The 451,598-nt window shown below is 67.1% G+C and carries 413 protein-coding genes, 1 tRNA gene, 1 other RNA gene and 6 pseudogenes (1 of these 421 only partly in view); 241 read left to right on the forward strand and 180 right to left on the reverse strand.

Annotation, left to right across the window (positions count from 1 at the left end; all coding sequences use genetic code 11):
• The first annotated feature begins 567 nt into the window (after window positions 1-567).
• Genes HSX14_RS06030 through HSX14_RS06080 form a run of 11 tightly spaced genes read left to right on the forward strand, consistent with a single transcriptional unit; the run spans window position 568 to window position 13,913 of the window.
• Complete coding sequence (locus HSX14_RS06030) at window positions 568-1,893, forward strand: 3-dehydroquinate synthase II domain-containing protein (RefSeq protein ID WP_173173352.1); 1,326 nt, start codon at window positions 568-570, stop codon at window positions 1,891-1,893.
• 9 nt (window positions 1,894-1,902) lie between these two features.
• Complete coding sequence (locus HSX14_RS06035; protein WP_173173350.1) at window positions 1,903-2,700, forward strand: class I fructose-bisphosphate aldolase; 798 nt, start codon at window positions 1,903-1,905, stop codon at window positions 2,698-2,700.
• A gap of 55 nt (window positions 2,701-2,755) precedes the next feature.
• On the forward strand, window positions 2,756-5,197 hold the full coding sequence (locus HSX14_RS06040; RefSeq protein ID WP_173173348.1) for an AMP-binding protein: 2,442 nt from the start codon (window positions 2,756-2,758) through the stop codon (window positions 5,195-5,197).
• Window positions 5,198-5,231: 34 nt separating this feature from the next.
• Window positions 5,232-5,945 carry a methyltransferase gene (locus HSX14_RS06045; protein ID WP_173173346.1) on the forward strand — a complete coding sequence of 238 codons (714 nt, stop codon included), beginning with the start codon at window positions 5,232-5,234 and terminating at the stop codon, window positions 5,943-5,945.
• A 22-nt stretch (window positions 5,946-5,967) separates the two neighbouring features.
• Window positions 5,968-7,698, forward strand: a complete 1,731-nt coding sequence (locus tag HSX14_RS06050) for an FAD-dependent monooxygenase (protein ID WP_173173344.1) — start codon at window positions 5,968-5,970, stop codon at window positions 7,696-7,698.
• 36 nt (window positions 7,699-7,734) lie between these two features.
• Window positions 7,735-8,460: a cupin domain-containing protein gene (locus tag HSX14_RS06055; protein WP_111259770.1), complete on the forward strand. Its 726-nt coding sequence runs from the start codon at window positions 7,735-7,737 to the stop codon at window positions 8,458-8,460.
• A gap of 34 nt (window positions 8,461-8,494) precedes the next feature.
• Window positions 8,495-9,259, forward strand: a complete 765-nt coding sequence (locus HSX14_RS06060; RefSeq protein WP_173173342.1) for an SDR family oxidoreductase — start codon at window positions 8,495-8,497, stop codon at window positions 9,257-9,259.
• Window positions 9,260-9,314: 55 nt separating this feature from the next.
• Window positions 9,315-11,033, forward strand: a complete 1,719-nt coding sequence (locus HSX14_RS06065; protein ID WP_173173340.1) for a GMC family oxidoreductase — start codon at window positions 9,315-9,317, stop codon at window positions 11,031-11,033.
• Between the two features lie 57 nt (window positions 11,034-11,090).
• Window positions 11,091-11,861 carry an aldolase gene (locus HSX14_RS06070; protein WP_173173338.1) on the forward strand — a complete coding sequence of 257 codons (771 nt, stop codon included), beginning with the start codon at window positions 11,091-11,093 and terminating at the stop codon, window positions 11,859-11,861.
• 29 nt (window positions 11,862-11,890) lie between these two features.
• The gene (locus tag HSX14_RS06075) at window positions 11,891-12,637 is read left to right on the forward strand and encodes an SDR family NAD(P)-dependent oxidoreductase (RefSeq protein ID WP_173173336.1); all 747 of its coding nucleotides are present in this window, start codon (window positions 11,891-11,893) and stop codon (window positions 12,635-12,637) included.
• A 25-nt stretch (window positions 12,638-12,662) separates the two neighbouring features.
• Window positions 12,663-13,913 (forward strand): acyltransferase family protein, encoded by a 1,251-nt coding sequence (locus tag HSX14_RS06080; RefSeq protein ID WP_173173334.1) that lies wholly within the window; start codon window positions 12,663-12,665, stop codon window positions 13,911-13,913.
• 243 nt (window positions 13,914-14,156) lie between these two features.
• Here HSX14_RS06080 and HSX14_RS06085 read toward each other — a convergent pair whose 3' ends face one another.
• The 10 genes from HSX14_RS06085 to HSX14_RS06130 form a co-directional block, all read right to left on the reverse strand.
• Window positions 14,157-14,447: an Ada metal-binding domain-containing protein gene (locus HSX14_RS06085; RefSeq protein WP_173173332.1), complete on the reverse strand. Its 291-nt coding sequence runs from the start codon at window positions 14,445-14,447 to the stop codon at window positions 14,157-14,159.
• 3 nt (window positions 14,448-14,450) lie between these two features.
• Window positions 14,451-15,080, reverse strand: a complete 630-nt coding sequence (locus tag HSX14_RS06090; RefSeq protein ID WP_173173330.1) for a 2OG-Fe(II) oxygenase — start codon at window positions 15,078-15,080, stop codon at window positions 14,451-14,453.
• Complete coding sequence (gene ada / locus HSX14_RS06095; protein WP_111259778.1) at window positions 15,077-16,204, reverse strand: bifunctional DNA-binding transcriptional regulator/O6-methylguanine-DNA methyltransferase Ada; 1,128 nt, start codon at window positions 16,202-16,204, stop codon at window positions 15,077-15,079. Before ada ends, HSX14_RS06090 begins: the two co-directional genes overlap by 4 nt.
• Window positions 16,205-16,378: 174 nt before the next feature.
• Window positions 16,379-16,924, reverse strand: coding sequence for a methylated-DNA--[protein]-cysteine S-methyltransferase (locus HSX14_RS06100; protein ID WP_173173328.1), 546 nt, complete (start codon window positions 16,922-16,924; stop codon window positions 16,379-16,381).
• A gap of 10 nt (window positions 16,925-16,934) precedes the next feature.
• Window positions 16,935-17,171, reverse strand: coding sequence for a hypothetical protein (locus HSX14_RS06105; protein WP_173173326.1), 237 nt, complete (start codon window positions 17,169-17,171; stop codon window positions 16,935-16,937).
• Between the two features lie 53 nt (window positions 17,172-17,224).
• Window positions 17,225-17,968, reverse strand: coding sequence for a 2OG-Fe(II) oxygenase (locus HSX14_RS06110; protein ID WP_173173324.1), 744 nt, complete (start codon window positions 17,966-17,968; stop codon window positions 17,225-17,227).
• The gene (locus HSX14_RS06115) at window positions 17,965-18,975 is read right to left on the reverse strand and encodes a LysR family transcriptional regulator (protein ID WP_173173322.1); all 1,011 of its coding nucleotides are present in this window, start codon (window positions 18,973-18,975) and stop codon (window positions 17,965-17,967) included. The genes HSX14_RS06110 and HSX14_RS06115 overlap by 4 nt, the downstream gene beginning before the upstream one ends.
• Window positions 18,976-19,284: 309 nt before the next feature.
• The gene (locus HSX14_RS06120; RefSeq protein WP_173173321.1) at window positions 19,285-20,586 is read right to left on the reverse strand and encodes an NAD(P)/FAD-dependent oxidoreductase; all 1,302 of its coding nucleotides are present in this window, start codon (window positions 20,584-20,586) and stop codon (window positions 19,285-19,287) included.
• Between the two features lie 63 nt (window positions 20,587-20,649).
• On the reverse strand, window positions 20,650-20,823 hold the full coding sequence (locus HSX14_RS06125; protein ID WP_173173318.1) for a DUF3094 domain-containing protein: 174 nt from the start codon (window positions 20,821-20,823) through the stop codon (window positions 20,650-20,652).
• Window positions 20,824-20,909: 86 nt separating this feature from the next.
• Window positions 20,910-21,536 carry a DUF1780 domain-containing protein gene (locus HSX14_RS06130; RefSeq protein ID WP_173173316.1) on the reverse strand — a complete coding sequence of 209 codons (627 nt, stop codon included), beginning with the start codon at window positions 21,534-21,536 and terminating at the stop codon, window positions 20,910-20,912.
• 112 nt (window positions 21,537-21,648) lie between these two features.
• Between HSX14_RS06130 and HSX14_RS06135 the strand changes: the two genes are divergently transcribed.
• The 4 genes from HSX14_RS06135 (at window position 21,649) to HSX14_RS06150 (ending at window position 23,544) form a co-directional block, all read left to right on the forward strand.
• A complete protein-coding gene (locus HSX14_RS06135) occupies window positions 21,649-22,074 on the forward strand; it encodes a GNAT family N-acetyltransferase (protein WP_173173313.1) in 426 nt (141 codons plus the stop codon).
• Complete coding sequence (locus HSX14_RS06140) at window positions 22,071-22,538, forward strand: FAD/FMN-containing dehydrogenase (protein ID WP_111263619.1); 468 nt, start codon at window positions 22,071-22,073, stop codon at window positions 22,536-22,538. Before HSX14_RS06135 ends, HSX14_RS06140 begins: the two co-directional genes overlap by 4 nt.
• A complete protein-coding gene (locus HSX14_RS06145) occupies window positions 22,535-23,221 on the forward strand; it encodes an energy-coupling factor ABC transporter permease (RefSeq protein ID WP_173173311.1) in 687 nt (228 codons plus the stop codon). The genes HSX14_RS06140 and HSX14_RS06145 overlap by 4 nt, the downstream gene beginning before the upstream one ends.
• Window positions 23,222-23,328: 107 nt before the next feature.
• Complete coding sequence (locus tag HSX14_RS06150) at window positions 23,329-23,544, forward strand: hypothetical protein (RefSeq protein ID WP_173173309.1); 216 nt, start codon at window positions 23,329-23,331, stop codon at window positions 23,542-23,544.
• A 3-nt stretch (window positions 23,545-23,547) separates the two neighbouring features.
• On the opposite strand, the gene yacG is transcribed toward HSX14_RS06150, so the two are convergent.
• The 6 genes from yacG to HSX14_RS06180 all read right to left on the reverse strand — a co-directional run bounded on the left by yacG (window position 23,548) and on the right by HSX14_RS06180 (window position 28,662).
• Window positions 23,548-23,748: a DNA gyrase inhibitor YacG gene (gene yacG / locus HSX14_RS06155; RefSeq protein ID WP_111263622.1), complete on the reverse strand. Its 201-nt coding sequence runs from the start codon at window positions 23,746-23,748 to the stop codon at window positions 23,548-23,550.
• Entirely contained in the window at window positions 23,745-24,356 is a 612-nt protein-coding gene (coaE, locus tag HSX14_RS06160; protein ID WP_173173307.1) for a dephospho-CoA kinase, read from the reverse strand. Before coaE ends, yacG begins: the two co-directional genes overlap by 4 nt.
• Entirely contained in the window at window positions 24,356-25,225 is an 870-nt protein-coding gene (locus tag HSX14_RS06165; protein WP_173173305.1) for a prepilin peptidase, read from the reverse strand. Before HSX14_RS06165 ends, coaE begins: the two co-directional genes overlap by 1 nt.
• Window positions 25,226-26,446 carry a type II secretion system F family protein gene (locus HSX14_RS06170; RefSeq protein WP_173173303.1) on the reverse strand — a complete coding sequence of 407 codons (1,221 nt, stop codon included), beginning with the start codon at window positions 26,444-26,446 and terminating at the stop codon, window positions 25,226-25,228.
• A 3-nt stretch (window positions 26,447-26,449) separates the two neighbouring features.
• The gene (gene pilB, locus HSX14_RS06175) at window positions 26,450-28,153 is read right to left on the reverse strand and encodes a type IV-A pilus assembly ATPase PilB (protein WP_173173301.1); all 1,704 of its coding nucleotides are present in this window, start codon (window positions 28,151-28,153) and stop codon (window positions 26,450-26,452) included.
• A 95-nt stretch (window positions 28,154-28,248) separates the two neighbouring features.
• Complete coding sequence (locus HSX14_RS06180; RefSeq protein WP_173173299.1) at window positions 28,249-28,662, reverse strand: pilin; 414 nt, start codon at window positions 28,660-28,662, stop codon at window positions 28,249-28,251.
• A gap of 150 nt (window positions 28,663-28,812) precedes the next feature.
• On the opposite strand from HSX14_RS06180, the gene HSX14_RS06185 reads away from it, so the two are divergent.
• Both HSX14_RS06185 and HSX14_RS06190 read left to right on the forward strand, forming a co-directional pair.
• A complete protein-coding gene (locus tag HSX14_RS06185; RefSeq protein WP_173173297.1) occupies window positions 28,813-30,525 on the forward strand; it encodes a PglL family O-oligosaccharyltransferase in 1,713 nt (570 codons plus the stop codon).
• A 39-nt stretch (window positions 30,526-30,564) separates the two neighbouring features.
• Window positions 30,565-30,640: transfer RNA gene (locus HSX14_RS06190), tRNA-Thr, on the forward strand.
• Between the two features lie 61 nt (window positions 30,641-30,701).
• Here HSX14_RS06190 and nadC read toward each other — a convergent pair.
• Window positions 30,702-31,550: a carboxylating nicotinate-nucleotide diphosphorylase gene (gene nadC, locus HSX14_RS06195; RefSeq protein ID WP_173173295.1), complete on the reverse strand. Its 849-nt coding sequence runs from the start codon at window positions 31,548-31,550 to the stop codon at window positions 30,702-30,704.
• A 321-nt stretch (window positions 31,551-31,871) separates the two neighbouring features.
• Here nadC and HSX14_RS06200 point away from each other — a divergent pair, with 321 nt between their 5' ends.
• From HSX14_RS06200 to HSX14_RS31535, 4 genes are all read left to right on the forward strand, one after another.
• A complete protein-coding gene (locus tag HSX14_RS06200; RefSeq protein WP_173173293.1) occupies window positions 31,872-34,211 on the forward strand; it encodes a DUF1631 domain-containing protein in 2,340 nt (779 codons plus the stop codon).
• 105 nt (window positions 34,212-34,316) lie between these two features.
• Window positions 34,317-34,880 (forward strand): 1,6-anhydro-N-acetylmuramyl-L-alanine amidase AmpD, encoded by a 564-nt coding sequence (ampD, locus tag HSX14_RS06205; RefSeq protein WP_173173291.1) that lies wholly within the window; start codon window positions 34,317-34,319, stop codon window positions 34,878-34,880.
• Window positions 34,877-35,713, forward strand: a complete 837-nt coding sequence (gene ampE / locus HSX14_RS06210; protein WP_111263632.1) for a regulatory signaling modulator protein AmpE — start codon at window positions 34,877-34,879, stop codon at window positions 35,711-35,713. The genes ampD and ampE overlap by 4 nt, the downstream gene beginning before the upstream one ends.
• Before the next feature lie 1,609 nt (window positions 35,714-37,322).
• Window positions 37,323-38,027, forward strand: a complete 705-nt coding sequence (locus HSX14_RS31535) for a methyl-accepting chemotaxis protein (RefSeq protein WP_420803756.1) — start codon at window positions 37,323-37,325, stop codon at window positions 38,025-38,027.
• Window positions 38,028-38,189: 162 nt separating this feature from the next.
• On the opposite strand, the gene HSX14_RS06220 is transcribed toward HSX14_RS31535, so the two are convergent.
• Entirely contained in the window at window positions 38,190-38,978 is a 789-nt protein-coding gene (locus HSX14_RS06220; RefSeq protein ID WP_173173287.1) for a TatD family hydrolase, read from the reverse strand.
• A gap of 84 nt (window positions 38,979-39,062) precedes the next feature.
• The gene (locus HSX14_RS06225) at window positions 39,063-40,646 is read right to left on the reverse strand and encodes a peptide chain release factor 3 (protein ID WP_173173284.1); all 1,584 of its coding nucleotides are present in this window, start codon (window positions 40,644-40,646) and stop codon (window positions 39,063-39,065) included.
• Window positions 40,647-41,209: 563 nt separating this feature from the next.
• On the opposite strand from HSX14_RS06225, the gene HSX14_RS06230 reads away from it, so the two are divergent.
• The 5 genes from HSX14_RS06230 (at window position 41,210) to HSX14_RS06250 (ending at window position 47,705) form a co-directional block, all read left to right on the forward strand.
• A complete protein-coding gene (locus HSX14_RS06230) occupies window positions 41,210-42,373 on the forward strand; it encodes a type III PLP-dependent enzyme (protein ID WP_173173282.1) in 1,164 nt (387 codons plus the stop codon).
• A gap of 222 nt (window positions 42,374-42,595) precedes the next feature.
• Window positions 42,596-45,199 carry a sulfite reductase flavoprotein subunit alpha gene (locus tag HSX14_RS06235; protein WP_173173280.1) on the forward strand — a complete coding sequence of 868 codons (2,604 nt, stop codon included), beginning with the start codon at window positions 42,596-42,598 and terminating at the stop codon, window positions 45,197-45,199.
• Window positions 45,200-45,361: 162 nt separating this feature from the next.
• Entirely contained in the window at window positions 45,362-46,108 is a 747-nt protein-coding gene (locus HSX14_RS06240; RefSeq protein WP_173173278.1) for a 5-oxoprolinase subunit PxpA, read from the forward strand.
• A complete protein-coding gene (gene pxpB, locus HSX14_RS06245; protein WP_173173276.1) occupies window positions 46,105-46,782 on the forward strand; it encodes a 5-oxoprolinase subunit PxpB in 678 nt (225 codons plus the stop codon). The genes HSX14_RS06240 and pxpB overlap by 4 nt, the downstream gene beginning before the upstream one ends.
• Window positions 46,779-47,705, forward strand: a complete 927-nt coding sequence (locus HSX14_RS06250; RefSeq protein ID WP_173173275.1) for a 5-oxoprolinase subunit C family protein — start codon at window positions 46,779-46,781, stop codon at window positions 47,703-47,705. The genes pxpB and HSX14_RS06250 overlap by 4 nt, the downstream gene beginning before the upstream one ends.
• A 103-nt stretch (window positions 47,706-47,808) precedes the next feature.
• On the opposite strand, the gene HSX14_RS06255 is transcribed toward HSX14_RS06250, so the two are convergent.
• Window positions 47,809-48,291 (reverse strand): Lrp/AsnC family transcriptional regulator, encoded by a 483-nt coding sequence (locus tag HSX14_RS06255; RefSeq protein ID WP_173173274.1) that lies wholly within the window; start codon window positions 48,289-48,291, stop codon window positions 47,809-47,811.
• A gap of 131 nt (window positions 48,292-48,422) precedes the next feature.
• Between HSX14_RS06255 and HSX14_RS06260 the strand changes: the two genes are divergently transcribed.
• Window positions 48,423-49,058, forward strand: a complete 636-nt coding sequence (locus tag HSX14_RS06260) for a LysE family translocator (protein ID WP_173173272.1) — start codon at window positions 48,423-48,425, stop codon at window positions 49,056-49,058.
• A 99-nt stretch (window positions 49,059-49,157) separates the two neighbouring features.
• Here the strand turns inward: HSX14_RS06260 and HSX14_RS06265 are convergent, their stop codons facing one another.
• The 8 genes from HSX14_RS06265 to HSX14_RS06300 form a co-directional block, all read right to left on the reverse strand.
• The gene (locus HSX14_RS06265; RefSeq protein WP_173173270.1) at window positions 49,158-50,129 is read right to left on the reverse strand and encodes a peptide ABC transporter ATP-binding protein; all 972 of its coding nucleotides are present in this window, start codon (window positions 50,127-50,129) and stop codon (window positions 49,158-49,160) included.
• A complete protein-coding gene (locus HSX14_RS06270) occupies window positions 50,129-51,100 on the reverse strand; it encodes an ABC transporter ATP-binding protein (RefSeq protein WP_173173268.1) in 972 nt (323 codons plus the stop codon). The genes HSX14_RS06265 and HSX14_RS06270 overlap by 1 nt, the downstream gene beginning before the upstream one ends.
• Before the next feature lie 10 nt (window positions 51,101-51,110).
• Window positions 51,111-52,013: an ABC transporter permease subunit gene (locus HSX14_RS06275; protein ID WP_043244191.1), complete on the reverse strand. Its 903-nt coding sequence runs from the start codon at window positions 52,011-52,013 to the stop codon at window positions 51,111-51,113.
• Between the two features lie 9 nt (window positions 52,014-52,022).
• Window positions 52,023-53,033, reverse strand: coding sequence for an ABC transporter permease subunit (locus tag HSX14_RS06280; protein ID WP_173173266.1), 1,011 nt, complete (start codon window positions 53,031-53,033; stop codon window positions 52,023-52,025).
• A gap of 114 nt (window positions 53,034-53,147) precedes the next feature.
• Window positions 53,148-54,722 carry an ABC transporter substrate-binding protein gene (locus tag HSX14_RS06285; protein WP_228723606.1) on the reverse strand — a complete coding sequence of 525 codons (1,575 nt, stop codon included), beginning with the start codon at window positions 54,720-54,722 and terminating at the stop codon, window positions 53,148-53,150.
• A 51-nt stretch (window positions 54,723-54,773) separates the two neighbouring features.
• Entirely contained in the window at window positions 54,774-56,219 is a 1,446-nt protein-coding gene (locus tag HSX14_RS06290) for an OprD family outer membrane porin (RefSeq protein ID WP_228723546.1), read from the reverse strand.
• Between the two features lie 243 nt (window positions 56,220-56,462).
• Window positions 56,463-58,064: an ABC transporter substrate-binding protein gene (locus tag HSX14_RS06295; protein ID WP_173173263.1), complete on the reverse strand. Its 1,602-nt coding sequence runs from the start codon at window positions 58,062-58,064 to the stop codon at window positions 56,463-56,465.
• A 277-nt stretch (window positions 58,065-58,341) separates the two neighbouring features.
• Window positions 58,342-58,905 carry a helix-turn-helix domain-containing protein gene (locus HSX14_RS06300; protein WP_173173261.1) on the reverse strand — a complete coding sequence of 188 codons (564 nt, stop codon included), beginning with the start codon at window positions 58,903-58,905 and terminating at the stop codon, window positions 58,342-58,344.
• A 166-nt stretch (window positions 58,906-59,071) separates the two neighbouring features.
• Here HSX14_RS06300 and HSX14_RS06305 point away from each other — a divergent pair, with 166 nt between their 5' ends.
• Window positions 59,072-60,286, forward strand: coding sequence for a M24 family metallopeptidase (locus tag HSX14_RS06305; RefSeq protein ID WP_173173259.1), 1,215 nt, complete (start codon window positions 59,072-59,074; stop codon window positions 60,284-60,286).
• Between the two features lie 56 nt (window positions 60,287-60,342).
• On the opposite strand, the gene HSX14_RS06310 is transcribed toward HSX14_RS06305, so the two are convergent.
• The 3 genes from HSX14_RS06310 to HSX14_RS06320 form a co-directional block, all read right to left on the reverse strand.
• Window positions 60,343-61,944 (reverse strand): ABC transporter substrate-binding protein, encoded by a 1,602-nt coding sequence (locus tag HSX14_RS06310; RefSeq protein ID WP_173173257.1) that lies wholly within the window; start codon window positions 61,942-61,944, stop codon window positions 60,343-60,345.
• A 53-nt stretch (window positions 61,945-61,997) separates the two neighbouring features.
• Window positions 61,998-63,599, reverse strand: coding sequence for an ABC transporter substrate-binding protein (locus tag HSX14_RS06315; RefSeq protein ID WP_173173255.1), 1,602 nt, complete (start codon window positions 63,597-63,599; stop codon window positions 61,998-62,000).
• Window positions 63,600-63,814: 215 nt separating this feature from the next.
• Window positions 63,815-64,528 carry an SIMPL domain-containing protein gene (locus HSX14_RS06320; RefSeq protein ID WP_173173252.1) on the reverse strand — a complete coding sequence of 238 codons (714 nt, stop codon included), beginning with the start codon at window positions 64,526-64,528 and terminating at the stop codon, window positions 63,815-63,817.
• A gap of 237 nt (window positions 64,529-64,765) precedes the next feature.
• Here HSX14_RS06320 and HSX14_RS06325 point away from each other — a divergent pair, with 237 nt between their 5' ends.
• The 9 genes from HSX14_RS06325 (at window position 64,766) to HSX14_RS06365 (ending at window position 78,201) form a co-directional block, all read left to right on the forward strand.
• The gene (locus HSX14_RS06325; protein WP_111263671.1) at window positions 64,766-66,022 is read left to right on the forward strand and encodes an ATP-binding protein; all 1,257 of its coding nucleotides are present in this window, start codon (window positions 64,766-64,768) and stop codon (window positions 66,020-66,022) included.
• A 23-nt stretch (window positions 66,023-66,045) separates the two neighbouring features.
• Complete coding sequence (locus tag HSX14_RS06330; RefSeq protein WP_111263670.1) at window positions 66,046-66,606, forward strand: response regulator transcription factor; 561 nt, start codon at window positions 66,046-66,048, stop codon at window positions 66,604-66,606.
• Window positions 66,607-66,958: 352 nt separating this feature from the next.
• A complete protein-coding gene (locus tag HSX14_RS06335; protein WP_173173250.1) occupies window positions 66,959-67,900 on the forward strand; it encodes an AEC family transporter in 942 nt (313 codons plus the stop codon).
• Window positions 67,901-68,017: 117 nt separating this feature from the next.
• Window positions 68,018-68,809, forward strand: coding sequence for a YfaP family protein (locus HSX14_RS06340; RefSeq protein WP_173173248.1), 792 nt, complete (start codon window positions 68,018-68,020; stop codon window positions 68,807-68,809).
• A 35-nt stretch (window positions 68,810-68,844) separates the two neighbouring features.
• Window positions 68,845-70,536, forward strand: a complete 1,692-nt coding sequence (locus tag HSX14_RS06345) for a DUF2138 domain-containing protein (RefSeq protein ID WP_173173246.1) — start codon at window positions 68,845-68,847, stop codon at window positions 70,534-70,536.
• A complete protein-coding gene (locus tag HSX14_RS06350) occupies window positions 70,506-71,183 on the forward strand; it encodes a DUF1175 domain-containing protein (protein ID WP_111263666.1) in 678 nt (225 codons plus the stop codon). Before HSX14_RS06345 ends, HSX14_RS06350 begins: the two co-directional genes overlap by 31 nt.
• Window positions 71,180-75,748, forward strand: coding sequence for an alpha-2-macroglobulin family protein (locus tag HSX14_RS06355; RefSeq protein WP_228723547.1), 4,569 nt, complete (start codon window positions 71,180-71,182; stop codon window positions 75,746-75,748). Before HSX14_RS06350 ends, HSX14_RS06355 begins: the two co-directional genes overlap by 4 nt.
• A gap of 28 nt (window positions 75,749-75,776) precedes the next feature.
• A complete protein-coding gene (locus HSX14_RS06360; RefSeq protein ID WP_173173593.1) occupies window positions 75,777-77,396 on the forward strand; it encodes a DUF2300 domain-containing protein in 1,620 nt (539 codons plus the stop codon).
• Window positions 77,397-77,400: 4 nt separating this feature from the next.
• Window positions 77,401-78,201, forward strand: coding sequence for a YfaP family protein (locus HSX14_RS06365; RefSeq protein WP_173173242.1), 801 nt, complete (start codon window positions 77,401-77,403; stop codon window positions 78,199-78,201).
• Window positions 78,202-78,510: 309 nt separating this feature from the next.
• Here HSX14_RS06365 and HSX14_RS06370 read toward each other — a convergent pair whose 3' ends face one another.
• From HSX14_RS06370 to gatC, 5 genes are all read right to left on the reverse strand, one after another.
• Entirely contained in the window at window positions 78,511-78,897 is a 387-nt protein-coding gene (locus tag HSX14_RS06370) for a carboxymuconolactone decarboxylase family protein (RefSeq protein WP_173173240.1), read from the reverse strand.
• A gap of 19 nt (window positions 78,898-78,916) precedes the next feature.
• Window positions 78,917-79,300 carry a septal ring lytic transglycosylase RlpA family protein gene (locus HSX14_RS06375; protein ID WP_173173238.1) on the reverse strand — a complete coding sequence of 128 codons (384 nt, stop codon included), beginning with the start codon at window positions 79,298-79,300 and terminating at the stop codon, window positions 78,917-78,919.
• A gap of 88 nt (window positions 79,301-79,388) precedes the next feature.
• Window positions 79,389-80,834 carry an Asp-tRNA(Asn)/Glu-tRNA(Gln) amidotransferase subunit GatB gene (gatB, locus tag HSX14_RS06380; protein WP_173173236.1) on the reverse strand — a complete coding sequence of 482 codons (1,446 nt, stop codon included), beginning with the start codon at window positions 80,832-80,834 and terminating at the stop codon, window positions 79,389-79,391.
• Between the two features lie 11 nt (window positions 80,835-80,845).
• Window positions 80,846-82,297, reverse strand: coding sequence for an Asp-tRNA(Asn)/Glu-tRNA(Gln) amidotransferase subunit GatA (gene gatA, locus HSX14_RS06385; protein WP_173173234.1), 1,452 nt, complete (start codon window positions 82,295-82,297; stop codon window positions 80,846-80,848).
• Between the two features lie 16 nt (window positions 82,298-82,313).
• Window positions 82,314-82,601 carry an Asp-tRNA(Asn)/Glu-tRNA(Gln) amidotransferase subunit GatC gene (gene gatC, locus HSX14_RS06390; RefSeq protein ID WP_021217764.1) on the reverse strand — a complete coding sequence of 96 codons (288 nt, stop codon included), beginning with the start codon at window positions 82,599-82,601 and terminating at the stop codon, window positions 82,314-82,316.
• Window positions 82,602-82,819: 218 nt separating this feature from the next.
• Here gatC and mreB point away from each other — a divergent pair, with 218 nt between their 5' ends.
• From mreB to tldD, 8 genes are read left to right on the forward strand one after another with little or no spacing between them, the layout of a single operon-like run.
• Window positions 82,820-83,857, forward strand: coding sequence for a rod shape-determining protein MreB (gene mreB / locus HSX14_RS06395; RefSeq protein ID WP_021217765.1), 1,038 nt, complete (start codon window positions 82,820-82,822; stop codon window positions 83,855-83,857).
• Between the two features lie 33 nt (window positions 83,858-83,890).
• Window positions 83,891-84,913, forward strand: a complete 1,023-nt coding sequence (gene mreC, locus HSX14_RS06400) for a rod shape-determining protein MreC (RefSeq protein WP_173173591.1) — start codon at window positions 83,891-83,893, stop codon at window positions 84,911-84,913.
• Entirely contained in the window at window positions 84,913-85,401 is a 489-nt protein-coding gene (gene mreD, locus HSX14_RS06405) for a rod shape-determining protein MreD (RefSeq protein ID WP_173173232.1), read from the forward strand. The genes mreC and mreD overlap by 1 nt, the downstream gene beginning before the upstream one ends.
• Before the next feature lie 49 nt (window positions 85,402-85,450).
• The gene (locus HSX14_RS06410) at window positions 85,451-86,044 is read left to right on the forward strand and encodes a Maf family protein (RefSeq protein WP_173173230.1); all 594 of its coding nucleotides are present in this window, start codon (window positions 85,451-85,453) and stop codon (window positions 86,042-86,044) included.
• Window positions 86,045-86,053: 9 nt separating this feature from the next.
• Complete coding sequence (rng, locus tag HSX14_RS06415; protein ID WP_111263655.1) at window positions 86,054-87,511, forward strand: ribonuclease G; 1,458 nt, start codon at window positions 86,054-86,056, stop codon at window positions 87,509-87,511.
• Between the two features lie 14 nt (window positions 87,512-87,525).
• Window positions 87,526-91,356, forward strand: coding sequence for a YhdP family protein (locus tag HSX14_RS06420; RefSeq protein ID WP_173173228.1), 3,831 nt, complete (start codon window positions 87,526-87,528; stop codon window positions 91,354-91,356).
• A 55-nt stretch (window positions 91,357-91,411) separates the two neighbouring features.
• Window positions 91,412-92,266 (forward strand): carbon-nitrogen hydrolase family protein, encoded by an 855-nt coding sequence (locus HSX14_RS06425; RefSeq protein WP_173173226.1) that lies wholly within the window; start codon window positions 91,412-91,414, stop codon window positions 92,264-92,266.
• Window positions 92,263-93,705 (forward strand): metalloprotease TldD, encoded by a 1,443-nt coding sequence (tldD, locus tag HSX14_RS06430; protein WP_111263652.1) that lies wholly within the window; start codon window positions 92,263-92,265, stop codon window positions 93,703-93,705. Before HSX14_RS06425 ends, tldD begins: the two co-directional genes overlap by 4 nt.
• A 58-nt stretch (window positions 93,706-93,763) precedes the next feature.
• On the opposite strand, the gene yjgA is transcribed toward tldD, so the two are convergent.
• Window positions 93,764-94,285 (reverse strand): ribosome biogenesis factor YjgA, encoded by a 522-nt coding sequence (gene yjgA / locus HSX14_RS06435; RefSeq protein WP_173173224.1) that lies wholly within the window; start codon window positions 94,283-94,285, stop codon window positions 93,764-93,766.
• 144 nt (window positions 94,286-94,429) lie between these two features.
• On the opposite strand from yjgA, the gene pmbA reads away from it, so the two are divergent.
• The 6 genes from pmbA to HSX14_RS06465 all read left to right on the forward strand — a co-directional run bounded on the left by pmbA (window position 94,430) and on the right by HSX14_RS06465 (window position 99,911).
• Window positions 94,430-95,776 carry a metalloprotease PmbA gene (pmbA, locus tag HSX14_RS06440; RefSeq protein WP_173173222.1) on the forward strand — a complete coding sequence of 449 codons (1,347 nt, stop codon included), beginning with the start codon at window positions 94,430-94,432 and terminating at the stop codon, window positions 95,774-95,776.
• A gap of 290 nt (window positions 95,777-96,066) precedes the next feature.
• On the forward strand, window positions 96,067-96,459 hold the full coding sequence (locus tag HSX14_RS06445; RefSeq protein WP_173173220.1) for a FagA protein: 393 nt from the start codon (window positions 96,067-96,069) through the stop codon (window positions 96,457-96,459).
• Window positions 96,456-97,832 (forward strand): class II fumarate hydratase FumC, encoded by a 1,377-nt coding sequence (gene fumC / locus HSX14_RS06450; RefSeq protein WP_173173218.1) that lies wholly within the window; start codon window positions 96,456-96,458, stop codon window positions 97,830-97,832. The genes HSX14_RS06445 and fumC overlap by 4 nt, the downstream gene beginning before the upstream one ends.
• Before the next feature lie 53 nt (window positions 97,833-97,885).
• On the forward strand, window positions 97,886-98,332 hold the full coding sequence (locus HSX14_RS06455; RefSeq protein ID WP_173173216.1) for a tetratricopeptide repeat protein: 447 nt from the start codon (window positions 97,886-97,888) through the stop codon (window positions 98,330-98,332).
• Window positions 98,333-98,346: 14 nt separating this feature from the next.
• Complete coding sequence (locus HSX14_RS06460) at window positions 98,347-98,958, forward strand: superoxide dismutase (protein WP_173173214.1); 612 nt, start codon at window positions 98,347-98,349, stop codon at window positions 98,956-98,958.
• A 65-nt stretch (window positions 98,959-99,023) separates the two neighbouring features.
• Window positions 99,024-99,911, forward strand: coding sequence for a ZIP family metal transporter (locus tag HSX14_RS06465; RefSeq protein WP_173173589.1), 888 nt, complete (start codon window positions 99,024-99,026; stop codon window positions 99,909-99,911).
• A 95-nt stretch (window positions 99,912-100,006) separates the two neighbouring features.
• Here the strand turns inward: HSX14_RS06465 and HSX14_RS06470 are convergent, their stop codons facing one another.
• The 10 genes from HSX14_RS06470 to HSX14_RS06515 form a co-directional block, all read right to left on the reverse strand.
• Window positions 100,007-100,279, reverse strand: a complete 273-nt coding sequence (locus tag HSX14_RS06470) for an HPr family phosphocarrier protein (protein WP_173173212.1) — start codon at window positions 100,277-100,279, stop codon at window positions 100,007-100,009.
• A 15-nt stretch (window positions 100,280-100,294) separates the two neighbouring features.
• Window positions 100,295-101,152 (reverse strand): RNase adapter RapZ, encoded by an 858-nt coding sequence (gene rapZ, locus HSX14_RS06475; protein ID WP_173173210.1) that lies wholly within the window; start codon window positions 101,150-101,152, stop codon window positions 100,295-100,297.
• Between the two features lie 9 nt (window positions 101,153-101,161).
• The gene (gene ptsN / locus HSX14_RS06480; RefSeq protein ID WP_111262502.1) at window positions 101,162-101,626 is read right to left on the reverse strand and encodes a PTS IIA-like nitrogen regulatory protein PtsN; all 465 of its coding nucleotides are present in this window, start codon (window positions 101,624-101,626) and stop codon (window positions 101,162-101,164) included.
• A 13-nt stretch (window positions 101,627-101,639) separates the two neighbouring features.
• Entirely contained in the window at window positions 101,640-101,948 is a 309-nt protein-coding gene (gene hpf / locus HSX14_RS06485; protein WP_021217832.1) for a ribosome hibernation-promoting factor, HPF/YfiA family, read from the reverse strand.
• Window positions 101,949-102,030: 82 nt separating this feature from the next.
• Window positions 102,031-103,530, reverse strand: coding sequence for an RNA polymerase factor sigma-54 (locus tag HSX14_RS06490; protein WP_173173208.1), 1,500 nt, complete (start codon window positions 103,528-103,530; stop codon window positions 102,031-102,033).
• Window positions 103,531-103,672: 142 nt separating this feature from the next.
• The gene (lptB, locus tag HSX14_RS06495) at window positions 103,673-104,398 is read right to left on the reverse strand and encodes an LPS export ABC transporter ATP-binding protein (RefSeq protein ID WP_173173206.1); all 726 of its coding nucleotides are present in this window, start codon (window positions 104,396-104,398) and stop codon (window positions 103,673-103,675) included.
• On the reverse strand, window positions 104,398-104,943 hold the full coding sequence (gene lptA, locus HSX14_RS06500) for a lipopolysaccharide transport periplasmic protein LptA (RefSeq protein ID WP_111262500.1): 546 nt from the start codon (window positions 104,941-104,943) through the stop codon (window positions 104,398-104,400). The genes lptB and lptA overlap by 1 nt, the downstream gene beginning before the upstream one ends.
• Entirely contained in the window at window positions 104,930-105,502 is a 573-nt protein-coding gene (gene lptC, locus HSX14_RS06505; protein ID WP_173173204.1) for an LPS export ABC transporter periplasmic protein LptC, read from the reverse strand. Before lptC ends, lptA begins: the two co-directional genes overlap by 14 nt.
• 9 nt (window positions 105,503-105,511) lie before the next feature.
• Complete coding sequence (locus HSX14_RS06510) at window positions 105,512-106,036, reverse strand: KdsC family phosphatase (RefSeq protein ID WP_173173202.1); 525 nt, start codon at window positions 106,034-106,036, stop codon at window positions 105,512-105,514.
• On the reverse strand, window positions 106,037-107,011 hold the full coding sequence (locus HSX14_RS06515) for a KpsF/GutQ family sugar-phosphate isomerase (RefSeq protein WP_173173200.1): 975 nt from the start codon (window positions 107,009-107,011) through the stop codon (window positions 106,037-106,039).
• Window positions 107,012-107,256: 245 nt separating this feature from the next.
• Here HSX14_RS06515 and HSX14_RS06520 point away from each other — a divergent pair, with 245 nt between their 5' ends.
• The 10 genes from HSX14_RS06520 (at window position 107,257) to hisC (ending at window position 115,137) form a co-directional block, all read left to right on the forward strand.
• Window positions 107,257-108,066 carry an ATP-binding cassette domain-containing protein gene (locus HSX14_RS06520; protein WP_111262496.1) on the forward strand — a complete coding sequence of 270 codons (810 nt, stop codon included), beginning with the start codon at window positions 107,257-107,259 and terminating at the stop codon, window positions 108,064-108,066.
• A complete protein-coding gene (gene mlaE, locus HSX14_RS06525) occupies window positions 108,066-108,863 on the forward strand; it encodes a lipid asymmetry maintenance ABC transporter permease subunit MlaE (protein WP_111262495.1) in 798 nt (265 codons plus the stop codon). Before HSX14_RS06520 ends, mlaE begins: the two co-directional genes overlap by 1 nt.
• Window positions 108,863-109,330, forward strand: coding sequence for an outer membrane lipid asymmetry maintenance protein MlaD (mlaD, locus tag HSX14_RS06530; protein ID WP_021217841.1), 468 nt, complete (start codon window positions 108,863-108,865; stop codon window positions 109,328-109,330). Before mlaE ends, mlaD begins: the two co-directional genes overlap by 1 nt.
• An 11-nt stretch (window positions 109,331-109,341) precedes the next feature.
• Window positions 109,342-109,989 (forward strand): MlaC/ttg2D family ABC transporter substrate-binding protein, encoded by a 648-nt coding sequence (locus HSX14_RS06535; RefSeq protein WP_173173198.1) that lies wholly within the window; start codon window positions 109,342-109,344, stop codon window positions 109,987-109,989.
• Window positions 109,982-110,290, forward strand: coding sequence for an STAS domain-containing protein (locus HSX14_RS06540; protein WP_173173196.1), 309 nt, complete (start codon window positions 109,982-109,984; stop codon window positions 110,288-110,290). Before HSX14_RS06535 ends, HSX14_RS06540 begins: the two co-directional genes overlap by 8 nt.
• Window positions 110,291-110,399: 109 nt before the next feature.
• Window positions 110,400-110,639 (forward strand): BolA family protein, encoded by a 240-nt coding sequence (locus HSX14_RS06545; protein WP_173173194.1) that lies wholly within the window; start codon window positions 110,400-110,402, stop codon window positions 110,637-110,639.
• 23 nt (window positions 110,640-110,662) lie between these two features.
• A complete protein-coding gene (murA, locus tag HSX14_RS06550; RefSeq protein ID WP_043241471.1) occupies window positions 110,663-111,928 on the forward strand; it encodes a UDP-N-acetylglucosamine 1-carboxyvinyltransferase in 1,266 nt (421 codons plus the stop codon).
• Window positions 111,929-112,013: 85 nt separating this feature from the next.
• Window positions 112,014-112,649, forward strand: coding sequence for an ATP phosphoribosyltransferase (gene hisG, locus HSX14_RS06555; protein ID WP_111262492.1), 636 nt, complete (start codon window positions 112,014-112,016; stop codon window positions 112,647-112,649).
• A 119-nt stretch (window positions 112,650-112,768) separates the two neighbouring features.
• Window positions 112,769-114,082: a histidinol dehydrogenase gene (hisD, locus tag HSX14_RS06560; RefSeq protein WP_173173192.1), complete on the forward strand. Its 1,314-nt coding sequence runs from the start codon at window positions 112,769-112,771 to the stop codon at window positions 114,080-114,082.
• A 2-nt stretch (window positions 114,083-114,084) separates the two neighbouring features.
• Complete coding sequence (gene hisC, locus HSX14_RS06565; protein ID WP_173173190.1) at window positions 114,085-115,137, forward strand: histidinol-phosphate transaminase; 1,053 nt, start codon at window positions 114,085-114,087, stop codon at window positions 115,135-115,137.
• A gap of 71 nt (window positions 115,138-115,208) precedes the next feature.
• Here hisC and HSX14_RS06570 read toward each other — a convergent pair whose 3' ends face one another.
• The 3 genes from HSX14_RS06570 to algW all read right to left on the reverse strand — a co-directional run bounded on the left by HSX14_RS06570 (window position 115,209) and on the right by algW (window position 119,326).
• Window positions 115,209-115,937, reverse strand: a complete 729-nt coding sequence (locus tag HSX14_RS06570; RefSeq protein ID WP_173173188.1) for a DUF4198 domain-containing protein — start codon at window positions 115,935-115,937, stop codon at window positions 115,209-115,211.
• A gap of 13 nt (window positions 115,938-115,950) precedes the next feature.
• Window positions 115,951-118,038, reverse strand: a complete 2,088-nt coding sequence (locus HSX14_RS06575) for a TonB-dependent siderophore receptor (protein WP_173173186.1) — start codon at window positions 118,036-118,038, stop codon at window positions 115,951-115,953.
• A gap of 130 nt (window positions 118,039-118,168) precedes the next feature.
• Complete coding sequence (gene algW, locus HSX14_RS06580; RefSeq protein ID WP_173173184.1) at window positions 118,169-119,326, reverse strand: Do family serine endopeptidase AlgW; 1,158 nt, start codon at window positions 119,324-119,326, stop codon at window positions 118,169-118,171.
• A gap of 112 nt (window positions 119,327-119,438) precedes the next feature.
• Between algW and HSX14_RS06585 the strand changes: the two genes are divergently transcribed.
• The 4 genes from HSX14_RS06585 (at window position 119,439) to cysN (ending at window position 123,616) form a co-directional block, all read left to right on the forward strand.
• The gene (locus HSX14_RS06585; protein WP_173173182.1) at window positions 119,439-120,197 is read left to right on the forward strand and encodes a Nif3-like dinuclear metal center hexameric protein; all 759 of its coding nucleotides are present in this window, start codon (window positions 119,439-119,441) and stop codon (window positions 120,195-120,197) included.
• A 151-nt stretch (window positions 120,198-120,348) separates the two neighbouring features.
• Window positions 120,349-121,266, forward strand: a complete 918-nt coding sequence (cysD, locus tag HSX14_RS06590; protein ID WP_021217853.1) for a sulfate adenylyltransferase subunit CysD — start codon at window positions 120,349-120,351, stop codon at window positions 121,264-121,266.
• A gap of 56 nt (window positions 121,267-121,322) precedes the next feature.
• Window positions 121,323-121,664, forward strand: coding sequence for a four helix bundle protein (locus HSX14_RS06595; RefSeq protein WP_173173180.1), 342 nt, complete (start codon window positions 121,323-121,325; stop codon window positions 121,662-121,664).
• A 53-nt stretch (window positions 121,665-121,717) separates the two neighbouring features.
• Complete coding sequence (gene cysN, locus HSX14_RS06600) at window positions 121,718-123,616, forward strand: sulfate adenylyltransferase subunit CysN (protein WP_173173178.1); 1,899 nt, start codon at window positions 121,718-121,720, stop codon at window positions 123,614-123,616.
• Between the two features lie 174 nt (window positions 123,617-123,790).
• On the opposite strand, the gene HSX14_RS06605 is transcribed toward cysN, so the two are convergent.
• The gene (locus HSX14_RS06605; RefSeq protein ID WP_111262483.1) at window positions 123,791-124,231 is read right to left on the reverse strand and encodes a Z-ring associated ZapG family protein; all 441 of its coding nucleotides are present in this window, start codon (window positions 124,229-124,231) and stop codon (window positions 123,791-123,793) included.
• Between the two features lie 125 nt (window positions 124,232-124,356).
• Here HSX14_RS06605 and HSX14_RS06610 point away from each other — a divergent pair, with 125 nt between their 5' ends.
• The 3 genes from HSX14_RS06610 (at window position 124,357) to zapE (ending at window position 127,553) form a co-directional block, all read left to right on the forward strand.
• Window positions 124,357-124,986, forward strand: coding sequence for an alpha/beta hydrolase (locus tag HSX14_RS06610; protein WP_173173176.1), 630 nt, complete (start codon window positions 124,357-124,359; stop codon window positions 124,984-124,986).
• A 30-nt stretch (window positions 124,987-125,016) separates the two neighbouring features.
• On the forward strand, window positions 125,017-126,363 hold the full coding sequence (locus HSX14_RS06615; RefSeq protein WP_173173174.1) for a tryptophan--tRNA ligase: 1,347 nt from the start codon (window positions 125,017-125,019) through the stop codon (window positions 126,361-126,363).
• A gap of 95 nt (window positions 126,364-126,458) precedes the next feature.
• Window positions 126,459-127,553, forward strand: coding sequence for a cell division protein ZapE (gene zapE, locus HSX14_RS06620; RefSeq protein ID WP_173173171.1), 1,095 nt, complete (start codon window positions 126,459-126,461; stop codon window positions 127,551-127,553).
• Between the two features lie 133 nt (window positions 127,554-127,686).
• On the opposite strand, the gene HSX14_RS06625 is transcribed toward zapE, so the two are convergent.
• Together HSX14_RS06625 and HSX14_RS06630 are read right to left on the reverse strand one after the other, a co-directional pair.
• Window positions 127,687-128,649: a hypothetical protein gene (locus HSX14_RS06625; RefSeq protein ID WP_173173169.1), complete on the reverse strand. Its 963-nt coding sequence runs from the start codon at window positions 128,647-128,649 to the stop codon at window positions 127,687-127,689.
• A gap of 133 nt (window positions 128,650-128,782) precedes the next feature.
• Window positions 128,783-129,682 (reverse strand): GlxA family transcriptional regulator, encoded by a 900-nt coding sequence (locus tag HSX14_RS06630; protein WP_173173587.1) that lies wholly within the window; start codon window positions 129,680-129,682, stop codon window positions 128,783-128,785.
• Window positions 129,683-129,928: 246 nt separating this feature from the next.
• On the opposite strand from HSX14_RS06630, the gene HSX14_RS06635 reads away from it, so the two are divergent.
• Both HSX14_RS06635 and nfi read left to right on the forward strand, forming a co-directional pair.
• Window positions 129,929-131,065 carry an acyl-CoA dehydrogenase family protein gene (locus HSX14_RS06635; RefSeq protein WP_173173167.1) on the forward strand — a complete coding sequence of 379 codons (1,137 nt, stop codon included), beginning with the start codon at window positions 129,929-129,931 and terminating at the stop codon, window positions 131,063-131,065.
• A gap of 85 nt (window positions 131,066-131,150) precedes the next feature.
• On the forward strand, window positions 131,151-131,858 hold the full coding sequence (gene nfi / locus HSX14_RS06640; RefSeq protein ID WP_173173165.1) for a deoxyribonuclease V: 708 nt from the start codon (window positions 131,151-131,153) through the stop codon (window positions 131,856-131,858).
• Window position 131,859: 1 nt separating this feature from the next.
• On the opposite strand, the gene HSX14_RS06645 is transcribed toward nfi, so the two are convergent.
• On the reverse strand, window positions 131,860-132,897 hold the full coding sequence (locus HSX14_RS06645) for an NADP(H)-dependent aldo-keto reductase (RefSeq protein ID WP_173173163.1): 1,038 nt from the start codon (window positions 132,895-132,897) through the stop codon (window positions 131,860-131,862).
• Between the two features lie 273 nt (window positions 132,898-133,170).
• Between HSX14_RS06645 and rplM the strand changes: the two genes are divergently transcribed.
• The 7 genes from rplM (at window position 133,171) to HSX14_RS06680 (ending at window position 137,986) form a co-directional block, all read left to right on the forward strand.
• Window positions 133,171-133,599, forward strand: a complete 429-nt coding sequence (gene rplM, locus HSX14_RS06650) for a 50S ribosomal protein L13 (protein ID WP_021217864.1) — start codon at window positions 133,171-133,173, stop codon at window positions 133,597-133,599.
• A 14-nt stretch (window positions 133,600-133,613) separates the two neighbouring features.
• A complete protein-coding gene (rpsI, locus tag HSX14_RS06655; protein ID WP_111262474.1) occupies window positions 133,614-134,006 on the forward strand; it encodes a 30S ribosomal protein S9 in 393 nt (130 codons plus the stop codon).
• A gap of 251 nt (window positions 134,007-134,257) precedes the next feature.
• A complete protein-coding gene (gene petA, locus HSX14_RS06660) occupies window positions 134,258-134,851 on the forward strand; it encodes a ubiquinol-cytochrome c reductase iron-sulfur subunit (protein WP_111262473.1) in 594 nt (197 codons plus the stop codon).
• A complete protein-coding gene (locus tag HSX14_RS06665; protein ID WP_173173161.1) occupies window positions 134,851-136,062 on the forward strand; it encodes a cytochrome b in 1,212 nt (403 codons plus the stop codon). Before petA ends, HSX14_RS06665 begins: the two co-directional genes overlap by 1 nt.
• Complete coding sequence (locus HSX14_RS06670) at window positions 136,062-136,844, forward strand: cytochrome c1 (RefSeq protein WP_111262471.1); 783 nt, start codon at window positions 136,062-136,064, stop codon at window positions 136,842-136,844. Before HSX14_RS06665 ends, HSX14_RS06670 begins: the two co-directional genes overlap by 1 nt.
• An 88-nt stretch (window positions 136,845-136,932) precedes the next feature.
• Entirely contained in the window at window positions 136,933-137,550 is a 618-nt protein-coding gene (locus tag HSX14_RS06675) for a glutathione S-transferase N-terminal domain-containing protein (protein ID WP_111262470.1), read from the forward strand.
• A 13-nt stretch (window positions 137,551-137,563) separates the two neighbouring features.
• The gene (locus HSX14_RS06680; protein WP_173173159.1) at window positions 137,564-137,986 is read left to right on the forward strand and encodes a ClpXP protease specificity-enhancing factor; all 423 of its coding nucleotides are present in this window, start codon (window positions 137,564-137,566) and stop codon (window positions 137,984-137,986) included.
• A 48-nt stretch (window positions 137,987-138,034) separates the two neighbouring features.
• Here HSX14_RS06680 and HSX14_RS06685 read toward each other — a convergent pair whose 3' ends face one another.
• From HSX14_RS06685 to HSX14_RS06700, 4 genes are read right to left on the reverse strand one after another with little or no spacing between them, the layout of a single operon-like run.
• Window positions 138,035-138,565 (reverse strand): BON domain-containing protein, encoded by a 531-nt coding sequence (locus HSX14_RS06685; RefSeq protein WP_111262468.1) that lies wholly within the window; start codon window positions 138,563-138,565, stop codon window positions 138,035-138,037.
• Window positions 138,562-139,155 carry a phosphoheptose isomerase gene (locus HSX14_RS06690; protein WP_173173157.1) on the reverse strand — a complete coding sequence of 198 codons (594 nt, stop codon included), beginning with the start codon at window positions 139,153-139,155 and terminating at the stop codon, window positions 138,562-138,564. Before HSX14_RS06690 ends, HSX14_RS06685 begins: the two co-directional genes overlap by 4 nt.
• Window positions 139,156-139,183: 28 nt before the next feature.
• Entirely contained in the window at window positions 139,184-139,552 is a 369-nt protein-coding gene (locus tag HSX14_RS06695; protein ID WP_173173154.1) for a YraN family protein, read from the reverse strand.
• On the reverse strand, window positions 139,549-141,360 hold the full coding sequence (locus tag HSX14_RS06700) for a penicillin-binding protein activator (RefSeq protein WP_173173152.1): 1,812 nt from the start codon (window positions 141,358-141,360) through the stop codon (window positions 139,549-139,551). The genes HSX14_RS06695 and HSX14_RS06700 overlap by 4 nt, the downstream gene beginning before the upstream one ends.
• Window positions 141,361-141,512: 152 nt before the next feature.
• Between HSX14_RS06700 and rsmI the strand changes: the two genes are divergently transcribed.
• The 18 genes from rsmI (at window position 141,513) to lpxC (ending at window position 160,803) form a co-directional block, all read left to right on the forward strand.
• Window positions 141,513-142,355, forward strand: coding sequence for a 16S rRNA (cytidine(1402)-2'-O)-methyltransferase (gene rsmI / locus HSX14_RS06705; RefSeq protein ID WP_173173585.1), 843 nt, complete (start codon window positions 141,513-141,515; stop codon window positions 142,353-142,355).
• Window positions 142,356-142,395: 40 nt separating this feature from the next.
• An RNA gene (gene rnpB / locus HSX14_RS06710) (RNase P RNA component class A) lies at window positions 142,396-142,753 on the forward strand.
• A 304-nt stretch (window positions 142,754-143,057) separates the two neighbouring features.
• A complete protein-coding gene (gene mraZ / locus HSX14_RS06715) occupies window positions 143,058-143,513 on the forward strand; it encodes a division/cell wall cluster transcriptional repressor MraZ (RefSeq protein WP_031287485.1) in 456 nt (151 codons plus the stop codon).
• A complete protein-coding gene (gene rsmH, locus HSX14_RS06720; RefSeq protein ID WP_111262462.1) occupies window positions 143,510-144,457 on the forward strand; it encodes a 16S rRNA (cytosine(1402)-N(4))-methyltransferase RsmH in 948 nt (315 codons plus the stop codon). Before mraZ ends, rsmH begins: the two co-directional genes overlap by 4 nt.
• Window positions 144,454-144,747: a cell division protein FtsL gene (gene ftsL / locus HSX14_RS06725; protein ID WP_111262461.1), complete on the forward strand. Its 294-nt coding sequence runs from the start codon at window positions 144,454-144,456 to the stop codon at window positions 144,745-144,747. The genes rsmH and ftsL overlap by 4 nt, the downstream gene beginning before the upstream one ends.
• Window positions 144,744-146,477: a peptidoglycan D,D-transpeptidase FtsI family protein gene (locus HSX14_RS06730; RefSeq protein WP_111262460.1), complete on the forward strand. Its 1,734-nt coding sequence runs from the start codon at window positions 144,744-144,746 to the stop codon at window positions 146,475-146,477. The genes ftsL and HSX14_RS06730 overlap by 4 nt, the downstream gene beginning before the upstream one ends.
• Window positions 146,477-147,940 (forward strand): UDP-N-acetylmuramoyl-L-alanyl-D-glutamate--2,6-diaminopimelate ligase, encoded by a 1,464-nt coding sequence (locus HSX14_RS06735; protein WP_173173150.1) that lies wholly within the window; start codon window positions 146,477-146,479, stop codon window positions 147,938-147,940. The genes HSX14_RS06730 and HSX14_RS06735 overlap by 1 nt, the downstream gene beginning before the upstream one ends.
• A complete protein-coding gene (locus HSX14_RS06740) occupies window positions 147,933-149,297 on the forward strand; it encodes a UDP-N-acetylmuramoyl-tripeptide--D-alanyl-D-alanine ligase (protein ID WP_173173148.1) in 1,365 nt (454 codons plus the stop codon). The genes HSX14_RS06735 and HSX14_RS06740 overlap by 8 nt, the downstream gene beginning before the upstream one ends.
• A 2-nt stretch (window positions 149,298-149,299) precedes the next feature.
• On the forward strand, window positions 149,300-150,382 hold the full coding sequence (gene mraY, locus HSX14_RS06745; RefSeq protein ID WP_111262457.1) for a phospho-N-acetylmuramoyl-pentapeptide-transferase: 1,083 nt from the start codon (window positions 149,300-149,302) through the stop codon (window positions 150,380-150,382).
• A 7-nt stretch (window positions 150,383-150,389) separates the two neighbouring features.
• Window positions 150,390-151,736, forward strand: coding sequence for a UDP-N-acetylmuramoyl-L-alanine--D-glutamate ligase (murD, locus tag HSX14_RS06750; RefSeq protein ID WP_173173146.1), 1,347 nt, complete (start codon window positions 150,390-150,392; stop codon window positions 151,734-151,736).
• Window positions 151,736-152,944, forward strand: coding sequence for a putative lipid II flippase FtsW (gene ftsW, locus HSX14_RS06755; RefSeq protein ID WP_111262455.1), 1,209 nt, complete (start codon window positions 151,736-151,738; stop codon window positions 152,942-152,944). The genes murD and ftsW overlap by 1 nt, the downstream gene beginning before the upstream one ends.
• Window positions 152,941-154,011: an undecaprenyldiphospho-muramoylpentapeptide beta-N-acetylglucosaminyltransferase gene (murG, locus tag HSX14_RS06760; RefSeq protein WP_173173144.1), complete on the forward strand. Its 1,071-nt coding sequence runs from the start codon at window positions 152,941-152,943 to the stop codon at window positions 154,009-154,011. Before ftsW ends, murG begins: the two co-directional genes overlap by 4 nt.
• Window positions 154,004-155,461: a UDP-N-acetylmuramate--L-alanine ligase gene (murC, locus tag HSX14_RS06765; protein WP_111262453.1), complete on the forward strand. Its 1,458-nt coding sequence runs from the start codon at window positions 154,004-154,006 to the stop codon at window positions 155,459-155,461. The genes murG and murC overlap by 8 nt, the downstream gene beginning before the upstream one ends.
• Entirely contained in the window at window positions 155,458-156,405 is a 948-nt protein-coding gene (locus HSX14_RS06770; protein ID WP_173173142.1) for a D-alanine--D-alanine ligase, read from the forward strand. The genes murC and HSX14_RS06770 overlap by 4 nt, the downstream gene beginning before the upstream one ends.
• A gap of 4 nt (window positions 156,406-156,409) precedes the next feature.
• A complete protein-coding gene (locus HSX14_RS06775) occupies window positions 156,410-157,273 on the forward strand; it encodes a cell division protein FtsQ/DivIB (protein WP_173173140.1) in 864 nt (287 codons plus the stop codon).
• 16 nt (window positions 157,274-157,289) lie between these two features.
• A complete protein-coding gene (gene ftsA, locus HSX14_RS06780; RefSeq protein ID WP_021218769.1) occupies window positions 157,290-158,540 on the forward strand; it encodes a cell division protein FtsA in 1,251 nt (416 codons plus the stop codon).
• Between the two features lie 48 nt (window positions 158,541-158,588).
• Window positions 158,589-159,779, forward strand: coding sequence for a cell division protein FtsZ (ftsZ, locus tag HSX14_RS06785; protein ID WP_173173138.1), 1,191 nt, complete (start codon window positions 158,589-158,591; stop codon window positions 159,777-159,779).
• A 112-nt stretch (window positions 159,780-159,891) separates the two neighbouring features.
• Complete coding sequence (lpxC, locus tag HSX14_RS06790) at window positions 159,892-160,803, forward strand: UDP-3-O-acyl-N-acetylglucosamine deacetylase (protein WP_111262449.1); 912 nt, start codon at window positions 159,892-159,894, stop codon at window positions 160,801-160,803.
• 102 nt (window positions 160,804-160,905) lie between these two features.
• Here the strand turns inward: lpxC and HSX14_RS06795 are convergent, their stop codons facing one another.
• Window positions 160,906-161,367 carry a DciA family protein gene (locus HSX14_RS06795; RefSeq protein ID WP_173173136.1) on the reverse strand — a complete coding sequence of 154 codons (462 nt, stop codon included), beginning with the start codon at window positions 161,365-161,367 and terminating at the stop codon, window positions 160,906-160,908.
• A gap of 79 nt (window positions 161,368-161,446) precedes the next feature.
• Between HSX14_RS06795 and HSX14_RS06800 the strand changes: the two genes are divergently transcribed.
• The 5 genes from HSX14_RS06800 (at window position 161,447) to HSX14_RS06820 (ending at window position 168,317) form a co-directional block, all read left to right on the forward strand.
• Window positions 161,447-162,373 carry a M23 family metallopeptidase gene (locus HSX14_RS06800; protein ID WP_173173134.1) on the forward strand — a complete coding sequence of 309 codons (927 nt, stop codon included), beginning with the start codon at window positions 161,447-161,449 and terminating at the stop codon, window positions 162,371-162,373.
• A 117-nt stretch (window positions 162,374-162,490) separates the two neighbouring features.
• Window positions 162,491-165,232, forward strand: coding sequence for a preprotein translocase subunit SecA (secA, locus tag HSX14_RS06805; protein ID WP_173173132.1), 2,742 nt, complete (start codon window positions 162,491-162,493; stop codon window positions 165,230-165,232).
• 123 nt (window positions 165,233-165,355) lie between these two features.
• Window positions 165,356-166,573 carry a bifunctional glutamate N-acetyltransferase/amino-acid acetyltransferase ArgJ gene (gene argJ / locus HSX14_RS06810; protein WP_173173130.1) on the forward strand — a complete coding sequence of 406 codons (1,218 nt, stop codon included), beginning with the start codon at window positions 165,356-165,358 and terminating at the stop codon, window positions 166,571-166,573.
• 158 nt (window positions 166,574-166,731) lie between these two features.
• Window positions 166,732-167,373, forward strand: a complete 642-nt coding sequence (locus HSX14_RS06815) for a glutathione S-transferase family protein (RefSeq protein ID WP_173173128.1) — start codon at window positions 166,732-166,734, stop codon at window positions 167,371-167,373.
• Window positions 167,370-168,317, forward strand: a complete 948-nt coding sequence (locus HSX14_RS06820) for a Nudix family hydrolase (RefSeq protein ID WP_173173126.1) — start codon at window positions 167,370-167,372, stop codon at window positions 168,315-168,317. Before HSX14_RS06815 ends, HSX14_RS06820 begins: the two co-directional genes overlap by 4 nt.
• A gap of 327 nt (window positions 168,318-168,644) precedes the next feature.
• Here HSX14_RS06820 and HSX14_RS06825 read toward each other — a convergent pair whose 3' ends face one another.
• From HSX14_RS06825 to HSX14_RS06840, 4 genes and pseudogenes are all read right to left on the reverse strand, one after another.
• Window positions 168,645-169,217 (reverse strand): cob(I)yrinic acid a,c-diamide adenosyltransferase, encoded by a 573-nt coding sequence (locus HSX14_RS06825; RefSeq protein ID WP_173179728.1) that lies wholly within the window; start codon window positions 169,215-169,217, stop codon window positions 168,645-168,647.
• Between the two features lies 1 nt (window position 169,218).
• Entirely contained in the window at window positions 169,219-171,231 is a 2,013-nt protein-coding gene (locus HSX14_RS06830) for a HAMP domain-containing sensor histidine kinase (protein WP_173179726.1), read from the reverse strand.
• A 45-nt stretch (window positions 171,232-171,276) separates the two neighbouring features.
• Complete coding sequence (locus tag HSX14_RS06835) at window positions 171,277-172,188, reverse strand: putative 2-dehydropantoate 2-reductase (protein ID WP_173179724.1); 912 nt, start codon at window positions 172,186-172,188, stop codon at window positions 171,277-171,279.
• A pseudogene (locus HSX14_RS06840) lies at window positions 172,185-173,153 on the reverse strand (GGDEF domain-containing response regulator); the annotation flags it as partial. The gene HSX14_RS06835 and the pseudogene HSX14_RS06840, both read right to left, overlap by 4 nt.
• A gap of 221 nt (window positions 173,154-173,374) precedes the next feature.
• Here HSX14_RS06840 and HSX14_RS06845 point away from each other — a divergent pair.
• Window positions 173,375-173,854, forward strand: coding sequence for a YajQ family cyclic di-GMP-binding protein (locus HSX14_RS06845; protein ID WP_173179720.1), 480 nt, complete (start codon window positions 173,375-173,377; stop codon window positions 173,852-173,854).
• A gap of 111 nt (window positions 173,855-173,965) precedes the next feature.
• Window positions 173,966-174,802 (forward strand): mechanosensitive ion channel family protein, encoded by an 837-nt coding sequence (locus HSX14_RS06850; protein ID WP_228723548.1) that lies wholly within the window; start codon window positions 173,966-173,968, stop codon window positions 174,800-174,802.
• A gap of 54 nt (window positions 174,803-174,856) precedes the next feature.
• Here the strand turns inward: HSX14_RS06850 and HSX14_RS06855 are convergent, their stop codons facing one another.
• Window positions 174,857-176,626, reverse strand: coding sequence for an AmpG family muropeptide MFS transporter (locus HSX14_RS06855; protein WP_173179716.1), 1,770 nt, complete (start codon window positions 176,624-176,626; stop codon window positions 174,857-174,859).
• 75 nt (window positions 176,627-176,701) lie between these two features.
• Window positions 176,702-177,082 (reverse strand): MGMT family protein, encoded by a 381-nt coding sequence (locus tag HSX14_RS06860; protein ID WP_173179714.1) that lies wholly within the window; start codon window positions 177,080-177,082, stop codon window positions 176,702-176,704.
• A gap of 194 nt (window positions 177,083-177,276) precedes the next feature.
• Here HSX14_RS06860 and HSX14_RS06865 point away from each other — a divergent pair, with 194 nt between their 5' ends.
• The gene (locus HSX14_RS06865) at window positions 177,277-178,281 is read left to right on the forward strand and encodes a DUF481 domain-containing protein (protein ID WP_173179712.1); all 1,005 of its coding nucleotides are present in this window, start codon (window positions 177,277-177,279) and stop codon (window positions 178,279-178,281) included.
• Window positions 178,282-178,384: 103 nt separating this feature from the next.
• Here HSX14_RS06865 and HSX14_RS06870 read toward each other — a convergent pair whose 3' ends face one another.
• Entirely contained in the window at window positions 178,385-179,143 is a 759-nt protein-coding gene (locus HSX14_RS06870; protein ID WP_111263043.1) for an SDR family oxidoreductase, read from the reverse strand.
• 109 nt (window positions 179,144-179,252) lie between these two features.
• On the opposite strand from HSX14_RS06870, the gene HSX14_RS06875 reads away from it, so the two are divergent.
• The 4 genes from HSX14_RS06875 (at window position 179,253) to groL (ending at window position 182,698) form a co-directional block, all read left to right on the forward strand.
• Window positions 179,253-179,981, forward strand: a complete 729-nt coding sequence (locus tag HSX14_RS06875; RefSeq protein ID WP_173179710.1) for a HugZ family pyridoxamine 5'-phosphate oxidase — start codon at window positions 179,253-179,255, stop codon at window positions 179,979-179,981.
• 65 nt (window positions 179,982-180,046) lie between these two features.
• Window positions 180,047-180,499: an FxsA family protein gene (locus tag HSX14_RS06880; RefSeq protein WP_173179708.1), complete on the forward strand. Its 453-nt coding sequence runs from the start codon at window positions 180,047-180,049 to the stop codon at window positions 180,497-180,499.
• A 224-nt stretch (window positions 180,500-180,723) separates the two neighbouring features.
• On the forward strand, window positions 180,724-181,017 hold the full coding sequence (locus HSX14_RS06885; protein ID WP_111263046.1) for a co-chaperone GroES: 294 nt from the start codon (window positions 180,724-180,726) through the stop codon (window positions 181,015-181,017).
• 40 nt (window positions 181,018-181,057) lie between these two features.
• Entirely contained in the window at window positions 181,058-182,698 is a 1,641-nt protein-coding gene (gene groL, locus HSX14_RS06890; RefSeq protein WP_173179706.1) for a chaperonin GroEL, read from the forward strand.
• A 104-nt stretch (window positions 182,699-182,802) separates the two neighbouring features.
• Here groL and HSX14_RS06895 read toward each other — a convergent pair whose 3' ends face one another.
• Window positions 182,803-183,531, reverse strand: coding sequence for a phosphatase PAP2 family protein (locus HSX14_RS06895; protein ID WP_173179704.1), 729 nt, complete (start codon window positions 183,529-183,531; stop codon window positions 182,803-182,805).
• Window positions 183,532-183,684: 153 nt separating this feature from the next.
• On the opposite strand from HSX14_RS06895, the gene HSX14_RS06900 reads away from it, so the two are divergent.
• From HSX14_RS06900 to HSX14_RS06915, 4 genes are all read left to right on the forward strand, one after another.
• Window positions 183,685-184,368: a response regulator transcription factor gene (locus HSX14_RS06900; protein WP_111263049.1), complete on the forward strand. Its 684-nt coding sequence runs from the start codon at window positions 183,685-183,687 to the stop codon at window positions 184,366-184,368.
• A complete protein-coding gene (locus tag HSX14_RS06905) occupies window positions 184,358-185,635 on the forward strand; it encodes a sensor histidine kinase (protein ID WP_173179702.1) in 1,278 nt (425 codons plus the stop codon). The genes HSX14_RS06900 and HSX14_RS06905 overlap by 11 nt, the downstream gene beginning before the upstream one ends.
• Window positions 185,636-186,195: 560 nt before the next feature.
• Window positions 186,196-186,420 carry a hypothetical protein gene (locus HSX14_RS06910; RefSeq protein ID WP_111263051.1) on the forward strand — a complete coding sequence of 75 codons (225 nt, stop codon included), beginning with the start codon at window positions 186,196-186,198 and terminating at the stop codon, window positions 186,418-186,420.
• 379 nt (window positions 186,421-186,799) lie between these two features.
• Window positions 186,800-187,504, forward strand: coding sequence for a lipopolysaccharide kinase InaA family protein (locus tag HSX14_RS06915; RefSeq protein WP_173179732.1), 705 nt, complete (start codon window positions 186,800-186,802; stop codon window positions 187,502-187,504).
• Between the two features lie 55 nt (window positions 187,505-187,559).
• Here the strand turns inward: HSX14_RS06915 and HSX14_RS06920 are convergent, their stop codons facing one another.
• The 8 genes and pseudogenes from HSX14_RS06920 to HSX14_RS06950 form a co-directional block, all read right to left on the reverse strand.
• Window positions 187,560-190,625 (reverse strand): multidrug efflux RND transporter permease subunit, encoded by a 3,066-nt coding sequence (locus HSX14_RS06920; RefSeq protein WP_173179701.1) that lies wholly within the window; start codon window positions 190,623-190,625, stop codon window positions 187,560-187,562.
• Window positions 190,626-190,648: 23 nt separating this feature from the next.
• Window positions 190,649-191,803, reverse strand: coding sequence for an efflux RND transporter periplasmic adaptor subunit (locus HSX14_RS06925; protein ID WP_173179699.1), 1,155 nt, complete (start codon window positions 191,801-191,803; stop codon window positions 190,649-190,651).
• Window positions 191,804-192,141: 338 nt separating this feature from the next.
• On the reverse strand, window positions 192,142-192,909 hold the full coding sequence (locus tag HSX14_RS31540; protein WP_416367165.1) for a methyl-accepting chemotaxis protein: 768 nt from the start codon (window positions 192,907-192,909) through the stop codon (window positions 192,142-192,144).
• A gap of 165 nt (window positions 192,910-193,074) precedes the next feature.
• Window positions 193,075-193,773: pseudogene (locus HSX14_RS31545) on the reverse strand (methyl-accepting chemotaxis protein); the annotation flags it as partial.
• Window positions 193,774-193,873: 100 nt separating this feature from the next.
• On the reverse strand, window positions 193,874-194,968 hold the full coding sequence (locus tag HSX14_RS06935) for a DUF1513 domain-containing protein (RefSeq protein ID WP_173179695.1): 1,095 nt from the start codon (window positions 194,966-194,968) through the stop codon (window positions 193,874-193,876).
• A 1-nt stretch (window position 194,969) separates the two neighbouring features.
• A complete protein-coding gene (locus HSX14_RS06940; RefSeq protein ID WP_173179693.1) occupies window positions 194,970-196,034 on the reverse strand; it encodes an imelysin family protein in 1,065 nt (354 codons plus the stop codon).
• 10 nt (window positions 196,035-196,044) lie between these two features.
• A complete protein-coding gene (locus HSX14_RS06945) occupies window positions 196,045-197,472 on the reverse strand; it encodes a di-heme oxidoreductase family protein (protein ID WP_173179692.1) in 1,428 nt (475 codons plus the stop codon).
• A gap of 225 nt (window positions 197,473-197,697) precedes the next feature.
• Window positions 197,698-199,035, reverse strand: a complete 1,338-nt coding sequence (locus HSX14_RS06950) for an imelysin family protein (RefSeq protein WP_111263058.1) — start codon at window positions 199,033-199,035, stop codon at window positions 197,698-197,700.
• 201 nt (window positions 199,036-199,236) lie between these two features.
• Between HSX14_RS06950 and HSX14_RS06955 the strand changes: the two genes are divergently transcribed.
• Together HSX14_RS06955 and HSX14_RS06960 are read left to right on the forward strand one after the other, a co-directional pair.
• A complete protein-coding gene (locus HSX14_RS06955) occupies window positions 199,237-199,809 on the forward strand; it encodes a LemA family protein (RefSeq protein WP_043241229.1) in 573 nt (190 codons plus the stop codon).
• Window positions 199,809-200,720 (forward strand): GIDE domain-containing protein, encoded by a 912-nt coding sequence (locus HSX14_RS06960; protein ID WP_173179690.1) that lies wholly within the window; start codon window positions 199,809-199,811, stop codon window positions 200,718-200,720. Before HSX14_RS06955 ends, HSX14_RS06960 begins: the two co-directional genes overlap by 1 nt.
• A gap of 142 nt (window positions 200,721-200,862) precedes the next feature.
• Here the strand turns inward: HSX14_RS06960 and HSX14_RS06965 are convergent, their stop codons facing one another.
• The 4 genes from HSX14_RS06965 to HSX14_RS06980 form a co-directional block, all read right to left on the reverse strand.
• Complete coding sequence (locus HSX14_RS06965; RefSeq protein ID WP_173179688.1) at window positions 200,863-202,929, reverse strand: putative bifunctional diguanylate cyclase/phosphodiesterase; 2,067 nt, start codon at window positions 202,927-202,929, stop codon at window positions 200,863-200,865.
• A 384-nt stretch (window positions 202,930-203,313) separates the two neighbouring features.
• Window positions 203,314-203,895 (reverse strand): superoxide dismutase [Fe], encoded by a 582-nt coding sequence (gene sodB, locus HSX14_RS06970; RefSeq protein ID WP_111263062.1) that lies wholly within the window; start codon window positions 203,893-203,895, stop codon window positions 203,314-203,316.
• Between the two features lie 205 nt (window positions 203,896-204,100).
• A complete protein-coding gene (locus tag HSX14_RS06975; protein WP_173179686.1) occupies window positions 204,101-204,703 on the reverse strand; it encodes a LysE/ArgO family amino acid transporter in 603 nt (200 codons plus the stop codon).
• Between the two features lie 3 nt (window positions 204,704-204,706).
• Complete coding sequence (locus HSX14_RS06980) at window positions 204,707-205,114, reverse strand: ACT domain-containing protein (protein WP_173179684.1); 408 nt, start codon at window positions 205,112-205,114, stop codon at window positions 204,707-204,709.
• Window positions 205,115-205,205: 91 nt separating this feature from the next.
• Here HSX14_RS06980 and HSX14_RS06985 point away from each other — a divergent pair, with 91 nt between their 5' ends.
• The gene (locus HSX14_RS06985; protein ID WP_173179730.1) at window positions 205,206-206,102 is read left to right on the forward strand and encodes a LysR family transcriptional regulator ArgP; all 897 of its coding nucleotides are present in this window, start codon (window positions 205,206-205,208) and stop codon (window positions 206,100-206,102) included.
• A gap of 1 nt (window position 206,103) precedes the next feature.
• Here the strand turns inward: HSX14_RS06985 and HSX14_RS06990 are convergent, their stop codons facing one another.
• Window positions 206,104-207,162 (reverse strand): saccharopine dehydrogenase family protein, encoded by a 1,059-nt coding sequence (locus tag HSX14_RS06990; RefSeq protein WP_173179682.1) that lies wholly within the window; start codon window positions 207,160-207,162, stop codon window positions 206,104-206,106.
• A 176-nt stretch (window positions 207,163-207,338) separates the two neighbouring features.
• Here HSX14_RS06990 and HSX14_RS06995 point away from each other — a divergent pair, with 176 nt between their 5' ends.
• The gene (locus HSX14_RS06995; protein ID WP_173179680.1) at window positions 207,339-208,328 is read left to right on the forward strand and encodes an NAD-dependent epimerase/dehydratase family protein; all 990 of its coding nucleotides are present in this window, start codon (window positions 207,339-207,341) and stop codon (window positions 208,326-208,328) included.
• 6 nt (window positions 208,329-208,334) lie between these two features.
• Here the strand turns inward: HSX14_RS06995 and HSX14_RS07000 are convergent, their stop codons facing one another.
• Window positions 208,335-208,595 carry a hypothetical protein gene (locus tag HSX14_RS07000; protein WP_111263068.1) on the reverse strand — a complete coding sequence of 87 codons (261 nt, stop codon included), beginning with the start codon at window positions 208,593-208,595 and terminating at the stop codon, window positions 208,335-208,337.
• Window positions 208,596-208,910: 315 nt separating this feature from the next.
• Between HSX14_RS07000 and HSX14_RS07005 the strand changes: the two genes are divergently transcribed.
• Window positions 208,911-209,750 (forward strand): ATPase, encoded by an 840-nt coding sequence (locus HSX14_RS07005; RefSeq protein ID WP_173179678.1) that lies wholly within the window; start codon window positions 208,911-208,913, stop codon window positions 209,748-209,750.
• Between the two features lie 882 nt (window positions 209,751-210,632).
• Here HSX14_RS07005 and HSX14_RS07010 read toward each other — a convergent pair.
• The 3 genes from HSX14_RS07010 to HSX14_RS07020 are packed head-to-tail and all read right to left on the reverse strand — an operon-like array spanning window position 210,633 to window position 213,214.
• Window positions 210,633-211,682, reverse strand: coding sequence for an alkene reductase (locus tag HSX14_RS07010; RefSeq protein WP_173178778.1), 1,050 nt, complete (start codon window positions 211,680-211,682; stop codon window positions 210,633-210,635).
• A gap of 15 nt (window positions 211,683-211,697) precedes the next feature.
• Complete coding sequence (locus HSX14_RS07015) at window positions 211,698-212,861, reverse strand: MFS transporter (RefSeq protein WP_173178777.1); 1,164 nt, start codon at window positions 212,859-212,861, stop codon at window positions 211,698-211,700.
• Between the two features lie 44 nt (window positions 212,862-212,905).
• A complete protein-coding gene (locus HSX14_RS07020) occupies window positions 212,906-213,214 on the reverse strand; it encodes an ArsR/SmtB family transcription factor (protein ID WP_111263072.1) in 309 nt (102 codons plus the stop codon).
• Window positions 213,215-213,351: 137 nt separating this feature from the next.
• On the opposite strand from HSX14_RS07020, the gene HSX14_RS07025 reads away from it, so the two are divergent.
• Together HSX14_RS07025 and HSX14_RS07030 are read left to right on the forward strand one after the other, a co-directional pair.
• Window positions 213,352-213,933 carry an acyl carrier protein phosphodiesterase gene (locus HSX14_RS07025; RefSeq protein ID WP_173178776.1) on the forward strand — a complete coding sequence of 194 codons (582 nt, stop codon included), beginning with the start codon at window positions 213,352-213,354 and terminating at the stop codon, window positions 213,931-213,933.
• 69 nt (window positions 213,934-214,002) lie between these two features.
• The gene (locus tag HSX14_RS07030) at window positions 214,003-214,863 is read left to right on the forward strand and encodes a universal stress protein (RefSeq protein WP_173178775.1); all 861 of its coding nucleotides are present in this window, start codon (window positions 214,003-214,005) and stop codon (window positions 214,861-214,863) included.
• A 3-nt stretch (window positions 214,864-214,866) separates the two neighbouring features.
• Here the strand turns inward: HSX14_RS07030 and HSX14_RS07035 are convergent, their stop codons facing one another.
• On the reverse strand, window positions 214,867-215,640 hold the full coding sequence (locus HSX14_RS07035) for a lysophospholipid acyltransferase family protein (protein WP_173178774.1): 774 nt from the start codon (window positions 215,638-215,640) through the stop codon (window positions 214,867-214,869).
• 14 nt (window positions 215,641-215,654) lie between these two features.
• Window positions 215,655-216,425 carry an L-ornithine N(alpha)-acyltransferase gene (olsB, locus tag HSX14_RS07040; RefSeq protein WP_173178773.1) on the reverse strand — a complete coding sequence of 257 codons (771 nt, stop codon included), beginning with the start codon at window positions 216,423-216,425 and terminating at the stop codon, window positions 215,655-215,657.
• Window positions 216,426-216,563: 138 nt separating this feature from the next.
• On the opposite strand from olsB, the gene HSX14_RS07045 reads away from it, so the two are divergent.
• From HSX14_RS07045 to HSX14_RS07060, 4 genes are all read left to right on the forward strand, one after another.
• Window positions 216,564-217,448, forward strand: coding sequence for an acyl-CoA dehydrogenase family protein (locus HSX14_RS07045; protein WP_173178772.1), 885 nt, complete (start codon window positions 216,564-216,566; stop codon window positions 217,446-217,448).
• Window positions 217,449-217,715: 267 nt separating this feature from the next.
• Window positions 217,716-218,501, forward strand: a complete 786-nt coding sequence (locus HSX14_RS07050) for an oxygen-binding di-iron domain-containing protein (protein WP_111263078.1) — start codon at window positions 217,716-217,718, stop codon at window positions 218,499-218,501.
• Between the two features lie 109 nt (window positions 218,502-218,610).
• Window positions 218,611-219,723: a serine hydrolase domain-containing protein gene (locus HSX14_RS07055; protein ID WP_173178771.1), complete on the forward strand. Its 1,113-nt coding sequence runs from the start codon at window positions 218,611-218,613 to the stop codon at window positions 219,721-219,723.
• Window positions 219,720-220,052, forward strand: coding sequence for an amidase (locus HSX14_RS07060; RefSeq protein ID WP_173178770.1), 333 nt, complete (start codon window positions 219,720-219,722; stop codon window positions 220,050-220,052). Before HSX14_RS07055 ends, HSX14_RS07060 begins: the two co-directional genes overlap by 4 nt.
• 152 nt (window positions 220,053-220,204) lie before the next feature.
• Here the strand turns inward: HSX14_RS07060 and HSX14_RS07065 are convergent, their stop codons facing one another.
• Entirely contained in the window at window positions 220,205-220,597 is a 393-nt protein-coding gene (locus HSX14_RS07065; RefSeq protein WP_173178769.1) for a GFA family protein, read from the reverse strand.
• Between the two features lie 181 nt (window positions 220,598-220,778).
• Between HSX14_RS07065 and HSX14_RS07070 the strand changes: the two genes are divergently transcribed.
• The 11 genes from HSX14_RS07070 to HSX14_RS07120 all read left to right on the forward strand — a co-directional run bounded on the left by HSX14_RS07070 (window position 220,779) and on the right by HSX14_RS07120 (window position 231,822).
• Window positions 220,779-221,987 carry a M20 aminoacylase family protein gene (locus tag HSX14_RS07070; RefSeq protein WP_173178768.1) on the forward strand — a complete coding sequence of 403 codons (1,209 nt, stop codon included), beginning with the start codon at window positions 220,779-220,781 and terminating at the stop codon, window positions 221,985-221,987.
• Between the two features lie 16 nt (window positions 221,988-222,003).
• The gene (locus HSX14_RS07075) at window positions 222,004-223,338 is read left to right on the forward strand and encodes a citrate-proton symporter (RefSeq protein WP_173178767.1); all 1,335 of its coding nucleotides are present in this window, start codon (window positions 222,004-222,006) and stop codon (window positions 223,336-223,338) included.
• Between the two features lie 194 nt (window positions 223,339-223,532).
• On the forward strand, window positions 223,533-224,303 hold the full coding sequence (locus tag HSX14_RS07080; RefSeq protein ID WP_173178766.1) for an IclR family transcriptional regulator: 771 nt from the start codon (window positions 223,533-223,535) through the stop codon (window positions 224,301-224,303).
• A gap of 134 nt (window positions 224,304-224,437) precedes the next feature.
• Window positions 224,438-225,745 (forward strand): OprD family outer membrane porin, encoded by a 1,308-nt coding sequence (locus HSX14_RS07085; protein WP_173178765.1) that lies wholly within the window; start codon window positions 224,438-224,440, stop codon window positions 225,743-225,745.
• 142 nt (window positions 225,746-225,887) lie between these two features.
• Complete coding sequence (locus HSX14_RS07090; RefSeq protein ID WP_173178764.1) at window positions 225,888-226,469, forward strand: YceI family protein; 582 nt, start codon at window positions 225,888-225,890, stop codon at window positions 226,467-226,469.
• Window positions 226,466-227,623, forward strand: a complete 1,158-nt coding sequence (locus HSX14_RS07095) for a phospholipase D-like domain-containing protein (protein ID WP_173178784.1) — start codon at window positions 226,466-226,468, stop codon at window positions 227,621-227,623. Before HSX14_RS07090 ends, HSX14_RS07095 begins: the two co-directional genes overlap by 4 nt.
• A 77-nt stretch (window positions 227,624-227,700) precedes the next feature.
• Window positions 227,701-228,264 carry a DUF2846 domain-containing protein gene (locus tag HSX14_RS07100; RefSeq protein ID WP_173178763.1) on the forward strand — a complete coding sequence of 188 codons (564 nt, stop codon included), beginning with the start codon at window positions 227,701-227,703 and terminating at the stop codon, window positions 228,262-228,264.
• Window positions 228,265-228,352: 88 nt separating this feature from the next.
• Entirely contained in the window at window positions 228,353-228,934 is a 582-nt protein-coding gene (locus HSX14_RS07105; protein ID WP_173178762.1) for a DJ-1/PfpI family protein, read from the forward strand.
• Between the two features lie 528 nt (window positions 228,935-229,462).
• A complete protein-coding gene (locus HSX14_RS07110; RefSeq protein ID WP_173178761.1) occupies window positions 229,463-229,765 on the forward strand; it encodes a ribbon-helix-helix domain-containing protein in 303 nt (100 codons plus the stop codon).
• Window positions 229,766-229,894: 129 nt separating this feature from the next.
• On the forward strand, window positions 229,895-230,395 hold the full coding sequence (locus HSX14_RS07115) for a hypothetical protein (protein WP_173178760.1): 501 nt from the start codon (window positions 229,895-229,897) through the stop codon (window positions 230,393-230,395).
• A gap of 170 nt (window positions 230,396-230,565) precedes the next feature.
• Complete coding sequence (locus tag HSX14_RS07120) at window positions 230,566-231,822, forward strand: Nramp family divalent metal transporter (RefSeq protein WP_230428049.1); 1,257 nt, start codon at window positions 230,566-230,568, stop codon at window positions 231,820-231,822.
• Between the two features lie 18 nt (window positions 231,823-231,840).
• Here HSX14_RS07120 and HSX14_RS07125 read toward each other — a convergent pair whose 3' ends face one another.
• The 4 genes from HSX14_RS07125 to HSX14_RS07140 form a co-directional block, all read right to left on the reverse strand.
• Window positions 231,841-232,383 carry a hypothetical protein gene (locus tag HSX14_RS07125; protein ID WP_173178758.1) on the reverse strand — a complete coding sequence of 181 codons (543 nt, stop codon included), beginning with the start codon at window positions 232,381-232,383 and terminating at the stop codon, window positions 231,841-231,843.
• A complete protein-coding gene (locus tag HSX14_RS07130; RefSeq protein WP_173178757.1) occupies window positions 232,361-235,165 on the reverse strand; it encodes a M66 family metalloprotease in 2,805 nt (934 codons plus the stop codon). The genes HSX14_RS07125 and HSX14_RS07130 overlap by 23 nt, the downstream gene beginning before the upstream one ends.
• 52 nt (window positions 235,166-235,217) lie before the next feature.
• Complete coding sequence (gene gspD / locus HSX14_RS07135; RefSeq protein ID WP_173178783.1) at window positions 235,218-237,425, reverse strand: type II secretion system secretin GspD; 2,208 nt, start codon at window positions 237,423-237,425, stop codon at window positions 235,218-235,220.
• A 445-nt stretch (window positions 237,426-237,870) separates the two neighbouring features.
• Complete coding sequence (locus HSX14_RS07140) at window positions 237,871-239,394, reverse strand: fumarate hydratase (protein WP_173178756.1); 1,524 nt, start codon at window positions 239,392-239,394, stop codon at window positions 237,871-237,873.
• A 224-nt stretch (window positions 239,395-239,618) separates the two neighbouring features.
• Between HSX14_RS07140 and HSX14_RS07145 the strand changes: the two genes are divergently transcribed.
• The 3 genes from HSX14_RS07145 to HSX14_RS07155 are packed head-to-tail and all read left to right on the forward strand — an operon-like array spanning window position 239,619 to window position 242,475.
• Window positions 239,619-240,746 (forward strand): GGDEF domain-containing protein, encoded by a 1,128-nt coding sequence (locus tag HSX14_RS07145; protein WP_173178755.1) that lies wholly within the window; start codon window positions 239,619-239,621, stop codon window positions 240,744-240,746.
• Window positions 240,739-241,677 (forward strand): iron-sulfur-binding ferredoxin reductase, encoded by a 939-nt coding sequence (locus HSX14_RS07150; RefSeq protein ID WP_173178754.1) that lies wholly within the window; start codon window positions 240,739-240,741, stop codon window positions 241,675-241,677. The genes HSX14_RS07145 and HSX14_RS07150 overlap by 8 nt, the downstream gene beginning before the upstream one ends.
• 24 nt (window positions 241,678-241,701) lie before the next feature.
• Window positions 241,702-242,475, forward strand: a complete 774-nt coding sequence (locus tag HSX14_RS07155; protein WP_173178753.1) for an enoyl-CoA hydratase — start codon at window positions 241,702-241,704, stop codon at window positions 242,473-242,475.
• Between the two features lie 252 nt (window positions 242,476-242,727).
• Here HSX14_RS07155 and pyk read toward each other — a convergent pair whose 3' ends face one another.
• Both pyk and HSX14_RS07165 read right to left on the reverse strand, forming a co-directional pair.
• Window positions 242,728-244,179: a pyruvate kinase gene (gene pyk / locus HSX14_RS07160; protein ID WP_173178752.1), complete on the reverse strand. Its 1,452-nt coding sequence runs from the start codon at window positions 244,177-244,179 to the stop codon at window positions 242,728-242,730.
• Between the two features lie 87 nt (window positions 244,180-244,266).
• Entirely contained in the window at window positions 244,267-245,070 is an 804-nt protein-coding gene (locus HSX14_RS07165; RefSeq protein WP_173178751.1) for an outer membrane assembly lipoprotein YfiO, read from the reverse strand.
• A gap of 161 nt (window positions 245,071-245,231) precedes the next feature.
• On the opposite strand from HSX14_RS07165, the gene HSX14_RS07170 reads away from it, so the two are divergent.
• The 3 genes from HSX14_RS07170 (at window position 245,232) to HSX14_RS07180 (ending at window position 246,534) form a co-directional block, all read left to right on the forward strand.
• Entirely contained in the window at window positions 245,232-245,606 is a 375-nt protein-coding gene (locus HSX14_RS07170) for a tetratricopeptide repeat protein (protein ID WP_173178750.1), read from the forward strand.
• Between the two features lie 84 nt (window positions 245,607-245,690).
• On the forward strand, window positions 245,691-246,113 hold the full coding sequence (locus HSX14_RS07175; RefSeq protein ID WP_173178749.1) for a DUF4124 domain-containing protein: 423 nt from the start codon (window positions 245,691-245,693) through the stop codon (window positions 246,111-246,113).
• A 61-nt stretch (window positions 246,114-246,174) separates the two neighbouring features.
• Complete coding sequence (locus HSX14_RS07180) at window positions 246,175-246,534, forward strand: PilZ domain-containing protein (RefSeq protein WP_173178748.1); 360 nt, start codon at window positions 246,175-246,177, stop codon at window positions 246,532-246,534.
• A 124-nt stretch (window positions 246,535-246,658) separates the two neighbouring features.
• Here the strand turns inward: HSX14_RS07180 and HSX14_RS07185 are convergent, their stop codons facing one another.
• The 7 genes from HSX14_RS07185 to HSX14_RS07215 form a co-directional block, all read right to left on the reverse strand.
• On the reverse strand, window positions 246,659-247,990 hold the full coding sequence (locus tag HSX14_RS07185; RefSeq protein ID WP_173178747.1) for a DUF58 domain-containing protein: 1,332 nt from the start codon (window positions 247,988-247,990) through the stop codon (window positions 246,659-246,661).
• Window positions 247,987-249,114, reverse strand: coding sequence for an AAA family ATPase (locus HSX14_RS07190; RefSeq protein ID WP_228723551.1), 1,128 nt, complete (start codon window positions 249,112-249,114; stop codon window positions 247,987-247,989). Before HSX14_RS07190 ends, HSX14_RS07185 begins: the two co-directional genes overlap by 4 nt.
• Entirely contained in the window at window positions 249,111-250,412 is a 1,302-nt protein-coding gene (locus HSX14_RS07195; protein WP_173178746.1) for a DUF4350 domain-containing protein, read from the reverse strand. The genes HSX14_RS07190 and HSX14_RS07195 overlap by 4 nt, the downstream gene beginning before the upstream one ends.
• Window positions 250,409-252,010: a DUF4129 domain-containing protein gene (locus HSX14_RS07200; RefSeq protein WP_173178745.1), complete on the reverse strand. Its 1,602-nt coding sequence runs from the start codon at window positions 252,008-252,010 to the stop codon at window positions 250,409-250,411. Before HSX14_RS07200 ends, HSX14_RS07195 begins: the two co-directional genes overlap by 4 nt.
• Window positions 251,997-252,974, reverse strand: a complete 978-nt coding sequence (locus tag HSX14_RS07205; RefSeq protein WP_173178744.1) for a stage II sporulation protein M — start codon at window positions 252,972-252,974, stop codon at window positions 251,997-251,999. The genes HSX14_RS07200 and HSX14_RS07205 overlap by 14 nt, the downstream gene beginning before the upstream one ends.
• A complete protein-coding gene (locus HSX14_RS07210; protein ID WP_173178743.1) occupies window positions 252,971-253,708 on the reverse strand; it encodes an RDD family protein in 738 nt (245 codons plus the stop codon). The genes HSX14_RS07205 and HSX14_RS07210 overlap by 4 nt, the downstream gene beginning before the upstream one ends.
• Before the next feature lie 90 nt (window positions 253,709-253,798).
• Complete coding sequence (locus HSX14_RS07215) at window positions 253,799-254,551, reverse strand: hypothetical protein (protein WP_173178742.1); 753 nt, start codon at window positions 254,549-254,551, stop codon at window positions 253,799-253,801.
• A gap of 181 nt (window positions 254,552-254,732) precedes the next feature.
• Between HSX14_RS07215 and sbcB the strand changes: the two genes are divergently transcribed.
• Complete coding sequence (gene sbcB / locus HSX14_RS07220) at window positions 254,733-256,163, forward strand: exodeoxyribonuclease I (protein WP_173178741.1); 1,431 nt, start codon at window positions 254,733-254,735, stop codon at window positions 256,161-256,163.
• 82 nt (window positions 256,164-256,245) lie between these two features.
• Here the strand turns inward: sbcB and mvaT are convergent, their stop codons facing one another.
• On the reverse strand, window positions 256,246-256,623 hold the full coding sequence (gene mvaT / locus HSX14_RS07225; protein ID WP_111263379.1) for a histone-like nucleoid-structuring protein MvaT: 378 nt from the start codon (window positions 256,621-256,623) through the stop codon (window positions 256,246-256,248).
• Between the two features lie 309 nt (window positions 256,624-256,932).
• Between mvaT and purU the strand changes: the two genes are divergently transcribed.
• On the forward strand, window positions 256,933-257,784 hold the full coding sequence (gene purU, locus HSX14_RS07230) for a formyltetrahydrofolate deformylase (protein WP_173178740.1): 852 nt from the start codon (window positions 256,933-256,935) through the stop codon (window positions 257,782-257,784).
• Window positions 257,785-257,821: 37 nt separating this feature from the next.
• Complete coding sequence (locus HSX14_RS07235) at window positions 257,822-258,010, forward strand: hypothetical protein (RefSeq protein WP_173178739.1); 189 nt, start codon at window positions 257,822-257,824, stop codon at window positions 258,008-258,010.
• Between the two features lie 94 nt (window positions 258,011-258,104).
• Here HSX14_RS07235 and HSX14_RS31550 read toward each other — a convergent pair whose 3' ends face one another.
• On the reverse strand, window positions 258,105-258,869 hold the full coding sequence (locus HSX14_RS31550) for a methyl-accepting chemotaxis protein (protein WP_371877133.1): 765 nt from the start codon (window positions 258,867-258,869) through the stop codon (window positions 258,105-258,107).
• A gap of 141 nt (window positions 258,870-259,010) precedes the next feature.
• Window positions 259,011-259,982, reverse strand: a pseudogene (locus HSX14_RS31555) (cache domain-containing protein); the annotation flags it as partial.
• Between the two features lie 118 nt (window positions 259,983-260,100).
• Here HSX14_RS31555 and HSX14_RS07245 point away from each other — a divergent pair.
• Entirely contained in the window at window positions 260,101-261,591 is a 1,491-nt protein-coding gene (locus tag HSX14_RS07245; RefSeq protein WP_173178737.1) for a helicase HerA-like domain-containing protein, read from the forward strand.
• Window positions 261,592-261,651: 60 nt separating this feature from the next.
• Here the strand turns inward: HSX14_RS07245 and HSX14_RS07250 are convergent, their stop codons facing one another.
• The 7 genes from HSX14_RS07250 to HSX14_RS07280 form a co-directional block, all read right to left on the reverse strand.
• Complete coding sequence (locus HSX14_RS07250; RefSeq protein ID WP_173178736.1) at window positions 261,652-263,124, reverse strand: inorganic phosphate transporter; 1,473 nt, start codon at window positions 263,122-263,124, stop codon at window positions 261,652-261,654.
• Between the two features lie 154 nt (window positions 263,125-263,278).
• Window positions 263,279-263,476 (reverse strand): hypothetical protein, encoded by a 198-nt coding sequence (locus tag HSX14_RS07255; protein ID WP_111263385.1) that lies wholly within the window; start codon window positions 263,474-263,476, stop codon window positions 263,279-263,281.
• A gap of 312 nt (window positions 263,477-263,788) precedes the next feature.
• The gene (mapR, locus tag HSX14_RS07260) at window positions 263,789-265,198 is read right to left on the reverse strand and encodes a GntR family transcriptional regulator MpaR (RefSeq protein ID WP_173178781.1); all 1,410 of its coding nucleotides are present in this window, start codon (window positions 265,196-265,198) and stop codon (window positions 263,789-263,791) included.
• A 77-nt stretch (window positions 265,199-265,275) separates the two neighbouring features.
• Window positions 265,276-266,694 carry a cytochrome c oxidase accessory protein CcoG gene (gene ccoG, locus HSX14_RS07265; RefSeq protein WP_173178735.1) on the reverse strand — a complete coding sequence of 473 codons (1,419 nt, stop codon included), beginning with the start codon at window positions 266,692-266,694 and terminating at the stop codon, window positions 265,276-265,278.
• A 355-nt stretch (window positions 266,695-267,049) separates the two neighbouring features.
• On the reverse strand, window positions 267,050-267,481 hold the full coding sequence (locus HSX14_RS07270; protein ID WP_173178734.1) for a hypothetical protein: 432 nt from the start codon (window positions 267,479-267,481) through the stop codon (window positions 267,050-267,052).
• 178 nt (window positions 267,482-267,659) lie between these two features.
• On the reverse strand, window positions 267,660-267,911 hold the full coding sequence (locus HSX14_RS07275) for a hypothetical protein (protein WP_173178733.1): 252 nt from the start codon (window positions 267,909-267,911) through the stop codon (window positions 267,660-267,662).
• The gene (locus tag HSX14_RS07280) at window positions 267,908-268,375 is read right to left on the reverse strand and encodes a BRO-N domain-containing protein (protein ID WP_173178732.1); all 468 of its coding nucleotides are present in this window, start codon (window positions 268,373-268,375) and stop codon (window positions 267,908-267,910) included. The genes HSX14_RS07275 and HSX14_RS07280 overlap by 4 nt, the downstream gene beginning before the upstream one ends.
• 717 nt (window positions 268,376-269,092) lie before the next feature.
• Here HSX14_RS07280 and HSX14_RS07285 point away from each other — a divergent pair.
• A complete protein-coding gene (locus tag HSX14_RS07285) occupies window positions 269,093-270,850 on the forward strand; it encodes a sensor domain-containing diguanylate cyclase (RefSeq protein ID WP_173178731.1) in 1,758 nt (585 codons plus the stop codon).
• A gap of 478 nt (window positions 270,851-271,328) precedes the next feature.
• Here HSX14_RS07285 and HSX14_RS31135 read toward each other — a convergent pair whose 3' ends face one another.
• The 5 genes from HSX14_RS31135 to HSX14_RS07305 all read right to left on the reverse strand — a co-directional run bounded on the left by HSX14_RS31135 (window position 271,329) and on the right by HSX14_RS07305 (window position 275,629).
• Window positions 271,329-271,817: an SUMF1/EgtB/PvdO family nonheme iron enzyme gene (locus HSX14_RS31135; RefSeq protein ID WP_230428043.1), complete on the reverse strand. Its 489-nt coding sequence runs from the start codon at window positions 271,815-271,817 to the stop codon at window positions 271,329-271,331.
• Window positions 271,818-271,836: 19 nt separating this feature from the next.
• The gene (locus tag HSX14_RS31140; RefSeq protein WP_228723553.1) at window positions 271,837-272,142 is read right to left on the reverse strand and encodes an SUMF1/EgtB/PvdO family nonheme iron enzyme; all 306 of its coding nucleotides are present in this window, start codon (window positions 272,140-272,142) and stop codon (window positions 271,837-271,839) included.
• Window positions 272,143-272,200: 58 nt separating this feature from the next.
• Window positions 272,201-273,352 (reverse strand): copper-containing nitrite reductase, encoded by a 1,152-nt coding sequence (gene nirK, locus HSX14_RS07295; protein WP_173178730.1) that lies wholly within the window; start codon window positions 273,350-273,352, stop codon window positions 272,201-272,203.
• Window positions 273,353-273,518: 166 nt separating this feature from the next.
• A complete protein-coding gene (locus tag HSX14_RS07300; RefSeq protein ID WP_173178729.1) occupies window positions 273,519-274,403 on the reverse strand; it encodes a TIGR02285 family protein in 885 nt (294 codons plus the stop codon).
• Between the two features lie 26 nt (window positions 274,404-274,429).
• On the reverse strand, window positions 274,430-275,629 hold the full coding sequence (locus HSX14_RS07305) for a CaiB/BaiF CoA transferase family protein (protein ID WP_173178728.1): 1,200 nt from the start codon (window positions 275,627-275,629) through the stop codon (window positions 274,430-274,432).
• 332 nt (window positions 275,630-275,961) lie between these two features.
• Between HSX14_RS07305 and bacA the strand changes: the two genes are divergently transcribed.
• The 10 genes from bacA (at window position 275,962) to HSX14_RS07355 (ending at window position 291,328) form a co-directional block, all read left to right on the forward strand.
• A complete protein-coding gene (gene bacA, locus HSX14_RS07310) occupies window positions 275,962-276,582 on the forward strand; it encodes a biofilm formation regulator BacA (RefSeq protein ID WP_173178727.1) in 621 nt (206 codons plus the stop codon).
• Window positions 276,583-276,596: 14 nt separating this feature from the next.
• On the forward strand, window positions 276,597-277,292 hold the full coding sequence (locus HSX14_RS07315; RefSeq protein ID WP_173178726.1) for a PspA/IM30 family protein: 696 nt from the start codon (window positions 276,597-276,599) through the stop codon (window positions 277,290-277,292).
• A 62-nt stretch (window positions 277,293-277,354) separates the two neighbouring features.
• A complete protein-coding gene (locus HSX14_RS07320; RefSeq protein WP_173178725.1) occupies window positions 277,355-277,984 on the forward strand; it encodes an OB-fold-containig protein in 630 nt (209 codons plus the stop codon).
• A 37-nt stretch (window positions 277,985-278,021) separates the two neighbouring features.
• On the forward strand, window positions 278,022-280,073 hold the full coding sequence (locus HSX14_RS07325; RefSeq protein ID WP_373874747.1) for a flotillin family protein: 2,052 nt from the start codon (window positions 278,022-278,024) through the stop codon (window positions 280,071-280,073).
• 102 nt (window positions 280,074-280,175) lie between these two features.
• Entirely contained in the window at window positions 280,176-280,415 is a 240-nt protein-coding gene (locus HSX14_RS07330; RefSeq protein ID WP_173178724.1) for a hypothetical protein, read from the forward strand.
• A gap of 83 nt (window positions 280,416-280,498) precedes the next feature.
• Complete coding sequence (locus HSX14_RS07335) at window positions 280,499-285,751, forward strand: DNA repair ATPase (protein ID WP_173178723.1); 5,253 nt, start codon at window positions 280,499-280,501, stop codon at window positions 285,749-285,751.
• Window positions 285,752-285,801: 50 nt separating this feature from the next.
• The gene (locus HSX14_RS07340; protein ID WP_173178779.1) at window positions 285,802-286,299 is read left to right on the forward strand and encodes a rhomboid family intramembrane serine protease; all 498 of its coding nucleotides are present in this window, start codon (window positions 285,802-285,804) and stop codon (window positions 286,297-286,299) included.
• A 15-nt stretch (window positions 286,300-286,314) separates the two neighbouring features.
• Window positions 286,315-287,004 (forward strand): phospholipase D-like domain-containing protein, encoded by a 690-nt coding sequence (locus tag HSX14_RS07345; protein WP_173178722.1) that lies wholly within the window; start codon window positions 286,315-286,317, stop codon window positions 287,002-287,004.
• A gap of 250 nt (window positions 287,005-287,254) precedes the next feature.
• A complete protein-coding gene (locus HSX14_RS07350) occupies window positions 287,255-289,972 on the forward strand; it encodes an AAA domain-containing protein (protein ID WP_173178721.1) in 2,718 nt (905 codons plus the stop codon).
• Between the two features lie 180 nt (window positions 289,973-290,152).
• Complete coding sequence (locus tag HSX14_RS07355; RefSeq protein ID WP_173178720.1) at window positions 290,153-291,328, forward strand: GGDEF domain-containing protein; 1,176 nt, start codon at window positions 290,153-290,155, stop codon at window positions 291,326-291,328.
• Window positions 291,329-291,420: 92 nt separating this feature from the next.
• Here HSX14_RS07355 and HSX14_RS07360 read toward each other — a convergent pair whose 3' ends face one another.
• Both HSX14_RS07360 and HSX14_RS07365 read right to left on the reverse strand, forming a co-directional pair.
• Entirely contained in the window at window positions 291,421-292,392 is a 972-nt protein-coding gene (locus tag HSX14_RS07360) for an IS110 family RNA-guided transposase (RefSeq protein ID WP_116858044.1), read from the reverse strand.
• A 429-nt stretch (window positions 292,393-292,821) separates the two neighbouring features.
• Complete coding sequence (locus HSX14_RS07365; RefSeq protein WP_173176281.1) at window positions 292,822-294,504, reverse strand: hypothetical protein; 1,683 nt, start codon at window positions 294,502-294,504, stop codon at window positions 292,822-292,824.
• Between the two features lie 190 nt (window positions 294,505-294,694).
• On the opposite strand from HSX14_RS07365, the gene HSX14_RS07370 reads away from it, so the two are divergent.
• Together HSX14_RS07370 and recJ are read left to right on the forward strand one after the other, a co-directional pair.
• Window positions 294,695-295,234: a YaeQ family protein gene (locus tag HSX14_RS07370; protein ID WP_173176284.1), complete on the forward strand. Its 540-nt coding sequence runs from the start codon at window positions 294,695-294,697 to the stop codon at window positions 295,232-295,234.
• Window positions 295,235-295,323: 89 nt separating this feature from the next.
• Window positions 295,324-297,039, forward strand: coding sequence for a single-stranded-DNA-specific exonuclease RecJ (recJ, locus tag HSX14_RS07375; RefSeq protein WP_173176286.1), 1,716 nt, complete (start codon window positions 295,324-295,326; stop codon window positions 297,037-297,039).
• A gap of 270 nt (window positions 297,040-297,309) precedes the next feature.
• Here recJ and HSX14_RS07380 read toward each other — a convergent pair whose 3' ends face one another.
• A complete protein-coding gene (locus HSX14_RS07380; RefSeq protein ID WP_173176288.1) occupies window positions 297,310-298,104 on the reverse strand; it encodes an SDR family NAD(P)-dependent oxidoreductase in 795 nt (264 codons plus the stop codon).
• A 327-nt stretch (window positions 298,105-298,431) separates the two neighbouring features.
• Here HSX14_RS07380 and HSX14_RS07385 point away from each other — a divergent pair, with 327 nt between their 5' ends.
• The 4 genes from HSX14_RS07385 to HSX14_RS07400 all read left to right on the forward strand — a co-directional run bounded on the left by HSX14_RS07385 (window position 298,432) and on the right by HSX14_RS07400 (window position 302,882).
• Complete coding sequence (locus tag HSX14_RS07385) at window positions 298,432-299,796, forward strand: CSLREA domain-containing protein (RefSeq protein WP_173176290.1); 1,365 nt, start codon at window positions 298,432-298,434, stop codon at window positions 299,794-299,796.
• 150 nt (window positions 299,797-299,946) lie between these two features.
• Window positions 299,947-301,572 carry a methyl-accepting chemotaxis protein gene (locus HSX14_RS07390; RefSeq protein WP_173176292.1) on the forward strand — a complete coding sequence of 542 codons (1,626 nt, stop codon included), beginning with the start codon at window positions 299,947-299,949 and terminating at the stop codon, window positions 301,570-301,572.
• A 372-nt stretch (window positions 301,573-301,944) separates the two neighbouring features.
• Window positions 301,945-302,316 (forward strand): 1-pyrroline-5-carboxylate dehydrogenase, encoded by a 372-nt coding sequence (locus HSX14_RS07395; protein ID WP_173176294.1) that lies wholly within the window; start codon window positions 301,945-301,947, stop codon window positions 302,314-302,316.
• On the forward strand, window positions 302,313-302,882 hold the full coding sequence (locus HSX14_RS07400; RefSeq protein ID WP_173176296.1) for a DUF4166 domain-containing protein: 570 nt from the start codon (window positions 302,313-302,315) through the stop codon (window positions 302,880-302,882). The genes HSX14_RS07395 and HSX14_RS07400 overlap by 4 nt, the downstream gene beginning before the upstream one ends.
• A 51-nt stretch (window positions 302,883-302,933) precedes the next feature.
• On the opposite strand, the gene HSX14_RS07405 is transcribed toward HSX14_RS07400, so the two are convergent.
• The 3 genes from HSX14_RS07405 to HSX14_RS07415 are packed head-to-tail and all read right to left on the reverse strand — an operon-like array spanning window position 302,934 to window position 305,052.
• The gene (locus HSX14_RS07405) at window positions 302,934-304,028 is read right to left on the reverse strand and encodes a hypothetical protein (protein WP_173176298.1); all 1,095 of its coding nucleotides are present in this window, start codon (window positions 304,026-304,028) and stop codon (window positions 302,934-302,936) included.
• Between the two features lie 51 nt (window positions 304,029-304,079).
• A complete protein-coding gene (locus tag HSX14_RS07410) occupies window positions 304,080-304,550 on the reverse strand; it encodes a YchJ family protein (RefSeq protein WP_173176300.1) in 471 nt (156 codons plus the stop codon).
• Between the two features lie 4 nt (window positions 304,551-304,554).
• Window positions 304,555-305,052: a DUF6231 family protein gene (locus HSX14_RS07415; RefSeq protein WP_173176302.1), complete on the reverse strand. Its 498-nt coding sequence runs from the start codon at window positions 305,050-305,052 to the stop codon at window positions 304,555-304,557.
• 134 nt (window positions 305,053-305,186) lie between these two features.
• On the opposite strand from HSX14_RS07415, the gene HSX14_RS07420 reads away from it, so the two are divergent.
• From HSX14_RS07420 to HSX14_RS07435, 4 genes are all read left to right on the forward strand, one after another.
• The gene (locus HSX14_RS07420; RefSeq protein ID WP_173176304.1) at window positions 305,187-305,885 is read left to right on the forward strand and encodes a PA1041 family peptidoglycan-binding anchor lipoprotein; all 699 of its coding nucleotides are present in this window, start codon (window positions 305,187-305,189) and stop codon (window positions 305,883-305,885) included.
• 99 nt (window positions 305,886-305,984) lie between these two features.
• Window positions 305,985-306,719, forward strand: coding sequence for a PA1041 family peptidoglycan-binding anchor lipoprotein (locus tag HSX14_RS07425; protein ID WP_173176306.1), 735 nt, complete (start codon window positions 305,985-305,987; stop codon window positions 306,717-306,719).
• A gap of 113 nt (window positions 306,720-306,832) precedes the next feature.
• Entirely contained in the window at window positions 306,833-307,108 is a 276-nt protein-coding gene (locus HSX14_RS07430) for a DUF1145 domain-containing protein (protein WP_111260571.1), read from the forward strand.
• Window positions 307,101-307,865 carry a collagen-like protein gene (locus tag HSX14_RS07435; protein ID WP_173176308.1) on the forward strand — a complete coding sequence of 255 codons (765 nt, stop codon included), beginning with the start codon at window positions 307,101-307,103 and terminating at the stop codon, window positions 307,863-307,865. The genes HSX14_RS07430 and HSX14_RS07435 overlap by 8 nt, the downstream gene beginning before the upstream one ends.
• Window positions 307,866-307,884: 19 nt before the next feature.
• Here HSX14_RS07435 and HSX14_RS07440 read toward each other — a convergent pair whose 3' ends face one another.
• On the reverse strand, window positions 307,885-308,349 hold the full coding sequence (locus HSX14_RS07440; protein ID WP_173176310.1) for a CopD family protein: 465 nt from the start codon (window positions 308,347-308,349) through the stop codon (window positions 307,885-307,887).
• Between the two features lie 93 nt (window positions 308,350-308,442).
• On the opposite strand from HSX14_RS07440, the gene dinG reads away from it, so the two are divergent.
• The 8 genes and pseudogenes from dinG (at window position 308,443) to HSX14_RS07480 (ending at window position 319,812) form a co-directional block, all read left to right on the forward strand.
• Window positions 308,443-310,587, forward strand: coding sequence for an ATP-dependent DNA helicase DinG (gene dinG, locus HSX14_RS07445; RefSeq protein ID WP_173176312.1), 2,145 nt, complete (start codon window positions 308,443-308,445; stop codon window positions 310,585-310,587).
• 137 nt (window positions 310,588-310,724) lie between these two features.
• Complete coding sequence (locus HSX14_RS07450) at window positions 310,725-313,163, forward strand: beta-agarase (RefSeq protein WP_173176314.1); 2,439 nt, start codon at window positions 310,725-310,727, stop codon at window positions 313,161-313,163.
• Between the two features lie 105 nt (window positions 313,164-313,268).
• Window positions 313,269-314,414: a serine hydrolase domain-containing protein gene (locus HSX14_RS07455; protein WP_197970212.1), complete on the forward strand. Its 1,146-nt coding sequence runs from the start codon at window positions 313,269-313,271 to the stop codon at window positions 314,412-314,414.
• 177 nt (window positions 314,415-314,591) lie between these two features.
• Window positions 314,592-315,257 (forward strand): annotated as a pseudogene (locus HSX14_RS07460) (OmpA family protein); the annotation flags it as partial.
• 48 nt (window positions 315,258-315,305) lie between these two features.
• A complete protein-coding gene (gene pdxH / locus HSX14_RS07465) occupies window positions 315,306-315,953 on the forward strand; it encodes a pyridoxamine 5'-phosphate oxidase (protein ID WP_173176318.1) in 648 nt (215 codons plus the stop codon).
• Window positions 315,954-316,012: 59 nt separating this feature from the next.
• A complete protein-coding gene (locus HSX14_RS07470; protein ID WP_173176320.1) occupies window positions 316,013-317,167 on the forward strand; it encodes a sugar diacid recognition domain-containing protein in 1,155 nt (384 codons plus the stop codon).
• Between the two features lie 86 nt (window positions 317,168-317,253).
• Complete coding sequence (locus HSX14_RS07475) at window positions 317,254-318,612, forward strand: GntP family permease (RefSeq protein ID WP_173176323.1); 1,359 nt, start codon at window positions 317,254-317,256, stop codon at window positions 318,610-318,612.
• Window positions 318,613-318,663: 51 nt separating this feature from the next.
• Window positions 318,664-319,812, forward strand: a complete 1,149-nt coding sequence (locus HSX14_RS07480) for a glycerate kinase (RefSeq protein WP_173176325.1) — start codon at window positions 318,664-318,666, stop codon at window positions 319,810-319,812.
• Here HSX14_RS07480 and HSX14_RS07485 read toward each other — a convergent pair.
• On the reverse strand, window positions 319,797-320,033 hold the full coding sequence (locus HSX14_RS07485) for a hypothetical protein (protein ID WP_173176327.1): 237 nt from the start codon (window positions 320,031-320,033) through the stop codon (window positions 319,797-319,799). The genes HSX14_RS07480 and HSX14_RS07485 overlap by 16 nt on opposite strands.
• Window positions 320,034-320,191: 158 nt before the next feature.
• Here HSX14_RS07485 and HSX14_RS07490 point away from each other — a divergent pair, with 158 nt between their 5' ends.
• The 10 genes from HSX14_RS07490 to HSX14_RS07535 all read left to right on the forward strand — a co-directional run bounded on the left by HSX14_RS07490 (window position 320,192) and on the right by HSX14_RS07535 (window position 329,218).
• The gene (locus HSX14_RS07490; RefSeq protein WP_031287607.1) at window positions 320,192-320,656 is read left to right on the forward strand and encodes an outer membrane lipoprotein; all 465 of its coding nucleotides are present in this window, start codon (window positions 320,192-320,194) and stop codon (window positions 320,654-320,656) included.
• Between the two features lie 235 nt (window positions 320,657-320,891).
• Window positions 320,892-323,687 (forward strand): monovalent cation/H+ antiporter subunit A, encoded by a 2,796-nt coding sequence (locus HSX14_RS07495; protein ID WP_173176329.1) that lies wholly within the window; start codon window positions 320,892-320,894, stop codon window positions 323,685-323,687.
• Window positions 323,687-324,019 (forward strand): Na+/H+ antiporter subunit C, encoded by a 333-nt coding sequence (locus HSX14_RS07500; protein WP_021219224.1) that lies wholly within the window; start codon window positions 323,687-323,689, stop codon window positions 324,017-324,019. Before HSX14_RS07495 ends, HSX14_RS07500 begins: the two co-directional genes overlap by 1 nt.
• On the forward strand, window positions 324,016-325,518 hold the full coding sequence (locus tag HSX14_RS07505) for a monovalent cation/H+ antiporter subunit D (RefSeq protein ID WP_173176331.1): 1,503 nt from the start codon (window positions 324,016-324,018) through the stop codon (window positions 325,516-325,518). Before HSX14_RS07500 ends, HSX14_RS07505 begins: the two co-directional genes overlap by 4 nt.
• Window positions 325,515-326,015, forward strand: a complete 501-nt coding sequence (locus HSX14_RS07510; protein ID WP_173176333.1) for a Na+/H+ antiporter subunit E — start codon at window positions 325,515-325,517, stop codon at window positions 326,013-326,015. The genes HSX14_RS07505 and HSX14_RS07510 overlap by 4 nt, the downstream gene beginning before the upstream one ends.
• Window positions 326,000-326,269 (forward strand): K+/H+ antiporter subunit F, encoded by a 270-nt coding sequence (locus HSX14_RS07515; RefSeq protein ID WP_173176335.1) that lies wholly within the window; start codon window positions 326,000-326,002, stop codon window positions 326,267-326,269. The genes HSX14_RS07510 and HSX14_RS07515 overlap by 16 nt, the downstream gene beginning before the upstream one ends.
• The gene (locus HSX14_RS07520; protein WP_173176337.1) at window positions 326,266-326,613 is read left to right on the forward strand and encodes a Na+/H+ antiporter subunit G; all 348 of its coding nucleotides are present in this window, start codon (window positions 326,266-326,268) and stop codon (window positions 326,611-326,613) included. Before HSX14_RS07515 ends, HSX14_RS07520 begins: the two co-directional genes overlap by 4 nt.
• Window positions 326,614-326,688: 75 nt before the next feature.
• Window positions 326,689-327,600 (forward strand): DMT family transporter, encoded by a 912-nt coding sequence (locus HSX14_RS07525; protein WP_173176339.1) that lies wholly within the window; start codon window positions 326,689-326,691, stop codon window positions 327,598-327,600.
• A 9-nt stretch (window positions 327,601-327,609) separates the two neighbouring features.
• Window positions 327,610-328,704 (forward strand): PLP-dependent cysteine synthase family protein, encoded by a 1,095-nt coding sequence (locus tag HSX14_RS07530; protein ID WP_173176341.1) that lies wholly within the window; start codon window positions 327,610-327,612, stop codon window positions 328,702-328,704.
• Between the two features lies 1 nt (window position 328,705).
• Window positions 328,706-329,218, forward strand: coding sequence for a GNAT family N-acetyltransferase (locus tag HSX14_RS07535; RefSeq protein WP_173176343.1), 513 nt, complete (start codon window positions 328,706-328,708; stop codon window positions 329,216-329,218).
• A gap of 3 nt (window positions 329,219-329,221) precedes the next feature.
• Here HSX14_RS07535 and gap read toward each other — a convergent pair whose 3' ends face one another.
• Together gap and HSX14_RS07545 are read right to left on the reverse strand one after the other, a co-directional pair.
• Window positions 329,222-330,220: a type I glyceraldehyde-3-phosphate dehydrogenase gene (gene gap, locus HSX14_RS07540; protein ID WP_173176353.1), complete on the reverse strand. Its 999-nt coding sequence runs from the start codon at window positions 330,218-330,220 to the stop codon at window positions 329,222-329,224.
• Window positions 330,221-330,349: 129 nt separating this feature from the next.
• Window positions 330,350-331,012 carry a COG3650 family protein gene (locus tag HSX14_RS07545; RefSeq protein WP_173176355.1) on the reverse strand — a complete coding sequence of 221 codons (663 nt, stop codon included), beginning with the start codon at window positions 331,010-331,012 and terminating at the stop codon, window positions 330,350-330,352.
• Between the two features lie 66 nt (window positions 331,013-331,078).
• Between HSX14_RS07545 and HSX14_RS07550 the strand changes: the two genes are divergently transcribed.
• Window positions 331,079-331,474 carry a DUF488 domain-containing protein gene (locus tag HSX14_RS07550; RefSeq protein ID WP_173176357.1) on the forward strand — a complete coding sequence of 132 codons (396 nt, stop codon included), beginning with the start codon at window positions 331,079-331,081 and terminating at the stop codon, window positions 331,472-331,474.
• A gap of 3 nt (window positions 331,475-331,477) precedes the next feature.
• Here the strand turns inward: HSX14_RS07550 and HSX14_RS07555 are convergent, their stop codons facing one another.
• Window positions 331,478-332,077 carry a short chain dehydrogenase gene (locus HSX14_RS07555; protein WP_173176359.1) on the reverse strand — a complete coding sequence of 200 codons (600 nt, stop codon included), beginning with the start codon at window positions 332,075-332,077 and terminating at the stop codon, window positions 331,478-331,480.
• 115 nt (window positions 332,078-332,192) lie between these two features.
• Between HSX14_RS07555 and HSX14_RS07560 the strand changes: the two genes are divergently transcribed.
• The gene (locus tag HSX14_RS07560) at window positions 332,193-333,101 is read left to right on the forward strand and encodes a LysR family transcriptional regulator (RefSeq protein WP_173176361.1); all 909 of its coding nucleotides are present in this window, start codon (window positions 332,193-332,195) and stop codon (window positions 333,099-333,101) included.
• Between the two features lie 237 nt (window positions 333,102-333,338).
• On the opposite strand, the gene HSX14_RS07565 is transcribed toward HSX14_RS07560, so the two are convergent.
• The 5 genes from HSX14_RS07565 to HSX14_RS07585 form a co-directional block, all read right to left on the reverse strand.
• Entirely contained in the window at window positions 333,339-334,040 is a 702-nt protein-coding gene (locus tag HSX14_RS07565) for an ABC transporter ATP-binding protein (protein WP_043242782.1), read from the reverse strand.
• Between the two features lie 3 nt (window positions 334,041-334,043).
• Window positions 334,044-334,811, reverse strand: a complete 768-nt coding sequence (gene livG, locus HSX14_RS07570) for a high-affinity branched-chain amino acid ABC transporter ATP-binding protein LivG (RefSeq protein WP_173176363.1) — start codon at window positions 334,809-334,811, stop codon at window positions 334,044-334,046.
• Window positions 334,811-336,070 (reverse strand): high-affinity branched-chain amino acid ABC transporter permease LivM, encoded by a 1,260-nt coding sequence (locus HSX14_RS07575; RefSeq protein WP_173176365.1) that lies wholly within the window; start codon window positions 336,068-336,070, stop codon window positions 334,811-334,813. The genes livG and HSX14_RS07575 overlap by 1 nt, the downstream gene beginning before the upstream one ends.
• Window positions 336,067-336,990: a high-affinity branched-chain amino acid ABC transporter permease LivH gene (gene livH / locus HSX14_RS07580; protein WP_111260597.1), complete on the reverse strand. Its 924-nt coding sequence runs from the start codon at window positions 336,988-336,990 to the stop codon at window positions 336,067-336,069. The genes HSX14_RS07575 and livH overlap by 4 nt, the downstream gene beginning before the upstream one ends.
• Window positions 336,991-337,105: 115 nt before the next feature.
• The gene (locus HSX14_RS07585; RefSeq protein WP_173176367.1) at window positions 337,106-338,227 is read right to left on the reverse strand and encodes a branched-chain amino acid ABC transporter substrate-binding protein; all 1,122 of its coding nucleotides are present in this window, start codon (window positions 338,225-338,227) and stop codon (window positions 337,106-337,108) included.
• A gap of 302 nt (window positions 338,228-338,529) precedes the next feature.
• Between HSX14_RS07585 and HSX14_RS07590 the strand changes: the two genes are divergently transcribed.
• From HSX14_RS07590 to HSX14_RS07610, 5 genes are all read left to right on the forward strand, one after another.
• A complete protein-coding gene (locus tag HSX14_RS07590; protein ID WP_111260598.1) occupies window positions 338,530-338,847 on the forward strand; it encodes a DUF2288 domain-containing protein in 318 nt (105 codons plus the stop codon).
• 5 nt (window positions 338,848-338,852) lie between these two features.
• Window positions 338,853-339,293: a DUF5064 family protein gene (locus HSX14_RS07595; RefSeq protein WP_228723554.1), complete on the forward strand. Its 441-nt coding sequence runs from the start codon at window positions 338,853-338,855 to the stop codon at window positions 339,291-339,293.
• 134 nt (window positions 339,294-339,427) lie between these two features.
• The gene (locus tag HSX14_RS07600; protein WP_173176369.1) at window positions 339,428-340,312 is read left to right on the forward strand and encodes an NAD(P)-dependent oxidoreductase; all 885 of its coding nucleotides are present in this window, start codon (window positions 339,428-339,430) and stop codon (window positions 340,310-340,312) included.
• A complete protein-coding gene (locus HSX14_RS07605) occupies window positions 340,309-341,088 on the forward strand; it encodes a hydroxypyruvate isomerase family protein (protein ID WP_173176372.1) in 780 nt (259 codons plus the stop codon). Before HSX14_RS07600 ends, HSX14_RS07605 begins: the two co-directional genes overlap by 4 nt.
• 208 nt (window positions 341,089-341,296) lie before the next feature.
• A complete protein-coding gene (locus HSX14_RS07610) occupies window positions 341,297-342,637 on the forward strand; it encodes a spinster family MFS transporter (protein WP_173176548.1) in 1,341 nt (446 codons plus the stop codon).
• 141 nt (window positions 342,638-342,778) lie between these two features.
• Here the strand turns inward: HSX14_RS07610 and rapA are convergent, their stop codons facing one another.
• Window positions 342,779-345,628 (reverse strand): RNA polymerase-associated protein RapA, encoded by a 2,850-nt coding sequence (gene rapA, locus HSX14_RS07615; RefSeq protein ID WP_173176374.1) that lies wholly within the window; start codon window positions 345,626-345,628, stop codon window positions 342,779-342,781.
• 156 nt (window positions 345,629-345,784) lie between these two features.
• Here rapA and HSX14_RS07620 point away from each other — a divergent pair, with 156 nt between their 5' ends.
• From HSX14_RS07620 to ccoM, 4 genes are all read left to right on the forward strand, one after another.
• Complete coding sequence (locus HSX14_RS07620) at window positions 345,785-346,081, forward strand: aspartate-semialdehyde dehydrogenase (protein WP_173176376.1); 297 nt, start codon at window positions 345,785-345,787, stop codon at window positions 346,079-346,081.
• 41 nt (window positions 346,082-346,122) lie between these two features.
• Window positions 346,123-346,719, forward strand: a complete 597-nt coding sequence (locus HSX14_RS07625; RefSeq protein WP_173176378.1) for an alpha-ketoglutarate-dependent dioxygenase AlkB family protein — start codon at window positions 346,123-346,125, stop codon at window positions 346,717-346,719.
• Window positions 346,716-346,871: a hypothetical protein gene (locus HSX14_RS07630; RefSeq protein WP_021219249.1), complete on the forward strand. Its 156-nt coding sequence runs from the start codon at window positions 346,716-346,718 to the stop codon at window positions 346,869-346,871. Before HSX14_RS07625 ends, HSX14_RS07630 begins: the two co-directional genes overlap by 4 nt.
• 160 nt (window positions 346,872-347,031) lie before the next feature.
• A complete protein-coding gene (gene ccoM / locus HSX14_RS31465; RefSeq protein WP_276574430.1) occupies window positions 347,032-347,148 on the forward strand; it encodes a cytochrome c oxidase subunit CcoM in 117 nt (38 codons plus the stop codon).
• A gap of 180 nt (window positions 347,149-347,328) precedes the next feature.
• Here the strand turns inward: ccoM and HSX14_RS07635 are convergent, their stop codons facing one another.
• The 4 genes from HSX14_RS07635 to HSX14_RS07650 are packed head-to-tail and all read right to left on the reverse strand — an operon-like array spanning window position 347,329 to window position 350,945.
• Window positions 347,329-348,414, reverse strand: a complete 1,086-nt coding sequence (locus HSX14_RS07635; protein WP_173176380.1) for an ABC transporter permease — start codon at window positions 348,412-348,414, stop codon at window positions 347,329-347,331.
• Complete coding sequence (locus HSX14_RS07640; RefSeq protein ID WP_173176383.1) at window positions 348,411-349,358, reverse strand: ABC transporter ATP-binding protein; 948 nt, start codon at window positions 349,356-349,358, stop codon at window positions 348,411-348,413. Before HSX14_RS07640 ends, HSX14_RS07635 begins: the two co-directional genes overlap by 4 nt.
• The gene (locus HSX14_RS07645; protein ID WP_173176385.1) at window positions 349,351-350,313 is read right to left on the reverse strand and encodes an HlyD family secretion protein; all 963 of its coding nucleotides are present in this window, start codon (window positions 350,311-350,313) and stop codon (window positions 349,351-349,353) included. The genes HSX14_RS07640 and HSX14_RS07645 overlap by 8 nt, the downstream gene beginning before the upstream one ends.
• Window positions 350,310-350,945, reverse strand: a complete 636-nt coding sequence (locus HSX14_RS07650) for a TetR/AcrR family transcriptional regulator (protein WP_173176387.1) — start codon at window positions 350,943-350,945, stop codon at window positions 350,310-350,312. The genes HSX14_RS07645 and HSX14_RS07650 overlap by 4 nt, the downstream gene beginning before the upstream one ends.
• Window positions 350,946-351,123: 178 nt before the next feature.
• Here HSX14_RS07650 and HSX14_RS07655 point away from each other — a divergent pair, with 178 nt between their 5' ends.
• Genes HSX14_RS07655 through HSX14_RS07665 form a run of 3 tightly spaced genes read left to right on the forward strand, consistent with a single transcriptional unit; the run spans window position 351,124 to window position 354,189 of the window.
• Window positions 351,124-353,112: an FUSC family protein gene (locus tag HSX14_RS07655; protein WP_173176389.1), complete on the forward strand. Its 1,989-nt coding sequence runs from the start codon at window positions 351,124-351,126 to the stop codon at window positions 353,110-353,112.
• Window positions 353,099-353,305 carry a DUF1656 domain-containing protein gene (locus HSX14_RS07660; RefSeq protein ID WP_173176391.1) on the forward strand — a complete coding sequence of 69 codons (207 nt, stop codon included), beginning with the start codon at window positions 353,099-353,101 and terminating at the stop codon, window positions 353,303-353,305. The genes HSX14_RS07655 and HSX14_RS07660 overlap by 14 nt, the downstream gene beginning before the upstream one ends.
• Window positions 353,306-353,316: 11 nt before the next feature.
• Window positions 353,317-354,189 (forward strand): efflux RND transporter periplasmic adaptor subunit, encoded by an 873-nt coding sequence (locus HSX14_RS07665; RefSeq protein WP_173176393.1) that lies wholly within the window; start codon window positions 353,317-353,319, stop codon window positions 354,187-354,189.
• Between the two features lie 66 nt (window positions 354,190-354,255).
• On the opposite strand, the gene HSX14_RS07670 is transcribed toward HSX14_RS07665, so the two are convergent.
• Together HSX14_RS07670 and HSX14_RS07675 are read right to left on the reverse strand one after the other, a co-directional pair.
• Window positions 354,256-354,726 (reverse strand): MaoC family dehydratase, encoded by a 471-nt coding sequence (locus HSX14_RS07670; protein ID WP_021219258.1) that lies wholly within the window; start codon window positions 354,724-354,726, stop codon window positions 354,256-354,258.
• Window positions 354,723-355,679 (reverse strand): alpha/beta hydrolase, encoded by a 957-nt coding sequence (locus HSX14_RS07675; RefSeq protein WP_173176395.1) that lies wholly within the window; start codon window positions 355,677-355,679, stop codon window positions 354,723-354,725. Before HSX14_RS07675 ends, HSX14_RS07670 begins: the two co-directional genes overlap by 4 nt.
• A 274-nt stretch (window positions 355,680-355,953) precedes the next feature.
• On the opposite strand from HSX14_RS07675, the gene fadD2 reads away from it, so the two are divergent.
• The 9 genes from fadD2 to HSX14_RS07720 all read left to right on the forward strand — a co-directional run bounded on the left by fadD2 (window position 355,954) and on the right by HSX14_RS07720 (window position 368,182).
• A complete protein-coding gene (gene fadD2, locus HSX14_RS07680) occupies window positions 355,954-357,642 on the forward strand; it encodes a long-chain-fatty-acid--CoA ligase FadD2 (RefSeq protein WP_173176397.1) in 1,689 nt (562 codons plus the stop codon).
• A gap of 285 nt (window positions 357,643-357,927) precedes the next feature.
• Window positions 357,928-359,613 carry a long-chain-fatty-acid--CoA ligase FadD1 gene (gene fadD1, locus HSX14_RS07685; protein ID WP_173176399.1) on the forward strand — a complete coding sequence of 562 codons (1,686 nt, stop codon included), beginning with the start codon at window positions 357,928-357,930 and terminating at the stop codon, window positions 359,611-359,613.
• A gap of 300 nt (window positions 359,614-359,913) precedes the next feature.
• Entirely contained in the window at window positions 359,914-360,741 is an 828-nt protein-coding gene (locus HSX14_RS07690; protein WP_173176401.1) for an SGNH/GDSL hydrolase family protein, read from the forward strand.
• Window positions 360,742-360,849: 108 nt separating this feature from the next.
• Entirely contained in the window at window positions 360,850-364,749 is a 3,900-nt protein-coding gene (gene hrpA / locus HSX14_RS07695; protein WP_173176403.1) for an ATP-dependent RNA helicase HrpA, read from the forward strand.
• Between the two features lie 15 nt (window positions 364,750-364,764).
• Window positions 364,765-365,289 (forward strand): DUF3087 domain-containing protein, encoded by a 525-nt coding sequence (locus tag HSX14_RS07700; RefSeq protein ID WP_173176550.1) that lies wholly within the window; start codon window positions 364,765-364,767, stop codon window positions 365,287-365,289.
• Between the two features lie 122 nt (window positions 365,290-365,411).
• The gene (pnuC, locus tag HSX14_RS07705) at window positions 365,412-366,002 is read left to right on the forward strand and encodes a nicotinamide riboside transporter PnuC (RefSeq protein ID WP_173176405.1); all 591 of its coding nucleotides are present in this window, start codon (window positions 365,412-365,414) and stop codon (window positions 366,000-366,002) included.
• Between the two features lies 1 nt (window position 366,003).
• A complete protein-coding gene (locus HSX14_RS07710) occupies window positions 366,004-367,044 on the forward strand; it encodes an AAA family ATPase (RefSeq protein ID WP_173176407.1) in 1,041 nt (346 codons plus the stop codon).
• A 135-nt stretch (window positions 367,045-367,179) separates the two neighbouring features.
• Entirely contained in the window at window positions 367,180-367,479 is a 300-nt protein-coding gene (locus HSX14_RS07715; RefSeq protein ID WP_173176409.1) for a HigA family addiction module antitoxin, read from the forward strand.
• Between the two features lie 184 nt (window positions 367,480-367,663).
• Complete coding sequence (locus HSX14_RS07720; protein WP_173176411.1) at window positions 367,664-368,182, forward strand: putative adhesin; 519 nt, start codon at window positions 367,664-367,666, stop codon at window positions 368,180-368,182.
• Window positions 368,183-368,246: 64 nt separating this feature from the next.
• Here the strand turns inward: HSX14_RS07720 and HSX14_RS07725 are convergent, their stop codons facing one another.
• The gene (locus HSX14_RS07725) at window positions 368,247-369,419 is read right to left on the reverse strand and encodes an MFS transporter (RefSeq protein ID WP_173176413.1); all 1,173 of its coding nucleotides are present in this window, start codon (window positions 369,417-369,419) and stop codon (window positions 368,247-368,249) included.
• A gap of 100 nt (window positions 369,420-369,519) precedes the next feature.
• On the opposite strand from HSX14_RS07725, the gene HSX14_RS07730 reads away from it, so the two are divergent.
• Window positions 369,520-370,422 carry a LysR family transcriptional regulator gene (locus tag HSX14_RS07730; RefSeq protein ID WP_173176415.1) on the forward strand — a complete coding sequence of 301 codons (903 nt, stop codon included), beginning with the start codon at window positions 369,520-369,522 and terminating at the stop codon, window positions 370,420-370,422.
• Here the strand turns inward: HSX14_RS07730 and HSX14_RS07735 are convergent.
• Window positions 370,419-371,282 (reverse strand): class I SAM-dependent methyltransferase, encoded by an 864-nt coding sequence (locus tag HSX14_RS07735; protein WP_228723555.1) that lies wholly within the window; start codon window positions 371,280-371,282, stop codon window positions 370,419-370,421. The two genes, HSX14_RS07730 and HSX14_RS07735, sit on opposite strands and share 4 nt — an antisense overlap.
• Before the next feature lie 160 nt (window positions 371,283-371,442).
• On the opposite strand from HSX14_RS07735, the gene HSX14_RS07740 reads away from it, so the two are divergent.
• The 7 genes from HSX14_RS07740 to HSX14_RS07770 all read left to right on the forward strand — a co-directional run bounded on the left by HSX14_RS07740 (window position 371,443) and on the right by HSX14_RS07770 (window position 377,980).
• Window positions 371,443-371,943: a hypothetical protein gene (locus HSX14_RS07740; protein ID WP_173176417.1), complete on the forward strand. Its 501-nt coding sequence runs from the start codon at window positions 371,443-371,445 to the stop codon at window positions 371,941-371,943.
• Between the two features lie 113 nt (window positions 371,944-372,056).
• Window positions 372,057-372,488, forward strand: a complete 432-nt coding sequence (locus HSX14_RS07745; RefSeq protein WP_173176419.1) for an HIT family protein — start codon at window positions 372,057-372,059, stop codon at window positions 372,486-372,488.
• 521 nt (window positions 372,489-373,009) lie between these two features.
• Complete coding sequence (locus HSX14_RS07750) at window positions 373,010-374,131, forward strand: beta-ketoacyl-ACP synthase III (protein WP_173176421.1); 1,122 nt, start codon at window positions 373,010-373,012, stop codon at window positions 374,129-374,131.
• A complete protein-coding gene (locus tag HSX14_RS07755) occupies window positions 374,131-374,742 on the forward strand; it encodes an RNA polymerase sigma factor (RefSeq protein WP_173176423.1) in 612 nt (203 codons plus the stop codon). The genes HSX14_RS07750 and HSX14_RS07755 overlap by 1 nt, the downstream gene beginning before the upstream one ends.
• Complete coding sequence (locus tag HSX14_RS07760) at window positions 374,736-374,969, forward strand: anti-sigma factor family protein (protein WP_173176425.1); 234 nt, start codon at window positions 374,736-374,738, stop codon at window positions 374,967-374,969. The genes HSX14_RS07755 and HSX14_RS07760 overlap by 7 nt, the downstream gene beginning before the upstream one ends.
• Before the next feature lie 270 nt (window positions 374,970-375,239).
• Complete coding sequence (locus HSX14_RS07765) at window positions 375,240-376,589, forward strand: OprO/OprP family phosphate-selective porin (RefSeq protein ID WP_173176427.1); 1,350 nt, start codon at window positions 375,240-375,242, stop codon at window positions 376,587-376,589.
• 257 nt (window positions 376,590-376,846) lie between these two features.
• Complete coding sequence (locus HSX14_RS07770) at window positions 376,847-377,980, forward strand: GNAT family N-acetyltransferase (protein WP_173176429.1); 1,134 nt, start codon at window positions 376,847-376,849, stop codon at window positions 377,978-377,980.
• A gap of 21 nt (window positions 377,981-378,001) precedes the next feature.
• Here HSX14_RS07770 and HSX14_RS07775 read toward each other — a convergent pair whose 3' ends face one another.
• The 5 genes from HSX14_RS07775 to HSX14_RS07795 form a co-directional block, all read right to left on the reverse strand.
• The gene (locus HSX14_RS07775) at window positions 378,002-378,265 is read right to left on the reverse strand and encodes a DUF2790 domain-containing protein (protein ID WP_173176431.1); all 264 of its coding nucleotides are present in this window, start codon (window positions 378,263-378,265) and stop codon (window positions 378,002-378,004) included.
• A gap of 360 nt (window positions 378,266-378,625) precedes the next feature.
• Entirely contained in the window at window positions 378,626-380,455 is a 1,830-nt protein-coding gene (locus HSX14_RS07780; protein WP_173176434.1) for an ABC transporter ATP-binding protein, read from the reverse strand.
• 54 nt (window positions 380,456-380,509) lie between these two features.
• Window positions 380,510-381,064, reverse strand: coding sequence for a peptidylprolyl isomerase (locus HSX14_RS07785; protein ID WP_173176436.1), 555 nt, complete (start codon window positions 381,062-381,064; stop codon window positions 380,510-380,512).
• A 2-nt stretch (window positions 381,065-381,066) separates the two neighbouring features.
• Window positions 381,067-381,867, reverse strand: a complete 801-nt coding sequence (locus tag HSX14_RS07790; protein ID WP_173176438.1) for an alpha/beta fold hydrolase — start codon at window positions 381,865-381,867, stop codon at window positions 381,067-381,069.
• Between the two features lie 13 nt (window positions 381,868-381,880).
• Complete coding sequence (locus HSX14_RS07795) at window positions 381,881-382,807, reverse strand: PA3225 family LysR-type transcriptional regulator (RefSeq protein ID WP_111260637.1); 927 nt, start codon at window positions 382,805-382,807, stop codon at window positions 381,881-381,883.
• A 104-nt stretch (window positions 382,808-382,911) separates the two neighbouring features.
• On the opposite strand from HSX14_RS07795, the gene HSX14_RS07800 reads away from it, so the two are divergent.
• The 3 genes from HSX14_RS07800 to rarD all read left to right on the forward strand — a co-directional run bounded on the left by HSX14_RS07800 (window position 382,912) and on the right by rarD (window position 385,295).
• On the forward strand, window positions 382,912-383,226 hold the full coding sequence (locus HSX14_RS07800) for a 3-phosphoglycerate kinase (RefSeq protein WP_111260638.1): 315 nt from the start codon (window positions 382,912-382,914) through the stop codon (window positions 383,224-383,226).
• Between the two features lie 172 nt (window positions 383,227-383,398).
• Window positions 383,399-383,998 carry an FMN-dependent NADH-azoreductase gene (locus tag HSX14_RS07805; protein ID WP_173176440.1) on the forward strand — a complete coding sequence of 200 codons (600 nt, stop codon included), beginning with the start codon at window positions 383,399-383,401 and terminating at the stop codon, window positions 383,996-383,998.
• 382 nt (window positions 383,999-384,380) lie between these two features.
• The gene (rarD, locus tag HSX14_RS07810; RefSeq protein WP_173176442.1) at window positions 384,381-385,295 is read left to right on the forward strand and encodes an EamA family transporter RarD; all 915 of its coding nucleotides are present in this window, start codon (window positions 384,381-384,383) and stop codon (window positions 385,293-385,295) included.
• Here the strand turns inward: rarD and HSX14_RS07815 are convergent.
• Complete coding sequence (locus HSX14_RS07815; RefSeq protein WP_173176444.1) at window positions 385,288-385,704, reverse strand: NUDIX hydrolase; 417 nt, start codon at window positions 385,702-385,704, stop codon at window positions 385,288-385,290. The genes rarD and HSX14_RS07815 overlap by 8 nt on opposite strands.
• Entirely contained in the window at window positions 385,701-386,246 is a 546-nt protein-coding gene (locus HSX14_RS07820; protein ID WP_173176446.1) for a dihydrofolate reductase family protein, read from the reverse strand. Before HSX14_RS07820 ends, HSX14_RS07815 begins: the two co-directional genes overlap by 4 nt.
• Window positions 386,247-386,446: 200 nt before the next feature.
• Here HSX14_RS07820 and HSX14_RS07825 point away from each other — a divergent pair, with 200 nt between their 5' ends.
• The 4 genes and pseudogenes from HSX14_RS07825 to HSX14_RS07840 all read left to right on the forward strand — a co-directional run bounded on the left by HSX14_RS07825 (window position 386,447) and on the right by HSX14_RS07840 (window position 390,274).
• A complete protein-coding gene (locus HSX14_RS07825; protein ID WP_173176448.1) occupies window positions 386,447-387,781 on the forward strand; it encodes a DEAD/DEAH box helicase in 1,335 nt (444 codons plus the stop codon).
• A 212-nt stretch (window positions 387,782-387,993) separates the two neighbouring features.
• Window positions 387,994-388,236: pseudogene (locus HSX14_RS07830) on the forward strand (DUF1294 domain-containing protein); the annotation flags it as partial.
• A 171-nt stretch (window positions 388,237-388,407) separates the two neighbouring features.
• Window positions 388,408-389,463, forward strand: a complete 1,056-nt coding sequence (locus HSX14_RS07835) for an HAD family hydrolase (RefSeq protein WP_173176451.1) — start codon at window positions 388,408-388,410, stop codon at window positions 389,461-389,463.
• 82 nt (window positions 389,464-389,545) lie between these two features.
• Entirely contained in the window at window positions 389,546-390,274 is a 729-nt protein-coding gene (locus tag HSX14_RS07840) for a substrate-binding periplasmic protein (protein ID WP_228723556.1), read from the forward strand.
• A gap of 9 nt (window positions 390,275-390,283) precedes the next feature.
• Here HSX14_RS07840 and HSX14_RS07845 read toward each other — a convergent pair whose 3' ends face one another.
• Both HSX14_RS07845 and HSX14_RS07850 read right to left on the reverse strand, forming a co-directional pair.
• On the reverse strand, window positions 390,284-390,577 hold the full coding sequence (locus HSX14_RS07845) for a hypothetical protein (RefSeq protein ID WP_173176453.1): 294 nt from the start codon (window positions 390,575-390,577) through the stop codon (window positions 390,284-390,286).
• Between the two features lie 66 nt (window positions 390,578-390,643).
• Window positions 390,644-392,413 (reverse strand): S8/S53 family peptidase, encoded by a 1,770-nt coding sequence (locus HSX14_RS07850; protein WP_173176455.1) that lies wholly within the window; start codon window positions 392,411-392,413, stop codon window positions 390,644-390,646.
• 151 nt (window positions 392,414-392,564) lie between these two features.
• Between HSX14_RS07850 and HSX14_RS07855 the strand changes: the two genes are divergently transcribed.
• Window positions 392,565-392,963 carry a transcriptional regulator gene (locus HSX14_RS07855; RefSeq protein ID WP_173176457.1) on the forward strand — a complete coding sequence of 133 codons (399 nt, stop codon included), beginning with the start codon at window positions 392,565-392,567 and terminating at the stop codon, window positions 392,961-392,963.
• A gap of 208 nt (window positions 392,964-393,171) precedes the next feature.
• Here HSX14_RS07855 and HSX14_RS07860 read toward each other — a convergent pair whose 3' ends face one another.
• Entirely contained in the window at window positions 393,172-393,480 is a 309-nt protein-coding gene (locus HSX14_RS07860; protein WP_173176459.1) for a hypothetical protein, read from the reverse strand.
• 205 nt (window positions 393,481-393,685) lie between these two features.
• Between HSX14_RS07860 and HSX14_RS07865 the strand changes: the two genes are divergently transcribed.
• Window positions 393,686-394,975 carry a phospholipase gene (locus HSX14_RS07865; protein WP_373874653.1) on the forward strand — a complete coding sequence of 430 codons (1,290 nt, stop codon included), beginning with the start codon at window positions 393,686-393,688 and terminating at the stop codon, window positions 394,973-394,975.
• 104 nt (window positions 394,976-395,079) lie between these two features.
• On the opposite strand, the gene HSX14_RS07870 is transcribed toward HSX14_RS07865, so the two are convergent.
• Window positions 395,080-395,796, reverse strand: coding sequence for an rRNA pseudouridine synthase (locus HSX14_RS07870; protein WP_173176463.1), 717 nt, complete (start codon window positions 395,794-395,796; stop codon window positions 395,080-395,082).
• Between the two features lie 110 nt (window positions 395,797-395,906).
• Window positions 395,907-398,246, reverse strand: a complete 2,340-nt coding sequence (locus tag HSX14_RS07875; protein ID WP_173176465.1) for an LTA synthase family protein — start codon at window positions 398,244-398,246, stop codon at window positions 395,907-395,909.
• A gap of 256 nt (window positions 398,247-398,502) precedes the next feature.
• Here HSX14_RS07875 and HSX14_RS07880 point away from each other — a divergent pair, with 256 nt between their 5' ends.
• Together HSX14_RS07880 and HSX14_RS07885 are read left to right on the forward strand one after the other, a co-directional pair.
• On the forward strand, window positions 398,503-399,342 hold the full coding sequence (locus HSX14_RS07880) for a CvfB family protein (RefSeq protein WP_173176467.1): 840 nt from the start codon (window positions 398,503-398,505) through the stop codon (window positions 399,340-399,342).
• A gap of 190 nt (window positions 399,343-399,532) precedes the next feature.
• Window positions 399,533-399,802: a DUF3509 domain-containing protein gene (locus HSX14_RS07885; protein ID WP_111260655.1), complete on the forward strand. Its 270-nt coding sequence runs from the start codon at window positions 399,533-399,535 to the stop codon at window positions 399,800-399,802.
• A 166-nt stretch (window positions 399,803-399,968) separates the two neighbouring features.
• Here HSX14_RS07885 and HSX14_RS07890 read toward each other — a convergent pair whose 3' ends face one another.
• The 3 genes from HSX14_RS07890 to HSX14_RS07900 form a co-directional block, all read right to left on the reverse strand.
• Complete coding sequence (locus HSX14_RS07890; protein WP_173176469.1) at window positions 399,969-400,292, reverse strand: hypothetical protein; 324 nt, start codon at window positions 400,290-400,292, stop codon at window positions 399,969-399,971.
• 275 nt (window positions 400,293-400,567) lie between these two features.
• On the reverse strand, window positions 400,568-401,026 hold the full coding sequence (locus tag HSX14_RS07895) for a DUF4124 domain-containing protein (protein ID WP_173176471.1): 459 nt from the start codon (window positions 401,024-401,026) through the stop codon (window positions 400,568-400,570).
• A gap of 77 nt (window positions 401,027-401,103) precedes the next feature.
• Window positions 401,104-402,039, reverse strand: a complete 936-nt coding sequence (locus tag HSX14_RS07900) for a DMT family transporter (RefSeq protein WP_173176473.1) — start codon at window positions 402,037-402,039, stop codon at window positions 401,104-401,106.
• 122 nt (window positions 402,040-402,161) lie between these two features.
• On the opposite strand from HSX14_RS07900, the gene HSX14_RS07905 reads away from it, so the two are divergent.
• On the forward strand, window positions 402,162-403,076 hold the full coding sequence (locus HSX14_RS07905; protein ID WP_173176474.1) for a LysR substrate-binding domain-containing protein: 915 nt from the start codon (window positions 402,162-402,164) through the stop codon (window positions 403,074-403,076).
• A gap of 11 nt (window positions 403,077-403,087) precedes the next feature.
• Here HSX14_RS07905 and HSX14_RS07910 read toward each other — a convergent pair whose 3' ends face one another.
• The 3 genes from HSX14_RS07910 to HSX14_RS07920 form a co-directional block, all read right to left on the reverse strand.
• Window positions 403,088-403,642: a magnesium transporter gene (locus HSX14_RS07910; protein ID WP_173176476.1), complete on the reverse strand. Its 555-nt coding sequence runs from the start codon at window positions 403,640-403,642 to the stop codon at window positions 403,088-403,090.
• Window positions 403,643-403,868: 226 nt separating this feature from the next.
• Entirely contained in the window at window positions 403,869-404,045 is a 177-nt protein-coding gene (locus tag HSX14_RS07915; protein WP_173176478.1) for a hypothetical protein, read from the reverse strand.
• Window positions 404,046-404,144: 99 nt separating this feature from the next.
• Window positions 404,145-404,354: a cold-shock protein gene (locus tag HSX14_RS07920; protein WP_021216916.1), complete on the reverse strand. Its 210-nt coding sequence runs from the start codon at window positions 404,352-404,354 to the stop codon at window positions 404,145-404,147.
• Window positions 404,355-404,651: 297 nt separating this feature from the next.
• Here HSX14_RS07920 and def point away from each other — a divergent pair, with 297 nt between their 5' ends.
• Together def and HSX14_RS07930 are read left to right on the forward strand one after the other, a co-directional pair.
• Window positions 404,652-405,191, forward strand: coding sequence for a peptide deformylase (gene def, locus HSX14_RS07925; RefSeq protein WP_173176480.1), 540 nt, complete (start codon window positions 404,652-404,654; stop codon window positions 405,189-405,191).
• A gap of 100 nt (window positions 405,192-405,291) precedes the next feature.
• Window positions 405,292-406,842 (forward strand): ComEC/Rec2 family competence protein, encoded by a 1,551-nt coding sequence (locus HSX14_RS07930; protein ID WP_173176482.1) that lies wholly within the window; start codon window positions 405,292-405,294, stop codon window positions 406,840-406,842.
• 97 nt (window positions 406,843-406,939) lie between these two features.
• On the opposite strand, the gene HSX14_RS07935 is transcribed toward HSX14_RS07930, so the two are convergent.
• From HSX14_RS07935 to HSX14_RS31390, 3 genes are all read right to left on the reverse strand, one after another.
• Entirely contained in the window at window positions 406,940-407,278 is a 339-nt protein-coding gene (locus HSX14_RS07935) for a DUF2025 family protein (RefSeq protein ID WP_111264850.1), read from the reverse strand.
• 148 nt (window positions 407,279-407,426) lie between these two features.
• Window positions 407,427-407,963 (reverse strand): hypothetical protein, encoded by a 537-nt coding sequence (locus HSX14_RS07940; RefSeq protein ID WP_228723557.1) that lies wholly within the window; start codon window positions 407,961-407,963, stop codon window positions 407,427-407,429.
• A 170-nt stretch (window positions 407,964-408,133) separates the two neighbouring features.
• Complete coding sequence (locus tag HSX14_RS31390) at window positions 408,134-408,265, reverse strand: hypothetical protein (protein WP_256604897.1); 132 nt, start codon at window positions 408,263-408,265, stop codon at window positions 408,134-408,136.
• Between the two features lie 290 nt (window positions 408,266-408,555).
• Here HSX14_RS31390 and HSX14_RS07945 point away from each other — a divergent pair, with 290 nt between their 5' ends.
• The 3 genes from HSX14_RS07945 (at window position 408,556) to HSX14_RS07955 (ending at window position 411,836) form a co-directional block, all read left to right on the forward strand.
• Window positions 408,556-409,353 carry a PP2C family protein-serine/threonine phosphatase gene (locus HSX14_RS07945; protein WP_173176484.1) on the forward strand — a complete coding sequence of 266 codons (798 nt, stop codon included), beginning with the start codon at window positions 408,556-408,558 and terminating at the stop codon, window positions 409,351-409,353.
• A gap of 22 nt (window positions 409,354-409,375) precedes the next feature.
• Complete coding sequence (locus HSX14_RS07950) at window positions 409,376-410,920, forward strand: serine/threonine-protein kinase (protein ID WP_173176486.1); 1,545 nt, start codon at window positions 409,376-409,378, stop codon at window positions 410,918-410,920.
• Window positions 410,921-410,981: 61 nt separating this feature from the next.
• A complete protein-coding gene (locus tag HSX14_RS07955) occupies window positions 410,982-411,836 on the forward strand; it encodes an FHA domain-containing protein (RefSeq protein WP_173176488.1) in 855 nt (284 codons plus the stop codon).
• A gap of 35 nt (window positions 411,837-411,871) precedes the next feature.
• On the opposite strand, the gene HSX14_RS07960 is transcribed toward HSX14_RS07955, so the two are convergent.
• From HSX14_RS07960 to HSX14_RS07975, 4 genes are all read right to left on the reverse strand, one after another.
• Window positions 411,872-412,291, reverse strand: a complete 420-nt coding sequence (locus tag HSX14_RS07960) for a DUF4019 domain-containing protein (RefSeq protein WP_173176490.1) — start codon at window positions 412,289-412,291, stop codon at window positions 411,872-411,874.
• Complete coding sequence (locus HSX14_RS07965) at window positions 412,288-412,584, reverse strand: hypothetical protein (protein WP_173176492.1); 297 nt, start codon at window positions 412,582-412,584, stop codon at window positions 412,288-412,290. The genes HSX14_RS07960 and HSX14_RS07965 overlap by 4 nt, the downstream gene beginning before the upstream one ends.
• Before the next feature lie 28 nt (window positions 412,585-412,612).
• Entirely contained in the window at window positions 412,613-412,861 is a 249-nt protein-coding gene (locus HSX14_RS07970) for a hypothetical protein (RefSeq protein WP_173176494.1), read from the reverse strand.
• 122 nt (window positions 412,862-412,983) lie between these two features.
• Window positions 412,984-413,589 (reverse strand): glutathione S-transferase, encoded by a 606-nt coding sequence (locus tag HSX14_RS07975; protein WP_173176496.1) that lies wholly within the window; start codon window positions 413,587-413,589, stop codon window positions 412,984-412,986.
• Window positions 413,590-413,716: 127 nt separating this feature from the next.
• Between HSX14_RS07975 and HSX14_RS07980 the strand changes: the two genes are divergently transcribed.
• On the forward strand, window positions 413,717-414,616 hold the full coding sequence (locus HSX14_RS07980) for a LysR substrate-binding domain-containing protein (protein WP_173176498.1): 900 nt from the start codon (window positions 413,717-413,719) through the stop codon (window positions 414,614-414,616).
• A gap of 62 nt (window positions 414,617-414,678) precedes the next feature.
• On the opposite strand, the gene HSX14_RS07985 is transcribed toward HSX14_RS07980, so the two are convergent.
• Together HSX14_RS07985 and HSX14_RS07990 are read right to left on the reverse strand one after the other, a co-directional pair.
• Window positions 414,679-415,071, reverse strand: coding sequence for a hypothetical protein (locus HSX14_RS07985; protein WP_173176500.1), 393 nt, complete (start codon window positions 415,069-415,071; stop codon window positions 414,679-414,681).
• Window positions 415,072-415,416: 345 nt separating this feature from the next.
• Window positions 415,417-416,682 (reverse strand): OprD family porin, encoded by a 1,266-nt coding sequence (locus HSX14_RS07990; RefSeq protein ID WP_173176502.1) that lies wholly within the window; start codon window positions 416,680-416,682, stop codon window positions 415,417-415,419.
• Between the two features lie 214 nt (window positions 416,683-416,896).
• Between HSX14_RS07990 and HSX14_RS07995 the strand changes: the two genes are divergently transcribed.
• Window positions 416,897-418,228, forward strand: a complete 1,332-nt coding sequence (locus HSX14_RS07995; RefSeq protein WP_173176504.1) for a CSLREA domain-containing protein — start codon at window positions 416,897-416,899, stop codon at window positions 418,226-418,228.
• Here HSX14_RS07995 and HSX14_RS08000 read toward each other — a convergent pair.
• Complete coding sequence (locus HSX14_RS08000; RefSeq protein ID WP_173176506.1) at window positions 418,207-418,698, reverse strand: Lrp/AsnC family transcriptional regulator; 492 nt, start codon at window positions 418,696-418,698, stop codon at window positions 418,207-418,209. The two genes, HSX14_RS07995 and HSX14_RS08000, sit on opposite strands and share 22 nt — an antisense overlap.
• A 137-nt stretch (window positions 418,699-418,835) precedes the next feature.
• On the opposite strand from HSX14_RS08000, the pseudogene HSX14_RS08005 reads away from it, so the two are divergent.
• Together HSX14_RS08005 and HSX14_RS08010 are read left to right on the forward strand one after the other, a co-directional pair.
• Window positions 418,836-420,086, forward strand: a pseudogene (locus HSX14_RS08005) (allantoate amidohydrolase); the annotation flags it as partial.
• Between the two features lie 30 nt (window positions 420,087-420,116).
• Window positions 420,117-421,376: a diaminopropionate ammonia-lyase gene (locus HSX14_RS08010; RefSeq protein ID WP_173176560.1), complete on the forward strand. Its 1,260-nt coding sequence runs from the start codon at window positions 420,117-420,119 to the stop codon at window positions 421,374-421,376.
• A 33-nt stretch (window positions 421,377-421,409) separates the two neighbouring features.
• On the opposite strand, the gene HSX14_RS08015 is transcribed toward HSX14_RS08010, so the two are convergent.
• Genes HSX14_RS08015 through HSX14_RS08025 form a run of 3 tightly spaced genes read right to left on the reverse strand, consistent with a single transcriptional unit; the run spans window position 421,410 to window position 422,234 of the window.
• Window positions 421,410-421,685 carry a Rho-binding antiterminator gene (locus tag HSX14_RS08015; RefSeq protein ID WP_173176508.1) on the reverse strand — a complete coding sequence of 92 codons (276 nt, stop codon included), beginning with the start codon at window positions 421,683-421,685 and terminating at the stop codon, window positions 421,410-421,412.
• Window positions 421,682-421,948, reverse strand: a complete 267-nt coding sequence (locus HSX14_RS08020) for a DUF2024 family protein (RefSeq protein WP_173176510.1) — start codon at window positions 421,946-421,948, stop codon at window positions 421,682-421,684. The genes HSX14_RS08015 and HSX14_RS08020 overlap by 4 nt, the downstream gene beginning before the upstream one ends.
• Before the next feature lie 55 nt (window positions 421,949-422,003).
• Window positions 422,004-422,234: a thioredoxin domain-containing protein gene (locus tag HSX14_RS08025; RefSeq protein WP_173176512.1), complete on the reverse strand. Its 231-nt coding sequence runs from the start codon at window positions 422,232-422,234 to the stop codon at window positions 422,004-422,006.
• A 123-nt stretch (window positions 422,235-422,357) separates the two neighbouring features.
• Here HSX14_RS08025 and HSX14_RS08030 point away from each other — a divergent pair, with 123 nt between their 5' ends.
• Both HSX14_RS08030 and HSX14_RS08035 read left to right on the forward strand, forming a co-directional pair.
• Window positions 422,358-422,906 (forward strand): MarR family winged helix-turn-helix transcriptional regulator, encoded by a 549-nt coding sequence (locus HSX14_RS08030; RefSeq protein ID WP_173176514.1) that lies wholly within the window; start codon window positions 422,358-422,360, stop codon window positions 422,904-422,906.
• Between the two features lie 214 nt (window positions 422,907-423,120).
• Window positions 423,121-424,470 carry a CSLREA domain-containing protein gene (locus HSX14_RS08035; protein ID WP_173176516.1) on the forward strand — a complete coding sequence of 450 codons (1,350 nt, stop codon included), beginning with the start codon at window positions 423,121-423,123 and terminating at the stop codon, window positions 424,468-424,470.
• A gap of 218 nt (window positions 424,471-424,688) precedes the next feature.
• Here the strand turns inward: HSX14_RS08035 and HSX14_RS08040 are convergent, their stop codons facing one another.
• The 5 genes from HSX14_RS08040 to HSX14_RS08060 form a co-directional block, all read right to left on the reverse strand.
• The gene (locus tag HSX14_RS08040) at window positions 424,689-425,534 is read right to left on the reverse strand and encodes an aminoglycoside phosphotransferase family protein (protein ID WP_173176518.1); all 846 of its coding nucleotides are present in this window, start codon (window positions 425,532-425,534) and stop codon (window positions 424,689-424,691) included.
• Between the two features lie 21 nt (window positions 425,535-425,555).
• Window positions 425,556-425,894 carry an FKBP-type peptidyl-prolyl cis-trans isomerase gene (locus HSX14_RS08045; RefSeq protein WP_173176520.1) on the reverse strand — a complete coding sequence of 113 codons (339 nt, stop codon included), beginning with the start codon at window positions 425,892-425,894 and terminating at the stop codon, window positions 425,556-425,558.
• A gap of 123 nt (window positions 425,895-426,017) precedes the next feature.
• Window positions 426,018-427,145, reverse strand: coding sequence for a PilT/PilU family type 4a pilus ATPase (locus tag HSX14_RS08050; RefSeq protein ID WP_173176522.1), 1,128 nt, complete (start codon window positions 427,143-427,145; stop codon window positions 426,018-426,020).
• A gap of 124 nt (window positions 427,146-427,269) precedes the next feature.
• Entirely contained in the window at window positions 427,270-428,016 is a 747-nt protein-coding gene (locus HSX14_RS08055) for an SDR family NAD(P)-dependent oxidoreductase (protein WP_173176524.1), read from the reverse strand.
• A gap of 222 nt (window positions 428,017-428,238) precedes the next feature.
• Window positions 428,239-428,520, reverse strand: a complete 282-nt coding sequence (locus tag HSX14_RS08060; RefSeq protein WP_111264017.1) for a peptidylprolyl isomerase — start codon at window positions 428,518-428,520, stop codon at window positions 428,239-428,241.
• Window positions 428,521-429,075: 555 nt separating this feature from the next.
• On the opposite strand from HSX14_RS08060, the gene HSX14_RS08065 reads away from it, so the two are divergent.
• Window positions 429,076-429,525, forward strand: a complete 450-nt coding sequence (locus HSX14_RS08065) for a BRO-N domain-containing protein (protein WP_173176526.1) — start codon at window positions 429,076-429,078, stop codon at window positions 429,523-429,525.
• Window positions 429,526-429,756: 231 nt separating this feature from the next.
• Window positions 429,757-430,344, forward strand: coding sequence for an eCIS core domain-containing protein (locus HSX14_RS08070; RefSeq protein ID WP_173176528.1), 588 nt, complete (start codon window positions 429,757-429,759; stop codon window positions 430,342-430,344).
• Window positions 430,345-430,350: 6 nt separating this feature from the next.
• Here the strand turns inward: HSX14_RS08070 and HSX14_RS08075 are convergent, their stop codons facing one another.
• Genes HSX14_RS08075 through HSX14_RS08085 form a run of 3 tightly spaced genes read right to left on the reverse strand, consistent with a single transcriptional unit; the run spans window position 430,351 to window position 435,254 of the window.
• Window positions 430,351-431,706 carry an HlyD family type I secretion periplasmic adaptor subunit gene (locus HSX14_RS08075; RefSeq protein ID WP_173176530.1) on the reverse strand — a complete coding sequence of 452 codons (1,356 nt, stop codon included), beginning with the start codon at window positions 431,704-431,706 and terminating at the stop codon, window positions 430,351-430,353.
• Window positions 431,707-431,715: 9 nt separating this feature from the next.
• Window positions 431,716-433,875 carry a type I secretion system permease/ATPase gene (locus HSX14_RS08080; RefSeq protein ID WP_173176532.1) on the reverse strand — a complete coding sequence of 720 codons (2,160 nt, stop codon included), beginning with the start codon at window positions 433,873-433,875 and terminating at the stop codon, window positions 431,716-431,718.
• 23 nt (window positions 433,876-433,898) lie between these two features.
• Window positions 433,899-435,254 carry a TolC family outer membrane protein gene (locus tag HSX14_RS08085; protein WP_173176534.1) on the reverse strand — a complete coding sequence of 452 codons (1,356 nt, stop codon included), beginning with the start codon at window positions 435,252-435,254 and terminating at the stop codon, window positions 433,899-433,901.
• Window positions 435,255-435,720: 466 nt separating this feature from the next.
• Here HSX14_RS08085 and HSX14_RS08090 point away from each other — a divergent pair, with 466 nt between their 5' ends.
• The 3 genes from HSX14_RS08090 to HSX14_RS08100 all read left to right on the forward strand — a co-directional run bounded on the left by HSX14_RS08090 (window position 435,721) and on the right by HSX14_RS08100 (window position 450,640).
• Window positions 435,721-449,607, forward strand: a complete 13,887-nt coding sequence (locus tag HSX14_RS08090; RefSeq protein ID WP_175384244.1) for a retention module-containing protein — start codon at window positions 435,721-435,723, stop codon at window positions 449,605-449,607.
• Window positions 449,608-449,684: 77 nt separating this feature from the next.
• Entirely contained in the window at window positions 449,685-450,023 is a 339-nt protein-coding gene (locus HSX14_RS08095; protein WP_173177022.1) for a tryptophan synthase subunit beta, read from the forward strand.
• A gap of 275 nt (window positions 450,024-450,298) precedes the next feature.
• Complete coding sequence (locus HSX14_RS08100) at window positions 450,299-450,640, forward strand: hydrolase (RefSeq protein WP_228723558.1); 342 nt, start codon at window positions 450,299-450,301, stop codon at window positions 450,638-450,640.
• A gap of 186 nt (window positions 450,641-450,826) precedes the next feature.
• Here the strand turns inward: HSX14_RS08100 and lapD are convergent, their stop codons facing one another.
• Window positions 450,827-451,598: the 3' end of a cyclic di-GMP receptor LapD gene (gene lapD, locus HSX14_RS08105; RefSeq protein WP_173177024.1), read on the reverse strand. Its footprint extends 1,184 nt past the window's final position; 772 of the gene's 1,956 nt are visible here — the last part of the coding sequence; its start codon lies off the right edge, out of view; it ends in the stop codon at window positions 450,827-450,829.

Genomic DNA, 451,598 nt, shown 5'->3' on the forward strand with positions numbered 1-451,598 from the left:
AGCCAGCAGGCCACCCGCTTCCACGAGAAGCCCACCCATCGCGGTGGGCTTTTTCGTTTCCGCTCCCCCATTTCTACCTGTGCGCACTGGCTCCAGACCTCATGGGTCCCGAGGTCGCGCGCATCGCTCGCGCCTGCGGCGTGATGTCGCAGTTCCGTGCATTCTTTTTGGGTCTGGCGTCCGACTCCACGGGACTGGCTGCCCGCCCGTCCCGCAGCCCGTTTCCCGGTTTTCCGCCCGTCCAGGCCGGGTCTGCGGACGGACCTCCTGCGTCTGCCTGCGCCCCATCCCCCTCCGCGAATACCCCATCGCCCACATGGTCTTTCCTCGCCACTGCCCCTGGGAAAGACTCCGCTCCACGCAAAAGCAGGCGGTTACGAACCGTTCGTCCCCGCCGGCTTTCCGCACGGTTACCCAGACGCACTACCGCGCCGGGTGCACGAGAAAGGCTCCAGCGGGAGAGGACCTCCCGCCCCTGGTTGTGCGATGCAGGTGCCTTGCGTCGCGGGTTTCTGGATGCCTCTACATGACCAACCTGAATGGAATGGCTCGCAGCCTGGAGGGAACATGAGCAATGCAAGTGCAGGGGTGAAAGGCAAGGAGGTCCCGGTGATCCGCGAGGACGCCGCCGACCAGGCCTTCGAGACCCCCGAAACGGTATCCAAGCGAACGTCGGTGCGTCTCGCCAACATCAGAAGCAACGGCGAGAACAAGCGCACCGCCAACGACAGCCAGCTGGTCTGGTTCGACAGCGCCCAACTGGCCAAGCGCCGCCCCGACGACGGCATCTTCGTCCGTGTCATCAACTCCCTCTACACCGGCATCGTCCTCTATATGGACAACCTCGCCGAACTGCTCCCCGCCGTCCCCTCGCGCATGCATGCAGTGCTGCGCCTGCGCAACGCGGCCGAGATCAAGGCCTTCCGCGAAAGCCCGCAGTTCGAGGAGTTCAAGAAAGGCGCCGCCGCCCGCAACCGCTCCGTCGCCTACAACGATGCCGAGGTCCTGGCCGACCTGGGCCGCGACGGCCTGCTCACCTGCTTCACCAGCTACGTCGACGACCGCGACAGCCTGCTGGCCTCCATCGACCAGGGGTTGCGCTTCAACTATCTGTGGATCCTCTTCCGCGACCCGACCAACATCCCCCTGGAGTTGGTCATCGCCTCACTGCAATCGACCTCCACCGTGCTGATGAAGGAGATCAAGGCACCGACCGACGTCGACGACGCCATCGTCTCCTACGGGGTGATGGAATACGGCGCCGAAGGGGTGATCTTCTCCCCGCGCGATCACGGCGTGATGAGCGAGTTCCTCGCCCGCATGTCCCACGCGCAGAGCTACGCCAACCTCGACATCCAGGTCGGCACCGTGATCGAAAGCCGCCCGGTGGGCATGGGCTACCGCGCCTGCATCGACGCCTCCACCCTGTTCGAGCCCGACGAGGGCATGCTGGTCGGCAGCACCTCCCAGGGCGGCGTGCTGTGCTGCCCCGAGGTCTACTTCCTGCCCTACATGGAGCTGCGCCCGTTCCGCGTCAACGCCGGCGCCGTGCACTCCTACGTGTTCAACACCGAAAACCGCACCGACTACATGAGCGAGCTGAAGGCCGGCTCGCCGATCATGATCGTCAACTCCAAGGGCCACGTGCGCCGCGCCGCTGTGGGCCGGATGAAGATCGAGCAGCGCCCGCTGCGCCTGATCGAGGTCGAGTTCCCCGGCAAGGAGCGGGTCAACGTCCTCATGCAGGACGACTGGCACGTGCGCATCTTCTCCGACTCCGCCAAGCCGCTGAACATCTCCGAGCTCAAGCCCGGCGACAAGGTCCTCGGCTACGTCACCGAGCCCGGCCGCCACGTCGGCATCAAGATCAACGAATCGATCATCGAGAAATAGGGGCGCGCCATGAGCTACGTCAGCAGAGTACTGAGGGAGCGGCGCCTGCTGTTCCCGTCCTCGCGGCGCGGATTGATCGTGCCCATCGACCACGGCCTGACCCTCGGGCCCATCGCCGGCATGACCCAGACCGCCGATTTCGAGAAATGGATCGCCAGCGACCACATCAGCGCGGTCATCGGCCACAAGGGTCTGATCGAGCGGCTGATCCTGCGCGACATGCTGCACCCCTCCACCGGGGTGATCCTGCACCTCAACGGCATGGCCAGCATCGCCCCCGAGCCCGACACCAAGATCATGGTGTCGAGCATCGACACGGCGCTGGAGCTCGGCGCCGACGCGGTGTCGATCCAGATCAACTTCACCGAGGACAACTTCCAGCACAACGTCGCCCTGCTCGGCGCCATGACCGACGCCGCCCATGGTGCCGGCTTCCCCATCCTCACCATGCTCTACGACAAGGCGCGGGGCCTTTCCGCTGCGGATCGGCAGAAGCGCCTCAGCCACCTGGTGCGGGTGGTGGCCGAGCTCGGATCGGACGCGGTGAAACTGGCCATGCTCGAATCCGCCAGCGACTGCACCGAGCTGGTGGAGACCCACTGCCGCGACATCCGCATCTTCTTCGCCGGTGGCGAGCGCACCGAAGACGAACGCCTGCTGGGGCTGACCCGCTCCATCCTCGCCAGCGGCGCCGCCGGCCTGTGCGTCGGGCGCAACGTCTTCCAGCACCCGCGCCCCCTCGAACTGCTGAGGCGCCTGGCGGACTGCATCAAGGGCGAGACGGAATACCTCAGTCGCGCCGTGTGAACGGAACTCAACTCCACGCGACCGCCACAAGCGGTCAACCCAGGGTGACAGGTCAATGGATTACCTCGACGACAACGCGGCGCCCACCGGTGCCCGCAACGAATACGTGCTCTCGCCGCTGTGGAAGGACCTCTTCCCCGAAGGGCTGCTGAGCCGGCTCAACGCCAACCCCTTCCTCGTGGCCTGCCGCAACGGCGCGGTCAGCCTCGACCAGTTGCGCCACTTCCTCATCCAGCACCACTACTACTCGCAGTACTTCACCCGCTACCTCTGCGCGCTGATGGGCAGCATCGCCGACCAGGGCGAGTTCAAGTCGCTGTCCTGCAACCTCACCGAGGAGCTGTCCGGCGGCGACAGCGTCGACATCTCCCACGCCGAGCTGTACCGCCGCTCCATGGACCTGATGTCGGCCCCGCCGCGCAGCCGCCCCCTGCTGCCCGGCACCCGCCAGCTCATCGACGGCATGTTCCGCCACTGCCGCAGCAGCGACCCGATCGACGGCCTGGCTGCCCTGTGCCTCGGTGCCGAAGCCATAGTCCCGCTGATCTACGGCCCGGTGCTCGACGCACTGCGCAGCCACAACGCCCCGCGTGAGGCCGAGCACTTCTTCGTGCTGCACATCGAGGAGGACGAGGACCACGCCATCGTCATGCGCGAGATCATCGACCGCATGCTCGTCGAGCGCCCCTACCTGCGCGCCCGTGTCGTCGCCATCGGCGAGGAGATGGTGCACCTGCGCATGGCCATGCTCACCGAACTGGCCCAGGGCCCCAGCGCCCAGCCCCTCGGCGCCGCCAGCACCCTGATGAGCGCCGAGGCCCTGCAGACGCTGCGCGCCGATGCCTCCCTCGGCAGCGGCAACTTCCTCGACCGCTGCCTGGCACTGAGCACCACGCCCGACGAGCCCTTCCTGTTCCTCGACAAGCCGCTGACCCTGCTGCGCGGCACACCGATCAGCGCCCTCGCGCTCAACGACCTGCAGCACCACCGCATGGCCCTGGCCGCCTGGTACCTGGAGCAGGGCGTGAAGCCCGGCGACGTCGTCGCGGTCACGGTCGAGGATGGCCTCTCCCCGCTGCTGCACTACCTGGCGCTGACCAGCCTGGGCGCGGCGATCTCGCTGATGAACCCGGCGATGCCGGCGGAGTTCGGCATCGCCTACATGGACGAGAACGGCTCCGAGCGCCTCGTGACCGACACCGCCACCCTGGTCGCCAGCGACTTCGCCCGCCAGTGGCGCGACGCCGGCCGCCCGGTGCTGGACGTCACCCGCGCGGCCCTCGATGCGGCGCCGCGCATGCCCGCCTGGTGGCCGCTGGAGCCGGAGGATTCCACCCTGGTGATGCTCAGCCACACCTCCGGCACCACCGGCCTGCCCAAGGCGGTGCGCTTCGAACACCGGCAGTTCTTCATGGGCAAGCGCGCCCGCATCGGACGCTTCGCCGAGGGCCCGGACGAGCGCTTCCTCAGCGCCCTGCCGCAATCCCACTCGGCGGCCATCAGCCACCTGGAAACCGCCATCCTCCACGGCATTCCCACCTTCGTCCTCGGCACCCAGCAGGGCCAGGCGCTGCGCAACGCCATCCAGCGTTTCGCACCCACCACGGTCGCCGCGTTCCCGCGCAGCTACGTGCTGCTGGTCGAGGGCGGCATCGCCCATGACGAGTTCCCCACCGTGCGCCGCTGGTTCGCCATGGGCGATGCCTCGCACCAGAGCCACATCCGCCGGATCCTCGAAGGCGCGCCGCAGTCGCGCTTCATCGACGCCTTCGGCAGCTCCGAGCTGGGCATGGCACTGTTCCGCAGCGAATCGAGCCTCGGTGCCATCGCCGCCCAGCGCTGCATCGGCCGCCCGGTGGACATCGCCGTGGCCAAGGTGCTCGACCCGCTCAGCGGCGACGAGGTGCAGCCGGGCGAGATCGGCCTGCTCGCCGTGCGCTCGCCCACCGTCACCTCCGGCTACTGGAAGCAGCCGCAGAAGACCGTCGACGCCTGGCGCGGTGGCTACTTCCTCACCGGCGATATCGCCTTCTGCAAGGACGGCGAGTTCTACCAGATCGACCGCGCGGTGGATGTCATCGACTCGCCCGCCGGTGCCCTGCACACCCTCCAGCTGGAAGAAGCGGCGCAGCAGGTGGACGGCGTATGCGACGTCACCGTGGTCGGCGTCGACCCGGCCCGCAGCGGTGGCGTCGGCCTGCTCGCCCTGGTCCTGCCGGAGCGCGGCGCGACCGACGCATCGGCCATCGCCGTCCGGGTTCTGCGCACCCTGCACGAGGCCGCGGCGTCGCGTGGCGCACTGGTGGCGGAAGGCTTCATCGCCGTCGCCGTGGTCAGCGACCTGGCGTTCCTGCCCGTCGGCGCCACCGGCAAGGTGCTCAAGCGCCACCTGCGCAGCGTCGCCCAGGCCCTGCTGGCCGGGGAGGGCGGGCAGCAGGTGCAGCACCTGCTGCGCCCCGCCCATCGCCAGCTCGCCACCGCCGGACACGGGCTCTGAGCTGCAGGCCGGCCACCCCACAAGGAATCCCAGCATGACCCAAGCAACCTACGAGACCGGCGCACTGGCGTCGGTCCGCCAGCGCCTCGCCGCCGCCGAAGCCGACGGGCAGACGGAGTACGAATGCATGGGCCGCAGTTTCGCGGTGCATGACGGCGTATTCCCGCCGACCCACTTCCAGTCCACCGGCATCTTCACCCGCCACCTGCCCTACCCCCGGGGCGGGCGCCTGCTGGAGATCGGCTGCGGCGCCGGCGTCACCGCCGTCACCGCCGCCCTTGAAGGCTGCCGCGAAGTGGTGGCCAGCGACATCAGCGAGGCGGCCGTGCGCAACACCCGCGCCAATGCCGCGCGCCATGGCGTGACCGGGAAGATGTCGATCCGCCAGGGCGACCTGTTCGAGGTACTGGAGCCGGGCGAGCGTTTCGACGTCATCTTCTGGAACTCCAACTTCGTCTTCGTCGAGGCCGAACACGTCTTCGACAAGGCCATCATGCTCGCCTTCTGCGACCCGGGTTACGCCGCCCACAAACGCTTCCTCGACGAGGCCCCCGAGCATCTGGCCGACGGCGGCATGCTGCTCATGGGCTTCAGCAGCCAGGGTGATGGCGGCGCACTGGAGGCGATGCTCGCCGAGCACGGCTACGGCTCGCGCCGGGTCGCCTCGGTGACCGGCCAGGGCGCGGGCGCACCGCGCTACGACATCCTCCAGCTCCTGCCGGGTGCGCACGCACCCGCAGGCGCCTGACCGGCAGCGACGGAGCCTCATCGTGAGCACAGGCCAGAAGACCCAGCACGCCGCCGTGGCCATCGTCGGCGGCGGCCCCGTGGGGATGATGCTCGCGCTGTTCCTGGACCACCACGGCGTGCCCGTGGTGCTGTTCAACAGCGAGCGCAACACCCGCTGGCACCCCAAGGGCAACACCCACAACTCGCGCACCATGGAGCACTACCGGCGCCTGGGCCTGGCGGAGGCCATCCGCCGCCTCGGCCTGCCCGAGGACCACCCGCGCGACGTCGCCTACTTCACCCGACTCAACGCCTGGGAGTTGGCGCGCCTGGACATGCCCTCCGAGCGCGAGCGCATGGCGGCGGCCCGCGCCGCCGAGGACACCGACCAGGTGCCCGAGCCGCTGCTGCGGGCCAACCAGATGTACGTCGAGCGCTTCCTCCTCGAACACATCCGCACCCGGCCCAACATCCAGCTGCGCTTCGGCTGGCGGGTCAGCGGCTTCGAGCAGGACGCCGACGGCGTGCGCCTGATCGCCGTGGAGAGCGCCAGCGGCGAAGCCCTGGAGCACTGGCGCGCCGACTACCTGGTGGGGTGCGACGGCGGGCAGAGTTTCGTCCGCCGCACCCTCGGCATCGGCTACCTGGGGCCGGACGGCTCCAGTGGCGGCTTCCTCAGCGGGCGCATGTTCTCCAGCCACGTGCGTGTCCCTGCGCTGCACCGCGACATCCTCCCCGACCGCAAGGCCTGGATGTACAACGTGGTGGCGCCCGACGCGCGCATGCTGCTGATCAGCCTGGATGGCGAGGACGAGTTCCTGCTCATGACCCAGGCACGTTCCCACGACGAGATGCCCCAGGACGACCGGGTGATCGCCGCCATCCGCCAGGGCGTCGGTGCCGACGTCGAGGTCGAGGTGCTGGCTCACGCCGTGTGGCATGGCGGCCTGGCCCTGGTGGCCGAGCGCTTCTCCGACCGCCGGGTGTTCCTCGCCGGCGATGCCACGCACCTGTTCTCGCCCACCGGCGGCTTCGGCATGAACACCGGCATCGACGGCGCCGCCAACCTCGCCTGGAAACTGGCCGCCGCCATCCAGGGCTGGGCCGGGGAAGGGCTGCTGGCGTCCTACGAGCTGGAGCGGCGCCCGGTCACCCTGCGCAACACCGAAGCCGCGCGCCAGCTCACCCAGCGCGTGGGCAAGGTGGAGGTGCCCGCCGCCGTCGAGGCCCGGGGCACCGAGGGCGACCGGGCACGCGCGCAGCTCGGCGTGTCGCTGCGCGGCTTCCGGGGGCAGTTCACCTCCATCGGCGTCGAACTCGGCGCCCGCTACGACGCCTCCCCCATCGTCTGGCAGCAGGGCCAGCCGCCGGCGGACGACCCGCTGCACTACCGGCCCAGCACCGTGCCCGGCGGGCGCCTGCCGCACCTGTGGCTGCCCGCTGGCGACGGCACGCGGCGCTCGGTCTTCGACCTGCTCGGGGCGGGGTTCACCCTGCTCCGGGTCGGGCCCGATGCGCCCTCGGTGGAGCGCCTGCGCGAGGCCGCCGCGGCCCGGGGCATCCCGTTGACGGTGGTGGAGCTGCCGGCCAGCGCGCGTGACTGCTACCGGGTCGCCCTGTTGCTGGTGCGCCCTGACCAGCACATCGGCTGGCGTGGCGACGACGTGCCGGAAGACGCCGGCGCGGTACTGGAAAAGCTGGTGGGGCACGGCTGCGCCGTGCACCCGAAGGAAGGCCAGGCGCTGGTTGGCGTCCTGGGTGCGGTTGGCTAGATCAACGACCGGGTCGACGACCCGCAAGGAGGATGTATGAGTTCACTGGAAGCCGGCTTCGAGGTCGGCGCGGTGCTGGAGCAGGACCTGCAATCGGACTACGCCGAGGACGCCGCGGAGAACGCAGCGGCCTTCGCCCTGATCGAGGACGACCCCGATCCGCAGGTGGTCAACGGCGAGCCGGAGGGTGCCTCGATCCGCTTCGTCAAGACCGGCGAAACCACCCGTGGCCGCTACCTGATGGCCAAGGTGGAGATCCCCCCGGGCTCGGGCCCGCCGCTGCACGTGCACACCCGCACGGACGAGTGGTTCTACGCCCCCGACGGCGGCGTGGTGATGCTCATGGGCACGCGCACCTACACCGACATGGACAACCCGCCGGACGTCTCCGGGCGCGACACCATCCGCATGATCCCCATGAAGAAGGGCGCCATGGTCTTCGGCCGACGCAACCACATCCACGGCTTCCTCAACATCTCCGACAAGACCGTGATGATGTGGCTGGTGTGGACCCCCGACACCCCCGAAGTGACCTTGAAGGACTACTTCGAATCCATCGCCCGGCCGATCCTCCCGGGCGTCCGGGGCGCACGCAACAACCCGATCGTGCAGCTCAAGGCGGTCAGCGAGGCGCGCGACTACGGAATGATGTTCAGCACCGATTTCTGGCAATACGCCGAGAAGGTGGAGGAGGGCGAGGCGCCCTTCGGCAAGAACCTGGACGGCCTGATCAGGCTGTTCGAATCCGCCAAGCAGGCGTGAAGACGCGACAACCCAACAAGGAACGAGGTGACACATGAGTATTCTGGCGAACAAGACCGCGATCGTGACCGGGGCCAGCTCCGGCATCGGCTTCGAGGCCGCGAAGCTCTTCGCGAAGGAGGGCGCCAAGGTGGTGGCCGTGGCACGCCGGGGCGAGGCCCTGGAACGGCTGGTGGACGAGATCACCGCCGCCGGCGGCGTGGCCGTGGCCCTGGCCGGCGACGTCAAGGACGAGCGCTGCGTGCGTGAAGCCGTGGCCCTGGCGGTGAGCCGCTTCGGCGGCCTCGACATCGCCTTCAACAACGCCGGCTCCATGGGCGCGCTGGGTGCGGTGACCGATATCAGCGTCGAGGGCTGGCACGACACGATCGACACCAACCTGACCAGCGCTTTTCTCTGCGCGCGCCACCAGATCCCCGAGCTGCTCAAGCGCCCCGGCGGCTCGCTGATCTTCACCTCCTCCTTCGTCGGCCACAGCGTCGGCTTCCCCGGCATGGCCGCCTATGCGGCGAGCAAGGCCGGCCTGGTCGGGCTGACCCGCACCCTGGCGGCCGAATACGGCGCCCAGGGCCTGCGCGTCAACGTGCTGCTGCCGGGCGGCACCGACACCGAGATGGGCCGCGCCGCCGCCTCCACCGCTGAGCAGAAGGCCTTCGTCGAGAGCATCCACGCGCTCAAGCGCATGGCGCGCCCGGAGGAGATCGCCCAGTCGGCGCTGTACCTGGCCTCCGATGCCTCGAGCTTCGTCACCGGTACGACCCTGTTCGTGGAAGGCGGCGTGACCATCACCCGCACGTGAACCGGCGGGGGCCTCGCGCCCCCGCTCCAGGAAGCCGACCCGTTCAGGAACGAACATGAAGAACCGCAACCCTTTCCCGTCGCTCGATCCGCTCGTTGAAGGCGCAGCCGGCTTCGGCGCCTCCGGCCGACGCGATTTCCTCTCCCGTCTGCTGGCCCTTGGGGCTGGCGCCGGTGCCGCGAGCCTGGGCCTGCTGCCCGCCGCCACGCTGGCCGGCGAGCCGGGAGGCCGCCCGTCCCACCGCCAGGACTACGACTACGTGATCGTCGGTGCCGGCTCCTCCGGTTGCCTGCTGGCCGACCGCCTGTCCGCCACCGGCGCCTCGGTGCTGCTGATCGAGGCCGGCAGCCACCGCATCGACCAGCCGAAGATCCGCGAAGTGGCGCTGTGGCTGCAGAACATCGGCAGCGACACCGACTGGGCCCGCCAGAGCACGCCGCAGGCGCAGCTCGACAGCCGCCAGCAGGCGCTGGCCGCCGGCAAGGTGGTGGGTGGCTCCGGCAGCATCAATGCGATGATCTGGCTGCGCGGCGACCCCCGCGACCTGGCCCAGTGGCAGCGCCACGTCGGCGGCCCCTGGAGCGTCGAGGCACTGCACCGCGCCTACGACGACATGGCGCGCCCGGTCGGCAGCCCCAGCCAGGGCCCCTCGCGCATCCGCGTCGGCCGCTACGCCGACCCGCACCCGCTCACCGCCGCCTACCTCGGCGCCAGTGCCGACACCGGCCTGCGCACCATCGAGCTGAACGCCGGCCGCCCGCTCGACGGCGCCGGGGTCACCGAGGTCAACGCTACCGCCGACGGCTACCGCGTCGGCCCGGCCCAGGCCTTCCTGGTGCCGGCCCTGGCGCGGCGCAACCTCAGCGTGCTGTCCGACGCGCTGATCACCAACCTGATCATCCAGGGCAACCGCTGCCAGGGTGTGCGCGTGCTGGTGGACAACGCCCTGGTGCAGATCCGCGCCAGCCGCGAGACCATCCTCTGCGCCGGCACCTGCGAGTCGCCCAAGCTGCTGATGCTCTCCGGCATCGGCCCGCTGGACGAGCTGCGCGCCCAGGGCATCCCGGTGCGCCAGCACCTGCCGGCGGTGGGGCGCAACCTGCAGGACCACCTGCTGCTGAGCCTGCAGTACCGCTCCCGGGTGTTCGTGCCGCCGCAGCTGTCCAACGGCGTGTCGACCATGTCGTACTACAGCAATGGCCCGGCGCACCTCGCCCCGGACGTTCAGGTGGCCGGCATGCAGTACCCCTTTGGCCCGCTGCAGGCGCCGGCCGGCGGCTCCTACACCCTGATCCCCTTCCTCGCCAAGCCGCGCAGCCGTGGCCGCGCGCGCCTGGCCGGCACGGACCCGCGCCAGAACATGCTGCTGGACCCGGGCTACCTCGGCGAGCGCATTGACCGCGACAACATGGTCTTCGCCCTCGAACGCGGCCTGGCCCTGGGCGCGAGCCGGGCGCTGGCCGGGTTCAACGGCGGCCTCTACCCGGCGGACCCACTGCGCACCTACGCCGAGAAGCTCGCCTTCATCGCCCGCAACGCCGGCCCCGGCCTGCACTACACCGGCACCTGCTCCGCCGGCCGCGACCCGGCCCGCAGCGTGGTGGATGCGCGCTTTCGGGTCTGGGGCGTGGACGGGCTGCGGGTGGTGGACGCCTCGGTGATCCCCGAGATGCCGGCGGTGAACATCCACGCCTCGGTGCTCAGCGTCGCCCAGCTCGCCGCGCGGGTGCTGGTGGAGGAGCGCCGCTCGCACCATCACCCCGCAATGGCCTGAGCCGCTGCCCGCGCCTGATCGGCGCGGGCCTTTTCCCAACGAATCCGAGGTACCGCCATGAAGACCCTGCTGGCCGAGAAGGCCGAGTTGATCGACCAGAGCGTCGACGCCATGAAGACCCACCTGGTGGCGACGGAGCGGCCCTTGCGCGAGAAGGTCGCGCTGACCTGCCGCATCCTCTTCACCCACGGGCATGATTCCGGCCTCGCCGGGCAGATCACCGCGCGCACCGAGACCCCGGGCCGCTACCTGACCCAGCGCCTGGGGCTGGGCTTCGACGAGATCACCCCGGCCAACCTGCTGGAGGTGGACGAGGACCTGGTGGTGATGGCCGGCGACGGCATGGCCAACCCGGCCAATCGCTTCCATTCCTGGATCTACCGCGCGCGAGCCGACGTCAACTGCATCGTCCACACCCACCCCATGCACGCCAGCGCGCTGTCGCTGCTGGAGCGCCCGCTGAAGGTGGCGCACATGGACAGCTGCATGCTCTACGACGAGGTGTCCTTCCTCGCGCGCTGGCCGGGCGTACCGGTGGGCAACGAGGAGGGCGAGCTGATCGCCTCGGTGCTGGAGCACCGGCGCGCCGCGCTGCTCGCCCACCATGGCCTGGTGATCGCCGCGCGCAGCGTCGAGGAAGCCTGCGTGCTCGCCGTGCAGGTAGAGCGCACGGCGCGCATGCAGCTGCTGGCCGAGGCGGCGGGGGAGATCCGCGACATCGACCCGGCGCTGGCCCGCGAGGCCCACGACTGGATCCTCCAGCCCACGCGCAGCCGCGCCACCTTCGACTATTTCGCCCGCCGCGCCCTGCGCGAGCTGCCGTTCTGACCCATCACCCTTTCCTGCGAGGTATCGCCATGCAGCACTCCTTGCTTTCCAAGAACGCCCTGGTCACCGGGGCCTCCCGTGGCATCGGCAAGGCCACGGCCCTGGCCCTCGGCGCCGCCGGTGCCTATGTGCTGGTGCACTGCAACCGTGGCCTCGACGAGGCCCACGGCGTGGTCACCGAGATCCGCGACCGGGGTGGCCGCGCCGACGTGCTGGTGGCCGACCTCGCCAGCGCCGATGGGCCGCGCATCCTCGCCGCCGAAGTGGGCGAGCGCGTGCGTCGCCTGGATGTGCTGGTGGCCAGCGCCGGCATCGCCCAGACGGCGAAGCTGGAGGACACGCGCATCGAGGACTTCGATCGCCTGTTCGCGGTCAACGTGCGTGCGCCGTTCTTCCTGGTCCAGCAACTGCTGCCGTTGCTGGGCGAGGGCAGCAGCCTGGTGATGATCTCGTCCCTGGGCGCGCGCTCGGCGGTCGGCGATATCCCCGCCTATGCCGCCACCAAGGGCGCGCTGGACACCCTGGTGCTGCACTTCGCCCAGGCGCTCGGCGGGCGCGGCATCCGCGTCAACGGCCTGGCCCCAGGGGTGGTGGACACCGAGATGTCCAGCTTCGTGCGCAGCGACGAAGGGCGCGACTTCGTGCTCGGCATCCAGGCGCTGCAGCGCGTGGCGCAGCCGGAGGACATCGCCGATGCGGCGCTGTTCCTGGCCTCCGACGCCTCGCGCTGGATCACCGGGGACATCCTCAGCGTCGACGGCGGCACCAAGCTGTAACCACGGGCCGCCAGGGGTAGACACCATGAACATGAAGACCGAACTGCCTGCCGGCGCGCCTGCGGCCCACGCCGGTGCGTCGAGGAACCTCGAACTCGACCGGCTGCGCGCCATCGCCGTGCTGCTGACCTTCTACGTCCACCTGTACCAGGTGTTCTACCCCTGGACCTTCACCATGCATTACCCCAAGCCCGAGTCGGTGCTCGACCTGTTCGGCAACGCCTGGGCGGGGGTCGATCTGTTCTTCGTGATCTCCGGCTACATCATTTCGCGCACCCTGCTGGAGCAACTGGACGGGTTGCGCAGCGGCGTGCAGCGGGCGGCCTGCATCAAGGCCTTCTACGTGCGCCGGGTGTTCCGCATCCTGCCGGTGGCCTGGGTGGTGGTGGCGCTGGTGATGGCCTGCAGCCTGTTCCTCAACCAGGGGCAGTACTTCGCCTCGCCGGTGTACAACGCCCAGGCGGCGCTGGGCATCTTCACCTACACCTTCAACTTCTGGCTGCCGGACAACAAGATCGCCGAAGGCGTGCCGCTGGCGCCCTACTGGAGCCTGTCGGTGGAGGAGCAGTTCTACCTGTTCTACCCACTGTTCCTGCTGGTGCTCAAGAGCACCCGGGCGCGGGTGATGGCACTGGTGGGCGGGCTGCTGCTGGTGAGCCTGGTGCTGCGGCCCTTCAGCCTCTCCGACCCGATGAAGGTGTTCTTCTTCACCCAGACCCGCTGCGACGGCCTGCTCTATGGCTGCCTGCTGTACCTGGCCACCACCCAGAGCTGGTTCGAGGCGATCCGCGTGCGCGCCGGCCATTACCGCTACGCCGGGGCCTGGGTGGTGGTGCTGCTGGCGCTGGTGCTGGGCAGCGTCACCGCCATCGGTTTCGGCAACACGCTGGCGATCCCGGTGGTCTGCGCCTTGTCGCTGGTGCTGGTGTTCATGGCGGCCTGCGAGGGCAACCTGATCGTCTTCCCCCAGCCGCTGCAGTGGGCGCTGGACTACCTCGGCAAGCGCTCCTACACGCTGTACCTGGTGCACATCCCGATGTTCTACCTGACCCTGGAACTGATGTTCCGCTACACCCGCAGCGAGGGCATCGCCATCACCGATGCGCTGTGGCCGCAGTACACGGTGCTGATGCTGGTGCTGGTGTTCGGCGCCACCGAACTGATCCACCGCACGGTGGAGAAGCCGATGATCGCCTTCGGCAAGCGCATCGCCGAGCGCGCCCGCGTGCCAGTCGAGGCCGCCCCGCAAGCCCTGGCGCCCACGCCGGCCCCTTAGGTGCGGGCGCGGCGCCGGGTTGGGTAGCGTGGATGACGCTTCCCCCATCCACCGTGCGGGGGCGGGTTTCCATGCAACGCTTCGGGCATGACGGCGTGGCCCTGTTCGACCCCGCCTGGTGGAGGTGAAGAGCGACCTCCACCCTACACAGCGGTCACCTCCACGCGGGGCTCGGAGGACTTGTGTAGGGGCGACTACGGTCACCCAGCGGCGCGCAGCGCTGCCGTTCCTGTGGGAGCGAATTCATTCGCGATCAGGCTTCACCTGAACGCCCAGTTCCCCCGCCTTCCACAACCTGTACCGCTCCGGCATGCACACGGCGCAGGGCCGGTAGCCGGCGGCGAGCGCCGTGGCCTCGTCGAGGAAGAACACCCGCTGCGCCTGGTAGCCGCCACGGGCGAGGGCCTGCAGGGCGCTGCGGCAGTCGAGGCGGCCGTAGAGCTTGTTGCGGCGGTGGCCGCCGAGGGTGCCGGGGCGGTCACTGGTGAAGGGCCGGCCATCGGCGCCGAGCAGGGTCCAGGTCTTCGCCGGCATGGCTCAGCGCCCGGCCGGGAAGCCCAGCTCCAGGCTCAGGCGCTGGCCGCTGCGCACACGGCTGGTGCCGTGCTTGAGGCCGGCGCCGTAGCGTTGGCCGAGGCTGTTGCGCACCGGACGGCGACCTTCGCTGAAGAGCACGGCATCGCCCTGGCGCAGGGGTAGCACGGTGGCGCGCGATTGCATGCGCGGGCGCTGCTCGGTGACGACGAATTCGCCGCCGGTGAAGTCGCTCCGGGGGCAGGCCAGGAGAATGGCCAGGCGCAGGGGCAGGGCAGCGGTGCCGTCGCCCTGTCGCAACGCCAGGTACTCGCCCGTGCCGAGATGGCAGAACCGTGCATCGATGGCGCCGGCCGGCCCGGTCGGGTAGCGCCCGGGCTCGTCCAGTTCCTCGCTCCAGCGATTGGCCAGTCGGGCCAGCGCGGGGTAGAGCCCGTCGCCGAGTTCGCCGGGCAGGGCCCCGGCCGTGGCGAGCCACTCGCCACGGCCGGGTTCGAGGGGGGCGAGGCGGGTGCCCATGCCCTTCGCCTGCCGGCGCCACTGCTGCACCGTGCCCGCATCCAGCAGGCCGGGCAGCAGGGCGTAGCCGTCTTCATCCAGGCAGCGGATCAGCGACGGCCAGTCCAGGCTCATGGCTGCGCCACGGCCTGCTTGGCACGGGGCGGCACGCTGGGGGCGGCTGCCGGCTTGGCTTCGCGTTGCAACAGCTCGCGCTTGCGCTCGATGCCCCAGCGGTAGCCGGAGAGGTCGCCGTTGCGTCGCACCACGCGGTGGCAGGGGATGGCCACGGCGATGTGGTTGGCACCGCAGGCCTGGGCCACCGCGCGTACCGCCTTGGGCGCACCGATGCGTTCGGCGATGTCGGTGTAGCTGACGGTAGTGCCTGGCGGGATGTCCCGCAGGGCCTGCCACACCCGCTCCTGGAAGGCGGTGCCGCGGACGTCCAGGGGCAGGTTGAGGCCGAGCGAAGGCGCTTCGATGAAGCCGACGACCTGGGCCACCAGGCGCTCGAAGTCCGCGTCGCCGCCGACCAGCTGGGCCTTGGGGAACTGGTCCTGCAGGTCGCGTACCAGGGCATCGGGGTCGTCGCCCAGGAGGATGGCGCAGACCCCGCGCTGGCTCTGCGCGACGAGGATGGCGCCCAGCGAGCACTGGGCCACGGCGAAGTGGATCGAGGCGCCGGCGCCGCCATCGCGGTATTCGCTGGCGCGCATGCCGAGCAACTGGTCGGAGGTTTCGTAGAAGCGGCTGTTGGAGTTGAAGCCGGCGCCGTAGATGGCATCGGTCACCGAGGTGCCGACATCGCTGAGCTCGCGGCGCAGGCGGCGGGCGCGGTAGGCCGAGACGTAGGCCTTCGGCGTCAGCCCGGTCTCGGTCTTGAACACCCGGTGGAAGTGCGAGGGGCTCATGCCCGAGCGCGCCGCCAGCTGGTTGAGGTTGAGCGGCGAGTCGGCTGCCTCGATGGTGCGGCAGGCCTCGGCGATCAGCGCGGCGCGGCGGGCGGCAGTGCTGGTGCGGTCTCCCGCCAGGCTGCGGCTGGCACGATAGCCGGCGGCTTCGGCGGCGGCCGGGGTGTCGAAGAACTCGACGTTCTTGCGGTTGGGCAGACGGGTCGAGGAGCTGGGGCGGCAGTAGACGCCGGTGGTCTTCACCGCGTAGACGAACTGGTCGTCGGCGGCGCTGTCGCGGGCCCTGACGGCTGCCCAGCGTTGATCGTCCGTGATGTAGAGAGCGGTTTCTTGCAGGTTCCTGCTCATGGTGGTTATCCAGAAAGACCGTTGACTATTGCAGGTTAAAACCGAACCCGAACGCAAGAACTCCGGTTCTTGCGTTCGAATTCTCCGTGGCGCCGCCAAGGCGTTCCGATGCGGGCGCAGGGCACCGGGATCAGGAAGGATGGACACCTTCCGCCTCCCGTGCCGGGCGTTGCGTCAGAACAGCGCGGCGGTGCGCGGCTCGGCCACGACGGGGCGCAGGGCCTTCTCGTGCTCCAGCAGCCAGCGCTTGCGCTCCAGACCCCAGGCGTAGCCGCGCAGTTCGCCGTTGGCGGCGATCACGCGGTGGCAGGGGATGACGATGGCGATGGGGTTGGCGGCGTTGGCCACGCCTATGTCGATGGCGGCACGCGGGTCCTCCAGGCCCAGGTCGCGGGCCAGTTGGCCATAGCTGCGGGTTGCGCCGGCGGGAATCTGCCGCAGCGCCGCCCAGACCTGGAGCTGGAAGGGCGTGCCGTTGGGCTCCACGACCAGTTCGTCGAGCGCATCGCAATCGCCTTCGAAATAGCGGCGCAGGGCGGTGGCTATCGCCTTGGGCGCCGGGATCTCGGGGAGGTCCTTGGCGCTCGGGCGATCCTTCAAGGAGCGCGTGAGCTGGCGCTTGTAGTCGCCGAAGCCCAGGGCGCGGATGCGTTGCTGTTCGTCGGTCACCAGCAGCAGTTCGCGCAGGGGCGAACTCAGGCGGCTCATCATCAATGTCATGGCAATCTCCTTATCGCAGTCGAGTGACGCTGTGGGGACGGAGCAGGAAGATTTCCCCGCTGTCCAGGTGCAGCTCGGTTCGGCCCGAATCATCCGTGTGCCAGCGGGCCTGCCTGGCATCCACCAGTGCCTGGAAGGCACTGATCACCCGCAGGCGCGCGGCCGGGTCGTCCTCGCTCGGGCCGGTGGCTGCCGTGCCGGGCTCGAGGAAGGCGGCGGGGCCGATGTCCTGTGGGCGAATGGGCATGTTCAGCCCGCCTGCCGGGAGGCGGGAAGGAGGGGGGCGTTCATCCGCTGCCCTCAACTGGCGTCATGGAAGATCAGCCCCAGGGTGCGGCGCTCGCCGCTCCTGATCAGGCTGACGCCGTGGCGCATCGCCGCGCGGCGGAAGCCGCCGCGCTTGCCGGGCACCGGGCGCAGGTCCACCGGGAAGAGCACGGCATCGCCCTTGCCCAGGGGCACGACCTCCGCCCGCTGCTGGCCGGCGATGTTCTCGGTGAGGACGAACTCGCCGCCGCTGAAGTCTTGCTCGGGTGCCGACAGCAGGATCGCCAGCTGCAGCGGGAAGACATGCTCGCCATAGAGGTCCTGGTGCAGGCGGTTGTAGCAGCCCGGGCCGTACTGCAGCAGCAGGGGCGTGGGGCGGCATTGGCCGGCCCGGTGGCAGCGGGCGAGGAAGCTGTCGAGGCGCGCGGGGTAGCGGGTGTCGAGGCCCAGGCGCTGGTTCCAGCGGTTGGCGATGGCCGCCAGCGGCGGGTAGAGGCGGTGGCGCAGGCGCCCGAGCAACGCGGGCAGCGGGTAGGCGAAGTACTTGTATTCGCCGCGGCCGAAGCCCTGGCGCTCCATGACGATGCGCGAGCGGAAGCCTGCGTCCTGGCGGTAGAGCGAGGCGAGTCGGGCGCAGGCGGCATCGTCCAGCAGGCGCGGGATCAGGGCGCTGCCATTGGCGTCCAGTTCGGCTTCGAGGGCCGGCCAGTCGAGCTGTTCGATGCGCTCCAGCGTTGGGTCGGGCACGGCCCGTTCGAGGGTGGCGAGGGGATTCATGGTGTGGAGAAGTCCCCGGCGCTGAAGGACAGGCCCACGCGCGCCAGGCGCGAGACGGGGGCGATCGGGTGGAGTTCGGAGAACAGGCAGGTTTCCGCTTCTTCCTGCTGGTTGCACACCTGCTCGACGCGTTCGAGGAAGCGCGAGAGGTGCGGCGACGGCTCGCTGTCCGGGCGCAGCAGGTAGGTGGTCAGCACCGAGTCGGGCACGGACAGGGCGCGGGTGACGATCTCGCTGCCGGGCAGGTAGCTCTGCTCGGTGCCGCAGATCAGGGCGACGCCGTAGCCGGCTGAGACGAGGGCCTGCATGGTTTCGCGGGAGATGTACTGTTCGACGATGTTCAGCGAGGCTTCTTCGGCTTCGCTCAGGTTGGCCTTGAGCATGCGGTTGATCTGCTGGTGCTGGCCCTCGTGTACCTCGGGGTGGCTGAGGATCAGCGGGTGGCGCACCAGCTCCTTGAGCGGGATCTTGCGGTGCGACAGCAGCGGATGGCGGGCGGGCAGGGCGGCGACCAGCGGGTCGCTCCAGATGGGCCGTGCGCAGATGCCGTCGACGGCGTTGTCGGTGCGCGCGAAGCCGACGTCGTAGCTGTGGTCGAGCATGCCCTTGACCTGCTGGGCGTGGCTCACTTCGAACAGGCGGATCTCCATCTCCGGCTCTTCCTGGCGGCAGCGCGCCAGCAGGTCGGCGAGCTTCTGCGGGGCGATGCCGTCGGACACCGCGACCCGCAGCGTGCCGCGAAAGCCCATGGCGACGCCGCGCATGTCCATCCGCGCCTGTTCCAGGGCGGCGAAGATGCGTTTGGTGTTCTCCAGGAAGACGGTGCCCGCCCAGGTCAGCTGCACGCCGCGGGGGTTGCGCTCGAAGAGCAGGGTGTTGAGATCCGACTCGAGTTCCTTGATGGCCCGGGACAGGGGCGATTGCTCGATGTGCAGGCGCGCGGCGGCGCGGGTGAAATTCAGCTCCTCGGCCACCGCGAGGAAATAGCGAAGATGACGTAGTTCCATATGTGACTCTCTCCTGTCTGTCATCGACCCTGGTTCCGGGCCGTGCCCGGGTTGCTGCGTTCCTCCAGCCCTTACTGCGTAGTGGTCCTGGTGCGCGAGTGACCCGGGTAGCGCCGATCCGATGGCGCAAACGCCCTGGCCAGACGCGTTGCGGGGCTCAATATCGGCGTGAAGAGAGCGTCCCGCACTCCGTTTCTTGCGGTCGAATCTGCAGGATGGGAGAGGGCGACGGACGGCTGTGGCGCACAGCGGTGCGCGAGGGGGACGAGCGGCGGGAAGGCCGGCATCGCGGGGATGCCGGCCGGTGGATCAGTGGAGCTTGAGGCGGGGGTCGGTGCTGCGGCCGATGCGGTCGCTGAGCATCAGCAGCAGGGTGCGGAAGCTGCCGTAGAGCGCCATCTGGTGCATGCGGTAGAGCGAGATGTAGAACATGCGCGCCAGCCAGCCTTCGAGCTTGACGCTGCCCATCAGGTTGCCCATGAGGTTGCCGACGGCGCTGAAGCTGGAGAGCGAGATCAGTGAGCCGTAGTCCTTGTAGCGGTACTCGGGCAGCTCTTGCTGGCCGGCGATGCGCAGTTTCAGTGACTTCACCAGCAGGGAGGCCTGCTGGTGGGCGGCCTGGGCACGGGGCGGGACGTTGCGGTCGCTGCCGTCGCCCAGGGGGCAGGCGGCGCAGTCACCGAAGGCGAAGATGTTCTCGTCGCGGGTGGTCTGCAGGCTGGGCTTGACCACGAGCTGGTTGATGCGGTTGCTCTCCAGGCCATCGAGCTCCTTGAGGAACGCGGGCGCGCGGATGCCGGCGGCCCAGACCTTGAGGCTGGCGGGGATCTCCTCGCCCTGGGCGGTGCGCAGGCCTTCGGCGGTGACTTCGCTGACCGCGGCGCCGGTCATCACGGTGACGCCCAGTCGCTCCAGGGTCTTGTGCACCGGCGCGCTGATGCGCTCGGGCAGCGCCGGCAGTACGCGCGGGCCGGCCTCGATCAGGGTGATGCGCATGTTCTCCGGCTGGATGCTGTCCAGGCCGTAGGCGGCCAGCTCGCGGGCGGCGTGGTGCAGCTCGGCGGCCAGCTCGACGCCCGTGGCGCCGGCGCCGACGATGGCGACGCTGATCTGGTCGCTGTTGCCTTCACGGGCGTGGGCGCGCAGGTAGTGGCTGAGCAATTGGCGGTGGAAGCGCTCGGCCTGCTCGCGGGTGTCGAGGAAGATGCAGTGACGCGACGCGCCTTCGGTGCCGAAGTCGTTGGTGGTGCTGCCGACGGCGATCACCAGGGTGTCGTAGGCCACTTCACGGGCGGGTACCAGTTCGCGGCCGTCCTCGTCGAGGGTGGCGGCCAGCTGGATGGCCTTGCGCTCGCGGTCCAGCCCGCTCATGCGGCCGAGCTGGAACTCGAAGTGGTTCCACTTGCCCTGGGCGACGTAGTTGAGCTCGTTCTCCGTGGAGTTCAGCGAGCCGGCGGCCACTTCGTGCAGCAGGGGTTTCCAGATGTGCGTCAGGTTGGCGTCGGCCAGGATGACCTTGGCCTGGCCTTTTCTGCCCAGGGTTCTACCCAGACGGGTGGCGAGCTCCAGGCCGCCGGCGCCGCCGCCGACGATCACGATACGATGGGACATGGGGATATCTCACAAGGCTATAGGAATTCTTATGTGTCGCGCCGGGCGAGCGCAGGAGGCGGCTCATAGCACCAGTCGCGCGAGGAGGCGGCTCAGCAGGCCCAGGCCGATCACCATCACCAGCAGGATCGCCAGCAGGCGCCAGGGCTTGAACGGCTCGCGTTCCACCTGGTGCTGGGGGAGATTCAGGTACTGGTCGACCTTCTGCTGGTCTTCGGGTGTCAGGCGGCTGGTCATGGGAAGCCTCGACGGGGGAATGGGCTCATTCTAGCTGCGTGTTTCGACAGGGCTCAATCGACGACGCGAATAATTCGACTGCTGCGTCACAGGCCGATCCCGGCATCGAATATCACCGTTCGACCCAGGTTGGCGCGCAGAAATTCCGGCGCATCCGGATGGGCGAAGAGCACGCGGGCATAGGTGGAGCCGACGATGGACAGCGAGCGCCAGCCCTGGCGGAGGAATTCCGTGGGCGGCGGGAAGGGGCTGTTGAAATCGGGCACCGAGCGCTTGAGGTTGACGAAGGCGACCAGGTCCAGCTCGCCCGGGTCGAGGCCGCGCTCGGTGTAGTTGTGGGCCTTCTTGCGCAGCGTCGGGGCGAGTCGGCCCTGCAGCTCGGCGGTGGCGATGCGCTTGGGCCGGGCTTCGCGGCGCACCAGTTGGGCGAGGGAGAAGGCGCTGCGCCGGCGCTCCAGCTCGGCACGCCATTCATCGTTCAGCCGACGGCCCTCGTCGAGGACGAAGAACACCTCGAAGGCGGCGTCGCGGAACAGCACGTCCGGCGGCTCGCTGCCGGTGCCGAAGTCCTCCAGCCGATGGGGCACGTTGAGGGCCTGCAGCAGGCGCTGGCAGACCCAGCGCTCGCGTTCCCACTTGCGGGCGTTGGAGAGGAAGTCGTTGGCCTGTTCCGCCTGGCGGGTCAGCAGGCGCAGGTAGTCGGATTCGTCCATGAGCGGAGCTTAGCCTCGCCGCGCCTCGCTGTGGTAGCCCGACGCGGCATACGGGCACGGCGCCGTACGGCGGGCCTTGGTATAGACTCGGAAGCCTGTCCTGGAGCCTGCCATGCAACCGCGCACCATCACCCCCGCCGACCATTCCCGACTGCTGGCCCTCTGGAGCCGGACGCCGGGTATCCGCCTGCGTCCGGAGGATGAGTACGCGCCGTTCTGTGGCTATCTCGCGCGAAACCCGGGGTTGAGCCTGCTGGTGGAGGCCGGCGACGAGGTGGTCGCCTGCCTGATGGCGGGGCACGATGGCCGCCGCGGCTACCTGCAGCACCTGGTGGTCGAGGAGGCCTTTCGCGGGCGCGGGCTGGCGCGGCGGATGCTCGAGGAGGTGCTGGCGCGGCTGGCCGAGCAGGGCATCGGCAAGTCCCATGTCTTCGTCTTGCGCGATGCGCCGCAGGCGCTGGCCTTCTGGCAGGCGCAGGAAGGCTGGGGCGAGCGTGGGGATATCCAGGTTTTTTCCACAAGGGGAGCGAGTGAATGAAAGCGGTTTTTGTGGTGGTGCTGATGGCGTGGATGGGGCTTGCCCAGGCGCAGGAAGAGGGTTCACGGCTCGCCCCCTGGACGCTGCTGGACCAGTATGACCAGCCTTACACCCTCGACGACGGGCTGCGGCTGTTGCTGGTGGCCCGCGACATGGACGGCGCGAAGCTGGTCAAGGCGGCGTTGGAGGGGCAGCCCAAGGGTTACCTGGAGGCACGCAAGGCGGTGTTCCTCGCCGATGTGAGCCGCATGCCGGCGGTGATCGCCAAGCTCTTCGCGGTGCCGGCGATGCGTGACTACAACTACCGGGTGATGCTGGACCGTGAGTCCCGCGTGGCGCCCCGTTATCCGGCCGAGGCGGGCAGCGTGCTGCTGTTGCGCCTGGAAGGTGGCGTGGTGCGTGAAACCCTGACCTTCACCGATGCCGCGGCGCTGCGTGCCGTTCTCGAGTCCTCCGCAGAGTGATCGCGTCCCAGCTGCTCTCCACCACCAGCCTGGGCCTGGGCTGGGCGATCTACCTGCCGGCCATCGCCTGGGCGGTCTGGCGGGCTCCGTGGGTCGAGCTGTTCAGCGATACGCGGCGACAGCACCTGCTGTTCGGCACGGTGCTGGCGTTGTTCCTGCTGTGGATGGTGCGGCGGGATTTCGATTCGGGCGTGTCCTACCACTTCATCGGCATGACGGCCGTGACGCTGCTGCTGGACTGGCCGCTGGCGGTGCTGGGCGGCGTTGTGGCGCAGCTCGCCTTGCTGGCGCTGGGGCGCCAGGACTTCGCCGCGCTCGGCATCAACGGTGCGCTGCTGGTGCTGCTGCCGGTGCTGGTGACCGAGTGCTGCGCCATCTGGGTGGAGCGCTTCCAGCCGCGCAACCTGTTCGTCTACATCTTCTGCTGCGGCTTCTTCCCTGCCGCGCTGGCGGCGCTGCTGTGCACGCTGTTCGGGCTGGGCATCCTCTGGCTGGACGGCATCTTCCCGATGCCTCCCTGGCTGGAGGACTTCGTCGGCTACCTATGGCTGGTGATGTTCCCCGAGGCCTTCATCAACGGCACGGCGGTGACGGCGCTGGTGGTGTTCTATCCGGACTGGCTGGAGACCTTCAACCGCTCGCGCTACCTGCAGGCGCCCTGGAAGGACGACGAGCCGAAGTGATGGCCGGGAATTCACCAGGGGCATGACGCCTGGCGGCTTGATCCCGATCAATTATCCGCAGCCCTCCGCACGCCGATCATGGTGCCTTCACAGACGAGGAGCGGGAGATGACCATGCACAAATGGGCGCGCGAGATGCTGGATCGGGAGCTGGCGGTGGCCGGCGCGGCGGGGATGGACGAGGCGTTGGCGCTGCGAGCGCTGCTCAGCGAGGTGGTGGAGCGCAGCAAGGCGGTGCGGCCGATCGAGGACCTGGCCCAGGAACTGTGCTTCCTGGCCGACAACCTCGATGACGACCGCGACTACGCCTTCATGCGCCCGTGAGGCTCAGTGACCGCGCTCGGGCAGGTCGCTGGAGAAGAGATCGTCTTCCTGGATGTCGCCGGGGATCGCATGTTCCTCGGCGGCCCAGGCGCCCAGGTCGATCAGCTTGCAGCGCTCGGAGCAGAAGGGGCGGCTGGGGCTCTGCGGGCCCCACTCGACGGGGGCGCCACAGGTGGGGCATTCGACGGTCATGGGTTGGCTCATGCTTGGCCTCCGCGCAGGGTCAGGTAGAAGGCGTGCAGGCGTTCGACTTCGCGCTGCAGCCATTTCAGGTCACGGTCGTTGACCAGGACGTCATCCGCCGCTTCCAGGCGTTTTTCGCGGCTGGCCTGGGCCTTGAGGATGGCGCCGACCTGTTCTTCGGACACCTGGTCCCGGGCCATGGTGCGCTGGATCTGCACCGCTTCCGGTGCGTCGACCACCAGCACGCGCTGGGTCATGCGGTGCTGGCCGGACTCGATCAGCAGCGGCGAGACGAGGATGGCGTAGGGCGACTGGGCGCTGGCGAGGTCGCGGACGATCTCCTCGCCTATCAGTGGGTGCAACAGGTTTTCCAGCCAGCGGCGTTCTTCCGGGTGTTCGAAGATACGCTGGCGCAGCGCTGCGCGATCGAGCTGGCCATCGGCCTGGAGAACGTCGCTACCGAAGTGCTCGGCGATCTGCGTGAGGGCGGGGCGGCCAGGCTCGACCACCCAGCGCGCCGCATGGTCGGCGTCCACTAGGTGCACGCCGAGGTTGCCGAAATGGGAGGCGACGGCGCTCTTGCCGCTGCCGATGCCGCCCGTAAGGCCAAGGATCCAGGGTTTGTTCATCAGAAACCGGCGAAGTGGAGATAGGTCCCGGTTATTTGATCACCCCAGAGCAATGCAATCCAGCCGGCAATGGCCAGGTAGGGGCCGAAGGGGATGGGCGTGCTGCTGTCCGCGTCGCGCAGCTTGAGGATGATGATCCCCAATATGGCGCCCACCAGGGACGACAGCAGGATGGTCAGCGGCAGCACCTGCCAGCCACCCCAGGCGCCGATCATCGCCAGCAGCTTGAAGTCGCCGTAGCCCATGCCTTCCTTGCCGGTCACCAGCTTGAACACCCAGTACACCGACCACAGGCTGAGATAGCCGCCCACCGCGCCCCAGAGCGCATCGCTAGGCGTGGCGAACATGCCCTGGTTGTTGAGGATCAGCCCGAGCCATAGCAGCGGCAGCACCAGGGAGTCCGGCAGCAGCTGGTGGTCGACGTCGATCATGCTCATCGCCAGCAGGCCCCAGGTCAGCACCAGGAACGCCCCGGCCTGCCAGGTGAAGCCGAAATGCCAGGCGACATAGGCCGACAACAGGCCGCACGCCAGCTCTACCAGCGGGTAGCGCTTCTTGATTGGCGCCTTGCACGACGAGCACTTGCCACCCAAGGCCAGCCAGCTGACCACCGGGATGTTCTCCCAGGCCTGGATCTCATGCTGGCAATGCGGGCAGCGCGAGTTCGGCAGGATCAGGTTGAAGGTCTCGCCCTGGGGCTCCGCCGGCAACTCCAACGCCTCCCGCGCCTGCGCCTTCCAGTCGCGGAACATCATCACCGGCAGGCGGTAGATGACGACGTTGAGGAAACTGCCGACGAGAAGGCCGAGGAGGAATATGCAGAAAACAAAGGCCGGCAAGTTGCCGGCCAGGAAGTCGATGACTGTCACTTATCCCACTACCGAACCGAGTTGGAAGATAGGCAGGTACATCGCGATGATCAGGCCGCCGACCAGCACGCCGAGAACCGCCATGATCAGGGGCTCCATTAGGGTGGTCAGGTTGTCGACGGCGTTGTCGACTTCTTCTTCGTAGAAGGAGGCGACTTTGTCGAGCATAGTGTCGAGGGCTCCTGATTCTTCACCGATGGCGGTCATCTGAATGGCCATTGATGGAAATACACCAGTGGTGCGCATGGAGAAGTTCAGTTGCATGCCGGTAGAGACATCCTGCTTGATCTTCGTAACCGCGTCTTTGAATACGACGTTACCGGTTGCGCCGGAAACGGAGTCGAGGGCGTCTACAAGAGGCACACCTGCTGCAAAGGTGGTGGACAGCGTACGGGCGTAACGTGCGACGGCAGATTTGTAGAGTATGTCGCCGACGATGGGTAACTTGAGCACGCCTCGGTCGACGTTATCTCTGAATTTTTTTGAGCGGCGATGAAGCTCTCGGAGGCCGAAAGCGGTTCCGAACATGCCGAGTAACACGACGAACCACCATGTCTGAAGAAATTCGGAAAGATGAATAACCATCATTGTGAAAGCGGGTAATTCAGCGCCGAAACCTGAAAAAACGGACTGAAATTGCGGAACAACTTTAATAAGCAGGATTGCAGAAACTATCAAGGCAACCAAGATTACGGCGATCGGGTAGGTCATTGCCTTCTTGATTTTTGCCTTGAGCGATTCGGTTTTCTCCTTATAGGTAGCCACTCGATCCAGCAGGTTTTCCAAAGCGCCGGACTGCTCGCCAGCGTCCACCAAGTTGCAGTAGAGTTCGTCAAAATACAGAGGTTTTTTTCTTAGAGAGTTTGCAAAGCTGTTCCCTGCGGCTACCTCCTGTTTGACCTCGTCAACCAGTTTTCGCATGTTTTGGTTTTCGACGCCCTCTCCAATGATGTCAAAGCTCTGAAGCAAGGGAACGCCTGCTTTCATCATGGTAGCCATCTGGCGAGTGAACAGGGCTATATCTAGAGGCTTGATTTTCTTTCCCTTGCCAAAAAGGGATGCGCTTTTTTTCCTGACTTTGGTGGGGTTGATGCCCTGCTTACGAAGCTGGGCTTTAACAAGAGCGGGGTTGGTGCCGCTCATGTCCCCTTTGACCCTGGCGCCTTTTTTATCTGTACCTTCCCAGCTGAACAGGGTGGTTTTGAGAGCTTTTTCCGCCATGGATTAGTCCTTGGTCACGCGGTTGACTTCTTCGAGGCTCGTCACGCCATGGATGGCTTTCAAGAGCCCCGAAGTGCGGAGATCGTTGAAGCCATCTTTACGCATCTGAGCTGCGATATCGATGGAGTTGCCTTCCTCCATGATAATGCGTTGCAGGGCAGGAGTGTTTTTAACCACTTCATAAATACCCACCCTTCCCTTGTAGCCGCCTTTACAGCTATCGCAACCTACGGGCCCAAAGAGCTTGAAGGTTCCGATCCGCTCTTCCGGGAAGCCTTCCTTGAGCAGCGTATCGCGTGGGATCTCTACTTCCTTCTTGCAGGCGGCGCAAAGCTTTCGCGCAAGTCGTTGGGCAATGATCAGGTTGACCGATGTGGCGATGTTGAACGCCGGCACCCCCATGTTACGCAACCGTGTCAGCGTCTCAGCGGCGCTGTTGGTGTGAAGGGTGGACATCACCATGTGTCCTGTTTGAGCGGCCTTGATCGCGATCTCAGCTGTCTCCAGATCGCGGATCTCACCCACCATGATGACGTCGGGGTCCTGGCGGAGGAAGGCTCGAAGGGCCTGGGAAAAGTCCATACCTTGCCGGGGGTTCACGTTGACCTGGTTGATGCCTTCCAAGTTGATCTCAACGGGGTCTTCGGCTGTCGAGATGTTGATGTCGACGGTGTTGAGGATATTCAAGCCGGTGTAGAGGGACACCGTCTTGCCTGACCCGGTTGGGCCGGTCACCAGGATCATGCCCTGTGGCTGTTTCAAGGCATTGAGATAAAGCTCTTTCTGCGACTCCTCATACCCCAGCGCATCGATGCCCATCTGCGCGCTTGAGGGGTCAAGGATTCGCATCACAATCTTCTCTCCCCACAGCGTGGGCAAGGTGTTGACGCGAAAATCGATGGCCTTGGTTTTGGATATCTTCATTTTGATACGGCCGTCCTGCGGCTTGCGCCGCTCGGAGATATCCAGGGAAGCCATTACCTTGAGGCGTGCCGATATGCGGCTGGCCAGTTGAATCGGTGGGCGGGCGACCTCATGCAGCACGCCGTCGGTGCGGAGACGGACGCGGTAACTCTTCTCATAAGGCTCGAAGTGCAAGTCTGACGAACCGCCTTTGATAGCGTCCAGCAGCATCTTGTTGACGAAGCGCACAACAGGCGCATCGTCAGCTTCTGCACCTGTGCCCTTGTCGTCCCTGTCCTCGTCGACACTTTCGATGTCCACCCCATCGAGGTCTACATCGCCGAGGTCCTCCATGCCACTATTTGCGGAGTCGAAGAATTTCTCAATGGCCTCGCCGAGCTTGTCGTCTTCCACCAGGATGGCTTCGGTGGTGAGACCGGTACTGAACTGCACATCGGTTACAGCTTGATGGTTGGTAGGGTCCGAGACACCAATAAAGAGCTTGTTGCCTCTGCGCCATAGAGGGAGCAGGCGATGCTGGCGGATCAGCTTCTCGCTGATCAACTCCTTGGGTTGGGACTCCTTGTCGATGGCTCCCAGATCAAAAAATGCCACGCCGAACTGTTCAGCAGCGATTTCCGCGAGCGGACGACTCTTCACCAGCTTGTTCTGAACGATGTACGTCACCAGCGACATCTTGTTGCGCAGGGCCTGCTGCTGAGCCTGTTGGGCATTTTTCTCGTCGAGCAGGTTGGCAATCACAATCTGGCGAGCCAGGCCGGTGAGGGGAATTGAGTCGCTCATTCAAGCATCGTCCGTATGGCTGGAGTAAGGAGACAGCATATAGGGAAGCACAAATAAACAAGGCACCCGAAGGTGCCTTGTTCCGAAGCTTTAACTCAGCAACCGCGCGGACGGTATTCCGAGTTTACGTCAGAAGTGCAGGACCAAGTACCGTCGCTGGCACGATTCAGGGTAATACGCGAGTCTTTTACGCGCGGGCTGGCTTGTCGATCGAAAACGAACACGAGCGTGCCGGTACCGCTGGAGGTGAAGGTCGCAGTGATTGTACCCAGCGGGCTGGCGGTGGCGCCGCTGCCAAGGTTTGCAACGGTAGTGGAGGCACCACCCACTCCACGGGAGAACTGATCTTCAACAGCAGTCTTCAGGGGGGCGATTGCCTGCAGGCCAGTGTTGGCTTCGGCGCGCGCAATGTAGTTCTGGTAGGCCGGAATCGCGATAGCGGCCAGAATGCCGATGATCGCCACGACGATCATCAGTTCAATCAGGGTAAAACCTTTTTGGGCTTTCATTCGTGTTTCTCCAAGGTAGATGTTTACGACTGCACAGGCAGCTGACATTCTCTAAGCAAGTCCCTTGCCAACTTTTTTGGTCCTGCAGTTCTTAGTGCTGGGGCCTGAGATGCAGGTTGGGCTGACAAAAAACGTCAATGAGTGCCAAGAATGTCTGATGCGAATGTAAGGCCTGCAGTCGCCTTCCTGCTGCTACTGCTTGCGGTTTCTTTTAGCAACCCAATGCACCTTTACCCCCTTCCTAATTACATAGAGGAGCTCACGAGTTCCTTCGCCGTGACGGGGGCTGCAGTCGCCACGCTCTGGCGGGCTCGATCGTTAAGGCTTTCGGTAGGTTCGTTTATCTGGCTGGGGCTTGGTGTTCTTTTCCTGTTCTCCGTGTTCTTTCACCCCGTTTCCTTTCAGGCGGGCAAGGCCGCTTATCTTGTCTACTGGCTTATGGGGTGGATGGCGATCCTGGTCGGCGAGCAGGTTGATTGGGAGGGTGGTGACGTTGTTGACTTGATTGCCCGGATATTATTTTGGTGCGCATTGGTAGGAGTGGTTGTGGGCTGGGCCCGCCATCTCGACCTTCTAGGGGCGTGGGCGGCTTTCATACCCCATGTGGTATCGAGTCGGATGGTCGGGCTGATAGGTCACGCCAACTACTTCGCTTATCTCTGTCTCCTTGGCTTTTTCTGTGGTGCTTGGTGTTGGCATCGTAGAAAGGTCGCAACCCCTTGGTTTGTGATCGTTGGGTTGCTGATGCTCTCGGGGCTTGTTCTTTCCGGTGCGCGCTCTGCTCTGGTGGCTTGGTTGGCCTTGGTCGTAGTGTTGTGGCTGCGTGATCGGCAAGCCAGTCGCTATCGTTTTGCCTTGTCAGTAGGGTTGGTTATAGCGCTGTGCATAGCGCCTTTCGGTGGCAGTATTGCGGCCTGGCTGTCGCAATTCGGATCGCCGGCTCTGGAAGATGGTCGCTTGTCCGTCATTGGATCGAGAGGGCTTGACAGTTCTGGGCGCATACTGGAGTGGAAAGTTGCCCTTGCCGTTCTGGCCGATCATCCCTGGTTTGGTGTCGGCATAGGCAATTATGCAGCTGAGGCCTATTCAGAGCATATTCGTCAAGGAATTGCCTCGCCTCAGGGGCTTTTTGTTCACTCACACAACTCAATCCTTCAGCTTGCGACAGAGCTGGGTGTTATGGGGTTGCTGTGGTGTGTGCTTGTTGTCGCTGCATTGTGTTTCTCTGGCTGGAAGGCGCTTCAGTCCGAGAGTAAACAGTTGCCGGTATCCATATTGGCCGTCTTTTGTATCTACAGCCTCTTCGAGTTCCCTCTTTGGACTATGCATTTTTTGGTGCTGAACCTGCTTTTGGTGGGATGCCTCTCAAGGCCTGTCGTTGTATTGCCGTTGAAGCTGGGGAAAATTTTCGCATCTGTCATCGGGGCAGCTTTGCTGATGGTGATGGTCATCTACATTCCGCTGGTTGAGCGTTTTTACTGGTCCTTTAAACAGTACATAGTCAGAGCGCCTGTCGATGCCAATGAATACACCTTCATGAATGCCATGATTCGTGACCCCTTGATGGAGCCGGCGGGCTATTTGATCTACTTCGCCAACTTCCAGTTGTCACCAAAGACGCTGCAACAGGAGCGGGATGTTCTTGAGCGTTTCCAGCGCTTCCTGCCTTACGCACCGTTGATGGCTCGCTTGGCGTGTGTTCAGGTCGCCATGGGTGATGTCGAGGAAGGGCAGAAGACTGCTCAGGATGCTCGCTTGTATTACGGCGCGCTTGCTGAGCAACAGCTGTTAGCAGCGAAAGCAGATGCTGAGCGGGTATTTCCTGAAATCGATTTTTCTGTTCTTTCCGTGCCGAGAGGCTGATTGCCTGCCCCGCGTCTCAATGCTAAATTCCGCCCCGCCGCCGGTGTAGCTCAGTAGGTAGAGCAGCGCACTCGTAACGCGAAGGTCGCAGGTTCGATTCCTGTCTCCGGCACCAGCTCAGACAAAAAGCCCCGCTTAGGCGGGGCTTTTTGTTGGACGCTATATAAAGAAAAAGGTCAGATGCTCAGGCGCATCGACAGGTCGACGGCCCTGACATCCTTGGTCAGGGTGCCGATGGAGATGTAGTCGACCCCTGTCTCGGCAATGGTGCGCAGGGTGGTGTCGTTGATGCCGCCGGAGGCTTCGAGCTTGGCGCGGCCGGCGGTGAGGGTGACGGCGGTGCGCATGTCGTCGAGGCTGAGTTCGTCGAGCATGACGATGTCGGCGCCGGCGGCCAGGGCCTGGTTCAGTTCGTCGAGGCTTTCCACTTCGATCTCTACCGGTTTGCCGGGGGCGATGCGGTGGGCGGCGGTGATGGCTTCGGTGATGCCGCCGCAGGCGGCGATATGGTTTTCCTTGATGAGGAAGGCGTCGTACAGGCCGATGCGGTGGTTGTGGCCACCGCCGCAGGTGACGGCGTACTTCTGCGCCAGGCGCAGGCCGGGGAGGGTCTTGCGGGTGTCCAGCAGCTTCACCTGGGTGCCCTGTACCAGTTCCACGTAGTGGGCGACGCGGGTGGCGACGCCGGAGAGGCACTGGAGGAAGTTCAGCGCGCTGCGCTCGCCGCTGAGCAGGGCGCGGGCGGGGCCTTCGAGGTGGAACAGCGGCTGGTTCGGCTGCACCTTGTCGCCATCGGCCACCTGCCAGTGCACGGCCACCCGTGGGTCGATCTGACGGAACACCGCATCGACCCACGCGGTCCCAGCAATGACCGCCGCTTCGCGGGTGATGATGGTGGCGTGGGCCAGGCGCTCCTCGGGGATCAGTTGGGCGGTGATGTCGCCGCTGCCGACGTCCTCGGTCAGGGCGCGGCGCACGTTGGCTTCGATTTCCGCGTTCAGGTCGGCGAGTTTGAGGTTGGGCATGGGATGCTCCGCTGCAGAATGGCGCGATTATAGAGGCAGGCGACCGCTGGTACAGCGTTGGTGGCAACTGTCTTGGGCTTTCTGCTAGATATTCAGGGGATGGGTAGGTCTGACAGAGGCCGGCCTACAAAGGGCAGGGACATCTGTGACGTATTTCATGTCTGGAGGAAATCTCCCCTTGGTTGCGACGTGAGTATCCCTATAATGATTCTGACTTTCTCTATTTGACGCCAGAAGCTTGACGTTAGGGATAACTCCCCGTTTATAGCTGTGCAACCAGCGAAGCCCCCTAGTTCGGGCGCTGGTTGCGGGAGATTCGCTATGCAGACCGACGCGAACGTGGTGCCCCTGAACAAGGGCGCCTCCGAGCTATCGCCAACTTCGCCGGTAGGAAGGCTGCCCGTGGCACTTATCCAGGTGCGCGACAAGGCTGCACAACAGCTGAAGCAAGCGCTGCAGGCGCTGTTCGACAACGCGGACGACACCCTCTTCCAGATGGCCGACCGTGCGACCAGCAACGCCGAGCAGAACGCCTTCTTCGAGGCGATGCGCGACTTGCGCCTGAAGCGCAAGAGCATCGAGCGCGGCTTCCTGCAGAAAGTGTTCGAGACCTTCTCCAACCTCAACCAGTACGAGATCGGCAAGCCGCCGGTACTGGATGCGGTGTCTTTCGAAAGCCTGAGCCTGGTGCAGAACGACGAGCTGGAAGAGTCCGTCGCCCTCGACGCCATGGTCGCCAAGGTAATGAGCCGTGACGGCATCGCCCTTGGCCACCTGACCACCCGCCTCAACACCCTGGTCACCAAGAAGATCGAGGACAAGAGCAACCCGCTCGGCCCGCGCGCACTGTGCGAAGCCTTCCTCGATGCCTGCCGCAGCCTGGGTGTGGAGATCAAGGTCAAGCTGATCATCTTCAAGCTGTTCGAGAAGTACGTCCTAAGCGACCTCGACCAGCTCTACGCCGAATCCAACCAGGCGCTGATCACCGCCGGGGTGCTTCCCGAGCTCAAGTCCGCGCCGCCGGTCCGTCGTCCCCAGGGGCGCACCCCGGGTGCCGCCCGCTCCGCCCAGGCCGCCGAAGGTGGCCAGGTTGCCGGTGAAGGCGCCTATATGGACGAAGGCGTGCAGGAAGTCTTCGGTGCCCTCCAGGAGCTGCTGTCCCAGGTCCGCGGTTCCGGCACTGGCGCCGGGATCGGCATGGGCCGTCGCGAGGTACCGGCCGATGCGGTGCCCATCACCAGCAACGACCTGATGCGCCTGCTCTCGCACCTGCAGCAACACCTGCCTGCGCAGAACGCAAGTGATGTCGACCTGCGCTTCCAGCTCGACAACCTGCTCACCCGCGCCAGCGCCAAGAGTGGCAAGTCCCGTGTCGTGGGCCAGGTGGACGACGACGTCATCAACCTGGTGTCGATGCTCTTCGAGTTCATCCTCGATGACCGCTCCCTGCCGGACTCGCTCAAGGCCCTGATCGGCCGCCTGCAGATTCCGATGCTCAAGGTCGCGGTGCTGGACAAGACCTTCTTCAGCCGCGGCAGCCACCCGGCGCGCCGGCTGCTCAACGAGATCGCCTCGGCCGCCATGGGCTGGAGCGAGCAGGACGACGTCCAGCGCGATGCCCTGTACCAGCGCATCGAGCAGGTCGTGCTGCGCCTGCTGAACGATTTCGTCGACGACCCGACCATCTTCTCCGACCTGCTTTCCGATTTTCTCGCCTACACCGGTGACGAACGCCGTCGCAGCGATCTGCTGGAACAGCGCACCCGTGATGCCGAGGAAGGTCGCGCCAAGGCCGAGCTGGCACGCCAGCAGGTCGAGCAGGCCCTGAACGAGCGCCTCCTGGGCCGCACCCTGCCCGAAGTGGTGGTGCGCCTGCTGCAGGAAGCCTGGAGCAAGGTCATGCTGCTGACCTGCCTCAAGCACGGCGTCGGCTCCGAGGAATGGCAGGCCACCCTGTCGACCATGGACGACCTGATCTGGAGCGTGGAGTCCCACGAAGCGCCCGAGGCGCGCATGCGCTTGCTGGAGCTGGTCCCCGGCCTGCTCAAGGCGCTGCGCGAGGGGCTGACCAGCGCCGCCTTCGACCCGTTCTCCACCAGCGAATTCTTCAGCCAGCTGGAAACCCTGCACGTGCAGGCCTTCCAGCGCTTCAAGCGCGTCGAGCCCGAGCCGGTACCGGCTCCGGTGGTGGGCGCCGAGGAAGGCCAGGAGCCGGGCGCCATCGCGGAAATCGAGATGCCCCTGCTCGACCTGCCCGCCGACCTGGAGGTGGGCATGCCCGCCGAAGCGCCGGCGATGGTCGAGGTGGTGGAGGAGATCGTCCTGCTCGCGCCGGGCGAGACCCGTGCGCCCGAGCCCGAAGCCGCCCTGCCGGACGACGACGAAGCCCTGGCCCAGGTCGACAACCTGCGTGTCGGCAGCTGGGTCGAGTTCCAGGAAGACGAGGAGCACAAGGTGCGCTGCAAGCTGGCGGCCATCATCAAGCCCACCGGCAAGTACATCTTCGTCAACCGCACCGGCATGAAGGTGCTTGAGAAGACCCGCATGGGGCTGGCCGTCGAGTTCCGCCGCCAGGCCATCCGCCTGCTGGACGACGCCCTGCTGTTCGACCGTGCGCTGGAGTCGGTCATCGGCAACCTGCGTCGACTCAAGGGCGCCTGAGCCCTCGCTCCACCCACGATGCCCGGCTTGCCGGGCGTCGTCGTTTCAGGGCCTTGGCCCTGGGCTTCGCCTGCTCTAGAGTGTCCGCCAACCAAGGAGCCCACCATGCAGCCGGACCCCGCGACAGGTTGGTGCCAAGGCGCCCGCCACTGCCCCTCGCCGAACTTCAATGCCCGCCCGGAGGGGGAGATCTCCCTCTTGGTCATCCACAACATCAGCCTGCCGCCCGGCCAGTTCGGTACCGGCAAGGTCCAGCAGTTCTTCCAGAACCGGCTGGACGCCGCCGAGCATCCCTATTTCGCCGACATCGCCGCCATGCAGGTCTCGGCGCACTTCCTCATCGAGCGCGACGGCGCCGTCACGCAGTTCGTCTCCTGCCTGGAGCGTGCCTGGCACGCCGGCAAATCCGTCTTCGAGGGCCGTGAGAACTGCAACGACTTTTCCCTCGGCATCGAGCTGGAGGGCACTGACGACCAGCCCTATTCCGAGGCCCAGTACACCGTGCTCGGCCAGCTCGCGCGCGGCCTGCTGCGTGCCTATCCCGGCATCACCCCGGAACGTGTCCGGGGGCACAGCGACATCGCTCCCGGGCGCAAGACCGATCCCGGGCCCGCATTCGATTGGGCGCGCTTTCGCGCCAGCCTGCACGACAAGGAGGTAGACGCATGAGTTTCCTGGTTCTCCTGCTGGTGCTCTGGGTGGAGAAGTTCTCCAGCCTGCGCCAGCGCATCCAGCAGGACGGGCCCTGGCTGCGCCAGCTGGCCCGCCTTTCCGGCAACCCGCGCCTGGCCGGGCGCCCCTGGGCGATCCTCGGCCTGCTGGTGGTGCTGCCGTTGGTGGTCCTGGCCCTCTTGCTGATGGCCCTGCAACCGCTCGCCTACGGTTGGCTGGCTTTGCCCTTGCACCTGCTGGTGGTGATCTACGCCCTCGGGCGCGGCGACGTCCAGGCGGACCTCGGCTCCTTCCGCGATGCCTGGCGCCGGGGTGACGTTCAGGGCGCCTACCACGTCGCCGAGCGTGACCTGGGCCTCGAGGTGGAGGAGGGCGATGACCTGCTGCTGCGGGTCCAGGGGCATCTCGTCTGGCAGGCCTACCAGAGCTTCTTCGCGGTGATCTTCTGGTACTTCCTGCTGGGCCCGGTCGCGGCCCTGGCCTATCGCCTGCTGGCCCTCGCCGCCGAGCACGCCGAGGAGCCCGCCCTGCGCGAGCGCGCCGCGCAGATGCGCCATGCCTTCGATTGGGTGCCGGTGCGGGTGCTGGCCGCGAGCTTCTCGCTGGTGGGCAATTTCGTCGCGGTCAGCCGCGTGCTGCTGCATGAGTTGCTGAACTGGGACATCGCCGCCGAGCGCTTCGTGGTCATCGCCGGGCGCGCCGCCGGAGAGCTGCCGGACGACACGGCCGGCGAGGCGGGCGTGGCCAGCCTGGATGCGCTCTGGCACCTGCTGGTCCGGGCCGCCGTGCTCTGGTACGCCGGCTTCGCCCTCTGGACCCTTCTGTTCTGACGATGCGACCGGCGGCGCAATGCCGCCGGTCCGGCCCGCGCCAGCCGGGTCGCGCTCCGCGCTTTCTTAACCTTAAGTTACAGAATGTTCCGCCGATATCAGGTACACAGTTCCTGCACCGTGCCGGGTATTTCGTGACATGCATCACGTTTATCGCTCGGCATCGGTAGTCCTTATCTGTCACCCACAGGTCGGACGATCTGGGACGGCCGCACTGCCAGATGCGATCCTTGGCCGCCCCCGAGGCGACCCATAAGAATAATTAGGAAACAGGAGACGTCTTGTGAAGACCGTGTTGTATCCGGCCATCGCGCTGATGAATCGCCTCAGCTTCGGCATGAAATTCAGTCTGATCAGCGTGTTGTTCTTCCTGCCGATGCTGGTCACCAACTTCTACCTGGTGCGCGAGTCCTACCAGGAATTCGTCAGCACCCGTTCCGAGCTGGAAAGCCTCGACCTGCTGGGCGCCAGCCAGGGCATCCGGCGCAACCTGGAAAACCTCAACGACCTGGTGCTGATCAATTCGCTGATCGGCCAGTCCGGGCAGGCCGGCGATCTCGATACGCGCATCGGCAAGCTGGAGAAGGACCTGGCCGACGCCCTCGAAAAACTCGCACCCGTCACCACCGATCCGGAACAGGTCGCCGAGTTCAACAACAAGCGCGAGGAGATGCTCAAGGGCCTGCAGGCGGCCGGGAAAGAGACGTCCCTGCAGAGCAAGAGCGCCATGATCGAGAAGCAGCTGGGCAATGCCCAGGTGTTCATCAAGCTTGTCGCCAGCCAGGCCGGCCTCAGCCAGGACAGCCAGCGCGACGTGCGCCAGGTGGCCGAGCTGGTCACCGGTGTCACCTCGACCGTCACCGCCGCCATCAGCAAGGGCCGCGCCATCGGTGCCTATTCCCTGGGCCAGGGCTTCCTCAATTCCGCCGCCAGCACCAAGCTGGACGACCTGCTGCTGGAGCTGGAGAAGATCGGCTCCGAGTACGGCCTGAAGATCCAAGACGCCCTCAACGGCAACCCACGCGCCCAGGCGGCCCTGGCCGACCTCGGCAACGCCAGCCGCGAGACCCTCAAGCAGAGCGCCACGCTGTTCGAGGACCAGGTGATCATGGCCGACACCCTCGACACCCCCTGGCCGCAGTTCTACGACCAGGTCACCGCGCAGATGGACAAGACCTACCAGCTCAATGACGCCGCGCTCGGCTTCCTCAAGAGCGAGCTGGAAAAGCGCCTCGGCGAGAAGCGCGCCCAGACCGTGCTGCTGGTGGTCGCCCTGGTGGTGGTGTTCCTCGCCATCGTCTACCTCTACAGCGGTTTCTACGTCTCCACCCGCACCACCCTCAAGAGCCTCGGCCGGGTCATGGACCAGGTCGCCGCCGGCGACATGACGGTCAACTTCCGCGCCCAGAGCCGCGACGAGCTGGGCGAGCTGGGCCAGGTGTTCAACGGCACGGTGGCGAAGATCCACGACCTGATCGAGCTGGTCGGCCAGACCGTCGTCGAGGTCGAGCGCCAGGCGGGACGCGTGCAGGACGTCTCGGAGGAGAGCAACCAGGCCGTCGCCGGCCAGCGCAGCCAGATCGAGCAGGTGGCCACGGCGATGAACGAGATGTCCGCCACCGCCCAGGAGGTCGCCCGCAGCGCCGCCGCCGCGGTGAACAGCGCGCACAGCGTGAACGAGGAGACCGTCAGCGGCCGTGCCCTGGTGGAATCCCAGCTGGGCAGCATCGAGCGCCTGGCCCAGGAGATCGAGCAGTCGGTGAACGTGATCAACCAGCTCGCCTCCGACAGCGCCTCCATCAGCCGTGTGCTGGAGGTGATCAAGGGCATCGCCGAGCAGACCAACCTGCTGGCGCTCAACGCGGCCATCGAGGCCGCCCGCGCCGGTGAGCAGGGGCGCGGCTTCGCCGTGGTGGCCGACGAGGTCCGTACCCTGGCCAAGCGCACCCAGCAGTCCACCGAGGAGATCGAGCAGATGATCGCCAAGCTCCAGGGCGGCGTCGGCGCGGCGGTCAAGGCGATGAACACCAGCCACCAGATGGCCGATGGCACCGTCAACCAGTCCGGCCGCGTGCAGCAGGCGCTGGAGAACATCCTGGGGGCGGTGGGCATGATCGTCGACCAGAACCAGCAGATCGCCGCCGCTGCCGAGCAGCAGACCGCCGTGGCCCACGACATCGACCAGAACATCGTCGAGATCAACAGCGCCGGCGAGCGCACCGCCCAGGGCGCCAGCCAGACCGAGCAGGCCAGCCGCCAGCTTTCCGAGCAGGTTGCGCAGCTCAAGCAACTGATCGGCGCGTTCCGCGTCTGATCCTTCTCTTCAGTGGGCCCCCGCGTTCGCGGGGGTGACGGGGCGGGTGGAGCTTCAGCGCACACCGTCAGCCCCACGAACCCTGCTGTGGATAAGTCCGTGGCGTTCCTATCGCGAGTGAATTCGCCCCTGCACGGGCTGCGGCATACGGCCTCGCCGGCTTCAGCCCGGTAGGGGCTCCCAGCCGAACAGCTCGCAGGCGTTGCGGCTGCTGGCGGCGGCGAGCGCGTCCGGGGATATGCCCAGCAGCTCGGCGAGATTGGCGCAGATATCCGGCAGGTACTCGGGGCTGTTGCGTTGCTGCGGGTGCATGGACGGCGCCATGTCCGGGGCATCGGTCTCCAGCACGATGGCCTCCAGCGGCAACTGCGGCACCACCTTGCGCAAGCGGTTGGCCTGGGGCCAGGTGGGGGCGCCACCGAGGCCCAGGCGGAAGCCCAGCTTCAGGTACTCGCGCGCTTCCTCGACGCTGCCGGCGAAGGCGTGGACGATGCCGGCCCGCTGCAGGCGGAAGCGCTTGAGGGTGGCGATCACCGCCGCATGGCTCCTGCGCACGTGCAGCAGCACCGGCAGCTGTGCATCGGCCGCGATGGCGAGCTGGGCCTCGAACAGCGCCTGCTGGGCGTCGCGATCGAGGTCTTCGAGGTAGTAGTCCAGGCCGATCTCGCCCACCGCGCAGAGCTTGGGGTGCCCGGCATGGGCCAGGAGCATCGTGCGCAGCTCATCCAGGTGGGCCAGCTGGTGTTCGCCCAGGTAGATGGGGTGCAGGCCGAAGGCGGCGTGGAGGTCGTCCTGGGTGGTGGCCAGCTCCCAGATGCGCCGCCAATTGCCCCGCGTCACGCCCATCAGCACCTGGCGCTTCACGCCCAGCGCACGGGCGCGGTCGAGCACCTCGGCGCGGTCGGCGTCGAACTCGGGAAAGTCCAGGTGGGTATGGGTGTCGATCAGCATCGGGGCGGCGGTCGCATCAGGGGATGGGGTTCAGCCTAGCCCAGAGGCGCCGCCGGCAAGCGGCGCCTCGATCGGCGCGCGCGATCAGTGGTGTTCGCGGGTGGCGCGGAACTTGATGTCCGGCCAGCGCTCTTCCATCAGGGCCAGGTTGACGCGGGTCGGGGCCAGGTAGGTGAGGTGGCCGCCGCCGTCCACGGAGAGGTTCTCCATGGCCTTGTCCTTGAACTCCTTGAGCTTCTTCTCGTCCTTGCACTGGATCCAGCGTGCCGACCACACGTTGATCGCCTCGTAGGCGCACTCGACCTTGTACTCCTCCTTCAGGCGGCTGGCGACGACGTCGAACTGCAGCACGCCGACCGCGCCGAGGATGATGTCGTTGTTGCGCTCGGGGAAGAACACCTGGGTGGCGCCTTCCTCGGCCAGTTCCTGCAGGCCCTGGCGCAGCTGCTTGGACTTCAGCGGGTCCTTCAGGCGCACGCGGCGGAACAGCTCGGGGGCGAAGTGCGGAATGCCGGTGAACCCCAGCGCCTCGCCTTCGGTGAAGGTGTCGCCGATCTGGATGGTGCCGTGGTTGTGCAGGCCGATGATGTCGCCGGCGAAGGCCTCATCGAGCTGCTCGCGCTCGCTGGAGAAGAAGGTCAGCGCGTCGGCGATCTTCACGTCCTTGCCCAGGCGCACGTGGCGCATCTTCATGCCCTTCTCGTACTTGCCCGAGCAGATGCGCATGAAGGCGATGCGGTCGCGGTGCTTGGGGTCCATGTTCGCCTGGATCTTGAACACGAAGCCGGAGAACTTCTCCTCGGTCGGCTCCACCACGCGCTCGTGGGCGGCGCGCGACAGCGGGCGCGGGGCCCAGTCGACCACGGCGTCGAGCACCTGGTCGACGCCGAAGTTGCCCAGCGCGGTGCCGAAGAACACCGGGGTCATGCGGCCCTGGTGGAATTCCTCTTCATCGAACTCGTGGCAGGCACCCTGTACCAGCTCGAGTTGCTCGACGAAGTCGTCATAGAGGTCGCCCAGGTGCGCGCGGGCCTCGTCCGAGTCGAGCTTCTCGATCACCTTGATCTCGGTGCGCTCGTGGCCGTGGCCCGGGGTGTAGACGATGATCTTGTCGGCGGCCAGGTGGTAGACGCCCTTGAAGTCCTTGTAGCAGCCGATCGGCCAGGTGATGGGCGCGGCCTTGATCTTCAGCACCGCCTCGATCTCGTCGAGCAGCTCGATGGGGTCGCGGATGTCGCGGTCCAGCTTGTTGATGAAGCTGACGATGGGCGTGTCGCGCAGGCGGCACACGTCCATCAGGGCGATGGTGCGCGGCTCCACGCCCTTGCCGCCGTCGAGGACCATCAGCGCCGAGTCCACCGCGGTCAGGGTGCGGTAGGTGTCTTCGGAGAAGTCTTCGTGGCCGGGGGTGTCGAGCAGGTTGATCATGTGCTCGCGGTAGGGGAACTGCATCACCGAGGTGGTGATGGAGATGCCGCGCTGCTTCTCCATCTCCATCCAGTCGGAAGTCGCGTGGCGGTCGGACTTGCGCGACTTCACCGTACCGGCGACCGCGATCGCCTTGCCCATCAGCAGGAGCTTCTCGGTGATGGTGGTCTTACCGGCGTCGGGGTGGGAAATGATGGCGAAGGTGCGGCGTTTGGCGACTTCGGCGGCCTGGATGGTCATGGATATGTGCCTGGCTGGAAACGGTTGCGGGCCATGCGCGGCCCGAAAAGCGCGGAATTATAGCGGGAAACGCCCGGTGGATCAGTCCGCATGTCGCAGGCGGCGCGCCCGGCCTTTTCGGCACCCCTCGGGGCGATGCGCCTGAACCCTCGCGGGCATCATCGGTCTGTCAGAAAAGAGGGCCATGATCGCCTGACCCGAGCACGCCCCGATGCGCTGCGAAGGCCGCCGGCAGCGGTTTTGTGCAGCATTCCATGACGGTTTGTTTTGAATGCCGAACAGTCAACAGGTAACGCGACAAAGGGATGCGATAAAGCGGCATTTTTTGATTGATCTGCGCTTCCCATGGTCCTAAAGTTCGCGCCCGAACGTCCATGCTGGAAACGATCCATCCGGCTCAAGTACTGACGACGAGAGGTTGGCAGCCGCAAGGCTGTAGATCCTCGGCGACATGCCTTGGGAAGTAGGCGAACCAAAGTGGGGAAACGGATTAGACGTTCAGGCTTTTCGCACCAAGCCCATCCCTTGCAACTTTTGTGTTTTTTGCCCAATGGAGCCCCAGTATGTCGATCAAGGTCGAAGACTATTTCGCACCCGCCACTTTCCAGCGCATGAAGGCATTCGCCGATCAGCACGACACCCCCTTCGTGGTCATCGACAAGCAGACCATCGCCGATGCCTATGACCAACTGGTCGGCTGCTTCCCCTTCGCCAAGATCTACTACGCGGTCAAGGCCAACCCGGCCACCGAGATCACCGAGCTGCTGCGCGACAAGGGCTCCAACTTCGACATCGCCTCCATCTACGAGCTGGACAAGGTGATGAAGACCGGCGTCGGCCCGGAGCGCATCAGCTACGGCAACACCATCAAGAAATCCAAGGACATCCGCTACTTCTACGAGAAGGGCGTGCGCCTGTTCGCCACCGACTCCGAGGCGGACCTGCGCAACATCGCCAAGGCCGCGCCGGGTTCGAAGATCTACGTGCGCATCCTCACCGAGGGTTCCACCTCCGCCGACTGGCCGCTGTCGCGCAAGTTCGGCTGCAACCCCGACATGGCCCTGGACCTGCTGATCCTCGCCAAGCAGCTGGGCCTGGAGCCCTACGGCCTGTCCTTCCACGTGGGCAGCCAGCAGCGCGACATCGACGTGTGGGACGCCGCCATCGCCAAGGTCAAGGTGATCTTCGAGCGCCTCAAGGAAGAAGACGGCATCACCCTGAAGATGATCAACATGGGCGGCGGTTTCCCGGCCAACTACATCCAGCGCACCAACGCCCTGGAGACCTACGCCGAGGAGATCACCCGCTTCCTCAAGGAAGACTTCGGCGACGAGCTGCCGGAAATCATCCTCGAGCCGGGCCGCTCGCTGATCGCCAACGCCGGCATCCTGGTCAGCGAAGTGGTGCTGGTGGCACGCAAGTCGCGCACCGCCGTGGAGCGCTGGGTCTACACCGACGTGGGCAAGTTCTCCGGCCTGATCGAAACCATGGACGAGTCCATCAAGTTCCCCATCTGGACCGAGAAGAAGGGCGAGATGGAAGAAGTGGTCATCGCCGGCCCGACCTGCGACAGCGCCGACATCATGTACGAGAACTACAAGTACGGCCTGCCCCTGAACCTGGCCAGCGGCGACCGCCTCTACTGGCTCTCCACCGGTGCCTACACCACCAGCTACAGCGCGGTGGAATTCAACGGCTTCCCGCCGCTGAAGGCCTTCTACCTGTAAGCGCCGCCCCGAAAGAAAGCCTGCCGCCGGCAGGCTTTTTTTTGCCCGCGTGGCGCCTGGCCGGCATCGGGTGCCATGGCGTGCGTGCCGTCGCGGCATGGGCGGGCTGCCGGGCGAAGGTAAATAGAAGGTAAAAACGCGTCGAATACCCTGTTTATGAAATTTATTCTCAAATAGAATCGCATCCCATATGAGAATCCTTGGCCTCCGTCCGACCGGCTGATGGCGGCTGCCCGTTTTCCACAAGGGGTCACCGTGTTCAAGAAAGTCCTGTTCCAGCTGCACTGGCTCCTCGGCATCAGTGCCGGCCTGGTGTTGTCCCTCATGGGCGTCACCGGCGCCGCCTACAGCTTCCAGGACGAAATCCTCGAATGGCTCAATGCCGACACCCTGCGCCTGGAGGTCAGCGCCGACGGCGTGCTGCCGCCCGCCGAACTGGTACGCCGGATCGAAGCCAGCGCGGGCGAGCAGGTCTCCGGCCTCTGGGTGGAGACCCAGTCCGGCGGGCCGGCCCGGGTGTTCTTCATGCCGGCGCCCGGCGAACGCCGTGGCCCGATGCGCTGGTTCGACCCCTACAACGGCAAGCTGCTCGATGACCCGGTCGGCCAGCCGTTCTTCGGCCTGATGCTGCAACTGCACCGCTTCCTCGCCATGGGCGAGACCGGCAAGCAGATCACCGCTGCCAGCACCCTGGCGCTGATCTTCTTCTGCCTCTCCGGCCTTTATCTGCGCTGGCCGCGCCAGGCCGGCAGCTGGCGCGCCTGGCTGACCCTGGACTGGGCGCGCAAGGGCCGCAGCTTCAACTGGGATCTGCACGCCGTGGCCGGCACCTGGTGCCTGGCGCTCTACCTCCTGGCGGCGCTGACCGGCCTGTTCTGGTCCTACGAGTGGTACCGCGCCGGGCTGCAGCGCCTGCTGGCCGATGCGCCCGTCGAGCAGCAGGCCAAGCCCGGCGAGCGCCGTGGCGAGCGCCGCGAAGGGGGCCGCCCGGGGATGCAGCAAGCGCCTTCCGGCCCGCCGCTGGTGGTGGACTACGATGCCGTCTGGGCCAGCATCCGCGAGGCCGCCGGCCCCGGCCTGAGCGCCTACAACCTGCGCCTGCCGCCGGTGGGCGGCCAGCCGGCCACGGTGTTCTACCTGCTCAAGGACGCCAGCCACCCGCGCGCGCTCAACCAGATCACCCTCGACCCGGCCACCGGCAAAATCGCCCGCGTCGAGCGCTACGCCGAGAAGAGCTTCAAGGCGCAACTGCTCACCAGCATCTACGCCCTGCACGTGGGCGAATACTTCGGCTTGCCCGGGCGCATCCTGATGATGCTGGCGAGCCTCGCCATGCCGTTGTTCTTCATCACCGGCTGGCTGCTCTACCTCGACCGTCGGCGCAAGAAACGCGCGATCAGGGCCGCACGCGGCGGCCTCGGCCAGGGCGGTGAAGGCGAACCCTGGCTGATCGGCTTCGCCAGCCAGAGCGGTTTCGCCGAGCAGCTCGCCTGGCAGAGTGCCGGCCAGCTGCAGGCCGCCGGCTTCCCGGTGCGTGTGCAGCAACTGGGCGAGCTGGATGCCGGGCAACTGGCCGAGGCGCGCAATGCCCTGTTCGTGGTCAGCACCTTCGGTGACGGCGAGGCCCCCGATACCGCTCGCGGTTTCGAACGCAAGGTGCTGGGCCAGGCCTCGCAACTGGCCGAGCTGCGCTTTGCGGTGCTCGCCCTGGGCGATCGCCAGTACCAGCACTTCTGCGGCTTCGCCCAGCGCCTGCAGGCCTGGCTCCAGGGCCAGGGCGCGAGCCCGCTGTTCGATACGGTAGAAGTGGACAACGGCGACCGCGGCGCGCTGCAGGACTGGCAGCAACGGCTGGCCACGCTGGCCGGCTCCAGCGTGGTGCCGGTGTGGACCGAGCAGCCTTTCGAAACCTGGACCCTGGACGCGCGCGAACACCTCAACCCCGGCAGCCAGGGCGAGTCCACCTGGCTGCTGCGCCTGGGCGCCCCGGCGGGCAGCCAGATCCGCTGGCAGGCTGGCGACCTGGTGGAGATCCTTCCGCGCCAGGCCGACTCGCGCATCCAGCGCTGGCTCGACCAGCACGGCCTGGACGGTGATGCCCCGGTGACCGTGGACGGCACCGCCCAGTCCCTGCGCCAGGCCCTGGGCGCGCGCCTGCTGCCGGATTCCTTCGAGCACCTGGTGGGCCTGCACCCGCAGGCGCTGCTGGATGCGCTGATCGTGCTCTCGGTGCGCCAGTACTCCATCGCCTCCCTGGAGAGCGACGGTGCCCTGGAGCTGATCGTGCGCCAGGAGCAGCATGCCGATGGCACCCTGGGCATCGCCTCCGGCTGGCTCACCCATCACCTGCCGACCGGCGCCAGCCTGCCGCTGCGCCTGCGTCGCAATGCCCGCTTCCACCGCCTGGAGGGCGAGCGACCGGCCATCTTCATCGGCAACGGCACCGGCCTCGCCGGCCTGCGGGCGCTGCTCAAGGCCAACATCGCCGCCGGCCACGGCCGCAACTGGCTGCTGTTCGGCGAGCGTAACCAGGCCCACGACTACTACTGCCGCGACGAGATCGAAGGCTGGCTGGCCGGCGGCGAGCTGGAGCGGCTCGACCTGGCCTTCTCCCGCGACCAGGCGCACAAGGTCTATGTGCAGGACCGCCTGCGCGAGGCCGGCGCCGAAGTCCGTACCTGGGTCGAGGCGGGCGCGGTGTTCTATATCTGCGGCAGCCTGCAGGGCATGGCCGACGGCGTCGATCGCGTCCTGCGCGAGCTCTTGGGTGACGAGGGCCTGGACCGCCTCGCCGCCGACGGCCGCTACCGCCGCGACGTGTATTGATCGGTTCATGGGCCGTGCTTCAGACCCGGGTGTGCTTCCCGGGCTGAAGCCTCGGCACCGGGGCGGCACGTCCTTGCCCCATTCCTCATCCCGTGAACGCGGGGACCCGCTGCACCTCAACCCCATCTCGCGCAGCCCGCCCGCTGTCGCCATAATCAGGCGATGAAAAATCGAATCCTGCTGAACTGCGACATGGGCGAAAGCTTCGGCGCCTGGACCCTGGGCGACGACGAGCACGCCATGCCCCTGGTGGACCAGGCCAACCTGGCCTGCGGTTTCCACGCCTCCGATCCCATGACCATGCTGCGCACCGTCGAGCTGGCCGTGGACCACGACGTGACCATCGGTGCCCATCCGGCCTACCCGGACCTGGTCGGTTTCGGCCGCCGGCGCATGGAGCTGCCGCCCGACGAGGTGCGTGCCCTGGTGCTCTACCAGATCGGCGCGCTGGATGCGTTCTGCCGCGCCTCCGGCACCCAGGTCGCCTACGTCAAGCCCCACGGCGCGCTGTACAACGACCTGGTGCGCAACGACGCCCTGCTGGAGGCGGTGCTCGACGCCTGCGCCAGCTACCGCAAGGGCCTGCCGCTGATGGTGCTGGCCCTGGCCGACAATCGACGCGAGCTGCGGCTGGCCGACGCCGCCGACGTGCCGCTGATGTTCGAGGCCTTCGCCGATCGTGCCTACCTGTCCGATGGCCAGCTGGCGCCGCGCCGGCTGGAGGGCGCCGTGCACCATGACCCCGAGCGCATCATCGCCCAGGCGGTGGCCATCGCCCGGGGCGAGGCTTTCGCCGACATCGACGGCAAGCCCCTGCAACTGGTGGCCGACAGCCTCTGCGTGCACGGCGACAACCCCGAGTCCCTGGCGGTGCTGCGACGCCTGCGAGCCCATCTGGACGCCTTGTGATCCGCATCGAGCCGGTCGGCGCCGAGGCGCTGCTGCTGGTGCTGGCCGACGAGCCGGATGCGCGCCTGCCGCTTCGCATCGCGCAGCTCGCCGAATCCATCCGCCAGCGCCTCGGCTCCCAACTCCGCGACCTGGTGCCGGGCTGGACCACCCTGCTGCTGCACTACGACCTGCTGCGCATCGATCCCACGCAACTGGCCGCCGACCTGGAACCGCTGCTGCAGCAATGGCAACGGGACGTGGTGCCCGTGCGGGACGGGCGCATGCACGAAATGCCCGTCTGGTATGGCGGCGAGGACCTGGCCTCGGTGGCGCGTGCCTGCGGGCTGAGCACCGCCGAGGTGATCGAGTTGCACAGCGCCACGCTCTACCGCGTCGGTGCCATCGGCTTCGCACCGGGGTTCGCCTACCTGGGCGAGCTCGATACGCGCCTTGCCCTGCCGCGTCGCAGCAGCCCGCGCACGCGGGTGCCGGCGGGCAGCCTGGCCATCGCCGAGCGGCAGACGGCGATTTATCCACAGGCCTCCCCCGGCGGCTGGCACCTGCTGGGCCTCTGCCCCCGACCGCTGTTCGATCCGGCGAGCGAGCCCCCGTGCCCGCTCGCGCTGGGGGACTGCGTGCGCTTCGTGCCCATCGACGAACCCACCTATCGCCGCGAGCGGGGCGAGCCATGAACGGCCTGCGCCTGCTGAAGGCCGGGCCGCTGAGCCTGCTGCAGGACTGCGGCCGGCAGGGCTGGCAACACCTGGGCGTGTCGCCGGCCGGGCCGATGGATCGCCACGCCGCCGCCTGGGCCAATCGCTTGCTGGGCAACGCGGCGGGCACGCCGCTGATCGAGATCGCCCTGGGCGGCGTCGAGCTGGAGAGCCTCGGCGACAACTGGGTGGCGCTGTGCGGCGCGGACCTGCCGATCACCCTGGATGGCGAGGTGCGGCCCAACTGGTCACGCTTCGCGCTGCGCGCCGGGCAACGGTTGAAGCTGGGGTTCGCCCGCAGCGGCCAGCGGGCCTACCTCGCCATCGCCGGTGGCTTCCGTGTCGAGCCGGTGCTGGGCAGCGTCGCCTGCCAGGTGCGTGAAGGCCTCGGCGGGCTGGATGGGCGGGGCGCGAAGCTGGCCGATGGCGATCTGCTGCCGGGCGGGGGTGGTCACTTCGAGCGTGGCGCCAGCGTGCCCTGGCCCTGGCAGCCGGACTACCGCGCCGAGCGGCCGCTGCGGGTGATGCTCGGCGGCGATGCCGCGCAGTTCGACCCTGGTCAGGTTCGCGCCTTCCTCGAGCGGCCCTGGCAGCTCAGCCCGCAGTCGGATCGCATGGGTGCGCGCCTGCAGGGCGAGGCGATCCACCCGCCGAAACGCCTGTGGTCCCTGGGCGTCGTGCGCGGCACCCTGCAGGTCCCGCCCGACGGCCAGCCGATCATTCTCCAGGCCGACCACCAGACCATGGGCGGCTACCCCATCCTCGGCTGGCTGCACCCACGGGACTGCGACCGCCTGGCCCAATGCGCGGCGCGCCAGACGCTGCGTTTCCAGGCTGTGGATATCCCGGCGGTACAGGCCGAGGTGCGCGCGTTCCACCGCTTCTTCGGAGCGGGTTCGTAGGGCGTCGGGGTTCACCCGACCTACAGGAGCCGTGTCGTTCCGTAGCCCGGAGTGAAGTCCGGGCTGCGAGTTGACCTTCGGGTGAGGTGCAAGGAACGAGGTGTCATTTCGGCAGGTGGTTCAGGGGCAGCGGCCCGGGCGCCTTGACCGTCTGGATGGCGAAGTTGCTGCGGATGTCGCTGACGCCGGGCAGCGTGATCAGGTGCCGGGTGAGGAACAACTCGTAGGCGCGCAGGTCGGGCACCACCACCTGGAGCAGGAAGTCCGCCTCGCCGGACACCAGGTGCACCGAGATCACCTCGGGCAGCAGCACCACCGCTTCACGGAAGGCATCGGCGCGGTCTGGGCTGTGGCGCTCGACCTTGATGCCGACGAACACCGTCAGGCCCAACCCCACTTCGTAGCGATCCAGATCGGCCTGGTAGCCGCGTATCACCCCGGCTTCCTCCAGCAGGCGCACCCGGCGCAAGCAGGGCGAGGGCGACAGGCCGATCTCCTCGGCCAGCTGCACGTTGCTCAGGCGGCCATCGCGCTGGAGAGCGGCGAGGATCTTGTGGTCGAAAGCGTCCAGTTTGAGATTTGGCATAAGTGGATGGTCGCTCCTTGGATAAGTGTTGGTTCGTGCCAAACAGCATCCACTTCGTGGCGGAATACGCAAGCACCTGCCCTGGCCTACGGGCATAGAATTTTCCTTTCACAGTCGTGGAGGAGAAGGTGATGGCGGACATCGGCGTATTCCTGATGGCACTGGCGGTGGCCTACCTGCTGCCGGGGCCGGACATGATCCTGCTGCTGCAGACCGGTGCCCGCCAGGGCCGCGCCCTGGCGCTGGCCACGACGCTGGGGCTGGCGGTGGCGCGTGCCTGCCATGTGGCGCTGGCGGGGCTGGGCCTGGCGGTGCTGTTCCGCACCGCGCCCTGGACCTTCGACCTGGTGCGCCTGGCCGGTGCGGCCTACCTGCTGTGGATCGGCGTGCGCATCCTCCAGGCGCAGGCGTCGCAACGGGTGGTCGGTGCCGGCGAGGAGGGCGCGCCCCCGGGCGGTGCCTGGTGGGTGGCGATACGCCGTGGCCTGCTGACCAACCTGCTCAATCCCAAGGCGCTGCTGTTCTGCTCGGTGCTGCTGCCGCAATTCGTCGACCCGGCGGCCGGGCCGCTGTTCGCCCAGTTCGTCGTCCTGGGGGCGGTGCTGGTGGCTGTGGGGTTCGTCTTCGATGCCTGTTATGCGCTGGCCGGTGCCGGCATCGGGCGCTGGCTGGAACGACGGCCCCTGGCCCAGCGCATCCAGCAGTGGCTGTTCGGCAGTGTGCTGGTGGGGTTCGGGGTGAGGCTGGCGCTGCTGCGGGAGATGTAGGGCAGAGGAGAGAAGGGCAGCCCTGCGGGCTGCATGGCGACTGGAGTCGCCCCTACGGGAGGAAACGAACCCCATCGTGACGATGGGGTTCGCGGGCGTTTACGGGGCGATGGTCTCGGTGTGGTGGCAGGCCACCTGGCGGGCGTCCAGCGGGCGCAGCTCGGGGACTTCCACCTTGCAGCGCTCGGTGGCGTAGGGGCAGCGCTTGTGGAAGGCGCAGCCGCTGGGCGGGTCGAGCGGGTTGGGCAGTTCGCCGACGATCTTGATCTTCGGCTTGGCCGGGTCGGGGTGGATGGTCGGCGTGGCCGAGAGCAGCGCCTGGGTGTAAGGGTGCAGCGGGCGGCTGTAGATCAGTTCCGCCGGGCCGATCTCCGCCGGACGGCCGAGGTACATCACCAGCACATCGTCCGCCACGTGCTGCACCACCGAGAGGTTGTGGGAAATGAACACGTAGCCGGTGTTGAAGCGCTCCTGCAGGTCCATGAACAGGTTGAGCACCTGGGCCTGGATGGAGACGTCCAGCGCCGAAGTGGGTTCGTCCGCCACCAGCACCTTGGGGTTGAGCATCATGGCGCGGGCCAGGGCGATGCGCTGGCGCTGGCCGCCGGAGAACATGTGCGGGTAGCGCTGGTAGTGCTCGGGGCGTAGGCCCACCTGCTGCATCATCGCCTGCACCTGCTCGCGGCGTTCGGCGCGGGACAGCTGGGTGTTGATCAGCAGCGGCTCGGCCAGCTGGTCGCCGATCTTCTGCCGCGGGTTGAGCGATGCATAGGGGTTCTGGAACACCATCTGCACGTCACGGCGCATCTGCCGGCGCTGGGCGCCGTTGGCGCGGGTGACTTCCTGCCCGGCGATCTGCAGGGAGCCGGAGCTGGGGATCTCGATCAGGGTCAGGGCGCGGGCCAGGGTGGATTTGCCGCAGCCGGACTCGCCGACCACGGCGAGGGTCTTGCCGGCCTGCAGTTCGAAGGACACGCCGTTGAGGGCGCGCACCGTGGCACTGCCCTTGAACAGGCCGCGGGAGATGTCGTAGTGACGGGTCAGGTCACGGGCGGTCAGGACGGCGTTCATCAGGCCACCTCGTCGAGATTCAGGGGGAAGAAGCAGCGCACCGCGCCGTGGTCGTGCGGGTCCAGGGCGGGGCGGCGTTCGCGGCAACCGGCCTGGGCATAGGGGCAGCGTGGCGACAGCAGGCAGCCATGGGGCCGGTCGTAGCGGCCGGGGACGATGCCGGGCAGGGTGGCCAGGCGGCGCTGGCCCTGGCTGTGCTCGGGAATCGCCTTGAGCAGCGCTTCGGTGTACGGGTGGGTGGGCGCGTCGAACAGGCGCGGCACCTCGCCGATCTCCACGGCTTGCCCTGCGTACATCACGCAGACGCGGTCGGCGGTCTCGGCGACCACGGCCAGGTCGTGGGTGATCAGCACCAGGGCCATGTCGTGGTCGCGCTGCAGGTCCAGCAGCAGGTCCATGATCTGCGCCTGGATGGTGACGTCGAGGGCGGTGGTGGGCTCGTCGGCGATCAGCAGCTTGGGTTCGGCGGCGATGGCCATGGCGATCGCCACGCGCTGGCTCATGCCCCCGGAGAGCTGATGCGGGTAGGCGTCGAGGCGGCTGGCGGCGCCGGGGATCTCCACCCGTTCGAGGAGTTCGAGCGCGCGCTGGTGGGCGGCCCGGCCCTTGAGGCCGAGGTGCTGGCGCAGCACTTCCTCGATCTGGAAGCCCACGGTGTAGCTGGGGTTGAGGGCGGTCATGGGGTCCTGGAAGACCATGGCCAGGTCCTTGCCGACTATGTGCCGGCGCTGCTTGCCCTTCAGGCGCAGCATGTCGGTGCCGTCGAACTGCATGCTGTCGGCGGTGACCCTGCCGGGGGCGTCGATCAGGCCCATCAGCGCCATCATGGTCACCGACTTGCCGGAGCCGGACTCGCCGACGATGGCCAGCACCTCGCCCTTGTTCACGGAAAGGTCGAGGCCGTCGACCACCGGTACCGCGTTGGCGTCGCCGAAGCGCACGCCGAGGTTCTTGATATCCAGAAGGCTCATGGTGGGCTCCTCAGACGGCATTCTTGAGTTTCGGGTCCAGCGCGTCGCGCAGGCCGTCGCCCATCAGGTTGATCGCCAGCACGCTGAGCAGGATGGTCAGGCCGGGCAGCGAGACCACCCACCAGGCGCGCTCGATGTAGTCGCGGGCGGAGGCCAGCATGGTTCCCCATTCCGGCGTCGGCGGTTGCACGCCGAGGCCGAGGAAGCCGAGGGCCGCAGCATCGAGGATGGCGGAGGAGAAGCTCAGGGTCGCCTGGACGATCAGCGGCGCCATGCAGTTGGGCAGCACGGTGATGAACATCAGGCGGAAGATGCCCGCACCGGCGAGGCGCGAGGCGGTCACGTAGTCGCGGTTGCGCTCGACCATCACCGCGGCGCGGGTCAGGCGCACGTAGGAGGGCAGCGAGACGATGGCGATGGCGATCACGGTGTTGATCAGCCCTGGGCCGAGGATGGCGACGATGGCCACCGCCAGCAGCAGCGAGGGCAGCGCCAGCATGATGTCCATCAGGCGCATGATCAGCATGCCCAGCAGCGGGGCGAAGCCTGCGATCAGCCCGAGGAGGATGCCGGGCAGCAGCGACATCACCACCGAGGCGAGGCCGATCAGCAGCGACAGGCGGGCGCCGTGGATCAGTCGCGAGAGCAGGTCGCGGCCCAGCTCGTCGGTGCCGAGCACGAACTGCCACTGGCCGCCTTCGAGCCAGGCCGGCGGGGTGAGCAGGGCGTCGCGGAACTGCTCGCTGGGGTCATAGGGCGCGATCCAGGGCGCGAACAGCGCGCAGATCACGATGAGGATCATGAAGGCGAGGCCGCCGACGGCGCCCTTGTTGTGGGAGAAGGCCCGCCAGAATTCCTTCATCGGCGAGGGGTAGAGGATGGCCGGTTCGACCGTGTTCTGAGCGATGGTCATGTCGGGTCCTCAGCGCTGGTGGCGGATGCGTGGGTTGGCGAAGCCGTAGAGCACGTCCACGACGAAGTTCACCAGGATCACCAGGCAGGCGATCAGCAGGATGCCGTTCTGCACCACCGGGTAGTCACGGGCGCCGATCGACTCGATCAGCCATTTGCCGATGCCCGGCCAGGAGAAGATGGTTTCGGTGAGCACGGCACCGGCCAGCAGCGTGCCGACCTGCAGGCCGAACACGGTGAGCACCGGGATCAGCGCGTTGCGCAGGCCGTGGACGAACACCACGCGGGCCGGCGACAGGCCCTTGGCGCGGGCGGTGCGCACGTAGTCCTCGCGCAGCACTTCGAGCATGGCCGAGCGGGTCATGCGGGCGATCACCGCCAGCGGGATGGTGCCCAGCACGATGGCTGGCAGGATCAGGTGGCGCAGGGCGTCGAGGAAGGCGCCTTCCTCGTCGGAGAGCAGGGTGTCGATGAGCATGAAGCCGGTGACCGGCTCGATGTCGTAGAGCAGGTCGATGCGCCCGGATACCGGCGTCCAGCCCAGCCAGACCGAGAAGAACATGATCAGCAGCAGGCCCCACCAGAAGATCGGCATGGAGTAGCCCGCGAGCGAGATGCCCATCACCCCGTGGTCGAACAGCGAGCCGCGCTTGAGCGCCGCGATCACCCCGGCCAGCAGGCCCAGGGTGCCGGCGAACAGCAGGGCGGCCAGGGCCAGTTCCAGGGTCGCGGGGAACAGTGTCAGGAACTCGTGCCAGACGCTTTCGCGGGTGCGCAGGGATTCGCCCAGATCGCCCTTGGCGAGCTTGCCGATGTAGTCGAAGTACTGCTCGCGCAGGGGCTTGTCGAGGCCGAGGCGGATCATCGCCTGGGCATGCATTTCGGGATCGACCCGGCGTTCGCCCATCATCACCTCGACCGGGTCGCCGGGTATCAGGCGGATCAGCGCGAAGGTGAGCAGGGTGATGCCGAAGAAGGTGGGGATCAGAAGCCCCAGTCGGCGGGCGATGAAACTGAGCATCTCGGGGGTTGACTCCTCAGGTATCACGCCCGCTTCCGTGGGTAACGGTGGGCGGGCGCTGTTCTTGTTGTCGGGCGTCTCGCGGCGATGGGTTGGACCGCCGCGAGACCGCCGTTACTTCACCCGGGTGGTGGCGAAGTTGTTGTTGGACAGAGGGCTGATCACGTAGCCCTCGATATTGCTCCGGCGCACATTGAACAGCTTAGGGTGTGCCAGGGGAATCCATGGGGATTCACGGTGGAAAACCTCCAGGGCCTGTTCATAGAGCTTCGCCCGTTCCGCCGGCTCGCTGACGGTGCGGGCCTTCTGCATCAGCGTTTCGAACGCCTGGTCGCACCAGCGCGCCTGGTTTTCCCCCGACTTGGCTGCCGCGCACGACAGGTTGGGGCTGAGGAAGTTGTCCGGGTCGCCGTTGTCGCCGGCCCAGCCCAGCAGCACCATGTCGTGTTCGCCGCCCTTGGAGCGCTTGAGCAGCTCGCCCCATTCCAGCGAACGGATGGTCATCTGGATGCCGGCCTTGGCCAGATCCGCTTGCATCATCTGTGCCGCCAGCGCGGGGTTGGGGATGGTAGGCGAGGTGCCGTTGCGGATGAAGAGGGTGATCTTCAGGCCCTTCACCCCGGCTTCGGCGAGCAGCGCGCGCGCCTTCTCCGGGTCGTGCGGCCAATCCTCGATCGCGTGGTTGTAGCCCAGCAGGGTCGGCGGGAAGGGGTTGACCGCCACGCTGGCGTTACCCTCGCCGAACACCGCGCGGATCATCGCCTGCTTGTCGATGGCGAGGTTGATGGCCTGGCGCACGCGGGTGTCGTCCAGCGGCTTGTGCTGGGTGTTGATGGCCACGTAGGTGGTCAGCAGGGCGTCGATCTCGTCCACCGCCAGGCGGCTGTCCGTGCGTACGCCGGCGACGTCCTCGGGTTTCGGATAGAGCGCCACCTGGCACTCGCCGGCCCGCGCCTTCTGCAGGCGCACGTTGGGATCGAGGGTGATGGCGAACACCAGGTTGTCGATCTCGGGCTTGCCATGGAAGTAGTCCGGGTTGGCCTTGTAGCGCACCTGGGCGTCCTTGGCGTAGCGGCTGAAGACGAAGGGCCCGGTGCCGATCGGCAGCTGGTTGAGCTGGTTGGTCTTGCCGGCGGCCAGCAGCTGGTCGCCGTACTCGGCCGAGTAGATGGAGGCGAAGGGCATGGCCATGTCCGCCAGGAAGGGCGACTCCGGGTGGGTGAGGGTGAAGCGCACGGTGAGCGCGTCAACCTTCTCCACGGACTTGATCAGCTCGCGCATGCCCATGGCGTCGAAGTAGGCGTAGCCGCGCTGGGCCGACTCGTGCCAGGGGTGCTTGGGGTCGAGGGCGCGCTGGAAGGTCCAGACCACGTCGTCGGCATTGAAGGGCCGGCTCGGGGTGAACCAGTCGGTGGCGTGGAACTTCACGTCCGGGCGCAGGCGGAAGGTGTAGACCAGGCCGTCGTCGCTGATCTCCCAGCTGGTGGCCAGGCCCGGGACCAGCTCGGTGGTGCCGGGCTTGAAGGCCAGCAGGCGGTTGAACACGGTCTCGGCGGTGGCGTCGGCGGTCACCGCGCCGGTGTACTGCACGATATCGAAGCCCTCGGGCGCGGCTTCGGTGCACACCACGAGGTTCTGGGCCTGGGCGCTGGCGGCGGCGAGGGCGGCCAGCAGGGGCAGGTAACGCATCTTCATGTCGAATCCTCCAGGCGCCGGCGCGGGGCCGGCGCCGCATCCATGTCAGAGCAGGTCGAAGGGGAAGGTGCTGACGATACGCAGCTCGTTCACGCTGCCGTCGATCTGCTGCTTGCTCGCCTTGTGGGACATGTAGGTGACCTTGAAGGTGCTGTCCTTGATGCTCCCGCTCTGCACCTTGTAGGCCGCCATCAGGCCGTATTCACGGTGGTGCTCGTCGTCCATCGCGCGCACTTCGGCGTAGTTGCCGTAGGCGCCGTTGCGATCGCCATCGTAGTGAGTGCCGTCGATGTCCCAGCCCTTGGCGTACCAGGCGGTGGTGGAGAGGCCGGGGACGCCGAAGTAGCTCCAGTCGGTCTCGTAGCGGATCTGCGCGGACTTCTCGTTCGGGCTGTTGTAGTCCGACAGCAGGGAGTTGGCCAGGTAGATGGCGGCCGTCTCGTGGATGTAGTCGAAGTACTCGTTGCCGTCGACCTGCTGCCAGGCCAGGGTCAGTGCGTGGGCCTGGTGGGCCAGGGTGAAGGCCAGGCTGAAGGTGTCGTTGTCGATGTAGCCGGCCTTGCGGTCGCCGGTGTCGCGGGTGCGGTAGCCGTTGAAGGCGGTGCGCAGCGACAGGGTCTCGCGGTCGCCCAGGTCGTGGGCCACGCTCAGGTAGTACTGGTCCCAGACATCCTCGAAGCGGCCGGCGTAGACGGCGACCTCGAGGTTATCCAGCGGCTTGTAGTTGCCGCCGAGGTAATGCATGTGGTCGCCCGTGACCTCGCGGGTGCCGTATTCGGTGGTGAAGGCTTCGTCACCGGCGCCGGTACGCGGGCTCGCGCGGCGGAAGCTGCCGGCCTGCAGGGCGAGGCCGTCGAATTCCTCGCTGGTCACGGCGTAGCCGGTGAAGCTGGAGGGCAGGGCGCGGTTGTCGATATAGCTGAGCACCGGGGTGTCCACCAGGAAGCGGCCGGCCTTGAACTCGGTGTTGGAGGCGCGCAGGCGCACGTTGGCGACGCCGAGCTTGGACCACTCCTCGTGGCCGTGGCCGTTGCTGTCGGCCAGGGTGCGGTTGCCGCCACCGCCGATGCGGCCCTTGCCGCGTTCCAGGTTGATGGCGTTGAAGGCGGCGACGTCCAGGCCGAAGCCGATGGTGCCTTCGGTGTAGCCGGAGCTGTATTTCAGCTGGGTGCCCTGCACCCATGCGCGGCGACTGTGGGTGCGCTGCGGGCCGTCATCCTTGGGGATGGTGAAGCCGAAGCCGTCCTTCATCTGCTCGCGGGCGGCGAAGTTGCGGGTGGTCAGGGTCAGGCTCTGGCCTTCGAGGAAGCCGGTGGCGCCGGCCTGGCCCTTCACCGGTTTCTCCACCGACGGGATGTTCTGCACCTGGGCGGCGTAGCTGGGGTTCTCGGGCACCGGCGGGACCTTTTCCTCTTCGGCGGCGAAGAGGTGCGCGCTGGCAGCCATCAGCGCCAGTCCCAGGGTTGCTCGTTGGAAGGGGGTGGATTTCATCACGTGTGCTCCTTTTTTGTTATCGCTTCTTCATCGAAACAAGGAACGCTCATGCGGACTGCCGCCGACGCCGGGCAAGCCGGTGCCGACGCGCGCAAGCGCTGCATCCTTGCGAACTCGTTGGGGCAGGTATGAAAGGGGCCTCCTCCGATCTGGCGTCGGATGGAGATGGGTTCACGGGGTGGCCCGGAATGGGCCGCGAAAGCCGGCGGGCGTGGGGCCCGCCGGGCTCGTCAGGTACGGCTAGGGCGCATTGGCCACGCCGTAGAAGGAGTTGGTGGAGAAGGGGCTGATCTTGAAGCCCTGCACGCTCTTGCTCATGGGCTGGTAGACGGTGGAATGGGCGATCGGGGTGATCGGCACTTCACGTCGCAGCAGTTGCTGGGCCTGCTTGTACAGCTCGGTGCGCTGGGCCTGGTCGGTGACGTTCTTGGCCTGCTTGACCAGCTTGTCGTAGTCCTGGTCGCACCACTTGGAGAAGTTGTTGCCGTTGATCGAGTCGCAGCCGTAGAGGGTGCCGAGCCAGTTGTCCGGGTCACCGTTGTCGCCGGTCCAGCCGATCAGCATGGCGTCGTGCTCGCCGGCGTGGGCGCGCTTGATGTACTCGCCCCACTCGTAGCTGACGATGCGCGCCTTGATGCCGACCTTGGCCCAGTCGGCCTGGAGCATCTCGGCCATCAGCCGCGCGTTGGGGTTGTAGGGACGCTGCACGGGCATGGCCCAGAGGGTGATCTCGGTGCCTTCCTTGACGCCGGCGGCCCTGAGCAGCTCGCGGGCCTTCTCGGGGTTGTACTCGCTGCCCTTGATGGTCTCGTCGTAGGACCACTGGGTCGGCGGCATGGCGTTGACCGCGAGCTGGCCGGCGCCCTGGTAGACGGCGTCGATGATGGCGGGCTTGTTCACCGCCATGTCCAGCGCCTGGCGCACCTCGACCTTGTCGAAGGGGGCGTGGGTGACGTTGTAGGCGATGTAGCCGAGGTTGAAGCCGGGGTTCGACGGCACCTGCAGCTTGGCGTTCTGCTTCAGCGACTCGAGGTCGGCCGGGCGCGGGTTGAGGGTGATCTGGCACTCGCCGGCCTTGAGCTTCTGCGCGCGGACGGAGGCGTCGGTGTTGATGGAGAAGATCAGGTTGTCGATCTTCACCTCGTCCGGCTGCCAGTAGTCCTTGTTGCCGGCGAAGCGGATCTGCGCGTCCTTCTGGTAGCGCTTGAACACGAAGGGGCCGGTGCCGATGGGCTTCTGGTTCAGCTCGGCGGCCTTGCCGGCCTTGAGCAGCTGGTCGGCGTATTCGGCCGAATGCACCACGGCGAAGGGCATCGCCAGGTTCTGGATGAAGGCCGCGTCTACGGTGTTGAGGGTGAAGCGCACGGTATGCGCGTCGACCTTCTCGACCTTGGCGATGTTCTTGTCCAGGCCCATGTCGGTGAAGTAGGGGAACTCGCTGGGGTACGCCTTACGGAACGGGTGCTCCTTGTCGATCATGCGCTGGAAGGTGAAGAGCACGTCGTCGGCGTCGAATTCGCGGGTGGGCTTGAAGTAGTCGGTGGTGTGGAACTTCACGCCCTGGCGCAGGTGGAAGGTGTAGCTCAGGTTGTCCGGGGAGATGTCCCACTTCTCGGCGAGGGCGGGGACGGCCTGGGTGCTGCCACGTTCGAACTGCACCAGGCGGTTGAACAGGGTTTCGGAAGCCGCGTCGAAGTCGGTGCCGGTGGTGTACTGGCCGGGGTCGAAGCCCGCCGGGCTGCCCTCTGAGCAGAACACCAGGTTGCTGGCGGCGGAAACGAATGGGGAACCGAGAAGCAGGCCTGCGGCGAGCAGGGCCTGGATGGGGGTGTTCTTGCGCATGCAAACCTCAATTTGTTCTTTTTCTGAGGGCGTCACGTGCGTTGCGGCCTTTTGGACCGAGCACATGGATCGGTACACCCCGCTGCATTCCGGTTCCCTGGTCGGGTGCGCCGGCCCTTTGCAGCGGTAAGCGGCGTTGCCATGGGTCCATCCCCGGCAATCAGCCGAGGCCGAAATTAAGTCATGCTGAAATTCCGGTCAATAGAAATTAAGCGCGACTAACATTGGCGCGTCACGGGACTGTGCATTCACGCTGGAGAGGGGGCGGGAGAGGGGCTCAGGAGGCGCTGTGATCGTCGAACAGCGGCATGGTGGTGATGGTCAGGACCTCGGCCATCTCGCTGCCGGCATTGGCCAGGCAATGGGTCTTGCCTGCATCGAAATGCACCGAATCGCCAGCGCTCAGGGGATATTGCCGACCCTCGATCGTGTAGATGATCTGCCCGGAAAGCACATAGGCGAACTCCGAGCCCTCGTGGGCGATGAGTTCCGACTGGTAGCCCACCGGCATGTTCATCTTCACCGCGTTGAGCAGGTTGCCGGGGAACGAGGTGGACAGGCGCTCGTAGGCCAGCGGCTGGCCCTCGATGGTGTAGCGCACGCGCTCGCCCTGGTGCGAATCGGGCTGCGGCTGCGGCGGCTGGTCGAACAGGACGTTGAGCGGGACGTTGAGGGATTTGGCGATGTTCGCCAGCGAGGAGATCGACACGCCGGTGAGATTGCGCTCCGCCTGGGAGAGGAAACTGGCGGTGAGGCCGGACTCGCTCGCGACTTCGTTCAGGGTCTTCTTGGCGGCGCGTCTGTAACGGCGCAAGCGTTCTCCGATGCGATCTACGGACATGGCGAGGGCTCTTGTTGGAAGGCGGCCAGTATAACGGGACGGGGCCCGCGCGAAAGCGTCGTTGGCTGCGAGCTGATTTTAAGTGGGACTGAAAATTTGCTTTGACCTCTATTTAAGTCTCACTTAAATTTCGCCGCAATTGTCGGACAATGAAGAGGTGCCAGTGATGACCAGGGGTGTAGGCGGCAGTACGCCGGAACAGGCGCTCGCCGGATTGCGTGACATGACCGCCGGCAGCGGCCCCATCGAGCTGGCCGAATACAGGGCCCGGATCGATCGCGCCCAGGCCTTCATGCAGGAAGAGGGCATCGCCGCCCTGTACCTCAACGCAGGCAGCAACCTGCGCTATTTCACCGGCGTGCAGTGGCACCCGAGCGAACGCCTGGTGGGCGCGCTGCTGCCCGCCAGCGGCGAACTTCAATACATCGCCCCGGCGTTCGAGGAAGGCACGGTGCGCGACTTCCAGGTTGTCCCCGGGACGATCCGCACCTGGCAGGAACACGAGAATCCCTACCGCCTGCTGCTGGGCATGCTCGCCGGCCTGAAGCTCGCCGCCGGCGCCCGGGTGGCGCTGTGCCCGAGCCTGCCGTTCTTCATGTTCGACGGCATCCGCCGCGAGGGCAGCGGCTACGACTTCATCGACGGCGCCCGGGTGACCGGCCACTGCCGCCAGCGCAAGTCCGCCGCCGAAATCGCCCTGATGCAACGGGCCAAGGACATGACACTGGAGGTGCACAAGGCCGCTGCCAGCATCCTGCGCGCCGGCATCAGCACCACCGAGGTCGAGGAGTTCATCCACCAGGCGCACCGCCGCGTCGGTGCCACGGGTTCCTACTTCTGCATCGTGCTGTTCGGCCCCGCCAGCGCCTTCCCCCACGGCGTGCGTGAGCCGCAGGTGCTCAAGGGCGGCGACATGGTGCTGGTCGACACCGGCTGCAAGCTCCACGGCTACATCTCCGACATCACCCGCAGCTACGTCTTCGGCACTCCCAGCGAACGTCAGCGCACCTTCTGGGACTTCGAAAAGGCCGCGCAACTGCAAGCCTTCGAAGCCGCCCGGCTCGGGGCCTCCTGCGAATCGGTGGACGCCGCCGCCCGCCGCTCCCTGGAAGCCAACGGCCTGGGCCCGGACTACCAGCTCCCCGGCCTGCCGCACCGCACCGGCCACGGCATCGGCCTGGACATCCACGAAGGCCCCTACCTGGTACGCGGCGACGCCACCCCCCTGGAGCCGGGGATGTGCTTCTCCAACGAGCCGATGATCTGCGTACCCGGTGAATTCGGCATCCGCCTGGAAGACCACTTCTACATGGCCGAAGACGGCCCGCGCTGGTTCACCCAGCCGAGCCATTCCATCGACGATCCGTTCGGGTTGGCATAGCCGTGGTGGTGGGCTGAAGCCCACCCTACAAAGAGCTTCGCGAGCAGAGCTCGCTCCTACGGGGCGTCCGGCTTCGCCTTCAACCGCGTCGTCGCGAAGTTGTTCGACCCCAGCGGGCTCATGCGGAAGCCTTCCACCTCGGGGGTGAGGACGTTGAACAGCCTGGGGTGGGCGAGGGGGATCCAGGGGGCTTTTTCGTGGAAGATCGCCAGGGCCTGGCGGTAGAGCTGGGCGCGTGTGTCCCGGTCGTTTTCCGCGCGGGCCTGGCGGATGAGGTCGTCGAATTTCGCATCGCACCAGCCGGCCTGGTTCTCCCCTGATTGCGCGGCGGCGCAGGAGAGGTTGGGGGTGAGGAAGTTGTCCGGGTCGCCGTTGTCGCCCACCCAGCCCATGAACACCAGGTCGTGCTCGCCGTTCTTGGCGCGCTTGATCAGTTCGCCCCATTCGAAGACGCGGATGTCCGCCTGGATGCCGATGGCGGCCAGGTCGGCCTGGAGCATCTGCGCGCCGATGCCGGGGTTGGGGTTGGTGGGGCCGCCACCGGGGCGGGTCCAGATCGACAGCTTGAGCCCGCTTGCGTGCCCGGCCTCGGCCAGCAGCTGGCGGGCGCGCTCGGGGTCGTGGGGCCAGGGATCGAGGTCGCTGTTGTAGCCCAGCAGGGTGGCGGGGTAGGGGTTGACCGCGGCGCTGGCCGCGCCTTCGCCGTACTGGGCGCGGATGTAGGACTTCCTGTCGAAGGCGAGGTTGATCGCCTGGCGCACGCGCACGTCGTCCAGCGGCGGGTGGCGGGTGTTGAGGGCGACGTAGGCGACCATCAGCGCATCCTGCTCCACCAGCTTCACGCCGGGCGCGCCGCGCAGGGCGGGCACGTCGGTGGGCTTGGGGTAGAGGGCCACCTGGCAGGCGCCGGCGCGCAGTTGCTGGATGCGTACGTTCGGGTCGGGGGTGATGGCCAGCAGCAGGCGGTCGCTGGGCGGCTTGCCGTTCCAGTAGTCGGGGTTGGCGAGGAAGCGCACCTGGGCGTCCTTGGCGTAGCGCTGGAAGACGAAGGGGCCGGTGCCCACCGGCTGGCTGTTGAGCGCGTCGGGCGTGCCGGTGGCCAGCAGCTTGGCGGCGTATTCGGCGGAGTAGATGGAGGTGAAGCCCATGGCCAGGTCGGCGAGGAAGGGCGCCTCGGGGTGACGCAGGACGAAGCGCACGCGGTGTTCGTCGAGCTTCTCGACGCGCTCGATCAACTGGGCGAAGGCCATGGATTCGGCATAGGGGAAGCCCCGTGGCGAGAGTTCATGCCAGGGATGCTTCGGGTCGAGCTGGCGCTGGAAGCTCCAGAGCACGTCGTCGGCATTGAACTCGCGGCCGGGGGTGAACCAGGGCGTGGTGTGGAACTTCACGCCGCGGCGCAGCTGGAAGTCGTAGGTGAGGCCATCCGGGCTGATGTCCCAGCGTTCGGCGAGGCCCGGCTGCAGGCGGGTGCTGCCGGGGGCGAACTGCACCAGGCGGTCGAAGATCGTCTCGGCGGCGGCATCGCCCGTGGTGGCGGCGGTGAACTGGACGATGTCGAAGCCTTCGGGGCTGGCTTCGGTGCAGACCACCAGGGAACTGGCGGCGTTGCAGGCAAGCGGCAGGAGCAGGGCGAGGGACGACAGGCATCGGCGCATGGTGCTTCCCTTCGGGGTGGAGGGGCGGGGCCGGGCGGCCCCGCCGATACGGCTTACTTCTCGACGCTCACGCCATAGAAGGAGTTGAGGCCGAAGGGGCTGATGCGGAAGTCCTTCACCGTCTTGCTCATGGGCTGGTTGACGGTGGAGTGGGCGATCGGGGTGATCGGCACTTCACGCTTGAGGATCTGCTGGGCCTCTTTATAGAGGGCGGTGCGCTTGTCCTTGTCGGTGACCGCCTTGCCCTCCTTGATCAGCTTGTCGTAGCCCTTGTCGCACCAGCGCGAGTAGTTGTTGCCGCCGATGGCATCGCAGCCGTAGAGCACGCCGAGCCAGTTGTCCGGGTCCCCGTTGTCGCCGGTCCAGCCGATCAGCAGGGCGTCGTGCTCACCGGCCTTGGCGCGCTTGTTGTACTCGCCCCATTCGTAGGAAACGATCTTGGCCTTGATGCCGATCTTGGCCCAGTCGGCCTGGAGCATCTCGGCCATCAGCTTGGCGTTGGGGTTGTAGGGGCGCTGCACGGGCATGGCCCAGAGAGTGATCTCGGTGCCCTCGGCGACGCCGGCGGCCTTGAGTAGGGCCTTGGCCTTCTCGGGGTCGTAGGCGGGGTCCTTGATGCTGTCGTCGTAGGACCATTGGGTCGGCGGCATGCCGTTGGTGGCGAGCTGGCCGGAGCCCTGGTAGACGGCCTTGATGATGGCCGGCTTGTTCACCGCCATGTCCAGCGCCTGGCGCACTTCGAGCTTGTCGAAGGGTTTGTGCTCGATGTTGTAGGCGATGTAGCCGACGTTGAAGCCGGCCTGCTGCGGTACGTCGAGCTTGGGGTCCTTGCGCATGGCATCGAGGTCGGCCGGGCGCGGGTAGGCGGTGATCTGGCATTCGCCGGCCTTGAGCTTCTGGTAACGCACCGAGGCGTCGGAGTTGATGGCGAAGATCAGGTTGTCGATCTTCACGTCCTCGGGCTTCCAGTAGTCCTTGTTGCCCTTGTAGCGGATCTGCGCGTCCTTCTGGTAACGGCTGAAGACGAACGGGCCGGTGCCGATGGGCTTCTGGTTGAGGTCGGCGGCCTTGCCGGCCTTGAGCAGCTGGTCGGCGTACTCGGCGGAGTGGATGGAGGCGAAGCTCATGGCCATGTTCTGGATGAAGGCCGCGTCCACGGTGTTGAGGGTGAAGCGCACGGTGTGCTCGTCGAACTTCTCCAGCTTGGCGATGTTGGCGTCCATGCCCATGTCGGTGAAGTAGGGGAACTCGGTGGGGTACGCCTTGCGGAAGGGGTGGTCCTTGTCGAGCATGCGCTGGAAGGTGAAGAGCACGTCGTCGGCGTTGAATTCGCGGGTGGGCTTGAAGTAGTCGGTGCTGTGGAACTTCACGCCCGGGCGCAGGTGGAAGGTGTAGGTCAGGCCGTCGTCGGATATGTCCCACTTCTCCGCCAGGCCGGGTTCGACCGCTGTGCCGCCGCGCTCGAACTGGGTGAGGCGGTTGAAGACCGCTTCGGCCCCCGCGTCGAAGTCGGTGCCGGTGGTGTACTGGCCGGGGTCGAAGCCAGCGGGGCTGCCTTCGGAACAGAAGACCAGGTTGCTGGCGGCGCTGGCGAGCGGTGCGGCGGCGATCAGGCCGGCGGCGAGCAGCGCTTGGATGACGGCGTTTTTACGCATTTTGACCTCATGTCTTGTTGTGGTTGTCATCGTGAGGGGTCCCTTCGTGAGGGACCTTGCAAGAACCTATGCACGGCACATGCCTGAGGCAAGCCGAGGGCAGGGGAGAGTGTAGAAGCTGTGACGAAGGTGTAAGGCGGTGTCGCAAATATGCAAATGAGGGGGCGCGGTAATGAAAGGGAGCCGCGCCGTTGCAGCGCGGCTCCCGCCCGGAATCAGGGCATCTGCACCTCGATGACGCCGTCGGCGTTGACGGTCACCCGGCTGGTGCCGGCCTCGACCTCCGGTGCCGGGGCGCTGTCGTACATCGACGACTTGGCGGCCATGGCGCGCATCATCACCGGCTGCGGCTGGAAGCCGGCGCTGTTGAGGTTGAGGCTGACCAGCTTGTAGCCGCTGCCGCCGAGGGCTTCCGTGGCCAGCTGGGCGCGGGCCTTGAAGGCGTCCACGGCCTGCTTGATCAGCGCGTCCTCGTTTTTCTTGCGGGTCGGGTCGGCGATGCTGAAGTCCATGCCGCCCATCTTCAGGGTGCCCATCAGGTCGGCGCTGAGCTGGGACAGGGTGGCGAAGTCGGGGCTTTCCAGGCGCAGTTCGGCACGCTCGCGCCAGCCGGTGATCTTCTGGCCCTTGTCGTCGTAGACCGGGTAGCTGTTGCGGCTGCCCAGGCTCACCGATACCCCGTTGGTGCCCCGCGCCTTTTCCACCGCGGCGTTGATGGTGCGGGTGATTTCGGCGGCGAGCTTCGCCGGGTCGGCGCTCTGGGATTCGCTGTAGAGGGTCACGTGCATCAGGTCGTGGGCCACTTCCTGGCTGACCTCGGCGCGCAGCGCCACCTGGTTGTAGCGGGCTTCCTCGGCCTGGGCGGAGAGGCTGCCGAAGGTCGCGGCGCACAGGGTGATGGCAGCGGCGAGGCGGGTGATGGCTTGCATAACGGCTCCTTGTGAGAGGCAGTGGGGTGCACGGATTGTGCAGCAGTCACGGGGTTAGACGCAGGTCCGCTGCGATCGGGGTTAAGACCCGGAACATTTTTTTGCGTTCCGGGCAGGGGCAGTGGAATGGAGCCCCGTCGTCGGCCGACGGAAGGCCTGCGACGATGCGGCGAGTTGACGCATATCAGCGGAGCGCGTGACGCCTTGGTTATACTCCGCCGACGCCTTGGAGTGCCCATGCTCGAACCCTTGCCCCTCTTGTCCGCCAGCCGGCAGAACCTGCTGCGCCTGACCTTCATCCGCATCCTCGTGCTGGCCGCCCAGGCCGGTTCGGTGGGGCTCGCCTACAAGGCCCAGCTGCTGCAGCTGCCCTGGCTGGAGCTGTCGGTCACCCTCGGTGTATCGGTCATCCTGTGCCTGAGCACCGCCCTGCGCCTGCGCGGGCCCTGGCCGGTCACCGAGCTGGAGTACTCGGTGCAACTGGCTTGCGACCTGGTCATCCACAGCGTGCTGCTCTACTACTCGGGCGGCTCGACCAACCCCTTCGTTTCCTACTACCTGGTGCCGCTGACCATCGCCGCCGCCACCTTGCCCTGGCTCTACACCCTGGTGCTGGCAGGCATGGCCCTGGCCGCCTACACCCTGCTGCTGGTGTGGTTCCACCCGCTGGAGATGCCGGTGGCCCAGCGCGAGACCCTGCTGATCTACGGCATGTGGCTGAGCTTCGCCCTGGCTGCCGCGCTGATCACCTTCTTCGCCGCGCGGATGACCGAGGAGCTGCGTCGGCAGGACCAGCTGCAGTCCGTGCGCCGGGAAGAGGGCATGCGCGACCAGCAGCTGCTGGCCGTGGCCACCCAGGCCGCCGGCGCCGCCCATGAGCTGGGCACGCCGCTCGCGACCATGAGCGTGCTGCTCAAGGAGCTGCGCCAGGAATACGGCGACAAGCCGTCCCTGCAGGATGACCTGGCCCTGCTGCAGGAGCAGGTGCGCCTGTGCAAGGACACCCTGCAGCAACTGGTGCGCGCCGCCGAGGCGGATCGACGCCAGGCGGTGGTGGAGCAATCGGTGGTGGAGTGGATGGAGGTCACCCTCAACCGCTGGCACCTGATGCGCCCCGAGGCCACCTATCGCTACCAGTGCCTGGGCATCGGCCAGCCGCCCCGGCTCATGCCGCCGGCCGACCTGACCCAGGCCCTGCTGAACCTGTTGAACAATGCCGCCGACGCCTGCCCGGACAAGCTCGACATCCGCATCAACTGGGATCACCAGTGGATGGTGCTGAGCATCCGCGACCATGGCGCCGGCGTGCCCCTGGCCATCGCCGAACAGCTCGGCCGGCCCTTCTTCACCACCAAGGGCAAGGGCTTCGGCCTCGGCCTGTTCCTCAGCCAGGCCAGCGTCACCCGTGCCGGCGGAACCGTGAAGCTGTACAACCATGAAGATGGCGGTACCCTCACCGAGTTGCGCCTGCCCCGTGGTTACGGCGTTGTCTGAGCTTGAATCCGCGAGGAGTCCAAATGAGCGATGAACCCCTGATCGAAGGCGAAGAACAGCCCCACCTGCTGCTGGTGGACGACGACGCCACCTTCACCCGTGTCATGGCCCGTGCCATGAGTCGCCGTGGCCTGCGGGTCTCGGTCGCCGGCTCGGCCGAGGAAGGCCTGGTCCTGGCCAGGGACGACCTGCCCGATTACGCCGTGCTCGACCTGAAGATGGAGGGCGACTCCGGCCTGGTGCTGCTGCCCAAGCTGCTGGAGCTGGACCCGGAGATGCGCGTGGTGATCCTCACCGGCTATTCGAGCATCGCCACCGCCGTGGAAGCCATCAAGCGCGGCGCCACCAACTACCTGTGCAAGCCGGCCGATGCCGACGACGTGCTGACCGCGCTGCTGTCCCAGCATGCCGACCTGGACACCCTGGTGCCGGAAAACCCGATGTCGGTGGACCGCCTGCAGTGGGAGCACATCCAGCGTGTGCTGGCCGAGCACGACGGCAACATCTCCGCCACCGCCCGTGCCCTGGGCATGCACCGCCGCACCTTGCAGCGCAAGCTGCAGAAGCGCCCGGTGCGTCGCTGACGCCGATGGCGCCGAACAAAACCTCGGCGCCTTGTCGGGTGTGTGTAGGGTGGGCTTCAGCCCACCGCTTTTCCTTTGCTCGCTAAATTATCGATGCCGGAGCCCCGGGCACACCCCTGTGCCGACCCTGGCCCCGCCTGGTGGAGGTAAGAAGCGACCTCCACCCTGCGCAGCGATCATGCCCGCATGCTGGCTCGGCTGGGCTTTGTAGGAGCGAATTCATTCGCGATCGGGCTTTCCCCTGACGCCAAGGGCTGGCTCTTCTCTGCCCTGAAAGCTTCGTGAAAGCCACTTCCCGCCCCGACTTGGTTATCCTTAGCCGCCTAACTATCCCCGCGCGCCAGGCCCCTCCATGTTCGCCGTCGTCCAGCAAATCATCGGCATCACCGCGCCGGTCTTTTCCATGCTTTTCCTCGGTGTGCTGCTGCGGCGCCTGCGCTGGATCGACGCTCCCTTCATCGATACCGCCTCCTCGCTGGTCTTTCGCGGCACCATGCCGACCATGCTGTTCCTCGCCATCGTCCAGGCCGACCTGCGCACCGCGTTGCAGCCGCGGCTGATCGGCTACTTCGTCCTGGCCACGCTGGTGTGCTTCGGCCTGGCCTGGCTCTGGGCGATCTGGCGGGTGCCGAAGGCGGACCGCGGCGTCTATACCCAGGGCGCCTTCCGTGGCAACAACGGCATCATCGGCCTGGCCCTGGCCACCAGCATGTACGGCGACTACGGGCTCTCGGTGGGCGGGGTGCTCGGGGGCGTGGTGATCCTCTGCTACAACACCCTGTCCTCGGTGGTGCTGGCTCTCTACGCGCCCAACGCCAAGACCGACCCCTGGAGCCTGTTCAAGAGCATCCTCGGCAACCCGCTGATCATCGGCGTACTGGCGGCCATCCCGGTGGCCTACCTGCAACTGCCGTTGCCGGCCTGGGTGGTCACATCCGGCGAGTACTTCGCGCAGATGACCCTGCCCCTGGCGCTGATCTGTATCGGCGGCACCCTGTCCCTGGCCTCCCTGCGCGCGAGCGGGCCGATGGCGATGAGCGCCAGCCTGATGAAGATGGTCTGGCTGCCCCTGGTGGCCACGGTCGGCGCCTGGGTCTGCGGCTTCCGCAATGCCGAGCTGGCGATCCTCTTCCTCTATTTCGCCAGCCCCACGGCGGCGGCCAGTTTCGTCATGGCGCGCGCGGTGAACGGCAACCACGAGCTGGCGGCGGCGATCATCGTGATCACCACCCTGGCGGCGGTGGTCACCACCAACCTCGGCCTGCTGACGTTGCAGCTGATGGGGCTGATCTAGCTTTCCGGGGTGAGATGTTTCAAATTGTGAGGGACTTCCGACTCCTCGACGCCCCGGATTGCGCGCTCCCCCGTGAGGCTCTAGCATCAGCGCCTTTGCGCCATTAAAGGATTAAACATGCGCGCCCCCCTCCTGCTCTGCCTGACGTTCCTGGCCTCCATGGCCCAGGCCGCCGAACCGGCCGCGACGCTGGAGGGGCCGACCGCCGGCTGGCGCTACGCCGGGCTGCTGGACCGCAGCGAGAACCCCGCCGTCGCCTACCCCACGCCGCCCATCGACCGAGGCGGCCAGCGCAACCGCACCCTGATCGAAGGCCGCCTGGCCAACCTCGGCCACGTACGCCAGCCGCATCGCCTGGTGGTCAATGGCAACCCGCTGCCGCTCTACACCGACGACCAGGGCCGCTTCGTCCGCCCCTATGCCTTCGGCGCCGGCTCCAACGGCGTCGAGCTGGTGTCCGGTGATGGCAAGTCGGTCAAGCGCGTGCAGTTCTACGAGGCCAACACCCATCGGACGCCCGCGCGCCTGCGCGTCGTGCTCGGCTGGGACGACCCCAAGGCCGAGCTCGACCTGCACATCGTCACTCCCGACGGCCAGCACGCCTTCTGGGCGGACCCGGTGATGAGCAACGGCGGCGGCCTGGACACCGACAGCGTCGATGGCCCGGGGCCGGAGATGTTCACCATGACCGCGCCGCTGCACGGCACCTACCTGGTGTACGTCAACTACTGGGGCAACCTGGGCGCAGGCGGCTACAACTTCGACGCCGGCAGCAACCAGAACGAGGTGATCACCTCGCAGATCAGCCTGGTGTTCAACGAGAACACCGTGAATGAGAAACGCGAGACCTTCCTCGTCCCGCTGCGTGCCATCGGCGAGCTGCTGCTCGTCAAATCCTTCAATTTCTGATGTCCCGACGCTTGGATGAACTGGGGTTATTCGACATGAGCCAGACCACCACACCCGAACCGGCCCGCCGCCCGGCCCTGGCACGCCACCCGCGCGCCCTGGCCGCCGGCCTGCTGCTGCCGCTGGCCGCCTTCGGCCTGCTGGGCGGGTGCTCCAAGGAACCGCCGCGCGAGCTGGCCGAGAAGAGCGCCCTGGGCCTCGACCTGAAGCGCCCCGATGCGCTGATCGAGAGCGTCTCGCTGAGCCGCCTGCCCAAGGACATCCTCGCCGTGCCGCTGCTGCGCGACACCCTCACCGAGGACTTCGTCTTCTACTACCAGGACAACGCCGACCGCCTCGGGCTGTCCGGCAGCCTGCGGCGGATCATCTACGAGCGTGACCTCAAGCTACAGGACACGCTGCTGGACGAGTTGCTCGACCAGCCCGCCGAAGTCGCCCTGTGGCGCGGCGCCGACGGCAAGCTCAAGCATGTGCTGCTGACCATCGAGCGCGGTGGCCTGGCGCGGGTGCTGGAGCCCCTGGCCCACGTCGCCCTCGACGACAGCCAGCTGAGCCAGGCCGGCGAGCTGCGCGTGGACGGCGACTCCGTACCGCTCTACCGCCTGAGCTACCTGGGCGATCGCTCCGTGCTGCTGGCCAGCCACGGCGACAAGCTGCTGGTGCTGTCCAGCCCCGGCATGCTGATGGATGAAGCCGGCCAACTGGCCAAGGACGCCACCGAATCGGTGGAATCCCTGCTGGAAGGCGAGAACCCCTTCCCCGAGCGCTTCGGCCTGGATGCCCGCGGCACCGAGCAGCAGCGCATCGCCCTGGGCGGCGAGTACGTCGCCTTCGGCTACCAGCGCTTCTTCCCGTCCTTCGCCGGGCTGCGCTTCGAGATGGACGACAAGGGCTGGCACAGCTACGTCGCCCTCAACGACGTCGACGACCAGCCGGCCTTCGACTTCGCCCCCATCTGGAAGGCCATGCCCATGGGCGCCAGTGCCTGCGTGGCGCTACCGGTGGCACCGGGCGTGCCCGGCAAGCTGCTGGACCGCGTCGGCGCCGGCAAGGAGGTCGCCGCCGAGCTGGAGAAGCGCCTGAACGGATCGGCCGGCCTGTGCTGGTACGCCGAATCGCGCCTGCACTCGCCGCTGCTGGTCACCCTACTGGGCGAGAAGGTGACGCCTGAGCTCGATACCGCCATCGAGGGCCTGTTCGGCTCGGTGATCGGCGCCTACGAGCCCTATGTCGAGGGTGGCCGCTTCCCGGTGGACGACCAGACCCAGGGCGAGACCCGCCGCTGGACCCGCGATGTCGGCTCCAACTTCGGCCAGTACCCGGCCAGCGAGAACGCCAACCCGGACGCCCTGGGTTCCAGCGGCTTCTTCCGCGTGAGCCTGGCGCGCCATGGCGACACCCTGCTGTTCTCCCTCGACGACAAGCTGGTGACCAAGGGCCTGGATACCCTCGACAAGCGCTTCCCGCCGCTGGCCGAGACCCTGCCCAAGGACGCCCTGGTGCCGGCCTTCATGGCCCCCGACGGCCTGTCGAAGCTGCTCGAGCGCGAGACCCTCGACAGCCTGCCGAGCAACTACGAGCCGGTGTTCCGCAACGCCGCCGAAACCCACCTGCTGCCCAAGCTGCGGGCCCTCGGTGGCCATGGCAAGTACGCCCTGGCGCTGCCTGCGGGCACCAAGACCGGTTCCGACTGGCAATGGCTGCCGCTGGAGTGGCGCCCGCTGTGACCCGTACCCTGGCTCGCCTGCCGCTGGGCCTTGCCGCGCTGTTGATGGCGTGGAGCCTGGCCGTGCGCGCCGAGGACGTCCCCGCACTGGACGCCGAGCAGTCCCAGGTGTTCCGCGCCTGGTTCGTGCGCATCGCCCAGGAACAGCTGCGCCAGGGGCCGAGCCCGCGCTGGCACCAGCAGGACTGTGCCGGCCTGGTGCGCTTCGCCGCCAACGAGGCGCTCAAGCCCCACGACGGCAAGTGGCTGCGCGCCAACGGCCTGTCCAACCGCTACCTGCCGCCGGAGCTGGACCTGACCGACGGCCAGCGCCGCCTGGCGCAGACCTGGCAACAGGGTGGCGGCAAGGTCGGGCCCTATGTGAATGCCATCAAGCTGATCCAGTACAACAGCCGGTTCGCCGGCCGTGACCTCAACCAGGCGCGGCCCGGCGACCTGATCTTCTTCGACCAGGGCGACGAGCAGCACCTGATGATCTGGATGGGGCGCGACATCGCGTACCACACCGGAACCACCACGCCGACCGATAACGGCATGCGCTCCGTGAGCCTGCAACAACTCATGACATGGAAGGACACCCGATGGATCCCCGACGAATCCAACCCCAACTTTATCGGCATCTATCGGCTGCACTTCCTCTCCCGATGACTGCCGCCCGCCTGCTGCGCCGCGCCGCCACCCTGTCGGCGACGGCCCTGCTCGCCCTGGCGTTGCCCTTCGGCAGCAGCCAGGCCGATGACGAAGTGCCCTCCAGCGGCTACACGCCGCTCTCGGGGGAATCCTTCTTCCTCCTGGCCGACAGCAGCTTCGCCGCCGACGAGGTCGCCAAGGTGCGCCTCGAGGCACCGGGCCGCGACTACCGCCGCTACCGCATGGAAGGCTACGGCGGTGTCGACGTGCGGGTGTACCGCATCGACAACCCGCTGGAGTTCCTCAAGCGTCAGAAGAACCTGCACCGGGTGGTCGCCGAGGGCGATTTCAAGGGCGAGGGCCTGTCCAACACCCTCGGCTACCTGTGGGACAACTGGTACCGCAAGTCGCGGCGGGTGATGCAGCGCGCCTTCTCCTACGAGTCGCGCAAGCAGGTCACCGAGGAAGCGCCCGAGCTGAAGATGGGCGACGCCATCCGCCAGCCCACCGAATTCACCCCGCAGGTGCAGTACGCGCCCATGAAGGGCCTGCCCCTGGTCGAGCAGTTCCGCTACCCGCTGTGGGAAGCCAAGCCCATCGAGCCGCCGAAGGGCGTCGAGCTGGCCGGCTCCTCGAGCCAGTTCACCAACGTCCAGCCGGGCAACGTCTACATCCCGCTGGGCAAGCTCAAGCCGGGCCTGTACCTGGCCGAGGCCATCGTCGGCAAGTACCGCGCCACCACCGTGGTGTTCGTCTCCAACACCGTCGCCGTGAGCAAGATCGCCGGCGGCGAGCTGCTGGTATGGACGGCGCACAAGCACCAGGGCACCCCGGTCGCCGGGGCCAAGGTGCTGTGGACCGACGGCCTGGGCGTGATGACCAGCGGCAGCACCGACGCCGAGGGCCTGCTGCGCCTCGGCCATGCCAGCCCGGAACGTTCCTACCTGCTGGGCGAGGATGCCGAGGGCGGCGTGTTCGTCTCCGAGAACTTCTATTACGACAGCGAGATCTACGACACCAAGCTCTACGCCTTCACCGACCGGCCGCTGTACCGCCCGGGGGACTGGGTGGAGGTGAAGATCGTCGGCCGCGAGTTCAAGAACGCCCGTGATTCGGTGGCGCCAAGCGCCGCACCGATCAAGCTCGCGGTGCTCGATGCCAACGGCACCCAGCTGCAGACCCTCGACCTGAACCTGGACTCCAGGTCCGGCACCTCCAGCCGCTTCCAGCTGCCGCAGAACGCCGTGGCCGGCGGCTACGAGCTGCGCTTCACCTACCGCGAGCAGATCTACAGCAGCGCCTTCCGCGTCGCCGAGTACATCAAGCCGCACTTCGAGGTGTCGCTGGACCTGGCCAAGCCCGACTTCCGCACCGGCGAGCCGGTCAAGGGCGCCCTGGTGCTGCTCTACCCGGATGGCAAGCCGGTGGCCAACGCCAAGCTGCAACTGAGCCTGCGCGCCCAGCAGCTGTCGATGATCGACAACGAACTGCAGTACCTCGGCCAGTTCCCCATCGAGCTGAGCACCAGCGAACTGACCACCGACGCCAAGGGCCGTGCCGAGATCGACCTGCCGGCGGCCGAGAAGCCCAGCCGCTACCTGCTCACCGTGTTCGCCAGCGATGGCGCCGCATACCGGGTCAAGACCAGCAAGGAAATCCTCATCGAGCGTGGCGCCGCCCGCTACGCCCTGACCGCCCCGCAGCGCTTCAGCAGCGCCGGCGAGTCGGTGCGCTTCACCTACCGCAGCGAGCGCCCGACCGAGCTCAAGCCCGCGCGCTACGACTGGGTACGCCTGGAGGACCAGAGCAGCCACAGCGGCAGCCTGGGCGAAGGGGACGAAGGTTTCGACCTCAAGTTCGAGCGCCCCGGCACCTACAGCATCACCCTCAAGGACGAGCACGGGCTGATCCTGGGTGCCACCGGCCACTCGGTGAGCGGCGATGGCGTCAAGGCCGTGGCCGGCACCATCGAGATCGTTCTGGACAAGGCCGAGTACCAGGCCGGTGACGAGGCCCTGGCCCTGATCACCTTCCCGGAGCCGGTGAGCGACGCGCTGCTGACCCTGGAGCGCGACAAGGTCGAGGCCACCGCGCTGCTGTCCAAGGGCGGCGACTGGCTGAAGATCGAGCGCCTGTCCGATACCCAGTACCGCGCACGCATCCCGGTGGGCGAGACCTTCTCGCCGAACATCACCTTCTCCGCGCTCTACACCCGTGGCGGCGACTACAGCTTCCAGAACGCCGGCATCAAGGTGGCGACGCCGCAGATCGACATCCAGATCGTCGCCGACAAGGAAACCGCCCGCCCCGGCGACCTGGTCACCGTCGAGCTGACCACCCGCTACGCCGGCAAGCCGACCGCCTCGCGCCTCACCGTCAGCGTGGTGGACGAGATGATCTACGCGCTGCAGCCGGAGATCGCCCCGGGCATCGACCAGTTCTTCTACCACCCGCGTCGCAACAACGTGCGCACCAGCGCCAGCCTGTCGTTCATCGCCTACGACCTGGCCCTGCCCGGCACGCCCAGCGCCCCGGGCCGCGCGAACCGCAGCGACCGCGGCGTGAAGGTGCTGGAGCGCCCGCGCCGCGAGGAAGTCGACACCGCCGCCTGGCAGCCCGACCTCGTCACCGATGCCGACGGCAAGGCGCGCTTCAGCTTCCGCATGCCCGACTCGCTGACCCGCTGGCGCATCACCGCCCGCGCCGTCAACGCCGACGGCCAGGTTGGCCAGAAGCGCCAGTTCGTGCGTTCCGAGAAGCCGCTGTACCTGAAGTGGAGCGGCCCGGCCACCTACCGTGGCGGTGACAAGCCGGCCCTCGGCCTGTTCGCCTTCAACCAGGGCGAAGCCGGTGCCAAGGCCGAGCTGGTGACCCGCTACAACGGCCAGGAACAGCGCACTCCGGTGGAGCTGGCCAAGGGCATCAACTACCTGCCGCTGGCCGAGACCGCCCTGGTGAATGGCGACTTCCACGCCGAGCTGGTTCAGGACGGCCAGGTCGTCGACGCCCTCGACGTCGCCCTGCACCTGGCCGCCAGCGGCTGGCAGAGCGCCCAGGCGAAGACCGTCGTCGCCTATGCCGGCAAGACCGAACTGGGCCTGCCGGCCGACGCCAGCGCCATCCGCCTGCGCCTCGACGACAGCGGCCGCTCCCTGTTCAAGGGCGCGCTCGATGACCTGCTCGGCTACCCCTACGGCGGCGTCGAGCAGACCGCCAGCCGCCTGCTGCCGCTGTCCCTGGCCTACCCGACCCTGGCCCAGGGCGAGCCGCGCGTGCGCGACCGCCTGCGCCTGATCATGCAGAACAGCCGCCTGCGCCTGGTGCAGATGGCCGGCCCCGAAGCGTCCTTCACCTGGTGGGGCGACGAGGCGGATGCCGATGCCTTCCTCACCGCCTACGCCTACTACGCCGACTGGTACGCCAGCCGCGCCCTGGAGGTGCAGCTGCCGGCGGAACATTGGCAGCGGGTGCTGGACGTCTACGCCGCACAGGCGCCGACCACGCCGTTGCTGCAACGCGCGCTGATCCTCGGCTTCGCCCGCGAGATGCAGCTGCCGGTCAACACCCTGATGGAAGGCCTGATGGCCGACCTGGCGGCCGCCGGGGAGGGCAGCGACCAGGCCCTGTCGGACGACGGCAGCCAGAGCCTGGTCATGGCCGCGCCGGATTCGGCCCTGGGCCTCGCCACCGCGCGGGTGCTCACCCTCGGCCTGGCGCGCCAGGTGCAGGCCAAGGTGCCGGACGCACTGGCCGCCCAGGCCGCTGCCGCCCGCGAGCGCCTGGCCGCCAGCCAGCAACCCTTCACCGAGGCCGTCGGCCTGTACGTCAACGGTGCCGATCGCCAACGCGCCGCCGCGCTGCTCAAGCGCCTGGCGCCTGGCCAGGCCACCCTGGAACGCGCCCTGGCGCTGACCTGGCTGCAACGTTCCCTCGGCCAGGACGACGAGGCGATCGCGCTCAAGCCCCAGGGCGACTGGCGCGCGGCCGAAGGCACCAGCGGCGAAGGCTACTGGCTGTGGCAAGGCCAGGGCGTGCCCGCTGAACTGGAACTGCCGGACGACCTGCCGCACCCGGTGGACGTGCGCCTGGACTTCAACAGCGCCCAGGCCGCCCCGGCGAAGCTGGACGTGGAGATCTCCCGCAGCCTGATGCGCCTGGTGCCCGGCGAGGAGCCCTTCAGCTTCACCGCCGAGGAGGTGAAGCCGGAGGACATCTCCAGCGACGACCTCTACCTGGACACCATCGTGCTCACCAGCAAGGGCGAGCGCGCGCTGCGCTACGGCATGCTGGAAGTGCCGCTGCCGCCGGGCGCCGATGTCGAGCGCACCACCTGGGGCATCAAGATCTCCGGCCTGGGTGGCGAGGAAGCCGAGACCCTGGAGCGCGCACGCAACGAGCCGGGCCAACTGCTCTACGCGGTGCCGGTGGACAGCCTGCAGGGCAGCGTGGTGCTGCAGCACCTGGTGCGCTTCTCGCAGAAAGGCTCCTTCGAGTTGCCGCCGGCCCGCTACCAGCGCCTCTACGCTCCCCAGGAGCAGGCGCTGGAGAGCGAACCGGCGCTCGGACGGATCAAGGTTGACTAGGACGCGACACCTGGCCGGGGCCCTGCTGATGCTGGCGGCCCCGCTGCTGCACGCCGGCGAGGCGCCTTTGAGCCTCGCCTGGCGTGGGCCCCAGGGCAACGAGCTGCTGCAGCTGGACCGCAGCCGGGTGCTCACGCGCGGGGCCCTGCCCGCCGAGCGCCAGACGCCCCTGGGCAGCCTGTGGAAACTGTTCGTCTACGCCTACCTCGTGGATAACGCGCGTCCCGACCCCGGCTACCAGTGCAAGGGCCAGGACCGCGACGAGGTCTATTGCTGCAATCCCGGCGAGCGCATCGACCGGGACCAGGCGCTGGTGAAGTCCTGCGGCCTGTATTTCTCCTCCCCCGACCTGCACCTCGACCCCGCCGACTGGTCGCGCTACTGGCGCGAGCGCCAGGGCGCCGGCTGGTTGCAGCGCCTGGACCAGTTGCAGCCGCAGGCGCGGGTGCCGGTGAGCGAGCTGCTGGACGAACTGGCGCACCTGCCGGCCCAGGCCCAGGCACGCCAGGTGCTGCTCGACGTGCCCCTGGCCGCGCCCGATTCCGCCGCGCTGGGTGCCCTTGGCGGGCGCCTGCGCGCCAAGACCTGGAGCTGGCTCGCCGATGGCGATGCCCAGGCGCGCCAGGGTGGTTTCGCCGGCTGGCTGGCCGACGGCACGCCGATCTGGGCCGGTGGCCCGGGCACCAGCCAGCGCGTGCTCAAGGAGTACGCCGACGTGCTCGGGCAGACGCTGCCCACGACCTGGCCGGCGGAAACCGGTGCCTGCGTCGAGGTCGGCCTGTTCACCCGCTACCCGGTGCGCCAGGTGCGCCACGAAGCTCAAGCGGCCGCGGTGGAGCCGGGCATGCTCCGCGGGCGCTACGAGGTGGAGTTCGCCAACGGCAACCGCCTGCCCATCGAGAGCGACGGCGAGCTGTTCCTCGAGCGCCAGGGCGATGCCCTGCAGCTCACCGCCCACCTGCAGCGCGAGGACTACGTGGCCCGCGTACTGCAGCGCGAGGCCTCGGCGCAGCCGGCGGAAGCGGCCAAGGCCCTGGCCGTGGCCATCCGCAGCTACCTGCAGCAGAACGCCGGTCGTCGCGGCGATTGCCTGACCATCGACGACAGCAGCGCCAGCCAGCGCGTCGCACCGCGCCCGGCCACGCCCGAGGCTCGCGCCATCGTCGCCTGGACCGCCGACCTGGTGCTGGCCGGCAGCCCGGTCACCTACCACAGCGACAAGCCGGGCCCGGATCGCCTGGCCTGGCAGCAGGCGGTGCAGCAGGCCGGCGAAGGCCTGCGCTATGACGCCATCCTGGCCCGCGCCTTCCCCCGTGCCAGCCTCAGCCGCTGGGACAAGCTCGTGGCCGCCTGCCAGGCGCTGCCCAACGCCGAGGAGTGGCTGCGCACGCAGCGTCGCGGCTGGCGCGCCACCCTGGACGGCGAGCCCGGCTACGACGAGATCCAGCAGTTCGCCGTCTGCCGCCTGGCCTCCGGCAAGCCCCATGTCGACCGCGAGCGGCGGCGCATCTTCGTGCGCGGCCTGTTCTCCCTGCAGGACCGCCTCGACCTGACCCACGAATACCTGCACCTGGCCTTCGAGGCCCACCCCAATGGCCAGGACGAAGACTATGTCGAACGCCTCGCCCGCCACCTGTTACTGGAATGACCCCATGCGCCTGCGCCCCGGATACCTCGCCCCCCTGCTTCTCAGCCTGATCCCCCTGGCCGCCAGTGCCGAGGTGCGCATCGACACGCCTCGCGGCGGCTGGCGCGAGGGCAGTGGCGACGGCGCGCACTTCATGCAGCAGGTCAACTACCCCGCGTCCTCGGTGAACGTCGCCGAGGACCAGGCCGATACCGCGCGGATCAAGGGCGCCATCAGCGGCCTGTCGAAGGCGCCGCAAGGCCCGGGCCGGCTGGTGGTCAACGGCATCGACATGCCGCTGAAGATCAACGAGGACGGCGGCTTCGACCGTCCCTTCGTGTTCCCGGCCGGCAGCAACAGCGTCGAGGTGCAGAGCCCCGACGGCCAGCAGAAGCGCCGCGTGCAGTTCTACAGCCTCGGCCGCGGCGGGGTTTCGGCGCGCCTGCGCGTGGTGCTGTCCTGGGACAGCGACAACACCGACCTGGACCTGCACCTGGTGACCCCGGACGGCGGCCATGTCTGGTACGGCGAGCGCTCCCTGCCCAACGGCGCGGCGCTGGACGTGGACGTGACCACCGGCTACGGCCCGGAAATGATCGCCACCCCGACCCCGCTCAAGGGCCAGTACCTGGTCTACGTGAACTACTACGGCGGCGGCTACCGCAACGACGAGGACGGCAGCAGTTCGCCGGGGCAGGCGCTGACCATCGGCCAGATCACCGTGATCAGCGAAGAGGGCACGCCCAACGAGAAGCAGCAGAGCTTCCTCGTGCCCATGCGCCAGCCGGGGGAGCTGACCCTGGTGAAGAGCTTCAGTTATCCCTGATCGGTAGGTGTTTGGCGGCGCTGCGCGCCGCTGGGCGATTGAAGTCGCCCCTGCACATGCCGCATCGCTCGGACATGACCGTTGCGTAGGGCGGGCTTCAGCCCACCGAAACCCAACGAGCGCACTCTTCCAAACCAAGCGAAGAAGGTTGGGCTCTGCGACCAGGGTTCCTTCCAGAAGGCTTCAGCAGGCCTCGATGATCAGCCAGGCGCCGGAGAGGCGGTGGACTGAAGCGGCGCGCCGCCCAGCCCACCCTACGAAGAGCATCGCGAATGAATTCGCTCCCACGGGTCTGTACCTCGGAAGGGCTCAGGCCTTCTGGTCGGCCTGCCAGGCGTCGATGACTTCCTGGGCGGCGCGGAAGGCGTCGATGGCGGCGGGGACGCCGGCATAGACGGCGCAGTGCAGCAGCGCTTCGCGGATCTCTTCCACGGTGCAGCCGTTGTTCAGCGCGCCGCGCACGTGGCCCTTGAGCTCCTGGGGGCATTTCAGGGCGGTGAGGGCGGCGAGGGTGATCAGGCTGCGGGTGCGGCGGTCCAGCCCTTCACGGTTCCAGACGCCGCCCCAGGCGTGTTCGTTGACGAAGTCCTGCAGCGGCTGGGTGAATTCGGTGGCATTGCCCAGGGCGCGGTCGACGAAGGCGTCGCCCATGACTTCGCGGCGGACCTGGACGCCGGGTTTGCGTGCTTCGCTCATAGCGGTTTCCTGCTTGGGTTCATCGGAGGCTTTCGACGCGCACCGGCACCACGCCCGAGCGGATCATGCCCAGCGCTTCGGCGGCCTTCTTCGAGACATCGATGATCCGCGTGCGGGCATAGGGGCCGCGATCGTTGATGCGGACCACCACGCTGCGGTCGTTGTCGAGGTTGGTGACCTTGACCCGGGTGCCGAAGGGCAGGGTGCGGTGGGCGGCGGTCAGGGCGTTCTGGTCGAAGCGTTCGCCGCTGGCGGTCTTCTGGCCGTGGTGGCGGGCGCCGTAGAAGGAGGCGCGGCCCTCGGCGCGGTAGTCGCCCGGGGTGTCGCTGTCGCGTTCGAAGGGGATGTAGGAGCAGCCGGTCATGAGGCCGGAGAAGGCGAGAAGGCAGAGCAGTCGCTGCATGGCGTCACCTGATGGAGGCGAATCGGTCCTTTTGCCCTGCCATCACCCAGTGGGCCCCGCATGTGCGGGGCCCACTGGGCTAGCGGGCTCAGGCTTCGAGCTTCTTCTTCAGCAGTTCGTTCACTTGGGCCGGGTTGGCCTTGCCCTTGGCCGCCTTCATGGCCTGGCCGACGAAGAAGCCGAACATCTTGCCGCGCTTGGCTTCATCGCTGGCGCGGTACTGCTCGACCTGTTCGGCATTGGCGGCGAGCACCTCGTCGAGCAGCTTCTCGACGGCGCCGCTGTCGGTGTTCTGCACCAGGTCGCGGGCCTTGATGATCTCGTCGGGCGAACCTTCGCCTTCGGCCAGGGCGGCGAACACGGTCTTCGCGGCCTTGCCGTTGATGGTGCCGTCCTTCAGGCGCAGGATCATGACGCCCAGGTGCTCGGCGGAAACCGGCGATTGCTCGATCTCCAGGCCGTCCTTGTTGAGCAGGCTGGAGAGCTCGCCCATCACCCAGTTGGCGGCCAGCTTGGCGTCGCCGCAGGTGCGCTGCACGGCCTCGAAGTAGTCGGCCATCTCGCGGCTGGCGGAGAGCACGCTGGCGTCGTAGGCGGAGAGGCCGAACTGGCTCTCGAAGCGCTCGCGCTTCTGCACCGGCAGCTCCGGCAGTTGGGCGCGGACTTCGTCGAGGAAGCTCTTCTCGATCACCACCGGCAGCAGGTCGGGGCAGGGGAAGTAGCGGTAGTCGTTGGCTTCTTCCTTGCTGCGCATGGAGCGGGTTTCGTTGGCCGCCACGTCGTAGAGCACGGTTTCCTGGACGATCTTGCGGCCGGACTCCAGCTCGTCGATCTGCCAGGCGATCTCGGTGTTGATGGCGCGCTCGATGAACTTGAACGAGTTGACGTTCTTGATCTCGCGGCGGGTGCCGAACTCGGCCTGGCCCTTGGGACGGACCGAGACGTTGCAGTCGCAGCGCAGCGAGCCTTCGGCCATGTTGCCGTCGCAGATGCCGAGGTAGCGCACCAGGGCGTGGATCGCCTTGGCGTAGGCCACGGCTTCCTTGGCGCTGCGCATCTCCGGCTCGGAGACGATCTCCAGCAGCGGGGTGCCGGCACGGTTGAGGTCGATGCCGGTCATGCCGTGGAAGTCTTCGTGCAGGCTCTTGCCGGCGTCTTCTTCCAGGTGCGCGCGGGTGATGCCGATGCGGCGGGTGGTGCCGTCGTCCAGGGTGATGTCCAGGTGGCCCTTGCCGACGATGGGGTGGTCCATCTGGCTGGTCTGGTAGCCCTTGGGCAGGTCCGGGTAGAAGTAGTTCTTGCGAGCGAAGACGTTGCGTTCGCCGATCTCGGCGTCGATCGCCAGGCCGAACTTCACGGCCATGCGCACGGCTTCGGCGTTGAGCACCGGCAGTACGCCGGGCATGCCCAGGTCAACCAGGCTGGCCTGGGTGTTGGGCTCGGCGCCGAAGGTGGTGGCGCTGGCGGAGAAGATCTTCGATTGGGTGCTGAGCTGTGCGTGGATTTCCAGCCCGATCACGGTTTCCCATTGCATGTGTGTCGTCCTCAGAATCCGGCCGGGGCCTGTTTGTGCCAGTCGGTGACCTGCTGGTACTGGTGGGCCACGTTGAGCAGGCGTCCTTCCTGGAAGTAGGGCGCGAGCAGCTGCACGCCCACCGGCAGGCCGTCGACGAAGCCGGCGGGCATGGACAGCCCCGGCAGGCCGGCGAGGTTGGCGGTGATGGTGTAGATGTCCTCGAGGTACTGGGCGACCGGGTCGTTGTTCTTCTCGCCCAGCTTCCAGGCCGGGTTCGGCGTGGTCGGGCCGAGGATCAGGTCGACGCCCTCGAAGGCCTGGACGAAGTCGTTCTTGATCAGGCGGCGGATCTTCTGCGCCTTCAGGTAGTAGGCGTCGTAGTAGCCGGCGGAGAGCGCGTAGGTGCCGACCATGATGCGGCGCTTCACTTCGCTGCCGAAGCCTTCGGCGCGGGAGCGCTTGTACAGGTCGGTCAGGTCCCTGGGGTCTTCGCAGCGGTAGCCGAAGCGCACGCCGTCGAAGCGCGACAGGTTGGAGCTGGCCTCGGCCGGGGCGATCACGTAGTAGGCGGGGATGGCGTGCTGCATGTTGGGCAGCGAGACGTCCTTGACGGTGGCGCCGAGCTTCTTCAGCTCCTCGACCACGGCCATAACGGCTGCGCCGATGCGGGCGTCGAGGCCGGCACCGAAGTATTCCTTCGGCAGGCCGATGCGCAGGCCGGCCAGGGGCTGGGCGAGGGCGGCGAGGTAGTCGTCCACCGGGGCGTCGACGCTGGTGCTGTCCTTCGGGTCGAAGCCGGCCATGGCGCCCAGGAGCAGGGCGCAGTCCTCGGCGGTGCGGGCCAGCGGGCCGCCCTGGTCGAGGCTGGAGGCGTAGGCGACCATGCCCCAGCGCGAGACGCGGCCGTAGGTGGGCTTGATGCCGGTGAGGTTGGTGAAGGCGGCGGGCTGGCGGATCGAGCCGCCGGTGTCGGTGCCGGTGGCGCCAGGCACCAGGCGCGCGGCGACGGCAGCGGCGGAGCCGCCCGAGGAGCCACCGGGGACGCGGTCGAGCGCCCAGGGGTTCTTCACGGCGCCGTAGTGGCTGGATTCGTTGGAGGAGCCCATGGCGAACTCGTCCATGTTCAGCTTGCCGAGGCTGACGGTGCCGGCGGCCTTGAGCTTCTCGACCACGGTGGCGTCATAGGGCGCGGTGAAGTTGTCGAGCATCTTCGAGCCGCAGCTGGTGCGCACGCCCTGGGTGCAGAACAGGTCTTTGTGGGCGATCGGCGCACCGAGCAGGGCGCCGTGCTCGCCGGCGGCACGACGGGCGTCGGCGGCACGGGCCTGTTCCAGCGCCTGGTCGGCGGTGACGGTGACGAAGCTGTTGAGTTGCGGGTCGAGGGCCTGGATGCGCGCCAGCAGGGCGCCGCTCAGTTCCTCGGAGGAGAATTCCTTGGCGGCCAGCGCGCGGGCGATCTCGGCCAGGGTCAATTGATGCATGCTGTAACCCTTTTCCTTAGTCGATGACTTTAGGCACGAGGTAGAGGCCGTTCTCGACGGCCGGCGCGATGGCCTGGTAGGCGTCGCGGTGGTTCTCCTCGGTCACTTCGTCAGCGCGCAGGCGCTGGGTGGCTTCGAGGGGGTGGGCCAACGGCTCGATGCCGTCGGTATCCACGGCCTGCATCGCGTCGATCAGGCCGAGGATGTTGTTGAGGGTCTCGGTGGTACGCGGGATATCGCCGTCGTTCAGGCCCAGGCGGGCGAGATGGGCGATCTTTTCCACGTCGGAGCGTTCAAGCGCCATCGGGTTCTCCAACTGAGGTGCGGTCAGCGCGGTGCTCGGGACCGTGCGGGAAGGGCGCCGGGAACGGCACCGCGAACGGGCGGTCAAAGGCCGCGATGATGGGCCCAGAGGCCCGGAAAAACCGGCAATTTAACATATCGGCGCCTTGCCCAAAATCCCTGTCGTTGTTAGAGTTTGCCGCACTTTTTTACCCACGCGTTGCCTAGGGTCCCTCTCCCATGTTCAAGAAACTGCGTGGCATGTTTTCCAGCGATCTGTCGATCGACCTGGGCACTGCCAATACCCTGATTTATGTGCGCGAACGCGGCATCGTCCTGAACGAGCCGTCCGTGGTCGCCATTCGTAACCACGGCAACCAGAAGAGCGTCGTGGCCGTCGGCACCGAGGCCAAGCGCATGCTCGGTCGTACCCCCGGCAACATTTCCGCCATCCGCCCGATGAAGGACGGCGTGATCGCCGACTTCAGCGTCTGCGAGAAGATGCTGCAGTACTTCATCAACAAGGTGCACGAGAACAGCTTCCTGCAGCCCAGCCCCCGCGTGCTGATCTGCGTTCCCTGCAAGTCCACCCAGGTCGAGCGTCGCGCCATCCGCGAATCCGCCCTGGGCGCCGGCGCCCGTGAAGTCTTCCTGATCGAAGAACCCATGGCCGCGGCCATCGGTGCCGGCCTGCCGGTCGAAGAGGCCCGTGGCTCCATGGTCGTCGACATCGGCGGCGGCACCACCGAGATCGCCCTGATCTCCCTCAACGGCGTGGTCTACGCCGAATCCGTACGCGTGGGCGGCGACCGTTTCGACGAGTCCATCGTCACCTACGTGCGCCGCAACTACGGCAGCCTGATCGGCGAATCCACCGCCGAGCGCATCAAGCAGGAAATCGGCACCGCCTTCCCGGGCGGCGAGGTCCGCGAGATCGACGTCCGTGGCCGCAACCTGGCCGAAGGCGTACCGCGCAGCTTCACCCTGAACTCCAACGAGGTTCTGGAAGCGCTGCAGGAATCCCTGGCGACCATCGTCCAGGCGGTCAAGAGCGCCCTGGAGCAGTCCCCGCCGGAGCTGGCTTCCGACATCGCCGAGCGTGGCCTGGTGCTGACCGGTGGTGGCGCGCTGCTGCGCGACCTCGACAAGCTCCTGTCCCAGGAAACCGGCCTGCCGGTGATCGTCGCCGAGGACCCGCTGACCTGCGTGGCCCGTGGCGGTGGTCGTGCCCTGGAAATGATGGATCGTCACGCAATGGACCTGCTCTCCACCGAATAAGGTCGGAGAGCCATTGCACCAGAGGAGCGGGTCATAAAACCGCTATTCGCCAAGGGACCTTCGCTCGGCGTGCGCCTGTTGGTGTTCGCCGTGCTTTCTGCCGCCTTGATGGTGGTGGATGCCCGCTTCGACACCTTGAAACCGGCACGCAGCCAGATGGGCCTCGTGCTGACGCCCTTCTATTGGCTGGCCGATCTGCCGGTGCGCCTCTGGGATGGCGTCAGCGACCAGTTCACCAGCCGCAGCACCCTGATCGCCGAGAACGAGAAGCTCAAGGCCGAAGGCCTGCTGATGCAGCGTCGCCTGCAGAAGCTGGCGGCCCTGACCGAGCAGAACGTGCGCCTGCGCGAGCTGCTCAACTCCTCCGCCCTGGTGGACGACAAGGTGCTGGTGGGCGAACTGATCGGCGTCGACCCGAACCCCTTCACCCACCGCATCCTGGTGGACAAGGGCGAGAAGGACGGCGTCTTCCTCGGCCAGCCGGTGCTCGACGCCCGCGGCCTGATGGGCCAGGTGGTGGAGGTCATGCCCTACACCGCCCGCGTCCTGCTGCTCACCGACACCACCCATAGCATTCCCGTGCAGGTCAACCGCAACGGCCTGCGCGCCATCGCCAGCGGCACCGGCAACCCGGAGCGCCTGGAACTGCGCCACGTGGCCGATACCGCGGACATCAAGGAAGGCGACCTGCTGGTCAGCTCCGGCCTCGGCCAGCGCTTCCCCGCCGGCTATCCGGTGGCGACGGTCAAGGAAGTCATCCACGACTCCGGCCAGCCCTTCGCCATCGTCCGCGCCGTACCCACCGCCGCCCTGAACCGCAGCCGCTACCTGCTGCTGGTGTTCACCGATACGCGCAGCCCCGAACAGCGTGCCAACGACTCGGCCGAAGCCCAGGAAGCGGCCGACCGCGAGGCCGCCGGCCGGCCGGCTGCGGGTGCCCCGGGTTCCGCCGCGCCTGCCGCCACGCAGGCAGCACCTGCCTCTCAGGCACCGACACCTGCCGGCGCGGCTTCCTCAACACCGGCCACGCCGCCCGCCAACCGGGAGAATCGCTGATGGTCAGCGCCCGCTCGAACAATGGCTGGGTGATCTGGTTCAGCCTGGTGCTGGCGCTGCTGCTCAGCGTCGCGCCCATGCCGACCTTCATGGAAGTCGGGCGGCCCCTGTGGCCCGCGCTGCTGCTCACCTACTGGACCCTGGCCCTGCCGCACCGCGTGGGCATGACCACCGCCTGGCTGGTGGGGATCGCCCAGGACGTGCTCTACGGCACCCTGCTGGGGCAGAACGCGCTGATCCTGGCGCTGATCACCTTCCTCGTGCTGGCCCTGCACCAGCGCTTGCGCATGTTCCCCATGTGGCAGCAGAGTCTGGTGCTGATGGTGGTCTTCGGCCTGGCCCAGCTGGTGCAGCTGTGGCTCAACGCCCTGACCGGCAACCGCCCGCCGACGCTGTTGTTCCTCTTGCCCGCCCTGGTCAGCGCCTTGCTCTGGCCCTGGATTTTCGCCGCCCTGCGCGGCCTGAGCCGCCGCCTCAACGTCAACTGACCGGGCCGCGGCCATGCCGCGTGCCTTCTCGACATGGAGAAGTCCCAGCATGGCCACGCTCCACCTGGCATCCGGCTCGCCCCGCCGCCGCGAACTGCTCGCCCAGATCGGCGTTCCCTTCCAGGTTCTTTCCGCTGCCATCGATGAGTCCGTACGCCCCGGCGAGACGGCCGAGCACTATGTCGAGCGCCTGGCCCGTGAAAAGGCCGCCGCCGGCCTGGCTGCGCTCGGTGATGCCGCAGCCGGCACCCGTGTGCTGGGGGCCGACACCTCGGTGGTGCTCGATGGCCGTATCCTCGGCAAACCCCTGGATCGCGACGACGGCCTGGCCATGCTGGCGGACCTCTCCGGGCGCGAGCACCAGGTGCTGACCGCCGTGGCGGTGGCCGAGTCCGGCCACTGCGTCTCTCGCCTGGTGACCAGCCGGGTACGCTTCCGCGTCATCCCCCAGGCGGAGCGCGAGGCCTACTGGGCCACAGGAGAGCCGCTGGACAAGGCGGGCGGCTACGCCATCCAGGGGCTCGGTGCGGTGTTCGTCGAGAACATCCAGGGGAGTTATTCCGCCGTTGTGGGTCTACCGTTGCTGGAAACGGCGGACTTGCTGGGCGAATTCGGCATTTCTGTTTGGCAGCGGGTCGGGTAGGTTCTCAGCATGAGCGAAGAGATTCTGATCAATATCACGCCGATGGAATCGCGCGTGGCGGTGGTGGAGAACGGTGTGCTGCAGGAGGTGCATGTCGAGCGCACCCAGCGCCGCGGCATCGTCGGCAACATCTACAAGGGCAAGGTGGTGCGGGTGCTGCCGGGCATGCAGGCGGCCTTCGTCGACATCGGCCTCGACCGTGCGGCCTTCATCCACGCCTCGGAGATTTCCAACCGCGAAGGCAGTGCGGTGGAGAACATCACCGCCCTGGTCCACGAGGGCCAGGCCCTGGTGGTGCAGGTGACCAAGGACCCCATCGGCAGCAAGGGCGCACGCCTGACCACGCAGTTGTCCATTCCCTCGCGCTACCTGGTCTACATGCCGCGTACGGCCCATGTCGGCATCTCGCTGAAGATCGAGGACGAGGCCGAGCGCGAACGCCTCAAGCAGGTGGTCGCCGACTGCGTCGCCGCCGAAGGCATCGAGGAGACCGGTGGCTTCATCCTGCGGACCGCTGCCGACGGCGCGCGGGCCGAGGAAATCCTCGTCGACATCCGCTACCTGCGCCGCCTGTGGGAACAGATTTCCTCGCAGATGCAGAGCGCCCCGGCGCCTTCGGTCATCTACGAAGACCTGAGCCTGGCCCTGCGCACCCTGCGTGACCTGGTGAACCCACGGATCGAGAAGATCCGCATCGACTCCCGCGAGACCTTCCAGAAGGTCACCCAGTTCGTCGACGAGCTGATGCCCGAGATCGCCGACCGCCTGGAGCACTATCCCGGCGAACGGCCGATCTTCGACCTGTACGGCGTCGAGGACGAGATCCAGAAGGCCCTGGAGCGCAAGGTGCTGCTGAAGTCCGGCGGCTACCTGATTATCGACCCGACCGAGGCGATGACCACCATCGACGTGAACACCGGCGCCTTCGTCGGCCATCGCACGCTCGAAGAGACCATCTTCAAGACCAACCTCGAGGCGGCCACCGCCATCGCCCGCCAGCTGCGCCTGCGCAACCTGGGCGGCATCATCATCATCGACTTCATCGACATGGAGGACGAGGAGCACCAGCGCCAGGTCCTGCGGACGCTGGAGAAGCAGCTGGAGCGGGACCACGCCAAGACCAACATCATCGGCATCACCGAGCTCGGCCTGGTGCAGATGACCCGCAAGCGCACCCGCGAAAGCCTGATGCAGAACCTCTGCGAACCCTGCCCGAGCTGCCAGGGACGCGGCATGCTGAAGACCGCCGAGACCATCTGCTACGAGATCTTCCGCGAGATCCTCCGCGAGGCCCGCGCCTACCAGGCCGAGGGCTACCTGGTGCTGGCCAACCAGAAGGTGGTGGACCGCCTGCTGGACGAGGAGTCGGGCAACGTCGCCGATCTCGAGGCCTTCATCGGGCGCACCATCAAGTTCCAGGTCGAGAGCATGTATTCCCAGGAGCAATACGATGTCGTGCTGCTCTGAGGGCCTGAACTGATATGGCGCGCAAGGGCCTGTTCCTCGTCACCTTCCTGCGTACCCTGCTGGCGCTCTGCGCGCTGGGCCTGGTGCTCGCCGCCCTCTATGTGAGCCTCGGTCGGCAACTGGTACCGCTGGTGGCCGAGTACCGGGGCGAAGTCCAGGAGAAGGCCCGTGAGGCGCTTGGCGAACCCCTGCTGATCGGCAGCCTCGAAGGCCGCTGGCAGGGCATGGGGCCGGTGCTGGTCGCCCATGACGTCACGCTCGGGGAGGGCGACGAGGTCCTGCGCCTGGACCAGGTACGCGTGGTGCCCGACCTGCTCGGCAGCCTGCTGGCGCGCACCCTGCGCATCGCCAGCCTCGAGGTCGAAGGCCTGCAGCTGCAGGTGCAACAGGACGAAGCCGGCAAGTGGGCCCTGGCCGGCCTGCCCGCCCGGGACGACCAGGCTCCGTTCGATGCGCGCAAGCTGCTCGATGGCTTCAAGCATGTCCAGCGCCTGTCCCTGCTCAACAGCCAGGTCACCCTGGAGCCCTGGAAGCAGAAGCCGGTCACCTTCACCTATGTACAGACGACCCTCAGCGGCAGCGCTACCCGGCAGCGTCTGGACGGCCGCCTGACGCTGCCGGACGGCCAGCCGCTGAGCCTGCGCCTGCGCACCCGCATCGATCCCGACGCGCTGCTGAACAGCGAGGCGGAGATCTACCTCAGCCTGCCCCAGAGCGACTGGGCGCGCTGGTTGCCCAGGAGCCTGACCCGTGACTGGCGTGTCGAGCAGCTCAAGGGCGGTGGCGAACTCTGGGTCGACTGGAAGCGCGGCGCCCTGCAAGGCGCGGTGGCCCGGCTGCATGTCGGCGAACTGCGCGGCAGCTACGCGCAACGCAAGCCCGTGGCCGTCCAGGACCTGGCGGTGGACGCCTATTTCAACCGCAGCGACAAGGGCATGAGCCTGCTGCTGGACTCCCTGGCGGTGAGCGTCGGCGAGCAGCGCTACAGCAACGCCCACATCCGCCTGGAGCAGGTGCAGGACAACGGGCAGGGCGAGGCCGAGTGGACGCTCGCCGCCGACCGCCTCGACCTCGATCCCCTGGTGCCGCTGGTGGAGGGCCTGGTGCCGCTGCCGGACCTCGCTGCGGAACTGGTCAGCGGGCTCAAGCCCCGTGGCGCGCTGCGCAACGTGCAGATGGTCTACCGGCCCCAGGTGGAGGGGGCCCGGCGCATCGGCTTCAGCGCCAACCTGGAACGCATCGCCTTCAATGCCGTGCACGGTGCGCCGGCGGCCGAGAACGTCAGTGGCAGCATCACCGGCGACCTGGCCGGCGGCGAGCTGCGGATGGATTCCGATGATTTCGCCCTGCACCTCGATCACCTGTTCCCCAAGCCCTGGCGCTACCGCGAGGCCCACGCGCGCCTGACCTGGAAGCTGGATGACCAGGCGTTCACCCTGATCAGCCCCTACCTCCAGGTGGTCGGCGATGAAGGCAAGGTCGCAGGCGACTTCCTCATCCGCCTGCTGCGCGACCCGGCCCAGGAGGACTACATGGACCTGCGCGTCGGCCTGCACGACGGCGATGCGCGCTATACCGAGAAGTACCTGCCGACCCTCTCCAGCGGCCTCAGCCCGGCCCTGGCCGAGTGGCTGAAGACCGCCATCAAGGGCGGTGCGGTGGACGAGGGCTTCTTCCAGTACCAGGGCTCGCTGCAGCACGACTCGGTGCCGGAATCGCGATCCATCAGCCTGTTCTTCAAGGTCCACGATGCCGAGCTCGCCTACCAGCCCGGCTGGCCGGCGCTGCACGAGGCCCGTGGCGACGTGTTCATCGAGGACAGCGGTGTGCGGGTGCGGGTGCCCAGTGCGCGCATTCTCGACAGCCGCATCAGCGATGCGCGGGCCGATGTGCCCCACGTCGAGCATGGCCAGGTGCCGCGCCTGCGGGTCCGGGCCAAGCTGGACAGCAGCTTCGGCGATGGCCTGAAGATCATGCAGGAAGCACCGACGCCAGCCGCCGAGGTGATGGCCGGCTGGCAGGGCGAAGGCACCCTGGACGGCAGCCTGGACCTGGACATCCCGCTGGAGAAGGCCGGTGGCGAGCCCCGGGTGATCGTCGACCTGGCGACCCGTGAATCGCGCTTGAAGTTCGCCAAGCCGAGCCTCGAACTCACCGACCTCGCCGGCGCCTTCCGCTTCGATACCGCCAGCGGTCTCAGCTCGCCGCAGATACGCGGCAAGGCCTTCGGTCGCGAAGTCACCGCCAAGGCGGTCGCCGAAGGGCGCAATGGCAAGGGCCGCACGCGCATCCAGGCCAGCGGCCGTGCCGCGATCAAGGATGTCTCGGCCTGGCTGGGCGTTACCCGGCCCCTGCCGGTCGCCGGCGATGTTCCCTACCAGCTCGACCTGTTGCTGGACGGCAAGGACAGCCAGTTGCGCATCGCCTCCAGCCTCAAGGGCGTGTCCGTCGACCTGCCGGCGCCCTTCGGCAAGGCTGCCGACGAGGTGCGTGACAGCCAGTGGCGCATGACCCTGGATGGCCCGGAGCGGCGCTACTGGTTCGACTATGGCGGCCGCGCCAATCTCGCGGTCGCCGCGCCCGCGACGGACTTCACCCAGGCGCGCGGTGAGCTGCTGCTGGGCTCGGGCAGCGCGAGCATGCCGTCGAACCGCGGCATCCGGGTGCGTGGCACCCTGGACGAGCTGGACCTCGCAGCCTGGCAGGCGGTGCGGGATCGCTACGCCGCCAAGGACGCCGGTGACGCCGTCGGCCTGTTGCAGGGCGCGGACCTGCGCATCGGCCACTTCAGCGGCATGGGCATGAGCCTGGAGGATTTCCGCATCGGCCTGGCGCGGGGCGATGCGCTGTGGAAGGTCGATCTGGACAGCGACCTGCTGCAGGGCAGCGTCAACCTGCCTGATGCCAAGGGGGCGCCCATCGTCGTCGACATGGCCCGCGTGCGCCTGCCCAAGCCGCCGGAGAACGACGAGGCGGCGGAGGCCAGCCCCGACCCGCTCAAGGACATCGACCCCCATTCCGTTCCGGCGCTCGATGTACGCATCGCCCAGGTGCAGTTCGGCGACGAACCGCTGGGGGCCTGGTCGCTCAAGGCCCGGCCGACGGCCCAGGGCACCCTGTTCAGCGATCTCGACCTCAACCTCAAGGGCCTCAAGATCACCGGCTCCACCGGCTGGGAGGGCAACGCCGGGGCGAGCTCCAGCTGGTACAAGGGGCGCCTGGAGGGCAAGAACCTGGCCGATGTGCTGCTGGCCTGGAACTACGCGCCCACCGCCACCAGCGAACGTTTCCGCCTGGACGCCGATGGCCGCTGGCCGGGCTCGCCGGCCTGGGTCAGCCTCAAGCGGTTCTCCGGCACCCTGGATGCCAGCCTGCGCAAGGGGCAGTTCGTCGAGGTCGAGGGCAGTGCCCAGGCGCTGCGCGTGTTCGGCCTGCTGAACTTCAATTCCATCGGCCGCCGCCTGCGCCTGGACTTCTCCGACCTGCTCGGCAAGGGCCTGGCCTATGACCGGGTCAAGGGCCTGCTGGTGGGCAGCGAGGGCGTCTTCGTCACCCGCCAGCCCATCGTCCTCGAAGGGCCTTCCAGCGGTGTCGAGCTCAAGGGCACCCTGGACATGGCCCATGACACCATCGACGCCAAGCTGCTGGTGACCCTGCCGGTGACCAACAACCTGCCGCTGGCCGCGCTGATCGTCGGCGCCCCGGCCATCGGCGGCGCGCTGTTCGTCGTGGACAAGCTGCTGGGCGACAAGGTCGCGCGCTTCGCCAGCGTGCAGTACGAGGTGAAGGGGCCGCTCAAGGAACCGAAGATCAGCTTCGACAAGCCGTTCGAGAAGCCCAATTGATTCCATCGGCCCTGCGCTGGAGTAGCATGCGGCGACATCCGCTGTGGAGAACGCCATGAGTTTCGCGGTGATCCAGATGGTCAGCCAGGACGATGTCCTGGCCAATCTTGCAGCCGCTCGTCGCCTGCTCGAGTCTGCCGCCGGGAACGGTGCCCGCCTCGCCGTGCTGCCCGAGAACTTCGCCGCCATGGGCCGCCGCGACTACGGTGCGATCGGCCGCGCCGAGGCGCGTGGCGAAGGGCCGATCCTGCCCTGGTTGAAACGCACGGCCCGCGACCTCAGGTTATGGGTGGTCGCCGGGACCCTGCCGTTGCCGCCGGACGATGCTCCGGACGCCAAGCCCAACGCCTGTTCGCTGCTGGTGGACGACCAGGGCGAGCGGGTCGCGCGCTACGACAAGATCCACCTGTTCGATGTCGACGTGGCCGATGCCCGAGGCCGCTACCGCGAGTCGGACGACTACGCCTTCGGTGATCGCGTGGTGGTCGCCGACACCCCCGTGGGGCGGCTGGGCCTGACGGTCTGCTACGACCTGCGCTTCCCCGAGCTGTACGGGGCGCTGCGCGAGGCCGGGGCCGAGCTGATCACCGCGCCGTCGGCCTTCACGGCGGTGACCGGCGCGGCGCACTGGCAGGTGCTGGTGAGGGCCCGCGCCATCGAGACGCAGTGCTATGTGCTGGCGGCGGGGCAGGGGGGCGTTCATCCGGGGCCGCGCGAGACCTTCGGGCATTCGTCTATCGTCGACCCATGGGGTCGCGTGCTGGCCGAGCAGGCCAGCGGCGAAGCGGTACTGATGGCCAACCGTGATGCGGAGGAACAGCTGGCGGTGCGCCAGCGCATGCCGGTGACGGCACACAGAAGATTCTTGACGCCGGCCGCACCTGCGCCTGCGAGAACGGAGAAGTTATGAGCCAATTGTTGTTATCCGTCAGTGACCAGCTGCTGGCACCCGGCGGCCTCACCATCGAGCAGCTGCCGGGCGTGCTGGGCGAACTCGCCGGGCCGGGCATCGACGCTGCCGACCTGTACTTCCATGGCCAGGTCTCCGAGTCCTGGGTGCTGGAGGACGGCATCGTCAAGGACGGCAGCTTCCATCTCGACCAGGGCGTGGGCGTACGCGCGCAGTCCGGCGAGAAGACCGGCTTCGCCTACAGCAACGCCATCACCGCCGACGCCCTGGGCCAGGCGGCCCGCGCCGCACGCTCCATCGCCCGCGCCGGGCAGCAGGGCCGCGTGCAGGCTTTCGCCAGCCCCGACGTGGCGCGGCTCTACGCGCCCGACAGCCCGCTGGATGTGATCGACCGGGCGGAGAAGGTCGAGCTGCTCAAGCGCATCGACGTCGCCACCCGAGCGCTGGACCCGCGCATCAAGCAGGTCACCGTCAGCCTGGCCGGGGTCTGGGAGCACATCCTGGTCGCCGCCAGCGATGGCAGCCTGGGCGCCGACGTGCGTCCGCTGGTGCGCTTCAACGTCAGCGTCATCGTCGAACAGAACGGCCGTCGCGAGCGTGGCGGCCATGGCGGTGGCGGGCGTACCGACTACCGCTATTTCCTCCAGGAGGACCGCGCCATGGGCTACGCCCGCGAGGCGCTGCGCCAGGCACTGGTCAACCTCGAAGCCATCCCGGCGCCGGCTGGAACCCTGCCGGTGGTGATGGGGGCGGGCTGGTCCGGCGTGCTGCTTCACGAAGCGGTGGGCCACGGCCTGGAGGGCGATTTCAACCGCAAGGGCAGCTCGGCCTACAGCGGGCGGATCGGCGAGAAGGTCGCCTCCAGCCTCTGCACCATCGTCGACGACGGCACCCTGGCGGGTCGTCGTGGCTCGCTGAGCCTGGACGACGAAGGCACGCCGACCCAGTGCACCACGCTGATCGAGAACGGTGTGCTCAAGGGCTACATGCAGGACAAGCTCAATGCCCGCCTGATGGGCGTTGCGCCCACCGGCAACGGCCGTCGCGAGTCCTATGCGCACCTGCCGATGCCGCGCATGACCAACACTTACATGCTGGCGGGGGAGAGCGACCCCGAGGAGATCATCGCGTCGGTGGAGCGCGGCATCTATTGCGCCAACCTGGGCGGCGGCCAGGTGGACATCACCAGCGGCAAGTTCGTGTTCTCCACCAGCGAGGCCTACCTGATCGAGAACGGCAAGATCACTGCGCCGGTCAAGGGCGCGACCCTGATCGGCAACGGCCCGGAGGCGATGAGCCGGGTTTCCATGGTCGGCAACGACCTGGCGCTGGACAGCGGCGTGGGTACCTGCGGCAAGGATGGGCAATCGGTGCCCGTGGGCGTGGGTCAGCCGACGCTTAAGATCGATGCGATCACGGTGGGGGGGACGGGAGCCTGAGGAGGGGCGTTGGGCGCTCGAAGCCGTGTGGCTTCCGGCTTCGAGCTTCCAGCGGCCTTTAACGCAGCCCGCGCTGGGTTTCGTCCAGGTCGCGGATGTATTTGAAGACCTTGCGCGCCGCGGCCGGCGGTTTGTTACGGGCCGCTTCGTGCTGGGCATGACGGATCAGGCTGCGCAGGTGCTGGCGGTCGGTTTCCGGGTATTCGACGACGAAGGATTCCAGGGTGTCGTCGTCACCGCCGATGAGGCGATCGCGCCAGCGCTCCAGGTTGTGGAAGCGCTCGTTGTACTGGCGGGTGGAGGCGTCGAGCTGGTCGACGAGGGTGACGATGGCCTCGATGTCCTGCTCGCGCATGAGCTTGCCGATGTATTGCAGGTGGCGTTTGCGGGCGATGTGGGCCTTGTGCTTCGGCGCGTCCAGCAGGGCCTTCTGCAACGCATCGGTCAGCGGCAGCTTGGCGAGAACATCGGGTTTGAGCGTGGTCAGACGTTCACCGAGGTCCTGCAGGGCATGCAGCTCTTTCTTGACCTGGGTTTTGCTCTTCTCTCCGGAGAAGTCGTCGTCGAGGTATTCAGACATGGGGGCGATCCAGTGGGAAACGCCGCCATGATAACCAGTCGGACGGGGATTGTCCGGCCCGGCTGGCGCCGCAATGATGCGGTCCGTGGGGCGGTGCGCCGGGTGCGCCCGCCCCGTCGAAAGGTTTTGTGAACTGGAGTGGCTATGAGTGAAGTAGAAGTGGTCGGCCCGCAGGCCTTGCCCGAGTTGCAGGCACGGGTCGAACGCATCCTCGCCGAAGCCGGTCGCCAGGGTGCGACGGCCTGCGAGGTCGCGGTTTCGGTGGAGCAGGGATTGTCAACCACGGTGCGCCAGCGCGAGGTGGAGACCGTCGAGTTCAACCGCGACCAGGGCTTCGGCATCACCCTGTACGTGGGGCAGCGCAAGGGCTCGGCCAGTACCTCGGCCACCGGCGACGACGCCATCCGCGAGACGGTGGCGGCTGCGCTGGCCATCGCCAGGCACGCGTCCGAGGACGAGTGCGCCGGCCTCGCCGATCGCGGCCTGATGGCCCGCGACCTGCCGGACCTGGACCTCTACCACCCCTGGGCCATCACCCCCGAGCAGGCGGTGGAGCAGGCGCTGGTGTGCGAGGCGGCGGCCTTCGATGCCGACCCCCGCATCAGCAATGCCGATGGCACCACCCTCAGCACTCACCAGGGCTGCCGCGTCTACGGCAACAGCCACGGCTTCATCGGCGGCTATGCCAGCAGCCGGCACAGCCTGAGCTGCGTGATGATCGCCGGTGGCGAAGGGCAGATGCAGCGCGACTACTGGTATGACGTGAACCGTATCGGCACCCAGCTGACCGATGCGCAGTTCATCGGTCGTCGTGCGGCCGAGCGCACCGTCAACCGCCTGGGCGCCCGCCCGGTGCCGACATGCGAGGTGCCGGTGCTGTTCGCGGCCGAGTTGGCCACCGGGCTGTTCAGCAGCTTCCTGTCGGCGATCTCCGGCGGCAATCTCTACCGCAAGTCATCCTTCCTTGAGGACGCCCTGGGGCAACGCCTGTTCCCCGAGTGGCTGAGCATCGACGAACGCCCGCTGATACCGCGTGCCATGGCCAGCGCCTCCTTCGACAACGACGGGCTGGCGACCTACGCCAAGCCGTTCGTGGAGAAGGGCGAACTGGTCTCCTACATCCTCGGCACCTATTCCGGCCGCAAGCTGGGCCTGCCCAGCACCGCGAACGCCGGAGGCGTGCACAACCTCTTCGTCACCCACGGGCAGGAGGACCAGAAGGCGCTGCTGCGCCGCATGGACCGCGGGCTGCTGGTGACCGAGCTGATGGGGCACGGCCTGAACATGGTCACTGGCGACTACTCCCGTGGCGCGGCCGGCTACTGGGTGGAGAACGGCGAGATCCAGTTCCCCGTCCAGGAAGTCACCATCGCGGGCAACATGAAGGACATGTTCCGGCAGATCCTGGCGGTGGGCAGCGATCTCGAAGTACGCGGCAACATCCGCACCGGCTCGGTGCTGATCGAGCGCATGACGGTGGCGGGCAGCTGACCGCCGCTCCGTTTCGAAAACGCGCCCTCGTGGCGCGTTTTTTGTTTCCGCCGCGTTCGCCTTTCTGCCTCCTTTCGCGAGGCGCAGGGCGAAAGCCCCCTGTTTCCGATTTTCTGCGCCTCATGCGGATCGCGTGTGTTGGGCGGATTTGTGCAGGTTCACCCAGCGGATGACCCCAGGTTCCGCTCCATGGGCTGCGTGTCGCGCCAGGGCTTTCGCACTTTCACTTTGCAACTGTCGATAATGTTTATTATTCTCAAATACGAATATTTGCTATTTGAGGATTCGCAGTGCGGCCCCGTCTCGACGAACCCCAGGCATGCTCCGATTGGCGCTGGCTCGGCCAGCGCATCCGCTGTGCCCTGGCAGCGGACGACCCGCGCCAGTTGATGCGTTTCCTCGACGATGGCCACGAGCTGGTGGTGCATCACGGCCTGCCGGCCTGGCGCATCTTCGAAGGCAGTTTCCAGCTGCTGCTGGACAGCGCGACCGACTGCGCCCTGCCCTGGCATTGGCGCTGCCTGTGCCTCGACCACGCCTATCTACCCCTGCAAGCCCTGCGTCCGCTGGCCCGCGACCCGTTGCGTCGCCAGCGCCTGCTTGGCCTGCAGCGGCGCCTGGCGACCCTTCGCCTGGCGCCATCCTTGAGCTTCATCGAACCGGAAGAAGGACATACAGCGTGACTGACACCCGAATCGAACGCGACAGCATGGGCGAGCTGGCGGTCCCCGCCAAGGCGCTCTACGGGGCCCAGACCCAACGGGCGGTGAACAACTTCCCGGTTTCCGGACAGCGCATGCCGGCAGCCTTCATCCGCGCGTTGATCCTCGCCAAGGCGGCTGCTGCGCGGGCCAACGTCGACCTGGAGCAGATCGGCCCGGCGATGGGCGATGCCATCGTCAGCGCCTGCCAGGAGTTGCTGGCCGGTGATTTCATGGCGCACTTCCCGGTGGATGTGTTCCAGACCGGCTCGGGCACCAGTACCAACATGAACGCCAACGAGGTGATCGCCACCCTAGCCAGCCGCCTGCTGGCGGAGCAGGTCAGCCCCAACGACCACGTCAACTGCGGGCAGAGCAGCAACGACATCATCCCGTCGAGCATCCACGCCAGCGCGGCCATCGAGTTGAGCGAGCGCCTGCTGCCCGCCCTCGGTCACCTGCTCAAGGTGCTCTGCGAGAAGTCCCTTGACGTTCGACCCTACGTGAAGACCGGCCGCACCCACCTGATGGACGCCATGCCGGTGCGCATGAGCCAGGTGCTCGATGGCTGGGCCCAGCAGGTGCAAAGCAACATCGAGCACCTGCGTGCGCTGATGCCGAGCCTGCAGCAGCTGGCGCAGGGCGGTACCGCCGTCGGCACCGGGATCAATGCGCACCCGCGCTTCGCCGAGCGCTTCTGCTCCGAGCTGAACCTGCTGACCGGCCTGCAATTCACCCCGGGCAGCAACTTCTTCGCCCTGATCGGTTCCCAGGACACCGCGGTGGCCCTGTCCGGCCAGTTGAAGACCGTGGCGGTGACGCTGATGAAGATCGCCAACGACCTGCGCTGGATGAACTCCGGCCCGCTGGCGGGCCTGGCCGAGATCGAGCTGGAGGCGTTGCAGCCGGGCTCCTCGATCATGCCGGGCAAGGTCAACCCGGTGATCCCCGAAGCCACGGCCATGGTCGCCGCCCAGGTGATCGGCAATGACGCGGCGATCACGGTCGCCGGGCAGTCGGGCAACTTCGAGCTGAACGTGATGCTGCCGGTCATCGCCCACAACCTGCTGAACAGCATCCAGCTGCTGTCGAGCAGCAGCCTGTTGCTGGCCGACCGCGCGGTGGCGAGCTTCCGCGTCAATCAGCCGAAGCTGGACGAGGCGCTGTCGCGCAACCCGATCCTGGTCACCGCGCTCAACCCGATCATCGGCTACCTCAAGGCCGCCGAGATCGCCAAGCAGGCGTATCGCGAGGGCAGGGCGGTTATCGACGTAGCCCAGGAGAACACCGACCTCGGCCGCGCCGAACTGGAAAAGCTGCTCGACCCGGAGAAGCTCACCGAGGGCGGCCTCTAGCCGCGACCCGGGTGCCGCGCAGGCGGCGCCCTTCGCCCACCCGGAGGTGGCCGATGGAGTACTGGAAACGAACCATCGAGGCAGGCAACCACTGCTTCCGCGCCGGTGAATGGATCGAGGCGCGCGAGCGCTACCTGCAGGCCCTGGCCCAGGCGCAGATGCTCCTTGAGCGCTGGCCTGACCCGGACCAGGCGGTGGCGGCGTTCGTGGTCTCGCACCACAACCTGGCCGACCTGCACCTGATGCTCGGGCAGCCGGAGGAGACCGCCGAGAACCTCTGCGCCTGCCACGAGCGCCTGTTGCAGGTGCTGCGCGACCCGGGCCTGCCCGAGACATTGCGCGACGTCGCCTTGCGCCACAGCCGCTGCACCTACGGCAGCCTGTTGCAGTTCATCCAGGAGCACGGCGCCTATCCCCGCACCGATCGCCTGCTCGGCATCGCCCCTGGGCACTCGTCGCGGGCGACGCCGCACCTTGCCCGCAGCCGCTACTACCACTGAACGAGGACCCGACCATGACCTACAGCCTGCCCACGCTGCCCTACGCCTACGACGCCCTGGAGCCGCACATCGACGCGCAGACCATGGAGATCCATCACAGCAAGCACCACCAGGCGTACATCAACAACCTCAACGCCGTGCTGGAGGGCAGCCCTCTCGGGCAACTGCCCGTGGAGTCGCTGCTGCGGCGCCTGGCCGAGGTGCCCGAGCCGCTGCGCGCCGCGGTGATCAACAACGGCGGCGGCCATGCCAACCATTCGTTGTTCTGGACCGTGATGTCACCCAGTGGCGGCGGTGAGCCCCACGGCACGGTACGGACGGCCATCAAGGCCGAGCTGGGCGGGTTCGTCGCCTTCAAGGAAGCCTTCACCAAGGCGGCGCTGACGCGTTTCGGCAGTGGCTGGGCCTGGCTCAGCGTGACGCCGGACAAGCGCCTAGTGGTGGAGAGCAGCGGCAACCAGGACAGCCCGCTGATGAAGGGGCACGTGCCGATCCTCGGGCTGGACGTCTGGGAGCACGCCTATTACCTGCGCTACCAGAACCGACGCCCCGAATACATCGGTGCGTTCTACAACGTCATCGACTGGGCCGAAGTCGATCGTCGATACCGTGAGGCGATGGCCTGATGCCCGAATCCGACCTGCACGGCCTGGGCGTCGAAGAGCGCCTGCACCCGCCCGGCCGGGGCGCCATGCTGCCCCTGCTGCCGAGCGGGCTTTCCCTGCGCCAGGTCCTGGGGCTCTGTGTGATGCTCGCCGGTTGCGTGCTGCTGTGCTGGCAGGCGGTGCTGGTTGCCGAGCGTGCGCTGGAGCCCCATCTCTGGCATGCCCTGAAGTCGGGCGCGCTGTGCGCGTTGGGCACCGCAGTCGGGACCTTGCCGGTGCTGTTCATGCGCAGCATCTCGGCGCGTACCTCCGACACCCTGCTGGGTTTCGGTGCCGGTGTGATGCTGGCGGCGACGGTGTTCTCGTTGCTGATCCCCGGCCTCGAGTCTGCCGGGCAGCTGGGCTTCTCCCGCTGGTCGGCGGGGTTCCTGATGAGCCTCGGCCTGTTGTTGGGCGCCAGTGCACTGTTCGGCCTTGGCAGGTTGTTGCCGGAGCGGCAGCTGGAGGTCGACACGCGAACCGATCGCCTGGTGCTGGCGCCGCGCATCCTGTTGTTCGTCATCGCCATCGTCCTGCACAACATCCCCGAGGGCATGGCCGTGGGGGTGGCAGCGGGCGCCGGGCTGGCGGGTGCGGATGGCCTGGCATTGGGCATCGCGCTGCAGGACCTGCCGGAGGGGCTGATCATTTCCTTGGTATTGGCGGGGGCGGGTATGTCACGGGGCTGGGCGATGCTGATCGGTGCGGCATCCGGGGTGGTCGAGCCGCTGTTCGCGTTGCTTTGCGCCTGGCTGGTGCAGGTGTCGGTGCTGCTGTTGCCCTGGGGCCTGGCCTTGGCGGCGGGAGCGATGCTGTTCGCGGTGACCCACGAAATCATTCCGGAGTGCCACCGCAAGGGGCATGAGACCGCCGCGAGCCTGGGGCTGGCGGCGGGCTTCTGTCTGATGATGGTGCTGGATACGGCGCTGGCCTGATCGGCCGATGCTTCAGGCGGCGACGCAGTGAGGCGTCGCGCGGCGGTGTGTCCGCTTGCGCTGCGTGCCTGGCGCCGCCGGGTGGAGGCCTGTCTTCACTCGCCTTCGTCGAAGCGATTGTTGATCAGTTCGATCAGCGCGTTGAGCGCATCGTCGTCCTGCTCGCCTTCGGTGTGCAGGTGGATGGCGGTGCCCTTGCCTGCGGCGAGCATCATCACGGCCATGATGCTCTTGCCGTCCACCAGGCTTTCCGGGTTGCGACCGACGCGGATCTGGCAGGGATAGCGGCCGGCGACGCCGACGAACTTGGCGGCGGCACGGGCATGCAGCCCCAGTTTGTTGATGATGGTGATTTCACAGGCTGGCATCGCGGCGGGGATCCTTTAACTGAGGTCGCGGTGGCGAACCTGGACGTTCTTCAGGTTGGGTTTGAGTGCCTGCCCGAGGCGTTCGGCCAGGTACACGGAGCGGTGGTGGCCGCCGGTGCAGCCGATGGCGACGGTGACATAGGCGCGGTTGCTGGCGGCGAAGCGCGGCAGCCATTTGTTCAGGTAGCCGAGGATGTCCTGGTACATCTCCTCGACATCCGGCTGGGCGGCTAGGTATTCGGCGACGACGGCATCCTGGCCGGAGTGGTCGCGCAGCTCGGGCTTCCAATAGGGGTTGGGCAGGCAACGCACGTCGAATACCAGGTCGGCGTCGACCGGCATGCCGCGTTTGAAACCGAAGGATTCGACGAGGAAGGCGGTTCCCGGCTCGGGCTTGTTCAGCAGGCGCAGCTTGATGCTGTCGCGCAGCTGGTAGAGGTTGAGGTGGGTGGTATCGATCTTCAGATCGGCCAGGTCCGAAATGGGCGCGAGCAGCTTCGACTCGTCGAGGATGGCTTCGGCCAGGGAGCGGTCTTCGTTGGTCAGCGGGTGTCGCCGGCGGGTTTCGGAGAAGCGCTTGAGCAGGGTCTCGTCATCCGCGTCCAGGTACAGCACGTCGCACTGGATATGGCGCGCGCGGGCCTCTTCGAGCAATTCGGGGAAGCGCTTGAGCTGGCTGGGCAGGTTGCGCGCGTCGATGGACACGGCGACCTGCGGATGCAGCAGCTCGGTCTGCAGCAGGGCGCGTTCGGCCAGTTCGGGGAGGAGGCCGGCGGGCAGGTTGTCGATGCAGTAGAAGCCGTTGTCCTCGAGGACATCGAGGGCGGTGCTCTTGCCTGAGCCTGAACGGCCGCTGACGATGATCAGGCGCATGGCAAGGTCCTAGCGTCCGTTCTGGACGTCCACTACCACCTGATACAGGCTGTCGCTGCTCTGCGCCACGCGCAGGCGGTCGCGCACTTCGGTGCGGTCCAGCATGCTGGCGATCTGGCGGAGCAATTCCAGGTGCTCGTCGGTGGCGGCTTCGGGGACCAGCAGTACGAACAGCAGGTCCACCGGGGCGCCGTCGATGGCGTCGAAGTCGACGGGGGCCTCCAGGCGCAGCACGGCGCTGATGGGCGCGGCGCAGCCGGGAAGCCGGCAATGGGGGATGGCGATACCGTTGCCGAAACCTGTCGAGCCGAGTTTCTCCCGGGCGATCAGGCTTTCGAAGATATCTTGCGAGTCGAGGTCGGGAAGTTCGCGAGCAACCAGGTTGGCGATCTGTTCCAGGACACGTTTTTTGCTGCCGCCCGGCACGTTCACGAGGGAACGGCCGGGGGTCAGGATTTGCTCAAGTCGGATCATAGGAAGGGGAATGTCAGCGGGCGGTTGCGCCCTGCTGGCGGTTCAGCTGCTTTTCCTTGTGTTTGATCAGTTGGCGGTCGAGTTTGTCCGTAAGCAGGTCGATGGCCGCGTACATGTCTTCATGCTCCGCATTGGCCACGACCTCACCACCGGCGATGTGCAGGGTGGCTTCGATCTTCTGCTTCAGTTTCTCCACCTGCATGATCACCTGCACATTGGTGATCTTGTCGAAGTGGCGCTCCAGTCTGTCGAACTTCTCGACGACATAGTCGCGCAGGGCGTCGGTCACATCCAGTTGATGTCCACTGATGTTGACTTGCATACCGCTTTCTCCTTATTGCCCGTGTGTAAGAGACAGGCTAACGGGCCTGCCACCGGAACACTTTGGCGTGGATCAATCCGCGTCACATCAGCCGCTTGCGTTCGCTGGAAGGCGCTATCCCGAGGGATTCCCGGTACTTGGCGACTGTGCGGCGGGCCACTTGGATACCCTGTGCTTCCAGTAAACCAGCGATCTTGCTGTCGCTCAACGGCTTTTTGGCATTTTCCGCAGCGACCAGTTTCTTGATGATCGCGCGGATGGCGGTGGACGAGCATTCACCGCCTTCGGAGGTGCTGACGTGGCTGGAGAAGAAGTATTTCAGCTCGTATATGCCACGGGGGGTGTGCATGAATTTCTGGGTGGTGACGCGCGAAATGGTCGACTCGTGCATGCCCACCGCTTCGGCAATGTCATGCAGTACCAGAGGCTTCATCGCCTCGTCGCCGTACTCGAGGAAACCGCGCTGGTGCTCGACGATCTGGGTCGCCACCTTCATCAGGGTCTCGTTGCGGCTTTGCAGGCTCTTGATGAACCAGCGTGCTTCCTGCAGCTGGTTGCGCATGAAGGTGTTGTCGGCACTCGAGTCTGCCCGGCGGACGAAGCCGGCGTAGTGCGGGTTCACGCGCAGGCGAGGGACGGCTTCCTGGTTCAGCTCCACCAGCCAGCGCTCGTTGTGCTTGCGCACGATGACATCCGGCACGACGTATTCGGGTTCGCTGGCCTCGATCTGCGAGCCGGGACGCGGATTGAGGCCCTGGATCAGCTCGATCACCTGGCGCAGCTCGTCTTCCTTGAGCTTCATGCGGCGCATCAGCTGGCTGTAGTCGCGACTGCCCAGCAGGTCGAGATAGTCGCCCGCCAGGCGCTGCGCTTCGCTCAGCCAGGGAGTCTTAGGCGGCAACTGGCGCAGTTGCAGGAGCAGGCATTCGCGCAGGTCGCGAGCGCCGACACCCGCCGGCTCGAACTGCTGGATACGGCGCAGGACAACCTCGACTTCGTCGAGCTCGATCTCGAGTTCGGGGTCGAAGGCCTCCACAACTTCCTCGAGGGTTTCCTCCAGGTAGCCGTCATTGTTGATGCAGTCGATGAGGGTGACGCCGATCAGGCGATCGGTATCGGACATGGGCGCCAGGTTGAGCTGCCACAGCAGGTGGCTCTGCAGGCTCTCGCCGACCGAGGTGCGGGAGGTGAAATCCCACTCGTCGTCGTCGGAGCTGGGCAGGCTGCTGGCGCTGGTCTGGTAGACATCTTCCCAGGCGGTGTCGACGGGCAGCTCGCTGGGGATGCGCTCGTGCCATTCCCCGTCTTCGAGGCTTTCGCTCTCGGAAGTGGGGACGCTGGATTCCTGGAAGCTGGATTCCTGGCTGGCGGAGTTGGGCTGCTGCTCGCTTTCGGCCATGGGGTCGGAGTTGTCGAAGTCCTCTCCTTCCTCCTGGCGTTCAAGCATGGGATTGGACTCCAGCGCCTCCTGGATTTCCTGCTGCAGATCCAGGGTGGACAGTTGGAGTAGGCGGATGGCCTGTTGCAGCTGCGGGGTCATCGTCAGCTGCTGGCCCATCTTCAGGACTAGCGATGGTTTCATGGCAGGGGGCTTAGCACCTTATTCGCCGGCGCGCATGCGCCATCCACTACAGGGCGCCGAGGCGCCACCAGGAAGCAAATTATATGCCTGACCTTGAATGATTTTTCTACTGCTCGCAACTTCTGCGTGCAAGGGCTGGCCTTCAGAGGCGGAATTCGTGCCCCAGGTAGACTTCCTTGACCAGTTGGTTGGCCAGGATCTCTTCCGCACTGCCTTCGGCGATGAGTTGGCCGTCATTCACGATGTAGGCGGTTTCGCAGATATCCAGGGTCTCGCGGACGTTGTGGTCGGTGATCAGCACGCCGATCCCCTTCGCCTTGAGGTGGTGGATGATCTGCTTGATGTCGCCCACGGAGATGGGGTCGACACCGGCAAAGGGTTCGTCGAGCAGGATGAACTTGGGGGCGGTGGCCAGGGCGCGGGCGATCTCGACGCGGCGGCGCTCACCACCGGACAGGCTCATGCCGATGCTGTCGCGGATGTGGCTGATGTGGAATTCCTGGAGCAGGCTCTCCAGCTCGCGATGGCGGCCGGCGCGGTCGAGTTCCTTGCGGGTCTCGAGGATGGCCATGATGTTGTCGGCCACGCTGAGCTTGCGGAAGATCGAGGCTTCCTGAGGCAGGTAGCCGATGCCGGCGCGGGCGCGGCCGTGCATGGGCTGGTGGGTGACGTCCTGCTGATCGATCAGTACGCGGCCCTGGTCGGCCTTCACCAGGCCCACGATCATGTAGAAGCAGGTGGTCTTGCCGGCGCCGTTGGGGCCGAGCAGGCCGACGATCTGGCCGCTGTCGATGGACAGGCTGACATCACGTACCACCTGGCGGCTCCTGTAGCTCTTCGCCAGGTGCTGGGCTTTGAGGGTCGCCATTACTGTGCTTGTCCCGCTTGCTGCTCTTTCTTCTTCGGCTGGATGACCATGTCGATGCGTGGGCGCGGGGTGCCGACATTGGTGCCGGTGGCGCGACCTGCGTTGACGATCTGGCGCTGGGTGTCGTAGACGATCTTCTCGCCTTCGAAGGTGTTGCCTTCCTGGATCACCTTGGCCTGGTCGATCAGCACGATGCGCTCGTTGGCGGCGAAGTACTGGATGGTCATGCCGTATGCCTTGACGATCTGCTTGTCCACCGCAGGCTTCTGCTCGTAGTAGGCAGGTTTGCCGACCGAGGTGAAGACCTCCAGCTCGCCCTGGGCGTTCTGGGTGATGGTCACGGTGTCGCCGGTGATCTTCAGGGTGCCCTGGGTGATCACGACATCACCGCGATAGACCGCCACGCCTTGCTTGTCGTCGAGTTCGGCGCTGTCGGCCTGGACCCGGATCGGCTGATCACGGTCGCTGGGCAGCGCCCAGGCGCTGGCACTTCCGAGTGCAGCACCCAGGCTGAGCAGTAGGGGGAGGGTTTTAACGAACCTCATGCTGGCCTCTTACGTTGGACTGCAGGATCATCCTGCTGTCATTCAAGTACGCTTTCATTCCTTGTGCCGTGGTAACCCCGTTGGCGGCGTCGATTCTAACGGCTTGCTGGGTTTCCGCATATTGCTTGTCCGGGAACACGGTCAGGCGGCTGGTGGTGAGAATGGTCGGCCGGCCCTTGGCATCGGTGCGTGCCACGCGGACCTTGTCGATCAGTTCCACCTGCTCCCCTTCGGGGCTGACTTCGCCGCGCTCGCTCTGCACGTGCCAGGGGAATTCGGTGCCGCGGTAGAGCTGCAGGTCCGGATTGGTCAGCAGCGTCACGTCGCTGGCCTTGACGTGTTCCAGCTTGGCGGCAGTCATTTCATAGTGACGCTTGCCGTCTTCCTGGTACTGCACGCTGGAGGCATTGACCACGTAGAAGTCGATGGCGTTCTCGTCCGCCTGTGCGCTGGCCTGGCGCTCCATGAAGCTTTCCGGGCGGATGTTCCAGTAGCCCAGCGCGATCAGCAGGGCGGCGACCGGGATCAGGATCAGGGCGAGGCGGAAGTTCTTCGACATGTTCTGGACCTAGAGGTAGGCGGCCTGCGCAGCGTCGAGGCTGCCCTGGGCGCGCATGATCAGTTCGCAGAATTCGCGTGCGGCGCCTTCGCCACCGCGTGCCTGGGTGGTGCCGTGGGCGTGCTGGCGGACGAAGCCGTCGGCGCTGGCGACGGCCATGCCGAGGCCCACGCGGCGGATCACCGGCAGGTCGGGCAGGTCATCGCCGAGGTAGGCGACCTGCTGGTAGTCCAGGCCCAGCTCCGCGAGCAGTTCGTCGAGCACCGCCATCTTGTCCTCGCGGCCCTGGTAGAGGTGCTGGATGCCGAGGTTGCGGGCGCGGCGCTCGACCACCGGGGTGCTGCGGCCGGAGATGATCGCGGTGCGTACGCCGGAGTTGATCAGCATCTTGATGCCGTGGCCATCCAGGGTATTGAAGGTCTTGAATTCGCTGCCATCGACCAGGAAGTAGAGCTTGCCGTCGGTGAGTACGCCATCGACGTCGAAGACCGCCAGGCGGATGCCCTTGGCGCGTTGCAGCAGGTCGTCGCTCATTCAGATCACCCCGGCGCGGGTCAGGTCGTGGATGTGCAGGGCGCCGATGGGGGTGTCGTTGTCGTCCACCACCACCAGTACGTTGATCTTGTGGTCGTCCATGATCTTCAGGGCTTCGGCGGCGAGCATCTCGGCCCGCACGGTCTTGCCGTGTGCCGTCATCACGTCGTCGATGCTGGCCTGGCGCACGTCCACGCCCTTGTCCAGGGTGCGGCGCAGGTCGCCGTCGGTGAAGATCCCGGCCAGCCTGCCGTCGGTCTCCAGCACGGCGGTCATGCCCAGGCCCTTGCGGGTCATTTCCAGCAGCGCATCGCGCAGCGAGGTGCCGCGCTCGACGCGGGGCAGGCTGTCGCCGCCGTGCATGATGTTCTCGACCTTCAGCAGCAGGCGGCGGCCCAGGGCGCCACCGGGATGGGAGAAGGCGAAGTCCTCGGCGGTGAACCCACGGGCCTCCAGCAGGGCGATGGCCAGGGCGTCGCCCAGTACCAGCGATGCGGTGGTGGAGGAGGTCGGGGCCAGGTTCAGCGGGCAGGCTTCGTGCTCGACGCGGGCGTCTAGATTGGCTTCGGCGGCCTTGGCCAGCGGCGACTGCGGATTGCCGGTCATGCTGATGAGGGTGATGCCGAGGCGCTTGATCAGGGGCAGCAGGGTGACGATCTCGGCGGTGGAGCCCGAGTTCGACAGGGCCAGCACCACATCGTCCGGGGTGATCATGCCCATGTCGCCGTGGCTGGCCTCGGCGGGGTGGACGAAGAAGGCGGGCGTGCCGGTGCTGGCCAGGGTCGCGGCGACCTTCTTGCCGATGTGGCCGGACTTGCCCATGCCCACCACCACCACGCGGCCCTTGCAGGCGAGGATCAGCTCGCAGGCACGGACGAAGTCGGCGTCGATCCTGCCGAGCAGGGTGTCGATGGCTTCACGTTCCAGGCGGATGGTGCGGTGTGCGGATTGGATCAGATCGCTGGACTGGCTCATGTCGAGAGTGCAGTTGCCGAGGAAAAGGCGGGGATTATACCGGCAAAGAGTCGTTCGCTCACCCTTCATTGCATGCCCCGGTGGAGAAACCTGTCTCAGGCCTGAACAATGGGGCGCTGCGGCCTTGGGTGGCATTGTGCTGCGATGCTATAGTTCGCCGCCTGTTCGGCCACCCCTCAGGCATCGTGTCCCGGCTGCCGGAGGCGACGTCTTCAGCAGGGATGGCCGCATCGCAAGGAGTACAGATGAGCGCTGATAACGCTTACGCCGTCGAGTTGAAGGGCGTCACCTTCAATCGCGGCACACGCAGTATTTTCCAGAACGTCGATATCCGTATCCCGCGTGGCAAGGTCACCGGGATCATGGGGCCGTCCGGCTGTGGCAAGACCACCCTGCTGCGCCTCATCGCCGCGCAGCTCAAGCCAGCGGCTGGAGAGGTCTGGGTCAACGGTCAGAACCTGCCGACGCTGTCCCGGGCCGACCTGTTCGACATGCGCAAGCAGTTCGGCGTGCTGTTCCAGAGCGGTGCGCTGTTCACCGATCTCGATGTGTTCGAGAACGTCGCCTTCCCGCTTCGGGTGCATACCAAGCTGCCCGAGGAAATGATTCGTGACATTGTCCTGATGAAGCTGCAGGCGGTCGGCCTGCGCGGCGCCATCGACCTGATGCCCGACGAACTCTCCGGTGGCATGAAGCGCCGTGTGGCCCTGGCCCGCGCCATCGCACTGGACCCGCAGATCCTCATGTACGACGAGCCTTTCGTCGGTCAGGACCCCATCGCCATGGGCGTACTGGTGCGGCTCATCCGCCTCCTCAACGATGCCCTGGGCATCACCAGCATCGTGGTCTCCCATGACCTGGCGGAAACCGCCAGCATCGCCGACTACATCTATGTGGTGGGGGATGCCCAGGTGCTGGGGCAGGGGACCCCCGCCGAGCTCATGGAGTCGGATAACCCGAGGATCCGCCAGTTCATGAAAGGCATCCCCGACGGGCCGGTGCCCTTTCACTTCCCGGCACCCGATTACCGCAACGATTTGCTGGGAGAGCGTTGATGCGCAAGAAGTCTCCGCTCGAGCGCATCCGCCTGCTCGGGCGTGCCGGCCTGGACGTCGTCGAGGCGCTGGGCCGTTCCACCCTGTTCCTGCTGCGTGCGCTGTTCGGCCGTACCGGCACCGGCGCGGGTTTCCAGCTGCTGGTCAAGCAACTGTATTTCGTCGGCGTGCTGTCGCTGCCGATCATCGTCGTGTCCGGTGTCTTCATCGGCATGGTGCTGGCCTTGCAGGGCTACAACATCCTGGTGGAGTACGGCTCCGAGCAGGCGGTCGGCCAGATGGTCGCACTGACCTTGCTGCGTGAGCTGGGGCCCGTGGTCACCGCGCTGCTGTTCGCCGGGCGTGCCGGTTCCGCGCTGGCGGCCGAGATCGGCAACATGAAGTCCACCGAGCAGCTCTCCAGCCTGGAGATGATCGGCGTCGACCCGCTCAAGTACATCATCGCCCCGCGGCTCTGGGCCGGCTTCATCTCCATGCCGTTGCTGGCGATGATCTTCAGCGTGGTGGGAATCTGGGGCGGTGCGATGGTCGCCGTCGATTGGCTGGGGGTCTACGATGGCTCCTTCTGGGCCAACATGCAGAACAGTGTCGAATTCACCGAAGATGTGCTGAATGGCGTGCTGAAAAGCGTGGTCTTCGCCTTCGTGGTGACCTGGATCGCCGTGTTCCAGGGTTATGACTGCGAGCCGACCTCCGAAGGGATCAGCCGCGCAACGACTAAAACCGTGGTCTATGCCTCGCTGGCCGTGCTGGGGCTCGACTTCATCCTGACCGCCTTGATGTTTGGAGATTTCTGATGCAAATCCGCACCCTGGAAATTGGTGTCGGCCTGTTCCTCCTGGCCGGGTTGCTCGCCCTGCTGCTCCTGGCGTTGCGCGTGAGCGGCCTGTCGGTCGGTGGCGCCAGCGAAACCTATAAGGTCTATGCGCATTTCGACAATATCGCCGGTTTGACTGTCAGAGCAAAAGTGACCATGGCCGGTGTGACCATCGGCAAGGTCACCGCCATCGATCTGGACCGCGAAAGCTACACCGGCAGGGTCACCATGGAGCTGGAGAAGCGCGTCGACAACCTGCCGACCGATTCCACCGCTTCCATCCTCACTGCCGGCCTGCTGGGCGAGAAGTACATCGGCATCAGCGTCGGCGGCGACGACCAGCTGCTGAAGGACGGCGGCACCATCCGCGACACCCAGTCCGCGCTGGTGCTGGAAGACCTGATCGGCAAGTTCCTGCTCAACACGGTGAATAAGGAAAGCAAGTGAGGACCTTCGACATGATCAAAGCAATGCGTAACGGCCTGCTGGTTCTGCTCGCCGCGCTGCCCCTGCTGGCCAACGCGGCGCCGAGCGCGCGCGATGTGGTGCAGCAGACCACCGACAAGCTGCTCAGCGACCTCAAGGCCAACAAGCAGCAGTACCGCAGCAACCCGGGCGCCTTCTACGATGCGCTGAACAATATCCTCGGTCCGGTGGTGGATGCCGATGGCATCTCCCGCAGCATCATGACGGTCAAGTACTCGCGCAAGGCGACCCCGGAGCAGATGACCCGCTTCCAGGAGAACTTCAAGCGCAGCCTGATGCAGTTCTACGGCAACGCCCTCTTGGAGTACGACAACCAGGACATCCGCGTGCTGCCCGCCAAGCAGGAAGATCCCGAGCGCACCAGCGTCGGCATGGAAGTGAAGGACAGCAAGGGCACGGTCTATCCGGTGTCCTACACCATGGTCAACCTTGATGGCCAGTGGATGCTGCGCAACGTGATCATCAACGGCATCAACATCGGCAAGCTGTTCCGCGACCAGTTCGCCGACACCATGCAGAAGAACGGCAACGACCTGGACAAGACCATCGACGGCTGGGCCGAGGTGGTGGCCAAGGCCAAGCAGACCGAGGAAGGCCAGAAGGCCGCCGGTCATGAGTGACGCAACCCTCAGCGCCGGCACCGGCGGGGAGTTGAAGCTCTCCGGCGTGCTGGACTTCCGTAGCGGCCCCGAATTGCGCGAGACCGGCGCCCGGCTGATCCGCGAGCACGGCCTGGGCGACCTGGTGCTGGACTGCTCCGGTGTCGAGAAGTCCAGCAGCGTCGGCCTGTCGCTGCTGCTGGCCTTCATGCGGGATGCACGCAAGGCCGGCAAGACGCTGAGCATCCGCGCATTGCCCGAGGACATGCGGCAGATCGCCGGCGTCTCCGGGCTCGACGAGCTGCTGCCGCTGGAAGTGTGAAAGACGTCGAAAGCCCTCCGTCAGACCTTGCTCGCGCGGGGTTCGCAGGCGGAGGGCTTTTTTGTATCATGGCCGACCCGCGCGCGTAGGGCGCCGATTGAGGTTGAGCATGCAGGCCGTAGAAGTGAAAAGCCTCCTGGAGGCGAAGCTGCCCGGAACCGAGGTGGTAGTTGAAGGGGAAGGCTGCAACTTCCAGTTGAATCTGATCAGCGACGAGCTGGCCGGCATGAGCCCGGTCAAGCGCCAGCAGCAGGTTTATGCCCATCTGAACGCCTGGATCGCCGATGGCAGCATCCACGCGGTCACCATGAAATTCTTCAGCCTCGCTGGCTGGGCCGAGCGTTCCTGAGCCTACGGGCGACGAGATTCCAAATGGACAAACTGATTATTACCGGCGGCCAACGCCTCGATGGCGAAATCCGTATTTCGGGCGCCAAGAACTCGGCCCTGCCGATCCTAGCGGCCACCCTGCTGGCCGATACCCCGGTCACCGTGTGCAACCTGCCGCACCTGCACGACATCACCACCATGATCGAGCTCTTCGGTCGCATGGGCGTGCAGCCGGTGATCGACGAGAAGCTCAGCGTCGAAGTCGACGCCAGCACCATCAAGACCCTGGTCGCGCCCTACGAGCTGGTGAAGACCATGCGCGCCTCGATCCTGGTGCTCGGCCCGATGGTCGCGCGCTTCGGTGAAGCCGAAGTGGCGCTGCCCGGCGGCTGCGCCATCGGCTCCCGCCCGGTCGACCTGCACATCCGCGGCCTCGAGGCCATGGGCGCGCTGATCGACGTCGACGGCGGCTACATCAAGGCCCGGGCACCGGCCGGTGGCCTGCGTGGCGCGCACTTCTTCTTCGATACCGTCAGCGTGACCGGTACCGAGAACATCATGATGGCCGCCACCCTGGCCAACGGCCGTACCGTGCTGGAAAACGCCGCACGCGAGCCGGAAGTGGTCGACCTGGCCAACTGCCTGATCGCCATGGGCGCGCAGATCCAGGGCGCCGGTACCGACACCATCATCATCGACGGCGTGAAGCGCCTCGGCGGCGCGCGCTACAGCGTGATGCCCGACCGCATCGAGACCGGCACCTACCTGGTGGCCGCCGCTTCCACCGGTGGCCGCGTCAAGCTCAAGGACACCGATCCGACCATCCTCGAATCCGTGCTGCTGAAGCTGGAAGAGGCCGGTGCCCACATCAGCACCGGCAACAACTGGATCGAGCTGGACATGAAGGGCAACCGCCCCAAAGCGGTCAACGTGCGCACCGCGCCGTACCCGGCGTTCCCCACCGACATGCAGGCCCAGTTCATTTCCATGAACGCCGTGGCCGAAGGCACCGGTGCGGTCATCGAGACCGTGTTCGAAAACCGCTTCATGCACGTCTACGAGATGAACCGCATGGGTGCGCAGATCCTGGTCGAGGGCAACACCGCCATCGTCACCGGCGTTCCGCAGCTCAAGGGCGCTCCGGTCATGGCCACCGACCTGCGGGCGTCCGCCAGCCTGGTCATCGCCGGCCTGGTCGCCGAGGGCGACACCCTGATCGACCGCATCTACCACATCGACCGTGGTTACGAGTGCATCGAGGAAAAACTGCAGCTGCTCGGCGCCAAGATCCGCCGCGTGCCGGGTTAGGTGACGCTCGGGCCGACCATTGCCGGTCGGCCCGCACGCTCCCTCAAGGGCCCGCAGAGGGCCGAAGCCAAGGACATCCAGTTCCATGCTCACCATCGCGTTATCCAAGGGCCGCATCCTCGACGACACCCTGCCGCTGCTGGCGGAAGCGGGCATCGTCCCCACCGAGAACCCGGACAAGAGCCGCAAGCTGATCATCCCCACCACCCAGGATGACGTGCGCCTGCTGATCGTCCGTGCCACCGACGTGCCGACCTATGTCGAGCATGGCGCGGCGGACCTCGGCGTGGCCGGCAAGGATGTGCTGATGGAGTACGGCGGCCAGGGCCTGTACGAGCCCCTGGACCTGCGCATCGCCCGTTGCAAGCTGATGACCGCCGGCGCGGTCGGCGTGCCCGAACCCAAGGGGCGCCTGCGCGTGGCCACCAAGTTCGTCAACGTCGCCAAGCGCTACTACGCCGAACAGGGTCGCCAGGTCGAAGTGATCAAGCTCTACGGTTCCATGGAGCTGGCCCCGCTGGTCGGCCTGGCCGACAAGATCATCGACGTGGTCGACACCGGCAACACCCTGCGTGCCAATGGCCTGGAACCCCAGGAACTGATCGCCACCATCAGCTCCCGCCTGGTGGTCAACAAGGCCTCGATGAAGATGCAGCACGCCCGTATCCAGGCGCTGATCGACACCCTGCGCCAGGCGGTCGAGTCGCGACACCACGACTGACACCCGTGCGGCCCCGGCCGCACCCGCCTATCCGTGTCATAGCCAATAATCTCGGGTGCCCGCACGGTGGGCTTGCTACTCTAGCGGCGCCCGAGCATTTGCCAATAATGAGGCCCGCTATGACCGTTCAAACCGCTGTTCGCCGACTCAATGCCGCTGATCCGGACTTCGCCCGTCATCTGGATCATCTGCTGAGCTGGGAAAGCGTATCCGACGAGTCGGTCAACCAGCGCGTCCTCGAAATCATCAAGGCCGTGCGCGAGCGCGGCGATGCCGCCCTGGTCGAGTTCACCCAGCGTTTCGATGGCCTGGCCGTCGACTCCATGGCCGACCTGATTCTGCCGCGCGAGCGCCTGGAACTGGCCCTGACCCGCATCACCGCCGAGCAGCGCCAGGCCCTGGAGACCGCCGCCGAGCGCGTGCGCCTCTACCACGAGAAACAGAAACAGGATTCCTGGACCTACACCGAGGCCGATGGCACCGTGCTGGGCCAGCAGGTCACCCCGCTGGACCGTGCCGGCCTCTACGTGCCGGGCGGCAAGGCGTCCTACCCGTCGTCCGTGCTGATGAACGCCATTCCCGCGAAGGTCGCAGGCGTCGCCGAAGTGGTGATGGTGGTGCCGACCCCGCGTGGCGAGATCAACGAGATCGTCCTCGCCGCCGCCTGCGTGGCCGGCGTCGATCGCGTCTTCACCATCGGCGGCGCCCAGGCCGTGGCCGCGCTGGCCTATGGCACCGAGAGCGTGCCCCAGGTGGACAAGATCGTCGGCCCCGGCAACATCTATGTCGCCACCGCCAAGCGCCACGTGTTCGGCCAGGTGGGCATCGACATGATCGCCGGTCCCTCGGAAATCCTCGTCGTCTGCGACGGCCAGACCGACCCGGACTGGATCGCCATGGACCTGTTCTCCCAGGCCGAGCACGACGAAGACGCCCAGTCCATCCTGGTCAGCCCCGATGCCGAGTTCCTCGACAAGGTGGCCGCCAGCATCGCGAAACTGCTGCCGACCATGGAACGTGCCGAGATCATCCGCACCTCCCTCGAAGGTCGTGGCGCGCTGATCCAGGTCGCCGACATGCAACAGGCGATCACCGTCGCCAACCGCATCGCTCCCGAGCACCTGGAGCTGTCGGTCGCCGACCCGCAGGCCTGGCTGCCGCAGATCCGCCATGCCGGCGCCATCTTCATGGGCCGCTACACCGCCGAAGCGCTGGGCGACTATTGCGCCGGCCCGAACCACGTGCTGCCCACCTCCGGCACCGCGCGCTTCTCCTCGCCGCTGGGCGTGTATGACTTCCAGAAGCGCTCGTCGATCATCTTCTGCTCTGCAGACGGTGCCTCCGAGCTGGGCAAGACCGCGTCCGTGCTGGCCCGTGGCGAGTCGCTGACCGCCCACGCCCGCAGTGCCGAATACCGGATCAAGGGGGAGTGAGCATGAGCAAGTTCTGGAGTCCCTTCGTCAAGGAGCTGGTGCCCTACGTTCCGGGCGAGCAGCCGAAGATCGCCAACCTGGTGAAGCTGAACACCAACGAGAACCCCTACGGCCCGTCGCCGAAGGCCATCGCCGCCATGCAGGCGGAACTGGGTGACAGCCTGCGCCTGTACCCGGACCCGAACAGCGACCGCCTCAAGCAGGCGGTGGCCGAGCACTACGGCGTGACGACCGCCCAGGTGTTCGTCGGCAACGGCTCGGACGAGGTGCTGGCGCACATCTTCCATGGCCTGTTCCAGCACGGCCGCCCGCTGCTGTTCCCGGACGTGACCTACAGCTTCTACCCGGTCTACTGCGGTCTCTACGGCATCCCCTTCGAGGCGCTGCCGCTGGACGAGCAGTTCCAGATCCGCGTCGAGGACTATGCGCGCCCCAATGCCGGCATCATCTTCCCCAACCCGAACGCCCCCACCGGCTGCCTGCTGGCGCTGGAGGCCGTGGAGAGGCTGCTGCAGGGCAGCCCGGATTCGGTGGTGGTGGTCGACGAGGCCTACATCGACTTCGGCGGCCAGAGCGCCATCGCCCTGGTGGATCGCTACCCGAACCTGCTGGTCACCCAGACACTGTCCAAGTCCCGTTCCCTGGCCGGCCTGCGCGTAGGCCTGGCGGTGGGGCACCCGGACCTGATCGAGGCCCTGGAGCGGATCAAGAACAGCTTCAACTCCTACCCGCTGGATCGCATGGCCATCGCCGGCGCCGCCGTGGCCTTCGAAGACAAGCCGTACTTCGAGGAAACCTGCCGCAAGGTCATCGACAGCCGCGAGTGGGTGGTGAGCGAGTTGGCCAAGCGTGGTTTCGAGGTGCTGCCTTCGGCGGCCAACTTCGTCTTCGCCCGGCACCCGGACAAGGACGCGGCGGGCATCGCCGCCGGTTTGCGCGAGAAGGGCGTGATCGTGCGTCACTTCAAGCAGGCGCGCATCGCCCAGTTCCTGCGCATCACCATCGGTACGCCGGAGCAGAACCAGGCATTGCTGGACGCGCTCGACGCCGGTTGATTGCGGGGCCGCGAACAAGAAAGCCGAGACGGGAAACCGCCTCGGCTTTTTTCATGGACGGGTGCGGCCCGTCACTCGTGATGCGCTTCGCCGACGAAGGTCAGCGAGGTGAAGAAGCCGTGCTCCTCCGCCTCAGGGTCCTTGTCGCTCTTCACGGTGGCCTGGGCGGCGATCACGTTGAGTCCGGCGTTGCGCACCAGTACCTTGGCCTTGCCCTGGGCATCGGTGGTGGCACTGACGGTGTGCGGGTCGCTGCGGTAGTCGCCGAACAGCTCGATGCCCGCCGCCGGCTTGCCGTCCATCAGTACCTGCACGGGCAGCGGTTTGCCCGGGCCGACGGCAAGCGGGTCGACCTGCGGCACGATGACCAGTCGCAGGCGCTCCATCGTCGGCAGCTTCGCGCCTTCACGGTAGATCGCCAGGCTGTACTTCCAGGTGTGGATGGAGGCGACGGCGTCTTTCACCTGGTCGCGGCCCTTGTTGATCCACTGCTTGTCGGCGGTCTGCGACCAGGCGCCGTTGTCCAGCGCCACGGCGAGGCTGGCAGGCGGCGTCAGCGGTTGCAGGCGAGCGTGGTCGTCCAGGCGCTGGATGGTGACCGGAATCATCTTGCCGGCTGCGTCATAGGCCCAGGCGCCGCTGACCTTTTCGGCCTTGAAGGCGTCGTCCTCGGCGCCGTGCCCGTAGATCACTTCGATGTTGCCGCGGCGCTGTTCGGTCCAGAGGCCGTGGGCCTGCGCTTGGCCGGCGAGCAGGGCACCGAGGGCGGCGGTGAGCAGCAGTTTGCTGTGGAGTCGCATGGGGGAGTCCTTGTCAGAGGTTGAGGGTAAGGCTGAGGGTCAGGTTGCGCGGGTCGCCGGGCAGTACCCAGACGCTGTTGTAGGAGCGCTCGTAGTACTTGCGATCGAAGACATTGTTGAGGTTCAGGCCGATGCTGATGTCGTCGCTGGCCTTGTAGTGGGCGAGCAGGTCGAGGGTGCTGTAGGCGGGCAGTTCGAAGGCGCTACCGGCCTGGCCTGAGCGGTCGCCGACATGGTTGGCGGCCGCGCCGACATCCGAGCCGCGCAGCCAGCCGTCCTGGAACTCGTAGACCCCCATCAGGCTGCCGCTGTGCCTGGCGATACCCAGCAGGCGGCTGCCTTTGGGGAGGGTGTTGTCCTCGGTCACCTCGGCATCGATATAGGCGTAGGCGCCGATCAGGCGGACGGCGTCGGTGAGCTGGCCGGCGACCTGCATGTCCAGGCCCTGGCTGCGTGCCTTGCCGGCGGCGATGTTCTGGCCCGGGTCGCTGGGGTTGGCGGTCAGCACGTTCTCCTTCTCGATATGGAAGAGCGCGATCGTGGCGCCAAGGCGGCTTTCGAGCAGGTCCAGCTTGACCCCGCTCTCATAGCCGACGCCTTTCTCCGGCTTGAACACCGTGCCCTGGCTGCTGATGGCGTTGGGCTTGACCGAGGTGGAGGCGTTGGCGAACACGCCGACTTCCGGGGTGAGCTGGTAGAGCAACCCGAGACGCGGGGTGACGACATCCTTGTGCTGGGCGTTGCGGATGCGCGTGGAGCGGTCCAGCGCCGCCTGCCCGAAGCGTTCGAGGCGCACGCCGGCCAGCCCGCGCAACCGATCGGTGATGGCGATCTGGTCCTGCAGGTTCAGAGAATGGCTTTCCACCCGCTCGAAGAAGTCGTTCTTGCGGGTGAGCGCGGGCTTGGGCTGGCCGTAGATGGGGTTGCGGATATCCACGCCGTAGCTGAATAGGGTGTCGCTCTGGGGGTACTTCTGGCTGTTGCGGTAGTTCTCGTACTCGAGCCCGATCAGGGTCTGGTGCTGCCAGGCGCCGGTGGCGAAGCTGCCGTGCAGCTCGGCCTGGGTGATGCTGGTGTTCCACTCGAAATCGCGCTGGCGGTAGAAGCGGCTGACGAGGTCGCCGGACAGGCGCGAGGTCTCCGAGGAGTCTCCGGCGAGGTGGCCCTGGGCGTATTGGTTGGCCAGGCGCAGCTTCCAGTCGTCGTTCAGGTAGTGCTCGAGGCTGACCTGCAGCATCTGGTTGCGGTTGCGGATCTCGCCGTCGTTGGGCTCGCCGAGGAAGGTGGAGCGCTTGACCGTGCCGAGCTGGTTGCCAGGGGCGGGGATGCCGCGATCGAACACCGATTCATGGCGCACGAACTCGCTCTCGATCAGCAGGCGCGTGTCCGGGCTCAGCTGCCAGCTCAGGGACGGGGTGATCACCAGGCGCTCGCTGCCGACGTGGTCGCGGAAGCTCTGGTTGTCCTCCACCGCGAGGTTGATGCGCGACAACAGGGTGCCGGCGTCATCCAGCGGCGTGTTGACGTCGAGGCTGCTGCGGTAGCGATCCCAACTGCTTGCGCTGGCTTGGAAGCGGGCGAAGGCTTCCTCCTCGGGCTTCTTGGTGACGATGTTGACCAGGCCACCCGGGTCGCCACGCCCATAGAGGCTCGCCGCCGGGCCCTTGAGCACCTCGATGCGCTCGATGCCGCTGGCGTCCGGCGAGCTGTAGCTTCCGCGGTTGATGGCGAAGCCGTTCTTGTACAGCTCGCCGGTGGTGAAGCCGCGCACGCTGTAGTTGAGGAAGGTCAGGCCGCCGAAGTTGTTCTGCCGGGAGACGCCGCCGGCGAAATCCAGCGCGCGGTCGACGCGGGTGGTGCCGAGATCGTCCAGCACCTGGGCGGGAACGACGGCGACGGATTGGGGGACGTCGCGCAGGTCGGTGTCGGTTCGTGTGGCGCTCGCCGAGCGGGTGGCGCGATAGCCGGTGACGGGGCCGTCGGCGCGTTCGTGGCGTGATTCGATGGTGATTTCTTCGAGTTCAAGCGGGGTGGCATGGGCGCTGCCGCTGGCCAGGCCAAGGGCCAGTCCGGCGACCGAGGCGATGCTGCGTGACTTCATTGTCGGTGGGTCTCAGGGCGTTAAAGATGTAATAACATAACATTTTATTTTTTCATCTTTCATCTGCTGCGTTCGAGGGAGAGGGCGTTGGGGGCAGAAACAAGAACGGCGCCATCAGGCGCCGTTCGGGTCAGTCGTTGTCCGCGGGTGCGGTCTGTTGCGGGGGCCTCAGGCCAACCTCGGCGGAAAGCTCGATGATCTTGCCGTTGCGCATCACCTCGACACTGACCTTTTCGCCCGGCTTGGTACGCGCCACCTGGTTCATGGAGCGGCGACCGTCGCCGGCGGGCTCGCCGTCGATGCTGAGGATGATGTCGCCCGGCTGCAGGTTGGCGCGCTGCGCGGGGGTATCGCGGTAGATGCCGGCGATGACGATGCCCGGGCGGCCTTCGAGGCCGAAGGATTCGGCCAGTTCGGGCGTCAACGGCTGCACTTCGATGCCGAGCCAGCCCCGGATCACCTGGCCGTGTTCGATGATGGCCTTCATCACGTCGAGGGCGAGCTTGGCGGGGATGGCGAAGCCGATGCCCTGGGAGCCGCCGGACTTGGAGAAGATCGCGGTGTTGATGCCGATCAGGTTGCCGCCGGCATCCACCAGCGCGCCGCCGGAGTTGCCCGGGTTGATGGCGGCGTCGGTCTGGATGAAGTCCTCGTAGGTATTGAGGCCGAGCTGGTTGCGGCCGGTGGCGCTGATGATGCCCATGGTCACGGTCTGGCCGAAGCCGAAGGGGTTGCCGATGGCCAGGGCGACGTCGCCGATGCGGATGTTGTCGGAGCGCCCGAGGGTGATGGCGGGCAGGTTGTCGAGGTCGATCTTGAGCACCGCGAGGTCGGTCTCGGGGTCGCTGCCCACCAGGCGGGCGAGGGTCTCGCGGCCGTCCTTGAGGGCGACCACGATCTGGTCGGCACCGGCGGTGACGTGGTTGTTGGTCAGCAGGTAGCCCTCGGGACTCATGATCACCGCCGAGCCCAGGCTGGATTCCATGCGCCGCTGGCGGGGCAGGTTGTCACCGAAGAAGCGGCGGAACTGCGGGTCTTCGAACAGCGGATGGGCCGGCTTGCTCACCACCTTGGTGGTGTAGAGGTTGACCACCGCGGGGGAGGCGCTGTTGACCGCCTCCGCATAGGACTCCGGCCCCTGGCGCGAGAAACTGTACTTGGGCGCTTCCTGCAGGTGCACCTGTTGGCGGGGCAGGCCCACCAGTTCGGGGTATTGCTGGATGATCAGCAGTGCTACGAGTACGCCGACAAGCAGGGGCCAGCCGAAGAAACGCAGGGCCTTGAGCATCGAGGGGAATCCTGAGGGTTGCGAGGGGCGAGGGTGCCCCTTAAGGTGGCGCCATTATACGGGGCGGCCGCCAATAAAATAGCCGCTCGCAACAGCTTGTGAGGAGAGGCAGATGGCCATTGCACTGACCACCCTGGTGGAGGAAGCGGAGCGTTTTCTCGGGGCTTCGCGGATCTCGGACTACTGCCCAAACGGCCTCCAGGTCGAGGGCCGGCCGCAGGTTCGACGCATCGTCAGCGGGGTGACCGCGAGCCAGGCATTGCTGGATGCGGCGGTGGAAGCCGAGGCCGATGTGGTGCTGGTGCACCATGGCTATTTCTGGAAGGGGGAGAACCCCTGCGTGGTCGGCATCAAGCAGCGGCGCCTGAAGACCCTTCTGGCCAATGACATCAGCCTGCTGGCCTACCACCTGCCGTTGGACGTGCACCCGGAAGTGGGCAACAACGTGCAGCTCGCCCGCCAGCTGGACATCACCGTCGAAGGCCCGCTGGAGCCTGACAACCCGCGCACCGTCGGCCTCGTCGGCTCCCTGGCCGAGCCCCTCACCCCGCGCGACTTCGCCCGCCGCGTGCAGGATGTGCTCGGTCGCGAACCGCTGCTGGTGGAGGGCCCGGAGATGATCCGCCGCATCGGCTGGTGCACCGGCGGCGGCCAGGGCTACATCGACACGGCCATCGCCGCCGGCGTCGATCTCTACCTGACCGGCGAGGCTTCGGAGCAGACTTTCCACAGTGCGCGGGAAAACGGCATCAGCTTCATCGCCGCCGGCCACCACGCCACCGAACGCTATGGCGTGCAGGCGCTGGGGGACTACCTGGCGCGGCGTTTCGCCATCGAACACCTGTTCATCGACTGCCCCAATCCCATCTAGAAAGCCGCCCCGGAACGCCCATTCCGGCAGGTATAAAGCTAGATCGTTTCGTTCTAAGTGGGCCCCTGAATAGAAGAAGGCGCTGTGCTAGAGTGCGCCCTCGTCCACGGCCCGCAGGCCGTCGTATCAGATAAGAAATCCGTGAGTAGCCATGCTCGACAAACTGACGCACCTGAAACAGCTGGAGGCGGAAAGTATCCACATCATTCGTGAGGTGGCCGCCGAATTCGATAACCCGGTGATGCTGTACTCCATCGGCAAGGACTCCGCCGTCATGCTGCACCTGGCGCGCAAGGCCTTCTTCCCGGGCAAGCTGCCGTTCCCGGTGATGCACGTCGATACCCAGTGGAAGTTCCAGGAGATGTACCGGTTCCGCGACAAGATGGTCGCCGACCTGGGCCTCGAGCTGATCACCCACGTGAACCCCGAGGGCAAGGCACAGGGCATCAACCCCTTCACCCACGGCAGTGCCAAGCACACCGACATCATGAAGACCGAGGGCCTCAAGCAGGCTCTGGACAAGTACGGCTTCGATGCGGCCTTCGGCGGCGCCCGCCGCGACGAGGAGAAATCCCGCGCCAAGGAGCGCGTGTACTCCTTCCGCGACAGCAAGCACCGCTGGGACCCGAAGAACCAGCGCCCCGAGCTGTGGAACGTCTACAACGGCAAGGTCAAGAAGGGCGAATCCATCCGCGTCTTCCCGCTCTCCAACTGGACCGAGCTGGACATCTGGCAATACATCTACCTGGAGCAGATCCCGATCGTGCCGCTGTACTTCGCCGCCGAGCGCGAAGTCATCGAGAAGAACGGCACGCTGATCATGATCGACGACGACCGCATCCTGGAGCACCTCTCGGACGAAGAGAAGGCACGCATCGAGAAGCGCATGGTGCGTTTCCGCACCCTGGGCTGCTACCCGCTGACCGGTGCGGTCGAGTCGGAGGCCACCAGCCTCACCGACATCATCCAGGAAATGCTCCTGACCCGAACTTCCGAACGCCAGGGCCGCGTCATCGACCATGACGGCGCCGGTTCGATGGAAGAGAAAAAGCGGCAGGGGTATTTCTAGAAAGCGGTTGCAAGCAGCAAGCGACAAGCTTCAAGCAGGGAATGATTGGAGTTCGAATGGATTTCGAGCGACTCGATGTCTGGCGAAGATCCAAGCAGCTCACGGTAAGCATCTACAGGGCGTTCGCGGACTGCCGCGATGCCGGGTTCAAGGATCAGGTAACCCGTTCGGCGCTGTCCGTACCCAGCAATATCGCCGAGGGTATGGAACGCGGAAGCGCCAAGGAAAAATGCCGGTATCTGTGGATAGCCAAGGCATCCTGCGGTGAGCTGCGAACCCAGCTGATGATCGGAGCTGAAATCGGGTACATAGCGGAATCGCTTGCCGCTGATTGGGTAGTCGAAACCCGCGAGCTGTCGAGAATGCTCACGGGGTTGATCAACAAAATTTCTGTCTAGCTGGACGCCGACGAGCTTGCCGCTTGAGGCTTGCAGCTTGGAGCTTGAGTGAAATGAGCCATCAATCCGATCTGATCAGCCAGGACATCCTCGCGTACCTGGCCCAGCACGAGCGCAAGGAACTCCTGCGCTTCCTCACCTGCGGCAACGTCGACGACGGCAAGAGCACCCTGATCGGGCGCCTGCTGCACGACTCCAAGATGATCTACGAAGACCATCTGGAAGCCATCACCCGCGATTCCAAGAAGGTCGGCACCACGGGTGACGAAGTGGACCTGGCGCTGCTGGTGGATGGCCTGCAGGCCGAGCGCGAGCAGGGCATCACCATCGATGTCGCCTACCGCTACTTCTCCACCGCCAAGCGCAAGTTCATCATCGCCGACACCCCCGGCCATGAGCAGTACACGCGCAACATGGCCACCGGCGCGTCCACCTGCGACCTGGCGATCATCCTGGTCGATGCCCGCTACGGTGTGCAGACCCAGACCCGCCGCCACAGCTACATCGCATCGCTGCTGGGCATCAAGCACATCGTCGTCGCCATCAACAAGATGGACCTGAAGGATTTCGATCAGGGCGTGTTCGAGTCGATCAAGGCCGACTACCTGCAGTTCGCCGAGCGCATCAAGCTCAACCCGACCTCCCTCCACTTCGTGCCGATGTCGGCGCTGAAGGGCGACAACGTGGTGAACAAGAGCGAGCGTTCGCCCTGGTACACCGGCCAGTCGCTGATGGAAATCCTCGAGACCGTCGAGGTTTCCGGTGATCGCAACTTCGACGACATGCGCTTCCCGGTGCAGTACGTCAACCGCCCCAACCTGAACTTCCGCGGCTTCGCCGGCACCCTGGCCAGCGGCATCGTGCACAAGGGCGACGAGGTCGTCGTGCTGCCCTCGGGCAAGGGCAGCAAGATCAAGTCCATCGTCACCTTCGAAGGCGAGCTGGAGCAGGCCGGCCCCGGCCAGGCCATCACGCTGACCCTCGAAGACGAGATCGACGTATCCCGTGGCGACATGCTGGTGCATGCCGACAACCGTCCGCAGGTCACCGACGGCTTCGAGGCCATGTTGGTGTGGATGTCCGAGGAGCCGATGCTCCCGGGCAAGAAGTACGACATCAAGCGCGCCACCAGCTATGTGCCGGGCTCCATCGCCAGCATCACCCACAAGGTGGACGTGAATACCCTGGAAGAGGGGGCCGCCAGCGACCTGCAACTGAACGAGATCGCCAAGGTCAAGGTCAGCCTGGATGCGCCCATCGCCCTCGACGGCTATGAGCGCAATCGCACCACCGGCGCTTTCATCGTCATCGACCGCCTCACCAACGGCACCGTCGGCGCCGGCATGATCATCGCCGCACCGGTTGCTGCCGGTGGCCAGGGCATTCATGGCGAGTCTGCCCACGTTTCCACCGAGGAGCGTGCCGCGCGCTTCGGCCAGAAGCCGGCCACCGTGCTGTTCAGCGGCCTGTCCGGCGCCGGCAAGAGCACCCTGGCCTATGCCGTAGAGCGCAAGCTGTTCGACATGGGCCGCGCGGTCTACGTCCTCGATGGCCAGAACCTCCGTCACGACCTGAACAAGGGCTTGCCGCAGGATCGCGCCGGGCGCACCGAGAATTGGCGCCGTGCCGCCCATGTGGCGCGCCAGTTCAACGAAGCCGGCCTGCTGACCCTGGCCGCCTTCGTCGCGCCGGACGCCGAGGGGCGTGAACAGGCCAAGGTGCTGATCGGCAGTGATCGCCTGATCACCGTATACGTCCAGGCGTCCCCGCAGGTCTGCCGCGAGCGTGACCCGCAAGGGCTCTACGCGGCCGACCAGGACAACATCCCTGGTGAGTCCTTCCCCTACGACGTGCCGCTGAATGCCGACCTGGTGATCGACACCCAGAGCCAGTCGGTGGAAGAGGGCGTCAAGGCGGTGCTCGACCTGCTGCGCAGCCGCGGCGCGATCTGATCGCTCCGCAATGAGAAAGCCCCGCTGATGCGGGGCTTTTTCTTTGCGCCATCCAGGGCCCCAACTCCCGCCCAGGTGGCTCGGGTGCAGCCCGGACTTCAGTCCGGGGAAACGGGCTGGTGCTGAAATGAAAAAGCCCCGCCGGGGCGGGGCTTCTTTCGACGCATCCAGGGATCAGTACTTGCCCTTGAGGCCGAAGTTCTCATCCAGGGTGCCCGGGCCATCCGGCGACTTGGGCGCGTAGTCCTTGGGCGCCTCGTGGCTGCGCGGCGGGGTCAGGCGTTCGCGCGGGCCGGGGGCGTCGTCCGTGTGCAGGGCGGCGAGCAGGCGCTGGCGGGTCAGTTCGTCCAGGGCCAGGCGGCTGGCGCCATCGGACAGATGTTCCTGCACTTCCTGGTAGCTCTGGGTGAGTTTCTTCACCAGGCTGGCGGTGGTGTTGAAGTGGGTGACCACTTCACTCTGATAGGTATCGAAGCGTGCCTGCAGGTCATCCAGTTGCCGCTGCGTGCGGTTCGGCGCGGTGCCGGGCAGCAGTCGGGCGACCAGAAAACCGATGCCGATACCGGCGAGCAGAGCGAGTGCTGGCAACAACCAGGCCGTGAGCGACTGTTCCACGAGTCCTTCCTCTATAAGCAGCTTTGCATTACGTTAACGGCTCGAATCCGCGCTGTATACCGCGACGCAAGCCTGTGGTGCTTAACCAAGACGAGTCGACCCGGTCCGGGGTCACGGAGTTCCCGTTGTCCAATCGTGAAAATCCCATTCTGCTCCAGGGGCCAAGTGGCCAGCTGGAAGCGCTTCATCTCGACCTGCCCGATGCCAAGGGGCTGGCGCTGATCTGCCACCCGAACCCGATCCAGGGCGGGACCATGCTCAACAAGGTCGTCTCCACCCTGCAGCGCACCGCCCGCGATGCCGGCTACAGCACCCTGCGCTTCAATTACCGCGGCGTCGGCGCCAGCGCCGGCAGCCATGACATGAACACCGGTGAGGTGGATGACGCCGAAGCGGCCGCCCACTGGTTCCGCGCCCAGCGTCCGGAACTGGCGCTGACGCTGTTCGGTTTTTCCTTCGGCGGTTTCGTCGCGGCGAGCCTGGCCGGCCGCCTGGAACGGCAGGGCATCGACGTGCCCCGGTTGCTCATGGTGGCGCCAGCGGTGAAGCGCCTGACCGTCGAGACGCCGCTGCCCGCGCATGGCGAGCTGACGGTGATCCAGCCGGACACCGACGAGGTCGTCGAGCCGCAGGCGGTGTATGACTGGTCTGCATCCCTGCAACGCTCCCATGAGCTGCTGAAAGTGGCAGAATGCGGGCACTTCTTTCATGGCAAGCTGACCGATCTGAAGGATCTGGTCCTGCCGCGCCTCTGACCCCGACAGCCGTCCGACAAGCGATCCCCCATGACCATTCGTATCCTCACCGGCATCACCACCACCGGTACCCCGCACCTCGGCAACTACGCCGGCGCCATCCGTCCTGCCATCGTCGCCAGCCGTGATGCCGACGTCGATTCCTTCTACTTCCTGGCCGACTACCACGCGCTGATCAAGTGCGACGACCCGGCGCGTATCCAGCGCTCGCGCCTGGAGATCGCCGCCACCTGGCTGGCCTGCGGCCTGGACACCGACAAGGCGACCTTCTACCGCCAGTCGGACATCCCCGAGATCCCCGAGCTCACCTGGCTGCTCACCTGCGTTGCGGCCAAGGGCCTGCTCAACCGCGCACACGCCTACAAGGCGTCGGTGGACAAGAACGTGGAGAACGGCGAGGACCCGGATGCCGGCGTCACCATGGGCCTGTACAGCTACCCGGTGCTGATGGCGGCGGACATCCTCATGTTCAACGCCCACAAGGTGCCGGTCGGCCGTGACCAGATCCAGCACGTGGAAATGGCCCGCGACATCGGCCAGCGCTTCAACCACCTGTTCGGCGCCGGGCGCGAGCTCTTCACCCTGCCGGAGGCGGTGATCGAGGAGGAAGTGGCGACCCTGCCGGGCCTGGACGGTCGCAAGATGTCCAAGAGCTACGACAACACCATCCCGCTGTTCGGCAGCGCCAAGCAGCTGAAGGACGCCATCGCCCGCATCGTCACCGACTCGCGCGCCCCCGGCGAGCCAAAGGACCCGGACAGCTCCCACCTGTACACCCTCTACCAGGCCTTCTCCACGCCGGCCCAACTGGCGGCCTTCCGTGCCGAGCTGCTCGATGGCCTAGCCTGGGGCGAAGCCAAGCAGCGTCTGTTCCAGCTTTTGGACAACGAGCTGGGTGAAGCCCGCGAGCGTTATCACGCGCTTATCGAGCGCCCGGCCGATCTGGAAGACATCCTCCTTGCCGGTGCCGCCAAGGCCCGCAAGACCGCGACGCCCTTCCTCAACGAGCTGCGCGAGGCGGTCGGTTTGCGCTCCTTCCGCAGCAACGTGCAGAGCGCCGATACCGGCAAGAAGAAAGCGGCCAAGAGTGCGCGCTTCGTGAGCTTCCGCGAAGACGACGGCAGCTTCCGCTTCCGCCTGCTGGCTGCCGATGGCGAGCAGTTGCTGCTGTCCCGGACCTTTGCCGATGGCAAGTCTTCGGGCCTGGTGACCAAGCGCCTGCAGGACGGCAGCGTCCTGGATATCCGCGCCGAAGGCACCAGCTACGGCCTGTGGCTCGATGGCGAGGTTGTGGGGCAGGGCGGCGAGTTCGCTGATTCCGAAGCCCGTGACGCCGCCGTGCAGCGTTTGCGCGAGGCCCTTGCTCCCCAGGAGTAAGGCGCTTTCTTACGGCCGGCGTAGCTGGCCGATTGCCAAGAAACGGGGCCGTCGCTAAAGTGACGACCCCGTTTTTCGTTGCCTTGCTACCGATCATGACCCCCCTCGAGCGTTACCAGGCCGATCTCAAGCGGCCGGACTTCTTCCACGACGCCGCGCAGGAAACTGCCGTCCGCCATCTGCAGCGCCTGTACGACGACCTGATCGCCGACAGCCAGAGCAAGCCCGGCCTGTTTGGCAGCCTGTTCGCCAAGAAGCGCCAGGGGCCGGTCAAGGGCCTGTACTTCTGGGGCGGCGTAGGGCGCGGCAAGACCTACCTGGTCGACACCTTCTTCGATGCCTTGCCGTTCAAGGAGAAGATGCGCACCCACTTCCACCGCTTCATGAAGCGCGTGCACGAAGAGATGCGTACTCTCAAGGGCGAGAAGAACCCGCTGACCATCATCGGCAAGCGCTTCGCCGACGAGGCCCGGGTGATCTGCTTCGACGAGTTCTTCGTCTCCGACATCACCGACGCGATGATCCTCGCCACCTTGCTGGATGAGCTGTTCAAGAACGGCGTGAGCCTGGTGGCGACCTCCAACATCGTCCCGGACGGCCTGTACAAGGACGGCCTGCAGCGCGCTCGTTTCCTGCCGGCCATCGCCTTGCTCAAGCAGCACACCGACATCGTCAACGTCGACAGCGGCGTGGACTACCGGCTGCGCGCCCTCGAGCAGGCCGAACTGTTCCACTGGCCTCTGGGCGACGAGGCCGAGGCCAGCCTGAAGAAGAGCTTCAGGAGCCTGCTGCCCGACTGCACCCAGGCCCAGGAGAACGAGGCGCTGATGATCGAGAACCGCGAGATCCGTGCGATCCGCGTGTGCGAGGACGTCGCCTGGTTCGAGTTCCGCGAGCTTTGCGATGGCCCGCGCAGCCAGAACGACTACATCGAGCTGGGCAAGATCTTCCACGCGGTGATCCTGGCCAACGTCGAGCAGATGGGCGTGACCAAGGACGACATGGCGAGGCGCTTCATCAACCTGGTGGACGAGTTCTACGACCGCAACGTCAAGCTAATCATCTCCGCCGAAGTGGAGCTGAAGGACCTGTACACCGGTGGTCGCCTGACCTTCGAGTTCCAGCGCACCCTAAGCCGCTTGCTGGAGATGCAGTCCCACGAGTTCCTCTCGCGGCCGCATAAGCCTTGAGGGCATAAGCGGCAAGCCGCAAGTTTCAAGCCTCAAGAAAAAAGTGCGGACCGATTCAACCGGTCCGCACCCTGTCTTGCAGCTTGCAGCTTGCAGCTTGCAGCTTGCAGCTTGCAGCTTGCAGCTTGCAGCTTCAGCGCTGCGCCACTTCCTTCTCATACTGCTTCAGCAGTTGCTGTGCATGGGCCACTTCCAGGGCCTCCATGGCGTTGATCGGCTTGATCGCCACGGCTTTCTTCAGGTGCTCCATGACCTTCTGCTCTTCGTCGTCGCCGTAGACGTAGACGAGTGCATTGGCGTACTCGTAGTGGCCGATCGGCAGGTCATCCTTGGCGCTGAAGGAGCGGGTGAAGTACTGCTCCATCTTGTCCGAGCTGACCCCATAGGTCATTTTCCCGACCAGTTTGCCGACCTTGCGGATCACGCCGGCTTCGTAACCGCCGTAGAGCGCGAGGGCGAAGGGCTGGCGCGGCTGCTTCTGCAGCAGGGCGTCCAGTTCCTCGGGGATCTGGCTGGTGTAGCCGCGCTTGAGTACCACTGGTACCGACAGCTCTTCACCCAGGCGGGCCTTGGCGTAGACACGGCCGAACTGGGCCACGGTATCGGCCTGGACCAACTCGCCGGCCTCGTCGGTGTACTTGATCACTTCCTCCAGCAGGCGGTGCTTCTCCTCCTGGTTGGGGGCCAGGAACATCGCGTAGATCACCTGCGCGAACATCGCCGGCACCTGGCCGCCGACGCCCAGCGCCAGGCCCTGCTTCTTGGCCTCGGCGAAGTCACCCTTGAACATCAGGCGCCACACGTCCTGCAGCCTGGCGGCATAGGCCTCGGCTTCCTCGGGCTTGCCGGTGAAGCCGGTGTTGCCGGTCACGGTCATTTCCAGCGCCTTGGGGTTCTGGGTGGCCATGGTCACCACCCAGTCGGCATCCGGGAAGGGGTAGTCGGGGCCGAAGCCACGGGTCAGCTGGGGCCAGGCCTGGCGCAGCTTGTCGCCGGAGTAGTCGTAGGCGGCCTGGTCGTAGGGGAAGGGTTTCCAGTCGTCTGCGACGGCTGTGAAGCTGGCGGCAGCCAGCAGGGCAAGCAGGTAACGGCGCATGGTTGAGTACCTTTTATTGTTGTTCTTCATCCGCCGTACCGCTGACGGAAAAGGTTCGGACACCCCTCTGGGGACCATGCCCGGATCATAATTCGCTGCCGCCACCGGCCAACCCATCCTTGGGATGGCCGCCTCAGTCGCCCTTGTGCTGGAACTGCCTGCGGTACTGGTTGGGGGAGAGATTGGTGTGCTGGCGAAACAGTCGGGCGAAGAAGCTGGCGTCGTCGTAACCCACTTCGTAGCTGATGGTCTTGATGCTCTTGCGGGTCGCCGATAGGAGGCCCTTGGCTGTTTCGATGCGTAACCGTTGCAGGTAGTGCAGGGGTTTGTCGCCAGTGGCGGCCTGGAAGCGCCGCATGAAGTTGCGGATGCTCATGCCGTGGTCGCGGGCGACGTCCTCGAAGCGGAACTTGTCGGCGAAGTGCTCCTCGAGCCAGTGCTGGATCTGCAGGATGGTCACGTCCTGGTGCAGCTTCTGCCCGCCGAAGCCGATGCGCCCGGGGGCGTAGCTGCGCTGCACTTCGTAGAGGATGTCGCGGGAGACGGCCTGGGCGATGCTGGCGCCGCAGAAGCGTTCGATCAGGTAGATGTACAGGTCGCAGGCGGAGGTGACGCCGCCGGCGCAGTAGAGGTTGTCGGCATCCGACAGGTGCTTTTCCTGGTTGAGCAGCACCTTGGGGAAGCGTTCGCCGAACTCGCGGAAGAAGCGCCAGTAGGTGGTCGCTTCCTTGCCATCGAGCAGCCCGGCCTGGGCCATCCAGAACACGCCGGTGGCCTCGCCGCAGATGGAACTGCCGGCGGCATGGCGCTCGCGCAGCCATTGCAGGACCTGGGGGTGGCGCTCGCAGAGGGCGTCGAAGTCATCCCAGAAGGCTGGAAGGATGATGATGTCGGCCTCCTCCAGCGCACCGTCGACCGGCATGATCACGTCGCTGAAGCTGCGCACGGGCAGGCCGTCCGGGCTGACCAGGTGGATCTCGAACGCGGGCTTGAGGCCGAGGCCCTGGAGCTTGCTGTAGCGGAGGCTGGCCATGTGGAAGAAATCCTTGGCCTGCATCAGGGTGGAAGCGAAGACACCTTCGGTGGCGAGGATGCTCACCCGTCTTAGGATGGGGGACTGCTGGTTGGTCATGGTCTTGTTCTTATAAGGGGAAAGCGGTCATTAGCCGGCTGGATCGTCTTATTTTTTGTCGCAACTGTCCAGTGTGCGTCTGGTACGACTGTCCTACAGTCTCTGGCCTTCAACCTCGAACCCAGACGCATCCGCCAAGGTGACCGCATGATTCCCAGAACCCTGTTCAGCTCCGATCACGAACTCTTCCGCGACAGCGTGCGCAAGTTCCTCGAACAGGAGGCGGTGCCCTTCCATCACCAGTGGGAGAAGGACGGTTACATCGACCGCGCGCTGTGGAACAAGGCGGGGGAGGCCGGGATGCTCTGCTCGCACATCCCCGAGGAGTACGGCGGCATGGGCGCCGACTTCTTGTACAGCACGGTGGTGATCGAGGAGATCGGCCGCCTGGGCCTGACCGGCATCGGCTTCTCGCTGCATTCGGACATCGTCGCACCCTATGTCCTCCACTACGGCTCCGAGGCGCTGAAGCAGAAGTACCTGCCGCGCATGGTGACCGGCGAGCTGGTCACCGCCATCGCCATGACCGAGCCTGGCGCGGGCTCGGACCTGCAGGGCGTGAAGACAACTGCCGTGCTGGACGGCGACGAATACGTGATCAACGGCTCCAAGACCTTCATCACCAACGGCTACCTGGCCGACCTGGTGATCGTGGTCGCCAAGACCGATCCCAAGGCCGGCGCGAAGGGCACCAGCCTGTTCCTGGTTGAGGCGGGCACGCCGGGCTTCTCCAAGGGCAAGCGCCTGGAGAAGGTGGGCATGAAGGCCCAGGACACTTCCGAGCTGTTCTTCCAGGACGTGCGCGTGCCCAAGGAGAACCTGCTGGGCCAGGCCGGCATGGGCTTCGCCTACCTGATGCAGGAACTGCCCCAGGAGCGCCTGACCGTTGGTATCGGCGCGCTGGCATCGGCCGAGGCGGCGCTGAAGTGGACCCTCGACTACACCCGCGATCGCAAGGCCTTTGGCAAGGCCATCGCCGAGTTCCAGAACACCCGCTTCAAGCTCGCGGAAATGGCGACCGAGATCCAGGTAGGCCGCGTGTTCGTCGACCGCTGCCTGGAGCTGCACCTGCAGCGCAAGCTGGATGTACCCACTGCGGCGATGCTCAAGTACTGGGGCACCGACCTGCAATGCAAGGTGCTGGACGAATGCGTCCAGTTGCACGGCGGCTACGGCTTCATGTGGGAATACCCGGTGGCGCGCGCCTGGGCCGATGCCCGTGTGCAGCGCATCTATGCGGGCACCAACGAGATCATGAAAGAGATCATCGCGCGCTCGCTGTAAGTCCCCTGGTCCGCCGCCGGGCTGTGCGGCGGACCCTTCCTGCAGGCTCCGGGTCTACCTTGTGTCGATCTTTTGGAGCCTGCTCATGAGTTCTTCCCCCTTCGATGACTGGGACGGCAGCGTCCGCCACGCCGAGCGCCTGCAGGGCGATCTGGCAGCGCGGGTGCTGCTGGTCGACGATTTCACGCCGCTGAAGGTGGTGGCGGGCGTCGATGTCGGCTTCGAGGAGGGTGGCCAGATCACCCGGGCCGCCGCCGTGTTGCTGGATGCCGATGACTACCGCCTGCTGGGCCAGGTGGTGGCGCGGGTGCCGACGTCCATGCCCTACGTGCCGGGGCTGTTGTCCTTCCGAGAGCTGCCGGCCCTGCTGGAGGCGCTGGCCGGGCTGCCGCAGCGGCCGGACCTGGTGTTCTGCGACGGGCAGGGCATCGCCCATCCGCGTCGGCTCGGCATCGCTTCGCACCTGGGCGTGGTCACCGGGCTGCCGACCATCGGGGTCGCGAAGAAGGTGCTGGTGGGGTATCACGAGGAGCCGGGTCTCAGGCGTGGCGATCATGTGCCGCTGGAGCACGACGGCGAGCAGGTCGGCTGGATGCTGCGCAGTCGCGATCGGGTCGCGCCGCTGGTGGTTTCGCCGGGGCATCGCGTATCCATGCACAGCGCGCTGGAGCTGGTCGTGCGGGGCTGTCGGGGCTATCGGCTGCCGGAGCCGACCCGGCTGGCGGATCGGCTGGCCTCCCGGCGGGGCGACATGCCGATTGCACGGGATGTCGCGCCGGGTCTGTTCGACTAGGTCAGGGGGCGGGATTGGGCTGGCTCCGATGGATCTCGGCGATGCCTTCAAGTACCGCATCCGGCAGCGTCAGCTCGCTGCTGGCGAGGTTGCTCTCCAGTTGCCCCAGAGTGGTGGCGCCAATGATGTTGCTGGTGACGAAAGGCTGCGCGGTGACGAAGGCCAGGGCCATCTGCGCCGGGTCCAGGCCATGTTCGCGGGCCAGCGCCACGTAGCGCGAGCAGGCGGCCTGGGCCTGCGGGTTGGTGTAGCGGGCGAAGCGGCTGAACAGGCTGATGCGGGCGTTGGCCGGGCGCGCGCCGTTCTCGTACTTGCCGGAGAGCATGCCGAACGCCAGCGGTGAATAGGCCAGCAGGCCGCAGCGCTCGCGGATCGCCACTTCCGCCAGGCCCACTTCGAAACTGCGATTGAGCAGGTTGTAGGGGTTCTGGATGGAGGCGGCGCGGGGCAGGCCAAGCTGATCGGCCAGTTGCAGGAACTTCATCGTGCCCCAGGGCGTTTCATTGGACAGGCCGACATGGCGGATCTTGCCGGCCTTCACCTGTTCGGCGAGGACTTCGAGGGTTTCCTGGAGCGGGGTGAAGTCTTCGTCACGGTGCTGGTAGCCCAGCTGGCCGAAGAAGTTGGTGCTGCGCTCTGGCCAGTGCAACTGGTAGAGGTCGATCCAGTCGGTCTGCAGGCGCTTGAGGCTGGCATCCAGTGCCGCGGTGATGTGCTGGCGGTTGTGCTTGAGGTTGCCGCCACGGATATGGGTGATGCCGTTGCCCGGCCCGGCCACCTTGCTGGCGAGCACCCAGTCGGCGCGGTCCCTGTTCCTGGCGAACCAGTTGCCGATGATGGTTTCGGTCGCCGCGTAGGTTTCCGCGCGGGGCGGGACCGGGTACATCTCGGCGGTGTCCAGGAAGTTGATGCCGTAGGATTTGGCACGCTCGATCTGCGCGAATGCCTCTGCCTCGGTGTTCTGTTCGCCCCAGGTCATGGTGCCCAGGCACAGGCTGCTGACCCTGATATCGGTGTTGCCGAGTTGGCGGAATTCCATGCAGCGCTCCTCTGGTGGCAAAGATAGCTATCAAATCAGGTTGAAATTTTTCACGCAATCGGCATAATTCTGCGGCTTTCTTTGCGGGGATGCCTAGCTCGCGAAGAAGGAAGGTGGGGATGCCTAGCCCGCCGAAACCCCCATGCCGTGTGCGGACGCGCTGACCCGAGCCCCCGATAGCGTCTGTTTCCGGCTGCCCTGTGTTGCCAGGGCGAGCACTATTCAGTAAGATCCGCCGTCTTATTTTCAGGGCGGCCCCTGAGGCTATAGCGAATGAAGACTTTTACTGCAAAACCGGAAACTGTTAAGCGCGACTGGTATGTCGTCGACGCTGCCGGTCAGACCCTGGGTCGTCTGGCCACCGAAATTGCTAGCCGTCTGCGCGGCAAGCACAAGCCGGAATACACCCCGCACGTTGACACCGGCGACTACATCGTCGTGATCAACGCCGAGCAGGTACGTGTGACCGGTGCCAAGACTACCGACAAGATGTACTACTCGCACTCCGGCTTCCCGGGCGGCATCAAGGAAATCAACTTCGAGAAGCTGATTGCCAAGGCCCCTGAGCGCGTGATCGAGACCGCGGTCAAAGGCATGCTGCCGAAGAACCCGCTGGGTCGCGACATGTATCGCAAGCTGAAGGTGTACAAGGGTTCTGCTCACCCGCACACCGCTCAGCAGCCCCAAGAACTGAAGATTTAACGGGATAGTTCATTATGTCGGCGACTCAAAACTACGGCACTGGCCGTCGTAAGACTGCAACCGCACGCGTATTCCTGCGTCCGGGTACTGGCAAGATTTCCATCAACAACCGCAGCCTGGACCAGTTCTTCGGCCGCGAAACCGCTCGCATGGTCGTGCGTCAGCCGCTGGAGCTGACCGAGACCGTCGAGAAGTTCGACATCTACGTCACCGTTCTCGGTGGTGGTGTCAGCGGTCAGGCTGGTGCGATCCGTCACGGTATCACCCGTGCCCTGATCAGCTACGACGAAGCCCTGCGCAGCCCGCTGCGCAAGGCCGGCTACGTGACTCGCGATGCCCGCGAAGTCGAGCGTAAGAAGGTCGGTCTGCGTAAAGCGCGTAAGCGTCCGCAGTACTCCAAGCGTTAATACGACGCTTCGAAAAACGCCCAGGCCCTTGTGGATCTGGGCGTTTTTTTATGCCCGCGAAAACGCCCTGCGACAGCTTGTCGCATGCGCGTAACCCTTATCTCTCAAGGCTTTCAGCAGTTTTGTATCCGGCTATTACCTTGTCAGGAGAGGGGGTTTTCTTTACCATTTGGCGAATTTTTTGCGCGGCTCGATTTTTACTTAGTAGAGGCCTGAACAACAGGCCACAAAAGCTGATGGGAGACGACTGAATGAGCAATGACGGCGTGAATGCAGGCCGGCGTCGCTTCCTCGTAGCAGCCACATCCGTGGTGGGTGCTGCAGGAGCGGTGGGTGCTGCGATCCCGTTCGTGGGGTCATGGCAGCCCAGTGCGAAGGCCAAGGCCGCAGGGGCACCGGTGAAGGTGAATATCAGCAAGATCGAAGCAGGTCAGCAGATGATTGCTGAATGGCGCGGTCAGCCGGTATTCATCGTTCGCCGTACCGAGGAGATCCTCGGCAACCTGGGCAAGATCGACGAGCGCATGGCTGACCCGAAGTCCGAAGCATCCGTGCAGCCGACCTATGTCGATCCGCATAACCGCTCGATCAAGCCGGAGATCCTGGTTCTGGTCGGTCTCTGCACCCACCTCGGCTGCTCGCCCTCCTTCCGTCCGGAAGTTGCGCCTGCCGACCTGGGCGCCGAGTGGGTAGGTGGCTACTTCTGCCCCTGCCACGGTTCGCGCTACGACCTCGCTGGCCGTGTCTACAAGGCGCAGCCTGCACCCTTGAACCTGCCGGTGCCGCCCCACTCCTACGAGTCGGATGATGTCATCGTCATCGGCGTGGACCAGGAGAAGGCCTAATGAGCAAATTCATGGAATGGATCGATGCGCGCTTCCCCGCGACCAAGATGTGGGAAGACCATCTGAGCAAGTACTACGCTCCGAAGAACTTCAACTTCTTCTATTTCTTCGGCTCCCTGGCCCTGCTGGTCCTGGTGAACCAGATCCTCACCGGCATCTGGTTGACCATGAGCTTCACGCCGTCCGCGGAAGAAGCCTTCGCCTCCGTCGAGTACATCATGCGCGACGTCGAGTACGGGGCGATCATTCGCTACCTGCACTCCACCGGCGCCTCGGCGTTCTTCATCGTGGTCTACATGCACATGTTCCGCGGCCTGCTCTACGGCTCCTACCAGAAGCCGCGTGAGCTGGTTTGGATCTTCGGCATGCTGATCTACCTCGCCCTGATGGCCGAGGCCTTCATGGGCTACCTGCTGCCCTGGGGCCAGATGTCCTACTGGGGTGCCCAGGTGATCATCTCGCTGTTCGGTGCCATCCCCGTCATCGGTGGTGACCTGACCCAGTGGATCCGCGGTGACTACCTGATCTCCGGCATCACCCTGAACCGCTTCTTCGCCCTGCACGTGATCGCCCTGCCGATCGTGATCCTCGGCCTGGTCGTGCTGCACATCCTGGCTCTGCACGAAGTGGGTTCGAACAACCCCGATGGCGTGGACATCAAGAAGAAGAAGGACGAGAACGGCATTCCGCTCGACGGCATCGCCTTCCACCCCTACTACACCGTGAAAGACATCGTCGGCGTGGTGGTCTTCCTCTTCGTGTTCTGCTTCGTGGTGTTCTTCTTCCCGGAGATGGGCGGCTACTTCCTCGAGAAGCCGAACTTCGAACAGGCGAACCCGTTCAAGACCCCTGAGCACATTGCGCCGGTGTGGTACTTCACCCCGTTCTACGCGATTCTCCGCGCGGTTCCGGACAAGCTGATGGGCGTCATCGCCATGGGCGCTGCCATTGCCGTGCTCTTCGTCCTGCCGTGGCTGGATCGCAGCCCCGTCAAGTCGATGCGCTACAAGGGCTGGCTGAGCAAGATCTGGCTGCTGGTCTTCTGCGTGTCCTTCGTCATCCTCGGCGTGCTGGGTGTTCTTGCGCCGACCCCGGGCCGTACGCTGCTGTCGCAGGTGTGCACCATCCTGTACTTCGCGTACTTCATCCTGATGCCCTTCTACACCAGGATGGAAAAAACCAAACCGGTTCCGGAAAGGGTGACAGGCTGATGAAAAAGCTATTCGCTGCATTTGTTATCGCTGCACTGCCGGCCTTGACCTTCGCCGCCGGTGGCCATGATGTAGAACTGGATCATGTCGATATCGACTTGACCGACAAGGCTGCACTGCAGGACGGCGCTCGTACCTTCGCCAACTACTGCATGGGCTGCCACAGTGCCAAGTTCCAGCGCTATGAGCGCGTGGCCAAGGACCTGGGCATTCCCGAAGAGCTGATGCTGGAAAACCTGGTGTTCACCGGTGCCAAGATCGGCGACCACATGCAGATCGGCATGAAGCCGAGCGATGCCAAGACCTGGTTCGGCGCCGCGCCGCCGGACCTGACCCTGGTCGCCCGTGTTCGTGGCACCGACTGGCTGTACAGCTACCTGCGCAACTTCTACGAAGATCCGGCGCGTCCCTGGGGCGTGAACAACAAGATCTTCCCGAACGTCGGCATGCCCAACGTGCTGGTCGGCCTGCAGGGTCGCCAGGTCGTGGGTTGCAAGCAGGTCCAGGCTGTCGAGGAAGGCAAGAAGCAGTACGATCCGCTGACGGGCGCTCCCATCACCCATGAAGCGTGCGACCAGCTGACCATCGTGCCGAAGACCGGCAAGCTGAGCGAAGCCGAGTTCGACCAGAAGGTGCAGAATCTTGTGACCTTCCTGGCCTACTCCGCTGACCCGAACAAGCTGCACATGCAGCGCATCGGCACCTACGTTCTGCTGTACCTGGCCTTCTTCTTCGTGTTCGCCTACCTGCTCAAGCGCGAATACTGGAAAGACGTGCACTGATAGCTGGCTCCATCGTTGTATACTCGCGCGCCCTTAATGGGCGCGCGCGTTTTTCTACTACTGCATAACTTCAAGCGAGGAGGGCGCCATGGCCGTGACCAACAGGTTGGCCTGTTACTCCGACCCCGCAGACCACTATTCCCATCGTGTACGCATCGTGCTCGCCGAGAAGGGTGTCGCTGCGGACATCATCGATGTCGAGCCGGGGCGCTGTCCGCCCAGGCTGGCCGAGGTCAACCCCTACGGCAGTGTGCCTACCCTGGTCGATCGTGACCTGGCGCTCTACGAGCCCACCGTGGTCATGGAATACCTCGAGGAACGCTATCCGCACCCGCCACTCATGCCGGTCTATCCGGTTGCGCGGGGCAATACCCGTCTCCTCATGCACCGCGTTCAGCGTGATTGGTGCAGCCTGGTGGACCAGATTCTCGACTCCCGGGTGAAGGAGGCCGCCAAGGCCGTCGCTCGCAAGGAGCTGCGCGAGAGTCTCACCGGCGTATCGCCACTGTTCGCCGACAAGCCATTTTTCCTGAGCGAAGACCTCAGTCTTGTAGACTGCTGTCTGCTGCCGATCCTCTGGCGCCTGCCGGTGCTGGGAATCGAGTTGCCTCGCCCTGCCAAGCCGCTGCTGGACTACATGGAGCGCCTGTTCGTACGCGACGGCTTCCAGGCCAGTCTGTCAGCCGTCGAGCGCGACATGCGCTGATGAGGAGCACCTGATGAACTCCAGTCGTCCCTACCTTGTCCGTGCGCTCTACGAGTGGATAGTCGACAACAATTGCACCCCGCACCTGCTGGTCAATGCGGAGCATGCCGGTGTCCAGGTGCCGGCCGGTTACGCCAACGATGGCCAGATCGTGCTCAACGTTTCTCCCAGTGCCGTGCGTCACCTGCACATGGATAACGAGGCGGTGAGCTTCGAGGGGCGTTTTGGTGGCGTCGCCCACACTCTCTACATTCCTGCGCCGGCGATCATGGCCATCTATGCGCGGGAGAACGGGCAGGGCATGGTCTTCGATCTGGAGCCGCCGGTGGTGGACGACGAGGACCTGGGGCCCGAGGATGATGGCCCTTCCGGCGGCGATCCGTCCGGAGGCTCGCCGCGACCCAGCGGGCGCCCCAGCCTCAAGGTGGTCAAGTAACAAAAAAGGCGATCCGGTTGGATCGCCTTTTTTGTGTCCGCAGTTCGGTCAGTTGGTGTACTCGAACAGCTTGACGATGCGCTGTACGCCGGATACGCCCTGGACCACGCTGGTGGCCTTGGCTGCTTCCTGGCGGGTCACCAGGCCGAGCAGGTAGACGATGCCGTTCTCGGTCACGACTTTGATCTGCGAGCTGGGAATCTGGCTGTCGGCCAGTAGCTGGGTGGTGATCTTGGTGGTGATGGTGCTGTCGTTCATGCGGGCCAGGGTCGAGGAGTTCTGCCCGACATGCAGTTCGTTGTGTACCTTCTTCACGCCCTGTGCGGTACGCGCGGCCTGTTCGGCCTGGGCCTTGAGGTTGTCGTTGGGGGTCTGTCCGGCCAGCAGCACGACGCCGTTGTAGCTGGTCACGACGATGTGTGAATTGGTCTTGAGATCAGGGTTCGCCGCTTCGATCTTGGCCCGCACCTTGGAGGGCGTGGACTGGTCGTCGATGGTCTTGCCGATGGTACGGCCACCGCAGCCACCCAGAACCAGGGTGACGGCGAGGCAGGCGAGGATCAGGGGGGAACGCGTCATTCTTCACTCCCAAACAGTTGACGATCAATCAGGTCACAAAGGCAATGGATGGCCAGCAGATGAACTTCCTGGATGCGCGCCGTGGACTTGGCGGGTACGCGGATCTCCACATCTTCGGGCAGCAACAGCGAGGCCATGCCGCCGCCGTCGCGGCCGGTCAGGGCTACGACAATCATTTCGCGGTCATGTGCGGCCTGGATGGCCTGGATGATGTTCGCTGAGTTCCCGCTGGTTGAGATCGCCAGCAGGATGTCGCCGGGTTGGCCCAGGGCGCGGATCTGCTTGGAGAAGATCTCGTTGTAGCTGTAGTCGTTGGCGATGGAGGTGATGGTCGAGCTGTCGGTGGTCAGCGCCAGCGCGGGCAGGCTGGGGCGTTCGCGCTCGAAGCGATTGAGCAGCTCCGAGGAGAAGTGCTGGGCGTCGCCGGCGGAGCCGCCATTGCCACACGAGAGTATCTTGCCCTCGTTGAGCAGCGCGTTGACCATCACGATGCTCGCATGCTCGATGTGCGGAGCGAGCATTTCCATGGCGAGCAGCTTGGTGTCGATGCTGGCCTGGAAGAGCTGGCGGATTCGGGGTTGCATGTCCATCGGGTTGACCTTAAGTGGGAGCGACTGCTCAGGTATCAAAGGCGTTCTGCAGCCATGTCAGTCGCGGGGGTGAGTCGCCATCCATCGAGTTGATGGCGACCACGTCAAATCGGCACGGGTATCGAGACCAGCGGGATTCCTTCTGGAGGAAGTGCTGGGCTGCGGTGATCAGCTTGGCGCGCTTGCGCGCATCGACGCTCTCCAGGGCGCCGCCCCAGGCGGCATGCCGTCGGTAGCGTACTTCGACGAATACTACTGTATCGCCGTCCAGCATGACCAGATCGAGCTCGCCTCGCGGGCATCGCCAGTTGCTGGCCAGCAGGCGCAAGCCATGACCTTCGAGGTGGGTGCGAGCAAGGGCTTCTGCCGCTTGCCCGCTGCTCTGTCGCTGGTTCAAGAATCGCTGTCGGGGAGACGCTGCACCTGGCCGTCGCGGAATTCGGCCCAGGGCAGTTGGCGCTCGATGCGTTGAGCGGGGTTCAGGCTCAGGCTGCCGGAGAGGCCGTCGACACGACTTTCCGGCAGGGCCTTGAGCTGGTTGAGGCGCGGGGCGAGGCGATAGGCGTCCACGCCCATGGCGTAGAGGCGGCCCAGGCTGCCCCCGGCTTGCGGCCATTGGCGATCGACCTGCTGGCGCAGCGGGTCGTTACTGTTGAGCAGCCAGGGGGTTTCGCAGAAGCGGATGCCGTTCAGGTCCAGGTACTGGGCCTGGTCGTTGCTGCCGGTGTACAGGTGGGAGGTGGCATACACGGGCACGTCACCGGCGTATTGGAAGGCCAGGGTGGGTTTGATCTGCTGGGCCTGCTGCGGGGTGGCGGCGAGGAAGATGAAGTCGACATCCTGGCGGCGCGAGGGTTGAGCGGCGACCTGCGTGCCGAGGGTGCTCTGCAGGCGCTTGGCACGCGATTCGCTCTGGCGCAGTTGGAACAGGTCGGCGATCTGCTGGGCCAGTTCCACCGGCTGATCGACGTGCTCGGCGGCGATCAGGCTGCCGCCGGACTGTTCCCAGTTCTGGCGGAATGCATTGAGTACACGATCGCCCCATTCGCCACGCGGCACCAGTGCCACGGCGCGACGCATGCCGTCGCCCCAGGCGCGGCGGGCCACTTCACGGGCTTCGTCCTCGGCGGCAAGACCGAACTGGAACAACTGGGCGGGGCCTTCCTGGCCGGCGTCGCTGTAGTTGAGGGCAAGCGTGGTGATGGGCAGTTGCTCGCGGTCGCTCATCTGCTTGACCAGCGGTTTCTCCAGCGGCCCGACCACGAGTTGTACGCCGTCGGCCTGTGCCTGGCGATAGAAGTCATCCAGGGAGCTGAGGTGCGAGCTGTCGTAGAGCTGGATGGCCGGCGGGTTCTGGCCGGCCTGCTGGGCCTGGTAGTGGGCGGCGAGGAAGCCGTCCCGAAGGGCGCGGGCCACCGAGGCGAGCGGGCCTTCCTGGGGCAGCAGCAGGGCGATCTTGGTCAGGGGCTGGTTGGCCAGTTCCTTCAGTTTGAGAAGGGGGGCAGGGAGCTGCTCGGCAGCTGGGTGTTGCGGATTCTGGGTGCCCCAGTTTTCGATGGCCGCCTGTTGTTGCTCCAGGGTGCCGGCGCTCTTGGTCACGCGGGCCAGTTCCATCCAGCCGGCGAGATCGGCATCGCCGCCGGCCTGCAACTGGTCGGCTGGCAGGTTGGACACCAGGGCCCAGATCGCTTCGTGGTTGGTCTTCTCGGCTTCGCCGTTGAGCAGCGGGGCGATGAATACGCGCTCACGTGCGGCGGCGAGGTTCTGGCCGTCGGCCTCCAGGGCGCGGGCGCGGATCAGTTGGGTGCGGACCTGCTGTTCCACCGGCAGCTCGGCCAGACGCTCCAGGCTCGGATGGCTCAGGGCCTTGAGGGCGCTCTTGGGCTGGTTGCGTGCCATGGCGAGTTCGGCCGCCAGGGTGCTGGCGTATACCTGCTGGGCGGGCTTGAGGCCGTCCAGCGGGACCTGTTCGAGAATGCGGGCCGAGCGGCCTATATCCTGCTGCTTGTACGCCAGGTCGGCGGCGGCAAGGCGCAGGAGGGCAGCCTGCTCCGGCTTGCTGTCGTTCGCTTGCTGGAGCATCTGCTCGATGCTGGCCTGGGGCGTGCGGGGCAATTCGCCGAGAGTTGAGGTGGGCGAACTGCCACAGGCGGCCAGCAGGCCGACGAGGCAGAGTGCGGAAAGCGGGCGCAGGCAAGCGATCATTTAACGATCCCGGTACTCGATCAAAGAAGCGTCGGATTGTACCCAAGGCCCGCCCGGGGTGCGATGTTGGAGGTCAGAAACGGGCTACAATGCGCGCCTTTAAGTGAATTCCGAGGTGTCTTGTGACCGTTTCCCCAGGCTCTGTTGCCACCTTGGGCAAGCTTTACGTGGTGGCCACGCCCATCGGGAATCTCGATGACATCAGTGCTCGTGCGCTGCGAGTGCTGCGCGAGGTGTCCCTCATCGCCGCCGAGGACACCCGGCACTCCATGCGCCTGCTTCAGCACTTCGGCATCGATACGCCGTTGGCGGCCTGCCATGATCACAACGAGCGCGAGGAGGGCGGCCGTTTTCTGGCGCGCCTGCAGGCTGGCGAGGATGTCGCGTTGATTTCCGATGCTGGTACCCCGCTGATATCCGATCCTGGCTATCACCTGGTGCGGCAGGTTCGGGCGGCCGGCATCGCCGTGGTGCCTGTGCCGGGGCCCAGCGCCCTGATCGCGGCGCTTTCTGCGGCGGGCCTCCCCTCGGATCGCTTCATATTCGAGGGCTTTCTTCCCGCGAAGACGGCCGGCCGTCGCTCGCGCCTGGAGTCGGTAAAGGAGGAGTCGCGCACCCTCATCTTCTACGAGGCTCCGCATCGGATACTCGAATGCCTGGAGGACATGGTTTCGATCTTCGGGGCAGAGCGTCAGGCGGTGCTTGCGCGCGAGTTGACCAAGACGTTCGAAACGCTGAAGGGCAGCCCGCTGGCCGCGCTGCGCGATTGGGTTGCGAGTGATAGCAATCAGCAGCGGGGTGAGTGTGTGCTGCTGGTGGCTGGCTGGCAGGCGCCCGAGGGCGAAGATGCGATCAGTGGTGAAGCGTTGCGTGTGCTCGATCTGCTGCTTGCCGAACTACCCCTGAAGCGAGCGGCGGCGCTGGCTGCGGAAATAACCGGGGTGCGCAAGAACCTGCTCTACCAGGCTGCGCTGGAGCGCCAGCGCGATTCTTGAGCTTGTTCTTCTGCTGGCCTGCCGCTACCCTTGGCGGCGGAGAGTCGATCGGACAGTCGCTGTCTCATTTCGTTCGCGATTTTGAGAGGGAGGAAAGTCCGGGCTCCGCAGGGCAGAGTGCCAGGTAACGCCTGGGAGGCGAAAGCCTACGGAAAGTGCCACAGAAAATAACCGCCTAAGCGCGCAAGCGCCGGTAAGGGTGAAAAGGTGCGGTAAGAGCGCACCGCGCGACTGGCAACAGTTCGTGGCTAGGTAAACCCCACTCGGAGCAAGACCAAATAGGAATCCTTGGCGTGGCCCGCGTCGGATTCGGGTAGGTTGCTAAAGGCTGTCAGTGATGGCAGCCGTAGATGAATGACTGTCCACGACAGAACCCGGCTTACAGATCGACTCTCCACTTTTCCCCACTTCCGCTTTATTTGCTCCACGTCTGAAATACCGAAAAAATCTTACTCTTGAGAAATTACTTTAAGTTCGCGCTTCAGCTCTCTGGTGCGTCTTATTTTTGTGCCTGAAATCCGCTGCAATATCTCTCCCGCCCCCTCCCAAAAGCTCGCTAAATCTCCGTCCTGTAAGGAATTTTCCGTCTTTGCCCGCCTTGACGGTGGGGCGCGCGCATTTCTATAGTGTGCGGAAGTGGTGCAAAGTGGGACAAAGTGGGATCAATTGGTACGGGAAGCCTAAAACAGGGGAAGCGCAGCCGTGTTTCGCGGAGCAAATGCCATCAGTCTCGACGCCAAAGGGCGCATCGCGATGCCGAGTCGGTATCGTGATGAGCTTTTTTCGCGTTGTGATGGCCAGCTCATCGTCACCATCGATGCCGTCGACCGCTGTCTGACCCTCTATCCGCTCCCCGAATGGGAGCTCATCGAAGCCAAGCTTCGCGAGCTGCCGTCCCTGCGTGAAGAAACCCGCCGCCTGCAACGCCTCCTGATCGGTAACGCCGTCGACCTCGAGTTGGACGGCAACGGTCGTTTCCTGGTCCCGCCGCGCTTGCGCGAGTACGCGGGCCTCGACAAGAAGGCGATGCTGGTTGGCCAGTTGAACAAGTTCCAGATATGGGACGAAGACGCCTGGAACGCGATTTCCGATGCGGACCTGATGGCAATCAAACAACCCGGCGGCCTGCCGGACGAACTGCGTGACCTTATCCTGTGAGTACCGAAAGCAGCTTCCGCCACATCACCGTCCTGCTCGACGAGGCCGTAGACAGCCTCGCCGTGCGTGCGGACGGCTGCTACCTGGACGGCACCTTCGGTCGCGGGGGGCACAGTCGGTTGATCCTCCGGCATCTTGGTGAGGAGGGCCGGCTGCTCGGTTTCGACAAGGACCCCCAAGCCATAGCTACAGGGCAAGCGCTGGCGGCCGAAGACGGCCGCTTTGTCATTGTGCAGCGCAGTTTCGCCGAGATGGCGGGCGAGCTCGCCGAGCGTGGCCTGGCCGGCAAGGTCGATGGCGTCCTGCTCGATCTCGGTGTCTCCTCGCCGCAGCTGGATGACGCCGAGCGTGGCTTCAGCTTCCTCAACGACGGCCCCCTCGATATGCGCATGGACCCCACTCGCGGCGTCAGTGCCGCGCAATGGATCGCCACCGCGCCCGAGGATGAGATCGCCCGCGTGCTCAAGGAATATGGCGAGGAGCGCTTCGCCAAGCGCATGGCACGTGCCGTCGTGCAGCGCAGGGCCGAGAAACCCTTCGAACGCACCGCCGACCTCGCTGCCGTGCTCACGGTGGCCAATCCCGCCTGGGAAAAAGGCAAGAATCCGGCTACCCGTGCCTTCCAGGGCATTCGCATCCATGTGAACAACGAGCTGGGTGATCTGGAGCGTGGCCTCGAGGCTGCCCTGGAGAATCTCGCCGTTGGCGGCCGACTGGTCGTTATCAGCTTCCACTCCCTGGAAGACCGCATCGTCAAGCTGTTCATGCGCAAGCATGCGAAAGGCGAGGCGGACAAACTGCCGCGCAACCTGCCGATCCGTCCCCCGGCCTTCGATCCCCGGCTGAAGCTGCTGGGCAAGCCGCAGTTCGCATCCGAAGAAGAGCTGAAGGCCAACCCGCGTTCGCGCAGCGCCGTCATGCGTGTGGCGGAGAAGCTCAGATGAGCCGTATCTACGCCAAGCCCCTGCCGGGCGGCAGCTTCCTGATGCTGTTGCTGTTCATCGCTGTGCTGGTTTCCGCCATCGGCGTGTCCTACAGCGCGCACTGGAACAGGCAGTTGCTCAACAAGCTCTATACCGAACTCAGCGTGCGCGACAAGGCGCAGGCCGAGTGGGGCCGCCTGGTTCTGGAGCAGAGCACCTGGACTGCGCACAACCGCATCGAGTCGCTGGCCAGCGAGCAGTTGAAGATGCGTATCCCCGAGCCTGCGGAAATCCGCATGGTGGCGCCATGATCAACCTCGAGGGGGCGCTCTACCCCTGGCGCTTCCGGGTGGTCCTGGTGCTGCTCGCCCTCATGGTCGCGGCCATCTCCTGGCGTATCGTCGACTTGCACGTGATCGATCGCGACTTCCTCAAGGGGCAGGGCGATGCGCGCAGCGTGCGGCACATCCCGATTCCGGCGCACCGTGGCCTGATCACCGATCGCAACGGCGAGCCGCTGGCAGTCAGCACCCCGGTCACCACCCTCTGGACCAACCCCAAGGACCTGATGGCCGTGCGTGACCAGTGGCCGGTCATCGCTGCGACCCTGGGGCAGGACCCGAAGATCTTCGCCGAGCGCATCGAGCAGAACGCCGGTCGCGAATTCCTCTACCTCGCCCGCGGCCTCACTCCGGAGCAGGGGCAGGCGATCCTCGCCCGCAAGCTGCCGGGCGTGTACGCCATCGAAGAGTTTCGTCGCTTCTACCCGGCCGGCGAGGTGACCGCCCATGTGGTCGGCTTCACCGACGTCGACGATCGCGGTCGCGAGGGCGTCGAGCTGTCCTTCGACCAGTGGCTGGCCGGCGTGCCCGGCAAGCGCCAGGTGCTCAAGGATCGCCGTGGTCGCCTGATCAAGGACGTCCAGGTCGCCAAGAACGCCAAGCCCGGCAAGACCCTGGCCCTGTCCATCGACCTGCGCCTGCAGTACCTCGCCCACCGCGAGCTGCGCAACGCGCTGGTGGAAAACGGTGCCAAGGCCGGCAGCCTGGTGATCGTCGACGTCAAGACCGGCGAAGTGCTGGCCATGGCCAACCAGCCCACCTACAACCCGAACAACCGCCGCAACCTGCAACCGGCGGCCATGCGCAACCGCGCCATGATCGACGTGTTCGAGCCAGGTTCGACGGTCAAGCCGATCTCCATGTCCGCCGCCCTGCAGAGCGGGCGCTGGAAGCCCGAGGACAAGGTCGAGGTCTACCCCGGCTCGCTGCAGATCGGTCGCTACACCATCAAGGACGTCTCCAAGACCGAGGGCCCGATCCTCGACCTGACCGGCATCCTGATCAATTCCAGCAACGTCGGCATGAGCAAGATCGCCTTCGACATCGGCGGCGAGACCATCTACGAGACCATGCGCCAACTGGGCCTCGGCCAGGATACCGGCCTTGGCTTCCCCGGCGAGCGCGTGGGCAACCTGCCCAACCACCGCGAGTGGCGCAAGGCCGAGACCGCGACCCTCTCCTATGGCTACGGCCTCTCGGTGACCGCCATCCAGATGGTCCATGCCTACGCCACGCTGGCCAACAACGGCCAGGCCGTACCCCTTTCGATGACCCGGGTGGACAGCCTGCCCGTCGGTACCCAGGTGATTCCCGGGGATGTCGCCAAGACCATGCAGGGCATGCTCCAGCAAGTAGTCGAGGCGCCGCGCGGCGTGTTCCGCGCCCAAGTGCCGGGCTATCACGTTTCCGGCAAGAGCGGCACGGCGCGCAAAGCCACCGTCGGGGCCAAGGGCTACACCCAGAACGCCTACCGCTCGCTCTTCGCGGGCTTCGGTCCGTCCACCAATCCGCGTCTGGCGATGGTGGTGGTGATCGATGAACCCAGCAAGGCCGGCTACTTCGGTGGCCTGGTCTCGGCACCCGTATTCGGCAGGGTCATGGCTGGCGCGTTGCGCCTGATGAACATCGCACCGGACAACCTGCCCACCGAGGAACAGCAGACCGCGGAAGCGGCTACCGGCAAAGGAGGGCGGATCTGATGCCCATGCCACTGAATCAATTGTTGCCCCAGGCCGAAAGCGCCACCCTGATCCGTGAACTGACCCTGGACAGCCGCAAGGTGCGCCCGGGTGACCTGTTCCTGGCGGTTCCCGGCGCCCAGCACGACGGCCGCGACCATATCGCCGATGCCATCGCTCGCGGCGCCACTGCTGTCGCGTACGAAGCGGAAGGCGCCCCGGCTGTCGATGCCAGCGGCGCCGAACTGCTCGCCATCAAGGGGTTGGCTGGCCAGCTTTCGGCCATCGCCGGGCGCTTCTATGGCGAGCCCAGCCGCGGCCTGAATCTCGTGGGTGTCACCGGAACCAATGGCAAGACCAGCGTCAGCCAACTGATCGCCCAGGCCCTGGACCTGCTCGGCGAGCGTTGCGGCATCGTCGGGACCCTGGGGACCGGCTTCCACGGCGAGCTGGAAAGCGGCCGCCATACGACCCCCGACCCGTTGGCGGTGCAGGCCACCCTGGCCAACCTCAAGCAGGCCGGTGCCCGCGCCGTGGCGATGGAGGTTTCCTCCCATGGACTGGAGCAGGGGCGCGTGGCCGCACTCGCCTTCGATGTCGCGGTGTTCACCAACCTGTCCCGCGATCATCTCGACTACCACGGTTCGATGGAGGCCTATGGCGCTGCCAAGGCTCGCCTGTTCGACTGGCCCGAGCTGCGTTGCCGGGTGATCAACCTCGACGATGCGTTCGGCCGCGAACTCGCCTCGCGCACCCATGAGTCCCGTCTCATCGGCTACAGCCAGGAAGACGCGTCCGCCTTCATCTATTGCCGCGAAGCGCATTTCGATGACGACGGCGTGCGTGCGAGCCTGGTGACGCCGCAAGGCGAAGGCCTGCTGCGCAGCCCGCTGCTCGGGCGTTTCAACCTCAGCAACCTGCTGGCGGTGGTTGGTGCCCTGCTGGGCATGGGCTACCCGCTGGACGAAATCCTTCGCGCGCTGCCCGGTCTCCAGGGGCCGGCCGGCCGCATGCAGCGCCTGGGCGGTGGCGACAAGCCGCTGGTGGTCGTGGATTACGCCCACACCCCCGACGCCCTGGAAAAGGTACTCGAAGCCCTGCGCCCCCACGCTCGGGGCCGCCTGCTGTGCCTGTTCGGCTGCGGCGGTGATCGCGACCGTGGCAAGCGCCCGCTGATGGCGGCCCTGGCCGAGCGCCTGGCCGACCATGTACTGGTCACCGACGACAACCCGCGCAGCGAGGACCCGGCGCAGATCTTCGACGACATCCGCCCTGGCTTCGCCGATGCGGCGAGGGCCGAGTTCGTCCACGGTCGTGGCGTCGCCATCGCCCGCCTGATCGCCACCGCTGGCGTCGACGACGTGGTGTTGCTGGCCGGCAAGGGGCATGAGGATTACCAGGAAATCAACGGCGAGCGCCTGCCGTTCTCCGATCTGCAGGAAGCCGAGGCCGCCCTGGGCGCCTGGGGAGCCAGCCATGCTTGAACCGATGCGTCTTTCCGCCCTGCAGGCTCCGTTGCAGGCCCGCTTGATCGGGGCAGATGCCGCGTTTTCGGCAGTGTCCACCGACAGCCGGCGCGTCGAGCCCGGGCAGCTGTTCATCGCGCTGGTCGGACCGAATTTCGATGGCCATGACTACCTGGCCGACGTCGCCGCCAAAGGGGCCGTCGCCGCGCTCGTGCAGCGCGAGGTCCCGGGCGCGCCGCTGCCGCAGCTGCTGGTGGCCGATACCCGCCTCGCCCTTGGTCGGCTCGGCGCGCTCAACCGTGATGCCTTCACCGGTAAGGTGGCCGCGGTTACCGGGTCCAGCGGCAAGACCACGGTCAAGGAAATGCTCGCCAGCATCCTGCGGACCCAGGGCCCCGTCCTGGCCACCCGCGGCAACCTCAACAACGACCTGGGCGCGCCGCTCACCCTGCTCGAACTGGCGCCGGAGCACCGCAGCGCCGTGATCGAACTGGGCGCTTCCCGGGTGGGCGAGATCGCCTACACCGTCGGCCTGACCCGGCCCCAGGTTGCGATCATCAACAACGCCGGCACTGCCCACGTGGGCGAGTTCGGCGGCCCGGAGAAGATCGTCCTGGCCAAGGGCGAGATCCTCGAGGGCCTGGCCGACAACGGTATCGCCGTGCTCAACCGCGACGACAAGGCATTCGATACCTGGCGCCAGCGCAATGGCGCCCGCCGGGTGCTGAGCTTCGGCCTCGATGCCGCCGATGCCGACCTGCGCGCCGAGTCCATCGTGCGTGATGCCCGTGGCTGCATGGCCTTCATCCTCAAGGGCGTGGCGGGCGAAGCCAACATCCAGCTCAACCTGCTGGGCCTGCATAACGTCGCCAATGCATTGGCCGCCGCCGCTGCCGCGCACGCGCTGGGCGTACCGCTGGTCGGTATTCGCGACGGCCTGCAGAACCTGCAACCGGTCAAGGGCCGCACCGTAGCGCAGTTGGCGCCCAGTGGCATGCGGGTGATCGACGACAGCTACAACGCCAACCCGGCTTCGATGATCGCGGCCGTTGATATACTCGCCGGCTTTTCCGGCCGCACCGTCCTGGTGCTCGGGGATATGGGCGAGCTGGGCGAGTGGGCCGAGCAAGGCCACCGCGACGTGGGGCTCCACGCCCGCGGCAAGGTCAGCGCGCTCTATGCAGTCGGTCCTCAGATGGCCCATGCAGTCGCAGCTTTCGGCGACGATGGCCGCCATTTCGCCGATCAGTCCAGCCTGATTAAGGCCCTGGTCGATGAGCAGGACGCCAACACAACCATTCTGATCAAAGGTTCCCGCAGCGCGGCGATGGACAAGGTCGTCGCGGCCATCTGCGGAACGGGGGAGGCTCACTAATCATGCTGCTGCTGCTCGCTGAGTACCTGCAACAGTTCCATAAGGGGTTCGGGGTGTTCCAGTACCTGACCCTGCGCGGGATTCTCGGCGTCCTTACGGCGCTGTCGCTGTCGCTCTGGCTCGGGCCCTGGATGATCCGCACGCTGCAGGTGCGCCAGATCGGCCAGTCCGTGCGCAACGACGGGCCGCAATCGCACCTCTCCAAGTCCGGTACGCCGACCATGGGGGGCGCGCTGATTCTTACCGCCATCGGCATCAGCACCCTGCTCTGGGCTGACCTGTCCAACCGCTACGTCTGGGTGGTGCTGGGCGTGACCCTGCTGTTCGGCGCCATCGGCTGGGTCGACGACTATCGCAAGGTGATCGAGAAGAACTCCCGTGGCCTGCCGAGCCGCTGGAAGTATTTCTGGCAGTCGGTGTTCGGCATCGGCGCTGCGGTCTTCCTTTATATGACCGCGACCAGCCCGGTGGAGACCACCCTGATCCTGCCGATGGTCAAGGATGTCGGCATCCCGCTGGGTGTCGGCTTCATCGTGCTGACCTATTTCGTGATCGTCGGCTCCAGTAACGCGGTCAACCTGACCGACGGGCTGGATGGCCTGGCCATCATGCCGACCGTGATGGTCGGCGGCGCGCTGGGGATCTTCTGCTACCTCTCGGGCAACATCAAATTCGCCGAATACCTGTTCATCCCCTATGTGCCGGGCGCCGGTGAGCTGATCGTGTTCTGCGCCGCCCTGGTGGGCGCCGGTCTCGGCTTCCTCTGGTTCAACACCTACCCGGCCCAGGTCTTCATGGGTGACGTCGGCGCGCTGGCGCTCGGCGCTGCCCTGGGCACCATCGCCGTGATCGTGCGCCAGGAAGTGGTGCTGTTCATCATGGGGGGCGTGTTCGTCATGGAGACACTGTCGGTGATGATCCAGGTCGCCTCGTTCAAATTGACCGGCCGTCGTGTATTCCGCATGGCCCCTATCCACCACCACTTCGAACTGAAAGGCTGGCCCGAGCCCCGCGTGATCGTACGTTTCTGGATCATCACCGTGATCCTCGTGCTGATCGGCCTCGCCACCCTGAAGCTGCGTTGAGGAGACCATGAGCCTGATCGCTTCCGACCAGTTCCGCATCGTTGTCGGCCTCGGCAAGAGCGGCATGTCCCTGGTGCGCTTCCTGGCGCGCCAGGGCGTGCGCTTCGCCGTGGCCGACACGCGCGAGAACCCGCCCGAACTGGCCACCCTGCGTGCCCAGTACCCGGAGGTGGAAGTGCGCTGTGGTGAACTCGACGTCGATTTCCTCTGTCGCGCCAGCGAGCTCTACGTGAGCCCCGGCCTGGCCATCGCCACGCCAGCGCTGCAGGAAGCGGCCAAGCGCGGCGTCAAGCTGTCCGGCGATATCGAGCTGTTCGCCCGTCACGCCAAGGCACCCATCGTCGCCATCAGCGGCTCCAACGCCAAGAGCACCGTCACCACCCTGGTGGGCGAGATGGCGCAGGCGGCCGGTCGCAGGGTCGCCGTCGGTGGCAACCTGGGGACCCCGGCGCTCGATCTGCTGGCCGATGACATCGAGCTTTACGTGATGGAGCTGTCCAGCTTCCAGCTGGAGACCACCGATCGCCTGAACGCCGAAGTGGCCACCGTGCTCAACGTCAGCGAAGACCACATGGACCGCTACGCCGACATGCAGGCCTATCACCTGGCCAAGCACCGCATCTTCCGCGGCGCCCGGCAGGTGGTGGTCAACCGTGGCGATGCGCTGTCCCGGCCCCTGGTCGCCGACCAGCTACCCTGCTGGACCTTCGGCCTGAACAAGCCGGACTTCAGGGGCTTCGGCCTGATCGAGGAAGAGGGCGAGAAGTACCTCGCGTTCCAGTTCGAGAAGCTGCTGCCCGTGCGCGAACTCAAGGTCCGTGGCGCCCACAACCAGGCCAATGCCCTGGCGGCCCTGGCCCTGGGCCACGCCGTCGGCCTGCCCATGGAGCCGATGCTGGAGACCCTCAAGACCTTCACCGGCCTCGCCCATCGCTGCCAGTGGGTGCGCGAGCGCGAAGGCGTGGCGTACTACGACGACTCCAAGGCCACCAATGTCGGTGCTGCGCTGGCCGCCATCGAAGGCCTGGGGGCGGACATCGACGGCAAGCTGGTGCTGATCGCCGGTGGCGATGGCAAGGGCGCCGATTTTTCCGGGATGCGCGAGCCGGTGGCGGGTTTCTGCCGCGCCGTGGTGCTGCTGGGGCGTGACGCCGAACTGATCGCCCAGGCCCTGGGCGATGCCGTGCCGCTGGTGCGCGTGCGGACTCTGGACGAGGCCGTGAGCCGTGCCGCCGAGCTGGCCGTCCGGGGGGACGCCGTGCTGCTGTCGCCCGCGTGCGCCAGCCTCGACATGTTCAAGAACTTCGAAGAGCGCGGACGCCTCTTCGCCCAGGCCGTGGAGGGGCTCATCTGATGCTGGCCCGCCTGTTCGCCCTGCAGTCGCCGCTCCGCAGTCGCCGTGGCCTCGACATGGACTTCCCGCTGCTGGCGGGTTGCCTGGCGCTGCTCGGCCTGGGGCTGGTGATGATCACCTCGGCGTCCTCGGAAGTGGCCGCCGCGCTGTCCGGCAACCCGCTCTACCACAGCATCCGCCACCTCATTTACCTGGCCATCGGCGGGGTCGCCTGCGTGCTGACCCTGCAGGTGCCCATGAGCTTCTGGCAGCGCTACGGCGCGCGCCTGATGCTGGTCGCCTTCGTCCTGCTGATCATGGTGCTGCTGCCGGGCATCGGCCGCGAGGTCAACGGCGCCAAGCGCTGGATCGGCTTCGGCCTGTTCAACCTGCAGCCGTCCGAGCTGGCCAAGCTGTTCACCGTCATGTTCATCGCCGGCTACCTGGTGCGCCGCCAGGACGAGGTGCGCGAGAAGCTCACCGGCTTCATCAAGCCGATGCTGGTGCTCGGTCCCATCGCCGTGCTGCTGCTGGCGGAGCCGGACTTCGGCGCCACAGTGGTACTGGTGGGGTCCTGCATCGCCATGCTGTTCCTCGGTGGCATCAACCTGGTTCGCTTCGTCCCGCTGGTCGGTGCGGTGCTCGGTGCCGGGGTGCTGGTCATGACCAGCCAGAGCTACCGCATGCAGCGCCTGACCAACTTCATCGACCCCTGGGCCGATCAGTACGGCGCCGGCTACCAGTTGAGCCAGGCGCTGATCGCCTTCGGCCGTGGCGAATGGTTCGGCGTCGGCCTGGGCAACAGCATCCAGAAGCAGTTCTACCTGCCCGAGGCGCACACCGACTTCGTCTTCGCCGTACTGGCGGAAGAGCTGGGCATGGTCGGGGCGCTGGCCACGGTCGCCCTGTTCGTGTTCGTCAGCGTCCGGGCGCTGCACATCGGCCTCTGCGCGGAACGCGCGCGGCAGTATTTCTCGGCCTACGTGGCCTATGGCCTGGCATTCCAGTGGATCGGCCAGGTCCTGATCAACATCGGTGTGAACGTCGGCCTGCTGCCCACCAAGGGCCTGACCCTGCCGTTCCTCAGCTACGGCGGCAGCTCCCTGGTGATCTGCTGCGTCTGCCTCGGCCTGCTGCTGCGGATCGAATGGGAAAGCCGCACGCACCTGGGCAACGAGGACATCGAGTTCGTCGAGAGCGACTTCCTCGAAGAGGAGGTACGCCCATGAGCGGCAACGTATTGATCATGGCGGGTGGCACTGGCGGGCACGTTTTCCCGGCTCTGGCCTGCGCCCGCGAGTTCCAGGCCCGTGGCTACAGCGTGCACTGGCTGGGCACCCCGCGTGGCATCGAGAACGAACTGGTACCCCAGGCCGGCCTGCCATTGCACCTGATCCAGGTCACCGGCCTGCGCGGCAAGGGCATCAAATCGCTGCTCAAGGCGCCGTTCTCCCTGGTGCGTTCGCTGTTCCAGGCGCGGCGCGTGGTCAGCGAGCTGAAGCCCGTCTGCGTGCTGGGCATGGGTGGCTACGTCACCGGCCCCGGCGGCCTGGCTGCGCGCCTGGCCGGCGTACCGCTGGTCATCCACGAGCAGAACGCCGTCGCCGGCACCGCCAACCGCAGCCTGGCGCCGTTCGCCAGCCGCGTCTGCGAGGCCTTCCCGGATACCTTCGAAACCAGCGACAAGCGCCGCACCACGGGCAACCCGGTGCGCGAGGAGCTGTTCCTGGAAACCCCGCGCGACGCCCTGGCCGGTCGCACGCCGCGCCTGCTGGTGCTGGGCGGCAGCCTGGGTGCCGAGCCACTGAACAAGCTGCTGCCGGCAGCCGTCGCGCTGCTGCCTGCCGAACTTCGCCCGCAGGTGTTCCACCAGGCTGGCAAGAATCACGATGGGGTCACCGCGGAGCGTTATCGCGAAGCCGGTGTCGAAGCGGAGGTCGCACCCTTCATCAAGGATATGGCGCGGGCCTATGCCTGGGCCGATCTGGTCATCTGCCGCTCCGGCGCGCTGACCGTCAGCGAGCTCGCTGCCGCCGGGTTGCCGTCTTTCCTGGTGCCGCTGCCCCATGCGATCGACGACCACCAGTCGCGCAATGCCGATTATCTGGCGAAGGAGGGCGCGGCCTTCCTTCTCCCGCAACATGCCACCGACGCGGCCGCACTCGCCGCCCGGCTGACCGAGGTACTGATGCAACCCGAACGACTCAAGGCCATGGGCGCGATCGCCCGCAGTCTGGCCAAGCCCGATGCCACCCGCAGCGTGGTCGATATCTGCCTGGAGGTGGCCCATGGTTGAGAGCCAGAAAGCCATGCCGCAACCGGAAATGCGCCGCATCCGTCGCATCCACTTCGTCGGCATCGGCGGCGTGGGCATGTGCGGGATCGCCGAAGTGCTGCTGAACCTCGGCTACAACGTCTCCGGTTCCGACCTCAAGGCCTCGGCCGTGACTGCGCGCCTGGAGAGCTTCGGTGCGCAGATCTTCATCGGCCACCGTGCCGAGAACGCCGAGAACGCCGACGTGCTGGTGGTTTCCAGCGCGGTGAACAAGGCCAACCCGGAGGTCGCCGTCGCCCTGGAGCGCCGCATCCCCGTGGTGCCGCGTGCCGAGATGCTGGCCGAGCTGATGCGCTACCGCCACGGCATCGCCGTCGCCGGGACCCACGGCAAGACCACCACCACCAGCCTGATCGCCTCGGTGTTCGCCGCGGGCGGCCTGGACCCGACCTTCGTCATCGGCGGGCGCCTGAACGCCGCCGGCACCAACGCCCAGCTGGGCACCAGCCGGTACCTGGTGGCCGAGGCCGACGAGAGCGACGCCAGCTTCCTGCACCTGCAGCCGATGGTCGCGGTGGTCACCAACATCGACGCCGACCACATGAGCACCTACGGCGGCGACTTCAACAAGCTGAAGAAGACCTTCGTCGAGTTCCTCCACAACCTGCCGTTCTACGGGCTGGCGGTGCTTTGCGTGGATGATCCGGTGGTGCGCGAGATCCTCCCGCAGGTGGCCCGCCCGACCGTGACCTACGGCTTCGCCGAGGATGCCGACCTGCGCGCCATCAACGTGCGCCAGCAGGGCATGCAGACCTTCTTCACCGTGCTGCGCAAGGACCGTGCGCCGCTGGACGTCTCGGTGAACATGCCGGGCAACCACAACGTATTGAACGCGCTGGCGACCATCGCCATCGCCACCGATGAGGGCATCGACGACGATGCCATCGTGCGCGGCCTGTCGGGCTTCCAGGGCGTGGGCCGACGCTTCCAGGTCTACGGCGAGCTGCAGGTCGAAGGCGGCAGCGTGATGCTGGTCGACGACTATGGCCACCATCCGCGCGAAGTCGCGGCGGTGATCAAGGCGGTACGCGGTGGCTGGCCGGAGCGTCGCCTGGTGATGGTCTACCAGCCGCACCGCTACAGCCGCACCCGTGATCTGTACGACGATTTCGTGCAGGTGCTGGGCGAGTCCAACGTGCTGCTGCTGATGGAGGTCTACCCGGCGGGCGAGGAGCCCATCCCCGGCGCCGACAGCCGCCAGCTGTGCCACAGCATCCGCCAGCGCGGCCAGCTGGACCCGATCTACATCGAGCGTGGCGTCGACCTGGCGCCGCTGGTCAAGCCGTTGCTGCGCGCCGGCGACATCCTGCTCTGCCAGGGTGCCGGCGATATCGGCGGGCTGGCCCCGCAATTGATCCAGAGCCCGTTGTTCGGTGGTGGCGATGATGCCGCCGCGAGGAAAGAGTCATGAGCGCGAACCTGAAATCCACCCTCGAGCCCAAGGCCTTCGGCCGGGTCGCCGTGCTCTACGGCGGCAAGAGCGCCGAGCGCGAAGTCTCGCTGAAGTCCGGCAGCATGGTCCTGGAAGCGCTCCAGGGCGCAGGCGTCGAGGCCTTCGGCATCGATGTCGGCGACGACCTGCTGCAACGCCTGGCCGCCGAGAAGATCGACCGCGCCTTCATCGTCCTCCACGGCCGTGGTGGCGAGGACGGCAGCATGCAGGGCCTGCTCGAATGCCTGGGCATCCCTTACACCGGCAGCGGTGTGCTGGCCTCCGCCCTGGCGATGGACAAGCTGCGGACCAAGCAGGTCTGGCAGAGTCTCGGCCTGTCTACCCCGCGTCACGCGGTGCTCGCCAGCGAGGCGGATTGCCGTGCGGCGGCCGAAGCGCTGGGCTTCCCGCTGATCGTCAAGCCGGCTCACGAAGGCTCGAGCATCGGCATGGCCAAGGTGGCGGATGTCGACGCATTGATAGAGGCCTGGAAGGGCGCCAGCCGTTATGACTCCCAGGTACTGGTGGAGCAGTGGATCCATGGGCCGGAGTACACCATCGCGATGCTGCGCGGGCAGGTGCTGCCGCCCATCCGCCTGGGTACCCCGCATACCTTCTACGACTACGACGCCAAGTACCTGGCCAATGACACCCAGTACCAGATCCCCTGCGGGCTGGACGCCGCCAGGGAGCAGGAACTCAAGGACCTGACCGCGCGCGCGTGCGAGGCGGTGGGTACCCAGGGCTGGGCGCGTGCCGACGTGATGCAGGACGCCGACGGCCGCTTCTGGCTGCTGGAGGTGAACACCGTTCCGGGCATGACCGACCACAGCCTGGTCCCGATGGCCGCTCGCGCTGCGGGCCTGGATTACCAGCAACTGGTGCTGGCGATCCTGGCCGACAGCGTCGAGGCACGAGGTTAAGCACATGCGTGGCGCCACGGTCCGTCATCAGCAACCCGCCATCGGCCGCGCTCCCCAGCGCAAGCCGGTGCCGCGTGGTGCCAGCCGGATGGTGGCCAAGGAGCCGCTCAGCACACGCCTGCCCAAGCCGAACTTCAGCGTGTTCAAGCGCCTGGTCTGGCCGGTGGTCCTGGTGGTGCTGGGGTTCGGTGCCTACGAGGCGGCCCAGCGCCTGCTGCCCTATGCGGATCGCCCCATCGCCAAGATCAACGTGCAGGGCGACCTGAGCTACATAAGCCAACAGGCGGTGCAGCAGCGGATCGCCCCGTACATCGCGGCGAGCTTCTTCAGCATCGACCTGGCCGGCATGCGCAGCGAGCTGGAGCAGATGCCCTGGATCGCCCACGCCGAGGTGCGCCGGGTGTGGCCGGACCAGGTGATGATCCGCCTGGAAGAACAATTGCCGATCGCCCGCTGGGGCGATGAGGCGCTGCTGAACAACCAGGGCCAGGCCTTCACCCCGCGTGAGCTGGCCCACTACGAACAACTGCCGCAGCTGTGGGGGCCACAGCGGGCCCAGGAGCAGGTAATGCAGCAGTACCAGATGCTCAGCCAGATGTTGCGCCCGCTCGGGTTCTCCATCACCCGCCTGGAGCTGCGCGAACGCGGCAGCTGGTTCCTGTCCACCGGGCAGGGCGTGGAGATATTGCTGGGAAGGGATCATCTGGTGGAGAAGATGCGTCGCTTCATCTCGATCTACGAGAAGACGCTCAAAGAACAGATCGCCAACATCGAGCGTGTCGACCTGCGTTACCCCAACGGCTTGGCGGTAGCGTGGCGAACCCCGGTAGAGGCACCCGCGGCGGCCGTAGCCAGCCGCGCGAATTGAGGAGAAGGTTAGAACCATGGCAAGCGTGCAGAGCGGCAAGATGATCGTCGGCCTGGATATCGGCACCTCCAAGGTGGTGGCGCTGGTGGGCGAGATCGCGGCCGACGGCCAGCTGGAGATCGTCGGGATCGGCACCCATCCGTCCCGCGGGCTGAAGAAGGGCGTGGTGGTGAACATCGAGTCCACCGTGCAGTCCATCCAGCGCGCGGTCGAAGAGGCGCAGATGATGGCGGGCTGCCGTATCCACTCCGCCTTCGTCGGCGTCGCCGGCAATCACATCCGCAGCCTGAACTCCCACGGCATCGTCGCGATCCGCGATCGCGAAGTCAGCCCGGCGGACATCGAGCGCGTGCTCGACGCCGCCCAGGCCGTCGCCATCCCCGCCGACCAGCGGGTGCTGCACACCCTGGCGCAGGACTACGTGATCGATAACCAGGAAGGGGTGCGCGAACCCCTGGGCATGTCCGGCGTGCGCCTGGAAGCCAAGGTCCACGTGGTGACCTGCGCGGTGAATGCGGCGCAGAACATCGAGAAGTGCGTGCGCCGTTGCGGCCTGGAGGTGGACGACATCATCCTCGAGCAACTGGCCTCGGCCTACTCGGTGCTGACCGACGACGAGAAGGAACTGGGCGTGTGCCTGGTGGACATCGGCGGCGGCACCACCGACATCGCCATCTTCACCGAGGGCGCGATCCGCCACACCGCGGTGATCCCGATCGCCGGCGACCAGGTGACCAACGACATCGCCATGGCCCTGCGGACGCCGACCCAGTACGCCGAGGAGATCAAGATCCGCTACGCCTGCGCCCTGGCCAAGCTGGCCGGTGCCGGCGAGACCATCAAGGTGCCGAGCGTCGGCGACCGTCCGCCGCGGGAACTCTCGCGCCAGGCACTGGCCGAAGTGGTCGAGCCCCGCTATGACGAACTGTTCACCCTGATCCAGGCCGAGCTGCGCCGCAGCGGCTACGAGGACCTGATCCCGGCGGGCATCGTGCTGACCGGCGGCACCGCGAAGATGGAAGGGGCGGTCGAGCTCGCCGAAGAGATTTTCCACATGCCGGTGCGCCTGGGCGTGCCGCATAGCGTCAAGGGCCTGAGCGACGTGGTGCGCAACCCGATCTACTCGACCGGCGTTGGCCTGCTGATGTACGGCCTGCAGAAGCAGTCCGACGGGATTTCGATGTCCGGCGGCCTGGGCAGCTTCAGCGACGAACCCAAGACACCTGTTCTGGAGCGGCTCAAGCGCTGGGTCCAGGGCAACTTCTAAAGAGTTTTTGCAGTAGGCGATACAACTAGAAAAGGAAGGAGAGGGGAAATGTTCGAACTCGTAGATAACGTTCCGCAAAGCGCGGTCATCAAGGTAATCGGCGTGGGCGGTGGCGGCGGCAACGCAGTCAACCACATGACCAAGAGCAACATCGAAGGCGTCGAGTTCATCTGCGCCAACACCGATGCCCAGGCACTGAAGAACATCGGTGCGCGCACCGTCCTGCAACTCGGCCCGGGCGTGACCAAGGGGCTGGGCGCGGGTGCCAATCCCGAGATCGGTCGTCAGGCCGCTCTGGAAGACCGCGAGCGCATCGCCGAAGTGCTGCAGGGCACCGACATGGTCTTCATCACCACCGGCATGGGTGGCGGTACCGGTACCGGTGCGGCGCCGATCATCGCTGAAGTGGCGAAGGACATGGGCATCCTCACCGTTGCCGTGGTCACCCGTCCGTTCCCGTTCGAAGGCCGCAAGCGCATGCAGATCGCCGACGAGGGCATTCGTGCGCTGTCGGAAAGCGTCGACTCGCTTATCACCATCCCCAACGAGAAGCTGCTGACCATCCTCGGCAAGGACGCGAGCCTGCTGTCCGCCTTCTCCAAGGCCGACGACGTGCTGGCCGGTGCCGTGCGCGGTATCTCCGACATCATCAAGCGTCCGGGCATGATCAACGTCGACTTCGCCGACGTGAAGACCGTGATGAGCGAAATGGGCATGGCGATGATGGGTACCGGCTGCGCCAGCGGTCCGAATCGTGCCCGTGAGGCCACCGAGGCGGCGATCCGCAACCCGCTGCTGGACGACGTCAACCTGCAGGGCGCGCGTGGCATCCTGGTGAACATCACCGCCGGTCCCGACCTGTCCCTGGGCGAGTACTCCGATGTGGGCAACATCATCGAGCAGTTCGCTTCCGAGCACGCCACCGTGAAGGTGGGCACCGTGATCGATCCGGACATGCGCGACGAGCTGCACGTCACCGTGGTCGCCACCGGCCTGGGCGCTCGCCTGGAGAAACCCGTCAAGGTAGTGGACAACACCGTCCAGTCCGCAGCCGTTGCCGCGACCAGCCCCGCACCCCAGCGTGCAGAGCAGCCGTCGGTCAACTATCGCGACCTGGATCGTCCGACCGTCATGCGCAACCAGGCTCATGGCAGCGCCGCAACCGCCGCCAAGATGAACCCGCAGGACGACCTGGATTACCTGGACATTCCGGCCTTCCTGCGTCGTCAGGCCGATTGATGAAGTTTATCGACGCTATGCCTGTGATTGGTGTTCAGCAAAGGCCGGTTCTGCTATCATCCCCGGCCATTGTTGAAAACTGTTCGCAACTAGCGCGAAAGCGGCCACTGCCATGATCAAACAACGCACTTTAAAGAACGTCATCCGTGCCACAGGCGTAGGGCTGCATTCCGGGGAAAAGGTCTACCTGACCCTCAAGCCCGCCCCTGTGGATACCGGCATCGTGTTCTGCCGTACCGACCTGGACCCCGTCGTCCAGATCGCCGCCTATGCCGAGAATGTCGGTGAGACCACCATGTCCACCAACCTTTTCAATGGCGACGTCAAGGTCGGCACGGTAGAGCACCTGCTTTCGGCCATGGCTGGCCTGGGCATCGACAACGCCTACGTCGAGCTGTCCGCCGCCGAAGTACCGATCATGGATGGCAGCGCCGGCCCGTTCGTGTTCCTCATCCAGTCCGCTGGTCTCGAGGAGCAGGAAGCCGCCAAGCGCTTCATTCGCATCAAGCGCGAAGTGAGCGTGCAGGATGGCGACAAGCGCGCCACCTTCGTGCCGTTCGATGGCTTCAAGGTCACTTTCGAGATCGACTTCGACCACCCTGTGGTCAACGGTCGTACCCAGAAAGCGTCGGTCGATTTCTCCAGCACCACCTTCGTCAAGGAAGTCAGCCGTGCCCGTACCTTCGGGTTCGTGCGCGATCTGGAATTCCTGCGCTCGCACAATCTGGCTCTGGGCGGCAGCGTCGAGAACGCCATCGTGGTCGATGAGGACAGCGTATTGAACGAGGACGGCCTCCGTTACGAGGACGAATTCGTCAAGCACAAGATCCTCGACGCCATCGGCGACCTCTACCTGCTCGGCAACAGCCTCATCGGCGAGTTCCGTGGCTTCAAGTCCGGTCATGCACTCAACAATCGCCTGCTGCGTGCACTGATCGCCGACAAGGATGCCTGGGAAGTGGTCACCTTCGAAGATGCCAAGACCGCACCCATTTCCTACATGCGCCCGGTAGCGGCCGTGTAAGCAACACCTCTTTCCTTCTTTGGAGGCCACCCCACGGGGTGGCCTCTTTTTTTGTGCCGGGAAAATAGGTAAGGGCGAAGCGGCGGATTGTCGCGGGAGGGGTCAGTCGCGCTCGGGCTTGCGGGCGCGCTCGGCGAGGCGCTCCAGGGCAGCACGCAGCTTGGGATCCTCGATCCCTTCCGCGGTGGCCTGGATGCTTTCGGCGGCAAAGGCCGACAGCTCGATGGTGCGGCCTGGTGCACGTCCCGAGCCTTGGGAAGGTTGCACCTTGAAGATGATTTTCGTTAACGTCGCGAACTCTTCGAGGGCCTGGAGCTGACGTTGCAGCCGGCGTTGCTGGTATCGCAGCCGCGTCGCCCAGTGGCCGTCACTGATGATCAGCATCAGGCAGCCCTCGCGCCACGACGCTACACGGCAATGTTCACGCGCCGCTGGTTGCAGCTGGCTTTCCAGCAACTGTTGCAAGTGGTCGATGCGTTGGGCTTGGTTGAACAGGGCCTTGAGCGGTTTTTCCTCGCGCAGCAGTGCGGCGGGGGACCGGGCCGGCAAGGGACGAAAAGACATGGCAGGACGCCTGAAGAAAACAGAGTGGCCATGGTAGCAGAAGGCTGCACCGGGTAACGCTCGATCAATTGGGGAAGTCATGCACATCATTCTTCTGAGCCGCAGGCACGGGGCGGCGCGTTCGCTGAGTCTCGACCTGCGCGTGCTCCTGGGGCTCGGTGGCCTGCTGCTGGCGCTGGTGCTCGCTTCGGGGATCGCCCTCGGTGCCTGGATCAGGCCCGCGGCGCCCGCTGCCGAAGACAGCCAGCAGATGACGCTCGCGCTCGACGAGCAGCGTAGCCAGGTGAGCCAGGCGCGCGCCGACGCCCAGCGTCAGCTGGACGCCTTTGGCGCCCACATCGCCGACCTGCAGGCGCGCCTAACCCGGCTCGACGCCCTGGGCGAACGTGTCGCGGAACTGGCGGACCTGGACGCCAGCGAGTTCGATTTCTCCCTCAACGTCGGCCAGGGCGGCCCGGAAGACCCGCTCGATGCGCCGGCCTACCAGGCACCGCCCTTCATGGACGTGCTGGACAGCCTGACCGAGCGCCTCGACAGCCGCGAGCAGCAGCTAGAAGTCCTCGAACAGCTGCTCGGCGAGCGCCGCATCAGCGAGGCCGAGCACCTGGCCGGACGCCCCGTGCTGCAGGGCTACATCTCCTCGCCCTTCGGCGTGCGCAGCGACCCCTTGACCGGCCGCCTGAGCAAGCACAAGGGCGTGGACTTCGCGGCCAAGGCCGGCAGCGATGTCCTGGCCGTCGGTGCGGGCGTCGTCACCTGGTCCGGACGCAAGACCGGCTACGGCAACATGGTCGAGATCAGCCATGCGGATGGCTACCGTACCCTCTATGCGCACAACCAGAAGAACCTGGTGCAGGTGGGTGATCTGGTGCAGCGTGGCCAGGCCATCGCCAAGGTCGGCAGCAGCGGTCGTTCCACCGGTGCGCACGTCCACTTCGAGGTCACCCGCGGTGGCGAGGTGGTCAACCCGGCCCTCTATATAGCCCGTTCCGCAGCCGCGGAATAACGCTACTTTTCTCTACAACGAATCCGGGTAGAATGCCCCCTTCGCAAGCAGCCATGAAGGCTGCGCGGGCGACTCCGGGGCCGCCCCCCATCCATATATGTGGAAGATCCTGTCGATATGTTTGCGCCTTTGTTGAAGAAACTCTTTGGAAGCAAGAACGAGCGCGAAGTGAAGCGCATGGCCAAGGCTGTCCAGGCGGTCAACGCCCTGGAAGAGCAGATGGTCGCGCTGTCCGACGAGCAGCTCAGAGCCAAGACCGAAGAGTTCAAGGCGCGGGTAGCCAAGGGCGAGACCCTCGACCAGATCCTGCCGGAAGCCTTCGCCGTCGCGCGTGAGGCCGGCAAGCGCGTGATGGGCATGCGTCACTTCGACGTGCAGCTCATCGGCGGCATGACCCTCCACGAAGGCAAGATCGCCGAGATGCGCACCGGTGAGGGCAAGACCCTGGTGGGCACCCTGCCGGTCTACCTCAACGCGCTGTCCTGCAAGGGCGTGCACGTGGTCACCGTGAACGACTACCTGGCCCGCCGCGACGCCAACTGGATGCGTCCGCTGTATGAGTTCCTCGGCCTCACCGTCGGCATCGTCACCCCGTTCCAGCCGCCGGAAGAAAAACGCGCTGCCTACGCTGCCGACATCACCTACGGCACCAACAACGAATTCGGCTTCGACTACCTGCGCGACAACATGGCCTTCAGCCTGGAAGACAAGTTCCAGCGCGAGCTGAACTTCGCCGTTATCGACGAAGTGGACTCCATCCTCATCGACGAGGCGCGGACGCCGCTGATCATCTCCGGCCAGGCCGAAGACAGCTCCAAGCTGTACATGCAGATCAACAAGCTGATCCCGCGCCTGAAGCAGCACATCGAGCCGGAAGAGGGCAACGTCGTCCAGGAAGGTCACTATTCCGTCGACGAGAAGACCCGCCAGGTCGAGCTCAACGAGCAGGGCCACCAGTTCATCGAGGACATGCTCACCCAGGCCGGCCTGCTGGCCGAGGGCGAGAGCCTGTACTCCGCGCACAACCTGGGCCTGCTGACCCACGTCTACGCCGGCCTGCGCGCCCACACCCTGTTCCACCGCAACGTCGAGTACATCGTGCAGAACGACCAGGTCCTGCTGATCGACGAGCACACCGGCCGCACCATGCCCGGTCGCCGCCTCTCCGAGGGCCTGCACCAGGCCATCGAGGCGAAGGAAGGCCTGAACATCCAGGCCGAGAGCCAGACCCTGGCCTCCACCACCTTCCAGAACTACTTCCGCCTCTACACCAAGCTGGCCGGCATGACCGGTACCGCCGATACCGAAGCCTTCGAGTTCCACTCGATCTACGGCCTCGAAGTGATGGTGATCCCGACCCACCGTCCGGTGGCGCGCAAGGACTTCAACGACCTGGTCTACCTGACCCAGGAAGAGAAGTACGCCGCCATCATCACCGACATCAAGGATTGCCAGGCCAATGGCCGTCCGGTGCTCGTGGGCACCGCCTCGATCGAGAGCTCCGAGTACGTCTCGCAGCTGCTGGTCAAGGCCGGCATCGAGCACAAGGTGCTCAACGCCAAGTACCACGAGAAGGAAGCCGAGATCATCGCCCAGGCCGGCCGCCCCGGCGCCGTGACCATCGCCACCAACATGGCGGGCCGTGGTACCGACATCCTGCTTGGCGGCAACTGGGAAGTCGAAGTCGCCGCCCTCGAGAACCCCACCGAGGAGCAGGTCGCCCAGATCAAGGCCGAATGGCAGAAGCGTCACCAGCAGGTGATCGAGGCCGGTGGCCTGCACGTGGTCGCGTCCGAGCGCCACGAATCCCGCCGCATCGACAACCAGCTGCGTGGCCGCGCCGGTCGCCAGGGCGACCCGGGCTCCAGCCGCTTCTACCTGTCGCTGGAAGACAGCCTGATGCGCATCTTCGCCTCCGACCGGGTGAAGAACTTCATGAAGGCCCTGGGCATGCAGTCCGGCGAGGCCATCGAGCACCGCATGGTGACCAACGCCATCGAGAAGGCGCAGCGCAAGGTCGAAGGCCGCAACTTCGACATCCGCAAGCAGCTCCTCGAATTCGACGACGTGGCCAACGAGCAGCGCAAGGTGATCTACCACATGCGCAACAGCCTGCTGGCGGCCGAAGACATCGGCGAGACCATCGCCGAGTTCCGCGAGGACGTGCTGGGCCGCACCATCGACGCCCACATCCCGCCGCAATCGCTGCCCGAGCAGTGGGACATCTCCGGCCTGGAAGCCGCCCTGTACAGCGACTTCGGCATCAAGCTGCCGGTCCAGCAGTGGCTGGACGAAGACGACAAGCTGTTCGAGGACACCCTGCGCACCAAGATCCTCGAGCAACTGATCGCCGCCTACAACGAGAAGGAAGAGCTGGCGGGCGCCGAAGCCCTGCGCTCCTTCGAGAAACAGATGCTCCTGCGCGTGCTGGACGACCTGTGGAAGGACCACCTGTCCACCATGGATCACCTGCGCCACGGCATTCACCTGCGCGGTTACGCGCAGAAGAACCCCAAGCAGGAATACAAGCGCGAGTCCTTCACCCTGTTCCAGGAACTGCTGGATTCCATCCGTCGCGACACCATCCGCGTCCTGTCCCATGTCCAGGTCCGTCGCGAAGACCCGGCCGAGGAAGAGGCCCGCCTGCGTCGCGAAGCCGAGGAACTGGCCAAGCGCATGCAGTTCCAGCATGCCGAGGCCCCCGGCCTGGAAGAGCCCGAAGCCCACCTGCAGGGCGAGGAAGGCGACGTCGCGGTAGCCGCCGCTCCCGTCCGCACCGAACCCAAGGTCGGCCGCAACGAGCCCTGCCCCTGTGGTTCCGGCAAGAAATACAAGCACTGCCACGGCCAGATCAGCTGAGGCTAAGCTGTAGTTCCCCACGCCGCGACCGGCCCAGCCGCTCGCGGCGTTTTCAACTCGACATCCCCTGAACGGCAGCGCCCAGCCGCCGATTCAACTGACGACACGACAAGGAGCGCTTCCATGGCTGTTGGTCTCGGCCCCCTGCCCACCCTGCACCCGGTTCCCGGTTTCGAACTCGGCATCGCCTCTGCCGGCATCAAGCGCCCTGGCCGCAAGGACGTGGTGGTCATGCGCTGCGCCGAGGGTTCCACCGTAGCGGGCGTGTTCACCCTCAACGCCTTCTGTGCCGCGCCGGTGATCCTGTCGAAGAAACGCGTCCTGGGGCCCGTTCGTTATTTCCTGACCAACACCGGCAACGCCAACGCCGGCACCGGTGAGCCAGGCCTCGCCGCCGCCGAGCGCACCTGCGCCAAACTGGCCGAACTGGCGGGCGTCGACGCCAGCGCCGTGCTGCCGTTCTCCACCGGTGTGATTGGCGAGCCGCTGCCGGTCGAGAAGATCGAAGCCGCCCTGGGCGACGCCCTGGCCGATCTTTCCGAAGGCAACTGGGCTGCCGCCGCCACCGGCATCATGACCACCGACACCCTGCCCAAGGGTGCCAGCCGCCAGTTCGTGCATGACGGCGTCACCGTCACCGTCACCGGCATCAGCAAGGGCGCCGGCATGATCAGGCCGAACATGGCCACCATGCTCGGCTACATCGCCACCGACGCAAAGGTCGCGCAGGGCGTGTTGCAGGACCTGCTGCGCGATGCCGCCAACAAGTCCTTCAACCGCATCACCATCGACGGCGACACCTCCACCAACGATTGCTGCATGCTGGTCGCCACCGGGCAGGCGGCCCTGCCGGAAGTGACCCAGGCCAGCGGCGAGCTCTTCGCCGCGCTCAAGCAGGCGGTGCTGGAAGTCTCCATGGAAGTGGCCCAGGCCATCGTCCGTGACGGTGAAGGCGCCACCAAGTTCGTCACCGTGCAGGTCAACGGCGGCGGCACCCACCAGGAGTGCCTGGACGTGGCCTACGCCGTGGCCCATTCGCCGCTGATCAAGACCGCGCTGTTCGCCTCCGACCCGAACTGGGGCCGCATCCTGGCCGCAGTCGGCCGTGCCGGCGTGCCGCAACTGGACGTGAGCAAGATCGACGTGTTCCTGGGCGAGGTCTGCATTGCCAGCAAGGGCGGCCGTGCCTCGACCTACACCGAGGACCAGGGTGCCGCCGTGATGGCTCGCGAAGAGATCGGCATCCGCATCGAACTGGGACGTGGCGCCTGCAGCGAAACCATCTGGACCACCGACCTGTCCCACGAGTACGTCAAGATCAACGCGGAATACCGCACCTGAGTCCCGTGCCGCCGCGACTCGGTTCGCGGTGGCAGCCGCTCCGGCTCCTGGCATTCCCGTTGTTCATGGCCCCATGAGCAACGGGAATTTGCCATCCCCGCCTGCGCCTTTTAAGGTCCAGCGACCCCTCTGGATAACCGGGTCTCAAGGAGAAACGCATGGCACTCACCCTGGTCATCGGCAACAAGAACTACTCGTCCTGGTCGCTGCGCGGCTGGCTCGCCATGGCGCTCACCGAGGCCCCTTTCGAAGAGCTGCGCATCCCGCTCTACGCTGCCGATAGCCACAGGCGCCTGCTGGCCCATTCGCCCACCGCCAAGGTGCCGGTGCTGGAGACCGAGGCCGATGGCGCGATCTGGGACTCCCTGGCCATTGCCGAATACCTTGCCGAGCGCTTCCCCGAGGCCCACCTCTGGCCCTTCGGCCAGGCGGCCCGCGCCCATGCGCGAGCCATCTGCGCCGAGATGCACAGCGGCTTCGTCGCCTTGCGCAGCCACATGCCCATGGACATGAAGCGCAACCAGGCGCTGGATGGCATCCCCGAAGAGGCCGCCGAGGACATCCGCCGCATCTGCGCCATCTGGTCGGATTGCCGTCGCCGTTTCGGCCAGGACGGCCCCTATCTGTTCGGCCATGCCAGCATCGCCGATGCCTTCTACGCGCCGGTGGCCAGCCGCCTGCGCAGCTACGCCGTCGAGCTTCCCGGCGAAGCCGCGGCCTACGTCGACACCATCTACCGGTGGCCCGCGTTCCAGCGCTGGTACCAGGCCGCCCTGCAGGAAACGGAGATCATCGAATGAAGCGAGTGCACGTCGCAGCCGCGGTCATCCGCGGCGCCGACGGCCGGGTGCTGATCGCACGCCGCCCGGACGACAAACACCAGGGCGGCCTGTGGGAGTTCCCGGGCGGCAAGGTGGAGGAAGGCGAGGCCGTGCAGGCGGCCTTGTCGCGGGAGCTGGAAGAGGAACTGGGCATCCGCGTGAGCGCCTCGCGCCCGCTGATCCAGGTGCATCACGACTATCCCGACAAGCAGGTGCTGCTGGATGTCTGGGAAGTCACCGCCTTCGATGGCGAGCCACACGGTGCCGAAGGCCAGCCGCTGGCCTGGGCCAGCAACCATGAACTGGGCGACTACCAGTTCCCCGCCGCCAACCAGCCGATCGTGGCGGCCGCGCGCCTGCCCGACCGCTACCTGATCACGCCCGACGAGCTGGAGCCCCAGGAACTGTTGCAGGGTGTCCGCGCCGCGCTGGCCGAAGGCGCAAAGCTGATCCAGCTGCGCGCGCCGAACATGTTCGACGCCCAGTACCGCGACCTGGCCGTGGATATCCAGGGGCTCTGCGCCCGTCGTGCACAGCTGATGCTCAAAGGGCCGCTGGAATGGCTGGGGGACTTTCCCGCCGCCGGCTGGCACCTCACCGCCGACCAGTTGCGGCGCTACGCCCCCCGCGGCCGCCCGTTCCCCAGGGAGCGCTGGCTGGCTGCTTCCTGCCACAGCGCGCAAGAGCTGGAGCTGGCGACCGAGATGGGCGTGGACTTCGTCACCCTGTCGCCCCTGCAACCCACCCAGACCCACCCCGAAGCCCAGCCGCTGGGCTGGGACGCTGCACGGGAAATGATCCGTCGCTTCAACAAACCGGTGTTCCTGCTCGGCGGCGTCGGCCCCGACGACACCGAGCGCGCCTGGCAGATCGGCGCCCAGGGTGTGGCGGGGATACGGGCGTTCTGGCCCGCTCGAGTTTGAAGCTTGAAGCTTGAAGCTTCTTCTGTGTTGATGGATGCCCTCGTTGCATCCACCGGCGGTGCCGATCCGGGTTCCGCTAGGTGGGGCAGTGAAGCGGGGTTCACCTACATCCAGTCAAATAAATAAGCCTAGGGGTTGACGGCTTCCGTCGATCCCCCAGGCTCTTCCAGCTTCCAGCTTCCAGCTTCCAGCTTCCAGCTTCCAGCTTCCAGCTTCCAGCTTCCAGCTTCCAGCTTCCAGCTTCCAGCTTCCAGCTTCCAGCTTCCAGCTTCCAGCTTCCAGCTTCCAGCTTCCAGCTTCCAGCTTCCAGCTTCCAGCTTCCAGCCGTCAGCGCGAAGCCGCCTGCCACAACACCTCGTCCACACCCTCGCGCCGTGCGATGAGACGGGCAGCGACGAAGAGGAGGTCGGAGAGGCGGTTGAGGTAGGCCAGCAATTCCGCACGCAAGGGCTCCTCGGCGTTGAGTGCCTGGGCGCGGCGTTCGGCGGTGCGGGCGGCGGAGCGGCAGACGTGGGCCTGGGCCACCAGGGACGAGCCGCCGGGCAGAATGAAGTTCTTCAGCGGGCCCAGCTCCTCGTTCCAGCGGTCGATGGCCGCTTCCAGGCGCTGCACCTCGCTCTCCTGCAGCACCTGGTACTCCGGCATGGACAGTTCGCCGCCCAGGTCGAACAGGCGATGCTGGCAGGGGGCGAGGACGTCGATCACATCCCCCAAGGCCGGCCGGGCTGCGTGTCGCTCGGCCAGTTGCGCCAGCAGCAGGCCCAGGTGGCTGTTGAGCGAGTCCACCTCGCCGATGGCCTCGATACGCGGGTGGTCCTTGGCGACGCGACGGTTGCCGGAAAGCCCGGTCTCGCCCGTGTCGCCGGTGCGGGTGTAGATCTTCGAGAGGCGGTTGCCCATATCAGGTTCCCGAGGGGCCGGAGGTCAATGGCAGGCGCAGGGTGAAGCAGGTTCCCTGGCCCGGCTTGGAGTGCACCTCCATCTGGCCCTTGTGGTTGTTGGTGATGATGAAATACGAGACGGACAGGCCGAGCCCGGTGCCCTGGCCCACCTCCTTGGTGGTGAAGAAGGGCTCGAAGATGCGCTTGCGCACGTTCTCCGGAATGCCGACGCCGTTGTCCTCCACCTGGACTTCCGCCCAGGGCGGCGCCAGGCGGGTACGCAGGATGATGCGGCCCTCCTGGTCATCGTCGCGCTGGTGGATGGCCTGGGCGGCGTTCTTCAGCAGGTTCAGCAGCACCTGTTCCAGTTCGTTGGCGGTGCCCGGCACCGGCCCCAGGTCGGGGTCGAATTCGCGGGTGATGGTCATGCCCTTGAAGTCGAACCCCTCGGTCAGGTCGAAGTCGTTGCTGGCGATCTCCACCGCCTGGTCGAGCAGCACCGGCAGCAGGCAGGGCGCGAGCTGGCGGTTGCTGCGGCGGCTGAAGGAAAGCATGTGGGTGACGATCTTCGCCGCGCGGGTGCCGGCCTGGTGGATGCCGTCCAGCAGCTTGGGCACTTCGCGCGCTTCCAGGTAGTGGTTCACCGAGTCGAGGCAGATGCCGTCGGCCCGTGCCTGCTCCAGGTTCTTCTCCAGGTCCGGTGACAGGCGCCGGCGGATGTTCTGCACGTTGTGCAGGATCGCCCCCAGCGGGTTGTTGATCTCGTGGGCCATGCCGGCGGCCAGCCCGCCGACGCTGAGCATCTTCTCCGACTGCACCACCATCTCCTCCATGGACAGGCGCTGGGTGATGTCGTCGACGCGGATCACCACGCCACGCCCGGTGCCGCCCATCAGGGGGTAGAAGGTCAGGCTGTAGTGGCGGACCTCGTCTCCCAGCAGCCAGCTCACCCGTTCGACCTTCTCCACCTTGTGGCGCTCGGCGGTGAGCTTGATCTGCGGCAGGAAGGGCTTGAGCGAGGGGAAGGCCAGGAACACCGGCTGGTTGAGGGCATCGTCCAGGGTGGTGCCTGAAAGCGCGGTGGCTTCCTGGTTCCACTGGGTGACATAGAGCTGCTCGTCGAGGGCGATGAGCGCCGAAGGCATCGAGTCGATGATGCTGTTGAGGTAGTTCTGGAACCCGGTGAGCTTCTTCTCGATCTTGCTGCGCACCTGCACTTCCAGCTCCAGCCGGCGGTTGGAGTGACGCGTCTCCTCGGCCAGCGCCTGGGCCTGGTCGACGGCGTTCTGCGAGTCGTCTCGGGCGCGTTTGAGCTGCTGCTCTCGCGCCTCGATGCGGCTGAGCATGGTGTTGAAGGCGTCCGCCAGGCTGCCGATCTCGTCGCGGTTGCCGCGCTGGGCACGCAAGGCGTAGTTCTCCTCGCGGGTGACTTGGCGCGAAAGCTCCTCGAGGCGGCGGATCGGGCCGGTGACCATCACGCGGATCTGCCGTGCCACCAGCAGCCAGAGCAGCACGCTGCTGGCCAGGATCGCCAGGCTGGCGGTGAGGGTCCCGGTGTAGAAGGCGCCGGGCAGCTCGCTGGAGGCCACCAGCAGCAGGTAGCCGGGCGGGCCGTTGTCCTGGGGCAGCTCCACCACCTGGCTGGTGCGGAATTCGTGCAGGCGCCAGCGTTGCAGTTTCTCGGCGTGCTGCGGCAGTTTCATCATGCTGCCGCTGATCAGTTGCGCCAGCAGCTCGCCCTGGCCGTCGTAGAGGGCGGCGGCGCGCAACGGAGCGTAGCTGTCCAGTTGGTCGAGCAGCCGGCGGGCGGATTCCGGGGAGGCCAGCGCCTCGCGCGACAGCGGCGCGGTGGCGAACAGGCGGCCGAGGGTCTGCAGCGCCTGGGGCGCCATGCTCTCCTGGGAAATCCAGTAGGCGGCGCTGATGAAGGCCAGGTTGGCGATCAGCAGCACGGTGGCCATCAGGACCAGCAGGGCGGCCAGCAGTTTTCTGCCGACGGACAGGTTTTCGAGGCGCTGGCGCAGGCTGTTCAAGGGGTGGGGTCCAGGCGGTTGGGCTGCCGGCAGGGTAGCGCGGGGTCAGTCCAGCGGCAATCCGCGCTCGGCCAGGTGGGCGCGCAACTGCCTGAGCAGGGCCTGCAGGTGCGGCAGGACCAGGCGGTGGCGCTCGGCGGCGGCGCAGGCGTAGCCCAGCAGGTAGCTGATCTCGGTGCGGCGTCCGGCGGCGACGTCCTGGTACATGGAGGAGTAGTTGGCGGCGGTGGCCTGGATGACCCGGCCGACTTCGTCGTGCAGGTCCTGCGCGGCGTCCGGCTGGCCGCACAGGCGCAGCAGTCCGGCGAGTTCGGCGCACAGCTCCTGGACCTGCGCCGGGTGCTCGGCCAGGCCGCCGTTGCGGCAGCCGTGGAGCACCGTCAGCGGGTTGATCGCGCAGTTGAGGGCGAGCTTGCGCCACAGCCGCGAGAGGATGTCCGGCGTCCAGCCGTGGGGGATGCCGGCGCGCTCCAGCTCGTTCAGCCAGGCCGGCGGCGCGATGGCGTGCGGGTCGCCCAGCCAGGTGAAGCCGTGGCCGGCGAAGACCACGCGGAAGTCGCCGTCGCGGAACGCGCCTTCGGTACTGGAGGCGAGGATGCAGCGGGCAAGGGGCACGCGCGCGGCGACGGCGTCCTGGCTGCCCAGGCCGTTCTGCAGCAGGACCAGTTCGGCGCCAGGCGCGAGGCGAGGGGCCAGTGCGGCGACGGCGGCCTCGGCGTCGTAGGCCTTGCAGGCCAGCAGCAGGCGCTGGATGGGGGACTCGTCGGTGGCGAGTTCGGCGGGCAGGTCCAGGCGCTGGGCCCGGCTCTGCTCCACCAGGGTCAGGCCGCCTGCGGCGCGGTAGGCGGCCAGGCGGTCGGCGTCACGCAGTACCAGGCGCACCGGCAGCCCGGCGCGTGCCAGGCGGATCGCCCAGAGGCTGCCGAGGCTGCCGATGCCGAGGACATGCCAGGTCACGGCAGGGGCAGGCGGATGGCGCTGACCCGGCCGCTGGCGTAGGACTCGGGCAGCAGCCGGGAGGCCTGTTCGATGATGTTCTCCACGTCCACCGGCAGTGCCTTGCCGTCCATGCCGACGAGGCTGATGCCCGCCTTGAGGGTGATGAAGCCCTCGCTGGTCTTGAAGGCCTTGAGGTTGAGGCCTTCGTGCAGGCGCTTGAAGCTGCTGGGCGAGCACTCGTGGAGGTCTTCGAGCAGGGTGATCAGGCCGAAGTGGTTGTCATCCAGGCGGGTCAGCACGTCCAGCGGGCGCACCAGCTGCTGCAGGCGCCGGGCGACGCCGTGGAGCAGCTCGTTGTAGAAGTCGTTGCCGTACTGCACGCGCAGGGCGGAGGCGTCGTGCAGGCCGATCAGCAGGTAGCACAGCGCGCCGCCACGGGATTCGACCTGGCGCAGGCTGTCGGACAGCTTCTGGCGCAGGTAGCGCGGATTGCCGAGGCCGGTGAGCGGGTCCACCAGGTTGCGCTGTTCCAGGCTGGCGATGTTCTGCGTCATCAGCCGGTTCTCTTGGAGCAGGCGCTGCAGGGTGTTGCACAGGCGGTCCGCTGCGTAGACGCGGGGCACCAGTTGTTCGTTCATCGCCGCCTTGCTGATGAAGTCGTCGACGCCGCGGTCGAAGGCCTCGCCCAGGACGTTCTCGCCTTCCTTGCCGGTGAGCAGGATGACGTAGGTGTAGTGGTCGATCATCTCGTCCAGCTGGCGCACCCGTGCGGTCAGTTCGAGGCCGTCGATCTCGGGCATCAGCCAGTCCGCCAGCAGTACGTTGGCGGGGCGCTCCTCGAGCAGGCGCAGGGCTTCCGTCGCGCTGCTGGCGAAGCGGACATCCTGGTAGCCGGCCTGGGTGAGGGCGCGACCGATCATGGCACTGGAGAACTTGGCGTCGTCCACCACCAGGATGCTGAGATGAGGGTTGGGCATGGCAGGCTCACAGGGAAGTGGCAAGGGTTGGCGGTAGTGGCTTGTTGCTATTAGTGCCTATTTCAGCAGGTTTTGCGTCCGCCTGTCAGAGCTGAATGCTTAGCTGCCATGCAATCCTGCAAAAATCGGGCTCCGTTGCTCAGTTATAATGGGCCCGCTTTTTTTACCGTCAAGCCAGGCGCCTTCCTTACGTGATGTGGGTCGCGCCGTCTATCTGGAGGAATCCCATGCCATCGTTCGACGTGGTGTCCGAGCTGGACAAACACGAGCTCACCAACGCGGTGGACAACGCGATCAAGGAGCTCGCTCGCCGCTTCGACCTGCGCGGCAAGTGCAGTTTCGAGAGCAAGGACAAGGCCGTCACCCTGACCGCCGAAGCCGACTTCATGCTGGAGCAGATGCTCGACATCCTGCGCAGCAACCTGATCAAGCGCAAGATCGATATCCACTGCATGGAGATCGAGGATCACTATGCGTCCGGCAAGGTGGTCAAGCAGGAAGTGAAGTTCCGCGAGGGCATCGAGAAGGAGCTGGCGAAGAAGATCGTCGCGCTGATCAAGGAGCGCAAGCTCAAGGTCCAGGCCGCGATCCAGGGCGAGCAGGTGCGTGTCACCGGCAAGAAGCGCGACGACCTGCAGGAAGCCATCGCCATGCTGCGCGGCGAGCCCCTGGACTTCCCGCTGCAGTACACCAACTTCCGCGATTGACGCTGCTTTTTTGAACCTTCACCGCTGGCCCGCGTCGCAACGTGCAGGGTCAGCGACCTGCGCCGTGGCCTGTCCACGGCGTTTTTGTTCTCGTGAAGGCAAGAAAGGAGAGTGCGTGTGGATATAACCGTCGACGAACTGGTCAGGCGATCCGAAGGCTGGCTGCCGATCATCCTCGAGTACAGCGGCAAGCTCACGCTGGCCCTGATCACCCTGCTGATCGGCTGGTGGCTGATCAACCGGATCACCAACCGGGTCAGCAACCTTTTGGCCATGCGCCGGGTCGACAAGACCCTGCACGGCTTCATCGGCAGCCTGGCCAACATGGTCCTCAAGGTGCTGCTGCTGGTCAGCGTGGCCTCCATGGTCGGCATCGAGACCACGTCCTTCATCGCCGCCATCGGTGCGGCCGGCCTGGCCATCGGCCTGGCCTTGCAGGGCAGCCTGGCGAACTTCGCCGGCGGCGTGCTGATCCTGCTGTTCCGCCCCTTCAAGGCCGGCGATTTCATCGAGGCCCAGGGCGTGATGGGGACGGTGGACCAGATCCAGATCTTCCACACCGTGCTGCGTACCGGTGACAACAAGACCGTGATCGTGCCCAACGGCTCGCTGTCCAACGGCATCATCACCAACTACTCGAACCAGGCCACCCGCCAGGTGCTGTACGACGTCAAGGTCGACTACGCCAGCGACCTGGCCAAGGCCCGCGAGGTGCTGCTCAAGCTCGCCGAGGACCCGCGTGTGCACAAGGACCCGGCTCCGGTGGTGGTGGTCTCCGCATTGGGGGACACCTCGATCAACCTGTCGCTGCGCATGTGGACCTCCAACGCCGACTACTGGGGCGTGATCTTCATGCTCAACGAGTCGGTGCGCGACAAGTTGCACGAGGCGGGCGTCCAGCTCGCCCAGCCGCCGCGCATGGTGCAGGTGGTCCCCAGCGCAGGGTGAGGCGATTACGAGAAGGCCGGCGAATGCCGGCCTTTTTCATGTCCGTGGAGAGCGCTACGGCTGTTCCGACTGCGCGCGAGCAGCGGGGGGCTGGGGCGCGGGGGGCGTGTCCGCTTCCGTGGTCGGCGGGGTGCTGCTGTCGGGCTGCCGGCGCTCCTGGCCCCACTGCACGGCGATGAGGATCAGCGTCGGCACGCCGAGCAGCGCGGTGAGCTGGAAGAACTGGTGGTAGCCGAGGGATTCGACCATCACGCCCGAGTAGCCGCCGATCAGCCTCGGCAGCAGCAGCATGATGGAGCTGAGCAGCGCGTACTGGGTGGCGGAGAACTTCAGGTTGGTGAGGCTCGACAGGTAGGCGACGAAGGCCGAGGTGGCGAGCCCCGCGCTGAAGTTGTCGCAGGAGATGGTGAGGATCAGCATGTCCAGGTGCGGGCCCATGTCGCTGAGCACCACGAACATCAGGTTGGTCGCCGCCGACGCCGCGCCGCCGATGAAGAGGATCGGCAGGATGCCGAAGCGCACGATCAACAGGCCGCCGGCGCCGGCGCCGAGCAGGGTCATGATCAGGCCGAAGAGCTTGCTGACGCTGGCGATCTGTTCCTTGCTGAAGCCCTGGTCGATGTAGAAGACGTTGGCCATCACGCCCATCACCGTGTCCGACATGCGGTAGGTGGCGATCAGCCCCAGCAGCAGCAGCGCCTGCCAGCGGTAGCGCTGGACGAACTCGCTGATGGGCGTGACCACCGGCGCCATCAGCAGGCGGCCTGGGGCGGAGAAGCAGGCGAGGGCGATCAGCACGAACAGCGTGCCGCGCGGCCAGGCGCCCGATGCATAGGCCTTGATGGCCGCCGCGGTGGTCACCAGGATGACGATCAGCACGATCATCGACACCGCCTGGTGGACGAAGTCGAAGTTGGGGATCACCTTGCCCCGCGCGGCCACCAGCAACTGGCGGCGCTGCTGGCTGAGCAGCTCGCGCACCGGGGCGATCTGGCGCCGGCCCCAGGGCGACAGGCAGGCCACCAGGAAGAGGAAGTAGAGCAGGGCGCGCGGCCAGGCGCGGTCGAGCATGCCGGTGATCATCGCCGGCAGGGAGATGAGCATCACCAGCAGGATCAGCACCGAGGCCAGCTGATCCTTGAGCTTGAAGCGCGAGGTGCTGGTCTGGACCTGGGCGTCGATGCGTGGCTCGCGCATCCACAGGCTGGTGACCAGGCCGGGCAGCATGAGGAGGGCGAACAGCAGGTAGGTGCCGGCCCAGGCCCCGTACTCGTAGCTCAACGAGGTGGAGCCGAACCATTCGGCGAAGTACAGCGCGCCAGCGGTGGCCAGCAGCGCCGAGACCCGGTAGCCGAGCATGTAGCTGGCGGCCAGGGCGGCCTGGCGGCTGTCCTCGGCGATCTCCAGGCGGTAGGCGTCGACGGCGATGTCCTGGGTGGCGGAGGCGAAGGCCACCACCACGGCGATCGCGATCAGCCAGGTCAGGTGCTGTTGCGGGTCGCACAGGGCCATGCCCACCAGGCCCAGCGCCACCAGGACCTGGGACAGCACCAGCCAGGAACGACGGCGACCGAGGCGACCGAGCAGCGGCAGGCGGAACTGGTCCAGCAGCGGCGACCAGATCCACTTGAAGGCATAGGCGAGGCCGATGAGGCTGGCGAAGCCGATGGTCTCGCGGGAGACGCCGGCCTCGCGCAGCCAGACGGAGAGGGTGGAGAACACCAGCATGTACGGCAGGCCGGCGGCGAAGCCCAGCAGGAGCAGCGCGAGGGTGGCCGGGCTGGCGTAGGCGGCCAGGGCGGCGCGCCAGGTACGGTGGGGCATCAGGCGTGTAGTCCAGAAATCACGGGGCGGTCCATGACGAGGTGCACGCGACGGAACCGCGACAAAGCGCGCACTCTAACCCTTGGGTGGCATGGGAAGCCAGCCATGCCGACGCATATCCACCCGTTCGTTATGGATGAAGACCCCCTCGGCCCGCAAACGTGCCCGCTGCTCGTCCCCGGAGGGGCTTCCGGCCGGCAGGCTGAGGCGTCCACCGGCGGCGATCACCCGGTGCCAGGGCAGGCGCGTGCCGTGGGGCAACTGGCTCAGGGTGCGCCCGACCCAGCGCGCCGCGCGACCCAGGCCGGCCATTTCGCCGAGCTGGCCGTAGCTCACCACCTTGCCTGGCGGCACCTGGGCCAGGGTCAGGTACAGCGCTTCGCGGCGCATTTCGGGGCTGGCCGTCGGCAGGTCGTGCGGGGTGTTCACGTCGGGACTTGGCTTGCGAGACGCCATGGCGGCGGGTGTCCGGTGCGGGGTGGTGGCCAGGATAGGACGGCGACACAGGGGGCGACAACCGCTCTGCGACAGGTCCTGCCGAAGCCTCTTTTTGTGGAACTTGAGGCTTGTCCGTCGGTCAGTCCTTGCTCAGTCGCCGGGCTTGCGGATAATGCCCGGTTTTTCGCGAACTTGAGCCCGTGTATCCGCCTATGTTGTCCAGAACCCTGTTGTGCCTAGCCATTGCGGCTGCCTCGACCCCCTCCCTCGCCGACACCGTGTGGATGAAGAACGGCGATCGCCTGTCCGGCAAGATCAGGGTCTTCGACGGCGGCAAATTGATGCTCGAAACCGACTACGGCGGCTCCATCCCGCTGGATTGGAAGAAGATCGCCACCCTGGAAAGCGAGCAGGAGCTGATGATCAAGCAGGACGATGTCACCGGCGAGCGCGCCAAGACCCTGCGCCCGGCCGAGCCCGGCAAGGTGATCCTGGCCAACGGCGAGGCGCCCAGGACCGTCGAGCTGGCCAGCATCGAGCAGATCATGAAGCCCAAGCCCTTCGTCGAGGACCTGACCTGGTCCGGCAACGTCGACCTGGCCCTGGACTACAAGCGCGCCGAGAAGGACACCGACGACTACGACGTCGACTTCAAGACCAAGGCCCGCCACGGCCGCTGGCGCCACAACGCCACGGGCGAGTACAACCGCGAGTTCCAGGACGACGTGAAGACCACCGAGAACTGGGAGCTCGAGTACGCCCTGGACCGGTTCATCACCGACAAGTTCTTCTGGCAGGGCCGCGCCGAATACAAGCGCGACAAGATCGAGGACCTGGAGCGCCAGCGCACCCTCGGTACCGGTCCCGGCTACCAGTTCTGGGACGACGAGCTGGGCGCATTCTCCCTGGCGTCCCTGGTCAACCGCACCGACTACGAGTACGCCAATGGCGAGAAGGACAACTTCTACGCGCTCAGCGTGAAGTGGGACTACAACCGCTACCTGGTGGGCAAGACGGTCGAGCTCTTCACCGTCGGCGAAGTCGGCCGCCCGCTGGGCAATGCCGCCGACTACTCCCTGGATGCCGAAGTGGGCCTGCGCTACAAGGTCACCGACTGGGCCTCGCTCAACCTGAAGGCCGAGAAGGACATGGTCAGCGGCTCCGAAGGCGAGATCGACGAGACCCGCTACACCGTTGGTTTCGGCGTGGGTTGGTAAGCATCCAGCCGGCTCTCCCGGGCTGAAGCCTGGGCTACGGGCCTGCAACCGCCGGACAAGAAAAAGCCCCGCTGATGCGGGGCTTTTTCATTGCGGCTCGGCCTTACAGGCGCAGGCCGCCATCGAGTTCCAGGACGCGACCGGTGTAGTAGTCGTTCTCCAGGATGTAGGCCACCGAGTGGGCGATCTCCAGGGGCTTGCCCAGGCGCTTGAGCGGAATGCCGGAGGTCATCTTCTCCAGGGCCTCGGGCTTCATGCTGGCGACCATGTCGGTCTCGATGAAACCGGGCGCCACGCCCGCCACGCGGATGCCGTAGCGTGCCAGTTCCTTCGCCCAGACCACGGTGTCGGCGGCGACGCCGGCCTTGGCGGCGGAGTAGTTGGCCTGGCCCATGTTGCCGGCGCGGGAGATGGAGGAGATGTTGATGATCGCCCCTTCGTTCTTCAGCTCGATCATCTTCGCCGCCACTTCGCGGGTGCACAGGAACACGCCGGTCAGGTTCACGTCGATCACCGCCTGCCACTGGGCCAGGCTCATCTTGGTCATCTCGCCGTCCTTGACCTTGATGGTCAGGCCGTCACGCAGGATGCCGGCGTTGTTCACCAGGCCGTTGATGGCGCCGAAGTCCTCGGCCACCTGGGCGACCATGTGGGTCACCTGCTCTTCGTTGGCCACGTTGCACAGGTAGGCACGGGCATCGCCGCCGGCGGCCTTGCAGGCGGCCACGGCGTCGTCCAGTTTTTCCTGGTTCAGGTCGACCAGTGCCAGCTTGGCGCCCTTGCCGGCGAGGTACTCGCCCATAGCGCGGCCGAGGCCCTGGCAGCCGCCGGTGATGATGATGACCTTGTCTTTGAGCTGCATGCTTTTCCCCTCGAAGTCGAATTGAGTGGCGCTATCCCCGCTGGCGGCCTGGAACCGTTATTCTGGCCGCCCGTCCGTTTTCGACGGATTCTCTGCAAGGAGTCAGAAGGTGAGCGTGAAAGCCGCAAAGAATGCCCGAGAATTGCTGCTCAAGGAATACCGCGGCGTCCTCTCGACCCAGTCCAAGGCCATGCCGGGCTTCCCTTTCGGATCGGTGGCGCCTTATTGCCTGGACGCAGCCGGCCGACCGCTGATCCTCATCAGCCGCATCGCCCAGCACACCCACAACCTGCAGAAGGATCCCAAGTGCTCGCTGCTGGTGGGCGAGCGGGGCGCTGATGACATCCAGGCCGTCGGCCGCCTGACCCTGCTCGCCGAGGCACGGCAGCTCACCGACGAGGCCGAGGTCGCTGCCGCCAGCGAGCGCTACTACCGCTATTTCCCGCAGTCGCGCGACTACCACCAGACCCACGACTTCGACTTCTGGGTGCTGGAGCCCGTGCGTGCCCGCTTCATCGGCGGCTTCGGCGCCATCCACTGGATCGACCAGGTGGTGCAGGCCAACCCCTTCGCCGGCGAGGCCGAGCGCAGCATGATCGAGCACATGAACGCCGACCATCAGGCGGCCATCGCCCACTACCTGGCATTGCGCGGGCTGCCCGGGGAGGCGGCGGAGATGGTCGGCATCGACGGGGAGGGCTTCCACCTGCGCACCGGGCAGGTGGTGCACTGGCTGCCCTTCCCAACATCCTGTAACAACCCGGGCGCGGTCCGTCAGGCCCTGGTGGCGCTGGCGCGCGCCGAAGCCTGGCCGTCCGTCGCCGAACCCGACGCTTGAATTCGAGGGAGGGCGGCTTCATCTAAATTGCCATCGGAAGCCGTTCTTCCGTCAAGGATCCCTCGATGCGTGTCTTTCTGTTCCTCTTCCTGCTTTTCCCGATCATCGAACTGGCCGTGCTGATCCAGGTCGGCAGCGTGATCGGCGTCCTGCCGACCCTGCTGCTGGTCATCGGCACCGGTGTGCTCGGCAGCGTCCTGCTGCGGGTCGCCGGGGTCGCCACGGCCTGGCGCGCGCGGGAGAAACTCGCCCGTGGCGAGATGCCCGAGCAGGAAATGCTCGAAGGCCTGCTGATCGCCGTCGGCGGTGGCCTGCTGCTGCTGCCCGGCTTCATCAGCGACATCTTCGGCGTGCTGTGCCTGATTCCCTTCACCCGTCGCCTGCTGATCGGTCGCCTGCTCAAGCGCGCCCAGGAGCAGGCCCTGCGCCAGCGTGCCTTCGCCGACGACCTCGCCGCCCGCAGCGGGCAGACCCGCCCGAACGTGATCGAGGGCGAGTACGAGCGCCGCGACAACTGAGCCCCCGGTCGGCGGCGCTGAACTTCCTGCAAAATTTTCAGCCGCTGCCCTTGAAATGCCTCCGAACGCCCCTATGTATCGGTCACCGCAAGGTTCCTTGCCCTCGCCGGCAAGGTCAGACTTCAGCGGAGTGCCCTGCACCCCGCAGCCGGCCACGCCGGATTTCGCTAACCCGCCGGTCGTTCGTACCGGCGCCGGAAAACACTGATTGGGAGAGTTAGACAATGAAGCTTCGTCCCCTGAATGACCGCGTCGTAATCCGTCGCAGCGAAGAAGAAACCAAGACCGCTGGCGGCATCGTGCTGCCGGGCTCGGCTGCCGAGAAGCCGAACCGCGGTGAAGTGGTCGCCGTCGGTACCGGTCGCGTTCTGGACAACGGCGAAGTCCGTGCCCTGGCAGTGAAAGTGGGTGACCAGGTGGTATTCGGCCCCTACTCCGGCAGCAACGCCATCAAGGTCGATGGTGAAGAGCTGCTGGTGATGAGCGAGAACGAAATCCTCGCTGTCATCGAAGCCTGAACCACCCCCCTTTCCCCCATAGAATTCGAGGAAAAAGAACATGGCTGCTAAAGACGTAAAATTCGGCGATGCCGCTCGCAAGAAACTGCTCGTTGGCGTTAACACCCTGGCTGATGCCGTGAAAGCCACCCTCGGCCCGAAAGGCCGTAACGTGGTTCTGGAGCGCAGCTTCGGTGCCCCGCTGATCACCAAGGACGGCGTTTCCGTCGCCAAGGAAATCGAGCTGAAGGACCGCATCGAGAACATCGGCGCCCAGCTGGTGAAAGACGTTGCCTCCAAGGCCAACGACGCTGCCGGTGACGGCACCACCACCGCCACCGTCCTGGCCCAGGCCATCGTTACCGAAGGCCTGAAGTCGGTCGCTGCCGGCCTCAACCCGATGGACCTCAAGCGCGGCATCGACAAGGCCACCGCCGCCGTCGTCGCCGAGCTGAAGAACCTGTCCAAGCCGTGCACCGACACCAAGGCCATCGCCCAGGTCGGCACCATCTCCGCCAACTCCGACGACTCCATCGGCAACATCATTGCCGAAGCCATGGAGAAGGTCGGTAAAGAAGGCGTGATCACCGTCGAGGAAGGCTCGGGCCTGGAAAACGAACTGTCCGTCGTAGAAGGCATGCAGTTCGACCGCGGCTACCTGTCCCCCTACTTCATCAACAAGCCGGACACCATGGTGGCCGAGCTCGACGGCCCGCTGCTGCTGCTGGTCGACAAGAAGATCTCCAACATCCGCGAACTGCTGCCGGTTCTGGAAGCCGTTGCCAAGTCCGGCCGTCCGCTGCTGATCGTGGCTGAAGACGTCGAAGGCGAAGCCCTGGCCACCCTGGTCGTCAACAACATGCGCGGCATCGTCAAAGTGGCTGCCGTCAAGGCCCCGGGCTTCGGCGACCGCCGCAAGGCCATGCTGCAGGACATCGCCATCCTCACCGGCGGTACCGTCATCTCCGAAGAAGTCGGCCTGAGCCTGGAAAGCGCCACCCTGGAGCACCTGGGCAACGCCAAGCGCGTGGTCCTGAGCAAGGAAAACACCACCATCATCGATGGCGCCGGCCAGCAGGTCGACATCGAGGCGCGTGTTGCCCAGATCCGCAAGCAGGTCGAGGAAACCTCTTCCGACTACGACAAGGAAAAACTGCAGGAGCGCCTGGCCAAGCTGGCTGGCGGTGTTGCCGTGATCAAGGTTGGCGCTGCCACCGAAGTCGAGATGAAAGAGAAGAAAGCCCGCGTTGAAGACGCCCTGCACGCTACCCGCGCTGCAGTGGAAGAAGGCGTGGTTCCTGGCGGTGGCGTAGCCCTGGTTCGCGCCCTGGCTGCCATCAAGGACCTGACCGGTGCCAACGAAGAGCAGACCGCTGGTATCAACATCCTGCGTCGCGCTGTCGAAGCTCCGCTGCGCCAGATCGTCACCAACGCCGGTGACGAGGCCTCCGTGGTTCTGGACAAGGTCAAGCAGGGTTCGGGCAACTACGGCTACGACGCTGCCACCGGCCAGTACGGCGACATGATCGAGTTCGGCATCATCGACCCGGCCAAGGTCACCCGTACCGCGCTGCAAGCCGCTGCTTCCATCGCCGGCCTGATGATCACCACCGAGGCGATCGTTGCCGAGCTGCCGGAAGACAAGGCTGCTCCGGCCATGCCGGACATGGGCGGCATGGGCGGCATGGGCGGCATGATGTAAGCCACCCAGTCCATCCGGTCTGAAAGAAGCCCCGCCTCGTGCGGGGCTTTTTCATGCCTGTGGAAAAGTCGCGGGCCGGGCTCGTCCGATGCGCCCGCTACCTGCTAGGGCGCCAGTTCCGTGGCGCCTTGGGGCGCCTCGTCGGCCTGGGGCGCATAGAGCATCAAGCGGTAGCAGCCGAGGCAGATCAGCCAGTCCAGCAGCGCCGTCCACAGGTTGTGGGAGAGAAAGTGCGCACCCTGCATCATCCTTCCCACCGAGAACAGCCCGCCCAGGGCCAGGGCTCCGACCAGGGCGAGGCGTGCGAGGCGGCGATTGCGGTCGCGCAGGAGGAAGTACAGTGCGAAGAAGGTGAAGCCGCTGCTGGCGTGGCCGCCCGGCCAGCAACGCCCGGGCTTGGCAGTGGGCGCGCGTTCGGCCAGCAGCGGGGTGTAGGTCTCCACGCCGCCATAGCGGGTCAGGTCCCAGGGGCAGTGCACGGCGGTCAGCGCCTTCAGGGGCGTCACGATCGCGGTGGACAGGCCCATCGCCAGGACCAGATAGCCGAGGCGCCTGCGCAGGCCGTACCAGGGGCGATACAGGCAACTGGCGACGAACCCGGCCAGGGCCAGCAGCGCCACCGCGATCACCGCCTGCTTGGCGCGGTCATGCATCACGTCCTCGAGGAAAAAGCTGTGGGCGCCGATGAAGCCTTCTCCAGGCCGGTAGAACAGGTCGGCCAGGGCGAAGTCGAGGCGCGTCGGCTCGATCACCAGCAGGGCGAGGATGATCGCCAGCGGCAGGCCGAGCGCCCAGCCATAGGCGATCGGGCGGGAGGAGAGGGTAGGGGGCATGGGGCGTCTCCGGATTGCATGCGGGGGGATTGTCAGGCGAGGGAATGGGCGTAATCTGCCGTGGCCGTCGTAGTGGCACCGTGAACCGCGGGTGAAAAAACTGTCAAAGACGCCCAGGCCCGGACGGGCATCGATGAGGCGGGGGAACTGCAGATGCGGATTTTGCTGGTGGAAGACAATCGCGACATCCTGGCCAACATGGCCGATTACCTGGAGCTCAAGGGCTACAGCGTCGACTGCGCCCAGGACGGCCTGTCCGGCCTGCACCTGGCGGCCACCGAACACTTCGACCTGATCGTGCTCGACATCATGCTTCCCGGCCTGGATGGCTACGCCCTCTGCCGACGCCTGCGCGAGGAGGCGCGACGCGACACGCCGGTGATCATGCTCACCGCGCGCGATGCACTCGACGATCGGCTGCAGGGGTTCAAGTCCGGGGCCGACGACTACCTGCTCAAACCCTTCGCGCTCTCCGAGCTGTCGGCGCGCATCGAGGCCGTGCTGCGGCGCTCCCAGGGTGGCGGCAAGCGCAGCCTGCAGGTGGGCGATTTGAGCTACGACCTCGACACCCTGGCGGTCAGCCGTGCCGGCAAGCCGCTCAAGCTCAACCCCATCGGCCTCAAGCTGCTGGCCGTGCTGATGCAGAAAAGCCCCCACCTGGTGCGCCGGGAAGCCCTCGAGGAGGCCCTGTGGGGCGACGACTGCCCGGACAGCGACAGCCTGCGCAGCCACATCCACCAGCTGCGCCAGGTGATCGACAAGCCCTTCGGCAGCCCCCTGCTGCACACCCTGCACGGCCTGGGCTATCGCCTGGCGGAGTCGGCCGATGGAGTTTAGGCAGAGCCTCGCGCGGCGCATCGTCATCGCCTTCACCCTGATGACGGCGCTGGTTGGGGGGACCTTCTCGCTGGGCATCATCGAAGTGGTGCACCTGATCGAGGAACAACTGATCTCCCGCGACCTGAACAACGAGCTGGAGCGCATCCTCTACGAGAACCTCGCCAAGGGCCGGGCGCCGAGCCTGGACAGCGATACCCGTTTCTACTTCGGCGAGGGCACCGGCCCCTACGCCCTGCCCGTCGAATACGCCAAGCTGGCGCCGGGCTTCCACGAACTCTTCGAAGGCCAGCTCTCGTTCCACGCCCTGGTGCGGGACATCGACGGCCACCGCTACGTACTGCTGCAGGACCAGAGCGATTTCGAGGACCGCGAGCAGGCGCTCTATGGCGTGGTGCTGGTGGGCTTCATCCTCAGCGTGCTGCTTTCGGCGCTGCTCGGCTGGCTGCTGGCGCGCAAGGTCATCGCACCGGTGGTACGCCTGGCCGGGCAGGTCCGCCATCGCGATCAGCTGCTCGGCCTGGCGCCACCGCTGGCGCCGGACTACACCTCCGACGAAGTGGGCCAGTTGGCCCAGGCGTTCGACGACACCCTCGGGCGGTTGCGCGATGCCCTGACCCGCGAGCGCCTGTTCACCAGCGACGTGAGCCATGAACTGCGCACGCCCCTGATGGTGATCGCCACCTCCTGTGAACTGCTGATGGAAAACGACCACCTCGACGAGCGCTCGCGCCAGCAGGTGCTTCGTATCGGTCGTGCCAGTGAGGAGATGCGCGACCTGGTGCAGACCTTCCTCATGCTCGCCCGTGCCCAGCGCAACGGGGGCGAGATGGTGCCGCAATCCCGGCTCGGCAGCCTGGCGGATGAGCTGGCCAGCCTCTGGCGCGACCCCATCGAGACCAAGGGGTTGCGCTTCGACTACCACCCCGGCGTCACCTCGGAGGTTCTCTACAACGCGGCCTTGCTGCGCTCGGTACTGGGCAACCTGTTGCGCAATGCCCTGCACTACACCGAGTCGGGCCACATCGAGCTGCGTCTGGACGAGCGCGGATTCAGCGTCGAGGACAGCGGGGACGGTATCCCGGAAGAGCAGCGCGAGGCGATGTTCCTGCCCTTCGTGCGGGGCATCGAGCAGCGCGGAGATGGCCTCGGGCTCGGCCTGTCGCTGGTCAAGCGCATCTGCGAAAGCCAGGGCTGGGTGGTTCGCCTGTTGCCATCCGGCTCCGGCGGCTGTCACTTCCGCGTCGACCTCGATGGCGCTGCCTGACAGATTTTTCACATCGGCTTGACGCCGGCATGACGGCTGCCGGCGGAAGCTGATCGTATCCAGGGACCCGAAGGCCTTTAGAGGGTACGGACCTTGCAGTGCTCGGCTCCCATTGCGCCGGGGTAACACTCGCCACGCCCAGGGGGAGGGCGAGCGGAGGGCCGCATGGGGCTTTCAGGGAACCTGGCGCTTTGCGCGCGGTCCCACCGGGGCCTCGCACGTGGGCAATCGGGTTACTCCGGGGGTGATTCCTGTTACCTGGGCGCTGCCGTCGGACTCGACCAGCGGGCGGTGACCAGGCCCGGACGATTAACTGACACGGATTTGCAATGAATCACCGCTAGCCTCGCCCGTCTGCCAACCGACGGTACCGAGGCCGACGGCGCCGCGTGATGCGGCAAACAGGCGGTTGAGAGTGCGCTGCTCCTTAGGGACAAGAGCCGCGAAGAGATGACCAGGCCAGAGCGACATGCCATTCGTCACTTCGAAAAAGCGGACTGTGAACTATTGATCTAGTGTGAAGACACAGCGTTTGGCAGCGCTATCAAGGGGTTGCGATCATGAAGTTAGAAATAACGCGAGCTTTGTTCCTCGTAGGAGCCCTGGGCGTCGCGTCCATCGCCGCGGCGGCTTGGCATGAGCCGTCACCTTCGGTCGTCAGCGTCAATGGCCTCGGCTATTGTCCCCTGCCCCCCAATGCCCGGCACAAGGCCGACGCGGTGCCCGACAGGCAGTTGCTGCTGCTGATGTTCGGGCTTTCCCAGGGCATGGGGCCGCAAGGCTGAGTAGCGTCCCGTAGCCATCCAGGCCCCGCGCATGCGGGGCTTTTCATTTGCGCCGCCGCCGTCATTGCGTGATCGCCACGCACCTTTTCTCGTCCCTCCAGCGCCGACTTCCTGCAACGGTATGGACCTTGCAAACCTACTGCTCACCCGCTGGCGATAGTAGGGTTGCTGCGGTTCATCGCCCGGAATAGAGGCATCGTTGCCCCATGGGGTGGCTTGGGTCCGGGCTTGCAGGGTTACCGAGTGCACATTCCTGTTACCGCAAGCGACATCAAAAAAGGGCGTAAGTTATTCGCCCCCCTGGGCGGTCTGGTTCTCGACGGAGACTGCGACCGACCAGGCGATAAACGGAGGGGATGGTCTGATGGAGACAGCTGTGATTGCGTTGGCGAGCGATGTGGACGACCCGTTCGAGCGCTTCTGGAACTGGCGTGGGGAATGGGTCGAAGCACCGAACCTGCGACGGGGCGGTGAAAGCGGGGTGGAGCGGGTGCGCCGGGACGACGGGGTCCTGCTGTATAGCAAGCGCCAGTGCGGCCACCTCTATCGCAGCGTGCTGCACCCCTTCGGACGGCCGACGGTGCTTCGCGAACGGGATGCCATCCGCGCCTTCGAACGCCTCGGCGTGAGGGTGCCGCAGCTGGTCTACTGCGGCGCGCGGCGCGGCGGCGAGGGCGCTTGGCAGGCGCTGCTGGTGACGGAGGCCCTGGAGGGCTTCATCGATTTCGAGCGCTGGTACGCCTCCCTGGAGGGGCGCGCCGACACCCGGGGCGAGCGCGAGCGGGTGCTTGGCCAGATGGCGGATGTGCTGGCGCGGTTGCACCGGGGCGGTTGGCAACACGGCTGCCTTTATCCCAAGCATGTGTTCATCCGCGTCGGGGAAGGGGAGGGCGCCGAATCGGTGGAAATCGCCCTGATCGACCTGGAGAAGAGCCGCCGTCGCTTCGCCCATGCCCGGGCGGCGCGCAACGATGTCGGCCAGATCAGGCGGCATTCGGCCATCCGCGACGAGGACTGGGCCTACCTGCTGGCGGTCTACGAGCGTGCCTTCGGCAGCCGCGTGGAGGCGCTGCACCGGCTTTGAGAACCCTGGAATGAAGAAGGCCTCGCAGATGCGGGGCCTTCTCGTTCAACCGGGCTCAGTGGCTCGCGACGGGCCCTGCCTCGGGCTGGTCAGCCGGCCGTGGGTCCGGCTTGGCCAGCAGGGTATAGACGCAGGGCAGCACGAACAGGGTGAACAGCGTGCCGATGGACATGCCGGTGGCGATCACCGTACCGATATCGAAGCGGCTCACCGCACCCGCGCCGGTGGCGAGGATCAGCGGCACCATGCCGAACACCATCGCGGCGGTGGTCATCAGTACCGGGCGCAGGCGGATGGAGGCGGCTTCCTCCACCGCTTCGCGCGCACTCAGGCCCTTGTCGCGACGCAGCTGGTTGGCGAACTCCACGATCAGGATGCCGTGCTTGCTGATCAGGCCGATCAGCGTCACCAGGCCCACCTGGGTGTAGATGTTCATGCTGGAGATCCCCAGGAACAGCGGGATCAACGCGCCGCAGATCGACAGCGGCACCGTCACCAGGATCACCAGCGGGTCGCGGAAGCTCTCGAACTGCGCGGCCAGCACCAGGAAGATGATCGCCAGGGCCAGGCCGAAGGTGACGTACAGCGCGCTGCCTTCCTGGACGTACTGGCGCGAGGCGCCGGCGTAGTCGAAGGCGAAGCCGCGCGGGGCCTCCTCGCGGGCGATCTGCGCCACGGTCTCCACCGCATCGCCCATGCTCACCACCGGGAAGCCCTCGATGATCGCCGAGTTCAGCTGCTGGAACTGCTTGAGCTTGGTCGGTCGCGCGGTGTCGTGCACGGTGATCAGGGTCGACAGGGGCACCATCGCGCCGCTCTCGCTCTTCACGTAGTAGTTGTTCAGCCAGTCCGGGTTGTCGCGGTAGGGGCGTTCCACCTGGGCGATCACCTTGTAGCTGCGACCGTCGATGGTGAAGCGGTTGATCTCGCCCTCGCCCAGCAGCAGTGCCAGGGTGGAGCCGAGGTCTTCCATGGACACGCCCATCTGCGCGGCCTTCTGGCGGTCGATGTCGACCACCACTTCGGGCTTGTCGAACGCCAGGTCGACGTTGAGGAAGGCGAACTTGCCCGAGGCTTCCGCGCGCTGCTTGATGCGCTCGGTCACCTGCAGCAGGGACTCGTAGTCGTTCGGGGTGTTGACCACGAACTGGAAGGGCAGGCCTTCGCCGGTGCCCGGCAGCGACGGCAGGTTGAAGCCGAAGATCTGCAGGCCGGGAATGCGGTCGAGCTTGCCCTGTACCTCCTGCAGCAGCTCCATCTGGGTGCGCTCGCGCTCGTCCCAGGGCTTGAGCAGGAAGCCGCCGATACCGGCCTGCACACCATCGAAGCCGTTGATCTGGAACGACGAGTAGTACTCGGGGAAGGACTTGAAGATCTCCACGAACTCGTCGGTGTAGGCGTTCAGGTAGTCCAGGTTGGTCGGCTGCGGCGCCTTGGCCATGAGGAAGACGATGCCCTGGTCCTCGTCGGGGGCCAGTTCGCTCTTGGTCATCATCAGCAGCACCGGGATCAGCGCCATCACGATGAGCGCGAACACCACCACCACCGGGCGGGTGTTGAGGGTGCCGTGCAGCGCGCGCTGGTAGCGGTGCTTGAGCCGCTCGAAGATCATGTCCAGCCTGTGGGCCAGGCCGCTCGGGTTCTCCTCGTGGCGCAGCAGCTTGGAGCACATCATCGGCGAGAGGGTCAGGGCGACCACGCCGGAGATGATCACCGCGCCCGCCAGGGTCAGGGCGAACTCGCGGAACAGCGCGCCGGTGAGGCCTTCGAGGAAGCCGATGGGGGCGTACACCGCCGCCAGGGTGATGGTCATGGAGATGACCGGCACGGCGATCTCGCGGGCGCCCTCGATGGCGGCGTCGAAGGGCGTCTTGCCCTCCTCGATGTGCCGGTGGATGTTCTCCACCACCACGATGGCGTCGTCCACCACCAGGCCGATGGCGAGCACCATGGCCAGCAGCGTCAGCAGGTTGATCGAGTAGCCCATCAGCTGCATGAAGAACAGCACGCCGATCATCGACAGCGGGATGGTGATGACCGGGATCAGCACCGAGCGGAAGGCACCGAGGAACAGGAACACGACCACGATGACGATCAGCACCGCCTCGCCCAGGGTCTTCACCACCTCGTCGATGGACGCCTGGATGAAGCGCGTGGCGTCATAGGCGATGGACACCTTGAGGTTCGGCGGCAGCTGCGCTTCCAGCTCGGGCATGATCGCGCGCACGTGCTTGATCACGTCCAGCGGGTTGGCGCTGGGCGTGCCCTTGATGCCGATGTAGACCGAGGGGATGCCGTCGAAGGAGCTGATGGAGTCGTAGTTCTCGGCGCCCATCTCGACGCGGGCGATGTCACGCACCAGCACGCGGCGGTCGCCCTGGGTCTTCACCGGGATGGCGGCGAAGGCTTCGGGGGACTTGAGGTCGGTGGTGGCGTTGATGCTCGTCACCACGTACTCGCCCTTCACCTGGCCGGCGGCCGAGAGGAAGTTGTACTTGCGCACCGCATCGCTGACATCGCCGGCGGTGACGCCGTAGGCGGCCATCTTCACCGGGTCCAGCCACAGGCGCATGGCGAAGACCTGGTTGCCGAGGATCTCCGCTTCCGCCATGCCCGGCAGGGTCGCCAGCTTGGGCTGGATGACCCGCGACAGGTAGTCGGTGATCTGCGGGTTGGACAGTTCGTCGCTGTAGAAGCTGATGTACATCAGCGCCGAGGCGTCGGCCGCCTCCTTGGACAGCACGGGGTCCTCGGCATCCTGCGGCAACTGGTTCTTCACCTCGTTGGCCTTGGCCAGCAGTTCGGTGAAGAGGCGGTCCGAGTTGGCGCCGATGCGTGCGTAGATCGAGATGACCGACATGTTCTGCTGGCTCGACGACGTCATGTAGTCGATGCCTTCGGCGCTCGCGAGGCTCTGCTGCAGCGGCTGGGTGATGTAGCCCTGGATGGTCTCGGCGTTGGCCCCCGGGTAGGCGGTGGTCACCGTGATCAGGGCGTTTTCCATCTGCGGGTACTGGCGGATCACCAGCTTGCTGAAGGCCTGGAAGCCCAGCAGCACGATCAGCAGGCTGACCACGGTCGCCAGTACCGGGCGACGGATGAAGGGATCTGTGAAAGCCATATCGGTATTCCTTGGCGTCGGGCCTACTGCTCGGCGCTGGCTTGTTTGTCCGTTTTCGGTTGCTGGGCCTGGTCATCGGCGATGGCGACGTTGGAGCCGTTGTCCAGCTTCAGCTGGCCGGCGGTCACCACCTGCTCGTCGGCCTTCAGGCCCTTGAGCACCACGACCTTGCCGTCGCGGCGCTGGCCGGTCTCGACGAAGCGGCGTTCGACCACCAGGACCGGCTGGCCCTTGTCGTCCTTCAGCGCCTGGCCGTCCTCGCCCTTCTTGGCGTCGATCACGTAGACCGAGTTGCCGTAGAGGGTGTAGGTGATGGCGGTTTCCGGCACCACGATGCGCAGGTTGTCGCCTGGCAGCAGGACCTCGAGGTTGGCGAACATGCCCGGCAGCAGCTTGCTGTCGGGGTTCTGCAGCAGCGCACGCACCTGCAGGTTGCGAGTACTGTCCTCGACCTTGGGGTTGATCGCGGCGATGGCGCCTTCGAAGAACTCGCCCGGGTAGGCGGCGACGCTGATCCGCACATGCTGGCCGATGGCGAGCTTGGGCACCGCCTGCTCGGGCAGGTAGAAGTCGAGGAACAGGGTGCTGAGGTCCTGCAGGGTGGCGATGGTGGTGCCGGAGGAGAGGAAGTCACCCACGTCCACCTGGCGGATGCCGATGGTGCCGGCGAAGGGCGCGACGATGCGCTTCTTCGCCAGCATGGCCTTCAACTGGGCGACGCTGGCGGTCGACTTCTGCAGCTCCGAGGAGAGTCGGTCGAATTCGCTCTTGGAAATGTTCTGCCGGTTCACCAGGCTGCGGCCGCGTTCGAACTCGACGCGTGCCAGGGCCAGGGCGGCTTCCGCGGTCGCCAGGCTGGCCTGTTCGACGTCGCTGTCCATCTGGATCAGCGGCTGGCCGAGCTTGACCTTCTCGCCGGAAAGGAACTGCACCTCCTGCACGGTGCCGCCGACTTCCACGGTCAGGTCCACGCCCTGGAAGGCCTTGAGCGAACCGATGGCCGGCAGGCGCTCCTGCCAGGGCACTTCCACCGCCTTGGCGGCCGAGACGCTGATGGCCGGCTTGGGCGCCGTGAACATCGCGATCTGCTGTTTGATGGAGAAGAACTTGTACGCGGCAAGCGCGGCCACCACGAGGATGACCACGCCGAGCATGATGAGCATGCGGCGGAGCAACATATTCCGGTTCCTTGGCAAGGCAGATTGAGGCCTGGGAATAGGCGAGGGGTGCACCTTATTACCACTGGCGGGGGCAAGTCAAAGGCGCGGAATTGCAAAAGTTTACATGCTGGCACGATGCCCATTCAGTGCCTTGCAGATCGCCGGAGAACGCTACGAATCGGCGCATTTCAGTCGGCGCGAAAGGCGCCTGGGCGGGGAGGCCCGTGCAGCGGAACAGGCAGCGCAGCGGCGCCCTGGCAGTGGGCGGGTGCAACTCTTTGGAACCCACGGGGGCGGCAAGGGTGCCACCTCGCTGCGACGGAGACGGCACATCCCTGTGCCGGTGAAGTCGGGGGTCAGGCGCTGAAGCGGCGGGTGACCTCGCTCAGGTCGCCGGAGAGTTCGTGCAGGCGGTTGCTGGCCGCCTCGGTGCGTTGCACGTTCTCGTTGTTGGTGACGGCGATGGCGGTGATTTCGGTGAGGTTGCGCGAGATGTCCTCGGCCACCGAGGTCTGCTCCTCCGCCGCCGTGGCGATCTGCCGGTTCATGTCGCGGATGGCCTCCACCGCGCCGGTGATGCGTTGCAGCATCGCGCCGGCCTCGGTCACCTGGGTGACGCTCTGCTCGCTGCGGCTCTGACCGCTTTCGATGGCGCGCACCGCGTTCACCGCGCCGGTCTGCACCGTGTCGATGATCTGGTGGATCTCGGCGGTGGATTCGGCGGTGCGCTGGGCGAGGGTCCGCACCTCGTCGGCGACCACCGCGAAGCCCCGGCCCTGCTCGCCGGCGCGGGCGGCCTCGATGGCGGCGTTGAGCGCCAGCAGGTTGGTCTGCTCGGCGATGCCGCGGATCACTTCCAGCACCTTGCTGATGCGGCCGCTGTCGTTCTCCAGGCGGCGGATCACCTCGGCGGTGGAATCGATCTCGCCACGCATGCCGGTGATGCTCTGGATGGTCGCCTGCATCACCCGCTCGCCCTGCTGGGCCGAGCTGTCGGCGTCGTCGGCGGCGCGTGCGGCATCGGCGGCATGGCGGGCCACCTCCTGGGCGGTGGCGGACATCTCGTGCATCGCCGTGGCCACCTGGTCGGTGCGCGAGAACTGCTCGCGGGTGCCCCCGGCCATCAGCGTGGCGATGGCGTTGAGCTCGCCGCTTGCGCTGTCCAGCTCGGCGGTGCTGTGCTTGAGGCGGTTGAAGGTGTCGGCGAGGAAGTCCCGCAGGATGTTCGCCGAGTTGGCCAGGCGGCCCAGTTCGTCGCGGCGGCTACTGTCGACGCGCTCGCCGAAGTTGCCCTGGCTGAGGCGGCCGATGTGGTCGATCAGGGTGCGGATCGGATCGATCAGGCGCCGGTTGATCAGCCAGATCGCCAGCAGGCCCACCAGCACGCTGGACACCAGCATCACCACCAGGCCGGTGGTCACGGTGCTGGCGGCGCTGGCGCTGATCTCGGCGGACTGCTGGGTGCCGCGGTCATGCAACTGGGTGACCAGGGCGGTCATCTGCTCGCTGGCGGCGCGGTCGATGCCCTGCACCGCCTTGTCGCCCGCGGTCGGGTCGGCGCCGGCGGCGAGGAAGGCCTCGCGGCCCTTGCGGTAGGCGGCCCCCAGGCTCTGGTGCTCGCTGCGCAGGCGCTCCACCTGACTTTGCAGGCCGCTGTCGCCCTGCTCGCGGGCCTCGTTGACCAGCTTGCCGAGCAGGTCCTGGACCTTGCGTTCCTGGTCCTCGAACTGGCCCCAGTACTTGCTCAGGGCGGCCGGGTCCTTGCCGCGCAGCAGGACGTTCTTCCATTCCTGCACCTGGCCCTTGAATTCGACGTTCGCGCTGTCGACGAGGCTGGATGCCTCCAGCGTGCCACCTACCAGGCTGCGGTAGGACTGGATCCCTCCAGATAGAAAGTTGAAGCAGGTCAGGGCGATGACCAGGATCAGCAGCAGGCTGCCGCCCAGCAGCGCGAGGAGCTGACCTCGCAGGGAGTTTTGCAGGGACATGTAGTGACGCCTCAGGGACGTGGGAGGAAGGGGTTGGCTGGTGAAGTATAGGTCGGCCGCCGCGACCGTTCGTTGAGGTCGCGGCGACGAAATGCAGGTGTCAGGCGAGGTGCAGGTGGTTGTCCCAGAGCCCGGCGGGCAGCTGCAGGGGCGCGGCGGCGATCGTCGCCTTGCGGCAATCGTAGAAACGGCAGCGGCCCTGGCCGGAGGTGACCACGAAACCGTCCTTCACCGCGCCGACGCCGGCGCAGTCGGGGAGCGGGGCGTCGAGGCGCACGGCGCCGCTGTCCAGGTCCCAGATGAAGAACCGGTTGCCGCGCGGGGCGGTCAGGGCCACCAGGCGCAGTTCGTCGTGGATGGCGACGCTGGCGGTGTACTGGGCCATCGACAGGCGTTGCTCGTCGGCCAGGGGGAAGGGCTGGAAGCGCTGGCCCGGGCGCTTGATCGCCAGCAGGTCGGCATGGTCGCCGGCATCGCCCATGTACTGCTGGCAGGCGACTATGGTGCCGTCGCCGGCGATGGCCAGGTGGCGCACGCTGTTCATCTGCTGGGGCAGGGTCTCGCGGCTGATCAGGCTGCCGTCGCGGCGCATCAGCACCAGGCTGGGCTCCATGGCATGGAGGTTCATCTCCACGCGGCTCTCGGCCTCGGTTCTGATGCCGCCGTTGGCGACCACGAAGGTCTCGCCGTCCGGCATCCAGGACACCTGGTGCGGCCCCAGGCCGTGGGTGGACAGCTCGCCCTGGAAGCTCAGCCGGCGGTTGGCGTAGGCATACACGCCAAGCAGGCCGCGACCGGGGTCGGTGGTGTCGTTGTCGGTGGTGTAGAGCCACTCGCCGCTCTTGTGGAACACGCCGTGCCCGTAGAAGTGGCGGTCCGGCTGCGAGCGCACCGTCTGCAGCAGGCTGCCGTCGGTGAGGTCGATCAGGTAGCTCTCGGTGCCCGGGCGGCGCGCGACGAACAGGGCCACCGGCTCGCTGGGATGTTCGACGATGTCGTGGCAGCGCTGCGCCACGCGGGTGGCGAACACCTGGGTGCCATCGAGGCGGTAGCCGACGGCGTAGTGGCCGCCATCGGCATCGTCACGGGCGGAGAGCAGCAGCGGGTCGCGACCCTTGCGGCTCAGGGTCCAGCCGCCCAGCGTCACGGCGCCGAGCAGGAGGCTGCCGAGGGCGAGTACCTGGCGGCGGAACATATCAGTCACCATCGTTGGCGTTGAAGCCGAGTTGCACGTTGAGGACGCGGGCCAGCTCGTTGGAGTGCAGGCGGTGCACCACGTCGAGGCTGTCGTAGAAGACGTTCAGTTGCTTGAGGCCTTCCTCGCTCTGCAGCAGCTTGCTCAGCGGCGGTTGCAGGGCGTCCAGCTTGGCGCGGGCGTCGGCGTAGGCGCCGTCGATCTTCTCGGCCAGGGCCTTCTGGTCGTCACCCAGCAGGCTGCGGAGGCCCTTGCCGTCGGCACCGTTCCACAGCTGCTCGGCGCTGAGCAGGCTGGCGCCCAGGCTGGCCAGGGAGGTGTCGCTGCGCCAGCCATCGGCCTGGTAGGGCTGCGGCTGGCTCTTGGCTTGGCGGCCCATGGGCGTGCCGAGCTTCTTCTTCAGGGTGTCCAGGGCGGTGACCTGGACACGCAGCAGCTCGGAGACGGCCTCGTGGGAGTCGGCGTAGCGCTGGTTGGGGAATTTGCTCAGTTGCTCGAGCATGCCGTCCTTGCTGTTCCAGGAGGCGAGGATCTCCTCGGCGAGGCTCTGCTGGCGCTGGCCGATGGCTTCCAGCAACGGGCAGTAGCGGGCCTTCTGCTCCTGGTCGGCGAGGTCCAGGTTGCTGTCGAAGAGGATGTATTCGTAGGCGGAGAGGCCCTGTACCACGACGCTGGACTTGGCCAGGCCGGCGGCGTCGATGTCGGGCTTAGCCTGGACCAGTTGCTCGACCTGGCGACCCACCAGGTTCTTCTTGTCCGGCCAGAACTGCACCTGCCAGGCGCGGTTGCCCTCGGCCAGGGGGCCGACCATCAGCGGTTGCAGCTCGGCCCAGGCCTTCTGCGCCGCGAGGAAGTCGGCACGGGCCTTGGCCAGGTCTTCCTTCCCGGAACAGAACGCCAGCGCGCTGGCGGCCAGGGCGCGGTCGGCTTCCACCCAGCGGCTGTAGGTGGGCAGGATCACCTGCTTGGCCAGCGCGGCGGTGGCCTGGGCCTGCGGGTCCTGCGGGGCGCAGGCGCCCAGGGCCAGGGCGGCGAGGCTGGTGAAGAGCAGTTTGGGTCTGAACATGCAGGGCTCCTTAAAGGGAATTCAGGAATGCCAGCAGCGCGGCTCGCTGTCCAGCGTCATAGCGCATGACGGTCTGTTTCGCCGCCTCGGCCTCGCCGCCGTGCCAGAGGATGGCCTCGAGCAGGTTGCGGGCGCGCCCATCGTGGAGGAAACGGGTGTGGCCGTTGACCGCCTGGGTCAGGCCGATGCCCCAGAGGGGCGCGGTGCGCCAGTCGCGGCCGCTGGCCTGGAACTCGGGGCGGCCGTCGGCCAGGCCCTCGCCCATGTCGTGCAGCAGCAGGTCGGTATAGGGGCGGATCACCTGGTTGGCCAGCTCCGGTTCGGCGGCATCGGCCCGGGTGGTGAAGCTCGGGGTGTGGCAGCCCTGGCAGCCGGCCTGGTGGAACAGGCCCTTGCCGTCCAGCACCTGCGGGTCGTTGACCCCGCGCCGCGAGGGCACGGCGAGGTTGCGGCTGTAGAACAGCACCAGGCGCAGGATGTTGTCGCTGACCTCGGGCTCGCCGCCGTTCACGGCATTCAGGCAGTCCACCTGGGCGGGCGTGCAGTCGTCGTGGGGCAGCAGGCTGGTGGTCAGGCCCATGTCGCCGGAGAAGGCGTGGGCGTTCTGCTGGTTCAGGCTGGGCTGGCCGGCCTTCCAGCCGAAGCGGCCGAGCACGGTCTTGCCGGCGGCGTCGTCCCAGACCTGGTTGGGGCGGCCGACGATGCCGGCGGGCTTGTCCTTCGAGGCGCCCGCGTTGGCGAGGATGGCGGCTTCGGGAATGGCCTCCAGCAGGCCCAGGCCGATCATCGGCGGGGCGACCCGCGCGGAGAACATCGTCTGCGGGTGCATGGGGCCGTAGCCCAGCTGGGTGATCTCCAGGGTCGGCTTCTGCAGTTCCACCACCGTGCCGTCGCCCAGGGTGACGTTGAGCGGCTCATAGCGCATGCGCACCTTGCCTTCCGGTGCGACGCCGGGGATGGCGACGTCCTGCAGCTGTCCGCCGTACACCGGCTCGGGCACCACGCCCAGGCGCTCCAGCATCTGCTGGTGCTCGGCCTTGGCTTCGGCGGGGATGGACAGGCGCACCAGCATCGACACGGCGTTGTCGCCGCGAACGCCCGGCGGATGGCCGCGGCCGTCCTTCACGTGGCAGTTCTGGCAGGCGTTGGTGTTGAACAGCGGGCCCAGGCCATCCCTCGCAGTGGTGGAGGAGGGGGCGATCACCCAGGGGTTGCGGAAGAAACTGTTGCCGACGTTGAAGTCCAGCCGGCGGCTCGGGGTGAGGTTGCCGGAGGCCTGGGAGAAGGCGTTGCGGTCATGCAGGTTGATGGTCGCGGCACCGCCTGAAAGCTGCTCGCCGGGTTCGGCCTGGGTGAAGCGGGGGGGCTTGTCGCAACCGGCCAGGGCAACGGCCAGCAACAGCGGCGACAGGTGGCGGAGGGCCGACGATACGGGCATTGGCGGGTCCGGCTGGGGAAAACAGGCGGGCAATGTTAGCAGGCGAACGGCTATTAAATAAGAGGGATTTGCGTTCGTGATAGCGGGTCCGGCTGGCAGCTGCGGAGCGGGTGGAACCCAGGCGTGACGTGCCTTGCAGCGAGACGAGAGACGGATTCCCGGGCATGAAAAAAGCGGATGCGGCGATGGGCCGCATCCGCTTTACGGGACGCGTGGACGAGTCGATCAGAACTCGTGGTCGGCGTTGTCCGGTTTCAGGTCGCTGATGCCCAGCTTGCCGGCGGCCTGCTCGATGGCACCGGTCTGTTTGACCAGGGCGGCGATGGCGTCACGGACGATCTGGTTGCCTTCGGCGTTGTCCGGGGCGATCAGCTGGTCGAAGTGCACGCCCTTGTCGGCGCTGTCCACCAGCACTTGCAGCTTGGCTTCGGTGGCTTCCAGGTCGGCCTTCAGGGTGGCGTCGGTCGCGGCGTCGATCTTGGCCACCAGGGAGGACAGGCTCGGGCCGGTCAGGGTGGTGCCGTCGACCTTCTTGTACTCGCCCAGGTACACGTTGCGGATGCCCTTGCCGTTGTAGAAGTGCGAGTTGTGGGTGTTGTCGCTGAAGCAGTCGTGCTCGTCCTCGGGCGAGTTGGCTTCCAGGGCGACCTTCATGCGCTCGCCGGCCAGCTCGCCCAGGGACAGGCTGCCCATGCCGAAGAGCATCTTGCGCAGGCCGGATTCGGCAGGCTCGGCTTCCAGCTTGGCGCGGTAGTTGTCGGCGACGCCGGCTTTCCACTGGCCGACCATGTATTCCAGGTCGCTGACCAGCAGGTCGGTGGCGGCCTTCAGGTAGGCGGCGCGACGGTCGCAGTTGCCGCCGGTGCAGTCCTTGCCCTGGGCATAGTCGGTGGCCGGGCGGTTGCCGGCGCCCGGGCCGGTGCCGTTCAGGTCCTGGCCCCAGAGGAGGAATTCGATGGCGTGGTAGCCGGTGGCGACGTTGGCTTCGGAGCCGCCCAGCTCGTTCAGGCTGGAGAGCTTCTCGCCGGTGATCTCGGTGACGTCGATCTTGTCTTCGCCGACCTGGATTTCCTTGTTGGCGATGATGTTGGCGGTGGCGCCCGGGTTGCCCAGCGCGTGCTGGTAGTCCTTGGCGACGTAGTCGATCAGGCCTTCGTCCAGCGGCCAGGCGTTGAGGCCGCCTTCCCAGTCGTCGACGACGGCGTTGCCGAAGCGGAAGACTTCGCTCTGCATGTACGGGGTGCGGGCGGCCAGCCAGGCTTCACGGGCGGCTTTCAGGGTGTCGTCGCCGGGCTTGGCGATGAAGGCGTCGACGGCTTTCTGCAGGTCGACGGCGGTGCTGTGGGCGTCGCTGAAGACGGCCAGGGCCAGGTCGGCGTAGTGCTTGACCACGGCCTTGGCGGCGGCTTCGTCGACTTTCGCTACGGTCGCGGCTGGGGTGCTGCTGGCGGCTGCGGGAGCGGCGGCTTGCGGTGCTGCGGCCTTGTCCTTGTCGTCGCCGCAACCGGCGAGGGTGATGGCGATGGCAAGCAGGCTGGCAGTAGCCAGGGGCATACGACTCATGGCGAATTCCTTTGCGTGTTGTGGGGGACGTGGCGCAATTGCGCCCGAGAAACCGCGACATAATGCGAAAGATTTGCATTTTTGAAAAGGCCCGATGCACCGTCCCCAGGATGCGGGATGTGCCCGTCGTCTCTATGCGCCAGCCTGGCTGACGTTAGAATGCCAGCAGTCAAGTTCCACCGAAGCCAAGGAGTCGCTCGCATGTCCCTGACCAGTGTTGCCCTGATCGTCGCTGCCCTGCTGGTCGCCGCTTACGCGGTGACGCTCTACAACGCCCTGGTGCGCCTCAAGCACGGGGTGACCAAGGCCTGGTCGAACATCGAGGTGCTGCTCAAGCAACGCCACGACGAGCTGCCCAAGCTGGTTGAGACCTGCAAGCAGTACATGCAGCACGAGCGCACCACCCTGGAGAACGTGATCGCCGCCCGCAACGCCGTGGCCAGTGCCCGCGAGCGTGGCGACGTCGGTGCCCTGGGCCAGGCCGAGAGCGGCCTGCGCGCCGGCCTCGGCCAGCTCTTCGCCCTGGCGGAGAACTACCCGCAGCTCAAGGCCAACGAGAGCTTCCAGTTCCTCCAGCAGCGCATCAGCGGGCTGGAGAACGGTATCGCCGACCGCCGCGAGCTGTACAACGAGGCGGTGAACCTCAACAACGTGCGCATCGAGCAGTTCCCCGACGTGCTGCTGGCTCGCCTGTTCGGCTTCAAGCCCGCCGAGCTGCTGGTGTTCAGCGAGGCCGAGAAAGCCGACGTCGACCTCAAGTCGCTGTTCAACTGATGGCCGGCGGTGATGCCGCCGGGCTCGCGATGAGCCTGGCCTTCAGCCTCGGCGCCTTCTTCGGCGGCGGGTGGTGGTGCATCAAGCGCCTGTCCGAGGTGCGCTTCCTGCTGGACACGCCGACCTCGAAGATCCGCTCCGCCGCTCAGGGTTACGTGGAGCTCTACGGCGTGCTCCAGGAGTCCACCCTGGGCCAGCTGCAGGCGCCGCTCACCGGCAAGCCCTGCCTGTGGTGGCGCTTCCGGATCGAGGAGTACCAGGAGAGTGGCAAGAACAAGAGCTGGCGGGTGATCGAAAGCGGCACCAGCGACCAGTGGCTGCAACTGGGCGATGGCACCGGCGATTGCCTGATCGACCCGCGTGGCGCCGAAGTGCGCCCGTCCACCCGCGAGGTGTGGAAGGGCAACCAGCGCCACCCGCGCAATGGTGCGGCGCCGGCCGGGTTCTTCGGCATGCTGCTGGGGGGCGGCGAATACCGTTACACCGAGGAACGCCTGCACCTCGGCGGCCCGCTCTACGCCATCGGTGATTTCCATACCGCCGGCGCGGGGCACCAGGGCTTCGATGGCACGGCGGCCCAGGGCGCGGTGATCCGTGAATGGAAGAGCGACTTCGCCGGGCTGCTGCGGCGTTTCGACAGCAACGGCGATGGCCAGCTGGACGAGGCCGAGTGGAATCGCGTGCGCCTCGCCGCCCAGCTGGAGGCCGAGGACCGCCACCGTTCCACCAGCGCCGCGCCGGCGGTGAACCACCTGCGCAAGCCGGGCGAGTCGCGTCCCTTCCTGCTTTCCAGCCATGGCGAGGACGTGCTGGCGCGCTCCTTCTACTGGCAGGCCCTGGGGGGCGGATTGGTGTGCATCGCTGGTGCGGTGGCCACCGTGTACCTGCTGCAGGTGACGGGGCTGATGTGACGCCTCGCGCCCCTGGGTCGGGCCAATCTGCCTGTCGACCCTGTGCCGTGGCCCGGGCTTCAGCCCGGGAAGGGCACGCGAGAACCCGAACCACAGCCAAGAAAAAGCCCGCCATCGAGGCGGGCTTTTTTCATTTCCGGGTTCAGAGCGTCGCGGGGTTGGAGGCGGCGTTGGTCAGGCGGCGCGCCTGCTTGAGGTAGCCGGTGAGCTCGCGGGCGGGCAGGGGCTTGCTGTACAGGTAGCCCTGACCCTCGTTGCAACCCTGGGAGATGATGTATGCCTCCTGCTCCTGGGTCTCCACGCCTTCGGCGATCACCTGCATGCCCAGGCTGCGGGCGAGCTGGATGATGGCGCGGACGATGGTGGCGTCGTCCTCGTCCTCCAGCACGTCCTGGACGAAGCTCTTGTCGATCTTGATCTTGTCCAGCGGCAGGCTCTTCAGGTAGCTCAGCGAGGAGTAGCCGGTCCCGAAGTCGTCGATCGCGATCAGCGCGCCGGAGCGGCGCAGGCTCAGCAGGTGCTGGGCGGCGGTGGAGATGTCCTCCATCAGGCCGGTCTCGGTGACTTCCACTTCCAGGCTGCGCGGCGGCAGGCGGTAGACCTGCAGCAGGTTGTTGACCACCCGCGGCAGCTCGGCGTGGTGCAGCTGCACGGTGGAGAGGTTGATGGCCATGCGCAGCTCGCTGAAGCCCTGGTCGTGCCATTCGCGCAACTGGCGGCAGGCCTGGTCGAGCACCCATTCACCGATGGGGATGATGGAGCCGTTCTGCTCGGCCAGGGGGATGAACAGGTCCGGCGGCACGAAGCCATGCTGCGGGTGCTGCCAGCGCAGCAGCGCCTCGACGCCGACCACGCGGTGGTCGCGGTAGTCGACCTGGGGCTGGTAGACCAGGTGCAGCTCGTTGCGGTTGAGGGCTTCGCGCAGGTCCTTCTCCAGCTCGCGGCGGCGACGCATCTCGCTGTCGACGCTGGCGATGTAGAACTGGTAGCGGTTGCGCGAGCGGCTCTTGGCCAGGGTCATGGTCTGTTCGGCTTTCTGCAGCAGCTTCTCGGTGCTGTCGCCGTCTTCCGGGAACAGGGTGATGCCGATGGTGGCGCGCAGGCGCACTTCCTGCTGTTCCAGGGCGAAGGGCGCCTCGAGGTCGTCGAGCACGCTCTGGGCAAGTTCGGCCGCTTCATAAGGCTGCTCGATATCGGCCTGGACCAGGGCGAACTGGTCGCCCCCCAGGCGGGCGAGCGCGCCGAGCCGGCCGCTGTGGCCGCGCAGGCGGTCGGCGAGGGCGATCAGCAACTGGTCGCCGGTCTGGTAGCTGAACTGTTCGTTGACGCCCTTGAAATCGTCCAGCCCCACGCAGAGCACAGCGACGCGGCGCTGCAGGCGGCCGGCATCATCGAGGATCTGGTCCAGCTGCTGCTGCAGCTGCTGGCGGTTGGGCAGGCCGGTGAGGAAGTCGTACTGGGCCATGCGCAGCAGGCTGTTTTCCGCTTCCCGGCGCAGGTGGGTGTTGCGTTCGATGGAGGCCAGCAACTCGTTGGCGGTGTTTATCCACAGCCCCAGTTCGTTCTTCTCGTTGCCCTTGAGCATGGGCAGCTTGTGTTCGCTGGGGCGGTCCGGGTTGATGTTGGTGAGGTGCTCGATGATCTTCGACAGCGGCTTGGTCAGCAGCCAGTGGTAGACCGAGTAGAGCACCAGGCCCATGGCCAGGGCGCGCAACACGCCGGAGACGAAGATGATCACCGAGCTGATGACGAAGTCCTCGCCGTAGGGCGCGGTGTCCAGGGTGATGTTGAGGTCGCCGTAGTACTCGCTGTACGGGCCGCGGCCCACCAGCTGGGTGGTGAAGTTCTGTTCCTTGCCGAGGATCGCGTCGGTGAGCCAGCGCGTCGGCAGCTCCATCAGCGGGCGGGATTTCTCGGCGAGCATCGGCTCGTTGGGGTGGCCGATGGCGGCGAAGCGGACCGACTCGTGCTGGAACAGGCCCTCGATGACCTGCATGCCCATCTCCCGGTCGAGGCTGTAGACGGCCTGGGTCGAGGGGTCGCGGAACATGCCGAGGATGCGATGGGCGTCGTTGGCCACCGCCTGCCGTGTCTTGTAGACGTCGAACACTATCTGCGCGCAGCTCAGCACTACACCGACCACCAGCGCGGACATCAGCACCACGCGGAGCAACTTCAGTGACAAGCTGTGTTTGAGATCCAGCTTCAAGTAGGGATTCCTTGTTCGATGCCGGTAGGCGTCAGACCGCTTGAGTATTGGCAAACACGAGATAGCCGTCAAAGGGCCATTACGCAAATGCGGGTATTTTCACCTTGCCCGGTCCTCTACCGGCGCATGGGCGGACGAACCTTGTCCCATTCCGCACTGTGTCGGTGCACATCCTCCCTACTTGAATGCCGTTCGACGGATTTATTCTGGCACAGCCTGGGCGAATGCCTTGGCGAACCGGCGGACGGCGCCCCAGGGGCCCGGCTGCATGCTGCCGAGCGCCCATGGCCCTGCAAGCTTCGCACCGGGGCGCGTCCGCGCCGGACGCGCAAATGAAAAGACCCGGCACTAGGGCCGGGTCTTTCCGTGGAGCTGGAGCGGGTCTCAGGCAGCGTAGTTCTTGGCTACGAAGTCCCAGTTGACCAGGTTCCAGAATGCCTCGACGTACTTCGGACGCAGGTTGCGGTAGTCGATGTAGTAGGCGTGTTCCCAGACGTCGCAGGTCAGCAGCGGGGTGTCGCCGCTGGTCAGCGGGCAGCCGGCACCGATGGTGCTGGCCAGGGCCAGGGAGCCGTCGGCCTTCTTCACCAGCCAGCCCCAGCCGGAGCCGAAGGTACCGATGGAGGTCTTGCTGAACTCTTCCTTGAACTTGTCGAAGGAACCGAAGGCAGCGTTGATGGCGTCAGCCAGGGCGCCGGTGGGCTGGCCACCGCCGTTGGGGCTCAGGCAGTTCCAGTAGAAGGTGTGGTTCCACACCTGGGCGGCGTTGTTGAAGATGCCGCCCGACGAGGTCTTGACGATCTCTTCCAGGCTCTTGCCTTCGAACTCGGTGCCCGGAACCAGGTTGTTCAGGTTCACGACATAGGTGTTGTGGTGCTTGTCGTGGTGGAATTCCAGGGTCTCGGCGGAAATGTGCGGCTCGAGGGCATTCTTCTCGTACGGCAGCGGCGGCAATTCGAAAGCCATGTCTATCTCCTTCATCAGGTCTGGATTTGTGCGCGAGGCGCGGGGCCGTTCACGGGCGGCCGGTAGGCGGCTGCGAGTTTGTACTCTTTTTTGCCGCGAAGCCCGGATCATAGCATCGGCCCTGCGGCATAACCACGCAGCAAACGTGTGGAAATCGCGGCGCCAGGGCCTTTGCATCGAGCCTGAGGGGTTCGACAAGGGGTGCTCAGAGACCGTTCAGCAATTGTGCGGCCATGGCGAACATCATCAGTGCCACGCCGAAGTCGAGCAGGCGCCAGGTGGCCGGCCTGGCCAGCCAGGGCGCCAGCCAGGCGGCGCCCAGTGCCAGGGCGAAGAACCAGATCAGCGAGGCGCTGGCGGCGCCCAGAGCGTAGGCACCGGGTACCGGTTGCTGGGCGCCCAGGGAGCCGATCAGCAGCACCGTGTCCAGGTACACGTGGGGGTTGAGCAGGGTCACCGCCAGGGCCGCCAGCAGCACCGCCTTGCGTGAGCGCGGGCCGGCGTTTGCCGCCTGGTCCAGCGTCTGCGGGTTGAGCGCCCGAAGCAGCGCCTTGGCGCCGTACCAGCTGAGGAAGGCGATGCCGCCCCAGCGCGCGACGGCCAGCAGCGTCGGGTTCTGAGCCAGCAGCGTGGCCAGGCCGAAGACCCCGGCGCAGACCAGCACCGCATCGCACAGCACGCAGAGCGCGGCCACCGGCAAGTGGTGCTCGCGGCGCAGGCTCTGGGCCAGGACGAAGGCGTTCTGCGCGCCGATGGCGATGATCAGCCCCGCCGCCACCAGCATCCCGTTGAGGTAGCTCTGCCACATGACTCAGGCCTCCCCGGCGCTGGCGGCCAGCGCCCGCAGGGTGGAGAGGGCGCGTTCGGCATCGCTGCGGGCGACGAACAGGTGGTCGTGGTAATAGCCGGCGATGACGTTGCAGCTGACGCCGGCCTGGGCGAGGGCGCCGGCGAAGGCGGCGGTGAGGCCGACGGCGGCCAGTGAGGAATGCACCTCCAGGGTGATCCAGGCGGCTACGTAGTCGTAGGCCAGGCCGAGGCGGTCGGCGTCCTCGCGGGCCAGGATCACGGTCAGTCCCTCGCGCTCGCGGAAGCTGCCGACGGCCTCGCAGCCTTGCAGCGCGCGGGTGTCGGTGAGGGTGCAGAACACGTAGTCGCCCTCGTTCAGGTGCGGGGACATGCTGCGGATCAGCAGTGCGAGGGAGGTTTCGCCGGCCATGGAGGGGGTCCTGTTCGAGGGGGAGATGTGGCGATTCTGCGCAGGAGGCGTGTATAAGAAAAACAAATCATACTGATCCCCTATTAGGAAAATCGATTTGTTCGACTACAAGTTGCTGGCCGCCCTGGCGGCGGTGGTGGAGCAGGGCGGCTTCGAGCGCGCGGCGCAGGTGCTCGGCCTGTCGCAGTCGGCGGTGTCCCAGCGCATCAAGCTGCTGGAGGCGCGGGTCGGCCAGCCGGTACTGGTGCGCGCCACGCCGCCCACCTCGACCGAGATCGGCACCCGCCTGCTCAACCATGTGCAGCAGGTGCGCCTGCTGGAGCGCGACCTGCAGTCCCAGGTGCCGGCCCTGGACGAAGGCGGCCCCCGCGAGCGCCTGCGCATCGCCATCAACGCCGACACCCTGGCCACCTGGTGGGCGCGGGCGGTGGCGGACTTCTGCTCGCGCCACGAGGTGCTGATGGACCTGGTGGTGGAAGACCAGGACGTCGGCCTCAAGCGCATGCGTGCCGGCGAGGTGGCGGGTTGCGTATGCGGTGCCGAGCGGCCGGTGGCCGGGGCCCGCAGCATTCCCCTGGGCGCCATGCGCTATCGCGCACTGGCCAGCCCGGCCTTCATCGCCCGGCACTTCGCCGAAGGCGTGACCCCGGCGGCACTGGCCCGCTCGCCCTCCATCGTCTACGGCCCCGACGACCTGCTCCAGCACCGCTACATGGAGTCACTGGGCGTCGCCGGCAGCTTCCCCCATCACCTCTGCCCCTCGTCCGAGGGCTTCGTGCGCCTCACCGAAGGTGGCCTGGGCTGGGGGCTCGTGCCCGAGCACCAGGTGGAAGGCCAGCTGGCGCGGGGGGAGCTGCGCGAGCTGATTACCGGGCGCCCCATCGACGTGCCGCTCTACTGGCACCACTGGCGCCATGGCGGCGAGCTGCTCGCCCAGCTCACCGAGCACCTGGCCCACGCCGGTGCCCGCTGGCTGGTGCAGGCCTGATTCAGGCGATGCGGATGCGCCCGCTGCCCGGCAACTGTTCCACGCAGCGTTCACCGAACAGCAGCGACGGCGTGCGGTAGCCCCCGGGCCCGTTGTAGGCGAGCAGGTGGCGCACGGCGAGCAGCACGCCGTGCACGGTGACCTCGTAGCCGTTGGCGGTTTCCAGGCGCGCGGTGCGGGTTTCCCCGGCGGCGTTGCGCGCCTCGCCCCAGACCCAGGTGCGCAGGCGTTCGCGAGTGGCCTGGTCGGGGCCGCGCACGCGCTTGTCCACCTGGCCCTTCAGCCACTTCTGCGCCGCCGCACCGCCCAGCAGGCCGCGCAGCGGATCGACCAGGCGCATGCCCAGGGCCGCCGCCGGTGGTGCCGGCAGGTAGACCTCGATATTGGGGATGCTCGTGGAGTAATAGGCCGTGGCCACATCGCCCCAGGGGATGGTCACCGCGTTCTTCTCGCCACGGCCGAAGTCGATGCGTCGCTGGCGATAGCCCAGGGGCACCCTGACGCGCTCGCCATCCCGGCGTACCTGCCCGCCCAGGCGCAGCCCCTCCACCGAGGTCTTGGCGGTACCCGGCGACAGGCCGCTGCCGGTGTCGAAGCCCAGTGCCAGGTGGCTGGCATCCGGCAGCGCCTGCTTCAGGCAGGCCGCCACGCAATCGGTGGGAATGACGTCGAAGCCGACGCCCGGGCAGATCACCAGGGCCGCTTCCCTGGCCAGCAGGTCGTAGGCGCGGGCCTGCTCGAACACGGCGATCTCGCCGGTGATGTCGACGTAGTGACTGGCGCTGGCCAGGCATGCCTCGATCATCGGCGCGCTGGTGGCGGAGAAGGGGCCGGCGCAATGGGCCACGACCGTCACCCCCGCGAGTGCCGCACGGCTGGCCAGCGGGTCGGCCAGGTCGAAGGTGCGGGCGGGCAGCGACAGCTCGGCGGCGATGCGCTCCACCTCGTGCGCGTTGCGCCCGGCCAGTATGGGCGCCAGTCCCTGGCGCACCGCTTCGGCGGCTACCAGCCGGCCGGTGTAGCCGTTGGCGCCGTAGATCATCCAGGCTGAATCGCCCATGCCGTATCTCCTCGTTGACGTGGTCGACAAGACTAGCCGTCTCTTCGCCACGTGATGCCGGACCTAGGATGGGCGTCTTGGCTTTCAAGGTCGGGCCGCTGGCTCGCGACGCCACGGCGCCGCCGGGCCCGCGCTGCTAGAGTCGCAGGCATGACGAGAACACCGGGGGATGAGCAATGAAGATTCTGGTAACGGGGGCGAGCGGCTTCATCGGCGGGCGCTTCGCCCGCTTCGCGCTGGAGCAGGGCCTGGCGGTGCGGATCAATGGCCGTCGCCCCGAAGCGGTGGAGCACCTGGTGCGGCGCGGCGCTGAATTCGTCCAGGGCGACCTGGCCGACCCTGAGCTGGCGCTGGCCCTCTGCGACGACGTCGAGGCCGTGGTGCATTGCGCCGGCGCGGTGGGGGTCTGGGGCAGCTACCAGCATTTCTACCAGGCCAACGTCGAAGTCACCGAGAACATGGTCGAAGCCTGCCTGAAGCGGAAGGTGCGGCGCCTCGTGCACCTGTCCTCGCCTTCCATCTACTTCGACGGTCGCTCCCACGTGGGCATCCGCGAGGAGCAGGTGCCCAAGCGCTTTTCCGACCACTACGGCGCCACCAAGTACCTGGCCGAGCAGAAGGTGTTCGCCGCCGAGGAATTCGGCCTGGAAGTGATCGCCTTCCGCCCGCGCTTCGTCACCGGGGCCGGCGACACCAGCATCTTCCCGCGGCTGATCGAGATGCAGCGCAAGGGTCGCCTGGCGATCATCGGCAACGGCCTGAACAAGGTGGACTTCACCAGCGTGCACAACCTCAACGAGGTGTTGCTGAGCGGCCTGCTGGCGGCGGGGCCGGCACTGGGCAAGGTGTACAATATCAGCAACGGCCAGCCGGTGCCGCTGTGGGACGTGGTCAACTACGTGCTGCGCCGCCTCGACCTGCCGCCAGTGACCCGGCACGTGCCCTTCGGCATCGCCCACGCGGCGGCGACCCTCAACGAGACCGTCTGCAAGCTGCTGCCGGGGCGCCCGGAACCTTCGCTGTTCCGCCTCGGCGTAGCGGTGATGGCGCGGGATTTTTCCCTCGACATCAGCCGCGCGCGGCACTACCTGGAGTACGACCCCACGGCCAGCGTCTGGTCGGCGCTGGACGAGTTCTGCACCTGGTGGAAGGCCCAGCAGCCCTGAGGCGGCTCAGCCGCGCAGCGGGCCGGCGTACTGGGTGTACTTGCGGATCAGCTCTTCCTCGCTCAGCTCCTTCTTCACGCGGATGCCGGTGAGTTCGCTGAGCCGTTCGCCCAGGCTGATGATGCTGTCCTGTCGCGACTCGGCGCAGGCCTTGAGCATCGACTGGATGGCGTCGGGCTGGCTGAGACGGATGTCCAGCGCCTGCTCCTCGCGAATCTGCCGACGCAGGGTTTGCATGCAGTCCAGTACGGCTTTGGTCAGTTCCACGCGTAATCCCCCCATGATCAGAAGAGAGCTCCGTCCGTCTCTTCCGGGATCGGCGGAGCGCGTCGGGCCCCCACTGCACGGGCCCGCCAGGCTGAGGCGCCCCCAAGACGCCCTGTGAGGTGATTAGCAAGGTGCGTACCAGTTCACGTATTCAGGAACCCTGGGGCCTGCAGCGGGTCGATCGACCGTGCGTCGCCCCGTGGCGGTGCGAAATCGCACCAGCTTGGCGCGACGCTGATGCCGCCCGAGCGAAACGGTATACTGGCGCACTTGTGGCCAGCCGCGGCCCTTAGCGCTCTCTTCCGAAGGTCAACCATGCGTAACGATGCTCTCGATGAACTGGACGATGTCCCCAGCCTGACCACCGATTCCCGGGACCGCGATGCGTACGGCCACCATGGCCACGCCGCCCATGCCCAGCCCAACCATGCGGGCCACGGCCATGCAGCGGCGGTCAAGGTGCCCAGCACCGGCCCGCTGTGGGCGTTGATCGGCGCGCTGCTGATCGCCTTCTGCGGCCTCGGCTGGTGGAGCTTCCAGCAGATTTCGTTGATGGAGCAGCAACTGGTCGCCACCCAGGAGAGCTTCGCCCGCATCAGCGAGGAAGCCGCCGGTCGCATCCAGGACATCAGCGGCAAGGTGGTCGCCACCGAATCCAACGTCACCAGCGGCAGCGAGTCGCTGAAGCTCGAGCTCAAGCAGCTGCAGGCCAAGGTCGCCGAACTGGCCAAGCAGCAGCAGAGCCTCAACACCCAGATCGGCGGCCAGGGCAAGCGTGTCGACCAGATCGCCGCCGACCTCAGGGCCCAGGAAGGCACCGCCGGCCAGCTCGATGGCCGCCTCAAGGGCCTGGCGGACGAGCAGGGCAAGCTCAAGGCCGCCCAGGGCGATTCCTCCAAGGTCGACGAGCGCCTGAAGGCCCTCTCCGCTGAAATCGACGCGCTGAAGAAGCAGGGCAACCCCAACCAGGCGATCAAGAGCCTGGAACAGGACCTGCTGGTGTTGCGCAGCGAACTGGACAACCGCCCGGCACCGGCCCAGAACGTGGGCGGCAACACCGCTGAGTTCGACGCGTTCCGCGCGCAGATGACCCGCAACATCAGCACCCTGCAAAGCCAGGTGCAGAACCTGCAGCAGCAGATCAACGCCCGCTGATCCCTGCCGCCACGAAAAGCCCCGCTCCGCAAGGACCGGGGCTTTTTCATGCCCGGGCTGAAGGGGAGGGGGATGACGATCTTGTCATCCACCCTCGGGGTCCGGCCCCACACCGCCGGTGGACGTGAGAAGCGGCATCCACCCGACGAGGTATCGAGCCGGTGTGCATGGCACGTTGCCCTGTAGGGGCGAATTCATTGGCTCTGTGTGCGTTAGTTGTTGTGGACTCAACGAGAAGGCTCAAGAACGGCCCTTTCAGGGCCATTCTGGATTCCTGGAACGCCCACCGCATGGGTTTCGCTTCGCTCTACACCATCCTACGAGAGCCGCCAACCGCGGCGTCCACCCGGTGGTGATGCGCACATCAACGTGAAGTATTGAGCATCGATGTTGGGGCAGCGGCAAAAAGCCCCTTCAGGAGGCCGAGCGCAATCGTCGTTTCAGGGGTTGAGCGACATGGATGTCGCGAGAGCCGCGATGGGCCAGGGATGGCCCTTCGCGGCGTGCCCCTGAAACGATGATGGAGCGAGGGAAGTCTGGCGAAGCCAGACCCGTATGTAGGGGCAAGTTTTTTGGTTCCTTTTCAACGATTGGAAAAGGGACTCGCCCGGCAAGGCGAAACAGAAACCATCAGCAAAACTCGGCAATCGGCTTGGCCAAAAACCTCCTGGCAACACTCAACGCAAACAGAGCCAATTCATTCGCCCGCTCTTCATGCAATCGCGCTCCGCTCTCACCGACAGGCGTGACGATGGGGTTCGCTGCGCTCTACGCCATCCTGCGGTTCGTGCCGGCTGTGGAGTTCGGGGTTCGAACTTATCCACAGCCACGAAAAAGCCCCGGCCTTGCGGGCCGGGGCTTGGTTCATCGCAGCGTTGCCGCTTACAGGCGCGGGTAGTCGATGTAGCCGACCGGGCCCTTGCCGTAGAAGGTTTCCGGGTGCGGCTCGTTCAGCGGGGCGTCCTGGGCCAGGCGCGCCGGCAGGTCGGGGTTGGCGATGAAGGGGATGCCGAAGGCCACGGCATCGGCCTTGCCTTCGGCCAGCCAGGCGTTGGCCTGTTCCTTGGTGAAGCGTTCGTTGGCGATGAACACGCCGCCGAAGGCTTCCTTCAGGCTCGGGGTCAGGCTGTCGTCGGCGACCTTCTCGCGGGCGCAGATGAAGGCCACGCCACGCTTGCCCAGCTCGCGGGCGACGTAGCCGAAGGTCTCGGCGCGGTTGGAGTCGCCCATGTCGTGGGAGTCGGCGCGCGGCGCCAGGTGCACGCCCACGCGGCCTGCGCCCCAGACCTTGATCAGCGCGTCGGTCACCTCCAGCAGCAGGCGCGCGCGGTTCTCCAGGGAGCCGCCGTAGAGGTCGGTGCGCTTGTTGGTGCTGTCCTGCAGGAACTGGTCGATCAGGTAGCCGTTGGCGGCGTGCAGCTCCACGCCGTCGAAGCCGGCGGCCTGGGCGTTCTCGGCGCCCACGCGGTAGGCCTCGATGATGTCGCCGATCTCTTCGGTTTCCAGGGCGCGGGGCACCGGGTAGTCACGCAGCGGGCGCAGCAGGCTGACGTGGCCCTTGGCGGCGATGGCGCTGGGGGCGACCGGGGTTTCGCCGCCCAGGTAGCTGGGGTCGGAGATGCGGCCCACGTGCCACAGCTGCAGGACGATCTTGCCGCCGTTGGCGTGCACGGCCTTGGTGATGTTGCTCCAGCCCTTGACCTGCTCGTCGCTCCAGATGCCGGGGGTGTCGGGGTAGCCGACGCCCAGCGGGGTCACGGAGGTGGCCTCGCTGATGATCAGGCCGGCGGAGGCGCGCTGGGTGTAGTACTCGGCCATCAGCGCGTTGGGCACACGGCCCTCGTCGGCGCGGCAGCGGGTCAGCGGGGCCATGATGATGCGGTTGGCGAGTTCCAGTTCGCCGATCTTGATGGGATCGAAAAGCGTTGCCATGGGATACACCTCGGATTAGTCGAGAGCGGTTTCCAGCTCGGGTTTGCGTTGACTGAAGGTCAGGACGGTCGCGACCAGGGCGAGGATCGCCAGCACGGCTGCGGCCAGTGGGACACGGGTCAGGCCCAGGCCCTGGTCGATGACCAGGCCGCCGACCCAGGCGCCGAGGGCGTTGCCCACGTTGAAGGCGCCGATGTTCAGGGTGGAGACCAGGTTCGGCGCACCGGCGCCGAAGGCCACCACGTTGACTTGCAGGGCGGGCACGGCGGCGAAGGCGGCCGTGGCCCAGAGGAACAGGGTGATCTCGGTGGGGATCAGCGCCACGCTGGTCCAGCTCAGCGCCGTGGAGGCGACGGCCAGGGCGACGAACACGCCCATCAGGGTCTGCGCCAGCTTCCAGTCGGCCAGGCGGCCGCCGATGACATTGCCCAGGGTCAGGCCCAGGCCGATCAGCAGCAGGCTCAGGGTCACGCCACGGGGCGAGACGCCGGTGACTTCGCCCAGCAGCGGCGCCACGTAGGTGAAGATGCAGAACACGGCAGCGGAGAACAGCACGGTGGTCGACAACGCCAGCCACAGCCCCGCGCCGTTGAGCGCGGCCAGTTCGCTGCGCATGTCGGCCTTCTCTTCGTCATGCCGGTTGGGCAGCACGCGCCACAGGCCGATCAGCGCGGCGACGCCGATCAGGGTCACGGCCCAGAAGGTCGAGCGCCAGCCGGCGGCCTGGCCTAGCGCGGTGCCCAGGGGCACGCCGAGCACGTTGGCCAGGGTCAGGCCGGTGAACATCAGCGCCACGGCCGAGGCCTTGCGGTTCTCCGGCACCAGGCTGGCGGCCACCACCGAACCGATACCGAAGAAGGCGCCGTGGCAGAGGGCGGTGACCACCCGCGCCAGCATCAGCAGCTCGTAGTTGGCGGCCACCGCGCACAGCAGGTTGCCGAGGATGAAGATGCCCATCAGTGCCAGCAGCGCGGCCTTGCGGGGGAAGCGGGCCGTGGCCATGGCCATGAACGGGGCGCCCACGGCCACGCCCAGGGCGTAGCCGGTGACCAGCCAGCCGGCGCCGGGAATCGACACGCCGAGGTCGGCGGCCACATCGGGCAGCAGCCCCATGATCACGAATTCCGTGGTGCCGATGGCGAACGCGGACAAAGCGAGGACAAGAAGCGAAGTCGGCATGGGCCTGCTCCTGGAAAGTTGGGGGTCGTGGCAGGTATGAAGGCCTAGAGCTCGTCGCTCATCTGGCGAAGGAATTCACTGATTACGGCTTCATTTCTTTTGAAGAAGTTCCACTGCCCGACCTTGCGGCTGGTGACCAGCCCGGCACGCTGCAGGGTCGCCAGGTGCACCGAGACGGTCGACTGCGAAAGCCCCGTGCGCTGGTCGAACTTGCCGGCGCAGACGCCGATCTCGAACGGGTGGTCCTGTTCGACGAAGTGCTTGTGCGGGTCTTTCAGCCACTGCAGCATCTCGCGCCGCACCGGGTGGGCGAGGGCCTTGATGATTTCGTCGATGTCGATGGGCGTGGTCATTGGGCGATCCGGGTGGAGCCATATCGGGAATGGGCGAACTATATATCGGCTCCGGGCGATACAGGATCGTTTGTGCCGATAGTCTTCATCACGCCGGCTGATGGAAGCGCCCCCGGCCATGGGCGTAAGCTTGGCCGATGAATTACCTCGCCCACCTGCACCTCGGCGGCGACCAGCCCGCCCAACTGCTCGGCAGCCTCTACGGCGACTTCGTCAAGGGGCCGCTGGACGGGCGCTGGCCGGCGGACATCGAGGCCGGCATCCGCCTGCATCGGCGCATCGACGTGTTCACCGATGCCCATCCGCTCACCGCCGAGGCCAAGGCGCTGTTCCCGGCCGAGCGCCGACGCGTCGCCAGCATCCTCCTCGACCTGTTCTTCGACCACTGCCTGGCGCGCGACTGGCCGCGCTATGCCGAGGTGCCGCTGCCGGCCTTCACCGGCCAGGTCTACCGGGTGCTGGCCGAGGAGCCGGCGCTGCCCGAGCGGCTGGCCTTCATCGCCCCGCGCATGGCCGCGCAGGACTGGCTCGGCAGCTACCGCGACTTCGCGATCATCGAGCAGGTGCTGGTCGGCATGTCGCGCCGCTTCTCCCGTCCCGGCCTGCTGGACGGCGCCTTCGCGGAGATCGAGCGCCTGTACGAGCCGCTCAGCGATACCTTCCGTCGCTTCTACCCCGAGCTGCAGGGCTTCGCCTCCGAGGCATCCCGCCGCGCTTGACCTGCATCAAGCGCCACCGCCCCGTACCGGCGTGCAATATCCGTAGCTAACTGCTTACGGAGGTGCCCCATGAAATCCCTGCTGCTGGCGACCGACCTGTCCTCGCGTTCCGAGCGCGCCCTGCTGCGCGCCGCAAGCCTGGTGCGGCAGTTCGACTGCCCCTGGTTCATCCTCCACGTGGTCGACAGCGACCAGCCGCAGTTGCGCGTCGAGCTGGAGGTGGAGCAGATCCGCCGCGACCTCGAGGCGCGCCTCGGCGAATTCACCGAACGGGCCGGCCGCGCCCCGGAAATCTGGGTGGAGGCCGGGGACCCGGCGCCACGCATTGCCGAATGCGCGCGCTGGGGCGATATCGACCTGCTGGTGATGGGGGTTCACCGACGCAACGCCCTGCGCGACGTCTTCGTCGGCACCACCCTGGAGCGCGTGGTGCGCACCTGCGAGAAACCGGTGCTGGTGGTCAACCGCGAGCCCGAGTCCTCCTACCGCGACCTGGTGCTGGCCCTCGACCTCTCGCCCACTTCGGCCCGCGCCGTGCGCGCGGCCAAGGCGCTGGGGCTGATGGATGGTGCGCGTTGCCGGGCGGTGCACGCCTTCGAGCCCTTCGCCAAGGTGATGCTGATGAACGCCGGCATCGCCACTCCCGCGCTGGACGACCACCTCACCGGCGAGGAGCGCAACGCGCGGCTGAACCTGATGGCCTTCCTCGACGAACAGGGCCTGCTGGCCCTGGTGGGCGAGCAGCGCGTTGAGGAGGGCTTGCCGATGACCGTCCTGCGCCGGGTCATGGCCGACTCGCCACCAGACCTGCTGGTGCTGGGCACCCGGGGCATGGGCGGGATCAAGCGTGTGCTGATCGGCAGCGTCGCCGATGCGGCGCTGCGCGAATTCGAGTGCGACATCCTCGCGGTCCCGCCGGGGCGGGACTGAGGTTCAGGCCGCCAGCTCCTCGGCGGCTTGCTCGCCGAACAGCTGCGTGTGGATCGCGCCGTGGGCCTGGCGGCTGACCACCGTGCGGCTCTGGTCGAGCGTGGGGATGGGCGGCAGCAGGTGGATCTCGACCTCGGCGACCTCGCTGCCGAGCAGGCGCAGCAGGTGCGAGAGCAGATCGTCGTCGCCGATGAAGGGCGCGATCCCGTCACGCTGGCCGTCGCGCAGGTAACGGATCGCCACCGGTTGCACCGGCACGCCGGTTTCGCAGGCGCTGGTCAGCAGGCGGCTGTGGAAGGTCCGCAGCAGGCTGCCGTCGGTGGTGGTGCCTTCGGGGAAGATCGCCAGCTGGCGGCCCAGCCCCAGGTGGCGGGCGAGTTGCTGGCCCACCAGGTTGCTGTCGCCCGCGCCACGGCGGATGAACAGCGTCCCGGCCTTGTGCGCCAGCCAGCCCGCGACCGGCCAGGCGCGGACTTCGGCCTTGGACAGGAACGACAGCGGCGCGAGCATGCCCAGCAGCGGGATATCGGTCCAGGACACGTGGTTGGACACCCACAGCATCGGCTGGCGCGGTACGGCCCCCGTCACCTTCACGCGAAAGGGCAGGGCGGCGCTCAGGCGGGCGAGGAACCAGCGGGTCAGGCGCTGGCGCCGCACCATCAGGTCGCGGCCCCGGAACAGGCGCTCCAGCACCCCGACCCAGCAGGCCAGCAGCAGGCCGAGGCCGACCACCGCCAGCAGGCGGGCGATGCGCAGGTACAGGCGCAGCTTGCTCATGCCGACGCCTCCGTTCAGACCGCCGCCTTGAAGTGGCGGGCGTAGCGTGGGCAGAGCTCGTCGCGCTTGAGCAGGATGAACACGTCGGCGACCTGGAAGTCCTGGTCCCAGCAGGGCTCGCCGCAGATCTTCGCGCCCAGGCGCATGTAGGCCTTGAGCAGCGGCGGCATCTCGGCGATGACGTTGCCGGGCAACTCCAGCACCGGCAGCGGGGTGCGCGGTTCGGCACGCAGGTGTTCGGTGCACAGGTAGCGTTCGCGCAGGCGCTGCATGATGGCCTGGGCCTGGATGCCGCCGTCCTGCATGGGGATGCTGGCGCAGCCCATCAGGTAGCGGTAGCCGCCTTCGTTGAGCACCTCGGCCAGCTCGCTCCAGAGCACGGCGATGGTGCCGCCGTTGCGGTAGGCCGGGTCGACGCAGGTGCGGCCGATCTCCAGCACCGGGCCTTGCAGGTCGCCCAGGCCTACCAGCTGGAATTCCTCTTCGCTGTAGAAGCGGCCGATGTCGTGGGCGGCGCGGTGATCGAGCAGGCGGGTGGTGGCCACCAGGCGGTCGCTGTCCAGGTCGCGGACGCCGATGTGCATGCAGTGCGGATCGTAGTCGTCCATGTCGAGGCCGAACTCGGCGCCCTTGAGCTTGGCGTCGAACTCCGCGCTGAACACCTGGTAGCGCAGGGCCTGGGCTTCACGCAGCGCGGCGATGCCGGTCAGGCGCTCGGCCTGCAGGCGGCGTGGGCTTTTCTCGCCGCGGGCGGCGTTGTCGCGGGTGATGGCGATCTGGGTCATGAATGAAGCCTCCGTTAGCCGGCTAGATCCCGGTTGCAGCCGGTCGATCTTGTTGTGCAAAGTCAGGCTAGGGAGACCCGGTGTCACCACCATGACGTTTCCGTGATGCTTGAATGACAGCGACCAAAGGAGCCCGACATGACCTGGCAACGCCTGCTGGACATCAACGACCGCCTGCCCCCGGCCCCCCTGGAGGACTGGTACGGCGCGCTGCTGGAGCGCCTGGGCGAAGCCTCGCCCTTCGAGCTGGCGGTGCTCGGCGGGCGGCTCGCCGCGACGCCGGGCCTGGCCTTCCTCGCCGGCTACCAGGGCGCGCTGCGCCTGCTCTGGCCGTCCGCCCCGCAGAGCCTCGGCGCCCTGTGCGTGACCGAAAGCCGCAGCACCCGCCCGGCGGACATGCAGACCCGCGTCACCGGGCTGAGCCTGTCCGGGCGCAAGGATTTCGTGACCGCCGCCGACGCCGCCGACTGGCTGCTGGTGGCCGCCCGCGAGGACGCCGAAGGCCAGCCGCCGCGGCTGGCCCTGGTGGTGGTGCGCAACGGCGCGCCCGGCGTGCGCATCGAGACCTTGCCGTCGCTGCCGCTGATGCCGGATATCCCCCACGCCCGCCTGCACCTGGACGCCGCCCATTGCGAGCGCCTGGCCGGCGACGGCTGGGATGCCTACGTGAAGCCCTTCCGCAGCATCGAGGACCTGCACGTGCTCGCCGCCATCGGTGGCTGGCTGCTCGGCATCGGCCGTGACAGCGGCTGGCCGGAAGCCCTGCAACTGCGCCTGCTGGGGCTGCTGGGCAGTGCTGCGGAAGTCTCCCGCCTGTGCGCCACCAGCCCGGTGATGCACCTGATGCTGGCCGGCCTGTTCGCCCAGTTCGACGGCCTGCGTCCCGAGCTGGAAGCCGCGCTGGCCGAAGGCCCGCAGGAATGGGCCAGTCTCTGGCAGCGCGACCAGGGCCTGCTCGCCATCGCCAGCGGCCCCCGCGCCAAGCGCCTGGAGAAGGCCCGCGCCAGCCTCGGCCTGGGCTGAGCGGCGGGGGAGCACACACCGTAGGTTGGGCTTGGTTCGTAGGATGGGTAGAGCGACGCGAAACCCATCATCGGGGGCCCGGCCGGGCCTCGCCTGGTGGAGGAAAAAAGCGTCCTCCACCCTACGCCCGTTCCACCCCTACCAATCGCGACACGGCGCGCGTCCCTGCGACGTTTTCGCCCTTGACGCCGGGTTCGCTTGATTCAGGTCAGTACGGGAAAAATCCACAACCACGATTCTGGCCGCCGCAACCAATTCGAGGTTTCCATGCGGCGTGAACCCATAGTGCTGTTCGACAACGGCGCCCACCAATGCCTGATGTTCGACGACCTGGTCAGTGGCGATGGCGTGCAGTCCAACCAGTTCCTGATCACCGATCATGAGCAATACCTGCTGCTCGACCCGGGCGGCGACCTGACCTACACCCCCCTGTCGCTGGAGCTGTCCAAGCACATCCCGCTGCAGGAGCTGACCTACATCTTCGCCTCCCACCAGGACCCGGACATCATCGCGTCGCTGGACAAGTGGCTGCTGCACACCCGCGCCAAGGTCATCTGCTCCAAGCTCTGGGCGCGCTTCTTGCCGCACCTGACGGCCAACTACCTGGCCATCAGCCACGGCATCTCCACCTACGACCGCATCATCGCGCTGCCCGACCGTGGCCAGTCGATCCCGCTGGGGCGTTGCAACCTCAAGGCGGTGCCGGCGCACTTCCTGCACTCGGTGGGCAACTTCCAGATCTACGACCCGATCAGCAAGATCCTCTTCTCCGGCGACATGGGCGCGTCCATGGTCGATGACGCCAACCCGGTGCGTGATTTCGTCAACCATGTGCCCGAGATGGAGGGCTTCCACCGCCGCTACATGGCCGGCAACAAGGCCTGTCGCCTGTGGGCCGCCATGGTCCGCGAGATGGACGTGGAGATGATCGTGCCGCAACACGGCCGGCCCTTCGTGGGCAAGGAGATGATCAGTGCCTTCCTCTACTGGATCGAGAACCTGCAATGCGGCCTCGACCTGATGGGCCCGGACGATTACCGCCTGCCCCGCTGAACACTGACCTTTCGCGCCGAATGTCACCGCAAGCGGCACGTTCGGCGCTTTTTAGCGTCATATTCCCCGTGCTACGGTTCCGCCTCCGCTGACAACAAGAGGCTGACCAATGCCCGTCCCGCTGCTGCGAACCCTGAGCCTGGCACTCGGCCTCTGCGCCGCCACGCTCGGGCACGCCGAAACCTGGCCCGGTGCCGAATGGGCCCAGGGCGACAAGCCCTCCGGCGCCGCCCTCGACGCCTTCGAGGCCTATGCCTTCCCCACCCGTGACGATGCCCAGCGCAAGGGCGTGCGCACCGACGCCGTGGTGGTGATCCGCGATGGCGAACTCATCTACGAGCGCTATGCCGGCCCCACCCGCGCCGAGACGCCGCACCTCACCTGGTCGGTGAGCAAGAGCCTGCTCGCCGCCACCCTGGGCGTGGCCTATGGCGAAGGCCGCTTCAAGCTCGACGACCCGGTCGCCCGCCACTACCCGGCCTTCGCCGGCCATGGTGCGGTGCAGATGAACCACCTGCTGCACTGGGCCTCGGGCCTCGCCTGGCAGGAGGACTACGAATACGCGCCGCTGAAGTCCTCGGTGGTGGCCATGCTCTACACCCGTGGCCGTGGCGACATGGCCGCCTTCGCCGCCGCGCACCCGCTGGATGCCGTGCCCGGCAAGCGCTTCCGCTACTCCAGTGGCGACACCAACGTGCTCTCCGCCGCGCTCAGGGGCATGGTCGGGGATGCCTACAAGGACTACCCCTGGACCGCGCTGTTCGACCCCCTGGGCATCCGCTCGGCGGTGTGGGAAACCGACGCCGCCGGCACCTTCGTCGGGTCGTCCTACGCCTACATGAGCGCCCGTGACCTCGCCCGCGTCGGCCTGCTGATGCAACGCGACGGCCGCTGGGGCGACCGCCAGCTGCTGCCGAAGGAATGGGTGGCGTTCAACCGCAAGCCCTTCGCCGAATTCCATACCGACCCCAAGGCCCCCGGTGACGCCGTGCCCGGCGGCCACTGGTGGCTCAACGCGGTGGTCGCGGGCAGTGCCAAGCCCTGGCCCGACGCCCCGGAAGACACCTTCGCCGCCCTCGGCCACTGGGGCCAGGCGCTCTACGTGCTGCCGGCGCAGAAGCTGGTGATCGTGCGCTTCGCCGATGACCGCGACGGCAGCTACCAGCACAACGCGTTCCTCAAGCTGGCCCAGGCGGCCTTCGCCCAGGAGGTGCAGCCATGATCCGCCGCCACCCGATCCTCGCCATCCTGGCCCTGCTGCTTCTGGTGCTGGCCGGCCTCGCCTGGCAGAACCGCGTCCACATCCAGGCCTTCCCCGGCATCATCAGCGCCTACACCGCCAAGGAGTACTGCTCCTGCCGCTACGTCATGGACAACCCGGCGGACTACTGCGTGGGCTACGTGAAGCAGTACGTCCCCACCAGCGCCTTCCTCGATGACGCCGCCGCCAAGCGCGTGACTTCACGCGGCCTCGGCGCCACCTCCACCGCCGCCTGGCTCGGCCCGCGCCAGGGCTGCCAGCTGCTGCCGCAGGCGGACAGCCTGCCCTGATGAGCGCTGGCCCGGCCCGCCCGAAGGAGTGCGGTGGGCTGAAGCCCACCCTACGCCCACCCTGCGCTCGCTATGGGCCCGTGCTGCGAAGCGCTTCGCGAGTTTCGTAGGATGGGTTGAGCGCAGCGAAACCCATCAATACGCCATTCGATTCACCCCTCGAAACGGCTGCTCTCGTCACGGTCGCGCTCGTAATGCCGGGCGAGGGGGAAGGGCGGCAGCCAGGCTTCGCGGCGCACCGTCCACAGCTCGTAGGTCGGCTGCAGCTGGTCGGGGGCGTCCAGGGCGCCGAGGTTCACCTCGATCTCGTCGCCGCTGCGTCCGAATACCGAGGAGCCGCATGTCGGGCAGAAGCAGCGCCCGGCGTACTCGCCCACCACGCCCTCGATCGCCACCGCGTCCATGGGGAAGATCGCCGAGGCGTGGAACAGCGCGCCGTGGTGCTTGCGGCAGTCCAGGCAGTGGCACAGGCCGACCCGATACGGGCGCCCGGAGGCGACGATGCGCACCGCGCCGCACAGGCAACCACCGGTGAATCGTTCCATGGCGAATCTCCTCTGAAGACGGACTTGGGCATTCCTTATAGCGGGCACAGGCCCCATGTGGCCAAGCGGTGGCGCCCTGTTCCACCCTGCGGAACCGTCTTCGATTGTCCTCCTCGCCCCGTGGCGCTTGACTGGCGCCGGGCCGCCTTCCCGGGCGGCCATGACGAGGAGAACAACAACAATGACCCGTTACGCGCACATCCCTGCCTGGCTCAATGGCATCGACGACGAGTTGCGCCGCCTGCGCCAGGACATCCACGCCCACCCCGAGCTGGGCTTCGAGGAAACCCGTACCGCCACTCTGGTGGCCCGCGCCCTGGAGAGCTGGGGCTACCAGGTGCACCGGGGCATCGGCCGTACCGGCGTGGTCGGCGTGCTACGCCGGGGCGATGGCAGGCGGCGCCTGGGGCTGCGCGCCGACATGGACGCGCTGCCGATCATCGAGGCCACCGGCGTTGCCCACGCCAGCCGCCATCCCGGTTGCATGCATGCCTGCGGCCACGACGGCCACACCGCGATGCTGCTGGGGGCCGCGCGCTACCTGGCCGAGGCGGGGCGCTTCGACGGCACCCTCAACCTGATCTTCCAGCCCGCCGAGGAAGGGCAGGGCGGCGCCGAGGCGATGCTCGCCGACGGCCTGCTGGAACGCTTCCCCTGCGATGCGCTGTTCGCCATGCACAACATGCCGGGGCTGGAGGCGGGGCGCATGGCCTTCCGCGCCGGGCCGGTGATGGCCTCGCAGGACCTGCTGGAGGTCACCCTGGAAGGCGTCGGCGGTCACGGCTCCATGCCGCACCTGTGCATCGACCCGCTGGTGGCCGCCGCCGATATCGTCATGGCCCTGCAGACGGTGGTGGCGCGCAACATCGATGCGCAACGTGCCGCCGTGGTCACCGTGGGCGCACTGCAGGCCGGCGAGGCGGCGAACGTCGTCCCGCAGAGCGCCCTGCTGCGCCTGAGCCTGCGGGCGCTGGAGCCGGAGGTGCGCGAACTGCAGCTGCAGCGGGTCACCGCGATCATCCGCGGGCATGCCGCGAGCCACGGTTGCCGCGTGGCCATCGAGCACCGCCCGGCGTACCCGGTGACGGTCAACCATGCGACCGAGACCGCCTTCGCCCGCGACGTGGCCGTGGGCTTGCTGGGGGAGGGCGCGGTGCAGGAGGCGCAAACGCTGATGGGCAGCGAGGACTTCGGCTGGATGCTGCAGCGCTGCCCCGGCAGCTACCTGATGATCGGCAACGGCGAGGGGCCGATGGTCCACAACCCCGGCTACGACTTCAACGACGACATCCTCGTGCGCGGCGCGGCCTATTGGGCCGCCCTGGCGGAGACCTGGCTCCAGGCCTCCCGCAGCGACCTGCCCAGCAGCGCGACCCTCGCCCACGCCTAAGCCCCGGAGGCTCACCATGCACACGCCAACCCGCGGCGCCTCGCGCGGCCGCCAGGTGACCGCTGCCGTCATCGGCAACGCCCTCGAGTGGTACGACTTCATCGTCTACGGCTTCCTGGCGAGCATCATCGCCAGGTTGTTCTTCCCTTCCGATAACGAATACGCCTCGCTGCTGATGGCCCTGGCCACCTTCGGCGTCGGCTTCTTCATGCGCCCGGTCGGTGGCGTGCTGCTGGGCCTCTATGCCGACCGCAAGGGACGCAAGGCGGCGATGCAGCTGATCATCCTGCTGATGACCCTCTCCATCGCCCTGATCGCCTTCGCCCCGGACTACGCCGCCATCGGCCTGGGTGCGCCGCTGCTGATCGTGGTCGCGCGGATGATCCAGGGCTTCGCCACGGGCGGCGAGTACGCCAGCGCCACGGCCTTCCTGGTGGAGTGCGCGCCGGCCCATCGCCGTGGCCTGTATGGCTCCTGGCAGCTGTTCGGCCAGTGCCTGGCGGTGTTCGCCGGCTCCGGGATGGGCGCGCTCGTCACCCACAACCTCTCGCCCGAGGCGCTGGACAGCTGGGGCTGGCGCCTGCCCTTCGTCGTCGGCCTGCTGATCGGCCCGGTGGGGTTGTGGATGCGCCGCAACATGGAGGAGACCGAGGCCTTCCTCGAAAGCCGTGCCCACCAGGCTGTGGATAACCTCAGCCTGGTGCGGATGCTGCGGGACCACCGGCGCGCCCTGCTGGTGACCCTGGGCAACACCATCGGCGGCACCGTGGCCTTCTACGTGGTGCTGGTGAACATGCCGACCTTCGCCCACAGGCAGCTCGGCCTGCCGCTGGACCAGGTGTTCATGGTGCAGATGGCGGCGGTGGCGCTGATGACCCTGGTGATCCCCATCGCCGGAGCGCTCTCCGACCTGTTCGGCCGTCGCGCGGTGATGCTGGCGGGGACCTTCGCCTTCTTCGTGCTGGTCTACCCGCTGTTCGCCTGGGTGGCCGCGGCGCCCAGCCTGGAGCGCCTGCTGGTGATGCAACTGCTGCTGTGCACCGCCATCGGCACCCTCTACGGACCGGGCCCCACCGCCGGCGCGGAGCAATTCCCCACCGAGGTGCGCTCCACCGGCCTGGCGCTGTCGAACAACCTGGGGGTGATGCTCTTCGGCGGCTTCGCCCCCTTCATCGTCACCTGGCTGACCCAGGTCACCGATGATCCGGTCGCCCCGGCCTATTACGTCCTCTTCGCCGCCGGCATCGGGCTGGTCGCGGCCTGGAACCTGCGCGAAGGGGCCCCGGCCGCGCTGGAGCGTCGCGAGCGGCGCCGGCTGCTGGCCCACGCCACACGGAGGCTGGTCGAATGAGCCGTTGCGGACGTCCCCTGGCCGAACGCGTCGCCCAGGCTGCGGGGGGCGACCCCAGGTCCGCGAGCGGCGGGGCCGAGGCTTGCGGCGCTGCTCAACGGCGCTGCAGGGTGGGGCCCGAGCGGGGCCCGCCGAGGCGGGCCCGTTGCGTGCAGGAGTCGGGCGTGACCTCGGCGGGCGAGGGGGAGGCGCGTATGCGAAGCAGAGAAGAAAGCGGCACCGTGCGCTCGGTGGAGCGTGCCCTGGCCATCGTCGAGCTGCTGGGGGAACACGATTCGCTGGGGCTGGAGGAGCTGCACTACCTGACCGGCCTGCCCAAGGCCACCGTCTCGCGGCTGTTGCATACGCTGCTGGAGCAGGGCTGGCTGTATCGCGGCCTGTGCGACCGGCGTTACCGGCTCAGCGCCCAGCGCCTGTTCGGCGACCCGGACCAGCGCTTCGCCCGCCAACTGGTGGAACGGGCCTCGCCCCTGCTCAGCGCACTGGCCGAGCGCACTGGCCTCGTGGCCGACCTGTCGTTCTTCGACGGGGACGACCTGCACGTGGTGGAGAGTGCGGTGCCCGAGGTGTTGCGCCGACGCTACCCCAGCAACCGCCTGGTGGTGGGGCTGAAGGCCAGCCTCGCCGATTCCGCCATGGGCCGCGCCTGCCTCGCCACCCTCGGTGACGAGGAGCTGCAACGCCTCGCCAGGCGCCACGCGCTGCCGGACGAGACGCTGCGGCTCGCCCATCGGCAGACCCATGACCAAGGCTTCGGCGAGCGCATCGAAGGCTCCTGGGAATACTCGGTGCGCCTGCCCTTCCTGATCCGCGCGGTGGCGCTGCCGGTGCACCGCCAGGGCCGCCTGGTGGGCAGCGTGGCGCTGCACTGGCCGAGGGACCAGGACAGCGTCGAGCGGGTCAGCCGGCGGCACCTGGACGACCTCGCCGAGGCCGTCGACGACCTGCAGCGCAGCCTCGGCTGAGGCCGCGCACCCGCCGCCGCCCCGTTCCGAGGGGCGGAACCCAATTCGATTGCCCTTCCCGGCCCCGGATCGACAATGGAGCCTGCCCGTCCGGACGGCATCCACCTCATCCAGAACAACAAGAAGGACATGAGATGAACATGCTCGACAAGGGCCTGGCGGGCGCCGCCTGCCTGCTGCTCACCAGCCTGTGCCAGGGCGGCACCTTCCTCGACGACAGCAAGCTCGCCGTGCGCTACAGCCAGTACTACTGGAAGGAGAGCAACGGCGGCGAGGTCGGCCCCGTGCGGGACGAATGGGTGCAGGCCACGCTGCTCAGCTTCAACTCCGGCTGGTACCGCGAGGTGCTGGGATTCGACTACGCCTATGGCCTGGCCGACGACCTGCACGTGGGCCGCGACGCCACCAGCATCAGCAACCTGGAAGCGGGCCATTCGGTGCAGTCGCCCCATGGCATCGCCAAGCCGGTGGAGGCCTACCTGCGGGCACGCCTGGCCGGCGAGCCGGGCGAACTGCAACTGGGGCTGGGCAAGAAGAGCCGGCGCTACGCCCAGTACTACGACGACCCCTTCAGCCGCGTCCTGCCGCCCGCAACCCTGGGGGCGGACGTGGAGTTCCGCCGCCCCGGCCTGGAGCTGCGCTACAGCCGCATCGAGGGCTTCAGCGCGCGCAACGAATCGGGCTGGGCGGACGACCTGACCAACTTCCGCGGCCGGAAGATCGACGCCCTGCACCTGTTCGCCCTGGGCCTGGACCTGCCCGGCGCCGGCACGCTGAAGCTGGAATACAGCGAGTCGGAGGACTACCTGCGGGTGGGCTCGGCGAAGCTCGAACGCAGCGTCGCGCTGGGCGGGGAGCGCTTCCTCGACCTCTACGCCACCCTCGGCGCCCAGCAGGATGCCGGGCGGCTGTTCGACTACGGCGGCGTCACCGGCCTCTACGACGCCACCTCGTCGCACCGGGCGCGCTACCTGGACCTCTCCGCGCGCATGCGCTGGCCGCACCACTACCTGGGCATGACCTGGAACCAGGTGCGGGGCGACGACTTCGACCGCTTCTTCTTCAGCCAGGACCACGGCACCTGGAACAGCAGCGCCAAGCTGTTCTACCTGTTCGGTGCCGAGGACGAGGCGATGTTCAAGCTGGTGGCCGGCACCGACTTCGCGGCGCTGGGCCTGCCGGGGTTGCGCCTGGACGGCCACTACGCCTTCTCCGACCATGCGGCGGGGTACGACGGCTTCTCCCGGCGGGAATTCCAGGGCGTGCTGCAATACCGCTTCGCCGGCCTGCTCGAAGGCCTGAGCCTGGCCTGGCTGCACAACGAGTTCCACACCAAGGGGCGCGCCGACGGGGTCACCCGCTTCACCACCTCGCGGGGGCCCGCCGGCATCATCACCCACAACGCGGAACGCCTTTACCTGAACTACGTCTATAGCTTCTGATCGGCTGGCCGGGACCCTCCCGGCCGCCTCCCTCCTCGCGGGGCGGGCGCCGACCCCATGAGCGTTCGCCGCCCCGTGCCTGTGGTTTGCAGGCGCACCGACTGCCGGTTTAAGGTGGCGCGATTGTGCGACAGGAGCCCGCATGGCCAAGCTATTCCCCCTCATTCCCGCCCTGCTCGGCGCCCTTGCGCTGCCGGTGCAGGCCGACTGGTACCTGGACAACGAGTCCTCGCGCCTCTCCTTCATTTCCACCAAGGGCGGCAACCTCTCCGAGGTCCACCGCTTCCTCACCCTGCACGGCAACATCGCCGACAGCGGCAAGGCGCACCTGCGCGTCGAACTGGAGTCGGTGAGCACCGGCATCCCGCTGCGGGACCAGCGCCTGCGCGACCTGTTCTTCGAGATCGAGCGCAACCCCGAGGCCGAGGTCTTCGCCCAGCTCGACCTGCGCCCCATCACCGACCTCGCCCCCGGCGCCCAGCTGGAGCTGCGCCTGCCGCTGAAGGTGAAGCTGCACGGCCGCGAGCACGAGTACATGGCCGAGCTGCTGGCCACGCGCCTGGACGATCGCCGCTTCCAGGTGGTGACCCTGGCGCCCCTGGTGCTGCAGGTGGAGGACTTCGGCCTCACCGAGTCCCTCGGCATGCTGCGCGAGATGGCCGGGCTGCCCTCCATCAGCCTCTCGGTGCCGGTGGGTGCCGTGCTGATCTTCACCGCGCGCTGATGGGCCACATCTTCCCCTGGAAGTCCGGCAACCGCTTCGAGCTGCTGATCGACGGGCCGAGCTTCTTCCCCGCGATGCTCACCGACATCGCCCGGGCCGAGCACCACGTGTCCCTGGAGCTCTACCTGGTGGAAGACGGTCGCTGCAGCGAGGCGCTGGTCGAGGCGCTGTGCCTGGCCGCGCAGCGCGGGGTGAAGGTGCGTTGCCTGTTCGACGGCTTCGGCAGCAAGAAGCTCGGCAGCGCCCTGCGCCAGCGCATGGTGCTGGCCGGCGTGCAGCTGCAGTTCTACAACCCGGTGCGCTGGCGGCGCGGGGTGCGCAATTTCTATCGCGACCACCGCAAGGTGCTGGTGGTGGACGACCGCGTCGCCTACGTGGGCGGCACCGGCTCCACCGACGAGTTCTGGGAGCCCGAGCAGCCCGAGAGCCGCTGGCACGAGGTGATGGTCGCCATCGAGGGGCCGCTGGTGGTGCACTGGAAGCTGATCTTCGACTACCAGTGGCTGGCCAACCTGCACCGCCGGCCCTGGCGCCCCGACGAGGCCCCGGGCCTGGAGCGCCTGCCGCCGCTGCCCTCCGCCGGCATCGGCATGGGCCGGGTGGCCTACGCCGACGCCCGCCAGCACTGGGACATCGTGCAGTCGCTGGTGCGCAGCATCCGCAACGCCAAGACCCGCATCTGGCTGGCCACGCCGTATTTCCTGCCCAGCTGGAAGGTCCGCCGCGCACTGCTCAAGGCCGCGCGGCGTGGTGTCGACGTGCGCCTGCTGCTGACCAGCCGCAACACCGACCACCCGCCGGTGCGCTTCGCCGGCCAGCGCTATTACCCGCGCCTGTTGCGCGCCGGGCTGCGCATCTTCGAATACCAGCCGCGCTTCCTGCACCTGAAGATGGTGCTGGTGGACGACTGGGTGAGCGTCGGGTCCTGCAACTTCGACCACTGGAACCTGCGCTTCAACCTGGAAGCCAACCTGGAGGCGCTGGACCGTCACTTCACCGACGAGGTGGCCGCCAGCCTGAGCCGCGACTTCGGCGACAGCCGCGAGATCACCCTCGAGGCCTGGCATGCACGGCCGTTGATCAAGCGCTTCTACCAGCGGCTCTGGGGCTGGCTCGACCGCCTCGCCGTCAACCTGCTGGACCGCCGTCGCTAGCCGAACCTTTGTCGGGTGTCGGCCGGGCCCGCGCGCCGGCTAATCTCCCCCGCATAACCACAACAAGAGATGCGCCCATGCGCCACCCGCTGCCCGCCCTGTCGCTCCTCGCCCTCCTGCTTGCCGGCTGCTCCACGCCCGGGGCCTTCTTCGGCGCCACCGACGGGCCGGCCTTCGTCGCGCGCACGCCCAGCGATGCCGACCATGCGCTGGTCTATCTCTACCGGCCGCAAAGCGACTGGGCCGACCAGGAGCTGGAAGCACCGGGCCTGTTCATCAATGGCGAGCTGATCGGCGCGTTGCCGAGCAACGGCTACCTGCCCCTGGAATTCGAGACCGCCAGCTACCGCCTGGAGATGCGCCGCCCGCTGCTGGGCAGCTACTGGACCTTCTTCGCCGGCGGCCCGCTGGACTTCACCGAGATCACCAGCTTCGCCCTCGACGCCGGGGCCGGTGCCACCTACTACCTGCGCTACGACGAGCTGAACCCGCCGCCGCAGAACGCCGAGCTGCCGCCCCAGGGCGACGGCCCGCTGCAACTGGTGGGCGCCGAGCTGGGTGCCAGCGAGATCGCCGTCACCCGCGAGGTGCACCCGCTGCAGCGCTTCGGTTCCGCCGGCGAGCCGCTGGACGACCTGTAGTAGCCGCCTGTTACCCGGTGCGGGGAGGGCGGGCGGATACTTCGTCTACCCTTTGAATCCTCGAAGGCCCCACACGGAGGAACCCGCCATGGCGGCGAAGAAGATCCTGATGCTGGTCGGCGACTACGCCGAAGACTACGAAACCATGGTGCCCTTCCAGGCCCTGCTGATGGTCGGCCACACCGTGCATGCGGTGTGCCCGGACAAGCGTGCCGGCCAGAGCGTGCGCACCGCCATCCACGACTTCGAGGGCGACCAGACCTACAGCGAGAAGCCGGGCCACAACTTCACGCTGAACTTCGACTTCGACAAGGTCCGTGCCGAGGACTACGACGCCCTGCTGGTCCCCGGCGGCCGCGCCCCCGAGTACCTGCGCCTGAACGCCCGGGTCATCGAACTGGTGAAGGCCTTCGACGCCGCGGGCAAACCCATCGCCGCCGTCTGCCACGGTGCCCAGCTGCTGGCGGCCGCCGGCGTGCTCAAGGGCCGCGCCTGCAGCGCCTATCCAGCCTGCGGTCCGGAAGTGACCCTGGCCGGTGGCGAGTACGTGGACATCCCCGTGGACCAGGCCCACGTCGACGGCAACCTGGTCACCGCCCCCGCCTGGCCCGCGCACCCGGCCTGGCTGGCGAAGTTCCTCGAGGTGCTGGGTACGCGCATCACCCTGTGAGGCGAGCCCGCGTTGCCTGTGGTTCCGGGGATCAATGGATTCCCGGTTCCGCGTGGGGCTCCGCGTGATGGGTTTCGCTTCGCTCTACACCATCCTACGAAGGCGCTACCTGGTGCGCACAGAGCGCTGATGCGCACACCAATGCGAGGATCCCGGCAAGAAAGTTGGAGCAGCCGCCAACGCCCCTTTCAGGAGGCCGAGCGAATCGTCGTGGAAGGGGTTGAGCGACATGGATGTCGCGAGAGCCGCGATGGGCCAGGGATGGCCCTTCGCGGCGTGCCCCTGGAACGATGATGGAGCGAGGGAAGTCTGGCTTCAGCCAGACCCGTATGGAGGGGCAAGTTTTTTGGTTCCTTTTCACCGGGCTGGCGTTCCAGCGATTGGAAAAGGGACTCGCCCGGGTGGGCGAAACCAGAAGCACCAACAAAACTCGGCAATCAGCTGGGCTCAAGTTCTCTAGCAACGCTTGATACAGACAGAGCCAATAGACTCACCCCCACAGATTTTCACCAGAAAGGAACCCGCTCCATGTGCGAACTCTATGTAAAGGCCGACCCGATCCTCTACGAGTCCCGCTCGCGCTCGCTGCGCATCCGCGGCGTGGTGACCACGCTACGGCTGGAGAACCAGTTCTGGGACATCCTGCGGGAGATCGCCGAGGTGGACGGCATGACCACCAACCAGCTGATCACCAAGCTCTACGAGGAAGTCATGGACTACCGCGGCGAGGTGGTGAACTTCGCCTCCTTCCTGCGGGTGAGCTGCACCCGCTACCTGGCCCAGCGCGCCGCGCCGGCCAACCTGGCACTGCTGCCGCGGCGGGCTGGCTGAAACTTGCGGCGGTCGGCGGAATTCCCTGACCGGCCGGTCTAGGCTGTTCGCGCGCGTGGCAGGGATGCCTTGGCCGCGCGCCTGCCAGTCGCCGTCGTGGCTGGAGTCCAGATCCCAGGAGTTTCTTTCATGGCTGCCAAACGCCTCTTTTCCGTTTCCCTCCTCGCCGCCTGCCTGCTGGCCGGCACCAGCGCCTTCGCCGACCCGTCCCTGGCCGAGCGCCGCGCCATCACCGCCTACCAGGAAGGCCCCTACGTCGAGCAGCTGAAGGCCATCCAGGCCGCCGCCGGCTTCGAGGTGCCGCTGGACGTGCAGTGGAACAGCATCGCGCTGCCCGACCAGGCGCAGAACTACACCCAGGACGGCTTCTGGAAGCAGGTCTACTTTACCCCGCTGGAGAAGGCCTTCGCCTCCGTGGCCGTGGACGACATGGGCAAGCAGGCGCTCAAGGCCAAGCTGAGCAAGGTGGTGGTGCGTTATGACGAGGCCACCGCGCCCTCCAGCAACTACCCCGATGGCGTCGCCTTCGACGGCGGCGTGCTGAGCCTGAACTTCAAGCCCTTCACCAACGTCGACGACGTCGATGCCCGCGCCGAGGCGATCCAGAAGGCGCTGGAAGCCAAGCTCTGATCCTGCCGGGCCGGCCCGCACCCGGGCTGGCCCCTCTCGAGAGCGCGGGCATTTGCGCGGGGCCTCGCGGCGTTTAAGCTGCGTCATCCCCTCCGCCCGGCGCGTCCCCGATGTACAAGCTGCCCACCACGGCCACCGCGCCGTTCTGCCCCTCCGCCGTCAGCCACAGCGTGGCGGTGCCGGCCAACGCGTCCCTGGGGCGCAAGCTCATGCTCTTCGTCGGCCCCGGCCTGCTGGTGTCGGTGGGCTACATGGACCCGGGCAACTGGGCGACCGCCATCGAGGCCGGTTCGCGCTTCGGCTATGCGCTGCTGTTCGTGGTGGTGCTGGCGAGCTTCTCGGGCATGTTGCTGCAGAGCCTCTGTTCGCGCCTGGGCATCGCCACCGGGCGCGACCTGGCGCAGCTCTCGCGGGAGCGCTACCGCCCCGGCGTGGCGCGCGGGCAATGGCTGCTCGCCGAGCTGTCGATCATCGCCACCGACCTGGCCGAGGTGCTCGGCGCGGCGCTGGCCTTCCACCTGCTGCTGGGGGTGTCGATCACCACGGGCGTGGTGCTGACCGCCTTCGACACGCTGATCGTCCTCGCCCTGCAGGGCGCCAATTTCCGCCGCCTGGAAGCCATAGTGCTGGGGCTGATCACCACAATCGGCGCGTGTTTCTTCGTCGAGCTGGTATTGATCAAGCCCCATTGGCCGGACGTCGCCGCCGGGCTGCGGCCATCCTGGGACGTGCTCTCCAGCCAGGAGCCGCTGTACCTGGCGATCGGCATCCTCGGCGCCACGGTGATGCCGCACAACCTCTACCTGCATTCGTCCGTGGTGCAGACCCGAGTCAATGGCGACGACGAGGCGAGCAAGCGCAGCGCCATCCGGTTCTCCCGCCTCGACACCATCGGCTCGCTGTCCCTGGCGCTGCTGGTCAACGCGGCGATCATGATCCTCGCGGCGGCGGCCTTCCACGGCAGCGGCCACACCGAGGTGGTGGAGATCCAGGACGCCTACCACCTGCTCGACCCCCTGGTGGGCGGGGCGCTGGCCAGCTTCCTGTTCGGCTTCGCGCTGCTGGCGGCGGGGCAGAGCTCCACCTTCACCGGCACCATCGCCGGCCAGGTGGTGATGGAGGGCTTCCTGCAAGCGAAGATCCCCTGTTGGCAGCGCCGCCTGATCACCCGCGCCCTGGCGCTGATGCCGGCGCTGGTCGGCGTCATCTGGCTGGGGGAGGGCGCGGTGGGCAAGCTGCTGGTGCTGAGCCAGGTGGTGCTGAGCCTGCAACTGCCGTTCGCCCTCTGGCCGCTGATCCGCTTCACCAGCGACCGCCGGCTGATGGGGCCCTTCGCCAACAGCCGCCTGGTGGCGAGCATCGCCTGGAGCCTGTTCGGGCTGATCTCCCTGGCCAACCTGACGCTGCTGTATTTCTGGATGGCCTGACCGGCAGGCAGGCGTGTTTCAGAGGTCGGGGTCTGCCGCCGTCGGGCAGCCGCCCAGGGCCTGCAATTCGTCCAGGGGCACGCCGGCCTGGACGAAGGATTCGCAGCCCGCCGGCAGCACCGGCAACGTCACCGCGGGTTCGACGTCGACGGCACGGATGGCCGCATCCGGGGCCCGGAGCGCGCGCCCCTGGATCACCAGTTCGCCCACCTGAATACCGCGCCGCAGCAGCAGGCGATCCCGCTCCACGGCCAGCACCTCGATGCCATCGGGCAGCCGGTCGCCGGCCTGCACGCTGAGCAGCCTGCCGTCGTCGAGGCTGAGCGAGGCCAGGCCCTGGCCGTCGCCCCGGCTGAAGACGCTGTACAGGCGCCAGCCGTCGAGGCCCGCCAGCGGGCGGGGCGCAGGGTAGGGCTTCAGCGACAGGGGGGCGGGTTCGGCGAGCAGTGCCCTGGGCAATTGCACCGCCGAGACGGGCGCGCTCAGCAGCAGGGCCGCCAGCAGCGCTCGGCTGCGGCGCCCGCCACGGGTGGCGACGCTAGGGCGCGGTGCGGCTGGCACGTTGCTCGGCATAGGCCATGAACAGGTTCAGGTTGCGGCTCTGCAGCAGCGGGAACAGCCCGTTGTCGTTGAGCGTCGGCCCGTACCACTTCTGGTTGCCACCGCCGGTGCAGCCGTAGGTGATCAGCTTGCCGCGCCCGTCGGTGAGGTAGCCCCCGGAAAGGTCCATGCAGCGGTTGCCGTATTTCAGCTGCGGCAGGGCGGAGAAGTCCCAGGCCTGGGCGTCGACCTGGCTGTCGCAGGTGCTGAGGCCGATGTCGCCGTTGGCGGTCAGGCACTGCGTCGGCTGGGCCGCGCTATGGATGCGGCCACCGGCATCGACCCGCCATTTTTCGTCGATCGCCCCGGTGCACTGGGCCTTGGCGGCGACGTAGGGCCTCCAGGCGCCATCGACCTGTTCGATGCGCACGCAGTTGCCGTTGCTCATGGCCAGCGGTTGGGCCGGCGGCAGCAGCGGAGTGGCGTCGAGTTGCAGGGTGGCCAGCAGGGTGTCGAGCGCCCTGGCGGCTTCGGCGTCGCTGGCCAGGCGGCTGCCGTAGGCATCCAGCCAGCGGTTGAGACGCTGGGCCTTCGCCTGCTGCTGGTCGAGGCGTTGCAGCACCTCCCGGGCCGCACCGGAGAGGCCGTCGGGGCGGTCGCTGTAGCTGTCGAAGAGCACGCGCGCCTCGCCCTTGAGCGTCGGCACCGCCTGCCCGGCGAGGGCGGCGAGGGCGCTGTCCAGCTTCGGCAGTTCCACCTCGCGCAGCGCGTCGAAGCGTGCGTCACGACCGACGATGACGGCGGGTGCCATCGCCGGCAGCCCCTGGGGAATGATCAGGCTGGCCAGCTCGGTGGTGGCGGCGCCGGCCGTGTCACGGCATTGCAGGGCCGCCGCGACGGGCAGCTCGGCCTGGGCCAGGTTGACGTGCAGCTTGTTGGCATTGCTGCCCAGGCGCGTGGGGGCGACGGCGATGCGCTGGGTCCTGTCGTTGGCGAAGCTGACCTCCAGCCAGCATTGCCGGCTGGTGGCGGCGGCATCGGGCGGCGGCAGGTCGTAGACCTGGCCCCAGTTGCCGCGCAGGGCCGGGTAGAGCACGGCGGCGCCGGTCTCCGGGTCGTAGCCGCCGAGCAGGGTGATGACCGGGACGCCGAACAGGCGCGGCTTGCGGTAGTTGCCGTCGGCGCTGTCGTACCAGACGTTGCTGGACTTGGGCGTCTTCGGCTGGAACACCTCCATCTTGCGGCTGGTGGCGTCCCACTTGCGGTAGCCCGTGGGGGAATCGGGGGCCCAGACGGCGCGGTTCAGCGCCGGCTGGATCTTCTGCCGCGTGCTGTAGCCGGTGTAGTGGGTGTAGCGCGACAGGCCGCTGGCGAAGTTGCCGCCGGCCATGGCGTCGGTGGCGAAGCTGTAGGCATCGACGTAGATCGGCATGCCGTTGAGGCCGCCGGTCTTGGCGCGGGTCCAGTGCAGGTTGGCGCGCATGCGCTTGCGGTAGGCGATGTAGCCCCAGCCGCTGTCCGGGTGATGGCCGGACCAGAAGTAGTTGTCGCCACTCTGCCCCGGGTAGTGGCCCAGGCCGTAGTGGTGGCCGATCTCGTGGCTGAATTCGTTCCCCACCGAGTCGATCAGGGTGAGGATGCCGTTGCCGCCGCTGAGGCCATGGTTGACCGGGCCGTTGGCGTACTGGCCGCGGGCGTGGTGGATGACCGCCGAGTTGGTCAGCTGCGGCTGTTCCTGGCTGGCCATGCCGGCGCTGGTGATGCCCCAGTTGGCCAGGTTGATGCCGGTGCTGAAGGTGGACTTGGCGGTGTTCTCGCGCATGTCGCCGCTGTAGACGTCGCCGGTGGTGGCGCTGACCTGGCCCTGGTCGGCGTCGTAGATCGTGCCGTTGGCCACCATGACCTTGCGCAGCAGCACGTCCTCGTACTGGCTGGCCACCATGCGGGCGATGGGCACGGTCTGGAAGTAGTCAGTGGCGGCCTGGGCCGGCTGGGTGTTGAACCAGTGCTGGCCGCCCGGGACCTCGGGGGTGAGCATGCCGATGCGGATGGCCTGGACCAGCAGCTCGGCGGGCGGGGCGAAGTCGAAGGCCTCGGCGGCGCGCTGGCCGCTGCGGCCCTGGTCGTCGCTGAGCTGCAGGCTCATGCCGGGCACCACCCAGTCCCAGGGCAGCACGGCGGACCAGGCGCGGCGCGAATACACCACGTCGGGGCGGGCGTCGCTGCCGGTGCGGTCGGCACGGTAGAGCTCGTCGGGGTGGCGCAGCGTCAGGTCGCCCTTGAGGGCGCCGTCCACCAGCACCTGCACGCGCAGGGACCTGGGCAGGGGCTGGTCCGGGTCGGGGGTGACCAGCAGCAGGGCTTCGCGCTCGCTGGTCAGGCGCGGCATGTTCTTCGCTTCGTTGCCTTGCGGGTCCACCGAGTGGCTCTGCACGAACTGCAGCATGGCGGCGAGGGTGCCGGTGAGATCGTTGCGCACCGGGCGCGGCTGGCCGTCGGCGGTCTGGTCGTAGAAGCCGAGGGCGTTCACTTCGTCGACCACTGCGGCATCCGGCTCGGGGAAGCGGTTGCCCGGCTGCGTCACCGGCGGTTCGGTGGGCGGGGTCACCGGCGGCGTGACCGGTATCTCGGGGGGCGCGGTCTCGTCCGGCGGCGTGCCCGGCTGGGCGGGCGGCGTGGTGACGCTGCCGGACCCGCCGGTGCCGGGGCCGGGGCTGCTGCCCCCGCCGCCTCCGCCGCCACCCAGATCGAGGCAGCCGGCCAGGCTCAGCAACCCGGAGATAAGAACGATCTTGCGCAACATGGTCCCTCGCTTGTTCACGGTTCGGTGTTGTTGTGGTTATTCCGGTCGTCGGCTACAGCGCGGTCACCTGGCCTCGGTGGCTGGGCAGGGTGGCCGGCAGGTTGTGCAGGGCGCGCTCGGCCAGGTCCGCCTGGGGGTAGTCGCCGTAGAACATGCGGTACCAGTCGCGGCCATCGCGTTGCGAGCGCTGGATGCGCAGGGGCTCCCCGGGGTGGCGGGCCATCAGCGCGCGCATATACTGCTCGTTGCTGCCTTCGATGAGGTTGATGCTGTAGCGCTGCGCCACCGAGGGGGTGGCAGGCGGCGGGCTGGCCTTGGGGGCGGCAGGGGGGGCGCTGGCCTGGGTGCTGGCGTGCAGGGGCGCCTGGGCCGGGGCCGCGAAGGGACGCGCGACGGCGGCCGGCTCGGGCCTGGCGGGAGGCGGCGGGGTGGCTCGCGCCGGGGCTTGCGGTGCCGGCTGCTGGAACAGCTGCACCGGGTCCTGCGGCAGGGCGCGCTGGGCGTCCTGGGTGGCGGTCAGGTGGCGCATGTCCTGGTACTTCTCCTGGCTCAGGTCGGCCAGGCGGGTGCCGTCACGCACCACCCTGGGCCGCAGGAAGACCATGAGGTTGCGCTTGACGTTGACGTCCTTGCTGGAGCGGAACAGGCCGCCGACCAGCGGGACGTCGCCCAGCAGCGGCACCTTGCTTTCGCTGCGCGTCACGTCGTCCTGGATCAGGCCGCCGAGCACGATGACCTGGCCGTTGTCGGCCAGCACGGTGCTCTTGATCATGCGTTTGTTGGTGACCAGGTCGACCGCCCGCGAGGCCGCCCCGGTGCTGGGGGCGATGGAGGAGATCTCCTGCTCGATCACCAGGCGCAGGGTGCCGCCTTCGTTGATGTGCGGGGTGACCTTGAGGGTGACGCCGACATCCTTGCGCTCGATGGTGGTGAAGGGGTTGTTGGCCCCGGCGGCGTCGGTGGTGTAGGAGCCGGTCTGGAAGGGCACGTTCTGGCCGACGAGGATCTCGGCCTGCTGGTTGTCGAGGGTGAGCAGGCTGGGGGTGGACAGCAGGTTGCTGTGGCCGCTGGCCGACAGCGCGGTGATCAGGGCGCCGAAGTTGTCGTTGCCGATGCCGACGATGGCGCCGTCGGGCAGGTTGACCGGGGTCTTGGCTTCGATGGCGCCGAGCAGGGTGCCCACCGACAGCCCGGTGTTGCTGAAGTTGGTGCCGCCGATGGGGCCGCTGTCGGAACGGCCGTCGATGGCCCACTGCACGCCGAGCGCTTCGCTGACGTCGCCGGACATCTCGACGATGGCGGCTTCCACCAGCACCTGGGCCCGCGGCACGTCGAGCTGGTGCACCAGCTCTTCCAGCTGGCTGACCATGTCGGGCTCGGCCATCAGGATGAGGGCGTTGAGCCCTTCGTCGGCACGGATCAGCACCGGCGCCTGGGTGGTGGTGGGCGAGGTGGCGCCGCGCAGTTGCTCGGACAGGTCGCTGAGGGTCTTGGCCAGGTCCTTGGCGTCGCCGTGGCGCAGGCGCACCACCCGGGTGTTGGCGGAGCGCACGGGCGCCGTGTCCAGTTGGCGGGCCATCTTCAGCAGGCGCTCACGGGCTTCGGGCGGGCCGAGCAGCAGCAGGCGGTTGGTGCGCGGGTCGGCGATCACCTGGGCGCTGCCGTTGCCGACGGCCTGACCCCGGCGCAGGCTTTCCTGGAGCATGGCGGCCACGTCCTTGGCCCAGGCGTGCTGCATGTCGTAGAACACGCTGTCGTCGGCGCCGGCCCGGTCGAGCTGGGTGATCAGGGCGATCAGCCGCTCGATGTTGGCGCGCTTGTCGCTGACGATCAGCGCGTTGCTGGAAGGGATGGCCGCCAGGTGGCCGTTCTGCGGCACCAGCGGGCGGATCAGCGGGAGCAGTTCGTTGACCGGGGTCTGCTGCACTTGCAGCAGGCGCGTCTCGAGGGTTTCCGGCCCGCTGCCGACGGGGCTGTTGGCGACGCTGCGACCGTCGATGTCGGGCACGATGCGCGCCTGGTTGCCCTGGGCGATCACGCTGTAGCCGTGGGTGCTCATCACCGAGAGGAACAGCTGGTAGACCTCGCTGAGGGTCAGCGGTGACTCGGAGATGACGGTGACCTGGCCCTTGACGCGCGGGTCCAGCACCAGCGTCTGGCCGCTGATGCCCGCCACCAGTTCGGTGAAGTCCTGGATGTCGGCATCGCGCATGTTGATGGTCCAGCGTTCTTCGCCGCCGTCAGCGGGCGGTTGCGCCATCGCCAGGGGGCAGAGCAGCAGGACGATCCAGGCGGCATGACGGAGCCTGGTGCACAGCGTCAGCAGCAGGTAGCGGGCCACCCGCAACGGCGGGAATACGGGTGTGGTACGAAGCATGTGGAAAGCTCGACAGACATCCGCGCATCCGTGCGCCTTGCTGGTTTTCTCTGGAGGGCCCTACCCGGGGCCGAAGGACTGGCGAGAATAAGTAAAGTTGCACGCATGTACTAAAAATCCGCTTGCAACTGTGGGCGGTTTCACACTGTTTATCCTGACCATTCGGTCATGTGCGACTGGTTGGCAGATTGAGGAAAATCCCGGGCGTTGCCCTGCGATGCCGCCTTGTTTTCTGATGGATCGACCCGGCCTGCAGTGACGGTGGCGCCGATCTGCGCCCATGAAAAAGCCCGGCGCGGGGCCGGGCTTCTTCATGCTGCGTGGCGCGTTACTTCACTTCCACCGCCAGGCTTTCGGCGATCTTCTTGTTCCAGATCGCAGGGCCCGTGATGTGCACCGATTCGCCCTTGGTGTCGACCGCGACGGTCACCGGCATGTCCTTCACTTCGAATTCGTAGATCGCTTCCATGCCCAGTTCGGCGAAGGCCAGGACCTTGGACTTCCTGATCGCCTGGGCCACCAGGTAGGCGGCACCGCCGACGGCCATCAGGTACACGGCCTTGTTGTCCTTGATCGCGTCGATGGCGATGGGGCCGCGCTCGGACTTGCCGATCATGCCCAGCAGGCCGGTCTGCTCGAGGATCTGGCGGGTGAACTTGTCCATGCGGGTGGCGGTGGTGGGGCCTGCCGGGCCGACCACTTCGTCACCGACCGGATCGACCGGGCCGACGTAATAGATGAAGCGACCCTTGAGGTCCACCGGCAGCTCTTCGCCCTTGTTGAGCATGTCGACCATGCGCTTGTGCGCGGCGTCGCGACCGGTGAGCATCTTGCCGTTGAGCAGGACGGTCTCGCCCGGCTTCCAGCTCTGCACGTCTTCCGGGGTCAGGGTGTCGAGGTCGACGCGGCGCGCGGAAGGGCCGGCTTCCCAGACGATTTCCGGGTAGGCGTCCAGCGGCGGCGCTTCCAGTTCGGCCGGGCCGGAGCCGTCGAGCACGAAGTGGGCGTGACGGGTGGCGGCGCAGTTGGGGATCATGCACACCGGCAGGGAGGCGGCGTGGGTCGGGTAGTCCATGATCTTCACGTCGAGCACGGTGGTCAGGCCGCCCAGGCCCTGGGCACCGATGCCCAACTGGTTGACCTTCTCGAACAGCTCCAGGCGCATCTCCTCGATCCTGTTCTGCGGGCCACGGGCTTTCAGCTCATGGATGTCGATGGACTCCATCAGCACTTCCTTGGCCATCACCGCGGCTTTCTCGGCGGTACCGCCGATGCCGATGCCGAGCATGCCCGGCGGGCACCAGCCGGCGCCCATGGTGGGGACGGTCTTGAGGACCCAGTCGACGATGGAGTCGGAGGGGTTGAGCATCGCCATCTTCGACTTGTTCTCGGAGCCGCCGCCCTTGGCCGCGACGTCCACTTCCACGGTGTTGCCGGGGACGATGGAGTAGTGGATGACCGCCGGGGTGTTGTCCTTGGTGTTCTTGCGGGCACCGGCCGGGTCGGCCAGGATCGAGGCGCGCAGCACGTTCTCCGGCAGGTTGTAGGCGCGGCGTACCCCTTCGTTGATCATGTCGTCGACGCTCATGGTGGCGCCATCCCAGCGCACGTCCATGCCGACACGCACGAAAACGGTGACGATGCCGGTGTCCTGGCAGATCGGGCGGTGGCCGGTGGCGCACATGCGCGAGTTGATCAGGATCTGCGCCATCGAGTCGCGCGCGGCGGGCGACTCCTCGCGCAGGTATGCCTCGTGCATGGCCTGGATGAAGTCGACGGGGTGGTAATAGGAAATGAACTGCAGTGCGTCGGCGACGCTCTGTATCAGGTCGTCCTGCTTGATCACGGTCATGGGGCGCGCTCCTCTTGAATTCGGGAACATCGGGAAGCGCCGGACCACGACCCGGCGCGCATTGGATTGGGGGTGAAAATGGCGCGGAAGTATACCGCGTGCTCAAGCGCGGGCACACCCGCCGACAGTCGACCTTGGTCGCTGACCGCCCCTCACGCGTCCCCTAGGTTTTTTGTGATCACGGGCGTAGAGTGGCGGCATGGTGCCACTACGGGATGGAGCCCATGAGCACAGCGAGTCAACGGGTCACCCATCGCGCGTTGCAAAGCCTGCTGCTGAAACGCTTCGGCATGGCGGCCTGCACCTATGCCCTTGCCCTCTGCCTGTTCTGGATAGCCGTCCTGGGGAACCTGTACCACGCGTCCATCGCCAGTGCGCTGGCCGCCTGCGGGCTGATCGTGCTCTCGCAACTGGTCTTCCTGTTCATTTTCCTCAGCGGCCGCAACCTGGCCTTTCGCGACCCCAGCCTGACCGAGGTGCAGGTCCTGGTGGCCCTCGCCTGGCATACCTTGCTGCTGTCCGACCTGGAAGGCGCCCGGGGCGCACTGCTGGTGGTCTATGTGCTGATCATGCTGTTCGGCGTGTTCCAGCTGCAGCCGCGGGTTTTCGTACGGTGCTCGGCCATCGGCTTCTTCGCCTTCACCGGGCTGAACCTGTGGGAGGCGTACCAGATGCGCCTCGCCTCGCCGGCCCTGGCGGTACTGCAGGTGTGCGCGCTGTTCGTGGTGCTGGGCTGGCTGGCCCTGTTCGCCAGCTACGTGCAGGCCCTGCGCCAGCGGATGCGCCAGCGGCGCTTCGCCCTGCAGGCGCACCAGGACACGCTGCGCGGCATGATGCGCCAGCTCGAAGACCTGGTCGCCACCGACGAGCTGACCGGCCTGTTCAACCGCCGTCACTTCCTGCGCCTGGCCACCCGTGAGCTGGAAGCCCTGGCGCCCGGCCGCCAGCACGGCCTGGCGCTGATCGATCTCGATCACTTCAAGCGCATCAACGACATCCACGGCCATGCCGCCGGCGACCGCGTGCTGCAGACCTTCGCCGCCGTGGCGCGGGCCTGCCTGCGCGATGGCGACATCCTGGCGCGCTACGGTGGCGAGGAGTTCGTCCTGCTGTTGCCCAATTGCGATGCCGACCGCCTCACCGCCTGCTGCGAGCGCCTGCGCGAGGCCTTCGCCTCCGCCGATCCGGTGGGTGTGCAGGTGGACGGGCTGAGCCTGTCGGCCGGCATGACGCTGCTGGCGGTGAGCGACGAACTCGATGATGCGCTGCAGCGCGCCGATCAGGCACTCTATCGGGCCAAACGTGGCGGGCGGAACCGCTGCGATGCCGCCTGGGAGGAGCAGGGTGCCTGAACTCGAGGTCGCGGGAAGACGCTGGACCGTACCCCCGGCCAGCAATCTGCTGGACCAGCTCAACGCCGCAGGATGCAAGGTCCCCTTCAGTTGCCGGGCCGGCAGTTGCCATGCCTGCATGGTGCGCTGCGTGGCCGGCGAGCCGCTCGACGCGCGGCCCGAGGCGCTCGACCCCGGGCGCCGCGCCGAAGGCTGGCGCCTGTCCTGCCAGTGCCAGGTGGTGACGGACCTGGTGGTGGAGGTGTTCGACCCGCAGCGTGATGGCCTGCCGGCGGAGGTGGTGGCGCTGGACTGGCTGGGCGAGGTCGCACGGCTGCGCCTGCGTCCCCAGCGCCCCTTGCGCTACAGCCCCGGGCAGCACCTGCTGCTGTGGAGCGCCGAGGGTGTCGCCCGGCCCTATTCGCTGGCCAGCGTGCCGGGCGAGGAGCCCTGGCTGGAGTTCCACATCGACTGCCGCCAGCCCGGCGCCTTCGCCGATGCGCTGCGGCCGTTGCAGGTCGGCGCCACCCTGCGCCTGGGCGAGCTGCGCGGCGGTGCGCTGCACTACGACCCGGACTGGGATGGCCGCCCCCTGCTGATCCTCGCGGCGGGCACCGGCCTGGCACCGCTCTGGGGCATCCTCCGCGAGGCCTTGCGCCAGCATCACCAGGGCGCGATCCGCCTCATTCACCTGGCCCATGACCCGGCCGGGCATTACCTCGCCGAACCCCTGCGGGCGCTGGCCGGGCGCCACGACAACCTGCGGGTCGAGCTGGCCACTGCGGCGCAGCTGCAAGGTGTTTTGGCCGATCTCCGGCTTGTTTCGCGCCAGACCGTCGCCTTACTCTGCGGCAGCCCCGCCAGCGTCGAAGACTTCGCGCGCCGCCTCTATCTGGCCGGTTTGCCGCGCAATCAACTGCTGGCCGACGTATTCCTGAGCCGCTCCTTCTGAGGCGGCCACCGCCGAGGAGCCACCATGAGCGAGCACATCCACCTGGAACGTGACCAGGGCCTGCTGATCATCCGCATGCAGCGAGCGGACAAGATGAACGCCCTGACCCGCGCCATGTACGGCGCCATGGCCGACGCCCTGGACGCGGCTGGCGAGGATCGCAGCGTGCGCGCGGTGCTGATCACCGGCAGCGAGACCTGCTTCACCAGCGGCAACGACGTGGCCGATTTCATCCAGGCACCGCCCTCGGGGCTGGACAGCGAAGTGTTCCGCTTCATGAAGGCGCTGTTCGATTTCGCCAAGCCGGTGGTGGCGGCGGTGAGCGGCCCGGCAGTGGGCATCGGCACCACGCTGCTGCTGCATTGCGACCTGGTCTATGTCGCCCGCGACGCCAAGCTGAAGATGCCCTTCGTCAACCTCGGGCTGTGCCCGGAGTTCGGTTCCAGCCTGATCCTGCCGCGCATGCTCGGCCATGCCCGCGCCGCGCAATTGCTGCTGCTCGGCGAAGCCTTCACCGGCGAGCAGGCAGCGGCCTGGGGCATCGCCAACGAGGCGCTGGACGATGGTGCCGCGACCCTGGCCCGTGCCCGCGAGATGGCCCAGCGCTTCGAGCAGCTGGCGCCCTCGGCGGTGGCGGTGAGCAAGCGCCTGATGCGCGAGCCGGGCCGCGAGGAATTGCGCCAGGTGATCATGGAAGAGGGCGAGCTGTTCGGTCAGCGCCTGCGCACCCCCGAGGCGATCGAGGCGCTCTCGGCCTTCATGCAGCGCCGCAAGCCGGATTTCTCCAGGTTCGCCTGAGGCTCGCAGGCGGGTTTCGCCCGCCCCACAGCGCTCCGGCAACCGCAGGATGAAAACCCATCGATAAGGCGGGTCAGGCACGCACAGGTGCCACGCTCGACTCCGCTCGGTGGAGGTAAAAAGCGACCTCCACCCTACATAGCAGTCACGCCCCCGTTTCTGTGGGAGCGAATTCATTCGCGAAAATCGCGGTGGATCACGCCCATGAAAAAGGCCGCCCTGGGGCGGCCTTTTTCATTCACTGGGGATGCTTCACACCAGCGGGTCGCCGACGTGGAGGATCTTCATGGTGTTGGTGCCGCCGACGGTGTGGTAGCTGTCGCCCTTGGTCAGGATGACCCAGTCGCCCTGCTGCACGATGCCGCGCTTGAGCAGTTCGTCCACGGCGGCCTGGCTGACCTTGTCGGCCGGCAGCGCGGCGGGGTCGAAGGGTACGGTCTGCACGCCGCGGAAGAGGGCGACGCGGGCCTGGGTGGCACGGTGGGGGGAGAAGGCGAAGATCGGCACCGAGGAGCGGATGCGCGACATGATCAGCGGGCTGTAGCCACTCTCGGTGAGGCAGATGATGGCCTTCACGCCCGGGAAGTGGTTGGCGGTGTACATGGTCGCCAGGGCCACGCTCTCGTCGCAGCGGCTGAAGGTGTGCCCCAGGCGGTGGCTGGATTTCTGGCTGGTGGGGTGCTTCTCGGCACCGACGCAGACGCGCGCCATGGCCTTGACCGCTTCCACCGGGTATTCGCCAGCGGCGCTCTCGGCGGAGAGCATCACGGCGTCCGTGTAGTCCAGCGCGGCGTTGGCTACGTCGGAGACTTCGGCGCGGGTCGGCATGGGGCTGTGGATCATCGATTCCATCATCTGGGTCGCGGTGATCACGGCTTTGTTGTAGCGGCGGGCGTGCAGGATGATCTTCTTCTGGATGCCCACCAGCTCGGCGTCGCCGATCTCCACGCCGAGGTCGCCACGGGCCACCATCACGGCGTCGCTGGCGCGGATCAGGCCGTCCAGGGCTTCGTCGTCGGCCACGGCTTCGGCGCGTTCGATCTTGGCCACCAGCCAGGCGCTGCCACCGGCTTCGTCGCGCAGGCGGCGGGCCAGTTCCATGTCGGCGGCGTCACGGGGGAAGGAGACGGCCAGGTAGTCCAGGTCCATCTCGGCGGCCAGCTTGATGTCGGCCTTGTCCTTGGCCGTCAGGGCCGGGGCGGTGAGGCCGCCGCCGCGACGGTTGATGCCCTTGTGGTCGGACAGCGGGCCGCCGATCAGCACGGTGCAGTGCAGTTCGTCGGCGGTGGTGGCGTCGACGCGCATGACCACGCGGCCGTCGTCCAGCAGCAGTTCGTCGCCGACGCCGCAGTCCTTGATCAGGTCGGGGTAGTCGATGCCCACCACTTCCTGGTTGCCGGCGTCACGCGGGTGGGTGACGGAGAAGCGGAACCTGTCGCCAGCTTCCAGTTCGATGCGCTTGCCTTCGAACTTGGCGATGCGGATCTTCGGGCCTTGCAGGTCGCCGAGCAGGGCCACGAAGCGGCCGTGCTTGGCCGCCAGCTCGCGGACCAGGCGCGCGCGCGCCTTGTGCTCGTCGGGGGTGCCGTGGGAGAAGTTCAGGCGGGCGACGTCGATACCGGCGAGGATCAGCTGTTCCAGCACCTCGGGCGAGTTGCTGGCTGGGCCGAGGGTGGCGACTATCTTGGTGCGGCGAAGGGACATGCGAAGGCTCCATTTTTCAAGCAGAGCCCGAGGCTACACCGCTGGCAACCTGTAGTCATCGTTCCTCTTCACTACCCTTTGCGGGTGTCATTCAACGCCCGGATTCAGGGCCTGGTCCAGGTGCCGCGCGGCGTTCTCGGCCTGCTCGGCATCGGGGAACTCGGCGAGCAGGCGGCGCAGGTAGCCGATGGCGCGGCCCCGGTCGGCCCGGGGGTTGGCCGGTGCGAGGTTCATCAGCGCCATCTGGTACAGCGAGCGGGCCTTGATGTCGGGCTGCACATGGGCATCGCCCAGGGCCAGGGAATAGAGCTGCTCGGCTTCGTCGACGCGGTCCTTGAGCACGGCGCGGCGCGAGAGCAGGGTCATGTCCGGGTCGAGGTCGCTGCGGTAGAGGTCGAGGTTCTGGCTGGGCTTCCAGTCCGCCAGCAACTCGCGGGCGGTCTTCTGCACCGGCTCGTCGGCGCGCTGGCGGATCATCAGGATGCGCGCTTCGGCCCGCTCGGCGGCGCGGGTGCCGGGGAATTCGTTGGTGATCTGGTAGAAGCGGTTGAGCGCCTTGGTGTCGTCGCGCTGGTCGTTGTAGCGGCTCATGTAGATCAGGCCGATCTGGTAGAGCGAGATGGAGCGCACCTCGGCGCTGAACTGGCGGTCCTCGTAGCCGGTCAGGTAGAGCTTCTCGGCCTCGGCACTGGTGCCGTCGCGGATGGCCATGGCGCTGTAGGTCAGCAGGTCGCCGTCTTCCTCCACGGCCGCGGCCATGCGGTTGTTCTTCATCACCTTGTATTCCACCGCTTCGTTGGTGGTCACCTGGGCGATGAACAGCGGCGTGGTGGGGGAGCAGGCGGCGAGCAGCAGGAGGGCGCTCAGGAGGGCGGGGCGGACGGGCTGCATGGAGGCTCCGATGGCGGCGTTTCGGCGAGTCTAGCAGCGGCTCGGTCGGGGCCGCGGGTGCGTTGCGCAAGTCCCATCGGAGGATGTGCCCGGGTCTCTGCCGGACGGCGTTGCAGAAATATCCGACAGCGCCGATATACTCGCCAACGGAGGAACTACCCATGCGCACGCTGATCATCCTGCCCCTGCTCGCCGGCCTCACCGGCTGCACCCGCTGGTCACTCGACCACCACCTGAACAACGCCTACCACGCCTACGACGAAGGTGACTGCGACACGGTCATGCTCGAGCTGTCCCAGGCCGAGCGCAAGAGTCGCTCGCGGGCCTACATGCAGCCGGAGATCTCCCTGCTGCGCGGCCAGTGCCTGGAACGCCAGAGCCTGTTCGTGGACGCCGCGCAGACCTACCACTTCATCATCGGCCGCTACCCCACCAGCGAGTACGCCTACCGTGCTCGGGCGCGGCTGGAGACCCTGGAGAAGCTCGGGCAGATCAGCGGTGCCGTGCCCGCCAAGGCCAGCCCGGCCGCGCTCTGACCGATGTTTCGACCGTCGGTCGTGGCTCGCTTGAGTGGCCTCGTGCCAGCGCTAAGCTTTGCCTTTGTTTCAGGGAGGGGTGCCATGCGTCGCCTGCTTTTGCTGGTCGTCCTGCTGCCTGGGCTGGCCGGCGCGGAGATCTATCGCTGGACCGACGCCAGTGGCAAGGTCCATTTCAGCGAGCGTCCCCAGGCCGGAGCCCAGCAGGTCCAGGTCAAGCCGCAGGTGGTGGAGCGTGACGATGCCACCCGCGATCGCGAGCAACGCACCGAGCAGTTCTTCGACGCCCGCCGCCAGGAGCAGGCCGAGGCCCAGCGCAAGGCGGCGGACGCACGCAACCAGCGTCAACAGCAATGCGGCAAGCTGCGCAGCGATCTCGCGCGGCTTCGCGAGGGTGCCTCTTTCTACCGTCTCGACGAGAAGGGTGAGCGTCAGTACTACAGCGACGGCGAGATCGATGCCGCCCGTCGCCAATTGACCGCGGAGATCAGCCAGCACTGCGGTTAATAGTTGGTTCGAGTGCAGTAGTGAGGCCATACTGAACGGCCATCAATAGCGATTCGCCATCATGCGTAGCCAGCGCCGAATAGAACGCCATCAGTTGCCCTACTACCTGAAGGTATTCAACCGCATCACCGACAAACCCATGGGCTATCTGGGCAACGTTTCCCTCGACGGCCTGATGCTCATCAGCCAACTGCCGATGCTGGTGGGGGCCCGTTTCGACATGCGCCTGAAGATCCCGGGGCATGACGGCCAGCAGCATTTCATCGACTTCTACGCGACCTGCCAGTGGAGCCGGGAAGACGTCAACCCGGGCAACTTCGATTCCGGGTTCGCCCTGGTGGCGCCGCCGCCGGAGTACGTCGAGATGGTCGAGGCGCTGCGCCACTACTTCAGCTTTCGTCCCCTCCCGACCTCGGTCTGACCGCGTCAGGCGCTAGCCGCTGTGGTCAACGCAGGCCCGTAGCCCGGACTTCGGTCCGGGTGGCGGGCCGCATGGGTTTCGTATCTCTACCCACCCTACGGGGACGGTTGCGCCTTGCTGGGCGTCAGAGCACGCCGGCCTTCTTCCAGGCCAGGTAGCGCCCCACCAGCTCGGGGCCGAGTTCGCCGGGGCGGCAATCCAGCACCGGGACGTCGTGGGCGGCGAGGCGCTCGTGCAGGCTGGCGCGGGCGTTGAGGTAGTCCACCGTGCCGCAGTAGGACAGCGCCTGCTCGAAGCCTTGCACCGGTTCGTGGCGCAGGGCGTCCAGCACTTCTTCGCGCAGGCTGGCGATCAGCACCCGGTGGTGGCGACCGAGGCGCTTGACCGCCGCCAGCAGCTCCTCGTCGTCCTCGTCGCGCAGGTTGGTCACCAGGACCACCAGGGCGCGGCGGCGCTGGCGGGCCAGCAGGGCGTCGATGGCAGCGCCGAAGTCCGCCGGGCGCTGGGTGCTCTCGAGGTCGTAGACGGCGTTGAGCAGCACGCTCAACTGGGCCGGGCCCTTGACCGGTGCGAGGTAGCGCTGCTGGTCGCCGGCGAAGGTGGTGAGGCCGACCGCATCGCCCTGGCGCAGGGCCACGTAGCTCAGCAGCAGGCTGGCGTTGAGGGCGTGGTCGAAGTGCGAGAGGTCGCCATCCTGGCTGCGCATGCGACGGCCGCAGTCGAGCATGAAGACGATCTGCTGGTCACGCTCGTCCTGGTACTCGCGGGCGATGGGCGTGCGCTTGCGCGCGGTGGCCTTCCAGTCGATCTGCCGCAGGGTGTCGCCGTCGCGGAATTCACGCAGCTGGTGGAACTCCAGGCCCAGGCCACGACGCGGGCGCTGGCGCACGCCGAGCTGGCTGAGCCAGTCGTCCACGGCCATCAGCTGGGCGCCGTAGAGGCGGGCGAAGTCGGGGTAGACGCGGGTCTCGCCCGGCAGGTCGAGGTAGCGCCGCTGGCCCCAGAGGCCCAGGGGGCTGGGCAGCTCCACCTCGCACAGGGGGAAGGCGAAGCGGCCGCGCTCGAGCGGGCGCACGCGATAGCCGAACTCGGTGACCTCGCCCGGATGCAGGGCAACGGACTGGGGCAGGAACTCGGTGTCCATCCCTGCCGGCACGTGGTCGTAGACCTTCAGTTGCAGGGCGCGGGTGAACGCGTGGTGCACGCGCATGCGCACCTCGCCCCAGCGGCCCAGCGACAGGTTGCCCGGCAACTGGCGCTCCAGTGCGGGCGAAGGCAGGCGGCGCAGCCACAGCGCATCGAGCACGGCGAGCAGGGCGAGGGCGCAGAGCAGCCCCCACCAGAGCAGGCGCAGCTGGTCCGGCAGCTTGCTGCCGAGGGCATGCAGGGTGCCCAGCACCAGCGCCACGGCCAGCAGGCCGGCGATCAGGCCGAGCAGGATGCGCGATGGTTTCATAGACGCGGCGCCGGCACCTGTTCCAGCAGCTGTTGCAGGACCTGGTCAACGGACTGGCCTTCGATATCCAGTTCCGGCGACAGGCGTACGCGGTGGCGCAGCACGGCCAGGGCGCAGCTCTTCACGTCATCGGGCAGCACGAAGTCGCCGCCACGCAGCAGGGCGCGGGCGCGACCGCCACGGACCAGGGCGATGGAGGCGCGCGGGCCGGCACCCAGGGCCAGGCCCGGCCAGGTGCGGGTGGCACGGGCCAGGCGCACGGCGTAGTCGAGCACCTGGTCGTCCATCGGCAGCTCGCTGGCGATGCGCTGCAGGGCCTGCACGTCCTTGGCCTGCAGCAGGGTGCGCAGCGGCGCCACCTCCAGCATGTCGGCGCGGGCGGAGCGGGTCACCTGGCGGACCAGGGCGAGCTCCTCGCCGGCCTCGGGGTAGTCCATGCGCAGCTTGAGCATGAAGCGGTCGAGCTCGGCTTCCGGCAGCGGGTAGGTGCCTTCCTGCTCGATGGGGTTCTGGGTCGCCATCACCAGGAAGGGCAGGGGCACCGGCAGGGCGCGGCCTTCGAGGGTCACCTGGCGCTCCTGCATCACTTCCAGCAGTGCGGCCTGGGTCTTGGCCGGGGCGCGGTTGATCTCGTCCGCCAGCAGCAGGTTGGTGAACACCGGGCCCTTGCGCAGCTTGAACTGCTCGCTCTGCATGTCGTACACGGCGTGGCCGGTGACGTCGCTGGGCATCAGGTCGGGGGTGAACTGGATGCGCGAGAACTCGCCGCCGAAGCAACGCGCCAGGGCACGCACCAGCAGGGTCTTGCCCAGGCCCGGCACGCCTTCGACCAGCACGTGGCCGGCGGCGATCAGGGCGGTGAGCACATCGTCGATGACGGCGGTCTGGCCGACCACGGCCTTCTGCAGCTCCTGGCGCAGGGCCTGGGCCAGTTGGCTGGCGCGCTGGCGCTGGCTGCTGGCGGCCGAGGGGGCGGCAGCCGGTGCGACCGGGGCAGCGACGGGCTCGCTCGGCTGGGGAGCCGGCGCCACGGCGGGCGGGGCTTCGGGGGTGACGTCGGAAAGGTCCAGGTTCAGGCCTTCGGCTTCATCGTTGATCGGCTGATCGGGCGTCTGTTCGCTCATAGGGCATTCCTGAGGCTTTGCAGGTGGGCGACCTGGCGGGTGAATTCGGAGGCACTGAGGCGCTGCTTGGGCAGCGGCCGCATGGCCTGGCTGATGGCGGCGGTGGGCATGCGGGTCAGGCGGCTGAGCACCTGCCACTGCTCGGCCACGCCGAGTCGTTCGAAACCGGGGTGACGGCGCCGCGCGCGGCGCAGGATGTCGCGCTGCAGGCCCTGCAACAGCACGTGCTTGCCGCTGCGGCGCAGGAGGAAGTCGGCGCTGGCGCGCAGGTGCTCCTCCAGTTGGCGGCGCGAACGGCTGGCAGGCGCCAGTTGCGGCCCCTGGCGGCGACCGACGTGCCAGAGCACCAGGGCGATGAGCAGGGCCAGGGCCACCAGGGCCTCGGGGAAGTTGCGCCAGAGCAGCGCCGGGAGGTCGTCGCGTTCGGCCCTGTAGAGCAGCGTCACCTCGGTGTCGTGGGTCAGGTACCAGAGCAGCCAGGCGTTGTCGTGGCTGACGATGTTGCGGTTCTGCCAGATCCAGCTGTCGGTGAGCACGGTGATCAGGCCGTCGCCATGATTCATCTGCAGCATGTGGGTGGCGTTGGCGCTGTTGGCCCAGGCATGGGCGCGGTCTTCGCTGTCGTAGAGGTGGAAGCCGGTGTCGAAGTCGATGTACGCCGGCGCGTCCTCGTTCTCCAGGTAGAGCTTGGTCAGCTCGGGGTAGCGGTCCTCTTCCTCCGGCTCGGCGTCGGCCTCGGCGGGGGCTTCTTCCTCGCCCTGGGCCTGCTGCTGGTCATCCTCGGCCGCGTCGCTCTCGACGCCTTCCTCGGTGGCGGCGTCTTCCTCGCCCTCGGTCGCTTCGCTCTGCTCGGCGTCCTCGCTGTCTTCTTCGTCGAGGTCTTCGGTCTCGAACTGCTGGATGCCGAGGCGATCCAGCAGCAGGTCGCCGCTCTCGCCTTCGTCCTCGTCGTACAGGGCTTCGGCGACGAACAGCACGTGGCCGCCGTGGGCCGCCCAGTCCAGCACGCGATCGGCCTGCCGCGGGGTCATGCGGCTGCGATCGGCGAGCAGCAGCAGGGTATGGCCGGGGGCTGGCAGGTCGGCCAGGACCTCCAGGCCATCGGCGCGACTGACAGTGAGCCCCTGTTTGCGCAGGAAGCTCTCGGCGGCGAGGTAGTCGTTGAAACGCGCCTCGGGCGAGGGGCCGTGGGTCAGGGTTTCCTGGTACGGCTCGATCTTGTTCAGCAGCCAGATGAGGAACAGGCCGAGCAACAGGAAGAGCAGGGCACCGAAGATGAAGCCGCCGCGACGGGTCATGCGCTGGCTCCCTTGGCGATCAGCCGGCGCCAGCCCTCGCAGAGGCCGCGCTTGAGGCTCTCCGGCGGCAACTGGTGGCCGTAGGCGAGGTTCTGCCAGTGACGGGTGAGGACCTGGGCGAAGCGGGACAGCTCGTCACGCTGCAGCCCCTGCACCAGGCCAAGTACCTCGCCTTCGGTGTGGGAGCCCTTGAGCGGCAGGCGGAAATCGTGGAGCAGGTGGCTGAGCAGCGCGCGGTAGAGCAGGCCGAGGGCCTCGCGCGGGTGCTCGGCCCAGAGCCGCTCGGCTTCACTGGCGACATCGTCGGGCAGGGTCTCGGGCGCGACTTCCAGGCCGAACAGCTGCAACGGCGCCTCGCGACGCTTGCGTTGGGGCAGGCCGATGCTGCCGACGAAGGTGGAGAGCCATTCGCGGTAGCGCCAGATGACCAGGGCTACGAGGCTGATCAGCAGCCCCCAGAGCACGACCTTGATGATGAGCGCCAGCCAGGAGGTGCTGTTCCAGAGGTCGGCCAGCTTGAACAGGCCCTTGATGAAGTTGGTGAGGCTTTCCGCGTCTTCCTTGGAAAGCTCTTCCTTCTTCTTGTCCTTGGCGTCGGTGTCGGGGAAGCGCCAGCGGGTCACCGTCTCGCGGTTCTCGAAGGGGGGCTCGTCGAGCAGCTTGGCGATGCTCTCGCTGGCGGCCTGGCTGCTCAGTTCCTGGTGGGTGAGGCGCGGGGCGTCGGGGCCGTTGGGGTCTTCGACCGGGAGCGGGCAGCTGCTGGCGCCTTCGGCGGCCAGCACCGGCTGGGCGGGCAGGGTGGTCGCCAGGACCACGCCCATGCCCAGCACCAGGGCGTAGGCGAGGCCGGTCAGGCGCTGGCGCAGGCGGCGGAACACCAGTTCGATGTCCCAGGCCTCGAGTGCAGTGCGGCGGTTCAGGTAGAGGGTGAAGCCGCAGGCGACGTAGACCGGTTCCCAGACCATGAGCACGAAGAAATACAGGCTGTTGGACAGGTGCTCCATCCACACCCAGTCGCCTTCGGCCTGCTCCAGCAGTTTCTGCCAGTCCCAGTCGGCCACCACCTGCTGCGGCAGCATCAGGTAGAGGAGGGTGATCAGGCCCATCCACAGGGCGGTTTCCAGGTGCATGCCGATGATGGTGAGCCAGGTGGCGCCGCCGGCATCGCGCTGGCCGAGGACCACCAGGCGCTGGCTGCGGGCTGCGCCGGAGAGGCCTTCGAGTTGCATCACCGGCATGTCGAAGCTGCGCGAGGGGCTGAAGCGGCGCCAGGTGAGGCTGGCGATCAGCTGTGGCTTGAGCAGGCGCGGGTAGGCCTTGAGCGCCTCCTTGAGCGTCGGCGTGTCGCCGAACAGCGCGCGGGAGAGGATGTACAGCGGCAGGCGCTCGAAGGCGGGCTTGAGCAGCCAGAAGACGAACATCGCCCAGCCGGAGTAGTTCCACAGCAGCAGGCTGAGCAGGAGGAACACCGGCAGGGTGATCAGCGCCCAGCTGGCCATGAGCAGGCCCATGTGGCGCCGGGCGAGCAGCACGCCGAGGTCCATGGCTTCCCAGGCGCTGCGCGGGCGGATGGCGACGCTGGCATCAGTCAGGCGCATGGCGACTCCGACCGGCGAAGCAGAAGTAGCTGCCCACCATCAGCCACAGGCCCGCGCCCACGATGTATTTGACCTTGGGCGTGGTGAAGGTCATGGACGACCAGTAGGCCTCGATGAAGGCGGCGATCAGCAGCATGAGCATGGCGCCGGCGATCAGCTTGACGCTGTGGGTGGCGGCCAGGCGCAGGGATTCGGCGCGGGTCATCCGCCCGGGGGCCAGCAGCGACCAGCCCAGTTGCAGCCCGGCGGCACCGGCGAAGGTGATGGCGGTGAGCTCGAAGGCGCCGTGGCCGATGACGAAGGACCAGAAGGTCTCGCCATAGCCGACCTCGGTCAGGTGGCCGGCGACGGCGCCGATCATCAGGCCGTTGAAGAACAGGAAGAACAGGCTGCCGAGTCCGAAGAGCAGGCCGCTGGCGTAGGTCTGAAAGGCGATGCCGATGTTGTTCATGATGTAGTGGCCGAACATCATCCAGTCGTCGCCGGAGTCGCGTTCGCTGGCGCCGATGCGATGGGCGTCGGGCTCGTACATGGACTCCATCTCGGCCACCTGGTCCGGCGGCACCACGCTGTAGACGAGGTCGGGGAACTGGTGCACCAGCACGCCCATCACCCCGAGGCTCACGTAGAACAGCAGGCTGGCGATGAGGACGCTGCGCCACTGCTCGCGGACCAGGCGCGGAAAGCCGCCGAGGACGAAGCCGAGGATCTGCGCGCCCAGGTGGCTGCGGTGGCGGTAGAACTGCTGGTGGCCGCGCATGGCCAGTTGCTGCAGCTGGTCGATCAGGTGGCTGCTGTAGCCGCGTTCCTGGGCCAGCGCCAGTTGCTGGCAGAGGTGGCGGTAGTCGGCGGCGAAGCCCTCGCAGGACTTGGCGTCGGCCTTGCCGCGCTCCAGGGCGTCGAGCTGGGCGCCGAAGCGTTCCCAGTCGGCCTGGTGGCGACGTTCGAACAGGCTCTGTTTCATGGACTTCCCAGTAGGCTCCTGGCGATGCCGTTGAGGCGGGCCTCGGCCTGCTCGGCCGGGACCTCCAGCGGCTCGGCGAGGATGCCCGCGAGCTCGGCGCGGCGACCGCTGGAGAGGCCGGCCTGGCGCTCGGCGTAGCCGAGGATGGCGCGCTGCTCGGTGAGGCTCAGGATGAAGGGCGCACGTTGTGGCTCGGCGTCCGGCAGTTGCGGGCGCGAGGGCTTGTCCTCGCGGTAGACCACCAGGGTGCCGGCGGCGAGATCGCCGAGGCGCTTGAAGGCGGGGTGCATCAGCGTGCTGAGGATGCCCAGGGCATAGCCGAAGGGCAGGATGTCGACGAAGCGCAGCAGGTTGCGCACCAGGGAAGAGGACCAGCCGACGGGCGTGCCGTCGTCGTGGACCACGCGCAGCCCCATCAGGTGCTTGCCCGGCGAGCGGCCCTGGTTGAGCACCTCGAACAGCACCATGTACCACCAGGTGACGAGGAAGGTGACGATCAGCCCCAGGCCCATGCCGAACTGCCCGAGCAGCAGGAACACCGAATACAGCACCAGCAGCAGGATGCCGCGGATCAGCAGGTCCACCGTGTAGGCGAGGGCGCGGGGCAGGAGGCTGGCGGGGCGCAGCACGAGGTCGATGCCCTCGGGCGTTTCCACCTGGTAGCGGGTGTCCAGGGGGGCGGACTGACCCTGCTCATTTCCATATGGGCTGGTGGTGCGGGACGTCGATGTCATGGGTCGACTGCGTTGGGGAAAGCACGATGCTAGCGGAGCATCACTTGGCGAGGCAACCGACCCGCCGGTGGCGGGTCGGCACTGAGCGGATCACTGCGGCGGGGGCAGCACGCCGAAGATGGTGCGGTAGAGGATGCCGACCGCGATGATGAACATCGGGAAGGTCCAGATCAGGCCGATGCCCAGCGGGATCATGCTCAGGATCATGATCAGCGACAGCACCAGCATCAGGCCGAAGACCTTGAACCAGCGCTGGGTGATGGCCTTGCGCGAGGCTTCCAGGGCTTCCCAGGGCGACAGCTTGCGCTCCATCGCCAGGGGCAGGGCGAGCATGTAGGCGATGGCCAGGTAGAAGCCGGGGATGAGCAGCAGCAGGAAGCCGATGTAGATCAGCACCGCCATCAGGATATTGAGGATGAACAGCGGCACGAACAGGTTGAAGTTGCTGAACAGCTCGTTGAAGTTGAGCGGCTGGCCGGCAGCCTGGCGGATGCCCAGCAGGTAGATGCCGCCGAGAATCGTGGCGCAGAGGCCGGAGCCGATGACGCCGCCGATGAAGGACAGCACCGTGGCGGCGATTTCACCGGCCATGCCGCCGATGAAGCCCAGGACCAGGCCGAACAGTGTGGCCAGGACCTGGCTGGCGACACCGTAGATGATCATGCCGCAGACGATCATGCCCTTGGAGCCCTTGACCCGCTGCCAGGACTCGCTGATCACATCGCCGATGTTGAAGTCGTAGCCACGGGCCAGGGCGGCTTCGACGCTCAGGGCGCCGTTGTCGATGGTTTCGACCAGGGCGCTCTGGGGGGCGGAATAGGGGTTTTCGGGGGTGCCTTGCATGGTCGCTTCCTTGTGAGTCGGTGCAGGAGGCTCAGGCCCGGGGCGGGCATGGCGCGAGCGCGATATTTTCTGGTTTCGGCAGGACGAATTCAATCGGCTGCGTCACTGTTTGACGAATTGGCGGGCGCCGGCCCCGGCCGTCCGGGTGATAGACTCCGGCCCCTTGGCCATAGGAGGCAGCGTGACTTCCAGCATCTTCTGGTACGACTACGAAACCACCGGCATCAACCCCCGTTGCGACCGCGCCATCCAGGTGGCGGGCATCCGCACGGACGAGGCGCTCAACGAGATCGAGCAGCCGCTGAACATCTATTGCCGGCCCAGCGACGACATCCTTCCCCACCCGGCCGCCTGCCTGGTCACCGGGATACTCCCGCAGACCCTACGCGATAAGGGGTTGGACGAAGGCGAGTTCATTACCCGCGTGCACGCCGAACTGTCGCGACCGGGCACCTGCGGCGCGGGCTACAACACCCTGCGCTTCGACGACGAAGTGACCCGCTACAGCTTCTACCGCAACTTCCACGACCCCTATGCGCGGGAGTGGCAGGGCGGCAACAGCCGCTGGGACCTGATCGACACCCTGCGTACCGCCTACGCCCTGCGCCCGGAAGGCATCGAGTGGCCGACCGAGGAAGGGCGCGTGTCGCTGCGCCTCGAGCGCCTGACCGCCGCCAACGGCATCGACCACGGCCAGGCCCACGACGCCCTCTCCGATGTGCGCGCCACCATCGCCCTGGCCCGCCTGGTGCGTGATCGCCAGCCACGGTTGTATGACTTCCTCTTCCAGTTGCGCAGCAAGCACAAGGTGCAGGAACAGATCCGCCTGTTGCAGCCGCTGGTGCATATATCCGGTCGTTTTTCGGCGGCGCGGCATTACTTCTCCGTGGTATTGCCGCTCGCCTGGCATCCGAAGAACCGCAATGCATTGATAGTCTGCGACCTGTTATCGGATGTATCGCCGCTGCTGAACCTCGATGCGGAAACTCTGCGACGTCGCCTCTATACAAGGCGCGATGAATTGGCGGAGGGTGAAGTGCCGGTGCCGTTGAAACTCGTGCATATCAATCGTTGCCCGGTAGTGGCGCCCCTTAGTGTCCTGCGGGCGGCGGACCAGCAGCGCCTGCAAGTGGACTTGGCGGGGATTCAGGAAACGGCGCGACAACTTGCCGAGTTGCGCACGCAATGGCAGGACAAGTTACCGGCCATTTACGCGGAGGAGGCCTTTCCCGGAACCGAAGATCCGGAGCAGCAACTCTATGACGGTTTTATTGGTGATCGCGACAGGCGACTCTGCGAGCAAGTGCGAAATGCCGAACCGCTTCGCCTGGCGCGTGAACCCTGGCCATTCGATGATCCGCGTTTACCGGAGTTGCTCTTCCGATACCGTGCTCGAAACTTCCCGGATACTTTGTCACCCGCGGAACAGGACCAATGGACGGCGTTCTGCAGAAACCGGCTCGTTGATCCGGCCCGGGGCGCGCCCAATACCCTGGCAGCGTTCGATCAGGCCGTGCAGGAACTGAGTGCGGGCGCCACGCCCGCCCAGTTGGCGATACTCCAGGCCTGGGCGGAGCACGCCGCCGTGTTGCGCCAGCGCTACCGGCTATGAATGGATGCCCCTTTGCAAGAAGGGGTTATTCCGGACAATAAAAAACGCCAGCTTTCGCTGGCGTTTTTCGTACCGTTGGCAATTAGCCCAGCAGGGTGGCCCAGCTTTCAACGGTGTCGGCGCCCCACTTGGCTTTCCACTCTTTCAGTGTCTTGTGGTTGCCGCCTTTGGTTTCGATAACTTCGCCGGTGTGCGGGTTCTTGTATTGCTTGACCTTGCGGGCGCGTTTGCTGCCAGTGGTCTTGGCGGCAACACGCGGTGCCTTGGAAGTTTTGGAGTCCGGATCGAGCAGGGCGATGATATCGCGCAGGGATTTCTGGTATTCGCCCATCAGGGTGCGCAGTTTGCCTTCGAACTCCAGCTCTTTCTTCAGCTTGTCATCTTGCGACAGGTTCTTCAGGCGCTCTTGCAGTTCTTTGATGGCTTCTTCGGTAGCGCGGTATTCGTTGATCAGCGACATGTCTGAGTCCCTTGGTGAAAATGGTGATGGCAGCGGTGACTTGAATGTCAGGGATAATAGTCAGCGCGTTAATACAAGTAAACAGCGGGAAAAGTTTTGTCGGGATTATTTTCCGGATAGGCCGTTGTTTGAATTAATGCGCACTGTCCGAATCGATCGATCCGGAGGTTGGAACTTGCGTGCATCCGGGCCGTCATCCGAGTTGGGCCGATGGGGTGCATGGGGCGACGGGAAGTTCACGGGGCTGCTGAAGTTTTCACGGTGTGTGGATAGAATGGCCGCCTTTGCGAAGTATCTGGAGTTTCCCCCATGCGCACATTTCGTCTGGTGATCGCCTGTCCGGACGGCGTTGGCATCGTAGCCAAGGTCAGTAATTTCCTGGCTACTTATAACGGCTGGATTACCGAGGCGAGCCATCACTCCGACACCCAGAGTGGCTGGTTCTTCATGCGCCACGAGATTCGTGCCGATTCGCTGCCCTTCGACCTGGAGGGGTTCCGCCAGGCCTTCGCGCCCATCGCCCGTGAGTTCTCCATGGAGTGGCGCATCACCGACTCCGCCGTCAAGAAGCGCGTCGTGCTGATGGCCAGCCGCGAGTCCCACTGCCTGGCCGACCTGCTGCACCGCTGGCACAGCGGCGAGCTGGATTGCGAGATCCCCTGCGTGATCGCCAACCACGACGACCTGCGCAGCATGGTCGAATGGCACGGCATCCCGTACTTCCACGTCCCGGTGGACCCGAAGAACAAGCAGCCGGCCTTCGAGCAGGTCTCGCGCCTGATCGACGAGCACAAGGCCGACAACGTGGTGCTGGCGCGCTACATGCAGATCCTCCCGCCGGACCTGTGCCAGAAGTACCGCCACCAGGTGATCAACATCCACCACAGCTTCCTGCCCTCGTTCATCGGCGCCAAGCCTTACCACCAGGCGTCCCTGCGTGGCGTGAAGCTGATCGGTGCGACCTGCCACTACGTCACCGAGGAACTGGACGCCGGCCCGATCATCGAGCAGGACGTGGTGCGCATCAGCCACCGCGACAACATCGAGGACCTGGTGCGCCTCGGCAAGGACGTGGAGAAGCTGGTGCTGGCCCGCGGCCTGCGCTACCACCTGGAAGACCGCGTGCTGGTGCACGACAACAAGACCGTGGTGTTCGACTGACCCAACGGACGTCCGCTAGCGGCGTCGGGAGGCTGGCATGACCGATCCACGCAACCGGGGTACCTCCAGCCCGCCGCCGACCCTCGGCGAGGGCTGCGTGCGCCGCTACGACCCCGATGAGCTGACCGACGAGAACGGCACCGACTTTCCCGGTGCCGCCGAGTTGTGGGAGCGGGTGCGCAAGGAGCAGCCGCAACCGCCAGGGGACGAGGGCGACGCCCCGTAGCGCGAAGCGCTCCCGCTGGGCCGAGCCCTGGCAGGGCCATCCTCCCGAATGAAAAAGGCGCCCGCAGGCGCCTTCTTCTTTTCAAGCGATCCGGTCAGATACGGAAGCTGTCCACCAGGTGCTTCAGGCGCGCAGCCTGCTGCTCCAGGTCGGCGCAGGCGCGCAGGGTGGCCTGGAGGTTCTCCACGCCTTCCTGGTTGAGCATGTTGATCTCGTTGATGTCCACGTTCAGCGACTCCACCACCGAAGTCTGTTCCTCGGTCGCGGTGGCCACGGACTGGTTCATCCCGTCGATCTCGCCGATGCGCTGGGTCACGCTGGAGAGCCGCTCGCCGGCGAGGTTGGCGATGGTCACGCTCTCCTCGCTGTAGCGCTGGCTCTCGGTCATGGTGTTGACCGCCTCGCGCGCCCCCACCTGCAGCTCCTCGATCATCTTCTGGATTTCCTGCGCCGACTCCTGGGTGCGGTGGGCGAGGTTGCGCACCTCGTCCGCCACCACGGCGAAGCCCCGGCCGGCTTCACCGGCGCGGGCCGCTTCGATGGCGGCGTTGAGCGCCAGCAGGTTGGTCTGTTCGGAGATGCCCTTGATGACCTCGAGGATCTGCCCGATGTTCACCGTCTTGCTGTTCAGCGTCTCGATGTTGCCGCACGAGGCGCGGATCTTCCCGGACAGGTCGCTCATCGCCACGATGGTCTTCTCCACCACCTGGCGGCCGTCCTCGGACTGGTTGCGCGCATCGGAGGCCTGGTGCGAGGCGTCGGCGGCGTTGCGGGCGATCTCCTGGGCGGCGGCACCCAGCTCGTTGATCGCCGCGGCGACGCTGTTGGTGCGCTGGGCCTGCTCGTCGGAGTTGCTCATCGACGAGTTGGAGGCCGACAGCACCAGCTTGGCCACTTCGTTGACCTGGCGCGTGGTGGCGGAGACCTCGCGGATGGAGGAGTGGATGCGCTCGACGAACTGGTTGAAGGACTGGGCCAGCTCGCCGAACTCGTCCTGGGAGTGCACGTCCAGGCGGCGGGTCAGGTCGCCTTCGCCCTTGGCGATGTCCTGCATGGCGCGGCCCATCAGCAGCAGCGGCTGCATCAGCACGCGGATCAGCATGCCCAGCAGGGCGATGATGATCACCACCGCGATGACGGTGACGATGATCGCCGAGGTGCGGAACTCACGCAGCATCGAGAATGCCTCGGCCTTGTCGATCGACAGGCCGATGTACCACTTCACCGTCGGCAGGCCCTTGATCGGGGCGAAGGTGAGGATGCGCGTCTGGCCATTCAGTTCGGCCTCGGAGAAGTCGGTGCTGATGCGCGGCGTGTTCTGCGGGTAGAGATCCGCCAGCTTCTTCATCACCAGGTCCTTGTCGGGGTGGACCAGGATGGTGCCGTCCTCGCTGACCAGGAAGGCGTAGCCCATGCCCTGGAAGTCCAGCGAATTGACGATCTGCTGCAGCGTCTGCAGGCTCAGGTCGCCGCCGACCACGCCCTTGTCCCCGGCGGGCGTGGCGATGGTCATGATCAGCGTGCTGGTCGCCGCGTCGATGTAGGGCTCGGTCAGGGTGGTGGCGCCGGCGGCCATGGCGTCCTTGTACCAGGGGCGGGTGCGCGGGTCGTAGCCTTCCGGCATGGCGCTCTCCGGGCGCATGGTGAAGGAGCCGTCCGAGCTGCCCAGGTAGGTGAAGGCGAAGGTCGAGGCCAGCACCTTCTGCTCCAGCAGCGAGGTCACGGATTCGGCCTCGGCGTGCCGGGCGATGTTCTGCGCGACGTTCTCCACCAGCAGGATGCGGCCCGAGAGCCAGTTCTGGATGTTGCTGGAGGTCACGTCCCCCATTTCCCTGAGGTAGCTTTCAAGATCCTCGCGGATCGCATTCCGTTGCAGGTAGTCGTTGTAGAGCGTGAACAGCGAGAAAGCCGCTATCACTACCAGAGAGGCTGCCAGCAGGATCTTGTGGCTGAACTTCAGGTTCTTGGTCATGTTTTCTTGCGTCCGATTAAGGCAGGTACCAGTCTTGGCGGGCCACCGGTTTTTTATGAACGGATCCGGCGTTGAACACTGTGTCGGTACAGAACCAGTAAAGCTTGAGGATGGCGAGATGCCTGCATCCAGATCGATAATTCTTGGCGCTGACCCCTCCGGCCAGCCGATCACCCAGGCGTTGCGCCTGGCCAACCGTCACGGCCTGGTCGCGGGTGCCACCGGAACCGGCAAGACAGTGACCCTGCAGCGCCTCGCCGAGGCCTTCAGCGATGCGGGCGTGGCGGTCTTCGCGGCCGACATCAAGGGCGACTTGTGCGGCCTCGGCGCCGCCGGCGCGCCCCAGGGCAAGATCGCCGAACGCATCGCCTCGATGCCCTGGCTCGAACACCAGAGCAAGGCCTACCCGGTGACGCTCTGGGACGTCGCCGGCAAGAGCGGCCACCCGCTGCGCACCACCCTCAGCGAAATGGGCCCGCTGCTGCTGGGCAACCTGCTGGAACTCACCGACAGCCAGCAGGCCGCGCTCTATGCCGCCTTCCAGGTGGCCGATCGCGAGGGCCTGCTGCTGCTCGACCTGAAGGACCTGAAGGCGCTGCTCAACCACCTGCGCGAACACCCCGAACTGCTCGGCGAGGACCGCGCCCTGTTCGCCGGTGCCTCCGCCCAGGCGCTGCTGCGGCGCCTGGCGACCCTGGAGCAGCAGGGCGCCGATGCGCTGTTCGGCGAGCCGGCGCTGCAACTGGAAGACATCCTCCACCCCGACCGCGACGGTCGTGGCCGCATCCACCTGCTCGATGCCAGCCGCCTGGTGCACGAGGCGCCGAAGGTCTACGCCACCTTCCTGCTCTGGCTGCTGGCCGAGCTGTTCGAGCAGCTGCCCGAGCGCGGCGATGCCGAGCAACCGGTACTGGCGCTGTTCTTCGACGAGGCGCACCTGCTGTTCAACGACACGCCCCGCGCCCTGCAGGAACGCCTGGAGCAGGTAGTGAGGCTGATCCGCTCCAAGGGCGTCGGCGTCTATTTCGTCACCCAGTCCCCCGGCGACCTGCCCGACGAGGTGCTGGCCCAGCTGGGCCTGCGCATCCAGCACGGCTTGCGCGCCTTCACCGCCAAGGAGCAGAAATCCCTGCGCGCGGTCGCCGACGGCTTCCGTCCCAACCCGGCCTTCGACAGCCTCGGCGTGCTCACCGAGCTGGGCATAGGCGAAGCGTTGGTGAGCACCCTGGAGGAAAAGGGCACGCCGGCCATGGTGCAGCGCGTGGCCATCGCGCCGCCGCAGTCGCGCATCGGGCCGCTCAGCGAGGCCGAGCGCGCCGAGCGGGTGCGCACCTCGCCCCAGGCCGGGCGCTACGACAAGCCGATCGACCGCGAGTCCGCCTACGAGATCCTCAGCGCCCGCGCCGCCGAGGCGCCGGCCGCTCCCGAGGCCAAGGGCAAGGCCAGGCCCGCCGAGGCGGATTCGGGGTTCGCCGGTGCCGCCGGCGAACTCCTGGGCAGCCTCGCCAGCCAGGCTATGAAGACCGCCGTGCGCCAGGCGGCCAACCAGCTGGGCCGGCAACTGGTACGCGGGTTGATGGGCTCGCTTTTGGGCGGCAAGCGCCGCTAGCCGGGTTCTCACCGCAACGAAAAAGGGCGCCCTGAGGCGCCCTTTTTCATGGCTGGAGGATCAGACGAACAGCTTGGTCGAGATCCAGAACAGCGCGGCGGCCAGGGCCATGGAGGTGGGCAGGGTCAGCACCCAGGCCAGCAGGATGTTGCGCACGGTGCCGCCCTGCAGGCCGCTCTTGTTGGCGACCATGGTGCCGGCGACGCCGGATGACAGCACGTGGGTGGTGGACACCGGCAGGCTGTAGATGTTGGCCAGGCCGATGGCGGCGGCGGCGGTGATCTGCGCGCTCATGCCCTGGGCGTAGCTCATGCCCTGCTTGCCGATCTTCTCGCCGACGGTGAGTACCACGCGCTTCCAGCCGACCATGGTGCCGATGCCGAGGGCCAGGGCCACCGCGATGATCACCCAGAAGGGCGCGTATTCGGTGGTGGCGGTCAGGTCCTTGCGAAGCTTCTCCAGGTCCGCCTTCTCGCGCGCCGGCAGGTTGGAGAGCTTGCCCACCTTCTTCGCGGTGTCGTCCAGGCAGAGCAGGTAGCGACGGGTCTCGACGCGGGTTTCCTCGCTCATGTCGGTGTAGCTGGCCACGCCCGTGAGGTTGGTCATCAGCCCGGCGATGGTCGCTTCGGTCTGCTTGGGATCGCAACGGAACGCCTGCGGCATCTCGCTGGGAGTGGCCTTGCCCAAGGCCAGCATCTCACCGAGGGTGTCGGTGTGGCGCTGGTAGAACTGGCTCAGGTGCGTGGCCGCGTCACGGGTGCGTTCGATCTGGTAGGTGGTGCTGTTCAGGTCGAGCACGAACTTGGCCGGGACGATGCCGATCAGCACCAGCATGATCAGGCCGATGCCTTTCTGGCCGTCATTGGAGCCGTGCACGAAGCTCACGGCCATGGCCGAAAGCACCAGTACCAGGCGGTTCCAGAAGGGCGGGTGCTTCTTGTCGTCTACTTCCTTGCGGGTCTCCGGGGTCTTGTGCATCTTCGACGCCGGGTACAGCCATTTCAGCGACAGCAGCAGCAAGGCCGCGACCATGAAGCCGGCGGCCGGCGAGAAGATCAGCGACAGGCCGATATCGATGGCCTTGCCCCAGTTCACGCCTTCGCCCAGCGGCAGGTCGCTGATCAGCGCGTTGGCCAGGCCGACGCCGAGGATCGAACCGATCAGGGTGTGCGAGCTGGAGGCCGGGATACCGAAGTACCAGGTGCCGAGGTTCCAGGTGATGGCCGCCGCCAGCAGCGAGAACACCATGGCCAGGCCGTGGCCGGTGTTGACGTTGATCAGCAGCTCCACCGGCAGCAGGTGGACGATGGCGTAGGCGACGCCGACGCCGCCCAGCAGCACGCCGAGGAAGTTGAAGATGCCGGAGAGGACCACCGCGCGGTAGGGCGACATGGCCTTGGTGTAGATGACCGTGGCGACCGCATTGGCGGTGTCATGGAAACCGTTGATGAACTCGAAGGTCAGGACGAATGCCAGGGCGAGCAACAGGCTCAGCACCAGCCAGGCATCAAGCCCGCTGAAGAGATCGAACATGAAGGTTTAGTGACAGGCTGGTTAGGGGGCGCGAATTATGCCAGAAAACCGGCCCGCGCCCAGCGTCTGACCGCCGATCGGTACCCGTTGCCACTGCGTCACGGTAGCGCAGCCCAGTAAATCAGGGCCATGCAGGGCATTGTTCGAAATCGTTTCAGCTGTCCTGGCCGAGTTCTTTCTCGATTTTCTGGATTTCCCGCTCGAAGGCCTGGTCCTGATAGGTGGGGCGCTTGCGCCAGGGTTTGCGTTCGGGTTCGGGCTGCGCGGCGTAAGTGGTCACTTCGCCGCCGTAAACATCCTTGTAACGTTTTTCCTGGCGCTCGAGTTCGGCGCGCAGTTCGTCTTTCGTCACGTGTTGATCCGCTTGGTCTGAATAATGGGTCTTGAGTTTCCGGCGATGGAAGGCGCGAGGGCCTTCTGCAACTTTCGCCTGTCATGGACTTGGGCCGGACGGCCGTTCCATTTTCTTCAGCGACCATCCCGGTCGACTTTCACACACCACCGAGAGCCAGGCGCACCGCGCCTTTGCGCAATTAAGCCGGATAACTTCGGAGGGGCGGGGAAGTATATAGGGAAACTCACCAGAAGCTCTATCGAATAGAAAGCCGAAGGCACGACGAGTTCAACTTTCGTTGCACTCGCCGTGCACTTCCCTGGTGCATGTTCAGAGGCTGCGGATGATACGTCCGAGTGTTTCCATCGCCTGTTCGCTGCGTGTCGTCCAGGGGTGGCCGTAGTTCAGGCGTGCGCAATTGCTGAAGCTCCGGGTCGCCGAGAAGATCGGCCCCGGCGCGATGCTGATGCCCTGGGCGAGCGCCAACTGGAACAGGCGCAGCGAGTCCACCTGCTCGGGGAATTCCAGCCAGAGGAAATAGCCCCCGTCCGGACGGCTCACCCGGGTCTGCTCCGGCAGATGGCGGGCGACTGCGGCGAGCATCGCGTTCTGCTGGCTTTCCAGGGCGTAGCGCAGGCGTCGCAGGTGGCGGTCGTAGCCGCCGTGCTGCAGGTAGTCGGCGATGGCCGCCTGGGCCGGGACGGAGGCGGAAATGCTGGTCATCAGCTTCAGCCGCTCGATCTCCCCGGCATAGCGCCCCCCGGCCACCCAGCCGACCCGGTAACCCGGTGCCAGGCTCTTGGAGAACGAACTGCAGTGCATCACCAGGCCCTCGCTGTCGAAGGCCTTCACCGGCTTGGGCGCCTGCTGGCCGAAGTACAGCTCGGCATAGACGTCGTCCTCGATCATCGGCACCTGATATTGCTTGAGCAGTTCCGCCAGGCGTCGCTTGCGCGCTTCGGCCAGGCTCGCCCCCAGCGGGTTGTGGAAGTTGCTCATGAACCAGCAGGCCTTGATCGGCAACTGTTCGAGGCTGCGCTCCAGCACTTCCAGGTCGATGCCCTCGCGCGGGTGCACGGGGATCTCCACCGCCTTCAGCTTGAGCCGTTCCAGCACCTGCAGGCTGGCGTAGAAGGCCGGCGACTCGATGGCCACCAGGTCGCCCGGGCGGGTCACCACCTGCAGGCAGAGGTTGAGTGCCTCCAGTGCGCCGTTGGTGATCACCAGCTCCTCGATGGGCAGCGGCAGGCCGCCGACCATGTAGCGCAGGGCGATCTGCCGGCGCAGGCCGTGGTTGCCGGGCGTCATGTCGGCGACGGTGGAGCGCGGGTCCATCTCCCGCACCGCGTGGGACATGGAGCGCGCCAGGCGTTGCAGGGGGAACAGCTCCGGGCTGGGAAAGGCCGAGCCGAAGGGCACGGTGTCCGGGTCCTTGATGGAGCTGAGCACCGAGAACACCAGCTCGCTGACGTCCACCTCCGTGGTGGCGGCCTCGCGGCTGGCCACCTCGGGCTCGCGCAGCGGGCGCTGCACGTGCTGGCATACGAAGTAGCCGGAGCGTGCGCGGGCCATGATCAGGCCACGGCTCTCCAGCAGGTAGTAGGCCTGGAACACGGTGGAGGCGCTGACGCCGTAGGTGCGGCTGGCATGCCGCACCGAGGGCACCTTCTGCCCCGGTGCGAGCACGCCGGTACGGATCAGTTCGGCGATCTCGTCGGCGAATTTCTCGTAGCGCTTCATCTTGTCCTGCGGGTGGGCGGCCTGGGCCGCCCACTCTAAGCGCTGCGTCGGGACGCCGCCAGCTGCGCCGTCCATGCTCAGCGCCTCGGGCTGACGAAGGTGCTGTCGGCGGTGGCGGTCGCCGTGTCGCCGTCCAGGCTGGTGATGCGGAACACCAGCTCGCGGGAGCCGCCGCCCAGGGTGTCGTCTTCCTGCGCCACCGAGACCGGCAGCTCGAGGATCTCGCCGGCCTCGATGCTCACCTCCGCCGGTGCCTGCAGGCGCAGGCCCTCGCCCTCGGCCAGCTCCAGGCGGTAGCGATGGCTGAGCTGGGTCTTGTTGATCAGCTTGAGGTTGTAGATGTTCTCGATCTCGCCGGCGGCGTTCTCGCGGAACATGCCACGGTCCTTGATCACGTCCACGGAGATTTCCGAACGCGAGGCCAGCAGCCAGCCGAAGGCGCCGATCATCAGCACCAGGGCCGTGGCGTAGCCGATCAGGCGCGGCCGCAGCAGGTGGGTGTGGCCGCCCTCCAGGGCGCGTTCCGAGCTGTAGCCCACCAGGCCACGGGCGTAGCCCATCTTGTCCATCACCGAATCACAGGCGTCCACGCAGGCCGCGCAGCCGATGCAGGCGATCTGCAGGCCGTCGCGGATGTCGATGCCGGTGGGGCAGACCTGCACGCACACCGTGCAATCGATGCAATCACCCAGGCCCTGGGCCTTCGGGTCGCTGCCCTTCTTGCGCGCCCCACGGGACTCGCCCCGGGCGGCGTCGTAGGACACGATCAGCGTGTCCTTGTCGAACATCACGCTCTGGAAGCGGGCGTAGGGGCACATGTGGATGCACACCTGCTCGCGCATCCAGCCGGCGTTCACATAGGTGGCGGCGGTGAAGAACAGCACCCAGAACAGCGAGACGCCGCCGGCCTGAAGGGTCACCAGCTCGGTGGCCAGTTCGCGCACCGGGGTGAAGTAACCGACGAAGGTCACCGCCGTCGCCAGGCTGATGGCGAGCCACAGGCCGTGCTTGGCGACGTTGCGCGCCACCTTCTCCACGCCCCAGGGCGCGGCGGCCAGCTTGATGCGCTGGTTGCGGTCGCCCTGGGTGCGCTGCTCGACCCACATGAACATCCAGGTCCAGACGCTTTGCGGGCAGCTGTAGCCGCACCAGACGCGACCGGCGAACACCGTGATGAAGAACAGCCCGAAGGCGCAGATGATCAGCAGCCCCGAGAGCAGGATGAAATCCTGCGGCCAGAAGGTCGCGCCGAAGATGTAGAACTTGCTGTCCTCCAGGCTCCAGAGCACGGCCTGGCGGCCATCCCAGTCGAACCAGAGGGTGCCGAAGAACAACAGGCACAGCAGCCCCGCGCCGAGCAGGCGGAAGTTGCGGAACCGCCCCGTGAAACTGCGGGTGTGGATGGGGGCACTGGAGGCGTAAAGGGACTTGCTGGCGGCGGCGGGGCGACTCGGTTGGACGACCTCTACCTGCCTGACGGGAATCATCTCGCTCATGATGCTGGCCTTTTGGGCTATGACGGCGAGGCGGACTATAGGGAGAGGCTGATACTGGAAACAGATTCAGGTGATGGGGCAAAAACCATATCAGATGGGTCTTGATGGCCGTCTGGCCCACAGAGCGCGTGGTTCCTGGCGGTTCGCAGGTGCGCCCTGCGCAGAGCGCGGCAATCGGTCGCGGGGTAATTACAGGTGCAGCGCCTCTCCTCATCCGCTACAGCCCATCATTCGTTATTGAGAGCGCCGGTGGCCGGCACGGAGTTGATTCCCGGCAACGGCCGGGCACGGGCTCGCCTCGTATGGAGCAGGAACGTCGGCTAGATGACCCAACGGCAGGTAGTACGGCTCCTCGTCACTTGTCCGGTGAAACCGGAAAGCCCGGTGGCTGTGCGGGGAAGCGCTCGACAGGAAGCGTCTGGTCCTTTCCCGCCCAATACAACAAACCGTCGGGCTCGTATTGAAGGGGGATATCGCACCTCTTCATGGGGAACCCTTGGCAGTAGATTTCAGAGGCCTGCGCCGGGTAGGGCTCGAAATCGAACCTGTAGGTTCTTTCCTCGCCCGATCCCTTGATGCTGTAGATGATGGATGGGCTCAGCTTGTCGCCGGTCAGCAGGATTTTCAGGGACGACTTCGGCTCGATGATTTTGCAGATCGGCACTGTGTAGTTCAGGTTGCAGACCTGGATGCGCGCATCGCTGTTGTTGAACAGGACCATCTCAACCTGAAACGAGCATCCCGACAGGGCAAGCGTGGCCGCCAATACGGCGAAAAGTCTGAGCATGGCGTTGTACGCATCCGTGGTAGAAGACGAGAGCCGGGTCATCCCTGAAATGGAGCCGAGCGGATTTCACCTCGCAACAGAACGCTGCGCAACCACCTGTAGGGGCGATTTCAATCGCCCAGGGGCAACCCCGTTGCCCCAAAGGCCCCTCCCGACGCCGAGAGGGGCCCGGCTCAGGTCAGCTCTTCCACAACGCCAGCTGCTCCAGCTTCATCAACTGCCAGAACTCCTGCTGGTTGCTGCGGCACAGGTCCACCATCGCATCCATCAAGGCCCCTTCGCCGACCTCATCCAGGTAGGGCCCGGGGATGCCCTCGCGCAGGCCCGCGTTGTCCCGGATGATCTCGGCGATCACATGCACGGTGTTCAACCGCGACTCCATCCGATCCACCAACTGCCGCAGCCGGCGTTCCGCAACCTCCTGGCTCATACCGACACCTCCTGGCCGCCGGCCATGAACAGCGGCAAATCCCGCCAGGCCACCCACAGCTCACCCTGCCAACGCACCACGCCCAACTGCCGGCCCTCGTAGATCAGCGTCTCACGCGTGGGAGCCGCATCGGGCGTGCGGTGATAGTCATGCAGCGTCGGCACCAGCACCTCGTTCACCCAGCGGCCCACGTTGCCGTGCCTGGGCGTGCCGAACTGGAACAGCGCCCGGTAGGCGCCGATATCGCTGATCACCACCACCTCTTCATGGAAGCCGTCGGTGTAGATGAGGGCGAGGGTTTGCTGCTGGTGAGGCTCCAGGGCCGGGAGCAGTGGGAGGGCATCGGCCAGGCCGATCAACTGCGCGAAATCATGGGCGACGAACCAGGGCTGGTTGTCGACCATCACGGCGCGCAGGCGTTGGTGGTGGTGATAGAAAACGAGAGGGGTGAATGCGTTTTTCATGGCATAGGTTCCTTGTCCGGTGGACCACTCCGCCATCCTTCGCTGTCATTCGAAGGGTGGCGAATCGCACGGGGTTGACAGACCGGGACAAGAGACCGGCAGACCACGAGGGTCTCCCCGCGCGATCCGCCATAAAGCAATGCAGTTGAAAACTGCATGCATGCTCGTGCCTGCAAAAAACATTCGCTGTTTTCCGCATGCACCTTGTGGCGCACCGCGCCTTGTCATCGGGCTGTCAAACCCGGCCACGGGATTTACCGTGGCTCGGGGAGGATAGGGAGGAGGGGCTGGGAGGGCAAGGGTGTGGCAGTCGTTCGTTACAGGGGGCGTGAATGCGAGCATCAACGCCTAACTAACAGGGTCTGCTGCTTGTGAGTGGCAGAAATCGGCCAAAAGCAGAAGCGGCCAATCGCAGTCGTCAACGTCCGACCAATAGATACCCGTCGTAATTGATAGAAACAGCCAAATAGCAGCACCTTTGCGCTTTAGCAGCAGCTCAGTCAAATCACATGGGTTCAAGCCATCGCTAGCCGGTAGGTTACAGGTGTCCGTCCGCTGTCGATTTCACCGCGGCGAGTGGTAATGGCTGGCAGAGTTCGACGGTTGTATCGGACACAAATGAATGCATGGCGGCATAAAGCTATTGTTGTTAAGTCTTGCAACTCAATGCCGATAAGGCTAGGAAGCATAATCCGCCCAAGGTGTGGAGAAATCCAAATGTTGTCCAGCAGATCCACGTCGCCACAAGGCTCCCGAGACGCGCGATTCGACGGCCTGCTTCATATGATCAGGAGGCATTTCGGTGTCGTTGCAGTCTTACTCACAACTGGCGACCAAGATCTCCAACGCTTTTGTGCAGGCGCCGGCCCCATTGTGCGGGACGCACTGCCAGACCTTCACATCCCACTTCGGAGCGACGCCCACGTTGATTCGTTGCTGCTTGCACCCGATATCAATAGCGACGAACGTCTACGTAATCACCCGCTGACAAAGACGTTTCCCTCGCTGCGTTTTCTCGCCGCCTGCCCTCTGGAGGCGCCTGGTGGAGGGCAACTAGGCCTGCTGTACCTGCTTCATGATCAACCTCGCGAGCTTAATGCGGAGCAACAAAACGGTTTGCGTGAGTTCGCTCAGTTGGCCGTAGCGGTGCTGCTTCTTAAGGAGTCGGATCGGTCACAATTGGAGCTCCCGAGTGAGAACGAGCGCCGTAAAGCTCTAGCCATCGCGACTAGCGGAACCGGTGTTTGGGATCGCAACGTGCTCACCGGCGAAGTCCATTATTCCAGTAGTTGGAAGGCTTTGCTGGGCTACACCAACGACGAGATCGGCAACGACGTGTCGGAGGCCTATACCCGCATCCATCCTGCCGATTTCGCCTACGTACTGGCCGTATACCAGGAGGCTATCGACGGTCGTACCGAGGTTTTTGAAGTTGAGCACCGGCTACGTTGCCGTGACGGTAGTTATAAGTGGGTCTGCAGTCGCGGCAAGGTGGTGGAATGTGACGGCGCCGGCAAACCGGTGCGTATGGTCGGAACAACCACCGACGTCACGACCATGTACACCCTGTCGGAACAGATACAGCTTAATGCAGCGCTGTTGACCGACCTCACCAACGAGGTTCCCGGAATGGTCTTCCAGTCTCGGCGGCACGTACATGGAAAGTACAGCTTTTCTTATGTCAGCGCCGGGGCTCTCGATATCTACCGGCTATCGCCGGAACAACTCATGCAAGACGCCGACATGCTGCACCTAATCATCCACCCAGACGATTTGGCTGCTTACCTAAGCTCACTGGAAGCATCCGCGAGAGATCTCAAGCCTTGGCACCTGGAATACCGGGTGCTGCTACCCGGTGAGGGCGCTGCCTGGCGTCAGGGAGGTGCGCGCCCTCGGCAACTGGCGGACGGTAGCGTGCTCTGGCACGGAATTATCACCGATATCACCGAGCGCAAACTAATAGAAGCCGAGCTGCAGGTGCTCGCCAGCACAGATTCATTAACACAACTATCCAATCGCCGGCATTTCATGCGACACCTTGAATGCGAGCTGATGCGGGTGCAGCGCTCTGCAGGCTACCCCGCGGTAATATTGATGTTCGATCTTGACCACTTCAAGGCCATCAATGATCGCTGGGGCCATTCGGTAGGAGATCTCGCGTTGCAACATTTCTCAGCCACGCTCCGTAAACAGCTGCGTAGAACTGATGCTGCCGGTCGCATGGGTGGCGAAGAGTTTGCGGTGGTATTGAGCAATGCCTGCGTCGACGAGGCCAAAATCTTTGCCCAGCGTATCCAAGATGAGCTGGCCATTACGCCAGTGGTTCACGGGGACGAACGCCTGACTTTGGCGGTCAGCGTCGGCATCGCATGCCTCGACTCAACCGATATCAGCGCCGAGGCTAGCCTGTCACGCAGCGACAAGGCGCTCTACTGCGCCAAGCGTGCCGGGCGCAATCGCATCGAATGTTATTGAAATGGCAGGCCACATTCAGGCCTCAATCCAGTAACGCCTTGGCGACCCTTCAAAAACTTCCACTTCTGGCCGAGAGCGGACAGTGAGTAAAGCGAGATGAGTCAACTGAACCCGACACTGCATGCAGATCTGTGTGAAGTTCTGGATGAGGTCTCTGCATTGATGTCAGAGGCTTATGCGCAGCTCGGCCCCATACCTGATGACCATCCTCTGGCTCAAGAAGGTCTTGAGAATGGGAGAGAAATTGTTTGGACTACCTGGCTCACGGCGAGGCCGGAGTCGCCTCGATCACCTGTATTACATGATCAAAGAGCCGCCTCTCGCTATTTCTGCAAAGGCCGCTGAGAAGCTGGCTCGTCTTGCAGACGCATTCGGAACGTCTTTGGGCTGGTGTCCTTGAGGTCTGGCCATACACCGAACCGCAAATCGAGGTCGTTGGTGCAGTGCTTGAGGGCTTTTGCACTGCGTCTTGAGGGGATCACGGGATGTCCCTGACCAGGCGGAAGCCGAGGTTGTCCGGCGGCTGCCCGGCGGCGCAGCCACCGCCGCGCGCGTCGCGCACGAAGTCGTTGAGCGCCGCGCGGTGGCGGCCCTCGGCGATGCGGATCGAGCAGGCCTCGATGCGGCTGAGCTGCGCCCCTCGGGCATCGAGCTTGATGCGCTGGTGGCAGCTGTCGGTCCATTCCCAGACGTTGCCGGCGAGGTCGGCGATGCCGAATTCGTTGAGCCCATGGCCGCCGCGTGCCAGCGGCCGGGCCGATTCGGCGGTGCGTGTCTCGGCCTCGAAGCTGTAGCGGGCCAGCCAGCGCCGTGCCGGGTTGCTGCCGTCGTCGTCGATGAGCAGGGCGTCGTCGGCCCAGCGCGAGCCGGCGAAGAAGGCCCATTCGAGGTCGCTGGGCAGGCGCCAGCGCTGGCCGGTGCGGCGTCTCAGCCAGTCGGCATAGAACTGTGCGTCCAGCAGGCTCACGCCGGTGATGGGCAGGTCGTCACGGGGGGCTGTCCCCTTCGCTCAGTGGCAGGCAGTCGCCCTCGGCCACACAGCGCGCGTATTCGGCCTGGCTGACCTGGTACTTCATCACCTCGAAGCCGGGTTGTAGCCGCTCGCGTCGGGCGGGGGCGTCGATGGCGCGTGCCTCCTGCCAGTAGTCGCCGGCGGGGCGGAAGGTGAAGGCACGGGCCGTCAGAGCCACCGTTTCCGGTGCCGGTTCGGGCGGGTGCCGTGGACCGAGGAGAAGGGCCGCCGCCGCGATGGCGAAGGCGGCGGGCAGGCTGATCCGGGTGGCCTTGTGCATGGCGGCGGCGTCCGTTGGCCAGGGTGGAGGGCCGGCCCTTGCGGGCCGGCCGGCGGGCTCATTTGATCGGCGATGGCGGCTCGACCTGGCTCATCAGGTCGGCGTTCCATTCGCCCTCGACCTGGAAGTGCGCGGTGGCGCCCAGCAGCACGCCTTCGATCAGGTTGTGGTTGAGGTAGGTGTACAGGCCCGGCTGGCGGAAGGTGTAGAGCGCCGCGCCGGCCGCGCCACCCGGGATGAACCAGGTCTCCAGGTCCTGTTCCGGCGGGTTGCTGAACTTGCCGCTGGCCCAGACGTGGTCGCCGTGGCCGCCGATCAGGTGCGGGCGGGTGTCGCGGTTGGCCTGGGAGTGGACGACCAGCACCGTCTTGCCGACGCGGGCCTTGAGGGCGTTCTTGCCGGTCAGGGCGCCCACCTTGCCGTTGAACACGATGTGGCTGGGGACCAGCCCCTTCATGACGCCCAGCGTGTCGGCGAAGCTCTCCATCGGGCTGGCGTAGCGCTTGAACCTGCCGTCCATGTCACGCGGGACGTAGAAGTCCTGTTCGCCGACGTAGAGCACCTTGTCGTACTTCAGCGCCTTGCCGGCGCGGTCCTTCAGGCCGTCGCGGGGCAGCACCATGATCGCGCCGTTCATGCCCGAGACCACGTGCCAGGGGATCATCGCGCCGCCCGGTGCGCAGTGGTAGACGAACACGCCGGCGCGGGTGGCCTTGAAGCGCAGCTTCACCTGCTCGCCGGGGCTGACGATGGTCAGCGCGCCGCCGCCCAGGGCACCGGTGGCGGCGTGGAAGTCGATGTTGTGGGCCATGCCGTTGGTCGCGGGGTTGACCAGGGTGAGCTCCACGTAGTCGTCCTGGTGCACCACCATCAGCGGGCCGGGCACCGAGCCGTTGAAGGTCATGGCGTGGACTTCGGTGCCTTCGTCGTCGAGCACCAGGGTCTTCTCTTCGATGGTCAGGGTGAACTCCACCACCTTCGGCGAGCCGCTGGCGCGGGCCTCGTGGGCGTGGACGAAGGGTGGGGCGACCAGCTCGACCTTGACCCGCTCCAGCCTGGACAGGTCCGGGGCCGCGCCCGGCTTCTTCGGTGCTGGCTCCGCCCCGGCCAGCGCCTTGCCGCTGCCGAGCACCGAGCCGGTGACGCCGAGCACCACCGCGCCTGCGAGCAGGGTGCGGCGGGAAAGGGACATCGCTTCCTCGTCGTGCATGATCATCTCCGTAATGACTACCGTCGTTGGCTACAGAGATACCGCGTGGCCAGGAACTTTCCTTGAGCTGAGACAAGCAAGCCTGCAACTGGACAACCTGCTGCGGGGAGGATGTGCGTCATGTCGCGTTTGCGCAGGTGCCGGCCTTGCGCAAGGTGGGGCGGGCTCAATCCTTCCCGAAAAAGCCCTTGGCGTCCTGCAGGTAGGCCTCGCGGGTGGGGCCGTCCAGCCAGCGGGCGTAGAGCTGGATCAGCTCCTCGCCGCGCAGCTCGCGGATCACCTCGTTGATCGCCTCGATGGCCCGCTTGCCTTCGGGTGTCTTCGAGCAGCCCACGTAGGCGAGCAGGTAGCTGGGCATGCCCTGCACCGGATGGAAGCGCAGGTCGGAGACATCCACGCCATCGGTCTCGGCCAGGTAGCGCACCTCGGGCCAGTAGCCGAGCAGGGCGCTGATGCGGCCGTGCTGCTGCATCTGCAGCAGGCTGCCCAGGGCGTTGTTGCCGTGGTGCACCAGCAGGCGCTCGGGGGCTGTGGCGTGCAGCGTGGCGTCGATCGACGGCCCGTAGCTGCGCTCCACCAGTACGCCGAGGCGCTGGCGCGGGTCGGCGAGAAAGGCCGCCAGGTCGATCCTGCCGTCCTTCAGGTAGGGCTGGATCTCGTCCTCCAGTTCCCGGCGCACCACCACCCCGTTGGTCACCACACCGAGGGTTGGGATGGAGAAGTACATCAGTTGCTCGCGCTCCTGGGTCTTCAGCACGCCCGCGTCGCAGGTGAGGGTGTCGCGGGCGAACATCTGGTTGGCACGAGCGCGGTTGACGCGGCTGTTGATGTGGCGGTACTGCGGCAGTCGCTGCTGCAACAGGCCGAGCATCCGGTCGGCGATGCCCTGGCCCTTGAGCGGGCCTTCCATGATGTTGAACGGCGCCATGTCGCGCACCGTCCAGGTGATCAGCGTGTCGGGTGCCGCCGCACAGCCGCCGGCGGCCACCAGCAGCGCTCCGCCGAGCAGCAGGCCGCTCAGGCGCGAGCGGAATCCGCGGCGGCCGGCCATGGGCGGGGAAAGGCGCGGGAAGCGGCTCAGATGGCGCCTTCCTTGCGCAGGGCGTCGATGCGTGCGGCGTCGTAGCCCAGGGCACCGAGCACTTCGGCATTGTGTTCGCCCAGCTCCGGGCCGACCCATTCGGCCGAGCCCGGGGTCGCCGAGAGCTTGGGCACGATGCCGGGCATGCGGAACGGCTTGCCGTCGGGCAGGCGCGCCTGGAGGAACATCTCGCGGGCGATGAACTGCGGGTCGGTGAACATGTCCTCGGCGGAATAGATGCGGCTGGCCGGCACCTCGGCACGGGTCAGCACCGCCAACACCTGGTCCAGGGGCAGCGAGCCGACCCAGCGGTCGATCACCCCGTAGAGTTCGTCGCGGCGCGCGTCACGGCCGTCGTTGCTGGCGAGCGTCGGATCGAGGGCCAGGTCCTCGCGGTCGATGGCGAGCATGAAGCGCTTGAAGATGGCGTCGCCGTTGGCGCCGATCTGCACGTGGCGGCCGTCGGCGCTGGTGTGGATGGAGGAGGGGGTGATGCCGGGCATGATGTTGCCGGTGCGTTCGCGGATGAAGCCGAACACGTCGAACTCCGGGACCATGCTCTCCATCATGGCGAACACCGCCTCGTACAGCGCCACGTCCACGACCTGGCCTTCGCCGCCGTTGACCTCGCGGTGGCGCAGCGCCATGAGCGCGCCGATCACGCCCCAGAGTGCGGCGATGGAGTCGCCGATGGAGATGCCGGTGCGCACCGGCGGGCGGTCCTCGAAGCCGGTGATGTAGCGCAGCCCGCCCATGGATTCGCCCACCGCGCCGAAGCCCGGCTGGTCCTTCATCGGGCCGCTCTGGCCGAAGCCGGAGAGGCGCAGCATCACCAGCCTGGGGTTCAACGCGTGGAGCACGTCCCAGCCCAGGCCGAGCTTCTCCAGCACGCCGGGGCGGAAGTTCTCGATGAGGATGTCCGCCTCGCCCAGCAGGCGCTTGAGGATGGCGATGCCGTCGGGGTGCTTGAGGTTCAGCGTCAGCGACTTCTTGTTGCGCGCCTGCACGAACCACCAGAGCGAGGTGCCCTCGTAGAGCTTGCGCCACTTGCGCAGCGGGTCGCCGCCGTCGGGGGACTCGACCTTGATTACCTCGGCGCCGAACTCCGCGCACAGGCGCGAGGCGAAGGGGCCGGCGATCAGGGTGCCGAGTTCGATGACTTTCAGTCCGGCGAGAGGCTTGGCGAGGGTATCCATTGCGCGTCCGTGGGGCAGGGAAAAACCCGCCTAGCCTAGACCATTGCCCCGTTTCAGGGCAGCCGTCGGCCGGCTGCTTTTTCGTGAAACAGGTCGGTCTTCGGCCGATCCCCGCTTTCCAAGGCGCGACGAGGGGGTTCTAATCCCGGGCGACACGGCACGCGTACAGCAGAAACCATGGACAGGTCCTCATGCCCCGCCGCTCCTCTTCCCACCTTTGCAGAACCCTTCGGGCCCGCTCCGAGGCATAGTCCTGCGCGCGTTTGGCGCGCTTCTAAAATATTACATGTGATGGATTGAAAGCTTACATGTGATGGATTAATCTGCGTCCCATGGAAAACAAGTCATCCGCCCATTACCAACGTTTGTTCCGCCAGCGCCTGCGTGACCAGGGGCTGGTGAAAAAGGAAGTCTGGATACTGCCGGAGAACGCCCAGGCGCTCCTGGCGGTTGAACGCAAGCTGCGCCAGCCTCAACCGGGGCCGGTCAATCTGGAAAAGGAGGGGGCCATGGAAATGCCTCAGATCTGGAATGCGCGAGCGCTCTGCGAGGCCTTGGCCGCGACCGAGCTCTTCACCCGTGGCGATGCCGGCATCGAACTGATCGAAGGTGCCGAGCCCAGCCTGCACGTGACCATGCGCGAGTACGGCGACCTGCCGTTGTTCGTCGCCCTGCACGGTGAGCAGATCATCGTCGAGGCGCTGCTCTGGCCGCAGAGCGACGTGCGCGACGTGGCCGCCTTCAACGAGGAGGTGCTGCTCAGCCGCCAGCTGTTCCCGCTGTCCAGCATCGGCCTGGAGACGCTGCCTGGCGGCGAGCGTTGCTACACCATGTTCGGCGCCCTGAGCGCCACCTCGATCCTGTCCAACGTGGTCTACGAGATCGAGACGCTCGCCAGCAACGTGATCCGCGCCACCGAAGCCTACGAAGGCTACCTGAAGGCTCAGGCCTGACCTGGAGGAAGCACATGAACGTTTGGAGCAAGCTGCTCACCGCCCTGCGCGGCGGTGTCAACGAAGCCGGCGAGGCCATTGTCGACAGCCAGGCGCTGCGCATCCTCGACCAGGAAATCCGCGATGCCGACCTGGAGCTGCGCAAGTCCAAGGAAGCCCTGGCCGAGATCATGGCGCGGCAGAAACTGGCCGAGGATCGTGCCGGCAAGTGTGCCGCCAAGGTCGGCGAGTACGAAGCCTATGCGCTGAAGGCCCTGGAAGGCGGCAACGAGGCCCTGGCCAAGGAAGTGGCGGAGAAGATCGCCAACCTGGAGAACGAACTGGCCGTCGAGCGCGAGCAGGCCGCCGGCTTCGCCGCCAGCGTGGCCCAGCTGCGCAAGGCCGTGACCCAGGCCGAAGGCAACATCAAGCACCTGAAACAACAGGTCGATACCGTCAAGGCCACCGAGAGCGTGCAAAAGGCGCAGATGGCCGTGGCCCAGCGCTACAGCGGCTCGCAGACCAAGCTGCACACCGCCGTCGAATCGCTGGAGCGGATCAAGCGCCAGCAGGCCGAGCGTGCGGCGAAGATGGAAGCGGCCGCCGAACTGGCCGCCACCAGCAGCCCGGACGATGACCTCGATGCCAAGCTGCGCGCAGCCGGCATCGTCGCCGACGGCACCAGCGCCGACAGCGTGCTGGCGCGCCTGAAGGACAAGGGCAAGTCCTGATCCACCGTTGAACGGGCGGAGCCGCTCGGCCCCGCCCCAGCCTTTTCAGGGATAGGAAAGCGATGGAAATCTTCCTGCAGACCGCACTGTCGTTCCCCACCGTGCTGTTCAGCTTCCTGCTGTGCCTGGCCATCGTCTACTGGGCGATCGTCGCGCTCGGCCTGGTCGAGGTCGACCTGCTGGACGTCGAGGCCGACTCGCTGCTCGCCGGCGATGGCGTCGCGGCCCTGCTGTCGAAGCTCAAGCTCAATGGCGTGCCGGTCACCCTGGTGCTCAGCCTGCTGTTCGCCGGCTCCTGGTTCCTCAGCTATTTCGCCGAACTCCTGGTCCTCAGCCACCTGCCCCTGGGCCTCCTGCGCTACCCGCTGGGCCTGGTCGTGGCCGTGGTCGCGCTGGGCCTGTCGCTGCCCGTGGCGGCGCTCATCTGCAGCCCGCTGCGGCCGCTGTTCCACAAGGCGGAGGCCGTCACCAGCAAGAGCGTGCTCGGCCAGACCGCCATGGTGCGCAGCGGCCGGGTCACCCTGGAGCATGGCGAAGCCGTGCTCGAAGACGGTGGCGCCGGGCTGATCCTCAAGGTCCGTGCCGACGAAGCCCTCGGGCTCAAGCGCGGCGACCGCGTCGTATTACTGGAATACCTGGAGGCGCAGCACGCCTATCGGGTCATCACCGAGGACGAATTCCGGGGCATCTGACCCGGTGCGCCTCAGCATCAAAGGAGAGTGATTGCAAATGAACAACATCGAGTGGGTGATGCCCTTCCTGACCGTGCTCGGACTCGTCGTCCTGTTCGTGGTCGGCATCCTGGCCCTGTTCAAGGCCTTCTACATCAAGGTCCCGCAGGGCACCGCGCTGATCGTCAACGACATGTCCTCCACGCCCAAGGTGCACTTCACCGGCGCCCTGGTGTACCCGGTCATCCACCTCAAGGAGTTCATGCGCATCTCGCTGATCACCCTGGAAGTCGATCGCCGCGCCAAGGACGGGCTGATCTGCCGCGACAACATGCGCGCCGACATCACCGTCGCCTTCTACCTGCGCGTCAATGAAACCCAGGAAGACGTGCTCAAGGTGGCCAAGGCCATCGGCGTCGAGCGTGCCTCCGACCGCGCCGCGGTGAACGAGCTGTTCAACGCCAAGTTCTCCGAAGCGCTGAAGACCGTCGGCAAGCAGTTCGACTTCGTCCAGCTGTTCGAGAACCGCCAGGACTTCCGCGACCGCATCATCGAGGTGATCGGCAACGACCTGAACGGCTACGTGCTCGAAGACGTCGCCATCGACTACCTGGAGCAGACCGCGAAGAACTCCCTCGACCCGAGCAACATCCTCGACGCCGAAGGCATCCGCAAGATCACCGAGCTGACCGCCGCGCAGAACGTCATCACCAACGAGCTGGAGCGCAACCAGGAGCTGGCGATCCAGAAGAAGAACGTCGAGACCCGTGAAGCCGCCCTGGCGCTGGAACGCCAGCAGGCCGACGCCGAAGCCCGTCAGAAGCGCGAGATCGAGACCATCCGCGCCCGCGAGGAAGCCGAGACCGCCAAGGTCAAGGAAGAGGAGCGCCTCAAGGCCGAGCAGGCGCGCATCCAGGCGCAGCAGGAGATCGACGTGCGCGTCGAGAACCACCAGCGCGAAGTGGAAGTGGCCCAGCAGAACCGCCAGCGCGCCGTGGTCATCGAGGTGGAGAAGGTCACCCGCGCCAAGGACCTGGAAGTGGTCGCCCGCGAGCGCGAGGTCGAGCTGCAGCGCATCGAGAAGGAAAAGGCGCTGGAAGAACAGCGCAAGAATATCGCCAACGTGATCCGCGACCGCGTCGCCGTCGAGAAGACCGTGGCCCAGGAAGAGGAGCGCATCAAGGAAGTGCGTGAGATCTCCGAGGCCGAGCGTGCCAAGCAGGTCATCGTGCTCCAGGCGCAGGCCGAGGCCGAGCAGGAACTGGTGCGCCAGGTCAAGCAGGCCGAGGCCGACGAGACCCGCTCCAAGCACAAGGCCGTGGAAATCAACAACCTGGCCCAGGCCGAGCTGGAAGCCGCTGCCAAGCAGGCCGAGGCGAAGAAGCGCCTGGCCGAAGGCATCGAGGCCGAGCGTGCCGCCCCCGGCCTGGCCGACGCGCGGGTGCTGGAAGTCACCGCCGCCGCCAAGGAGAAGGAAGGCCTCGCCGAAGCCCGCGTGCGTGCCGAGCAGCTGATCGCCGAAGCCCGTGGCGAGCAGGAGAAAGGCCTGGCCGACGCCCGCGTGCTGGAAGCCGCCGCCGCAGCCAAGGAAAAGGACGGCCTGGCCGAAGCCAAGGTGCTGGAAGAGAAGCTGGGCGCCCAGGCGCGTGGCGAAGAACAGCTCGGCGCCGCCAAGGCCAAGGCCACCAAGGACCTGGGTTCGGCGGAAGCGGAAATCCTCCTGCAGCGCCTCAACGCCGAGGCCGAAGGCCTGGGCAAGAAGTTCGGTGCCCTCGATGCCCTCAGCGACAGTGCTCGCCAGCACGAGGAGTTCCGCATGCAGCTGGAGAAGAGCTTCGAGGAAGCCATGGCCGCCATCGCCGCCAACAAGGACATCGCCAAGGACCAGGCCGAGGTGCTCGCCACCGCACTGGGCAAGGCGAAGATCGAGATCGTCGGCGGCGAAGGCGACTTCTTCAACTCCTTCGCCAAGTCGCTCTCCGTGGGCAAGGCCATCGAAGGCGTGGTGGGCAAGAGCCCGGTGGTGCAGGACGTGCTGGCGCGCCTGCTCAATGGTCGCACCCCGGCCGTCGCGCCCAAGGCTGACGCCGCTCCGGCTGCCGACGCCTGATCGAGCGGGCCCCGGAACTCCCGGGGCCCGATGCCATGCAAAGGGTCCGCCCCGCCTTGAAAAAGGGGACGGGCCCGCCTACCCACCAAGAGGAACCTTGCCATGTCGGAACCCCGTGACTACCTGGAGCTGTCCTTCCGCTCCATCCGCTGCTTCGCCAACGACGGCCGCCTGGACGTGCACGAACTGGCCGCCCTGCTCGCCATTGCCGAGCGCGACGGCGTAATCGATGACAACGAGAAGCGCGTACTGAAGAAAATCCTCGCCCACGTCCGGCCTGAGGAAATCGACCCCGCCCTGCGCGAGCAGATGGCCGAGGTCGCCCGCAAGATCGGTGCCTGAGCCCAGGCCCCGCGTCCCCGCGTGCCCGGCCCCTCCATCTGAGGGGCCTTGCTCGCAGACCCAGCAGATTCAGGAAGAACACGATGTCGGACGTCACCGCCGCAACCCCCGCACAGGATGTATTGGACAAGGCCGTCGCCGAAGGCGGCGCCTACGAGGTGCTGCACAAGCGCCTGCAGGACCAGGGGCAGCGCCTGCGGCAGACCACCGAGGCCCTCAACCAGAAGCGCCTGGAAGAGTTCGGCAACAGCCGCATGGACGTCATCGGCCGTGTGCGCATCCGCACCGAGAACAACTGCATCGCCCGTGACATCGTCCAGGTCGGCGACTGCCTGCTGTTCGGCTACAACGTGTTCATCGGGCTGCGCAAGGAAACCCATGTCGCCGACGTGTTCTCCCTCTACCGCCTGGTGGAGGAGGGCGAGGGCTACGAAGCCGAACCGGTGCCGCTGGAGGGTTCGTTCCTCGCGGCCCAGGGCTTCGTCAACGACTTCAACGAGCTCTACACCTACTACAAGAACACCCGCCTGCTGCAGCTGGCCATCCGCGACGGCAAGCTGCTGGCGAGCTTCCAGATCGGCGAGCGCATCAGCGACATCCGCGTGTTCCGCTGGTCCATCTCCGCCGATGGCCGCGAGGTGCGCTACATCGACAACCGCGGCGAGCGCGACATCGCCCTGCCGGCGCCCTTCGACTTCGAATGGAAGAAGGCCACCCGCGAGATGGTGGTGGAAGGCCGCTTCCCGCACCTGAACATCCTCGACACCGTGTTCGTCGAGACCATCGGCGGTGACCTCACCATCAAGGTGGAGAACAACACCGAGGATGGCCTGGGCATCTACCGCGAGGAGGTGCTCGACAAGACCCAGTCCCTCGACGACGCCCAGGTGGAGTTCGCCCGCCTCGGCAGCCTGGTGCTGCTCAAGGTGCTGCCCTACCGCGAGGAGCAGTGGCGCTACCTGGTGTTCAACGGCCTGACCCGCAAGGTCGAGCGCATCGACGCCATTGGCCTGGCCTGCGTCCAGCTGCCTGAAGACCACGGCATCATCTTCCCCGGCGGCTACTACCTGCAGAGCGGCGAGTACAAGACCTTCGAGCAGTCCATGGACGGCATGCGCTTCAAGCGCGCCGTGCGCTCGCCCAACGGCGAGGACGTGCAGTACGTCTTCTACCACCCCGAGCAGGGCCGCGCGGTGCTGCTCACCTACAACATGATCAACCGCCAACTGCAGAACCCGCTGTTCGGCCACGGCTACGCGCGCCTGGAGGACGGGCGCATGGTGATCTTCGCCGCCGAGGGCGACGAGCCCACCCGCATCCACCCGATGCAGGTCTGGCAGACCCCCTTCTGCACCGAGGAATACGCCGCTCGCCAGCCGGCCCGCAGCGGCTTCCTCGGGCGCATCGGCAATGCGGAGCTGGTGCGCGGCGTCTCCGACCTCTACGACCTGTGCCGCGAGATCGACGCGCCCGCCGTCTCGGTGCAGCGCTACTCGCTGCTGTGCCAGAACACCCGCCGCCTGTTCGACGTCTACCACTGGCTGGGCAGCGACCAGCTCGACGGCCTGGCGCCGCTGCTGCGCGAGGTGGCCGCCACGTCCGAGCTGGTGCTGGACGAATACGAGAAGGTCGAGAGCATCCGCCGCCAGTCCGACCAGGCCATGGCCGGCGCCGAGGCGAAGCAGAAGGCCCTGCTCGACGGCCTGCTGCCCGACAGCTGGGACCAGGCGCAGAGCTTCGTCGACGCGCTCAACGGCATCACCGCCCAGCGCGGCCTGCTGCTGACCATCCGCGACTACCGCTACATCGATGTCGCGCGCATCGACGCCATGGAGGCCGAGCTGCTCGAGGCCCAGGCGAAGACTGCCGCCGCCACCGCGACCTTCCTCGCCAGCGAGCAGGCCCTGCAGCCCTTCGTCACCCGCCTGGAGACCCTCGACGCCGAGGCGCAGAAGGCCGAGACCGTGGCCCAGCTGGCGGCACCCCTGGCCGCCCTGCAGGCCATGGCCGCCGACCTCGACATGCTCTCCAGCCTCATGGCCTCGCTGCAGATCGACGACGCCACCCAGCGCACCCGCATCATCGAGTCCATCTCCGAGATCTACGCCCGCCTCAACCAGGCCAAGGCCCGTGCCGAGCAGCGCCGCAAGGGGCTCGGCTCCACCGAGACCGTCGCCCAGTTCGGTGCCCAGTTCAAACTCTTCGGCCAGGGCATCACCAGCGCCCTGGCCCAATCCCAGGACCCCGAGCGCTGCGACGAGCAGCTCTCGCGCCTGCTGGTACAGCTGGAGGAGCTGGAGAGCCGTTTCGGCGACCACGAGCAGTTCCTCGGCGACATCCTCGCCAAGCGCGAGGAGCTGCTGGAAACCTTCGAGGCGCACAAGCAATCCCTGCTCGACGAGCGCCAGCGCAAGGCCCAGGGCCTGCTCGACGCCGCCCGGCGCATCCTTGAGAGCCTCGGCCGGCGCACCGCCAAATTCACCCAGGCCGAGGAGCTCAACGCCTTCTTCGCCGCCGACCCGCTGATCCTCAAGCTGCGCGAGCTGGCCCAGCGCCTGCGCGAGCTCAAGGACAGCGTCAAGGCCGACGACGTCGAGGCCCGCCTCAAGGGCGCCCGCGACCAGGCGGTGCGCGCCCTGCGCGACAAGAGCGAGCTGTTCGAGGAGGGCGGCAACGTCATCCGCCTCGGCCCGCGCCACCGCTTCAGCGTCAACACCCAGGAGCTGGACCTGACCCTGATGCCCCGGGGCGAGGCGCTCTACCTGCACCTCACCGGCACCGACTTCCTCGAACCGTTGCGCGACCCGGAGCTGGAGACCCTCAAGGCCTTCTGGCAGGTGTCGCTGGAGTCCGAGTCCGAACGCCTGTACCGCGCCGAATACCTCGCCGGCCAGGTGCTCGACGCCGCCGACGCCTCGCAGGAGAACCTCAGCCTCGACGGCCTCAAGCAATGGCTGGGGCAGCCGGAGGAGCTGGCGCGGGTGATCCGCGACTTCGCCGCACCGCGCTACAGGGAAGGCTACGAGAAGGGCATCCACGATCACGATGCCGCCGCCATCCTCACCCAGTTGCTGCCGCTGCGCGAAAGCGCCGGGTTGCTGCGCCACGGGCCGCTGCCGCGTGCCTTCGCCGCGCTCTACTGGGACCTGCAACGCGCCGCCGAAGGCCCGGCCCAGTGGCCGGAGCGGGCACGCACCAGCCGCCATATCCAGCAACTGTTCGGCCGCCGCGACGGCCTGCTCGACCTGCAGGCGGAGATCGCCGCCGCCATGGACGCCTTCCTCGCCACCGAGCCCCTGGGCCTGGCCCCGGCCGAGGTGCAGGAGGCTGCCGAATACCTGGTGAGCGAACTGGCCGCCGAGCGCATCGAATTCACCTTCAGCAAGTACGCCCGCCAGCTGCAGGAGGCGCTCAAGCTGCGCCTGCAGGGCGCGCGCATGTGGGACGACTACCAGCAGGCGCTCGGTCGCCTCGACGGCCGCCCGGCGGCGCAGTGGGCGCTGGCCGGCAACTGGCTGCGTGGCCTGTGTTCCGAGGCGGAGTACGGCGCATTGCAGGACTACCTGCCCGAGGCGGTGGCGTTGTCGCTGCTGGCCGAGGACTTCCCGCGTCGGGTCACCGAGGTCGACCTGCGCTTCGTCGTCACCGGCCTGATGGGCGAGCACCCGCGCATCCAGGAGCGCAGCCTGCAGCTGGCGGTGGATGACTTCTTCGCCCGCCTGCGCGAGCACCGCGAAGGCTTCCTGCCCGGCCTGCAGCGCTACCAGGCGCTGCGCCAGGCGGTCATCGGCCGTGAGCGCGAGGCCCTGCGCCTGGCGGAGTTCAAGCCGCGCCCGCTCAGCTCCTTCGTGCGCAACAAGCTGATCAACGATGTCTACCTGGGCGTGATCGGCGACAACCTGGCCAAGCAGATGGGCACCGCCGGGGAGAACAAGCGCACCGACCTGATGGGCCTCCTGATGCTCATCTCGCCGCCCGGCTACGGCAAGACCACGCTCATGGAATACGTGGCGCACCGCCTCGGTCTGATCTTCATGAAGATCAACGGCCCGGCCCTCGGCCACGAGGTGCGCTCGCTGGACCCGGGCCAGGCGCCCGACGCCACCTCGCGCCAGGAGCTGGAGAAGCTCAACCTGGCGCTGGAGATGGGCAACAACGTGATGCTCTACGTCGACGACATCCAGCACACCCACCCGGAGTTCCTGCAGAAGTTCATCTCGCTCTGCGACGGCACGCGCCGCATCGAGGGCGTGTGGAAGGGCCGCACCAAGACCTACGACATGCGCGGCAAGAAGTTCTGCGTGGTGATGTCGGGCAACCCCTACACCGAGTCGGGCGATGTGTTCCGCATCCCCGACATGCTCGCCAACCGCGCCGACATCTATAACCTCGGCGACACCCTGGGCGGCATGCAGGACGCCTTCGCCCTCAGCTACATCGAGAACGGCCTGACCTCCAACCCGGTGCTGGCGCCGCTGGCCACCCGCGACATGGCCGACGTCTACCGCTTCGTGGCCCGCGCCGAGGGCAAGCCCTTCTCCGCCAACGAGCTGAGCCACAGCTACAGCGGCGCCGAGATCAACGAGATCACCACCACCCTGCAGCGCCTGATGCAGGTGCGCGACGTGGTGCTCAAGGTCAACCAGCAGTACATCGCCAGCGCCGCCCAGGCCGACCAGTACCGCACCGAACCGCCGTTCAAGCTGCAGGGCAGCTACCGCAACATGAACAAGATGGCGGAGAAGATCTCCGCCGTGATGAACGACGCCGAGCTGCTGCAGCTCTTGGCCGACCACTACCAGGGCGAGTCGCAGCTGCTCACCACCGGCGCCGAGGAGAACCTGCTCAAGCTCGCCGAGCTGCGCGGCAACCAGAGCGCGGAACAGGCCGAGCGCTGGGCGCAGATCAAGCGCGACTTCATGCGCAACAAGTCCATGGGCGGCAGCGACACCGATGTCGGCGGCCGCGTGGTGGCCCAGCTCAACGACCTGGTGGAAAGCGTGCGCGGCCTGGCCCGCCAGCCCGAAGCGGAGGAGGCCCCGGCCGATGCCCAGGTGCCCTGGCGCGAACTGCTGGCGGCCCTGGAGAAGCTGGTGCAGAAGCCGGCCAACCTGGAGGTCGAAGTGGTCGCCCCGGCCCAGCAGGGCGTGCGCGAGGTGCTGGAGAGCCTGGCCGCGAGCCTGGAGAACAGCTTCCTGCCGCTGATCCGGGTGATGGACAAGAAGATCGACGTCGACCTGCGCACCCACCACCGCATCACCGACATCTCCAACCGGCTCAACCAGCTCGGCGAGATGATGGGCGCCGGCAAGGCACCGGGCGGCGAGTCGTCGTGACCCGCTGGGCCGGCCCGCGCATCCGACTGCTCGCCGGCATCGCCGGGCTCATGCTCCTGCTGCAGCTCGCCAACAGCCTCAGCGGGCAGGCCCTGAACGCCTGGGGCCTGCTGCCCCGGCACCTGGACGGGCTGCCCGGCATCCTCTTCGCCCCCTGGCTGCACGGCAGCTGGGCGCACCTGGCGAGCAACCTGCCGGGCCTGCTGGTGCTCGGCTGGCTGGCGATGCTCGGCGGCATCCGCGCCTTCCTCCTGGCCAGCGCCAGCATCATCCTCGGCAGCGGCCTGCTGGTCTGGCTGTTCGGCCGCACCGGCATGCACGTCGGCGCCAGTGGCTGGCTGTTCGGCCTCTGGGCGCTGCTGCTGGTGCGTGCCTGGTTCCAGCGCAGCTGGCTCGACCTCCTGGTGGCCGCGCTGGTGCTGTTCTACTACGGCGGCTGGGTCTCCGGCCTGCTGCCGCAGTCCGGGGTTTCATTCGAATACCACATCGCCGGTGCGCTCTGTGGCGGGCTCTATGCCGCCCTGGCCAGGCCGCGCCGCACAACCTGAAGACAGGGAGGCTCCATGGATTTCGACGGACTCGACCAGCAGCTGCGCGACAGCCTGCTGGACCTGAAACTGAGCAACGAGGAGCGCGACGAGCTGCGCCAGCTGGGCAGCGAGCTGGGCCCGGACCAGGTGCGCTACCTGCGCAACCGCGCCTTCGACCTGGTGCGCGAGCTGGCCCTGGCCGACCCCGCCAACACCCTGCCGGCGCTGAAGTGGCTGGAGCAGGTGGTCAAGACCCTGGACGTCAGCGCGGCACCGGTGCGCACCCTCGCCAGCGCCCACTTCAGCCCCGGCGAGGAATGCCGGCGCAAGATCCGCGAGTTGCTGCGCCAGGCGCGGCAGAGCGTGGACATCTGCGTCTACACCATCTCCGACGACCAGCTCAGCAGCGAGATCCTCGCCTGCCACCAGCGCGGCATCGCGGTGCGGGTGATCAGCGACAACGAGAAACAGTTCGACGAAGGCAGCGACATCCGCCAGCTGCTGGAAGCCGGCGTGCCGCTGCGCATCGACGACAGCCCGTTCCACATGCACCACAAGTTCGCCCTGTTCGACGGCCGCCTGCTGCTCAACGGCAGCTTCAACTGGACCCGCAGCGCCAGCACCAGCAACGAGGAGAACCTGCTGGTGATCGACAATGCGCAACTGGTGGGCAGCTACCTGGCGGAGTTCGAGGAGCTCTGGAAGCGCTACGCCCCGCGCTGACGGGGCGCGGCACTGCTCTCGTAGGATGGGTAGAGGCACGAAACCCATCGATGCGAAGTCCCGGGCGTCTCGCGAGTATCAGCCCGGCACCGCCGTTTTCGTAGGGGCGCCTTCAGTCGCCAAGCGGCGCGTAGCGCCGCCCCGGAAGTGCCCCGACCGTGAACCCATTCCCCAAAATCCGCACCCGCCGATTCAGCCCATCCCCCTGATTCCGGCACAATGCGCCGCTGGAAACCGCCCGGGACGCCCCATGCCGTCGATCGCGAAACGCCTGTCCTTCTACCGCGCCTGCTACCAGGCCGATAGCCGCGAACTGCAACTGGACGATGTCAGCACCTTCAAGGCCGAGCGCTGGGGCTGGCTGGACGGGCGCGAGGAGCTGGCCAGCGGCGCCATGCCCTTCGCCGCGCTGTCGGCCGAGCTGGGCGAGCACCTGTTGCAGCAGCAGAACCTCTACCAGCGCGAGCTGCAGCTGATCTACGGCGTGCTGCCGGTGTGCGGCCGGCGTAGCGATGCGGAAGGCAGGACGGTGCGCCACTGCGCGCCGCTGGTGTACTTCGAGGCGCGCCTGGAAAGCCTCGGCGAGGGCGCGCCGCCCAGCCTGGCCATCGACCTCGCCCAGCCCCAGCTCAACCGCCGCCTGCTGCGCCAGCTGCTCAAGGCCGATGCCGAGCAGGGGCTGGAAAGCCTGCCGCTGCCCAGCGGTGCGCTGGACGATCACTACCTGGCCGACCTGATGGCCTGGCTGCAACGCTTCACCGTGGTCGGCGAAGTGCTGCCGGCCAGCGCCTTCCCCGTGCTGGAGGGCGCCGCGACCCTGAAGAAGGCCATGGCTGCGCAACGCCTGTCGCTGCGCGCCGCAGCGCTGGTGGCCCTGGCCGAGCGCGGTGCCGGCAGCCGCGGCATCCTTCACGAACTGCAATTGCTGCAGGGCGCGGAGCGCCATTCGCCGGCACTGCGGCAGTTGCTGGGCGAGGATGCGGTCGGCGAGGAGAGCACGATCCTCGGCACCCCCAGCCGCCCGGAAGCGTTGCCGGCCTCCCTCAGCCTGGCCCAGCGCCAGGCCCTGGCCAACGCCACCCGCTACCCCCTGAGCTTCGTCGCCGGGCCGCCCGGTACCGGCAAGAGCTACACCCTCGCGGCGCTGGCGCTGGACCGCCACCTTCAGGGCGAGAGCGTGCTGCTGGTCAGCCGCAGCCAGCAGGCGGTCACGGTGATCGCCGACAAGTTGCGCGATGACCTCGACCTGCGCGACGGCGTGCTGCAGGTGGAGGAGCAATCGCTCCTGCGCACCCTGCGCGCGCGCCTCGACCAACTGCTGCAGGGCGAGCTGCCGCCACTGGAGGAGGGCGCCGTGGCGCGCCAGCAGCGTGCGTTGAAGGACCTGCTGGACGAGGAGGCCGCCTTGTCCCGGGCCTTCGACAAGCGCAGCCGCCAGGCCTTGCGCTGGAGCGGCCTGCTGGTGCGTGCCGAACGCGGCGCCCTGGCCTTCTGGCAACGCTGGCTGCAGGTGCCCTGGGTCGAGCGACGGGTGCGCGGCAGCGTGCGCCACTGGCAGATACTTGACGACCTGCGCGACTGCCAGCGCCGCCGCGAGGCCCACAGCCGGCAGTACATCGAGAGCCTGCGGGTCGAACGCCTGCAACGGCTGCTGGACAGCGACCGGCAGACCTTCGTGCGCTACAACCAGGCGATCCGCGCGCGCAGCTCGCAGCGCCAGCAGTCGCTGTTCGAGGAACTCGACCCGGCGCACCTGCTCGCCGCCTTCCCCATCTGGGTGGTGAGCCTGGACGACCTGCACAAGGTGCTGCCGCTGCGCGAGGGGCTGTTCGACGTGCTGGTGATAGACGAGGCCACCCAGTGCGACATCGCCAGCGCGCTGCCGGCCCTGCAGCGTTGCAAGCGCGCGGTGGTGGCCGGCGACAGCCGCCAGCTGCGCCACGTGTCCTTCCTCTCCCGCGCCCAGGAGCGCCAGCTGCTGCAGCGTGCCGAGCTGCCGGAGAGCGACCAGCAGGCCTGGAGCTACCGCGACAACAGCCTGCTCGACCTGGTGGGCGAACGCCTGGCCAGCCAGCGTGCGCTGACCTTCCTCGACGAACACTTCCGCGGCCGTCCGGCGCTGATCCGCTTCAGCAACGAGGCCTTCTACAACGGCCGTATCCGGGTGATGAAGGAGCGCCCCGAGCAGCTCGCCGCCGAAAGCCTCAGCCTGCACCGGCTGGAGGGCCAGCGCGTGCCGGCCGGGCACAACCCGGTGGAGGCGCAGCGCGCCCTGGAGCTGCTCGAAGAGCATGTCGGCCGCTACCGCGACAGCCAGGTCAAGCCCAGCGTCGGCCTGCTCTCGCCCTTCCGCGACCAGGTGGAGCACTTGCGGCGCCTGCTCGCCGAGCGCCTGCCGGGCGAGTTGCTGGCGCAGTTCCGGGTGCGCGTGGCCACGCCCTACGGCTTCCAGGGCGAGGAGCGCGACCTGATGATCCTCAGCTTCGCCATCGACGGTGCGGGCGCCCAGGCGGCGCACTACCTCAACCGCGAGGACATGTTCAACGTCGCCATCACTCGTGCCCGCGAGCACCAGATGCTGCTGTTCAGCGGCGACGAGCGGCAGCTCGCCCCCGGCCACCTGTTGCGGCGTTACCTGGAGCGCCTGGAGCAGGGCCAGGGCAGCGACGGCGGCGGCCAGGCGGTGGATGCCTTCCAGCAGCAGGTGGCGACGGCGCTGGAGGCGCAGGGCGTGCGCGTCTGGTCCGGCTACCCGGTGGCCGGGCATTGCCTGGACCTGTTCTGCCAGCGCGGCGAGCGGGTGCTGGCCATCGACCTGATCGGCTACCCCGGCGCCAGCGAGGACGTCTTCGACCTGGAGCGCTACCAGGTGCTGGCCCGCGCCGGGCTGGAAATGATCCCGCTCAGCTACGCGGTATGGAAGCTGCAGCCCCAGGTGGCCCTGGAGGCGTTGCTGCTGCGGCTGTGAATGGCCGGTGGCCATTGGCCGACGGCAGGCCGTGGCGGGCGCACACGGTTACGCGTAAAGTGCGACGCAAGTCACATTTTCATTCGCTGCCTTTTCCGGTACCACCATGCACGCCCTCGCTCGTCACTCCAGCCCGCCGCCCCTTTCCGGGGCGGCGATCGTTCGCCATGGAGTGGCGTCATGGCGCTGAACATCCCCACGCTGGTGCTGGTCGACGTCTACATCCTCATGCTCCTCGGCCTGCTGGCGGGCCGCGCCTGGCGCCGGGGCAGCCCCGAGCCCACCCTCGGCTACCTGAGCCTGATGCTGCTGCTCGGCGCGCTGGCCACGGTGCTCGGCAGCCTGCGCGGGATGAACATCGACCTGGTGCCCATCCTCCTCGGCAATATCGTCCTGCAGTTCAGCTGTGCCATGAACTGGACGGCCATGCGCGTGTTCGCCGGGCGCCGCGCGCACCTGCCGGGCATCCTCGCCGGGCCGCTGCTCTGGGCCGCGCTCTGCACCGTGCCGGCCTTCTATGAATCGCTGCCGGCGCGGGTCTTCGTCAGCACGGCGCTGACCCTGGGCTACACCTTGCTCGCCGGCCTGGAGCTGTGGCGCGCGCGGCACGAGCTGCAGGTGTCCATCAAGCCGGCGCTGGCGCTGCACCTGATCCACTTCGTCACCTATGGCGTGCGCCTGGTGGTGGACCGGGGCGTGCCGTTCCAGGCCGCGGTGGACGGGCAGAGCACCGGTTTCTTCGCGGTGATGGTGTTCGAGACGCTGCTCTACGCCATCGGCATGGCCTTCGTCACCCTGGCGATGGTCAAGGAGCGCACCGAGCTGCAGTACAAGCACGCCGCCTTCAGCGACCCGCTCACCGGCATCGGCAACCGGCGTGCCTTCATGACCTCCGGCGAGGCGCTGCTCAAGGCCTGCGCGGCGCGCAAGGAGTCGGTGGCGCTGCTGCTCTGCGACCTCGACAACTTCAAGCGGCTCAACGACACCTTCGGCCATTCGGCCGGCGACGAGGTGCTGATGGGCTTCTGCGCGGTGACCTCGGCACGCATGCGCAAGCACGATGTGTTCGGCCGGATCGGTGGCGAGGAGTTCGCCTGCCTGCTGAGCGACGCCGATGCGGCCACCGCCACGCTGGTGGCCGAGCGCATCCGTCGCGAATTCGCCGAAAGCGACCTCCTCGGCCCTGGCCGGCTCAGCGTGAGCATCGGCATCGCCACCTCGTCCCAGGCCGGGCATGAGCTGTATCGGCTGCTGTCCCTGGCCGACAAGGCGCTCTACGAGGCGAAGAACCAGGGACGCAATCGCGTGGAGCACTACCACTCCGCCATTCCCACCCGCCCCGCCCGGGGCAGCTGAAAAACGACCTGCGTTGCCATCGCGGCGTTAAAAACGGGCTCAAGACGCATGCGTCGGGTCACGTGGCCAATTCGTAGATACCGTCTTGATTTCTAGTGAGCAAGGGCCAGTTTTGCGTCAAATGGCCGGCCTGATTTCAAGACGCCGTAGGCGATGCTCAGCAGCTTGCGCATGGCGGCGCAGACGATCTGCTTGCCGGTCTTGCCCTTCGCCCTCAATCGTTCGCTCAGGGCCCTGACAGCCTCGTTGTACGTCAGGGCACTGATCGCGGGCATGAACAAGCCGGCCCGCAGGCGCGATGAGCCCGTCTTGGAGATACGTGTCTGTCCCCGGTGGTTCCCGGACTCCTGCAGCCGCGGATTGAGCCCGGCAAAGGCAGTGACGGCGCGGCTGTTGGCAAAGCGCAGTGGGTCGCCCAGCTCCGCCAGGAGCAGGGCGGCGGTCTTGTCGGCGATCCCGTCAATGCTGGTCAGCAGGTCGCGCTTGCCGCGCAGATCCGGGTCGTTGTCGATGTGGTCGTCGATCGCCTTGAGGGTCTCTTCGATCTCCTGACCGATATGTTCCAGCACCGACTGGATCGAGGCCTGGACGCTGGCATCGGCCACTTCCAGGCGGTTGCGCTCCATCTGCTCGATTTCGCGCAGGTCCTCCAGGCGCCGTACCAGGGCTTTCAAACGCCGCACGGCACGGGGCTCGGGTTGCCAGGGACGCAGACTGTCCTGATGGCGCTCGCCGTATTCGGCGATCAGCTTGGCGTCGACCTTGTCGGTCTTCACCCGCTGCAACTGACTACGGGCGTAGTGGGCGATTTGTGCCGGGTTGAGGACACAGACCCGATAGCCTTGCTCCAACAGCCATTCGGCCAGGGCTTCATGGTGGATGCCGGTGGCCTCCATCACGACCCAGGCTCCGGGTTCGCTGTGTTTGTTCAGCCAGTCGCGCAAGACGGCGAAGCCCGCTTTGTCGTTGGCCAGCTTGGCCTTGGTGCGGTACTTGCCGTTGGGTTGCAGGGTGGCGAGGTCAAAGGTGTGTTTGGCGATGTCGATGCCGATGACGCTGGGCATGGATTCTCCTCTCGATCCGTTCAGACGCGATCATCACTGCACCCGGCCCAACCTTGTGAATGCGAGCTCGAGGCTCTGGATACCGTTCGGGCTGTTCGAGTGAGTGTGGAGGGGCGGAGCACTATCTACGTTGCAGGCTCGTGGCCTAAGGATGGATACGACTTCCAGCCCCTCCCCCGATGATCAGTCGGGGACTATTACCCCTGTGGAGGTATTAGTCGAGATACAAGGATGGGTCGGGCGGCGTCCGCGAGCTCCGCGAAACCCATCGATGCGGGTTCCAGGCATAACCGGTGTGCCGGGCTCGGCTCCGCCTGGTGGAGGTAAGAAGCGACCTCCACCCTACACAGCGGTCATGTTCCAGCGGTGGCACGAGCGCTTTGTGTAGGGGCGACTTCAGTCGCCAAGCGGCGCGCAGCGCCGCCGCTCTTAGGTTCCCAAGGCGCCGTTGGCCAGCGCATCGAGCAACTCTTGTTGCAGCTCATCGGCCCGTTGCGGGGCTTCCGGGCGCAGGCGTTCGATGGCCTGGCGCAGGCGGGCGAGGGGGTTTTCGGGGGCCATCAGGTTGCGCAGGTCGAGCAGGGCGATGGCCTGTGGATAACGGCCCTGATCGATGTGATGGCGCAGCAGCGCGGCGTCGAGGTCGCGGCTGTCGCCGCCCAGTTCCAGCAGGCGGTCGCGCAGTGTGGCGGCCTGCTCCGCCTGGTCGATGGCGATGGCCGCTTCGGCCAGCGTCTCCAGGTACCAGGTGCGTTCGTCAGGGTCGTCGATCTCCTGGGCTTCCCAGTGCGCCAGTGCCTTGTCCAGGGTCTCTCGGGCAGCGTCCTGCAGCCCCAGGCGGTGTTGCAGGCAGGCCAGGTGGCAGGCCTGGTCCAGCTGTTCATCCCATTCCAGTTGCTGGCGCAGGGCGTCGAATTCCTCCAGGTCGGCGGTCATCCGCACCGGGTCGCGGGCCGGGTCGGCCTGCATACGGCTGCGCAGGGCCAGCAGGCGCAGGCGAATCCAGTCGGTCTCCTCGTCCACGGTTTCCATGGCTTCCAGCCCCTGGTGCAGCAGCGCCGCGCTCCAGGCCGGCTGGGCCTCGGCACAGCGTCCCGCCAGCTCCAGGCACAGCCAGGTGGCGTCGGTGCCGTCCAGGCCGCTGGCGCGCAGCAGGGCATCGGCGCGGGCGGTGTCGGCATGGCCGGCATGCCAGGCCATGAGGTCGGCAAGCAGGTCCTGCTGCAGTCCTTCGGGGGCCAGGGCCAGCAGGCGTTCGGCCAGTTGCGGGCGTTCGCCGTCCAGCGCCAGGCGCAGCATGCCGTGCCAGTCGAGGGCGTGCAGGGGCATGTCCGGGCGCGCGAGCAGCTCCAGGGCCTGGGCTTCGCGGTTGTTCTCCAGCAACAGGGTGACGGCGTCGTTGGCCAGGAGCGCGTCGGGGGCGACGGCGAACTCGCCGAGCAGGTCGAGGCGTTCCTGGGCCAGGCATTCGCGCAGCAGTGCCTGGAAGTCGCCGGGGGCCTCCTGCACCGGGACGTTGAGCATGGCGCGGGCCCGCTCCAGGCTGCGGCTGGCGGCCTCGGGACGTTCCAGCTGGCGTTGCAGGCCGGCCAGCAGCAGGTTCTGCCGGGCGGAGAGGGCCTGGCCCACCTGGCCTTCCTGGCCGGCGGTAACGCTGTCGAGCAGCTGGCGGGCCTGCTCCGTGCGGCCGGCCGCGGCCATCAGAGGGATGCTCAGCAGCGGGGCTTCGGGCAGGGGGCTGGCGCTGGCTTCCAGCAGGTCGAGGGCGGCGAGGGCGTCGGCCGTCTCCAGCAGGTTCTCCAGCATGGATTCCAGGGCGGACTGGCGGTAGCCGGCCTTCAGCTCGGCGAGGGCTTCCAGCGCCAGGGCACGGTCGCCGGCGAGCAGCAGGGCCGGGGCCACCTGGTGCATGGCCAGTTGCCGCGCCTCGCCGTCCAGGCGTTGCGCCAGCTGGTGGCCCAGGTGCGGTTCGAGCAGGGTGAGCAGGGCGACCCGGTTGATCTGCGCGGCACCCTCGGCGCTGACGCGGGAGGGCCGGGCACGCCGGGCCGAACGCAGCAGCGCCACGGCCAGGAGGGCGACGATGCCGGCCACGATGATGAACGCTTCCATTGGCTTCCTTTCCTGAAGTGCGGACCGGGCCGGCTTATAAAGGGGGCCGCCCCCGGCTGGCAACCCCGAGTCGCACGGGCTGGGAACCCGAGCGCATTTCCAGGGCGCCGAACGGCCGGATGGCGCCCGGGCGCGGCAGCGGGTTTCGGGTTAGACTTGCCGCCTTTTCGCCTAACCAAGAAGCCCGCACATGGCCCTGCAAGCGACGCCCTACAAAGTCGAACTCAACCTCACCGACCTCGACCGCAGCGTGTACGAGAACCTGCGCTTCACCGTCGCCAAGCACCCCTCGGAAACCGAGGAGCGCCTGGCCGTGCGCCTGATCGCCTACGCCCTCTGGTACCACGAGCAGCTGTCCTTCGGCCGTGGCCTGTCGGACGTCGACGAGCCGGCGCTGTGGGAGAAGAGCCTCGATGATCGCGTCCTCCACTGGATCGAGGTGGGCCAGCCGGACGCCGAGCGCATCACCTGGTGTTCGCGCCGTACCGAGCGCTTCAGCCTGGTGGCCTACGGCAACCTGCGCGTGTGGCAGACCAAGGTGCTGGACGGCGTGCGCAGCCTGAAGAACATCAATGTGGTCGGCATCGACCAGCAGGCCCTGGAGAACCTGGCCAAGGACCTGCCGCGCTCGATCAACTGGAGCGTGATGATCAGCGACGGCGAGCTGTTCGTGACCGATGAGCGTGGCCAGCACGAGATTCCCCTGGAGTGGCTGGCCGGCGAGCGCTGATCACCGCCCCACGCGGCCGCCCGGCTCACCCGAGCGGCCCCCTGTTTCACGGCGGCAGCGCCCGCCCGCAAGCCTGAAGACTGAGCCGCATGCGTATCGATCCCCGCCCGTTGCCCGCCACCCTGCCTGACCTCGGCGACCTGCCGCCCCTGCTGACCCGCCTCTATGCCGCCCGTGGCGTGCAATCGGTCGAGGAGCTGGACAAGGGCCTGGCGCGGCTGATCCCGTACCAGAAGCTCAAGGGCATCGACGCCGCGGTCGAGCTGCTGGTGGAGGCCCTGGAGAAGCGCCAGCGCATCCTTTATGTGGGCGACTTCGACGCCGATGGCGCCACCGCCAGCACCGTCGGGGTGCTCGGCCTGCGCATGCTCGGCGCGGCCCACGTCGACTACCTGGTGCCCAACCGCTTCGAATACGGCTACGGCCTGACCCCGGAGATCGTCGCCGTGGCCCTGGAGCGCCGCCCCGACCTGCTGGTGACCGTGGACAACGGCATCTCCAGCGTCGATGGCGTCGCCGCGGCCAAGGCCGCCGGGCTCAAGGTGCTGGTCACCGACCACCACCTGCCCGGCCCCGAGCTGCCGGCGGCGGACGCCATCGTCAACCCGAACCAGCCGGGCTGCGAGTTCCCCAGCAAGGCCATGGCCGGGGTCGGCGTGATCTTCTACGTGCTGCTGGCCCTGCGCGCGCGCCTGCGCCAGCTGGACTGGTTCGCCCGCACCGGCCGCCCCGACGCCAACCTCGCCGAGCTGCTCGATCTCGTGGCCCTGGGCAGCGTCGCCGACGTGGTGCCGCTGGACGCCAACAACCGCATCCTGGTGCACCAGGGCCTGGCGCGCATCCGCGCGGGCCGTGCACGCCCCGGCCTCAAGGCGGTGCTGGAGGTCGCCGGCCGCCCGGCCGCGCGCATCACTTCCACCGACCTGGGCTTCATCCTCGGGCCGCGCCTGAACGCTGCCGGCCGCCTGGACGACATGAGCCTGGGCATCGAATGCCTGCTCTGCGAGGACGAGGCCCTGGCCCGCGACATGGCGGTGCAGCTCGACCAGCTCAACCAGGACCGCAAGGCCATCGAGCAGGGCATGCAGCGCGAGGCGCTGGCCCAGCTCAAGGACCTGCCGCTGGAGGACCTGCCCTTCGGCCTCTGCCTGTTCGAGGCGGACTGGCACCAGGGCGTGATCGGCATCCTCGCCTCGCGCATGAAGGAGCGTTACCACCGCCCGACCATCGCCTTCGCCGACGCCGGCGAGGGGCTGCTCAAGGGCTCGGCGCGCTCGGTGCAGGGCTTTCATATCCGTGATGCGCTGGACGCCGTGGCGGCCCGCCACCCGGGGCTCATCAGCAAGTTCGGCGGCCACGCCATGGCCGCCGGCCTGTCGCTGCCCGTGGAAAACTTCGGCGCCTTCGCCGCGGCCTTCGACGCCGAGGTGCGCCGCCAGTTGAGCGAGGATGACCTCACCGGCCGCCTGCTCTCCGACGGCCAGCTGAGCCTCCAGGAATTCCACCTGGAGCTGGCCCGCGCCCTGCGCCAGGCCGGCCCCTGGGGCCAGCATTTCCCCGAGCCGGTGTTCCACGGCATCTTCCAGGTGGTGCAACAGCGCCTGGTCGGCGAACGGCATCTCAAGCTGGTGCTCAAGACCGAGTGCGGGTCGCTGCAGCTCGACGGCATCGCCTTCAACATCGACCGCGACCAGTGGCCGAACCCGACCGTGCGCTGGGCGGAGCTGGCCTACAAGCTGGACGTCAACGAATACCGGGGGCAGGAAAGCGTGCAGCTTATGGTGGCGCACATCGCGCCACGCTGATCGCGCCGGCGGGCACAAGGGTGGGCATGGGGGCGCAGGGTGGCGCTTCAGCCCACCGTTTCTCTGACCCCCAGCCATTTCGAAGTCCTGCCGAACGCCCGTTTCCAGGCACCGCCGCGCGTGACGTTCGACTCCGCCCGGTGGAGGTAAACAGCGACCTCCACCCTACGCCCCAGTCATCTCCGCGCGTCAGCCCGGCGGTCCTGCAGGGGCGACTTCAGTCGCCAGGCGGCGTGCAGCGCCGCCATTTCCGCGCCTTACCCGCAGTGCTCACTTGTACCGCGCCGCCGCGCTGCTGCGGGACATGTTCGGGCCGAGCTTGGTGCGGGCGCTGACCACGGCGGCCCAGTCGGCGGCGTCGGGGAGGGAGGGGATGGTGACCAGTTCGCCCTGGTCGAAGCCGGCCAGCGCGGCGTCCACCATCTCGCCGGCTTCCATGATCATGTTCGGGTCCAGGTGCGCGGCGTCGATGCCGGAGCGCTCCCAGATCTCGGTGCGGGTGATGCCCGGCAGCACGGCCTGCACCTGCACGCCCTTGGCGGCGATCTCGTGGTTCAGGGTCTGGGTCAGGCTGAGCACGTAGGCCTTGGTAGCGCTGTAGGTGGCGTTGAACATCTCGGGGATCAGCGCGACCACCGAGGCGAGGTTGATGATCGCGCCTTCGCCGGCATCGCCGAAGCGCTTGGCGGCGACCACCGAGAGGTGGGTGAGGGCGGTGACGTTGAGCTGGATCATCGAGTCGACCTGGTCGAGGTCGGCGTCGGCGAGCGTACCGTTCTGCGCCACGCCGGCGTTGTTGACCAGCACCTTGATAGCGGCGTCGGTGGCCAGGCGCTGTTCGACCGCACGCAGGTCGGCGCGCTGGGTGAGGTCGGCCTTGAGGGTTTCGACCTTCACGCCGTATTCGCCGCCGAGGCGCTGGGCCAGTTCGTCCAGGCGCTTCTGGTCGCGGGCCACCAGCAGCAGGTCGAGGCCACGGCGGGCCAGGCGTTCGGCGTAGGTGGCGCCGATCCCGGAGGATGCGCCAGTGATCAGTGCGGTGCCTTTGAGGTTGTGCGAGCTCATTGCGGATCTCCGGAAGAGGGAAGGAATGTTTATATGATGCCTGTAATTCACGATTTATATTATGACTATAATTTTATCTGTCAAGCGAAGCATCACCGTCATTCAAGCGGAGCGACAAACGGATTCCAGCCTCTGCTGCGCTGGCGGACGAATGGTGATGCGAGGGCAGTGGCCTGATGAACGGCCGTGAACCGGCGCCCCGCTGGCCGGTCCATTTTCCGTGGCCGCCAGGATGGCAGGACGCGGATGCGGGCCACGCCGATGCGGTGGCCGACAGGGCGACCGCTGCCATGGCCAATGACCGGCTGTCGCCGAAAGGAACTCGCCATGTCCCACCGCTGCCGGCCGCGCCTGGCCACCTCGCTGATGCTCGCCTCCCTGCTCGCGCTGCCGACCCTGGCAGCTGCACGGGACTTCCACGTGACCCGCACCGATGACGTTTTCAATGGCCGCTGCGATGCCGACTGCTCCCTGCGCGATGCGGTCGAGGCCGCCAACCGCCTGGGTGGCAAGAACCGCATCCTGCTGCCCGCCGGAACCTATGCCCTGACCTTGCCGCCGGCGCTGGGCGAGGAGGGCGAGATCCTCGACGAGGACCTGAACCTCAACGGCGACCTCGACCTGCGAGCCGGCGAGCTGGCCCTGGTGGGAGCGGGGGTGGGGGTCAGTGTCATCGATGGTTCGGGCATCGATCGCCTGCTGGAGGTCGACCTCGGCGTCACCCTGCGGCTCCAGGACCTGACCCTGCGCAACGGCCACACCACCCGCAACGGCGGTGCCATCGAGAACTTCGGCTACCTGGTGGTGCGGCGCGTGGCATTCCAGGACAACCGCGCCAGCTTCGGCTTCTACGATGGCGACGGCGGCGCGATCTCCAATCGCGGCACGCTGGAGGTCTACAGCTCGGTGTTCGAGCGCAACCGCGCGGACTTCGGCGATTCAGGGCGCGCCCTGGGCGGCGCGATCTTCAACGGCGGGCTCCTGACCCTGCGCGACAGCCTGTTCAGCGAGAACGTCACCAACGGCGACGACGTGGTCGCCCTCGGCGGGGCGCTGTTCAACACCGGCACCGCCGATGTCGCCCGCAGCGCCTTTCTCCATCACCGCGCCGACGGGCCCGGCGTGGTCATCCGCAACGACGGCAACGGCGTGCTCAGGCTGACCAACGTCACCGTCTCCGGCAAGAACGCCAACGGCGAGGGGGACTACGACGCCGTGGTCGCCAACGGCTCCGACTACCCCATGTTCGCCGGTACGCCGAGCCTGCAACTGGTCAACGTCACCATCGCCGACAACCTCACCCTCGGCCTGCTCAACCATGGCCGTCTGTCGGTTCGCAACAGCCTGATCGTCGGCAACGGCAACGAATCCATCGGCGTCGCCAACTGCGCCAATGGCGGTGATTCGGCGAGCTACCAGGCCAGTGGCCTGCTGCTGGGCACCGATACCGGCAACTGCACCGCCGACATCCAGGTGAACGATGCCGAAGCTTTCACCCGGGTGCTCTACCCGCTGGCGGCCAATGGTTCCAGCCTGCCGACCCACGCCCTGCGCCCTCGCAGCCCGGCGGTGGACACCGGCGTCGGCTCCTGCACCCGGCAGGATCAGCGCGGTTCCATGCGGCCACGGGATGGCGATGGCGACGGCACGGCGCTGTGCGACCTGGGTGCCTATGAGCGGTCCAAGCCCTGAGGCGCAGGCAGATTTTTTGCAAATTGTTTCAAACCTGAAGCGTCGATTAGAAAAAGCAATTTCAGGATCGGCCCGGTTCGTCTGATAAGACTGGAGCTGCAATCCGAATCGGCAGGGACGCTGGCGAGACCCCAACCCGCAGGTACTGCCATGTCCATACGATCCATCACCATCGCTTCGCGCGCTTCCCTGTGTTTCGCCCTGATCACCCTGCTGGTGATCGTCCTCGGTGGTTTCTCATGGCAGCAGATGCATGTGCTGCGGGGTGCTGAACAGGACATCGAGACCAACTGGCTACCTTCCATCCAGACCGCCAACGACATCCAGACCAGCCTGCTGCACGTCCGCCTGGAGAGCTTGCGGCTGCTCGCCAGCACCACCCCCGACGAACAGCGCAACGCGCTCGACCGGTTGCAGAGCGCGCGCCAGACCCTGACCGAGAAAAGCGAGCACTACCGCCGCAACATGATCACCAGTGCCGAAGAGCAGCGCGTGTTCGATGGCTCGGCGCAGGCCCTGCAGGCCTACATGGCGGGGTTGCAGAAGCTGATCGACCTGCAAGGCCGCGACCCCGCCCAGGCGTTGCTCTGGGCCAACGGCGGCCAACGCGACCTGGCGACGACCTACCAGCAGCACGTGACCAAGCTGATCGACCTCAACGCCGCTGGAGTCAAGCGCTCGGGGGTTGCCGCCGGCGATGCCTACGACACCAGCATCAATATCGTCGTCGGCGCGGTGCTGCTGGCCCTGGCGATGACCGTGGCGCTGGCCATGACCCTGACCCGCAGCATCGTGCGGCCGCTGGGCGATTCGCTGCGCTTCGCCGAATCCATCGCCAAGGGCGACCTGACCCGCACCGTCGAAGTCAGCGGGCAGGACGAGGCCACGCGCCTCAGCGAGGCACTGCGGCGCATGCAGGAGAACCTGCGGCAGACCATCCGGCAGATTTCCGACTCCTCCATCCAGCTCGCCTCGGCGGCCGAGGAGATGACCAGCGTCACCGAGCAGGGCAGCCTGACCCTGCAGCAGCAGAATTCCGAGATCGAGCAGGCCGCCGCGGCGGTCAACCAGATGACCGCTGCGGTGGAGGAAGTGGCGCGCAACGCGGCGTCGGCCTCGACGTCGGCGCGCCAGTCCAGCGAGGCGGCGAACCTGGGCAACCAGCGCGTGGCCCAGACCCTGGATGCCATCCGTCATCTTTCCCAGCAGGTGCAGGAAACCGAAGAACGTGTCCAGGGCCTGGCCCAGCAGGCGGTGGATATCAGCCAGGTGCTCAATGTCATCCGATCCATCGCCGAGCAGACCAACCTGCTGGCGCTCAACGCTGCCATCGAGGCGGCGCGGGCGGGCGAGCAGGGCCGAGGCTTCGCCGTGGTGGCCGATGAAGTGCGTGCCCTGGCGCACCGCACCCAGACCTCGACGCTGGAGATCGAGAAGATGATTTCCTCGATCCAGTCCGGCACCCATTCGGCGGTGCAGGCCATGCAGGCTAGCAACAGCCAGGCCCAGGCCACGCAACTTTCGGCCGACGAGGCAGGGCGCGCACTGCAGGAGATCACCGAGGCGGTGGGCACCATCGACGAGCGCAACATGCAGATCGCCACGGCTTCCGAGCAGCAGGCCCATGTGGCACGCGAGGTGGACCGCAACCTGATGAGCATCCGCGACCTGTCGATCCAGAGCGCCGCCGGTGCGCACCAGACCACGGCGGCCAGCAGCGAACTGGCGCGCCTGGCGGTGGACCTGAAGGGGCTGGTGGCGCGGTTCAGCGTTTAAGGTGGGCAAGCCCGCGAGGGTGGATGTCGCTTTCGGCATCCACCGCGCGGAGGTGCTCGCCACCGGGAGCTGAGCCTCACTCCGTGGGAGCGAATTCACTCGCGAAGCTCTTCACGGGTCGGCCCAGACATGAGCCGCCCTGTGTTGGGCTTCACTGCGTTCGGCGCCGAGCGCCTGCTTTTTTCCTCCTGGTGCGAATTCACTAGCGACGCCTTTCCCAAGCTCCTCCAGCCCTCCGCTTCCCGGCATGGGAACCATCTCCCACTCCCACGGACGAACAGCTGTAGGCCTCTGGACAAGCGGCCGGGCGGCGGCATAGCGTTGCCGGGCGCCGGTCGTGGCGCGGGGTTCACAGTCTTCCAAGGAGCGATGGTGTTCGATCTTCTCAAGCCGACGTTGTACGTCCGCGTCTACCGCAACCGCATGCTGATCCGCGAGCTCCAGGCCCAGCGCGAGCAGGATGTGCATGCGAGCTTCAGCACCGAGCGGTTGCTGGTCGGGCAGTTCAATGAAGCCAGGGTCGCGCTGCGCCAGGCGATCAAGCTGATGCTGCGTGGCAAGTGGATGTCCATGGCGCCCACCATTCTCGTGCAGCCGATGGAGATGACCGAAGGCGGCCTGTCCCAGGTCGAGGAGCGGATCTTCCACGAGCTCGGCGCAGGCGTCGGTGGGCGGCGGGTGCGGGTTCACATCGGCGACGAGCTCAACGACGAGGCGGTGCGCCGCCAACTGGACGGGCGATGAGCACGGACCGGGTCGAGTTCTGGTTCGGCGAGGGCTTCAGCGGGCTGCACCCCTTGCTGCAGCGGCTGCATCGCCAGGGTGGCGTGCTCGAAGGCGAGGTGGAGCTCGCGACGGGCGCAGGTCTCGCCGGGTGGCTGGGGCGCCGGCTGGCGGGAAAACTGGGCATTCCCCTCGGTGCGCGGCGCGTGCCCCTGCGCGTGGATATCCATTGCGATGAGTCGGGCCTGCACTGGAACAGGCGTTTCGCGGGTTCTGCCCCCCTGGTTTCCCTGTTCCGCCCCGTGGGGCATTGGCCGGATGGGCACTGGGAGGAATGCACCGGTGCCCTGCGCCTGGCACTGAAGGTCGATACCCGTGACGGTGGCTGGCGCTGGGTGCCGATTGCTGCCTGGGTCCGGGGCATCCGCGTTCCGCTGGCCCTGTTGCCGCGTACCACCGCCTACAAGCGCATCGAGGGCGGGCATTATCACTTCTACGTCGGTTTCTCGTTGCCGGGGCTGGGGGAGTTGTTCTCCTACAGCGGCGGCCTGGAGCTCCTGCCCGCCGGTACGGCAGGGGGCGCCTGAGCCCGGGAGAGGTCGAGGCCGCGACCCCTTTGTCCCAGGCTCACACGGGCTTCACGGCGCCGTGCACTTCTCCTTCGCCTTGTCCGCGTCCAGCTTGCGGATGGAGGTGTAGAACAGCTCGCAGGTCTGCACCTTGTCGGTCACCAGCCACTTCTGCTTGCAGCTGTCGAGCGTGCTGCTCGGGTTGGCGCTGTGGTCCTTGCCCATCCCGGCCTGCCAGCAGGCGGCGGTGATGTCCTGGCCCATGACCTTGAGGCCGGCGGCATCGGCCTTGGCCTGGTCGCCGTCGTAGTTCTCCGGGTCGGCGGCGTACCAGATGTAGCTGGGGTGGTTGCTGCCCAGCACCGGCACCTTCTGGTCGGCTGCGGGGCTGATGGTGCCGAGGCCGAGCACGCCGATGGTGGTGCCGTACTGCTGCTTGATCCAGCTGCGCACCGGCCCGCCGAAGGCGACCATCGGCAGCGCCGGGCTGCCCTTGGTGAGCTGCTGCACCATGCGCGTCTGGTAGGGGGTGAAGTAGCTGTAGACGCCTTCCAGGTCGCTGCCGGCGCTGGCCGGGGCGGCGATGGGGGTGATGTCGATGATGGTCTGGTAGCCGGGCGTATCGTCAGCGGCGACACCGTTCTGCTCCAGCAGGTCGGCCCAGCGGTCGGTGGTGGCCGACTCCAGGTAGTCCTGGGCCTTGGTCAGCGAGTAATCCGGCGGGAAGTGCAGCAGTTCGATGCTGCGGCGGTTCTCCAGGGCCATGCCCAGGGGCAGGAAGAGGTACCAGCTGTACTGCCACTTGCCATCGGTGTTGAGCTGGCTGGCGCCCTTGTAGGCGAGATCGCCCGCATCCAGCAGCTGCACCAGGGGCAGGCCGTAGTCGGCGGGCACGCCGCTGAAGCGGGCGTAGAGCCCCTTGTCGTCACGGCCCACCTTGACCTGGCCACCGGCGATGCCATCGCGCTTCAGGCTCTGCCCGAGGTAGTGCTCCACGGTCTGTTCCAGGGTCCAGTCGCGGTAGCAGATGACGCTGCAGTTGTTGGGGTAGGCGAACAGGCGGGTGACCCGTTCCTGGCTGCCCAGGCTGACCTGGACGTCGGCGGCCTGGGCGAAACAGGCGAGGCCCGCGAGGAACGGGGCGAGCAGGGTGCGCATGCGCATGGACATCTCCTTGTTGTCGTGTGGCGAATCCTTCCGGGGCGGGGCGCTCGGTCAGAGGTATCCCGCACAGCATTTCTTGAATTTCTGCCCGCTGCCGCAGATGCACGGGTCGTTGCGCCCGGCCCTGGTTTCCACGGTCGGGTCGATGAAGTACCAGCGCCCGTCGTTCTGTACGAAGGAGGAACGTTCGCGATAGCTGTGCTCGCCGCCCTGGTCGTGCCAGCGGGCGGTGAAGGTGACCAGGGCGTGCTCGGGCTTGCCGCCGAGCAGCTCGAAGGCCTCCACCTCGAGGCCGAGCCAGGTGCTCTGGAGGCTCCAGGCCTTCATCGCGTCGCGGTCCAGCCCGTCGCGCTGGGCGGGCAGCGTGGTTTCCACCAGGTAGTCCACCAGGCCGAGCACATAGGCGCTGTAGCGCGAGCGCATCAGGGCCTCGGCGCTGGGGGCGGGGTGGCCGCCGTGATGGCGACCGCAGCAGAGGTCGAGGAGGTTGCCGCTGCCGCAGGGGCATGTGGTCGCGTTCATGCCGTCACCACCAGTACTTGCCGAAGTTCTCGGGGTTGGCCCAGAACTTCGCGTTCAGCCAGTCGGGTACCTGCTTGTATTCGCGCAGGTCGTAGGTGAACAGGCTGAGCACCTGTTCATCGCGCTGGAAGCGCTCGGTGGCCTGCAGGGCGAGGGCGAAGAAGTCGGTGTCGGTCCATTCGCAGGCGGCGAGGTCCACCAGCACGGCGATGCGGCTGGCGTTGAGGTTGCGGATGCCGCCGAGCAGCTGCAGGGCGGTGCGCTTGGGTAGGTGTTCGAGGCAATCGGCGACCAGCGCCAGGTCGAAGCGTTGCGCCGCCTGCTCGGCCGGCAGCGGGCCGGCGGGCACCTGCACCACCTGGCTTTCCGGGTGGGCGGCGGCGAAGGCTTCGAGGGCCGGGAGCGGGGAGTTGCCCACCAGCAGCAGGCGCGCCGGTGCATAGCGGTCGAGCAGGGCGGCAAGGGCCTGCTGCGGGGTGCGGGAGGAGAAGCTTGCGGTCATCGAAAATCCTCGGACAAGTCTGCGAAGACTAGCCTGCTGCCTGCGGCTGGCCTAGTGCTGGCGGTTTTTAAATCACAGGTCTTTACTCCCCAGTTATCGGTTTCCAAAGGCCGATATCACGAGGAGACACGCATATGAGCATCACAAGGACAGCAATACCCTTGCTACTTGTGTCGACTCTGCTGACCGGTTGCGCCGGCCTGCAGAAGACCGACTGGCCCAAGTGTGCAGCAGTAGGCGGTGTAGGCGGTGCAGCGTTGGGTGCGATCGAAAGCAGTTCCTGGGCAGGCTGGGGCGCGTTGATCGGCGGCGGCATGGCTGCCGGCTACTGCTGGGTCCATGGCGACGGCGACGAGGATGGCGATGGTGTGCCTGACAGTCGCGACAAGTGCCCGGGCACTCCGCCGGGCGTGCAGGTGGATGCGAACGGTTGCCCGCCCGCGCCGGTCGTGGAAGAACGGGTCGAGGAAGTGGTCGTGGTCGAGGACGAGACCATTGTCGTGCGCGACCTGCTGTTCGCCTTCGACTCCGCGACGCTGGACCCGGCCGACAAGGCCAAGCTGGACACCATCGCCAGCCGCCTGCGCAACGAAGCCCCGACCGCCAAGCTGACCATCACCGGTCACACCGACAGCGTCGGCGCCGACAGCTACAACCAGAAACTCTCCGAGAAGCGCGCCCACTCCGTGACGGACTACCTGGTCTCGACCGGCGTACCCAAGGGCAGCATCGTCGGCGTCAGCGGCGCGGGCGAAAGCCAGCCGGTCGCCGACAACGGCACGGCCGACGGTCGCGCGCTGAACCGCAGGGTGGAAATCCTGATCGACCGCTGAACCCCGCGTCCGTCGCGGCGTGCAGCTTGTGCGCCGTGACGGGCGGGTCTTTACTCCTGTGTTACCGGTATGGGACCGGTGACACAGGAGATCCTCACCATGAGAACCTTCTCACGGGCTGCTCTACTTCTTCTGGTCGGCAGTGTTCTCTCGGGTTGCGTCTCGACGTCCAGTACGGGCGACGCGCCGCTCAACCAGGGGAACTGGCCTCTTTGCAGTGCGATTGGCGGTCTGGCCGGCGGTGGGCTGGGCGCTATCGAGAGTTCCGCTTGGGCTGGTGGAGGTGCCGTTGCAGGTGCCATCGTCGGCGGTCTGATCTGTTACGCACAGGATGGCGACGAGGATGGTGACGGGGTCTTCGACCGCCGTGATACCTGCCCGAACACGCCGGCCGGTACACAGGTCAACCACAACGGTTGTCCGCAGAAGACCTACCCGGCCGTGGTCAAGGCCGAGGAACCCGCTCCCGAGCCCGCTCCACAGAGCGAGGTGATCGTGCTCAGCGACCAGGGCAAGGTGCTGTTCGCCTTCGATTCGGCCGAGCTCACCAGCGATGCCAAGTCGCAACTGAACGAAGTGGCCACGCGCCTGAGCGATGCCACCACGGTCAGCGTCAAGGTCGTGGGCCACACCGACAGCGTCGGTTCCGATACCTATAACCAGGGACTCTCGGAACGGCGTGCCAGGAGTGCGGCCGACTACCTGATCAGCCAGGGCGTTTCCGCAGGCAAGGTCACCACCGAGGGACTCGGCGAGAGCCAGCCGGTGGCGGACAACGGCACCGATGCCGGACGTGCGCAGAACCGTCGCGTGGAGATCCACGTCGCTCGTTGAGGCGGCGGCGTCGTACCGAAGGGGCCCTCGCGGCCCCTTCTTCATGTGCACCATTTGGCAGCGGCGAAGACGAGGAGTAAGGTCGGCGGACTAAAAAAACAGAGGGGGGTGGCATGAAACTTTTCCTGGGGGTGGGCAAGCTGGTTGCCCTGGTGTTCTGGCTGGCGGTGCTGGCCAATCTGATCGAACCTTTCGCCAAACCGTTCGCGTCCCTGCTCAACGCCGTCGCCGCCCTGGTGCTCGGCCTGCACCTGCTGGAGCTGGTGGTGTGCAACGGGCAGTTGCGCACTCGCCCGCGCCCCTGGAACGACCGCCTGCAACTGCTGCTGTTCGGCGTCTTCCACCTGCTCGGCCTGCCCCGTTCCGAGGGAGGTCGCCAGCATGCGTAAGCTCTGCCTCCTGGCCTTGCTGGCCAGCCCCGTGGTCCTGGCTGAAAGCAGCGTCAGCGTCGACGCCAACAGCCTTCTCAAGCTTCCCGCCCGGGTCGGTTCCCTGAGCCTCGACCGCGTGGTGGTGAACGACTACGGCACCCTGGTGATCCCGGCCAGCGTCACCGAGCTGCGCATCGGCGAGTTGCTGATGGGGCGGGACGCGCGCATCGGCATCGCCCCCTCCGACCAGCCCTTCAGCCTCGTGGTGCGCCAGGGCGAGATCGGCACCGGCGGCCACATCACCGCGTCCGGCGCCGCCGGCAGCATGAAGAAGCCGGCCAGCGCAGGCCGCGACCTGAGCCTGCGCCTGGAGCAGGTGCGGGTGGACGAGATCACCCTGGATGTCCGTGGCGGCATCGGTACGCCCGGCTACAGCGGGCTCGCCGGTGCGGATGGCGATTCGGGCGGCTGCCTCTGGGGCAGCGCCAGCCGTGGCCATGACGGCCAGAACGGCGGCGACGGCCAGGCCGGGGGCGCGGGCGGCCACATCCGCCTGGAAGTGCCGGTGGATTTCCCTGTCGAACAGGTGAAGGTACGCCTGGAAGGCGGCGCCGGTGGCCCGGCGGGCGAGGCGGGGGCCGCGGGAGCGGGCGGAGCCGCCAAGGGCTGCCTGTTCTACCGCACCGATGCCGGCGGCAAGGGCCGTCCGGGGCAACCGGGCCAGCCGGGCAGCGCGGGGGCTGCCGGCCGGCTCGACGTGGTGCGCATCCAGTAGTCGTCTAGGCGCCGCGGCCTCAGAAGTTCGGACGTGCCGCGGCGATCGCCACCAGGAACAGGCCCAGCAGCAGGTTGATGCCCACCAGGCGGCGGATGCGACCCAGCACCGCGCCGCCGGTCGGCCAATCCTCGGCCGCTATCGCGCGGCGCAGCTCCGGCAGCTGCAGGGCGTTGACCCGCAGGAACAGCGCCAGCATGGCGATGTACAGCCCCATCATGATGTGGACGTAGCGCGGCGCGCCGTCGAAGCCGGCGAAGCGCATGTGCATCATGCCCACGCCGCTCACCGGCAGCAGGACCACCGCCACCCAGACCCAGAGGAAGAAGCGGCGGAACACCTCGACCCAGAGCTTCAGCCGTGCCGGCGCATCGAGCGCCTGGACCGCGGCGGGGCGCAGCACCATCCAGGCGAAGAACATGCCGCCGACCCACACCAGGGCGGCGAGGACGTGGACGGCGTAGAGCGCGGCGAAGGGCGTCATCGGGTTTTCTCCAGTCGGAAACAGGGCGCGCTATGATAGCCGCCCTGTTAAAGTACTGAAAATTTATCCAGCCTTCCGCGCCCGCAAGTACCCATGCTCAGCACCGAACTCAAGTCCCAGATCCAGGGCGCCTATTCCCGTTTCCTCGAAGCCAAGGGGCTCAAGGCCCGCTACGGCCAGCGCCTGATGATCGCCGAAGTGGCCAAGGTGCTGGGCGCCATCAAGGCCGACGACGAGGGCCATCGCGATGGCGAGCCCGCCGTGGTCGCGGTGGAGGCGGGAACCGGTACCGGCAAGACGGTCGCCTACAGCCTGGCGGCCATTCCCTCGGCCAAGGCCGCCGGGAAGCGCCTGGTGATCGCCACCGCCACCGTGGCGCTGCAGGAGCAGATCGTCCACAAGGACCTGCCCGACCTGATCCGCAACAGCGGGCTCAATTTCAGCTTCGCCCTGGCCAAGGGGCGGGGTCGCTACCTGTGCCTGTCCAAGCTCGACATGCTGCTGCAGGACGGCCAGGCGCAGAGCGCCACCGCGCAGCTGTTCGCCGACGAGGGCTTTCGCATCGACGTCGACGAGAGCGGGCAGAAGCTGCTCAACCAGATGATCGAGAAGCTCGCCGGCAACCGCTGGGACGGCGACCGCGACTCCTGGCCCGAGGCGATCGAGGATCAGGACTGGGCGCGCGTCACCACCGATCACAGCCAGTGCACCAAGCGCCACTGCCCCAACTTCCAGCAGTGCGCCTTCTACAAGGCGCGCGAGGGCATGACCAAGGTCGACGTGATCGTCACCAACCACGACATGGTCCTGGCCGACCTGGCCCTGGGCGGCGGCGCCGTGCTGCCGGACCCGCGCGAGACCGTCTACGTGTTCGACGAGGGCCATCACCTGCCGGACAAGGCCATCGGCCACTTCGCCCATTTCACCCGCCTGCGTTCCACCGCCGACTGGCTGGAGACGGTGGCCAAGAACCTCACCAAGCTGCTCGCCCAGCACCCGCTGCCGGGCGACCTCGGCCGCCTGATCGAGAACGTGCCGGAGCTGGCGCGGGAGATCCGCGGCCAGCAGCAGTTCATGTTCACCGCCTGCGAGGAGGTCGCCGACTTCCGCGCCGGCGAGGACATGGAAGGGCGCGAGCGCCCGCGCCATCGTTTCGAGGCCGGCGTGGTCCCCGAGCACCTGATCGAGATGGGTATCGAGCTGAAGAAGGGCTTCGCCAAGCTCAACGACGTCTTCACCCGCCTCACCGAGCTGCTCAAGGAAGCCATGGACGGGGAGGGCAGCGTCGGCATCGCCAGCCACCAGGCCGAGGAGTGGTACCCGCTGTTCGGCAGCCTGCAGACCCGCGCCCAGGGCAACTGGGAGCTGTGGACCGCCTTCACCGCCGAGGACCCGGAGGAGAGCCCGCCCATGGCACGCTGGCTGACCCTCGCCGAGTTCGGCTCGGCCTATGACATCGAGGTCAACGCCAGCCCGATCCTCGCCGCCGAGACCCTGCGGCGGAACCTGTGGAACGTCGCCTATGGCGCCCTGGTCACCTCCGCCACGCTCACCGCGCTCGGCACCTTCGACCGCTACCGCATGCGCGCGGGCCTGCCGAAGAAGGCCGTCACCGCCGTGGTGCCCAGCCCCTTCCACCATGCCGACGCGGGCGTGCTCAAGGTGCCGGACCTCAAGGCCGACCCCCGCGATGCCGCAGCCCACACCGCCGCGATCATCCGCGACCTGCCGCAACTGGTCGAAGGCTCGCGCGGCACCCTGGTGCTCTACGCCTCGCGCAAGCAGATGCAGGAGGTCTTCGACGGCCTCGACCGCGACTGGCGCAAGCGCGTGCTCATCCAGGGCAACCTGTCCAAGCAGGAGACCCTGAACAAGCACAAGCAGCGGGTGGACGAGGGCGAGACCAGCGTGCTGTTCGGGCTGGCCAGCTTCGCCGAGGGTGTCGACCTGCCCGGCGCGTACTGCGAGCACGTCGTCATCGCCAAGATCCCCTTCGCCGTGCCCGATGACCCGGTGGAAGCGGCGCTGTCGGAGTGGATCGAGGCGCGCGGCGGCAACCCCTTCATGGAGATCGCCGTGCCCGATGCATCGCTGCGCCTGGTGCAGGCCTGCGGCCGCCTGCTGCGTACGGAATCCGACCGCGGCACCATCACCCTGCTCGACCGGCGGGTCGTGACCCAGCGCTACGGCAAGGCGATTCTCAATGCGCTGCCGCCCTTCCGCCGGGAGATCGGCTGAAACAGCCACCGCGGCGCTTGACGCCGGGCCCGCCTCTGCGATGATTGCCGGCTTGCGCGGGCACGGTTTTGCAGATCGCGGGCAACATTCGCCCATTCCGCTGTCTATGCACTGACTTCATGTGGGGAATCGGTTTCATGTCATCCAGAACCAAACCAGCGCTGCTGCTGCCCATCCTGCTCGCCATCGGTGGCTTGAGCGCGGCGGCACAGGCCGAGACGCTGTTCAACTTCGTACGCCCGCTGGACTCCGTCACCGTCACCACCCAGGACGCCGGCCTGCCCAGCGTGACCGCCGAGAACACGCCCGAGGGCGAGATTCTTCGTCGTCTGAATTTCAACCAGGCCGACAAGCCCAGCCTGCGCCTCGCGCCGCAGAGCGGGACCTGGGACTGGAGCAAGGCCGGGGCCATGAGCTTGCGCCTGCAGAGCGCCATGGACTGGGCCCTGACCCTGGACGTGACCATCGAGAGTGCCGACGGCAAGGTCGTGCGCACCCGCCTGGCCCTGCCCGCCGGCCCGGCGCAGACACTGCTGGTCCCGCTCACCGCCACCTCGCCCCGCGCCCACGGCATGCGCGCCGCGCCGCCGCAGCCCTGGGTCCGCGACGGCAAGCGCTACCTGCTGGCCACCGAAGTGGAGGGCGAACTGGACCTGACCAAGGTCAGCGCCGTGACCCTTTCCCTCGACCACCCCAATGCCGTGCAGAGCGTTTTGCTGGGCCGCTTCGGCACCGCCGAGCAGAGCCTGCAGGACGACTACTACAAGGGCCTGATCGACGGCTACGGGCAGTACACCCGCGCCGACTGGCCGGAGAAGATCAAGAACGACGAGCAGCTCAAGAGCGCCGCCCAGCAGGAGCGCAAGCAGCTCGATGAGTGGCAGAAGAAGCTCCCCGAGCAGGACGCCTACGGTGGCTGGCTGGCCGGCCCGAGCTTCGAGGCCAAGGGGTTCTTCCGCACCGAGAAGCGCGATGGGCGCTGGTACCTGGTGACCCCGGAAGGCCATCCCTTCTATTCCCTGGGCGTCAACGCCGTCACTCCCGAGCACAGCCAGACCTACGTGGAAGGCCGCGAGGCGATGTTCACCGCCCTGCCCAAGGACGGCGAACCCCTGGCCGCCTGGTACGGCAACGGCGACAGCCGCCGCGACACCGGTTCGACCAAGGGACGCGCCTTCGACCACGGTCGCTGGTACGACTTCTATGGCGCCAACCTGGAACGCACCTACGGCAAGCAGGACAAGGCCGCCTGGGTCGACCACAGCATCGAGCGCCTCAAGGCCTGGGGCTTCAACACCGTCGGAAACTGGAGCGCGGGCGAGTTCAACACCCTCCAGCGCATGCCCTACACCATTCCGCTGTCGATCCACGGCGACTACGCCACCATCAGCACCGGCCTCGACTGGTGGGGCGGCATGCCCGACCCGTTCGACCCGCGCTTCGCCATGGCCGCCGAACGGGCCATCGCCATCGCCGCGCGTGATCATCGCGACGACCCCTGGCTGATCGGCTACTTCGCCGACAACGAGCTGGCCTGGGCCGGCCCCGGCGACGATCCGAAATCCCGCTACGCGCTGGCCTACGGCACCCTGCGCCTGACCACCGACGTGCCGGCCAAGCGTGCCTTCCTCAAGCAGCTGCGCGACAAGTACCGCAACCAGCAGGGCCTGTCCCAGGCCTGGGGCGTCGAGCTGCCCGCGTGGGAGCTGATGGAGGACCCGGGCTTCGAGGCGCCGCTGCCGAACCCCGAGCACCCGGCCATCGAGGAAGACCTCAAGCGCTTCCAGCGCTTCTTCGCCGACACCTATTTCAAGACCATCGCCGAGTCGATGAAGTGGCACGCGCCGAACCACCTGCTGCTGGGCGGTCGTTTCGCCGCCAGCGTGCCGGAGGCGGTGGAGTCCTGCGCCCAGTACTGCGATGTGCTGAGCTTCAACTTCTATACCCGCGAACCGCAGCATGGCTACGACTTCGAGTACCTGCGCAAGCTGGACAAGCCGCTGATGGTCACCGAGTTCCACTTCGGTTCCCGCGATCGCGGCCCGTTCTGGGGGGGCGTGGCCGAGGTCTACAAGGAAGAGGAGCGCGGCCCGGCCTACGCCAACTTCCTGAAGAAGGCCCTGGAGGAGCCGCTGATCGTCGGCGCCCACTGGTTCCAGTACCTCGACCAGCCGGCCAGTGGCCGACTGCTCGACGGCGAGAACGGCCACCTCGGCCTGGTGGGTATTACCGACCGTCCCTATGACGGCTTCGTCAAGGCGGTGCGCAAGGCCAACCTGGACGTCGCCGCGCAACTGGCAAAGCCCGTCGAAGCCCAGCCGGCCGACAAGCCGGCGGAGAAGGCCGCGGCACCGGCTCCCGCTGCCAAGCCCGAGGCCAAGCCTGCTCCCAAGCCGGAAGCCAAGCCCGAGGCCAAGCCGGTCGAGCCCAAGCCCGAGGCGGCGCCGGCCGAGCAACCCGAGCAATCGGAGAAGCCCGTCGGCAAGCCCACCGACGAGGCGACGCCCAAGCCCGACCCCGCGCCGAAGGTCGAGACCGACCCCGCGCAGAAGCAGGATGCGCCGGATGCATCCTGAGTCATTCGACTGACCGATGGACCCTGCGCCGAACTTCGGCGAGGTTCACAAAGGACGGCGGCCTTGGTAACAATGCCGCCGTCATTTTTTTCGAGGAGAGTGCCGGTGCAGACCCAGGGTTACTTCGACTTGCGCTTCGAGAAGGTGCGCGACCAGTTCGCCGCGCTGTTCGACGATCCCCAGGAGCGCGGCGCCGCGCTCTGCGTCCAGGTGGGCGGCGAGACCGTGCTCGACCTCTGGGCCGGTGTCGCCGACAAGGACGGCCAGGAAGCCTGGCAGACCGACACCATCCTCAACCTGTTCTCCTGCACCAAGACCTTCACCGCCGTCGCCGCGCTGCAGCTGGTGGGCGAGGGCAAGCTCGAGCTGGACGTGCCCGTGGCCCGCTACTGGCCCGCGTTCGCCGCTGCCGGCAAGGAGCGCATCACCCTGCGCCAGCTGCTCTCCCACCGCGCCGGCTTGCCGGCGATCCGCCAGCCGCTGCCCGCAGAAGCCCTCTACGACTGGCAGGCGATGACCGCCGCGCTGGCCGCCGAGGAACCCTGGTGGACGCCGGGCGAGGAACACGGCTATGCCCCCATCACCTATGGCTGGCTGGCCGGCGAGGTGATCCGCCTGGCCGACGGGCGCGGCCCGGGCGAATCGATCGCCGCGCGCATCGCCCGCCCGCTGGGGCTGGATTTCCATGTCGGCCTGGATGACGCCGAGTTCCATCGCGTGGCCCATATCGCCCGCGCCAAAGGCAACCTGGGCGACGCCTCGGCCCAGCGCCTGCTCAAGTGCATGATGAGCGAGCCCACCGCCCTCAGTACCCGTGCCTTCACCAACCCGCCGTCGATCATGACCAGCACCAACAAGCCCGAATGGCGGCGCATGCAGCAGCCGGCGGCCAACGGCCACGGCAACGCCCGCAGCCTGGCGGGCTTCTACGCCGGCCTGCTGGACGGCCAGTTGCTCGACTCCGCGCTGCTCGCCGAGCTCACCCGCGAGCACGCCGTCGGCGACGACCGCACCCTGCTGACCCGTACCCGTTTCGGCCTGGGCTGCATGCTCGACCAGCCGGACGTGGCCAACGCCACCTACGGCATGGGCAGGCTCGCCTTCGGGCATCCCGGCGCCGGCGGCTCCATCGGTTTCGCCGATCCGGAACGCGAGGTCGCCTTCGGCTTCGTCACCAACACCCTCGGCCCCTATGTGCTGATGGACCCGCGCGCCCAGCTCCTGGCACGCACCTTCGCCGAGTGCCTGTAGCGGCACCGCTCGTCAGTTGAGCGCAATATCCCTTTGCGGATGAAGGGGTTGCGTCCAGAATTTCAGCTTGTACCTGAGATTGATGCGCCATCATGCGATGGCGCATCGCCTTCTCCCTTCACCTGTTATGGGGGCCCCTCCATGAAGCTGCTCAAGTCGTCCACCTTGATCCTCTGCATGACCGTTTCCGGTTGCAGCACCTTCAGCCACGACAAGCCGGCGGAACAAGCCCATGCACAGAACAGCGGCACCAGCCACTGGTGGTGGCCGTTCGGTGGCAGCGACGAGAAGGTGGCCAAGGCCGAGGTGCCCAAGGTCGACGAGAAGCTGACCCAGGCCTGGCTGGACCAGTACGAGCCGCGCCTGCGCGAGGCGGTCAAGGGCAGCAAGCTGGAAGTGGAGCGCCGCGACAACCTGCTGGTGGTCACCGCGCCGGTGGAAGGCTCGTTCAATCCCGATCGCCCCAGCATGCTGCTGCCCATCACCCTCGGCCCCTTCAGCCGTGTCGCCAAGCTGGTGGAGGGCGATCCCAAGACCGGCGTGCTGGTCCTCGGCCATGCCGACACCTCCGGCGAGGATGCCCTCAACCGCAAGCTCAGCCAGGAGCGCGCCCAGGCGGTGGCGGCGATCTTCCGCCTCAGCGGCCTGCAGCGTGATCGCCTGTCGCTCAAGGGCGTCGGTTCCGACATGCCCCGCGCGGCCAACGACAGCAAGGACGGGCGTTCCCTGAACCGCCGCGTGGAGATCCTCCTCACCCCGCAGGACACCCTGGTGGCCCTGCTGGCCCGCTACAACCAGCCACCGAAGGTCGCCCAGCAGGTGGTTGCGGCAGATCAAGGAAAATGAGCCTTCCTTGGGTAAGCTAGGGCTTTCCTTTTCCAGGACGCCGTGATGACCCAGACCCTCGCCGACATGCGCCGCGACTACACCCGCGACGGCCTCAGCGAAGCCCAGGCTCCCGAGGAGCCCTTCGCCCTCTTCCAGCAGTGGTTCGGCGATGCGGTGAAGACCGAGCAGCTGCCGGTCGAGCCCAACGCCATGACCCTGGCGACCGTCGATGCCGACGGTCGACCGCACTGCCGGGTGCTCCTGCTCAAGGGGCTCGATGCGCGCGGCTTCACCTTCTTCAGCAATTATGAGAGCGCCAAGGGCGAGCAGCTCGCGGCCCGTCCCTTCGCCGCCATGACCTTCTTCTGGCCCAGCCTGGAGCGGCAGGTACGCATCGAGGGCCGTGTCGAGCGGGTCACCCCGGAAGAGTCCGATGCCTATTTCCAGGTGCGCCCCCTGGGCAGCCGCATCGGCGCCTGGGCCTCGCCGCAGAGCCGGGTGATCGCCGACCGTGCCGAGCTGGAGCAGCTCCTCGCCGAGACCGAGCGGCGCTTCCTCAACCTGGCGCCCACCTGCCCGCCGCACTGGGGCGGCTACCGCCTGCTGCCCGAACGCGTCGAGTTCTGGCAAGGCCGTCCGAGCCGCCTGCACGACCGCCTCAACTACCGCCTCGTCGACGGCCGGTGGATGTTCGAACGCCTCGCCCCCTGAGGCTTTCCCGGGCGGCGTAGCCGCCCTGTAGACTGGCGGCTTCCCCAGGAGGCCGCCCCATGCTCGAACTCGACTCCACCCTGGCGCAGCACATCGTCGACCGCGCCATGGCCATCCTTCCGCACAACATCAATGTCATGGATGCCCAGGGCATGATCATCGGCAGCGGCGACCCGCTGCGCATTCACACCCGCCACGAGGGCGCCCAGCTGGTGTTGGCCAACCGCCGCGTGGTGGAGATCGACGAACAGGCCGCCGCCTGCCTGCGGGGCGTGCGCCCCGGGGTGAACCTGCCGCTGTTCCATGCCGAGCGACTGATCGGCGTGCTTGGTATCACCGGCGAGCCGGATACGGTGCGCCCTTATGCCGAACTGGTGCGCATGGCCGCGGAAATGCTGGTGGAGCAGCGCCAGCTGCAGGCCGAGCGGCACTGGCAGCGTCACCAGCTGGACGCCTGGCTGAACCAGCTCGCCGACCCACGGACCGACCTGGTGCAACTGGCCGCCGAGGCCGAGCGCATCGGCCTGCAACTGCCCTGGAGGCAGCAGGTCTGCGTGCTGGAGCTGATGGAGGAGGGCGACCCGGCGGAACGACGGGCGCGGGTCCTGGATGGGCTGGCCCGGCAGGGGATGCTGGGTGCGGCATTGTCCGCCCGTGAACTGATCTGCTGCCGGCCCTACAGCGCCGAGCGCGATGACGATACCTGGCTGGCCCAGGCCGACGAACGTGGCTGGGGCATCGCCCGCCTGTGCATCAGCGACCCCCAGGCCGGCATCGGTGACCTGCGCGAAGCCGCCCTGGCGACCCGGTCGCTGCATGCCTTCGCCCGTGCCTGCCGAGCGCAGCAGCGCATCTTCCACCTGGAGGAGCACCGGCTGTCGACGCTGCTGTTCAGCCAGCGCAGCAACTGGCTGCTACGGCGCTGGCTCGGCCCGCTGCAGGCGCTGGTCGATGCGGATGACGACGGCGTGCTGTGTCGCACCCTGCAGTGTTGGCGCGAGCACGATGGGCACGGCAATGCCTGTGCCCAGGCCCTCGGCATTCACCGCAACACCTTGCGCTACCGGCTGGAGCGCATCGCCGAACTGGTAGGGCTGGAGCGCCCGCGTCACGACCAGTTGCTGTTGCTCGGCCTGGGGCTGGACCTGCTGGGCTGGCCCAAGGTCGATTGTGCGAATGCACGGATGGGTGGCATCGAAGACGCTGTCCGTTAGGTCGTATGCATAAGGCTATTGCGCTCGGGATCGCGCAGAATCGGGCGGCTATCCGGCATCCATAACAACAACTAAGGAGTCCGCACATGGGCCTGGTCCTAATCCTGGTGGCGTTGATCGCCTTCATCGTGCTGTCCACCACCCGCTTCAAACTGCATCCCTTCCTTGCGCTGCTCGCCGCGGCCTTCATCGCCGGCTTCGCCTACCAGGTCCCCACCGGCGAGATCGTCAAGACCATCACCACCGGCTTCGGCAGCATCCTCGGCTACATCGGCATCGTCATCGTCCTGGGCACCGTCATCGGCGTGATCCTCGAGCGCAGCGGCGCGGCCATCACCATGGCCGAGACGGTCATCCGCCTGCTGGGTGAACGCTTCCCCACCCTGACCATGTCGATCATCGGCTACCTGGTGTCCATCCCGGTGTTCTGCGACTCGGGCTTCGTCATCCTCAATTCGCTGAAGAACGCCCTGGCGGCACGCATGCGTGTCTCCACCGTGGCCATGAGCGTGGCGCTGGCCACCGGCCTCTACGCCACCCACACCTTCGTGCCGCCCACCCCCGGCCCCATCGCCGCCGCAGGGAACCTCGGCCTGGATGCCAGCCTCGGGCTGGTGATCGCCGTCGGCCTGGTGGTGGCGCTGGCTACCGCCCTGGCGGGCATGTGGTGGGCCAACCGCTTCATCGGTCGCGAGGTGCAGCTGGAGGACGACCACCTGCCGCTGTCGGCGGACCAGGACTTCGCCGCGCTGCGTGCCGGCTACGGCAAGCTGCCCAGCGCCTTCCAGGCCTTCGCGCCGATCTTCGTGCCCATCCTGCTGATCTGCCTGGGCTCCATCGCCGCGTTCCCCGCCAAGCCCTTCGGCAGCGGCACCGTCTTCGGCCTGCTGAGCTTCCTCGGCCAGCCGGTGGTGGCCCTGCTGGTGGGGGTTGCCCTGGCCTGCACGCTGCTCAAGAGCGAGGACAAGCGCAAGGAGTTCCACGATCACGTGGTGGAGGGCATCGTGTCCGCCGCGCCCATCCTGCTGATCACCGGTGCCGGTGGCGCGTTCGGCGCCATGCTCAAGGTCACCCCGCTGGGCGACTACCTCGGCAGCACCCTGTCAGCGCTGGGCATCGGCCTGTTCATGCCCTTCGTGGTCGCCGCCGCGCTGAAGACCGCGCAAGGCTCGACCACCGTGGCGCTGGTCACCACTTCCGCCCTGGTGGCGCCGCTGCTCGGCCAGCTGGGCCTGGACAGCGAGATGGGGCGCGTGCTCACCGTGATGGCCATCGGTGCGGGCGCCATGACCGTGTCCCACGCCAACGACAGCTTCTTCTGGGTGGTGACCCAGTTCAGCCGCATGCCGGTGTCCCTGGCCTACCGTGCGCAGACCCTGGCGACCCTGGTGCAGGGCATCGTCGGCATGCTCGTCACCTGGCTGCTCAGCCTGATCCTGCTCTGACCGCAGTACTGCCCGGAGCCTGGTGCTCCGGGCCCATCCCGAGGTAACCCGATGAAGATTGTGATTGCCCCCGACTCCTTCAAGGAAAGCCTGAGCGCGCCCGACGTGGCTGCCGCCATCGGGCGCGGCTGGACGTCGGTGCACCCGGCCGCACAGGTACTGCTGCGCCCCATGGCCGACGGCGGGGAGGGCACGGTTGATGCCGTGCTCGCGGCCACGGGCGGCGAGCGCCGCACGGCCATCGTGCGGGGGCCGCTGGGGGACGGCGTCGAGGCGCACTGGGGCTGGCTGGGGGAGGGCGGCGCGATCATCGAGATGGCCGCCGCCAGCGGCTTGCACCGGGTGCCCCAGGCCGAGCGGGATGCCACCCGCACTTGCAGTTTCGGTACCGGTGAGCTGATCCGCGAGGCTTTGGACGCCGGCGCGACGCGCATCACCCTGGGCCTCGGCGGCAGCGCCACCAACGATGGCGGCGCCGGGCTGCTGCGGGCACTCGGGCTGCGTCTGCTGGACGCGGATGGCGAGGAGCTGGCGCCCGGTGGCGCCGCATTGGCGGGGCTGGCATGCATCGATCGCAGCGGCATCGATCCACGCCTCGCAGGTGTCGCGTTCGATGTGGCGGCGGATGTGGACAACCCGCTCTGCGGCCCTCGCGGCGCCTCCCATGTCTTCGGCCCGCAGAAGGGGGCGAGCCCGGCGCAGGTCGAGGCGTTGGACGCAGCCCTGCAGCGCTATGCCGATGTCGTGGCCGCCGAACTGGGCGAGGATCACAGCCGCCAACCGGGTGTCGGCGCGGCCGGTGGGTTGGGCTTCGCCGCGCGGGCCTTCCTCGGCGCACGTTTCCGTCCCGGCATCGAACTGGTGGCCGAGCTGGCCGGGTTGGCCGAGGCAGTGGTCGGTGCCGACCTGGTGATCACCGGGGAGGGGCGCCTGGATGCCCAGAGCCTGCACGGCAAGACGCCGGTGGGCGTGGCGCGTATCGCGCGCGCTGCCGGCGTCCCGGTGATCGCCCTGGCGGGCAGCCTGGGGGAGGGCTACCCGCGTCTGCGCGAGGCGGGCATCGAGGCGGCCTTCAGCCTGGTGCCCGGGCCGATGACGCTGGATCGGGCGATGGCCGTGGCCGCCGGGGAACTGGAAGCACGCAGCGCCGACATCGCCCGGCTCTGGGCGCTGGCGGCGCGCAGTCAGGCGCCGGGGTAACGCTGCGCGGCCTGTTCGAGCCAGGCGGGCAGGTCCTTGCGCTTCACGCCCTCACGACGCGCGGCCTGCAGTTGGTCGAGCATGTAGTCGCGGCGCCCGGCATCCGCCCCGGCGAGCGACAGCGCCAGGTCGCGATCCATCCAGCGCTTGATGCGCACGTAGATCCACCAGTGGAAGTACAGCCCCGCTGCGGTGGTGACGACGATGATGAAATAATCCATGAACTACCCTTGCTCTGGCGGCACCCGGGCGCTTCGGCGTTGTCCGAGTGAGGAGTCTGTATGGAAACTGAACGGGTCGGCAGTTTGTTCAGGCGCCGGGTGACAGTTTCCGCAGCTGCGGAGTCTAATGGACGAGCATCCAATCTGGAGGAAATGCTATGCGTAAATCCGTTCTGCTAGTCGCTTCGTTCTCTGCGGTAGCGATGCTTCTGGGCGGCTGTCAGTCGAGCCTGACCGGAGACACCTATTCGCGCGACGAAGCACGTCAGGTGCAGACCGTGCGCATGGGCACCATCGAGTCGCTGCGTCCGGTGAAGATCGAAGGCACCAAGACCCCGATCGGCGCAGGTGCCGGTGCGGTCGTTGGTGGCGTCGGCGGCAGCGCCATCGGTGGCGGGCGTGGCAGCGTGGTGGCGGCGGTTATCGGCGCGGTCGCCGGCGGCCTGCTGGGTGCCGCGACCGAGGAAGGCCTGACCCGTACCCAGGGCGTCGAGATCACCGTTCGCGAGGACGATGGCTCCATGCGTGCCTATGTACAGGAAGTGCAGGAAAACGAAATCTTCCGTGTAGGCGAGCGCGTGCGCATCATGACCGTCAACGGTACCAGCCGCGTCTCCCACTGATCCCGGTTCGCCCGCCACGGGCGAATCCTCCCCGTTTCGTCTCTACTCTCCCGTGCCACCTCCGGAAGAGGGGGGCCGCGCAGCAATGCGCATCGCCTCTTCCGGAGGCGGCGGGCTTTTGCTAGTTTTTTGAAATAATTCAATGCATGTTCGGCAATCGATAGTTATGGATAATCGTCGAGTTTCGCCACGCCGGTCCTCAGCGCTGGACGAGGCCAAGTAAGGAGGATCATCGATGTATCTGGCGCTGATTGTCGCGCTGCCTTTTCTGGGCGCACTGCTGCCCCTGTTCGCCGAACGCCTGGGACGTAACCAGGCGTCGCTCGCCGCTGCCCTGGCACCGCTGGCAGGCCTGGTCCTGCTGCTGACCCTGGCGCCCGGCGTGCTGGCCGGGGAGACCCTGAAGCTGGTCCTGCCCTGGCTGCCCGGCCTGGGCTTGAACTTCAGCCTGCGCCTCGATGGCCTGGGCTTCCTCTTCGCGCTGCTGATCCTCGGAATCGGCCTCCTGGTCATCCTCTACGCGCGCTATTACCTCTCCGAGCGCGAGCCCATCGGGCGCTTCTTCGCCTTCCTGCAGCTGTTCATGGGCGCGATGCTCGGCGTGGTGCTCTCGGAGAACCTGCTGCTGATGCTGGTGTTCTGGGAGGCCACCAGCCTGTCGTCCTTCCTGCTCATCGGCTTCTGGGGCCATCGCTCGGACGCCCGCAAGGGCGCGCGCATGGCGCTGACGGTGACCGGTGCCGGAGGCCTCGCGCTGCTGGCGGGCATCCTGCTGCTGGGCCACGTGGTCGGCAGCTTCGAGCTGAGCGACGTGCTGGCCGCGGGCGACCTCATCCGCGCCCACGCGCTCTATCCGCTGCTGCTGTGCCTGGTGCTGCTGGGCGCGCTGACCAAGTCGGCGCAGTTCCCCTTCCACTTCTGGCTGCCCCACGCGATGGCGGCGCCGACCCCGGTGTCCGCGTACCTGCACTCGGCGACCATGGTCAAGGCCGGCGTCTTCCTCCTGGCGCGGCTCTACCCGGCGCTGGCCGGCACCGACTGGTGGTTCTACCTGGTGAGCATCAGCGGCCTGGCGACCCTGCTGCTGGGCGCGACGATGGCGCTCTTCCAGCACGACCTCAAGGGCCTGCTGGCGTATTCGACCATCAGCCACCTGGGCCTGATCACCCTGCTGTTCGGCCTCGACTCGCCGATGTCCAACGTCGCGGCGGTGTTCCACATCATCAACCACGCCACCTTCAAGGCCTCGCTGTTCATGGCCGCGGGGATCATCGACCACGAGACCGGCAGCCGCGACATGCGCCTGATCAACGGCATGTGGCGCTACCTGCCGCACACCGCGGTGCTGGCGATGGTGGCTTCCCTGGCGATGGCCGGGGTGCCGCTGCTCAACGGCTTCCTCAGCAAGGAGATGTTCTTCGGCGAGGCCCTGAGCCAGGACATGGCCGGCGGCCTGCACTGGCTGCTGCCGCTGGGTGCGACCCTGGCGGGCGTGTTCTCCGTGGGCTATTCGCTGCGCTTCGTGCATGACGTGTTCTTCAATGGTGAGCCCAAGCCGCTGCCGAAATTCCCGCCCCATGAGCCGCCGCGCTACATGAAGGTGCCGGTGGAGATCCTCGTCGCGCTTTGCGTGCTGGTGGGCATGGCGCCCAACTTCACCGTGGCGCCGCTGCTCGCCGTGGCCGCCGGTGCCAGCCTGGGGGGCGAGCTGCCCGAGTACAGCCTGGCGATCTGGCATGGCCTCAACCTGCCGCTGGCGATGAGCTGCGTGGCGCTGCTTGGCGGCGTGCTGCTCTATGTCGGGCGCAAGCCGCTGTTCCGCTGGTACGCGGGGCTGCCCGACGCCGACGCCAAGCTGGTGTTCGAGGCGGCGATGCAGCGCCTGGTGCGCGGCGCCACCCGCCTGACCGAATGCCTGGAGAACGGCTCGCAACAGCGCTACCTGGCCCTGCTGGTGCTGGCGGCGCTGGTGGTGGTGGGCGTGTCGCTGTGGCCGCTGTCCCACCTGACCGGCTCGCGCCCGCCGATGCCGCTGGATGGCGCCGCCCTCGTGGGCATGCTGGTGCTCTCGGCGACTGCGGTGCTCACGGCCGTGTTCCACCGCCAGCGCCTGGTGGCCCTGCTGGTGCTGGGTGTCGGCGGCCTGCTGGTGGCCCTGGCCTTCGCCCGCTTCTCCGCTCCCGACCTGGCGTTGACCCAGCTCTCGGTGGAGGTGGTGACCATGGTCCTGCTGATGCTGGCCATGTACTACCTGCCCTCGCGCACCCCCCGCGAAAGCTCGATGACGCGCCGCCTGCGCGACCTGCTGCTGGCACTCGGCGGGGGCAGCGTGGTCGGCGTGCTGGTCTATGCGGTGATGACCCGGCCTTACCAGACCATCGCCGACTTCTTCCTGGAGAACGCCGTGGGCGGTGGCGGCGGGCACAACGCGGTGAACGTCATCCTCGTGGACTTCCGTGGCTTCGACACCCTGGGCGAGATCACCGTCCTGGCCATCGCCGCCGTCGGTGTCCATGCGCTGCTTTCCGGCCTGCGCCTGACCAACCCCACCTGCGATCCCCAGGGCCGCAACTGGGCGCGCTCCAGCCGGCCACTGATCCTCGAGACCCTCTCGCGCCTGCTGCTGCCCCTGGCGCTGCTGGTGTCCGCCTTCATTTTCCTGCGTGGGCACAACCTGCCTGGCGGTGGCTTCATCGCCGGGCTGATCACCGCCTCCGCGCTCATCCTGCAGTACATCGCCAGCGGCTCGGCCTGGGTCGAGTCGCGTCGACCGCTGCGCTACCAGCGCATGGCCGGTGCCGGGGTGATGATTGCTGGCCTCACCGGGCTGGGCAGCCTGGTGTTCGGCGCCCCCTTCCTGACCTCGGCCTTCGACCACTTCCGCCTGCCGCTGGTGGGTGAGATCGAGCTGGCCACCGCGCTGTTCTTCGACCTGGGCGTGTACCTGGCCGTGGTCGGGGCCGTCATGCTGATGCTGGCCGGCCTCGGCAAGCTCAGCCTGCACCCGCCAATCACCGAGGAGATCCACTGATGGAGGCCCTGTTCGCCGTCACCCTTGGCCTGCTCACCGCCAGCGGCATCTACCTGCTGCTGCGTGCTCGCACCTTTCCCGTGGTGCTGGGGCTGACCCTGCTGTCCTACGCCGTCAACCTGTTCCTCTTCGCCATGGGGCGCCTCGCCGGCGACGCCGCGGTGATCGGCAGCGGCGGGCAATACGCCGACCCGCTGCCCCAGGCGCTGGTGCTCACCGCCATCGTCATCGGCTTCGCCATGACCGCCTTCGTGGTGACCCTGGCGCTGCGCGGCGTGGGGGAGCTGGGCAACGACCACGTGGATGGCCGCGCGGACGGGGAGGGGCGATGAGTCACCTGTCCATCCTGCCGATCCTGATCCCGATGTTCGCCGGGGCGCTGCTGCTGATGCTGCCGTCCCTGGAGCGGCTCAAGCGCGCCATCTCGGTCATCGCCACCCTGGCCCTGGTGCCGCTGGCGCTGCTGCTGATGGCCCGCGCCGACGACGGCCAGCTGCAGGTCTACGCCCTGGGCGGCTGGCAGCCGCCGTTCGGCATCGTCCTGCTGCTCGATCGCCTCGCGGCGCTGATGCTGCTGGCCACCGCCGTGCTCGGCAGTGCCGTGGTGCTCTATGCGGTGCGTGGCGACGACCGTCGCGGCCTGCGCTTCCACGCGCTGCTGCAACTCCAGCTGCTGGGCATCAACGGCGCCTTCATGACCGGCGACCTGTTCAACCTCTTCGTGTTCTTCGAGATCATGCTGATCGCCTCCTATGCGCTGCTGTTCCACGGCGGCGGCGCGGAGCGGGTGCGTGCCGGGCTGCACTACGTGGTGCTCAACCTGGTGGGCTCGGCCTTCTTCCTGATCGCGATCGGCGTGCTCTATGGCGTCACCGGCACCCTGAACATGAGCGATCTTTCCGCCAAGGTGGCCCAGGCCGATGCCGACAGCGCATCGTTGCTGGCCGCCGCCGGCCTGCTCCTGCTGGTGGTCTTCGCCCTCAAGGCCGCGCTCCTGCCGCTGCACTTCTGGCTGCCGCGTGCCTATTCGGCCGCCAGCGCGCCGGTGGCGGCGCTGTTCGCGATCATGACCAAGGTCGGCGTCTACTCCATCGTGCGCATCTACCTGCTGGTGTTCGGCACCGGGGCCGGCGAACTGGCGGACCTCGCCCTCGCCTGGCTCTGGCCCCTGGCCCTGGGGACCATGGCGCTTGCGGCGATCGGCGCCCTCGCCGCCACCCGCCTGCCGGCGCTGGTGGCCTACCTGGTGCTGCTCTCCGCCGGCACGCTGCTGGCCGCCGTCGCGCTGGGCACGCCCGAATCCCTGGCGGCGGCGCTGTTCTACCTGCTGCACAGCACCTGGGTGGCGGGCGGGATGTTCCTGCTCGCCGACCTGATCGCCCGTCAGCGCGGCGACAAGGCCGGCCTGCTGGTGCAAGGGCCGGCGTTGATGAACCCGCACCTGCTGGGCGGCGCCTTCTTCTTCGGCGCCATCGCCGTGGCCGGCCTACCGCCACTGTCCGGTTTCATCGGCAAGGTGCTGCTGCTCAAGGCGGTGGCGCCTGGCGTGCAGGCGGCGCTGCTGTGGTCGTTGCTGCTCGGTGGCAGCCTGCTCTGCCTGGTCGCCCTCAGCCGCGCCGGCAGCACACTGTTCTGGCGGGTAGGCAACGACGTGCTGGGCAGCGCCGAGCTGGACCGTGGCCGCCTGCTGGCGACCTTCGCGCTGCTCGCCACCGCCCTGCTGCTGGTGGCCTTCGCCGCGCCGCTGCTCGATTACGTGCAGGCCACCGCCGTGCAGCTGCATGACGTCGACCTCTACCGGCAGGTGAGCCTGCCAGGAGCGACGCCATGATCCGTCGCCTCCTGCCCCATCCGACCATGAGCCTGCTGTTGCTGCTGGTGTGGCTGCTGCTGGTCGACTCCGTCGCCCTCGGCCACTGGCTGCTGGGCGGCCTGCTCGGCGTGGCCATCCCGTTGCTGTGCAACCCGTTGATGATCGAGCGCCCCCGCGAATGGCACCCGACCCTGCTGGTGCGTTTCGTGCTGCTGGTGATGTGGGACATCCTGGTGGCCAACTTCCAAGTCGCGCGCCAGACCCTGGGCCCGCTGCACAGGCTGCGCCCGGCCTTCGTCGAGGTGCCCATCGACCTGGACAACGAGATGGCCATCAGCATGCTGGTGTGCGTGGTCTCGCTGACCCCGGGCTCGGTCTCCGCCGACCTCTCGGCGGACCGCCGGACCCTGCTGGTGCACGCCCTCGACGTGCCGGACGAGGCGGCGCTGATCGCCGAGATCAAGTCGCGCTACGAGGCGCCCCTGAAGGAGGTCTTCCCATGCTCGCCTACGTGATCCCGCTGTGCCTCGGGCTGCTGGTGCTCGCCCTGCTGCTGACCCTGGCCCGCCTGGTCCGTGGCCCCTGCCTGCCGGACCGGATGCTGGCCCTGGACACCCTCTACGTCAACGCCATCGCCCTGCTGATCCTGCTGGGCATCTGGCAGGGCACCACCCTCTACTTCGAAGTGGCGCTGCTGATCGCCGTGCTCGGCTTCGTCGGCACCGTGGCGGTGGCCAAGTACATGCTGCGAGGAGACATCATCGAATGAACGCCGAGCCCCTGGCCCTCTGGGTCGAGATCCTCATCTCGCTGTTCCTCCTGCTGGGCGCGGCCTTCGTGCTGATCGGTGCCATCGGCCTGTTCCGCCTGCCGGACTTCTTCATGCGCCTGCACGGGCCGACCAAGGCGACCACCCTGGGCGTGGGCAGCCTGGTGGTGGCCTCGTTGATCTACTTCTCGGCGACCCGCGAAGGCCTCAGCCTGCACGAGCTGCTGATCAGCCTGTTCCTCTTCATCAGTGCCCCGGTCAGTGCCTACATGCTGGCCAAGGCGGCGGTGCTGCAGCAGTTGCCGCTGACGCCGCGCACCCGTGGCAAGCCCTGGGAGCAGTAACAGTTTTATCCCCTCGCTGTGCCTGTCATGGCGCCGGCCCGGCGCCTAGACTTGTGATTTTCCCGGAGGCAGGCGATGGCGCAGCAAGGTCGTTGGGTGGCGGTCGCCTGCCTGGTCCTGGCCATGGCCTTGTGGGGCAGCTCCTTCATCGCCCTCAAGCTGGCCTTCCGCGAAGTGGCGCCCATGTGGGTGATCTTCGCGCGCATGGCCTTCGGCAGCCTGGTCTTCCTGCTCGCGTGGCGCTGGCGCGGTGAGTGCGATCCCCGGCCCGGGGACTGGAAATACTTCCTCGGCCTCGCCGCCTGCGAACCCTGCCTGTACTTCATCTTCGAGGCCCTGGCGCTGCAGCACACCAGTGCCGCCCAGGCCGGGATGATCACCGCGCTGCTGCCGCTGCCGCTGCTGGTGGCGGTCGGCGCCTACGCCTTCCTCCGTGAGCGCATCACCCGCACCACCCTGGCGGGCTTCCTCCTGGCGGTGGCCGGTGCCGTGTGGCTGAGCCTGGCCGGCGAGGCGGACGCGCACGCCACGGCGCCGTTGCTGGGCAACTTCTACGAATTCCTCGCCATGGTCTGCGCCACCGGCTACACCTTGCTGCTCAAGCATTTGTCGGCGCGCTATTCGGTGTTCCTGCTCACCGCGATGCAGGCGTTCATCGGCGCGCTGTTCTTCCTGCCCGTCGCCGCGCTGACCGCGCCGCTGCCGCAAGCGCCCGGCGCACTGGCCATCGGCTCGATGCTCTACCTGGGCGTGGTCGTGACCGTCGGCGCCTATGGGCTGTACAACTTTGGCGTGGGCCGCCTGCCGGCCAGCCAGGCATCGGGGTTCATCAACCTGATCCCGGTGTTCACCCTGATCTTCGCCATGCTCCTGCTGGACGAGCGCCTGAGCCCCATGCAGCTCGGCGCCGCCGCCCTGGTCTTCGCCGGGGTGGCCCTGAGCCAGTGGCGCAGCGCTCCTCCGGCGCCCGCCGGCATCCTGGACTGAGAGGTCGTCATGCAAGACATCCGTAGCTGGACCCGCGAAGCCCTGCGCATCATCGAGGCGGACTTCCAGCGCAGCGCCGACACCCACCTGATTCCCCTGGAGCTCCCCGGCCTTCCGGGTATCGAGCTGTACTTCAAGGACGAGTCGAGCCACCCCACCGGCAGCCTCAAGCACCGCCTGGCGCGCTCGCTGTTCCTCTACGCGCTGTGTAACGGCCGGCTGAAGCCGGGGGCGCCGGTGATCGAGGCCTCCAGCGGTTCGACGGCGATTTCCGAAGCCTATTTCGCCCGCCTGCTGGGCCTGCCCTTCATCGCCGTGGTGCCGGCGTCCACCTCGCGGGAGAAGATCGCCCAGATCGCCTTCTACGGCGGGCGCAGCCACCTGGTGGACGACCCGACGCAGATCCACGCCGAATCCGAGCGCCTGGCCCGCGAAAGCGGCGGCCATTTCATGGACCAGTTCACCTACGCCGAGCGGGCCACCGACTGGCGGGCGAACAACAACATCGCCGAGTCGATCTTCCAGCAGCTGCGCCACGAGCATTTCCCCGAGCCAGCCTGGCTGGTCTCCAGCCCCGGCACCGGCGGCACCCTGGCCACCCTGGGCCGCTACGTGCGCTATCGCCAGCACCGCACCCGGGTGTTCTGCGCCGACGCCGAGCGCTCGGTGTTCTTCGATGCCTACCGCAGCGGCGACCGCAGCCTGACCCTGGACTGCGGCTCGCGCATCGAGGGCATCGGCCGGCCGCGCGTGGAGGCGTCCTTCCTGCCGGAGGTGATCGACGCCATGGCCAAGGTGCCGGACGCGCTGTCCCTGGCCGCCATGCGCTACCTGGCCCAGCGCCTCGGGCGGCGTGTCGGCGGGTCCAGCGGCACCAACCTGGTGGGCGCGCTGCTGGTGGGCCTGCGCATGGTCGCGGCGGGGGAGAAGGGCTCGGTGGTCGCCATCCTCTGCGACGGCGGCGAGCGCTACGCCACCACCTACTACGACGATGCCTGGGTGCAGGCCCAGGGCTACGACCTGGCCCCCCTGATCGCGACCATCACGGCTTGTGCGGAGCAGGGCGCGGCGCTGCCCGGCTCCATCCAGCTGGCCGGCCTCTGAGATGACGGCCGGCTTCCAGCTGCGCGCTGCCCGGGCGCAGGACATCGAATCGCTCGCCGGCTTCATCTTCGAGCACGGTCCCAACCCCTGGAACTTCCTGCCCGAAGCCGAGGTGCGCGAACACCTGGGCGGTATCGCCGAGGGGCGCGTGCAGGCGTGCCTGGCCGAGCAGGCGGGACGCCTGGCCGGCTTCGTCACCTTCCATCGGTGCGAGGCGTTCGCCGAGGACCAGGACGGGACGCGTGGCGACCTGCCCCGTGCCTACATCTGCGAGGCCGTGGTGCACCGCGAACTGGCCGGGCGCGGCCTGGGCTCGCGGTTGCTGGCGGCGGTGGTCGAGCGCCTCGCGGCCCAGGGCGTGGGCGATGTGTTCATCGAGCGGCACGAGGAAAACGCAGGTTCTGCCGGGATGATGCGCAAGGCGGGTTTCCGCGAGGTGCGCACCTTCGATGACCCCGAGCGCCGTGCCACCGGTTCGCGGCGCACGACGCTCTGCCACCTGCGGGTGGGTTGAGGCTCAGCGCTCCAGCCAGGCCAGCATCACGTCGAGCATGCGGTTGGCGAAGGCCCATTCGTTGTCGTACCAGGCCAGCACCTTGACCAGTTCGCCCTGCACGCGGGTGTGGCCGAGATCCGCTACGCAGGAGACCGGGTGGCCGTTGAAGTCGGTGGAGACCAGCGCCTCCTCGTTGCATTCCATCACCCCGGCGGGCATCCGCGCGGCACCCTCGCGCAGGGCGGCGTTGACCGCCTCGCGGCTGGCCGGGCGTTCGGCGATGAAGGAGAGGTCCACCAGCGAGACGTTGGGCGTCGGCACCCGCACCGCCATGCCGTCCAGGCGCCCGGCCAGCTCGGGGATGACCAGGCCGATGGCGCGCGCCGCGCCGGTGCCGGTGGGGATCATCGACAGGGCGGCGGCGCGGGCGCGATAGAGGTCGTCGTGGGTCTTGTCCAGCAGGTTCTGGTCATTGGTGTAGGCGTGCACCGTGGTCACCAGGCCGCTGCGGATGCCGAACGCCTGGTGCAGCACCTGGGCCAGGGGGGCCAGGCAGTTGGTGGTGCAGGAGGCGTTGGAAACGATGCGCTGGTCGCCCAGCAGGGCGTGGTTGACGCCATAGACCAGGGTCAGGTCGGCGCTGTCCAGCGGGTGCGACAGCAGCACCCGGGGGGCGCCGGCGGCCAGGTGGCGCTCGACCTGCTCACGGCTCTTCATGCGCCCGGAGCACTCCAGCACCAGGTCGACGCCCAGTTCGCTCCAGGGCAGCCGCACCGGGTCGCGTTCGGCGAGCAGGCGGATCGACTGCAGGCCGATGTCCATGCGGTCGCCGTTCAGCTTCACGGGGCAGGCGAAGCGGCCGAAGGTGGAATCGAAGCGGGTGAGGTGGGCGAGGGTGGCGGCGTCGCCGAGGTCGTTGATCGCCTCGATCCGGACGCGGGCGTCGAGGCCCCGTTCGAACAGGGCGCGGACCAGGGCGCGACCGATGCGGCCATATCCATTCAGTGCGATGCGCAGCATGACGTTCTCCTTCTGCTTGTCCTTGCACAAGCTTAGGAGCTGGCGGCGGCCCGTGCGCCCCGGCCGGCCGGTGGCCGCGGCCGAGAGTGCTGGGAGAAAGGAGCCCGGCCCGGGTCGGCCGGGTGGCGGTCACTCGTTGCGCGAGCCGCCGAAATAGGCGCAGCCACGCAGGGGCTTGCCGTCCAGGCGCAGTTCGGCGGTCAGATGCTGCACCGAGCCGCTCATGGAGTCGACGCAGCGCTGCGGGGCGACCCAGAGTTCGATGCGCTTGCCGTTGGCTTCGCTGGTGAGGTTGAAGCGGCCGTGGGGCAGTTGCTCTTCCATGTAGGGCAGGGCGACGGGCTCCTGGCCGAGCTGCTCCAGCACCAGGCCCTTGGCGTTGACGTTGACGTTCCACTCCGGCTCGTGGCCGCTGGCGCGCAGCAGCAGGCGCTTGAAGTTCAGGTCCTCGCAGCCGTGGCCTTCGCGTTGCAGGCGATAGAGCTGGGTAACGTCCATCTGGCCGTCGGCGCCCTGGGCGGCGCCGAGGTTGCCGCGCAGGTCGACGAACAGCGGGCCGGGGCCGTCGTCCAGCAGGGTGGCGGCTTCCTGGAGGATGCCGGTGGCGCCGCTGTCGGCGACCACGAAGCGCCGCTGCTCGGAGCAGGGGCGCAACAGCAGGCGCCCGGCGTCCGCGCTCAGTTCACCCTGGGTACGCGGTGCCAGCGGCGCGGGGGCGTCGTCGGTGGAGAACACCTGGCAGCCGGCGAAGAGGGGGAGCAGACTGAAAAGCAGTGGGCGGACAACGCGCATTCGGGGGGCCTCCTTAAGGAAGCGGCCACGTTACCGGGGCGCATCGACTATCTCAAGGGAGGCACGATGATCCAGTGCAGGCGGGTCTACGAGGAGAGGCGCGACGACGATGGGCGTCGGGTGCTAGTCGACAGGCTGTGGCCACGGGGCTGCCGCAAGGAGGCGCTGGCGCTCGATGCCTGGCTGCGCGACGTGGCGCCCTCGACCGAGCTGCGCCGGGGTTTCTGCCACGACCCGGCGCTGTTCGATCAATTTCGCCTGCGCTATCGCGGCGAACTCGCGGCCCACCCCGAGCACTGGCAGGGCCTGTTGCAGATGGCCCGGGAAGGTCGGCTGACGCTGCTTTTCGCTGCCAAGGACGAGCAGGCCAACAACGCCCGGGTGCTGGCCGAGTTCCTCGAGGAGGAGCTGGACCGCGAAGGTCCGTCCGCCTCGCCGGTGTGCTATGCCGGCGAGGCCTGAGCCCTACCAGACGCGATACACCTGGCCGGTCTGCGCGCCTTCTGCACTCTTGGCATAGGCCAGGGCGGCGAGGGCGGCGGGCACGGCCTTGTAGCCGCGGAAGAAGGGGCCGTAGGAGGGCAGGGCTTCCTCGATCACCGTGGGGCTGACGCTGTTGATGCGCAGGCCACGGGGTAGCTCGATGGCGGCGCTTTTCACGAAGCTGTCGATGGCGCCGTTGACCATGCTCGCCGAGGAGCCGGCGCGGATCGGGTCGTCGCTGAGCACGCCCGAGGTGAGGGTGAAGGAGGCACCGTCGTTGGCGAATTCGCGACCGATCAGCACCAGGTTCACCTGGCCCATCAGCTTGTCCGCCAGGCCCACGGCGAACTGCGCCTCGCCCATCTCCGCCAGGGCGCCGAAATGCACCTTGCCGGTGGCGCTGATCAATGCGTCGAAGCGGCCGGTCTGCTCGAACAGGCGGCGGATCGACGCGGCATCGCGGATGTCCACCTGGAAGTCGCCGCTGCTGTGGCCGACGCGGATGATCTCGTGGCGCTCTTTCAGTTCGTCGTCGATGGCCCGGCCGATGGTGCCGCTGGCACCGATGAGGATGATCTTCATGGGTCGATTCCTGTGTGTGTGGATGACTGAAGCCAGTGTAGAGTCGCTTTTGTTGTCGATAATCCAGGCAATCGGAAACCTGTGGTTCTCATATGGAAACAGTGAGGGGCTCTTCATGAGCGAGATGGAGGATCTGGCGGCCTTCGCCGTGCTGCTGGAGGTGGGCAGTTTCACCGGCGCCGCCGAGCGCCTGGGTTGCAGCAAGGGGCAGCTGTCCAAGCGTATCCGTCAGCTGGAAGCGGGGCTCGGCGCCACCCTGCTGCACCGCACCACGCGACGGTTGGACCTGACCGCCGCCGGCGCCGCGCTGCTGCCCGAGGCCCAGGCGCTGCTGGCCCAGGCCAACCGGGCACGCCAGGCGGTGCAGCGTTTGCAGGAGGAGATCGCCGGGCGGGTGCGCATCACCGTGCCGGTGTCCCTGGGCGAGACCTTCTTCGATGCGCTGCTGCTGGAGTTCACCCGCCGCCATCCCGAGGTGCGGGTGGAGCTGGACCTGAGCAACAGCTACCGCGACCTGGTGGCCGAAGGCTACGACCTGGGCGTGCGTTCCGGTCCGCACCTGGACGAGCGCCTGGTGGCGCGGCCGCTGTTCTCCCTGGAGGAGATCACCTGCGCCGCGCCCGCGTACCTGGCCCGCCACGGCGAGCCGAAAGCGCCGGCGGAACTGGGCGGGCACCAGTGCCTGCTCAACACCCACTATGCCGGCTACGAGGAGTGGCTCTACCACCGCCAGCACCAGCTGGAGCGGGTGAAGGTGGCGGGCAACCTCGCGAGCAATCACTACAGCCTGCTGAAGAAGGCGGCGCTGTCCGGGGCCGGCATCGCCCGGCTGCCGTCCTACATGCTGCACGACGAGCTGGCCGATGGGCGCCTGGTGTGGCTGCTGCGCGGCTACCAGACGCGGCAGTCACCGGTGTTCCTCGTGCATCCCTACCAGGGCGGCCTGCCACGCCGCACCCAGGTGCTGCTGGAGTACCTGCTGGACTGGTTCGAGCGCAGCCGCCAGGCGCTGGATAGGCTGTAGGGCTCCTGCCCAGCCTGGGGAGGGGCGCGCCTTGTGGGAGCGGTTTCAACCGCGAAAGGGTTTGCACGATGAGTTCGTAGGTTGGGCTGAGGCACGAAGCCCAACGCAGCGGGGCCGGGCAGCGTGCTGTCGGGCCTCGCTGCGCTCGGCGCCAACCTGCGGTATGGCTCCCGGCCTTTGTTTCCGGCACCAACGAAAACGGCCCCGAAAGGGGCCGTTGTCGGAGTGCCGCGGGGATCAGCCGCCGAGGTAGGCGTCACGCACCTTGGGATCGGTGAGCAGTGCTTCACCGGTGCCCTGCATGACGATCCGCCCGTTCTCCAGCACGTAGCCGCGATCCGCCAGCTTGAGCGCCTGGTTGGCGTTCTGCTCGACGAGGAACACGGTCACGCCATCACGGCGCAGCTGTTCGATGATGTCGAAGATCTGCTGGATGATGATCGGCGCCAGGCCCAGGGACGGCTCGTCGAGCAGCAGCAGTTGCGGCTTGCTCATCAGCGCGCGGCCGATGGCGAGCATCTGCTGCTCACCGCCGGACATGGTGCCGGCGCGCTGTTCGAAGCGTTCCTTGAGGCGCGGGAAGAGGCCGAGGATCTTGTCCATCTGCTCGTCGTAATCACCCTTGGGCGTGAAGAAACCGCCCATGGCCAGGTTCTCCTCGACCGTCAGGCGGGCGAACACGCGGCGGCCTTCCGGCACCACCGCGATGCTCTTGCGCATGATGTCGCTGGATTCCTGGCCGACCAGTTCCTCGCCCAGGTAGCGGATGCTGCCGCTGGCCGCGCGTGGCGAGCCGCAGAGGGTCATCAGCAGGGTCGACTTGCCGGCGCCGTTGGCGCCGATCAGGGTGACGATCTCGCCACGGCTGACTTCCATGCTGACCTCGTGCAGCGCCTGGACCTTGCCGTAGAAGGTGGAAACCTTGTCGAAACTCAGCATGGCTCAGGCCTCCCCCAGATAGGCTTTGATCACATCCGGGTTGCTGCGGATCTGCTCCGGCGTACCGTCGGCCAGGGGCGTGCCCTGGTTGATCACGTAGATATGGTCGGAAATGCTCATGACCAGATGCATGTCGTGCTCGATCAGCAGCACGGTGACGTTGTACTCGTTGCGCAGCAGGGCGATCAGGGCCTTGAGGTCCTCGGTCTCGCGCGGGTTGAGGCCGGCGGCCGGCTCGTCGAGCATGAGGATGCGCGGGCGCGTCATCATGCAGCGGGCGATCTCCAGGCGACGCTGCTGGCCGTAGGCGAGGGTGCCCGCCGGGCGGTTGGCGACGTCGGTCAGGTTGACCTGCTCCAGCCAGTGCGCGGCGTAGTCCATGGCCTCGCGCTCGCTCTTGCGGAAGCCCGGGGTCTTGAACAGGCCGGACAGGAAATTGGTGTTGAGGTGACGATGCTGGGCGACCAGCAGGTTCTCGACAGCGGTCATTTCCTTGAACAGGCGGACGTTCTGGAAGGTACGCACCACGCCCTTGCGGGCGATCTTGTGGCCCGGCAGGCCTTCGATCGGCTCACCGTCGAGGCGGATGCTGCCGCCGGTGGGCTGGTAGAAGCCGGTCAGGCAGTTGAACACGGTGGTCTTGCCGGCGCCGTTCGGGCCGATCATCGAGACCACCTGCTTTTCTTGGACGGACAGTGCCACGCCGTTGACGGCCAGGAGGCCGCCGAAACGCATGGAGAGGCCGCTTACTTCGAGAATCGGGCGGCTCATCACTTCAGCTCCAGGTGGGGACGTTGCATGGGCAGCAGGCCCTGCGGACGCCAGATCATCATCAGCACCATCAGGGCGCCGAACATCAGCATGCGGTACTCGTTGAATTCACGGGCGAGTTCCGGCAGCAGGATCATCACCACCGCAGCGAGGATGATCCCCAGCTGCGAACCCATGCCACCCAGCACGACGATGGCGAGGATGATCGCCGACTCGATGAAGGTGAAGGATTCGGGGGTCACCAGGCCCTGGCGGGCGGCGAAGAAGCTGCCGGCGAAACCGGCGAAGCAGGCGCCCAGGGTGAATGCGGAGAGCTTGATGATGGTGGGGTTCATGCCCAGCGCGCGGCAGGCGATCTCGTCTTCGCGCAGCGCTTCCCAGGCACGGCCGATGGGCATGCGCAGCAGGCGGTTGATCACGAACAGCGTCAGCAGCACCAGCAGCAGGGCGATCAGGTAGAGGAACACCACCTTGTTCACCGAGTTGTAGGCGATGCCGAAGTACTCGTGGAAGGTCTGCATGCCTTCGGCCGCACGACGCTCGAAGGAAAGGCCGAACAGGCTCGGCTTCTCGATGTTGCTGATGCCGTTGGGGCCGCCGGTGATCTCGGTGAGGTTGCGCAGCAGGATGCGGATGATCTCGCCGAAGCCGAGGGTCACGATGGCCAGGTAGTCACCGCGCAGGCGCAGCACCGGGAAGCCCAGCAGGAAGCCGAACAGCGCGGCCATCATGCCGGCGATCGGCAGGCACACCCAGAAGCCCAGGCCGTAGTAGTGCGACAGCAGCGCATAGCTGTAGGCGCCCACGGCGTAGAAGCCGACATAGCCCAGGTCCAGCAGGCCGGCGAGGCCGACCACGATGTTCAGGCCGAGGCCGAGCATCACGTAGATCAGGATCAGGGTGGCGATGTCCACCGCACCGCGCGAGCCGAAGAACGGCCAGGCGAGGGCGACCACCACCAGGCCGAGGATGATCCAGCGCTGGGTGGAGGGCAGGGTGAGGAAGTTGCTCGCCTTGCTGGAGAGCTTCGGCAGCTTCGGCGCGCTGTCCCAGGCGCCCATCAGGCGGGTGCGGAACAGTTGCCAGAAGAACATGGCGATGGCGCAACCGGCGATGGTCCAGAGCACGGCGGGGCTGGCGCCCTGCACCTGCAGGCTGATGCCCACGGTGCTGAGCTTCAGGCCCATCACCGGGTAGGCGACGGCCAGGACCAGCAGCGCGCTGAAGAACGCGGTCTTGAGGGATTTCTGGCTGATCATACTTTTTCGACCTCCGGACGACCGAGGATGCCGGTGGGTCGGAACAGCAGCACCAGGACCAGCAGGCTGAAGGCCACGACGTCCTTGTACTGGTCACCGAAGATGTCGGCGCCGAAGGCTTCGGCCACGCCGAGGACCAGGCCGCCGAGCATGGCGCCCGGGATGCTGCCGATGCCGCCGAGTACCGCGGCGGTGAAGGCCTTGATGCCGGCGAGGAAGCCCAGGTGCGGGTTGATCACGCCGTATTGCATGCCCAGCAGCACCGCGGCGACGGCGGCCAGGGTGGCGCCGATGACGAAGGTGAGGGCGATGATGTTGTTGGTGTTGATCCCCAGCAGGTTGGCCATGCGGATGTCTTCCGCGCAGGCGCGGCAGGCGCGTCCGAGGCGCGAGCGGGAGATGAACAGGGTGAGGCCCATCATCACCAGGAAGGTGACGACGAAGATCAGCACCTGCATGTACGAGATGGTCACCCCGTTCATGGTGCTTTCGCCGAACACGAAGTTCCCCGGGATCAGGTTGGGAATCGCCTTGTCCTTGGAATCCTGCGCGAGCAGGACCTCGTTCTGCAGGAATATCGACATGCCGATGGCGGAGATCAGCGGGATCAGGCGGTTGCTGCCGCGCAGCGGCCGGTAGGCGACCCGTTCGATGCTGTAGCCGTAGGCACTGGCGACGATGATGCTCGCGGAGAAGGCCGCGATCATGACGATGGGCAGACTGTCGATACCGAACATGGTGAGTCCGGCGATTACGATGAAGGCCACGTACGAGCCAATCATGTAAACCTCGCCATGGGCGAAGTTGATCATGCCGATGATGCCGTAGACCATGGTGTAGCCGATGGCGATCAGGGCATAGGTGCTGCCAACGGTCAGGCCGTTAACCAGCTGTTGCAGGTAGTGATAGAGATCAGGCATTCCCCAACTCCTCGGGCATCACGTAAAGCGGCGCTTGTGGCGCAGCGGAGCCCGCAAATCTCGGATAAACAAAGCCCACTGCTCTCGCAGTGGGCTCTGGGCTAAGGCGGGAAGCTTATTTGGCTTCGGTTTTGGTGCCGTCCTTGTGCCATTCGTAAACCACGAAGCTGAAGTCCTTCAGATCGCCCTTCTCGTCGAAGGAGAGGTTGCCGGTGGGGGTGGCGAAGCTGTTGGCGCGCAGGGCTGCGGCCACTTTGGCGGTGTCGTCCTCGCCGGCTTTCTTGATGCCTTCGGCAATCACTTGCACGGCGGCGTAGGCCGGGAATACGAACGGGCCGGTGGGGTCTTCGTTCTTGGCCTTGAAGGCGTCGACCAGGGCCTGGTTCTTCGGATCCTGGTCGAAGGACTTCGGCAGGGTGACCAGCAGGCCTTCGGAGGCCGGGCCGGCGATGGCCGAGATTTCCTTGTTGCCCACGCCTTCCGGACCCATGAAGCGGGCCTTCAGGCCTTTTTCAGCCGACTGGCGCAGCAGCAGGCCGAGTTCCGGGTGGTAGCCGCCGTAGTAGACGAAGTCGACGTTGGCCTGCTTCAGCTTGGCGATCAGGGCGGAGAAGTCCTTGTCGCCGGCGTTGATGCCTTCGAACAGGGCGACCTTGCTGCCCTTGGCTTCCAGGGTCTGCTTCACGGCAGTGGCGATGCCTTCGCCGTACTGCTGCTTGTCGTGGATGACGGCGACGGTCTTCGGCTTGATGTGGTCAGCGATAAAGTTGCCGGCGGTCGGGCCTTGCAGGCTGTCCAGGCCGATGGTGCGGAACACCAGCTGGTAGCCACGGGAGGTGATTTCCGGGCTGGTGGACGCCGCGGTGATCATCAGGATGCCTTCGTCCTCATAGATGTCGGACGCGGGCTGGGTGGAGCTGGAGCACAGGTGGCCGACGACGTACTTCACGCCATCGTTGACGATCTTGTTGGCTACGGCGACCGCTTGTTTCGGGTCGCAGGCGTCGTCGTACACCACGCCTTCCAGTTGAGCGCCGTTTACGCCGCCAGCCTTGTTGATCTGCTCGATCGCCATCTTGGCGCCGATGAATTGCATCTCACCGTACTGGGCGACAGCACCCGTTACCGGGCCGGCCAGGGCGATCTTGATGGTGTCGGCGGCTACGGAGTAGCTGGCAACACCGGCGAGGGCCATGGCGGCGAACAGTTTGGAAATCTGCTTGGTAGCCTTGTTCATAGTGCTCCACTCTTATGTTTTTCGTTGTTTTTGTCCTGATTGCCTACAGGACAGGGTCCTTTTTCCACCCCGCCATATCCCGCGGCAACTGTACCGGTACAGTGTAGAGTGCCGATTTGCGGCTTGAAAAGCCGACACATGGGGGGTGAATGTTCCTATGTCGCTTAATCACAACAAACGTATAGAAAAACGGCGTGCCCCGATTGGAGCAGGAAGCGTCTGGCTGGACTTGTGAACAAGATGGCAGGCGTTGGTTATCATTGCCCGCCCTGCAACCGTTACTTTCCCACTCAGAGCAAGCCATGAACGATTCCTCAAGCACCCTCTATGCCAAGCTGCTTGGCGAGACCGCCGCCATCACCTGGGAGGAGCTGCAGCCCTTCTTCGCACGGGGCGCGCTGCTCTGGGTCGAGGGCGCCGAGGACCTCGTCGGCGTGGCCCTGGCCGTCGCCGAGGACGACAAGCCCAAGGTCGCCGAGCTGCTGGGCCGTGGTGCGCTGAGCAAGGTCGAGGAGACCCGCGCGCAGGACCTGCTGGCGCGCGATCCCAAGCTCTGGGCCGTGGTGGTCGCCCCCTGGGTGCTGATCCAGGAGCGCGACGAGGCGCCGACCCGGCACTGATCGACGTGGGACCTGCGGCACTCCTGCCTGTCCAGGCGGCTGCGACCGACGCCAGCCATCCCCTCGGGAGTGCCTCCAGTTTCAAGCCCGGTCATCTGCATCGCGGCGACCTCCCTGGTCTGTCCGGCCAGCGCGGATTCACCCCCGATCTCCATTGCCAGGTCCACCATGACGAGCAGGCGGGCACGCCGTTGCAGTTCCGCCTGCTGGGTGAGGTCGACGGGGAGCGTTTCGAGGAGACGTTCGCGTTGCACCGCGACACCGCCTGCACCTTCGCCAGCGTCCTGTCGCGCATCGCCGCGGAGCACGGCCTGCCTCCGGAGAGCGGCCCCATCCTGCGTGAGCACGCGGCGTTCGGGTCGATGTTCGAGGACCTCCGTGGGCGATTACAGGTCGGGCCGGGCGAGCCGGTGGACCTCGACCCCCCGCTCAAGGACGGGCGTTGAGCATTTCGGTGCCCTGATGTGGGGCGTGGTGTTACCGGCTGCTCGATGATGGTGCGCGATCCGGCCTTCCCGCAGGCGTGCACAGGCTGACCGTTGGGTTTAGATTGGGCACCCGTTTTCCGGAGCTCACCTGCATGACTCTTCCCAGCATCGCCTTCGCCGGCATCGGCCTGATGGGCCTGCCGATGACCCGTCGCCTGCTCGCCGCCGGCTACCCGCTGTCGGTGTGGAACCGCAGCGCCGACAAATGTGCCCCCCTCGAAGCCTTGTGCGCACGCCGTGTGGACAGCCCCGCCGCGCTCTGTGCGCAGGCCGATATCGTCATGCTCTGCCTGGCCGATACGGCCGTGGTGCGCGAGGTGGTCTTCGGCCCGGGCGGCATCGTCGAAGGCGCGCGGCCCGGGCAGTTGCTGGTGGATTTCTCCAGCCTGGAACCGGCAGCCACCCGCGAGATGGCGGCCGAGCTCGAGCGCCGTACCGGCATGCGCTGGGTGGACGCACCGGTTTCCGGCGGCACGCCGGGGGCCGAGGCCGGCACCCTGGCGATCATGGCGGGCGGTCGCGAGGAGGATGTCGAGCGCGTGCGCCCGATACTGGCCCATCTCGGCCAGCGCCTGACCCGCATGGGCGAGGTCGGTGCCGGCCAGGTGACCAAGGTGTGCAACCAGATGATCGTCGCGTGCAACGCCCTGGTGATCGCCGAGGTGGTGGCGCTGGCGGAAAGGTCCGGTGTCGATGCCAGCCTGCTGGCCCCGGCGCTCGCGGGTGGTTTCGCCGATTCCAGGCCGCTGCAGATCCTCGCGCCGCAGATGGCCGAGAGCCGCTTCGAGCCGATCAAGTGGCACGTGCGCACCCTGCTCAAGGACCTGGACACCGCCGTCAAACTGTCCCGCGAGGAGGGCAGCGCCACCCCCATGAGCGGCCTGGCCGCGCAACTGATGCGCCTGCACGGCAGCCAGGGCAACCTGGCGCGTGATCCGGCGACGCTGGTGGAGATGTACCGCGAGGAGCAGTCATGAGGATCGCCGCCAACCTCTCCATGCTGTTCACCGAGCTGCCGCTGATCGAGCGCATCGGCGCCGCCGCCGCTGCGGGCTTCGAAGCGGTGGAAATCCAGTTTCCCTACGAATTGCCGGCCGGCGAGCTCAAGGCCGCGCTGGACCAGGCCGGCCTGCCGCTGCTGCTGATCAACCTGCCCGCCGCCGACCTGCTGCAGGGCGGCCCGGGCCTGGCGGCGGTGCCGGCGCGCCAGGACGCGTTCGATGCCGCGCTGCGCCAGGCGTACGCCTATGCGGCGGTGGTCAACCCGCTGTTCGTCAACGTGCTGCCCGGCCGCCTGGGCGAGGGGCTGGACCGCGAGACCGCCCTGGCGACCCTGGTGGCGAACCTGCGCAAGGCCGCCGACACCTTCCACCCGCTGGGCATCCAGGTACTGGCCGAAGCCATCAACCCGATCGACATGCCGGGCTTCCTGATCCATACGCCGGAGCACCTGGATGAACTGCTGCGTGCCGTGGGCCGGCCGAACGTCGCCGCGCAGTTCGACCTGTACCACATGGCCCGCCAGGAGCTGGACGTGGTCGCCGGCATCCGCTTGCTGGCGGGGCGCATCGCCCATGTGCAGTTCGCCGATTGCCCCGGTCGGGCCGAGCCGGGCTCGGGCTCGATGGATTTCGCGCCCCTGCTCGATGCGCTGGAGGACAATGGCTACGCCGGCTGGCTGGCCGCCGAGTACCGGCCGGGCAAGCCGACCGAAGACAGCCTGGGCTGGCTGCCCGCATTCAAGGCGCGTTGAGGGCGCGAGGCGGCCGGACGGGCTTCACGCCCCGTTGGGGTGGTGCCCGTCCGGCGTCCATGATCGGCGGCAGTGTTGGATTGTCCTACATAACGCTTGCGAATGTTCGCAGACAGGGCACGGCCGCAGGGTCTAGATTGCGGCTTACAAGCCTGGCAGGCGGTTTGCCCGGCAGATAACAACAATCGAGACCGACCCCATGCAGCCTTTGCAGCCTTCCCCCCAGGCGGCGAACGCCTGGCGCGTTCTGTTCCTGCTGTTCCTTGCCAACCTGTTCAACTTCTTCGACCGCACCATCCCGGCCATCATCATCGAGCCGGTGCGCCACGAGTGGAGCCTGAGCGATTTCCAGCTCGGCTTGATCGGAACCGCCTTCACCCTCGTCTATGCCATCGCCGGCCTGCCGCTCGGGCGCATGGCCGACACCGGCTCGCGCAAGAAGATCATGGGCTGGGGGCTGGCGGTGTGGAGCGGGCTGACGGCGGTCAACGCCCTGGCGTGGAATTTCTGGAGCTTCCTGCTGATCCGCATGGGCGTGGGCATCGGTGAAGCCAGCTACGCGCCGGCCGCCAACTCGCTGATCGGTGACCTGTTCCCGGCCAACAAGCGCGCCCGCGCCATGGGCATCTTCATGCTCGGCCTGCCGCTGGGCCTGGTGCTGGCCTTCTTCACCATCGGCGCCATGGTCCAGGCCTTCGGCAGCTGGCGTGCGCCCTTCGTCATCGCCGCGATCCCGGGGCTGATCCTGGCGCTGTTCATGTTCTTCATCAAGGAACCGGCCCGGGGGGCCGCGGAGTCGGTCAAGGTCGACCTCTCGCCCGTGGACAAGCCGCTGCGGCGGGTCCTGGCGATCCGCACCTTCTGGTGGCTGACCCTGGCGGGCCTCACCTTCAACTTCGCCACCTACGCCTGCAACTCCTTCATGGTGCCGATGCTGCAACGCTACTTCCTGCTGCCGCTGCAGAGCGCGGCCGTGGCCACCGGGGTGATCTGCGGGGTCACCGGGCTGATCGGCCTGACCGTCGGCGGCTGGCTGGCCGACAAGGCCCACGAGAAATCCGAGCGCGGCCGCCTGCTGCTGGCCACCGGCAGCATGCTGGTCGCCACCCTCGCCACCGGTTTCGCGTTGTTCTCCGGGCGCATCGAGATCGGTCTGTTCGTCGGCGTGTTCAGCATCGGCTGGCTGTTCGCCTACACCTTCTATACCTGCGTCTACACCGCCATTCAGGACGTTATAGAGCCGCGCCTGCGGGCCACGGCGATGGCGCTGTTCTTCGCCGGCCTCTACCTGCTCGGCGGTGGCCTCGGCCCGGTGGTGGTGGGGCTGTTGTCCGACCACTTCGCCCACGCCGCGATGTACGCCGCCGGCGCCAGCGAGATGACCGAGCAGTTCAAGGCCATCGGGCTGCACGACGCCATGTACCTGATCCCCGTGGCCCTGGGCCTGACCATGCTGGCGCTGCTCCAGGCCGCCCGCTGCTTCGGCCGTGATGCCCGCAGCATGCGTGCGGGGATGGAAACGGGCAGCGTCAACGCGGTGCCGGCCTGAGGCCTGCACATCCTATGTGGCGGCAGCTTTCGTAGGATGGCGTAGAGCGAAGCGAAACCCATCGCACGGGCCTTCCCCCGGCTACAGCAGATAAAGAAAAAGCGCGCCGAGGCGCGCTTTTTCATTCATTGCACAAGCAGATCAACCCGCCACCAGCACGCGGATCGCCTCCAGGCGCAGGGCGGCTTTTTCCATCAGCGCCAGGCCGTCGTCACGCTGCTTGCGCAGGGCTTCGATCTCGCTGTCGCGAACGCTCGGGTTGACGGCCTTGAGGGCGGTCATGCGCGCCAGTTCCTCGTCCAGCTCGGCGCTCAGGCGCTTCACGGCATCGGCCACACGGGCTTCGTGACGCGGGCGGATCTTCGCTTCGGCGGCGTGGATCTGTGCCGAGAGCACGTCGCGCTGGGCCTGGACGAACTTGTTGGCGCTGCCGCGCGGCACGCTTTCCAGCTGGTCGTTGAGGGTGTCGAACGCCACCTTGCTGGCCAGGTCGTTGCCGTTGGCGTCGAGCAGGCAGCGCAGCGCCGCCGGCGGCAGGTAGCGGCCCAGCTGCAATGCACGCGGCGCCACCACTTCGCTGACGTAGAGCAGCTCGAGCAGCACGGTGCCGGGCTTGAGCGCCTTGTTCTTGATCAGCGCCACCGAGGTGTTGCCCATGGAGCCGGAGAGCACCAGGTCCATGCCGCCCTGCACCATGGGGTGTTCCCAGGTGAGGAACTGCATGTCCTCGCGGGACAGCGCCTGGTTGCGGTCGTAGGTGATGGTCACGCCTTCGTCGTCGCCCAGGGGGAAGCCGGCGTCGAGCATCTTCTCGCCCGGCTTGAGCACCAGGGCGTTCTCGGAGTGGTCCTCGCTGTCGATGCCGAAGGCGTCGAACAGGGCCTCCATATAGATGGGCAGGGCGAACTGGTCGTCCTGCTCGTGGATCGCCTCCACCAGCGCCTGGCCTTCGCCGGCACCGCCGGAGTTGAGCTCCAGCAGGCGGTCGCGGCCCGCATGCAGCTCGCCTTCCAGGCGCTTGCGCTCGGCTTCGGCCTCGTCCACCAGGGCCTGCCACTCGCCGTCGTCACCGCCGTCCAGCAGCGGCAGCAGGCGCGGGCCGAACTGGTGCTGCAGGGCGTTGCCGGTGGGGCAGGTGGCGAGGAAGGCGTTGAGTGCCTGGTTGTACCACTGGAACAGGCGCTCCTGCGGGCTGGTCTCCAGGTAGGGCACGTGCAGCTGGATGGTGTGCTTCTGGCCGATGCGGTCGAGGCGGCCGATGCGTTGCTCCAGCAGGTCCGGGTGGGCCGGCAGGTCGAACAGCACCAGGTGATGGGCGAACTGGAAGTTGCGGCCTTCGCTGCCGATCTCGGAACAGATCAGCACCTGGGCGCCGAATTCCTCGTCGGCGAAGTAGGCGGCGGCGCGGTCACGCTCGAGGATGCTCATGCCTTCGTGGAACACGGTGGCGGGGATGCCGGAACGCACGCGCAGGGCGTCTTCCAAGTCCAGGGCGGTCTCGGCGTGGGCACAGATCACCAGCACCTTGAACTTCTTGAGCATCTTCAGGGTGTCGATCAGCCATTCGACGCGCGGGTCGAAGCGCCACCAGCGCTCGGCCTCGTCACCGCTTTCCTGCTGCGCCTGGAAGCTGACTTCCGGGTACAGGTCGGGGTGTTCACCCACCGGCAGCTCCATGTATTCCACGGGGCTCGGCAGCGGGTAGGGGTGCAGGTTGCGCTCGGGGAAGCCCTGCACGGCGGCGCGGGTGTTGCGGAACAGCAGGCGACCGGTGCCGTGGCGGTCCAGCAGCTCGCGCACCAGGCGGGCGGCGGCCTCGCTGTCGCAATCGGAGACGGCGGCCAGCAGGGCTTCGCCTTCGGCGCCGAGGAAGCCGGAGATGGTGGCGTGCGCACCGGGTGACAGGCGGCCCTGGTCCAGCAGCTCCTGCACGGCCTCGGCGATGGGCTTGTAGTTGGCGCTTTCGGCGCGGAAGGCTTCCAGGTCATGGAAGCGCGCCGGGTCGAGCAGGCGCAGGCGGGCGAAGTGGCTGTCCTGGCCCAGCTGTTCCGGGGTGGCGGTGAGCAGCAGCACGCCGGGGATGACCTCGGCCAGTTGCTCGACCAGGCGGTATTCGTCGCTGGCCTGCTCCGGGTGCCAGACCAGGTGGTGGGCTTCGTCGACCACCAGCAGGTCCCAGCCGGCGGCGAAGGCGGCGTCCTGGGCCTTCTCGCTGTCCTTCAGCCATTCCAGGGAGACCAGCGCCAGCTGCGCGTCCTCGAAGGGGTTGCTGGCGTCGCTCTCGAGGAAGCGCTCGCCGTCGAACAGCGCGACCTGCAGGTTGAAGCGGCGGCGCATTTCCACCAGCCACTGGTGCTGGAGGTTCTCCGGTACCAGGATCAGCACGCGGTTGGCGCGGCCGGACAGCAGCTGGCGGTGGATCACCAGGCCCGCTTCGATGGTCTTGCCGAGGCCCACTTCGTCGGCCAGCAGGACGCGCGGGGCGATGCGGTCGGCCACTTCACGGGCGATGTGCAGCTGGTGGGCGATGGGTTGCGCGCGGGCGCCGCCGAGGCCCCAGAGCGGGGATTGCAGCAGGCGGCTCTGGTGCTCCAGGGTGTGGTAGCGCAGGCCGAACCAGTTCATCGGGTCGATCTGGCCGGCGAACAGGCGATCGCTGGCGAGGCGGAACTGGATGAAGTTGGAGAGCTGGGTCTCCGGCAGGGTCCGTTCTTCGTGCTGCGCCGTGAGGCCGTGGTAGATCAGCAGGCCGTCGATGTCGTCGACTTCCTGGACGGTGAGCTTCCAGCCGTCGAAGTGGGTGATCTCGTCACCCGGGGCGAAGCGGACGCGGGTCAGGGGCGCATTGCGCAGGGCGTACTGGCGGGTTTCGCCCGTGGCCGGGTAGAGCACTGTGAGCAGGCGTCCATCCGATGCCAGGATGGTCCCGAGCCCCAGTTCCGCTTCGCTGTCACTGATCCAGCGTTGCCCCGGTTGGTACTGCTGCGCCATGCGTCTCTCCCACCATGCAAAAAAGCCGGCAAGTTTAACGGAACGCGGTGCCAAGAGCGACGGGACTTGCGCTCCATATGTCTGTTGCAGTGTAGCGAGCGGCGTTAAAGTAGTGATACGCCCTGCCGACAGTCTGATCAGAGGAGGGCCGAAACCATGTTGCCGCCGATACCCCATAGCCTGGTTCCCGTGACATCCCAGCAGGACGTGATCAAGCCGCGTCCTGACATCCCGCCTGTCACGCCGGCGAAGGAAGGCTCCGAGGAAAGCGCCATCGGCCTGGACCGGCGCCACCCGCAGGAGGCCGAGGAGATGCTCCGCGAGGAGCAGCGCCGCCGCCAGCGCCGGGGCTACACGGCCGAGGAGCTGGCCGAGGGCGATGTGAAACAGGCCGACGAAGAGGTGATCGAGCAGCTCCCGCGCCAGGGGCTGTGGGTGGATGTCGAAGTCTGAGGCGCGCATGATTCCCACCCAGCCCCTTTCCGGTTGACCCCGTGGACCTGTTCGACGACATCCCCCTCGACCTGCCCGACGCCCAGCTGCGTTTCGAACCCCATTGGCTATCCGTCGAAGAAGCCGACGACTGGTTCGCCCGCCTGGTCGCCGAAACCCCCTGGGAACAACCCAGTGTCCATCTGCACGGCCGTGACTACCCGGTGCCCAGGCTGCTGGCCTGGTACGGCGATGCCGAGGCCAGCTACCGCTACTCCGGCCTGGTGCACCGCCCGCTGCCCTGGACGCCGCTGCTGGCCGAGATTCGTGCCCGTGTGCAGGAAGCGGTCGGCCAGCCGCTCAACGGCGCGCTGCTCAACTATTACCGCGACGGCCAGGATTCCATGGGCTGGCACAGCGACGACGAGGCAGAGCTCGGGCGCGATCCGCTCATCGCTTCGTTGAACCTCGGCGGAACCCGGCGTTTCGATCTGCGTCGCAAGGGGAGTGGGCGCATCGGGCATTCGTTGCAGCTCGGGCACGGGGCGCTGCTGGTCATGAGCGGTCCGACACAGCATCATTGGCAACACCAGGTGGCGAAGACGCGCACGCCCTGCGATCCTCGCCTGAATCTCACCTTCCGCTGGATCCGTTCATGAGCAATGACGAGAAACTGGTCGACTTCGGCGCCGAGCGTGACAAACGCATCCATGATCTGCACGAGAAACGCCTCAACGACGTGCGCAACGCCTTCGAGCAGGCCATGCCCCTGGGCAAATCGAAAAAGCCCCGCAAGCCGAAAAAGCGCTGAATCCCTCCGCTGCACCCCCACTTAAATTGACCTGGATCAGTTCCCCGACGGCCTCGCCGGCGGGGCCCTGCGCCCATTGATCCAGATCAATTTCCCCTGCCAGGCGCGGGTCTACCTTTGACCCATCGAAACAAACAACGCCAACGCAGGAGGCAGCCAAATGTTCATCGATGTAGTGGTTCTCGCCGGTATCGGGACCGTAGGTCTGATGGTCGCCTTCTTCGCAGGCGTCGGATATTTCATCTGGAAGGACTCGCACAAGCGCGACAAGGCTTGAGTCCACCAGGTTCACAGGCACGCAAGGCACCTCGGGCGACTTCGGTCGCCCTTTTTTTCGTCCGCGATTCTTGCCCCGCCGAGCTCCACACCTTCACGTAGGGCGGGTGAAACCCGGGAACGCCCAGGCTCCGGGATGTGGAGTCTCACCCGACCCACGGCACTTCATGGTCCATCGCCATCAGTCCAGCCGCTTGTGCACCCGCGATACGGCGACGCCGAGCATCACCGCCGTGAACACCAGCAGCGCGACCATCTCCAGCCACAGCTCTGCCAGCGTGGCGCTGCGCAGCATGATGCCGCGCGCCAGGCGCAGGAAGTGGGTGAGCGGCAGCACCTCGGCTATCCACTGGGCGATGCGCGGCATGCCGGCGAAGGGGAACATGAACCCCGACAGCAGGATCTGCGGCAGGAAGGTGAAGAAGGCCATCTGCATCGCCTGGAACTGGCTCTGCGCCAGGGTGGAGATGAACACGCCCAGGGTCAGGCTGGCGAAGATGAACAGCAGCGCCGCCGCGTAGAGCTCCAGCAGCGAGCCGCGCACCGGCACCTCGAACAGCAGCAGGCCGACGATGAGGATCACCGTCACCTGCACCAGGCCGATGCCGACGAAGGGCAGCACCTTGCCGATGGTCAGCTCCCAGGGCGAGACGGGCGTGGTGATCAGCATCTCCATGTTGCCGCGCTCGCGCTCGCGCACCAGGGCGATGGCGGTGAACAGCACCATGGTCATGGTCAGGATCACCCCGATCAGCCCCGGCACCGTGTTCAGCGGTGCCAGTCGCTCGGGGTTGTAGAAGTTCACCACCGCCATCGCCTGGCGGTTGTTCCAGCCCTCCAGCGGGAAGCCCGCCAACTGGCGGGCCGAGGCCTGCACCACCTGGTCGGAGCCGTCCACCACCAGTTGCAGCGGCGGGCGCGCTGGGTCCTGGCGTTGCACCCGGGCCTCGAAATCGCGGGGGATCACCAGCGCCGCGCTGATGCGCCCGGCGCGCAGCAGCCGGTCGATCTCCTGGGGGCTGCCCAGGTGGTAGCGGAAGTTCACCACCTGGCTGGAGCCGATCTCCGCCACCGCCTCGCGGGAGCGCGCCGTGTCCGCCTGGTCCAGCACCGCGGCGTCGAGGCCGCGCACATCCATGTTGATGGCGTAGCCGAACAGCACCAGCTGCATGATGGGAATGCCGACGATCATGGCGAAGGTCAGGCGGTCGCGGCGCAACTGGCGCAGCTCCTTGAGGACGATGGCGCCCAGGCGGTGCAGGTTCATCGGGCAGCCTCCGCCTTCTGCAACGGCTGGTGGGTGACGGTGACGAAGACGTCCTCCAGGTTCGGCTCGGTCTCCTTCACCTCGGCCTGCACACCCTGCCCGGCCAGGCGTCGGGCGATGCGCTCGCGGGCGTTGGCCTCGGCGCTGAGCACCCGCAGCGAGGCGCCGATCTGCGCCATGGCGATCACCTCGTCGGCCCCCTGCAGCGCCCGTTGCGCCTGGCGCGGCTGGGCGCATTCGATCAGCAGCGGGTGGCCGGGCAGGGCGCCCATCAGCTCGGCCGGGCTGCCGTCGGCCACCAGCCGGCCGGCGTCGAGGATGCCCAGGCGCGTGCAGCGCTCGGCCTCGTCCATGTAGTGGGTGGAGACCAGCAGGGTGGTGCCGGCCTCGGCCAGCTCGAACAGCGAGTTCCAGAATTCCCGGCGCGACTGCGGGTCCACCGCGCTGGTGGGTTCGTCGAGCAGCAGCAGGTCGGGCTTGTGCAGGACCGCCCCGGCCAGGGCCAGGCGCTGCTTCTGCCCGCCGCTGAGGGTGCCGGCGAGCTGCTTGCGGCGGTCCGCCAGCCAGTAGCGTTCCAGCAACTCCTCGATGCGGCGGCGGCTCTCGGGGCGCGAGAGCCCCTGCACGGCGGCGAGGAATTCCAGGTTCTCGCCGATGGTCAGGTCCTCGTAGAGGGAGAACTTCTGCGTCATGTAGCCGATGCGTCGCTTCAGCGCCTCGGCGTCGCGGGGGATCTGGCAGCCGAGCACCTCGATCTCCCCCTCGCTGGGCAGCAGCAGGCCGCAGAGCATGCGGATGGTGGTGGACTTGCCGCAGCCGTTGGGGCCGAGGAAGCCGAACACCTCGGCGCGGTTCACCTCGAGGTTCAGCCCGTCCACCGCCGCCAGCTGGCCGAAGCGCTTGGTGAGGCCGCGCGCGCGGATCACCGCTTCGCCGTCATTCATCGCCCGGGCGTTCCGCATGCAGCGGCAGGCCGGCCGGCAGGCGCGCGGCGGCCTCGCCCTCCAGCACCAGTTCGGCGCGGTACACCAGGCGGCTGGCGTCGCTGCCGGTCAGGGCGTAGTAGGGGGTGAAGCTGGCCTCGCTGGCAATGCTGCGCACCCGCCCGGTGAAGAGGCCCTCGACCCCTTCGACGCCCACCTGCAGGCGGTCGCCGATGGCGATGCGCGAACGCACTGGGGCCGGGATGAACAGCCGCGCATAAGGCGTCTCGCCCACCAGCAGGCTGACCACTTCGGCGTTGGCCGGCGGCTGGTCGCCGGGGCGGAAGGGCAGGGCGTCGACCCGGCCGGCGCGGGGCGCGCGCACGCTCAGGTGCTCGCGGTCCACCTGCAGCCGGGCCAGCGCGGCGCGGGCGGCCTGCAGCTCGGCGGCGGCCTGGGCCAGTTGTTCCGGGCGGGTGCCATTGGTGAGTTCGCGCAACTGGGCATCGGCGTTCTTCACCGCGGCGTCGGCCTGGTCACGGCTGGCACGGGCGCGATCGCGCTCGGCGATGGCCACCTGGCCCCGCGCATAGAGAGCGGCGATGCGCTGGTAGTTGCGCCCGGCCTCGGTGGCATCGGCGCGGTTGCGCACCAGGGTGGCGCGGGCGGCGTCGATGCTTTCCCGGCGTGCGCCGTTGCTCAGCTCCTCCAGGCGCGCCTCGGCCTGGGCCACCTGGCCGCGCGCCTGGTCGAGGCGCGCGTCGAGGCGGCGCGGGTCCAGCTCCACGAGCACCTGCCCGGCCTGCACCGCGTCGCCTTCGGCCACCTTCCAGTCGAGGATGGTTTCCGAGGCTTCGGCGGGCACGCCGATGCGGTCCCATTCCAGGGTGCCCAGCAGGGGCTCGCTGTCGCGGCGGTCGCAACCGCCCAGCAGGGCCAGGCAGAGGAGGCCGGGAATGAAGGTGCGGGCGGTCATGGCGATACCTCCAGGCCGCGTTCGAGCAGGGCCAGGGTGTGGTTGACGAGGGCGTCGTTGCCGATCTCCGGGTTGGCGAAGATGCCGCGCCAGAGCGGCGCTGCGGCGTGGGGCAGCATGGTCAGGCCGATCAGCGAGACCACCAGCAGGCGCGGGTCGAGATCCGGGTTGAGGGCGCCACGGGCCTGGGCCGCAGCGAAGCGCTGGGCCAGCAGCATCGGAATCAGCGGGGCGATGCGCTGGGGCAGCAGTTCACGCAGCACGCCGCCCTCGCAGAGGATCTCGCGCACCCACAGCGGCGGTATCCAGGGCTGTTCGGCCACCGTTTCGCTGATGCCGCGCACGAACAGGCGCACCAGTTCCAGGGGCTCGTCGCCGGCCTTCTGCAGGCGCGCGGCCAGGTTGCGGACCAACGGCAGGAAGCGCTCTTCCACCACCGCATCCACCAGGCGCTGCTTGTTGCCGAAGTAGTAATTGACCATCGCCGGCGTCACCCCGGTGCTCTGGGCGATGCCGCGCAGGCTGCTGGCCTTGATGCCCTGCTGGGCGAAGGCTTCGCAGGCGGTGTCGAGCAGGCGTTCGCGTTGCTGGGCTTCGCCGGCAGGGCGGCCGGGTGCGCGGGGCGTGGTCATGCGGCAGGTCCTGGAGGGGGGATGGAAATTATTTAAATACGCATTTAATTAATTTTCAAACGGCGCTTCGATAATCCGCTGGACGGCATTTAGATAGCTTGCTAATAATTGTTTCCGTTGAACTCATGGCCGGCCGAAGCGGCCTATCCTTCTGGCAATTCCCCTCAAGGTCCTGTGCGTGCGCGATTCCCTGCGGGCGTTCCTCGCCCCCGACATCCCGGCTCTCCAGTTCGCCATCAAGACCCTCCTGGGCGGTGGCCTGGCGCTCTGGTGCGCGCTGCGCTTCGGCCTGGAGCAGCCGCAATGGGCGCTGATGACGGCCTTCATCGTCGCCCAGCCGCTGTCCGGAATGGTGGTGCAGAAGGGCCTGGCACGGCTGCTCGGGACCCTGGTCGGCACCGTCATGGCCGTGGTGGCGATGGCCCTGTTCGCGCAGGCGCCCTGGCTGTTCATCCTCGCGCTGGCCACCTGGCTGGGCCTGTGTACCGCGGCCTCGACCATGCTGCGCAGCGCCTGGTCCTACTCCTTCGTGCTGGCCGGCTACACGGTGGCGATCATCGGCCTGCCGGCCATCGCCCACCCGCTGACCGTTTTCGACCAGGCGGTGGCGCGCTGCACCGAGATCTGCCTCGGCATCATCTGCGCCACCGCCGTCAGCGCGCTGGTCTGGCCGCAGCGGGTGGAGCGCCAGCTGGCGCGCCAGGCCGGCGATGCCTGGAGCGCCGGCATCGCCGCCGCGCGTTCGGCGTTGCGCGGCGAGCCCCATGAACGCCAGGGCCTGCTCGGGGTGCTGGGGCGCATCGTCGCCGTGGACGCCCAGCGCGAGCACGCCTGGTTCGAAGGCAACCGTGGCCGCCAGCGCGCCGCCGCCCTGCGGGTGCTCAGCCGCGAGCTGCTCAGCCTGCTGCGCCTGGCCCGGGGCGTGGCCCGGCAGTGGCGGCAACTGTCGGCGGGCGAGGCCGAGCGCCTGGCGCCCTGGATGGACGAGGTGCTGCAACGCCTGGCCGAGCCCGATGACGCCGCCTGCGAAGCCCTCGGCCAGCGCCTGCTGGACGCTGCCGAAGCCGACGACCTGGTGCCCGTGCAGCAGTATTGCCTGGGCCGCCTGGCGGTGATGCTGCGGCAGATGCTCGCCGCGGCCGAAGCCCTGCGTGCGGTGGAGCGCGGCGAGGCGCCGGAAGATGCCGGCGCGCCGCTGTCCTGGCACCGCGACCTGCCCACCGCGTTGCTCTATGGCCTGCGCAGCAGCGTCGCCTTCGTCGGCCTGGCGTCGTTCTGGCTGGCCACCGCCTGGACTTCCTCGGTGGGCGCGCTGACCCTCACTTGCGTGGTCTGCAGCCTGTTCGCCAGCCGCGAGAACGCCGAGCAGATCGGCCTGATGTTCCTGCGCGGCATCCTCTACGCGCTGCCGGTGGCCTTCTTCATCGGCCAGGTGGTGCTGCCGCAGATGAGCGGCTTCCCGCTGCTCTGCATGGCCCTCGGCGTACCGCTGTTCTTCGGCACCCTGGGCATGGCCAAGCCGGCACTGGGGGCGACGTCCACCTCCTTCTGCCTGCACTTCATCGTGCTTTGCGCACCGCAGAACACCATGCACTTCGACGTGGCGCTGTTCCTCAACGAGGCCATGGCCATCCTCCTCGGCGTGGGCTTCGCGGTGCTGGTGTTCCGCGTCATCGTGCTGACCAACCCCGGCTGGCACGGGCGGCGCCTGCTCAAGGCCACCTTCCATGACCTGGGCCGCCTCACCCACCGTGCACTGGCGGGTGCCGAGAACTGGTTCGGCGGGCGCATGGCCGACCGCCTGCTGCAGCTGGCGCGGCACTACCCGGCGCTGCCCAGCCAGTCGCGCAACCGCTGGGACGACGGCATCACCAGCCTCGACATCGGCGACGAACTGCTGCACCTGCGCCGTTGCCTGGCCGCCGGCGAGCGCTCGGTCGAGGCCTGCGAGGCGCGCTTCCTGCGCAGCATCGAGCCGCTGCTGGAGCGCGGGCCGGCGGCGTCGCTGGCGGGTGCGATGGACGAACCCTCGGAACAACTGATCCGCGCCCTGCGCGAGGCCGGCACCAGCATCGACCGGCGCCTGGCCCAGGCGGCCCTGCTGCAGCTGCGGCAGAGCTGGCGCCAATGGTGTGAACAACAGGAGGCGAGCCATGGGCTTGCGTGAATGGTCCCTGGGCGGCGTGCTGCTCAGCCCCTTTCTGATGTATGCGCTGGCGGCGCTGCTGGCGACGGGCGTGCTGCGCCTGGCCCTGCAGCGTGTCGGCATGGCGCGCTGGATCTGGCACGAAGCGCTGTTCGACTGTGCCCTGTATGTCTGTGTCCTGTCGTTGCTGGTCGCCTGGTTCGGGCACTGGTGAAGGAGAAACCCATGCGTTCCACCCTGCGTATCGTCATCACCCTGGCCCTGGTCGCCGCCGCCATCGTCGGTGGCTGGAGCCTCTGGCAGCACTACATGCTCTCGCCCTGGACGCGCGACGCGCGCATCCGTGCCGACGTGGTGGTGATCTCGCCGGACATCTCCGGCTGGGTCGTCGACCTCAAGGTCCACGACAACCAGCAGGTGAAGGCCGGCGACCTGCTGCTGAGCGTCGACCGCGAGCGCTACCTGGCGGCCCTGGAGAAGGCTCGCGCGGTGGCCGAGACGCGCCAGCAGCAGCTGCGCCTGCGCGAGCACGAGGCTTCTCGCCGCGCCCACCTGGGGCCGCAGGCGATCAGCGCCGAGCTGAAGGAGAACGCGCAGATCACCGCCGACATCGCCCGGGGCGAATATCGCCAGGCCCAGGCGGACGTGAAGGTCGCCGAGCTCAACCTGGCCCGCAGCGAGGTGCGCGCGCCGCGCAGCGGACAGATCACCAACCTGCGCCTGGCCCAGGGCAACTACGCCAACGCCGGGCAGCCGGTGATGGCGCTGGTGGATGACGCCTCCTTTTATGTGCAGGCCTATTTCGAGGAGACCAAGCTGCCGGGCATCCACGTCGGCGCGCCGGTGAAGATCTGGCTGATGAGCGCCGGTCGCCCCTTGACCGGCTCGGTGGAAAGCATCAGCCGCGGCATCACCGACCGCAACGCCAGCCCCGACGGCCAGTTGCTGGCCAACGTCGAGCCCACCTTCAACTGGGTGCGCCTGGCCCAGCGCATCCCGGTGCGGATCAAGCTCGATCAAGTGCCGGACGACATCCAGCTCAGCGCGGGGATGACCGCCAGCGTCACGGTCGGGGATCAGCCGCAGGCGCAGGACTAGCCGGAAGCTCCCCCGGAACGAAAAAGCCCGGCGATTGCCGGGCTTCTTTCATCCTGCCTGCGGGGTTCAGCCGATGGTGATCGGCGGCAGCTCCGGCAGCTCGATGGCCAGGGACTGCTTGGGCGCCAGGACCTCGGCCTCGCCGTCCACCACCTGCTCGGCGTTCTGGTTGAACACGCGGGTGGCGATGCGCACGCGGTTCTTCGGCAGCTTCTCGAGGATTTCCAGCTCCACGGTCAGGGCGTCGCCGAGCTTCACCGGGCGGGTGAACTTCAGCTGCTGGCCGAGGTAGATGGTGCCCGGTCCGGGCAGTTCGCAGGCGATGGCCGCGCTGATCAGGGCGCCGCTGAACATGCCGTGGGCGATGCGCTCCTTGAAGATCGTGCCGGCCGCGTACTCGGCATCCAGGTGCACCGGGTTGCGGTCGCCGGAGAGGGCGGCGAACAGCTGGATGTCACGTTCTTCGACGGTCTTGGCGTAGCTGGCCTTCTGGCCGACTTCGAGGGCGTCGTAGGTGAAGTTGGTTACCTGGGTCATGGGGTCTCCTTGTTCGGTTGGCAGTAGCGACTGTGGGCAAGGGCATGCTCCAGCCAGTCGAGCAGGTGGGCGGTCACCTCGTCACGGTTGGTCTCGTTGAGCAGCTCGTGGCGGGCATCGGGGTAGATCTTCAGTTGCACGTCCTTCACCCCGGCCTCGCCCAGGGCGCGGGCGAGGTCGTCCAGGCGGCGACCGTCGCTGACCGGGTCGCGCGCGCCGCCGATCACCAGCAACGGCAGGTCGGGGTCGATCTGCGCCAGGTTCTTCACCGGGGTGATGGTCTGAAGCCCGCCGAGCAGGTCGAGCCACAACTGGTTGGTGCAGCGGAAGCCGCACAGCGGGTCGTTGACGTACTTGTCCACTTCGTCCGGGTCGCGGCTGAGCCAGTCGAAGGGCGTGCGGTTGGGCTTGAAGGCCTTGTTGAAGGAACCGAAGGAGAGGAACTCGATCAGCGCGCTCCGGCCGTTCGGGCCCTGGCGCCAGCGCTCCAGCCGCGCCACCACGGCGGCGGCGCGGTAGAGCCCCACCGGCTGGTAGTTGGAGCCGGAAAGGATCGCGCCCTGCAGGCTGCAGCTGTGCTGCATCAGGTAGGCCTGGCCGATGTAGCTGCCCATGCTGTGGCCGAGCAGGACGATCGGCACCTGCGGATGCTGCTGGCGGATGTGGTGGTTGAGGCTGGCCAGGTCGCCGACCACCTTGTTCCAGCCGTCGTGCTCGGCGTACAGGCCGAGGATGCCGTGCTGGGCGGTGCGGCCGTGGCCGCGCTGGTCGTGCACGTAGAGCTCCAGGCCCGCCGCCACCAGGGCCTGGCCCAGGCGCGCGTAGCGGCCACCGTGCTCGGCCATGCCGTGGGCGACCATCACCACGGCCCTTGGCGGGGCATCGCCGCTCCAGCGGTTGACGTGCAGCGAGGCGCCATCGCTGGCGGTGAGCCAGAAAGCATCGTGGGGCATGGCCAATCCTTGTGGCGTTGGGGTGTCGACGCATTGTGCACGGGCGGCCTGGCGGCGCAAAGCTCGGCACGTGGCTGACCGATCGGTTCCCTGCGGGACCGCCCGGGCAGCGGGTGGCCAGGGTGCCGCGGGCCGCTCAGGCACGGGCGATGGCGGCAAGATTCACACTGTCTATGACGCGTTCGCGAGTATTTGCGTACGGGTGCGGACCTGCTAATTTCCGGGCAGTCCCGCTCGCGGGCCAGACACATTCAGGGCAAAGAGGATAAGAACAATGCAACCTGATTTCTGGAGCGACAAACGCCCTGCTGGCGTCCCCGACCAGATCGACCTGACCGCCTATCGCTCGGTGATCGAGGTCTTCGAACGTTCCTGCAAGAAATTCGCCGACCGACCGGCCTTCAGCAACCTCGGCGTCACCCTGACCTACGCCGAGCTCGACCGCCTCTCCGGCGCCTTCGCCGCCTACCTGCAGAAGCACACCGACCTCAAGCCGGGCGACCGCATCGCGGTGCAGATGCCCAACGTGCTGCAGTACCCGATCGCCGTGTTCGGCGCCCTGCGCGCCGGCCTAATCGTGGTCAACACCAACCCGCTGTACACCGCCCGCGAGATGCGCCACCAGTTCAAGGACGCCGGCGTGCGCGCGCTGGTCTACGTCAACCTGTTCGGCAAGCTGGTGCAGGAAGTGCTGCCCGATACCGAAATCGACTACCTGATCGAAGCACGCATGGGCGACATGCTGCCGGCCCTCAAGGGCTGGCTGGTCAACACCGTGGTGAAGAAGGTCAAGAAGATGGTGCCGGACTACCACCTGCCCCAGGCCGTGTCCTTCAAGGCCGCGCTGAAGCAGGGCCAGGGCCACGCGCTGAAACCGGTGAAGGTGGGCCTGGAGGACATCGCCGTGCTGCAGTACACCGGCGGCACCACGGGCGTGGCCAAGGGCGCGATGCTCACCCACGGCAACCTGGTGGCCAACATGCAGCAGGTGGACGCCTGCCTCTCGCAGCTGGGCCCGGATGGCCAGCCGCTGATGAAGCAGGGCCAGGAGATCATGATCGCGCCGCTGCCGCTCTATCACATCTATGCCTTCACCGCGAACTGCATGTGCATGATGGTCAACGGCAACCACAACGTGCTGATCACCAACCCGCGCGACATCCAAGGCTTCGTCAAGGAGCTGAAGAAGTGGCGCTTCTCCGCGCTGCTGGGCCTCAACACCCTGTTCGTCGCGCTGATGGACCACCCCGAGTTCAAGGACCTGGACTTCTCCAACCTAAAGGTCACCAACTCCGGCGGCACCGCGCTGGTCAAGGCCACCGCCGAGCGCTGGCAGGCCATGACCGGCTGCTCCGTGGTCGAGGGCTACGGCCTCACCGAAACCTCGCCCGTGGCCAGCACCAACCCCTACGGCAGCCTGGCGCGCCTGGGCACCGTGGGCATCCCGGTGCCGGGTACCGCCTTCAAGGTGATCGATGACGAAGGCGCCGAGCTGCCCCTGGGCGAGCGCGGCGAGCTGTGCATCAAGGGCCCGCAGGTGATGAAGGGCTACTGGCAGCGCGAGGAGGCCACCGCCGAGGTGCTCGACGCCGAAGGCTGGCTGAAGACCGGCGACATCGCCGTGATCGACCCGGACGGCTACGTGCGCATCGTCGACCGCAAGAAGGACCTGATCATCGTCTCCGGCTTCAACGTCTACCCCAACGAGATCGAGGACGTGGTCATGGCCCACCCGAAGGTGGCCAGCTGCGCGGCCATCGGCGTGCCCGACGACAAGTCCGGCGAGGCGGTGAAGCTGTTCGTCGTGGCCCGCGAGGGCGGCCTCAGCGTCGACGAGCTGAAGGCCTACTGCAAGGCCAATTTCACCGGCTACAAGGTGCCCAAGCACATCGTCCTCAAGGACGCCCTGCCGATGACGCCGGTCGGCAAGATCCTCCGTCGCGAGCTGCGCGACATCGCCTGACCCTTCCCCCCATCCCCGGCCCGCGAGGGCCGGCGGATGCACGGCGATCCCTCTGCGACGCCTTCTGCACGCCGATTAGAGACGTTACTCTAAAGATGACCGGAGTCATTGCATTCGGTCATTTTAATGACTCGTTGGGCCTTGTTTGGCTCTGGTCGCCCATTTGCAAAGCTGCTACTCTCGGCGCGTTTTTTTGCCCTGGAAAGGGCCGAAACGACCGCACAGAACACAACAAACAACTGCCTCGTGCAGTGAAGATCAGCTGTTGCTTAGGAGTGGGCTTCCATGACCGAAAATTTCTGGAAGGACAAGTATCCAGCAGGCATTCCTGCGGAAATCAATGCCGACGCGTACCCCAATATCCAGGCGGTATTGAAAGAGTCCTGCCAACGCTTTGCCGACAAGCCCGCTTTCAGCAACCTGGGCAAGACCATCACCTACGGTGAGCTCTACGAGCTGTCCGGCGCCTTCGCGGCCTACCTGCAACAGAACACCGACCTGCAACCCGGCGATCGCATCGCCGTGCAGCTGCCGAACGTGCTGCAGTACCCCATCGTGGTCTTCGGTGCCCTGCGCGCCGGCCTCACCGTGGTCAACACCAACCCGCTGTACACCGCGCGGGAGATGGAGCACCAGTTCAACGACGCCGGCGCCAAGGCCCTGGTCTGCCTGGCCAACATGGCCCACCTGGCCCAGGACGTCCTGCCGCGCACCGGCATCAAGCACGTCGTGGTCACCGAAGTCGGCGACATGCTGCCGGCGCTCAAGCGCCTCTTGGTCAACAGCGTCGTCAAGTACGTGAAGAAGATGGTCCCGGCCTATCACCTGCCCCAGGCGGTGAAGCTCAACGATGCCCTGGCCAAGGGCCGCGGCAAGCCGGTCAAGGATGCATCCCCGGCCGCCAGCGACATCGCCGTGCTGCAGTACACCGGCGGCACCACGGGCGTGGCCAAGGGCGCGATGCTGACCCACCGCAACCTGATCGCCAATATGCTGCAGTGCAAGGCACTGATGGGCGCCAACCTCAATGAAGGTTGCGAGGTGCTGATCACGCCGCTGCCGCTGTACCACATCTACGCCTTCACCTTCCATTGCATGTCCATGATGCTGACCGGCAACCACAACGTGCTGATCAGCAACCCCCGCGACCTGCCGACCATGGTCAAGGAACTGTCCAACTGGAAGTTCACCGGCTTCGTGGGGCTCAACACCCTGTTCGTCGCCCTGTGCAACAACGAGGACTTCCGCAAGCTGGACTTCTCCGCCCTCAAGCTGACCCTGTCCGGCGGCATGGCCCTGCAGCTGGCCGCGGCCGAGCGCTGGAAGGACGTCACCGGCTGCGCCATCTGCGAAGGCTTCGGCATGACCGAGACCAGCCCGGTGGTATCGGTGAACCCGTTCCAGAGCATCCAGATCGGCACCATCGGCATCCCGGTCCCCTCGACCCTGTGCAAGGTGGTCGACGACGAGGGCAACGACCTCGCCATCGGCGCCATCGGCGAGCTGTGCGTCAAGGGCCCGCAGGTGATGAAGGGCTACTGGCAGCGCCAGGACGCCACCGACGAGATCCTCTCGGCGGACGGCTGGCTGAAGACCGGCGACATCGGCCTGATCCAGGAAGACGGCTACATGCGCATCGTCGACCGCAAGAAGGACATGATCCTGGTCTCCGGTTTCAACGTGTACCCGAACGAGCTGGAAGACGTGCTCGCCACCCTGCCGGGCGTGCTGCAATGCGCCGCCATCGGCATCCCCGACGAGAAGTCCGGCGAGGCGATCAAGGTCTTCGTGGTGGTCAAGCCGGGTGCCAGCCTGACCAAGGACGAGGTGATGCAGCACATGCGCGCCAACGTCACCGGCTACAAGATGCCCAAGGCCGTCGAGTTCCGCGACAGCCTGCCGACCACCAACGTCGGCAAGATCCTGCGCCGTGAACTGCGTGACCAGGAACTGAAGAAGCTCAAGGGCTGATCCATTCCGCATGAACGAGCCCCGCACCCGCGGGGCTTTTTCTTTTCTGCATCCCCGCAGGTTGGTGCCGGGCGCAGCGAGGCCCAACGCTGCACTCGGTGCCGCCGCTGGCCCCGGACTGAAGTCCGGGCTACGGGTCCGCCCCCCGGGCCAGCCGCTTCGCTAGCTCTACCGAACGGTATGACCTCCCGTCGCTCCCGCCCGTTGCCAGCATTGCGACAGCGGCGGATTCGCATAACCTGCGCCGGTCCGCGGGCCCGTGGCCCGCACCGTTGCGCTTCCTGGGGGACCTCCATGCGTATGAACGTGCGTCGAATCCTCCTGGCCTGGATGCTGGGAGTTGTCGTCGTCGGCCCGACCGTGGCCGCTGAAAACCCGTCCGCGAAACCGGTGATCGGTTCCGCCTCGCCGCAGGCCGTGACCGGCCGCCCGCTCAGCGTGCTGTTCGTGGGCAACAGCTACACCTTCTACAACGACCTGCCGCGCATGGTCCGGCAGATGTCGCTCGACGCCGCCCAGCCGCGCCCGCTGGACGTGCGCGACGTCACCTTCGGCGGCGCGAGCCTTGAGGCCCACTGGAACCGCGGCGTGGTGCAGCAGGTGCTGGCCAGCCAGCACTGGGACTACGTGGTGATCCAGGACTTCAGCACCATGCCGGTGGACAACCCCGAGAAGACCCGCACCTACGTGCGCCTGATGGCCGCCGAGGCACGCAAGGCCGGCGCCCAGCCGATCCTCTACCTGACCTGGGCGCGCCAGGCGAACCCGGCCATGCAGGCGCAGCTCGATGCCGTCTACACCGGCCTGGCCAACGAGACCCACGCACTGCTGGCCCCGGTCGGGCAGGCCTGGAAGCAGGCCCTGGCGGCCACCCCGCAACCGCACCTGTTCATCGAGGACGGCAGCCACCCGAGCTACAGCGGCAGCTACCTGACCGCCTCGGTGTTCTACGCGCTGATCTACGGCGTGCAGCCGCCGGCACCGTCGTCCGAGCAGGCCGCGCGCCTGGACCACGACAGCAGCAGCGCCCTGCAGGGCTTCGCCTGGAACTCCCTGCAGGCCCAGGACCTGGCCCTGCGCACCGTCCCGGCCGAGCTGCGCAGCCTGCCGATCACCGCCACCCGCTGACCCGCTCCACCCCGCGCCGCCGAGCCATCGGCGCGCGGGCGCTTCCCGATGCGGTGCGGGGGCGGAATCTGCGACAATCGCGCCTTTGCCACGATTGCCCAGCGCCTGATGACCGACATCGCCTCCCTGCACAAGAACCTCGACCACGCCCTGATCGCCGACCGCCATCGCCTGCGCCGCCAGCTCCACGAGCTGCACAAGAAGCCGGACGAGGCGAAGCTCGCCCAGTGGCTGGAACGCTTCCAGGCTTCCTGCGCCAAGGTCGAGGCCCGTCGCGCCAGCGTGCCGCGCATGCGCTACGACGACGCCCTGCCCATCGCCGCCAAGCGCGACGAGATCAAGGCCGCCCTGGAGAAGCACCAGGTGCTGGTGATCGCCGGCGAGACCGGCTCGGGCAAGACCACCCAGCTGCCGAAGATCTGCCTGGAGATCGGCCGCGGCACCCACGGCCTGATCGGCCACACCCAGCCGCGCCGGCTGGCCGCGCGCAGCGTGGCGACCCGCGTGGCCGAGGAGATCGGCACGCCCCTGGGGGAACTGGTGGGCTACCAGGTGCGCTTCGAGGACCAGTCCAACGAGCGCAGCCTGATCAAGCTGATGACCGACGGCATCCTCCTGGCCGAAACCCAGCACGACCGCCTGCTCGAGCGCTACGACACGATCATCGTCGACGAGGCCCACGAGCGCAGCCTGAACATCGACTTCCTCCTGGGCTACCTGAAGACCCTGCTGCCACGACGCCCGGACCTGAAGCTGATCATCACCTCGGCGACCATCGACCTGGAGCGCTTTTCCAAGCACTTCGGCGACGCGCCCATCGTCGAGGTCTCCGGCCGCACCTACCCGGTGGAGACCTGGTACCGGCCCCTGGCCGCCGAGGTGGATGAGAACGGCGAGGCGCTGTTCGACGACCTGTCGGTGGACCAAGGCATCCTCCGCGCCCTGGACGAGATCGCCGACCACGAGCGCGCCGAAGGCAAGCGCCCGGGCGATGTGCTGGTGTTCCTCCCCGGCGAGCGCGAGATCCGCGACGCCGCCGAGGTGCTGCGCAAGGCCAACCTGCGCCACACCGAGGTGCTGCCGCTCTATGCACGGCTGACCCCGGCCGAGCAGCAGAAGATCTTCGCGCCCATGCCGGGCCGCAAGATCGTGCTCGCCACCAACGTCGCCGAAACCTCGCTGACGGTGCCCGGCATCCGCTACGTGATCGACAGCGGCACCGCGCGCATCAGCCGCTACAGCTACCGCGCCAAGGTCCAGCGCCTGCCCATCGAGGCCGTGTCCCAGGCCAGCGCCAACCAGCGCAAGGGCCGCTGCGGGCGGGTCGAGCCGGGCATCTGCGTGCGCCTGTACAGCGAGGAGGACTTCCTCGGCCGCCCGCAGTTCACCGACCCGGAGATCCTGCGCACCAACCTGGCGGCGGTGATCCTGCAGATGCTCCACCTGCGCCTGGGCGAGATCGGCGACTTCCCCTTCATCGAACCGCCGGACGGCAAGGCGGTGAGCGACGGCTTCACCCTGCTGCAGGAGCTCTCGGCAGTGAACCGCGAGGGCCAGCTCACGCCCCTGGGCCGCCAGCTGGCACGCCTGCCGGTGGACCCGCGCCTGGGCCGCATGGTGCTGGAAGGCGCCAGCCAGGGCAGCCTCGACGAGGTGCTGCTGATCACCAGTGCGCTCTCGGTGCAGGACCCGCGCGAACGGCCGATGGAACGCCAGCAGGCCGCCGACCAGGCCCACGCGCAATGGAAGGATGTGGATTCCGACTTCGCCGCGCTGGTCAACCTCTGGCGCGGCTTCGAGGAGCAGCGCCAGGCGCTGGGCTCCAACGCCCTGCGCACCTGGTGCCGGAAGAACTTCCTCAACTACATGCGCCTGCGCGAGTGGCGTGATGCCCACCGCCAGCTGACGCTGATCTGCCGCGAGCTCAAGCTCTCCATCAACAAGGAGCCGGCGGACTACCCGCGCGTGCACAAGGCGCTGCTCTCCGGCCTGCTCAGCCAGATCGGCCAGAAGAGCGAGGACGGCGACTACCTCGGCGCCCGCCAGCGGCGTTTCTGGATCCATCCCTCGACCGTGATCGCCAAGAAGCGCCCGCAGTGGATCATGGCCGCCGAGCTGGTGGAGACCACCAAGCTGTTCGCGCGCATGGTCGCCAAGATCGACCCCGACTGGCTGGAACCCCTGGCCGGCCACCTGGTGAAGAAGAACCACCTGGAGCCGCACTGGGAGAAGCGCCGTGGCCAGGTCGTGGCCTACGAGCAGGTCACCCTCTACGGGCTGATCGTGGTCGGCCGCCGCCCGGTGCACTACGGGCCCATCGACCCGCCGGTGGCGCGCGAGCTGTTCATCCGCGAGGGCCTGGTGCGCGGTGAGATCCACAGCCGCGCCAAGTGCCTGGCCGCCAACCGCCAGTTGCTGGAACGGCTCGACGAGCTGGAAGCCAAGGCCCGCCGCCGCGACATCCTCGCCGACGAGGAAACCCTCTTCGGCTACTACGCCGCGCGCCTGCCCGAGGACATCTACCAGACCGCCAGCTTCGAGAAGTGGTACGAGCGCGAGCGGGCGAAGAATCCCGAGCTGCTGATCATGCGCGAGGAGGACGTGCTGGCCCGCGAAGCCAGCGAAGTCACCGCCGCGCAGTACCCGGACACCCTGCGCATCGGCGAGCTTCAACTGCCGCTGGACTACCACTTCGAACCCGGCCACCCGCGTGACGGCGTGACCCTGCGGGTGCCCGCGCCCCTGTTGCCGCAGCTGCCCGCCGAGCGCCTCGACTGGCTGGTGCCCGGCCTGCTGGAAGCCAAGTGCGTGGCCCTGGTGCGCAACCTGCCCAAGGCCATCCGCAAGAACTTCGTGCCGGTGCCGGATTTCGTGAAGGCCGCGCTGGCCAAGCTGGCCTTCGCCCAGGGCTCGCTGCCCGAGGCGCTGGGCCGCGAACTGCAGCGCATGACCGGCGCCCGCGTGCCCGAGGAGGCCTGGGCGGAAGCCGCCGGCCTGCTGGAGCACCACCTGAAGATGAACATCGAGGTGGTGGACGCGCGCGGCAAGTTCCTCGGCGAAGGCCGTGACCTGGCCGAGCTGACCGCGCGCTTCGCCGAGGCCAGCCAGGCCGCCCTGGCCATCCCGCAGAAGCAGGGCGAGCAGCGCCCGGTGGAAGCCAAGGGCTTCGCCCAGGTGGCGGAGAAGACCCAGCAGAAGGTCGCCGGCCTGTCCATGACCGTCTACCCGGCGCTGGTGGAGGAGGGCGGCAGCGTCAAGGAAAGCCGCTTCCCCACCCAGGCCGAGGCCGACTGGCAGCACCGCCGCGCCCTGCAGCGGCTGCTGTTGCAACAACTGGCCGAGCCGGCCAAGTACCTGCGCGGCAAGCTGCCGGGCCTGACCGAGCTGGGCCTGCTGTACCGCGACATGGGCCGGGTCGACGCGCTGGTGGAGGACATCCTCCTGGCCAGCCTCGACAGCTGCATACTCGACGGCGAAGCCAGCCTGCCCCGCGATGGCGCGGCCCTGGCCTCGCTGGCGGAGAAGAAGCGCGGTGCCTGGGCCGAGCACGCCGAACGCCTGGCCCGCCTGACCCTGGACATCCTCAAGCTCTGGCATGGCCTGCAGAAGCGCTTCAAGGGCCGCATCGACCTGGCCCAGGCGGTGGCGCTCAACGACATCAAGGCGCAGCTGGGCAACCTCGTGTACCCCGGTTTCGTCCGCGAGACCCCGGCCGAGTGGCTGAAGGAAGTGCCGCGCTACCTCAAGGCCATCGAGCAGCGCTTCGACAAGATCGGCGCCCAGCTGCAGCGTGACCGCGTCTGGTCCGGCGAGCTGGCCGGCTATTGGGAGCAGTACCAGGCGCGCCTGGCCAAGCATGCCCAGGAAGGCAAGCGCGACCCCGAACTGGTGCTGTACCGCTGGATGCTGGAGGAGTACCGCGTGTCCCTCTTCGCCCAGCAGCTGGGGACGAAGATGGCGGTCTCCGACAAGCGTCTCAACAAGCAGTGGACCCAGGTGGAGGGTTGATCCGTGAGTGATGTGCTGTTCGAAATCCGCCCCATGAGCCCCGAGCTGTACCGCGAGAGGACCCGGCGCATCGCCATCGGCATCGCCGTGCTGTTCATCGCCCTGGCGATGCTGTTCGCCACGGCCAGCGTGCAGCTGTTCGGCACCCCCGGTGGCGACAACTTCCGCTGGAACCTGGCTGGCGTACTGGCCGGGCTGGCGGTGACGGTGGCCCTGGTGCGCCTGCAGTTCTGGCCGCGCCCGTTCATGGCGCCGGCGGTCTATGGCTGGGGGCTCAAGCGCAGCCTGATGCGCGTCACCAACCTGATGCACCGGGTCAAGGCCGGTGTCGCCGTGAACGACCCGTCGGCGATGAAGCTGCTGCGCTTCTACCACCTGGGCGTGACCCAGATGCACCAGCTGGACGGCAACACCTCCGACCTCAGCCAGATGGTCCGCGAGATCGATGCGCACCGCGAGGCGATGCTGGCCCAGGGGCTCGACCCGGAGCAGGGGCGCCTGGAGCGCGACTGGCTGGACGCGGTCAAGCGCTTCGGCTGAACCACCGTCTGCCGGGTTCCCGCGTTCGCGGGAATGACGCTCACGAAAGACCCGCCCCGCACTCGTCATCCTCGCGAACGCGGGGATCCACTGGAACAGCATCACCCCACAGGGACGATCCCATGCCTTCCACCCTCGAACTCGTCGCCGACCTGGTGAACCTGATCGCCGTGCTGCTGGCGGCGCGCAACAGCGTGCACACCTGGTCCAGCGGCATCCTCGGCTGCGTGCTGTTCGGCTGGTTGTTCTTCGAATCCCAGCTGTATGCCGACGTCACCCTGCAGGGTTTCTTCATCGTCACCAGCGCCCTGGGTTGGTGGGCCTGGTTGCGTGGCAACGCCGGCACCCAGCTGCCGGTGAGCCGCACCGCGCCAGGCACGCTGGCGTGGATGGCGGCCCTGGCGGTGGTGGTGGCGTTGGCCTATGGCGCACTGCTGCATTACTTCACCGATGCCTATGCACCGCTGGTGGACTCCCTGGTGCTGACTTTCAGCGTGCTGGCGCAGCTGTTGCTGATGCGCCGGCGCCTGGAGAACTGGTACGCCTGGCTGCTGGTGAACACCCTGGCGGTGCCGCTCTACGCCTCCCGCGAGCTGTACCTCACCGCCGGGCTCTACACGCTGTTCTGGTGCAACGCCTGGTACGGCCTGTACCGCTGGCGCCGTGAGCTGCGCGAGGCCGCCGCGCCGGTGGCCGGGCAGGAGCCGGCCTGAGATGCACACGACCTTTCGCACCGGCCTGGTGGTGGGCAAGTTCTCGCCGCTGCACCTGGGCCATGAGCGGCTGATCCGCGCGGCCCAGGGGCAATGCGAGCGGCTGTTGCTGCTCTGCTGGTCCCTCCCCGAGCTGCCGGGTTGCGAGGCCGGGCGCCGTGAGCGCTGGCTGCGCCTGCGCTTTCCGGAGTTGCAGGCCGAGGTGGTCACCCCGGCCCGCATCCAGGCCTGGCGGGAGCAGGGCAAGCGCCTGCCCGACCTGCCCCACAACGACGCCCCCGAGTTCGAGCCGCGCCAGTTCGTCGCCGAGTTCTGCCAGGCGGTGTTCGGCACCACGGTGGACGCGGTGTTCACCAGCGAGGGCTATGGCGAGGGGTTCGCCGCGCACCTGGCGGGTGTCTTCGGGCACTCGGTGCGGCACGTCTGCGTCGACCCGCAGCGCCTCGCCGTGCCCGTTTCCGGCACCCGCCTGCGGGCCGACCCCCACGGGTTGCGGGACTTCCTCGCCCCCGAGGTGCACGCCGACTTCGTCGAACGGATCGTCCTGCTCGGCGGCGAATCCACCGGCAAGAGCAGCCTCGCCATCGCCCTGGCCGCCGCGCTCGACGCGCCTTGCGTGGCCGAGTTCGGCCGCGAGCACTGGGTGGCGAAGGACGGCCAGCTGGAGTTCGATGACCTGCTGCACATCGGCCGCACCCAGGTGGCGCGGGAAGACCAGGCAGCGCTCACGGCCGGGCGCTACCTGGTCTGCGACACCTCGGCGCTGACCACGCTGTTCTACAGCCACGCGATGTTCGGCCGCGCCGAGGCCGAGCTGGCCACCCTGGCCGAACGCCCCTATGCGCACACCTTCCTCTGCGCCGACGACTTCCCCTTCGTCCAGGACGGCACCCGCCAGGACGAAACCTTCCGCCGCCGCCAGCAGGCCTGGTACCGCGCCGAACTGCAACGCCGCGGCTGGCCCTTCCAGGTACTCACCGGCCCGCTGGAGGCGCGGGTGGAGCAGGTGCTGGGCCATCTGCGCAACGCCTCCCCGGGCTGAAGCCCGGGCTACGGGGCGGCTGCTCCTGTGGGAGCGGATTCATCCGCGATTGATGCCACTCCGATGGCCTACGGCGCGGAGCCGAGCCATGTATCGTTGGGTTTCGTCCCTCTACCCAACCTACGGTGACTGCCAATGATTAAGAACGGCATGCGTCCCATCCATCCCGGTGAAATCCTCCGTGAGGAATTCCTCGTGCCGCTGGACATGAGCGTCAACGCGCTGGCCGGTGCCTTGCGCGTTCCGGCCACCCGCCTGCACGAGATCGTCAAGGAGCGTCGCGCCATTTCCGCCGATACCGCGCTGCGGCTGGCCCGCTACTTCGGTGGCGAGGCACAGTCCTGGCTCAACCTGCAGGCTTCCTATGACTTGCGGGTCGCCGAGCTGGACCACGGTGCGGAAATCGAGGCCGATGTGTCCCCTCGCGTCGCCTGACTCGTGGGTGGGTTTGTCTACAGGGAAAACCGTCACCGATTCGACAGGGTGCCTTTCCGCTCCCAGGTGGAGTGAATGCTGGCGAGCAAGGGACGGATGGCTTTGGCGCCCCGAAACCCGCGCTGCTATGTTCAATCCGGTGTCCCTGCCGTCTTTGCTTCGGCGACCGTCAATGGAGTGACCCATGAAACTGGCCGAGATTCATGACGACGTGTTCATGTGCAACATCATGGTGTTCGCCGGGCATGGCGGGTTCTGCCGGGTCTACCGTAATCGCCCGAGGATGATCACGGTGCCTTCGAACACCACTATCACCTTCTGGTGCCCCGACCAGAGCGGCCAGTTTTCCAGCCTGAGCACGCTGGACAATGACATCGGCAAGCTCATCGACGTGACCAATGGGCTGTCGGAGATGTGCAAGACGATGCGTGCTAGCAACGATCGTCTGCCCGTCACCTATGAACCCGGTGATCAGATCAAGAACTACGTGCTGATGTCGCCACAGAGTCTGCAGCTAGGTGAGGCCCGCTCCCTGTCAAGGTTGGTGACGGTGCAGCAGAGCGGCATCGGTTCGACCAAGGGCGTGTTCCTGGAGGACCTCCTGTATGAATTCGGCGGCAGGAACTGCCATTGGGCGGCATGTCGCGAAGTGATCAATCTGAGCGACGTCATTATGGAAGGCGGGGAGCTGGTCAGAAACTGACAGGCTCCACAGAGAAAGGCCGCCGCTGGAGTGATCCGGCGGCGGCCTTTTTCGTTGGGCTGGCTCAGGCCATGGCCAGCCGGGCGTCGCGGCGTTTTTCCAGGCGCAGGGCGAAGAGGGCGACGGCGAGGGCGAGGATCGGCAGGCTGGCGGCGGCCCAGGGCAGGGCGATGAGGCCGGGGCCCTGGTCGATGACGCTGCCACCGAGCCAGGCGCCCAGGGCGTTGCCCAGGTTGAAGGCAGCGATGTTGAAGCTGGCGGCCACGCTCTGGCCGGCACCTTCGGCCTTTTCCAGCACCCAGATCTGCAGGGGCGGCACGGTGGCGAAGCCGGCGACGCCGAGCAGGAAGGTGAAGGCGATGACCGCGACCTGGTTTTCCAGCACGAAGCCCATCAGGCCCAGCACCACGGCCAGGGCGGCCATGCTGCCGAGGAGTGCCGGCAGCAGGCGGCGGTCGGCGAGGCGGCCGCCCAGCAGGTTGCCCAGCACCAGGCCGGCACCGAACACCAGCAGCACCGGCGAGACGGCCGCTTCGCCGAAGCCGCTGACACGGGTCAGCAACGGTGCGATGTAGCTGAACACGGTGAACACGCCGCCAAAGCCCAGCACGGTGGTGAGCAGGCCGAGCAGCACGGCGGGGCGGCCGAGCACGCGGAAATCTTCGCGCAGGCTGCTGGGGGCAGGCTTCTCGCGGTCGCGGGGGACGAACAGGGCGATGATCACCAGCGCCACCACGCCGACCACGGTCACCGCCCAGAAGGCCGCGCGCCAGCCCATGGCCTGGCCGAGCCAGGTGCCGAAGGGCACGCCGAGGATGGTGGCGACGGTGAGGCCGGTGAAGATGATGGCGATGGCCGAGGCGCGACGGTCGGCGGCCACCAGGCTGGTGGCGACCACCGAGCCGACGCCGAAGAAGGTGCCGTGGGCGAATGAGGTGAGCACCCGCGCGGCCATCAGCGCGGTGTAGTTGGGCGCCAGGGCGCAGGCGAGGTTGCCGAGGGTGAAGATCACCATCAACGCCAGCAGCGTGGTCTTGCGTGGCCAGCGTGCGCTGAGGGCGGTGAGCAGCGGGGCGCCGGCGACCACGCCGAGGGCGTAGCCGGAGATCAGCAGGCCGGCGGCGGAGATGGAAACGCCAAGGTCGCCGCCGACCTCCAGCAGCAATCCCATGATGATGAATTCGGTGACACCGATGCCGAAGGCACCGGCTGTGAGGGCGTAGAGAGCGACGGGCATGACGCGGGCTCCGATGGATGGGCGATGGCGGGCAGCTTATCCACGGCGCTTTTGCTGATATAGACTGCCTCCGCGCAAATCACTTGTGAGTTCAAGTCATATGCCCCGGCCCGATATCAACCGTTTCGGCGAGATGGACGTCTTCGTCCGCGTGGTGGAAACCGGCGGTTTCACCAGCGCCGCCCGCGCCTGCGGGATAACGCCCTCGGCGGTGAGCAAGCTGGTGTCGCGCCTGGAGGCACGCCTCGGCGCACGGCTGTTCAACCGCTCCACCCGGCGCCTGGGGCTGACGCCGGAAGGCGAGCGCTTCTACCAGCGCAGCCTGGGCATCCTCGCCGACCTCAATGAGGCCGAGCGCGAGGCCGGGGCCAGTGCGCGTCCCCATGGGCGGGTGTGCATCAGTTGCAACGTGCCCATCGGCCGGCAGTACCTGATCCCGGTGCTGCCGGAGTTCCTCGCCCTGTACCCGGAGGTGACTCTCGACATCAGCCTCACCGATGCGGTGGTGGACCTGCTGGAGACCCGCGCCGACGTGGCGATCCGCAGCGGCCCGTTGAAGGACTCCGGGCTGGTGGCGCGCAAGCTCGGCGACTCGGCTCACCATGTGGTGGCGGCGCCTGCCTATCTCGCCCGCCACGGTGCACCGGCGACGCCCGCCGAGCTGGCCGGGCACAACTGCCTCAATTTCAACTACCAGCGGGCGGGGCGTGACTGGCCTTTCACGGGCATCGAGGACGAACACGAGGCGCCCCGGGGCAACCTGCTGATCAGCGATGGCGACGCCTTGCGCCACCTGGCCCTGGAAGGACTGGGACTGGCGCGGCTGGCCAGTTTCCAGGTGCACGACGACCTCCGCGAGGGGCGCCTGCAGGCGGTGCTGGAGGACTACAACCCCGGCGACAGCAAGCCGATTCACGCACTCTACGTCGGCCAGGGCGGGCACCTGCCGACACGGGTGCGGGTGCTGCTGGACTTTCTGGCCGAGCGGATGCGCCTTCCCTAGAGAGGCTTCTCCGCCCAGGTGGCGAGGAAGGTCGGCAGGTACCTGTCGATCACGAAGCGCGGGTTCGGCTGGGCGTCTTCATGGAAGCCGCGCAGCACGAAGCCGGCTTCCAGCTGGCCGCCGATCTGCTGCGCCAGGCTGTGGCCGAACACCAGTGCTTCTCCGCGTTCGCGCTTGGCCGCCAGCTCCTCTGGACCCAGGTCGTCGAGGTCGGAATAGGGCAGGGTGAAGCGCGGCTTGATCAGGCCCTGCTCGGCGTAGTGCGGATCGCGGTCGGCGACGAACACCACCGGGTTGTAGAAGCTCGACAGCAGCCGGCCGCCGGGGCGCAGGACGCGGAAGCACTCGCGCCAGACAGGGCGGATATCCGGCACGTAGAGGTTGGAGATGGGGTGGAACACGCAGTCGAAACGCGCGTCGGCCAGGGCCGAGAGGTCGCGCATGTCGCCTTGCAGGGTTTCCAGCTGCAGGCCGTCTCGCCCGGCCACCTCGCGGTCGCGGGCGAGCTGCTCGGCGGAGGCGTCCAGCACCAGCACCTCGGCACCGGCGGCGGCCAGTACCGGGGCCTGCTGGCCGCCACCGGAAGCCAGGCAGAGGATGCGCAGCCCGCGCACCTCGGGGAGCCAGCCGGCGGGCAGCGGGCCGGGCGTGAGGCGCACCTGCCAGTCGCCCGCGCGGGCGGCGGCGATGGTGGCGGCGTCCACGGGGCGCGACCATTCGCAGTATTGCCGGGCCTGGCGGTCCCAGGCGGCGCTGTTGTGCTGGAGGATGTCCAGTGCGGGCTTGTGGCGGGGTATGTGGCGTTCCTTGCGGGGGTGGTCCGAGGCTTGGGTAGGAAGAAATACCTGAAAACGTCCCAAGAGTGACAGGGCGATGCAGAGCTTTAAGATGTCGAGCCGAAACTGCCACCTTGTACTGGGAACAGCCTCTACGGGTTGATGCGTATGGAAAGGGCAGAAACCAGTAATGCGCGTTTGAGGCAAGGTACTTCAAGAATGGAGCTCTGGGGACACTGATCCAATGGATAAAAAATCCCGGGTGGTTGTAAACCCACACTACACATCAAGGCTTCTTGGCCCGCTTGCCTTGGCTGCTGAGATGGACGCAGAAGGGCTTGTCCTGGGAGCGGTCGATTACACCAACCGGCGCCACTGTGAACTCGTAATAGAGAACCTGGTTCGGCCTACATTCGAACGACTGGATGTGAGTGAAGCGACGGAAGTCAAAAACTCCTTGGGTTACTTGGGTACAGACCCCAATGCCCGGAAGAGTTTGATTGAGGACAGGCTCCTGCTATGCGGCATTCCTCCTGAGGAACACTGCAAGTTCATCACTTTATTGTGGGCGGTTCTCTTTGATGATGAGGATGGCGATGCCGAGTCCGGTTTTGAACAGTTCAAAGTCGTGAATAAGCCGCTCGGCCGACATCGTTTTTCTCTCATCGGCCCACAGAAAAGAACGCTTGCAGAGCAGCTCGATGAGCTACGGATTCAGCTCGCTTTTTTAGAGCGGCAGAATTAGGAATAGGCGCGAGGCGCAGGCTGTTCCAGTTGGATTTAGGCACTCTGGGGGTTCAACCCGGCGGCGGCGGGCGTTAAGGTGCGCGGTCAGCAAACGGCAAATGGAGCGCCACGATGAGCCTTCACGGCACCTACGATCCGCAGAACGTCTTCGCCCAGATCATTCGTGGCGAGGCCCCGTGCTACAAGCTCTACGAGGACGACGACGTGCTCGCCTTCCTCGATATCTTCCCGCAGTCCTACGGCCACACCCTGGTGATCCCCAAGCGTTCGGCGGCGCGCAACATCCTCGATATCGACCCCGATGCCCTGGCCAAGGTCATGGCCGTGGTGCAGCGCCTGGCGCGCGTGCTGGTGGAGGAGCTGGAGCCGGCCGGCGTGCAGGTGGCGCAGTTCAACGGCTCGCCGGCGGGGCAGACGGTGTTCCATATCCACATGCACATCGTCCCCCGCTTCGAGGGCGAGGCCCTGGGCATCCACGCCAGCAAGAAGGCCGATCCGGCGGAGCTGGAAGCGCTGCAGGCGCGTCTGCTCAAGCGCCTCTGACGCCCGTCGCCCGTCGCCCGTCGCGGGCGGCCGGCGGCGAAAGCGGCCGTTCGCGTCCTGTGGGCGGTCGATTTGGCCTTTTTAGCCGCATATAAGCCGATTTTCCCACTCGTCCACCTGTGTCCTGGGTGCCGTGTCGAGCATCTATAACCACAATGAACGGAGGCGTTTGTAGGATAAGTCCTACCTGCTCGATGCATTCCAGCCCCGCCGAGCGACCTTCGTGCACTCGTGCCTGCGCTGGCCGATGGTCTGACGCAGCGGCGCAGGTACCCCGGAAGAGGCCGCGCTGTGGCAGAATTCGCGCCTTGCGCGCGGGGCCGTTGCTATCCTGCGACGAGCCGTGAGAAGGCCCTCGCGCCTGCCGCCGTGCCCCCTGGGCGCCCCGATACAACAAGGATTCGCTGTTCCGTCCCGCGTAGCGGGATGAGCCTTTTTCCAATGCTGGCCGAGCCTTCGTCCAGTGACCAACTGCCCAACCGGCTGTGCCGCGCCACAGCCCAGTAACGAGAGGATCGACCGTGCACAAAGTCGTGATCAGTGGCACCGGCCTTTACACCCCGTCCCAGAGCATCTCCAACGAAGAACTGGTGGCTTCCTTCAACGCCTATGTCCAGGCCTTCAATGCCGAGAACGCCGCCGCCATCGAGCGTGGCGAGGTCGAGGCGCTGAGCGAATCCAGCGTCGCCTTCATCGAGAAAGCCTCGGGGATCCAGAGCCGCTTCGTGATGGACAAGGACGGCATCCTCGACCCGCAACGCATGGTTCCGCGCATTCCCGAGCGTTCCAACGAAGAATGGGGCGTGCTCTGCGAGATGGCCGTTGGCGCCGCCAAGCAGGCCCTGGAGCGTGCCGGCCGCACCGCCGCCGATATCGACGGCGTGATCGTCGCCTGCTCCAACCTGCAGCGTGCCTACCCGGCGGTGGCCATCGAGGTCCAGGCCGCCCTGGGCATCCAGGGCTTCGGCTACGACATGAACGTCGCCTGCTCCTCGGCCACCTTCGGCATCCAGGCGGCGACCACCGCCGTACAGACCGGCCAGGCGCGCGCCATCCTCATGGTCAACCCGGAAATCTGCACCGGCCACCTGAACTTCCGCGACCGTGACAGCCACTTCATCTTCGGCGACGCGGCCACTGCGGTGATCATCGAGCGTGCCGACCAGGCCACCTCGAAGTACCAGTTCGACATCGTCGGCACCAAGCTGCTGACCCAGTTCTCCAACAACATCCGCAACAACTTCGGCTTCCTCAACCGCGCGGCGGAAGAGGGCGTCGGTGCCCGCGACAAGCTGTTCGTGCAGGAAGGCCGCAAGGTGTTCCGCGACGTCTGCCCCATGGTCGCCGAGCTGATCGCCGCGCACCTGCAGGAGAACGCGCTGGAGGTCACCGACGTGAAGCGCTTCTGGCTGCACCAGGCCAACCTCAACATGAACCTGCTGATCGCCCGCAAGCTGCTGGGTCGCGACGCCGAGGCCCACGAGGCGCCGGTGATCCTCGACACCTACGCCAACACCAGCTCCGCCGGTTCGGTGATCGCCTTCCACAAGTACCAGGACGACCTGCCCAGCGGTGCCCTGGGCGTGCTCAGCTCCTTCGGTGCCGGCTACTCCATCGGCAGCGTGATCCTGCGCAAGCGTTGATGGCCGCTCCCGCGGACGACGAACTGCTGCCGCGCCTCAGGGCGGGGCAGCAGCAGGCGTTCCGCGAACTCATCGATACCTACCAGGGCGCCATGCGCGCCGTGGCCTTCGCCATCGTTGGCGGCCGGCATGCCGAGGAGGTGGTGCAGGATGCCTGGCTCGCCGTGGTGCGCAGCCTGGACAGCTTCCAGCAGCGCTCCAGCCTGAAGACCTGGCTGCTGACCATCGTCGCCAACACCGCCCGCACCCGGCTCAAGCAAAGCCGCCGTGAAGTGCTGCTCGACGACCTGCCCGCGCCCCACGGCACCGTGGACGACGCGCGCTTCGCCGCCGACGGCCACTGGCTGGCCGCCCCCTCCGCCTGGCACGAGGACTCCCCCGAGGCCCTGCTCGCCGAGGAGGAGCTGCGTCAGTGCCTGGAGAAGACCCTGCTGAGCCTTTCCGACCTGCAGCGCAGCGTGCTGCTGCTGCGCGAGCGCCAGGGCCTGGAGTTGCAGGAGATCTGTAACCTGCTGGAGGTTTCGCTCTCCAATGTCCGGGTGCTGCTGCATCGCGGGCGCCTCAAGCTGTTCGCCACCCTGGAGCACTACGAGGAGACGGGCCAATGCTGAACTGCCGCGAGCTGGTCGCCCGATCCAGCGACTACATCGATGGCCAGCTGGGCGTCGTGCAGCGCCTGGGTGTTCGCCAGCACCTGCTGATCTGCCCTCACTGCCGGCGCTTCCTCGCCCAGTTGAACCTCACCCGAGAAGTGTTCAGGCAATTGTCCGAACCGGCTCCCGACGGTGATGAAAACCTCGCAGAACTACTCGCCAGGGCACGCCACGAATCCCCCTGAAGCGGGTCATCGCGCCGTAACATTTCCGTCGTGTCGTCATATCCGGTTGCATGCCACGCTGCGACAAGCTGCCGCTTCGCTTGGCTGTAAAGCCCGGCCTAGAGCGGTTTTTCTCATATTTCCAATGGCGATGAAAAAGTTCCTCTGTCATAAAACATTTATCTAAAAGCAACTGAGCTGAAATAACCCCCCGCCAACATTCCCCCCCAGCACGAACGAGCCCAACGCTCGGGTGTTTTCCAGCACTAAAGACCAACAGGGGAATCTTCGATGATCCGTAAGCACTTCGCCGGTTTTGCCGCCAGCGCCATGGCCCTGGCCATTTCCGCCCAGGCTTTCGCTGGTACCGTCACCACCGACGGCACCGACATCGTTATCAAGACCAAGGGCGGCCTTGAAGTCGCTACCACCGACAAGTCCTTCGCCTTCAAGCTGGGCGGCCGCCTGCAAGCCGACTACGGTCGCTTCGATGGCCTCTACACCCGCAATGGCGACACCGGTGACGCTGCCTACTTCCGCCGCGCCTACCTGGAACTCTCCGGCATCGCGTTCACCGACTGGGCCTACGCTGTCGCCTATGACTTCTCCGAGAACTCCGGTAACGGTGGCAGCACCAGCAACGGCAGCAGCAACCAGCCCAGCGGTAACTTCGACGAAGCTTCGCTGAGCTACACCGGCTTCAACCCGATCACCATCCGCGTCGGTCGTTTCGACCCCGATTTCGGCCTGGAAAAAGCCACCAGCTCCAAGTGGGTGACCGCTCTGGAACGCAGCGCCATGAACGAAGTCGTGGATTGGGCCAACACCCACCAGGACGGCCTCGGCGTTCAGGTCCAGGCGCTGATCAGCAACTACGGCTATGTCTCCACCAGCCTGGCCAGCAAAGACGCCAACGACGACGAAGGCGACAGCGTCAAGCAGTTCAACGTCCGCGGCGTGTTCGCCCCGATGGCCGAAGCCGGCAACGTGCTGCACTTCGGTGTGAACTTCGCCCAGCGCAAGCTGGACGACGTGGCCGGTGCCGACGTTCGCTACCGCTCCCGCCTGGGCATGCGTGGCGTGGACACCAACGGTGGTAACTCCAGCGGCAACCTGGGCAACCGCGCCGTGCTGGCCGGCACCAACTCCGCCACGTCCTTCTGGGACGACGACACCGCATTCGGCCTGGAAGCCGCTTTCGCCTCTGGCCCGTTCTCCATCCAGGGTGAGTGGATGAAGCGCGAGACCGATTCCGCTGGTGCCCAGTCCGACCTGGAAGCCGATGGCTTCTACGTCCAGGCCGCCTACACCCTGACCGGTGAAGCGCGTGGCTACAAAATGGGCAAGTTCGACGCCATCAAGCCTGCCAACAAGCAGACCGGCGCCTGGGAAATCTACTATCGCTACGACAGCATCTCGGCTGACAACGACGTTGCCGTGCTGGCCGCTGCCAACCAGACCTTCCTGCGTGATGCCGAAGACACCGAAGCCAAGGTCCACAACATCGGTGTGAACTGGTACGCCAACGAAGCGGTGAAGATCAGCGGCATGTACACCAAGGCCAAGACCGACCACTTCACCAACCGTGTGGGTGATGACAGCGGCGACGGCTTCGTGGTCCGCGCCCAGTACGTGTTCTAAGCAATACCGTTCATCCGCTCCTTCTTGAGCCCCGCTTCGGCGGGGCTTTTTTATGGGTGCGATTCCACACGACGTAGGTTGGGCCTCGTCCCTCGGCCCAACCTAAGGCGGAGCGCTCTGGGCTCATCGCGGATGAATCCGCTCCCACGCCGGGGGCGCATGCGTTGTGGGAGCGGTTTCAACCGCGAAGGAACATCGTCGATGAATTCTCTGCGACAGGCTTTTTTTCGCCGGCGCCGCAGGCCAGACTGGTCGCCATGCCGATCCAGACCCTTTCCCGCCTTTGTGAAGTCGACGCCGCCAGCTGGGATGCCCTGCTGAAGGACGACCAGCCCTTCCTGCGCCATGCCTTCCTTTCCACCCTGGAGGACAGCGGCAGCGTCGGCGGGCGCAGCGGCTGGTGGCCGGCCCATCGCCTGCTGCGTGGCGCGGGTGGCGAGTTGCTCGCGGCGATGCCGGCCTACGTGAAGGCGCATTCCTATGGCGAGTACGTGTTCGACTGGGGCTGGGCCGATGCCTGCCAGCGCGCCGGCATCCCTTACTACCCCAAGCTGCTGGCCGCCGTGCCCTTCTCGCCGGTGGGGGGCGCGCGCCTGCTGGGCCATGACGAGGCCGCGGCGGCGGCACTGATCGACGAGCTGGTCCCCGAGCTGGAGGCGGCGGGGCTGTCCGGGCTGCACGTCAACTTCACCGACGCCTTCGCCGATGCCCGCCTGCAGGGCCGCGAGCACTGGCTGGAGCGCCTGGGCTGCCAGTACCACTGGCACAACCGGGGCTATCGGGACTTCCAGGACTTCCTCGACACCTTCTCCTCGCGCAAGCGCAAGCAGGTGCGCAAGGAGCGCGAGCAGGTGGCGGGGCAGGGCATCGGCTTCGAGTGGCACGAGGGGGGCGCACTGAGCGAGGCGGACTGGGATTTCGTCTACGCCTGCTACGCCAACACCTATGAGGTGCGCGGCCAGGCGCCCTACCTGACGCGGGCGTTCTTCAGCCTGCTGGCCGAACGCATGCCCCAGGCCATTCGCGTGGTGCTGGCCAGGCAAGGCGCACGGCCGGTGGCGATGGCCTTTTCTCTGGTGGATTCGGGGGCGCTCTACGGGCGCTACTGGGGTTGCCTGGCGGAGTTCGACCGCCTGCATTTCGAAACCTGTTTCTATCAGGGCATCGACATGGCCATCGCTGGCGCGCTGCCCCGCTTCGACGCCGGTGCCCAGGGTGAGCACAAGCTGATCCGGGGGTTCGAGCCGGTGATCACCCGCTCCTGGCATTACCTCGTCCACCCCGGCCTGCGCGAGGCGGTGGCGGACTTCCTGGAGCAGGAGCGCCCCGCGATCCTCGGTTATGCCGAAGAAGCGCGGGGCCTGCTGCCGTATCGCAAGTCGGGGGAATGAGCCCCCGTCTGCCGGTGGCGATCAGCTGTTGCTGACGCTGCCACCCCATTCCAGGAACTTCATCTTGTGCACTTCGCCCTTGCTGTCCTCGTAGACCAGAACCACGGGTACGACGCCGGACTTGCTGGTGTTGTCGGTGCGGTAGATGACCTTCTGCACGTCCACGTTCATGCCGTAGTGGTATTCGACGGCGGTAAGGTCGGCGCCCGGCTCGCGGCTTTCGGCGGCGAATACGGCGGGGGCCAGGCTGGAGAGGACGGCGGTGACGGCGGCTGCGATTTTCATGCTGATCTTTCCTCGATGGGCGGTTGGAAAGCCTCAACTGAAACCCGGTGCGCGATGGCTTCCTGCTACGGGTTTGGGTTGCTGCTTTGTACGGGGCCTATATGACCACCGCCGCTTTCATCGCGGAAATTGATGGTTGTTGTAGTCGAGATCATCGGGATTGATAGAGAGGTTTGTCGATGCGAAACCCACAGCGAGCTGCGGTTGGGACCGACATCGGAGCCTTGTACATCACCGCTGGTGGATGGGTGAAGCGGCATCCACCCCACGTGTGCGCCGCCTCGGGGTCGCCCGTGACGTAGGGTGGAGGTCGCTCTTTACCTCCACCGTGCGGAGGTCGGGCCTGGGCTCGGGCTGCGCTCAATCCACCCCGACGAAGCCGCCGGTCTGGTGGTGCCAGAGGCGGGCGTAGAGGCCGCGCTGGGCGAGGAGCTCGGCGTGGCTGCCGCTTTCCACCACGCGGCCCTGGTCGAGCACCACCAGGCGGTCCATGCGGGCGATGGTGGAGAGACGGTGGGCGATGGCGATCACCGTCTTGCCCTGCATGAGGGTCTCCAGGCTTTCCTGGATTGCCGCCTCCACTTCCGAGTCGAGTGCCGAGGTGGCTTCGTCGAGGATCAGGATCGGCGCGTCCTTGAGCAGCACGCGGGCGATGGCGATGCGCTGGCGCTGGCCGCCGGAGAGCTTGACGCCGCGCTCGCCGACATGGGCGTCGAAGCCGGTGCGGCCCTGGGCGTCGGAGAGGTAGGGGATGAACTCCGCCGCCCGGGCCTTGCGTACCGCCTCCCAGAGCTCCTCGTCAGTGGCGCCGGGCCTGCCGTAGAGCAGGTTGTCGCGGATCGAGCGGTGCAGCAGGGAGGTGTCCTGGGTGACCATGCCGATCTGCTCGCGCAGGCTTTCCTGGGTGATCCGGGCGATGTCCTGGCCATCCACCAGGATGCGCCCGCTGTCCAGGTCGTAGAGGCGCAGCAGCAGGTTGACCAGGGTGGACTTGCCGGCGCCCGAGGGGCCGACCAGGCCGATCTTCTCGCCGGGGCGGACCTCCAGGTCGAGCCCCTCGAACACCGTGCGGCCCTTGCCGTAATGGAAGCCGATGCGCTCGAAGCGCACTTCGCCGCGCGGCACCTGCAGCGGCTTGGCGTCGTCCTGGTCCTGGACGGCGCGCGGCTGGGAGATGGTCTGCATGCCGTCCTGCACCTGGCCGATGTTCTCGAAGATGCCGCTGACCACCCACATGATCCAGCCGGACATGTTGTTGATGCGGATGACCAGGCTGGTGGCCAGGGCGATGGCGCCGACGGTGATGATGTCCTGGGTCCACAGCCACAGGGCGAAGCCGGTGGTGCCGACGATCAGCACGCTGGAGAGGGTGGTGATGACCACGTCCATGCCGGTGACCATGCGGTTGGTCTGCTGCACGCGATGCACCTGCTCGCTGAGGGCTTCGCGCGCGTACTGCTCCTCCAGGCTGGTGTGGGCGAACAGCTTGAGGGTGGTGATGTTGGTGTAGCCGTCGACGATGCGCCCCATCAGCCGCGAGCGCGAGTCCGAGGCGGCCACCGAGCGCAGCTTGACCCGTGGCACGAAGTACCAGAGCGCGGCGATGTAGCCGGCGATCCACAGCAGCAGCGGGATCATCAGCCGCCAATCGGCCTCGGCGAACAGCACCAGGGCGCTGACGGCGTAGATCAGCACGTGCCAGATGGCGTCCACCGCCTGCACGGCCGAGTCGCGCAGGGAGTTGCTGGTCTGCATGATGCGCTGGGCGATGCGCCCGGCGAAGTCATTCTGGTAGAAGGCCAGGCTCTGCTTGAGCACGTAGCGGTGGTTCTGCCAGCGGATCAGGTTGGTCAGGCTGGGGTTGATGCTCTGGTGCACCAGCAGATCATGCAGGCCGTTGAACACCGGGCGCAGGATCAGCGCCACCACCAGCATCCAGATGAGTTCGGTCGAGTGGTCGGCGAAGAAGGTGTCGGCCGCGCTGTGCTGGGCCAGGTCGATGATGCGGCCGAGGAAGCTGTAGAGGGCGACGTCGATCAGGGCGACGACCAGGCCCACCAGCAGGAGGATCGCGAACACCCCCCAGACCTGGCGCAGGTAGTGGAGGTAGAACTGCACGACACCACGTGGCGGCATGCTGTCGGGAGCGGGTTTGAAGGTGTCGATCAGGTGTTCGAAGCGGCGAAACATCCTTCGGGTCCTTGTCGCGGGGAGCGGCCCGCCAGGCTGGCGGGCCGCCGTGGTTCAGAGCCGCTTGGCGGAGAGGATCACCACCGGTTGCAGCGGAACGTTCTGGTGCATGCCACGGTTGCCGGTGGGCACGTTGGCGATCTGGTCGACCACCTCGAGGCCGCGCACCACCTTGCCGAACACGGCGTAGCCGAAACCGCGGGCGCCGTGGTCCAGGGCCGGATTGTCGCGGTGGTTGATGAAGAACTGGCTGGTGGCCGAGTCGGTGGCCTGGGTACGTGCCATGGCGATGGTGCCGCGCACGTTGTGCAGGCCGTTGTCGGCTTCGTTCTTGATCGATGCGCGGGTCTTCTTCTCGTTCATGGACGCGTCCATGCCGCCGCCCTGGATCATGAAGCCGGGGATCACACGGTGGAACACGGTGCCGTCATAGAAGCCGGCGTCCACGTAGTCGAGGAAGTTCTTCACGGTGATCGGCGCCTTGGCGTCGTCGAGTTCCAGCTCGATCTCGCCGGCCGAGGTGTTGATCAGCACGTGGGGCTTGTCGGCGGCCATGAGGTTGGCGGTGAACAGCAGGGCGCAGGCCGCGAGGGCGATTTTCTTCAGCATTGTCATCGTTCCTTGTTGGCCTCGACTTCTTCGAGGAAGCCGAGGAGGGTGGCGTTGAAGCGTTGTGGTTGGTCCAGCGGTGTGGCGTGGCGGGAGTCTTCGATGACCACCAGGCGCGCATTGGGCATTTCCCTGACATAGGCCTCCTTCTGCGCGACCGGGGTGTAGTCGCGGTCGGCCGTGATCACCAGCGTAGGACAGGTGATGCGGCCGAGGCGTTCCCGCACGCCCCAACCGATGATGGCGTCGAGGGAGGCGAGGTAGGCACGCTTGTCGTTCTGCGGCCAGCGCTCTTCCACCTTGCGTCGCAGCTCGGCCTGTTCAGGGCGGGGGAACAGCAGGCGGGCCAGGGCCTTGGCGATGGTGTCCAGGCTCATCAGGCGCGAGAGGGTCCAGCGCCGGGCGATCTCCCAGTAGTCGCGCGGGGTCTTCGGCTTCACCTCGGGCCCGCTGTTGACGATGGTCAGGCTCCTGAGCAGTTCGGGGCGGTCGACGCCGAGCTGGAAGCCGATCATGCCGCCCATGCTGATGCCCACCAGGTGCACGGGTGGCAGTTGCAGGTGTCCGATCAGGGCGGCGACGTCATCGGCGAAGTCCGCGATGGCGTAGGGGCCCTCGGGCTTGTCGGAGCGGCCGTGGCCGCGCACGTCGAGGGCGATCACCCGGTAGCGGGCGGCGAGCACCGGCACCTGGTATTCCCAGTCGCGGGTGCTGGAGCCGAGGCCGTGCACCAGCAGCAGGGGCGCGCCCTGGCCGTATTCCTCGTAGTGCAGCTGGCAACCGTCGTTGTCGAACCAGGGCATGGGCGTCTCTCCCTCAGGCGTTGGGCAGGGGGGCGGCGAAGGGCGCGTTGAGCGGCGCCGAGTCGAAGGTCTTGATCAGCTCGACGAGGATCTGCGAGGCCGGGCCGAGCGCCTTCTCTTTGTTGGCGTAGAGGAAGAAGCCGGGGTGCCGGGTGCCGCCCTGGTCCATGGGCAGCGGCTTGAGCAGGCCTTCCTTGAGTTCGCGCTCGATGATGTGGCGTGGCAGCCAGGCGAAGCCCAGGCCGTTGCTGACGAAGTTGGCGGCGGTGGCCAGGCTGCCCACCGTCCAGCGTTGCTCGGCGCCGAGCCAGCCGACATCGCGCGGCTGGGTGCGGCCGGAGTCGCGGATCACCACCTGCAGCTGGGTTTCCAGGTCCTGGAAGGTGACGTCGCGCTGCAGGCGGTGCAGCGGGTGGTCGGGGTGGGCGACGGCGACGAACTCGACGTTGCACAGCTCGGTGCCCAGGTAGCCGGGGATGTTGAGGCCGGTGATGGCGAGGTCGGCGGTGCCTTCGAGCAGCACTTCCTCGACGCCGGAAAGCACTTCCTCGCGCAGGCGCACGCGGCAGCCGCGGCTCTGCGGCATGAAGGCGGCCAGGGCGCGCAGCAGGCGCGCAGTGGGGTAGGCGGCATCCACCACCAGGCGCACCTCGGCTTCCCAGCCCTGTTCCATGTGGTGGGCGAGTTCCTCCAGCTGGCTGGCGGACTTGACCAGTTGCCGCGAGCGCCGCAGCAGCACCTCGCCGGCCTCTGTGAGCACGGCCTTGCGTCCGTCGATGCGCAGCAGCGGTACGCCCAGTTGTTCCTGCATGCGGGCCACGGTGTAGCTGACCGACGACTGCGAACGGTGGGTGGCCTCCGCCGCCTGGGCGAAGCCGCCGTGGTCGACCACCGCCTGCAGGGTCCGCCACTGATCCAGGGTTACCCGGGGCGCTTTCATGCCTTGCTCCTTCTTCTTGTGTATCGGTCAGGAAACATGCGGCCGTGCCGATGACCTCGCCTGACGCTCTGTGTAAGCTGGCGGTCCCGCGCTGGAGACCTCCAATGAAAAGAACGCTCTGTGCCCTGCTGGCCTGCCTGCCCGTCGCCGCCTTCGCCTACCCCATCGAGGTGGAGAAGCAATACAACGGTAGCGAGATCACCTACACGACCGATGACATCGATCACAACATGGGTTCGATCAACGTCTACAACCTGGGCGAGGCCCGCGCCGAATGCACGGTGCGCTTCACCAACGGCCCGGAGACCCCGAAGATCCGTCGTGCGGTGATCGAGGGTGGCAAGAGCGTCTACCTCACCGCCAAGTTCAACCGCAGCATCATCCGTCTGCGCATCGGCCTCACCTGCAAGCCTGCCTAGGCGAAAACTCCTAAAAGGACGTCAGCACAAGGCTCAAGCCTAGTGAGGGCTTCTTTATAAATCAATTTTGTCGATTGTTAGTAGCGGATTAATTCGCTTTTTTATCGAATTGTGTCTGGATAACCTGCGCTCCATCGAATCCCCACCCCTACAGATCGATGGAGCAGCAAACATGTCCAACGTCCTCGTGATCGAAAGCAGCGCCCGCCAGCAGGGTTCCATTTCCCGCGACCTGACCCAGGCGTTCCTCGCCCAGTGGAAGGCCGCCCATCCGGCTGACCGGATCACCGTCCGCGACCTGGCCGTGGAGCAGGTGCCGCACCTGGACGCCGATCTGCTCGGTGGCTGGATGAAACCTGCCGACCAGCACAGCGAGACCGAGAAGGCCGCCCTGGAGCGCTCCAACCTGCTGACCGAGGAGCTGCTGGCCGCCGACGTGCTGGTGCTGGCCGCGCCCATGTACAACTTCGCCATCCCCAGCACCCTGAAGGCCTGGCTGGACCACGTGCTGCGTGCGGGGGTCACCTTCAAGTACACCGAGACCGGCCCCCAGGGCCTGCTCACCGGCAAGCGCGCCTATGTGCTGACCGCCCGTGGCGGCGTCTACGCCGGCGGCCCGTTCGATCACCAGGAGCCCTACCTGCGCCAGGCGCTGGGTTTCATCGGCATCCACGATGTGTCCTTCATCCATGCCGAGGGCATGAACATGGGCACCGAGTTCCAGGAAAAGGGCATCGCCCAGGCCAAGGCGCTGGTCGCCAAGGTCGCCTGAGGCTCCACCGTTTCACCCGCTCCTTTGTGCATATCCCTTGCCCGGCCCCATGGCCGGGCTTTTTTATGGGTGCGCGAAAGGCCCCTGCACGGTGGCAGCCCGGGCGTAGGGTGGAGGTCGCTTTTTACCTCCACCAGGCGGAGTTGAGACGGGAGCGGCAGCATGGGTTTCGCTTCGCTCGCGGAACGCCGCCCGATCCATCCTGCGGGCTGGATTGGGGAGGGTGCCGCTTTCAGGCCCGTCGATGCCGGGTTGGTCCCAGCGGGCCCGCAGGTGGGTGGGTAAGCTTTCCCTGTTGGCGATGAGCGGGTATTTTCGCCGGCTGCTATCCGAGGCCTGCCATGTCTTCTTCGTCGTTCATCCCCTCCGTCGCGGTGTGCCCGTGAGGCTGTCCGGGCGCGGGGTCGCGCTGTCACTCACCGCATCGGTGCTGTTCGCTCTGATGCCCGGCTACGTGCGCGAGCTGGCACCGCTCGATGGTGTGCAGATCTTCGCCCAGCGGGTGCTCTGGTCGATTCCGGCGGTGTTGCTGCTGGTGGCGCTGATGGGGCAGTGGGCGGTGCTGCGCGAGGTGCTCGTGCGCCTGCGCCGGGAACCGCTGCTGCTGGCGGCCTTGCCGTTGGCCGCGCTGTTGATCGGGCTGCAGTGGGGCCTGTTCCTCTGGGCGCCGCTAGAGGGGCGGATGCTGGAGGTTTCCCTCGGTTATTTCCTGCTGCCGCTGGTGATGGTGCTCTGTGGGCGCCTTTTCTATAACGAGCGCTTGCGGCCGTTGCAGTTGCTGGCGGTGCTTTGTGCCGTGGCCGGGGTGCTCCACGAGCTGTGGATGACCCGGGCGTTTTCCTGGCTGACCCTGGTCACCGCGCTGGGCTACCCGCCGTATTTCATGCTGCGCCGCTGGATGCGCCTGGACGCGTTGTCCGGCTTCATCCTGGAGATGGCGATGCTGGCGCCACTGGCGGCCTGGCTGATCATCGCCCACGGGCCGGAGGGCGCGTTCTTCCAGGCCCCGCAACTGTGGTGGCTGATTCCCGGGCTGGGCCTGCTGGGCACCCTGGCCTTCGCCGCGATGATGGCGTCCAGCCGGCTGCTGCCGTTGGGGCTGTTCGGCATCCTCAGCTACGTCGAGCCGGTGCTGCTGTTCGCCGTGGCGGTGGCGTTCCTGGGCGAGGCGTTCGACCCGGCGCAGTTCTGGACCTACCTGCCGATCTGGCTGGCGGTGCTGCTGATCGGCTGGGACAGCGCCCAGCTGCTGCGCAAGCAGGCGCGCCAGGAGCGGGCGAACCGGGCCCTCAGCTGAGGGCGTTGGCGGCCTGGTGCTCGGCCAGTGCGGCCAGCACCTGGTCGCGCAACAGGGGCGCGAGCTCGGCCGGCGGGGTCGCGCCCGGGGCCAGCCAGGCCAGTTCCTCCAGCTCTGCCGCCGCCTCCACCGGGTGCGGCAGGCGGGCGACGAAGATTTCCGCATCCACCCAGGTATCGGGCTCGTTGGCGGCCGGCGCGCGGAAGCGGCCGAGCGGCTGCAGCGCGCTGGCGTCCATCTGCAGGTCGAGTTCTTCGTGCAGTTCCCGTTGCAGGGCGGCGAGGGCGGACTCGCCCGCTTCGCGCTTGCCGCCGGGCAGCATGAAGGCCCGGGTGCCGCGCTTGCGCACCAGCAGCAGGCGGTGGGAGTCGTCGAGCAGGCAGGCGGCGGAGAGGATCAGGGTGGTCATGTGACGGGGGCTTCCGGCAGCAGTTTGTAGTGCAGCTGCACCACGCCGGTGCTGAAGCTGCGTTGTTCGTGGAGTTGCAGGCGGCGCTCAAGGCCGGTGGCGAACATCTGGATGCCGGCGCCGAGCAGGTGCGGGATGAGGCTGACGATCAGTTCGTCGATCAGGCCCGCCGCATAGCAGGTGCCGGCCAGCGAACCGCCGCCCACCAGCCAGACGCGCTGGCAGCCGGCCTCGGCGAGGTCGGCCAGGGCTTCGGCCGGGGTGCTGTGGGCGATCCGCACCTGCGGCGCTGCCGGCTCCAGCTCCGCGCGGGTCAGCACGGTACAGGGCTTGCCGGGGTAGGGCCAGGCCCCGCCCATGGCCAGCACCGTCTCGTAGGTGCCGCGTCCCATCAGCAGGCCGTCGACGCTGTCGTAGAAGGCGCCGTAGCCATGATCGTCGCCGGACTGTTCCACCGGATGCAGCCAGTCGACGCTGCCGTCGGGGCGGGCGATGTAGCCGTCCAGGCTGGCGGCGACGTAGTAGATCAGCGATGCACTCATGCGGGGCTCCGACGGATGGGCTGTGCCGGCGGTGAAATCCGTCGGGGACTGAAGCGTTTGGAGTGGAGCACGGCCCCTTGGGTTCAGCAATCGCCGCAACGTCGGGAAATTGCCGCGAGGCGCACAGAATTCGGGCGTTCGGGCGCGACAACCGTTAACCTATGCAGCTGTTTTTCAAGCTTTCGATCGAGGTAGCACCCGTGTTCTCCCAATTCGCCCTGCACGAACGTCTGCTCAAGGCCGTGGCCGAGCTGAAATTTGCCGAACCGACGCCCGTGCAGCAGGCGGCCATCCCCCCGGCGCTGGAAGGGCGCGACCTGCGCGTCACCGCCCAGACCGGCAGCGGCAAGACCGCGGCGTTCGTGCTGCCCCTGCTCAACCGCCTGATCGGCGAGGCCAAGCCCCGCGAGCGCATCCGCTCGCTGATCCTGCTGCCGACCCGCGAGCTTGCCCAGCAGACGCTGAGGGAAGTCGAGCGCTTCTCGCAGTTCACCTTCATCAAGTCCGGCATCGTCACCGGCGGCGAGGACTTCAAGGTCCAGGCCGCCATGCTGCGCAAGCTGCCCGATGTGCTGGTGAGCACCCCCGGGCGCCTGATCGAGCACCTCAACTCCGGCACCGTCGATCTCAAGGAAGTGGAAGTGCTGGTGCTGGACGAAGCCGACCGCATGCTCGACATGGGCTTCGCCGAGGACATGCAGCGCATCACCGCCGAGTGCGCCAACCGCAAGCAGACCCTGCTGTTCTCCGCCACCACCGGCGGCGCGGCGCTGCGCGAGGTGTCGGCCAAGGTGCTGAACGACCCGCTGCACCTGCGCCTCAATGGTGTCGAGCAGCTCAACGAGTCCACCCGCCAGCAGATCATCACCGCCGACGATATCGCCCACAAGGAAGCCCTGGCGCGCTGGCTGCTGGCCAACGAGGACTACCAGAAGGCCATCGTCTTCACCAACACCCGCGCCCAGGCCGACCGTTTCTACGGCCACCTGGTGGCGGCCGGCTACAAGGCCTTCGTGCTCCACGGCGACAAGGACCAGAAGGACCGCAAGCTGGCCATCGACCGCGTGCGCGAGGGCGGCACCAAGGTGCTGGTGGCCACCGACGTGGCGGCCCGTGGCCTGGACATCCAGGGCATGGACCTGGTGATCAACTTCGACATGCCGCGCTCCGGCGACGAGTACGTGCACCGTGTCGGCCGTACCGGGCGTGCCGGTGGCGAGGGCCTGGCCATTTCGCTGATCTGCCACAACGACTGGAACCTGATGTCCAGCGTCGAGCGCTACCTGAAGCAGAGCTTCGAGCGCCGCGTGATCAAGGAGCTCAAGGGCAGCTACAGCGGCCCGAAGAAGGTCAAGGCCTCCGGCAAGGCTGCTGGCGTGAAGAAGAAAAAGACCGACAAGAAGGCGGGCGACAAGAAGGCCTCGGCCAAGCCGGCCGCCAAGCGCAAGCCTTCCGGCCCGCGCCGCGACGAGTCCAAGGTGGTCAGCGCCGACGGCCTGGCCCCGCTCAAGCGCAAGAAGCCCGCTGCCGAGTGAGCCGTCCGTTAGCGCGCGGCCTGTCGCTCGCGGCGCTGCCGTGGCTGGCCACCGCCGAGGCCAAGGTGTATCGCTGCACCCGGGCCGACGGCACGGTGGAGTTCACCGACCGGGGCTGCGGCACCCTGGAGCCCTCCCGTTCGGGCGGGTTGATCGACGGGCTGCCTTCCCTGCACTCCCTTCTCGACGCCGCTCCAGCGTTGCTGCCTCACGGGCCCACACCCTGGCAACTGCTGGCGCTGGTCTACCTGGCGATGAGCACGGTCTGCTTCATCGCCTACTGGCGCGACAAGCGCTTCGCCGTCGCCGGTGCCCAGCGCACGCCGGAGTCGCGCCTGCACCTCTACGAGCTGCTCGGCGGCTGGCCGGGCGGGTTGCTGGCGCAGCGGCTGATCCGTCACAAGAATCGCAAGCTGTCCTACCAGGTGAAGTTCTGGTCGATCGTCGCCCTGCACCTGGGCGTGCTCGGGTGGTGGCTGCTGGGGCGCTGAACCCCCGACTGCGCCGCTGCGAGGATGGTCGGCGTCGGAAATGGTCCGCTCGTGCTTGCGGGGTTTTGCTAGGGTCGATGAGCTGGAGCGAGGCTGCTCCCCACACGCTCATCCACCGCAGGGAACCCCGACACGATGAAGCTCACCCAGACGATTCTCGCCGCCGCGCTGTGCATGGGCCTGGCCGGCACCACCCTCGCCACCGAACTCAAGCACTGGCCGGCGCCCGCCGCCAAGCAGCTCGATGCGCTGATCGCGGCCAACGCCAACAAGGGCGCCTACGCGGTGTTCGACATGGACAACACCAGCTACCGCTACGACCTGGAGGAGTCGCTGCTGCCGTTCCTCGAGGCCAAGGGCGTGCTGACCCGCGAGAAGCTCGACCCCTCGCTCAAGCTGATCCCGTTCAAGGACGTGAACGGCCACAAGGAAAGCCTCAACAGCTACTACTACCGCCTCTGCGAGCTCGACGACCTGGTCTGCTACCCCTGGGTGGCCCAGGTGTTCTCTGGCTTCACGCTGCGCGAGCTGAAGGGCTACGTCGACGAACTGCTGGCCTCCGGCAAGCCGGTCCCCGCCACCTACTACGAGGGTGACGAGGTGAAGACCATCGAGATCAACCCGCCCAGGCTGTTCACCGGCCAGCAGGAGCTGATGAACAAGCTGCGCGAGAACGGCATCGAGGTGTACATCATGACCGCCGCGCTGGAGGAGCTGGTGCGCATGGTCGCCGCCGATCCCAAGTACGGCTACAACGTGAAGCCGGAGAACGTCATCGGTGTCACCACGCTGCTCAAGGACCGCAAGACCGGCGCGCTGACCACCGCGCGCAAGCAGATCGAGGAAGGCAAGTACGACGAGAAGGCCAACCTCGACCTGGAGATCACCCCCTACCTGTGGACCCCGGCGACCTGGATGGCCGGCAAGCAGGCGGCGATCCTCACCTATATCGACCAGTGGAAGAAGCCCATCCTGGTCGGCGGCGATACCCCTGACAGCGATGGCTACATGCTCTTCCACGGCACCGACGTGGAGAAGGGCGGCCTGCGCGTCTGGGTGAACCGCAAGGCCAAGTACATGGACCAGATCACCGCCATGCAGAAGAAGAACGCCGAGCAGCAGGCGAAGCTCGGCCTGCCCGTCACCGCCGACCGCAACTGGGTGGTGGTGACGCCCGAGGAAATCCAGTAACCGACCCTCCGTCACGGGGCCGCCCCCCTGCGCAACCGTATCGCCAGCGGCTATGCTGCGAGCTGTAGCGCAAGGGGGTGGCATGGGCAGAGGGCTGCTGGTTGGCGTGTTGTTGCTCGGGCTTCCCTGGCTTGCCATGGGAGAGGAGTTGCGTTTTGGGTTCGGCACGCAGAAGCCGCCCTATATCTACGAGGGCGAGGACCGCGGGCTCGAGCTGGAAATCGTCACGGCTGCCGCCAAGGCGGCCGGCTTCACCCTGCAGTACCACTACCTGCCGATGGAGCGCCTGCACCTGCTGCTGGGCCGTGGCGAGCTGGACGGCATCGCCGCCACCAGTGAGCGCAGCGGCGTCCAGGCGTTCTATTCCGACGTGTACATCCAGTATCACAACTACGCCATCGCCCTGGCCCGCAATGGTTACCGCATCGACTCCATAGCGGATCTCGGCCAGTACTCGGTCAGTGCCTTCCAGCGGGCGCGCTTCCTGCTGGGCGATGAGTTCCAGCGCATGGCGGAGAACAACCCGCGCTACCGCGAGGAGGCCCAGCAGATCACCCGCAACCGGCTGCTCTATGCGGGGCGCATCGACGTCGCGATCGGCGACAAGCGCATCATCAACTACCTCAATCGCGAGGTGGTCACCCAGGTGGATATCAGCCAGCCCATCGTCTGGTACGACCTGTTCCCGCCCACCGACTACAAGGTCGGGTTCGTCCACGCCAACCAGCGCGACCGTTTCAACAAGGGCCTGCAGCAGATCCGCGACAGTGGCGAGTACCGCGCCATCGAGAAGAAGTACCAGCGTTATTGAACCGTCCGATCACGGCTGCTTCTGCTGGGCGTCGCTCGCATCGCCGGCCTTGTCGACTTCCTGCTTGCGCTGCTCGGTGACATCGCACTCGTCGTCGCCCTCGCGGGAGTCGGTCTTGAGCTTCTCGTGCTTCAGCTCCTCGTTGACCTGCCGGGCCTTCTGCGGGTCGCTATCGGTGGCCTGGTGCACTTCGGCTGCCAGTTGCTCGCGCTTGGCGGTGGCCTCGTCGGCACCGCACGCGGCCAGGGCGGGCAGGGGGGCGAGCAGGGCCAGGGTGGCGCTCAATGCCAATAGACGGTTCATGGTGTCTCCTCCAGGTGCATCGCATTCACTAGGGTGGAGCGCCCGCGCGCGGCAAAAGTTCAGGCTTCAGCGCACCCGGTCGCGGCTCTGCACGGCCAGGTCCAGGGCCTTCTGCATGTCCAGCCGAGCCGAGCGGCCCACGTCCTTGTCGTTCAACTGGTAGTTGCGCTCCGACGGCAGGATGGGCGCGGTGAGGTCCTCGGCATCCATCGGCTCGAAGTCATAGTCGCCGCCGATGGTCATGGCGCTGCGGCGCAGCAGCATGCGCACCTGCTCGGGCTGCAGGCGCGGGTTGATCGAGAGCATGGCGGCGACGATGCCGGTGACCAGCGGCGTGGCGTAGGACGTGCCGCAGTGCACCTCGCCCGTCTCGTCTGCGCGGCGGGTCGAGGCGCGGGCGCAGGCGGCGGCGGTGATGTCCACGCGCATGTCGATGTTCGAGGAGTCGCGCTTGACCACGTAGGCGGGGTCGTCGACACCCACGTCATCGCGCTCGCTGCGCTGGTGCCCGCCGACCACCAGCAACTGGTCGGTGATGAAGGAGGAGGGCAGGCGGTATTCGTCGGTGCCGGAGAACGAGGCGCCGTTGCCGGCGGAGTTGATCACCAGCACGTCCGGGTGCTCCTTGCGCAGCCAGAGGAAGAACTCCTCCAGCAGTTCCTCGTAGCCGCTCATGGCGATGCCCGAGCGCACCAGGGAGTCGACCTCGTCGCCCTCCACGTTCTTCGCCCCGACGCGGTGGATGCCCCAGCTCCAGTTGAGGACCCGCACCCCGTCCTCCACCAGGTTCACGGAGGCGGCGACGTTGGCGGTGATGCCGGCGTCGGAGTTGCGTTCGACTATCACCTCGAAGCCGTTGCTGGCCTTGTCCAGCCCGCGCAGGAAACCGGTGTTGCCGCCCTTGTCCCAACGCGCGGCGAGGATGCCGGCCACGGTGGAGCCATGGTTGTCGGGCTCGTCCGCGTCACGGGCGTAGAGGCAGGTGCGCGGCTGCCCGCCCTTGCAGCCGCCGAGGTAGTCGGCGAAGTCGGGGGCGTCGAAGTCGACGTTGCGCTCGATCACGCCGATGCGCAGCGGGCGGGTGTCCACCGGCGACTGGCGGGCGGGAATGCGGCGCTGGTAGTAGTTCACCGCGTCCATGAAGCGATTGGCGGCCCACTCGTCCGAGTCCTTGCCGGGCTTCTCCGGCTCCTTGCGCGCGGCCTCGGCTTCCTCGCCCTTTTCCGGAGCGGATTCCTCCACCACCACGGCATCGACGCTGGTCTCGCTGCCGATGCGCAGGATCAGCGCGTCACGCTCGGTGAGGTTCTTCACCGGCAGGCGCAACTGGTAGGTGTTCAGCGGCGGGATGGCGCCCACGACCTGGGCGCCGTACTTGCCGGCCAGGCGCTCGGCTTCCTTGCGGCCGTCGTGGCTTTCCTCGATCAGCAGGCTGATGAGGTCGACGTAGGTGGTCAGCCCGTCCATGTTCTTCGCCACCTCGTCCGGGCGCGCGGGCAGCACATGGCTGTCGCCTCGCGACAGCCACACGGGATTGCTGGCGCGCGGGCCGTCCTGCAGCCAGAGCGGCCCGCTGTCGTGATCCTGTTCGAGGCGCAGCTTCAGGCCACTCGCGCTGCGGGTCACCGCGCCTTGTGGCAGCGGCTCGCCGTCCAGCAGCAGTTGCGGCATGGCGTCGCCCAGGCCCCTGACCTTGAGGCACCAGTCCTGCTGCTGGCGCTCGAGCAGGTCGCCGCAGCGTTGCAGGCCTTCGAGGCGCAGCGGTTCGTCGGCGCTGGCGAAGGGGCTGGCCAGGGCTAGGAGCAGGGCGGTGAGCGGGTGGCGGTACAGCGGCATCGGGCGGGCCTCCGTGGCGGTTGTCCTGCTGTTCCGACTGCCCGGCTGCGCTTTTCGTTCAGGCCGACCGTTCGCCCTTCAGGTCGAACCCGGGGCGAGCCGGGGCAGTCGGACTCCACAGGACCCTCTTCCCCACGCCTGGAGTGACGCCATGAAAAGCTACGACTGGGAACTCATCGAGCTGCTGCTGCACAAGGTGCAGGAGTCGGCCAACGTCAACTTCGCCCCGCGCGAATACGCCGCCGAACTGGCCGAGCGGCGGCAGGCCGCCGGGCAACCGGTGGGCGGCACCCTGGACCACCTGAAGATGCTCGCGGCGGACTACGAGCGCTTGCTGCTGGAGGGCGGCTATATCGACCACCGACCGGAAAGCGCGGGGGGCAACGGCGAGAACTTCGTCCTCACCGAGCGCGGCAGCCGCCTGCAGGAGCTGATCAACAGCAGCCTGCCGGCCAACCTGCAGTTCCGCGAGCTGCTGGACGAGAAGGGCGAAGCGGCGCTGACGCCTGAGGTGTTCGACGAGTTGGCGGCGAAGGCGGCGCGGGCGTGATGGCTCAGGCGGCGCTGGGCGACTGAAGTCGCCCCTGCATCGCCTAAGCGACGCCCCGGCAGGCATGGGGTTCACCGCTGTGTGGGGTGGGTAGAGCGCCGCGAAACCCGCCGTTCGGCGCGTCAGGCTTCGCGGGGTCCCGGGCTGTCGGGGGCTTGGGCCTCGCTGCGCCCGGCGCCAAGCTGCACGCCCCTGCCTGCCGATCGCATCAATAGTTCGGCGGGGTTTCCGGCAGCACGTCCGGGTCGGGGATGAAGGGCATGGCCCAGGGATCGAGGTTGCGGCCCTGGTGCACGAGGTCCATCCGCGCCTGTTCCAGGACGCCCGCCAGGCGCACCGGGTTGGCGTACTGGGTGCTGCGGATGTGGCCGATGTCGAGGACCCGCTGCCCCTGCAGGTCCGTCACGGTCAGGCTGAAGCTGTCGTCCTCCTCGTGGGCCAGGGCCTTGCAGCCGTATGGCAGGAAGGCTTCGGTGGCCAGGCGCATGGCGTTGTCCAGGCTGATTGGCGTGGTCATGGCAGTCTCCCGCTGCAGTGCGTTGAGTAGGGTGGACAGCAGGATGGGGGGAAGCGGTTCCGCCGGGGTGACGAACTGCAGGCGGCCGATTTGGTGAGTCGCCTGTCCTGCCTGGACAGTGCCCAGCGCCTCCCCGGATTGTTACCCTTCGATGACAAGCGCTGCGGAAGACGGCGCCCCTGCTCACGGAGCCCCGATGAAACGCCTGCTACTCGTCCTGTCCTGCCTGATCGCCTGCGCCCCCGCTACGTTGCTGGCCTGGTCCAACCACTCCCTCGGCACCTGGCTGGCGCTGGCCGATCTTGAGGAGCTGCGTCAGGCGGAGCCTGTGCAGGTGGAGTCCCTGGAGGCCTTCCTCGCCGCCGAGGGCGTGGCGCTGGAGCAGTTGCTGGATGAGCAGGAAGCCTTCGCGCGGGAGCACTTCCCCGGCTACCCGGCCCGGCCCGATGACCTGCGCTGGCTGCCCGACTCCACGGGGGACCGTCGCCGTGCGTTCCTCATGGCGTTGCGGGTGAACCCGGAGATCCGCCTGGCCAGCTTCGTCCAGGCCCTGCCGGGCCTGCAGTTGCCGGACCACCGCTTCCTCGGCGCCGAGCAGGTGCTGGTGTTCCGCAAGCTCAACCTGTGGAACGAGTGGCGCTTCATCGCCGTCGAGCCGGGTGAGCGCCTCAACCCGCTGGCGGTGCTGGCCAGCGCGGCGGACGAGCCGGACTACGGCCACGACATCAACCTGTTCAGTGACAACCCGGGGGAGGTGGGCGCGCGCTATGGCTTCGGCACCCAGCCCTTCGGCGACGCGCGCTTCGAATACTCCTCCCAGGCACCGTTCCATATCGGCTACTACCACGAGTCGGCGCTGATCTACCGCGCCGCGCCCTTCCTCGCCCGCACCTACCCGGAGATGCGCGTGCAGCAGTACCTGGGCCTGGCGCGCTTCGCCTTCGAGAGCGGGCACGACTACTGGGGCTATCGCTTCCTCGGCTGGGCACTGCATTACGTCCAGGACCTGACCCAGCCCTACCATTCCAAGGCCCTGCCGGGAGAGAACACCGCGACGCTGATGTGGACGGCGATCAAGGCCGCGCTCGGCTATACCGCCGACAAGGAAGCGGCCATCGAGCGCGTCGCCACCCGCCACACCGAGGTGGAGAAATACCAGGCCGACTGGCTGCGCCGCCTGCTGCGCGAGGGCAGCAACGACAGCCCGCTGCTGGCCGCCTACCGCGACCGCTCGGTGGATGGCGACTACCCGCCGTTCGACCTGGGCTACCTGCGTGATGTGGTGTCCCTCGAGGCCTATGACGCTGCCGATGGTTTCGACGAGCGTATCGGCGCCTGGCTGGCCAAGGGGCAGCCGGGGGCGGACTTCAGCCAGGGCAACCAGCTCAAGCCGCCAGCCAGCGATCCCGAGCTGGATGCGGTGCTGGTGCAGCTGATCCGGCACTTCTCCGGCCACAGCCGCAACCTGGTGCGTACCACCCTGCGCAGCCCTTGAGGTGTGAGCCGGCAGGCTCGCTGCCGAGCGATGGGCTGCAAGGGAAGGCCGGGTCCTGCAGCCCGGCGGTGACGCTCAGGAAAGTGCTCGCGCCGCGTAGAGGCTCAGAACTTCTCGTTCTGGTTCAGGTAGCGCCACTGGCCCGGCTGCAGCTTGGCCATGGCCACGCCACCGATGCGGATGCGCTTCATCGATACCACCTTCAGCCCCACCGCTTCGCACATGTGGCGGATCTGCCCGGGCTGGGAGCCCTTGAGGGCGAAGCGCAGGCGGGTTTCGTTCTGCCAGCTGACCTTCATCGGCGGCAGCGGCTGACCCTTGTAGGCGAGGCCGTGGCACAGGCGCTTGAGGCCGTTTTCGACGATCTGCCCGTTGACTTCGACGATGAATTCCTCTTCCAGCTTGTTGGCGTGGTCCAGGCGACGGGTCACGCCCCAGTTCTGGGTGAACACCATCAGGCCGCTGGCGTCGGTTTCCAGCGGGGTGAGCAGGTTCTGGCGCACGAAGTGCTTTTTCAGCGGGCGGCGGCCTGCCTGGTCCGGGCTGAGGTTGCCCGGCACCAGCAGCTGCAACACGGAATTGGCACCCTGGCCGCTGCCGTAGCCGGCGGGCTTGTGCAGCAGCAGGGTGACCGGTTCGACGGTGGCGGCGACGGCGTCGGGGTGCAGTTCGATCTTCTCGTCCTGCACCTTGAACTGGGGCTCCTCCACCACCTGGCCGGCGACGCTGACCCAGCCGTTCTCGATGTACAGCTCGGCCTCGCGGCGGGAGCAGGGCAACAGTTCGGCGAGACGCTTGGACAGGCGGATGGGTTCGCTCATGGGGCAGTACCTGGACGTGGGGTGCGCATTGTACCCGCTGCCGCTCCCGGGCAGCGGGACTGTGCGTCGGTTGCTGGCAGGCCTGGGGGGCAGGCCCCGCCAGGGGGCGGTCAGTGGACGCGCATCTCCAGGTCGCGGACGGGTTCGGGCAATGCGTCGCCTGTGCCCTCCAGGGGCGTCTCGAGGCTGCCCTCGCCGTTCTCGGGTTGCTTGGCGAACAGGCCGATCAGCTTGGAAATCGGATGGCGCGGCGGTGCGGAGTCGGCGACCTGGCCGCCATTCTCCAGCGCTTCGGCCGGCGCCGGCAGCGGCTCGGTGACCACGCGGAAATCGGTGATCTCGATGGTGCCCTTGCCTTCGGCGAGCAGGTGGAAGGAGAAGGCCTTGCGTGCCTGGGGGTTGTCGAAGGCGAAGGCGACGGTCACCGGCTTGCCCTGCACCAGCCGCGGCATCTCGGGGATGGGCAGCGCCACGTCGCGCTCGAATTCCTTGGTCTTGAGCTGCAGGCGCGCGCCCTGGCGGTCCATGCGCAGGACCTTGATGGTGAGCTGGACCTGGGTACGGCTGTTCTTCGGCAGTTCCAGGTACTGGGCGCCGATCAGGTTGTCGGCCCAGTCGTCACGGGCCTTTTCCTTGAGGCGGATGCGCTCGCGGGTGGCGAACTGGTATTCCTGGCCGAGGGTGCCGCCCAGCAGCGACTGGTCGAGCAGTGCGGCGCGCTGGCTGACCAGGCGTGCCTGCTTGCCGCTGAAACGCCCGAGGAAGCGCGCCTCGTCGGCGATGAAGCCTTCGCTGCGGTAGCGCCGGCAGACCTGCTGGAAGTCGCACTCGGTGAAGGTCTCGTGGCCGTCGTGCTGGCGCAGCATGCCGTTGGTGTAGGACATCATCTCGCGGCCGCTCTCGTAGTCGCGGAACAGCGAGCGGCCGGAGAGGTTCTGCGGCACCTCGTAGCCGAAGTAGTCGAGGATCGAGGCGGTCAGGTCGACGTGGCCGTACACGCCGCTCTTGATCGGCGGCAGCGAGGCCTGTTCCGGGGCCAGGACCAGGTTGAAGCCCCAGGCGGAGGCGAGGCGGACCTTGTCGATGCCATGGGATTCGTCCGAGGTGATGACCACCAGGGTGTCCTTGAGCACGCCCTGCTTTTCCAGACCGGTGAGGAAGGCGTCGACGGCGTCGTCGAGGTAGGCGATGGCGGCCTTCTTGGCATCCGGGTAACGCGCCAGGTACTCCTCGGGAGCCGAGTAGGGCTGGTGGGTGCCGACGGTGAGCAGGGTGAGCATCCAGGGCTTCTTCTGCTGGCGGATCTGCTTCACGTAGCCCAGCGCGCCTTCGAAGAAGGCCTTGTCGTCCATGCCCCAGGGGAATTCCAGGTAGGCCTTGTTGCGGAACCAGTCACGGCCGAGGGTCTTGTCGAAGCCCATCTGCGGCATGATCTTGTCCTTGGCCATGAAGCGCAGCCCGGCGCCCTGCAGGAAGTGGGTGGCGAACCCGTGCTGGTGCAGCTGGGCGGGCAGGCAGTCCTTGGCCCGCGAGGGGTTGTTGAGCAACTCCAGGCCCTTGGGCGTGCCGGAGTCGAGCTTGCTGTAGTCGCCGCAGAGCATCGAGTACAGGCCGCGGATGGTCTGGTGGCTGTGCAGCACGTAGTCCGGGGTGGTCATCGCGCGCTCGGCCCACTGGCTGAGGCGCGGCATCAGCGATTCCTGGTAGCGGCTGTTGATCGCCGCGCGGTTGGCGGCGATGTAGGCGCCGGGGATGCCTTCCAGGGTGATCACCAGCACGTTGCGCGCGCGGCCGGGCTCGGCCAGCAGCGAGGTGCCGGAGAGGTCGAGGCGGGCGAGGCCGGCGATGTCCGGCGGGGTTTCCGGCTGATCGCCGTCGAGCCAGTCCTCCACCGCCAGCTGGCCGCTGTTGAGGGCGCCGGCCAGCAGCTTGTGCGGCAGGTTGAACTGCTGCCACTGCTCGGCTTCGCTCGGGTGCAGGTACTGGATGCCGGCGTGGGCGGCCAGCAGGGCGACGGGCAGCGCCAGCCAGGCGCGCGCCGGGCGCTGCGTGGGGCGGCGCCAGAGCAGGGCACAGGCCAGCAGCGCGATGGCGAGCGCGATCGCCAGCCAGGGGTAGGTGAGGCCGCCGCCCTGGGTCGAGTGGCCGACGAATTGCGGGTCCATCAGGTACTTGAGGTCGCTGGGCTCGGGCATGCGACCGACGGCGCCGACCAGTTCGGCGGCGCCCAGGGTGATCAGGCTGGAGGCGACCATCACCGGCAGTGCCAGCCACAGCGGGCGGCGGTACAGCAGTGCGATCAGCAGCGAGCCGATGGCCAGGTCCGACAGGTAGCCGAAGCCGTCGCTCCAGCCCAGCCACCAGCGGCCGGCGAGCGGGATGATCAGAAATAGAACGCCAAGGGACAAAAGGTGGAGCGACGAAGACAGCCAACGGCTGGAAGGGCGCACAGGAACTCCTGAGATCAGGCAGCGAGAATCCACGAGGGTGATGGACAGAAAAATGGGCGATGGTCGATCGCGGACATGATTCTGAAACATCGTTGTGCTTACGGCCAGTAGACAATCCGTCGCGAGGCGAATTCTGTGCGCCAGGGTGTTTCCGCGGCGAGGCGACGGAAGGCGGCAAAGCGGGCGCGGAGGGCGTGCATGGTCCGGTGGCGCGGCGGCCTGTAGAATGCCGGCCTTGTTCATTGAGGTAAGCAAGATGGCTCTGATCGGGCGATTCAACTCCCTGCCGGTGGTGAAGCACACCGAATTCGGCCTGTACCTGGACGGCGACCAGGATGGCGAGATCCTCCTGCCCAAGCGCTACATCCCCAAGGACCAGAGCACCGAGATCGGCGACTGGCTCAACGTCTTCGTCTACCTGGACAGCGAGGACCGCCTGATCGCGACCACGCAGAAGCCCAAGGTGCAGGTCGGCGGTTTCGCCAGCCTCAAGGTGGTGGAGATCAACCGCATCGGCCTGTTCCTCGACTGGGGCCTGCCCAAGGACCTGCTGCTGCCGCATTCGGAAGAGAAGCGCCCGCTGCAGGTCGGCGACTATTGCGTGGTGCACGTCTACCTGGATCGCCGCACCCGCCGCATTACCGCCACCGCGCGCCTGGATCGCTACCTCGACACAACGCCGGCGCGCTACAGCGTCGGCCAGGAGGTCGAGCTGCTGGTGGCCGACGAAACCGACATGGGTTTCAAGGCCATCATCAACGACCGCCACTGGGGCCTCATCCATCGCAACGAGATCTTCAAGTTCCTGCGCAGCGGCATGCGCGAGAAGGGCTTCATCCGCGAGGTGCGCGCAGACGGCAAGATCGCCCTCAGCCTGCAGCCGGTGGGTGAGAAGCTGGCCAGCGGCCTCAACGAGCAGATCCTGGAGAAGCTCCGCGAGGCCGGCGGTGCCCTGGACGTCAGCGACAAGAGCCCGCCGGAGGTGATCTCGCGGCTGTTCGGCGTCAGCAAGGGCAACTTCAAGAAGGCCATCGGCGGCCTCTACAAGCAGGGCCTGATCCGCATCCATGACGACCGGATCGAGCTGGTCGGCTGAGCCCCTCTCCTGGCGCCGTGCATTGCATTTTGCCCGGTCGAAAACCGTTCGATCGGGCAATTTGCACGGAATTCGCGTCTTGTGAAATTCTCAACCCATTGATTTATCTGGGGTTTTCGTTGTCAGAGAACTGGCACGACGGCTGCAATGAAACCCCTCAGGATAAAAAAGCTCATTGGGAGTGAATGATATGGGTCTCGACATCAAGAAGTTGGCCAAGGCCTTTCCGGATTATGAGTTCAGCGCCCAGCTGCGCCCCGACGGCGGCTATGTGGTGGCGCTGGAGAAGGACGGCATCCGTTTCCAGCGGGTGGTCCCTGCGCTGAAGGTCGCCGAGCAACTGGAGTGGACCATCAGCACCATCAAGCGCGACATGGCGCTGGAGCTGGGTGAAGTGCCGCCGGTGGAGTCGCTGAAGAACCTGCACAAGACGCCGCTGCCGCGTTACTTCAACGCCTGATATACCGCAGCGAAAACGGCCATCAGCCTGGGTTGATGGCCGTTTTTTTATGCCTGCGTCCATGGCATTGCAGAAGGCCGTGATGCCGGGGCGGCTCCAGCCGCCCACGGCGCGCAGCGCCGCTATCGCACGGACGCGCTCACTCGCGAGCGGCCCTCCCGTCCCATCAGGTCTCGACGCCCTGGACCGGCGGCATCATCTGTTCGTCCTCGCCGGGTTCGCGCTTGTCGGCCTGCTGCGGCAGCTGCTCCTGCTCCTGGCCCGGTTGCGGCTTGCCGAGCCAGTCCTTGGCGGATTTCTGCGCCTCGTCCACCTGCTTGTTGACCTGCTCCACCGCTTCGCTGATGGCTTCGCGGGCGACGTTCTCGGCGGCTTGCTGGGCCTTGTCGGCGAGCTTGTTGGCTGATTCTTCGGCGAGGTCGCAACCACCCAGGGCCAGCATCAGGACGCTGCCCAGGGCGAAGGACGTGAAGCGGGAGGCGGGTTTCATCGGGGTACTACTCCGTGGTGGCCGGGCCTGTCGAGCGTGGCCCTGGGACGCGCGGCATGATCGAACAGGACGGCGCGCGGTGGAACGCCCCGGCGTGGGGAAACTGTATGCGGAGATGACAGGCCGCAGGGAAGGGGAACAGCCTCGGGCCCCCAGCGGCGACTGTATTGGGCCCGAGGCTTGAGGCCGTCGGTCAGCCGGCCTCGTACTCACTGACTGGCGAGCGGTGGGGAAGGTTCCCGAGTGCCGCCGATCAGCCGCCCTGTGGCGACCTTTCAGCGGGGGCTGGTCTTGTTCCGCTCCTGCAACTGGCGGATCTGCTGCTCCATCTGCTGCATGCGCTTGCGGTCGTAGTCGCGGTCATAGCTCTCGCGCTTTTCCCGCTCGGCTCTCTCGCGCATCTCGCTGACCCGTGCGTCGCGGCTCTGGCTGGCGCTGTCCTCGATGACGGTGACGCGCGAGCCTCGGGCCGATGAGCGGTTATCTTCGCCGCCGTCGTCGTTTCGCGGGCGTGGCTGGCCGGCGCTGCCCTGGATGTCGACCTGCGGCAGGTTCACCGGAGGCGGTGCCACGCCGGAGGGCGGCGCGGGTTCGATGATGCGCGTGGACTGGCCTTCGCTGGCCGGGCAGGGCACGGCGGAGTAGCTGGTGGTGCCATCGTTGCCGACGCATTTGAAGACCTGGGCCTGTGCCAGGACCGGCAGCAGGCAGAGGCCGAGCAGGGTGGATCTCAAAGTGCTTCCCTCACTTCGTTCAAAACGGCCGACAGGCTAGCAGCCGGGCCGTTCGCGCGAAAGTGCGCCCTTGTCGCTCAGGTGCCGGCGTCCGCCGTCCTGCGCCGGGCCAGGCGATCACGCACGAGCTCGGCGCCGCTGACCAGCAGCAGGCCGGCCAGCACCAGCAGCGCGCCCAGCATGAAGGGGGTGGTCAGTGGCTCGCCCAACACCAGCACGCCGAAGCCGACACCGAACAGCGGCGTCATGAACGACAGCATCGACAGGCGCGAAGCGAGGTAGCGGCGCAGCAGCCAGAACCAGGCGACGTAACTGAACAGCGCCACCACCACCACCTGGAAACCGAGGCTGAGCAGGGCCCGGTCGCTCAGGTGCAACTGGGTCTTGCCGGTGGCGAAGGCCACGGCGAGCAACAGCACCACGGCGCCGGCGAGCTGGTAGAAGAGGGTCTTCACCGGCGCCGCTTCGGACAGCGAGGAACCCCGGATGAGCACGGTGGTGGCGCCCCAGGCGATGGCGGCGATCACGCCCATGGCGTCGCCCAGCAGCGTGGCGCCGGCGTCGTTCCCCGGGTTGCCGAGGAAGGCGAGGGCGATGCCGCCGAAGGCCACCAGCACGCCCAGCCATTGCAGGGACGACAGGCGCTCCTCCGGCAGGATCAGGTGCAGGCCGAGGGCGGCGAAGATCGGGGCGGTGTAGAGGAACACGCCGATGTGCGAGGCGGTGCTGCGCACCAGGCCTTCGGAGATGAAGAGGAATTCCAGGGCGAACAGCAGTCCCACGCCCAGCCCAGGCAGCAGCGTGCCGTCGCTGAAGGCGCCGCGGCCCTCGCGGTATAGGGTGATGATGCCGAGCACCAGGGCGGCGACACCGGAGCGGATCGCCAGCTGCATGATCGCGGAGACGTCGTCGTCCACCAGCTTGATCGACACCTGCTGGAACCCCCAGATCAGGCACAGCACCAGCATCAGGCTGCAGGCGAACAGGTCCAGGGGCAGGCGGCGGGCTTTCATCATCGGTCTCGCAGGGCAGGGGCCGCAGACTCGCGGCCAAGGCGGGCAGGATCGCGTCACGCCACCTTGCATTCAAACGATGTTTTGTCATCATGCTTTGACTTCAACTCAAAGCAGAACCCATGCGAACGCCTTCGCTCATCGCCCTGCGCGCCTTCGAGGTGGCGGCCCGCTGCCGCAATTTCACCGAGGCCGCCCAGGCGCTCTCGGTCACCCCCGGTGCGGTCAGTCGGCAGATCCGTCTGCTCGAAGAGGAGCTGGGCGTCAGCCTGTTCGACCGCACGCGCAATACCGTGACCCTCAACGACAACGGCCGGCGCCTGGCCGCCACCGTCTCCCAGGCCTTCGAGCTGCTGGCCCGTGGTGCCGATGAGCTGCGCGGCGACCGCGAGGGGCCGGTGCACATCAGCTGCGCGCCTTCCATCGCGTCCCATTGGCTGATGAAGCGGCTCAACCAGTTCTCAGCTGCCAACCCGGACATCACCCTGAGCCTGGAGGCCACCGAGGAGCTGGTGGACCTGGAGCGCGGCGAAGCCAGCCTGGCGATCCGCTTCGTGACCGCCGGCACCCGCCTGCCTTCCAGTGAGCTGCTGTTCCGCGAGGCCTTCTTCCCGGTGTGCAGCCCCGCCTACCTGGAGCAGCATCCCCTGCGCCGCCCCGAAGACCTGGTGGGCGCGCGCCTGATCCACGCCACCTGGAAGAGCGCCACCCGCCTGAGCATTCCCAGCTGGGGCGACTGGTTCGACAGCAACGTGGGCCCCGGCGTGGACGCCTCGGCGGGCATGCGCTTCGGACTGATCGGCCATGCCATCCAGGGCGCGGTCGCCGGCCAGGGGTTCGCCCTGGGCTCCACCGCGCTGGCAGGCGACGACGTCGCCCAGGGGCGGCTGGTGCTGCCCTTCGGGCCGGACCATCGCATCGCCACGCCCTGGGAATACCGCCTGGCCTGGAGCCGCAAGGCCGCACCCGGCGAGCGCCTGCGTCGCCTGATCGACTGGCTGGTGGCGGAAGCCCGGAGCAGCGCGGCGGGCATCTGAGCGCGGCGTCTTCAGATCATCTTGCGCAGGCGATGCAGCTGGTGCTGGACGGCGATCGCCCAATCCGGCGGGGCGCTGCCGGTTCCCGCCATCCGCAGCATCGGGTGATGGCTGACCACCTGTTGCAGCACGGCTTCCTGGGTGGGTTTCACATCGACGAAGAACACGTGCTTGCCCTCGTGCAGGCGCTGCTCGAAGCGCTTGAACACGGCGCTGGGTGTCTGCATGCCGAACAGGCTGCCTTCCCAGATGCTGAAACCCAGCAGGGCGGCGGCGAGGAACAGGAAGGGGATCCAGCCGGCGCGGGTCTCGGTCCAGCCGCTGGCCCAGGCGACGCAGACCACCAGGGCTGCGAGGGCCAGGCCGATCAGGCTGCCGACCAGCCCGGAATGGACCACGTCCTTCTTCATCAGGGAGGAGACATCGTGGAGGTGGTGGCGCTCGACCTCGGCATCGCGCTCGCTGAGCACGTGGATCTGCTCGGTGTCGATGCCGCTGGCTTCGAGTTCGGTCTCGACCTTTTCCAGGTCGTTGAGGTTGTCGCTGATGTAGTAGTGGCGGTTCATGGCAAACCTCCCGTTTCGCGGTGGATCGGCCCCCTGGTTGGCTGACGGTCCCTGTGGCGCTGATAGTCAGTCTAATACTGCGGGCAGGAGCGGGAGGCGCCGCCGCCGGGCGGTTGCGCGAGGTGAAGCGGGCGAAGGGGGGATGCAGGCGGGGAGGGGATGGCGCGGTGTCGAAGCTGCGCCCGGCGAATGAGCGTGCTCACTCGCCAGGGGGCGCGGAAGGGCGTTACTTGCCGATGCGGATGTGGCGGCTCGGCGCGCCTTGGCCACTGACGCCCTTGGCGATCTTCTGGATTTCACCACCGGACTTCAGGAAGGCAGCGACCTGCTCGGCGATCGACTCGCTGGTCTCGACGGCGGGCGGGGGCTTGGGCTTGCTGCTGTGGGAGTTCTTGATACGCATGGGGGCTCCTTTTCAAGGACAGTGCCGCAGGGCTCGGCGGTGAAAAAATACCCTGAAAAAAAAACCGGCCCGAAGGCCGGTTTCCTTGTACGGCAGTGATCAGATCACTTGTACTTCGTCGGCTTGCATGCCCTTCTGGCCTTGCACGGCGATGAAGGAGACCTTCTGGCCTTCCTTCAGGCTTTTGAAGCCGGCGCTCTGGATGGAGCGGTAGTGAACGAACAGGTCCGGGCCGTTATCGGTGGTGATGAAGCCGAAGCCTTTTTCATCGTTGAACCACTTGACGGTGCCAGTTTGACGATCAGCCATTTTGAAACTCCTTGAACAAAGTTGACACGGCGTTGGAACTTTCCAGGCCGGACTGAGCGCAAAGAGTGGATAAATCGAAGGGTTGAAACCGTGGATCGATTTACGGTGACACATGCAGCACAGTGCGCAACACCATACCCGTCCTCGCGGGGATTGCCTACAGATTTATTCGCATCTCGCCAAAAGGCTTTCGCCGCCGGCCGTCCCGCTTGCCCGTCGCGTTGCGCTGGAGCCTTGCAAAGCCGCGTGGTTGCTGGCTTCATCCGTTCCTTTCAACGGCCCTGCGGAGAGTGACCGATGATCCGAGAAATCCTCAGGATGGGTGACCCGCGCCTGCTGCGCGTCGCCCCTCCGGTGCCTGCCGAACTCTTTGGCAGCGATGAATTGCAGCGCCTGATCGCCGACATGTTCGAAACCATGGAGCACGTCGGCGGCGTCGGCCTGGCGGCACCGCAGATCGGCGTCGACCTGCAACTGGTGATCTTCGGCTTCGAGCGCAGCGAGCGGTATCCCGACGCACCGCCGGTGCCGCCCACCATTCTCCTCAACCCGGTCATCACGCCCCTGGGCGATGAGCTGGAGGAGGGCTGGGAAGGCTGCCTCTCGGTGCCCGGCCTGCGCGGGGCGGTGAACCGCTACCGGGCGATCCGCTACCAGGGCCTCGATCCCGAGGGCAGGCCGATCGACCGCAGCGTCGAGGGCTTCCATGCGCGGGTGGTGCAACACGAGTGCGACCACCTGATCGGCCGCCTGTATCCCTCGCGCATCACCGACTTCTCCAAGTTCGGCTTCACCGAGGTGCTGTTCCCGGGCCTCGACCCCGCCGCCGACGACTGAGCGCTCCCGACCTTCGTCGGGACCTCGCCGTACGGCCGGCAACCTGCCCATCGCTCTTCTATGCTCCTGCGCGCCCACCATGCGCAAAAGGAGCCTGAGCATGACCACCACCGCCGCCGTGCTTGCCGTCGACCTGGCCAACGTCTACGACGCCCCCAAGGCCGGCAAGCTGCTCTACACCCTGGCCTGGGGCGACTACGTCGATGTGCTGGAGGTGACCGACACCCACCTGCGCATCGCCACCTACACCTACCAGGAGCGCTCCGACGGCAGCATCCTGCCGGTCGCCACCGAGGCCTGGCTGGTGCCGCCGAAGTCCGCGCGCCGCAACGGGCGTCGCTTGAAACCGGCCGACCTGGTGATCCCGCGGGCGGACAGCCGGGTGCTCAAGGTCAACTTCGTCGACGTGCAGCAGGGCGATGGCGCGGTGATCGAGAGCCCCGGCGGCAAGGTGATGCTGGTGGATGGTGGCGACAACCAGATGTTCGCGCGCTACCTGGCCGCGCGTTATCGCGGTTCCCGCGCCGAGGCGCCCAAGGTGATCGATTGCATCCTGGTCACCCACGGCGATGCCGACCACTTCTCCGGCCTGACCCAGATCCAGCGCTCGGAGACCAACAACGAACCGCGCAAGCGCCTGTTCATCGAGCCTCGGCGCATCTACCACAACGGCCTGGTCAAGCGCTCGAAGACCGGGCGCAAGGAAACCGAACTGCTCGGCCCCACCCTGGACGCCGACGGCCTCAAGTTGCTCACGCCGCTGCTGGACAGCCCCCTGCAAGTACCGGCCGAGGAGATGAACAACGACTTCCGCGCCTGGCGCAAGGCGCTGGAGGCCTGGGAGGCACGGGCTGCGCAGCTGGGGCGCCCCGGCATCAAGTTCCGCCGCCTGTCCGAGGGCCAGCACGACGCCTTCGATTTCCTGCGTGACGAGGACATCGACGTGCAGGTGCTCGGCCCGCTGCTCAGCGAGGCCGGTGGGGCGAGCGGCCTGCCCTTCCTCGGCAGCACGCCGTCCGGGCCGCGCGTCGGCCACGAGTCCCTCGACATCGGCGCCGAGGGTTTCGCCGGTTTTTCCGCCTCGCACACCATCAATGGCCATTCCATCGTCTTCCGCCTGCGCTACGGCGGCTTCAACTACCTGTTCTGCGGCGACCTCAACGACGAAGCCGGGCGTACCCTGGCGCGCCAGCACGATGCCGGCGAGATCGACCTGCGCGCGGAGGTTTTCAAGGTGCCGCACCACGGCTCGGCGGATTTCTCCGGCGGCTTCTTCAAGCGCGTCGAGGCCATCGTCAACATCGTCTCCAGCGGCGATGACCCGATGAACGAGTACATCCACCCCCGCGCCACCCTGATGGGCGCGCTCGGCCGCTACTCGCGGGTGGACGAGCCGCTGGTGTTCGTCACCGAGCTGGTGGCCTTCTTCCGCCTGGAGGGCTGGGCGCATCTTTCCGACAAGGAGAAGGCGGAGAAGCGTGGCGACTTCTTCGCCTTCAGCCGCAGTGCCTACGGCCTGGTCAAGACCCGCACCGACGGCAAGCGCCTGCTGGTCTACACCGACAGCGGCAAGGCCGATCTCAAGGAAGCCTATTGCTACGAACTGGACGCCGACGGCGTGCCGCAGCCGGCGGTGGTGATCAAGGTCTAGCCCCTGTCGAAGAACGACCGCGCCGCCTCGCCTGCCTTCTTCAACGGCCCGCCAGGCCGCGCGGGCAGGCAGCGCTGTGCGACGCGGGGGAAACGGCTCAGGCCGTCAGGGTGGACGGCTTGAGCTGGCGCTCGGCGGTGATTTCCGGCAGGTCCTTGCGGCGCATGTAGACGCGCAGGGGCTCGGTGACATTGAGGCGATCGTCGATGTTCTGCTCCAGCAGCAGCTGGATCAGCTCGCGCTTGAGGGTCATGGTGCGGTCGCCGTGGGGCTGCCAGACGAATTCGCAGGCCGGCATGATGCTGTCGTTGTCCACATCCATGCCGAACGAGTCCTCGCTGAAGCGCACGATGTGCCGCCCGGTCTTGGTGTTGAAGCCGACGAAGCCGTTGAGCTGGTCGGCGGCGGCGCAGATGCCGCTGGAGGTGATGCTCATTGGGTAAACCTCGCTGTGGGGTCCGGGGACCCGGGTCAGGTCTACACGCGCAGGCGAAGCGATGGCCCGGTCTGGCGCCGGGCTCGGCGGGGGATTGTGCAACAGGTCGTCGCCCGGGGGAGGACGGTGGATTGCCGCAGGCGCGCCGCTACGGCTCCTGTGCCGGGGCGGGCGGCGGGGGCGCGACCAGGGCGTTGACCACCGCCAGGGCCTTCTCGAATGACGGGTAGCCGCTCTTGGCCACGTCCAGGTTGGCGTAGTCGGCGCGATACAGCTCGGCCTTCAGCGGGTCCGCCTCGCTGATCAGGAAGGGCTCGGCGTAGATCTTGTAGAGCAGCGCGGTGGCGTGGGGGTGGTGCTTCGCGGCGGCCCGTTCCAGCAGGCTGAGCACTTCCTCCACCTGCGGGCCCTCGTGGATCTTCAGCACCGCCTGGTAGAAGGGCACCTCGCCGCGCTGGTCTTGCGCCTCGGCACGGCTGAGCAGGGCCGAGGCCAGCTCGAAGTTGTCCGGCTCGCCGGAGGCGACCAGCATCTTCGCCTGCAGCATGTCGTTCTGGTATAGCAGGCGCTCCTCGCGGCATTGCTCGCCCGACATCGGCTCGTCGCAGGAGTGGGAGGCGCATCCGGCCAGCAGCAGCGGCAGGCCCAGCGCGAGCATCCATGCATTGGTACGTTGGTAGACCATCGATCGTCCTCGGACCCCGGAAAGTAGGTGCTTCGACCCGTGCCACGGCGCGCGGTTCGCCCGCATGCGAAAGCGCCCGGCACCGGGTGGCCGGTACCGAGCGCTGTCGAGTTGAACCCATGGATGGCGGCCGGGCTCGCCCGGGCCGCCTTCCCCCTTGCCGCTACGCCCTAGGGCAATGCCCCGTGGCTGCCCAGCAGGCCATCGCCATGCTTCTTGTCACGCTTGGCCATGCGCTTCTCATGGGCGCTCTTCAGCGGCTTCTTCTTGCTTTCCTTCTTCGCGTTCATGCCTTTGCTCATGCTGCTTCTCCGTCAGGGGTTGGGGGTGGCGCATCCATGCGATGCAACGCTCTCGATCACCCGCACCTCCTTCGGCTGCCAGAGCCGGCCATTTGCTGCTACACCCAGAAGCATAGTCGGGAAGCGGCGACCTGCAGGCCCGCGCAAAGCCTCGACTGCTTAACACTTGGGCATGGAAAACCGCGACAGCGCACGCCCGTGATCGCATCATGCGGTGTTGCGGTGACGGGCCCCCGGGCGCGGCGCCGGATGAGTTCACGCGGTGGCAGTACGGACGGGAAAGCATGGGAATGACGCCTGGCCAGGAACCCCTGGGCTATGCGGCGCAATCGGTCGCCGGACGGGTTCGCGATCACAACGAGGATGCGCTGCTGTGCAGGCCGGCGCTCGGCCTCTGGGCGGTCGCCGACGGCATGGGCGGGCACAGCTGCGGCGAAGTGGCCAGCGCCATCGCCCTGGAGACCCTGGAGCGCGAGCTGACCCGGGGCCTCGACCTGGAAGCGGCCGTGCACGCGGCCAACCTCGCGGTGCTCGAGGCTGCCGAAGGGCTCGACGACGAGCGCCGTGGCATGGGCACCACCCTGGTGGCGGTGCGCTTCCAGGGCACCGATTTCGAACTGGCCTGGGTCGGCGACAGCCGCGCCTATCGCATCGACGCCGCCGGCATCCACCAGATCAGCCGCGACCACAGCTGGGTCCAGGCGCTGGTGGACGCGGGCCAGATGACCCCCGAGCAAGCGCGCACCGATGCGCGGCGCAATGTCATCACCCAGTGCCTGGGGCGCGACGACCAGGCGCTGGAGGTCGGCCTGCTCAGTGGCAGCCTGCTCCCCGGCGAACTGCTGCTGCTGTGCAGCGACGGCCTCAGCGGCGAGCTGGACGACGAGGAGATCCATGCCCAGTGCAACAAGGCCCGGACGCTGGACGGTATGGTCGATCAGCTGATCGTACTAGCCAATAGCCATGGCGGCAGGGACAATATCTCCTGCATCGTGCTGGGCCTGCCCGCGCAGGAGCAGGAACCGGCCAAGGCCCCACCCCCGCGTTCCTTCCTCAGCCGCTTGTTCAACCCCCGAAAACCACGATGAATCCGACGCGCATCGACTCCCTATGAATGACAGCTTGCTAGAAATACCCGGCTACAGCGTGCACGGCCGGCTGGGCAAGGGCGGCATGGCCGAGGTCTACCTCGCGACCCAGGAGTCGCTGCATCGCCAGGTGGCGATCAAGGTGCTGCAACGCCTCGACGACGAAGCCTTTGCCAAGCGCTTCATCAAGGAAGCGCACCTGGTCGCGTCCCTGCACCACCCCTCGATCATCACCATCCACGACATCGGCCAGCTCGCCGACGGGCGCTACTACATCGCCATGGAGTTCGTCGCCGGTGGCGACCTGGCGCAGCACCGGGGCGAGCGCTTCGAGCCGCAGCGGGCGCTGGACATCGTCCGGCAGATCGCCGCCGCGCTGGTGGTGGTGCATGACAAGGGCATGGTCCACCGCGACATCAAGCCGGCCAACATCCTCTTCCGCGAGGACGGCACCGCGGTGCTCAGCGACTTCGGCATCGCCAAGGAGCTGGAGCTCGACAGCGAGCTGACCCAGTACAACGTCGCAGTCGGCAGCCCCGCCTACAGCAGCCCCGAGCAGGCCCAGTGCCAGCCGCTGGACGCGCGCAGCGACATCTACAGCCTGGGCGTCATCCTCCTGGAGATGCTCGGTGGCACCAATCCCTTCCGTGGCTCCAGCTACACCCAGACGGTGATGAACCATGTGCAGCAGGAGCCCCCGCGCCTGCACGGCGCCCTGGAGCGCTACCAGTTCCTGCTCGACCGCATGCTGGCCAAGGACCCCGACGAGCGCTTCGCCGACTGCCGCGTGCTGCTGGCGAGCCTGGCCGAACTCAACGAGGGCGAGCTCGACAACACCCGCCTGACCCCCGCCCCCAAGGCCGCCCCCCGCGACGCCAACCCCGCGCGCAAGGCGAAGGCAGCGCCGGCCGCCCCCGCGCAGCCGGCCCCGCGCCGTGGCATGCCGATCTGGGGCTGGGCCCTGCTGGGCGTGCTGCTGCTCGCCATGGGCGGCGGCCTCGGCTACCACCTGCTGCAACAGAAGAAGATCGACGACCTGCTGGCCCAGGCCGAACTGCGCCTGAGCGCCGGCAGCCTGGTGGAGCCGGCCGGCGACAGCGCCGAGCACTACTTCAACCAGGTGCTGGCCCTGGATGCCGGCAACGCCGCCGCCACCCAGGGCCTGGCCCGCGTGCTGCAGGCCCGGGTCGACGCCCTGGTGGCCCTGGGCGACCAGCGCCTGGCCGAAGACCGCCTGCTGCAGCCCGAGGGCGACAGCGCGGTGGCCTACTACCAGCAGGCGCTGGCCCTGCAACCCGAGAACCCGCGCGCATTCGCGGGCCTCGAACAGGTGGCGCGGCGCTTCGCCCTGCTGGCCGAGGAAGCCTACGGCCACCGTGAGTTCGCCCTGGCCCAGGAATACATCAAGGGTGGCCTTGCGGTGGCGCCGGAAGACCCGCAGCTGCTGCAGCTGCAGGCCGACCACGCCAAGCGCGTGCGCAAGGCCCAGGTGGTACGCAGCCAGGCGCGGCAGCAGCAACAGACCGCCAACCCGGTCAAGCGTTTATGGAACCGCATCTTCGACTGATGCGCATCGACGGGCCAGCTGGGTGATCGGCTTGGCGCAACCAGGATCAAGGATTTCGGACATGCTCAGGATTCACTTCGCGGACAATCGCCAGGAACCGGTCTGGCTGGCGGACGAACGCTTCACCATCGGCCAGGACGCCCGCAACCACCTGGTACTCAACGAGGCCGAGGTCAGCCCCTTCCATGCGGAGATCCGCCAGGACCACGGCCTCTACTACCTCACCGACTGCGGTACCCGCAGCGGCACCTTCGTCAACGGCGAGCGCATCGGTGCGCGCTACCAGCTGCGCTCCGACGACCGCGTGCGCATCGGCACTCTGGAGCTGCTGCTGGTCGACCCGGCCAAGGTAAAGCCCAAGGCCGCGCCCACCGCGCGCTGGTTCCTGCAGGTGATCAAGGGCGAGCACGAGGGGCAGAAGTTCCACGTCACCGGCTCCATGACCTTCGGCCGTTCGGTGAAGTGCGAGCTGTGCTTCAGCGACCTGGAGCTGTCCCGTCGCCATGCCGAGTTCTTCCTCAAGGACGACGTGCTGGAGATTAAGGACCTGGCCTCGGCCAACGGCGTGTTCGTCAACCAGCAGAAGGTCGGCACCGCGGTGCTGGCGCCGGGTGACCAGGTGCGCATGGCCTCGGTGACGCTGCTGGTGATCGGGCCCAAGGTGGAAGTGCGCCAGGCCGCCGACGAGGACGCCACCCAGTTCGTCCGCGTGATCGACCTGCCCAAGCCGGTCGCTGCACCACGTCCGGCCAGCCAGCCGGCGGTGGCCAATCCGCTGCGCGCCGCCGCGCCGGCACACGAGGCGCCCGCAGTGGCCGCCTCCAGCGAGGATCGCACCGGGCGCCTGGTGCTGATCGGCGGCATCGTCCTGGCCGTGCTGGGCGTGGCGGCCGTCGTCGCGAAATTCGTCCTGTAGGCCGTGCCTGGCCGACCCGCCCGGGTCGGCCTCTTTCAATCGACGTAGTACCCGGCCACCCGCCACTGGCCGTCGGTGTCGCGCATCGGCGTCACCGTCTCCACCGCCTCGCTGTGGTGCTCGAAGTTGCTGCGGTATTCGAGGATCACGTACTCGCCGTCCGGCAGGCCCGGCAGCTGGGTCGCGTACTTGGCCGACTGCAGCGTGCGTGCCCGCACCGGCCCCAGGGGCGAGCGCAGGTCCACCGCCAGGTTGGTCCAGTCGTAGCGCGTCACCGAGTGACGGAACAGGCTCGCCGCCTGCTGCCAGCTGCGCAGGTAGTCCTCGTTGTCGGCGATGGCCAGCCAGGCGCTCGCGGCGGCCTTGGCCTGCTCGATCTTCTGCGCCTCCGAGGCCTGGGCGAGGGTGCAGGCCAGCAGGCCGAAGGCCAACAGGGCACTGCGTAACATCTTCATCCTTCTCTCCTTGAACGCAGGGGTTGCCGATCTATCCGGTACGCCTGGTGCAGCAGGATACGCAGGGCCAGGCGGCTCTGCGCATCGTTCGGCGGCAGGTCGAACCGGGGCAGCCAGGCGCGCCGCGTACGGATATCCACCCAGCGCCGGGCGCCGCGCACCCGGATGTGGCAGAACGGCCGCTGCCCCAGGTAGAAGCTGCCGGGGCGGGGCTCGCTGATGCAGGGCCAGTTCCTGATCTCTCCCAGCAGTTGACCGAGGTCCGCCAGGGCATGTTCCGGGTTTCGCGCCATGGGTCTTCCGCTCCCGCCGGTCGCCGGCTCAGAACACGTAGCGCGCCGGATTGCCAAGCAGCGACCGTGCCAGCGGCCCGGCCTGGGGCAGCTCCAGGCTGGCCGGCAGGGCCAGGGGCGGGCGCTTGTCGCTGGCGGCAAGGGGCAGGAACAGGTCCTGGGCGTGGCTGGCGTCGAGGCGGGCGAGGGCTTGCCAGTCGGCCGCCGCGAGGGTGCCGGCCAGCGCCAGCACGCCAGCCAAGGCGAGCAGCGAATCGAAGAGGCGGGTGAGTGTCATGGCGACTGTCCCTGTCGGAATGGTGGTCGCCTGTCGCGAGCGGCAGGCCGTCGGAGCTGCCCATCCTAGGCAGCCACCGGCGGCGAATATTGCCTGCTTTGTCGTGGAACTGTGAAGGTTTGTTAAGCCATCGGCGTGGCGAGGAAGGCCGGCAGCCGCTCGGCGCGTTCGGCGAAGGCCGCCAGCGACGGGTAGCCGGCCGGCTCCAGTTCCTCGCGTATCACCAACTGGGCGAAGCCCCAGGCCACCGCCAGGCTGATGCCGTCCTGGCCGATCGCGGCGCCTTCGCCCAGGGGGCGGCGGGCCAGTTCCGCCGCAAGCTCGCTGCAGGCCGCGTGCAACTGGTAGCGCACCCGCTCCAGCCAGGGCGCGTGCTGCTTGTCCTGCGGGCGCAGCTCCTTCTCGTAGACGATCTGCACCGCCTTCTCGCACAGCGCCAGGGCCAGGCCGACCACGCGCAGGGCATGGGCGCGCGGGGCTGGCGCGGCGGGCAGCAGGCTGCGCCCGGCGAGGGTTTCCAGGTAGTCGAGGATCAGGCTCGAATCCATCAGCGTGGCGCCATCGTCGAGCACCAGGGTGGGTGCTTTGACCACCGGGTTGATCGCCTTGAAGGCATCGAAATGACGAAACACCGAAACCGCCTCGTGCTCGAAGGGGATGTCGAGCGTTCGCAGGCTGATGGCGACCCGGCGTACATAAGGGGAATCCAGCATACCGATCAGTTTCATTAACAGGTTCCTTGGCGACGGATTGGAGGCAGCGCCTCGACCAGGTGGGCGGCTCACCAAAAAAATAGCGGCGCGCCGGTGCCGTGAATATCGATACTTTCTGCCGATTCCTGTTAGTTTTCCTTACATGAACCACATGCCTCCACTGGCCTCGCTGCGCAGCTTCGAAGCGGTCGCGCGCCTGGGCAGCATCACCCGGGCCGCCGCCGAGCTGCACGTCACCCACTCGGCCATCAGCCAGCAGATCAAGCAGCTGGAGCTGCTGCTCGGCCTGCCGCTGTTCGTCCGCGAAGGGCGCGGCCTGCGCCTGAACGAGGATGGCCGCCTCTATGCCCTGCAGATCCGCCGGGCGCTGGAGGACATCGGCGAAGCCACCCGCCTGGTGCGCGACCGCCCCGAGCGCGAGGCGCTGACCATCGCGGTGATGCCGTCCTTCGGCGCCCAGTGGCTGCTGCCACGCCTGCCGCGTTTCCAGGCGCGCCACCCGCTCTACCGCATCCACCTGCAAGCCAGCCTCGGGGTGCAGGACCTGCGCCAGTCGGGGATCGACCTGGCCATCCGCATGGGCCAGGGCAACTGGGAGGGGCTGGAGCGGCGCCGGCTGTTCGACGACGAACTGCTGCTGGTGGCCTCGCCGCGCCTCAATGGCGGCGACCTGCCGCAGACACCCCAGCAGGCCCTGCGCCTGCCCTTGATCCGCACCGCCGAGCCCTGGCTGCGCTGGTGCCAGGCGGCCGGCGTGGACGAGCCGCCAGCGGACCTGGGCCTGTGGATAAACGACTCCAACCTGGTGCTGGAGGCCCTGCGCCTGTGCCAGGGCATCGCCCTGGAGCGCCGCAGCCTGGTACAGGGCGCACTGGCACGGGGCGAGCTGGTGCAACTCACCGGCATCAGCGTGCCCTACGCCTTTCCCTATTGGCGGGTGTGGCAGTCGGGCGAGGGCGTGGGCCAGAAGCACGAGGACTTCGGGCGCTGGCTGGACGAGGAGGCCGCGCTCTACCGCGCCTCCATCGGCCAGGCGCCGTGACGCCCGGCGCGCGCCCATGAAAAAGGGAGCCCTGGGGCTCCCTTGTTTCCTGCCTGGGTGGATCAGTCCGCCAGGCGCTGGTCGCGGCGCAGCTGGATCAGGTCGCCCTTGGTGCACTGCTGCGGCTGGGCGGCGGTCAGGTCGTAGCAACGCTGACCGAAGCCCATGGGCCAGTAGATGATCGCGAAGGGCGGCCAGAAGATCGACGCCACGCGAAAGCGCGCGCGCAGCTTGCCCTGCTGCACCAGCGTGCCGTGGCTGTCGGTCAGCTTGTAGGGGATGCCGCCGGCGGAGCTCCAGAAGAACGGGCGGGTGGTCACCATGCCCTGGCTGAACTGCTGGGGGCGCTCGTAGACCGAGACCTTGGTGTCTTCCGGGAGCTTGAAATAGGTGCGGGTGGAGCAACCCCCCGCCACCAGGGCCACCGCGACGATGGCGGCCGTGCGCTTGAACATCTTCACATCCATTCCTTTATCGGTACGACTTCATCCAGGGCGGCCAGGCCGCCGGGCGCGCATGGTGCCCATCTTTGGCTGATGGCGCCAGGCCATTAGTCGGTTGCGGCACCGATCGACAGGTTTTTTGTGCGCGGGTCGAGGTTGAAGCGGGGAGCCCGTCGTAGGCGCGAATTCATTCGCGATGCTTTTATGGCGCGCGCAGGGGGGGGCATCGGGTGGGCGTAGGGTGGCGCGTAGGGTGGGCTCCAGCCCACCGCTTATCCTGTCCATCTCCACTTTTCCCGCTCCACAAAAAAGCCCCGGCGCTTTCACGCCGGGGCTTCTTGGTTCGCGAGGGCTCGATCAGAAGATATTGACCGGGTACTCGACGAATACGCGGACTTCGTTGCCGTCGTCGACGTAGCTGTTGATGTTGTTGGAGGCACGCAGCATGGAGCCGCGCAGCTTCATCTTCAGGTCCTTGGCCGGGCCTTCCTGGACCACGTACTGCACCTGGTTGAAGATCTCGCGCTCCTGGCCGCGGCCGCCCTGGCCGGCGTCGATGTTGTCGCCGCGCACGTAGGCCACGCGGTAGCTCAGGCCGGGTACGCCGTACTCGGCGAAGTCCAGGCCGTAGGCGACCTGCCAGGAGTTCTCGTCCTTGCCGTTGAAGTCGGACCAGTAGGAGTTGGCCAGCCAGATGGTGGTGCCGCCGTCGCCGATGTAGTCGCCGCTCTGGTAGCCGCCGTAGAGGTAGCCGATGTCACCGCTGCTGCGCTGGTGCGCCAGGGTGAAGGAGTGGCCGCCCAGGGCGTAGGTGGCCGCCAGGCTCCAGATGCGGTTGTCGCGCGCGTCGTTGGTGGCGAATTCCTTGTCCAGGCGGGTCTTGTAGCCGTTGAAGTCCAGGGTCACGGACTGGTCGTCGGCCACCGGGATGATGTAGTTCAGGTTCAGGTACTGCTTCTTCAGCACGTCCTTCACGTCGGAGGCGTAGAGCGAGGTGCTGAACTGGTCGTTGAACTTGTAGCTGCCGCCGTACACGTCGATGCGCTTCAGGCCGCCGCTGTCGCGGGCCTCGGCGCTCTTCTGGGCTTCGGCGTTGAAGCGGCCGACGTTCAGTTCCAGGCCTTCGATCTCCTTCGAGGTGATCAGGGTGCCGGTGTAGCTTTCCGGCAGCAGGCGCGAGTCGTCGTAGCTCAGTACCGGCAGGGCGGGCATCTGGTCGCCCACCTTGATCACGGTGTTGGAGATGCGGGCCTTGATGGCGGCGCCGGCACGCGCGATGTCGTCCTGGGCGTGGCCGCTGTCACCGGGCTTGAAGAAGTCGATGCCGGCAGCGCCGACGCGGCCCTTGCCACCGTCCAGGCGCAGGGCGTACAGGCCGAAGGCGTCGACGCCGAAGCCGACGGTGCCCTGGGTGAAACCGGAGCTGAAGTTGCCGATGAAGCCCTGGCCCCATTCCATGCGGTCGGACTTGCCGTGCTTGTAGTCACGGTTCATGTAGGCGTTGCGCAGCAGCACGTTCAGGCTGCTGTCCTCCACGAAACCCTTGGATTGCGCCTGCTCGTCGGCGAAGGCGGGGGCGGAGGCAGCGATGCAGAGGGCGATCAGGCTCAGATTTTTCTTCATTGTCGGTACTGCTCGGTTTTCGAAAGGCGGCGATTCTGAACAACTCGCCCGGGCGGTTCAAGACCGCCAATGGTCAGGGGCCGCGTGGCCGGCGACCTGTCGTCGGCCCGTCGCCCGGCAAGGGGGACAACCGGGGCGCCGCGCAGTCCATTTCTGGTCGGCCCAGGGAAGGGCGCGTTCGGCACCCGCCCAGCCACCGCAGAAGGACTTCCCCATGGCGCCCGACCGATCCACCCGCAGCGCATTTCTTTCCCTGATGCTCGGCCTCGCCTCCCCGGCGCTCGCCGAGGACATCCGCGTCAGCAAGACTGGTGACAGCGACGATGGCGTGTGCAACGCCGACTGCTCGCTGCGCGAGGCCATCGCCTATGCCGCCGCGCAACCCGGCAGCCATCGCATCCAGCTGGCGGAGGGGCGCTACGTCCTGGGCCCCGGCGATGCGGCCCGTGCCGGTGCCGACGACGGGCTGGTGGTCAGCGGCGAGCTGACCCTGGTGGGCGCGGGCACCGGCAAGACCCTCCTCGATGGCGGTCGCCACGGCCGCCTGTTCAGCGTCAGCGAAGGCGCGCGCCTGCACCTTGAGCAACTGAGCCTGCGCAACGGCCGCAGCGCCACCCGTGGCGGCGCCCTGCTCAACGAGGGCGAGACCACCCTGGAGCACGTCGAGCTGCGCGACAACCAGGTCTACGCCATCGACCCCGGCCCCGATCATGGCTGGGGCGGTGCCATCGCCAACTACGGCTGGCTGGACATCCGCTCCTCGTACCTGGTCGACAACCAGGCCTTCTCCGAAACCACCGACGAAGTCCGCGGCGGCGGGCTCTACAACGCCGGCCAGCTGCGCATGCGCAACTCGACGCTGGAGCACAACAACAGCTCCAACGGCGTCGACAACGGCTTTGGCGGCGGCCTCTACAACCAGGGCCTCGCCGACATCGCCCGCAGCACCCTGGTGCGCAACAGCCAAGGCGAGGGCGGGCTCGGCGCGGCCATCCTCAACACCGGTGTGCTGCGCCTGGTCAACAGCACCCTCAGCAACAACCCGACCTACTTCGGCCGTGGCGTGCTGGTCAACGGCCGGCCCCAGGGGCAGGGCGGGGAGGGCGCCCAGGCGTTGCTGGGCAACGTCACCATCGCGGGCAACGGCAACTACGGGCTGATGAACTTCGCCTCCATGGCGGTGCGCAACAGCCTGGTGGCCGGCAACCGCCATATCAACGACGACAGCGAGGTGTTCGTGCGCAACTGCCTGAACCAGGGCCGCTCCTTCGATGTGCGCGGCCTGATGCTGGGCAGCGATGGCCACGGTTGCAGCGCCGACCTGCCGCTGGACGACGCGCTCACCTTCACCCGGGTGCTCGAGCCGCTGAGCGCCGCGCCCGGCGCGCCGCCCCTGCACCCGCTGCGCGCGGGCAGCCCGGCCATCGACGCCGGGGTCGGCACCTGCACCGCCAGCGACCAGCGCAAGGTCCTGCGCCCGCAGGACGGCAACGGCGACGGTGTCGCCGGCTGCGACCTGGGTGCCTACGAGCAAGCCGCGCCCTGAGGCGCCTCGGCGTCGGTGGGGATCTCCAGCCCCACCTTGACGTTGCTCATGGAGACCAGCGTCTTGAAGCGCCGCACGTTGTTGCTCTCGAAGAACAGGCGACGGGTCAGCTCGGTGTACTGCTCCATGGTGCGCACCGCCAGGATCAGCACGAAGTCCCATTCGCCGGCGGTGTAGTAGCACTGCTGCACCTGGGGGCAGCGGGCGAAGCTGCGCTTCATCGCGTCGAGCAGGTCGATGCGTTCGCTCTCCACCTCCACCTGCACCACGAGGGTCAGCGGGTGGTCCAGGTGCTCCGGCTCCACCAGCGCCACCTGGCCGCGCACGATGCCCTCGTCGCGGTAGCGCTTCAGCCGCCGGTTCACCGCAGCGGCGGAAAGGTTCACCCGCTCGCCCAACTCGCTCTGGGGCAGGGTCGCATCGCGCTGGATTTCCGCGAGCAGGCGGCGGTCATAGTCATCGAGGGTCATGGTTGCAATCGCCTGGTCAGGTCGCACAAGTGTGAAATGAAATTCCGCTGGAAGCGCCAATAACGCAAAAGAACGGCAGCGGGTGGGAAATATTATTTCACCACCTCGGTTTCCCCACCCAACCCGGAGCACCCCACATGGCCGTACACCCCGAACCCCCTCTGCCCCGCCTCGACGGCGAGCGGCTCCTGGCGCAGCTCGCCGAACTGGGGGCAGTGGGGGCGGACGACAGCGGTGGGCGCACCCGCATCGCCCTCACTGACACCGACAAGGCTGGGCGCGACCTCCTGGTGAGCTGGATGCGCGAGCTGGAGCTGGAGGTGCGCATCGACCGCATCGGCAACCTCTTCGGCACCCTGCCGGGCGGTGCGGCGGGGACGCCGGCGCTGATGCTCGGCTCGCACATCGACAGCGTCGCCAATGCCGGCGCCCTCGACGGCTGCTACGGCGTGCTCGCCGGGCTGGCGGTGGTGCGGGCCTTCCGCGAGGCGGGGATCGAGCCGCTGCGGCCGATCACAGTCGCCGCCTTCACCAACGAGGAAGGCGTGCGCTACCAGCCGGACATGCTCGGCTCCCTGGTCTACGCCGGTGGCCTGCCCGTGGAACAGGCGCTGGACATCGTCGGCAGCGACGGCAGCCGCCTGGGCGACGAGCTGCGCCGCATCGGCTATGCCGGCGACCTGGAGCCCGGGGGCATCCCCGTGCACGAGTACCTGGAGCTGCACATCGAGCAGGGCCCGGTGCTGGAGGCCGAGGACCTGCAGATCGGCGTGGTGGAGAACCTCCAGGGCATTTCCTGGCAGCAGGTCACGGTGCGTGGCCACGCCAACCACGCCGGCACCACCCCGACCCGCCTGCGCTACGACGCCGGGCTGGTGGCGGCGACCATCGTCCAGCAGCTGCGGCTGATCGCCGACGAGTCGGGCACCACCCTGGCCACCGTCGGGTGCATGCGCTTCGAGCCCAACCTGATCAACGTCATCCCGCGCCTGGCCAGCTTCAGCGTCGACCTGCGCGACCCCGACGAGCAGCGCCTGCAGAGCGTGGAGCGGCGCCTGCAGGGTTACCTTGCCTCACTCGCCGAGCACCGTGGCGTGCAGATCGACAGCCAGTTCCTGGCGCGTACCCGGCCGGTGGTGTTCGACGGCGAGCTGGTGGAAGCGATAGAAAGCGCCGCCCGGCGCCTGGGCCTGAGCCACCGACGCATGACCTCCGGCGCCGGCCACGACGCGCAGATGATCGCGCGCATCGCCCCGGCGGCGATGATCTTCGTGCCCAGCCGGGGCGGCATCAGCCACAACCCGCGTGAGTCCACCGACGACGACCAACTGCTGGCCGGTGCGCGCCTGCTGCTGGACCTGGTGGTGGACCGCCTCGGTGCCGCGCGACCGGCCCAGCATCGCCCGGCGGTCGGCGAGATGCCGGCGTTGCCGGCCCCGGCCACTGCCGCGCCGCTTGAACTGCTGCTCAACCCCCACGCCGTGCACGCTGGCTACCCCACGGAGCTGCGCGCGCTGATGAACATCGCCCAGGCCGGCCAGGACCGCGCCCGGCTGGCCGGCTGGGCGGAACTGAGCCCGCGTGCGACGCCGCTCTGGAGCCTGCCCGACCTGGCGGCGCGCCTGGGCATCGCGCGGCTGTGCATCAAGGACGAATCCCTGCGCTCGCCGCTCGCCAGCTTCAAGGCCCTGGGCGCCCCCATCGCCCTGGTGCGCCTGATCCTGCGGCGCTTCCCCGCCCAGGACTTCGACGCCGCCAGCCTGCTGGCCGGCGAGCACCGCTCGCGCCTGGCCGGCTTCACCGTGGTCAGCGCCACCGACGGCAACCATGGTCGCGCCCTGGCCGCCGCCGCCCGCAGCATCGGCTGCGACTGCGTGATCGTGCTCCACGCCCAAGTCAGCGAGGAGCGCGAGCGCGCCATCGCCGCCTACGGCGCGCAGGTACGGCGCATCGCCGGCAACTACGACGACTCGGTGGAGGAGGCCGCCTCCCTGGCGCTGGCCTATGGCTGGCAGGTGGTGGCCGACACGTCCTGGGAGGGCTACGAGGAGATCCCCCGCGATGTGATGCAGGGCTACGGCATCATCGCCGAGGAGGTGATCGAGACCGCCGGCGTCGACGCCTACACCCACATCATCCTGCAGGGCGGCGTCGGCGGCCTAGCGGCGGGCATCGCCAGCTACTACTGGGAGCGCTGCGGCGCCTCGCGCCCGACCCTGCTGGTGGTGGAGCCGAGCCAGGCCGACTGCCTCTACCAGAGCGCCCTCGCGGGCGAGCCGGCACGGGCCACGGGCTCGGTGGATTCGGTGATGGCCGGGCTCGCCTGTGGCGCCACCTCGCCGCTCGCCTGGCGCTTCCTCGACGGCAGCATCGACGCCTTCCTCAAGGTCGAGGACGCCGACGCGGTGGCCGCCATGGGCGTGCTCGCCGCCGGCAGCGCGCGGGACATCCCGGTGATCGCCGGCGAATCCGGCGCCGCGGGCCTCGCCGGGTTGCTGCGCCTGCTGGCCGAACCCGAGCTCGCCGCCTTGCTGGGGCTGGACGCCAACGCGCGGGTGCTGCTGATCAACACCGAAGGCGCCACCGCCCCTTCGGTTTACGAGGCGCTGGTGGGCGAACCCGTCGCCTCGGTGCTGGCGCGCCAGCGCGACTGGGCGGCGGCCAACCTGGGGCGCTGAGGTGGCTGTCGAGCGTGAAGCCTGTGCGGCCCGTCATCGCGGGATCGAGCAGGCCGCGCCCGCCAGCCGCACCCGGCCGAACGGGGCGCCGGGGTCCAGCGGGGTGATCGCCAGCAACCGGTCGAGGCGTATTTCGCGCAGGTCGTCGAAGCGCAGGAATTCCTCCTTGCTGGCGGCGGTACGGGTGGTCAGGGCGCGGGCTTCGAAGGGTTCGCCGTCGGTCAACTCCACCCGCAGCCGGTAGCCGCGCAGGCAGGCGATCTCCAGGTAGTCGTGGAGATCGCAGTGCAGCGGTTGGTAGGCGTTCACGACGCCGCCTCGAAGCCTTGCAGGGCAATGATGAAGTAGCCGTCGCGCGCGATGGCCGTGGCGATCGGTTCCGGGGCCGACTCGCTGTGGCAGTACAGGCACTGGCTCTGGGCGATGTCGGCGTCGGCCAGGCCGAGGCTGCCCAGCCAGTCGCGGGCGAAGTGCTCGGCCCGGGGTTGCTCGGCCGAGTCGATGAGCACGTCGAAGTGCAGGTAGCGCCCGTCGCGGGTGCGCACGTGGGTGTCGAATACCTGGATCTGCATGATGGGGGCCTCGTGGAGGAGCGGGTCGCGATGGCGAACGCGACCCGCCGGCGGGTTACTTGAGATCGGCGAGGGCGGCGCCGAAGTTCAGGTGCAGCACCTGGCCGTCCACCACCAGGGCGGGAACCGATTTCACGCCGGCGCCTTCCGCCTCGGCGACGCGGGCCGGCACATCGCCGAGGTGGATGATCTCGACCTGCACCTTCGGGTCGAGCAGGCCGAGGAGGGTGCGTTCGGCTTCGACGCAGACGGGGCAACCGGCGTGGTAGTAGCGAGCTTGGGTCATGGCGTTTCTCCGTTATTGGTATCGATCCGATACCTTCAGGGGCGAGACTACCTCCGCTGAGGTTTGGCCGATATAGTTTTTATTCGATACTATCCATCGACAAAATCTATCGGGAGAAATGCCGTGCTCTTCGATCTGCTGGAGCGCCTGTCCAGCCTCACCCGCGTCTGGTTCCGCGAGCACCCGCTGCTGGCCGAGCTGCAGCCCATCCAGTTCAGCGCCTTGCTCTACCTCGCCCGCTGCAACCGCTATTCCGACACGCCGCTGGCAGTGACCGACTATCTGGGGCTGACCAAGGGCACCGTGTCGCAGTCGCTCAAGGCGCTGGAAGCCAAGGGCCTGGTGGTCAAGCGCCCGGACCTGCAGGACCGTCGCAGCGTGCACCTGGAACTCACGCCGTCGGCCCGCGAGCTGCTGGGTGCAGTGCTGCCGCCGGACTTCCTCGCCGCCGCCACCGCGCGCATGGGCCCCGCCGCCGGCGAACTGGAGGCGCTGCTCGGCGACCTGTTGCGCAACGTCCAGCGCAGCGTCGACGTGCCCTCGTTCGGCCTGTGCCGCACCTGCCGTTTCCACCGCACCCTGGACGGCCTGCCCTTCTGCGGGCTGACCGAGGAACCCCTGGTCGCCGGCGACGAGGTGCTGATCTGCCGCGAGCACCGGAATCCCGCATAGCCCTCTATCCGCCCCCTTCCTCGAGGGTCCTGAGCGACCAGCGGGCGAAATCCATCGGAACCAAGGCCGAAAACGCCCGGTCCATCACTAGCCGCGTGACGAGCCGTCGCGCGGCTGGAGCGGAAGCCGCGTCGTGTCCGCGCCCCAAGGAACCGACAGGGCAGGGCCGCCGTGCGTCCCGTGGACGCCCTGTCCTCGACACGCAGGACAGCTCATGCACAAGCCGCTCATCTCCCCCCTCGCCACCGCCACCCTCGTCGCCCTCGCACTGGGCAGCCAGGCCGCCCGCGCCGCCGATTTCGTCGTCAACCAGACCGAAGACAGCTACGACGGCGTCTGCGATGCCCACTGCTCGCTGCGCGACGCCATCTCCGCCGCCAACGCCGCGCCGGGCCCGGACCGCATCCTGCTCCAGGCGCAGACCTATCGCCTGAGCCTGCCGGCGGGGCGCGACGAGGAGGGCGACGTCGTCGACGAAGACGACAACCTCAATGGCGACCTCGACATCCACGACTCCCTCGAAATCATCGGCCAGGGCCCGGCCGCGACCGTGATCAGCGGCACCCCGCAGGCCAACGACCGCCTGCTGGAGGTGTTCGACGGCGCCCGCGTGGTGCTCGAGCGCCTGCGCCTCACCGGTGGCCACAGCTCCACCTATGGCGGCGCCCTGGAGAACCATGGCGAGGTGGTGTTGCGCCAGGTGGAAGTGAGCCGCAACAGCTCCACCGGAGCCTTCAGCCCCGGCAATGGCGGCGGCATCGCCAACGACGGGCGCCTGGCCGTGCATCGCTCGGTCATCGCCAACAACCGCGCCGGGGCCGGAGAGGGCCACTTCGGCCTGGGTGGCGGCATCTACAACACCGGCGAGCTGCTGCTGCGCGACAGCAGCGTGCAGGGCAACTCCGCCAGCGACGACGATGACGCCGGCTACGGCGGCGGCCTCTACAACCGCGGCACGGCCGACGTGGCGCGGACCACCTTCAGCGGCAACGGGTCCAGTTTCGGCTCGGCCATCGGCAACGACGGCACGCTCACCCTGGTCAACTCGACCCTCAGCGGCAACACCCAGTACTACCGGGCCCAGGCCACCCTGAACAACGGCCAGCCCTGGATCAGCGCCAGCCCGCAAGCGCTGCTGGTGAACGTCACCATCGCCAACAACAGCGGCGGATACGGGTTGATCAACACAGGCTCGGTGACCCTGCGCAACAGCATCATCGCCGGCAACCTCGACGAGGGCCTGGAGACGCCGATGAACTGCGACAACCAGGGCGCCCAGGCGCAATACAAGGCCATCGGCCTGCTGCTGGGCACCGGGCCCGGCAACTGCACCGGCGACCTGTACGTGGAGCAGACCGACGTCCTCACCAAGGTGCTCTACCCCCTGGCGGACAACAACGGCCTGACCCAGACCCACGCCCTGCGCCCACGCAGCCCGGCGGTGGATGCCGGTATCGGCACCTGCACCGCCCATGACCAGCGCGGCTCCAAGCGCCCGCGTGACGGCGACGGCGATGGCGTGGCCCGTTGCGACCTGGGTGCCTACGAGCGGCCGAAGCCGTAGGTTGGCGAAGCGTGCCGGTGCGTGGATGACGCTCTTTTCATCCACCAGGCGGAGCGGGTGATGGCGCTGGACCGAAGCCCGGGCCGCGGTGCACTTTTCGCGAATGAATTCGCTCCTACAGCCCTCGATGCACCGAACACACCGGATGCACCGTCCCTGTAGGGGCGACTTCAGTCGCCAAGCAGCCCGTAGGGCTGCCCATCTCCGGCACGGAAACGCTACTGCGTCGCCAGCGCCTCCAGCGCCAACGCCCCCACCGCCAGGTCGATATCGGCATCTGGGTCATCGTCGTCGAGGAACCAGGCGGCGGAGAGGCCGCACCAGGCCACCAGCCATTGCAGCAGGCGCTGGCGTTCCAGGCCGGATTCGCGGCAGACGATGGCCAGACGCCGCTGGAAGCGGGCCGGGTCGGTGCCCACCGGGCGGCTGGGGTCGCAGAGGTCGGGGTTGGCGAAGATCACCGCATAGTCCAGCGCGCGGTCGCCCACCAGGCCCTTGGGGTCGATGGCCAACCAGCCGCGCGGGCCGAAGTCGAGGAGGTTGCCGTGGTGCAGGTCGCCGTGCAGCAGCCGCTGTTCGCAAGGTGCGGCCAGCAGTTGGCGGGCCAGGGCATCGGCTTCGGTGAGGAAGCCGCCGTGGCGGCGTGCGGCCGGCGCCAGGTCGGCGAACCAGCTGTGTAGGTCCTTCAGCCCTTTGGGCCGGGGGCCGTCGTAAGTGTGGAGGCGGGCCAGGGCACGGCAGAGCAGGGCGGTGGCCAGGTCGTCGTCACCGTCCTGGGCCATGGCGATCAGCGGGTCGCCGCCGCGCTCCAGCAGCAGGCCATCGCCGTCGATCTCCAGCACCCTCGCCGAGCCTGCACCCCTCCAGGCCCGCATCACCTGGGCGCCGAGGCGTTCGTCCTCGTTCTGGCTGACCTTGAGCATCGCGGCCTGCCCATCCTTGCGCACCGGCAGCAGCGCGCCGCTGGGGGTGAGCAGCGCCTCGCCGTCCGGCGTCAGCTGCCAGCGTTGCAGGTAGGGGGCGAAAAGGGCTTCGGCCTCGGCGAGGGAGGGGGCGGGGGGCATGGCGTGGTCTCGTGAGGGGGATCAATCGTCCCGGGTCAGCACTTCCAGCAGTTCGATCTCGAACACCAGGTTGGAGCCGGGCGGGATCTTGCCGACCTGCCGCTCGCCGTAGGCCAGGTGCGCGGGCACTTGCAGCTTGCGCTTGCCGCCGACCCTCATGCCCATCAGGCCCTGGTCCCAGCCCTTGATCACCCGGCCGGTGCCGATCACGCACTGGAAGGGGCGGCCTTTCTCGATGGAGGAGTCGAACAGGGTGCCGTCCTCCAGCCAGCCGTTGTAATGGGTGGTGATCAACGCGCCCTTGACCACGGCCTTGCCGTCGCCTTCGTGCAGGTCTTCGATCTTCAATTCTTCGCTCATGGCTGCTCGCTCGCCGTTGGGGTGCAGCGTTTTCGCACCAAGCGCGGCGCTTGGCAAGGGTTTGCGGCGGGGACACCGACCATCGCCGATCTTCGTGACGAAGCTCGAACGATGGCGTGCCACTCAATGGTCGCGCAGCACCTTGCGCTCGCTGTCCTGGGGGTCGAAGCCGCGTTCGAGCTTGATCTTCAGCGCCAGGTCGGTGCGCGAGTCGGCGAACTTCAAGGCGTCCGCCAGGCTGATGCGGCCGGCTTCCACCAGGGTGAACAGGCTCTGGTCGAAGCTGCAGGAGCCGCTTTCCAGGGCGTTCTCGATGGCGCCTTTGAGTTCGTGCAGCTCGTCGCGCAGGATCAGGTCGCGCACATGGGGGGTGCCCAGCATCAGCTCGATCGCCGCCACGCGCTTGTGGTCGACGCCGGGCACCAGGCGCTGGCCGACCATGGCCAGGAGGTTCTGCGACAGGTCGCCGAGCACCTGGCGCCGTGCCGCGTCGGGGAAGAAGCGGGTGATGCGCTCCACCGCGTGGCGGGCGCTGGTGCCGTGCAGGGTGGCCACGCACAGGTGGCCGGTTTCGGCGTAGTGCAGAGCGTGTTGCATGGTTTCGGCATCGCGTATCTCGCCGATCATGATCACGTCCGGTGCCTCACGCAGGACGTTGCGCAGGGCGGCGGAAAAACTGTGGGTATCGAGGCCGACCTCGCGCTGGTCGATGATCGAGCGACGGTGGCTGTGGAGGAACTCGATGGGGTCCTCGACGCAGAGGATGTGCCCGCTGCGCTGGGCATTGCGGTAATCGAGCATGGCCGCGAGGGTGGTGGACTTGCCGGAACCGGCGGCGCCGACCACCAGGATCAGCCCACGGTCCTGCAGGGCGAGCTTCTCCAGCAGCGGCGGCAGGCCGAGGCTTTCCAGGCTGGGGATCTCGGTGCGGATCAGGCGCACCACCATCGAGACCTCGCCGCGCTGCAGGTAGACGTTGGCGCGGAAGCGACCGCTGCCCGGCAGGCTGATGGCGAGGTTCATCTCCAGCTCGCGCTCGAATTCCTCGCGCTGGGCGGGCGTCATCAACTGGTTGGCCAGCAGGCGCACCTCGCCCGGTTGCAGGGCGCGCTCACCCAGGGGGCGGGCATGGCCTTCGAGCTTGATGTGCGGGGGCGAGCCGACGCTGAAGAACATGTCCGAGCCGGCGTGCTGGTGCAGCAGCTCCAGGTAGGGGAAGACGCTGGGCGTCGTCTCGTTGGGGTCGCTCATCCTGCCTCCTTTCGTCGATGGGCAAGCCTAGCAGCGGAACTGGCCGCGCGAACATGGGGTGCGATTGCCGCAGGCGCCGGCGCCGCTTGCGGAGCGCCCCCGCTGGGCGCGGGGGCGGGTAGGGTCAGCGCAGGGTGTAGCCGTTATCGACGACCAGGTCCTGGCCGTGGATACCACGTGCGGCGGGGGAGAGGAGGAAGAGGATGGCATCGGCGATCGCGCCGGCGTCGAGGAAGTGTCCGTCGAGCAGGCGCTGGTTCACCGTGCCGGCGACGCTGGCGAGCTGCTGGTCGTCGAGGCCGAGGGTGCCCCAGATGGGGGTTGCGGTCGGGCCGGGGGAGACGAGGTTGATACGCACGCCGTCCCCCGCCAGCTCGACCGCCAGGGTGCGCGCCTGTGCCTTGAGGGCGGACTTGCTGGCGATGTACGGGGCGAGGCCGGGAAAGGTGACGCTGGAGAGGAAGGTGCCGATGAACACCACCGAAGCCGGGCGCGACAGGTGGGGCAGCAGTGCGGCGAGGGTGTCCAGCGCACCGGCGCCATTCACCGCCCACTGGCGCTGGAAGGCGCCCGTGTCGAGACCGTCGGCGAGCTGGGCGATACCGGCGTTGGGCACCAGGCAGTCCACCGGCCCCAGTTCTGCCGCGCGCCGGGCCAGGCGCGCCAGGTCATCGGCCCGTGTGACGTCGCCCGCCAGCCAGTGCAGCCGTTGCGGGTAGCGCTCCAGCAGGTCCGGCAGGCCGCCGCCCTGGCGCGAGAAGGCGAGCACGCGAGCGCCGGTGTCGAGCAGGCGTTCGCACAGGGCAAGGCCGATGCCGGAGCTGGCGCCGGTGATCACGGCGAGGCGGTCGTTGAATTCGTGTGCAGGCATGAGGCGATTCCTTATGGGTCATTGTGATGGGGCAATGACAGGGATCAGGAAGCGTGCCAGGTAAAATTTTCAGTAAAATCAATTGCTTGAAAATTATCGCTGTCGTTATGACCTGGTTTGTTCGGGTCGATATGACTGCGCAGGTAGTCGAGTTGACGCGGGGGAGGGGGTGATGCGGAGGTTGGAGCAGGGCGCCACCTTGGATGACGCCCTCGACCGGGATCAGTCCTGGCGGCTGGTGACTTCCACCAGGTGGTAGCCGAACTGGGTCTTCACCGGGCCTTGCACGACGTTGACCGGGGCGCTGAAGACCACGGTGTCGAACTCGCGGACCATCTGGCCCGGGCCGAAGGAACCGAGGTTGCCGCCGTCACGGCTGGACGGGCAGGTGGAGTTGTCCTTGGCGACCTGGGCGAAATCGGCGCCCCCTTCGATGGCGGCTTTCAGTTCGTTGCACTTGGCTTCGCTGGAAACCAGGATGTGGCGGGCGGTTGCGCGGGGCATGGGAGGACTCCTCTTGAAGAAAGCGCAGAGCCTACCGGAATCGACCGAGCCGTCAACGGGCGGGGGCGTGGGTGGTACGGCGCTGTGGTGCAGGTCGGGTAAGACCCGGCAGGGGCGGACAGCGGATGTGGCCTGGACGTGGGAGCGGTTTCAACCGCGAAGGGCATGGAGGCGCCTTCGATCGCGAATGAATTCGCTCCCACAGGGTCCACCGCCCAAGCAACACACGGAAATTTCCCAAACCCGCCGCAACCCCTTGTTCGCCTCCCACCCCCTCCCTAAGTTCGCCCGGTCGCGGTCAATCTGCGACCGGGTTTGACGACCTGAAGCTAACGGCGCGATGCCGCCTACGGGGCTTGCGGGAAACGGCGTACGTTTCCGGCGGGAACCGGCTCGCATGCAGTTTTCAGGACTGCATCATCTAATGGCGGATCGCGTGGGGAGACCACTCGTGGTCTGCCGGCTCCGTTTGCCCGGTTCGTCAACCCCACGCGATCCTCCACCCATCGAATGACGACGATGGCGGAGGCATGGAAACGCAAACGGAGAAACACCATGCATGACGCACTCACCCCCACCTTTTTCTACCGCAATGAACGCCCCCTGCGCGGCGTGATGATCGACGACCAACCCTGGTTCTGTGCCTACGACTTCGCCCGCCTGCTGGGGCTGCACCACCCGCAGGCGCTGCACCGGCGCCTGCGTCCCTATCAGGTTCGCAAGGCCCGCTTCGCCTACGCCACGGGCAGCGAGGAGGAGGTCCAGCTCGTCAGCGAAGGAGGCCTCTACAAGGCCATGCTTCGTTTCGGTCACCCCGAGCTCCGTCATCTGGAGGAATGGCTTGCCCGCGACGTGATTCCCACACTGCGCGACCAGTACGAACGCTGCCGCAAGCAGCCACGGCGGGTGATGCTGGACTGGAAGTCCCACCGGCTGGTGTTGCTGGATTGGCAAGGCGAGCTGTGGATGCAGTGGGAGAAGGTGCCGCGCTACCGGGAGCTTTGAGGGACTCGCCGGAAGGGCGTGGGAGCGGTTTCAACCGCGAAGGGTGTGGAGTCGGCGCCCTTCGCGAATGAATTCGCTCCCACAGGGGCGGCGGCGCTGCGCGCCGCTGGGCGACTGAAGTCGCCCCTACAGGTCGCCTCCAACAGGTCGCCCTGACGCATAACGGCTTTTGCCGTTGTCTCAATGGCGCCGATCCACCACCATCGCCGCCTGGCCTTTCGAGAACCCTCCATGCCCCGCGCCTTGCCCGTGTCCCTGTTGCTGGCCCTGTTGGTAACCACTGCTTCGAACCTGGCGCTCGCCTGTGCCGAAGGCGAGACCGAGGTGTGCCTCGGCGGCTGCATCTGCGTGCCCGACCCCAATGGCGTGCTGGCGCCCTATCAGGAGCAGGCCGGCGCGGTGGCCGCGTCGGCGCTGGAGGGCTGGTTGCTGCGCTCCCGTGATTCGGCGGCGCAGCAGGGGACGTTGCCGATCCCCCCGGAAATACGCCAGCGCCTGCTGCCCTGGTATTCGGCGGAGCTGCTCGATGCGGTGCGCTACAAGGTCGGCGACAGCGACGAGATGAACGCCGCCCGCACCATGCTGCAGAACCCCGACATCAAGGCCGTGACCCTGGTGGACATCATCGTCTTCCGCACCCAGGACGCGGCCCTGCACGACGTGGCGCTGTGGGCCCACGAGCTGTTCCACGTGCAGCAGTACCGGGAATGGGGCAGCGACGGTTTCGCCCGGCGCTACAGCCGCGACTTCGACGCGGTGGAGTCGCCGGCCTATGCCCGCCAGCTGGAGGTGAGCCGTGCCCTGCGGCGCGGCCAGTGAGGCCGATCAGCGCTCGCGCATGGCTTCCGAGCGGGCCTTGAGCACCGGTTTGAGCAGGTAGTCGAGCACGCTCTTCTCGCCGGTGATGATGTCCACCGTGGCGATCATCCCGGGGATGATCAGCAGCGGGTGGTCGTCCTTGCCCAGGTGGCTTTTGTCGGTGCGCACCTGGATCAGGTAGAAGCTGTTGCCCTTGTCATCGGTGATGGTGTCGGCGCCGATCAGCTCCAGCTTGGCCTTGAGCCCGCCGTAGATGGTGTAGTCGTAGGCGCTGAACTTGACCATCGCGTTCTGCCCCGGGTGGAGGAAGGCCACGTCCTGCGGGCGGATGCGCGCCTCGATCAGCAGGTTGTCCTCCAGCGGCACCACTTCCACCATGTCGTTGCCCGGCTGCACCACGCCGCCGATGGTGTTGACCTTCAACTGCTTGATGATGCCGTTCACCGGGGACACCACGGTGGTGCGGGTGACGCGGTCGTCGATGGCCTTGCCGGTGGAGGTGATCTTCTGCAGTTCGGTGCGGGCCTCGTTGAGTTCCTTGAAGGCATCGGACTGGAACGACAGCTTGCTCTCCTCCATCTTCCGCTCGATCTCCTTCACCGCCGCCTCGGCGCGGGGGATCGCCAGGTTGGTGCCGTTGAGCTCGCCGCGCATCTCCACCGCGCTGCGGCGCAGGCGCAGGATCTCCACCTCGGAGATGGCGCCGGTGCCCACCAGCGGCTGGGACATGTTCAGCTCCTGTTGCAGCAGCCCCAGGCTGGAGGCGTACTGCTGCGACTTGGAGCGGAACTCGGCCAGTTCCTGCTGCTTCTGGCGCAGTTGCTCCTGGAGGATGTGCTGCTCGCTGTCCAGGCGCTGCAGGCGCTTGCTGTACAGCGCCATCTCGTCCTCGGCCAGTTGCGGCGAGGCCTTGGCGATGTCCTCCGGCACCTTGAAGGGGCGGTCCTCGGCCTCGGCGGAGAGCCGTTGCACGCGGGCCATCAGCGCCAGGCGGTCGGCCTCGGTCTCGCCCTTGTTGGAGAGGAAGCGGGTGTCGTCCAGGCGCAGCAGCACATCGCCCTTGCTCACCACCTGGCCTTCGCGCACGAAGATCTCGGAGACGATGCCGCCCTCCAGGTTCTGGATCACCTGGATCTTGCTGGAGGGGATGGCCTTGCCCTCGCCGGTGGTGACTTCCTCCAGCACGGCGAACTTGGCCCAGACCAGGGCGACGATCAGCAGCGTGCAGGCGACCCACACGGTGACGCGCGTGCCGGTGGGGGAGTCCTCCAGCGCCGCGCCGTCCACCTCGGGCATGAATTCGGTGTCGGGCTTGCTGCCCATGCCGCCGAAGTAGTCGCGGACCGAACGGGTGTTTTCCATGATCTGCTCCTAGACGGCCGCCGGGCCGACGCGGCCCTTGCGCAAGGCTTCGATCACCGCGTCCTTCGGGCCGTCGGCGACGATGTGGCCGCCATCGAGCACCACCAGGCGCTCCACCAGGCTGAGCATGGAGGCGCGGTGGGTGATGAGCAGCACGGTCTTGCCCTGTGCCCAGCCGTGCAGGCGGTTGCGCAGGATGTCCTCGCTGGTGTTGTCCATCGCGCTGGTGGGTTCGTCCAGCAGCAGGATGGGCGGGTCGAGCAGCAGGGCGCGGGCCAGCAGCACCGCCTGGCGCTGGCCGCCGGAAAGCAGCTGGCCGCGTTCGCCCACCGGGCGGTCGAAGCCCTGGGGGTGCTGGCGGGCCAGTTCGGTGACGCCGGTCAGCTCGGCCACCTCCAGCATCCGTGCGTCGTTCACGTAGCGCGCCCCCAGGGTCAGGTTGTCGCGCAGGCTGCCGGCGATCAGCGGCATGTCGTGGGTGACGAAGCCGATCTGGTGGCGCAGGTCGGCGACGTCCAGCTGGCGCAGGTCGATACCGTCGAGCAGCAGCTGGCCTTCCTCGGGGCTGTAGAAGTTCATCACCAGGCGCGCCAGGGTGCTCTTGCCCGAGCCGCTGCGGCCGATGATGCCGACCCGCTCGCCGGCGTTCAGGCGCAGGCTGACGTTGGCCAGCGCCGGGGCGGCCTGGTCCGGGTAGCGGAAGCTCACGCCGCGCACGTCGATGGCGCCCTTGATGTGGGTGCGCTCCAGCGGCTGCTGCTTGTTCTCCCGCTCCTGGGGCAGGCCCATGAGCGAGTCGGTGCTCTTCATCGTCAGCTGCGCCTGCTGGTAGCGGGTGATCAGCCCGGCGATCTGCCCGAGCGGCGCCAGCACACGGCTGTTGAGCATGTAGCTGGCCACCAGGGCGCCGACGCTGAGGTTGCCGGCGATGATGCTGTAGACCCCGGCGATGATCATCGCCAGGCCGGCGAACTGCTGCAGGAACAGGGTGCCGTTGGTCACCAGCGCGGAGAGGAAGCGCGCGTGGCTGTCGAGGCGGGCGAGGGCGCCGTGGGTGCGTTCCCAGCGGTGCTGGCGTTCGCTCTCGGCGCTGCAGGCCTTGAGCGTCTCCAGCCCCGAGAGGGTCTCGATCAGCAGGGCCTGGCGCTCCGCCCCCAGGGCCAGGCTGCGCTGCACGGTGTCGCGCAGGCGGACCTGGATGATCCACGCGAAGATCGCGGTGATGGGGAAGGCGAGCACGGGGATCACCACCAGCCAGCCGCCGAGCAGGCCGATCACCAGCAGCATGAGGATGGAGAAGGGCAGGTCGATCAGGCTGGTCAGGGTCACCGCGGTGAGGAATTCACGCAGGCCCTGGAAGTCGTGGATGCTCTGGGCGAAGCCGCCGATGGTGGTCGGTCGCGCCTTCATCGACATGCCGGTGATGCGTTCGAACAGGGTGGCCGAGAGCACCACGTCGGTCTTCTTCCCGGCGGTGTCCAGCAGGTGGGCGCGCAGCACCCGCAGCAGCAGGTCGAAGCCGGTGCCGATGAGCAGGCCGATGGTCAGCACCCAGAGGGTCGAGGTGGCCTGGTTGGGCACCACGCGATCGTAGGTCTGCATCACGAACAGCGGCACCAGCATGCCCAGCAGGTTGATCAGCAGGCTTGCCAGCACCGCATCGGTGTAGAGCCAGCGCGACAGCCGCAGGGTGTCGCGGAACCAGGACGTGACCCGCGGCACCAGCGGCGCGCGGGTCTCCTCCAGCTCATGGCGGGGGCGGGCGAACAGCGCTTCGCCGCTGTAGGCGGCCTCGAGCAGGTCGCGGTCGATCCATTGCTGGCCGCCGTCGGACTCGCAGGGCAGGATCAGCGCGCGGCCGTCCTTGCCCCACTGGTTGAGCACCGCGCTGCGGCCGTCCTTCAACAACAGCAGCACCGGCAGGTTGAGCGGAGAGATGGCCCCCAGTTCACGGCGCAGCAGCCGGCCCTGCAGGCCGACCCGTGCAGCGGCACGGGCCAGCAGGTCGGGCGTCAGCTGCTGGTTGGCCAGCGGCAGGCCGGCGGTGAGGCTGCCCCGGCTGGCGGGGCAGTCGTGCAGCCGGCACAGGATCAGCAAGCCGTCCAGCAGCGGGTCGTCGTGACTCTGCCGGGGGTCGACGGCGGCACCCGCCCTTTCCATGGTGGTCATCTACTGCTACTCCGGGACTGCGGTCACTTCATTTCCGGCAGGCGGGCTTCGCTCTTCACTTCAGAAGCGGCGATGGCCTCGGCCGGGACTACGACGTTCTGCCGGCGCAGCAGGTCGCCCATGGCGGAGATCACGCGGAACATGGCGAACTCTTCGGTGTAGCGCACCTCGACGTAGCGCCGGTTGGCGGTGAAGAGTTCGTTGTCACTGTCCAGGAGGTCGAGCAGGGTGCGCTGACCGAGGCCGAACTGCTGCTGGTAGGCCTCGCGCACGCGCTGGGTGTAGTCGGCGTAGTCACGCGCCTTGGGGGTCTGCAGGCGGGCGTTCTCCATCGCGTTCCAGGCCAGCGCCAGGTTCTCGTTGAGCACGCGCAGGGCGTTGTTGCGGATGTCCATGGACTGGTTGATCGAGTGCGCCGCCGCTTGCAGGCGGGCCTTGTCGCGCATGCCGTTGAACAGGTTGTAGTTCATCACCACGGCGGCCCGCCAGGTGTTGTAGTGGCCCTCGTCGCCCTGCACGTTGTCATCGGCGGTGGTGGCCAGCTCGGCGTCGAAGCGCGGGTAGAACGGCGACTTGGCCGACTCGTACTGCTTCTCCGCCGCCTGCACGTCGGCCTGGGCCGATTTCAGGAAGGGGTTGTTGTCCATCATGGTCTGGCGGGCGGCGAGCAGGTCCGCCGGCATTTCGCCACGGATGGTCGAGGGCGTTTCCAGCTCGTCGGCGGGGCGACCGACGGCGCTGAGGAAGTTGGCTTCGGCGTCGGCCAGGTTCACTTCCTCGGTGTAGAGGTTGTTCTCGGCCAGGGCCAGGCGCGCGGCGGACTGGTCGGAGTCGGCCATGCTGCCGACGCCGCGCTGGCTGCGCAGGTTGATCTGGTCGCCCACGCGCTGGTGCGACTGCAGGTTGTTGCGGGCCAGGGCCACCATCTCGCGGCGCTTGAGCACTTCGAGGTACACCTCGACGGTGCGCAGCGCCAGGCTCTCCGAGGTGCCCAGGGTGTAGTAGGCGCGGGAGTTGACCACCGCCTCGGTGCGGCCCACCTCGTTGGGGGTGTTGAAGCCGTCGAAGAGCATCTGCCGCAGGCGCAGCTCGGCGTTGCGGTAGTTCAGCGTCTCGGTGTTGTGATCACCCAACGCGCGCGTGCTCGGGCTGTCGGTGTTTTCACGGCCCACGCCGGCTATCAGGTCGACGGTCGGTAGGTAGCCGCCCTTGGCGATCTTCTTCTCTTCGTCGGCGACGAGCCGCGCATTGGATGCGGCGCGGATTTCCGGATGGTTATCCAGCGTGCTCTGGATAGCCTCGGTGAGGTTCATGGCCTGGACCTGAGCGCTGGCGAGTGCCAACAGCATGCTGCTCCAGAGGGGGGTCATTGCTCGCATGAGGGGGTGTCTCCTTGTTCGATGCTCTTTTACGGATCGCCATTTTTTTGGCGAAATCGCCTGTTCAACCGTTTCAGGCTTGTAACATCAGAGCTAAGAACATCTTTTGGAGAAGCTAAGAAATTTTTTTCACATGGTTTATGCCGAAAAAATCTTATGCACTCCTCGCAATCGGGCACATCTTCTTTTCCTGTCAGCCGCGATTATTCAGGCCTTCAGGGCATTTAGCGCGAGCGGCTAGGGCGGTCAAACAGGGTTCAGAGCCTAAGGGGCGGGGATGTTCTGATGGAGTAGTACGACACGGAGAATGAGTGACGATTTTTTGTCGCGAATTTTTTGACCTGATTACTGTCGTTCCATTCCGCTTCAGTTTTTTCCTTCTTCCAATCCTCCGGTGCAGGCCTGTCTTGACCCTTATTGCGATAGGTGTCGGCGGTGGTCGGCAGTTGTGGTGGAGGAAGGATTCATGGCTACGGTAATCGGTGTCGTCAGTCGGGTTGTAGGCGAGGTGTTCGCGGTAGCAAGCGATGGAACGCGTCGGCCCCTGGTTGAAGGCGACAGGCTTTTTGCCGGCGAGCAACTGCTCACCGGCTCCGAAGGTGCAGTCTCGGTGGCCCTGGCCAACGGTGGCGAGCTGACACTGGGCCGCGAAAGCAGCCTCAACCTGACCACTCAGTTGCTGGCCACCAGCAACGGCGACACGCCGGTCGATCCCACCGCTGACGCGCAGCAACAGCAACCGCCGAGCCAGCAGGATTTGACCGACGTGCAGCAACTGCAGGCCGCGATCGAAGCCGGCGCGGACCCGACCCAGACCGGTGAAGCCACGGCCGCAGGCCCCGGCGCGGGCGGTGCCGGCGGTGCAGGGGGCGCGGGCGGTGGCCACTCCTTCGTGCTGCTCTCGGAAACAGCCGGAGCGCTGGACCCGACCATCGGCTTCCCCACCGGGCCGATCACGGCCGGCCCGCTGTTCCCTGAAGCTGAAATCCTCGCCCCCGCCGACTTCAGCCCCGAGCTGACCGTGGTCTTCCTGGACAAGGAAGGCAGCGTGGTCACCGGCCCCGGCGTGGTGGACGAAGAAGCACTGAACGGCGGCGAGAGCGGTGGCGGCCAGCCGGGCAGCAACCCCGGCAGCGACGCCGAGACCACCTCGGGCACCCTGATCATCAATTCCCCCGACGGCATCGGCCGCATCGAAGTGCTGGACGCCGGCGGCAACTGGATCAACGTCACCGGTGGCGGCACCGTGCAGGGCACCTATGGCGTGCTGGTGTTCGACGCCGCCGGCAACTGGACCTACACCCTGACCGACAACAGCCTGGATCACGGCAACCCCAACGCCACCGGGGCCGACGACCAGCTGTTCGACAACTTCTCCGTGCGCGTCTTCGACCTCGACGGCGACGTGTCGCCCACCGTGCCGCTGACCATCGCCATCAACGACGACGGCCCCAGCGCCGGCCTGGACTTCTCCCGCGAAGGCGGCGAGGTGGTCATCGACGAAAGCGCCGGCCTGCAGCCGGGCAGCAATGACGTCAGCGGCCCGCTGGCGGTGTTCGATGGCGTTGCCAATCCCTCCTCCGACATGCGCGCCTATGCCCAGGGCAACGCTCCCGCGGTGGTGGCGACCTATGAATTCGGCGCCGACGAAGGCGGCGCCACCGCGGTCTATTCCCTGGCGCTGGTCGAAGGCGAGGGCGGTGAAGGCGAGCAGGGCCCGCAGGCGCAGGCGGTCGGCCTGACCACCACCGCCGGCAGCCCCATCACCCTGAGCGTGGAGAACGGCCTGGTGGTCGGTCGCGATGCCGACGGCAACGCCGCGTTCGCCATCGCCATCGACCCGGACACCGGCGTCATCAGCGTCGCCCAGTACCAGTCCCTGCATCACCCCGACGGCAGCGATGCCAATGACAGCATCGACCTCAGCGGCCTGATCCGCGCCGTGCTGACCGTCACCGACGGCGACGGCGACAAGGCCGTGGCCAGCGCCGATGTCGGCCAGCTGATCCGCTTCGTCGATGACGGCCCGACCGCCAGCATCCAGGCCAACGAAGGCGTGCGGGTCAGCCATGACGAGAGCGCCGGCCTGCAGAATGGCACCGCCACGCCCACCCCGGCCGGCGACGCCAATGACAACGACACCAGCTCCGCGTCGGTGGTGAGCCTGTTCGCGGGCGTCGCCAACACCGGCACCGACCTCTCCAGCACCGGCTACGCCACCAGCGACGGCGCGGTGGTGGATATCTCCGGCAGCAGCACGGGCGAGGACAACGAAGGCGCCACCACCGTGCTCAGCCTGTCGATCGTCGACGGCGACGGCAGCGATTCCGGCCTCACCACCACCGATGGCCATTCCATCGTGCTCAGCCTCGAGGGCGGGCTGGTGGTCGGTCGTATCGTCGGCGGCAGCCTCGACGGCCAGGCGGCATTCGCCGTGGCCATCGGCCAGGACGGCAGCGTCAGCGTGGCCCAGTACGTTTCGCTCAATCACCCCGACACCGGCAGCGCCGATGACGCCGTGACCCTGGCCGGCAAGGTCCGCGCCGTGGTCACCGTGACCGATGGCGACGGCGACGTGGACACCGCCCAAGTGGGCATCGGCGGTGCCATCCGCTTCGAGGACGACGGCCCCACCGCCGTCATCGAACGACTCGAAGGCGTGCGCGTCACCCACGACGAGAGCGCCGGCCTGCAGAACGGCACCGAGACCCCGACGCCCCAGGGCGACGCGCTCGATGACGACACCAGCAACCCGGATGTGATCGCCTTGTTCGCCGGCGTGGCCAACGTCGGCACCGATCTTTCGGGCTACGCCACCAGCGCCGGCCCCGTGGTCAGCACCGCCGGCACCAGCACCGGCGAGGACGACGAAGGCGCCACCACGGTGCTGAGCCTGGCGATCAACGGCGGCGACGGCACCGATTCGGGCCTCACCACCACCGATGGCCAGAGCATCCGCCTCTATATGGAGAACGGCCTGATCGTCGGCCGCGTGGACGGCGGCGACCAAGGCCCCGGCGCGGCGGTGTTCGCCGTGGCCATCGGCCAGGATGGCAGCATCAGCGTTGCCCAGTACATGTCGCTGAACCACCCCGATACCGGCAGCCGTGATGAGGGCGTCGACCTCGGCGGCCTGGTCCGCGCCGTGGTCACCGTCACCGACGGGGACGGCGATGTCGACGTCGCCACGGTCAACATCGGTGGGGCCATCCGCTTCGAGGACGACGCCCCCACCGCCAGCATCCAGGTGGTCGAAGGCGCTCGCGTCACCCACGACGAGACCCCCGGCCTACAGAACGGCACCGCCACCCCGACCCCGGGCAACGACGCCAACGACAACGACACCAACAGCCCGAGCGTGATCGCGCTGTTCAGCAGCGTGGCCGATGCCGGCACCGCGCTGGCGGCCGGCTACGCCACCAGCAACGGCCCGGTGGTCGATGCCTCCGGCAGCACCACCGGCGAGGACCAGGAGGGCGCGACCACCGTGCTCAGCCTGGAAGTGCAGGACGCCGACTCGGGTCTCACCACCCTGGACGGCTCGTCCATCGTGCTCAGCGTGGAGAACGGCCTGGTGGTCGGCCGCGTGGATGGCGGCGCGTACAACGGCCAGGCCGCCTTCGCCGTGGCCATCGGCCAGGACGGCAGCATCAGCATCGCCCAGTACATCCCGCTGCAGCATCCGGATACCGCCAACCATGACGAGGCGCTGAACCTCTCCGGCAAGATCCGCGCGGTGGTCACCGTCACCGACGGGGATGGCGACGTGTCGGTGGATTCCGTCGGCATCGGCGGCGTGGTGCGCTTCGAGGACGACGGCCCCAGTGCCACCAAGGTGACCGCCACCAGTACCCTGGACGACGAGGGCCTGTCCGGCGGCATCAATGGCGGGCCTGGCGACGTCACCGGCGCCCACACCAGCACCAGCGGCAGCCTCGGCTACGACGCCGGTGCCGATGGCCTGAAATCCATCGAGCTCACCGGGCCCAGCACCCTGGGCAGCGAGAACGTCACCTCGACCTGGGACGCCTCGACCAACACCCTGACCATCAGCAGTGCCCGTGGCGACCTGATGACCGTAGTGCTGACCGACCTGGCCAGCGGTGCCTATACGGTCAACCTGCTCAAGCCGCTGATGCACACCGTCGACGGCACCGAGGACAACATCACCCTCAACGTCGGCTACAAGGTCACCGACGGCGATGGCGACACCGCCGACGGTTCCCTGGCGGTCACCATCAACGACGACACCCCGACCCTGCAGGTCGGCGCCCTGGACCTGAACTCCTCGGTGACCTTCGTCGGCACCGACGCCGGCTACAGCAACAGCTACGGCTACTACATCAAGGGCGACGACGGCACCCCGGTCAGCGGCAAGGTGATCTGGGCCAACGTCCACGACCAGAGCAACGGCGATACCTTCGACCTGGGCAACCTGGACCCGGCCAGCACCGGCTTCTTCATCATCCCCAATGGCGGTGCCAACGGCGGCCTGGCCAACGGCGCCGACATCACCTTCCAGCTGGTGGGCGGCAAGTGGCAGGCCTTCATCGGCAGCACCCCGCTGACCGGCGCCGACGGTGCCAACGTGCTGTTCAGCGACGCCACCCTCAACCCCGGCGGCTCGCACCTGCAGGACACCGGCAACGCCGGCAACCAGAACTGGGAAGACAAGACCGCCACCTCCGACTACGACTACAACGACGTCAGCACCAGCGTCACCTGGGGCTCGACCCTGCAGCTGCAGGTGGACGAGACCAACCTGGGGCAGGGCGCCAGCGCCACTGCCACCGCCGACTTCAGCGGCCTGTTCAACGTGCAGCCCGGCGCCGATGGCCTGGGCAGCCTGGACTACGGCCTGGAAGTCACCAACCCGGCCTCCGGGCTGGTGGACACCGAGACCGGCGATGACGTGGTGCTGTTCCTGGAGAACGGCCAGGTCGTGGGCCGCGTCGGCGATGCCAGCGGCGAGGTCGTCTTCACCCTCACCGTGGGCACGGACGGCAAGGTCACCCTCGAACAGCTGCGTGCCATCGAACACCCGACGTCCGATCCGGACGAAGCGGCCTTCCTCGGCTCCGGCCACGTCAAGCTCAACCTGACGGTGACCGACGGCGACGGCGACAGCGTCAGCGGCGGCCTGGACATCGGCAAGGTCATCAGCTTCCGCGACGATGCCCCGAGCATCAGCGCCGGCGAGATCGCCAGCGCCGCGCTGGAGGTGGACGAGACCAACCTGCTGGTGGACAAGACCCTCGACTACAGCACCGCCTTCACCCACAGCTATGGCGCGGATGGCGCCGGCAGCATCAGCTACGCGCTGGCCGTCAGTGCCGCGGGTGCCGACAGCGGCCTGAAGGACACCGCCAGCGGCCAGAGCATCAAGCTGTACCTGGAAGGTGGCGAGGTGGTCGGCCGTGTCGGCGACCAGAGCGGCGCGATCTCCTTCAAGGTCACGGTGGACGCCGATGGCAAGGTCACCCTCGACCAGAAACTGGCCATCGTGCACTCGCCCGATTCCGGGCCCGACCAGGCCACCGGCCTCTCCGCCGCGGACCTGGTGAAACTGGTGGCGACCATCACCGACAAGGACGGTGACTCCAGCAGCGCCAGCCTCAACCTGGGCAATGCCATCAGCTTCCGTGACGACGCCCCGAACATCGACGCCGGCCAGGCCGCCAATGGCAGCCTGGAAGTGGACGAGAGCTTCCTGGGGACCGACGCCACCCGCGATTTCAGCGGCGCGTTCACCCACAGCTTCGGCAGTGACGGCGCGGGCACCATCACCTACGCGCTGGCCATCAGCGCCGCGGGCGCCGACAGCGGCCTGAAGGACACCGCCAGCGGCCAGAGCATCAAGCTGTACCTGGAAGGAGGGGAAGTGGTCGGCCGTGTCGGCGACCAGAGCGGCGCGATCTCCTTCAAGGTCACGGTGGATGCCGACGGCAAGGTCACCCTCGACCAGAAACTGGCCATCGTGCACTCGCCCAATACCGGTCCGGACCAGGCCACCGGCCTCTCCGCCGCGGACCTGGTGAAACTGGTCGCGACCATCACCGACCGCGACGGCGACCCGGACAGCGCCACCCTCAACCTGGGCAATGCCATCAGCTTCAAGGATGACGCCCCCAGCATCCGTGCCACGGCCATTCCCGCGGACAGCCTGCAGGTGGATGAAACCAACCTGCTCGGCAACGCCACCACCGACTTCAGTGGCGCGTTCATCAAGGCCTATGGCGCCGATGGCGCCGGCAGCACCACCTATGCCCTGGACGTGAAGTCCCCGGGTGTCGACAGCGGCCTGAAGGACACTGCCACCGGCAGCGACATCAAGCTGTACCTGGAGAACGGCGAAGTGGTCGGCCGCGTGGGCGACCAGAGCGGCGCGATCTCCTTCAAGCTCACCGTGGACGCCGACGGCAAGGTCTCCCTCGACCAGGTGCGTGCCATCGTCCATTCGCCCAATACCGGCCCCGACCAGGAAAGCAGCCTGGGGGCGGCCGACCTGGTGAAACTGGTGGCGACCATCACCGACAAGGACGGTGACGCCAGCAGCGCCACCCTCAACCTGGGCAACGCCATCAGCTTCAAGGACGACGCCCCGACCATCAGTGCCGGCCAGGCCCAGGTGGGCAGCCTGCAGGTGGACGAGACCAACCTGGCGCTCAACGCCACCACCAACTACAGCGGCGCCTTCACCGGCAACTATGGCGCCGACGGCGCCGGCAGCATCGGCTACAGCCTGGAGGTCAAGGCGCCGGGCGCCGACAGCGGCCTGAAGGACACCGCCAGCGGCAGTGACATCAAGCTGTACCTGGAAGGTGGCGAAGTGGTGGGCCGTGTCGGCACCTCCACCGGTGCCATCGCCTTCAAGGTCACGGTGGATGCGGCCGGCAACGTCACCCTCGACCAAGTGCGTGCCATCGTGCATTCGCCCGATTCCGGGCCCGACCAGGCCACCGGCCTCTCCGCCGCCGACCTGGTGAAACTGGTGGCGACCATCACCGACAAGGACGGCGACACCAGCAGCGCCAGCCTCAACCTGGGCAATGCCATCAGCTTCAAGGACGACGCCCCGACCATCAACGCCGGTACGGCCACTGCGGCCAGCCTGCAGGTGGACGAGACCAACCTGGCGTTCAACGCCACCACCAACTTCAGTGGCGCCTTCACCAGCAGCTACGGTGCCGACGGCGCCGGCAGCATCGGCTACGCGCTGGAGGTCAAGGCTCCGGGGGCCGACAGCGGCCTGAAGGACACCGCCAGCGGCAGTGACATCAAGCTGTACCTGGAAGGTGGCGAGGTGGTGGGCCGTGTCGGCGACCAGAGCGGTGCCATCGCCTTCAAGGTCACGGTGGATGCCTCCGGCAACGTCACCCTCGACCAGGTGCGTGCCATCGTCCATTCGCCCAACACCGGGCCGGACCAGGCCACCGGCCTCTCCGCCGCCGACCTGGTGAAACTGGTGGCGACCATCACCGACAAGGACGGTGACGCCAGCAGCGCCACCCTCAACCTGGGCAACGCCATCAGCTTCAGGGACGACGCCCCGACCATCAGTGCCGGCCAGGCCCAGGTGGGCAGCCTGCAGGTGGACGAGACCAACCTGGCGCTCAACGCCACCACCAACTACAGCGGCGCCTTCACCGGCAACTACGGCGCCGATGGTGCCGGCAGCATCGGCTACAGCCTGGAGGTCAAGGCCCCGGGCGCCGACAGCGGCCTGAAGGACACCGCCAGCGGCAGTGACATCAAGCTGTACCTGGAAGGTGGCGAAGTGGTGGGCCGTGTCGGCACCTCCACCGGTGCCATCGCCTTCAAGGTCACGGTGGATGCCTCCGGCAACGTCACCCTCGACCAAGTGCGTGCCATCGTGCATTCGCCCAACACCGGGCCGGACCAGGCCACCGGCCTCTCCGCCGCGGACCTGGTGAAACTGGTGGCGACCATCACCGACAAGGACGGCGACACCAGCAGCGCCAGCCTCAACCTGGGCAGCGCCATCAGCTTCAAGGACGACGCCCCGACCACCGGCACCAACCAGACGGTGCAACTGGACGACGACGCGCTACCCAAGGGCATTCCCGGCGGCGTCGGCGACGATGCCGACTCGCAGAACGCCTCCGGCACCCTCAGCCACAGCTACGGTGCCGACGGCGCCGGCAGTATCAGCTGGGTCACCACCGGTGCGCCGGCCGGCTTCACCTACGAGACCTCGGGCAGCAACCTGCTGATCAAGCAGGGCACCACCACCGTGCTCACCGTGACCCTGAACAGCGCCACCGGCGCCTACGAGGTGCAGCAGAACGCGCCGATCCAGCACGCCAATGCCGACGACGAGAACAACCAGGCCTTCCAGATCACCTACAAGGTCACCGACAAGGACGGTGACAGCGCCAACGGAACGCTGAACATCAACGTCGACGACGACACGCCGGTGGCGCAGAACGACACGGCCACCGTCCAGGCCAGCCAAGGCCAGGACATCAACATGGTGTTCGTGCTCGACTTCAGCGGCAGCATCAACAACACCGAGCTCGGGCAGATGCTCGATGCGGTCAAAGCCGCCGGCCAGGCCCTGTTCGCCGGCAGCACCGGTGACGTGCAGCTGCAGATCGTGGCCTTCTCCGGTGACGCCACCTCCTACGCGCCGGTGACCAGCTACGCGGCCTTCGAGAGCCTGGTGAACTCCCTCGACCCGAGCGAGCCCGGCGGCGTGCGCCCGTACAGCGGCAACACCGACTTCACCGCCGCCATCGAGAAGACCATGGATGCCTTCAACCCGCTCCCGGGCTGGAACAACCAGGTCGTGTTCATCAGCGACGGCAACCCCAACGAGCAGACCCAGAACGGCAACGCACTGCTCAACCAGACGGCGCTCGACTGGCAGCAGTTCATCACCAGCAACCACATCAACGTCACCTCCATCGGCGTCGGTGACGGCATCGACAACGGCAACCTGCAGGACGTCGATCTCGACGGCAGTGGTGCCCCGATCCTGATCGGCGGCTTCACCGACCTGGTCAACACCCTGCTCAGCCAGGTCACCAGCAACCTGGTCTCCGGCAACGTGATCAGAGGCAGCGACGGCGTCGCCGGCACCGCTGACGACGATGGCTTCGGCGCCGATGGTCCCGGGCGCATCCTGTCCATCGAGATCAACAACGTCACCTACACCTGGAACGGCAGCAGCATCAGCAGCAGCGCCGGTGGCTCGCCCATCAGCGGCAGTGCGCTGACCAACGTGACCACGGCGCAAGGCGGCAAGCTGAGCTTCAACTTCAGCAACGGTGACTGGACCTACCAGACCCCGAGCGAAGTGGTGGGCGACAAGCAGGAGAACTTCAAATACACCATCGTCGACCGTGACGGCGACCCGTCCAGCGCCACCCTGTCGGTCTACGTGGTGGACAGCAGCCCGGTGATCGCCAGCGTGGACGAGGACGAGCTGCCCGGCGGGATCACCGACGGCGACGCCGTCACCACGGTGGCCACCGGCAGCGTCGTCGACCTGGTCGTCGGCTCCTCCAGCGGCGTGACCTTCAGCCTGGCCAGCAATACCAGCGGCGTGACCCCGGCCAGCTCCGACGGCCATCCGCTGGTCTACACCGTGTCCGGCAATACCCTCACCGCCACGGCGGGTGCGGGCGGGGCCACGGTCTTCACCCTGCAACTGCAGGCCAACGGCAGCTACACCCTGACCCTCAGCGGCCCGCTGGACCACCCGCTGGGCAACGGTGACGACGGCGAGACCCTGACGCTGAACCTGAGCAGCCTGATCCAGGCCAGCAACGGCGGCAGCCCGGTGCCCATGGCCGGTGACTTCCTGATCCGCATCGAGGACGACGTGCCCAGCATCGGCGTCGGCAACGTCGCCGGCACCGGCGTCCTGCAGGTGGACGAAAGCAACCTGGCGCTCAACGCCACGGTGAGCTTCGCCGCCAACTTCAATGCCAGCTATGGCGGCGATGGCGCGGGCAGCATCACCTACAAGCTGGATATCAGCGCCAGCGGCACCAACAGCGGCCTGAAGGACACCGCCAGCGGCAGCGACATCAAGCTGTACCTGGAAGGTGGCGAGGTGGTGGGCCGTGTCGGCTCCTCCACCGGTGCCGTCGCCTTCAAGGTCACGGTGGATGCTTCCGGCAACGTCACCCTCGATCAGCAGCGGGCGATCATCCATACGCCCAACAGCGGGCCGGACCAGGCTGCGGGCCTGTCCGCCGCCGACCTGGTGAAACTGATCGCGACCATCACCGACAACGACGGCGACAAGAGCAGCGCCACCCTCAACCTGGGCAACGCCATCAGCTTCAAGGACGACGCGCCGACCATCAGCGCCGGCAGTGCCACCGCCGGCAGCCTGCAGGTGGACGAGACCAACCTGGCGGGCAACGCCACCGCCGGCTTCGCGTCTTCCTTCAGCGGCAACTACGGCGCCGACGGCGCCGGCACCACCACCTATGCACTGAAGGTCAGCGCAGCGGGCGTGGACAGCGGCCTGGACGACTCGGCCACCGGCAGCGACATCAAGCTGTACCTGGAAGGCGCCGAGGTGGTGGGCCGTGTCGGCAGCTCCACCGGCGCCATCGCCTTCAAGGTCACGGTGGATGCTTCCGGCAACGTCACCCTCGACCAGCAGCGGGCGATCATCCATACGCCCAACAGCGGGCCGGACCAGGCGGTGAGCCTGGGCGCCGCCGACCTGGTGCAACTGGTGGCGACCATCACCGACAAGGACGGCGACGCCAGCAGTGCCAACCTCAACCTGGGCAACGCCATCAGCTTCAAGGACGATGCGCCGAGCATCAGCGCCGGCAGTGCCACCGCCGGCAGCCTGCAGGTGGACGAGACCAACCTGGCCGCCAACGCCAGTGTCAACCTGAGCGGCCAGTTCACCGGCAACTACGGCGCCGACGGCGCCGGCACCACGACCTATGCGCTGAAGGTCAGCGCGGCGGGCGCGGACAGTGGCCTGGACGACACGGCCACCGGCAGCGACATCAAGCTGTACCTGGAAGGCACCGAGGTGGTGGGCCGTGTCGGCAGCTCCACCGGCGCCATCGCCTTCAAGGTCACGGTGGATTCCGCCACCGGCGTGGTCACCCTCGACCAGCAGCGGGCGATCATCCACACGCCCAACAGCGGGCCGGACCAGGCTGTGAGCCTGTCCGCCGCCGACCTGGTGCAACTGGTGGCGACCATCACCGACAAGGACGGCGACGCCAACAGCGCCAGCCTGAACCTGGGCAGCGCCATCAGCTTCAAGGACGACGCCCCCAGCATCAGTGCCGGCACCGCCACGGCCGCCAGCCTGCAGGTGGACGAAACCAGCCTGAACCTCGATGCGACGGTGAACTTCGCCTCCTCCTTCAGCGGCAACTACGGCGCCGACGGAGCCGGTACCACCACCTATGCGCTGAATGTCAGTGCGGCGGGCGTGGACAGTGGCCTGGACGACACCGCCACCGGCAGCGACATCAAGCTCTACCTGGAAGGTGGCGAGGTGGTGGGCCGTGTCGGCTCCTCCACCGGTGCCATCGCCTTCAAGGTCACGGTGGATGCGTCCGGCAACGTCACCCTCGACCAGCAGCGGGCCATCGTCCATACGCCCAACACCGGGCCGGACCAGGCCGTGAGCCTGTCGGCCGCCAACCTGGTGCAACTGGTGGCGACCATCACCGACAAGGACGGCGACGCCAACAGCGCCACCCTCAACCTGGGCAGCGCCATCAGCTTCAAGGACGATGCGCCGAGCATCAGCGCCGGTGTGGCGCAGGCGGGCAGCCTGCAGGTGGATGAGACCAACCTCGCCGGCAACGCCAGCACCAGCTTCGCTTCGTCCTTCACCAGCAACCCCGGTGCCGATGGTGCAGCCAGCACCACTTATGCCCTGAAGGTCAGCAGTGCCGGTGTGGACAGCGGGCTGGACGACTCGGCCACCGGCAGCGATATCAAGCTGTTCCTGGAAGGCACCCAGGTGGTGGGCCGTGTCGGCAGCTCCACCGGTGCGATTTCCTTCACCCTCACGGTGGATGCCGCCGGCAGCGTCACCCTCGACCAGCAGCGGGCGGTGATCCACACGCCCAACAGCGGGCCGGACCAGGCGGTGAGCCTGGGCGCCGTCGACCTGGTGCAACTGGTGGCGACCATCACCGACAAGGACGGCGACACCAGCAGCGCCAGCCTCAACCTGGGCAGCGCCATCAGCTTCAGGGACGACGCGCCCACGGCGGCCAACCAGACCCAGAACGGCCAGGCCTCGGTCAACCTCAACAGCAACCTGATGCTGGTGCTGGACATCTCGGGCAGCATGGGTGACGCCTCTGGCGTCGGTTCCATGGACCGCCTGCAGGTGGCCAAGAACGCGCTGCTGGAACTGCTGGAGCAGTACGACGCCCTGGGCGATGTGCGCGTCAGCTTCGTCACCTTCTCCACGACGGCCACCACCGAGGCGGTCTGGGTGAGCGTGGCGGATGCCAAGGCGGCGATTCTCGGGGTCAGCACCGCGAACACCACCAACTACGATGCCGCGCTGATCTCGGCCATCAACGCCTACGGCAATGCCGGCAAGCTGGCCACGGGCAACGTGCAGAACGTCGCCTACTTCCTCTCCGACGGCTATCCCAACCAGCCCAGCGGCGACGAGGGCATCTCCAACGCCAATGGCAGTGCCAGCGGCTGGCCGACCCCGTACTCCAACGGCAACGTTTCCGAGGAGCAGGCCTGGATCAACTTCCTCACCGCCAACAACATCCGCGCCTACGCGCTGGGGATGGGCACCGGGGTGGACGCCACGGCGCTCAACCCGATCGCCTACAACGGCACCAACGGTGGCAGTAACACCAACGCCATCGTGGTCACCGACCTCAACGCGCTGACCAGCACCCTCGTGGCCACCGCCCAGGCCTCGCCCATCTCGGGCAGCCTGGTCAGCGGCGGCAGCATGGGCAATGACGGCGGCTACGTGCGCAGCATCGTGGTGGACGGCAAGACCTACACCTACGACAAGGCCACCGGCACCTTCACCGCCAGCGGTCCGGGCACCAACAACGGCAGCCTTTCCGGCTCGCTGCTGACGGTGTCCATGGGGTCGGGCTCCAGCATCATGGTCAACATGCTCAACGGTGCCTACACCTACACGCCGCCGAGCACCATCAACCTGGCGATCGCCACCAGCATTGCCTTCACCTTGCTGGACAACGACGGGGACAGCGCGTCGGCCAACCTCAACATCAATATCAACTCCGGCACCCAGCCGATGGTGATACGCGATGACCTGGTGCTGACCAACGTGCCTGCCCAGACGGGCGCCGACCAGATCCTGATCCCGACCTGGGCCCTGCTGGCCAACGACACCGGGCCGAGCGCCGGGCTGCTGTCGGTGCTCAGCGTCGCCTCGATCGGCTCGGATGGCGCCAGCCTGGGCGGTGGCAACGTGACCTTCACGGAGAACAGCAGCAACTCGACCAACGGTGGCAGCTTCAGCTACGGCGTTTCCGTCGACGGCAGCACGACCCTGGATACCGCGGTCGTGGATGTCGTGCGCGACGCCGGCGCCAACACCCTCAACGGGACCTTCCGCAACGAGATCCTGCTCGGGCGTGATGGCGCCAACGACACGCTCAATGGCGGCGATGGCGACGATGTGCTGATCGGGCAGGGAGGCAATGACACGCTCAACGGTGGCAACGGCAACGACATCCTCGTCGGCGGGGCCGGCAACGATGCGCTCAACGGTGGGGCCGGCGTGGACACCGCGAGCTACATCGATGCGCCGTCCGGGGTCACGGTCGACCTGAGCATCCTCGTCGCGCAGAACACCGTCGGTGCTGGAACGGACACCCTGAACAGCATCGAGAACCTGATCGGGTCGAACTTCGCCGATGTGCTGAAGGGGGACAACAACGCCAACGTGCTCTTCGGCGGGGCTGGCAACGACACCCTGCTCGGCGGTGGTGGGGATGACTTCCTCATCGGCGGGCTGGGGGCCGACACCATGAGCGGTGGCGCCGGCAAGGACACCTTCATCTGGCAGAAAGGCGGCCTGGGCGGCGGCGTGGACCACATCACCGACTTCACGGTGGATATCACGGGTGCCAACTCCGACGTGCTCGACCTGTCGCAACTGTTGTCGGGTGTGGGCACCGCGCCGAACGTGCTGGACAGCTACCTGAACTTCTCGTTCTCGGGCACCACCACCACCATCGACATCAAGACGGAGGCGGCGGGACCGGTGCAGCAGCAAGTGGTGCTGGACAATGTGAACCTGTCCACGCTCTACGGCACGACCAACGAGGCCACCATCATCGGCAACCTGCTTGACGATCACGCATTGAAAACGACCGTCTAAGCTCTTTGAACGAGGCGGCCCGCCACCTTTCCGGGTGGCGGGCCTTTTTTATGCGGATTCGCTGGGGAGAGCAGTCCATGGTGTACGTACAGCGTGATGAGCGGGGCCGGGTGCTGCGGGTCGAGTCGGAGCCTTTCGAGAACATGACCCACAGCATGCCGGCCGCGGATCCGGAGGTGCAGAGCTGGCTGGCCAGCCGTTCGCTGCACGAGCACCTGATGTCGCTGCAGCATTCCGACCTGGAGCTCGTGCGGGTGATCGAAGACCTGGTCAGCGTTCTCGTCGACCGTGGCGTGATGCGCTACACCGACCTGCCCGAGGCCGCGCGCAACAAGCTCCAGCACCGCGCCCAGGCCCGCGCCCAGGTGGAAGGGCTCGGCAGCCTGGTGCAGGACGAGGGACGCCTGCCTTATTGAGCCCTGCTCGCCGGGGCGCAATCCTGCGCGAAAGGGCTCGGGCGGCTGCCTGGCCCATCGCGGTTGAAAGCGCTCCCACGGGTTTTCCTGCCTGAAACGAATGGCAAAAGATAATGCCCCGGAGGCGACAGAACCGGCGCCTGCCGTTGCGTTCTATTGCGCGACGGCTCCTCGGTCCACCGAGGGTGACCCGGGTTGCGGCCGTCATGTCCTCTTCAGGAGCGATAAGCGAGATGGCGACAAAAGCGGGTGTCTTCACCAGACGTGTGTTGGGCGTGCTTTTGACTGTGGTGGCGCTTGGGGCGGTGACGGCCCATGCGGTGGATTACGACCTGGATAACGATGGCTATCGTGATGCCCAGTTCGGTGGCAGCGACCACGACCTGGACAACGACGGCTACCGCGATGCCCAGTTCGGCGGCAGTGACCATGACCTGGACAACGACGGCTATCGCGATGCCGAGTTCGGTGGTAGCGACCATGACCAGGACAACGATGGTTATCGCGATGCGCAGTTCGGCGGCAGTGACCATGATCTGGACAACGATGGTTACCGTGACGCCCAGTTCGGTGGCAGTGACCATGACAGCGACAACGACACCAACCGTGACGATTAACCGGCTCCACCCGTAACGAGAACGCCCGCAGATGCGGGCGTTTTCTTTTGCGGGCGGCTTGGTGGGCTGAAGCCCACCCTACGGGTTGTGGGAGCGAATTCATTCGCGAAAAGGGCTGGGCCGGCCGGGGGCCTGGGTTTTCGCGGTTGAAACCGCTCCCATGGGGGCGCCGCCGGCCAACATTCATCAGGCCTGGGTTTCGCTCCAGGGGGCGGGCGGGCCGATGAGGCGGCCCATGGCGCCCTGGATGCCCAGCTCGCCGAGCACGGCCAGTTCGCCCTGGGTTTCCACCATCTCGGCGATCAGCGGCAGGTCGATGCTGTTGGTGGCGCGGAACATCGCCTCGATGAACACGCGCTTGTCGTTTTCCTGGTCGATGGCGCGGATGTAGGTGCCGTCGATCTTCAGGTAGGCCAGCCCCAGGTGGGTGAGGTTGCCGATCAGGCTGAAGCGCCCGCCGAAGTGTTGCAGGCCGAGGTGGAAGCCGGCTTCGCGCACGGCCTGGCTGAGTTTCTCCAGCGCAGCGGGCGGGGGCAGGAAGCGCTCGTCCACTTCCAGGGTCATCAGGTCCGCGTGCTGCGGGTGCTCGCGCAGCATGGCGAGCAGGCGCTCCTGGCTGTCGGGTTCGCGCAGGGTGGCGGCGGACAGGCTCAGGGCCAGCGGCTCGGGGTGCCGGTCGAGGTGGGCGAGGGTGTGTTCGAGCATCGCCAGGTCGAAGCGCGCGGCCCAGCCCAGGCGCTCGATCCAGGGCAGGAAGCGCCCGGCGGCAACGGCCTCGCCCTGCGGGTCGAGCAGCCGCGCGAGGACCTTGTTGTGCAGCAGCCTGGTGGGATCGGCACATTCGGCCACGGGCTGGAAGTAGAGCTGCAGCTTGCCCTGCTGCAGGGCTTCGTCGATCCAGGCGCGCCAGCTGTGCAGGCCCTGGTTGGGGGCGGCCTGGTAGTCGTCGAGGCGCTCC

Source organism: Pseudomonas tohonis (genome assembly GCF_012767755.2).
In the GTDB taxonomy this organism is placed as follows: domain Bacteria; phylum Pseudomonadota; class Gammaproteobacteria; order Pseudomonadales; family Pseudomonadaceae; genus Metapseudomonas; species Metapseudomonas tohonis.

Coding starts and splice junctions, on each gene's coding strand:
- HSX14_RS06030 (WP_173173352.1), top strand. CDS start 568: ATGAGCAATGCAAGTGCAGGGGTGAAAGGCAAGGAGGTCCCGGTGATC.
- HSX14_RS06035 (WP_173173350.1), top strand. CDS start 1,903: ATGAGCTACGTCAGCAGAGTACTGAGGGAGCGGCGCCTGCTGTTCCCG.
- HSX14_RS06040 (WP_173173348.1), top strand. CDS start 2,756: ATGGATTACCTCGACGACAACGCGGCGCCCACCGGTGCCCGCAACGAA.
- HSX14_RS06045 (WP_173173346.1), top strand. CDS start 5,232: ATGACCCAAGCAACCTACGAGACCGGCGCACTGGCGTCGGTCCGCCAG.
- HSX14_RS06055 (WP_111259770.1), top strand. CDS start 7,735: ATGAGTTCACTGGAAGCCGGCTTCGAGGTCGGCGCGGTGCTGGAGCAG.
- HSX14_RS06060 (WP_173173342.1), top strand. CDS start 8,495: ATGAGTATTCTGGCGAACAAGACCGCGATCGTGACCGGGGCCAGCTCC.
- HSX14_RS06065 (WP_173173340.1), top strand. CDS start 9,315: ATGAAGAACCGCAACCCTTTCCCGTCGCTCGATCCGCTCGTTGAAGGC.
- HSX14_RS06070 (WP_173173338.1), top strand. CDS start 11,091: ATGAAGACCCTGCTGGCCGAGAAGGCCGAGTTGATCGACCAGAGCGTC.
- HSX14_RS06075 (WP_173173336.1), top strand. CDS start 11,891: ATGCAGCACTCCTTGCTTTCCAAGAACGCCCTGGTCACCGGGGCCTCC.
- HSX14_RS06080 (WP_173173334.1), top strand. CDS start 12,663: ATGAACATGAAGACCGAACTGCCTGCCGGCGCGCCTGCGGCCCACGCC.
- HSX14_RS06085 (WP_173173332.1), bottom strand. CDS start 14,447: ATGCCGGCGAAGACCTGGACCCTGCTCGGCGCCGATGGCCGGCCCTTC.
- HSX14_RS06090 (WP_173173330.1), bottom strand. CDS start 15,080: ATGAGCCTGGACTGGCCGTCGCTGATCCGCTGCCTGGATGAAGACGGC.
- ada (WP_111259778.1), bottom strand. CDS start 16,204: ATGAGCAGGAACCTGCAAGAAACCGCTCTCTACATCACGGACGATCAA.
- HSX14_RS06100 (WP_173173328.1), bottom strand. CDS start 16,924: ATGACATTGATGATGAGCCGCCTGAGTTCGCCCCTGCGCGAACTGCTG.
- HSX14_RS06105 (WP_173173326.1), bottom strand. CDS start 17,171: ATGCCCATTCGCCCACAGGACATCGGCCCCGCCGCCTTCCTCGAGCCC.
- HSX14_RS06110 (WP_173173324.1), bottom strand. CDS start 17,968: ATGAATCCCCTCGCCACCCTCGAACGGGCCGTGCCCGACCCAACGCTG.
- HSX14_RS06115 (WP_173173322.1), bottom strand. CDS start 18,975: ATGGAACTACGTCATCTTCGCTATTTCCTCGCGGTGGCCGAGGAGCTG.
- HSX14_RS06120 (WP_173173321.1), bottom strand. CDS start 20,586: ATGTCCCATCGTATCGTGATCGTCGGCGGCGGCGCCGGCGGCCTGGAG.
- HSX14_RS06125 (WP_173173318.1), bottom strand. CDS start 20,823: ATGACCAGCCGCCTGACACCCGAAGACCAGCAGAAGGTCGACCAGTAC.
- HSX14_RS06130 (WP_173173316.1), bottom strand. CDS start 21,536: ATGGACGAATCCGACTACCTGCGCCTGCTGACCCGCCAGGCGGAACAG.
- HSX14_RS06135 (WP_173173313.1), top strand. CDS start 21,649: ATGCAACCGCGCACCATCACCCCCGCCGACCATTCCCGACTGCTGGCC.
- HSX14_RS06140 (WP_111263619.1), top strand. CDS start 22,071: ATGAAAGCGGTTTTTGTGGTGGTGCTGATGGCGTGGATGGGGCTTGCC.
- HSX14_RS06150 (WP_173173309.1), top strand. CDS start 23,329: ATGACCATGCACAAATGGGCGCGCGAGATGCTGGATCGGGAGCTGGCG.
- yacG (WP_111263622.1), bottom strand. CDS start 23,748: ATGAGCCAACCCATGACCGTCGAATGCCCCACCTGTGGCGCCCCCGTC.
- coaE (WP_173173307.1), bottom strand. CDS start 24,356: ATGAACAAACCCTGGATCCTTGGCCTTACGGGCGGCATCGGCAGCGGC.
- HSX14_RS06170 (WP_173173303.1), bottom strand. CDS start 26,446: ATGGCGGAAAAAGCTCTCAAAACCACCCTGTTCAGCTGGGAAGGTACA.
- pilB (WP_173173301.1), bottom strand. CDS start 28,153: ATGAGCGACTCAATTCCCCTCACCGGCCTGGCTCGCCAGATTGTGATT.
- HSX14_RS06180 (WP_173173299.1), bottom strand. CDS start 28,662: ATGAAAGCCCAAAAAGGTTTTACCCTGATTGAACTGATGATCGTCGTG.
- HSX14_RS06185 (WP_173173297.1), top strand. CDS start 28,813: ATGTCTGATGCGAATGTAAGGCCTGCAGTCGCCTTCCTGCTGCTACTG.
- nadC (WP_173173295.1), bottom strand. CDS start 31,550: ATGCCCAACCTCAAACTCGCCGACCTGAACGCGGAAATCGAAGCCAAC.
- HSX14_RS06200 (WP_173173293.1), top strand. CDS start 31,872: ATGCAGACCGACGCGAACGTGGTGCCCCTGAACAAGGGCGCCTCCGAG.
- ampD (WP_173173291.1), top strand. CDS start 34,317: ATGCAGCCGGACCCCGCGACAGGTTGGTGCCAAGGCGCCCGCCACTGC.
- ampE (WP_111263632.1), top strand. CDS start 34,877: ATGAGTTTCCTGGTTCTCCTGCTGGTGCTCTGGGTGGAGAAGTTCTCC.
- HSX14_RS31535 (WP_420803756.1), top strand. CDS start 37,323: ATGTCCGCCACCGCCCAGGAGGTCGCCCGCAGCGCCGCCGCCGCGGTG.
- HSX14_RS06220 (WP_173173287.1), bottom strand. CDS start 38,978: ATGCTGATCGACACCCATACCCACCTGGACTTTCCCGAGTTCGACGCC.
- HSX14_RS06225 (WP_173173284.1), bottom strand. CDS start 40,646: ATGACCATCCAGGCCGCCGAAGTCGCCAAACGCCGCACCTTCGCCATC.
- HSX14_RS06230 (WP_173173282.1), top strand. CDS start 41,210: ATGTCGATCAAGGTCGAAGACTATTTCGCACCCGCCACTTTCCAGCGC.
- HSX14_RS06235 (WP_173173280.1), top strand. CDS start 42,596: ATGGCGGCTGCCCGTTTTCCACAAGGGGTCACCGTGTTCAAGAAAGTC.
- HSX14_RS06240 (WP_173173278.1), top strand. CDS start 45,362: ATGAAAAATCGAATCCTGCTGAACTGCGACATGGGCGAAAGCTTCGGC.
- HSX14_RS06250 (WP_173173275.1), top strand. CDS start 46,779: ATGAACGGCCTGCGCCTGCTGAAGGCCGGGCCGCTGAGCCTGCTGCAG.
- HSX14_RS06255 (WP_173173274.1), bottom strand. CDS start 48,291: ATGCCAAATCTCAAACTGGACGCTTTCGACCACAAGATCCTCGCCGCT.
- HSX14_RS06260 (WP_173173272.1), top strand. CDS start 48,423: ATGGCGGACATCGGCGTATTCCTGATGGCACTGGCGGTGGCCTACCTG.
- HSX14_RS06265 (WP_173173270.1), bottom strand. CDS start 50,129: ATGAACGCCGTCCTGACCGCCCGTGACCTGACCCGTCACTACGACATC.
- HSX14_RS06270 (WP_173173268.1), bottom strand. CDS start 51,100: ATGAGCCTTCTGGATATCAAGAACCTCGGCGTGCGCTTCGGCGACGCC.
- HSX14_RS06275 (WP_043244191.1), bottom strand. CDS start 52,013: ATGACCATCGCTCAGAACACGGTCGAACCGGCCATCCTCTACCCCTCG.
- HSX14_RS06280 (WP_173173266.1), bottom strand. CDS start 53,033: ATGCTCAGTTTCATCGCCCGCCGACTGGGGCTTCTGATCCCCACCTTC.
- HSX14_RS06285 (WP_228723606.1), bottom strand. CDS start 54,722: ATGCGTTACCTGCCCCTGCTGGCCGCCCTCGCCGCCGCCAGCGCCCAG.
- HSX14_RS06290 (WP_228723546.1), bottom strand. CDS start 56,219: ATGAAATCCACCCCCTTCCAACGAGCAACCCTGGGACTGGCGCTGATG.
- HSX14_RS06295 (WP_173173263.1), bottom strand. CDS start 58,064: ATGCGCAAGAACACCCCCATCCAGGCCCTGCTCGCCGCAGGCCTGCTT.
- HSX14_RS06300 (WP_173173261.1), bottom strand. CDS start 58,905: ATGTCCGTAGATCGCATCGGAGAACGCTTGCGCCGTTACAGACGCGCC.
- HSX14_RS06305 (WP_173173259.1), top strand. CDS start 59,072: ATGACCAGGGGTGTAGGCGGCAGTACGCCGGAACAGGCGCTCGCCGGA.
- HSX14_RS06310 (WP_173173257.1), bottom strand. CDS start 61,944: ATGCGCCGATGCCTGTCGTCCCTCGCCCTGCTCCTGCCGCTTGCCTGC.
- HSX14_RS06315 (WP_173173255.1), bottom strand. CDS start 63,599: ATGCGTAAAAACGCCGTCATCCAAGCGCTGCTCGCCGCCGGCCTGATC.
- HSX14_RS06320 (WP_173173252.1), bottom strand. CDS start 64,528: ATGCAAGCCATCACCCGCCTCGCCGCTGCCATCACCCTGTGCGCCGCG.
- HSX14_RS06325 (WP_111263671.1), top strand. CDS start 64,766: ATGCTCGAACCCTTGCCCCTCTTGTCCGCCAGCCGGCAGAACCTGCTG.
- HSX14_RS06330 (WP_111263670.1), top strand. CDS start 66,046: ATGAGCGATGAACCCCTGATCGAAGGCGAAGAACAGCCCCACCTGCTG.
- HSX14_RS06335 (WP_173173250.1), top strand. CDS start 66,959: ATGTTCGCCGTCGTCCAGCAAATCATCGGCATCACCGCGCCGGTCTTT.
- HSX14_RS06340 (WP_173173248.1), top strand. CDS start 68,018: ATGCGCGCCCCCCTCCTGCTCTGCCTGACGTTCCTGGCCTCCATGGCC.
- HSX14_RS06345 (WP_173173246.1), top strand. CDS start 68,845: ATGAGCCAGACCACCACACCCGAACCGGCCCGCCGCCCGGCCCTGGCA.
- HSX14_RS06350 (WP_111263666.1), top strand. CDS start 70,506: ATGGCTGCCGCTGGAGTGGCGCCCGCTGTGACCCGTACCCTGGCTCGC.
- HSX14_RS06355 (WP_228723547.1), top strand. CDS start 71,180: ATGACTGCCGCCCGCCTGCTGCGCCGCGCCGCCACCCTGTCGGCGACG.
- HSX14_RS06360 (WP_173173593.1), top strand. CDS start 75,777: ATGCTGGCGGCCCCGCTGCTGCACGCCGGCGAGGCGCCTTTGAGCCTC.
- HSX14_RS06365 (WP_173173242.1), top strand. CDS start 77,401: ATGCGCCTGCGCCCCGGATACCTCGCCCCCCTGCTTCTCAGCCTGATC.
- HSX14_RS06370 (WP_173173240.1), bottom strand. CDS start 78,897: ATGAGCGAAGCACGCAAACCCGGCGTCCAGGTCCGCCGCGAAGTCATG.
- HSX14_RS06375 (WP_173173238.1), bottom strand. CDS start 79,300: ATGCAGCGACTGCTCTGCCTTCTCGCCTTCTCCGGCCTCATGACCGGC.
- gatB (WP_173173236.1), bottom strand. CDS start 80,834: ATGCAATGGGAAACCGTGATCGGGCTGGAAATCCACGCACAGCTCAGC.
- gatA (WP_173173234.1), bottom strand. CDS start 82,297: ATGCATCAATTGACCCTGGCCGAGATCGCCCGCGCGCTGGCCGCCAAG.
- gatC (WP_021217764.1), bottom strand. CDS start 82,601: ATGGCGCTTGAACGCTCCGACGTGGAAAAGATCGCCCATCTCGCCCGC.
- mreB (WP_021217765.1), top strand. CDS start 82,820: ATGTTCAAGAAACTGCGTGGCATGTTTTCCAGCGATCTGTCGATCGAC.
- mreD (WP_173173232.1), top strand. CDS start 84,913: ATGGTCAGCGCCCGCTCGAACAATGGCTGGGTGATCTGGTTCAGCCTG.
- HSX14_RS06410 (WP_173173230.1), top strand. CDS start 85,451: ATGGCCACGCTCCACCTGGCATCCGGCTCGCCCCGCCGCCGCGAACTG.
- rng (WP_111263655.1), top strand. CDS start 86,054: ATGAGCGAAGAGATTCTGATCAATATCACGCCGATGGAATCGCGCGTG.
- HSX14_RS06420 (WP_173173228.1), top strand. CDS start 87,526: ATGGCGCGCAAGGGCCTGTTCCTCGTCACCTTCCTGCGTACCCTGCTG.
- HSX14_RS06425 (WP_173173226.1), top strand. CDS start 91,412: ATGAGTTTCGCGGTGATCCAGATGGTCAGCCAGGACGATGTCCTGGCC.
- tldD (WP_111263652.1), top strand. CDS start 92,263: ATGAGCCAATTGTTGTTATCCGTCAGTGACCAGCTGCTGGCACCCGGC.
- yjgA (WP_173173224.1), bottom strand. CDS start 94,285: ATGTCTGAATACCTCGACGACGACTTCTCCGGAGAGAAGAGCAAAACC.
- pmbA (WP_173173222.1), top strand. CDS start 94,430: ATGAGTGAAGTAGAAGTGGTCGGCCCGCAGGCCTTGCCCGAGTTGCAG.
- HSX14_RS06455 (WP_173173216.1), top strand. CDS start 97,886: ATGGAGTACTGGAAACGAACCATCGAGGCAGGCAACCACTGCTTCCGC.
- HSX14_RS06460 (WP_173173214.1), top strand. CDS start 98,347: ATGACCTACAGCCTGCCCACGCTGCCCTACGCCTACGACGCCCTGGAG.
- HSX14_RS06465 (WP_173173589.1), top strand. CDS start 99,024: ATGCTGCCCCTGCTGCCGAGCGGGCTTTCCCTGCGCCAGGTCCTGGGG.
- HSX14_RS06470 (WP_173173212.1), bottom strand. CDS start 100,279: ATGCCAGCCTGTGAAATCACCATCATCAACAAACTGGGGCTGCATGCC.
- rapZ (WP_173173210.1), bottom strand. CDS start 101,152: ATGCGCCTGATCATCGTCAGCGGCCGTTCAGGCTCAGGCAAGAGCACC.
- ptsN (WP_111262502.1), bottom strand. CDS start 101,626: ATGATCCGACTTGAGCAAATCCTGACCCCCGGCCGTTCCCTCGTGAAC.
- hpf (WP_021217832.1), bottom strand. CDS start 101,948: ATGCAAGTCAACATCAGTGGACATCAACTGGATGTGACCGACGCCCTG.
- HSX14_RS06490 (WP_173173208.1), bottom strand. CDS start 103,530: ATGAAACCATCGCTAGTCCTGAAGATGGGCCAGCAGCTGACGATGACC.
- lptB (WP_173173206.1), bottom strand. CDS start 104,398: ATGGCGACCCTCAAAGCCCAGCACCTGGCGAAGAGCTACAGGAGCCGC.
- lptA (WP_111262500.1), bottom strand. CDS start 104,943: ATGAGGTTCGTTAAAACCCTCCCCCTACTGCTCAGCCTGGGTGCTGCA.
- lptC (WP_173173204.1), bottom strand. CDS start 105,502: ATGTCGAAGAACTTCCGCCTCGCCCTGATCCTGATCCCGGTCGCCGCC.
- HSX14_RS06510 (WP_173173202.1), bottom strand. CDS start 106,036: ATGAGCGACGACCTGCTGCAACGCGCCAAGGGCATCCGCCTGGCGGTC.
- HSX14_RS06515 (WP_173173200.1), bottom strand. CDS start 107,011: ATGAGCCAGTCCAGCGATCTGATCCAATCCGCACACCGCACCATCCGC.
- HSX14_RS06520 (WP_111262496.1), top strand. CDS start 107,257: ATGAGCGCTGATAACGCTTACGCCGTCGAGTTGAAGGGCGTCACCTTC.
- mlaE (WP_111262495.1), top strand. CDS start 108,066: ATGCGCAAGAAGTCTCCGCTCGAGCGCATCCGCCTGCTCGGGCGTGCC.
- mlaD (WP_021217841.1), top strand. CDS start 108,863: ATGCAAATCCGCACCCTGGAAATTGGTGTCGGCCTGTTCCTCCTGGCC.
- HSX14_RS06535 (WP_173173198.1), top strand. CDS start 109,342: ATGATCAAAGCAATGCGTAACGGCCTGCTGGTTCTGCTCGCCGCGCTG.
- HSX14_RS06540 (WP_173173196.1), top strand. CDS start 109,982: ATGAGTGACGCAACCCTCAGCGCCGGCACCGGCGGGGAGTTGAAGCTC.
- HSX14_RS06545 (WP_173173194.1), top strand. CDS start 110,400: ATGCAGGCCGTAGAAGTGAAAAGCCTCCTGGAGGCGAAGCTGCCCGGA.
- murA (WP_043241471.1), top strand. CDS start 110,663: ATGGACAAACTGATTATTACCGGCGGCCAACGCCTCGATGGCGAAATC.
- hisG (WP_111262492.1), top strand. CDS start 112,014: ATGCTCACCATCGCGTTATCCAAGGGCCGCATCCTCGACGACACCCTG.
- hisD (WP_173173192.1), top strand. CDS start 112,769: ATGACCGTTCAAACCGCTGTTCGCCGACTCAATGCCGCTGATCCGGAC.
- hisC (WP_173173190.1), top strand. CDS start 114,085: ATGAGCAAGTTCTGGAGTCCCTTCGTCAAGGAGCTGGTGCCCTACGTT.
- HSX14_RS06570 (WP_173173188.1), bottom strand. CDS start 115,937: ATGCGACTCCACAGCAAACTGCTGCTCACCGCCGCCCTCGGTGCCCTG.
- HSX14_RS06575 (WP_173173186.1), bottom strand. CDS start 118,038: ATGAAGTCACGCAGCATCGCCTCGGTCGCCGGACTGGCCCTTGGCCTG.
- algW (WP_173173184.1), bottom strand. CDS start 119,326: ATGCTCAAGGCCCTGCGTTTCTTCGGCTGGCCCCTGCTTGTCGGCGTA.
- HSX14_RS06585 (WP_173173182.1), top strand. CDS start 119,439: ATGGCCATTGCACTGACCACCCTGGTGGAGGAAGCGGAGCGTTTTCTC.
- cysD (WP_021217853.1), top strand. CDS start 120,349: ATGCTCGACAAACTGACGCACCTGAAACAGCTGGAGGCGGAAAGTATC.
- HSX14_RS06595 (WP_173173180.1), top strand. CDS start 121,323: ATGGATTTCGAGCGACTCGATGTCTGGCGAAGATCCAAGCAGCTCACG.
- cysN (WP_173173178.1), top strand. CDS start 121,718: ATGAGCCATCAATCCGATCTGATCAGCCAGGACATCCTCGCGTACCTG.
- HSX14_RS06615 (WP_173173174.1), top strand. CDS start 125,017: ATGACCATTCGTATCCTCACCGGCATCACCACCACCGGTACCCCGCAC.
- zapE (WP_173173171.1), top strand. CDS start 126,459: ATGACCCCCCTCGAGCGTTACCAGGCCGATCTCAAGCGGCCGGACTTC.
- HSX14_RS06625 (WP_173173169.1), bottom strand. CDS start 128,649: ATGCGCCGTTACCTGCTTGCCCTGCTGGCTGCCGCCAGCTTCACAGCC.
- HSX14_RS06630 (WP_173173587.1), bottom strand. CDS start 129,682: ATGGCCAGCCTCCGCTACAGCAAGCTCCAGGGCCTCGGCCTCAAGCCC.
- HSX14_RS06635 (WP_173173167.1), top strand. CDS start 129,929: ATGATTCCCAGAACCCTGTTCAGCTCCGATCACGAACTCTTCCGCGAC.
- nfi (WP_173173165.1), top strand. CDS start 131,151: ATGAGTTCTTCCCCCTTCGATGACTGGGACGGCAGCGTCCGCCACGCC.
- HSX14_RS06645 (WP_173173163.1), bottom strand. CDS start 132,897: ATGGAATTCCGCCAACTCGGCAACACCGATATCAGGGTCAGCAGCCTG.
- rplM (WP_021217864.1), top strand. CDS start 133,171: ATGAAGACTTTTACTGCAAAACCGGAAACTGTTAAGCGCGACTGGTAT.
- rpsI (WP_111262474.1), top strand. CDS start 133,614: ATGTCGGCGACTCAAAACTACGGCACTGGCCGTCGTAAGACTGCAACC.
- petA (WP_111262473.1), top strand. CDS start 134,258: ATGAGCAATGACGGCGTGAATGCAGGCCGGCGTCGCTTCCTCGTAGCA.
- HSX14_RS06665 (WP_173173161.1), top strand. CDS start 134,851: ATGAGCAAATTCATGGAATGGATCGATGCGCGCTTCCCCGCGACCAAG.
- HSX14_RS06670 (WP_111262471.1), top strand. CDS start 136,062: ATGAAAAAGCTATTCGCTGCATTTGTTATCGCTGCACTGCCGGCCTTG.
- HSX14_RS06675 (WP_111262470.1), top strand. CDS start 136,933: ATGGCCGTGACCAACAGGTTGGCCTGTTACTCCGACCCCGCAGACCAC.
- HSX14_RS06680 (WP_173173159.1), top strand. CDS start 137,564: ATGAACTCCAGTCGTCCCTACCTTGTCCGTGCGCTCTACGAGTGGATA.
- HSX14_RS06685 (WP_111262468.1), bottom strand. CDS start 138,565: ATGACGCGTTCCCCCCTGATCCTCGCCTGCCTCGCCGTCACCCTGGTT.
- HSX14_RS06690 (WP_173173157.1), bottom strand. CDS start 139,155: ATGGACATGCAACCCCGAATCCGCCAGCTCTTCCAGGCCAGCATCGAC.
- HSX14_RS06700 (WP_173173152.1), bottom strand. CDS start 141,360: ATGATCGCTTGCCTGCGCCCGCTTTCCGCACTCTGCCTCGTCGGCCTG.
- ftsL (WP_111262461.1), top strand. CDS start 144,454: ATGAGCCGTATCTACGCCAAGCCCCTGCCGGGCGGCAGCTTCCTGATG.
- HSX14_RS06730 (WP_111262460.1), top strand. CDS start 144,744: ATGATCAACCTCGAGGGGGCGCTCTACCCCTGGCGCTTCCGGGTGGTC.
- HSX14_RS06735 (WP_173173150.1), top strand. CDS start 146,477: ATGCCCATGCCACTGAATCAATTGTTGCCCCAGGCCGAAAGCGCCACC.
- HSX14_RS06740 (WP_173173148.1), top strand. CDS start 147,933: ATGCTTGAACCGATGCGTCTTTCCGCCCTGCAGGCTCCGTTGCAGGCC.
- mraY (WP_111262457.1), top strand. CDS start 149,300: ATGCTGCTGCTGCTCGCTGAGTACCTGCAACAGTTCCATAAGGGGTTC.
- murD (WP_173173146.1), top strand. CDS start 150,390: ATGAGCCTGATCGCTTCCGACCAGTTCCGCATCGTTGTCGGCCTCGGC.
- ftsW (WP_111262455.1), top strand. CDS start 151,736: ATGCTGGCCCGCCTGTTCGCCCTGCAGTCGCCGCTCCGCAGTCGCCGT.
- murG (WP_173173144.1), top strand. CDS start 152,941: ATGAGCGGCAACGTATTGATCATGGCGGGTGGCACTGGCGGGCACGTT.
- murC (WP_111262453.1), top strand. CDS start 154,004: ATGGTTGAGAGCCAGAAAGCCATGCCGCAACCGGAAATGCGCCGCATC.
- HSX14_RS06770 (WP_173173142.1), top strand. CDS start 155,458: ATGAGCGCGAACCTGAAATCCACCCTCGAGCCCAAGGCCTTCGGCCGG.
- HSX14_RS06775 (WP_173173140.1), top strand. CDS start 156,410: ATGCGTGGCGCCACGGTCCGTCATCAGCAACCCGCCATCGGCCGCGCT.
- ftsA (WP_021218769.1), top strand. CDS start 157,290: ATGGCAAGCGTGCAGAGCGGCAAGATGATCGTCGGCCTGGATATCGGC.
- ftsZ (WP_173173138.1), top strand. CDS start 158,589: ATGTTCGAACTCGTAGATAACGTTCCGCAAAGCGCGGTCATCAAGGTA.
- lpxC (WP_111262449.1), top strand. CDS start 159,892: ATGATCAAACAACGCACTTTAAAGAACGTCATCCGTGCCACAGGCGTA.
- HSX14_RS06795 (WP_173173136.1), bottom strand. CDS start 161,367: ATGTCTTTTCGTCCCTTGCCGGCCCGGTCCCCCGCCGCACTGCTGCGC.
- HSX14_RS06800 (WP_173173134.1), top strand. CDS start 161,447: ATGCACATCATTCTTCTGAGCCGCAGGCACGGGGCGGCGCGTTCGCTG.
- secA (WP_173173132.1), top strand. CDS start 162,491: ATGTTTGCGCCTTTGTTGAAGAAACTCTTTGGAAGCAAGAACGAGCGC.
- argJ (WP_173173130.1), top strand. CDS start 165,356: ATGGCTGTTGGTCTCGGCCCCCTGCCCACCCTGCACCCGGTTCCCGGT.
- HSX14_RS06815 (WP_173173128.1), top strand. CDS start 166,732: ATGGCACTCACCCTGGTCATCGGCAACAAGAACTACTCGTCCTGGTCG.
- HSX14_RS06820 (WP_173173126.1), top strand. CDS start 167,370: ATGAAGCGAGTGCACGTCGCAGCCGCGGTCATCCGCGGCGCCGACGGC.
- HSX14_RS06825 (WP_173179728.1), bottom strand. CDS start 169,217: ATGGGCAACCGCCTCTCGAAGATCTACACCCGCACCGGCGACACGGGC.
- HSX14_RS06845 (WP_173179720.1), top strand. CDS start 173,375: ATGCCATCGTTCGACGTGGTGTCCGAGCTGGACAAACACGAGCTCACC.
- HSX14_RS06855 (WP_173179716.1), bottom strand. CDS start 176,626: ATGCCCCACCGTACCTGGCGCGCCGCCCTGGCCGCCTACGCCAGCCCG.
- HSX14_RS06860 (WP_173179714.1), bottom strand. CDS start 177,082: ATGGCGTCTCGCAAGCCAAGTCCCGACGTGAACACCCCGCACGACCTG.
- HSX14_RS06865 (WP_173179712.1), top strand. CDS start 177,277: ATGTTGTCCAGAACCCTGTTGTGCCTAGCCATTGCGGCTGCCTCGACC.
- HSX14_RS06870 (WP_111263043.1), bottom strand. CDS start 179,143: ATGCAGCTCAAAGACAAGGTCATCATCATCACCGGCGGCTGCCAGGGC.
- HSX14_RS06880 (WP_173179708.1), top strand. CDS start 180,047: ATGCGTGTCTTTCTGTTCCTCTTCCTGCTTTTCCCGATCATCGAACTG.
- HSX14_RS06885 (WP_111263046.1), top strand. CDS start 180,724: ATGAAGCTTCGTCCCCTGAATGACCGCGTCGTAATCCGTCGCAGCGAA.
- groL (WP_173179706.1), top strand. CDS start 181,058: ATGGCTGCTAAAGACGTAAAATTCGGCGATGCCGCTCGCAAGAAACTG.
- HSX14_RS06895 (WP_173179704.1), bottom strand. CDS start 183,531: ATGCCCCCTACCCTCTCCTCCCGCCCGATCGCCTATGGCTGGGCGCTC.
- HSX14_RS06900 (WP_111263049.1), top strand. CDS start 183,685: ATGCGGATTTTGCTGGTGGAAGACAATCGCGACATCCTGGCCAACATG.
- HSX14_RS06905 (WP_173179702.1), top strand. CDS start 184,358: ATGGAGTTTAGGCAGAGCCTCGCGCGGCGCATCGTCATCGCCTTCACC.
- HSX14_RS06910 (WP_111263051.1), top strand. CDS start 186,196: ATGAAGTTAGAAATAACGCGAGCTTTGTTCCTCGTAGGAGCCCTGGGC.
- HSX14_RS06920 (WP_173179701.1), bottom strand. CDS start 190,625: ATGGCTTTCACAGATCCCTTCATCCGTCGCCCGGTACTGGCGACCGTG.
- HSX14_RS06925 (WP_173179699.1), bottom strand. CDS start 191,803: ATGTTGCTCCGCCGCATGCTCATCATGCTCGGCGTGGTCATCCTCGTG.
- HSX14_RS31540 (WP_416367165.1), bottom strand. CDS start 192,909: ATGGCCGGGGGCACCCGCGAGCAGTTCTCGCGCACCGACCAGGTGGCC.
- HSX14_RS06935 (WP_173179695.1), bottom strand. CDS start 194,968: ATGTTCCGCCGCCAGGTACTCGCCCTCGGCAGCCTCCTGCTCGGCGCC.
- HSX14_RS06940 (WP_173179693.1), bottom strand. CDS start 196,034: ATGTTCAGACCCAAACTGCTCTTCACCAGCCTCGCCGCCCTGGCCCTG.
- HSX14_RS06945 (WP_173179692.1), bottom strand. CDS start 197,472: ATGCCCGTATCGTCGGCCCTCCGCCACCTGTCGCCGCTGTTGCTGGCC.
- HSX14_RS06950 (WP_111263058.1), bottom strand. CDS start 199,035: ATGAGTCGTATGCCCCTGGCTACTGCCAGCCTGCTTGCCATCGCCATC.
- HSX14_RS06955 (WP_043241229.1), top strand. CDS start 199,237: ATGTCCCTGACCAGTGTTGCCCTGATCGTCGCTGCCCTGCTGGTCGCC.
- HSX14_RS06960 (WP_173179690.1), top strand. CDS start 199,809: ATGGCCGGCGGTGATGCCGCCGGGCTCGCGATGAGCCTGGCCTTCAGC.
- sodB (WP_111263062.1), bottom strand. CDS start 203,895: ATGGCTTTCGAATTGCCGCCGCTGCCGTACGAGAAGAATGCCCTCGAG.
- HSX14_RS06975 (WP_173179686.1), bottom strand. CDS start 204,703: ATGTGGCAGAGCTACCTCAACGGGATGCTGGTGGCGGCGGGGCTGATC.
- HSX14_RS06980 (WP_173179684.1), bottom strand. CDS start 205,114: ATGGCCGGCGAAACCTCCCTCGCACTGCTGATCCGCAGCATGTCCCCG.
- HSX14_RS06990 (WP_173179682.1), bottom strand. CDS start 207,162: ATGGGCGATTCAGCCTGGATGATCTACGGCGCCAACGGCTACACCGGC.
- HSX14_RS06995 (WP_173179680.1), top strand. CDS start 207,339: ATGAAGATTCTGGTAACGGGGGCGAGCGGCTTCATCGGCGGGCGCTTC.
- HSX14_RS07005 (WP_173179678.1), top strand. CDS start 208,911: ATGCGTAACGATGCTCTCGATGAACTGGACGATGTCCCCAGCCTGACC.
- HSX14_RS07010 (WP_173178778.1), bottom strand. CDS start 211,682: ATGGCAACGCTTTTCGATCCCATCAAGATCGGCGAACTGGAACTCGCC.
- HSX14_RS07015 (WP_173178777.1), bottom strand. CDS start 212,861: ATGCCGACTTCGCTTCTTGTCCTCGCTTTGTCCGCGTTCGCCATCGGC.
- HSX14_RS07020 (WP_111263072.1), bottom strand. CDS start 213,214: ATGACCACGCCCATCGACATCGACGAAATCATCAAGGCCCTCGCCCAC.
- HSX14_RS07025 (WP_173178776.1), top strand. CDS start 213,352: ATGAATTACCTCGCCCACCTGCACCTCGGCGGCGACCAGCCCGCCCAA.
- HSX14_RS07030 (WP_173178775.1), top strand. CDS start 214,003: ATGAAATCCCTGCTGCTGGCGACCGACCTGTCCTCGCGTTCCGAGCGC.
- HSX14_RS07035 (WP_173178774.1), bottom strand. CDS start 215,640: ATGAGCAAGCTGCGCCTGTACCTGCGCATCGCCCGCCTGCTGGCGGTG.
- olsB (WP_173178773.1), bottom strand. CDS start 216,425: ATGACCCAGATCGCCATCACCCGCGACAACGCCGCCCGCGGCGAGAAA.
- HSX14_RS07045 (WP_173178772.1), top strand. CDS start 216,564: ATGACCTGGCAACGCCTGCTGGACATCAACGACCGCCTGCCCCCGGCC.
- HSX14_RS07050 (WP_111263078.1), top strand. CDS start 217,716: ATGCGGCGTGAACCCATAGTGCTGTTCGACAACGGCGCCCACCAATGC.
- HSX14_RS07055 (WP_173178771.1), top strand. CDS start 218,611: ATGCCCGTCCCGCTGCTGCGAACCCTGAGCCTGGCACTCGGCCTCTGC.
- HSX14_RS07060 (WP_173178770.1), top strand. CDS start 219,720: ATGATCCGCCGCCACCCGATCCTCGCCATCCTGGCCCTGCTGCTTCTG.
- HSX14_RS07065 (WP_173178769.1), bottom strand. CDS start 220,597: ATGGAACGATTCACCGGTGGTTGCCTGTGCGGCGCGGTGCGCATCGTC.
- HSX14_RS07070 (WP_173178768.1), top strand. CDS start 220,779: ATGACCCGTTACGCGCACATCCCTGCCTGGCTCAATGGCATCGACGAC.
- HSX14_RS07075 (WP_173178767.1), top strand. CDS start 222,004: ATGCACACGCCAACCCGCGGCGCCTCGCGCGGCCGCCAGGTGACCGCT.
- HSX14_RS07080 (WP_173178766.1), top strand. CDS start 223,533: ATGCGAAGCAGAGAAGAAAGCGGCACCGTGCGCTCGGTGGAGCGTGCC.
- HSX14_RS07085 (WP_173178765.1), top strand. CDS start 224,438: ATGAACATGCTCGACAAGGGCCTGGCGGGCGCCGCCTGCCTGCTGCTC.
- HSX14_RS07090 (WP_173178764.1), top strand. CDS start 225,888: ATGGCCAAGCTATTCCCCCTCATTCCCGCCCTGCTCGGCGCCCTTGCG.
- HSX14_RS07100 (WP_173178763.1), top strand. CDS start 227,701: ATGCGCCACCCGCTGCCCGCCCTGTCGCTCCTCGCCCTCCTGCTTGCC.
- HSX14_RS07105 (WP_173178762.1), top strand. CDS start 228,353: ATGGCGGCGAAGAAGATCCTGATGCTGGTCGGCGACTACGCCGAAGAC.
- HSX14_RS07110 (WP_173178761.1), top strand. CDS start 229,463: ATGTGCGAACTCTATGTAAAGGCCGACCCGATCCTCTACGAGTCCCGC.
- HSX14_RS07115 (WP_173178760.1), top strand. CDS start 229,895: ATGGCTGCCAAACGCCTCTTTTCCGTTTCCCTCCTCGCCGCCTGCCTG.
- HSX14_RS07130 (WP_173178757.1), bottom strand. CDS start 235,165: ATGTTGCGCAAGATCGTTCTTATCTCCGGGTTGCTGAGCCTGGCCGGC.
- gspD (WP_173178783.1), bottom strand. CDS start 237,425: ATGGCGCAACCGCCCGCTGACGGCGGCGAAGAACGCTGGACCATCAAC.
- HSX14_RS07140 (WP_173178756.1), bottom strand. CDS start 239,394: ATGACCGTGATCAAGCAGGACGACCTGATACAGAGCGTCGCCGACGCA.
- HSX14_RS07145 (WP_173178755.1), top strand. CDS start 239,619: ATGAGCACAGCGAGTCAACGGGTCACCCATCGCGCGTTGCAAAGCCTG.
- HSX14_RS07155 (WP_173178753.1), top strand. CDS start 241,702: ATGAGCGAGCACATCCACCTGGAACGTGACCAGGGCCTGCTGATCATC.
- pyk (WP_173178752.1), bottom strand. CDS start 244,179: ATGTCCCTTCGCCGCACCAAGATAGTCGCCACCCTCGGCCCAGCCAGC.
- HSX14_RS07165 (WP_173178751.1), bottom strand. CDS start 245,070: ATGCAGCCCGTCCGCCCCGCCCTCCTGAGCGCCCTCCTGCTGCTCGCC.
- HSX14_RS07170 (WP_173178750.1), top strand. CDS start 245,232: ATGCGCACGCTGATCATCCTGCCCCTGCTCGCCGGCCTCACCGGCTGC.
- HSX14_RS07175 (WP_173178749.1), top strand. CDS start 245,691: ATGCGTCGCCTGCTTTTGCTGGTCGTCCTGCTGCCTGGGCTGGCCGGC.
- HSX14_RS07180 (WP_173178748.1), top strand. CDS start 246,175: ATGCGTAGCCAGCGCCGAATAGAACGCCATCAGTTGCCCTACTACCTG.
- HSX14_RS07185 (WP_173178747.1), bottom strand. CDS start 247,990: ATGAAACCATCGCGCATCCTGCTCGGCCTGATCGCCGGCCTGCTGGCC.
- HSX14_RS07190 (WP_228723551.1), bottom strand. CDS start 249,114: ATGAGCGAACAGACGCCCGATCAGCCGATCAACGATGAAGCCGAAGGC.
- HSX14_RS07195 (WP_173178746.1), bottom strand. CDS start 250,412: ATGACCCGTCGCGGCGGCTTCATCTTCGGTGCCCTGCTCTTCCTGTTG.
- HSX14_RS07200 (WP_173178745.1), bottom strand. CDS start 252,010: ATGCGCCTGACTGATGCCAGCGTCGCCATCCGCCCGCGCAGCGCCTGG.
- HSX14_RS07205 (WP_173178744.1), bottom strand. CDS start 252,974: ATGAAACAGAGCCTGTTCGAACGTCGCCACCAGGCCGACTGGGAACGC.
- HSX14_RS07210 (WP_173178743.1), bottom strand. CDS start 253,708: ATGACATCGACGTCCCGCACCACCAGCCCATATGGAAATGAGCAGGGT.
- HSX14_RS07215 (WP_173178742.1), bottom strand. CDS start 254,551: ATGCAAGGCACCCCCGAAAACCCCTATTCCGCCCCCCAGAGCGCCCTG.
- mvaT (WP_111263379.1), bottom strand. CDS start 256,623: ATGTCGCTGATCAACGAATACCGCGCTACCGAAGAAGCCATCAAAGAA.
- purU (WP_173178740.1), top strand. CDS start 256,933: ATGCGCACATTTCGTCTGGTGATCGCCTGTCCGGACGGCGTTGGCATC.
- HSX14_RS07235 (WP_173178739.1), top strand. CDS start 257,822: ATGACCGATCCACGCAACCGGGGTACCTCCAGCCCGCCGCCGACCCTC.
- HSX14_RS31550 (WP_371877133.1), bottom strand. CDS start 258,869: ATGAGCAACTCCGACGAGCAGGCCCAGCGCACCAACAGCGTCGCCGCG.
- HSX14_RS07245 (WP_173178737.1), top strand. CDS start 260,101: ATGCCTGCATCCAGATCGATAATTCTTGGCGCTGACCCCTCCGGCCAG.
- HSX14_RS07250 (WP_173178736.1), bottom strand. CDS start 263,124: ATGTTCGATCTCTTCAGCGGGCTTGATGCCTGGCTGGTGCTGAGCCTG.
- mapR (WP_173178781.1), bottom strand. CDS start 265,198: ATGAAGCGCTACGAGAAATTCGCCGACGAGATCGCCGAACTGATCCGT.
- ccoG (WP_173178735.1), bottom strand. CDS start 266,694: ATGAGCGAGATGATTCCCGTCAGGCAGGTAGAGGTCGTCCAACCGAGT.
- HSX14_RS07270 (WP_173178734.1), bottom strand. CDS start 267,481: ATGCTCAGACTTTTCGCCGTATTGGCGGCCACGCTTGCCCTGTCGGGA.
- HSX14_RS07275 (WP_173178733.1), bottom strand. CDS start 267,911: ATGAGCCAGGAGGTTGCGGAACGCCGGCTGCGGCAGTTGGTGGATCGG.
- HSX14_RS07280 (WP_173178732.1), bottom strand. CDS start 268,375: ATGAAAAACGCATTCACCCCTCTCGTTTTCTATCACCACCACCAACGC.
- HSX14_RS07285 (WP_173178731.1), top strand. CDS start 269,093: ATGTTGTCCAGCAGATCCACGTCGCCACAAGGCTCCCGAGACGCGCGA.
- HSX14_RS31140 (WP_228723553.1), bottom strand. CDS start 272,142: ATGCACAAGGCCACCCGGATCAGCCTGCCCGCCGCCTTCGCCATCGCG.
- nirK (WP_173178730.1), bottom strand. CDS start 273,352: ATGCACGACGAGGAAGCGATGTCCCTTTCCCGCCGCACCCTGCTCGCA.
- HSX14_RS07300 (WP_173178729.1), bottom strand. CDS start 274,403: ATGGCCGGCCGCCGCGGATTCCGCTCGCGCCTGAGCGGCCTGCTGCTC.
- HSX14_RS07305 (WP_173178728.1), bottom strand. CDS start 275,629: ATGGATACCCTCGCCAAGCCTCTCGCCGGACTGAAAGTCATCGAACTC.
- bacA (WP_173178727.1), top strand. CDS start 275,962: ATGGAAAACAAGTCATCCGCCCATTACCAACGTTTGTTCCGCCAGCGC.
- HSX14_RS07315 (WP_173178726.1), top strand. CDS start 276,597: ATGAACGTTTGGAGCAAGCTGCTCACCGCCCTGCGCGGCGGTGTCAAC.
- HSX14_RS07320 (WP_173178725.1), top strand. CDS start 277,355: ATGGAAATCTTCCTGCAGACCGCACTGTCGTTCCCCACCGTGCTGTTC.
- HSX14_RS07325 (WP_373874747.1), top strand. CDS start 278,022: ATGAACAACATCGAGTGGGTGATGCCCTTCCTGACCGTGCTCGGACTC.
- HSX14_RS07330 (WP_173178724.1), top strand. CDS start 280,176: ATGTCGGAACCCCGTGACTACCTGGAGCTGTCCTTCCGCTCCATCCGC.
- HSX14_RS07335 (WP_173178723.1), top strand. CDS start 280,499: ATGTCGGACGTCACCGCCGCAACCCCCGCACAGGATGTATTGGACAAG.
- HSX14_RS07340 (WP_173178779.1), top strand. CDS start 285,802: ATGCTCCTGCTGCAGCTCGCCAACAGCCTCAGCGGGCAGGCCCTGAAC.
- HSX14_RS07345 (WP_173178722.1), top strand. CDS start 286,315: ATGGATTTCGACGGACTCGACCAGCAGCTGCGCGACAGCCTGCTGGAC.
- HSX14_RS07350 (WP_173178721.1), top strand. CDS start 287,255: ATGCCGTCGATCGCGAAACGCCTGTCCTTCTACCGCGCCTGCTACCAG.
- HSX14_RS07355 (WP_173178720.1), top strand. CDS start 290,153: ATGGCGCTGAACATCCCCACGCTGGTGCTGGTCGACGTCTACATCCTC.
- HSX14_RS07360 (WP_116858044.1), bottom strand. CDS start 292,392: ATGCCCAGCGTCATCGGCATCGACATCGCCAAACACACCTTTGACCTC.
- HSX14_RS07365 (WP_173176281.1), bottom strand. CDS start 294,504: ATGGAAGCGTTCATCATCGTGGCCGGCATCGTCGCCCTCCTGGCCGTG.
- HSX14_RS07370 (WP_173176284.1), top strand. CDS start 294,695: ATGGCCCTGCAAGCGACGCCCTACAAAGTCGAACTCAACCTCACCGAC.
- recJ (WP_173176286.1), top strand. CDS start 295,324: ATGCGTATCGATCCCCGCCCGTTGCCCGCCACCCTGCCTGACCTCGGC.
- HSX14_RS07380 (WP_173176288.1), bottom strand. CDS start 298,104: ATGAGCTCGCACAACCTCAAAGGCACCGCACTGATCACTGGCGCATCC.
- HSX14_RS07385 (WP_173176290.1), top strand. CDS start 298,432: ATGTCCCACCGCTGCCGGCCGCGCCTGGCCACCTCGCTGATGCTCGCC.
- HSX14_RS07390 (WP_173176292.1), top strand. CDS start 299,947: ATGTCCATACGATCCATCACCATCGCTTCGCGCGCTTCCCTGTGTTTC.
- HSX14_RS07400 (WP_173176296.1), top strand. CDS start 302,313: ATGAGCACGGACCGGGTCGAGTTCTGGTTCGGCGAGGGCTTCAGCGGG.
- HSX14_RS07405 (WP_173176298.1), bottom strand. CDS start 304,028: ATGCGCATGCGCACCCTGCTCGCCCCGTTCCTCGCGGGCCTCGCCTGT.
- HSX14_RS07410 (WP_173176300.1), bottom strand. CDS start 304,550: ATGAACGCGACCACATGCCCCTGCGGCAGCGGCAACCTCCTCGACCTC.
- HSX14_RS07415 (WP_173176302.1), bottom strand. CDS start 305,052: ATGACCGCAAGCTTCTCCTCCCGCACCCCGCAGCAGGCCCTTGCCGCC.
- HSX14_RS07420 (WP_173176304.1), top strand. CDS start 305,187: ATGAGCATCACAAGGACAGCAATACCCTTGCTACTTGTGTCGACTCTG.
- HSX14_RS07425 (WP_173176306.1), top strand. CDS start 305,985: ATGAGAACCTTCTCACGGGCTGCTCTACTTCTTCTGGTCGGCAGTGTT.
- HSX14_RS07430 (WP_111260571.1), top strand. CDS start 306,833: ATGAAACTTTTCCTGGGGGTGGGCAAGCTGGTTGCCCTGGTGTTCTGG.
- HSX14_RS07435 (WP_173176308.1), top strand. CDS start 307,101: ATGCGTAAGCTCTGCCTCCTGGCCTTGCTGGCCAGCCCCGTGGTCCTG.
- HSX14_RS07440 (WP_173176310.1), bottom strand. CDS start 308,349: ATGACGCCCTTCGCCGCGCTCTACGCCGTCCACGTCCTCGCCGCCCTG.
- dinG (WP_173176312.1), top strand. CDS start 308,443: ATGCTCAGCACCGAACTCAAGTCCCAGATCCAGGGCGCCTATTCCCGT.
- HSX14_RS07450 (WP_173176314.1), top strand. CDS start 310,725: ATGTCATCCAGAACCAAACCAGCGCTGCTGCTGCCCATCCTGCTCGCC.
- pdxH (WP_173176318.1), top strand. CDS start 315,306: ATGACCCAGACCCTCGCCGACATGCGCCGCGACTACACCCGCGACGGC.
- HSX14_RS07470 (WP_173176320.1), top strand. CDS start 316,013: ATGCTCGAACTCGACTCCACCCTGGCGCAGCACATCGTCGACCGCGCC.
- HSX14_RS07475 (WP_173176323.1), top strand. CDS start 317,254: ATGGGCCTGGTCCTAATCCTGGTGGCGTTGATCGCCTTCATCGTGCTG.
- HSX14_RS07480 (WP_173176325.1), top strand. CDS start 318,664: ATGAAGATTGTGATTGCCCCCGACTCCTTCAAGGAAAGCCTGAGCGCG.
- HSX14_RS07485 (WP_173176327.1), bottom strand. CDS start 320,033: ATGGATTATTTCATCATCGTCGTCACCACCGCAGCGGGGCTGTACTTC.
- HSX14_RS07490 (WP_031287607.1), top strand. CDS start 320,192: ATGCGTAAATCCGTTCTGCTAGTCGCTTCGTTCTCTGCGGTAGCGATG.
- HSX14_RS07495 (WP_173176329.1), top strand. CDS start 320,892: ATGTATCTGGCGCTGATTGTCGCGCTGCCTTTTCTGGGCGCACTGCTG.
- HSX14_RS07500 (WP_021219224.1), top strand. CDS start 323,687: ATGGAGGCCCTGTTCGCCGTCACCCTTGGCCTGCTCACCGCCAGCGGC.
- HSX14_RS07505 (WP_173176331.1), top strand. CDS start 324,016: ATGAGTCACCTGTCCATCCTGCCGATCCTGATCCCGATGTTCGCCGGG.
- HSX14_RS07510 (WP_173176333.1), top strand. CDS start 325,515: ATGATCCGTCGCCTCCTGCCCCATCCGACCATGAGCCTGCTGTTGCTG.
- HSX14_RS07515 (WP_173176335.1), top strand. CDS start 326,000: ATGCTCGCCTACGTGATCCCGCTGTGCCTCGGGCTGCTGGTGCTCGCC.
- HSX14_RS07520 (WP_173176337.1), top strand. CDS start 326,266: ATGAACGCCGAGCCCCTGGCCCTCTGGGTCGAGATCCTCATCTCGCTG.
- HSX14_RS07525 (WP_173176339.1), top strand. CDS start 326,689: ATGGCGCAGCAAGGTCGTTGGGTGGCGGTCGCCTGCCTGGTCCTGGCC.
- HSX14_RS07530 (WP_173176341.1), top strand. CDS start 327,610: ATGCAAGACATCCGTAGCTGGACCCGCGAAGCCCTGCGCATCATCGAG.
- HSX14_RS07535 (WP_173176343.1), top strand. CDS start 328,706: ATGACGGCCGGCTTCCAGCTGCGCGCTGCCCGGGCGCAGGACATCGAA.
- gap (WP_173176353.1), bottom strand. CDS start 330,220: ATGCTGCGCATCGCACTGAATGGATATGGCCGCATCGGTCGCGCCCTG.
- HSX14_RS07545 (WP_173176355.1), bottom strand. CDS start 331,012: ATGCGCGTTGTCCGCCCACTGCTTTTCAGTCTGCTCCCCCTCTTCGCC.
- HSX14_RS07550 (WP_173176357.1), top strand. CDS start 331,079: ATGATCCAGTGCAGGCGGGTCTACGAGGAGAGGCGCGACGACGATGGG.
- HSX14_RS07555 (WP_173176359.1), bottom strand. CDS start 332,077: ATGAAGATCATCCTCATCGGTGCCAGCGGCACCATCGGCCGGGCCATC.
- HSX14_RS07560 (WP_173176361.1), top strand. CDS start 332,193: ATGAGCGAGATGGAGGATCTGGCGGCCTTCGCCGTGCTGCTGGAGGTG.
- HSX14_RS07565 (WP_043242782.1), bottom strand. CDS start 334,040: ATGCTGAGTTTCGACAAGGTTTCCACCTTCTACGGCAAGGTCCAGGCG.
- livG (WP_173176363.1), bottom strand. CDS start 334,811: ATGAGCCGCCCGATTCTCGAAGTAAGCGGCCTCTCCATGCGTTTCGGC.
- HSX14_RS07575 (WP_173176365.1), bottom strand. CDS start 336,070: ATGATCAGCCAGAAATCCCTCAAGACCGCGTTCTTCAGCGCGCTGCTG.
- livH (WP_111260597.1), bottom strand. CDS start 336,990: ATGCCTGATCTCTATCACTACCTGCAACAGCTGGTTAACGGCCTGACC.
- HSX14_RS07585 (WP_173176367.1), bottom strand. CDS start 338,227: ATGAACAAGGCTACCAAGCAGATTTCCAAACTGTTCGCCGCCATGGCC.
- HSX14_RS07590 (WP_111260598.1), top strand. CDS start 338,530: ATGAACGATTCCTCAAGCACCCTCTATGCCAAGCTGCTTGGCGAGACC.
- HSX14_RS07600 (WP_173176369.1), top strand. CDS start 339,428: ATGACTCTTCCCAGCATCGCCTTCGCCGGCATCGGCCTGATGGGCCTG.
- HSX14_RS07605 (WP_173176372.1), top strand. CDS start 340,309: ATGAGGATCGCCGCCAACCTCTCCATGCTGTTCACCGAGCTGCCGCTG.
- rapA (WP_173176374.1), bottom strand. CDS start 345,628: ATGGCGCAGCAGTACCAACCGGGGCAACGCTGGATCAGTGACAGCGAA.
- HSX14_RS07620 (WP_173176376.1), top strand. CDS start 345,785: ATGTTGCCGCCGATACCCCATAGCCTGGTTCCCGTGACATCCCAGCAG.
- HSX14_RS07630 (WP_021219249.1), top strand. CDS start 346,716: ATGAGCAATGACGAGAAACTGGTCGACTTCGGCGCCGAGCGTGACAAA.
- ccoM (WP_276574430.1), top strand. CDS start 347,032: ATGTTCATCGATGTAGTGGTTCTCGCCGGTATCGGGACCGTAGGTCTG.
- HSX14_RS07635 (WP_173176380.1), bottom strand. CDS start 348,414: ATGAACCTGCACCGCCTGGGCGCCATCGTCCTCAAGGAGCTGCGCCAG.
- HSX14_RS07640 (WP_173176383.1), bottom strand. CDS start 349,358: ATGAATGACGGCGAAGCGGTGATCCGCGCGCGCGGCCTCACCAAGCGC.
- HSX14_RS07645 (WP_173176385.1), bottom strand. CDS start 350,313: ATGACCGCCCGCACCTTCATTCCCGGCCTCCTCTGCCTGGCCCTGCTG.
- HSX14_RS07650 (WP_173176387.1), bottom strand. CDS start 350,945: ATGACCACGCCCCGCGCACCCGGCCGCCCTGCCGGCGAAGCCCAGCAA.
- HSX14_RS07660 (WP_173176391.1), top strand. CDS start 353,099: ATGGGCTTGCGTGAATGGTCCCTGGGCGGCGTGCTGCTCAGCCCCTTT.
- HSX14_RS07665 (WP_173176393.1), top strand. CDS start 353,317: ATGCGTTCCACCCTGCGTATCGTCATCACCCTGGCCCTGGTCGCCGCC.
- HSX14_RS07670 (WP_021219258.1), bottom strand. CDS start 354,726: ATGACCCAGGTAACCAACTTCACCTACGACGCCCTCGAAGTCGGCCAG.
- HSX14_RS07675 (WP_173176395.1), bottom strand. CDS start 355,679: ATGCCCCACGATGCTTTCTGGCTCACCGCCAGCGATGGCGCCTCGCTG.
- fadD2 (WP_173176397.1), top strand. CDS start 355,954: ATGCAACCTGATTTCTGGAGCGACAAACGCCCTGCTGGCGTCCCCGAC.
- fadD1 (WP_173176399.1), top strand. CDS start 357,928: ATGACCGAAAATTTCTGGAAGGACAAGTATCCAGCAGGCATTCCTGCG.
- HSX14_RS07690 (WP_173176401.1), top strand. CDS start 359,914: ATGAACGTGCGTCGAATCCTCCTGGCCTGGATGCTGGGAGTTGTCGTC.
- hrpA (WP_173176403.1), top strand. CDS start 360,850: ATGACCGACATCGCCTCCCTGCACAAGAACCTCGACCACGCCCTGATC.
- pnuC (WP_173176405.1), top strand. CDS start 365,412: ATGCCTTCCACCCTCGAACTCGTCGCCGACCTGGTGAACCTGATCGCC.
- HSX14_RS07710 (WP_173176407.1), top strand. CDS start 366,004: ATGCACACGACCTTTCGCACCGGCCTGGTGGTGGGCAAGTTCTCGCCG.
- HSX14_RS07715 (WP_173176409.1), top strand. CDS start 367,180: ATGATTAAGAACGGCATGCGTCCCATCCATCCCGGTGAAATCCTCCGT.
- HSX14_RS07720 (WP_173176411.1), top strand. CDS start 367,664: ATGAAACTGGCCGAGATTCATGACGACGTGTTCATGTGCAACATCATG.
- HSX14_RS07725 (WP_173176413.1), bottom strand. CDS start 369,419: ATGCCCGTCGCTCTCTACGCCCTCACAGCCGGTGCCTTCGGCATCGGT.
- HSX14_RS07730 (WP_173176415.1), top strand. CDS start 369,520: ATGCCCCGGCCCGATATCAACCGTTTCGGCGAGATGGACGTCTTCGTC.
- HSX14_RS07740 (WP_173176417.1), top strand. CDS start 371,443: ATGGATAAAAAATCCCGGGTGGTTGTAAACCCACACTACACATCAAGG.
- HSX14_RS07745 (WP_173176419.1), top strand. CDS start 372,057: ATGAGCCTTCACGGCACCTACGATCCGCAGAACGTCTTCGCCCAGATC.
- HSX14_RS07755 (WP_173176423.1), top strand. CDS start 374,131: ATGGCCGCTCCCGCGGACGACGAACTGCTGCCGCGCCTCAGGGCGGGG.
- HSX14_RS07760 (WP_173176425.1), top strand. CDS start 374,736: ATGCTGAACTGCCGCGAGCTGGTCGCCCGATCCAGCGACTACATCGAT.
- HSX14_RS07765 (WP_173176427.1), top strand. CDS start 375,240: ATGATCCGTAAGCACTTCGCCGGTTTTGCCGCCAGCGCCATGGCCCTG.
- HSX14_RS07770 (WP_173176429.1), top strand. CDS start 376,847: ATGCCGATCCAGACCCTTTCCCGCCTTTGTGAAGTCGACGCCGCCAGC.
- HSX14_RS07775 (WP_173176431.1), bottom strand. CDS start 378,265: ATGAAAATCGCAGCCGCCGTCACCGCCGTCCTCTCCAGCCTGGCCCCC.
- HSX14_RS07780 (WP_173176434.1), bottom strand. CDS start 380,455: ATGTTTCGCCGCTTCGAACACCTGATCGACACCTTCAAACCCGCTCCC.
- HSX14_RS07785 (WP_173176436.1), bottom strand. CDS start 381,064: ATGCTGAAGAAAATCGCCCTCGCGGCCTGCGCCCTGCTGTTCACCGCC.
- HSX14_RS07790 (WP_173176438.1), bottom strand. CDS start 381,867: ATGCCCTGGTTCGACAACGACGGTTGCCAGCTGCACTACGAGGAATAC.
- HSX14_RS07795 (WP_111260637.1), bottom strand. CDS start 382,807: ATGAAAGCGCCCCGGGTAACCCTGGATCAGTGGCGGACCCTGCAGGCG.
- HSX14_RS07800 (WP_111260638.1), top strand. CDS start 382,912: ATGAAAAGAACGCTCTGTGCCCTGCTGGCCTGCCTGCCCGTCGCCGCC.
- HSX14_RS07805 (WP_173176440.1), top strand. CDS start 383,399: ATGTCCAACGTCCTCGTGATCGAAAGCAGCGCCCGCCAGCAGGGTTCC.
- HSX14_RS07815 (WP_173176444.1), bottom strand. CDS start 385,704: ATGACCACCCTGATCCTCTCCGCCGCCTGCCTGCTCGACGACTCCCAC.
- HSX14_RS07820 (WP_173176446.1), bottom strand. CDS start 386,246: ATGAGTGCATCGCTGATCTACTACGTCGCCGCCAGCCTGGACGGCTAC.
- HSX14_RS07835 (WP_173176451.1), top strand. CDS start 388,408: ATGAAGCTCACCCAGACGATTCTCGCCGCCGCGCTGTGCATGGGCCTG.
- HSX14_RS07840 (WP_228723556.1), top strand. CDS start 389,546: ATGGGCAGAGGGCTGCTGGTTGGCGTGTTGTTGCTCGGGCTTCCCTGG.
- HSX14_RS07845 (WP_173176453.1), bottom strand. CDS start 390,577: ATGAACCGTCTATTGGCATTGAGCGCCACCCTGGCCCTGCTCGCCCCC.
- HSX14_RS07850 (WP_173176455.1), bottom strand. CDS start 392,413: ATGCCGCTGTACCGCCACCCGCTCACCGCCCTGCTCCTAGCCCTGGCC.
- HSX14_RS07855 (WP_173176457.1), top strand. CDS start 392,565: ATGAAAAGCTACGACTGGGAACTCATCGAGCTGCTGCTGCACAAGGTG.
- HSX14_RS07860 (WP_173176459.1), bottom strand. CDS start 393,480: ATGACCACGCCAATCAGCCTGGACAACGCCATGCGCCTGGCCACCGAA.
- HSX14_RS07870 (WP_173176463.1), bottom strand. CDS start 395,796: ATGAGCGAACCCATCCGCCTGTCCAAGCGTCTCGCCGAACTGTTGCCC.
- HSX14_RS07880 (WP_173176467.1), top strand. CDS start 398,503: ATGGCTCTGATCGGGCGATTCAACTCCCTGCCGGTGGTGAAGCACACC.
- HSX14_RS07885 (WP_111260655.1), top strand. CDS start 399,533: ATGGGTCTCGACATCAAGAAGTTGGCCAAGGCCTTTCCGGATTATGAG.
- HSX14_RS07890 (WP_173176469.1), bottom strand. CDS start 400,292: ATGAAACCCGCCTCCCGCTTCACGTCCTTCGCCCTGGGCAGCGTCCTG.
- HSX14_RS07900 (WP_173176473.1), bottom strand. CDS start 402,039: ATGAAAGCCCGCCGCCTGCCCCTGGACCTGTTCGCCTGCAGCCTGATG.
- HSX14_RS07905 (WP_173176474.1), top strand. CDS start 402,162: ATGCGAACGCCTTCGCTCATCGCCCTGCGCGCCTTCGAGGTGGCGGCC.
- HSX14_RS07910 (WP_173176476.1), bottom strand. CDS start 403,642: ATGAACCGCCACTACTACATCAGCGACAACCTCAACGACCTGGAAAAG.
- HSX14_RS07915 (WP_173176478.1), bottom strand. CDS start 404,045: ATGCGTATCAAGAACTCCCACAGCAGCAAGCCCAAGCCCCCGCCCGCC.
- HSX14_RS07920 (WP_021216916.1), bottom strand. CDS start 404,354: ATGGCTGATCGTCAAACTGGCACCGTCAAGTGGTTCAACGATGAAAAA.
- def (WP_173176480.1), top strand. CDS start 404,652: ATGATCCGAGAAATCCTCAGGATGGGTGACCCGCGCCTGCTGCGCGTC.
- HSX14_RS07930 (WP_173176482.1), top strand. CDS start 405,292: ATGACCACCACCGCCGCCGTGCTTGCCGTCGACCTGGCCAACGTCTAC.
- HSX14_RS07935 (WP_111264850.1), bottom strand. CDS start 407,278: ATGAGCATCACCTCCAGCGGCATCTGCGCCGCCGCCGACCAGCTCAAC.
- HSX14_RS07940 (WP_228723557.1), bottom strand. CDS start 407,963: ATGGTCTACCAACGTACCAATGCATGGATGCTCGCGCTGGGCCTGCCG.
- HSX14_RS31390 (WP_256604897.1), bottom strand. CDS start 408,265: ATGAGCAAAGGCATGAACGCGAAGAAGGAAAGCAAGAAGAAGCCGCTG.
- HSX14_RS07945 (WP_173176484.1), top strand. CDS start 408,556: ATGACGCCTGGCCAGGAACCCCTGGGCTATGCGGCGCAATCGGTCGCC.
- HSX14_RS07950 (WP_173176486.1), top strand. CDS start 409,376: ATGAATGACAGCTTGCTAGAAATACCCGGCTACAGCGTGCACGGCCGG.
- HSX14_RS07955 (WP_173176488.1), top strand. CDS start 410,982: ATGCTCAGGATTCACTTCGCGGACAATCGCCAGGAACCGGTCTGGCTG.
- HSX14_RS07960 (WP_173176490.1), bottom strand. CDS start 412,291: ATGAAGATGTTACGCAGTGCCCTGTTGGCCTTCGGCCTGCTGGCCTGC.
- HSX14_RS07965 (WP_173176492.1), bottom strand. CDS start 412,584: ATGGCGCGAAACCCGGAACATGCCCTGGCGGACCTCGGTCAACTGCTG.
- HSX14_RS07970 (WP_173176494.1), bottom strand. CDS start 412,861: ATGACACTCACCCGCCTCTTCGATTCGCTGCTCGCCTTGGCTGGCGTG.
- HSX14_RS07975 (WP_173176496.1), bottom strand. CDS start 413,589: ATGAAACTGATCGGTATGCTGGATTCCCCTTATGTACGCCGGGTCGCC.
- HSX14_RS07980 (WP_173176498.1), top strand. CDS start 413,717: ATGAACCACATGCCTCCACTGGCCTCGCTGCGCAGCTTCGAAGCGGTC.
- HSX14_RS07985 (WP_173176500.1), bottom strand. CDS start 415,071: ATGTTCAAGCGCACGGCCGCCATCGTCGCGGTGGCCCTGGTGGCGGGG.
- HSX14_RS07990 (WP_173176502.1), bottom strand. CDS start 416,682: ATGAAGAAAAATCTGAGCCTGATCGCCCTCTGCATCGCTGCCTCCGCC.
- HSX14_RS07995 (WP_173176504.1), top strand. CDS start 416,897: ATGGCGCCCGACCGATCCACCCGCAGCGCATTTCTTTCCCTGATGCTC.
- HSX14_RS08000 (WP_173176506.1), bottom strand. CDS start 418,698: ATGACCCTCGATGACTATGACCGCCGCCTGCTCGCGGAAATCCAGCGC.
- HSX14_RS08010 (WP_173176560.1), top strand. CDS start 420,117: ATGCCGGCGTTGCCGGCCCCGGCCACTGCCGCGCCGCTTGAACTGCTG.
- HSX14_RS08020 (WP_173176510.1), bottom strand. CDS start 421,948: ATGCAGATCCAGGTATTCGACACCCACGTGCGCACCCGCGACGGGCGC.
- HSX14_RS08025 (WP_173176512.1), bottom strand. CDS start 422,234: ATGACCCAAGCTCGCTACTACCACGCCGGTTGCCCCGTCTGCGTCGAA.
- HSX14_RS08035 (WP_173176516.1), top strand. CDS start 423,121: ATGCACAAGCCGCTCATCTCCCCCCTCGCCACCGCCACCCTCGTCGCC.
- HSX14_RS08040 (WP_173176518.1), bottom strand. CDS start 425,534: ATGCCCCCCGCCCCCTCCCTCGCCGAGGCCGAAGCCCTTTTCGCCCCC.
- HSX14_RS08045 (WP_173176520.1), bottom strand. CDS start 425,894: ATGAGCGAAGAATTGAAGATCGAAGACCTGCACGAAGGCGACGGCAAG.
- HSX14_RS08050 (WP_173176522.1), bottom strand. CDS start 427,145: ATGAGCGACCCCAACGAGACGACGCCCAGCGTCTTCCCCTACCTGGAG.
- HSX14_RS08055 (WP_173176524.1), bottom strand. CDS start 428,016: ATGCCTGCACACGAATTCAACGACCGCCTCGCCGTGATCACCGGCGCC.
- HSX14_RS08060 (WP_111264017.1), bottom strand. CDS start 428,520: ATGCCCCGCGCAACCGCCCGCCACATCCTGGTTTCCAGCGAAGCCAAG.
- HSX14_RS08065 (WP_173176526.1), top strand. CDS start 429,076: ATGCATGACGCACTCACCCCCACCTTTTTCTACCGCAATGAACGCCCC.
- HSX14_RS08070 (WP_173176528.1), top strand. CDS start 429,757: ATGCCCCGCGCCTTGCCCGTGTCCCTGTTGCTGGCCCTGTTGGTAACC.
- HSX14_RS08075 (WP_173176530.1), bottom strand. CDS start 431,706: ATGGAAAACACCCGTTCGGTCCGCGACTACTTCGGCGGCATGGGCAGC.
- HSX14_RS08080 (WP_173176532.1), bottom strand. CDS start 433,875: ATGACCACCATGGAAAGGGCGGGTGCCGCCGTCGACCCCCGGCAGAGT.
- HSX14_RS08085 (WP_173176534.1), bottom strand. CDS start 435,254: ATGCGAGCAATGACCCCCCTCTGGAGCAGCATGCTGTTGGCACTCGCC.
- HSX14_RS08090 (WP_175384244.1), top strand. CDS start 435,721: ATGGCTACGGTAATCGGTGTCGTCAGTCGGGTTGTAGGCGAGGTGTTC.
- HSX14_RS08095 (WP_173177022.1), top strand. CDS start 449,685: ATGGTGTACGTACAGCGTGATGAGCGGGGCCGGGTGCTGCGGGTCGAG.